456 protein-coding genes, 2 tRNA genes, 1 other RNA gene, 5 pseudogenes and 2 riboswitches (1 of these 466 only partly in view) are annotated in these 461,373 nt (G+C 49.1%); of the genes and pseudogenes, 123 read left to right on the forward strand and 341 right to left on the reverse strand.

The window, feature by feature from the left end; all coding sequences use genetic code 11:
- From M4D81_RS08935 to M4D81_RS08970, 8 genes and pseudogenes are all read right to left on the reverse strand, one after another.
- Nucleotides 1-762 (reverse strand): annotated as a pseudogene (locus tag M4D81_RS08935) (hypothetical protein); the annotation flags it as partial.
- Between the two features lie 80 nt (nucleotides 763-842).
- Nucleotides 843-1,460 (reverse strand): ribonuclease HII, encoded by a 618-nt coding sequence (locus M4D81_RS08940; RefSeq protein ID WP_074961831.1) that lies wholly within the window; start codon nucleotides 1,458-1,460, stop codon nucleotides 843-845.
- A gap of 225 nt (nucleotides 1,461-1,685) precedes the next feature.
- Nucleotides 1,686-5,525 (reverse strand): GH32 C-terminal domain-containing protein, encoded by a 3,840-nt coding sequence (locus M4D81_RS08945; protein ID WP_260065752.1) that lies wholly within the window; start codon nucleotides 5,523-5,525, stop codon nucleotides 1,686-1,688.
- 88 nt (nucleotides 5,526-5,613) lie between these two features.
- Nucleotides 5,614-6,498: an ROK family protein gene (locus M4D81_RS08950; protein ID WP_260065754.1), complete on the reverse strand. Its 885-nt coding sequence runs from the start codon at nucleotides 6,496-6,498 to the stop codon at nucleotides 5,614-5,616.
- A gap of 34 nt (nucleotides 6,499-6,532) precedes the next feature.
- Entirely contained in the window at nucleotides 6,533-8,008 is a 1,476-nt protein-coding gene (locus M4D81_RS08955) for a glycoside hydrolase family 32 protein (RefSeq protein WP_260065756.1), read from the reverse strand.
- Between the two features lie 86 nt (nucleotides 8,009-8,094).
- The gene (locus M4D81_RS08960) at nucleotides 8,095-9,696 is read right to left on the reverse strand and encodes an ABC transporter substrate-binding protein (protein WP_260065758.1); all 1,602 of its coding nucleotides are present in this window, start codon (nucleotides 9,694-9,696) and stop codon (nucleotides 8,095-8,097) included.
- A gap of 52 nt (nucleotides 9,697-9,748) precedes the next feature.
- Nucleotides 9,749-10,630 (reverse strand): carbohydrate ABC transporter permease, encoded by an 882-nt coding sequence (locus tag M4D81_RS08965; RefSeq protein WP_220684582.1) that lies wholly within the window; start codon nucleotides 10,628-10,630, stop codon nucleotides 9,749-9,751.
- A gap of 16 nt (nucleotides 10,631-10,646) precedes the next feature.
- A complete protein-coding gene (locus M4D81_RS08970) occupies nucleotides 10,647-11,543 on the reverse strand; it encodes an ABC transporter permease (protein ID WP_260066382.1) in 897 nt (298 codons plus the stop codon).
- 532 nt (nucleotides 11,544-12,075) lie between these two features.
- On the opposite strand from M4D81_RS08970, the gene M4D81_RS08975 reads away from it, so the two are divergent.
- Nucleotides 12,076-13,116 carry a LacI family DNA-binding transcriptional regulator gene (locus tag M4D81_RS08975; RefSeq protein ID WP_071220058.1) on the forward strand — a complete coding sequence of 347 codons (1,041 nt, stop codon included), beginning with the start codon at nucleotides 12,076-12,078 and terminating at the stop codon, nucleotides 13,114-13,116.
- A gap of 255 nt (nucleotides 13,117-13,371) precedes the next feature.
- Here M4D81_RS08975 and ylqF read toward each other — a convergent pair whose 3' ends face one another.
- The 13 genes from ylqF to wecB form a co-directional block, all read right to left on the reverse strand.
- Complete coding sequence (ylqF, locus tag M4D81_RS08980; RefSeq protein ID WP_260065760.1) at nucleotides 13,372-14,238, reverse strand: ribosome biogenesis GTPase YlqF; 867 nt, start codon at nucleotides 14,236-14,238, stop codon at nucleotides 13,372-13,374.
- Nucleotides 14,239-14,292: 54 nt separating this feature from the next.
- On the reverse strand, nucleotides 14,293-14,907 hold the full coding sequence (gene lepB, locus M4D81_RS08985) for a signal peptidase I (protein ID WP_036663956.1): 615 nt from the start codon (nucleotides 14,905-14,907) through the stop codon (nucleotides 14,293-14,295).
- A 103-nt stretch (nucleotides 14,908-15,010) separates the two neighbouring features.
- Nucleotides 15,011-15,355, reverse strand: coding sequence for a 50S ribosomal protein L19 (gene rplS / locus M4D81_RS08990; protein WP_015736355.1), 345 nt, complete (start codon nucleotides 15,353-15,355; stop codon nucleotides 15,011-15,013).
- Nucleotides 15,356-15,590: 235 nt separating this feature from the next.
- The gene (locus M4D81_RS08995; RefSeq protein WP_162939111.1) at nucleotides 15,591-15,734 is read right to left on the reverse strand and encodes a hypothetical protein; all 144 of its coding nucleotides are present in this window, start codon (nucleotides 15,732-15,734) and stop codon (nucleotides 15,591-15,593) included.
- A gap of 110 nt (nucleotides 15,735-15,844) precedes the next feature.
- A complete protein-coding gene (locus M4D81_RS09000) occupies nucleotides 15,845-19,702 on the reverse strand; it encodes a collagen-like repeat preface domain-containing protein (protein ID WP_260065761.1) in 3,858 nt (1,285 codons plus the stop codon).
- 165 nt (nucleotides 19,703-19,867) lie between these two features.
- Entirely contained in the window at nucleotides 19,868-20,683 is an 816-nt protein-coding gene (gene trmD, locus M4D81_RS09005; protein ID WP_260065763.1) for a tRNA (guanosine(37)-N1)-methyltransferase TrmD, read from the reverse strand.
- Nucleotides 20,684-20,686: 3 nt separating this feature from the next.
- Nucleotides 20,687-21,208 carry a ribosome maturation factor RimM gene (gene rimM / locus M4D81_RS09010; protein ID WP_260065765.1) on the reverse strand — a complete coding sequence of 174 codons (522 nt, stop codon included), beginning with the start codon at nucleotides 21,206-21,208 and terminating at the stop codon, nucleotides 20,687-20,689.
- A 111-nt stretch (nucleotides 21,209-21,319) separates the two neighbouring features.
- Nucleotides 21,320-21,550: a KH domain-containing protein gene (locus tag M4D81_RS09015; RefSeq protein WP_006211360.1), complete on the reverse strand. Its 231-nt coding sequence runs from the start codon at nucleotides 21,548-21,550 to the stop codon at nucleotides 21,320-21,322.
- Nucleotides 21,551-21,571: 21 nt separating this feature from the next.
- A complete protein-coding gene (gene rpsP / locus M4D81_RS09020; protein WP_006211361.1) occupies nucleotides 21,572-21,844 on the reverse strand; it encodes a 30S ribosomal protein S16 in 273 nt (90 codons plus the stop codon).
- 48 nt (nucleotides 21,845-21,892) lie between these two features.
- Complete coding sequence (gene ffh, locus M4D81_RS09025) at nucleotides 21,893-23,275, reverse strand: signal recognition particle protein (RefSeq protein ID WP_071220054.1); 1,383 nt, start codon at nucleotides 23,273-23,275, stop codon at nucleotides 21,893-21,895.
- A 21-nt stretch (nucleotides 23,276-23,296) separates the two neighbouring features.
- The gene (locus M4D81_RS09030) at nucleotides 23,297-23,653 is read right to left on the reverse strand and encodes a putative DNA-binding protein (RefSeq protein ID WP_071220053.1); all 357 of its coding nucleotides are present in this window, start codon (nucleotides 23,651-23,653) and stop codon (nucleotides 23,297-23,299) included.
- Nucleotides 23,654-23,790: 137 nt separating this feature from the next.
- Nucleotides 23,791-24,438, reverse strand: coding sequence for a PAQR family membrane homeostasis protein TrhA (gene trhA, locus M4D81_RS09035; RefSeq protein ID WP_071220052.1), 648 nt, complete (start codon nucleotides 24,436-24,438; stop codon nucleotides 23,791-23,793).
- Between the two features lie 120 nt (nucleotides 24,439-24,558).
- Complete coding sequence (gene wecB, locus M4D81_RS09040; RefSeq protein WP_260065768.1) at nucleotides 24,559-25,677, reverse strand: non-hydrolyzing UDP-N-acetylglucosamine 2-epimerase; 1,119 nt, start codon at nucleotides 25,675-25,677, stop codon at nucleotides 24,559-24,561.
- A 205-nt stretch (nucleotides 25,678-25,882) separates the two neighbouring features.
- Between wecB and M4D81_RS09045 the strand changes: the two genes are divergently transcribed.
- The 5 genes from M4D81_RS09045 to M4D81_RS09065 all read left to right on the forward strand — a co-directional run bounded on the left by M4D81_RS09045 (nucleotide 25,883) and on the right by M4D81_RS09065 (nucleotide 29,726).
- Nucleotides 25,883-26,911, forward strand: a complete 1,029-nt coding sequence (locus M4D81_RS09045; RefSeq protein WP_071220051.1) for a glycosyltransferase family protein — start codon at nucleotides 25,883-25,885, stop codon at nucleotides 26,909-26,911.
- A complete protein-coding gene (locus tag M4D81_RS09050; RefSeq protein WP_260065770.1) occupies nucleotides 26,908-28,080 on the forward strand; it encodes a glycosyltransferase family 2 protein in 1,173 nt (390 codons plus the stop codon). The genes M4D81_RS09045 and M4D81_RS09050 overlap by 4 nt, the downstream gene beginning before the upstream one ends.
- A gap of 29 nt (nucleotides 28,081-28,109) precedes the next feature.
- On the forward strand, nucleotides 28,110-29,120 hold the full coding sequence (locus tag M4D81_RS09055; protein ID WP_260065771.1) for a polysaccharide pyruvyl transferase family protein: 1,011 nt from the start codon (nucleotides 28,110-28,112) through the stop codon (nucleotides 29,118-29,120).
- 19 nt (nucleotides 29,121-29,139) lie between these two features.
- Nucleotides 29,140-29,460: a hypothetical protein gene (locus M4D81_RS09060; RefSeq protein WP_071220048.1), complete on the forward strand. Its 321-nt coding sequence runs from the start codon at nucleotides 29,140-29,142 to the stop codon at nucleotides 29,458-29,460.
- Between the two features lie 62 nt (nucleotides 29,461-29,522).
- On the forward strand, nucleotides 29,523-29,726 hold the full coding sequence (locus tag M4D81_RS09065) for a hypothetical protein (RefSeq protein WP_071220047.1): 204 nt from the start codon (nucleotides 29,523-29,525) through the stop codon (nucleotides 29,724-29,726).
- A gap of 91 nt (nucleotides 29,727-29,817) precedes the next feature.
- On the opposite strand, the gene ftsY is transcribed toward M4D81_RS09065, so the two are convergent.
- The 12 genes from ftsY to M4D81_RS09125 all read right to left on the reverse strand — a co-directional run bounded on the left by ftsY (nucleotide 29,818) and on the right by M4D81_RS09125 (nucleotide 42,366).
- Nucleotides 29,818-30,819 (reverse strand): signal recognition particle-docking protein FtsY, encoded by a 1,002-nt coding sequence (gene ftsY, locus M4D81_RS09070; RefSeq protein WP_071220046.1) that lies wholly within the window; start codon nucleotides 30,817-30,819, stop codon nucleotides 29,818-29,820.
- Between the two features lie 27 nt (nucleotides 30,820-30,846).
- Nucleotides 30,847-34,416, reverse strand: coding sequence for a chromosome segregation protein SMC (gene smc, locus M4D81_RS09075; protein WP_071220045.1), 3,570 nt, complete (start codon nucleotides 34,414-34,416; stop codon nucleotides 30,847-30,849).
- A gap of 206 nt (nucleotides 34,417-34,622) precedes the next feature.
- A complete protein-coding gene (gene rnc, locus M4D81_RS09080; RefSeq protein WP_071220044.1) occupies nucleotides 34,623-35,321 on the reverse strand; it encodes a ribonuclease III in 699 nt (232 codons plus the stop codon).
- A gap of 12 nt (nucleotides 35,322-35,333) precedes the next feature.
- Nucleotides 35,334-36,572, reverse strand: a complete 1,239-nt coding sequence (gene fabF / locus M4D81_RS09085) for a beta-ketoacyl-ACP synthase II (RefSeq protein WP_260065773.1) — start codon at nucleotides 36,570-36,572, stop codon at nucleotides 35,334-35,336.
- Between the two features lie 164 nt (nucleotides 36,573-36,736).
- Nucleotides 36,737-36,970, reverse strand: coding sequence for an acyl carrier protein (gene acpP, locus M4D81_RS09090; protein ID WP_006211375.1), 234 nt, complete (start codon nucleotides 36,968-36,970; stop codon nucleotides 36,737-36,739).
- Between the two features lie 109 nt (nucleotides 36,971-37,079).
- Nucleotides 37,080-37,829 (reverse strand): 3-oxoacyl-[acyl-carrier-protein] reductase, encoded by a 750-nt coding sequence (gene fabG / locus M4D81_RS09095; protein ID WP_260065774.1) that lies wholly within the window; start codon nucleotides 37,827-37,829, stop codon nucleotides 37,080-37,082.
- A 47-nt stretch (nucleotides 37,830-37,876) separates the two neighbouring features.
- On the reverse strand, nucleotides 37,877-38,809 hold the full coding sequence (gene fabD / locus M4D81_RS09100; RefSeq protein ID WP_260065775.1) for an ACP S-malonyltransferase: 933 nt from the start codon (nucleotides 38,807-38,809) through the stop codon (nucleotides 37,877-37,879).
- A 48-nt stretch (nucleotides 38,810-38,857) separates the two neighbouring features.
- Complete coding sequence (locus M4D81_RS09105; protein ID WP_071220040.1) at nucleotides 38,858-39,847, reverse strand: beta-ketoacyl-ACP synthase III; 990 nt, start codon at nucleotides 39,845-39,847, stop codon at nucleotides 38,858-38,860.
- An 8-nt stretch (nucleotides 39,848-39,855) separates the two neighbouring features.
- Nucleotides 39,856-40,842 (reverse strand): phosphate acyltransferase PlsX, encoded by a 987-nt coding sequence (gene plsX, locus M4D81_RS09110; protein ID WP_260065777.1) that lies wholly within the window; start codon nucleotides 40,840-40,842, stop codon nucleotides 39,856-39,858.
- A gap of 37 nt (nucleotides 40,843-40,879) precedes the next feature.
- On the reverse strand, nucleotides 40,880-41,446 hold the full coding sequence (fapR, locus tag M4D81_RS09115) for a transcription factor FapR (protein WP_036664034.1): 567 nt from the start codon (nucleotides 41,444-41,446) through the stop codon (nucleotides 40,880-40,882).
- A 185-nt stretch (nucleotides 41,447-41,631) separates the two neighbouring features.
- On the reverse strand, nucleotides 41,632-41,805 hold the full coding sequence (rpmF, locus tag M4D81_RS09120) for a 50S ribosomal protein L32 (RefSeq protein WP_006211382.1): 174 nt from the start codon (nucleotides 41,803-41,805) through the stop codon (nucleotides 41,632-41,634).
- A gap of 51 nt (nucleotides 41,806-41,856) precedes the next feature.
- Entirely contained in the window at nucleotides 41,857-42,366 is a 510-nt protein-coding gene (locus tag M4D81_RS09125; protein ID WP_071220038.1) for a YceD family protein, read from the reverse strand.
- 197 nt (nucleotides 42,367-42,563) lie between these two features.
- On the opposite strand from M4D81_RS09125, the gene M4D81_RS09130 reads away from it, so the two are divergent.
- Nucleotides 42,564-43,799: a nucleotidyltransferase gene (locus M4D81_RS09130; RefSeq protein WP_071220037.1), complete on the forward strand. Its 1,236-nt coding sequence runs from the start codon at nucleotides 42,564-42,566 to the stop codon at nucleotides 43,797-43,799.
- Here the strand turns inward: M4D81_RS09130 and M4D81_RS09135 are convergent.
- The gene (locus M4D81_RS09135) at nucleotides 43,789-44,829 is read right to left on the reverse strand and encodes a SepM family pheromone-processing serine protease (protein WP_260065780.1); all 1,041 of its coding nucleotides are present in this window, start codon (nucleotides 44,827-44,829) and stop codon (nucleotides 43,789-43,791) included. The two genes, M4D81_RS09130 and M4D81_RS09135, sit on opposite strands and share 11 nt — an antisense overlap.
- 113 nt (nucleotides 44,830-44,942) lie before the next feature.
- On the opposite strand from M4D81_RS09135, the gene M4D81_RS09140 reads away from it, so the two are divergent.
- Nucleotides 44,943-46,175 (forward strand): nucleoside recognition domain-containing protein, encoded by a 1,233-nt coding sequence (locus M4D81_RS09140; protein WP_260065781.1) that lies wholly within the window; start codon nucleotides 44,943-44,945, stop codon nucleotides 46,173-46,175.
- On the opposite strand, the gene coaD is transcribed toward M4D81_RS09140, so the two are convergent.
- The gene (gene coaD / locus M4D81_RS09145) at nucleotides 46,153-46,668 is read right to left on the reverse strand and encodes a pantetheine-phosphate adenylyltransferase (RefSeq protein WP_071220034.1); all 516 of its coding nucleotides are present in this window, start codon (nucleotides 46,666-46,668) and stop codon (nucleotides 46,153-46,155) included. The genes M4D81_RS09140 and coaD overlap by 23 nt on opposite strands.
- Nucleotides 46,658-47,263, reverse strand: a complete 606-nt coding sequence (rsmD, locus tag M4D81_RS09150; RefSeq protein ID WP_260065782.1) for a 16S rRNA (guanine(966)-N(2))-methyltransferase RsmD — start codon at nucleotides 47,261-47,263, stop codon at nucleotides 46,658-46,660. The genes coaD and rsmD overlap by 11 nt, the downstream gene beginning before the upstream one ends.
- A gap of 474 nt (nucleotides 47,264-47,737) precedes the next feature.
- On the opposite strand from rsmD, the gene M4D81_RS09155 reads away from it, so the two are divergent.
- The 3 genes from M4D81_RS09155 (at nucleotide 47,738) to M4D81_RS09165 (ending at nucleotide 50,392) form a co-directional block, all read left to right on the forward strand.
- Entirely contained in the window at nucleotides 47,738-47,944 is a 207-nt protein-coding gene (locus tag M4D81_RS09155) for a DUF5316 domain-containing protein (protein WP_260065784.1), read from the forward strand.
- 83 nt (nucleotides 47,945-48,027) lie between these two features.
- Nucleotides 48,028-48,198 (forward strand): hypothetical protein, encoded by a 171-nt coding sequence (locus tag M4D81_RS09160; protein WP_260065786.1) that lies wholly within the window; start codon nucleotides 48,028-48,030, stop codon nucleotides 48,196-48,198.
- Nucleotides 48,199-48,409: 211 nt separating this feature from the next.
- Complete coding sequence (locus M4D81_RS09165) at nucleotides 48,410-50,392, forward strand: copper amine oxidase N-terminal domain-containing protein (RefSeq protein ID WP_260065788.1); 1,983 nt, start codon at nucleotides 48,410-48,412, stop codon at nucleotides 50,390-50,392.
- Nucleotides 50,393-50,656: 264 nt separating this feature from the next.
- Here the strand turns inward: M4D81_RS09165 and M4D81_RS09170 are convergent, their stop codons facing one another.
- The gene (locus M4D81_RS09170) at nucleotides 50,657-50,764 is read right to left on the reverse strand and encodes a YjcZ family sporulation protein (protein ID WP_233355008.1); all 108 of its coding nucleotides are present in this window, start codon (nucleotides 50,762-50,764) and stop codon (nucleotides 50,657-50,659) included.
- Between the two features lie 206 nt (nucleotides 50,765-50,970).
- On the reverse strand, nucleotides 50,971-51,225 hold the full coding sequence (locus tag M4D81_RS09175) for a helix-turn-helix domain-containing protein (protein ID WP_071220029.1): 255 nt from the start codon (nucleotides 51,223-51,225) through the stop codon (nucleotides 50,971-50,973).
- 178 nt (nucleotides 51,226-51,403) lie between these two features.
- On the opposite strand from M4D81_RS09175, the gene M4D81_RS09180 reads away from it, so the two are divergent.
- The gene (locus M4D81_RS09180) at nucleotides 51,404-52,075 is read left to right on the forward strand and encodes a tetratricopeptide repeat protein (RefSeq protein WP_071220028.1); all 672 of its coding nucleotides are present in this window, start codon (nucleotides 51,404-51,406) and stop codon (nucleotides 52,073-52,075) included.
- A gap of 82 nt (nucleotides 52,076-52,157) precedes the next feature.
- On the opposite strand, the gene M4D81_RS09185 is transcribed toward M4D81_RS09180, so the two are convergent.
- The 4 genes from M4D81_RS09185 to rpiA form a co-directional block, all read right to left on the reverse strand.
- Nucleotides 52,158-52,793, reverse strand: coding sequence for a GDSL-type esterase/lipase family protein (locus M4D81_RS09185; protein ID WP_260065789.1), 636 nt, complete (start codon nucleotides 52,791-52,793; stop codon nucleotides 52,158-52,160).
- 128 nt (nucleotides 52,794-52,921) lie between these two features.
- The gene (locus tag M4D81_RS09190) at nucleotides 52,922-53,353 is read right to left on the reverse strand and encodes a GNAT family N-acetyltransferase (RefSeq protein ID WP_260065790.1); all 432 of its coding nucleotides are present in this window, start codon (nucleotides 53,351-53,353) and stop codon (nucleotides 52,922-52,924) included.
- 30 nt (nucleotides 53,354-53,383) lie between these two features.
- A complete protein-coding gene (locus M4D81_RS09195) occupies nucleotides 53,384-53,833 on the reverse strand; it encodes a MarR family winged helix-turn-helix transcriptional regulator (RefSeq protein ID WP_071220025.1) in 450 nt (149 codons plus the stop codon).
- Between the two features lie 49 nt (nucleotides 53,834-53,882).
- Nucleotides 53,883-54,599, reverse strand: a complete 717-nt coding sequence (gene rpiA, locus M4D81_RS09200; RefSeq protein WP_260065792.1) for a ribose-5-phosphate isomerase RpiA — start codon at nucleotides 54,597-54,599, stop codon at nucleotides 53,883-53,885.
- Between the two features lie 88 nt (nucleotides 54,600-54,687).
- On the opposite strand from rpiA, the gene M4D81_RS09205 reads away from it, so the two are divergent.
- On the forward strand, nucleotides 54,688-54,885 hold the full coding sequence (locus M4D81_RS09205; RefSeq protein WP_071220023.1) for a hypothetical protein: 198 nt from the start codon (nucleotides 54,688-54,690) through the stop codon (nucleotides 54,883-54,885).
- Nucleotides 54,886-55,158: 273 nt separating this feature from the next.
- Here the strand turns inward: M4D81_RS09205 and M4D81_RS09210 are convergent, their stop codons facing one another.
- The 3 genes from M4D81_RS09210 to M4D81_RS09220 all read right to left on the reverse strand — a co-directional run bounded on the left by M4D81_RS09210 (nucleotide 55,159) and on the right by M4D81_RS09220 (nucleotide 56,916).
- On the reverse strand, nucleotides 55,159-55,734 hold the full coding sequence (locus M4D81_RS09210) for a macro domain-containing protein (RefSeq protein ID WP_260065795.1): 576 nt from the start codon (nucleotides 55,732-55,734) through the stop codon (nucleotides 55,159-55,161).
- A 69-nt stretch (nucleotides 55,735-55,803) separates the two neighbouring features.
- Nucleotides 55,804-56,235, reverse strand: coding sequence for a hypothetical protein (locus M4D81_RS09215; protein ID WP_071220021.1), 432 nt, complete (start codon nucleotides 56,233-56,235; stop codon nucleotides 55,804-55,806).
- A 57-nt stretch (nucleotides 56,236-56,292) separates the two neighbouring features.
- The gene (locus tag M4D81_RS09220) at nucleotides 56,293-56,916 is read right to left on the reverse strand and encodes a conjugal transfer protein TraX (protein ID WP_260065797.1); all 624 of its coding nucleotides are present in this window, start codon (nucleotides 56,914-56,916) and stop codon (nucleotides 56,293-56,295) included.
- Between the two features lie 218 nt (nucleotides 56,917-57,134).
- Here M4D81_RS09220 and M4D81_RS09225 point away from each other — a divergent pair, with 218 nt between their 5' ends.
- A complete protein-coding gene (locus M4D81_RS09225) occupies nucleotides 57,135-57,308 on the forward strand; it encodes a glycine zipper domain-containing protein (protein WP_260065799.1) in 174 nt (57 codons plus the stop codon).
- A 71-nt stretch (nucleotides 57,309-57,379) separates the two neighbouring features.
- Here M4D81_RS09225 and M4D81_RS09230 read toward each other — a convergent pair whose 3' ends face one another.
- The 4 genes from M4D81_RS09230 to M4D81_RS09245 all read right to left on the reverse strand — a co-directional run bounded on the left by M4D81_RS09230 (nucleotide 57,380) and on the right by M4D81_RS09245 (nucleotide 63,827).
- Nucleotides 57,380-60,601, reverse strand: coding sequence for a cellobiose phosphorylase (locus M4D81_RS09230; protein WP_260065801.1), 3,222 nt, complete (start codon nucleotides 60,599-60,601; stop codon nucleotides 57,380-57,382).
- A gap of 111 nt (nucleotides 60,602-60,712) precedes the next feature.
- Entirely contained in the window at nucleotides 60,713-61,723 is a 1,011-nt protein-coding gene (locus M4D81_RS09235; protein ID WP_260065802.1) for a LacI family DNA-binding transcriptional regulator, read from the reverse strand.
- Between the two features lie 153 nt (nucleotides 61,724-61,876).
- Nucleotides 61,877-63,085 carry an SLC45 family MFS transporter gene (locus M4D81_RS09240; RefSeq protein WP_260065804.1) on the reverse strand — a complete coding sequence of 403 codons (1,209 nt, stop codon included), beginning with the start codon at nucleotides 63,083-63,085 and terminating at the stop codon, nucleotides 61,877-61,879.
- Nucleotides 63,086-63,089: 4 nt separating this feature from the next.
- On the reverse strand, nucleotides 63,090-63,827 hold the full coding sequence (locus tag M4D81_RS09245) for a glycerophosphodiester phosphodiesterase (protein WP_071220016.1): 738 nt from the start codon (nucleotides 63,825-63,827) through the stop codon (nucleotides 63,090-63,092).
- A 230-nt stretch (nucleotides 63,828-64,057) separates the two neighbouring features.
- Here M4D81_RS09245 and M4D81_RS09250 point away from each other — a divergent pair, with 230 nt between their 5' ends.
- Both M4D81_RS09250 and M4D81_RS09255 read left to right on the forward strand, forming a co-directional pair.
- Nucleotides 64,058-64,498, forward strand: coding sequence for a MarR family winged helix-turn-helix transcriptional regulator (locus M4D81_RS09250; protein ID WP_308116327.1), 441 nt, complete (start codon nucleotides 64,058-64,060; stop codon nucleotides 64,496-64,498).
- Between the two features lie 8 nt (nucleotides 64,499-64,506).
- On the forward strand, nucleotides 64,507-65,742 hold the full coding sequence (locus M4D81_RS09255) for an MFS transporter (protein WP_071220015.1): 1,236 nt from the start codon (nucleotides 64,507-64,509) through the stop codon (nucleotides 65,740-65,742).
- Between the two features lie 60 nt (nucleotides 65,743-65,802).
- On the opposite strand, the gene bcbE is transcribed toward M4D81_RS09255, so the two are convergent.
- The 5 genes from bcbE to M4D81_RS09280 form a co-directional block, all read right to left on the reverse strand.
- The gene (gene bcbE, locus M4D81_RS09260) at nucleotides 65,803-67,107 is read right to left on the reverse strand and encodes a bacillibactin exporter BcbE (protein WP_311200643.1); all 1,305 of its coding nucleotides are present in this window, start codon (nucleotides 67,105-67,107) and stop codon (nucleotides 65,803-65,805) included.
- Nucleotides 67,108-67,192: 85 nt separating this feature from the next.
- Complete coding sequence (locus M4D81_RS09265; protein ID WP_071220013.1) at nucleotides 67,193-68,896, reverse strand: methyl-accepting chemotaxis protein; 1,704 nt, start codon at nucleotides 68,894-68,896, stop codon at nucleotides 67,193-67,195.
- Between the two features lie 310 nt (nucleotides 68,897-69,206).
- Complete coding sequence (gene helD, locus M4D81_RS09270) at nucleotides 69,207-71,537, reverse strand: RNA polymerase recycling motor HelD (protein ID WP_260065811.1); 2,331 nt, start codon at nucleotides 71,535-71,537, stop codon at nucleotides 69,207-69,209.
- Nucleotides 71,538-71,831: 294 nt separating this feature from the next.
- Nucleotides 71,832-72,890, reverse strand: coding sequence for an FUSC family protein (locus tag M4D81_RS09275; protein ID WP_100538204.1), 1,059 nt, complete (start codon nucleotides 72,888-72,890; stop codon nucleotides 71,832-71,834).
- A 107-nt stretch (nucleotides 72,891-72,997) separates the two neighbouring features.
- Nucleotides 72,998-73,687 (reverse strand): phosphatase PAP2 family protein, encoded by a 690-nt coding sequence (locus M4D81_RS09280; protein WP_260065813.1) that lies wholly within the window; start codon nucleotides 73,685-73,687, stop codon nucleotides 72,998-73,000.
- 179 nt (nucleotides 73,688-73,866) lie between these two features.
- Between M4D81_RS09280 and M4D81_RS09285 the strand changes: the two genes are divergently transcribed.
- Nucleotides 73,867-74,511 carry an SDR family oxidoreductase gene (locus tag M4D81_RS09285; protein WP_260065815.1) on the forward strand — a complete coding sequence of 215 codons (645 nt, stop codon included), beginning with the start codon at nucleotides 73,867-73,869 and terminating at the stop codon, nucleotides 74,509-74,511.
- A 240-nt stretch (nucleotides 74,512-74,751) separates the two neighbouring features.
- On the opposite strand, the gene mnmH is transcribed toward M4D81_RS09285, so the two are convergent.
- Entirely contained in the window at nucleotides 74,752-75,804 is a 1,053-nt protein-coding gene (gene mnmH, locus M4D81_RS09290) for a tRNA 2-selenouridine(34) synthase MnmH (protein WP_260065816.1), read from the reverse strand.
- Between the two features lie 39 nt (nucleotides 75,805-75,843).
- Nucleotides 75,844-76,896, reverse strand: coding sequence for a selenide, water dikinase SelD (selD, locus tag M4D81_RS09295; protein WP_260065818.1), 1,053 nt, complete (start codon nucleotides 76,894-76,896; stop codon nucleotides 75,844-75,846).
- 292 nt (nucleotides 76,897-77,188) lie between these two features.
- Between selD and M4D81_RS09300 the strand changes: the two genes are divergently transcribed.
- The 3 genes from M4D81_RS09300 to M4D81_RS09310 all read left to right on the forward strand — a co-directional run bounded on the left by M4D81_RS09300 (nucleotide 77,189) and on the right by M4D81_RS09310 (nucleotide 80,080).
- The gene (locus M4D81_RS09300; protein WP_260065819.1) at nucleotides 77,189-78,259 is read left to right on the forward strand and encodes a permease; all 1,071 of its coding nucleotides are present in this window, start codon (nucleotides 77,189-77,191) and stop codon (nucleotides 78,257-78,259) included.
- Nucleotides 78,260-78,393: 134 nt separating this feature from the next.
- Nucleotides 78,394-79,602: a peptidyl-prolyl cis-trans isomerase gene (locus tag M4D81_RS09305; protein ID WP_260065820.1), complete on the forward strand. Its 1,209-nt coding sequence runs from the start codon at nucleotides 78,394-78,396 to the stop codon at nucleotides 79,600-79,602.
- 133 nt (nucleotides 79,603-79,735) lie between these two features.
- A complete protein-coding gene (locus M4D81_RS09310; RefSeq protein ID WP_009590070.1) occupies nucleotides 79,736-80,080 on the forward strand; it encodes a LytTR family transcriptional regulator DNA-binding domain-containing protein in 345 nt (114 codons plus the stop codon).
- A gap of 86 nt (nucleotides 80,081-80,166) precedes the next feature.
- Here the strand turns inward: M4D81_RS09310 and M4D81_RS09315 are convergent, their stop codons facing one another.
- Nucleotides 80,167-81,114 carry a hypothetical protein gene (locus M4D81_RS09315; protein ID WP_260065822.1) on the reverse strand — a complete coding sequence of 316 codons (948 nt, stop codon included), beginning with the start codon at nucleotides 81,112-81,114 and terminating at the stop codon, nucleotides 80,167-80,169.
- Nucleotides 81,115-81,314: 200 nt separating this feature from the next.
- Here M4D81_RS09315 and M4D81_RS09320 point away from each other — a divergent pair, with 200 nt between their 5' ends.
- Nucleotides 81,315-82,082 carry a YwaF family protein gene (locus M4D81_RS09320; protein ID WP_397376673.1) on the forward strand — a complete coding sequence of 256 codons (768 nt, stop codon included), beginning with the start codon at nucleotides 81,315-81,317 and terminating at the stop codon, nucleotides 82,080-82,082.
- A gap of 98 nt (nucleotides 82,083-82,180) precedes the next feature.
- Here the strand turns inward: M4D81_RS09320 and M4D81_RS09325 are convergent, their stop codons facing one another.
- The 4 genes from M4D81_RS09325 to M4D81_RS09340 all read right to left on the reverse strand — a co-directional run bounded on the left by M4D81_RS09325 (nucleotide 82,181) and on the right by M4D81_RS09340 (nucleotide 87,987).
- Nucleotides 82,181-83,173, reverse strand: a complete 993-nt coding sequence (locus M4D81_RS09325) for an aldose 1-epimerase (RefSeq protein WP_260065825.1) — start codon at nucleotides 83,171-83,173, stop codon at nucleotides 82,181-82,183.
- A 131-nt stretch (nucleotides 83,174-83,304) separates the two neighbouring features.
- Nucleotides 83,305-84,981: a glycerol-3-phosphate dehydrogenase/oxidase gene (locus tag M4D81_RS09330; protein WP_260066383.1), complete on the reverse strand. Its 1,677-nt coding sequence runs from the start codon at nucleotides 84,979-84,981 to the stop codon at nucleotides 83,305-83,307.
- Between the two features lie 243 nt (nucleotides 84,982-85,224).
- The gene (glpK, locus tag M4D81_RS09335) at nucleotides 85,225-86,715 is read right to left on the reverse strand and encodes a glycerol kinase GlpK (RefSeq protein WP_260065826.1); all 1,491 of its coding nucleotides are present in this window, start codon (nucleotides 86,713-86,715) and stop codon (nucleotides 85,225-85,227) included.
- A gap of 69 nt (nucleotides 86,716-86,784) precedes the next feature.
- On the reverse strand, nucleotides 86,785-87,987 hold the full coding sequence (locus M4D81_RS09340; protein WP_071220471.1) for an ROK family transcriptional regulator: 1,203 nt from the start codon (nucleotides 87,985-87,987) through the stop codon (nucleotides 86,785-86,787).
- Between the two features lie 429 nt (nucleotides 87,988-88,416).
- On the opposite strand from M4D81_RS09340, the gene M4D81_RS09345 reads away from it, so the two are divergent.
- From M4D81_RS09345 to M4D81_RS09370, 6 genes are all read left to right on the forward strand, one after another.
- Nucleotides 88,417-89,679, forward strand: a complete 1,263-nt coding sequence (locus M4D81_RS09345) for an ABC transporter substrate-binding protein (protein WP_260065828.1) — start codon at nucleotides 88,417-88,419, stop codon at nucleotides 89,677-89,679.
- A gap of 47 nt (nucleotides 89,680-89,726) precedes the next feature.
- Nucleotides 89,727-90,668: a carbohydrate ABC transporter permease gene (locus M4D81_RS09350; protein ID WP_260065829.1), complete on the forward strand. Its 942-nt coding sequence runs from the start codon at nucleotides 89,727-89,729 to the stop codon at nucleotides 90,666-90,668.
- A 16-nt stretch (nucleotides 90,669-90,684) separates the two neighbouring features.
- Complete coding sequence (locus M4D81_RS09355; RefSeq protein ID WP_113057310.1) at nucleotides 90,685-91,521, forward strand: carbohydrate ABC transporter permease; 837 nt, start codon at nucleotides 90,685-90,687, stop codon at nucleotides 91,519-91,521.
- A 44-nt stretch (nucleotides 91,522-91,565) separates the two neighbouring features.
- Complete coding sequence (locus tag M4D81_RS09360) at nucleotides 91,566-92,588, forward strand: Gfo/Idh/MocA family protein (RefSeq protein ID WP_260065831.1); 1,023 nt, start codon at nucleotides 91,566-91,568, stop codon at nucleotides 92,586-92,588.
- A 125-nt stretch (nucleotides 92,589-92,713) separates the two neighbouring features.
- A complete protein-coding gene (locus M4D81_RS09365) occupies nucleotides 92,714-93,697 on the forward strand; it encodes a Gfo/Idh/MocA family protein (protein WP_260065833.1) in 984 nt (327 codons plus the stop codon).
- A 188-nt stretch (nucleotides 93,698-93,885) separates the two neighbouring features.
- Nucleotides 93,886-94,848, forward strand: a complete 963-nt coding sequence (locus tag M4D81_RS09370) for a Gfo/Idh/MocA family protein (RefSeq protein ID WP_260065834.1) — start codon at nucleotides 93,886-93,888, stop codon at nucleotides 94,846-94,848.
- A 139-nt stretch (nucleotides 94,849-94,987) separates the two neighbouring features.
- Here the strand turns inward: M4D81_RS09370 and M4D81_RS09375 are convergent, their stop codons facing one another.
- The 5 genes from M4D81_RS09375 to M4D81_RS09395 all read right to left on the reverse strand — a co-directional run bounded on the left by M4D81_RS09375 (nucleotide 94,988) and on the right by M4D81_RS09395 (nucleotide 100,409).
- Entirely contained in the window at nucleotides 94,988-96,412 is a 1,425-nt protein-coding gene (locus M4D81_RS09375) for an NAD-dependent succinate-semialdehyde dehydrogenase (RefSeq protein ID WP_260065835.1), read from the reverse strand.
- Nucleotides 96,413-96,591: 179 nt separating this feature from the next.
- On the reverse strand, nucleotides 96,592-97,563 hold the full coding sequence (locus M4D81_RS09380; protein ID WP_071219988.1) for a siderophore ABC transporter substrate-binding protein: 972 nt from the start codon (nucleotides 97,561-97,563) through the stop codon (nucleotides 96,592-96,594).
- A gap of 200 nt (nucleotides 97,564-97,763) precedes the next feature.
- The gene (locus M4D81_RS09385; RefSeq protein ID WP_076325073.1) at nucleotides 97,764-98,522 is read right to left on the reverse strand and encodes an iron ABC transporter ATP-binding protein; all 759 of its coding nucleotides are present in this window, start codon (nucleotides 98,520-98,522) and stop codon (nucleotides 97,764-97,766) included.
- The gene (locus tag M4D81_RS09390) at nucleotides 98,519-99,466 is read right to left on the reverse strand and encodes an iron chelate uptake ABC transporter family permease subunit (RefSeq protein ID WP_071219986.1); all 948 of its coding nucleotides are present in this window, start codon (nucleotides 99,464-99,466) and stop codon (nucleotides 98,519-98,521) included. Before M4D81_RS09390 ends, M4D81_RS09385 begins: the two co-directional genes overlap by 4 nt.
- Entirely contained in the window at nucleotides 99,456-100,409 is a 954-nt protein-coding gene (locus tag M4D81_RS09395) for an ABC transporter permease (RefSeq protein WP_260065840.1), read from the reverse strand. Before M4D81_RS09395 ends, M4D81_RS09390 begins: the two co-directional genes overlap by 11 nt.
- 541 nt (nucleotides 100,410-100,950) lie before the next feature.
- On the opposite strand from M4D81_RS09395, the gene M4D81_RS09400 reads away from it, so the two are divergent.
- Complete coding sequence (locus M4D81_RS09400; protein WP_071219983.1) at nucleotides 100,951-101,553, forward strand: nitroreductase family protein; 603 nt, start codon at nucleotides 100,951-100,953, stop codon at nucleotides 101,551-101,553.
- 184 nt (nucleotides 101,554-101,737) lie between these two features.
- Nucleotides 101,738-101,840: riboswitch (TPP riboswitch) on the forward strand.
- A gap of 84 nt (nucleotides 101,841-101,924) precedes the next feature.
- Entirely contained in the window at nucleotides 101,925-102,530 is a 606-nt protein-coding gene (locus M4D81_RS09405) for a Ykof family thiamine-binding protein (RefSeq protein WP_260065841.1), read from the forward strand.
- A 72-nt stretch (nucleotides 102,531-102,602) separates the two neighbouring features.
- Here M4D81_RS09405 and M4D81_RS09410 read toward each other — a convergent pair whose 3' ends face one another.
- Together M4D81_RS09410 and M4D81_RS09415 are read right to left on the reverse strand one after the other, a co-directional pair.
- A complete protein-coding gene (locus M4D81_RS09410; RefSeq protein ID WP_194543647.1) occupies nucleotides 102,603-102,701 on the reverse strand; it encodes a YjcZ family sporulation protein in 99 nt (32 codons plus the stop codon).
- A gap of 117 nt (nucleotides 102,702-102,818) precedes the next feature.
- The gene (locus tag M4D81_RS09415; RefSeq protein WP_260065843.1) at nucleotides 102,819-103,517 is read right to left on the reverse strand and encodes a nucleotidyltransferase domain-containing protein; all 699 of its coding nucleotides are present in this window, start codon (nucleotides 103,515-103,517) and stop codon (nucleotides 102,819-102,821) included.
- A 144-nt stretch (nucleotides 103,518-103,661) separates the two neighbouring features.
- On the opposite strand from M4D81_RS09415, the gene M4D81_RS09420 reads away from it, so the two are divergent.
- Both M4D81_RS09420 and M4D81_RS09425 read left to right on the forward strand, forming a co-directional pair.
- On the forward strand, nucleotides 103,662-104,384 hold the full coding sequence (locus M4D81_RS09420; RefSeq protein ID WP_260065845.1) for a class I SAM-dependent methyltransferase: 723 nt from the start codon (nucleotides 103,662-103,664) through the stop codon (nucleotides 104,382-104,384).
- A gap of 184 nt (nucleotides 104,385-104,568) precedes the next feature.
- On the forward strand, nucleotides 104,569-105,819 hold the full coding sequence (locus M4D81_RS09425; RefSeq protein WP_260065847.1) for a methyl-accepting chemotaxis protein: 1,251 nt from the start codon (nucleotides 104,569-104,571) through the stop codon (nucleotides 105,817-105,819).
- A gap of 198 nt (nucleotides 105,820-106,017) precedes the next feature.
- On the opposite strand, the gene M4D81_RS09430 is transcribed toward M4D81_RS09425, so the two are convergent.
- The 18 genes from M4D81_RS09430 to M4D81_RS09515 form a co-directional block, all read right to left on the reverse strand.
- Complete coding sequence (locus M4D81_RS09430; protein ID WP_260065849.1) at nucleotides 106,018-106,578, reverse strand: histidine phosphatase family protein; 561 nt, start codon at nucleotides 106,576-106,578, stop codon at nucleotides 106,018-106,020.
- Complete coding sequence (locus tag M4D81_RS09435) at nucleotides 106,575-107,039, reverse strand: NUDIX hydrolase (RefSeq protein ID WP_260065851.1); 465 nt, start codon at nucleotides 107,037-107,039, stop codon at nucleotides 106,575-106,577. Before M4D81_RS09435 ends, M4D81_RS09430 begins: the two co-directional genes overlap by 4 nt.
- Before the next feature lie 2 nt (nucleotides 107,040-107,041).
- Entirely contained in the window at nucleotides 107,042-107,749 is a 708-nt protein-coding gene (locus M4D81_RS09440; RefSeq protein WP_260065852.1) for a class I SAM-dependent methyltransferase, read from the reverse strand.
- A gap of 107 nt (nucleotides 107,750-107,856) precedes the next feature.
- Nucleotides 107,857-108,357: a nucleotidyltransferase family protein gene (locus M4D81_RS09445; protein WP_397376674.1), complete on the reverse strand. Its 501-nt coding sequence runs from the start codon at nucleotides 108,355-108,357 to the stop codon at nucleotides 107,857-107,859.
- A 475-nt stretch (nucleotides 108,358-108,832) separates the two neighbouring features.
- The gene (locus M4D81_RS09450) at nucleotides 108,833-109,018 is read right to left on the reverse strand and encodes a hypothetical protein (protein ID WP_074961828.1); all 186 of its coding nucleotides are present in this window, start codon (nucleotides 109,016-109,018) and stop codon (nucleotides 108,833-108,835) included.
- 248 nt (nucleotides 109,019-109,266) lie between these two features.
- Nucleotides 109,267-110,178: a ribokinase gene (rbsK, locus tag M4D81_RS09455; RefSeq protein ID WP_260065854.1), complete on the reverse strand. Its 912-nt coding sequence runs from the start codon at nucleotides 110,176-110,178 to the stop codon at nucleotides 109,267-109,269.
- A 20-nt stretch (nucleotides 110,179-110,198) separates the two neighbouring features.
- Complete coding sequence (locus M4D81_RS09460) at nucleotides 110,199-112,319, reverse strand: ADP-ribosylglycohydrolase family protein (protein WP_260065855.1); 2,121 nt, start codon at nucleotides 112,317-112,319, stop codon at nucleotides 110,199-110,201.
- Nucleotides 112,320-112,381: 62 nt separating this feature from the next.
- Nucleotides 112,382-113,536, reverse strand: coding sequence for an ADP-ribosylglycohydrolase family protein (locus tag M4D81_RS09465; protein WP_260065857.1), 1,155 nt, complete (start codon nucleotides 113,534-113,536; stop codon nucleotides 112,382-112,384).
- Between the two features lie 13 nt (nucleotides 113,537-113,549).
- Nucleotides 113,550-115,043, reverse strand: a complete 1,494-nt coding sequence (locus M4D81_RS09470; protein ID WP_260065859.1) for an extracellular solute-binding protein — start codon at nucleotides 115,041-115,043, stop codon at nucleotides 113,550-113,552.
- Between the two features lie 71 nt (nucleotides 115,044-115,114).
- A complete protein-coding gene (locus M4D81_RS09475) occupies nucleotides 115,115-115,987 on the reverse strand; it encodes a carbohydrate ABC transporter permease (RefSeq protein WP_100538239.1) in 873 nt (290 codons plus the stop codon).
- Nucleotides 115,988-116,002: 15 nt separating this feature from the next.
- Nucleotides 116,003-116,896, reverse strand: coding sequence for an ABC transporter permease (locus M4D81_RS09480; protein ID WP_260065860.1), 894 nt, complete (start codon nucleotides 116,894-116,896; stop codon nucleotides 116,003-116,005).
- A 3-nt stretch (nucleotides 116,897-116,899) separates the two neighbouring features.
- Nucleotides 116,900-117,226, reverse strand: coding sequence for a DUF4387 domain-containing protein (locus M4D81_RS09485; protein WP_071219969.1), 327 nt, complete (start codon nucleotides 117,224-117,226; stop codon nucleotides 116,900-116,902).
- A 13-nt stretch (nucleotides 117,227-117,239) separates the two neighbouring features.
- On the reverse strand, nucleotides 117,240-118,589 hold the full coding sequence (locus tag M4D81_RS09490; RefSeq protein WP_260065863.1) for a DUF1446 domain-containing protein: 1,350 nt from the start codon (nucleotides 118,587-118,589) through the stop codon (nucleotides 117,240-117,242).
- A 90-nt stretch (nucleotides 118,590-118,679) separates the two neighbouring features.
- A complete protein-coding gene (locus M4D81_RS09495; RefSeq protein ID WP_113057336.1) occupies nucleotides 118,680-119,378 on the reverse strand; it encodes a FadR/GntR family transcriptional regulator in 699 nt (232 codons plus the stop codon).
- 337 nt (nucleotides 119,379-119,715) lie between these two features.
- Nucleotides 119,716-120,009, reverse strand: a complete 294-nt coding sequence (locus tag M4D81_RS09500; protein WP_260065865.1) for a hypothetical protein — start codon at nucleotides 120,007-120,009, stop codon at nucleotides 119,716-119,718.
- 46 nt (nucleotides 120,010-120,055) lie between these two features.
- Nucleotides 120,056-120,847 carry a lipid II flippase Amj family protein gene (locus M4D81_RS09505; protein WP_260065867.1) on the reverse strand — a complete coding sequence of 264 codons (792 nt, stop codon included), beginning with the start codon at nucleotides 120,845-120,847 and terminating at the stop codon, nucleotides 120,056-120,058.
- Between the two features lie 103 nt (nucleotides 120,848-120,950).
- Complete coding sequence (locus tag M4D81_RS09510; RefSeq protein WP_260065869.1) at nucleotides 120,951-121,859, reverse strand: sugar phosphate isomerase/epimerase; 909 nt, start codon at nucleotides 121,857-121,859, stop codon at nucleotides 120,951-120,953.
- A gap of 25 nt (nucleotides 121,860-121,884) precedes the next feature.
- Nucleotides 121,885-122,967 (reverse strand): Gfo/Idh/MocA family protein, encoded by a 1,083-nt coding sequence (locus tag M4D81_RS09515; protein ID WP_260065871.1) that lies wholly within the window; start codon nucleotides 122,965-122,967, stop codon nucleotides 121,885-121,887.
- A gap of 378 nt (nucleotides 122,968-123,345) precedes the next feature.
- Between M4D81_RS09515 and M4D81_RS09520 the strand changes: the two genes are divergently transcribed.
- Genes M4D81_RS09520 through M4D81_RS09530 form a run of 3 tightly spaced genes read left to right on the forward strand, consistent with a single transcriptional unit; the run spans nucleotide 123,346 to nucleotide 127,198 of the window.
- Nucleotides 123,346-124,884: a spore germination protein gene (locus M4D81_RS09520; protein ID WP_260065872.1), complete on the forward strand. Its 1,539-nt coding sequence runs from the start codon at nucleotides 123,346-123,348 to the stop codon at nucleotides 124,882-124,884.
- A 26-nt stretch (nucleotides 124,885-124,910) separates the two neighbouring features.
- The gene (locus M4D81_RS09525; protein ID WP_260065873.1) at nucleotides 124,911-126,002 is read left to right on the forward strand and encodes a spore germination protein; all 1,092 of its coding nucleotides are present in this window, start codon (nucleotides 124,911-124,913) and stop codon (nucleotides 126,000-126,002) included.
- Nucleotides 125,999-127,198, forward strand: a complete 1,200-nt coding sequence (locus M4D81_RS09530) for a Ger(x)C family spore germination protein (RefSeq protein ID WP_260065874.1) — start codon at nucleotides 125,999-126,001, stop codon at nucleotides 127,196-127,198. The genes M4D81_RS09525 and M4D81_RS09530 overlap by 4 nt, the downstream gene beginning before the upstream one ends.
- On the opposite strand, the gene M4D81_RS09535 is transcribed toward M4D81_RS09530, so the two are convergent.
- The 3 genes from M4D81_RS09535 to M4D81_RS09545 form a co-directional block, all read right to left on the reverse strand.
- The gene (locus M4D81_RS09535) at nucleotides 127,177-127,605 is read right to left on the reverse strand and encodes a GNAT family N-acetyltransferase (protein ID WP_071219962.1); all 429 of its coding nucleotides are present in this window, start codon (nucleotides 127,603-127,605) and stop codon (nucleotides 127,177-127,179) included. The genes M4D81_RS09530 and M4D81_RS09535 overlap by 22 nt on opposite strands.
- Before the next feature lie 13 nt (nucleotides 127,606-127,618).
- Nucleotides 127,619-127,993 (reverse strand): sensory rhodopsin transducer, encoded by a 375-nt coding sequence (locus tag M4D81_RS09540; protein WP_260065877.1) that lies wholly within the window; start codon nucleotides 127,991-127,993, stop codon nucleotides 127,619-127,621.
- Nucleotides 127,994-128,093: 100 nt separating this feature from the next.
- Nucleotides 128,094-129,191, reverse strand: coding sequence for a rhamnogalacturonan acetylesterase (locus M4D81_RS09545; RefSeq protein WP_260066385.1), 1,098 nt, complete (start codon nucleotides 129,189-129,191; stop codon nucleotides 128,094-128,096).
- A gap of 235 nt (nucleotides 129,192-129,426) precedes the next feature.
- On the opposite strand from M4D81_RS09545, the gene M4D81_RS09550 reads away from it, so the two are divergent.
- The 6 genes from M4D81_RS09550 to M4D81_RS09575 all read left to right on the forward strand — a co-directional run bounded on the left by M4D81_RS09550 (nucleotide 129,427) and on the right by M4D81_RS09575 (nucleotide 137,139).
- On the forward strand, nucleotides 129,427-131,160 hold the full coding sequence (locus tag M4D81_RS09550; protein WP_260065879.1) for a cache domain-containing sensor histidine kinase: 1,734 nt from the start codon (nucleotides 129,427-129,429) through the stop codon (nucleotides 131,158-131,160).
- 13 nt (nucleotides 131,161-131,173) lie between these two features.
- Nucleotides 131,174-132,721 carry a response regulator gene (locus tag M4D81_RS09555; protein WP_260065880.1) on the forward strand — a complete coding sequence of 516 codons (1,548 nt, stop codon included), beginning with the start codon at nucleotides 131,174-131,176 and terminating at the stop codon, nucleotides 132,719-132,721.
- Nucleotides 132,722-132,864: 143 nt separating this feature from the next.
- Nucleotides 132,865-134,205 (forward strand): ABC transporter substrate-binding protein, encoded by a 1,341-nt coding sequence (locus M4D81_RS09560; RefSeq protein WP_220684519.1) that lies wholly within the window; start codon nucleotides 132,865-132,867, stop codon nucleotides 134,203-134,205.
- Between the two features lie 118 nt (nucleotides 134,206-134,323).
- Entirely contained in the window at nucleotides 134,324-135,223 is a 900-nt protein-coding gene (locus M4D81_RS09565) for a carbohydrate ABC transporter permease (RefSeq protein ID WP_009589786.1), read from the forward strand.
- 62 nt (nucleotides 135,224-135,285) lie between these two features.
- Nucleotides 135,286-136,062: a carbohydrate ABC transporter permease gene (locus M4D81_RS09570; protein ID WP_397376675.1), complete on the forward strand. Its 777-nt coding sequence runs from the start codon at nucleotides 135,286-135,288 to the stop codon at nucleotides 136,060-136,062.
- A gap of 45 nt (nucleotides 136,063-136,107) precedes the next feature.
- The gene (locus M4D81_RS09575) at nucleotides 136,108-137,139 is read left to right on the forward strand and encodes a glycoside hydrolase family 88/105 protein (RefSeq protein ID WP_260065884.1); all 1,032 of its coding nucleotides are present in this window, start codon (nucleotides 136,108-136,110) and stop codon (nucleotides 137,137-137,139) included.
- A gap of 210 nt (nucleotides 137,140-137,349) precedes the next feature.
- Here M4D81_RS09575 and M4D81_RS09580 read toward each other — a convergent pair whose 3' ends face one another.
- From M4D81_RS09580 to M4D81_RS09675, 20 genes are all read right to left on the reverse strand, one after another.
- Nucleotides 137,350-139,419 carry a peptidoglycan D,D-transpeptidase FtsI family protein gene (locus M4D81_RS09580; protein ID WP_260065886.1) on the reverse strand — a complete coding sequence of 690 codons (2,070 nt, stop codon included), beginning with the start codon at nucleotides 139,417-139,419 and terminating at the stop codon, nucleotides 137,350-137,352.
- A gap of 27 nt (nucleotides 139,420-139,446) precedes the next feature.
- Entirely contained in the window at nucleotides 139,447-140,064 is a 618-nt protein-coding gene (locus tag M4D81_RS09585) for an NUDIX hydrolase (RefSeq protein WP_260065888.1), read from the reverse strand.
- 250 nt (nucleotides 140,065-140,314) lie between these two features.
- A complete protein-coding gene (locus M4D81_RS09590; RefSeq protein WP_260065890.1) occupies nucleotides 140,315-140,647 on the reverse strand; it encodes a potassium channel family protein in 333 nt (110 codons plus the stop codon).
- Between the two features lie 90 nt (nucleotides 140,648-140,737).
- On the reverse strand, nucleotides 140,738-141,310 hold the full coding sequence (locus M4D81_RS09595) for a hypothetical protein (protein WP_260065892.1): 573 nt from the start codon (nucleotides 141,308-141,310) through the stop codon (nucleotides 140,738-140,740).
- 53 nt (nucleotides 141,311-141,363) lie between these two features.
- On the reverse strand, nucleotides 141,364-144,699 hold the full coding sequence (locus tag M4D81_RS09600; RefSeq protein WP_260065894.1) for a DEAD/DEAH box helicase: 3,336 nt from the start codon (nucleotides 144,697-144,699) through the stop codon (nucleotides 141,364-141,366).
- Nucleotides 144,700-144,831: 132 nt separating this feature from the next.
- Nucleotides 144,832-144,966, reverse strand: coding sequence for a hypothetical protein (locus M4D81_RS09605; protein WP_260065895.1), 135 nt, complete (start codon nucleotides 144,964-144,966; stop codon nucleotides 144,832-144,834).
- A 21-nt stretch (nucleotides 144,967-144,987) separates the two neighbouring features.
- Nucleotides 144,988-145,497 (reverse strand): GNAT family N-acetyltransferase, encoded by a 510-nt coding sequence (locus M4D81_RS09610; protein WP_260065897.1) that lies wholly within the window; start codon nucleotides 145,495-145,497, stop codon nucleotides 144,988-144,990.
- Nucleotides 145,498-145,600: 103 nt separating this feature from the next.
- Entirely contained in the window at nucleotides 145,601-146,491 is an 891-nt protein-coding gene (locus M4D81_RS09615) for a TIGR01777 family oxidoreductase (RefSeq protein ID WP_260065898.1), read from the reverse strand.
- A gap of 133 nt (nucleotides 146,492-146,624) precedes the next feature.
- The gene (locus tag M4D81_RS09620; RefSeq protein WP_260065900.1) at nucleotides 146,625-147,755 is read right to left on the reverse strand and encodes a class I SAM-dependent methyltransferase; all 1,131 of its coding nucleotides are present in this window, start codon (nucleotides 147,753-147,755) and stop codon (nucleotides 146,625-146,627) included.
- A 21-nt stretch (nucleotides 147,756-147,776) separates the two neighbouring features.
- Nucleotides 147,777-148,346, reverse strand: a complete 570-nt coding sequence (locus M4D81_RS09625; protein WP_260065902.1) for a class I SAM-dependent methyltransferase — start codon at nucleotides 148,344-148,346, stop codon at nucleotides 147,777-147,779.
- 23 nt (nucleotides 148,347-148,369) lie between these two features.
- The gene (locus tag M4D81_RS09630; RefSeq protein WP_260065904.1) at nucleotides 148,370-148,543 is read right to left on the reverse strand and encodes a hypothetical protein; all 174 of its coding nucleotides are present in this window, start codon (nucleotides 148,541-148,543) and stop codon (nucleotides 148,370-148,372) included.
- A 22-nt stretch (nucleotides 148,544-148,565) separates the two neighbouring features.
- A complete protein-coding gene (locus M4D81_RS09635) occupies nucleotides 148,566-149,780 on the reverse strand; it encodes a glycosyltransferase family 4 protein (protein ID WP_260065905.1) in 1,215 nt (404 codons plus the stop codon).
- Between the two features lie 59 nt (nucleotides 149,781-149,839).
- Entirely contained in the window at nucleotides 149,840-150,451 is a 612-nt protein-coding gene (locus M4D81_RS09640; protein ID WP_260065907.1) for a hypothetical protein, read from the reverse strand.
- 119 nt (nucleotides 150,452-150,570) lie between these two features.
- Complete coding sequence (locus M4D81_RS09645; protein ID WP_260065909.1) at nucleotides 150,571-151,500, reverse strand: phosphotransferase family protein; 930 nt, start codon at nucleotides 151,498-151,500, stop codon at nucleotides 150,571-150,573.
- Entirely contained in the window at nucleotides 151,497-152,042 is a 546-nt protein-coding gene (locus M4D81_RS09650; protein ID WP_260065911.1) for an STM3941 family protein, read from the reverse strand. Before M4D81_RS09650 ends, M4D81_RS09645 begins: the two co-directional genes overlap by 4 nt.
- 61 nt (nucleotides 152,043-152,103) lie before the next feature.
- Nucleotides 152,104-152,991 carry a PhzF family phenazine biosynthesis protein gene (locus tag M4D81_RS09655; protein WP_260065913.1) on the reverse strand — a complete coding sequence of 296 codons (888 nt, stop codon included), beginning with the start codon at nucleotides 152,989-152,991 and terminating at the stop codon, nucleotides 152,104-152,106.
- 211 nt (nucleotides 152,992-153,202) lie between these two features.
- A complete protein-coding gene (locus M4D81_RS09660; RefSeq protein WP_260065914.1) occupies nucleotides 153,203-156,040 on the reverse strand; it encodes a collagen-like protein in 2,838 nt (945 codons plus the stop codon).
- Nucleotides 156,041-156,078: 38 nt separating this feature from the next.
- Nucleotides 156,079-156,411, reverse strand: a complete 333-nt coding sequence (locus tag M4D81_RS09665; RefSeq protein WP_260065917.1) for an alpha-helical endospore appendage domain-containing protein — start codon at nucleotides 156,409-156,411, stop codon at nucleotides 156,079-156,081.
- Entirely contained in the window at nucleotides 156,404-156,880 is a 477-nt protein-coding gene (locus M4D81_RS09670; protein ID WP_260065918.1) for a hypothetical protein, read from the reverse strand. Before M4D81_RS09670 ends, M4D81_RS09665 begins: the two co-directional genes overlap by 8 nt.
- Nucleotides 156,867-157,193, reverse strand: coding sequence for an alpha-helical endospore appendage domain-containing protein (locus M4D81_RS09675; RefSeq protein WP_071219936.1), 327 nt, complete (start codon nucleotides 157,191-157,193; stop codon nucleotides 156,867-156,869). Before M4D81_RS09675 ends, M4D81_RS09670 begins: the two co-directional genes overlap by 14 nt.
- 225 nt (nucleotides 157,194-157,418) lie before the next feature.
- Here M4D81_RS09675 and M4D81_RS09680 point away from each other — a divergent pair, with 225 nt between their 5' ends.
- The 4 genes from M4D81_RS09680 to M4D81_RS09695 are packed head-to-tail and all read left to right on the forward strand — an operon-like array spanning nucleotide 157,419 to nucleotide 162,466.
- Nucleotides 157,419-158,528, forward strand: a complete 1,110-nt coding sequence (locus M4D81_RS09680) for a glycosyltransferase (protein ID WP_194543689.1) — start codon at nucleotides 157,419-157,421, stop codon at nucleotides 158,526-158,528.
- Entirely contained in the window at nucleotides 158,525-160,132 is a 1,608-nt protein-coding gene (locus M4D81_RS09685) for a glycosyltransferase (RefSeq protein WP_260065920.1), read from the forward strand. The genes M4D81_RS09680 and M4D81_RS09685 overlap by 4 nt, the downstream gene beginning before the upstream one ends.
- Complete coding sequence (locus M4D81_RS09690; protein WP_260065921.1) at nucleotides 160,129-161,019, forward strand: glycosyltransferase family protein; 891 nt, start codon at nucleotides 160,129-160,131, stop codon at nucleotides 161,017-161,019. The genes M4D81_RS09685 and M4D81_RS09690 overlap by 4 nt, the downstream gene beginning before the upstream one ends.
- 1 nt (nucleotide 161,020) lies before the next feature.
- Entirely contained in the window at nucleotides 161,021-162,466 is a 1,446-nt protein-coding gene (locus M4D81_RS09695) for a methyltransferase domain-containing protein (RefSeq protein WP_260065922.1), read from the forward strand.
- A gap of 97 nt (nucleotides 162,467-162,563) precedes the next feature.
- On the opposite strand, the gene M4D81_RS09700 is transcribed toward M4D81_RS09695, so the two are convergent.
- From M4D81_RS09700 to M4D81_RS09725, 6 genes are all read right to left on the reverse strand, one after another.
- Nucleotides 162,564-164,699 (reverse strand): Ig-like domain-containing protein, encoded by a 2,136-nt coding sequence (locus tag M4D81_RS09700; protein WP_260065924.1) that lies wholly within the window; start codon nucleotides 164,697-164,699, stop codon nucleotides 162,564-162,566.
- A 210-nt stretch (nucleotides 164,700-164,909) separates the two neighbouring features.
- Nucleotides 164,910-165,494, reverse strand: a complete 585-nt coding sequence (pgsA, locus tag M4D81_RS09705) for a CDP-diacylglycerol--glycerol-3-phosphate 3-phosphatidyltransferase (protein WP_260065925.1) — start codon at nucleotides 165,492-165,494, stop codon at nucleotides 164,910-164,912.
- A gap of 45 nt (nucleotides 165,495-165,539) precedes the next feature.
- The gene (gene fosB / locus M4D81_RS09710) at nucleotides 165,540-165,965 is read right to left on the reverse strand and encodes a metallothiol transferase FosB (protein WP_071219932.1); all 426 of its coding nucleotides are present in this window, start codon (nucleotides 165,963-165,965) and stop codon (nucleotides 165,540-165,542) included.
- Nucleotides 165,946-166,656, reverse strand: a complete 711-nt coding sequence (locus M4D81_RS09715) for an HAD family hydrolase (protein ID WP_260065927.1) — start codon at nucleotides 166,654-166,656, stop codon at nucleotides 165,946-165,948. Before M4D81_RS09715 ends, fosB begins: the two co-directional genes overlap by 20 nt.
- A 20-nt stretch (nucleotides 166,657-166,676) precedes the next feature.
- Nucleotides 166,677-167,156: an 8-oxo-dGTP diphosphatase gene (locus tag M4D81_RS09720; RefSeq protein WP_260066386.1), complete on the reverse strand. Its 480-nt coding sequence runs from the start codon at nucleotides 167,154-167,156 to the stop codon at nucleotides 166,677-166,679.
- A gap of 223 nt (nucleotides 167,157-167,379) precedes the next feature.
- Entirely contained in the window at nucleotides 167,380-168,114 is a 735-nt protein-coding gene (locus M4D81_RS09725) for an RNA polymerase sigma factor (RefSeq protein WP_260065928.1), read from the reverse strand.
- Nucleotides 168,115-168,278: 164 nt separating this feature from the next.
- On the opposite strand from M4D81_RS09725, the gene clpP reads away from it, so the two are divergent.
- Nucleotides 168,279-168,875, forward strand: coding sequence for an ATP-dependent Clp endopeptidase proteolytic subunit ClpP (gene clpP / locus M4D81_RS09730; protein WP_074961827.1), 597 nt, complete (start codon nucleotides 168,279-168,281; stop codon nucleotides 168,873-168,875).
- Nucleotides 168,876-168,946: 71 nt separating this feature from the next.
- A complete protein-coding gene (locus M4D81_RS09735) occupies nucleotides 168,947-169,162 on the forward strand; it encodes a hypothetical protein (RefSeq protein WP_071219928.1) in 216 nt (71 codons plus the stop codon).
- Nucleotides 169,163-169,191: 29 nt separating this feature from the next.
- Here the strand turns inward: M4D81_RS09735 and M4D81_RS09740 are convergent, their stop codons facing one another.
- From M4D81_RS09740 to M4D81_RS09800, 13 genes are all read right to left on the reverse strand, one after another.
- Nucleotides 169,192-170,103 (reverse strand): phosphotransferase family protein, encoded by a 912-nt coding sequence (locus M4D81_RS09740; protein WP_260065929.1) that lies wholly within the window; start codon nucleotides 170,101-170,103, stop codon nucleotides 169,192-169,194.
- 21 nt (nucleotides 170,104-170,124) lie between these two features.
- The gene (locus M4D81_RS09745) at nucleotides 170,125-170,421 is read right to left on the reverse strand and encodes an antibiotic biosynthesis monooxygenase family protein (protein WP_071219926.1); all 297 of its coding nucleotides are present in this window, start codon (nucleotides 170,419-170,421) and stop codon (nucleotides 170,125-170,127) included.
- 43 nt (nucleotides 170,422-170,464) lie between these two features.
- Nucleotides 170,465-170,818: a DUF952 domain-containing protein gene (locus tag M4D81_RS09750; RefSeq protein ID WP_260065931.1), complete on the reverse strand. Its 354-nt coding sequence runs from the start codon at nucleotides 170,816-170,818 to the stop codon at nucleotides 170,465-170,467.
- Nucleotides 170,819-170,908: 90 nt separating this feature from the next.
- Nucleotides 170,909-172,132 (reverse strand): Acg family FMN-binding oxidoreductase, encoded by a 1,224-nt coding sequence (locus tag M4D81_RS09755; protein WP_260065933.1) that lies wholly within the window; start codon nucleotides 172,130-172,132, stop codon nucleotides 170,909-170,911.
- Nucleotides 172,129-172,752 carry a TetR/AcrR family transcriptional regulator gene (locus tag M4D81_RS09760; protein ID WP_260065934.1) on the reverse strand — a complete coding sequence of 208 codons (624 nt, stop codon included), beginning with the start codon at nucleotides 172,750-172,752 and terminating at the stop codon, nucleotides 172,129-172,131. Before M4D81_RS09760 ends, M4D81_RS09755 begins: the two co-directional genes overlap by 4 nt.
- A gap of 128 nt (nucleotides 172,753-172,880) precedes the next feature.
- Nucleotides 172,881-173,549 carry a Type 1 glutamine amidotransferase-like domain-containing protein gene (locus tag M4D81_RS09765; protein ID WP_260065935.1) on the reverse strand — a complete coding sequence of 223 codons (669 nt, stop codon included), beginning with the start codon at nucleotides 173,547-173,549 and terminating at the stop codon, nucleotides 172,881-172,883.
- Between the two features lie 12 nt (nucleotides 173,550-173,561).
- Nucleotides 173,562-173,705, reverse strand: coding sequence for a hypothetical protein (locus tag M4D81_RS09770; RefSeq protein ID WP_260065937.1), 144 nt, complete (start codon nucleotides 173,703-173,705; stop codon nucleotides 173,562-173,564).
- A gap of 108 nt (nucleotides 173,706-173,813) precedes the next feature.
- Entirely contained in the window at nucleotides 173,814-174,824 is a 1,011-nt protein-coding gene (locus tag M4D81_RS09775) for a phosphotransferase enzyme family protein (protein ID WP_260065939.1), read from the reverse strand.
- A gap of 42 nt (nucleotides 174,825-174,866) precedes the next feature.
- On the reverse strand, nucleotides 174,867-175,433 hold the full coding sequence (locus M4D81_RS09780; RefSeq protein ID WP_071219919.1) for an NUDIX hydrolase: 567 nt from the start codon (nucleotides 175,431-175,433) through the stop codon (nucleotides 174,867-174,869).
- Between the two features lie 38 nt (nucleotides 175,434-175,471).
- Nucleotides 175,472-176,353: a GNAT family N-acetyltransferase gene (locus M4D81_RS09785; protein ID WP_260065941.1), complete on the reverse strand. Its 882-nt coding sequence runs from the start codon at nucleotides 176,351-176,353 to the stop codon at nucleotides 175,472-175,474.
- A 136-nt stretch (nucleotides 176,354-176,489) separates the two neighbouring features.
- The gene (locus tag M4D81_RS09790; RefSeq protein WP_071219917.1) at nucleotides 176,490-178,184 is read right to left on the reverse strand and encodes a M3 family oligoendopeptidase; all 1,695 of its coding nucleotides are present in this window, start codon (nucleotides 178,182-178,184) and stop codon (nucleotides 176,490-176,492) included.
- A 142-nt stretch (nucleotides 178,185-178,326) separates the two neighbouring features.
- A complete protein-coding gene (locus M4D81_RS09795) occupies nucleotides 178,327-178,641 on the reverse strand; it encodes a DMT family transporter (protein WP_260065944.1) in 315 nt (104 codons plus the stop codon).
- The gene (locus tag M4D81_RS09800; RefSeq protein WP_260065946.1) at nucleotides 178,641-178,988 is read right to left on the reverse strand and encodes a DMT family transporter; all 348 of its coding nucleotides are present in this window, start codon (nucleotides 178,986-178,988) and stop codon (nucleotides 178,641-178,643) included. The genes M4D81_RS09795 and M4D81_RS09800 overlap by 1 nt, the downstream gene beginning before the upstream one ends.
- 146 nt (nucleotides 178,989-179,134) lie before the next feature.
- Here M4D81_RS09800 and M4D81_RS09805 point away from each other — a divergent pair, with 146 nt between their 5' ends.
- Nucleotides 179,135-180,004, forward strand: a complete 870-nt coding sequence (locus tag M4D81_RS09805; protein ID WP_260065948.1) for a LysR family transcriptional regulator — start codon at nucleotides 179,135-179,137, stop codon at nucleotides 180,002-180,004.
- 24 nt (nucleotides 180,005-180,028) lie between these two features.
- Here the strand turns inward: M4D81_RS09805 and M4D81_RS09810 are convergent, their stop codons facing one another.
- The 4 genes from M4D81_RS09810 to M4D81_RS09825 all read right to left on the reverse strand — a co-directional run bounded on the left by M4D81_RS09810 (nucleotide 180,029) and on the right by M4D81_RS09825 (nucleotide 182,412).
- Nucleotides 180,029-180,907 (reverse strand): HAD-IIB family hydrolase, encoded by an 879-nt coding sequence (locus tag M4D81_RS09810; RefSeq protein ID WP_260066387.1) that lies wholly within the window; start codon nucleotides 180,905-180,907, stop codon nucleotides 180,029-180,031.
- A 154-nt stretch (nucleotides 180,908-181,061) separates the two neighbouring features.
- Nucleotides 181,062-181,454 (reverse strand): DUF6220 domain-containing protein, encoded by a 393-nt coding sequence (locus M4D81_RS09815; RefSeq protein WP_260065950.1) that lies wholly within the window; start codon nucleotides 181,452-181,454, stop codon nucleotides 181,062-181,064.
- The gene (locus M4D81_RS09820; RefSeq protein ID WP_311200635.1) at nucleotides 181,447-181,944 is read right to left on the reverse strand and encodes a DUF6022 family protein; all 498 of its coding nucleotides are present in this window, start codon (nucleotides 181,942-181,944) and stop codon (nucleotides 181,447-181,449) included. Before M4D81_RS09820 ends, M4D81_RS09815 begins: the two co-directional genes overlap by 8 nt.
- 33 nt (nucleotides 181,945-181,977) lie before the next feature.
- Nucleotides 181,978-182,412, reverse strand: a complete 435-nt coding sequence (locus tag M4D81_RS09825; protein ID WP_194543707.1) for a DUF6526 family protein — start codon at nucleotides 182,410-182,412, stop codon at nucleotides 181,978-181,980.
- Nucleotides 182,413-182,566: 154 nt separating this feature from the next.
- Between M4D81_RS09825 and M4D81_RS09830 the strand changes: the two genes are divergently transcribed.
- Nucleotides 182,567-183,160, forward strand: a complete 594-nt coding sequence (locus M4D81_RS09830; RefSeq protein WP_260065952.1) for a TetR/AcrR family transcriptional regulator — start codon at nucleotides 182,567-182,569, stop codon at nucleotides 183,158-183,160.
- A 34-nt stretch (nucleotides 183,161-183,194) separates the two neighbouring features.
- On the opposite strand, the gene M4D81_RS09835 is transcribed toward M4D81_RS09830, so the two are convergent.
- From M4D81_RS09835 to M4D81_RS09890, 12 genes are all read right to left on the reverse strand, one after another.
- A complete protein-coding gene (locus tag M4D81_RS09835) occupies nucleotides 183,195-183,476 on the reverse strand; it encodes a hypothetical protein (protein WP_260065953.1) in 282 nt (93 codons plus the stop codon).
- Nucleotides 183,477-183,671: 195 nt separating this feature from the next.
- Entirely contained in the window at nucleotides 183,672-184,337 is a 666-nt protein-coding gene (locus M4D81_RS09840) for an HAD family hydrolase (RefSeq protein WP_311200644.1), read from the reverse strand.
- Between the two features lie 79 nt (nucleotides 184,338-184,416).
- A complete protein-coding gene (locus tag M4D81_RS09845; protein ID WP_260065955.1) occupies nucleotides 184,417-184,821 on the reverse strand; it encodes an RDD family protein in 405 nt (134 codons plus the stop codon).
- 35 nt (nucleotides 184,822-184,856) lie between these two features.
- Nucleotides 184,857-185,144, reverse strand: a complete 288-nt coding sequence (locus M4D81_RS09850; protein WP_071219905.1) for a hypothetical protein — start codon at nucleotides 185,142-185,144, stop codon at nucleotides 184,857-184,859.
- A gap of 51 nt (nucleotides 185,145-185,195) precedes the next feature.
- Nucleotides 185,196-185,819, reverse strand: a complete 624-nt coding sequence (yqeK, locus tag M4D81_RS09855) for a bis(5'-nucleosyl)-tetraphosphatase (symmetrical) YqeK (protein WP_260065958.1) — start codon at nucleotides 185,817-185,819, stop codon at nucleotides 185,196-185,198.
- A 244-nt stretch (nucleotides 185,820-186,063) separates the two neighbouring features.
- Entirely contained in the window at nucleotides 186,064-186,483 is a 420-nt protein-coding gene (locus tag M4D81_RS09860; protein WP_260065960.1) for a VanZ family protein, read from the reverse strand.
- A 23-nt stretch (nucleotides 186,484-186,506) separates the two neighbouring features.
- The gene (locus tag M4D81_RS09865) at nucleotides 186,507-186,983 is read right to left on the reverse strand and encodes an NUDIX domain-containing protein (protein WP_260066390.1); all 477 of its coding nucleotides are present in this window, start codon (nucleotides 186,981-186,983) and stop codon (nucleotides 186,507-186,509) included.
- Nucleotides 186,984-187,171: 188 nt separating this feature from the next.
- On the reverse strand, nucleotides 187,172-188,092 hold the full coding sequence (locus tag M4D81_RS09870) for a Gfo/Idh/MocA family protein (RefSeq protein ID WP_260065962.1): 921 nt from the start codon (nucleotides 188,090-188,092) through the stop codon (nucleotides 187,172-187,174).
- Nucleotides 188,093-188,366: 274 nt separating this feature from the next.
- Entirely contained in the window at nucleotides 188,367-188,705 is a 339-nt protein-coding gene (locus M4D81_RS09875) for a YrdB family protein (RefSeq protein ID WP_260065964.1), read from the reverse strand.
- Between the two features lie 49 nt (nucleotides 188,706-188,754).
- The gene (locus tag M4D81_RS09880) at nucleotides 188,755-189,198 is read right to left on the reverse strand and encodes a DinB family protein (protein WP_260065966.1); all 444 of its coding nucleotides are present in this window, start codon (nucleotides 189,196-189,198) and stop codon (nucleotides 188,755-188,757) included.
- A 20-nt stretch (nucleotides 189,199-189,218) separates the two neighbouring features.
- Complete coding sequence (locus tag M4D81_RS09885; RefSeq protein ID WP_260065967.1) at nucleotides 189,219-190,298, reverse strand: winged helix DNA-binding domain-containing protein; 1,080 nt, start codon at nucleotides 190,296-190,298, stop codon at nucleotides 189,219-189,221.
- 48 nt (nucleotides 190,299-190,346) lie between these two features.
- Nucleotides 190,347-191,135 carry an ABC transporter ATP-binding protein gene (locus M4D81_RS09890; protein WP_260065968.1) on the reverse strand — a complete coding sequence of 263 codons (789 nt, stop codon included), beginning with the start codon at nucleotides 191,133-191,135 and terminating at the stop codon, nucleotides 190,347-190,349.
- Between the two features lie 334 nt (nucleotides 191,136-191,469).
- Between M4D81_RS09890 and M4D81_RS09895 the strand changes: the two genes are divergently transcribed.
- Entirely contained in the window at nucleotides 191,470-192,219 is a 750-nt protein-coding gene (locus M4D81_RS09895; protein ID WP_260065970.1) for an MBL fold metallo-hydrolase, read from the forward strand.
- Between the two features lie 21 nt (nucleotides 192,220-192,240).
- Here M4D81_RS09895 and M4D81_RS09900 read toward each other — a convergent pair whose 3' ends face one another.
- Nucleotides 192,241-193,206 carry an aldose epimerase family protein gene (locus M4D81_RS09900; protein WP_260066391.1) on the reverse strand — a complete coding sequence of 322 codons (966 nt, stop codon included), beginning with the start codon at nucleotides 193,204-193,206 and terminating at the stop codon, nucleotides 192,241-192,243.
- 97 nt (nucleotides 193,207-193,303) lie between these two features.
- Complete coding sequence (locus tag M4D81_RS09905; RefSeq protein ID WP_260065971.1) at nucleotides 193,304-196,642, reverse strand: tetratricopeptide repeat protein; 3,339 nt, start codon at nucleotides 196,640-196,642, stop codon at nucleotides 193,304-193,306.
- Between the two features lie 167 nt (nucleotides 196,643-196,809).
- Here M4D81_RS09905 and M4D81_RS09910 point away from each other — a divergent pair, with 167 nt between their 5' ends.
- Nucleotides 196,810-197,703, forward strand: a complete 894-nt coding sequence (locus M4D81_RS09910; RefSeq protein ID WP_260065973.1) for an AraC family transcriptional regulator — start codon at nucleotides 196,810-196,812, stop codon at nucleotides 197,701-197,703.
- A gap of 303 nt (nucleotides 197,704-198,006) precedes the next feature.
- On the opposite strand, the gene M4D81_RS09915 is transcribed toward M4D81_RS09910, so the two are convergent.
- The 4 genes from M4D81_RS09915 to M4D81_RS09930 form a co-directional block, all read right to left on the reverse strand.
- Nucleotides 198,007-200,118: an alpha-galactosidase gene (locus M4D81_RS09915; protein WP_260065975.1), complete on the reverse strand. Its 2,112-nt coding sequence runs from the start codon at nucleotides 200,116-200,118 to the stop codon at nucleotides 198,007-198,009.
- Nucleotides 200,119-200,218: 100 nt separating this feature from the next.
- Nucleotides 200,219-201,832, reverse strand: a complete 1,614-nt coding sequence (locus M4D81_RS09920; protein WP_260065978.1) for an ABC transporter substrate-binding protein — start codon at nucleotides 201,830-201,832, stop codon at nucleotides 200,219-200,221.
- A gap of 122 nt (nucleotides 201,833-201,954) precedes the next feature.
- On the reverse strand, nucleotides 201,955-203,790 hold the full coding sequence (locus M4D81_RS09925) for a cache domain-containing sensor histidine kinase (protein WP_260065979.1): 1,836 nt from the start codon (nucleotides 203,788-203,790) through the stop codon (nucleotides 201,955-201,957).
- Nucleotides 203,768-205,309 (reverse strand): response regulator, encoded by a 1,542-nt coding sequence (locus M4D81_RS09930; RefSeq protein ID WP_260065980.1) that lies wholly within the window; start codon nucleotides 205,307-205,309, stop codon nucleotides 203,768-203,770. The genes M4D81_RS09925 and M4D81_RS09930 overlap by 23 nt, the downstream gene beginning before the upstream one ends.
- Before the next feature lie 174 nt (nucleotides 205,310-205,483).
- Here M4D81_RS09930 and M4D81_RS09935 point away from each other — a divergent pair, with 174 nt between their 5' ends.
- Both M4D81_RS09935 and M4D81_RS09940 read left to right on the forward strand, forming a co-directional pair.
- Nucleotides 205,484-206,461, forward strand: a complete 978-nt coding sequence (locus tag M4D81_RS09935) for an ABC transporter permease (RefSeq protein ID WP_260065982.1) — start codon at nucleotides 205,484-205,486, stop codon at nucleotides 206,459-206,461.
- A 19-nt stretch (nucleotides 206,462-206,480) separates the two neighbouring features.
- Nucleotides 206,481-207,374, forward strand: coding sequence for a carbohydrate ABC transporter permease (locus M4D81_RS09940; protein WP_096776841.1), 894 nt, complete (start codon nucleotides 206,481-206,483; stop codon nucleotides 207,372-207,374).
- A 359-nt stretch (nucleotides 207,375-207,733) separates the two neighbouring features.
- Here the strand turns inward: M4D81_RS09940 and M4D81_RS09945 are convergent, their stop codons facing one another.
- The 6 genes from M4D81_RS09945 to M4D81_RS09970 all read right to left on the reverse strand — a co-directional run bounded on the left by M4D81_RS09945 (nucleotide 207,734) and on the right by M4D81_RS09970 (nucleotide 218,944).
- Nucleotides 207,734-209,716 carry an AAA family ATPase gene (locus M4D81_RS09945; protein ID WP_260065983.1) on the reverse strand — a complete coding sequence of 661 codons (1,983 nt, stop codon included), beginning with the start codon at nucleotides 209,714-209,716 and terminating at the stop codon, nucleotides 207,734-207,736.
- Between the two features lies 1 nt (nucleotide 209,717).
- Nucleotides 209,718-210,233, reverse strand: coding sequence for an ABC-three component system middle component 4 (locus tag M4D81_RS09950; RefSeq protein ID WP_260065985.1), 516 nt, complete (start codon nucleotides 210,231-210,233; stop codon nucleotides 209,718-209,720).
- Nucleotides 210,230-211,468 carry an ABC-three component system protein gene (locus tag M4D81_RS09955; RefSeq protein WP_260065987.1) on the reverse strand — a complete coding sequence of 413 codons (1,239 nt, stop codon included), beginning with the start codon at nucleotides 211,466-211,468 and terminating at the stop codon, nucleotides 210,230-210,232. The genes M4D81_RS09950 and M4D81_RS09955 overlap by 4 nt, the downstream gene beginning before the upstream one ends.
- Before the next feature lie 352 nt (nucleotides 211,469-211,820).
- Nucleotides 211,821-214,112, reverse strand: a complete 2,292-nt coding sequence (locus tag M4D81_RS09960) for a glycoside hydrolase family 95 protein (RefSeq protein ID WP_260065988.1) — start codon at nucleotides 214,110-214,112, stop codon at nucleotides 211,821-211,823.
- A 141-nt stretch (nucleotides 214,113-214,253) separates the two neighbouring features.
- Complete coding sequence (locus M4D81_RS09965; protein WP_260065990.1) at nucleotides 214,254-216,863, reverse strand: carbohydrate-binding protein; 2,610 nt, start codon at nucleotides 216,861-216,863, stop codon at nucleotides 214,254-214,256.
- Nucleotides 216,864-216,883: 20 nt separating this feature from the next.
- Entirely contained in the window at nucleotides 216,884-218,944 is a 2,061-nt protein-coding gene (locus M4D81_RS09970; protein WP_260065991.1) for an alpha-galactosidase, read from the reverse strand.
- 336 nt (nucleotides 218,945-219,280) lie between these two features.
- Between M4D81_RS09970 and M4D81_RS09975 the strand changes: the two genes are divergently transcribed.
- From M4D81_RS09975 to M4D81_RS09985, 3 genes are all read left to right on the forward strand, one after another.
- Nucleotides 219,281-219,988, forward strand: coding sequence for an FAD-dependent oxidoreductase (locus tag M4D81_RS09975; protein WP_260065993.1), 708 nt, complete (start codon nucleotides 219,281-219,283; stop codon nucleotides 219,986-219,988).
- A 175-nt stretch (nucleotides 219,989-220,163) separates the two neighbouring features.
- The gene (locus M4D81_RS09980; protein WP_194543732.1) at nucleotides 220,164-220,493 is read left to right on the forward strand and encodes an ArsR/SmtB family transcription factor; all 330 of its coding nucleotides are present in this window, start codon (nucleotides 220,164-220,166) and stop codon (nucleotides 220,491-220,493) included.
- Nucleotides 220,490-220,888, forward strand: a complete 399-nt coding sequence (locus M4D81_RS09985; protein WP_260065995.1) for an SRPBCC family protein — start codon at nucleotides 220,490-220,492, stop codon at nucleotides 220,886-220,888. Before M4D81_RS09980 ends, M4D81_RS09985 begins: the two co-directional genes overlap by 4 nt.
- A 157-nt stretch (nucleotides 220,889-221,045) precedes the next feature.
- Here M4D81_RS09985 and M4D81_RS09990 read toward each other — a convergent pair whose 3' ends face one another.
- The 11 genes and pseudogenes from M4D81_RS09990 to M4D81_RS10035 form a co-directional block, all read right to left on the reverse strand.
- Entirely contained in the window at nucleotides 221,046-221,522 is a 477-nt protein-coding gene (locus M4D81_RS09990; protein ID WP_260065996.1) for a GNAT family protein, read from the reverse strand.
- Nucleotides 221,523-221,635: 113 nt separating this feature from the next.
- Nucleotides 221,636-222,364 carry a class I SAM-dependent methyltransferase gene (locus M4D81_RS09995; protein ID WP_260065997.1) on the reverse strand — a complete coding sequence of 243 codons (729 nt, stop codon included), beginning with the start codon at nucleotides 222,362-222,364 and terminating at the stop codon, nucleotides 221,636-221,638.
- 33 nt (nucleotides 222,365-222,397) lie between these two features.
- On the reverse strand, nucleotides 222,398-222,910 hold the full coding sequence (locus tag M4D81_RS10000; RefSeq protein ID WP_260065998.1) for a hypothetical protein: 513 nt from the start codon (nucleotides 222,908-222,910) through the stop codon (nucleotides 222,398-222,400).
- Nucleotides 222,911-222,927: 17 nt separating this feature from the next.
- Complete coding sequence (locus M4D81_RS10005) at nucleotides 222,928-223,809, reverse strand: alpha/beta fold hydrolase (protein WP_260065999.1); 882 nt, start codon at nucleotides 223,807-223,809, stop codon at nucleotides 222,928-222,930.
- 44 nt (nucleotides 223,810-223,853) lie between these two features.
- Nucleotides 223,854-224,534 (reverse strand): HAD family hydrolase, encoded by a 681-nt coding sequence (locus tag M4D81_RS10010; RefSeq protein ID WP_260066000.1) that lies wholly within the window; start codon nucleotides 224,532-224,534, stop codon nucleotides 223,854-223,856.
- 17 nt (nucleotides 224,535-224,551) lie between these two features.
- Nucleotides 224,552-225,019, reverse strand: coding sequence for an NUDIX domain-containing protein (locus M4D81_RS10015; protein WP_260066001.1), 468 nt, complete (start codon nucleotides 225,017-225,019; stop codon nucleotides 224,552-224,554).
- Between the two features lie 39 nt (nucleotides 225,020-225,058).
- Nucleotides 225,059-225,409, reverse strand: a pseudogene (locus tag M4D81_RS34785) (NUDIX domain-containing protein); the annotation flags it as partial.
- A 96-nt stretch (nucleotides 225,410-225,505) separates the two neighbouring features.
- A complete protein-coding gene (locus M4D81_RS10020; RefSeq protein WP_260066002.1) occupies nucleotides 225,506-226,045 on the reverse strand; it encodes a YfiT family bacillithiol transferase in 540 nt (179 codons plus the stop codon).
- Nucleotides 226,046-226,129: 84 nt separating this feature from the next.
- A complete protein-coding gene (locus M4D81_RS10025; protein ID WP_260066003.1) occupies nucleotides 226,130-226,480 on the reverse strand; it encodes an NUDIX domain-containing protein in 351 nt (116 codons plus the stop codon).
- 172 nt (nucleotides 226,481-226,652) lie between these two features.
- Nucleotides 226,653-227,945 carry a LamG-like jellyroll fold domain-containing protein gene (locus tag M4D81_RS10030; protein ID WP_260066004.1) on the reverse strand — a complete coding sequence of 431 codons (1,293 nt, stop codon included), beginning with the start codon at nucleotides 227,943-227,945 and terminating at the stop codon, nucleotides 226,653-226,655.
- Nucleotides 227,946-228,091: 146 nt separating this feature from the next.
- Nucleotides 228,092-228,451, reverse strand: a complete 360-nt coding sequence (locus tag M4D81_RS10035; RefSeq protein ID WP_071219881.1) for a hypothetical protein — start codon at nucleotides 228,449-228,451, stop codon at nucleotides 228,092-228,094.
- Between the two features lie 221 nt (nucleotides 228,452-228,672).
- Here M4D81_RS10035 and M4D81_RS10040 point away from each other — a divergent pair, with 221 nt between their 5' ends.
- Nucleotides 228,673-230,157, forward strand: coding sequence for an endonuclease/exonuclease/phosphatase family protein (locus M4D81_RS10040; RefSeq protein ID WP_260066006.1), 1,485 nt, complete (start codon nucleotides 228,673-228,675; stop codon nucleotides 230,155-230,157).
- A 52-nt stretch (nucleotides 230,158-230,209) separates the two neighbouring features.
- On the opposite strand, the gene M4D81_RS10045 is transcribed toward M4D81_RS10040, so the two are convergent.
- Nucleotides 230,210-230,683, reverse strand: a complete 474-nt coding sequence (locus M4D81_RS10045) for a DinB family protein (RefSeq protein WP_071219879.1) — start codon at nucleotides 230,681-230,683, stop codon at nucleotides 230,210-230,212.
- 40 nt (nucleotides 230,684-230,723) lie between these two features.
- Nucleotides 230,724-231,401: a class I SAM-dependent methyltransferase gene (locus M4D81_RS10050; protein ID WP_260066007.1), complete on the reverse strand. Its 678-nt coding sequence runs from the start codon at nucleotides 231,399-231,401 to the stop codon at nucleotides 230,724-230,726.
- A 364-nt stretch (nucleotides 231,402-231,765) separates the two neighbouring features.
- Between M4D81_RS10050 and M4D81_RS10055 the strand changes: the two genes are divergently transcribed.
- On the forward strand, nucleotides 231,766-232,974 hold the full coding sequence (locus tag M4D81_RS10055) for an S-layer homology domain-containing protein (RefSeq protein WP_260066009.1): 1,209 nt from the start codon (nucleotides 231,766-231,768) through the stop codon (nucleotides 232,972-232,974).
- 73 nt (nucleotides 232,975-233,047) lie between these two features.
- On the opposite strand, the gene M4D81_RS10060 is transcribed toward M4D81_RS10055, so the two are convergent.
- The 4 genes from M4D81_RS10060 to M4D81_RS10075 all read right to left on the reverse strand — a co-directional run bounded on the left by M4D81_RS10060 (nucleotide 233,048) and on the right by M4D81_RS10075 (nucleotide 235,032).
- Entirely contained in the window at nucleotides 233,048-233,506 is a 459-nt protein-coding gene (locus M4D81_RS10060) for an NUDIX domain-containing protein (RefSeq protein ID WP_260066011.1), read from the reverse strand.
- Nucleotides 233,507-233,545: 39 nt separating this feature from the next.
- Nucleotides 233,546-233,989 carry a GNAT family N-acetyltransferase gene (locus M4D81_RS10065; RefSeq protein WP_260066392.1) on the reverse strand — a complete coding sequence of 148 codons (444 nt, stop codon included), beginning with the start codon at nucleotides 233,987-233,989 and terminating at the stop codon, nucleotides 233,546-233,548.
- Nucleotides 233,990-234,057: 68 nt separating this feature from the next.
- The gene (locus tag M4D81_RS10070; RefSeq protein ID WP_260066012.1) at nucleotides 234,058-234,483 is read right to left on the reverse strand and encodes a GNAT family N-acetyltransferase; all 426 of its coding nucleotides are present in this window, start codon (nucleotides 234,481-234,483) and stop codon (nucleotides 234,058-234,060) included.
- Between the two features lie 174 nt (nucleotides 234,484-234,657).
- Nucleotides 234,658-235,032, reverse strand: coding sequence for a nuclear transport factor 2 family protein (locus M4D81_RS10075; protein ID WP_397376676.1), 375 nt, complete (start codon nucleotides 235,030-235,032; stop codon nucleotides 234,658-234,660).
- Nucleotides 235,033-235,170: 138 nt separating this feature from the next.
- On the opposite strand from M4D81_RS10075, the gene M4D81_RS10080 reads away from it, so the two are divergent.
- Nucleotides 235,171-235,431, forward strand: a complete 261-nt coding sequence (locus tag M4D81_RS10080; protein ID WP_260066015.1) for a hypothetical protein — start codon at nucleotides 235,171-235,173, stop codon at nucleotides 235,429-235,431.
- Nucleotides 235,432-235,588: 157 nt separating this feature from the next.
- On the opposite strand, the gene M4D81_RS10085 is transcribed toward M4D81_RS10080, so the two are convergent.
- The 5 genes from M4D81_RS10085 to M4D81_RS10105 form a co-directional block, all read right to left on the reverse strand.
- On the reverse strand, nucleotides 235,589-235,996 hold the full coding sequence (locus tag M4D81_RS10085) for a SpoIIAA family protein (protein ID WP_260066393.1): 408 nt from the start codon (nucleotides 235,994-235,996) through the stop codon (nucleotides 235,589-235,591).
- Between the two features lie 213 nt (nucleotides 235,997-236,209).
- Entirely contained in the window at nucleotides 236,210-236,899 is a 690-nt protein-coding gene (locus M4D81_RS10090; RefSeq protein WP_260066016.1) for a copper amine oxidase N-terminal domain-containing protein, read from the reverse strand.
- Nucleotides 236,900-236,968: 69 nt separating this feature from the next.
- Nucleotides 236,969-238,177: a hypothetical protein gene (locus M4D81_RS10095; RefSeq protein ID WP_071219870.1), complete on the reverse strand. Its 1,209-nt coding sequence runs from the start codon at nucleotides 238,175-238,177 to the stop codon at nucleotides 236,969-236,971.
- Between the two features lie 180 nt (nucleotides 238,178-238,357).
- A complete protein-coding gene (locus tag M4D81_RS10100; RefSeq protein ID WP_260066017.1) occupies nucleotides 238,358-239,893 on the reverse strand; it encodes a sensor histidine kinase in 1,536 nt (511 codons plus the stop codon).
- On the reverse strand, nucleotides 239,890-240,585 hold the full coding sequence (locus M4D81_RS10105) for a response regulator transcription factor (protein ID WP_260066394.1): 696 nt from the start codon (nucleotides 240,583-240,585) through the stop codon (nucleotides 239,890-239,892). The genes M4D81_RS10100 and M4D81_RS10105 overlap by 4 nt, the downstream gene beginning before the upstream one ends.
- Nucleotides 240,586-240,760: 175 nt before the next feature.
- On the opposite strand from M4D81_RS10105, the gene M4D81_RS10110 reads away from it, so the two are divergent.
- From M4D81_RS10110 to M4D81_RS10130, 5 genes are read left to right on the forward strand one after another with little or no spacing between them, the layout of a single operon-like run.
- The gene (locus tag M4D81_RS10110) at nucleotides 240,761-241,705 is read left to right on the forward strand and encodes an ABC transporter ATP-binding protein (RefSeq protein WP_260066018.1); all 945 of its coding nucleotides are present in this window, start codon (nucleotides 240,761-240,763) and stop codon (nucleotides 241,703-241,705) included.
- Between the two features lies 1 nt (nucleotide 241,706).
- Nucleotides 241,707-242,441, forward strand: coding sequence for an ABC transporter permease (locus M4D81_RS10115; RefSeq protein ID WP_260066019.1), 735 nt, complete (start codon nucleotides 241,707-241,709; stop codon nucleotides 242,439-242,441).
- Entirely contained in the window at nucleotides 242,438-243,124 is a 687-nt protein-coding gene (locus M4D81_RS10120) for an ABC transporter permease (RefSeq protein ID WP_260066021.1), read from the forward strand. Before M4D81_RS10115 ends, M4D81_RS10120 begins: the two co-directional genes overlap by 4 nt.
- A gap of 51 nt (nucleotides 243,125-243,175) precedes the next feature.
- A complete protein-coding gene (locus tag M4D81_RS10125; RefSeq protein ID WP_260066023.1) occupies nucleotides 243,176-244,282 on the forward strand; it encodes a sensor histidine kinase in 1,107 nt (368 codons plus the stop codon).
- A complete protein-coding gene (locus M4D81_RS10130) occupies nucleotides 244,279-244,887 on the forward strand; it encodes a response regulator transcription factor (RefSeq protein ID WP_071219863.1) in 609 nt (202 codons plus the stop codon). Before M4D81_RS10125 ends, M4D81_RS10130 begins: the two co-directional genes overlap by 4 nt.
- 63 nt (nucleotides 244,888-244,950) lie before the next feature.
- Here M4D81_RS10130 and M4D81_RS10135 read toward each other — a convergent pair whose 3' ends face one another.
- The 4 genes from M4D81_RS10135 to M4D81_RS10150 all read right to left on the reverse strand — a co-directional run bounded on the left by M4D81_RS10135 (nucleotide 244,951) and on the right by M4D81_RS10150 (nucleotide 247,769).
- Nucleotides 244,951-245,436: a histidine phosphatase family protein gene (locus tag M4D81_RS10135; RefSeq protein ID WP_260066024.1), complete on the reverse strand. Its 486-nt coding sequence runs from the start codon at nucleotides 245,434-245,436 to the stop codon at nucleotides 244,951-244,953.
- Between the two features lie 75 nt (nucleotides 245,437-245,511).
- Nucleotides 245,512-246,393 carry a class I SAM-dependent methyltransferase gene (locus M4D81_RS10140; protein ID WP_260066395.1) on the reverse strand — a complete coding sequence of 294 codons (882 nt, stop codon included), beginning with the start codon at nucleotides 246,391-246,393 and terminating at the stop codon, nucleotides 245,512-245,514.
- A gap of 107 nt (nucleotides 246,394-246,500) precedes the next feature.
- Complete coding sequence (locus tag M4D81_RS10145; RefSeq protein WP_260066025.1) at nucleotides 246,501-246,980, reverse strand: NUDIX hydrolase; 480 nt, start codon at nucleotides 246,978-246,980, stop codon at nucleotides 246,501-246,503.
- A 48-nt stretch (nucleotides 246,981-247,028) separates the two neighbouring features.
- Nucleotides 247,029-247,769 (reverse strand): SDR family NAD(P)-dependent oxidoreductase, encoded by a 741-nt coding sequence (locus tag M4D81_RS10150; protein ID WP_260066027.1) that lies wholly within the window; start codon nucleotides 247,767-247,769, stop codon nucleotides 247,029-247,031.
- Nucleotides 247,770-247,910: 141 nt separating this feature from the next.
- Between M4D81_RS10150 and M4D81_RS10155 the strand changes: the two genes are divergently transcribed.
- Nucleotides 247,911-248,414, forward strand: coding sequence for a VOC family protein (locus M4D81_RS10155; protein ID WP_260066029.1), 504 nt, complete (start codon nucleotides 247,911-247,913; stop codon nucleotides 248,412-248,414).
- A gap of 31 nt (nucleotides 248,415-248,445) precedes the next feature.
- Here M4D81_RS10155 and M4D81_RS10160 read toward each other — a convergent pair whose 3' ends face one another.
- The 19 genes from M4D81_RS10160 to M4D81_RS10250 all read right to left on the reverse strand — a co-directional run bounded on the left by M4D81_RS10160 (nucleotide 248,446) and on the right by M4D81_RS10250 (nucleotide 263,351).
- Nucleotides 248,446-248,913 (reverse strand): GNAT family N-acetyltransferase, encoded by a 468-nt coding sequence (locus tag M4D81_RS10160; protein WP_260066031.1) that lies wholly within the window; start codon nucleotides 248,911-248,913, stop codon nucleotides 248,446-248,448.
- Between the two features lie 74 nt (nucleotides 248,914-248,987).
- Entirely contained in the window at nucleotides 248,988-249,800 is an 813-nt protein-coding gene (locus tag M4D81_RS10165; RefSeq protein ID WP_260066032.1) for a class I SAM-dependent methyltransferase, read from the reverse strand.
- Between the two features lie 63 nt (nucleotides 249,801-249,863).
- On the reverse strand, nucleotides 249,864-250,262 hold the full coding sequence (locus M4D81_RS10170) for a DUF1801 domain-containing protein (RefSeq protein ID WP_260066033.1): 399 nt from the start codon (nucleotides 250,260-250,262) through the stop codon (nucleotides 249,864-249,866).
- Nucleotides 250,263-250,328: 66 nt separating this feature from the next.
- Nucleotides 250,329-251,099: a class I SAM-dependent methyltransferase gene (locus tag M4D81_RS10175; protein ID WP_260066035.1), complete on the reverse strand. Its 771-nt coding sequence runs from the start codon at nucleotides 251,097-251,099 to the stop codon at nucleotides 250,329-250,331.
- A gap of 54 nt (nucleotides 251,100-251,153) precedes the next feature.
- Nucleotides 251,154-251,993, reverse strand: coding sequence for a hypothetical protein (locus M4D81_RS10180; protein WP_260066037.1), 840 nt, complete (start codon nucleotides 251,991-251,993; stop codon nucleotides 251,154-251,156).
- A gap of 175 nt (nucleotides 251,994-252,168) precedes the next feature.
- The gene (locus M4D81_RS10185) at nucleotides 252,169-252,537 is read right to left on the reverse strand and encodes a hypothetical protein (protein ID WP_260066039.1); all 369 of its coding nucleotides are present in this window, start codon (nucleotides 252,535-252,537) and stop codon (nucleotides 252,169-252,171) included.
- A gap of 30 nt (nucleotides 252,538-252,567) precedes the next feature.
- The gene (locus M4D81_RS10190) at nucleotides 252,568-253,236 is read right to left on the reverse strand and encodes an ATP-binding cassette domain-containing protein (protein WP_260066041.1); all 669 of its coding nucleotides are present in this window, start codon (nucleotides 253,234-253,236) and stop codon (nucleotides 252,568-252,570) included.
- Between the two features lie 14 nt (nucleotides 253,237-253,250).
- Entirely contained in the window at nucleotides 253,251-254,636 is a 1,386-nt protein-coding gene (locus M4D81_RS10195; protein ID WP_260066042.1) for an ABC transporter permease, read from the reverse strand.
- An 86-nt stretch (nucleotides 254,637-254,722) separates the two neighbouring features.
- A complete protein-coding gene (locus tag M4D81_RS10200; RefSeq protein ID WP_260066044.1) occupies nucleotides 254,723-255,811 on the reverse strand; it encodes a sensor histidine kinase in 1,089 nt (362 codons plus the stop codon).
- Nucleotides 255,808-256,485, reverse strand: a complete 678-nt coding sequence (locus tag M4D81_RS10205; RefSeq protein ID WP_260066045.1) for a response regulator transcription factor — start codon at nucleotides 256,483-256,485, stop codon at nucleotides 255,808-255,810. The genes M4D81_RS10200 and M4D81_RS10205 overlap by 4 nt, the downstream gene beginning before the upstream one ends.
- A 137-nt stretch (nucleotides 256,486-256,622) precedes the next feature.
- Complete coding sequence (locus tag M4D81_RS10210; RefSeq protein ID WP_071219849.1) at nucleotides 256,623-256,901, reverse strand: hypothetical protein; 279 nt, start codon at nucleotides 256,899-256,901, stop codon at nucleotides 256,623-256,625.
- A gap of 130 nt (nucleotides 256,902-257,031) precedes the next feature.
- Entirely contained in the window at nucleotides 257,032-257,577 is a 546-nt protein-coding gene (locus M4D81_RS10215; RefSeq protein WP_260066047.1) for an NUDIX hydrolase, read from the reverse strand.
- 32 nt (nucleotides 257,578-257,609) lie between these two features.
- Nucleotides 257,610-258,092 carry an 8-oxo-dGTP diphosphatase gene (locus tag M4D81_RS10220; RefSeq protein ID WP_260066049.1) on the reverse strand — a complete coding sequence of 161 codons (483 nt, stop codon included), beginning with the start codon at nucleotides 258,090-258,092 and terminating at the stop codon, nucleotides 257,610-257,612.
- Nucleotides 258,093-258,158: 66 nt separating this feature from the next.
- Entirely contained in the window at nucleotides 258,159-258,734 is a 576-nt protein-coding gene (locus M4D81_RS10225; RefSeq protein WP_071219847.1) for a hypothetical protein, read from the reverse strand.
- 57 nt (nucleotides 258,735-258,791) lie between these two features.
- Nucleotides 258,792-258,944 (reverse strand): hypothetical protein, encoded by a 153-nt coding sequence (locus M4D81_RS10230; RefSeq protein ID WP_201259373.1) that lies wholly within the window; start codon nucleotides 258,942-258,944, stop codon nucleotides 258,792-258,794.
- A gap of 182 nt (nucleotides 258,945-259,126) precedes the next feature.
- Nucleotides 259,127-259,432, reverse strand: a complete 306-nt coding sequence (locus M4D81_RS10235; protein ID WP_260066053.1) for a DUF4830 domain-containing protein — start codon at nucleotides 259,430-259,432, stop codon at nucleotides 259,127-259,129.
- A gap of 314 nt (nucleotides 259,433-259,746) precedes the next feature.
- Nucleotides 259,747-260,637 carry a serine hydrolase domain-containing protein gene (locus M4D81_RS10240; protein WP_260066055.1) on the reverse strand — a complete coding sequence of 297 codons (891 nt, stop codon included), beginning with the start codon at nucleotides 260,635-260,637 and terminating at the stop codon, nucleotides 259,747-259,749.
- 142 nt (nucleotides 260,638-260,779) lie between these two features.
- Nucleotides 260,780-261,556, reverse strand: coding sequence for a glutamate racemase (gene murI / locus M4D81_RS10245; protein WP_260066056.1), 777 nt, complete (start codon nucleotides 261,554-261,556; stop codon nucleotides 260,780-260,782).
- 244 nt (nucleotides 261,557-261,800) lie between these two features.
- Entirely contained in the window at nucleotides 261,801-263,351 is a 1,551-nt protein-coding gene (locus M4D81_RS10250) for a tetratricopeptide repeat protein (RefSeq protein WP_260066058.1), read from the reverse strand.
- 243 nt (nucleotides 263,352-263,594) lie between these two features.
- Between M4D81_RS10250 and M4D81_RS10255 the strand changes: the two genes are divergently transcribed.
- Nucleotides 263,595-264,401 (forward strand): lipase family protein, encoded by an 807-nt coding sequence (locus tag M4D81_RS10255; protein WP_260066060.1) that lies wholly within the window; start codon nucleotides 263,595-263,597, stop codon nucleotides 264,399-264,401.
- A gap of 80 nt (nucleotides 264,402-264,481) precedes the next feature.
- On the opposite strand, the gene M4D81_RS10260 is transcribed toward M4D81_RS10255, so the two are convergent.
- The 13 genes from M4D81_RS10260 to M4D81_RS10320 form a co-directional block, all read right to left on the reverse strand.
- Nucleotides 264,482-265,318, reverse strand: coding sequence for a PIG-L deacetylase family protein (locus tag M4D81_RS10260; RefSeq protein WP_260066062.1), 837 nt, complete (start codon nucleotides 265,316-265,318; stop codon nucleotides 264,482-264,484).
- 49 nt (nucleotides 265,319-265,367) lie between these two features.
- Nucleotides 265,368-265,790: a VOC family protein gene (locus tag M4D81_RS10265; protein WP_071219842.1), complete on the reverse strand. Its 423-nt coding sequence runs from the start codon at nucleotides 265,788-265,790 to the stop codon at nucleotides 265,368-265,370.
- A gap of 31 nt (nucleotides 265,791-265,821) precedes the next feature.
- Nucleotides 265,822-266,373 (reverse strand): hypothetical protein, encoded by a 552-nt coding sequence (locus M4D81_RS10270; protein WP_260066063.1) that lies wholly within the window; start codon nucleotides 266,371-266,373, stop codon nucleotides 265,822-265,824.
- Nucleotides 266,374-266,422: 49 nt separating this feature from the next.
- Complete coding sequence (locus M4D81_RS10275; RefSeq protein WP_260066064.1) at nucleotides 266,423-266,968, reverse strand: GNAT family N-acetyltransferase; 546 nt, start codon at nucleotides 266,966-266,968, stop codon at nucleotides 266,423-266,425.
- A 60-nt stretch (nucleotides 266,969-267,028) separates the two neighbouring features.
- Nucleotides 267,029-267,505, reverse strand: a complete 477-nt coding sequence (locus M4D81_RS10280; protein ID WP_260066066.1) for a hypothetical protein — start codon at nucleotides 267,503-267,505, stop codon at nucleotides 267,029-267,031.
- Between the two features lie 272 nt (nucleotides 267,506-267,777).
- Nucleotides 267,778-267,873: a competence inhibitor ComI gene (comI, locus tag M4D81_RS10285; protein ID WP_227793437.1), complete on the reverse strand. Its 96-nt coding sequence runs from the start codon at nucleotides 267,871-267,873 to the stop codon at nucleotides 267,778-267,780.
- A gap of 121 nt (nucleotides 267,874-267,994) precedes the next feature.
- Nucleotides 267,995-268,669: an HAD family hydrolase gene (locus M4D81_RS10290; RefSeq protein WP_260066069.1), complete on the reverse strand. Its 675-nt coding sequence runs from the start codon at nucleotides 268,667-268,669 to the stop codon at nucleotides 267,995-267,997.
- A gap of 87 nt (nucleotides 268,670-268,756) precedes the next feature.
- On the reverse strand, nucleotides 268,757-269,122 hold the full coding sequence (locus tag M4D81_RS10295; protein ID WP_260066070.1) for a DUF6508 domain-containing protein: 366 nt from the start codon (nucleotides 269,120-269,122) through the stop codon (nucleotides 268,757-268,759).
- Nucleotides 269,123-269,517: 395 nt separating this feature from the next.
- Entirely contained in the window at nucleotides 269,518-269,994 is a 477-nt protein-coding gene (locus tag M4D81_RS10300; protein WP_260066071.1) for a DinB family protein, read from the reverse strand.
- Between the two features lie 128 nt (nucleotides 269,995-270,122).
- Nucleotides 270,123-270,527 (reverse strand): NUDIX hydrolase, encoded by a 405-nt coding sequence (locus M4D81_RS10305; RefSeq protein WP_260066072.1) that lies wholly within the window; start codon nucleotides 270,525-270,527, stop codon nucleotides 270,123-270,125.
- A gap of 46 nt (nucleotides 270,528-270,573) precedes the next feature.
- On the reverse strand, nucleotides 270,574-270,975 hold the full coding sequence (locus M4D81_RS10310) for a zinc ribbon domain-containing protein (RefSeq protein ID WP_071219835.1): 402 nt from the start codon (nucleotides 270,973-270,975) through the stop codon (nucleotides 270,574-270,576).
- Nucleotides 270,976-271,061: 86 nt separating this feature from the next.
- Nucleotides 271,062-272,051 (reverse strand): serine hydrolase domain-containing protein, encoded by a 990-nt coding sequence (locus M4D81_RS10315; RefSeq protein WP_260066074.1) that lies wholly within the window; start codon nucleotides 272,049-272,051, stop codon nucleotides 271,062-271,064.
- Between the two features lie 65 nt (nucleotides 272,052-272,116).
- Nucleotides 272,117-272,911 (reverse strand): hypothetical protein, encoded by a 795-nt coding sequence (locus M4D81_RS10320; RefSeq protein WP_260066075.1) that lies wholly within the window; start codon nucleotides 272,909-272,911, stop codon nucleotides 272,117-272,119.
- Nucleotides 272,912-273,168: 257 nt separating this feature from the next.
- On the opposite strand from M4D81_RS10320, the gene M4D81_RS10325 reads away from it, so the two are divergent.
- Nucleotides 273,169-273,342, forward strand: coding sequence for a hypothetical protein (locus M4D81_RS10325; RefSeq protein WP_260066408.1), 174 nt, complete (start codon nucleotides 273,169-273,171; stop codon nucleotides 273,340-273,342).
- Here the strand turns inward: M4D81_RS10325 and M4D81_RS10330 are convergent.
- The 5 genes and pseudogenes from M4D81_RS10330 to M4D81_RS10350 all read right to left on the reverse strand — a co-directional run.
- A pseudogene (locus tag M4D81_RS10330) lies at nucleotides 273,338-273,544 on the reverse strand (sugar ABC transporter permease); the annotation flags it as partial. The gene M4D81_RS10325 and the pseudogene M4D81_RS10330 overlap by 5 nt on opposite strands.
- A gap of 539 nt (nucleotides 273,545-274,083) precedes the next feature.
- On the reverse strand, nucleotides 274,084-274,392 hold the full coding sequence (locus tag M4D81_RS10335) for a hypothetical protein (protein ID WP_260066076.1): 309 nt from the start codon (nucleotides 274,390-274,392) through the stop codon (nucleotides 274,084-274,086).
- 75 nt (nucleotides 274,393-274,467) lie between these two features.
- Entirely contained in the window at nucleotides 274,468-275,418 is a 951-nt protein-coding gene (locus M4D81_RS10340; RefSeq protein ID WP_260066078.1) for a LacI family DNA-binding transcriptional regulator, read from the reverse strand.
- A gap of 337 nt (nucleotides 275,419-275,755) precedes the next feature.
- Entirely contained in the window at nucleotides 275,756-277,516 is a 1,761-nt protein-coding gene (gene dhaK / locus M4D81_RS10345) for a dihydroxyacetone kinase subunit DhaK (RefSeq protein WP_260066080.1), read from the reverse strand.
- 1 nt (nucleotide 277,517) lies between these two features.
- Nucleotides 277,518-278,654, reverse strand: a complete 1,137-nt coding sequence (locus M4D81_RS10350; protein WP_260066082.1) for a glycerol dehydrogenase — start codon at nucleotides 278,652-278,654, stop codon at nucleotides 277,518-277,520.
- 204 nt (nucleotides 278,655-278,858) lie between these two features.
- Here M4D81_RS10350 and M4D81_RS10355 point away from each other — a divergent pair, with 204 nt between their 5' ends.
- Nucleotides 278,859-279,905: a PocR ligand-binding domain-containing protein gene (locus M4D81_RS10355; RefSeq protein ID WP_260066083.1), complete on the forward strand. Its 1,047-nt coding sequence runs from the start codon at nucleotides 278,859-278,861 to the stop codon at nucleotides 279,903-279,905.
- An 86-nt stretch (nucleotides 279,906-279,991) separates the two neighbouring features.
- Here M4D81_RS10355 and M4D81_RS10360 read toward each other — a convergent pair whose 3' ends face one another.
- The 10 genes from M4D81_RS10360 to M4D81_RS10405 form a co-directional block, all read right to left on the reverse strand.
- Nucleotides 279,992-280,570, reverse strand: coding sequence for a GNAT family N-acetyltransferase (locus M4D81_RS10360; protein WP_071221808.1), 579 nt, complete (start codon nucleotides 280,568-280,570; stop codon nucleotides 279,992-279,994).
- A 1-nt stretch (nucleotide 280,571) separates the two neighbouring features.
- The gene (locus M4D81_RS10365) at nucleotides 280,572-281,138 is read right to left on the reverse strand and encodes a nucleoside-triphosphatase (RefSeq protein WP_260066086.1); all 567 of its coding nucleotides are present in this window, start codon (nucleotides 281,136-281,138) and stop codon (nucleotides 280,572-280,574) included.
- Complete coding sequence (locus tag M4D81_RS34680) at nucleotides 281,122-281,262, reverse strand: NUDIX hydrolase (RefSeq protein WP_194543810.1); 141 nt, start codon at nucleotides 281,260-281,262, stop codon at nucleotides 281,122-281,124. Before M4D81_RS34680 ends, M4D81_RS10365 begins: the two co-directional genes overlap by 17 nt.
- A gap of 140 nt (nucleotides 281,263-281,402) precedes the next feature.
- Nucleotides 281,403-282,161, reverse strand: a complete 759-nt coding sequence (locus M4D81_RS10375; RefSeq protein WP_260066087.1) for an ABC transporter ATP-binding protein — start codon at nucleotides 282,159-282,161, stop codon at nucleotides 281,403-281,405.
- Between the two features lie 4 nt (nucleotides 282,162-282,165).
- On the reverse strand, nucleotides 282,166-284,484 hold the full coding sequence (locus tag M4D81_RS10380; protein ID WP_260066088.1) for an ABC transporter permease: 2,319 nt from the start codon (nucleotides 284,482-284,484) through the stop codon (nucleotides 282,166-282,168).
- Nucleotides 284,459-284,635, reverse strand: a complete 177-nt coding sequence (locus M4D81_RS10385) for a hypothetical protein (protein ID WP_260066089.1) — start codon at nucleotides 284,633-284,635, stop codon at nucleotides 284,459-284,461. Before M4D81_RS10385 ends, M4D81_RS10380 begins: the two co-directional genes overlap by 26 nt.
- Nucleotides 284,628-285,275: a TetR/AcrR family transcriptional regulator gene (locus M4D81_RS10390; protein ID WP_071221812.1), complete on the reverse strand. Its 648-nt coding sequence runs from the start codon at nucleotides 285,273-285,275 to the stop codon at nucleotides 284,628-284,630. The genes M4D81_RS10385 and M4D81_RS10390 overlap by 8 nt, the downstream gene beginning before the upstream one ends.
- A gap of 110 nt (nucleotides 285,276-285,385) precedes the next feature.
- Nucleotides 285,386-285,940, reverse strand: a complete 555-nt coding sequence (locus tag M4D81_RS10395) for a GNAT family N-acetyltransferase (protein WP_071221813.1) — start codon at nucleotides 285,938-285,940, stop codon at nucleotides 285,386-285,388.
- On the reverse strand, nucleotides 285,937-287,046 hold the full coding sequence (locus M4D81_RS10400) for a sensor histidine kinase (protein WP_260066090.1): 1,110 nt from the start codon (nucleotides 287,044-287,046) through the stop codon (nucleotides 285,937-285,939). The genes M4D81_RS10395 and M4D81_RS10400 overlap by 4 nt, the downstream gene beginning before the upstream one ends.
- Nucleotides 287,037-287,756 carry a response regulator transcription factor gene (locus M4D81_RS10405; protein WP_260066092.1) on the reverse strand — a complete coding sequence of 240 codons (720 nt, stop codon included), beginning with the start codon at nucleotides 287,754-287,756 and terminating at the stop codon, nucleotides 287,037-287,039. The genes M4D81_RS10400 and M4D81_RS10405 overlap by 10 nt, the downstream gene beginning before the upstream one ends.
- A gap of 180 nt (nucleotides 287,757-287,936) precedes the next feature.
- Here M4D81_RS10405 and M4D81_RS10410 point away from each other — a divergent pair.
- From M4D81_RS10410 to M4D81_RS10420, 3 genes and pseudogenes are all read left to right on the forward strand, one after another.
- Nucleotides 287,937-288,665 (forward strand): annotated as a pseudogene (locus M4D81_RS10410) (ABC transporter ATP-binding protein); the annotation flags it as partial.
- Entirely contained in the window at nucleotides 288,661-289,359 is a 699-nt protein-coding gene (locus M4D81_RS10415) for an ABC transporter permease (RefSeq protein ID WP_260066094.1), read from the forward strand. The pseudogene M4D81_RS10410 and the gene M4D81_RS10415, both read left to right, overlap by 5 nt.
- Before the next feature lie 33 nt (nucleotides 289,360-289,392).
- Nucleotides 289,393-290,262, forward strand: a complete 870-nt coding sequence (locus tag M4D81_RS10420) for a DUF4097 domain-containing protein (RefSeq protein WP_260066096.1) — start codon at nucleotides 289,393-289,395, stop codon at nucleotides 290,260-290,262.
- Between the two features lie 123 nt (nucleotides 290,263-290,385).
- Here the strand turns inward: M4D81_RS10420 and M4D81_RS10425 are convergent, their stop codons facing one another.
- The 3 genes from M4D81_RS10425 to M4D81_RS10435 form a co-directional block, all read right to left on the reverse strand.
- Nucleotides 290,386-291,174 carry a hypothetical protein gene (locus M4D81_RS10425; protein ID WP_260066098.1) on the reverse strand — a complete coding sequence of 263 codons (789 nt, stop codon included), beginning with the start codon at nucleotides 291,172-291,174 and terminating at the stop codon, nucleotides 290,386-290,388.
- Nucleotides 291,175-291,393: 219 nt separating this feature from the next.
- On the reverse strand, nucleotides 291,394-292,167 hold the full coding sequence (locus M4D81_RS10430) for an SDR family NAD(P)-dependent oxidoreductase (protein WP_260066100.1): 774 nt from the start codon (nucleotides 292,165-292,167) through the stop codon (nucleotides 291,394-291,396).
- A 54-nt stretch (nucleotides 292,168-292,221) separates the two neighbouring features.
- A complete protein-coding gene (locus M4D81_RS10435; protein ID WP_260066101.1) occupies nucleotides 292,222-292,959 on the reverse strand; it encodes an SDR family NAD(P)-dependent oxidoreductase in 738 nt (245 codons plus the stop codon).
- A 195-nt stretch (nucleotides 292,960-293,154) separates the two neighbouring features.
- On the opposite strand from M4D81_RS10435, the gene M4D81_RS10440 reads away from it, so the two are divergent.
- Nucleotides 293,155-293,757 (forward strand): TetR/AcrR family transcriptional regulator, encoded by a 603-nt coding sequence (locus tag M4D81_RS10440; RefSeq protein WP_260066102.1) that lies wholly within the window; start codon nucleotides 293,155-293,157, stop codon nucleotides 293,755-293,757.
- Nucleotides 293,758-293,910: 153 nt separating this feature from the next.
- Here M4D81_RS10440 and M4D81_RS10445 read toward each other — a convergent pair whose 3' ends face one another.
- From M4D81_RS10445 to M4D81_RS10550, 22 genes are all read right to left on the reverse strand, one after another.
- Nucleotides 293,911-294,366, reverse strand: a complete 456-nt coding sequence (locus M4D81_RS10445) for a hypothetical protein (protein ID WP_260066104.1) — start codon at nucleotides 294,364-294,366, stop codon at nucleotides 293,911-293,913.
- A 278-nt stretch (nucleotides 294,367-294,644) separates the two neighbouring features.
- Nucleotides 294,645-295,184 (reverse strand): DinB family protein, encoded by a 540-nt coding sequence (locus tag M4D81_RS10450; RefSeq protein ID WP_260066106.1) that lies wholly within the window; start codon nucleotides 295,182-295,184, stop codon nucleotides 294,645-294,647.
- Nucleotides 295,185-295,229: 45 nt separating this feature from the next.
- The gene (locus M4D81_RS10455; protein WP_260066108.1) at nucleotides 295,230-295,922 is read right to left on the reverse strand and encodes a DinB family protein; all 693 of its coding nucleotides are present in this window, start codon (nucleotides 295,920-295,922) and stop codon (nucleotides 295,230-295,232) included.
- A 14-nt stretch (nucleotides 295,923-295,936) separates the two neighbouring features.
- Nucleotides 295,937-296,485: an HAD-IIIA family hydrolase gene (locus M4D81_RS10460; protein ID WP_260066110.1), complete on the reverse strand. Its 549-nt coding sequence runs from the start codon at nucleotides 296,483-296,485 to the stop codon at nucleotides 295,937-295,939.
- Between the two features lie 248 nt (nucleotides 296,486-296,733).
- Entirely contained in the window at nucleotides 296,734-297,339 is a 606-nt protein-coding gene (locus M4D81_RS10465; protein WP_311200640.1) for a C39 family peptidase, read from the reverse strand.
- A gap of 178 nt (nucleotides 297,340-297,517) precedes the next feature.
- Nucleotides 297,518-298,042: a GNAT family N-acetyltransferase gene (locus M4D81_RS10470; protein WP_071221865.1), complete on the reverse strand. Its 525-nt coding sequence runs from the start codon at nucleotides 298,040-298,042 to the stop codon at nucleotides 297,518-297,520.
- 96 nt (nucleotides 298,043-298,138) lie between these two features.
- Complete coding sequence (locus M4D81_RS10475) at nucleotides 298,139-298,786, reverse strand: FusB/FusC family EF-G-binding protein (RefSeq protein WP_260066113.1); 648 nt, start codon at nucleotides 298,784-298,786, stop codon at nucleotides 298,139-298,141.
- Nucleotides 298,787-299,063: 277 nt separating this feature from the next.
- A complete protein-coding gene (locus M4D81_RS10480) occupies nucleotides 299,064-299,522 on the reverse strand; it encodes a GyrI-like domain-containing protein (RefSeq protein WP_071221867.1) in 459 nt (152 codons plus the stop codon).
- 25 nt (nucleotides 299,523-299,547) lie between these two features.
- A complete protein-coding gene (locus M4D81_RS10485; protein ID WP_071221868.1) occupies nucleotides 299,548-299,955 on the reverse strand; it encodes an NUDIX hydrolase in 408 nt (135 codons plus the stop codon).
- Between the two features lie 43 nt (nucleotides 299,956-299,998).
- Nucleotides 299,999-300,469, reverse strand: coding sequence for a GNAT family N-acetyltransferase (locus tag M4D81_RS10490; protein ID WP_260066116.1), 471 nt, complete (start codon nucleotides 300,467-300,469; stop codon nucleotides 299,999-300,001).
- 241 nt (nucleotides 300,470-300,710) lie between these two features.
- Entirely contained in the window at nucleotides 300,711-301,199 is a 489-nt protein-coding gene (locus M4D81_RS10495; RefSeq protein ID WP_260066117.1) for a GNAT family N-acetyltransferase, read from the reverse strand.
- A gap of 51 nt (nucleotides 301,200-301,250) precedes the next feature.
- The gene (locus M4D81_RS10500; RefSeq protein WP_260066118.1) at nucleotides 301,251-301,796 is read right to left on the reverse strand and encodes a GrpB family protein; all 546 of its coding nucleotides are present in this window, start codon (nucleotides 301,794-301,796) and stop codon (nucleotides 301,251-301,253) included.
- 99 nt (nucleotides 301,797-301,895) lie between these two features.
- Nucleotides 301,896-302,384 carry an NUDIX hydrolase gene (locus tag M4D81_RS10505; protein ID WP_260066120.1) on the reverse strand — a complete coding sequence of 163 codons (489 nt, stop codon included), beginning with the start codon at nucleotides 302,382-302,384 and terminating at the stop codon, nucleotides 301,896-301,898.
- Nucleotides 302,385-302,537: 153 nt separating this feature from the next.
- On the reverse strand, nucleotides 302,538-303,248 hold the full coding sequence (locus tag M4D81_RS10510) for an alpha/beta fold hydrolase (protein ID WP_260066121.1): 711 nt from the start codon (nucleotides 303,246-303,248) through the stop codon (nucleotides 302,538-302,540).
- 69 nt (nucleotides 303,249-303,317) lie between these two features.
- On the reverse strand, nucleotides 303,318-304,133 hold the full coding sequence (locus M4D81_RS10515; protein WP_260066123.1) for a GNAT family N-acetyltransferase: 816 nt from the start codon (nucleotides 304,131-304,133) through the stop codon (nucleotides 303,318-303,320).
- A gap of 89 nt (nucleotides 304,134-304,222) precedes the next feature.
- Nucleotides 304,223-304,627 carry a GNAT family N-acetyltransferase gene (locus M4D81_RS10520; RefSeq protein ID WP_260066125.1) on the reverse strand — a complete coding sequence of 135 codons (405 nt, stop codon included), beginning with the start codon at nucleotides 304,625-304,627 and terminating at the stop codon, nucleotides 304,223-304,225.
- Between the two features lie 61 nt (nucleotides 304,628-304,688).
- Nucleotides 304,689-305,582, reverse strand: a complete 894-nt coding sequence (locus tag M4D81_RS10525; RefSeq protein WP_260066126.1) for a carbon-nitrogen hydrolase family protein — start codon at nucleotides 305,580-305,582, stop codon at nucleotides 304,689-304,691.
- Nucleotides 305,583-305,763: 181 nt separating this feature from the next.
- Entirely contained in the window at nucleotides 305,764-306,369 is a 606-nt protein-coding gene (locus tag M4D81_RS10530) for a hypothetical protein (RefSeq protein ID WP_397376670.1), read from the reverse strand.
- 269 nt (nucleotides 306,370-306,638) lie between these two features.
- Complete coding sequence (locus M4D81_RS10535) at nucleotides 306,639-307,808, reverse strand: alanyl-tRNA editing protein (protein WP_260066127.1); 1,170 nt, start codon at nucleotides 307,806-307,808, stop codon at nucleotides 306,639-306,641.
- Between the two features lie 284 nt (nucleotides 307,809-308,092).
- Nucleotides 308,093-308,563, reverse strand: coding sequence for a hypothetical protein (locus M4D81_RS10540; RefSeq protein ID WP_071221706.1), 471 nt, complete (start codon nucleotides 308,561-308,563; stop codon nucleotides 308,093-308,095).
- A 53-nt stretch (nucleotides 308,564-308,616) separates the two neighbouring features.
- A complete protein-coding gene (locus M4D81_RS10545; protein WP_260066128.1) occupies nucleotides 308,617-309,120 on the reverse strand; it encodes a DUF4275 family protein in 504 nt (167 codons plus the stop codon).
- Nucleotides 309,113-309,715 carry an HAD family hydrolase gene (locus M4D81_RS10550; protein WP_260066129.1) on the reverse strand — a complete coding sequence of 201 codons (603 nt, stop codon included), beginning with the start codon at nucleotides 309,713-309,715 and terminating at the stop codon, nucleotides 309,113-309,115. The genes M4D81_RS10545 and M4D81_RS10550 overlap by 8 nt, the downstream gene beginning before the upstream one ends.
- 879 nt (nucleotides 309,716-310,594) lie before the next feature.
- Between M4D81_RS10550 and M4D81_RS10555 the strand changes: the two genes are divergently transcribed.
- The 5 genes from M4D81_RS10555 (at nucleotide 310,595) to M4D81_RS10580 (ending at nucleotide 316,101) form a co-directional block, all read left to right on the forward strand.
- Entirely contained in the window at nucleotides 310,595-311,413 is an 819-nt protein-coding gene (locus M4D81_RS10555; RefSeq protein ID WP_260066130.1) for a hypothetical protein, read from the forward strand.
- 1,196 nt (nucleotides 311,414-312,609) lie between these two features.
- Nucleotides 312,610-313,773, forward strand: a complete 1,164-nt coding sequence (locus M4D81_RS10565) for an ABC transporter ATP-binding protein (protein ID WP_260066131.1) — start codon at nucleotides 312,610-312,612, stop codon at nucleotides 313,771-313,773.
- A gap of 1 nt (nucleotide 313,774) precedes the next feature.
- Nucleotides 313,775-314,440, forward strand: a complete 666-nt coding sequence (locus tag M4D81_RS10570; RefSeq protein WP_260066133.1) for an ABC transporter permease — start codon at nucleotides 313,775-313,777, stop codon at nucleotides 314,438-314,440.
- A complete protein-coding gene (locus M4D81_RS10575) occupies nucleotides 314,437-315,390 on the forward strand; it encodes a glycine betaine ABC transporter substrate-binding protein (protein ID WP_260066135.1) in 954 nt (317 codons plus the stop codon). Before M4D81_RS10570 ends, M4D81_RS10575 begins: the two co-directional genes overlap by 4 nt.
- Before the next feature lie 12 nt (nucleotides 315,391-315,402).
- The gene (locus tag M4D81_RS10580; RefSeq protein ID WP_071221713.1) at nucleotides 315,403-316,101 is read left to right on the forward strand and encodes an ABC transporter permease; all 699 of its coding nucleotides are present in this window, start codon (nucleotides 315,403-315,405) and stop codon (nucleotides 316,099-316,101) included.
- 63 nt (nucleotides 316,102-316,164) lie between these two features.
- Here M4D81_RS10580 and M4D81_RS10585 read toward each other — a convergent pair whose 3' ends face one another.
- Nucleotides 316,165-316,782 (reverse strand): alpha/beta hydrolase, encoded by a 618-nt coding sequence (locus M4D81_RS10585; RefSeq protein ID WP_260066136.1) that lies wholly within the window; start codon nucleotides 316,780-316,782, stop codon nucleotides 316,165-316,167.
- A 158-nt stretch (nucleotides 316,783-316,940) separates the two neighbouring features.
- On the reverse strand, nucleotides 316,941-317,468 hold the full coding sequence (locus tag M4D81_RS10590; protein ID WP_260066138.1) for a P-loop nucleotide/nucleoside kinase family protein: 528 nt from the start codon (nucleotides 317,466-317,468) through the stop codon (nucleotides 316,941-316,943).
- A gap of 1,018 nt (nucleotides 317,469-318,486) precedes the next feature.
- On the opposite strand from M4D81_RS10590, the pseudogene M4D81_RS34945 reads away from it, so the two are divergent.
- Nucleotides 318,487-318,594 (forward strand): annotated as a pseudogene (locus tag M4D81_RS34945) (helix-turn-helix domain-containing protein); the annotation flags it as partial.
- 205 nt (nucleotides 318,595-318,799) lie between these two features.
- On the opposite strand, the gene M4D81_RS10600 reads toward M4D81_RS34945, so the two are convergent.
- A complete protein-coding gene (locus tag M4D81_RS10600) occupies nucleotides 318,800-320,530 on the reverse strand; it encodes a phospho-sugar mutase (protein ID WP_260066141.1) in 1,731 nt (576 codons plus the stop codon).
- Between the two features lie 36 nt (nucleotides 320,531-320,566).
- Nucleotides 320,567-321,598 carry a LacI family DNA-binding transcriptional regulator gene (locus tag M4D81_RS10605; RefSeq protein ID WP_260066143.1) on the reverse strand — a complete coding sequence of 344 codons (1,032 nt, stop codon included), beginning with the start codon at nucleotides 321,596-321,598 and terminating at the stop codon, nucleotides 320,567-320,569.
- A 351-nt stretch (nucleotides 321,599-321,949) separates the two neighbouring features.
- On the opposite strand from M4D81_RS10605, the gene M4D81_RS10610 reads away from it, so the two are divergent.
- From M4D81_RS10610 to M4D81_RS10635, 6 genes are all read left to right on the forward strand, one after another.
- A complete protein-coding gene (locus M4D81_RS10610) occupies nucleotides 321,950-323,269 on the forward strand; it encodes an ABC transporter substrate-binding protein (RefSeq protein WP_071221721.1) in 1,320 nt (439 codons plus the stop codon).
- A gap of 2 nt (nucleotides 323,270-323,271) precedes the next feature.
- Nucleotides 323,272-324,150 (forward strand): carbohydrate ABC transporter permease, encoded by an 879-nt coding sequence (locus M4D81_RS10615; protein ID WP_260066398.1) that lies wholly within the window; start codon nucleotides 323,272-323,274, stop codon nucleotides 324,148-324,150.
- On the forward strand, nucleotides 324,137-324,976 hold the full coding sequence (locus tag M4D81_RS10620) for a carbohydrate ABC transporter permease (RefSeq protein ID WP_071221723.1): 840 nt from the start codon (nucleotides 324,137-324,139) through the stop codon (nucleotides 324,974-324,976). Before M4D81_RS10615 ends, M4D81_RS10620 begins: the two co-directional genes overlap by 14 nt.
- Nucleotides 324,977-325,113: 137 nt before the next feature.
- Nucleotides 325,114-326,754 (forward strand): alpha-glucosidase, encoded by a 1,641-nt coding sequence (locus M4D81_RS10625; RefSeq protein ID WP_260066146.1) that lies wholly within the window; start codon nucleotides 325,114-325,116, stop codon nucleotides 326,752-326,754.
- Nucleotides 326,755-326,796: 42 nt separating this feature from the next.
- Nucleotides 326,797-327,741 (forward strand): MTP-1 family protein, encoded by a 945-nt coding sequence (locus M4D81_RS10630; protein WP_260066147.1) that lies wholly within the window; start codon nucleotides 326,797-326,799, stop codon nucleotides 327,739-327,741.
- An 88-nt stretch (nucleotides 327,742-327,829) separates the two neighbouring features.
- The gene (locus M4D81_RS10635) at nucleotides 327,830-328,891 is read left to right on the forward strand and encodes a BtaManbiosPhlase (protein WP_260066148.1); all 1,062 of its coding nucleotides are present in this window, start codon (nucleotides 327,830-327,832) and stop codon (nucleotides 328,889-328,891) included.
- 570 nt (nucleotides 328,892-329,461) lie between these two features.
- Here the strand turns inward: M4D81_RS10635 and M4D81_RS10640 are convergent.
- Nucleotides 329,462-332,107, reverse strand: coding sequence for an adenosylcobalamin-dependent ribonucleoside-diphosphate reductase (locus tag M4D81_RS10640; protein WP_397376677.1), 2,646 nt, complete (start codon nucleotides 332,105-332,107; stop codon nucleotides 329,462-329,464).
- 421 nt (nucleotides 332,108-332,528) lie between these two features.
- On the opposite strand from M4D81_RS10640, the gene M4D81_RS10645 reads away from it, so the two are divergent.
- The 3 genes from M4D81_RS10645 (at nucleotide 332,529) to M4D81_RS10655 (ending at nucleotide 336,531) form a co-directional block, all read left to right on the forward strand.
- Nucleotides 332,529-334,286, forward strand: a complete 1,758-nt coding sequence (locus tag M4D81_RS10645) for a DEAD/DEAH box helicase (protein WP_260066151.1) — start codon at nucleotides 332,529-332,531, stop codon at nucleotides 334,284-334,286.
- Nucleotide 334,287: 1 nt separating this feature from the next.
- Nucleotides 334,288-335,250 (forward strand): YqhG family protein, encoded by a 963-nt coding sequence (locus M4D81_RS10650; protein WP_260066152.1) that lies wholly within the window; start codon nucleotides 334,288-334,290, stop codon nucleotides 335,248-335,250.
- A 144-nt stretch (nucleotides 335,251-335,394) separates the two neighbouring features.
- Nucleotides 335,395-336,531, forward strand: coding sequence for a hypothetical protein (locus tag M4D81_RS10655; RefSeq protein ID WP_260066153.1), 1,137 nt, complete (start codon nucleotides 335,395-335,397; stop codon nucleotides 336,529-336,531).
- A 199-nt stretch (nucleotides 336,532-336,730) separates the two neighbouring features.
- Here the strand turns inward: M4D81_RS10655 and M4D81_RS10660 are convergent, their stop codons facing one another.
- Nucleotides 336,731-336,931: a YqzE family protein gene (locus M4D81_RS10660; RefSeq protein WP_071221747.1), complete on the reverse strand. Its 201-nt coding sequence runs from the start codon at nucleotides 336,929-336,931 to the stop codon at nucleotides 336,731-336,733.
- A 151-nt stretch (nucleotides 336,932-337,082) separates the two neighbouring features.
- On the opposite strand from M4D81_RS10660, the gene M4D81_RS10665 reads away from it, so the two are divergent.
- Nucleotides 337,083-337,886 (forward strand): N-acetylmuramoyl-L-alanine amidase, encoded by an 804-nt coding sequence (locus M4D81_RS10665; RefSeq protein ID WP_260066155.1) that lies wholly within the window; start codon nucleotides 337,083-337,085, stop codon nucleotides 337,884-337,886.
- Between the two features lie 202 nt (nucleotides 337,887-338,088).
- Complete coding sequence (locus M4D81_RS10670) at nucleotides 338,089-340,329, forward strand: methyl-accepting chemotaxis protein (protein WP_260066156.1); 2,241 nt, start codon at nucleotides 338,089-338,091, stop codon at nucleotides 340,327-340,329.
- Nucleotides 340,330-340,551: 222 nt separating this feature from the next.
- Here M4D81_RS10670 and M4D81_RS10675 read toward each other — a convergent pair whose 3' ends face one another.
- Together M4D81_RS10675 and M4D81_RS10680 are read right to left on the reverse strand one after the other, a co-directional pair.
- Nucleotides 340,552-341,460 (reverse strand): divergent polysaccharide deacetylase family protein, encoded by a 909-nt coding sequence (locus tag M4D81_RS10675; protein WP_397376678.1) that lies wholly within the window; start codon nucleotides 341,458-341,460, stop codon nucleotides 340,552-340,554.
- Between the two features lie 300 nt (nucleotides 341,461-341,760).
- A tRNA-Leu gene (locus M4D81_RS10680) sits at nucleotides 341,761-341,844 on the reverse strand.
- Between the two features lie 181 nt (nucleotides 341,845-342,025).
- Between M4D81_RS10680 and M4D81_RS10685 the strand changes: the two genes are divergently transcribed.
- A complete protein-coding gene (locus M4D81_RS10685; protein ID WP_260066158.1) occupies nucleotides 342,026-342,445 on the forward strand; it encodes a YhjD family protein in 420 nt (139 codons plus the stop codon).
- Between the two features lie 82 nt (nucleotides 342,446-342,527).
- Here M4D81_RS10685 and M4D81_RS10690 read toward each other — a convergent pair whose 3' ends face one another.
- From M4D81_RS10690 to M4D81_RS10705, 4 genes are all read right to left on the reverse strand, one after another.
- Nucleotides 342,528-342,857 carry a carboxymuconolactone decarboxylase family protein gene (locus tag M4D81_RS10690; protein WP_071221734.1) on the reverse strand — a complete coding sequence of 110 codons (330 nt, stop codon included), beginning with the start codon at nucleotides 342,855-342,857 and terminating at the stop codon, nucleotides 342,528-342,530.
- Nucleotides 342,858-342,926: 69 nt separating this feature from the next.
- Entirely contained in the window at nucleotides 342,927-343,145 is a 219-nt protein-coding gene (locus M4D81_RS10695; protein WP_071221735.1) for a hypothetical protein, read from the reverse strand.
- A 117-nt stretch (nucleotides 343,146-343,262) separates the two neighbouring features.
- On the reverse strand, nucleotides 343,263-343,592 hold the full coding sequence (locus tag M4D81_RS10700; RefSeq protein ID WP_071221736.1) for a hypothetical protein: 330 nt from the start codon (nucleotides 343,590-343,592) through the stop codon (nucleotides 343,263-343,265).
- 218 nt (nucleotides 343,593-343,810) lie between these two features.
- Nucleotides 343,811-344,380, reverse strand: coding sequence for a xanthine phosphoribosyltransferase (locus M4D81_RS10705; RefSeq protein WP_071221737.1), 570 nt, complete (start codon nucleotides 344,378-344,380; stop codon nucleotides 343,811-343,813).
- Nucleotides 344,381-344,629: 249 nt separating this feature from the next.
- On the opposite strand from M4D81_RS10705, the gene M4D81_RS10710 reads away from it, so the two are divergent.
- Nucleotides 344,630-345,676: a YkvI family membrane protein gene (locus M4D81_RS10710; protein WP_260066160.1), complete on the forward strand. Its 1,047-nt coding sequence runs from the start codon at nucleotides 344,630-344,632 to the stop codon at nucleotides 345,674-345,676.
- Between the two features lie 48 nt (nucleotides 345,677-345,724).
- Here the strand turns inward: M4D81_RS10710 and M4D81_RS10715 are convergent, their stop codons facing one another.
- From M4D81_RS10715 to M4D81_RS10725, 3 genes are read right to left on the reverse strand one after another with little or no spacing between them, the layout of a single operon-like run.
- On the reverse strand, nucleotides 345,725-348,937 hold the full coding sequence (locus M4D81_RS10715; protein WP_260066162.1) for an AAA family ATPase: 3,213 nt from the start codon (nucleotides 348,935-348,937) through the stop codon (nucleotides 345,725-345,727).
- Complete coding sequence (locus M4D81_RS10720; RefSeq protein WP_260066164.1) at nucleotides 348,934-350,241, reverse strand: metallophosphoesterase family protein; 1,308 nt, start codon at nucleotides 350,239-350,241, stop codon at nucleotides 348,934-348,936. Before M4D81_RS10720 ends, M4D81_RS10715 begins: the two co-directional genes overlap by 4 nt.
- A gap of 9 nt (nucleotides 350,242-350,250) precedes the next feature.
- Nucleotides 350,251-351,387, reverse strand: coding sequence for a glycosyltransferase family 4 protein (locus M4D81_RS10725; protein WP_260066166.1), 1,137 nt, complete (start codon nucleotides 351,385-351,387; stop codon nucleotides 350,251-350,253).
- A 109-nt stretch (nucleotides 351,388-351,496) separates the two neighbouring features.
- Between M4D81_RS10725 and M4D81_RS10730 the strand changes: the two genes are divergently transcribed.
- Together M4D81_RS10730 and M4D81_RS10735 are read left to right on the forward strand one after the other, a co-directional pair.
- Nucleotides 351,497-352,660, forward strand: coding sequence for a GGDEF domain-containing protein (locus M4D81_RS10730; RefSeq protein ID WP_194543862.1), 1,164 nt, complete (start codon nucleotides 351,497-351,499; stop codon nucleotides 352,658-352,660).
- Between the two features lie 193 nt (nucleotides 352,661-352,853).
- Nucleotides 352,854-354,242 (forward strand): RsmB/NOP family class I SAM-dependent RNA methyltransferase, encoded by a 1,389-nt coding sequence (locus tag M4D81_RS10735; protein WP_260066168.1) that lies wholly within the window; start codon nucleotides 352,854-352,856, stop codon nucleotides 354,240-354,242.
- Nucleotides 354,243-354,596: 354 nt separating this feature from the next.
- On the opposite strand, the gene M4D81_RS10740 is transcribed toward M4D81_RS10735, so the two are convergent.
- The 12 genes from M4D81_RS10740 to M4D81_RS10795 form a co-directional block, all read right to left on the reverse strand.
- Entirely contained in the window at nucleotides 354,597-354,824 is a 228-nt protein-coding gene (locus M4D81_RS10740) for an MbtH family protein (RefSeq protein ID WP_260066170.1), read from the reverse strand.
- Complete coding sequence (locus M4D81_RS10745; protein ID WP_260066171.1) at nucleotides 354,808-362,040, reverse strand: amino acid adenylation domain-containing protein; 7,233 nt, start codon at nucleotides 362,038-362,040, stop codon at nucleotides 354,808-354,810. Before M4D81_RS10745 ends, M4D81_RS10740 begins: the two co-directional genes overlap by 17 nt.
- Nucleotides 362,041-362,052: 12 nt before the next feature.
- Nucleotides 362,053-363,030, reverse strand: coding sequence for an isochorismatase (locus M4D81_RS10750; RefSeq protein ID WP_260066400.1), 978 nt, complete (start codon nucleotides 363,028-363,030; stop codon nucleotides 362,053-362,055).
- Between the two features lie 20 nt (nucleotides 363,031-363,050).
- On the reverse strand, nucleotides 363,051-364,703 hold the full coding sequence (locus tag M4D81_RS10755) for a (2,3-dihydroxybenzoyl)adenylate synthase (RefSeq protein WP_260066172.1): 1,653 nt from the start codon (nucleotides 364,701-364,703) through the stop codon (nucleotides 363,051-363,053).
- Nucleotides 364,704-364,706: 3 nt separating this feature from the next.
- Nucleotides 364,707-365,951, reverse strand: coding sequence for an isochorismate synthase DhbC (dhbC, locus tag M4D81_RS10760; protein WP_260066174.1), 1,245 nt, complete (start codon nucleotides 365,949-365,951; stop codon nucleotides 364,707-364,709).
- Between the two features lie 69 nt (nucleotides 365,952-366,020).
- A complete protein-coding gene (locus M4D81_RS10765; protein WP_260066176.1) occupies nucleotides 366,021-366,806 on the reverse strand; it encodes a 2,3-dihydro-2,3-dihydroxybenzoate dehydrogenase in 786 nt (261 codons plus the stop codon).
- Nucleotides 366,787-367,662, reverse strand: a complete 876-nt coding sequence (locus M4D81_RS10770; RefSeq protein ID WP_260066177.1) for an alpha/beta hydrolase — start codon at nucleotides 367,660-367,662, stop codon at nucleotides 366,787-366,789. Before M4D81_RS10770 ends, M4D81_RS10765 begins: the two co-directional genes overlap by 20 nt.
- A gap of 13 nt (nucleotides 367,663-367,675) precedes the next feature.
- Nucleotides 367,676-368,746, reverse strand: a complete 1,071-nt coding sequence (locus M4D81_RS10775; protein ID WP_260066178.1) for an ABC transporter substrate-binding protein — start codon at nucleotides 368,744-368,746, stop codon at nucleotides 367,676-367,678.
- Between the two features lie 48 nt (nucleotides 368,747-368,794).
- A complete protein-coding gene (locus tag M4D81_RS10780) occupies nucleotides 368,795-370,009 on the reverse strand; it encodes a helix-turn-helix domain-containing protein (protein ID WP_260066180.1) in 1,215 nt (404 codons plus the stop codon).
- Nucleotides 370,010-370,270: 261 nt separating this feature from the next.
- A complete protein-coding gene (locus M4D81_RS10785) occupies nucleotides 370,271-371,071 on the reverse strand; it encodes a Cof-type HAD-IIB family hydrolase (protein WP_260066181.1) in 801 nt (266 codons plus the stop codon).
- A 38-nt stretch (nucleotides 371,072-371,109) separates the two neighbouring features.
- On the reverse strand, nucleotides 371,110-371,862 hold the full coding sequence (locus M4D81_RS10790; RefSeq protein ID WP_260066183.1) for a pseudouridine synthase: 753 nt from the start codon (nucleotides 371,860-371,862) through the stop codon (nucleotides 371,110-371,112).
- Nucleotides 371,859-373,463 carry an RsmB/NOP family class I SAM-dependent RNA methyltransferase gene (locus M4D81_RS10795; RefSeq protein ID WP_260066184.1) on the reverse strand — a complete coding sequence of 535 codons (1,605 nt, stop codon included), beginning with the start codon at nucleotides 373,461-373,463 and terminating at the stop codon, nucleotides 371,859-371,861. Before M4D81_RS10795 ends, M4D81_RS10790 begins: the two co-directional genes overlap by 4 nt.
- Before the next feature lie 159 nt (nucleotides 373,464-373,622).
- Here M4D81_RS10795 and M4D81_RS10800 point away from each other — a divergent pair, with 159 nt between their 5' ends.
- Together M4D81_RS10800 and M4D81_RS10805 are read left to right on the forward strand one after the other, a co-directional pair.
- Nucleotides 373,623-374,150, forward strand: coding sequence for a thioredoxin family protein (locus tag M4D81_RS10800; protein ID WP_260066186.1), 528 nt, complete (start codon nucleotides 373,623-373,625; stop codon nucleotides 374,148-374,150).
- Nucleotides 374,147-374,602: a PCYCGC motif-containing (lipo)protein gene (locus M4D81_RS10805; protein WP_071223092.1), complete on the forward strand. Its 456-nt coding sequence runs from the start codon at nucleotides 374,147-374,149 to the stop codon at nucleotides 374,600-374,602. Before M4D81_RS10800 ends, M4D81_RS10805 begins: the two co-directional genes overlap by 4 nt.
- A gap of 134 nt (nucleotides 374,603-374,736) precedes the next feature.
- Here the strand turns inward: M4D81_RS10805 and M4D81_RS10810 are convergent, their stop codons facing one another.
- The 3 genes from M4D81_RS10810 to M4D81_RS10820 are packed head-to-tail and all read right to left on the reverse strand — an operon-like array spanning nucleotide 374,737 to nucleotide 377,102.
- Nucleotides 374,737-375,180, reverse strand: a complete 444-nt coding sequence (locus M4D81_RS10810; RefSeq protein WP_260066189.1) for a DUF309 domain-containing protein — start codon at nucleotides 375,178-375,180, stop codon at nucleotides 374,737-374,739.
- Entirely contained in the window at nucleotides 375,170-375,982 is an 813-nt protein-coding gene (gene yjbM / locus M4D81_RS10815) for a GTP diphosphokinase (RefSeq protein ID WP_071223094.1), read from the reverse strand. Before yjbM ends, M4D81_RS10810 begins: the two co-directional genes overlap by 11 nt.
- A gap of 25 nt (nucleotides 375,983-376,007) precedes the next feature.
- A complete protein-coding gene (locus tag M4D81_RS10820; protein WP_201259441.1) occupies nucleotides 376,008-377,102 on the reverse strand; it encodes a quinone-dependent dihydroorotate dehydrogenase in 1,095 nt (364 codons plus the stop codon).
- A 196-nt stretch (nucleotides 377,103-377,298) separates the two neighbouring features.
- Between M4D81_RS10820 and M4D81_RS10825 the strand changes: the two genes are divergently transcribed.
- Entirely contained in the window at nucleotides 377,299-377,436 is a 138-nt protein-coding gene (locus M4D81_RS10825; protein WP_015736685.1) for a hypothetical protein, read from the forward strand.
- On the opposite strand, the gene M4D81_RS10830 is transcribed toward M4D81_RS10825, so the two are convergent.
- The 3 genes from M4D81_RS10830 to M4D81_RS10840 all read right to left on the reverse strand — a co-directional run bounded on the left by M4D81_RS10830 (nucleotide 377,433) and on the right by M4D81_RS10840 (nucleotide 380,770).
- On the reverse strand, nucleotides 377,433-378,845 hold the full coding sequence (locus M4D81_RS10830; protein ID WP_260066192.1) for a L,D-transpeptidase: 1,413 nt from the start codon (nucleotides 378,843-378,845) through the stop codon (nucleotides 377,433-377,435). The genes M4D81_RS10825 and M4D81_RS10830 overlap by 4 nt on opposite strands.
- A gap of 166 nt (nucleotides 378,846-379,011) precedes the next feature.
- Nucleotides 379,012-379,251, reverse strand: a complete 240-nt coding sequence (locus tag M4D81_RS10835; protein WP_009594795.1) for a ferredoxin — start codon at nucleotides 379,249-379,251, stop codon at nucleotides 379,012-379,014.
- A 187-nt stretch (nucleotides 379,252-379,438) separates the two neighbouring features.
- Nucleotides 379,439-380,770: a DNA polymerase IV gene (locus tag M4D81_RS10840; RefSeq protein WP_260066194.1), complete on the reverse strand. Its 1,332-nt coding sequence runs from the start codon at nucleotides 380,768-380,770 to the stop codon at nucleotides 379,439-379,441.
- Nucleotides 380,771-381,099: 329 nt separating this feature from the next.
- Between M4D81_RS10840 and cimA the strand changes: the two genes are divergently transcribed.
- Nucleotides 381,100-382,716: a citramalate synthase gene (gene cimA, locus M4D81_RS10845; RefSeq protein ID WP_260066196.1), complete on the forward strand. Its 1,617-nt coding sequence runs from the start codon at nucleotides 381,100-381,102 to the stop codon at nucleotides 382,714-382,716.
- A 91-nt stretch (nucleotides 382,717-382,807) separates the two neighbouring features.
- Here the strand turns inward: cimA and M4D81_RS10850 are convergent, their stop codons facing one another.
- Entirely contained in the window at nucleotides 382,808-383,359 is a 552-nt protein-coding gene (locus tag M4D81_RS10850; RefSeq protein ID WP_194543881.1) for a TlpA family protein disulfide reductase, read from the reverse strand.
- A gap of 107 nt (nucleotides 383,360-383,466) precedes the next feature.
- Between M4D81_RS10850 and M4D81_RS10855 the strand changes: the two genes are divergently transcribed.
- The gene (locus M4D81_RS10855; protein WP_260066198.1) at nucleotides 383,467-384,000 is read left to right on the forward strand and encodes a Mov34/MPN/PAD-1 family protein; all 534 of its coding nucleotides are present in this window, start codon (nucleotides 383,467-383,469) and stop codon (nucleotides 383,998-384,000) included.
- A gap of 31 nt (nucleotides 384,001-384,031) precedes the next feature.
- On the opposite strand, the gene M4D81_RS10860 is transcribed toward M4D81_RS10855, so the two are convergent.
- The 3 genes from M4D81_RS10860 to M4D81_RS10870 are packed head-to-tail and all read right to left on the reverse strand — an operon-like array spanning nucleotide 384,032 to nucleotide 387,336.
- The gene (locus tag M4D81_RS10860; protein WP_260066199.1) at nucleotides 384,032-384,772 is read right to left on the reverse strand and encodes a 3'-5' exonuclease; all 741 of its coding nucleotides are present in this window, start codon (nucleotides 384,770-384,772) and stop codon (nucleotides 384,032-384,034) included.
- Nucleotides 384,769-385,848, reverse strand: coding sequence for a DUF294 nucleotidyltransferase-like domain-containing protein (locus M4D81_RS10865; protein ID WP_260066201.1), 1,080 nt, complete (start codon nucleotides 385,846-385,848; stop codon nucleotides 384,769-384,771). Before M4D81_RS10865 ends, M4D81_RS10860 begins: the two co-directional genes overlap by 4 nt.
- A gap of 48 nt (nucleotides 385,849-385,896) precedes the next feature.
- Entirely contained in the window at nucleotides 385,897-387,336 is a 1,440-nt protein-coding gene (locus M4D81_RS10870) for an ammonium transporter (protein WP_260066203.1), read from the reverse strand.
- A 314-nt stretch (nucleotides 387,337-387,650) separates the two neighbouring features.
- Between M4D81_RS10870 and M4D81_RS10875 the strand changes: the two genes are divergently transcribed.
- Together M4D81_RS10875 and M4D81_RS10880 are read left to right on the forward strand one after the other, a co-directional pair.
- A complete protein-coding gene (locus M4D81_RS10875) occupies nucleotides 387,651-388,100 on the forward strand; it encodes a MerR family transcriptional regulator (RefSeq protein WP_071223103.1) in 450 nt (149 codons plus the stop codon).
- Nucleotides 388,101-388,142: 42 nt separating this feature from the next.
- Nucleotides 388,143-388,823 (forward strand): zinc metallopeptidase, encoded by a 681-nt coding sequence (locus M4D81_RS10880; protein ID WP_009594846.1) that lies wholly within the window; start codon nucleotides 388,143-388,145, stop codon nucleotides 388,821-388,823.
- A gap of 127 nt (nucleotides 388,824-388,950) precedes the next feature.
- Here the strand turns inward: M4D81_RS10880 and gltC are convergent, their stop codons facing one another.
- Entirely contained in the window at nucleotides 388,951-389,871 is a 921-nt protein-coding gene (gltC, locus tag M4D81_RS10885) for a glutamate biosynthesis transcriptional regulator GltC (RefSeq protein ID WP_071223104.1), read from the reverse strand.
- Between the two features lie 89 nt (nucleotides 389,872-389,960).
- Complete coding sequence (locus tag M4D81_RS10890; RefSeq protein WP_194543885.1) at nucleotides 389,961-390,575, reverse strand: rhomboid family intramembrane serine protease; 615 nt, start codon at nucleotides 390,573-390,575, stop codon at nucleotides 389,961-389,963.
- Nucleotides 390,576-390,696: 121 nt separating this feature from the next.
- On the opposite strand from M4D81_RS10890, the gene tpx reads away from it, so the two are divergent.
- Complete coding sequence (gene tpx / locus M4D81_RS10895; RefSeq protein WP_071223106.1) at nucleotides 390,697-391,215, forward strand: thiol peroxidase; 519 nt, start codon at nucleotides 390,697-390,699, stop codon at nucleotides 391,213-391,215.
- A 72-nt stretch (nucleotides 391,216-391,287) separates the two neighbouring features.
- Here tpx and M4D81_RS10900 read toward each other — a convergent pair whose 3' ends face one another.
- The 3 genes from M4D81_RS10900 to M4D81_RS10910 all read right to left on the reverse strand — a co-directional run bounded on the left by M4D81_RS10900 (nucleotide 391,288) and on the right by M4D81_RS10910 (nucleotide 392,864).
- On the reverse strand, nucleotides 391,288-391,680 hold the full coding sequence (locus M4D81_RS10900; RefSeq protein ID WP_006211699.1) for a DUF1499 domain-containing protein: 393 nt from the start codon (nucleotides 391,678-391,680) through the stop codon (nucleotides 391,288-391,290).
- A gap of 145 nt (nucleotides 391,681-391,825) precedes the next feature.
- Nucleotides 391,826-392,017: non-coding RNA, 6S RNA (gene ssrS, locus M4D81_RS10905), on the reverse strand.
- A gap of 43 nt (nucleotides 392,018-392,060) precedes the next feature.
- A complete protein-coding gene (locus tag M4D81_RS10910; protein ID WP_071223107.1) occupies nucleotides 392,061-392,864 on the reverse strand; it encodes a YesL family protein in 804 nt (267 codons plus the stop codon).
- Between the two features lie 188 nt (nucleotides 392,865-393,052).
- On the opposite strand from M4D81_RS10910, the gene M4D81_RS10915 reads away from it, so the two are divergent.
- Complete coding sequence (locus tag M4D81_RS10915) at nucleotides 393,053-393,154, forward strand: hypothetical protein (protein ID WP_015736696.1); 102 nt, start codon at nucleotides 393,053-393,055, stop codon at nucleotides 393,152-393,154.
- Between the two features lie 190 nt (nucleotides 393,155-393,344).
- On the opposite strand, the gene cshA is transcribed toward M4D81_RS10915, so the two are convergent.
- A complete protein-coding gene (gene cshA / locus M4D81_RS10920; protein WP_260066209.1) occupies nucleotides 393,345-394,952 on the reverse strand; it encodes a degradosome RNA helicase CshA in 1,608 nt (535 codons plus the stop codon).
- A 286-nt stretch (nucleotides 394,953-395,238) separates the two neighbouring features.
- Here cshA and M4D81_RS10925 point away from each other — a divergent pair, with 286 nt between their 5' ends.
- The 4 genes from M4D81_RS10925 (at nucleotide 395,239) to M4D81_RS10940 (ending at nucleotide 399,660) form a co-directional block, all read left to right on the forward strand.
- Nucleotides 395,239-396,060, forward strand: coding sequence for a YitT family protein (locus tag M4D81_RS10925; protein WP_071223109.1), 822 nt, complete (start codon nucleotides 395,239-395,241; stop codon nucleotides 396,058-396,060).
- A 172-nt stretch (nucleotides 396,061-396,232) separates the two neighbouring features.
- A complete protein-coding gene (locus tag M4D81_RS10930; RefSeq protein WP_071223110.1) occupies nucleotides 396,233-396,427 on the forward strand; it encodes a hypothetical protein in 195 nt (64 codons plus the stop codon).
- Between the two features lie 379 nt (nucleotides 396,428-396,806).
- On the forward strand, nucleotides 396,807-397,994 hold the full coding sequence (locus M4D81_RS10935) for a putative glycoside hydrolase (RefSeq protein ID WP_216530202.1): 1,188 nt from the start codon (nucleotides 396,807-396,809) through the stop codon (nucleotides 397,992-397,994).
- 268 nt (nucleotides 397,995-398,262) lie between these two features.
- On the forward strand, nucleotides 398,263-399,660 hold the full coding sequence (locus tag M4D81_RS10940; protein ID WP_260066214.1) for an MATE family efflux transporter: 1,398 nt from the start codon (nucleotides 398,263-398,265) through the stop codon (nucleotides 399,658-399,660).
- Between the two features lie 154 nt (nucleotides 399,661-399,814).
- Here the strand turns inward: M4D81_RS10940 and pfkA are convergent, their stop codons facing one another.
- Both pfkA and M4D81_RS10950 read right to left on the reverse strand, forming a co-directional pair.
- On the reverse strand, nucleotides 399,815-400,786 hold the full coding sequence (gene pfkA, locus M4D81_RS10945) for a 6-phosphofructokinase (protein ID WP_071223112.1): 972 nt from the start codon (nucleotides 400,784-400,786) through the stop codon (nucleotides 399,815-399,817).
- Nucleotides 400,787-400,807: 21 nt separating this feature from the next.
- Entirely contained in the window at nucleotides 400,808-401,890 is a 1,083-nt protein-coding gene (locus M4D81_RS10950) for a tetraprenyl-beta-curcumene synthase family protein (protein ID WP_260066216.1), read from the reverse strand.
- 243 nt (nucleotides 401,891-402,133) lie between these two features.
- Here M4D81_RS10950 and M4D81_RS10955 point away from each other — a divergent pair, with 243 nt between their 5' ends.
- Complete coding sequence (locus tag M4D81_RS10955; protein WP_260066218.1) at nucleotides 402,134-403,324, forward strand: MFS transporter; 1,191 nt, start codon at nucleotides 402,134-402,136, stop codon at nucleotides 403,322-403,324.
- A 92-nt stretch (nucleotides 403,325-403,416) separates the two neighbouring features.
- On the opposite strand, the gene M4D81_RS10960 is transcribed toward M4D81_RS10955, so the two are convergent.
- Entirely contained in the window at nucleotides 403,417-403,614 is a 198-nt protein-coding gene (locus M4D81_RS10960) for a cold shock domain-containing protein (RefSeq protein ID WP_006211711.1), read from the reverse strand.
- A gap of 195 nt (nucleotides 403,615-403,809) precedes the next feature.
- Here M4D81_RS10960 and M4D81_RS10965 point away from each other — a divergent pair, with 195 nt between their 5' ends.
- The 5 genes from M4D81_RS10965 to M4D81_RS10985 all read left to right on the forward strand — a co-directional run bounded on the left by M4D81_RS10965 (nucleotide 403,810) and on the right by M4D81_RS10985 (nucleotide 407,731).
- Nucleotides 403,810-404,043: a hypothetical protein gene (locus tag M4D81_RS10965; RefSeq protein ID WP_071223114.1), complete on the forward strand. Its 234-nt coding sequence runs from the start codon at nucleotides 403,810-403,812 to the stop codon at nucleotides 404,041-404,043.
- Nucleotides 404,044-404,046: 3 nt separating this feature from the next.
- Nucleotides 404,047-404,229: a hypothetical protein gene (locus M4D81_RS10970; RefSeq protein WP_071223115.1), complete on the forward strand. Its 183-nt coding sequence runs from the start codon at nucleotides 404,047-404,049 to the stop codon at nucleotides 404,227-404,229.
- Nucleotides 404,230-404,431: 202 nt separating this feature from the next.
- Nucleotides 404,432-406,222, forward strand: a complete 1,791-nt coding sequence (gene pepF, locus M4D81_RS10975; protein ID WP_071223371.1) for an oligoendopeptidase F — start codon at nucleotides 404,432-404,434, stop codon at nucleotides 406,220-406,222.
- A 108-nt stretch (nucleotides 406,223-406,330) separates the two neighbouring features.
- Nucleotides 406,331-406,657 carry a LapA family protein gene (locus M4D81_RS10980; protein WP_071223116.1) on the forward strand — a complete coding sequence of 109 codons (327 nt, stop codon included), beginning with the start codon at nucleotides 406,331-406,333 and terminating at the stop codon, nucleotides 406,655-406,657.
- A gap of 39 nt (nucleotides 406,658-406,696) precedes the next feature.
- The gene (locus M4D81_RS10985; RefSeq protein WP_260066221.1) at nucleotides 406,697-407,731 is read left to right on the forward strand and encodes a M42 family metallopeptidase; all 1,035 of its coding nucleotides are present in this window, start codon (nucleotides 406,697-406,699) and stop codon (nucleotides 407,729-407,731) included.
- 177 nt (nucleotides 407,732-407,908) lie between these two features.
- Here M4D81_RS10985 and taeA read toward each other — a convergent pair whose 3' ends face one another.
- The 7 genes from taeA to hemE form a co-directional block, all read right to left on the reverse strand.
- The gene (gene taeA, locus M4D81_RS10990) at nucleotides 407,909-409,855 is read right to left on the reverse strand and encodes an ABC-F type ribosomal protection protein TaeA (protein WP_260066223.1); all 1,947 of its coding nucleotides are present in this window, start codon (nucleotides 409,853-409,855) and stop codon (nucleotides 407,909-407,911) included.
- 66 nt (nucleotides 409,856-409,921) lie between these two features.
- Nucleotides 409,922-410,728, reverse strand: a complete 807-nt coding sequence (locus M4D81_RS10995; protein WP_260066225.1) for a DUF92 domain-containing protein — start codon at nucleotides 410,726-410,728, stop codon at nucleotides 409,922-409,924.
- A 36-nt stretch (nucleotides 410,729-410,764) separates the two neighbouring features.
- Nucleotides 410,765-411,388, reverse strand: coding sequence for a fumarylacetoacetate hydrolase family protein (locus M4D81_RS11000; protein WP_260066227.1), 624 nt, complete (start codon nucleotides 411,386-411,388; stop codon nucleotides 410,765-410,767).
- Nucleotides 411,389-411,392: 4 nt separating this feature from the next.
- Nucleotides 411,393-412,166: a glycerophosphodiester phosphodiesterase gene (locus M4D81_RS11005; RefSeq protein WP_260066228.1), complete on the reverse strand. Its 774-nt coding sequence runs from the start codon at nucleotides 412,164-412,166 to the stop codon at nucleotides 411,393-411,395.
- Between the two features lie 33 nt (nucleotides 412,167-412,199).
- A complete protein-coding gene (locus M4D81_RS11010; protein ID WP_260066229.1) occupies nucleotides 412,200-413,525 on the reverse strand; it encodes a CapA family protein in 1,326 nt (441 codons plus the stop codon).
- 142 nt (nucleotides 413,526-413,667) lie between these two features.
- Nucleotides 413,668-414,609, reverse strand: a complete 942-nt coding sequence (gene hemH / locus M4D81_RS11015) for a ferrochelatase (RefSeq protein WP_260066231.1) — start codon at nucleotides 414,607-414,609, stop codon at nucleotides 413,668-413,670.
- 35 nt (nucleotides 414,610-414,644) lie between these two features.
- Nucleotides 414,645-415,703, reverse strand: a complete 1,059-nt coding sequence (hemE, locus tag M4D81_RS11020) for a uroporphyrinogen decarboxylase (protein ID WP_071223124.1) — start codon at nucleotides 415,701-415,703, stop codon at nucleotides 414,645-414,647.
- Nucleotides 415,704-415,940: 237 nt separating this feature from the next.
- On the opposite strand from hemE, the gene M4D81_RS11025 reads away from it, so the two are divergent.
- Complete coding sequence (locus M4D81_RS11025; RefSeq protein WP_098748046.1) at nucleotides 415,941-417,152, forward strand: MFS transporter; 1,212 nt, start codon at nucleotides 415,941-415,943, stop codon at nucleotides 417,150-417,152.
- Nucleotides 417,153-417,263: 111 nt separating this feature from the next.
- Here the strand turns inward: M4D81_RS11025 and M4D81_RS11030 are convergent, their stop codons facing one another.
- Complete coding sequence (locus M4D81_RS11030; protein WP_260066235.1) at nucleotides 417,264-417,896, reverse strand: O-methyltransferase; 633 nt, start codon at nucleotides 417,894-417,896, stop codon at nucleotides 417,264-417,266.
- A 163-nt stretch (nucleotides 417,897-418,059) separates the two neighbouring features.
- On the opposite strand from M4D81_RS11030, the gene M4D81_RS11035 reads away from it, so the two are divergent.
- Both M4D81_RS11035 and M4D81_RS11040 read left to right on the forward strand, forming a co-directional pair.
- Complete coding sequence (locus M4D81_RS11035; RefSeq protein ID WP_071223127.1) at nucleotides 418,060-419,208, forward strand: THUMP domain-containing class I SAM-dependent RNA methyltransferase; 1,149 nt, start codon at nucleotides 418,060-418,062, stop codon at nucleotides 419,206-419,208.
- 121 nt (nucleotides 419,209-419,329) lie between these two features.
- Nucleotides 419,330-421,315, forward strand: coding sequence for an LTA synthase family protein (locus M4D81_RS11040; protein WP_260066237.1), 1,986 nt, complete (start codon nucleotides 419,330-419,332; stop codon nucleotides 421,313-421,315).
- Between the two features lie 190 nt (nucleotides 421,316-421,505).
- Here the strand turns inward: M4D81_RS11040 and M4D81_RS11045 are convergent, their stop codons facing one another.
- The 9 genes from M4D81_RS11045 to racE form a co-directional block, all read right to left on the reverse strand.
- Nucleotides 421,506-422,966, reverse strand: coding sequence for a serine hydrolase domain-containing protein (locus tag M4D81_RS11045; RefSeq protein WP_260066238.1), 1,461 nt, complete (start codon nucleotides 422,964-422,966; stop codon nucleotides 421,506-421,508).
- Nucleotides 422,963-423,526 carry a DUF1129 domain-containing protein gene (locus M4D81_RS11050; RefSeq protein WP_260066239.1) on the reverse strand — a complete coding sequence of 188 codons (564 nt, stop codon included), beginning with the start codon at nucleotides 423,524-423,526 and terminating at the stop codon, nucleotides 422,963-422,965. The genes M4D81_RS11045 and M4D81_RS11050 overlap by 4 nt, the downstream gene beginning before the upstream one ends.
- The gene (locus M4D81_RS11055) at nucleotides 423,523-423,885 is read right to left on the reverse strand and encodes a PadR family transcriptional regulator (RefSeq protein WP_074961966.1); all 363 of its coding nucleotides are present in this window, start codon (nucleotides 423,883-423,885) and stop codon (nucleotides 423,523-423,525) included. Before M4D81_RS11055 ends, M4D81_RS11050 begins: the two co-directional genes overlap by 4 nt.
- A 120-nt stretch (nucleotides 423,886-424,005) precedes the next feature.
- Nucleotides 424,006-424,272, reverse strand: coding sequence for a hypothetical protein (locus M4D81_RS11060; protein WP_071223132.1), 267 nt, complete (start codon nucleotides 424,270-424,272; stop codon nucleotides 424,006-424,008).
- Nucleotides 424,273-424,405: 133 nt separating this feature from the next.
- Nucleotides 424,406-424,627: a YuzB family protein gene (locus M4D81_RS11065; protein WP_071223133.1), complete on the reverse strand. Its 222-nt coding sequence runs from the start codon at nucleotides 424,625-424,627 to the stop codon at nucleotides 424,406-424,408.
- 30 nt (nucleotides 424,628-424,657) lie between these two features.
- Nucleotides 424,658-424,960 (reverse strand): heme biosynthesis protein HemY, encoded by a 303-nt coding sequence (locus tag M4D81_RS11070; protein WP_071223134.1) that lies wholly within the window; start codon nucleotides 424,958-424,960, stop codon nucleotides 424,658-424,660.
- A gap of 104 nt (nucleotides 424,961-425,064) precedes the next feature.
- Entirely contained in the window at nucleotides 425,065-425,340 is a 276-nt protein-coding gene (locus M4D81_RS11075) for a hypothetical protein (RefSeq protein ID WP_260066243.1), read from the reverse strand.
- Nucleotides 425,341-425,534: 194 nt separating this feature from the next.
- A complete protein-coding gene (locus tag M4D81_RS11080; protein WP_260066245.1) occupies nucleotides 425,535-426,737 on the reverse strand; it encodes a M14 family metallopeptidase in 1,203 nt (400 codons plus the stop codon).
- Between the two features lie 230 nt (nucleotides 426,738-426,967).
- A complete protein-coding gene (racE, locus tag M4D81_RS11085) occupies nucleotides 426,968-427,774 on the reverse strand; it encodes a glutamate racemase (protein WP_194543909.1) in 807 nt (268 codons plus the stop codon).
- A 231-nt stretch (nucleotides 427,775-428,005) separates the two neighbouring features.
- Between racE and M4D81_RS11090 the strand changes: the two genes are divergently transcribed.
- Nucleotides 428,006-429,103: a nitric oxide synthase oxygenase gene (locus tag M4D81_RS11090; RefSeq protein WP_397376671.1), complete on the forward strand. Its 1,098-nt coding sequence runs from the start codon at nucleotides 428,006-428,008 to the stop codon at nucleotides 429,101-429,103.
- Nucleotides 429,104-429,220: 117 nt separating this feature from the next.
- On the opposite strand, the gene M4D81_RS11095 is transcribed toward M4D81_RS11090, so the two are convergent.
- The 5 genes from M4D81_RS11095 to M4D81_RS11115 all read right to left on the reverse strand — a co-directional run bounded on the left by M4D81_RS11095 (nucleotide 429,221) and on the right by M4D81_RS11115 (nucleotide 432,707).
- Nucleotides 429,221-429,583, reverse strand: a complete 363-nt coding sequence (locus M4D81_RS11095; protein ID WP_260066247.1) for a YtxH domain-containing protein — start codon at nucleotides 429,581-429,583, stop codon at nucleotides 429,221-429,223.
- Nucleotides 429,584-429,598: 15 nt separating this feature from the next.
- Entirely contained in the window at nucleotides 429,599-430,051 is a 453-nt protein-coding gene (locus M4D81_RS11100) for a DUF948 domain-containing protein (RefSeq protein ID WP_260066248.1), read from the reverse strand.
- Between the two features lie 270 nt (nucleotides 430,052-430,321).
- Nucleotides 430,322-430,744, reverse strand: a complete 423-nt coding sequence (locus tag M4D81_RS11105; RefSeq protein ID WP_260066250.1) for a DUF86 domain-containing protein — start codon at nucleotides 430,742-430,744, stop codon at nucleotides 430,322-430,324.
- A 42-nt stretch (nucleotides 430,745-430,786) separates the two neighbouring features.
- Nucleotides 430,787-431,074 carry a Dabb family protein gene (locus M4D81_RS11110; RefSeq protein WP_260066252.1) on the reverse strand — a complete coding sequence of 96 codons (288 nt, stop codon included), beginning with the start codon at nucleotides 431,072-431,074 and terminating at the stop codon, nucleotides 430,787-430,789.
- A gap of 196 nt (nucleotides 431,075-431,270) precedes the next feature.
- Nucleotides 431,271-432,707: an NAD(P)/FAD-dependent oxidoreductase gene (locus M4D81_RS11115; protein WP_260066402.1), complete on the reverse strand. Its 1,437-nt coding sequence runs from the start codon at nucleotides 432,705-432,707 to the stop codon at nucleotides 431,271-431,273.
- A gap of 77 nt (nucleotides 432,708-432,784) precedes the next feature.
- Nucleotides 432,785-432,884, reverse strand: a riboswitch (purine riboswitch).
- Nucleotides 432,885-433,173: 289 nt separating this feature from the next.
- On the opposite strand from M4D81_RS11115, the gene M4D81_RS11120 reads away from it, so the two are divergent.
- Nucleotides 433,174-433,770: a helix-turn-helix domain-containing protein gene (locus M4D81_RS11120; protein ID WP_260066254.1), complete on the forward strand. Its 597-nt coding sequence runs from the start codon at nucleotides 433,174-433,176 to the stop codon at nucleotides 433,768-433,770.
- Nucleotides 433,771-433,938: 168 nt separating this feature from the next.
- Nucleotides 433,939-434,130 (forward strand): hypothetical protein, encoded by a 192-nt coding sequence (locus M4D81_RS11125; RefSeq protein ID WP_260066256.1) that lies wholly within the window; start codon nucleotides 433,939-433,941, stop codon nucleotides 434,128-434,130.
- Nucleotides 434,131-434,242: 112 nt separating this feature from the next.
- Here the strand turns inward: M4D81_RS11125 and M4D81_RS11130 are convergent, their stop codons facing one another.
- From M4D81_RS11130 to M4D81_RS11140, 3 genes are all read right to left on the reverse strand, one after another.
- On the reverse strand, nucleotides 434,243-434,968 hold the full coding sequence (locus tag M4D81_RS11130; RefSeq protein ID WP_260066258.1) for a WD40/YVTN/BNR-like repeat-containing protein: 726 nt from the start codon (nucleotides 434,966-434,968) through the stop codon (nucleotides 434,243-434,245).
- A 200-nt stretch (nucleotides 434,969-435,168) separates the two neighbouring features.
- A tRNA-Leu gene (locus M4D81_RS11135) sits at nucleotides 435,169-435,252 on the reverse strand.
- 259 nt (nucleotides 435,253-435,511) lie between these two features.
- Nucleotides 435,512-436,369, reverse strand: a complete 858-nt coding sequence (locus M4D81_RS11140; RefSeq protein ID WP_260066259.1) for a copper amine oxidase N-terminal domain-containing protein — start codon at nucleotides 436,367-436,369, stop codon at nucleotides 435,512-435,514.
- A 253-nt stretch (nucleotides 436,370-436,622) separates the two neighbouring features.
- On the opposite strand from M4D81_RS11140, the gene M4D81_RS11145 reads away from it, so the two are divergent.
- Complete coding sequence (locus M4D81_RS11145) at nucleotides 436,623-436,883, forward strand: YczF family membrane protein (RefSeq protein ID WP_260066260.1); 261 nt, start codon at nucleotides 436,623-436,625, stop codon at nucleotides 436,881-436,883.
- Here M4D81_RS11145 and M4D81_RS11150 read toward each other — a convergent pair.
- From M4D81_RS11150 to M4D81_RS11160, 3 genes are read right to left on the reverse strand one after another with little or no spacing between them, the layout of a single operon-like run.
- The gene (locus tag M4D81_RS11150; RefSeq protein ID WP_071223146.1) at nucleotides 436,878-437,999 is read right to left on the reverse strand and encodes a GerAB/ArcD/ProY family transporter; all 1,122 of its coding nucleotides are present in this window, start codon (nucleotides 437,997-437,999) and stop codon (nucleotides 436,878-436,880) included. The genes M4D81_RS11145 and M4D81_RS11150 overlap by 6 nt on opposite strands.
- A 14-nt stretch (nucleotides 438,000-438,013) precedes the next feature.
- On the reverse strand, nucleotides 438,014-439,228 hold the full coding sequence (locus M4D81_RS11155; protein WP_260066262.1) for a Ger(x)C family spore germination protein: 1,215 nt from the start codon (nucleotides 439,226-439,228) through the stop codon (nucleotides 438,014-438,016).
- Between the two features lie 21 nt (nucleotides 439,229-439,249).
- Entirely contained in the window at nucleotides 439,250-440,932 is a 1,683-nt protein-coding gene (locus M4D81_RS11160) for a spore germination protein (protein WP_071223148.1), read from the reverse strand.
- A 147-nt stretch (nucleotides 440,933-441,079) separates the two neighbouring features.
- On the opposite strand from M4D81_RS11160, the gene M4D81_RS11165 reads away from it, so the two are divergent.
- Entirely contained in the window at nucleotides 441,080-441,304 is a 225-nt protein-coding gene (locus M4D81_RS11165; protein WP_071223149.1) for a hypothetical protein, read from the forward strand.
- A gap of 231 nt (nucleotides 441,305-441,535) precedes the next feature.
- Here M4D81_RS11165 and M4D81_RS11170 read toward each other — a convergent pair whose 3' ends face one another.
- From M4D81_RS11170 to M4D81_RS11190, 5 genes are all read right to left on the reverse strand, one after another.
- The gene (locus M4D81_RS11170; protein ID WP_071223150.1) at nucleotides 441,536-442,249 is read right to left on the reverse strand and encodes an MgtC/SapB family protein; all 714 of its coding nucleotides are present in this window, start codon (nucleotides 442,247-442,249) and stop codon (nucleotides 441,536-441,538) included.
- Between the two features lie 43 nt (nucleotides 442,250-442,292).
- Nucleotides 442,293-442,898, reverse strand: coding sequence for a glycerol-3-phosphate responsive antiterminator (locus M4D81_RS11175; RefSeq protein WP_071223375.1), 606 nt, complete (start codon nucleotides 442,896-442,898; stop codon nucleotides 442,293-442,295).
- Between the two features lie 67 nt (nucleotides 442,899-442,965).
- Nucleotides 442,966-443,778, reverse strand: coding sequence for an HAD-IIA family hydrolase (locus M4D81_RS11180; RefSeq protein WP_260066263.1), 813 nt, complete (start codon nucleotides 443,776-443,778; stop codon nucleotides 442,966-442,968).
- A 333-nt stretch (nucleotides 443,779-444,111) separates the two neighbouring features.
- A complete protein-coding gene (locus M4D81_RS11185) occupies nucleotides 444,112-445,875 on the reverse strand; it encodes a glycerol-3-phosphate dehydrogenase/oxidase (RefSeq protein WP_260066264.1) in 1,764 nt (587 codons plus the stop codon).
- A 227-nt stretch (nucleotides 445,876-446,102) separates the two neighbouring features.
- Entirely contained in the window at nucleotides 446,103-446,960 is an 858-nt protein-coding gene (locus M4D81_RS11190; RefSeq protein WP_260066266.1) for an AraC family transcriptional regulator, read from the reverse strand.
- 126 nt (nucleotides 446,961-447,086) lie between these two features.
- Between M4D81_RS11190 and M4D81_RS11195 the strand changes: the two genes are divergently transcribed.
- The 3 genes from M4D81_RS11195 to M4D81_RS11205 are packed head-to-tail and all read left to right on the forward strand — an operon-like array spanning nucleotide 447,087 to nucleotide 449,945.
- Nucleotides 447,087-448,145, forward strand: coding sequence for a Gfo/Idh/MocA family protein (locus M4D81_RS11195; RefSeq protein ID WP_071223154.1), 1,059 nt, complete (start codon nucleotides 447,087-447,089; stop codon nucleotides 448,143-448,145).
- Nucleotides 448,142-448,999, forward strand: a complete 858-nt coding sequence (locus tag M4D81_RS11200; RefSeq protein ID WP_260066268.1) for a sugar phosphate isomerase/epimerase family protein — start codon at nucleotides 448,142-448,144, stop codon at nucleotides 448,997-448,999. The genes M4D81_RS11195 and M4D81_RS11200 overlap by 4 nt, the downstream gene beginning before the upstream one ends.
- A gap of 49 nt (nucleotides 449,000-449,048) precedes the next feature.
- Nucleotides 449,049-449,945, forward strand: a complete 897-nt coding sequence (locus tag M4D81_RS11205; RefSeq protein WP_194543927.1) for a sugar phosphate isomerase/epimerase family protein — start codon at nucleotides 449,049-449,051, stop codon at nucleotides 449,943-449,945.
- Nucleotides 449,946-450,091: 146 nt separating this feature from the next.
- Here M4D81_RS11205 and M4D81_RS11210 read toward each other — a convergent pair whose 3' ends face one another.
- Together M4D81_RS11210 and M4D81_RS11215 are read right to left on the reverse strand one after the other, a co-directional pair.
- Nucleotides 450,092-451,123, reverse strand: coding sequence for a Gfo/Idh/MocA family protein (locus M4D81_RS11210; protein WP_260066270.1), 1,032 nt, complete (start codon nucleotides 451,121-451,123; stop codon nucleotides 450,092-450,094).
- 24 nt (nucleotides 451,124-451,147) lie between these two features.
- Nucleotides 451,148-452,035: a sugar phosphate isomerase/epimerase family protein gene (locus M4D81_RS11215; RefSeq protein ID WP_260066272.1), complete on the reverse strand. Its 888-nt coding sequence runs from the start codon at nucleotides 452,033-452,035 to the stop codon at nucleotides 451,148-451,150.
- 219 nt (nucleotides 452,036-452,254) lie between these two features.
- Here M4D81_RS11215 and M4D81_RS11220 point away from each other — a divergent pair, with 219 nt between their 5' ends.
- Entirely contained in the window at nucleotides 452,255-453,160 is a 906-nt protein-coding gene (locus M4D81_RS11220; RefSeq protein WP_071223159.1) for a helix-turn-helix transcriptional regulator, read from the forward strand.
- Here M4D81_RS11220 and M4D81_RS11225 read toward each other — a convergent pair.
- From M4D81_RS11225 to M4D81_RS11250, 6 genes are all read right to left on the reverse strand, one after another.
- Nucleotides 453,146-454,351 (reverse strand): aminotransferase class I/II-fold pyridoxal phosphate-dependent enzyme, encoded by a 1,206-nt coding sequence (locus M4D81_RS11225; RefSeq protein ID WP_071223160.1) that lies wholly within the window; start codon nucleotides 454,349-454,351, stop codon nucleotides 453,146-453,148. The genes M4D81_RS11220 and M4D81_RS11225 overlap by 15 nt on opposite strands.
- Nucleotides 454,352-454,357: 6 nt before the next feature.
- Complete coding sequence (locus M4D81_RS11230; RefSeq protein ID WP_260066274.1) at nucleotides 454,358-455,278, reverse strand: D-alanine--D-alanine ligase; 921 nt, start codon at nucleotides 455,276-455,278, stop codon at nucleotides 454,358-454,360.
- 655 nt (nucleotides 455,279-455,933) lie between these two features.
- The gene (locus M4D81_RS11235; protein ID WP_260066276.1) at nucleotides 455,934-457,388 is read right to left on the reverse strand and encodes an aminotransferase-like domain-containing protein; all 1,455 of its coding nucleotides are present in this window, start codon (nucleotides 457,386-457,388) and stop codon (nucleotides 455,934-455,936) included.
- Between the two features lie 373 nt (nucleotides 457,389-457,761).
- Entirely contained in the window at nucleotides 457,762-459,426 is a 1,665-nt protein-coding gene (locus tag M4D81_RS11240) for a DUF4091 domain-containing protein (RefSeq protein ID WP_260066277.1), read from the reverse strand.
- A 173-nt stretch (nucleotides 459,427-459,599) separates the two neighbouring features.
- Nucleotides 459,600-461,027 (reverse strand): alpha-L-fucosidase, encoded by a 1,428-nt coding sequence (locus M4D81_RS11245; RefSeq protein ID WP_260066278.1) that lies wholly within the window; start codon nucleotides 461,025-461,027, stop codon nucleotides 459,600-459,602.
- 20 nt (nucleotides 461,028-461,047) lie between these two features.
- Nucleotides 461,048-461,373, reverse strand: the 3' end of a protein-coding gene (locus M4D81_RS11250; RefSeq protein ID WP_260066279.1) for an ABC transporter substrate-binding protein. 1,303 nt of this gene lie beyond the right edge of the window; 326 of the gene's 1,629 nt are visible here — the last part of the coding sequence; its start codon lies off the right edge, out of view — the gene reads right to left on this strand; the stop codon is at nucleotides 461,048-461,050.

Below are 461,373 nucleotides of genomic sequence, written 5' to 3' on the forward strand. Positions count from 1 at the left end.
GGTCAGCAACGCCTGCTGACCTGAGCCGGCCTGTGCGGCACTGCCGGCTGCGCCATTCGCAGCAGCTCCTTGCTGCGGTACCGCAGCGGAGGCCTCCGCGCCAGCAGCCGTAGCAGGCTTAGCGGATGCTGCTTGTTTCCCCGCATCCACCAAGCCTCCGTTACCTGTGCTTAAAACAGACGCTAGCTGCTGCTCCAACGATTGCAGCAGTTGATGAAGCTGGGGTCCGAATACCGCCTGATGCAGTCCCTTCACGCTTTCGGGGGTAATCGGCAGTCCGCGGTGAAACGCGATCGCAGCCGACTCCGCCCATTCCGCCGCGGGAATCTGCGGAGGCTTCACGGCCAATGCCTCACGGAACATGGCGATATTGTCCTTCGTCAGCGGGACTCCCGCGCTCTGCATACCCTTGATCATTTCGCGGTTTTCCTTCGTATCCGGAAGACCGGCAAAATCCAGCACCTCAGCCATGGAAGACGGGGACAGCGGCTGTCCTGGCGTTTGACTAAGCGGCTTGAGAACGGCCGTCCCTCCCTCTCCTGGCGGCTGAACCTGCAGTAGAGCGGTTTCCCCGGCTCGAAGCGGCGTTTCCAGCTTCGCCTTCACTTGAACGCCCTGGATCTGCACCACAGCTTCCTGCCCGTCCTCCGATACGTTCATAACGACACCGCGAACGACCTGACCCGGCTTAAGTTCCAACATCTTGGCGTCTCCCGGCTTCTGCTCACCCAGGAGTCCGCGAATCAACGATCCGATGTTCACGATAGTTCCTCCCACACCTTCTGTATACCTTATATATCGGCAGCAGCCCGCCTTTTGACGAGGGCGGGCTGCATCGAAATCTAGAATAGGGACAATTGCTCAATCTCCATATTTTTCAGAAAACTTCTTCTGTGCATCGCGGTAGGTCCGTGCAGCTGCAGCTGTTCACGGTGAAACTTGGTAGCGTAGCCTTTATGTACGGCAATTCCATATTCCGGATAACGCGTCTCCCATTCCCCTTCGCACAATTTGTCACGAGTCACCTTGGCAATAATGGATGCCGCGGCAATGGACTGACTGTTAGCATCACCTTTGATGATGGCACGCTGGGGAATATCGCATTCCACCTTCTCAGCATCAACAAGCAAAAACTGGGGAGTAACAGCCAATTGCTCGATCGCCATCTTCATGGCAAGCCTTGCGGCTTGTTTGATGTTAATGCGGTCAATCGTTTCCGCGTCCACCAAACCAACGCCGACCGCCAGTGCCTGTTCCATAATGAGGTCATAAAGGGTCTCCCGCTTCTTGGCACTGAGTTTCTTCGAATCGTTGATCCCCTCAATCACTAATCCCTCCGGCAAAATGACCGCTGCTGCGACCACATCGCCGAACAAACAGCCTCGGCCGACCTCGTCGATGCCTGCAATATGTATATAACGGCTCCAATACTCACGCTCGTACATCAATAAATCTGTCATAGGTTTAACCCCTTTGGTTCCGAATTACCGTTTGTTACCTATTCGTGCACACGGTGTATCCTATCTGTTCTATCAATCTAGTAACTCTTCTAGAGTATCATACTCGCCACGGAGCGTCACCCTTTTATCCCGGCCTGCATCCCGGCAGGTATTGGTTCGTGCATCGCCGAACTGTCGGTTATAATCCCACGAAAAAAAGAGCCGCCGGCAACGGCAGCTCTCCCCTTATTCGATTATCGCTCCCTCGGCTTCAGGGCCAAGCCGCCATCGCTGACGATCCGAACCGGCATCAGGCTCATTCATTTCAAGCCCCGAACCGTCAGCCCTTACGGCAATCGCCCGGCCATCGTGCACGGATCGGATGGTTACCGTATCATCTTCCTGACGTTCCACTCGCCATCGCTGATTGTTATAACCGAGATATGTGTATAACTGAATCCGGTTCTGCCCGGTATCTACATCCAAAGCCTTCCCTTCTGGTGTACGAATGGAATACGTATCGTCCTCTCCTGTTGGTACCAATACCCATAACGGGTTCCCCGTACCCGTTGATTCCTTCACGGTAACGGATTCGCCGTTTACGGATTTCTCGGTATAGATTGCCTGGTTCACGGCTTCGTTCGTGAAGCTGGTTTTCGTCAGACGAGCTTCAGACGAATGACGGACGTAGACATTTTGATAGGAAGCTTGTCCGCCGAACACATTGACGCCAAAATGCCCTTCGGCAAATGTCCCGTCCATCACATCGATTACCGTCTTCCCGTCCACGTCGACTTGAATATGCGGACCTTTCGCTTCAATCCTCAGGTGATAGGTTCTTCCTCCTTGGATAAAGCCGGGGACTCTGGCCAGGACTTGACGTTCCTCAAATCGCCCTTCGACCATGTAGAAGAGCCGAATCGCCTTCATACCAGGATCCAGATTCAGATAATATCCGCTTCGTCCGTCCTCGCTTGCCCGAAACAGCATGGACCCGGCACCGCCTGCTTCTCCAAGCCGCATGTCTCCTTCGAACGTGAAGTCTCCTGCCTTCTCTTGCGCCATATAATTGGCATCGCTTGAATGGCTGCCCCGGATTCCATGCTCGGTAAGGACCCACTTCGAGGCCTTGAGATCCGGTTTCCATCCCGTCAGATTCGTTTTGAACGTTCCGCTCGAGACTAACACGCGGGTGCTCGCTGATATTTTTCCGTTTGGGGTTGATGCCGTAATGACGGCTTCTCCCGAATTCAAAGCTTTCAATACGGCATGGGTCTCATCGGATGAAACAATCCGGACCGTATCGGGATGACTGGATGACCATACCAAAGTTTTCTTCCCGTTGCCCTGGACACGATCCACGGCTGCGTACAACGCTTCGGTCTCTCCCTGGGACAGGTCCAGCTCGTATGAATCCAACAGGATTCGGGAAGCAGGTTCCGATAGATCAAGATGCCTCCACACGGAATCCAGCTCATGCACCTGAAGGGATTTCAGCTTCACTTGGCCGCCTTGGGTGTAAAAGCTCAACCCCCGTCTGACCCGATCCGGAAAAATAACGTCCGAGAATACAACGTTTCCGTCATTGCCGAACACCTCGACAGAAGATTCATCGACGTAAATACGCAGCTTGACCACTCCATCTATGGGGTGCAGCAAAGCTTTGTGTTCGGTCGAGAACAGACTGGAGAAATCCGTGGTTCCCGATGCCGAACGGTCAATGAACATGTGATGCGCAGAGTTGTTATAACCAACCACCGTCTGTTGTCCGCCGCCTTCCCGCAGACGGAAGCCGAATTCCAGCTCGCTGCTGTCCGAAGGAATCTCGACTTCCGCCTCGATTTCAAACGCGCCTGCCTGAATTCCCTTTAGAACATTCTGCGAGGTCTCCGTCACTTCCCTGTTGTTCACATGGATTACCGTATTCCGGAGGGTCTCAAGCTCAGAGATTGGAGACTGGTGCAGACGTATCCCCTCACTCGTCGTTCTGAGCGACAGCTCTCTAGGGATGGTCAGTTGCCCCTTCCAGCCTGAAGTTGGAAAACTGAAGGGATAATCCCAGTTCGTCATCCATGCCAGCATGATTCTTCGATTGTCCGGCAAGTCGGAGAAGGACATGGAAGCATAGAATTCCTTGCCCCAATCCGTTCTCAGCACGGTCCCCGCCGTATGATCATTCATAAATTTGCCGTCTGGCGTCACATCGCCGATAAAATATTCCGCATCGGAGCCTTGGGTGTTCGGATTAGCGCCGCTGCTGATCATCAACACCCATTTACGCTGACCGGAGCCGTCCACGGCAAGCTGAAACAGATCCGGACATTCCCACACGCCTCCACGGATATATTCCCCATACCCGAAACGGTCCGTTAAGGTCCAATCGACCAGATTGCCGGAGGTATAGAAGCGGATATGATCTCCTCCTGATACCACCATGATCCAGCGGTTGTTGGCTTCATCCCGAACCACTTTGGGATCGCGAAAATCCCATCCTCCGGGATCCTCGCCCTGTTTGCCCGGGTTCTCGATGAGGATCGGCCGTTCTTTCGAATACGTCCAGGTCCGTCCGTGATCGGTGCTGTAAGCAAGTCCGATCTTCTGATTCCCGCCCGGCCGATCAGGATTGAAGGATGTGTAGTAGGCAATGAGTCCTTTGCCTCCAGAATCCCCGAACAGACCTGAAGCGTTCGTTGTGTCGGCTATGGCGGAACCCGACCAGACATGTCCGAGATCGTTCCAAGGCAGTGCGATCGGCAGCCGGTTCCAATGCACCAGATCCCGGCTGACCGCATGCGCCCACTGGCCTCCGTCCTGATGGAAGAGATGATACTCCCCTTCGAAATAGACCAATCCGTTCGGATCGCTTGCCGAGCCTCGGATTGGGCTATAGTGATACTGCGGGCGGTATTCCTCGGTATAATAATCCGCCATCGGGGTTACGTACACGTCCTGAAAGTAAGCCGTTCCGGACTTTACCTTCATCCCGATCGATCCGCCCGCATAACTTCCGTCGGATATGCGGATCGCAGCCGGTTCGTAACCATCTACAGCGATTTGAATTCTGTCTCCGGAGACGTGGATCTCCACATGATGCGCACTTGTGGGCAGGCTTGGGTATGTACGGCTCGATGCGCCGATCACCTTTCCATCCGAGGTTTCCAGCGTTACCCGGACCTGATTATCCGCTCTCCTGAATATGGCTTCGTATCCCTCCGTTCCTTGGTCGTTCCCTCTCCAATAGAACCCGGCTTCAGCCTCTCCCCCTAAGGTGATATTGCCTTCCAGCACATGATCCGCAGCCGCATTCTTATAGATTCTGTAGGCTTCGAGCCCTTTCGATGCCGATCCCTTAAGCCCTTTGATGTCAGGCTGCCAGTCCCCGCTCGTATTTACCGGTCCGAACAGGTTGCCTTTCCACTCGCTCACCTTGATATTTTGAAACAGGGCGGAACCATCCCACACATGTAGACCCAGGTGTCCTGTGGAATAAGCCGTATCATCGACTTCCATTATCGGTTCATATTGGTTTCCCCAAAATACCTTGATATTGCTGCCTACCACCTTGACCTTTAGGTGAACGATTTCCCCTTGACTCAACGAGAGCGCTTTTTCAACCTTCAATCTTCCGTTCCCTTCGCGGGCATCCTTGAGGCGAACCAAGCCTGCACTGGGTACGATTTGCAGCATATACGATGACCAGCCGTCAACGCTTGAACGAAAGACCAGCGAAGCATCTGCTTGCATATCTGTAATCATCACATCGGCTTCATAGACAAAATCATCTGCTCTGGTTGCGGAGATCGCCGCTGCATTCTCACTTGAATCGGAGCTAAGCCGTAAACCTTCTGCCGTTTGTTCCATATTGCCATTGCCCTTCAACTGCCACCCTTCGAGGTTGGTCTTTACATTGGATGCGCTTTCAAAAATGTCGTTTTCTCCTTTCCCTTTCAAAGCTGCATTCGCTTCTTGGATCGCTGACGCAGCCCATGCCGAATCCGGAATGACGCTTGTCGCCAGCAATAAGGTCATCGTGATCGCAGACATCGTGCGCAGCAACATGGTATGTACATTCTGCGGTAATTTCATATATCCACCTCGTTTCGATTCTTTACCACACGTTATATAGGAAGGAACAGCCCGAACACTCGGGCTGATCTCCTAATGACGAACCTGTTTATGATTGCGAATCTTGCCATGCCCGGATTCCCAGAGCCAATGCGCCGCATAAACCGGACTGGGTGCCTAATACCGGAGGAACTATATAATTCTCGATATCGTGTACAATTTCGTCGGCAAGCACATATCCGTTCAAATTGCGCCTCACCTCTGCACGAATGAGGGAATACAGCTGAGCTTGCTGCATAACCCCGCCGCCCAGTATGATCTTCTCCGGGGAATTCGTCAGGATCAGTCCGGTTATGGATTGCGCTATATAATAGGCTTCGATTTCCCAAGCGGGATGATCGGCCGGCAGCAGATGTCCTTTCAACCCCCATCGGGCTTCAAGCGCCGGCCCTGCTGCCAATCCTTCCAGGCAATCGCCATGATAAGGACAGGCTCCTGCAAAAGCATCTTCGGGATGGCGCTTAACGGGAACATGGCCGCCTTCCGGATGAACCAATCCATGAACCAGTCGTCCTTCGGCATAAAGGCCGAGACCAATACCTGTACCCACCGTATAATAAGCGCAGCTGCTTAGCCCTCTCGCTGCTCCCCAAATCGCTTCTCCCAAAGCAGCTGCATTAACATCCGTATCCCAGCCATAGGGAATGTCCATATGCGACTTCATCTTACCGAGGACATCTGTATGCGACCATCCAGGTTTCGGTGTTGACGTTACATATCCGTATGACGGGCTCTCCGGTTTCAGATCGATGGGGCCAAATGACCCGATGCCAATGGCTTCTACCTCATGATCCTTGAAATAGGAAATGGCTCTGGATAATGTCTCTTCCGGCTGTCCTGTCGGAAAGCTGAAACTGTCCTCGACGATTCCATCTTCACTTCCAATACCGCAAACAAATTTGGTGCCACCCGCTTCCATTGCTCCAATACGCATACTGCCGGATCTCCTTGTGTCTTATCGATTCATATTACTTTAACTGGCCACCAGATGAAGAAACCTCATAGATATGGAGGGATTCTATAACCTTCCGGTTATCATCGGCAAATACGGTTATTCCCATTGAAGCAGCATCAGGATAAATTAAATCCGTGATCACCGCCTGCCCGCGATCCGCGAACAGCTCCACGGACGAACGGTCCACGAAGATCCGCAGTTCCAGCATAGAGCCCGGTGTCTTTAACGGTGCCGCATGCTTGCCGGGGAAATCTTTATGGAAATCCGCTTGCCCTGAACGGCTGCGATCCACGTATACTTCGGCTAACCTTGCATCCCAACCGACCAACGTTTCTTGTCCTAATCCTGCCCTTACTTTCAAACCAAGCGAAGATGTTGGATCAAAGCGGACAAGGATCTCGAAGTTCTCCAGCCTTACAGCCGCTAATCGGACAGCAGCCTCATCCACGGCTATATCACGCAAGGAAAGCACCTCATGACGATACTTCTCGATTTCACGAATCGGCTGCTGCGTTACCATGACCTCACCTTCCAGCATCTCCAGCTTAAGTTCCCGCACCAAGGTCATGGCACCCCTCCAACTATCCGTTGGTGTCAAGTTTGCGTATTTCCAATTGCTCATCCAGCCAATGAACAGCCTTCTGCCATCCGCTGCAGGAATGTCGGACCAGCTTACTCCGGCATAATTGTCCCTGCCGTAATCCAGCCACCGCACATCACCCTTGGAGCGCTTATCCGGAATAAACGCTGTTCCGTCAAAATCTCCAATGAAATATTGCGTTCTGGAGCCCTCGACAAAAGCCGAATCATCGCCAATGCTGACAAGCATAACCCATCGTATTTCATTGTCCTCCGTAGTAAGAGGGAACAGATCGGGGCATTCCCATACTCCATCATGAAATCCGATGCCCTCTCCAAACTCGCTGGCAAATACCCATTCTATTAAATTGGAAGATCGATAGAGACATACCGTCTGTCCGCACGCCACAATCATCACCCACTGCGATGACAGCTCATGCCAGAACACTTTGGGATCCCGAAAATCAATATAGCTGTCATGGCTAAGGACCGGATTTCCTTCATACTTCGTCCAGGTTCTTCCTTCGTCCTTGCTGTACGCCAGACTTTGATACTGAATCATTTGCTGCGCGCCCGGCGCATCATGATGGTGAGTGAAAATCGCCACAAGCCCGGGCCCTTCGTCGAAAAATCCGCTAGAATTGTTCCAGTCCACAACCGCACTGCCCGAAAAAATCGTGCCATGCTCATCGGGCGCTAACGCAATGGGGAGCTCTTCCCAGGAAACCAGATCCTTGCTGACCGCATGTCCCCAGTGCATGGGTCCCCATGTGGTGCCAAATGGATGATGCTGATAAAACAAATGGTATTCCCCATTAAAATAGACCATGCCGTTAGGATCATTCATCCAGTTCTTCTGAGGTGAAAAATGGTAGGCATTTCGATAGTTTTGCTGTTCCGTGTTCGTCATTCGGTGATCTCCTTCATTATCGTTATCATGTGGGTTTACGGCCGTACTTCAACGATATGCATGAGCGGCCGCTGCATTCCACACGGTTACTTCATGTTTCTGTCGTATCCCGTTTGCTTGATCGTCAGCCACTCCTGAAGTCCAAGTCGATCCAATTCCTTCAGGTAAGCATCCCATTCCTGATCTACCTTTCCATTCTGGTACCATTCGGTGCGCATTCTTTCCAGGTAAGGGAACAAGTCCGCTTCGATCGTGGATAAGCGATCCAACTCGTCGATGGAGAAGAACACTTTCGGGTATGTATTCTCCGCTTTCATGTGCGGGACCATGACGTCTTTCATGAGTTTGAGCCTCCACGCCGCATCATCCGGCATCGTGGTGTATTTTCCATAATACTCGTCCAGGATCGCAAGCGGCCCCGCGATGCTTGTTTTTTGCCTAAGCTCTACCGGAGCCGTGCCTTCAAGCGGAAGATGCTTCAGCATCCCTTTGGCTTCATCCAGCTCAAAAATATTCTGCTGCGTATCGTCACCGTAAGTTCCCCAGTTGTTCTGAACCGATTGGAGCGGTTCATACATCGCGTCAATCCATTTGGCCGTTTCCTCCAGCTTCTTGTTGCTGCTGGTAATGACCAATCTTCCCCGGTCAAGACCGATTCCGTTCGTCCTTGTTACATTGATCTCGCCGGTTGGCCCTGCAAGCGGCGGCATCAGATCATACGTTTCGTTCATGCCCGTAATGTTAGCTTTATCCCATGTAAAATACATGCCGTACCGGTGGTCCTTTCCCTTGGCCAGGTAGGTATTCCAATCCTGCTGGAATGCTTCGATGTCGATTAATCCCTCTTCATATAATTCGTGAATGAATGCTATGGCTTCCTTATACCCCTCGTCGGCGGCGGTAAACACGACCTTCCCGTCATCCGTAACGACGGTGTGATCCCAGTTCTCGCCCAAGCCGAATGAAGCAAACAGGAATGTCAGATCCTCACCCCCCGGCTTATTAATGAAGGACAGTGGTATTTCGTCCGCCTGTCCGTTGCCGTTCGGATCTTGGGTTTTGAACGCTTTCAATACAGTTTTTAGCTCTTCCGTGGTGGTTGGCATCTCAAGCCCCAAGGCGTCGAGCCACTCCACGTTAATCCAGGGGAAGTTATCCACCGATTGAATCCGCTCTTTCCCTGAACCCAACTCCTCGATCCATGGAAAAGAATAGATATGTCCATCCGGTGCCGTAATCATGTTGACGTATTCCGGTGCTTCCTCCAGGACTTTTTTTAAATTGGGCATATGCTGTTCGATTAAATCTTCCACGGGGATGATAACTCCGTCCTTTGCCAACTTCAGCAGATCGTAATCTCCGTACCCCGCATCAAAGATGGCGTCGGGCAAATCGCCACTCGCGACGGCCAGATTGCGTTTTTCCGCAAATACATCGCTTGTATAGTTCTTCCACTTGATGTGAATGCCCGTTTTCTCCTCCAGCCGCTTGTTGATCAGCTTCTCGTTAGGATCGGCAGGAGCCAGCGGCGAGCTTTGCGTCAGGACGTTCAGGGTGACCTTACCGTCCGGCGACTCATTTGAGGCTTCCCCGCCCTTGCCGCACCCGGACAAGAGCAGCACGGCTGCCAGAGCTGTCAGAGTTACCGCTTTTTTGCGGTTTTGTTTCTTGAATCCCTTCTTATTCATATCAATGACCTCCCAAATCATGTATTAGGATTACTATGTTGAAGGCGGCCCGCTATTTGAGAGAGCCAACCATAACACCTTTCTCGAAGTACTTTTGGAAGAACGGATACATAATCAATAGCGGAAGGCTGGATATCACGATAGCGGAATATTTAATCATTTCCGAAAGCCGTTTCAGCTCCGCCATCGCAAGCTGGTCGCTGATCATGCCGGGCGCAGCCTGGTTTTGTATCAGAATCGATCTAAGAACGAGCTGCAGCGGGTGCAGTTTGGGATCGTCCAGATAGATCATGGCATCGAAGAATGCGTTCCACTGGCCAACAAAAGCATACAGCGCGAGCACAAAGATAATGGGCTTGGATAGCGGCAGAACGATCCGGACAAAGATCTTCATATCGGAAGCCCCGTCCACATTAGCAGCCTCCTTCAATTCATTCGGCACCCCTTTGAAGAAGGTTCTGGACAAAATGATATTCCACACATTCACCGCACCCGGGATGATCACGGCCCATACCGTATTGAGCATGCCAAGCTCCCTCACGAGCAAGTACGTAGGAATCAGTCCGCCTCCGAAAAAAATGGTGATAATGAACAGCGTCATGAAGAAGTGTCGTCCGGCCAGCCGGTTCTCCGAAAGGGCGTATCCCGCACAGACCGAAACCGTGACCGTAAGAAGTGCAAATGCTGTTGAATAGAACACCGCATTGCCAAATCCGCGAAGCATCGCAGGATTGGACAGGATCATCTGATATCCTTCCAGGCTCCAATCGGAAATTTTAAAAGATAGTCCTTGATTCAGCAGTACGGTGGGATCCATGAACGAAGCAACGACAATGTAAACCAATGGAACGATCACGACCAGTACGGCAAGCGTTAAAAAGATTGCATTTAATGACAACAGAAAGCGGTCGAAGCGTGAATGTTTAACGGCCATGAATATGTCTCCTTTCCTAGTAGAGGCCTTCGCCTCCATTGAGTTTTCGGACAATAAAGTTAACCGTCACGAGCAAAATGACATTGATGATGGAATTGAATAAACCAACCGCTGCCGAGTACGCGTAATCGCCTGACTGTAAGCCGACCTTGTATACATAGGTAGCGATAATTTCAGAAGTGGGAAGATTCATGGAGGTCTGCATCAGATAAGCCTTCTCAAAGCCAATCGACATAATGCCCCCTGCCGCAAGTATGAAGACGATCGCCATAATCGGCCTAATCGTGGGCAGATCGATATTACGGATGCGCTGGAGAAGATTAGCTCCGTCCAGGCTGGCCGCGTTATGCAGCTCCGGGTCCACATTCGCAAGAGCAGCCACATAGATAATGGAGGCCCACCCGGCACTCTGCCATATATCCGATAGGATATAAATCCACCTGAAATATTCCGGCTGCGACATAAACATAAACGGATTTCCCGTCATCCAAATGACCAATTGATTGATCGGCCCCGTTGGCGACAAGAAGATAAACAGCATCCCGACAATCACGACCACCGAGATGAAATTGGGTGCGTACAGGAATAACTGAATATTCTTCTTGACTGCCGCTCTCCGAACCTGGTTTAACATGAGCGCAAGCAGGATCGGCACCGGAAAGCTAAAGATCAGACCAAAAAAACTCAATTTAAGCGTATTCATAAAAATGACGTCAAAATTCGGCGAGGCGATAAACTTTTCAAAATGCTTGAGCCCAACCCACTCGCTGCCCAGAATCCCTTTAATGGGACTGAAATCCTTAAATGCGATAACGGCACCGTACATCGGGACGTATTTGAAAATAAGGGTCAATATAAGCGCTGGAGCTAGCAGTATGTACAGAAAATAGTTTTTCTTGATGAAAGCGAGCATTCGCCCCGCAGAACTCCGTTCTCTGATTATCCCTGCCCCCTGGTTGGCTGGTTCCATTGAATTTTCCAAACCTGTTCCCCCGTTCTTTCTAGAGAAGTTTACATATTGCTTACAGAAAAGGCTTTCATTTTTCACTTATGTTGAATGTCGCTTTTACAATTTATCAAATATTGTAACTTCAGTCAATCGTTTTTGTAAAAATATATTTGTGCAATTGGCAATATACATTGTTCGTTTACTTCATCCATTTGCCATAAACAAGGGTAATCCATGTCGTTCATTACGCAAAATTACGGATTCCCACCATTTCCATCCTTGTTAGATGATGTTTTAACAAATGTAATGGAATAACGAAGTCGATTTCAACTAAATCACGGTTGTTTAAATGTTAAATCGATTGTGCATTTGTAAAGTTGAGGTTGCTATTTTAGCTAATCTATTATACATTTGATTTAAGATATTCAGGTCAATAGCGCCTGGAAGAAACAACGAGACTGGTATGAAGTTGATCATTTGAGGTGAAATCAGATACATGACGAAAGAAAAAGTCACAATTCAAGATATTGCGGATGCACTGGGGATCTCCAGAAATACGGCATCCAAAGCTTTGAACGGCAGCGAAAGTATTCCGGACGAGACGCGCAGCAGGGTTATCAAAAAAGCGATCGAACTGAAATACAAACAATTTGCCTTCATGGAGACGGACAACCTGCTGACTAAAAACCCGGGAAACATCGCTCTTCTTACGGCGAATCTTCCGAGCACCTCCCATTTTGGCTCGCGCTTAATCAGCGGGCTTGAGAAACGAATCAGCGCGGAAGGCTATAACCTGTCCATTCATATTGTCCGGGACATCGATCGAAATTCTCGGACGCTGCCTAACAATTTTGAATCCTCCAAAGTGGATGGAATCATCTGTATTGAGTTATTTGATATGGAATACAGCAAGGAGCTCACAAGCCTCGGCCTTCCTACCGTATTTATCGATTGTGCCGCTGACATGTTCTACCCGGACTTGCAGGCGGATTTACTACTGATGGAGAATGAACACAGCACCTGCCACATGACCAGGCGGCTCATTGAGCAGGGCAACATGTCTTTGGGATTTATCGGGGACATCCATCATTGCAAGAGCTTTAATGAACGCTGGGTGGGGTTTAATCGGGCTTTGACCGAAATGGGGATCCGGCTGGATCTGGAACAATGTGTTCTAAACCCGGACCGTGAGTTTTTCTCCGAGTCCGACTGGATGGAGAAGCGGCTGAAACAGATGAAACAGATGCCGTCCGCTTTTGTATGCGCCAATGATTTTATTGCGGTCAATGTGATGAAAGCCTTGAAGAATAACCATATCGCCATCCCCGGCGACATTGCCGTATGCGGCTTCGATAATGCGCCTGAATCGCGCATCGTTGAACCCCATTTATCAACGGTACATATCTATAGCGATGAAATGGGAATTGCTGCGGCCAACATGCTGTTGTCCCGGGTGAAAGAACCGGCGTTACCCTATCAAGTCACGCATATCCAAACAAAACCGCTCTTCAGGGCATCGACCGAAAAAACAGACTAGGGGATTGCAGAAGGAGAAGGGCTTGAAACTCCATCATGGACTTCCCGCTTACCCACAAGAAAGACGCTGCGATATACTTGCACAGAAGGTCGGAGCACGATGAAAGAACGTTTTTTCTGCCGATAATGTGGTCCTGCTTCCGATGTTTATCCTTTTATTAAAAAAAGAACCGTTCTCCCGGTATTCGGGCAGAACGGTTCTTTCGGGTTGAGCTGGAGTGAGAGGCAGTTCATCCTCCCATTCTCCGTTAACGATTCAATAAGGCGATTCCATGGAATATCGCCCTAGTTTACCTGCGCGAAGCTCACGCAGGAAAATGCTTGAGGCTTTTTCCAGATCGACTCTTCCGCCGCTTACGATACAGCCGCGTTTTTTTCCGATCGCTTCCATGACCGCGACAATTTCATCCGGGTTATCCAGATCCGCGGGGCGCTCCTTAAGATCAAAGCGCTCGCTCATCGATTCCCAATAATAGTTGGAGAAATATTTAATCGCAAAAAAAGCAATATCCTCTACATTCAATATTTCCTCTTTAATGGCGCCGGTGACCGCCAGGCGGTACCCTACATTCTGATCCTCGAACTTTGGCCACAGGATACCGGGTGTATCCAGTAATTCCATCTCACCGCCGGCAACCTTAATCCACTGCTGCCCTTTGGTGACACCCGGACGGTCTCCCGTCTCGGCGATGTTCCGGCCGGCAAGCCGGTTAATCAGCGTGGATTTGCCTACATTCGGAATCCCCACGATCAATACCCGCATAGCTCGCGGGTTCATGCCCTTGGCGATTTGTTTGTCAATCTTCTCTTTCAGCAGCAGCTTGATCTGATTCGGAATATCCTTAACACCTGTCCCCGTGGATGCATCTACAGGGAAGGCGGTTAAGCCGTTTTCTTTGAAATGGGCTTGCCATTGCCTTGTTACCTCAGGATCTGCCAAATCGGCTTTGTTCATAATAATGAGCCTCGGCTTGCCCTGCAAAATCTCGTCAATCATGGGATTTCGGCTTGAGAGCGGAAGCCTCGCATCGATCAGTTCAATTACAGCATCGATCAGCTTCAGCTTCTCCTGAATTTGGCGGCGCGCTTTGGTCATATGTCCGGGAAACCATTGTATTGTCAACGTCGTCACCTCTACTTTGCTCTGCAAACTTTCATCGTTTCTATAGCGCCATGGCTAATGGTTGATGAGCCCTATGTCTTTAATCGGCCAGAAGATCAAGTCTGCTCGCCCGATAATATCCCCCAAAGGAACATATCCTATCATACGGCTGTCCGTGCTGTTGGAGCGGTTATCCCCCATCACAAACACATGGCCCTCTGGCACAACGCCGTCCTGAACGAACGAGTTCGGGAAGTCCGTGTTATTGTATAATCTGTTTTCAGCATGCGCTTGATCAATTGCTTCCTGTATGTAGGTTTCATTCACAGGCTCCCCATTGACAAGCACTTTATCGCCTTCAACTTTAACCGTATCACCAGCAACTGCGATCACGCGTTTAATGAAATCCCTGCCCTCATCAGGAACATGGAACACGATAACTTCTCCACGCTCGGGTTTGCGGATATCATATAAAATCTCGTTGACGATCAGCTTCTGATTGGATACAAAGTTAGGTTCCATGGATGGACCCTGCACAATAAACGGTTTAAAGAGAAGCCAGCGAATGAGAACGACGAGAACCAGAGCAATGAGAAGAGCCTTCAGCCATTCTACAAGCTCGTTCTTAGCCTTTTTGGCCGGTTTCCCCACGTTGGTTTCAATGGCCTCCTGGTGTTGATCTTTCTCCATAACCCACCGTCCTTCCCTATAGATCGCTTTCGCATGATAACGATTTTTGGATATACAAAAGGGGCTTGTATATTCGCACAAGCCCCTTTCTACCGCCTTGTAATTAACGACGAATTTCTTTAATTCTCGCTGCTTTACCGCGCAGTTCACGAAGATAATAAAGCTTCGCACGACGCACTTTACCACGGCGAGCCACTTCGATTTTATCGATTTTAGGCGAGTTGATTGGGAAAGTTCTTTCCACACCAACACCGTAAGAAATTTTACGAACGGTAAAAGTCTCACTGATTCCGCCACCGCGACGTTTAATTACTACACCTTCAAACAACTGGATACGCTCACGAGTTCCCTCGATAACCTTAACGTGTACTTTTAAAGTATCACCAGGACGAAAGCTCGGAATATCTTTACGAAGTTGTTCTTGAGTAATCGCTTGAACGATATTCATCTATGACTCCCTCCTCTCACACAGGTGTTCTTGCATCTTCCGGAAACTTTATGTATTTCCTTCATTATCCGCAGCGGACCACCGTATTCACAACAAAAGAAATAGTAACATATTTTGCTGGCTGAATCAAGTATTTTATCTTTACACCCTCATCTACAAACTCGTTCGACGCTCACGGGTCTTTAAAAAACCACTTCCAGCATGAAAGATCATGCCGGAAGCGGTTAGGCTGAACTTAATTTACGCTTTCTTTCGAATCATGCAGGCCTTTGTGGCGCTTGCCATAGTATTCAAGAATGTCGTCTACCGTTTGGAATTGGACTTCTGTATGGTTTGTTTCTTCTATTTTTGCTTCCTGTTGTTGTCGATGTTCTGTCATCACAAGATGCCTCCCAGTCTCTCAAGTGTTTCTCCAGATACTTATTACCCACCGAAGGAGACGATGCATCAGCCATTTTTAAAAAATGACATTGAAGTATACAACAGACGCTATGAGCCGATTCTAAAGGTAGAAATTCTTGCAGCGGTTTGCGGTGCCGTTATCGATTTAGTGACCGGCGATAAATTATAAAGCTCAACGGTATTACCTGCACTTAAATTGATGACGGCAGAGCCTGAAACTTCGGCGTTGGTTGAATTCGAGTTCATGTTCGCCGTATTCGTAGTATTTCCATTCACAACGATCCCGAATGTGTTCGGAGCTGTCTGACCATTAGCAATAGAAACTTGCCAATTAAAATAGTAAAAGCCTGCTGTCACTATAGTCAGCGTCGTTGTACCATTGAAGGTTACGCCTTGAAGCGTACTGGTTGAGAAAGTAATCGGTGAGTTGATGGCCACATTTTGAGTGGCTCCATTGCTAGCATAGATAACACTTCCACCCACAAGGGTAGTAGAGCCGGTTGGACCCGTCGGGCCTGCCGGACCTGTGGCACCGGTTGCTCCTGTGACCCCTGTTGCTCCGGTGGCTCCCCTTACTCCTGTAGCACCTACTGCACCGGTTGCTCCTGTTGCTCCTGCTACTCCGGTTGCTCCGGTGGCTCCTGTCACGCCTGCAGCTCCCGTTACTCCCGTTGCTCCAGTTACTCCGGTTGCTCCCGTAGCGCCAGTCGAACCTGTTGCTCCTGTTGCTCCTGTCGCTCCTGTAGCTCCTGTGACGCCAGTTTCTCCTGTGGCTCCCGTAGCACCGGTCGGGCCTGTTGCTCCCGTAGCGCCAGTTGCACCAGTCTCTCCAGTGGCTCCTGTCACACCTGTCGCTCCCGTAACTCCTGTTGCACCAGTCTCTCCAGTCGCCCCCGTTGCTCCTGCTATTCCCGTTGCCCCCGTGGCACCTGTTGCTCCCGTGACTCCGGTGGCTCCAGTTGTACCAGCCGGACCTGTAACACCTGTCGATCCGATTGCACCTGTGGCTCCCCTCACGCCAGTTGCACCAGTCTCTCCAGTGGCTCCGATTGCTCCCGTAACACCTGTTGCTCCAGTTACTCCCGTTGGTCCTGTAGCTCCTGTTTCACCAGTTACTCCCGTTGCTCCCGTGACTCCTGTAGCCCCTGTTGCTCCCGTAACACCAGTTTCACCAATTGCGCCCGTTGCTCCAGTTGCTCCGGTTGCCCCTATACCACCAGTTACTCCCGTAGCCCCCGTTACGCCAGGTGCACCAGTCTCCCCAGTCGCCCCCGTTGCTCCGGTTGCACCCGTTGGTCCTGTTGCACCTGTCTCTCCTGCTGCTCCTGTGGCTCCTGTTGCACCAGTTTCTCCTGTTGCTCCGGTGGCTCCGGTGGCTCCTGTTACACCAGTTACACCTGTGGCTCCCGTTACACCTGTGGCTCCAGTTACTCCCGTCGCTCCCGTTTGTCCTGTAGCTCCTGTTTCACCCGTTACTCCCGTTGCTCCTGTTGCCCCAGTGACTCCTGTTTCACCAGTTGCACCAGTTACTCCGGTTGCCCCCGTGGCACCTGCTGCTCCCGTGACACCGGTCGGACCTGTTGCTCCCGTTACACCTGTGGCTCCCGTTGCTCCTGTGACTCCTGTAGCCCCTGTTGCTCCCGTAACACCAGTTTCACCAATTGCGCCCGTTGCTCCAGTTGCTCCTGTGACTCCGGTGGCTCCAGTTGCACCAGTCGCTCCCGTTGGTCCTGTAGCTCCTGTTTCACCAGTTATTCCCGTCGAACCTGTTGCTCCCGTAGCTCCTGTTACTCCGGTGATCCCGGTTGCTCCTGTCACACCTGTCGCTCCCATTACTCCTGTTGCACCGGTCTCTCCAGTGGCTCCTGTTGCTCCGATTGCACCTGTTGCTCCTGTTACCCCAGTTGCTCCTGTTGCTCCCGTTGGTCCTGTCACGCCTGTCGCTCCCGTAACTCCCGTTGCTCCCGTGGCACCTGTTGCCCCCGTTGCTCCCGTGGCACCTGTGGCTCCCGTTACACCCGTCGCTCCCGTTGCTCCGGTTGCCCCTGTACCACCAGTTGCACCAGTTACTCCCGTAGCACCCGTTGCCCCTGCTGCTCCCGTTGGTCCTGTGACTCCGGTGGCTCCCGTAACTCCCGTTGCTCCTGTGGCTCCTGCTGCTCCAGTGGCTCCAGTTGCTCCCGTTGGTCCTGTTTCACCAGTTACTCCCGTCGAACCTGTTGCTCCGGTGGCTCCTGTTACTCCGGTGATCCCGGTTGCTCCTGTAACACCTGTCGCTCCGATTACACCCGTTGCTCCCCTCACTCCAGTTGCTCCAGTTGCTCCTGCTGCTCCGGTGGCTCCTGTTACACCTGTGGCTCCAGTTACTCCGGTCGCTCCAGTTACTCCGGTTTCTCCTGTTGCTCCCGTTGGTCCTGTCACGCCTGTCGCTCCCGTAACACCTGTTGCCCCCGTGGCTCCTGCTGCTCCCGTGACTCCGGTGGCTCCCGTTGCACCAGTCTCTCCAGTTGCTCCGGTTGCCCCTGTACCACCAGTTACACCAGTTACTCCCGTTACACCAGTTTCACCTGTCGCTCCCGTTACTCCTGTTGCTCCCGTGGCTCCTGCTGCTCCGGTGGCTCCTGTGGCTCCTGTTACACCAGTTACTCCAGTCGCTCCAGTTACACCCGTCGCTCCTGTTACTCCTGTTCCCCCAGTTGCTCCTGTTGCACCTGTACCACCAGTTTCACCAGTTACTCCCGTTGCGCCCGTCACGCCAGTTGCTCCCGTAACACCCGTTGCCCCCGTGGCTCCTGCTGCTCCTGTGACCCCGGTTGCCCCGGTTTCTCCAGTTGCTCCCGTTGCCCCTGTCGCTCCCGTGACCCCGGTTACTCCGATTGCTCCCGTAACACCTGTCGCTCCGGTCGCTCCTGTAATCCCGCCAGGCGCCCCCGGTGGTCCTTCCGGACCTATTGGTCCCGTAGCACCCATGGCACCTGTTGGTCCGGTTGCCCCCGGCACTCCAGGCAACCCGGTCGATCCGGTTGCACCAGTCGGTCCAATAGCTCCCGTCGCTCCTGCTTCTCCCGTAGGTCCTGTCGCTCCCGTCACGCCCGGCTGACCGTTACCCGGCACGCTTTCTAAGGTTTCCTGGATTGTGAGACCCTGAACGCTCACAGCGCTCGTCCTTGATACAGCTGCCAGAGATTGAACGGCAGCTTGTTGGACAGTCACTGGAATGTTTGACGTCGATACCGCTCCTGAAAGAGCATTCGTATAATTAGTGAGCTGTTCATTCAAAAGCTCCGGCGAAGCTCCATTCAGAAGCGAAGCTTGAATTCCATCCGCTGCTGCTTGCAGCCTACTTAACTGTGGTCCGGAACTCCCTAAGTTCGCAGCCTGATGGTTGATGCCCTGGAGTACTTCTGCAAGCTGCTGGCGCGACGATGTCCCTGGATTCGTCGCTGCATTCATAATATAAAAAGGCAGATTGTTCATTAAATTGACCAGCGGCACAGCATCCGCACTCGGAAACGCATTCTCCAGCCTAGATTGAATACCTTGTTGTGAAGCCGCGATATCCGTACCAATCTCGCCCCCGACTCCAATTCGTTCTCCATATGATTGAAACAACGTCATGACTTCGTTCAATCTTGTTAAGATGCCTTCCAGATTGTCTGCATTGGAAATCCTTGCAATTTGCTGCACGACCAGCCTAAGCCCCCGCCGTTCTCGCATCGAGAACCTCATTCCCGAAACCAGATCGTTAAGGCTCTGCAATTGTATTTTGATAAGCGTGAAATTCTCGTTAACCGGCTGTTCCACAAACGCGCGTAACAGTGACGTTAATTGACGGATCAATGTAACGAATCGAGTGGCTTGGTTCCTTCCTACACGGATTCGTCCAGGTGTAAGTCCCTGAATGACAGCCTTGCTGTCCCTACGCTTCCTTCTTTCTTGCCTCAATCGATTTCACCCCTTACGATCTCATACATCCGCAAACGCCTATTTATCACACTATTCAATTCATACGAATTTTGTTCTGGTGCAAGCGTGAAACCGGTTCGTTAAAGAAATAAAAAAAGAACAGACCTGTGCTCACAGATCTGTTCTTCGATTGAGCAAAAAAACTTATGAGGATCCCGCTTCTCGCTGTAGCTTGTCTATATACGCTCGATCCTGTTTGGACAATTCCAGCTTGTCTAACAATTCCGGGCGACGCTCCCATGTCCGCTTAAGCGCTTGTTCCCGACGCCACACGTCGATATTCGCATGATGGCCACTTAGCAGGATATCCGGCACTTTCCAGCCGCGAAACTCAGCAGGACGTGTATAGTGCGGATATTCAAGCAAACCTGTGCTGAATGAATCCGTGACCGCCGAGGTTTCATTGCCGAGTACACCCGGAAGTAATCGGACTACAGAATCGATGGCAACCATCGCCGGCAGCTCTCCACCGGTGAGCACATAATCTCCGATGGACAACTCATCGGTAACAAGAAACTCACGAATTCGTTCATCGTAACCTTCGTAATGCCCGCATATAAACACCAGATGGTCTTCCTGTGATAATTCTTCCGCCTTCTTCTGCGTGAAAGTCTCTCCTTGCGGACACATCAGAATGACTCGCGGAGGCTTGGCTGTTCCGGAGACTTCCGCCGGTAACTCCCCTGCAGGATTAGCCACATCATCATGATTCGCGATCTCATTCCCATTGGAAGCAAGAATATCCTCCACCGCAGCAAAAATCGGGTCCGGCTTTAACACCATTCCTCCACCGCCGCCATATGGTGTATCATCGACCTGACCATGCTTGTTTCCCGCATACTGGCGGAAGTTGATGGCATTCAAGCTCACAATTTGTTTTTCGGCCGCTTTCCCCAGAATACTGGAATGAAACACACCATCGAACATCTCGGGGAACAGCGTCAGCACATCAATCCGCATGGACTATAACAACCCTTCCATGAGATGCACGCGGACAAGCTTCGCTTCCTTGTCTACATCAAGTACGACATCCGGTATGGCCGGAAGGAGAATTTCTTTTCCCTGAGGCGTTCTGACAACCCATACATCGTTAGCGCCCGGCGTCAAAATTTCGGAGATCGTGCCGAGCTCCTCGGCAGGGTCTTCATCGGTCATCACCTTGCAGCCAATAATCTCATGGAAGTAGTACTCGTTCTCCGGAAGCACCTCTTGAAGATCTGCTGTGATCTTCAGCAGCGAGCCTTTATATTTCTCGGCATCATTGATGCCATGCAGCTCCTTGAATTTAAGGATGTACATATTTTTATGAAAACGGGATGTATCCACCGTTACTTCAATCTTGCTCCCCTTGTCCGGGACAATATACAACTGGCTCTTGGGAGCAAATCGCTGGTCGGCAAAATCCGTATGCGGCATGACTTTAACTTCCCCACGGATGCCGTGCGTATTCACGATTTTCCCTACAGTAAACAACTTTTCAGACATGGTCTTCCTCCTGCATCACTTAATGAACGTTCACACTAGCATGACCGGCTGATTTCTTCAGCATGTACGAAAAAGGGCTAGGACATGCATCCTAACCCCCTTTCGTATATTTTAAGAAATGATATCAACGGTCACCCGTTTATCCATTTTAACCGCCGCCGATGTTACGACTGTACGCAATGATTTGGCGATACGCCCTTGTTTGCCTATGACCTTCCCGACATCGTCAGGATGCACGTACAGCTCATATACAATCAAGTGCTCCTTCTCAACGGTCTTCACAGTCACATCTTCTGGATGATCCACTAAAGCCTTAGCAATAACGCGAACTAATTCTTCCATAGATAACCCTCGCGATCAGTCTTATTTCTGATGCTTCAGCTCATGAAACTTCTTCATTACGCCCGCTTTGCTAAGCAAGTTGCGAACCGTGTCAGATGCTTGCGCACCATTTTGAAGCCAGTTCAGTGCTTTCTCTTCATCGATCTTAACTTCAGCCGGTTGAGCAACCGGATTGTAATAACCGATTTCCTCGATAAAACGGCCATCACGCGGGGAACGGGAATCAGAAACCACCACGCGGTAGAAAGGAGCCTTGTGAGCACCCATGCGTTTCAGACGAATACGTACTGCCATTTGAAAATTCACCTCCTTCAAAAAATGTCCATTCGATATCACCGTGACTTAACGAAACGGGAATTTCATGCCTTTTCCGCCAGTCAAGCCTTTCAGCTGTTTCATGGCCTTGTTCTTGCCGCCTTTAGGACCCATCATATCCGAGAACTGTTTCATCACTCGGCGCATTTCGTCAAACTGCTTGATGAGCCGGTTCACTTCAGCCAGCGAGGTTCCGCTGCCCGCCGCAATCCGTTTACGACGATTATGATTGATAATGTCAGGCTGCTGCTTCTCCGCTGTTGTCATGGAGTGAACAATAGCCTCAATGCGTCCCATCTGCTTCTCGTCCACCTTGAGATCCTTGGCTTGCTTCATCTTGCCCATGCCGGGAATCATATCCATCAGCTGATCCAGAGGACCGAGCTTCTTGACCTGATCCATCTGCTCCAGGAAATCCTCAAACGTAAATTCGGCATTACGCATTTTACGTTCCATTTCCTTGGCCTTGTCTGCATCAATGTTCGATTGTGCTTTCTCGATAAGCGACAGCATATCGCCCATGCCGAGAATCCGCGATGCCATTCGTTCCGGATGGAACGGTTCGAGCGCATCAATCTTCTCGCCAAGTGCGGCGAATTTGATCGGACATCCGGTAACGGCCTTAACCGAGAGGGCGGCACCGCCTCGGGTATCGCCGTCCAGCTTCGTCAGTACAACGCCCGTGAGCGTCAATTGCTGATTGAAGCTTTCCGCGACATTCACCGCATCCTGACCTGTCATCGCATCAACGACAAGCAGGACTTCATCAGGATTCACTACGCTGTGAATCTGCTTCAATTCTTCCATCAGCTCTTCATCGACATGAAGACGGCCGGCGGTATCGATAATGACATAATCGTGACCGTTATCTTTGGCATGCTGGAGGCCCTGTTTTGCGATTTCAACCGGGCTTGTCTTGTCTCCTAGCGAGAACACCGGTACGTTGATCTGACTGCCGAGTACTTCGAGCTGTTTGATCGCCGCTGGACGATAAATATCGCCGGCAACGAGCAGCGGTCGGCTGTTCTGCTTCTGAAGCAGCTTGGCCAGCTTACCCGAAGTCGTTGTCTTACCGGCACCTTGCAAACCGGCCATCATAATAACTGTTGGCGGCTTGTTGCTCTTCGCCAGTTTGGCTTGGCTTCCTCCCATCAACTCCGTCAGTTCTTTATTAACGATGTCAATGATCACCATGCCGGGCGTAAAGCTGTCCATCACTTCCTTGCCGATGGCCTTCTCTTTTACTTTGGATACGAAATCCTTAACCACTTTGAAGTTAACGTCGGCTTCGAGAAGCGCGAGTCTGACTTCACGCATGGCGGCTGTTACATCTTCCTCGGACACCTTGCCTTTACCACGAAGCTTGCTGAACACATTCTGTAGTCTGCTGGTCAATCCTTCAAACGCCATATCCGCCACCTCCGTTCATACTTAATCCCATACTTTTAATCGTTCGACCATATCGGTCATTACATTCTTATCATGTTCACCCAGGTCGCTACGCTCCACCATTACCCGAAACTTATCCAGCTCCCGGATGCGCGTTTCATGCTTGCTCAGGAGCCCCAACTTCTCTTCATAGGACTCGAGGACCTGTTCTGCGCGCTTAATATGCTCGTAGACGGCCTGACGACTAATCTCAAATTCACCAGCGATTTCTCCAAGGGAAAAATCATCATGGAAATAATATTTCAAAAAGGTCTGCTGTTTCTCTGTCAGCAGCTGCTCATAGAAATCGAACAGCAAATTGATCCGGTTCGTCTTCTCGAGCCGATTCTCCTGACTCATTTAAGGGCACCCCCTCGTCAAGGAAAAACACTTTACAGTTCGCTTAACGAACCTTATCATACAAAAAACAAAGAAGGATGTCAAGCCATTTCCCTTGTCATCCTTCTCCATGTGCAGGAAGCCTTCTTCCTACCCGTTCAACCGATAGGAAGAAGGTATATCAGTATCGCAAAAAAGTGAAGAATCGAACCCGCCAGCACAAACAAATGCCAGATAGCATGATGGTACGGGAAGCCCCGCCACACATAGAATATGGTACCCAGCGTGTACAACACGCCTCCAATGGCAAGCAAATTCATCCCTTGAGGCGCTACAACCGCTGTTAACGGATTCCAGGCAATAACGATCAGCCAGCCCATCGCAATATAGAATATCGTGGAGAGGAACAGAAACTTCTTGACGAAGAATGCTTTAAACACGACACCGAACAGCGCAATGCCCCATACAATCCCAAAAAGACTCCAGCCCAGCGATCCCCGGATGGCAACCAGCAGGAATGGCGTATACGTCCCTGCGATGAACAAGTAAATGGAAGAGTGATCCATAAACTCAAAGAAATCCTTGGCTTTCCCGTCTCTCAAACCGTGCACGAGCGTGGAGCTCAGATACAGCAGGAGCATCGTTGAGCCATAGATCGTGAAGCTCACCACATGCCAGGCTGTGCCTTTCAAACTTGAAAATACGATTAGGAGCACCAGCGCAGCAACGCTAAGCGCCGCTCCTATGCCATGCGTTATTGCATTCGCTATCTCTTCTCTGCGTGGATAAGTGTAAGTATTGGCCATAACAGGTATCCTTTCGCTTGAAATCTTATAGAGGTTATTTCAAAAAAACTGACTTTTTGAACCCGACTTATACTTCATTATACGCCCTTCGGGCATGCAAAATCAAAGCCGTCCCCTATATCAGCCCTTCTGCGATTGGAAGAATTGCTGGATAGCGCTGACGATTTGGCGGGACGCGGTGCCGTCGCCAAACGGATTATGGGCTCTGGCCATGCTGTGGTACGCTTCCTTATCCGTCAGCAGCCGCTCTATTTCTGCCTGAACCGCTTCACACTCCGTACCAACGCATTTTAGGGTACCTGCTGTGACCCCTTCCGGGCGTTCGGTTTTATCCCTCAGTACCAGAACCGGCTTCCCCAGTGACGGCGCTTCCTCCTGTATGCCGCCGGAATCCGTCAAGACCAGATAGGAACGCTGCATGATATGATGGAGATCAACGACATCGAGCGGTTCGGTCAAGTGGATTCGCTCGTGCCCCTCAAGCTCTTGCGCGACCGCCTCCTGTAGTACAGGGTTCGGATGGACCGGATATATCACTTCAATGTCAGGGTGCTTCTGGATCACCCGCTTCACAGCCTCAAATACCCCTTTCATCGGTGCTCCCCAATTCTCCCGCCGATGCATGGTCATCAGTATTAAGCGGCTGTCTTTCCGTAACTTGTTCTGTATCGGATGTTTAAAAGGAGACTTTAGCGTCCACTTCATTGCATCGATTCCCGTGTTTCCCGTTACATATACGTGAGCCGAACGATTCTCGGCTTTGAGATTTGCTGCCGACAGCGCCGTCGGGGCAAAATGCATATCCGCCACCCTGCCGATCCACTCGCGATTCATCTCCTCTGGAAACGGCGCGTATTTGTCATACGTCCTCAGCCCTGCTTCCACATGTCCCACCGGAACCTTTGCGTAATAAGCTGCCAAAGCACCAATGAATGCCGTTGTGGTATCTCCATGGACCAGCACTAGATCATATTTTCTCGCTTGGAATACCTTCTCCATCCCTTTTAGCAGGTCAGCGCTCAAATTGTATAAGGATTGCCCTTCCTTCATGATATTCAGATCCGTTTGCGTCTGGATTTCAAAAAAACGAAGCACCTGGTCCAGCATCTCCCGGTGCTGGGCGGTTACGCATACGATTGGAGTTAATCCCGGGGATGACTCCAATTCCTTGACCAAAGGTGCCATTTTAATCGCTTCCGGACGCGTTCCGAATATAACCAGAACATTTTTATGTTTCACGAACCTTCACTCCCCCTCGTTTTATATGAAAAGATAGATCTGAAACCTCATATCTTAAGCATTATATGGAAAGTTGATAGATTCGTTCCGGTCATGAGCAAGCTTGTAGAAATCAACCATTTTTCTGCGATTCGGCTTATTCGTCCAATTCTATGAAGCTAGCAACGCATATATTATCCCGAGTACAAAGAAAGGAGGAAACCTCTTGGCTGTTATCATTTATCCGAGAACGATGAACTGGTCGTATATGAAACAGAGACCGCAGCAGCTTATGGCTCAATTGGGCGCGCTTGGTCATCAGGTTTTCTTCGAAAACCTGGCACCGCTGGATAAGGAATTCAAAGAAATTGAACCGAATGTGTTCCTGTTCACAGATACCAAAACCTTTTTGCACAAAAAGCTGCCTGCCCTTCGCAAAGAACATCCGATTGTCGTCTGGACGACCTGGTCTAAGCTCCGTACGCGCATTTCCACACTCTTCAAACCCGACGTCACCATCTACGACTGCTGTGATGAATTTCCGCATTGGGCAAAATATGAACCCAAAATGATTGATGAAGCGGACCATGTCGTATGTACCGCAGAGGTGATTCACACCCGGTTGTCCCTGGCATATCCGGATAAACCGCTTACCCTGATCCCGAATGGCGCAGACTCTTCATTTTTCCATATTCCATTCAGTGAAAGACCCACCGATCTCCCTCCGGGTCCTGTTGTCGCTTATATCGGCGCCTGGGCTTATTGGGTAGATCATGAGCTGTTCGCTAAGGCGGCCCTTCGTTTTCCGAACGTCCAATTCGTTTCCATTGGAGCTCCTTACGGCAGCTCCGGCGATTATTCGAAGCTCCCCAATGTGCATATACTTGGTGAAAAGCCACACCAGGAGCTCAAGCGTTATCTGACTCATATAGATGTTGCATTGATCCCCTTCCAATATCATCCGATTACGCTGGCAACCAATCCAGTCAAAGCATACGAGTATCTGGCATCCGGTGTCCGGGTATTGTCGACGGCTCTGCCGGAATGCATCGCCATGGAGCCGCATGTTACTACAGCGACCACCCATGATGATTTCTTGGGCAAGCTGTCCTCCATGCTCCATCAGCCGGACACGGAAGAGCATAAATTGGCCCGCATTGCCTACGCCAGAGAGAATCGCTGGGTTGAACGCGGATTGAAAGCCGATCAAGTGATCCGCCAGGCCATCCTGGACAAAGGCATGAACCACCATTGAAACCCTATGCCAGAATCCGTACCCAGCCATTCGGCTACAGGGACATCGATACGACAGCCTACCGTGAACACATCATTCAGGAAATCTCACAAATAGATCATGAGTGGATTCTATGGAGCGGTACCTTGTCTTTTTCCCATAAAAGCGCACAGCATTCCATTCCGATACCACCCCATATTCCAGATCGTATTGCCTGTATATGCATGAACGGCGCCCCTCTGTATTGGAGAAAAACCTGGCTGCTTGCTACTCTCACCCGCTGGGATAACAGGCTTCCGGCTGCTAAATTTCTGCCTTACGATCTGCTGCCCGCCGATCCAAGCCTTACGATGCATCTGGACCCGACGCAAAATCCTCCGTATCAAAAGGATCTGGAGTATATTCTCCCTATTCTGTCCGCAACAAGAATGCGAGGGAATACCGCCAGTTCGAAAGGGGCTTTATCCCCTGAAATTCCTCCGCAGCCTGTCATCTCCATTCTGATGAGCATTCATAATATGAAGGACACTTTAGGGTGGAGCATCCGTTCCGTGTTGGCTCAATCAAGCGATAAGTGGGAGCTGCTAATAGGCGATGACGGCTCGGAGGACGACAGTCTGGAGGAAGCCTGCGCTTATCTTGACAGCAGAATCCGGGTCCTGTCCCAATCGCGTAACCGCGGAAAGGCGATCATGATGAATCGGCTGTTATTTGAAGCAAAGGGTCGATATATTCTGGAATTGGATGGAGATGACTGGCTGGCACCGGATGCGATTGAACTCCTGTCTGACGCGCTTGACCAGAATCCGGACGGCAGGATGGCCACGGGGCGGTATGGATGCTGGGAACGAACCAGGCAGTTCGGTCCCCTATGGAGAAGAAACGTTGATTCCGGCCATCTTTATTCGTCCTGGTCTGCTTCCTTAAATCGAACGACCCAACATGGGCACCCGCTTGTCCCTCGAATGTATCGCAAGTCATCCTTAATCGCCATTGGCGGCTGGTGGAATCGGGAGGATCTTCTCGGGCGTATCTTCGAAGATATCGATGTCACCGCCAGGCTTCTTAAGCACAGCTCACCGGTTCAGGTCGATGCCGTCTTGTATCATCGCGTCCTTTATGGCAGCAGCACCAGCCAGCGTAACCGCAGCCTCTTCGAAGCCTGGTGTCAGCTAACAGGCAAGAGCTAGACAACGCTTGAAAAGGAGGTGATACGTAAATGCATATTGCCGCTTCCGGGTACTATGGAATGGGAAACTTCGGTGATGATTTATTTCTTCACACCCTTCGCCAGGTATTCCACGATCATCACGTCTATCCATGGAACTCCCGATTGGATCCCCGCCAGACGGATGCCTTTATCATCGGTGGTGGCGATTTAATTACACCCTACTCATTCAATTCCTATTACTTCCCTCCGCAGCTCAAAGGACAGCCTACCTGGGTCTACGGTGTCGGCATCGTGGACGCCTACCCGGAACACACCTGGCCTGAGGAGCAGGTATCCGCCTACCGGGAGATAATCTCCAAGGCAAACCGCGCGGTATTCCGGGATGATCGATCGTCGGCCATCGCCAGGCGGGCAGGCTTCCACCGAAATGTTGAAACCGCCCCTGATATGGTATTCGGTTATCGTCAGCCCGATATCCCGGTGAAACGATTCTCTAAGCGCCCCACCGTTGGCGTTGTTGTGTTTTCCTATGAATCGTTCCCGATGGAGAACATGGCCAAACTGCTGGGGCATCTTATCGCCAAAGGTTATCATGCCGTCCTTATTCCGGTTATTCATCATCCGGGCAACGCGTACTCCGATTACAACACCTGTCTGCAATTGCAGCAGAAGGTAAGGGAGCTGACCCCTGGCGCTTCCATTGAAACGCTGCCGTTTCTCATGGATATCGAGCTCACCTACAGCTTCATACAATCCGTGGACTATCTGATATCATTCAAGCTTCACCCGACGCTAGCCGCTTTACGCGGCGGCAAGCCTGTACTGGCGCTTAGCACCATGAGCAAAGTGCATAGCCTGCTGAGCTCTTTTCGTCTCGGTCAGTACTTTACGGATTATCGTCAGCCGCTTGATGTGCTGGTCGATAAAACCGAAACCTTCCTTAAATATGGCCCTGGTCATGTGGAGCGAATTATGCCCATGATCCGTGCAGCGGAGGAAGAAAGCACCGCTTCGCTTCTGGATTTAAAGAACCATATCGAGGAGCACAACCGTTGGTAATACAGAAAGGAGAATGACTATGTGTTGCTTCCTGTTCTGCAGAAGACTTGCCGGCAGAGTCAAAATGTTAACACGGCAGGTCGAACTTCTAAGCCAGGAAACCAGTCAACTAACCGAACGGGTAGAGTCACTGGAGAGTCAGGTTCTCACGGGTTTAACGATTAATCCGGAGCTGATTCAATTTTTCGAAGTCCGTACCGGCCAACAAGTACGGGTCAGCACAACGTTTGTTACGCTGGAAGGAGTCGTTCTGGCTACTGCTGAAGATGGTGTTCAGCTCCGTGAAGCATCGGGCGACCTTGTGCTGATTCCATTTGCCAATATTACTTCCGTTCAGTAATACCTTCAGATGATACGGAATGTCAGCTTCAAACTTTCATAACGGCAAGGAGGTTAACCGATATGCGCTACGTGGATTGGCTGCAAGGATTTATCGGCTCGGAAACCGAAGTAACGGTGTCGGGAGATGTGATCATCGGCACGCTGACCGAAGTGGGCGAGGGAACCATCACCTTAAAAGTACCACCCATCATCTATGGTCCTCCTACAGATACTGCCATCATCCCGCTTCGTTCGATTGAGTTCGTTCGAATCGTCTCTTCATAAAAAGCATGTGCCCGTAGATTGTACCGAACATGGAAAAGGACCGAAAGTTATACTTTCGGTCCTTTTGTATACATAGCGACTAGACAAGTGCCTAGCCTTGTTGTTCTGCGGCATTCTCTTCTTCTTTAATCAAACCCGCAAAGAGGGCATGAACGAACTGCTCCGAGTCAAAGGTCTGGAGATCGCCCATTTTCTCTCCCAAGCCTACCAGCTTCACCGGAAGATTCAACTCCTGCCGAATCGCGATAACGATGCCGCCCTTAGCCGTGCCATCCAGCTTGGTTAATACGAGGCCGGTCACACCGCTCTTCTCTCCGAACAGCTTCGCCTGGCTTAGCGCATTCTGTCCTGTCGTCGCATCAAGGACCATCAGCACCTCATGCGGAGCGCTCGGGATTTCGCGTTGAATAACGCGGAAGATTTTATTCAACTCTTCCATCAGATTCGTTTTGTTCTGAAGGCGTCCCGCCGTGTCGCAGAGCAGAACATCCGCTTGCCGCTGCTTGGCTGCTTGAACCGCATCGAACATAACAGCTGCCGGGTCTGAGCCGGGCTGCTGTTTAATGACTTCAACGCCAACCCGTTCTCCCCATACCTCCAGCTGTTCAATCGCACCTGCACGGAATGTGTCGCCAGCGGCGAGCAAAACCTTCTTGCCCTCCTGCTTGTAACGATGTGCCAGCTTACCAATCGTGGTGGTTTTGCCGACTCCGTTAACGCCGACAAACAGAATGACCGTAATTCCATCCGGATTCTCCCTCAGCTCATTGCTGCTGTCATCACGAAGGAGTCCCATCAGTTTCTCGGACAAGACCGGCTGCAGATCGGCAGCGTCCTCAATCCGCCGTTTCTTCACTTCGGCACGAAGATCGTCCATCAGATCCATCACCGTATTGACGCCGACGTCAGCACCAATCAGAATCTCTTCCAATTCCTCGTAAAATTCTTCATCGATCTTTTTCCGGCGAATGACCAGGTCCGACACTTTCTCGATAAATCCCTTCCGAGTTTTCTCGAGTCCGTCCCGGAACTGTTTTGTTACGTTTTCCGTTTTGCTGGAAATGCTCTCTTTTAACTTCTTAAAAAAGCTCATACGTACCCTCCATGTCGTTATGTTAAATTAGGCAATCTCCGCTTCCTCATTCTCAAGCTTGACGGACACCAGCTTCGACACGCCGCCTTCTTCCATCGTGACGCCGTACAACACGTCGGCCTCTTCCATCGTTCCTTTGCGGTGGGTGACCACGATAAACTGCGTTTGCTCAGAGAACTCCCGCAGATACTGGGCAAACCGGACCACATTCGCTTCGTCAAGCGCCGCTTCGACCTCATCCAGTACGCAGAACGGTACCGGCTTCACCTGCAGAATGGCAAACAACAGCGCCATAGCGGTTAATGCACGCTCTCCACCGGAGAGAAGCTGCAGATTTTGCAGCTTCTTGCCAGGAGGCTGCGCAACGATATCGATCCCCGTCTCAAGCAATCGATCCGGATCGATCAGGACCAGGTCGGCACGTCCACCTCCGAACAACTTCGTAAATACCGTGCCGAACTCCCGCCGGATCGCATCAAACGTCAGCTTGAAACGCTTGGACATTTCATCGTCCATTTCCTTAATGACCTGGTACAGGGTCGTCTTCGCTTCAACCAGATCTGCCTTTTGCTCACTTAAGAACAGGTATCTCTCATTAACGCGCTGATACTCTTCGATGGCCCCAAGATTGACATCTCCCAGGGAAGTTATCGACCTCTTCAAGTCACGCACTTCGTTCTGAGCGCCAGTGATGTCTTCCGGAATCGGATACCGCTGCTTGGCAAGCTCATAACTCAGCTCATAGTCCTCGCTCAATTTCTTCAATATATTCTCAAGCTCAACATCGAGCCGGTTTACCCCAATCTCGGTCTGGCGAAGCTGATCATCCACGGCCCGCAGCTGCGTGCGCTGTTCCTTGGTTTCGCTCTCTTCCAGCTCCAGCTTCCGGCTAAGCGCGGTACGTGCAGCCCGCTTGAATTCCAGCTGCTGCGTAGCCTCTTCCTTCTTCAGCTTGTACTGGTTCAGATCCTCGATCTGCTTTACGCTTTCGCTTTCGTTCTGATTCAAGTCGGCTTGAACGGAGGCCAGCATCGTGCGGTTTTGTTTCTGCTCCTTCTCGTGGTTGTCGACATCCGACTGAAGACGCTTGAGCTGTTCTTCCAGCGAGAAGGTTTCCTGATCCAGCTTTCCTTCGCGCACCTTGAGGTTGGTCAGCTGACTCTGAAGCTCTTCCTTCGCCGATTCATTAGCTTTACGGGCAAATTCTGCAGCTTGGATCGCCAGATGGGTTGATTTCTCTTCCTCCTCCAGCTCGGACAACAGCTTCTGCGCGCGTTCACGGCTTGCCTGAATCTCTTTGGCTTCCTTCTCTTGACTGCTCTTCTCCTCGCCTGCCAGCTCGGCTTGTTCGAGGACGTGGCGCAGCTCATGCTCAAGCTGCTTGCGGTCCCCTGCAGCCTGCTGTTCCTCGATTCGCTTGTCGTCTCCGGCTTTACGAAGCTCGTCCAGCTTATCCTGAGATTCGATCATTTGATTCCGGACGCCTTCAATGCCCTGCTGCAGCTTCTCCAGTTGCTTCTCGGTCTCCGTGATTTCCTGATCCAGCTGCTCCAGCTGACGCTTGCGTCCCAGCAGGCTGTTCGTTTTCTTGTGCTGACTGCCGCCTGTCATGGATCCGCCTGCATTGACCACGTCGCCCTCGAGTGTGACGACACGGAAGCGATAGGAGAATCTTGCAGCAATCTTGTTCGCTTGCTCCAGGGTCTCGGCGATCACGACATTGCCCAGTAGGCTGCCGACGATGTTGCTGTATCTTGAATCATACTTCACCAACTCGGAGCCAAAGCCTACAAACCCGGCTTCCCCTTCTGCCAAGTGCCGATCCGAAGCGGATACATTCCGTGGACGAATGACGTCCAAAGGCAGGAAGGTTGCCCGTCCTAACTGGCGCTGCTTCAGGAAGGCAATCGCCTGCCTGGATACGGATTCGTTCTCCATGACGATATGCTGAACCGATGCGCCAAGGGCTGTCTCCATCGCAAGCTCCAGCTTTTCCGGTACACGAATCAGCTCGGCCACCGCACCGTGGACCCCATGGAGCACGGATTTGCGGGAAGCCTTCAGTACTTCCTTAACACCCAGCATAAATCCGTCAAAATCGTCCTGAAGCTCTTTCATGGTATCGCGGCGGGAAATTTGCGCCTCCCGCTTCTGCTCCCATTTCCGAAGGGCTCCCTGCGTCTCTTCCTGCAATTTCTGCAGGGATTGATATCGCTCACTCTCGCTGATATAACCGCTGCGGAGTTCTGCAATCTCTTTACCGAAGCGTTCAATACTTCGATCGATGCTATCTTTGCGGCGGAGCAGATCCTCTTTCAGGGCTTCCCATTTACCCGACTCCTCTTGCGCCCGATTCATCCGCCGATCCAGCGCCTCCTGCTGCTGGTCGGCGTAACGGATTTCATTCCGGGCTTGAGCCATTTGGTTCATAAGCTCCAGCAAATTCCCCTTCAAGCTCTCTTCCTGCTGCTGGCTGATTCCGCCGGTTACGCCCACCAGCTTCGCTTCTTCCGCTGACAGCTGGTCCCGCACTTGGGTTAATTCCTGCTGTAGTTCCTGCAGCTTGCTCTTCATGCTCGCAAGCTCGCCTACGCGCGCTCCAAGACGTTGATCGCCTGATTGCAAACTTTCTTCCAGCTGCTCGCGCGTACGTTCCAGGTTGCGGCGGCGTTCCTTGAGCACCTCGCCATAGCCTTCGCTCTTCTCGAACAGCTCACTGAATTGAAGCAGCTGGCTCTGCAGATCCTCAACTTCCTGCTCCAGCTGGCGCAGCGCTGATCTGTCACTCTCCAGTTTGGCATCGTGCGCGGATACAACGGTGGACAGCGCGAGCTGCTCTTCCTTCAGCTGTTCAAGCTTCGCATTGGCCTCGCTCCATGAGGTATGTATCTGTTCGATCTGATACACATACAGCGAGATTTCCTTGTGCTTCAGCTTCTCCCGAAGCTCCTTGTAGCGAATGGCCTTCTCGGACTGCTCTTTGAGTGGTCCGATCTGATCCTCAAGCTCCGTGACCAAGTCATGGATGCGAAGCAGGTTTTGCTCTGTTTCATCCAGCTTGCGCACAGACTCTTTTTTACGAGATTTATATTTAACGATCCCGGATGCTTCCTCAAAAATCCCCCGGCGATCTTCTGAACGTGTACTCAATATTTCCTCGATACGGCCTTGTCCAATGATGGAATAGGCTTCTTTACCAATTCCCGTGTCCATGAACAGCTCCGTAATATCCTTGAGTCGGCATGATTGCCTATTAATGAAATACTCGCTGTCCCCGCTGCGGTGCACCCTCCTAGTTACGGTTACCTCATTAAAATCAAGCGGTAGTACATGATCCTCATTATCCAGAGTAAGGGAGACCTCTCCATAATTAACCGCTTTACGCGCATCGCTTCCGGCAAAGATAATGTCCTCCATCTTGCCGCCGCGAAGCGATTTGGCGCTCTGCTCGCCAAGCACCCAGCGGATCCCATCGGAAATGTTGCTCTTTCCGCTGCCATTCGGACCTACAACGGCTGTAATTCCCCGGACAAATTCCATCTCCGTCTTGTCGGCAAACGATTTAAATCCTGCTAACTCGATCCGTTTCAAAAACATATTCGAACTATCACCTCTCCTGCTATTGTAACATAAGTAGAATCGGCTTCACCGCCGTCTTTGGACGAGGTCCATCAACGTTATAAGCAGCTGTCCCTTGATCAAAAGACAGACAACGAAAAGAGCAAAAAACAGTCATCCTATCCGGGTCCGGTTATCCGCTTGACTGCTCTTTGCTCTTTGTTTGTCATCACATCAGCGAAGCTTTAGGCATCCGCACGTTTCAGCTGCTTTAAGGCTACTGCCGCTGCTTGCTGCTCGGCTTCTTTCTTGGATCTGCCGCTTCCGCGTCCAAGACATTCGCTTCCCATGTATACCTCCGAGACAAACTCCCGCTCATGTGCCGGTCCTCGCTCTTCTACGATACGATATTCCAGTGCGCCCATGCCGTGATGCTGGGTCAGTTCCTGAAGCTCAGTCTTATAATCGCTCATCTGCGGACGACCGTTGACGGTCACCGTGGGAAAGACATGGTCGCTTAAAAACCGGCGAACCGCTTCCAATCCCTGATCCAGATAAAGCGCCCCCACAAATGACTCAAATACGTCTGCCAGAAGTGCCGGGCGGGTTCGACCGCCCGTCATTTCCTCTCCTTTGCCTAACAGAACGTAACGACCAAAGTCCAGACCTACAGCGAATTGCACCAGGGAGGGCTCACATACGATAGCGGCCCGCAGCTTGGTTAACTCGCCTTCCGGACGGTCCGGAAAAAGGTTGTATAAGAATTCGCTCACCGTCAGTTCCAGAACAGCATCCCCTAGAAATTCAAGACGCTCGTTGTCCTGGCTCTGACTGAAGCGATGTTCGTTTACATAAGATGCGTGGGTAAAGGCCTGCTTCAGCAGCATTGCATTGCGAAACTGGATTTGAAGTTTATGCTGTAACTGCTTCAGATCTCCACTCAACACACTGTCCCCTTACTCGGCGTATTTTTTCAGGATAATCGTGGCATTATGCCCGCCAAATCCGAACGAATTGGACATGACGATATCCAAATCGGCTTTACGCGGGTGATTCGGTACGTAGTCAAGATCGCACTCCGGATCTTGATCATCCAGGTTAATCGTTGGTGCAATGGTTTGGTTCTTCAAGCTCAGCCCGCAGATAACCGCTTCAACGCCGCCGGCAGCCCCAAGTAAATGACCCGTCATCGACTTGGTTGAACTAACGGCTACTTTATAGGCATGGTCACCGAGAGCCATCTTAACGGCCTTCGTTTCCGAGCGGTCTCCCACCGGCGTTGAAGTCCCGTGAGCATTAATGTAATCCACATCCTCCGGCGCAATGCCTGCGTCACGGATCGCCATCTTCATGCAGCGAGCTGCTCCATCCGGATCCGGCTCGGTAATATGATGGGCATCGGCACTAAGGCCATAGCCAACCACCTCGGCATAAATTTTGGCACCGCGTTTCAACGCATGCTCCAGGGATTCGATCACGAGCACGCCCGCGCCTTCACCCATAACAAAACCGTCGCGGCCGGTATCGAATGGCCGACTGGCTTTTTCCGGCTCGTCATTACGGGTTGACATTGCACGCATAGCGCAGAAACCAGCCATCCCTGTTGGACGAATGGTTGCCTCCGCCCCGCCGCAGATCATGACATCGGCATCACCGCGCTGTATCAGACGGTATGAATCGCCGATCGAATGCGTTCCGGTAGCACAAGCCGTAACCTGTGTGGTGTTCGGACCCTTGGCTCCCAGATTGATCGACATCTGGCCTGAGGCCATGTTAGCGATCATCATTGGAATAAAGAAGGGGCTTACACGTTTCGGGCCTTTTTCGAGCAGGATATTATGCTGATCCTCCCAAGTGCCCAAACCGCCGATACCCGATCCGATCGAAACGCCAACCCGTTCTGCATCGGCATTCACGCCAATTTCAAGGCCACTGTCCTCCAGCGCCTTCGAACCGGCTGCAACCGCAAGCTGTACAAAACGGTCCATCCTGCGGGCTTCTTTGCGATCCATGTAATCCTCCGGATTAAAATCCTTCATGGATGCTGCGATCTGTGTTGTGTAATCACTCACATCAAATGCTTCGATGCGGGATACGCCAGACTTGCCTTCCATCAAACTGTTCCAGAATGTATCCAGGTCTTGACCAATCGAGGTCATGACGCCCATTCCTGTTACAACGACTCTATGTTTCAAACAGTTTCACCTCTATATGGACTGCCCGTCCATCTATGAAGCCGCATATGCAGACTCATGATAACGAAGGCAGTAATAATCTATCACTTGTTTGTGCTAAAAAAGCTTGGATTGAATGTGGAGAAGTCCCGTCTTGCTAAAGAACGGGACTTAACTGTAATGACTTAGGTATGAGATTGTATGTAGTTTACAACTTCACCTACGGTCGTAATTTTCTCCGCATCTTCATCAGAGATCTCCATATCAAACTCATCTTCCAACTCCATCACCAATTCAACTACATCGAGAGAATCAGCTCCAAGGTCGTCTTTGAAAGATGCTTCTAATGTTACGTCGGCTTCGTCAACACCCAGGCGGTCGATAACGATGCGTTTCACGCGTTCCAATACATCGGACATCCGGCTCACCTCCTCTTGGTAATTATACGAGATATGACTTCAAATTGCCATAGAAGGCATTTGAAAACGATTTAATGCCCAGCGGCCAGCGCCGGGACATTGGCGGCGCCTACATATACATGCCGCCATCCACATGCAGCACTTGTCCAGTCATATAGGATGCACTGGAAGATGCTAGAAAAGCAACCACGCCGGCAATCTCCTCCGGCTGCCCCAGGCGGGCGAGCGGAATTCCGCCAAGCAGGCCTTCCCGCGTGTCCTCAGGAAGTTCCCGGGTCATATCGGTATCGATAAAACCAGGTGCCACGGCGTTCACCGTAATTCCACGGGAAGCGAGCTCCCTAGCGGCTGATTTGGTCAGACCGATGACTCCGGCTTTGGCCGCAACATAGTTGGCCTGCCCCGGATTGCCAAGCGCTCCGACAACGGAGGATATATTGATAATGCGCCCATAACGTTGTTTCATCATAGGACGCGTCACCGCCTTAAGGCAATTGAATACCCCTTTCAGATTCGTTTCGATTACCTGATCGAACTCCTCTTCCTTCATCCGCATGATTAGATTGTCTCTAGTGATCCCTGCATTATTCACCAGGATATCAATTCGACCAAAAGTCTCCAACACCTGCTTTACCATGGCATCGGCTTCTTCGGTCCGTCCAACGTTGGATTTAACCGCGATGGCCGATACGCCTTTTGCGCGAATCGCTTCCACAACCTCGGCTGCAGCCGCTTCGCTACCTGCATAATTGACAGCAACGTTAGCGCCCAAATCGGCAAGTCCGAGAGCAATGCTCCGGCCAATGCCGCGGGAAGCACCCGTAACAAGCGCAGTCTGTCCTTTTAGAGCTTCACTCATACCTATTCCTCCTTTCCGAAAGTAATCTGGTTTTTATCCATCGTTATTTATACGACCGTCTCCAAACTGCTGACGCTGTCCAGACTATTTACATTAATGACTTTGACGGATTTGTCAATCTTCTTGATCAAACCGCTGAGAACACTGCCCGGACCAATCTCGACGAAAGTGTCCACTCCTTGAGCGATCATCCATTCCACGCTGTCATGCCATAGCACGGGAGAGTAAACCTGCTCCACCAACAAACCGCGGATGGCAGCGGCATCTTCCACCGGACGCGCCGTCACATTGGCAACTACCGGAACGGACGGGGTATTAAACGCAGCCTGCTCCAGTTTATCAGCCAGTCGGTTAGCCGCCTCCTTCATCAAGGTCGAATGGAAGGGTCCGCTTACCTCCAGAGGGATAGCCCGCTTGCCGCCTGCTTCCTTGACTCTTTCTGCGGCAATTGCGACGCCCTGTGCGGAACCCGAGATAACGATTTGTCCCGGACAGTTCATGTTCGCAAGTTCTACAACATGCCCCTCTGCCGTAATGCTCTTGCACAGCTCGGACAAAGCCTCACGGTCTGCCCCAAGCACGGCTGCCATGGCGCCTTGACCTCCGGGTACGGCTGCCTCCATGTATTCTCCGCGGGCTCTAACGATCGATACCGCTTCTTCGAAAGAAAGCACGCCTGCACATACAAGTGCGCTGTATTCGCCAAGGGAATGTCCCGCAACGTAATCCGGTTCGATCCCCTTGCCGCGAATGGCTTCCAGATAAGCCATGCTGGTTGCGAGGAGAGCTGGCTGCGTATTTACCGTTTGTTTCAAATCTTCATCAGGACCATTAAAAATAATGGAACTGAGCGGAAATCCAAGCTGTTCATCCGCGATAAAAAACAGATCCCTTGCGGCAGGAACCGCATCATAGGCATCCTTTCCCATTCCGACGGACTGAGCGCCCTGACCTGGAAATATAAATGCTGTTTTACCCAAAATCGTTAGCTCCCTTCTTTTATTTCACTAGTTCTACATACTATTCTGTTACCAGATGAGTACGGAGGAACCCCAGGTTAATCCTCCGCCAAAACCAACCATCAACACCTTGTCTCCTTCTTTCAGACGACCGGATTCCTGTGCTTCGACAAGAGCCAGCGGCACGGAAGCGGCTGAGGTGTTGGCGTATTTATCAACATTGATTACGACTTTCTCTTCCGGAAGCTCCAAGCGCTCCATGGCAGACTTAATGATCCGGATGTTGGCTTGATGAGGAATGAATAAGTCGATATCCTTTTTGTCGATGCCTGCTTTGGATAACACGGCTTCCGTGGCAGATCCCATCACCCGTACCGCAAATTTGAACACTTCGCGGCCGTTCATATAAATAAAGTGTTTATTCGTATTAATCGTTTCAGCGGAAGCCGGCAATCTCGAACCGCCTGCCTCTATGTACAGATGTGCTCCACCCGCACCTTCAGCACCCAGATCAAAGGCTTGGAATCCCCGTCCTTCCGGCACTTCGCCGACGATTGCCGCACCGGCACCGTCCCCAAACAGGACGCAGGTGTTCCGATCCGTGTAATCCGTAATGCGGGACAAGCAGTCTACCCCGATAACCAGAGCGTTGTTATACATACCTGTTTTCACGAAATTCGTGGCCGTTGCAAGGCCATATACAAACCCCGAGCAAGCAGCAGACAGGTCAAATGCCGCCGCCTTCTTGGCACCCAGACGATCCTGGAGAAGACATGCTGTAGAAGGAAAGAACATATCCGGCGTAATCGTCGCCACAATAATCAATTCCAGATCCTCGGCGTTCATTCCAGCGGATTTCAACGCGTTCACAGCAGCATGATAAGCCAAATCCGACGTCGCTTCGTTCGGAGCGGCAATATGTCGTTCCCGGATTCCCGTCATCGAGACAATCCATTCATCGCTTGTATCTACCATTTTCTCTAAATCATGATTTGACAATATTTTCTCAGGTACGTATTTGCCTGTGCCAATAATACCGACCGGACGCAAATTGTTCATTTCCTCACTCACTTCCCGCTGATTTCATTCGAAATACTCTCTACCAATCGGTTCTGGAGCGCCGTCCGCGCTTGGCGAACCCCATTCTTGATGGCGTTCGCATCCGATGAACCATGGCTCTTAACGACCAGACCGCTCAGACCAAGCAAAGGTGCTCCGCCATGCTCCTTATAATCGAGCGTTGATTTCAGGCTGCGAAGCTCCGGCATCATCAAGGCGGCGGCCATCTTGGTCTTAAGCGACTTGCTGAACTGCTCCTTCAACAGCGAAAAGAGCGCACCAGCCGTTCCTTCAATCGATTTCAACAAAATATTGCCCGAGAACCCGTCACATACGAGTACATCACAAACCCCGTTCATGACATCGCGGGACTCGACGTTGCCAACAAAATGGATAGGCAGCTCCTCCAGTAACGGATAAGCATGCTTCGTCAATTCATTTCCCTTGCCCGGCTCGGTACCGACATTTAACAGCCCGACCCGCGGTTTGGTGATTCCGTGCACCTTCTCGCGATACAGGCTGCCCATTAGTGCGTACTGCTGCAGATGCTCAGGCTTCGAATCCATGTTCGCTCCGAGATCCAAGGCGAGCATCCCCTTGCCGTCGAGCGTAGGAATCATAGGCGCAAGCGCAGGACGCTCAATCCCCTTCATCCTGCCAACGACCAGCAACCCGGTCGTCATGAGGGCTCCCGTATTGCCAGCCGAGATCATGGCATCGGCTTCACCTTCACGAATCATGCGTCCCGCTACAACCATCGAAGCATCCTTCTTCCGGCGGACCGCCTTAACCGGCTCATCCTCCGTTTCAATGACTTCACTTGCATGAACCACCTTCAGATTGGACGGCTTCTCCTTCAGGAGCGCTCCAATCTGCGCTTCATCCCCAACGAGAATGATCTCGGTATCGCTCCATTCCCGTGCCGCAATGAGTGCGCCCTCGACGTTACTCTGGGGGGCATTATCGCCACCCATTGCATCAATCGCAATTCTCATGCCAAACTTCCTCCTTTACTTATGTCATTTACTTATGTCATTCTCCTGCAGATCGGTAGATTACGAAATTCCCCTGGAACACCATTTCATCAGCGACATAAGTAAACACTTCCACCTTGGCCTTCCCCTTCTGGCCGGCAATGGACCTAACGTAGGCTTTGGCAATGCATTTCTCGCCGAGACGAACCTGTCTCAAAAACCGTATATCCGCTGAAGACGTCAATGCGATTTCTTCATTGATTACGGCGATGGCAAGTGAATTGGCTTGAGCGAACACATAATGCCCACGGGCAATCCGCGTTTTGCTGAATACATGTTCCTCGCGGATTTCAAATATCGATATTCCGCTCTTGTCCAACTGCAAGTCAACGACATCCCCAATCACCTCTTCGAGCGACAAGGAACGAACCTGGTCATAGGAATGCTCCGCCATCTGCTTCATTCGCTCACGAAGCTCCGGGATGCCAAGTTCCATACGGTCAAGGCGTATCGTCTGAATGCTCACTTTAAGCTGGCGAGTCAACTCGCGGTCTGTAACAAAGGGATTCTCGTCGATCAGCTGAATCAGCCGCTGGTGACGGTCTTTCTTGGATAAACGATCGATGACGAAACAACTCCTTCTGCCGCTATGAAAGCCGCCATTCTTCAAACATATATATGTAAATTAGTCGCAAATATTAGAACCTGGTACTAATGTTAAGTATAAATCATGTCACGTCAAAAAGAAAGGGGGGCTTCAGACAAAAAAAATAGCACCTCACCGAAGATGAAGTACTACTTATTTAAAAACTATTGTTTGATGATCTCTCTTGCCTTATACGTTCCGCATACTTTACATACGCGATGAGCAAGCTTCAATTCTCCACATTGCTCGCATTTCACCATGCCTGGCACAGCCAGCTTAAAATGAGTACGACGCTTGTCACGACGTGTTTTGGACGTTCTACGTTGAGGTACTGCCATGTTCCCACCTCCTTATCAGTTCAACCCGCTGAACGGGTGCCATATCCATCATCATTTAAAGAAGTCCTTCAGACCGGCTAGCCTAGGATCGATCACTTCCGTATCGCAGTCGCACGTGCCTTCATTCAGGTCCTTGCCGCAATTCGGGCAGAGTCCCTTGCAGTCGGCTTTACATACCGGAGCTAGCGGCAGGTGGAGCAAAAATGCTTCTTCTACATAGGGAGTGAGATCCACACTCTCACCTTGCACGTATGTAGTGTCATCATTCTCATCCTGAATGGATTCAGGATCTTCCACCGGCTGGAATACTTCATGAAAAGGGATGTGCACATGTTCGCTGATCGGCTTCAGGCAGCGGGAGCAATTCATCTCCAGCTCGCCTTGCAATCGTCCACGAACATCCACCGTACCAGAAACCGATGGGATTGCTGTCAAATCCACGTCTAATGGCTGAACAGCAATGATATCCTTGCGGTCCTTAACGGCATTGCTTACATCCACGGTTTGATGGAACTGTAACGGTTGATCGCTGGTTGTCAATTTACGAAATTGAATTAGCATATCCATCACTCCAAACAAACAAAGATTATTATACCGATTCCCAAAGAGTTTTGTCAACAGGATAACCCTAACAACCTCTTTATTGTTACCCGATATTTCTCTTCATACTACCAGAATTACAACTCTCCCGGGGATGCGCTTATTGTTGCAGGATCGTCATGTAATTATGTTATATTCTAATCAAGGAGTTGAAACGAATGAAGACGGTTGGCATTGTCGTTGAATATAATCCCTTACATAACGGTCATGTATTGCATTATCGCAAATCCAAAGAAGTCACGGGGGCAGATGCCGTCGTTGCGGTGATGAGCGGTCCGTTTCTCCAGCGCGGCGAGCCTGCCATCGCAAGCAAGCGCGCACGGGCGGAAATGGCCCTTGCCATGGGAGTTGACCTGTGCCTCGAGCTGCCGGTAACCTATGCCGTGCAGCCTGCGGAATGGTTCGCGTACGGTGCGGTAGCCATTCTGGAGGCTACGGGCGTAGTGAATTGCCTATCCTTCGGATCCGAAAGCGGTACGCTGGAGCAGATTCTGCCGTTGTCCCGTTCGCTCGCCAACGAATCCGGCGAGCTTCGATCCGAAATCGAAAAGCGCCTCCGGGAAGGCATGAACTTCCCGTCCGCTTACGGCGCTGCCGCTGCTGCCCTATTCGGTGAGTCCGAACCGGCGATTGCCCATTTGCAAGAGCTGCTCACGCAGCCGAACAATTCCTTGGGCCTGCACTACCTAATCGCTCTAGAGCGCCTGGGAAGCCGCATTACACCCTACACCATTCCAAGAGAAAACGCACAGTACCATGATCCCTTGCCGGGAGCGTCGTCCATTGCCAGTGCAACCGCCATCCGGAACATTATTCTGTCAGAGGGCTTGGAAGCCGCCAGACCCTATATGCCGGAATTCACGCACAGCATCATGGAGCGGGAAATCAAGAGCGGACGAGCTCCTGTCCATTGGGAGCAGTTTCGTCAGCCGCTGTTTCAAACCCTGCTCACGCATACGCCCGCGCAGCTTGAAGGCCTTCTCGAAGTGACCGAAGGCTTGGAGCACCGTGTTCAGCGCTCGCTATTTCAGCTGGAGCAGCCGACGGTTGACGCCCTCCTGGAAGCGTTGAAGACCAAGCGCTATACGCGAACCAAGCTTCAGCGCATGCTGCTGCACATCATGCTGAATCATGACAAGGCATCGATGAATCGCGAAGAGCTGGCGAAAGGTCCGGGATATATCCGGGTCCTCGGCTTCAGCGAGACAGGACGTTCTCTGCTGAAACGAATGAAGCGCAGCGCAGCGCTCCCCGTCATTCACAAGCCGGCCAAGCTGGAGCATCCTCAGCTGGAGAGGGACCTGATGGCAGCCGCCGTTTATGCCAACGGGCAACCTAGGCCTGACATGCGCCACTACTACGGCGATTACCTGCTGCCGCCGCTCACCCCTTAGGCGGCAGCTCCTCCAGATAATCCACTGCGTCTTGCAGGTCCTCGACCGGGATCAGCTTCATGTCCGTTTTGATCCGGTCCGCGCGCTTCTTGGCTTCATCGTAATTTTTTTGCGGCACAAAAAAGATATCGGCTTCCTTCCGATCAGCAGCCACGATCTTGTGCTTCACGCCGCCAATGGGGCCTACGGCGCCTGATTTATCAATGGTACCCGTTCCGGCGACCCGGTAACCTTTGCTTAAATCACCATCAGTAAGCTGGTTATATATTTCAAGAGTAAAGATCAGTCCGGCTGACGGCCCACCGATATTGGTATCCGCAAAATGAATGGTGTGATCGGGATCGGCCGGCTCCACGCTTTGCATCGTGGCAATCATGACGCCTAATCCCGGACGCTCCGCTCCTGTCTTCTCATCCTTAATGCTCACAAGCTGAACCTGTTCCTTAACGGTTTTCCCTTTGCGTTCAAGCTCCACGGATACCACTTCCCCGATGCTTTTCCCGCCAAACAGGCTGGCAATTTTCTCATTATCCTCTGCCGGCTGCCCATCGATCTTGATCAATTTATCGCCAGGCCGGAAATGCTCGGCATTAACAGAATTCTCGGAGATCGACATCACGAATACATAAGCAGGCTCGATGCTGTAGTCAATTCCTGCTTCCTGATAGGCGGCTTCCATTGCAGACGACTGGGAAGAGTTCATGTAATACACTTGTGTGGCTGCATACTCATCCTTGCTCTGATCGCCCATTTTCTCAGCTTTTTTCACAACCTCCGCATTCGGGTTAAACGCAGACATCATCAACAACGCCATATTGGCATAGCTTGCCGACACGGTTGTCATCATAAAAGTGCCCTCTTCCGCCGGATCGCCCTTCTCGACATTGATCATGGGGCGAACCTCTTCGGCACTCCCCGGCTGGTATACGAGATAAGGGGTCGGCATATAAACGACAACGTACAGCATGACCCCGACCATTAACAAATACAGCGCAATTTTTAAGCCATTCGGTTTTACAGACTTCTTCATGTGGTTCCCTTCCCTCCGCCTTATATATCCAGCCTTCCACCAAGTTTGGTCTGACGGTTGTCTCCTTTGCATAAAGTTGTACTAGCCATGTTTACGCTGAAAGGAGATTCCTTATGAATAAAGACAACGCCGTCAAGTCATCAAACGGGCTGTGGAACACCATCCTGCTGGGTGCCGCCGCTTTCCTGCTTGTACTGGCTGTCGTCAGCGCGCCCGAACCTGCCTTCCAAGCCACCCTGCAAGCACTTAAGCTGTGGTGGAATATCGTATTTCCCGCTTTGCTGCCTTTTCTCGTACTGGTGGAAATACTCATCGCCTATGGCTGGGCCCATGGGGTTGGCGTACTGCTGGACCCTTTGATGAAAAAAATATTCAAACTTCCCGGTGCTGGCGGCTGGGTTCTTATAACAGGAATGACGGCCGGGTTCCCGGCAGGAGCGCAGGCCGCCTCCCGAATGTATACACAAGGCGAGCTTCGCGCCATGGATGCCGGAAGGCTCGCCGCTATATCCCATTTCTGTAATCCAATGACCATTCTCGTTGTCATCGGAACCGGCCTCCTTCATAAACCGGAGGCTGGGTATCTGCTGCTGATCGTTCATTGGATTTCCGGACTGCTAGCCGCTTGGATATTCGGACTCTTTCATAAACCGGCTTCTTCAGAAGACACACGACGGTTTAATTCAACTCTCCACTCAGTACGGACAAGGGAAAACGCCCAACGCCCCCTTCTTAAAAGGGCAGCGACTGCGGCGCTGGAGGCCCATCAACGGGATGGGCGGAGCTTTGGCAAATTACTGGGCGATTCCGTTACCCGTTCAGTTCAAACCTTAATGATGACAGGCGGCTTTATCTTGTTCTTCGCCGTCCTGACCAGAGTATTGAGCGGTCACCTGCTGCCGCAGCTTCCACCCTATCTTGTATCCGGAATTTTGGAGGCCCATCTGGCAGCCCAGTCCATCAGCTCCTCGGCATTCCAAGCTGGAATTATACAGCTGGCTGTACTGTCCGCCGCACTTGCATGGAGCGGAATCAGCGCTCAGCTGCAAAGCTTGTCGCTCATGCGGGAAACCGGTCTCTCTTGGCGTTACTTTATGATGAAGCGAGCCCTGCATTCCATGCTCGCCTTTGCGATTACACTGGCAATGTGGAAGCCGGTCAGCGCCCTTTCAGCAGGCATCGTACCGGCTTTCCGAACAGAACCGCTGGATCACGCCAATACGGATCAGCACTTCAACTTTTGGAGCGGATTGCCTTCATTCTTGCAGGTTCAAGGCGCGATCTGCTTATTATTGATAGCGGCGTTCTGGCTGTGTTCCCGTCTTATTGACCGTTATCGCCGCTAAATTTACGGCGCATCGCGGCATGGACCTCGGGGCTTACCAGATCCGTGGTGTCTCCATTAAAATGAGCGATTTCCTTAACAAGACTTGAGCTAAGGAACGAATATTTCGGGTGCGTCATCATGAAGATTGTCTCGGCATCCGGATTCAGCTTGTGATTGGTGGATGCCAGCTGAAGTTCATATTCAAAGTCGGTCACCGTGCGGATCCCCCGTACGATGACCTGGGCATTCTTCTGACGGATATAATTCGCCAAAAGGTCACGAAAGCTGTCGATTTCCACATTCGGAAGATGCGCGGTTTCCTGTTTTAAGAGATCCTTGCGCTCTTCAATCGTAAACAGCGGGTTCTTGCTTAAGTTATTCAACACGGCCACAATCAGCAGATCAAACTGCTTGGAAGCGCGTGTGATGATATCCATATGTCCCATGGTGACCGGATCAAAGCTTCCCGGATATACGGCAACTCGGTATGTACTAGTATTCTCATTTGTCATCTTGTAATTCCTCCTCATCAAGCTCTGACGCTTGATCTTGCGCTGTGTCGTAACGATATATCGAAATGGCGGTTTCTCCGTATTTCGCGGTCCGGAAACAACAAAAATCACCAAACTTCTCAGGATAATTGTAACTTGATTCGTATTCCAATACCACCACAGCTGGATCCTGCAGCAAACCTCGCTCCGCCATATCCAGCATCAGCTCGTCACCATTCTTAAACCTGTATGGCGGGTCTAAAAAGACCAGATCGAACTTGTAGCCGCGCTTCTCAAGCGCTTTAAGCGCTCGTCCCGCATCGTTGCGGTACACCTCAGCGCTATCTTCTAGTCTGGCCGCCTTCAAATTATCCTTGATCGTACTGATGCTCTTCGGTTCAACATCAATAAAAACAGCACGATCCATCCCCCGGCTTAACGCCTCAATGCCAAGGCCTCCCGTGCCTGCGAACAGGTCAAGCAGGGCGCCCCCCTCAAAGTAAGGGCCGATCATACTGAATATGGATTCTTTCACTTTATCCGTCGTCGGACGGGTGCTTGTACCAGGCACACTTTTGAGCGGCCGGCCCTTTGCACTTCCGGATACTACTCTCACTGCTTCATTCACCCGTTTCATTATCTATAAATTAATTGCCAAGACAACGCCATTGACAGTGATTATCGTAACACAATCAGCCCATATATGAAAAACGAAACATAATGTCTCGCCATTTTTTTTCAAAGCCATGTATATTTCTACCACAGCCGGGCATCCTTGAAATATCGACATCAATGAATGTCGTAGACAACCGCGGAGAAGACTTACGTTTCCCCATAAGCTCTTCGTCCGGTTTCTCCTCTCCCATGAGGGAATCTCTTCGGAGGTTCCCGAACTAAATCCCTGTAACGGCAATGTCTATTACAGGGATTTAGTTCTTTTTTTTGTTGAGCCGCTAAACGAGATGAGCGGCTTTTTGTCATATCAATTGCTGCTTCTAGTCAGACGATGCACTTACCTGTGTAAAAATGCATAACCATTCCCTCTCAGCAAACGTTCTAACAATAAAGGGCATGATGGGGGGAACACGTGATGAACCTGTTTTTATATGCAGGATTCGCTTGCCTCTTGGTCACAGGGCTTCTATCCGGAATGTTTACTACGGGATACCAACAAAGAGGCAACTTCTATGCTGATTCCAAGGAAGACCGCGCATCTAAAAGGAAAGTAGCCAACGGTTTCTTTTTAGCCGCAATCGTATTTCTTGCGGTCGCCGGTATAGTGTATTTGTTCCGCTAGGGTTGACACTGTGAACATTTGCTCGCGACCCGGCGCACGAATAGTGGGACAGAGACACCCATTTCAAGGGGAGGAACTGATTCATGAATCGTATCATTAGCCATGAAGATACAGAAATAGAACGAACGAGAATAAAATATGCCTTGATCGCTTTAATCTCTAATCTTACATTCAGGAAATTCGCCAAAATCGAAACAGTGAAGAATGATTTATACGCGGCTTTATTGCTGTTGAAAGGAACTCATATTACTTAATCAGGTTGGTTTCTGCCACCTATGACCCCCGCCGTAATCTCTTAACTAAAACACCGTTAAGGTCGAGACAGTTCGTCGAACTATCGCGAGCTTAACCAGCAAGACGTCCCCGGATATCGGAGGGCGTTTTTAATTGCAGGAATAACACCGATTTTGTCGAATCAATATAGCTGTTTGAAAAATATTCCTATTTGTAAAATGAAGAGAGGTCATGCAAGTGAGAAGAACGTTGTATGTTCTCGTATTATTCGCCGTGCTGGTGGGACTTGGTTTTGCAGGCAGCACGACGCACGGGATCGCTTCTGCCGAAGAGTCCAGGCTCCAGATCAGCGACATTGCGGGAAGGAACACCTACCTGATGAGCGATGGCTCCATGTGGTCCCTGATCGACGGACGACATGCCATACGGACGCCGGGTAAAGTTGCAGCCATCAGCGGTTATGAATACGAAGGCATCGGTATGACGCAGGATGGGCGATTAGTGGAATGGGATATCGGCAAGGAACCCGAGGTCGTTCCGGGAACAAGCGGAGTGAAGCAGATAGCGGGTTCCTACTGGCTGAAGTCGGACGGCACCGTATGGGGCGGCTCGGAAAAAGCAAAAAACCTCAGTGGCATTTTGCTTATCGCCAATGCGGATCAAGAATTTGCCGCCTTGTCCTCAAACGGGGAGCTGCTATTAGAGGATAACTACAAAAAGGGACAATTCAAAAAGCTCGGTATCGTGGAGAACCCGGCCGGGGTCAAATCCATGACGGTTCACAGCGGGCGTGTTGCCCTATTGCGTGACAACGGTGACGTGGTTGTATACGAAACATCCAACTTTGATGATAACGGACGCATCATCCCGGTTACCGTCGCCCAGAACGCAGCTCATATCGTTTATGCATCCAATGAGCCGACGGATCTTCTGATTGTGACGCTCCAAGACGGAACCGTATGGACAACCGGAGTGTATAAAGACCGCTGGAAGCTCAAGGAGCAGGTCTCCGGCCTAAGCGGGATCGTAAGAACCTCGATTTACGGAAATGCCGAGGATCTGTCGGAGGGGTTCTATGCTCAGCGTTCTGACGGAAGCTGGATACATCACACGAACGGGCAGAACAAATCGGTTGATGTGCCTGTCGTTAAGGCCTTTTCGGTTTCGATATCCGATGCCAAACCTTATGTAGGGGATACCCTTGAAGTCAGTATCCAGGAGACTTACACGAACGGGGCCAAGATCAAAGTGCCGGTTAAAGATGCCCTGATCGATATAGAGAAGCCTTATCTGATGAACATACAGAAGAACGGAACACTGAAGTCTGCGGGCGTTGGCAAGACACAGATTACGGTAACCTCAGGCGGCTTGTCCAAATCGATAACGGTATCGTCCAGCCTGCGCAACAATTTGAAATATGCGAAACAAGTTAACGGGAATATCATGGTGCCGGCCAAATCCGTCATGCAGGCACTGGGCGGCACCTATTCGGCCAAAAACGAATCCGTGGAGGCCAAGCTCGGAGAGACCGTGCTCTTGCTCACGGCAGGCAGCAACCAGGCCAAGCTGAATGGCAGCCCGCTGCGCTTAAAGGCAGCTCCGATGACCGACAAAGGCGAACTGCTAATTCCAGCTTCTATGTTATCCGATGTTCTGGGCGCGAAAATCAATTGGGAAGCCAAGTGGAAACAAGCGAATATCTCCTTCGGGAGCGATGCAGTCATGACCGTTGTTTCCAGTGAGACGGCCGGCTTGATCAAAAAAGCGATGCAGGGCAGCTTGGTTAAATTTATTGGTCGAACGTATTGGGTGAATGATTTCGAAGGCTTGGAACGCTTCTCGAAATTGACGGTAACCGACATTTTGCCGGATGACAAAGGCGAATTCAACGTGATCTTCAAAACGGCTTCAGGAAAAACAGTGAAAAGCTATCCTATGCGGTCTTCGGAAGTGATGCAGCTGTTTGCGGACCGTTCTTCCCTATTAAATTACAACCCTTACCAAAAACACAAATGGTCCGCATCGGTCTGGAAACAGATTAAAGCAGGCCAGGTTTCCCTCGGGATGACCAAAGAACAGGTGCAGCTGTCATGGGGAAATCCGGCGGCCAAGGACATTACCACAGGCGGCGGGAAAACCATTGAAACCTGGGGATACTCGAATTTTGATATCGTATCTTTCGTAAACGGTAAGGTTATATTGATTATGATGTAGCATGAAATACACACCGGGACAGAGGATGGACCCGGGTCCATATTCGTTCTCCTAAAAACAGACCACTTCTTCTCGAGCGGTCTGTTTTTTTGAGATTATTCTCATATATTCATGACCAATCATTCACGCCGATTCTCGCTTCATCATGAACAAGACCGCCCAAAGAAGAGGCCATGCCTCTTTTGGACGGTCTGTCGTTGTGACTGCTCAAGGTGCTCGGTATTTACTTATTGATTCAATTGGTTTGTTCGCTCAAAAGACGGATTAGATAAATGCGCGAGTAATGATCACCAACAAGATGAATAATACCAAAATAGCACCTACAGAAGAGCCATATCCATAGCCGCCATAACCTTCTCCTACTCCGCTCACATGAATCCCTCCTTTTTTGAACATACCACATGTTATGTCGGTTCCGCTCAAATGAACTGGGCTGCCGCCTGTTCGGGATAAGATTAATGAATTGGCCCATGCATTCGAAAATCCCGGATGCGACTATAGAGCATCACCCTTGATTCCCATATGAAAGAGGCATGGTGTAACGGTCGTTTACCACACCTCATGTGATCACTTATTGTCTATACCTGCGAAAGCTGTTCTTTTTCATCCCGCTCGGTGTCAGGATCTGAATATACAATTCTCCTGCGGCGATCGACCAAACCTTCTTCGCCCAACTCACGGTATTTGCGCATCCACACTTTCAGCCGTCCGATATCAGATATTTGTAAGGCCGATGCCACTTCTTTCTTAGTCATGCCCTCCAGCCGCATGGCGACTGCCTTTTTCTTCGTTTCAAAACTGTAATGATGGAATATTTGTCCCTTTTTCGCCATGATTATCACCTCTTTACTACCTTTATCGGCTATCATCGACCTTCTTTCAATACCTATGGCCTATTCCGACATGCGCATGTATTCAAGGTCTATGGAACCGATCGTATTTCCACCTAAATAAATCCATGTTATGGTATAATTTGTGTTACAACTTCACATAGAAATTGAGGGATCCCTTTTGTTTAAACTCATCATTTTTGGATTTCTGTTCTACATCTTCGGTAATCCGATTACGGCGATCCTGGTGCTGCTGCTCATCGTGTATGTGCTGGACCGCCGCTTCGTCGGGGTATTTCCCAGCGTGACAAAGCCAATTAAGCGCGCACGTAATATTTCCAAGCTGCGCAGACAGATTGCAGTTAGCCCCAGCGACGTTTCATCAAGGCACGAGCTTGCCAGATTGCTTCTGGAGCGACGTAAGTATGGGGAAGCCTTGAAGCTCCTTGAATCCATTGAATCCAGCTTGGAGGACTCCGCCGAGTTCTGGGACGATATCGGAAACGCACGGCTGCACACCGGCAGCATCCCGCAAGGGGAGTCGGATATTATCCGGGCCCTGGAGATCAACCCGAGGGTCAAATACGGCCGGCCTTATCTTAGGCTTGCCGATGCATTTCGGGATTCGGATCGGGAGAAGGCGCTCCATTATTTAGAGCAGTTCCATTCCATTCACTCTTCTTCAAGCGAAGCCTTTTATTTGCTGGGATATATGTATCAATCGCTGGGAAGGACCGAGGATGCCAAAAAGTCTTATCAGGAATCTATGGATGTATACCGGTCACTGCCGAAATACAAAAAACGGCAAGAACGCAAATGGGCCGTACGAAGCTTTTTCAGGAAATTATTATAATTAATAAGGATTACATAAACCAAAGGGCGTCCCATGGTCGAGAGACCAGGGGACGCCCTTTTTTTCTTAATCATTCGATTGGTTATGCAAGTGGCTTGTACCCAAGCCGGTTTAATTGTTCCGCGATCACCCGGTACCCTCGGCCATTCGGGTGTAAACCGTCCACCGACATCAGTTCTTTCTCTCGGCCTGAAAATTGTGCGTAAATATCAGCTACTCGGAAATAGCCGTCACCTAGCCCCATCAAGTGCCGATTGAACCGAATCACGTATTCCGTTGCCTCCGTCCAGGCCGGGTATGGATTATACAGACCGATAGCGCGAATAAAATAAGGTTTGCTGACCGGAGTCTTTATTTTACGGATATGTCTAATGGTATTAGCCACATGATTCTGACATCGATGCAAGGCAGCATCCAGCACCTCCCGATTCGGCCGGCCTCCCGTGGACTTTACCGCACGTATCAAGTCATTGCCTCCGATCGATATCGTGATGATCTGAGCCTGCTGCAGATGAAAGCGATACGTAGGAAGCTGAACGACCCGATCGTATAACTCATCCGAGGTTAATCCATTGACCCCGAGATTCTCATGGGCCACGAACTGGCGAAGCTTCTCCTCCGCCATCCGACGGTATAACGGAACAAAACCGCTGCCAGGCATCGCCCCAAACCCGAAGGTCAAGGAATCGCCGACAGCGGTATAATGGTACACCAACATGTTCACCCCCTGCCCCGCTCGTTACGACATTATATGAGGAGTGCCCCCATTGCGAAACGGGTCTATTGTCTTGAATGGCAATTTTAATTCCACTCGAAGACGGCAAACATGCTTTAAATAAGAATAGCCTATTCTTCGGATTCCTCCACCTCGTAAATGCAGCGGAATCTTTCAACACCCGGATACTTTTCTCCCAGGCTGTATACCTCAAAGCCGATACTGCGGTAGAAGTTTACGGCTTCTTCGTCCGTTTCCGCAATGACCCGGGCCGGCTTAGGCTGGACCTCAAGGAGCAGCTCCAAAATCAATCCGCGTCCATATCCCTTGCCCCGGTTCTCCGGAAGAACGGCAAGATGCCGAATGGTGAGCTCGTCCTGATCAACATCGAAACCGATGACTCCTAAGAGAAGACCGTCCTCTTCAAATCCAAACAACCGGCTTGGGCCCGTCTCATAAGCAGCAGCCGCCTGATCCACAGCCTCCGGATCCGGAAATACCGAGTAGCTGAGCAGTTCCTTTACTTCGGATTGCATGGCTTTCATCGTTATATCTTTAAGCATACATATCTCCAATCTAAAACTTGTATAGGTCTACAACATCTTCTCCGCACTGATCCCCAGCTTGCGCAGCAGCATCGCCGCCTGCGCTCTCTCGTCCTCCGACAAGCCGCTAAGCACCTTAACCATCAATTCCTGATGCTGAGGAAAGATGGCTTCGAAGAATTCCTTTCCCTCTGCAGTAAGCTCAGCATAAATGACGCGGCGATCCTCAGCGGAAGCCCGGCGAACCAGCAGGTTTTTCTTTTGAAGCTTGTCCACCACGTATGTAATGTTACCACTGGAAATGAGCACCTTTTCGCCAATTTTTTGCAGCGGCTGCGGTCCTTTGTGATAGAGCACATCCAATACGCCGAATTCGGTGGAGTTCAATCCGTGACTATTGATGCTGCGATGCGAATGTGTCATCACTGCGTTATAAGCTCTGGCAAGGACAACCAGCAAATGTAACGGGGTATCCTCGTGTTCTTGAATATCCGACATATTTCACCCTCCGAAAGATATCATGTTATTAAGGTTAATGAACGCCGGATCAACTGTCAAATGTATTCTTTGCTTCTATGCTCCCGGAATGCAATATCCGCACCGTTCCATCCTGGCAGCCGATGATCGCTTGGTCGGCCATACCGATAAACAGCCCATGTTCAACCACACCAGGAATGGCGCCTAGCCGAGAGCTCAATTCTTCAGGACGGGCAATATGCTGAAACCGGCAATCAGCAATATAATTCCCGTTATCCGTAACATAAACCCCCTCATCTTGCTTACGGCGGATCTCCACCGAACAACCAAGCTGGGCTAGTGATCGAACCGTCCACTCATAAGCAAAAGGGACAATCTCAACCGGCAGCGGGAAAGCGCCGAGTTGAGCTACGGCTTTCGCTTCATCCGCCACAATCACGAGCCGTTCACTGTGAAAAGCCGTGATCTTCTCGCGGAGAAGCGCTCCGCCCCCTCCCTTGATTAAACGGAGCTGGTCATCCAGCTCATCCGCCCCGTCAATCGTCAGATCCAAGCGATCGATCTGATGGATCGGCGTCAAGGATATCCCTTGTTCCATCGCCAGCTTCTCCGAAGCTTCAGAGGTAGCCACCGCCTGAATCGAGAGTCCGGATCGGACCATCTCGCCGATTTTGAGAATCGCGTAATAAGCGGTTGAGCCAGTGCCCAGCCCAATCTTCATCCCATCCTGGACATACTTGGCGGCATGCTCCGCCGCTATTTTCTTCATATTATATTCACTTTCCATGTGAATCCGCTCCTTCGTCTTAAGCTGAATCAAATGCTATAATATGGGGTAAACAGATGGATTTCATACAAACGAAAGGATTATACTTATGCGAACCGAAAACCAAATCAAATCCAAGATCAATGAACTTACGATGCAGAAGAAAATGCTGCAAACTCGCTTGACTGCTCTCGAGGAGAACAGTCCGGAGCGAGCCTCCCTTCTCAATCAGGAAACCCGTCTCGACGATATGATCACGATGCTGGAATGGGTGCTGTTTGAGCCAAGCGGTTCCTATCATATGTAAAAGTCGACTGACAAAACGTCAGGGGCGCTAACTGCGCCCCTGATTTTTATGAATCGCGGTCTGTCTTCCGGGAGAGGAAGCACGGGCATTCCTGATATCGCAAGAAAAACTTCCTAGTAAACGCGGTCTGTCTTCTGACAATGTGCGTCGATAAGGTTTTTCTTTAGATATCAGAAAATATAAACTTCGAAGCACGGGCATTCCTGATATCGCAAGAAAAACTTCCTATAAACGCGGTCTGTCTTCTGAGAATGTGCGTCGATAAGGTTTTTCTTATACTTGCGCCTCCTTCGCCTGTGTGTACTGCTCAAGCCAATGGATATAAAGCTCTTCATTATCAGGAGAAAAACAAACGAAGTCAATCCGATCCAGACGGTTATCCGGCAGATCCTCTTCAAGCAGCTCCGTAACCGCCTTTAACGCAACGTCACATGCCGGAGCCTTAGGATACTCATAGATACCCGTGCTTATATTAGGAAAGGCGATGCTTCTGGCACCCACCTCGATTGCAAGCAGGAGACTATTGCGGTAGCATTCCGCCAGCGTATGCTCCTCACGCCGTCCGCCGCCCTCCCAGATCGGGCCGACCGTATGGATGATATGCTGGGCAGGCAGCCGGCCTGCACCGGTAATCACGGCATTGCCTGGCGGGCAGCCGCCTTGCTGCTTGCGAATTTCCATGCACTGCTCCATGATTTCCGGCCCGCCGGCGCTATGAATTGCGCCGTCCACGCCTTTTCCACCCAGCAGTCCCGAATTTGCAGCATTGACGATAATGTCGCCCGTCCATGTCGTAATATCGCCTATAAAGACGGAGACCGATGTCCTTCCGATTTTAAATGTTTTCATTTCGGAAAATCTCCTTTCGGTCTTTTATTTCTTTATTACCCCGCTAGTGGGTGGATTGACCCTGTTTGCCTATTCTGTTCTCGGCTTTTTTTTGGCAGCTGCAGACAGTCGGTCGGTCAAACTCTTCTCTTCCGGCCCTTGCAGCGCTTCCTCCACCGTACGGTAGAACATCAGGCTGCCGGTGTCCCTGGCCTTCGTCAAATGATGAAGAAACACATTGCCGGCTTGCTCCAGCTTCAAATCCTCGGATGCATTCCTGACCCGGCAAAGATATACCTTCATCATCCCTTGCGGATCGCGAAATTCCATGACGCCGATCGGACTCATCGATCTTTTGTCCTCCTCCGTGAACTGAGGCGTCATATAAACGGTATATTCCGAAGCAGGCGGAGGAATGTATGCTTCCCGTTTTTTATCCGCAATTAATTTGGAATTCATGAATGCGATGTAACCCGCCGCTGCGAACAATAGGATGCAGGCAGCCAGTGCGATATTCAACATGTATGTCTCTCCTTGTATATAATCAATCCATCAAGCGCTAACCTAAAGAGTGCTTCTCTATACAATCACCCGTAATAACGCAATAATCAGTAAATGCAGAGGATAAAATGAACGCCATACCCAGCGACTCACCCGGATAGACTCCAGTTTCCTCCATACATGCGGGCCATAAGCTATCACAGCCGTCGGGATGACGCTCCACATCTGCAGTTCCCAGTTATTAAGGAACCAGAATAACAGGTTCAACACAAGATGAAGCGGAACAAGCCAGCTGGCCTGAGCATATCGGAAAATCAAAATCAACAGCAGTCCGTAAGCTCCGTAATCAAACGGAAATTCACTCATTAGGGCACATGCGGCAACAACAACCATCCACGATAACAGCTGGGAATCCGAACGTTCCAGCACATATAAAACGATAGCTCCAGCAACCAGGGTAATGACCACATTCAACCCTTCAGGATCCAGCGCAAGCTGATAGGGAATTTGGGAGATCACCGCAATAACGGCCAGCCGAATGATATACTTGGGTCTCGAAGAAGTGTAGCGGTGCCCCTGAACGAGAGCATAGACGTAGATTGGGAAAGCAATGCGGCCGATGATTCTCCAAATCTCCTGATGCGGAAAAAACACAAGCCCTACATGATCAATCAGCATCGTCAGCATGGCGATCCACTGCATGACAACCCCCTCCTCGCACTCGAAGATGTTGAATTCATATGTATTTCAAATCGATATATCTATTATGGGTTGCAACACTGGGACTTGCAAGCGAAGAAAACATGAAGCAGCGGATATCCGGCATCCACGTCCAATATCCTCTATAATATAAACAATAGCAGCTTGAGTAGGAAGGACGTTTGTTGGGATCAACTGATACAGATAGAGGTGACGGTCGTATGGAAAAGAAAAAGAACAACATGGCCCTCGGGATAAGCATGGGGGTCGGCGTCGGGGTCGCCATTGGTGTTGCCATGGATAAAGTCGCTATCGGCATAGCGATCGGTGCTGCTATTGGCATTACGTTTGGCTCAGCCATGTCAAGCAATAACAAAAAGCCTCCTCATGAATAAACAGAACTTCAAATAACAGTGAATAGGCCACCCGATTCATCTCGGGCGGCCTGGTTGGCTTTCGTTTCCCTCTATTTCAGCACAGCATGAATGGCCCGGATGTTCCCGTTACGAACTTCATGGGCCAACTCACCTGTAATAAGAGGTCCATCGACCTCGATCGAATCCCCTCCCACCGTGGTGAGAGTTAAACGCTGAATCGTAACGCCGTCCTGACCATACGTATTGGCTGCGCGCTCGCTGCGATACGTCACCTTGACAGCCCCAAGGAAGGTGCAGGACACTTCTTGATTCTCGTCAAACAGCCACGCTGGAAGAACGGGGTTCAGATGAAGCTGCAGCTGGCTGCCTTCGTATCGGAATACCTTTTTTCCTGCCATCATCGTAATCCACATGCTTAGGAATTCGGCCGTCGATCCGCTCAGCCTTGCCACGAAACCTCGTCCATGCACGTGGGGATCCGGATTCACGCTGCTGGCAATAAACGAGGAGTTCTCCAGCGTGCTGCGTCCATAAACAGCCGGGTCCAGAAAAGGGATGAGGGAAGTTTTGATTTCCGAGAAAAACTCGTCATACAATCCGGCTTTTAATAATGAAAGCAAGTATTTATAGGTCATATGCAAAAATACGGATTCCCGCTCCAGCCAGCCGGCTGTAAATGCACGGATGCGTCCGATTTCATCGGTTTCTCCCTCCAGGCTGACGGACGTTTTATACATTCCGAGCGCGGAATCATACAGATCGGATGCCTTGATCCGGTCATACATCGTTCTCGCCCGGCCTTCATCGGCAAGCTTCATGCCGCGAGCCGGTGCCTCCAGAAAATGCGGGAGCGCATACGCCTTGAATTCAAGCACTTTTGCGGCGGGCAAACCATAGCGGGTGATCACCGGGTTTCCCGCTGCATCCCGAACCTCTTCAAATCGCTCGGCTTCATAACGGAAATACGTTGGCACGATTCCGCCACCCATCTGCTCGGCACGCTGGATACCTTCTTCGATTTTATCCAGGAAGGCTTCGTACATGCTCCTCACGTTCCTCACCGAAATTTCAACCTCCCGGCCGCTGATCCCGTACCGGACCAATGCACGGTAGGATTCACGCTGCCACGCTACCAAGTCCCAATAACCGAATGAGTCCAAGGAGCCGGACTGGTATAGCTGTACGGCTTCGTATACGCGCTCTAAGTAAGACGCAATCTCCTCCGGTACCTGAATCACTTGATGTCCGAACCGCTCGGCCGCATCCACGATAAATGCGACCATCCGCTTCAATTCCATTGTTTCGCTCATGCCCGACCCAAAAAGGCCCGGCAAACCATTCATCGCGTCATTCCAGCCCGGCTTGTTCGCCTCCATCTCTACCCCCATCCCGTAAGGGTCGAGTGTTGCCATTTTATTGAGGGATAATGAGATCATTTTGACAAACAGATTTGTGCGGTAAATGCCGCCTAGTCCGCCATCGACCCGCAGCCATTCCGCAGCGTTCCTTTTTCTGCCGAACTTGTTCAGTTTCTCCTCGTCCTCCAACAGCGCACCGTATTGCCGTACCTTGCCCCGGCTGATCACAACCTTCTCACTCCGCGGAAGGACGTACACCGGGCTGTCAAAGAACGTATACGCATTCTCGCCAAACAACAGTTCCTCATAACGGTCGGGATAAATATCCAAGTAGGTATCAACCAGATCCATATTATAAGTCCAATGATCCGACCAGAACCCTTCGCCGAACGAAGCGGCAAAATGTTGATCGGATATCGCCAACAGCCCGGACAAGAAGCTTTCCTCGCTGATCTCCAGCCTGATGCCTTGATCCGAAATCGCGTTGATGATGTTACCCGGCGTATAATCCCCGGCACATGCTTTGGCCAGCTTCTCATAATCTTGCTGAGCCGCGGAGGCCCGCAGCAGTTTCTCCAATTCCTCTTTCTTCCCTTCACTCACGCGGAATTTCGTTCCTTCTACGCTAAGCGGGTTATATCCGTCGGCTTGAATGAGACTGAAGAACATCCGGATGTTGAATGTACCTACCTTCGGGTGGAAAAACACGTCATTTCGGCGGTTCTGATTCATATCCCGGAAATTGCCGTTCCCCTGTGAATAGAACTCCGGCGCAAGAGAGAAGAAATTATAATCCCGCTCCAGATCCCCATGCTTGCGGGAGTATAGATGGACAACGGCCCCTTCCTTCCCGTTATCGAACAGGAACGGATATCCGCCCCGCAGAAAATTGTCCAGATAGGACTGACGGCTATATTCATCAAATAGCGGTAATCCCGTTTTGGTTGCAATATCCTCGGTTAATTCCCGGGTCAACGCCGAGGCCTCCTCGCGTTTATGGAGGATATAGGCTGGCACACACAAATCTTTGGAGCGCTTATTGATTTTGCCAATATCGTTCACATGGCCTACCAGCGTATACACGGTCGCCGACTCCCCAGGCTCAAGCGTAGCCGATAACCCGCTGAAGCCGCATGGCACTTTGTTCACGGCATACGGCGTGGCGTTCATCAAAGCTTCCACCGAGCTCACGGCAAATCGATCAGGATGGATTAATGAAGTGTTTCCGCCAAAGATCAGATCAAAGTCTACAAGGGGTTGAATCAACTTTCCGTGCTGATCAAACGACAGATAGAAGTGACCGCTCGTAACTTCGCTGACTTCAGCCTCATCGTGCGTACTGGAGCGAACTTTATAGAACGGGATCCCCCGTTCAAGGTTCTCCACTTCCATCCAGCTTCGAAGGAGATTGCCGACCTCCTTGTACCCGCTATTCTCGACACCGTAAGGCAGAATCTCCGGCATGCCGTCCAGCAGTTCAAGCGATACAGGCTGAGCTCCGATATTCGTTACGCTGACTTCGCGAACAAGAGCGGCAAAATCTTCACCGGGCAGCTGAAAATACGACACCGACGTGCGAAATCCGTTACCGGCATGCTCCTCCTCAATGACCAGCTCATTCTGACGGATCAACATCGTTCTCTTCGCTTTGGAATCCGGCTGAAAGGATTGGAACGGCTCATAGACTGCCGGGGCCCCCGCTATCTTGATAAACGTACGGAAGCCGGTTGTCGACACATTCTTATACGAGATATTCGCCGGGGAAAATTCCATGATCGGCGAGTTCTTGTCGCGTATGCCGAAGCTGCATATCCCCTGACCCCGATTCACATAAAAGGTCCACATCGGTATCCCCTTCAAGCCAGCGATCCCCGGCAGGAAGCTGGAAAACGGTTTGGCGAGATCATACTGCTCGATCACAAAGGTATCCTTCTCAAAACGATAATTTGACATGCTCAGATCCTCCTTAAATGGGTTCATACTTGGATTCAAAATTCAGAGTTTGCCACTTTCCGAAACCGGTTTCGAAATGTGGCAAAAATGAGTCCTGCCTTTATATTTCACCTAGGTGACCGGGCGGCAGGATTCCCGGATAATCAATTGAACCGGCAGCATAACCGACTGTACTGTTGCGTCTTGTTCTTCGATCGAAGTAAGAAGGATCTCCGCCGCAACGGTGCCCAGCTGCTCCGTATCCTGGCGTATGGTCGTTAACGCAGGGGTAATATAACGGGACATTTCAATATCATCAAAACCGATGATGGACACATCTCCCGGTACATTCAAGCCATGATCCTGCACGGCACGAATAGCTCCAAGCGCAAGCAGATCTCCAGCGGCATAAACAGCTGTCGGTCTCTCTCTAAGCCCCAGCAGCCTCTTCATGGCTTCATATCCGCTCTCGGTGGAGAAAAAATCGCTGCTGGTTATGTACTCTTCCCTTAGGTCCAGATCAAGCTCCCGAAGGGCTTGCTCATAGCCCTGTTGACGCTGCTCGCCTGCAAACGTATTCAATCCGCCCGATATATGGGCAATGCTGCGATGTCCAAGCGAGTGCAAATACCGAAGTGCCTGCATGCTGCCTCCGATGTTATCGGAGTAAACCGAATGCACCTGCCCCGGTGACGAATCCAGAATGACGCACGGTATGCCGCTATCCAGCAGCTCCTGGAAATCGGGGTCCTCGCTGCTCGACAGAATGACGACCACGCCATCGACGCCCCGGATTTTGCAATGCTCCACATAACTGCTTCTTCGGCCGCCGACATCCTTGGAGATGAACATCAGATCATACCCTTTGGATACCGCAATTTTCTTAAAACTTTCGATGACGGCTCCGAAATAGGGGTGACGAATCCCTGCTCCCGTAGCTTCCACAAAGAGAATGCCAATGGTCCAGGATCGTTTCGTCGTAAGCGATCTGGCGTTTGCGTTTGGAAGATAGCCCATTTCCTTCGCGGTTGCCAGAATCTTGGCTCTCGTCTTCTCCCGGACATCCGGATAGTTGTTGAAGACTTTCGACACCGTCGTAGGCGAATAGCCTGTTTTCTTGGCAATATCATAAATCGTTGTCAACCTTGGAATCAGCTCCTGTACCTTTGCCGGCATTTTCTAATTCAAATCTATCTGATATTAGATTCTACCTGTGCCGGCAAGCTCTCGTCAATGTTATTCCGTACACACTGACTGGCAGGAGCCGAACCTTCGGTTATCAAAAAATCAAATCGGCTAGGACAAGCTGGCGGAAGCGGTCTGCGAGTTTGCAGGGCTTTCCGTTTCCTGATGCCGGATCATGAGCACGCAGATCAGCGCGAGCAGCATGCTGCCTGCGGCGCAATAAAACAGAATCGAATACCCCATGCCATCAATGAGCTTGCCCAGAAGAGGCGGTGACGAGATCGCCGCAAGTGAGGATACCAAATAGTACATTCCCGTCCGCGTCCCAATGCTGTCCTCCGATCCTGTAGATACGATAAATGGATAGGAGTTGATATTGATGCAAGCCCAGAATAATCCGCCAACGGTCAGCAATACGCGAAGCAATAGCAGTGATTCAACCCATGGTACGAGCGCAAAGACAACCAACAGCCCGCTGACGCCGATCAGAATCATCCGTTTCTTGCCGAATTTACCGCCAAGCCATCCGCTTGGAATGGCGAACACAACAAAGGCGAGCGAAAAAAACGTCAGGGAAAAGGAAGCCTGCGATTCCGTTAGCCCCATCTCGTTTTTCCCGTACAAAGTAAACAGGGTCTCAACCCCTTGATATGCGACAAACCAGAAAAATATCGCCGCCAAGAGCAGCACCGTTGTCCGATTGATCTGACTCTTAAAGGAAACTTTAGATTTGGCGGCCGTCTGAGCCTGATAGCCTGGAGCGTCACGCTTCTCCTGGATAAACGTTCTCAAGATGAACAACGACACCAGCGTTATGCCCGCTGCGGCAATAAAAGGCAGGGACTGATGTGCACTATACAGTACCGAGCCCACGCCAAAAGCCAATATGGACCCTATGCCGCCCATAAAGTTAATGATGCCGTTGGCTCTCGTGCGGCGTTTCTCCTCCGTAATATCCGGCATTAATGAAACGGTAGGCGAACGATACAGACTCATGGCCAGGTTCATGAGGACCATAAACAGTATCAATGTCGCCATCCCGTTGTGAAACGGAATGATTGCGGTAAACAGAGCGCCAAGCGGCATACCGATGAGCAGGTAAGGCATTCTTCTGCCGTACCGGGTATTGGTCCTGTCGCTGCGACTTCCGATCCATGGCTGCAAGAACAAGGCAAAGTAATTGTCGATCGTCATAAAGAAACCGATCAGTGCGACACTGGATATGTAATCCTCGAGAAAATAGGGCACAAACGCATTGTACAGCGCCCAGGTAATGCTAATGCTGAAAAAGCCAAAGCCCAGCAGCCATGTTTTCTTCACAAAGTCACGCTCCCTTAATTTGTAGCAATCCCCTGAGTACATCCGGATAATCCGTAATAATGCCCGCCACGCCGGCATCGATCAAGGTTTTCATCTGCTCCTCGTCATTGACGGTCCAAGGGTGATAGACTACGCCATGCTGTTTCGCTTCCTCTACCCATTCCGGCAGAACTGCGCGATGGTATGCATGCAGAGCATCCGCTTTGGCCAATTTGGCATACTCCCACGGTTTGTATAAGCCTTCGCCATACAACAGGCCAGTTCGTATTTCAGGATCAATATGTTTGCACTCCACCAGGGAATAATGATTAAAGCTTGAGATGACGATTTGCTCTGACATGTTGTAATGTCTTACGGTTTCGATTACGCGCTTTTCCAGCTCGGGATATTGAATCGATCCGTTCTTCAGTTCGATGTTAACAATCGTGCCGTGATTTTTCGTTAATTCCAGCAGTTCTTCCAGCAGCGGTATCCGTTCCCCTTGAAAATCCGCTCCAAACCATGAGCCAGCATCCAGCTTGGCCAGCTCGTCGTATGTATAATCCTTGACTAGCCCCTCGGCCCCCGTGGTACGGGCGACACTCTCATCATGGATCAGAACCAGCCTTCCGTCCTTCGTCATCTGAACATCGGTTTCAATCCCGGTAGCTCCCTGCTCCAAGCCTTTGGCAAAAGCAGCCATCGTATTCTCGGGACATATGGCCGATGACCCGCGGTGTGCAAAATTAATCAATTGTGACATTTGTACTTCCTCCTGAGTGGTGAGATATTGGTTTGTACTATAAATATAGCTCGCAATTGTTAGAGCTATGTTATCATTCCATTTTTCATATTCCACATCGTTGAACGAAACCCTGTCATGCAGATAATTAATTTTTTGAATGGTTTGACCGATTTGCATGTCAGGCATATAATTGTTTAGACAACTATTTTTGAAAACTTGAAATGAAAGGTGTGACTTGTTTCTTGAAAGTGCCTAAACGCAACCCCTCCATCGGTTTTCATCTGGGTTACACCTATCGCCGCGCATCGCATTTGTTTGCCAATGCCCTGAAGCCCTATGATATCACCCCCGAGCAATGGCTGGTTCTATACCACATCGGAGAGCACGAAGGGTTAAATCAAAAGGAAGTTGCCGCCAAAGCGGATAAGGACCAACCGACCACTACGCGTATTTTGGATCTGCTCGAGAAAAAAGGATATACTCGCAAATCCGTATCGGTCAACGACCGGAGAGCTTTCCAGCTCTTTTTGACGGATACAGGCAAAGAATTGATCGAGGCAACCACAACCATCGAAAGTCAATGCGGAAGCCAGTTAATCGAAGGCATTGACGATCATCAATTAGAGATGTTCTGGGACACACTCTCGCGCATCAATGCCAACATACACAACTTAGACAAACAGGAGTGATGTTTCACATGAATGAAATGAATACAACACAACGATTATGGACCAAAGAATTCATCACCTTGATGGTCAGCAACCTTTTTCTGTTTCTGACCCTGCAGATGATGCTGACCACGCTGCCCGCATACGCCAAGGAGGCGTTTATGGCAAGCCCGCTGCAGGTCAGCCTGATAACCAGCGTGTTCGCTTTCAGCGCGATCGCTTCCCGCTTCGTGTCAAGCAAAGCGCTGGAAAAAGGTAAGCTGCGCCTGCTTCTGTACGTCGGGCTGTTGATCTCACTGGCAGCCACGCTCGGCTATTACTGGGCATCCGGCATTGCCTTTCTTCTGCTGATGCGCGTTTTGTTTGGCATCGGCTTTGGAATGACCAGCACCTCGTTTCCTACGATGGCATCAGACGTCATTCCGATCAAACGACTGGGCGAGGGCATGGGATATTTCGGTTTATCCACTACGCTCGCCATGTCGATCGGCCCGATGATCGGCTTGACGCTTCTGCAAGACGGGGGGTTCACACCGCTTGTGATCATCACCGTCATAATCAATGTACTTATCTTCCCGCTCGCCTACGTCTTGACGTCAAGATCAGCAAAACGAAATATGGAGCGCCCCGCAGCGGTTCAACCTCGAGTTGAGGAGCAACCTAAAGGTTCATTCAATAAAAAGCTGATTCTGCCCAGCGTCCTTAACTTTTTGATGTCCATTACGTACGGCGGATTGTTGAGCTTCATGGCGTTATTCGGCGCCGAGGCTCACCTCCGGAATCCCCAGTATTTCTTCTTGTTCAATGCCATTGCCATTATTTTGGTACGGCCGTTCTCCGGCAGAATCTATGACCGGTATGGACACAAGGCACTGGTTATACCCGCTGCTATTCTAATGGTCGCCGGTTTGTTGTTACTGACCTTCGCCACATCGACGGGAACTATGCTGTTATCGGCATTATGTTATGGCCTTGGCTTCGGTGCAATGCAGCCATCCATCCAGACCTGGATGATTCAGGAGGTTCATCCGCTGCAGCGCGGCATGGCCAACGGCATGTTCTTTAACTCTCTGGATTTCGGTGTCGCTATCGGCTCTATCGCACTCGGTTCCATCGCCAAATCCACTTCGTACGCGATCATGTACCGTTATTCAGCCATTGCGCTTGTAATATTAATCCTGATTTATATCATCATGCAGGTAACCGGTCGATCACGTTTCAAAGCAACGTCTCTTGAGGATACCGAACCCACCGCTGCTGGTTAACGGAGATAGCAGTTGGTGCATATCCAAGAAATTATCCAGATATGAGAAAGGTCTTGTCCATTATTTATGGACAAGACCTTTCTTTTTCAAGCCCTGGGGTTTCTTGAAGTCAACTCGGTATGAATTCCCTCCGGTATCGTCTTCCTTTGCCTCCGGCTTCACGGCGAATAATGTGAGCAGACTGCCTACAGCCGCAACGGCAGCCAAAGTGCCGAACAGCACCCAATGATTCGCCCCGAGGAGCAGCGAGACAACTGGAGGTCCGAGCGATACGCCGATAAAACGCATACTGCTGTATAGAGAGGTAATGGTACCTCGCTGCTCCTTCTCTATACCTTCCGTCAGCAGCGTGTCCATGCACGGCAGCACCATTCCGATCCCGATGCCGCCAAGTGTCATCATACCGACTACAAAATAAATCTGCGAACTAAATCCGGTGACGATCAGGGAAGCCGTCAAAATGGCCATACCCGCGAAACCTGTCCACTTCTTAGCCGCTTTATTTTTGCCCGTGAATTTACCGGCTAAATAGGAAGCCAGACATAACAAAGCCAGCGGAATCGCAAGCACCAGCCCTTTTACCACACCGTGTAAATTGTAAGTGCTCTCGAGCGTCTCCGACAAATAGAAAAGCACGCCGAACACGCCAAACATCGCAATGCCGCCGATGGCGAATATCGCATACAGCCATCTTCCCTTCTCGTGCAAAACCTGCCTGGTTGTTTTCAAAAACTCGCGTATGGATTGTTTATCGTCGTTGTTCGACTTGGGTGTCTTCACAAGAAAAATGACAAGCACGATAGAGATCAGGCATAGAACCGGAATCGCTATAAAGGGCAAAAACCAGATAAAACTCCCGAGCAGGGCGCCCAGTATTGGACTGACTACCTTGCCAAACGTATTGGAGGTTTCGATAATACCCAAACTCTTACTGACCTTTTCTTCCTCTTTAAACATGTCGCCGACAAGCGGAATGACAATGGGGAATGCCCCGGCAGCACCAATTCCCTGTAGAAACCGTCCTGCCAAAATAACGTAATATGCCGCCGTCCCACTCAGCATCCAGGCAGCCACAGCCGAGACAGCTCCGCCTAATGCCGCAATAATCAAGCTAGGGATGATGATCTTCTTTCGTCCATACCGATCCGATAAATAACCGGCAATCGGGATCAGTAAGATGGCTACAACAGCATACACCGTTATAAGCATACTGACCTTGAAGGAACTGATCCCCAGCGCTTTGGAGATCTGCGGCAAAATGGGAATCAGCATGGAATTGCCTAACGTCATGATGAGTGGTATGGATGCAAGGGCAACCAGATCCCATTTCTTGTTTTCCATGAGAGAAGACCACCTTTGCGTTATCTGTCATCCATATTGTAGGTTCTTTTCCCCGGAATATGCATGATTGCAAGGTGGCCGTTTTTTCCCATATACATTTTTTCCTTATTTATACTTTAAAGCCGGACATCAACTGCCGAAGCTTGCTGGACATAACATTCAAATCTTCAACGGAATTTGTAATTTCCTCCATTGAGGCCAGCTGCTCTTCCGTGGCGGCACTGACGCTTTGAGTTCCCCCTGCAGTCGTCTCCGTGACCTCCTGAATTCGGCGGATGGCGTGAACAAGCTCCCCTGCTCCGGAGTTCATCTGCTCTGTTGCAACGGTAACACTCTGAATTTGTTCATTCAATTCACCGACGGATTGCTCAATGTCCTTAAAGGCTCTCTCGGCTCCTTGTGCCACATTCATGCCCTCGGTCACTTCGCGGGTGCCCTGCTCCATAACGCCGGCCAGATCAACAATATCCTGCTGAAGTTCATGGACGAATTGTCTGATTTCGACAGAGGAGTTCGATGCCTGATCTGCCAATTTCCGGACCTCAGCCGCTACAACCGCAAAACCTCGGCCATGCTCGCCCGCCCGAGCGGCCTCAATTGAGGCATTTAAGGCAAGCAGTGATGTTTGCTCCGCAATTTCGATAATGATCTGACCCATCGCTCCGATGCTGGAGGCCTTTTCGCCGAGCGCACGCACCGATTGAGCGGATTGATCCACACTGGTGCGTATGCCTTCCATTTGAGCCAGTGTATGGATAAGCGCCTGTTCCCCTTCAGCCGCAAGTTGGTTCGTCGTTGCTGCCAAGCCAAAGACGTCTTGGGCGGCATGCGCAATGTGTTTCATTCCTTCCGCCATGTCCGTTACCGTAGCCGTCGTTTCCTCGGTATCCTGAAGCTGGTTCTCTACCCCGGCCGCCAGCTCTTCCATAATACCTGAGGTTTGATGGGAAGCTTGGCGAATTTCCTCGGTTGTGGAGTGCAGCGTCGAAGCTGCGATACCGACTTTGCCGGCCGTATCCTGCACCTGTACGACGAGTTCCCTGAAGCCATCGACCAATTTATTATAAGCATCAGCTACATCCCTGATTTCGTCTTTCGTGTTAATCTGTAATCGGGTAACCAGGTCCCCTCCGCCTTCGGCAATCTTCAATAGCTGATCGCTCATCCGATTCAAAGGACGAATCGAACGGGTAAGAAGATATCCTTGAATAGCAAAATAAACAACGGCTGCAACTCCGATCAACATAATGATCAAATTCTGGAATCGGCTGCTGGCCGCAATCTGATCAGCCTGCTTAGCCAAGGCTTCATTTTTATGTACTGTAAATTGTGCGATAAGCGTACTGAAGGACTTGCGCACTTCGCGCTCCTGGTTAAAAGCAGCTTCATATACCCGGAACGGCACAGCCTTGTAAAAACCGGTGTCATACCCTAATTTGTTTAACACCTCATTCACGGCTTCGGTGTATATGACATACCCGGTTTCGATCTCGTTAAAAACGTTGCGGTCTTCCTCAGCCGTCATCAAGCCTTTGGTTTCGGCCATGAGTTTGGCGACGGACTCCTGCTTCGCTTTCAATGAATCTGCAAAGGTCGAATCACCGGTCAATAAGTACCCCCGTTCATCATTAGAGACGCCCGACAATAGGGTCTCCAATTGCGTCAGGTTATAAATGACCTTCTGATCCACTTCAATAATCTTGCTGAACCTCTTCTCCGTCATATTCGAAGTGATAAACGCGATAATTACGATTACCGACGTAACCACTGCAAGAATCGTAGACGAAAGAATTAATTTTGTTTTTATCTTCATCCGCAAGCACCCGACCTTTGATAAGTAATATACCCCCAAACCTTTTTTCGTCAAATTTATGTCAAAAATGAATAGACTCGGCGATCGAGAAAGCGCTTTTCCCGAAAATAATTGAAAAATATTATTAATCACCGGTCAAATCATGATAAATATTGGATAACTCCCTCCTTATTGTATAAAGCTTGCTCCATACTGCTTTCCTAATTTCACTTCTTTTTTTTTCCTCTTCTATGAAACATGCTTGGTTTTCATATATCCATCATGAAAAAAAGGCCTGCCTGAGATGTTGCGCAGACAGACCTTAAATTATTTAGTTTTGATCCGGTATAAAGTGGCTTTTTTCCCCGATATGATATACATGAAGTTTGTGCATGGCACGTGTACATGCGGTGTAGAACAGCTTGCGGTCGCTTTCGCGATGGTACACATCCTCGGAGCCGTTGTATATGATCACCGCGTCGAATTCCACGCCTTTGGCCAGATAGGCAGGAACGACAAGCGTTCCTTTCTCAAAAGCAGGCGTGGTTTTGGTAATTAATCGCGCAGGTATATCTGTCGACAGCTGCTCGTGTACACGTCTGCTCTCCTCTTCTGTCCGGCAAATCACCGCCACGTACTGGAATCCCTGTTCATGAAGCTCACGGATATCAGAGACTATCGCTTCATGCAGACGTTCTTCATCGTTCACCGCAACCACCTGAGGAGCTTCGCCGCTCCGGTTAAATGGAACAATCCGCTCCCCGCCCGGTATCATCTGCCGCGTGAAATCAACGATTTCATACGTGGACCGGTAGCTTTGCGTCAGATTGATGACCTCCGTATCCTCCTCGCCGTACAGACTCACCAGATTTTCCAGATTGCCGAGCGCCTCTCCATGTGCGTAAATCGCTTGATTGAGATCCCCCAGCACCGTCATTTTCGCTCGCGGGAACAATCGCTTCAGGAATTCCAGCTGAAATCCCGAATAGTCCTGTACTTCATCGACAATCACATGACGAATCGACGTGTTCGTGCGGAAACCTTGAAGCAGCTCCTTTAGATAGAGGAACGGAGTCGCATCCTCATACAGCAGCGATTTATTGTCCAGTGACGCAACGGTGAGACTGCAGATCTCCTCCCAATAATCCGGGAGCGTCTCCAAATTTCCGGCCGCCCGGCGAAATAGCGATTCATCGGTATATAATTTTCGGTACATGCCCTTTACATCCACATATCGAAACCGCTTGATCCAGCGTCTAACCGGCTTGAGCCGATTGCTGATGACCATTTTGGCAAGGACATCCCTTTCTTTATCGAAATCGTCAAATGTGTCCGACTTCCGGTTCTGCTTACGTCTCATCGTTTGAAAGGCCCGCTGGTAATCTTCCGTATCCAGCAGCTGGATTTGCTCCTCCACCCACGGGGCGTCTTTTTCGCTCTGGGCGAACTCCGACAGACGTTTCAGCATCCACTCTTTCATCAAGTCGATCCGGCCAGCGAGTTTAACCGCCGAATCATAACTATAGAACTGCGCGGACATTTCGTCGGTGCTGACGATCACCTTACCTTGGAATACGACAGGCTTAAAGAGCATCCCGCCCTTCTCCAGCAATTCCTTGTATCGTCTGATGGTATCCAGATAAGCTCCCGAGGATTTAAAGGATATGCTCTCAAGTCGCGCCCGGTAACGCGGCGAATCGTCCGCATTCAGCAAGGTTTCTGTCTGCGTAAACACATCTTCAAGCTCAAACTCCTTGCCGAGCCGGTGTTCCAGATAGGACTGGAAGGTCGTCTGCTGCATATTGTCCTCGCCAAGCTCCGGAAGCACCGTGGATACATAACTATTGAACAGCGGATTCGGAGAGAACAGAATCATCTGGTCGGCCCGAAGCGTCTCCCGATACTTATACAAAAGATAAGCTACCCGCTGCAGTGCCGCTGAGGTTTTGCCGCTGCCGGCAGCCCCCTGAACGATCAGCATGCGGGTTTTGTCGTTTCGGATGACGGCATTCTGTTCCTTCTGAATCGTAGCTACGATGCTCTTCATCCGATCATCCGCGCTATGGCTGAGCACCTGCTGCAGCAGCTCATCTCCAATGGTTACGCCGGTATCAAACAACACCTTGATCTCGCCGTTATGGATGACGAATTGGCGCTTAAGCAGCATTTCGCCTTTAACCGTGCCCGAGGGCGTTTCGTATTGGGCCGGGCCGGGCGCCCCATCATAATACAAGCTCGAGATTGGAGCCCGCCAATCGTAAACCAGAAACGTCTCCATATGTTCATCCAAAAAAGATCCTGTTCCCAAATAAATAGTGTCCGTCTCCGCGGTTCCTTCCTCCTGAAAATCAATGCGTCCGAAGTAAGGGGATTCCACAAGTTTTCTATATTTCTTAAGCAGCTTGCTGGATTGCAGATGAGCATGCTCACGTTCCGCCAGCACCTGCGACTGCTGCCTCAGGTTGGTGGACGTTTCACCCAAATCGTCCGGGTTGCTGAAGTTGACCGTTACTTCGTCCCAGAAGTCTTTCCGCATATCAATAACGACTTCACGGATATCCCCGACGCTCGTTTCCAGCTGAGATATTTTATTACCGATTTTCGTTGTCACTTCCGTTACCCGTGCCTGTTCTTCTTGCCAATCCTGTTCGCTGATAGCCATTTGTTCATCCCCCTAATATACTGGTTGACAGCGTAATATGTCTGTGATATAATACAATTGTGATATTCTAACCAAATCATCAATATTTAATGACAAACCATTGCTAATTATAGCAATGTAACCCGTATAATTCAACATCGAATTTCAGAGAGCCGACCCACCGGGGCGGTTTTTTTGCGTTTATATACATTCCCATTCCCAAGGCTCACTGCCAAGAGGAGTCCTATAACCCTGATGCAAAAAAACAGCCGATCAAATATGGCATCTTGATCGGCTCCCTCATGATGACTTCTCTTATTTACGCAGCCACGAAAATAAGGCTTCCTCCTGCTCTTTATCATCCACGACACGGCTGATTTGATCCGCTACCCGGTTCAGCCGGTCTAGCTGATACCCGTAATCATACATGGAGGCGGCCACCACCGACAGTCGAAGCCCCCCTGGATTGGCGCCTGGTCCGCACATCACCTGCTCCATGAACGCTTCATTGTTCTCCGCCATGGTCTCGGCCTCGTCTTCATTCGGTTTCAGTTTATCTTCGAACTTCCACAAAATATGCTCATGGTACTTCATTAACCTCTCCAGATTATGATCAAACTGCTCGTCGATTTCTTCAGATCGTTCCGCCTGAAAATAGTGGTTCTCCACCGCATCCAGCACTTCATACCCCTTACGAAGCGATTGGAGCAATTGCTTATACACCACCAACTGCCTTGCTTGACTGTATTTGGCCCGCTTCAGCTTCTTCTGCTCTTCCTCAAACAAATTATATTTATCGGACAATGATTTGATCGCCGATTCCAGCTCCTTCTTCTCCGCACGGTATACCGAATCTTTCATTTCGTGGGAGATGGCCGTACGCAGCAGCAGCGACATTTTGCCAAATACAATATGAATCCGCGTGATATACTGTTCCTTGGGTTTCGGGGGAAACACAAGAATATTGATAAGAAATGCGGATATGATACCGATAATCGTCAAAATAAAGCGATTGAGTGCAAAATCCCATTGACCGGAAGCTTCCATCACGGAGATAACCGTAACTAGCGTAAGTCCGATGGTCTCGCCCATTTTCAGCTTCATGCAAATCATAATCACTAGAATACATACCAATCCGACGGAAATCGGCTGATTCGATAAAAAGTATCCTCCAAGCATCGCCAGAATCGCACCGAGCGTACTGGTCTGCAGCTGGTCCAGGAAATATCTCCACGACCTGTATATGGATGGCTGCATCGCAAAGATCGCTGCTATGGCGGCAACGACAGGGGATTTAAAATCAAACAGCATGGCTAAATAAAGAGCCAGCGTCACGGCTAAGCCGGTTTTGAACATTCTTGCTCCAAACGCCACAGACAGCCCTCCTTACCTAACCCAATTTCACATCTATGGATACACACCATGATACATACTCCTCCGTTTGAACCGCTATTACATGAATTACCCTTAAGCTTCCAATGTTATGCAGTTTCTGATTCCTTCACATCTTTCGAATTGGCCCGCTTTCCCATCCTCTTCTCGTAAGATCGGACCAGAAATGCAAGCCAAGCGCAAGCAGCCAGATATCCGCCAACAATATCGCTTGGATAGTGGACCCCGAGATAGACCCTGCTTAATCCGATGCTGAGAATCATAATGACGGAGATGGATATTAATACTCCTCTCCCCGCCCTGCTGTCAATATGTCTCCACAACAAATAAGCGAGCACGCTGTAGAACGAGAAGGCGGCCATGGAATGCCCGCTGGGATAGCTGTATCCCGTAATTTCAATTAAGCGGTGGATGTCGGGCCTTGCCCGTTGAAAGACCCATTTTAATAATAAATTCAGAATAGATGAACCGAAGACGACCACAATAAGGAGAAGAATCTCCATGCGGTGCCCCAGTACCCAATATAGCACGGCGATTACAATCAGACATAACACAATCACCGGTCCGATGGAGCCTATAAACGACAGCCCGATGGCAATATCCGTGATAAGCGGATGCTCCCAGGCCTGTACCGTTGTTATGATCGCCAAATCAAACGTTGCCAGACTTTGCCGCTTTACCAAAGCAGCCAGTGTGACAAATCCGATCAAGCTGATTATCAATATGAGGAAAATCCAGCGTTGTCTTCCTGAAGTCAGGTGTAGCTTCTGTCCGCTCAACTCTCTTTTCTCCTTTGCCTTTGTTTCGAATCCGTGCGAGTTGGTGAAAACAAGATAATATCATTTTCCTGAGATAAAGAAAAGTCCATAGGGGAGATACATGAAATATCCCGTAGTCTATGTCAAAATCGCAATGATTACTCTTTCAAGAGAATTTTTACCATAAAGGAGTTGTCCACATGAAGGTTCTCGTTGTCGGTGCCAACGGCCAAATAGGCAAACAGCTTACCCATCTGTTGCAAGACCATGAAGGCTATACCGTAAGAGCAATGGTACGAAAGGAGGAGCAAGCAGCCCCATATCAAGCTGCCGGAATAGAGTGTGTTCTTGCGAACCTGGAAGGGTCGGTCAAGGAGCTTGCTGATGCAGCGAAGAATTGCCAGGCGGTGGTATTTGCTGCCGGTTCGGGCGGGGCTACCGGATACGACAAAACCCTGTTAATCGATCTGGACGGAGCCGTAAAAATGATGGAAGCCGCCGAGCAGGCGTCTGTTAGGCGCTTTGTGATGGTGAGTGCCATTGGGGCCCATCATCGGGAATATTGGAGTGAGGAGATCAAACCGTATTATGCGGCCAAACATTACGCGGATCGCATGCTTCGTCAGAGCAGCCTCACGTACACCATCATTCGTCCAGGAGGACTTACGAATAACCCTGGTACCGGACACATCGCCGCTGCGGAGAATATCCGGGGCGGTTCGATTCCGCGAGAGGATGTAGCGAAAACAATTCTGTTATCACTGGATGAAGAAAATACCTTCCGTCGTTCCTTCGACTTAATTTCAGGGGATACTCCCATATCCGAAGCTTTATCCTCCATCTAAAAAGAGTCCTTTATCAAAAAAGATCGCCCCGAAGTATAAAGCGGCACGTTCTTATCCGCTCATACTTAGGGGCGATCTTTCGTACTAGTTCAATCATAACCAGCTATAATATAAGCGGTCCATGCCCACGGAGGCGCATAGTTTATGATTCGCTTTGTCCAATAAGCGTTAGTAATGCATTCTTACGTTTTGTAATGCATTCTTACGTTTGTAATGCATTCTTACGTTTGTAATGCATTCTTACGCGCCGGTCTTCTGCTGCATTTGAGTCCGCAATATGTCTTTAACCGCATCCACTGCCTCTTCCACCCGGTCCACCGCCACAACGATGGGCGTGGTGCCCTCGTATTGACTAAAGGAGTGATTGTACTTGGGATCGTAATAATGCTCAAGGAGCAGCTGTATTCCTTGGGCAAACCGCCCCTCTTCCAAGGACTTGCCAATTTCCGCGGCGATAGGCGTATGGATCCTGTTTTTGATTAATTGAAAGGCCGCCAAATATTGCTCTTTATAAGCCGATGGGTTGTAATCCTCCAGGATCTGGCGAACACGCTCCGCCATCGGCAGTTCCAACACGATGGCTACCCCCGACTCTTTCTTCTTCATAAGGAAATCGGGAACGGCGATTTTGCCGATCCGTTTGCTCTCCGCCTCAAATAACAAATACGGCGAGGATTCCAGTTGCTTCAGCCGCTCAAACAATTCCGAATCGAATGTCTTCTGGTTATTCGCCTGTAGACCGATATGGCCAAAAATCGAGCCGCGATGTCCTGCCAGCCCTTCCAGGTCCACGACAGGGTAGCCTTCCTGCTGAAGCTGTCTAAGCACTGCCGTCTTGCCTGTGCCTGTCAAGCCGTGAAGGACGAATGCTTCCGCGTGCAGACTCTTATGCTCCAGCGTATCCAGCACATACTTCCGGTAAGCTTTAATTCCGCCCGTAATCCGGTTAACATGGATATCCATCAATGAGAGAACGGTTGCGGCCGTCCGGCTGCGCATGCCGCCGCGCCAGCAATAGACCGCCTTATCTCCCTTGATCTCCTTGAATTGCTTCACAAAGCTCGGGAGCTTGGCCGACATAATGGCAAGTCCACGCTCTTTAGCCGCATCGACGCTCACCTGCTTATAAATCGTCCCGATCTCCGCCCGTTCTTCATCATTGAAGACCGGAATATTCAGACTTCCCGGAATCGTGGAATCCCTGTATTCCGAAGGGGAACGGACATCAATCAAAGTAATCTTCTTGCTGCTTTGCAGTTCCATTAGTTCTTTTACGGTGATGTCTTGAAACATGTCTGCTCGCTCCTTTATTGATACAAAACCCGATTCACTTTATAACTCAACGACAATGCGATTCGGATGGTCATCTACGATCTGGCCGATTCTCCCGGCTTCCAGCCCGGCTTCGCGAAGCTCTGCCAGAAGCTGATCGGCCTGCGACCCATCAACCGCTATGAGGAGTCCTCCTGAAGTAACGGCATCGCACAAAATCCACTTATCGATCTGATCCATGTCATTCGGGAAATCCACATCGTCCTTCACGTGATCATAATTGTTTTTCGTGCCCCCTGGTATAACACCGCCATCAGCCATCTCTCGAACCCGCTCCAAAATGGGAACGGAAGGTTTGGAAATACGGATCCCCGTGCCGCTTCCTTTGGCCATTTCGAGCGCATGTCCAAGGAGACCGAAACCAGTTACATCGGTGCAAGCATGCACCTCATACGGTTCCATGAGCTCGGCAGCCGTTTTGTTCAATGCGGCCATGACCGCCGTAACTCGGCGAATCTCCTCTTCGCTTAACAGATCTTTTTTGATGGAACTCGTAAGGATACCCACGCCGATCGGCTTCGTCAGAATCAAGGCATCGCCTGGCTTAGCACCGGCATTGGTTCTTACTCTGTCCGGATGGACAGTACCTGTAACGGCAAGGCCGAATTTCGGTTCCTTATCATCGATGGAGTGCCCGCCAACCAGGGTAACCCCCGCTTCCTTCAATTTATCTCCTGCACCTCTCAAAATATCCGTCAATACCTGCTTGTCCAGCGTTGAGATCGGGAATGCCACGATATTCAAGGCAGTCAGCGGCTTGCCTCCCATGGCGTAAATATCGCTGATGGCATTCGCAGCAGCCACTTGTCCGAAATCATAGGGATCATCCACAATCGGCGTAAAGAAATCGACGGTCTGAACCATAGCCAAATCATCCGTGAGCCGGTATACGCCTGCATCATCACTTGTATCTAAACCTACCAATAAATTAGGATTCGGCTCGGCTTGCGGGAGCTTGCGAATGACCTGCGCCAGGTCCGCTGGTCCGATCTTGCAGCCGCATCCTCCTTTAGAAGAATACGAGGTTAATTTTATTTTTTCCGATTGACTCATCACGGGTCTTCCCTTCGCTTAAGAGTTGAATTTATAAAACACATGCAACAAACCCGGCGTGGATGCACAAAAACGTCTCATCTACCCCGGGGATAATCTGATATTCGTCCGTTTACCAACACTTGTGATCACACACAATATCTATATTATAAGAAATTGGCTGCTCCAAGTCTAATGGTCTTCCTATATCTTGCAATTACCGGGAATATCTTTCTTCTTTCTGCTCACAATGTGATATACTAATTGATTGGATATGTAAATCATTTCACAACGCATCGGGGGAATATAGATCATGAATCACTCAAGCGACGGCAGAATGGCCTTTGATCATTCGGATCGCCGAAGAACCATCTGGTTTATCACCGTCTTCATCATCATTGCAGCAACAGGGCTAACCTACGTAAAATGGTGGCCTTATTATGATAAAGCGCTCAAAGCCATCATGGAGCACAGCATCGGCTCCTCCATATTAGGCATGGACCCCGGCAATGCCGTGCCTTCCTGGCAAGCGGCCTGGGACTATGCGGTCACCTATTTTAAAGCCGTTTGGAAAGCGGCGGTGCTCGGAATTCTGCTCGGGACCTTGATCCAGTCGCTGCTGCCCTCCCAGTGGCTGCTCCGCGTTCTCGGCAAAACCACCTTCGGCAGCACGGCGATTGGAGGAATTGCCTCCATTCCGGGGATGATGTGCTCCTGCTGCGCGGCACCGATCGCGATCGGTCTGCGTAAGAAAAAGGTGTCCGTGGGCTCCGCCCTCGCGTTCTGGATCGGCAATCCGACCATCAATCCGGCAACACTCGTCTTCATGACGTTTGTTTTATCATGGAAATTCACCGCGCTGCGTTTGGTCTTCGGCCTCATTCTGACCTTTGGCGTCAGTTACCTGGCTAACCGCTTCGCCAAAGAGGCGGATCCGGTAGAGATTGACGCGCCGGAGAGCACCGATCAACCCGATGAAAGTCCGCTGTGGAAACGCTGGTTCGCCAGCATCGGTCATATGATGATTCGCGTGGTCCCGGCGTATTTTATAGCCGTGCTTCTCCTTGGCGCACTGCAAGTGTGGATGTTCCCGCATTTGGGAGCTGCTGCCGGAAACACACTGCTGGCCGTCATCTTCTTCTCCGTGATGGGAATGCTGTTTGTCATTCCAACCGCAGCGGAAATACCGATCATTCAGGCCTTTATGGCAGCAGGTCTCGGAGCGGGCCCGGCCGCAGCGCTGCTTCTGACGCTGCCGGCCATCAGTCTTCCGTCCCTTCTCATGGTACGACGCTCATTCCCGAGGAATGTCATGTGGTTTGTTGTTGCTTCTGTAGTGCTGCTCGGAATCGTATGCGGTATAGCGGGCATGCTGATTCTGTAGATCCAGCTCCAACTTTTTCGCTTATCTTTTCAATTTTTATTTTTTCTTAAGGTAAACCCTTGGCTTATCTGGTAAAGTGATTAAAGAATGAACCAACTCATTATTACATGCAGTCGAAGGGAGTCAATCATTAAATGAAAGATAACGATTTGCAGCCAAACCATCCGGGGCAACCCGAGGATGAACAAGGACAAGCCCAAGAGAAAGAGAATAACCAACAAGATCCGGGCAGCTTGTCTCATGAAGAAGAAAGAATAGATTCAACCTATCCGGAGCCCATCGAGCTTCACAAGGATGAGAACGAACAGCCTGCACTCATGTATCCGGCAGGGGATCAACCGCTTTACGATGAACAGTCTCCTGCAGGTGGCGGCGGGAACGGAAGCAAAGGTTGGATGATCGCTTCGCTGGTATTGGCGGCAGCGTTAATCGTCGTCCTGATTGTCCCTCCGTTTGCCAAAGGATCCGGCAATGAAGCTATAGCTAAAGTCAATGACGTTAACATTACCAAGGATAATCTGTATGATGAGCTTGTCAGCGCAGGCGGTAAACAAACACTCAATTCCATGATCACAGAGGAATTGATCCAGCAGGAGCTGAAGAAGAAATCCATTACGGTGACCGACGCTGATGTAAGTAAAGAAGTGGATGCCTTGAAGGCCACCTTCCCATCCGAGGACCAATTCAATATGCAGCTTCAGCAAGCCGGCATGACGCTCGACGATCTTAAAGAACAGACCAAAACCCAGGTCGAGCTCAAAAAGCTGATGGGCGACAAGATTAAAGTAACCGATGAAGAGATTAAACAAATCTATGACCAATATAAAGACAGCTTCGCTACGCCTGAGCAAGTTCGCGCATCCCACATCCTGGTCGAGACCAAGGAAGAAGCCGAAGCCATCGTGAAGCAGCTGAAGGAAGGCGCTGACTTTGCAGCGATTGCAAAAGAGAAGAATCAAGATGCTACGAAGGAGACCGGCGGCGACCTGGACTTCTTCGGACGCGGCCAGATGGACCCTGCATTTGAAGAAGCAGCGTTCAAATTGAAGAAGGGCGAAATCAGCGACCCGGTGAAAAGTTCTTTCGGTTACCACATCATCAAGGTTACCGATCGTAAAGAAGCTACGAACCCTACCCTTGAAGATAAGAAGGAAGAAATCCGCAGTCAGCTTGAGAACCAGAAGGTTTATTCCGAATCCACAGCCTATATTCAGGAGCTGAAGGATAAAGCAACCATCACCAATACTCTGGAAGAAACTGCAGCAGAAACGCCAGCAGATCCTGCAACAGAAACACCAGCAGATCCTGCAACAGAAACACCAGAAGCACCTGCTGCACCTTAAACGATAGTCCAAGCCCCTACCCATGCGGTACGGGCTTTTTTTAATGCGAAATAAAAAGTTCTTTCAACCCCAGGGAAAACATGTTAGAATGTAAGCGTTATCAAATGTTGATCTTGGAAAAGGGGGAAGCAGAATGATGAAGCACGTATCGGAATCCCGCAACATGTATGAGGACTTCGTGGTGGAGACAGACATTCTGTTCTTTAAAACCGGATCGCACGGTTTGGTCAGCTTTCACGGCAGAAACTACAATATTAAAAAGAGAATGACTGCCGAAAAAATCGCATCCCTGCTCTCCGGTAAACAGTTCTATCATGTCGGCGGCAACTGCTACGTCAACGTTGACAAAATCACGACGGTAGAGCAAGGCATCGTTTACTTTGGGGAGAAGGCACCTTCTGCTAAACATCTTCGGATTCCGAGATGGAAGCAAGAATCGCTCAAGCGCCTTGTCGCTGAAGTAAAACAGCCTGTTTAAGAGCAGCGCTCTTCTCAAAAATCAGGCGCACAAAACAGAAGATCCCGTATCCGGTTAAACGGAGGCGGGATCTTTTAGTTTACAAGCTATAACTTCAGTTTCCTAGCATTAACGATGTATAGATGCTTCAGCGGCAATGCACCGTTTCTGTACTTGCGGGCACCGGATTCAAACAGAACGTACAGGTCATGACCCCGAATCGCAATATTCTCGGACATCGGAGGCATCGTCAACGGCGTGGCCGCAGCCTTTCCCTTTGTTCCACGAGTATATAGGAGCAATTTGCTTGCATTGTTACGTCCGCAGGATTGACTGTATACAACGCGGGTTTTCGTCACGACCGCCCCTTGGATGCGGTCAGGTGTGCTCCAGGTATAGGCGGCTTTCCGATTCGACGGCAAAGCGTCGCTGGACGTTAATGGATAGCCTCGCAGCTTGCCCTTAGGTCCCGGCGCACACTGCTTGCCCCCTTGGTCCTCGCCATCCATATATTCGCCGATCCATAGAATGCCGTCAGAATACGTGGCATAGGATGCTTTATGACCGAGCGCATAAGGTGTCATGACAATATTGCCATAATCTTTCTTGCTGCTAATTGTACTCAGCGGAATTTTATACACCTTTTTGCCGGACGCCACCCACAGATGTTTTTTGCTGACCGCAAGCCCTCCGACATGCCCGGTATGCTTTTTGCTCCCGCTCTCATACAAATACAGGGTTTTGATACGTTTGTTGGTTTTGCTGCTTGTAATCGAAATGCTGCTGGCTTGATTGCTGTCCTTATTGCCCCAATAATGCGATATAATGATCCAATTCTTGCTCGGAACAAGAGCCAGCCCTTGCGGAATCCACTCTTTGGTTCCGGAGTGACCAGGAATGGCGGCTCCCTTTTTGCTGATATCGAAAAACTTTTTGTATTTGGAGCTGGCTGCTTCGGCCTCCCCTGGAGGGGCAAGTCCGCTTAAGCTGAAGATCAGAACTAAGCTAAGCAGGAGACTTGCATAACGTTTGATTCCCTGTCGTTTGCTCGCCATAAATGTACCTCTCTTCCATCGTCATAATCTATAACGGCAGGTTATTTGGGCCTTGCACACCCATATAAATGTAATGTATTCTGGTTTGGTTGTACCTGATGATATATAAGGATGCGAAGATATGATCCTATTCCTAATCCATTCCACATTATGGTAATATCAAAATCTAAGGCTTATGAACATAGAGAGGATGATCACGAATCGATCCCTATTTTGATCCGAGATATCCGGAAGTTTTTACTGCTTTCTCCATCGAACATTGGATGGCCATCATGGTGTTTATCGCTCTTGGCTTACTATTGTACTTATTTAGAACCGTAATCGCCTCCAGTACATCTCTGCAAAAGACCGTGAGATGGGGACTGCTTGCTGCGCTTTCGTTACCGGAAGCCTCCCTTCATATCTGGTATGCGTCAACGGGAACATGGGACCCTGCCACTTCGCTTCCATTGGAATTGTGCAGTCTGACCCTGTTTCTCTCCATCGCCATCCTGCTTACGGATGAACGCCGCTTATATCCGTTGGTTTACTTTGCCGGCATCGGAGGGGCCTTGCAGGCTATATTAACACCGAATCTGGGCTACCCTTTCCCACACTTCCGGTTCTTTCATTTCTTTGTCGTCCATATCGCGATCATATTGACGGCTTTGTACATGACTTGGGTTCGAGGATACCGTCCAACCTGGAAATCCATCGGCTGGACGATGGTCTTCCTAAACGTATCCGCATTCGTTGTCGGGCTGGTCAACCTCGCTGTCGGCTCGAATTATATGTTCCTGATGCGCAAGCCGGACACGGCTTCGCTGCTGGACCTGCTGGGACCGCATCCCGTATACATTTTCGTTGAGGAGCTCATCGCCCTCACGCTGTTTATCCTTATGTATATCGCCTTTTTTGTGATGCCGGATCGCATTAAACGCAGTCGCCGCCGTAAACAGGAACAAACTTTTTCTTCGTCCAGCAGTTGAAGAAGGAATCAAATAAACATAAAGCGTATGGATGGTAAACGCCCTGTGTAGCCGGGTGCCAGAATCCATACGCTTTTTTTGGGGGAAAGGGCTGACTTCTAATCCTTAAGATACAGCCTTGAGGTTGCTTCCCAAATTTCTCCCGGCGCCAAACCGAACAGACCGATATCGTCAGGAGGCAAGTCCACGTTCGGTGCGTTGACCAGGTTGATCTGCGGCTCCGGACAGAAGAACTTCCGGGAGGCCTTGTTGTTCCATACCATCCACTGCTTATACGAATTGCCGACATCGTAAACGAATGTTTTACCAAGCTTGGTATCTGTCAATTCCATACGGTTTCTGCCGTTCTGCGGGACGGCCGTGTAATGGTTGTCCATCGAATCAAAATAGGGAGTTACACCGCTTGTCCGAAGCAGCTCCTCTTCTGCCGTCAGAGTCTGGAACTTGCCGGTCGGCAGCATCCGGTCACTCATTTCCCACCGCTCGCCGATCGTTATTCTTACGACACAATCATCCGCCGTGCTCTCCGGGGCAAACGGAGCATTGATCGCCGTATGAAAGGCTAGCAGGCACGGCATGCTGCGGGTACCCTGATTACGTATAAACACATGCTGCGCCAAGCCATCCTGATTCAGCGTGTAGCGAAGCCGGAAAGTGAACTGGTGCGGGAGCATCGCATACACGGGATGATTCTCATCAATGGTGACCGAAACCACCACGTAACTTTCAGACTCGCTGCTGCCAAAATCCTCGACGCTCCAAGGAATCGTATGTAAAAAACCGTGGAGGTGATTGCCCGTCGCTTCCTCATTGATCGGGAACTGATAGGTTTCTCCATTCCATGGAAACCGGCCGTCCTCATAGCGATTAGGCGGAAAGAGAACAGGAATGCCGTGTACGCCCGGATTGGATTTGAATGCTTCCATTTCGTCTGCTTCCGGTTCGCGAAGGAACCGGTAACCGCTTTCGTTATCCCTAAAAGCGATGAGATTGCCTCCGATTTCGGGCAATATCGCCGCCTCGTAAGGGCCGTGCTGGAGCCAAACCGCGCGCTCTCCGTGATATGATCCTTCATACGCTTTGTGTTTCATCGGATGATCTCTCCTCTCAAGTGTGAACGTATATAGATTATCATACCAGTGCCCTTACTTCTATATTTGAGGAGGGATCGTCAACCCTTGTCATCCCCTCCCCCCTCCGTCCGTTTAGAATTGCTTGCCGATTAAGATGAAAGTTTCGTTGTAGAAGGGTTTTGCGGAATTGGAGCCGGGGCCGATCGATCGCTTGCAGCAGGCTGTGTGGCCGAAACCAGCTCCTCATCCAGTTCCTTCGTGTATTCGCGGGTCTGCTGCTCGCTCCAACCCAGTACCCTAGCCATATAATCAATCACGGGCATCTTCCATTTTCTCGTCCAATCGATATGAAATAACAGGGAACCCGTGCGACGGATGAAAAAGTCGGCCGGCTTCGCTGCCATCTCATGCTGGATCGCATACATCAGCGGAACCAGCACCGATACCGGAAGCGCCGCTGCCTCCGCTTGGTCGGAGCCCTCTTTGGCCAGGCGGAACAATTCCGACACGTTAGATCCGTACATTCGCGCCCACTTCTCGGCGAGCTTCCGGTCAATTCCTTGCGCGGCGCCAATCTCCGCCTGCTTGCGGACAAAATCAGGGAATTGGCCGGATCCGCCAACCTGACCGCCGGAAATCGGCAGATTCTTCGTTACGCAGGCACCATACGCTTTCCCGCCGTTCTCTTGGATCCGTTTTGCAACCAGATCGACAACGGTGTCGGCCATTTTGCGATAGCCCGTAAGCTTGCCACCGGCAATGGTAATCAGACCGGACGGGGACTCCCATATTTCATCCTTGCGTGAAATTTCTGAAGGGCTTTTGCCTTCCTCCAGTATAAGGGGCCGGACTCCCGCCCATCCCGATTCCACGTCGGACGAACTTAGCTTCACACCTGGGAACATGTAATGTATAGCTTTCAATATATAATCCCGGTCCTCCACCGTAATCAAGGGACGTACAGGATCGGCCTTATAGACCGTATCGGTGGTTCCGACATAGGTCTTCCCATCACGGGGAATGGCAAACACCATTCTGCCGTCAGGTGTATCGAAATACACTGCTTGCCGAAGCGGGAATTTGGATTGATCGATGACCAGATGAACCCCTTTGGTCAGCTGAAGCATTTTCCCCTTCTTGGACTTATCCATTTCGCGCACCTGATCCACCCACGGCCCTGCTGCGTTTACAATTTTGGTTCCGGATACGGACTTGGCCCCGCCACCCAGCATATCCCGTACGGTGATTCCGGTAATTCGTCCATTCGCATCATAATTCAACGATTCGGCCTTTGCGTAATTAAACAGAACCGCCCCTCTGGCGGCTGCCTCCTTCATGACCTCCAGCGTCAGCCTGGCATCGTCCGTCCGGTATTCCACATAATAGCCGCCGCCTTTAAGGCCCTCCTGCTTCAGAAGCGGCTCCCGCTTCAGCGTCTCGGACGCGGACAGCATGGAACGCCGTTCTCCCCGCTTTACGCCAGCCAGAAAGTCATACACCATCAACCCGATGGAGGTGCTGAATTTCCCAAAGGTGCCACCCTGGTGTATCGGCAGGAGCATCCACTCCGGCGTGGTAACATGCGGTCCGTTCTCATACACAACGGCCCGTTCTTTGCCAACCTCGGCGACCATGCCGACTTCAAACTGCTTCAGGTACCTCAGCCCGCCGTGCACCAGCTTGGTCGAACGACTGCTCGTTCCCGCGGCAAAGTCCTGCATCTCAACCAACAAAACCGACATCCCGCGCGTGACCGCATCCAGCGCAATTCCTGCACCCGTTATGCCGCCGCCGATGACAATCAGATCGAAGGTTCCCTCTGCCATTTCTTGAAATCGACGCCTGCGGTCCAAACTTGAAAACGTCTGTGCCTGCTTCACAATGAATCCCTCCCAGTATGATTTACCCTGTTTTTATCTATCGTTACCCTTCCAATGAAAAAAGACAGCAAAAAAGAGACCACGATACACGCAGTAACAAACCCCATAACATGAGGTATTCCGCGCCTAGTGGTCTCTCCAAGTCTCCAGACAAATATTCACTTATTGATCATTATACCACAGAAAATGCTAATGAAAAGCCATTGCCGCATAAACGGCTTTTTTCCAGCCGCTGTATAATTGCTCCCTTACGTCTTCCTCCATGGTTGGCTTAAAGCTTTGCCCCATGCTCCATTTGCTGCAGACTTCCTCCTGGTCCTTCCAGAAACCGACAGCGAGCCCCGCCAGATAGGCGGCACCGAGTGCCGTTGTCTCCGTAATGTTCGGCCGTTCTACCGGCACATTCAGGATGTCGCTTTGGAATTCCATAAGAAACGTGTTGGATACGGCCCCTCCATCCACACGCAGGGATGTGATATTATAGCCGGAATCCTCTTCCATCACGGATAGAACATCCCGTGTCTGGTATGCAAGCGACTCCAGGGTTGCACGGATGAAATGTTCTTTCGACGTGCCTCGTGTCAGGCCGAAGACCGCCCCTCGGACATCGCTGTTCCAGTATGGGCTGCCAAGTCCAACAAAAGCCGGCACCACGTACACGCCCTCCGTGGAATTGACCCGGCGCGCATAAGGCTCACTGTCCTTCGCTTCGCGGAACATCCGCAGCCCGTCGCGCAGCCACTGGATCGCCGAGCCGGCCACGAACACGCTGCCCTCGAGTGCATACTGTACGCCATCTCCCAGTCCCCAGGCGATCGTAGTGATCAGCCCATGCTCGGATTTTACGGGTTTGTCGCCGGTGTTCATCAGCATAAAGCTGCCGGTTCCGTAAGTTGTCTTCACCATGCCTTTCGAGAAGCAGGTCTGCCCGAACAAAGCCGCCTGCTGATCGCCGGCTGCTCCGGCAATGGGAACCTCGCGCCCAAAGAAATGATAGGAAACGGTATTGGAATATATCTCGGAAGAAGGCCTGACTTCAGGCAGCATCGCCAAGGGGATATCGAGGAGCTGCAGGAGCTCCTCATCCCATTTTAATTCATGAATGTTATAGAGCATCGTACGCGATGCGTTGGAATAATCGGTCACATGCGCTTGGCCTCCGGACAGCTTCCAGATCAGCCAGGTATCGATGGTCCCGAATATAACGTCTCCGCGCTCGGCCCGCACACGGGCACCATCTACATGATCGAGGATCCATTTGATCTTCGTTCCCGAGAAATAAGGATCAATCAACAGTCCGGTCTTCTCCCGAACCGTCCCGTCATGTCCGGCGGCAATCAGCTCCTCGCAGATGCCCGCCGTCTGGCGGGACTGCCAGACAATGGCGTGGTAAATCGGTTCGCCGCTCTTGCGATCCCATACCACGGCCGTTTCCCGCTGATTCGTAATTCCGATTCCGGCTATCTGATCCGCCTTTACACCCGCTTCGGATAAGCAGGTTGCAATGACCGCAAGAATGGAACCCCATATTTCATTGGCATTCTGCTCCACCCAGCCCGGCTTGGGAAAATACTGCGGAAACTCCTTATGAGCTGAGTGTACGATTTCTCCTTCCTTGTTAAACAGGATCGCGCGCGAGCTTGTCGTTCCCTGGTCAAGCGCCAGAATGTACTGCTCCAATCAACTTCTCCCCTTCCGCATATGCATTTAACCAAAGATAACGTGCAGGTGGAAACGTTGTCAAATCCATTATTCCGTCAGGGAGAAACCTAGCAAGTCCTGCAGCAGGACCGAAGCCGCACCCATTAGCTTGTCTTCCTCGCCAAGGGAGGCCAGACCAAATACCATGTCCTCCTTCAGAATCGGCAGCGCATGCCGGTCTATATAGCTGCGAACCATGTCCAGCAATTCCGGGTTTCCATGGGCCATGTCCCCGCCCAGGATCAGAGCTTCGGGATTAAACATGTTGATCAGATTGACGATGGCCGCTCCCAGAAGCTCCGCCACTTCCTCATTCAGATCCCTTGCGAGCTTGTCCCCTCTGCGAAGAGCTTCCTTGAATACGGACGGAACAATTTTACTGTAATCTCCCCCGCTCAGCTCCTGGATCAGCGTCGGTCTCCCTGTTGCGATCGCCGTAATCATTCGCGAATACACGGCAATCCAGCTGATGTAACTGTCCAAGCAGCCTACATTGCCGCATTCACAGCGGATGCCGCTGCGGTTTACGCTTGTATGACCGAATTCGCCGGCACCGCCATGCTTGCCCCTTAGGAGATGATCGTTAATCAAAATACCGGAACCAAGCCCGTCGCCAATGGAAATATAAATCAGGTTCGCATATGCGTAATCGCCAAATCGGCGTTCAGCCAGCACAACGGAATTCATATCATTCTCTACCCAGGTCCGCAGCCCGTAGCGTTCTTCCATAATCCGTTTCAACGGAACATCGGTCATGCGAAGTTTCGTGTTATAACGCACCATGCCCTGACTATCACTCACAATGCCCGGCACGTTAATGGATATCCCGACACACCGCTCCAAGTCCACTTGTCCTGACATGAAATCGTCCATCAGGCTCAGCAGCCGCTCGATAACGGCTTCTCCTTGGAGCCCGGCTAGAGGATGCGTTTCCTTCCGGAGCACCTTCGCCTCCAGATTCATGCGGGCCAGCATCATGACCGAATTCGTAATCGCTACTGCAAACAAATAATGATTATCCGGATTGAATTTGAGCAGAATGGGCTTTCTTCCACCGCTGGAGGAGCCAGTTCCAATCTCGGAAACGTAGCCTTCCTTGATAAGCTCCTGTACGGCTGAGGCGACCGTGGAGGGACTCAGCTTGTTTTTTTTGGCCAGGTCGATTCTGGATATGGGTCCCTCTGTGCGGATCTTGTTCAGCACCTTGGACCGGTTTAATGCCTGAATCAGCTTGTGATCACCTTTTTTCATATTGTTCAAGCGAGCTCAACCTTTCTTTAATTTCTTCATATAGTAGGACTTTCTATATCGGAAAAATGAGGATAGAATCACTATAACATGTTCCAGAACCGAACAAAAACTTATTCCATCTATCGAAATAACTAGCCATGTTAGTTTTCATAATAATTCGCTCATATTGTGAAAAAAAGAATTTAAATCGATTTGTAATCGCTATCTTGAAAAATAATAGAGGGGATTATATAATCTTTCGCAATAGAAGCTGGTTGTTCTGTCAAGAAAGATAGCATCTTGATGTTAACTTTTTTCGACTTATGGAATAACTATCGCTTTTTACATCACTTACATAAAGGGGGGCTCAAGGGGTCCGATTCCTTCGAACAAGCCGTACGACCAACCACGCTTGATCAAAAATCACGTGAATTCAAGGAGGGTTATCTGATGAAAAAAAGAATTGCTGTCCTGATTTCGATATTATTTGTGTTCACCGCGTTACTGTCCGCTTGCGGAGGCGGCAATGCCTCTGGCGGAAATAACGGCAAAAAGGTCATCAACGTCGCTCTATGGGACGAAAATGTGCGGGACACGCTGGACAAGTCCATTAAAATTTTCAATGAGAAGCACCCGAATGTTGAAGTGAAAGTGACCTACACCCCATGGGCCGATTATTGGACCAAGCTGAGAACCAGCCTCGCCGGCAACAGCGGCCCTGACGTTTACTGGATGAACGGCCCTAACTTTCATTCCTATGCCTCCTCCGGTCTAATTAAAGACCTGTCTCCCCTAATTGAGCAAAGCGGCCTGGACACCTCGGTTTATACGGAAGCCCTCGTCGATATGTACACCTATCAGGGTAAACTTCACGGACTTCCTTATTTCCAGGATTCCGTCGGACTTTTTTACAATAAAGAATTGTTTGACAAAGCCGGTCTGCCTTATCCCGACAAAACCTGGACCTGGCAAACCGTCGAGGAGAACGCGGCCAAGCTGACGGATAAATCAAACGGCATTTACGGCTTCATAGCCCCGATCGACAGCCAAATCGGATATTACAACTTCATTGCCCAAGCGGGTGGATATGTCATCTCGGACGATAAGAAATCATCCGGATTTGATACACCCGAAGCACTATCGGCGTTCCAGTGGGAACAGAGCTTGATTGAAAAAGGCTATTCCCCAAGCGCGCAGCAGCAGCTTGAAACGAAGTCCCGCCAATTGTTTGGCTCCGGCAAGGCGGCCATGTTCCCGGGGATATCGGTGAACTCGCCTGAGTTGTATAAGCTTCTCGGCGACAAACTCGGTGTCGCTGAACTTCCTGCCGGCAAGGAAAAGGCATCGATCGTTCATGGACTTAGCTGGGCCATCAACGGCAAGACGAAAGTCGAGCAGGAATCCTGGGAGCTGATTCAAGTTCTTTCCGGTAAGGAAGGCCAGGAATTACTCGCCGAATCGGGATTCTCGATGCCTGCGTACAAAGGCACGGAGGGTGGCTGGCTGAAGTCCATTCCTTCTCTTGATCTGCAGGTGTTCGTGGACAGCCTGGAGTTCGCCGTACCTTATCCGGTATCCCAGAAAACCGCAGAGTGGCAGGACGCTGAAGTGAAGGAAATTCAGGCGGCTTTCCTCGGAAAGAAATCGTTTGAAGAAGCATTAAAAAATGCCGGCGAACAGATGAATGCCATCCTGGCGACAGAAACGAAATGACGAGCATCCGCTCCCAATACGGAAATTAAGAAAGGACGGTGCAGCCTGTGAGCTCTCCCATCACTGTGACCACAGAACCTCCTAAAACGACAACCAAGCGAAAAGCAGGGAAACTCGCCGTACACGAAGCTGTCTGGGGGTATATCTTCATTCTGCCTGTCGTGCTGGGCCTCGGTCTGTTCTATATGGCGCCTTCCGCAGCCTCCCTGTTCCTGTCGTTTACGTCGTGGGATGGACTAACTTCCCCCCAATTCATCGGATTCGATAACTTCGCAAATTTGATGAAGGACGACAAATTCACCGGTTCCATGCTGAACACGATGCTGTACACCGTCGGTACGGTGCCGTTATCCGTCGTACTCGCAACGGTGCTGGCCGTGCTCCTGAACCAGAAGATCAAAGGCATGGTCTTTTACCGCACCTTCTATTTCATACCCGTGATCACCATGCCGATCGCGGTTGGCATGGTGTGGAAATGGTTGTACAACTCCGAATTCGGATTGATCAACCACGTGCTGGGTGTCATGAACCTGCCGCAGCCCAACTGGCTGTTCGATGAGAAATTCGCCTTGTTCTCCATCGTGCTCGTCAGTGTCTGGAGCAGCATCGGATACAATGCCGTCATTCTGCTGTCCGGTCTGCAGGGCATTTCCGGCAGCTATTATGAGGCGGCTTCGCTTGACGGAGCGGGAACGCTGTACAAGTTCTTCAGGATTACGCTGCCTCTGCTGACACCCAGCCTGTTCTTTGTCTTGGTCATGTCCTTCATCAATTCGTTCCAGGTGTTTGACCTGATCTTCATCATGATGGATCAACAGACCACGATGCTGGAATCCACCCGAACGGTTGTGTACAGCATCTGGGAGGACGGCTTCAAATACTTCAATATGGGTTACGCTTCAGCGCAGGCCTTCATTCTGTTTATCGTTATTCTGATCATCACCATGGTTCAGATGTATATTCAGAAGCGCTGGGTCCACTACCAATAACAGGAGGTGTGTAGACGTGAATACTTCAACCGATGCGGGAAAAGCAAGCCGTCTGGCGGTCCACATCCTCTTAGCTGTCGGGGCGCTGCTCATGATTATGCCGTTTCTGTGGATGATATCCACATCCTTCAAGTCCTTTGCGGATTCCATGTCCGTTCCGCCCAAATGGCTCCCTGTGGAATGGCACCCGGACAACTACCTGCGGGTCATCCAAACCATTGATTTCGGAACCTATTATTTGAACACCGTTATCGTGACGGTGGGACGGACGGCTGGACAGCTCATTCTGTGCTCCCTTGCAGCCTATGCATTTGCCAGTCTGAGATTCCCTTTCAAGAACGCCATCTTTCTCGCGCTCCTGGCCGTATTGATGGTCCCGTCCCAGGTTGTTATGATTCCGAGCTTTGTCATCATGCGCGAGTTCAATTGGCTGGACACGTTCTACGTGCTGATCGTACCCGGCATATTCAGCGCCTTCGGTACGTTCTTATTGAGACAGTTCTTTATGACGCTGCCGAAGGACCTGGAGGAAGCGGCCAAAATCGATGGCTGCAGTTATTTCCGGATTTACTGGAATATTTATTTGCCTTTATCCAAGGCGGCTCTCGTCTCCCTGGCGATCTTCACCATATTAGCCTCATGGAACGATCTGCTATGGCCGCTCATCATGACGAGCTCCGAGGAGATGCGTGTCCTTTCCATCGGGATATCCAGCTTCCAGGGACAGCATTCCACCGATTACCCGCTGCTGATGGCAGGGGCCTTAATGGCTACCCTCCCCATCATCATCCTGTTTATCTTCCTTCAGCGATACTTTATTGAAGGGATCGCCATGAACGGGATTAAAGGATAGCGCACGGATCGCTCGAACCATGCAAAAAAAAGGAGTGTACGGAAATGTTACAGGTGTTAGTGATTGGTGCAGGCACCATGGGTAGGACCCATGCCGCCGCTTATGCTTCGATGCCGGGCGTTAAGCTTGCGGGGATTGCCGATATCCGGGCGGAAAAAGCACAGCAGCTGGCGGATAAATACGGCGCACAGGCCTACGCTTCATTCGAAGCAGCCGTTGCAAGTTTGGGCGCGACTCGCATTGATGTCATTGACGTCTGCCTGCCAACCCCGTTTCATAAGGACTATGTTGTCAAAGCCGCGGACATCGGCAAGCATGTCATATGCGAGAAACCGCTCGCCAGAAGCGAAGCGGATGCACGCTTCATGATCAACTACTGCCAGGATAAAGGCGTGCGTTTATTCGTGGGTCACGTCCTCCGCTTCTTTCCGGAATATGTGAAGGCCAAATCGCTTCTGGATCAGGGCAGCATCGGCAAACCCGCTGTCATCCGGGCAGGCAGGGGCGGCGGTTATCCTGGGGGCTGGAACCATTGGTACAGTGACTTTGGAGCGAGCGGCGGAATTACGCTGGATGCAATGATTCATGATTTTGATTACCTGCGCTGGTGCTTTGGCGAGGTTGAACGCGTATATGCCAAAGGGCTCCATGGCCGTCATCAGGCCCAGCTGGATTATTCGCTGGTAACTCTACGTTTTCGTAGCGGTGTCATCGCGCATGTGGAAGGCACCTGGGCTCACGAGGGTTTTTCCATGAATTTAGAGATGGCGGGCACAAGCGGGGTTATCGATTATGACAGCGCGAAGGACAGCCCTCTTCTCTTCAAATCGCGGAGCAGTGCCGCTACCGTCCCCGGTGTCGTCGTGCCGGAAAGCCCGCTTGAACGGAGTCCCTACTACCGGGAACTGGAGCACTTCATGTCGTGTATCCGTGACGGCAGCGAGCCGGTCGTCTCGGCAGAAGACGCATACGAAGCGCTTCGTATCGCGCTTGCCGCCCTTGCCTCCATGGCCTCCGGCGAGCCGGTGGTTATCGAGGATGATGCGCTCACACTCGCCTCAACATGAGAAAAAGGCGATCGACGTATTTTCAAAAGTCAGACCGCATGCAGCGGATCATTTTTCTTACGGGATAAGAAGGATACAACTCTGTTGGTTATCCTTTCTCATCTTTTGTAGAAGGAGAGAAAGCTATGAAATTGGGAGTAATCAGCTTTGCGCATATGCACGCGTTCAGTTATGCCAAAGCGCTGCAGGGGATCGAAGGCGTAGAGCTTGTCGGCATAGCCGATCCTGTGGAAAAGCGCGGACGGAAATACGCCGAGTATTTCGGGACAGCCTATTATCAGGATTATCACGAGCTTCTTAGTCAAAGCCTGGATGGTGTCATTGTCACCTCCGAGAATGCCCATCATAAGGAGCACGTGCTTGCCGCGGCTACAGCCGGGGTGCATGTGCTCTGCGAAAAACCGCTTTCGACCAATATACAGGATGCACAGGATATGATTGATGCGTGCAAAGCAAGCGGCGTGCTGCTGCAAACGGCATTCCCCGTGCGTTACAATGCTACGGTCGTTCGAGCCAAACAGATGGTCGATGAGGGAAAATTAGGCCGTATTCTGGCAATGAAGGGGACCAACCGCGGACGAAATCCCGGCGGTTGGTTCATCGATCCCAAGCTGTCCGGCGGAGGTGCCGTCATGGATCATACGGTGCATGTCGCTGATATCATGCGCTGGATTACAGGTGCCGAGGTGAAGGACGTGTATGCCGAAGTCGACCATCTCATCTCGGAATCCCCTATCGATGATTGCGGCATTCTGACTATGGAGTTCCATAATGGTGTGTTTGCCACGCTGGATTGCAGCTGGTCCCGCAACAAGGAGTTTCCGACATGGGGCGACGTGACCTTAGAAATTGTAGGCTCTGCCGGGACCCTTAGCGTTAATGCCACCAGCCAGAAACTGCACGTATACACCGATGATTCCGGATACCGCCATCATGCATGGGGGGATAGCATGGATGCCAGCCTGATCAGGGATTTCGTATCTTCGATTTCCTCCGGCGCTGCAGAAGCATCCGTCACTGGTGAAGATGGGCTCAAGGCACTTGCCGTGGCCGTAGCCGCCTACCGATCATCCGCGAGCCATCGGACAATCGCGTTGTCGGAGCTGTAATCGTTAACGGGCACAGAAGTCGTACTCGTGGTATTCGAGGAGGTCTTCTGTGCTTTTTTTCATAGCGGATCCGTTAATCTATGTTCAAAGCTTGAATAATATGGATAGCGGGGCTATAATCACGTGTGAGTAATCGAGTTACCGGAACATGAAACCAACATCCTATACGATCAGGAGTGAGGCAACCTATGATAAAAGCAGGCGTGCTTGGAGCGGGAGGCATGGGCGCCGTCCATATCAAAAACCTGCACGGAAACGAACACGTTCAGCTGGCTGCAATATGCGACACCAATGAAGCGTTAGCGCAGCAGCAGGCCGAACTGTACGGCACAGCTTATTATACGGACGGCAGCACGATGCTGGAGCAAAAGCAGCTGGATGTGCTGTATGTATGCATTCCGCCATTTTGCCATGGTGATATCGAAGAACAGGCAGCCGCAAAGGGCATTCACCTGATGGTGGAGAAGCCGCTGGGGCTGGACGCCCAGTCTGTCCGACACAAAGCCAAAGTCATAAGTGAAAGCGGAATCATAGCAGCTTCCGGCTACTGTCTGCGCTACCTGGACACCGTTGCGATCGCCAAAGATTTTCTTAAGGACAAAAAAATCGGAATGGTTCGCGCCCACTACATAACAACACCTGTACCGACTCCTTGGTGGCGCAAGAAGGCATTATCCGGCGGGCAGCTGGTGGAGCAGTCCACGCATACCATGGACTTGGTTCGCTATCTGTGCGGCGATATCACCCGCCTGTATGCCGATATGAAGCTGCTGCTGGTGAATGACATTCCGGACCTTGACATTCCGGATGTGGGCGCCATCCAATTCGTGTTAGACTCTGGAGCCGTCGGCCATATGCAAACTGGATTTATCCAGTTCGATCACCGCAGCGGAATCGAGATCATGGGTCGCGACTTCCGCGTAGTATTGGACGGAACCACGCTCTCCATTGTAGACAAGGAGAAAGAAATCGTGTACCGCAGCAAATCGGACTTTTACAAAAACCTAACCAACGCCTTGATTGACGCCATTCGTAACAACGATCCGAGCCTCGTGCTGGCATCTTATGAAGACGGCTTCAAGACACTGGAAGTGACGCTGGCCGCCAATGAATCCGCAGAAACCGGCCAACCCGTCATCCTGCAATCATAATAAAAAAGGGGCATGCTCGTGGTCTGTAGACCTTGAGCATGCCCCTTGATTTTGGGTTCGTATGGTGCGACACAGTCTGATAACTGCTCAACAGCTCACCCGTTTCGCACTATAGCGTAATGATGTACTCGCCCCGCTCTTATAAACCAAGCGAAATGTACTTCACCTCCAGGAACTCATCCATTCCGTAGTGCCCGCCTTCCCGGCCAAGTCCACTCTCCTTGAATCCGCCGAACGGCGCTTGCGCCGTCGAAGGAACGGGATCATTCACACCAACAATCCCGTAGTCCAGCGATTCTGCAATGTTCACCGCTTCGCCCAGATTCTGCGTAAATACATAGGCAGCTAATCCATAGGGACTGTTGTTGGCACGCTGCACCGCTCCGTCTATCGTTTTGAACGTGGTAATCGGGGCAAGGGGGCCGAAGGTTTCCTCGTTCATGCATTCCATGTCGTCGGTTGCGTTTATAATGACCGTAGGCTCAATATAATTGCGGCCCAGCTCCGGTAATGCTTGACCTCCTACCAATATGACGCCGCCCTTCTCTTCCGCGTCCTTGATCTGCCTTACGACTTTATCCACAGCGTCCCGGTTAATCAAAGGGCCGATATCGACGCCGTTCTCCAGTCCATTTCCTACCTTTAATTGCTTCACAAGCTTCGCAAACTTTGTGGCAAACTCCTGCGCAATCCCTTCCTGTACATAAACCCGGTTAGCACATACGCAGGTCTGACCTCCATTGCGGAATTTGGAGGAGATTAATCCGGCAGCCGCTTGATCCAGATCAGCCTGGTCCGTCACGATAAAGGGCGCATGGCCGCCAAGCTCCAGCGATATTTTCTTGACGTTAGCGGCAGCTCCGGCCATCAGCTGTTTCCCCACTTCGGTTGATCCAGTAAAAGACAGCTTTCTTACGCGGCTGTCTGCCTGCCACACGCCGGAAATGTCGCTTGAAGCTCCGGTTACGATGTTAATGACCCCGGCTGGAATACCGGCCTGATCGGCAAGCTCCACCAGCTTGATGGCCGTGAACGGCGTCTCGCTGGATGGCTTGATCACCACGGTGCAGCCGGCGGCCAGAGCAGGCGCCACTTTGCGGGTAATCATGGATGCGGGGAAGTTCCACGGCGTAATCGCTGCTACGACGCCTACGGGTTGCTTCGTTACAATGATGCGCTGCCGGCTGGATGATCCGGGTATAGTCTCGCCGTAGATTCGTTTGCCTTCCTCCGCATACCAGGACACAAAGCTGTTGGCATATTGTATCTCGCCCGCTGCTTCCTTAAGCGGTTTCCCCTGCTCTGTGGTCATAATCCGCGCCAATTCATCCGTATGTTCCGCTATAAGCTGATGCCAGCGGCGCAGCAGTTCCCCCCGTTCATTCGCCGTTCTGCGGGACCATGCGCCAAACGCATCGGCTGCCGCATCGACGGCAAGCCCGGCTTCCTTCTTGCCGGCCTTGGACACGGTACCTATTACCTTCCCATCCGCCGGATTATATACGTCCATCTGTTCTTCGGTCTGAATCCATTGTCCAGCAATATAGATTTGATTACGAAACATCGTAAAGACCTCCTCTTCGTCTCATCATGGCTGTGAATGCTGATTGATCATCAACTGCTGCGGTCACGATCCGTCCTTCTTATTATCCGTTACCCACTTACCCTAATGCAAAAAAATAAAACACTGGAGCTTTATACGCAAGCTCCAGTGTTTCCTATATTCATAACAATTCGCTAAACTTATTTAATAGCTGCGTCTACTTCCGTGATCATTTCAGATACAGACGTCAGGCCGCCGCCGGAAAGATACCAGAAATCCGGGTTCAAGTAAACGATGTTACCCTCTTTTGCCGCGTTCGTTGTATTCACAAGCTCGTTCTCAACAACCGCTTTAGCACCTGAAGCTCCTTCGCCCGTGGCAACCGCTGCACCGCGGTCGACAACAAAGAGATAATCCGGGTTCATCTCAACGATGTACTCATTCGATATGTCTTTACCATGTGTGCTGACTTCGATGTTAGGATCTACAGCTCCGAAACCGAACACATCATGCAGAATGCCGAAGCGGGAACCCGGTCCGTATGCACTGATCTTGCCTTCGTTAGCCAGGATGATCAATGCTTTCTTGCCGGTTGCTGTAGCTTTCTCATTCAATGCTTTGATGTTCTCGTCGATCGTAGCAAGCTCTTTTTCAACTTCTGCTTCTTTACCAAAGATTTGACCCAGCGTGTTCATGTTTGCTTTAAAGGATTCCATGTATTTGCTTGTATCAACACCCAGGAAGATAGTTGGAGCAATTTTGCTGAGCTCCTCATACGCATCTTGCTGTCTGCCGGAAATGATGATCAGATCCGGGTTAATGCTGTTGATTTTCTCAAAATCAGGTTCTTTCAGGCTGCCCACATTCTCGTATTTCTTGTCCTCGAATTTGGACAGGTAGGACGGGATATTGGCTTGTGGAACGCCCAAAACCTCAATACCCAATTTATCGACAGAGTCCAGGATACCAAAATCAAAAACAACAACGCGGGAAGGATTCTTCTTAACAGGCGTTTCACCCAGTTGATGGGTAATCGTGATTTCTTCAGTGGCAGCCGGTGGATCTCCAGCTGCATCTCCGCCACCCGTGCCGCTTGTTTTATCGTCTTGACCACAAGCCGCGAGCACAAGCGTGAACATTGCTACCATAAATAAAGCCAACCATTTTTTCATTATTTACACCCCATTTTTTATATTTAAAAGCTTTCTATAATTCAACATATATTTGAATTTATGGTTGAATATGTAATTCAATCTGAACAGATTAAATCATGCCTTCCTATATCCAAGGCAGCCCTGTCCTTGTATTGGATAAGGATTCCGTGCTGTTATCTTCCAGAATCCTTATCCTCCACTCTCTCATATCATGTCGCTTAGCCGTAGTATACACACACCCGATTGTCATTAATCTCTTCGATCTCAATGTCCATGTCATAGATTCCGCGAAGCACATTGCTCTGAATGATATTCTCGGTCTTCCCTTCGCTTTCAATGGCTCCATCCTTCAATGCCACGATGTAATCCGAATAGAACGAAGCGAAATTGATGTCATGAATAACGATGACAATTGTCTTGTTCAGATCAGCGACAAGCTTTCTGAGAATCTTCATAATCTGTACGGAGTGTTTCATGTCCAGATTGTTCAGTGGCTCATCCAGCAGGATATACTCTGTATTCTGGGCGATGACCATCGCTATGTAAGCACGCTGGGTCTGGCCGCCGCTGAGCTGATGAAGATATTTATGCTGCATATCCCCAAGCTCCATATAAGAGATAGCCTCATCTACGTATTTCTCGTCTTCCGCGTTCAATCTGCCCTGAGAGTAAGGAAAACGACCAAAGGATACAAGCTCACGCACCGTCAGACGGAGGCTGATGTGGTTGGATTGTTTCAGAATCGAAACCTTCTTCGCCAGATCGCCGCTCTTCCATTGGCTAACCTCTTTACCGTCCACCGTAATTTGTCCGCTGTCCTTGCCTGTTAATCTGCTAATCATGGACAGCAACGTACTCTTGCCGGCACCGTTCGGACCGATAAAGGAAGTGATTTGACCTTTCGGGATCGTAACGGACACGTTATCAACGACTTTTTTGCCGCCATAGACTTTCGATACGTTCGTAACCTGGATCATGCTTTACTCTCCTTTAGTAGCAGGTATATGAAGTAGACACCGCCGATGAAGTTGATAATGACGCTGAGCGTTGTAGAGAACGTGAACACCCGCTCTACAACCAATTGACCGCCGACCAGTGCAATAATGCTAATCAGTATGGATGCTGCTATTAAATATGAATGCCTGTATGTCTTCATCACTTCGTACGCAACGTTGACCACCAGGAGCCCGAGGAATGTAATCGGACCTACCAAAGCGGTAGCCACCGAGATCAGAACGGCAACCACAATCAGAAGCCGCTTCACAACATAATCATAATTCACGCCGAGGTTGATCGCCTGCTCACGACCTAGTGCCAGCACGTTCAGGTACTTGGCAAATCGGGCAAAGTACAGCAAGGTCAGCGCTACGACAATGACGGAAAGGACCAGGAGCTCGGTCTTCACATTGTTAAAGCTGGCAAACATTTTGTCGGCTACAAACTGGAACTCGTTCGGGTCAATCAGCACTTCCATAAAGGAAGACATGCTGGAGAACAGGGTTCCGAAGATCATGCCGATCAGCAGCAGGAAGTAAATGTTATTCCCTTCCCTTTTAAACAGAATCTTATATAAGACTCCGGCAAATAGGATCATCGCGCCCACGTTGATCAGAAAGTTAACGTTGCTGCCCAGTTTGTACAGCGTGAAGGATCCGAAAACAAAGATGACGGTGGTCTGGATCAGTATATATAAGGAATCTAATCCCATAACGCTAGGCGTCAGTATCCGGTTATTCGTGACCGTTTGAAACACCGTGGTAGACAGAGCAATCGCCCCGCCGGTCAGAATAATGGCAAGCACCTTCTTGATTCTCCTCGGAAGCGCGTAATCCCAATTGCCGCCAAGATCAATGAACAGAAAGACTGCCACCAGGATGATTGCCGCTGCGGCCAACAGGCCGAGTTTGGCTTTATAAGTCATAAGCCTTTCTCCTCATCAGTAAGAAAATGAATATACCGCTTCCGAGTACGCCCACGGTTAGACTAATCGGAATTTCATAGGGATAAATAATGATCCGGCCCAGGATGTCACAGAACAGTACGAACCCGGCCCCCAGCAGCGCGGTATGCGAAAGGCTTTTTTTCAAATGGTCTCCTAAGTACAAACTAACAATATTAGGTATGATCAGACCAAGAAACGGAATCACGCCGACCGTCAGCACGACGGAAGCCGTAACCAGCGCCACGATGACCAGTCCCAGATTCACAACTCTCCGGTAGTGAAGGCCCAGGTTGGTAGCAAACTCCTCTCCCATTCCGGCCACCGTAAACTTGTTGGCGAACAGATACGCCAGAATCACAAGCGGGATACTAAGATAGAGCATTTCATACTGGCCCTTCATGATCATGGAAAAATCACCCTGGAGCCATGCGGACATATTCTGAATAAGATCATATTTGTATGCAAAGAAGGTGGCGATCGAACTGACGATATTACCGAACATCAGCCCTACGAGCGGGATGAAGATCGCATCCTTGAACTTAATCCGATCCAGTATCTTCATGAAGATAAAGGTTCCTGCCAGAGCGAATACAAATGCCACAAGCATTTTGACAAGCGGTCCGCTTGTCGTGAAGACAAGCATGGCTACCAATATCCCCAGTCTGGCAGAGTCCATCGTACCTGCCGTGGTGGGCGATACGAACTTGTTGCGGCTGAGCTGCTGCATGATCAATCCGCAGATGCTCATGCTGACACCCGCCAATATGAGACTGACAAGCCTAGGAATCCGGCTGACAAGCATAATATGCTGTTGTTGTTCCGTCATCGAGAACAATTGCAGTGGCGAGATATCTTTAACTCCAATAAATAATGAGATTATCGAGAGTACCACAACGGCTGCAAATAAGTATCTAATCTTCATGGCTCTTCCTTCTATGCGTATGTCTCTAAATACCTGGGATCGTGCAATTTTCGTCATCATTCTCATTGAGATTGATTATCAATTGCGTTCTGATATGCATTATATCATCCTCATTCTGGCTCGACAAGTATAATTGAGAATCAAAATCAATTAAATTGTTCATACAAGTATATTTTGTTCATGAATTGTTCATAATATGAAGTTAGGTGGAGACATAGCTATTATCCTCAGGGCAGAACCACACTTTGGTTAAATCCCCTTTAATGCAGCATCTGCAATAATGAGACTTCTCTAAAAACGATACTGTTTCAATCCCTATTAAATGGATAAGAAAAATTATATTAGATATTAAAAGTCGTTGACAATTCCTCTAAGTTATATTAATATCCTAACAGAATTATTATTTCTAACTAAACGTAAGTTAATGTAGAATAATAATTGAATTTATGGCTAATAACGTAAAATGCATATTTGCTTGTAGTAAGGGACATCTTCTAATCAGGCGTATGCAAATTCGATTACACCAGGAGGTTTTTTTTCAATGTCTAAAGATTTTTCAGCTGCACTCAAAAATCGCCGTTCTTATTACGGGATTAGCAAAGAATCCGTTATCTCGGACGAGCGTATTCAGGAAATCGTAAACGAAGCGGTTAAGTATACTCCGTCTTCTTTCAACTCCCAAAGTGCACGCGTCGTTGTATTGCTTGGCGAACAGCATGATAAACTGTGGAACATGACGGAAGGCATTCTGAAGGAAGTTGTTGGTGATGAAGAAGCATTCAAATCCACTGCCGACAAAATGGCTTCATTCCGCGCTGGTTACGGTACGGTACTGTTCTTCGAGGACAACAACGTCATTGCCGGGCTGCAACAAAACTTTGCCGCTTATGCCGACAACTTCCCGGTATGGTCCAACCAATCCAACGGCATGCTGCAATTTGTAGTATGGACATCCCTTGAAGCAGAAGGTCTGGGCGCATCCCTGCAGCACTACAACCCGCTGATCGACGAAAAAGTAAAAGCCGAATGGAACATCCCGGAAAGCTGGAAGCTGATTGCTCAAATGCCTTTCGGTAAGCCGGTTGCTGAACCAGGCGAAAAAGAATTTGCACCGCTTGAAGATCGCGTGAAAGTATATAACTAATCAAACAGATGAAAAAAGCCGCCTCCCTAAGTTCCTGCAACTGGGACAGGCGGTTTTTATAATGGGCAAAGATTGAAAAACCGATGGCAAAACGATACAATTACACAGGTAAGAACCCTCGAACTTCTACCGATAACATGAAGTTCCGGGGCAAATCTTGTGGTTAACCAACTACATAAGATGTTGGCTGTACTAGGGGTGCCATGTGCTGAGAGACGGCGGGCTGCCGTTAACCCTTATCACCCGATCTAGGTCATACTAGCGTGGGGAAGTGTAGCATTTATGTTTATTTCTTTTCGTAGGCATAACTGCACCTTCTTCACGGGGTGCGGTTTTTTTACGTGGACTTATATAATGGGGAGGAAATGACAATGAATGAGCTTGTTTGCGGAACCAGCCGGATCGTCGGATGCCGGTTCTCGGTATTTCCTATGACAGACCGGTTTGTAGAGGTCATCCTGGGCGCGCTGCAATCTGTGGATACGGGGAAGGTGTGGATTCAGACAGACGATGTGAGTACCTGTATTCGTGGACGTGCAGAGCATGTCTTTGATGTTACAAGAGCGATATTCGCCCATGCTGCGGCGAGTGGCGTGCACACTGTTTTTAATGGCACTTATTCCATCGGCTGCCCCGGGGATACGGACGCCGATGTATATATGACGGAGGATTCGACCCGCTTAAACAACGACATCGGAGAACATGCCGATATGGAGACTGCCTGCCAATTCGCTCTTTACCCCATGGGTACGGATAACTACATGGAGGTCATCTACGGTGAAGTAAATCGTGCGAAGGCAGCCGGTACGTTCGCCGGAAGCGTTCATTACGCCAGCCGGTTGGACGGATCCTTATCCCGGGTGTTCGGGTCTCTTGAAGAGGCGTTTTTGCATGCGATCCAATCCGACAGCAGCCATCTGGTCATGACTGCAGTGGTGTCCGCTCACAGCCCCTCGGTTAAAGCTGCATCGAATTGAGTCCGATTGAGGCAGACAAAAGCCCGGCATGCGCCGGGCTTTTCTGTCACTACTGCCAAGAATCTTGACGGTTTAAACCCAAGCACTCAAGATGATTACGAGCAGGATAAAGAGAACCAAAATAATTCCTACTGAATTGCCATATTCACCGCCGCCATATACTCCGCTCATGAAGATCCCCTCCTGGATTTAAAGTATGCCGTGATGTAATCACACTATTATAGTATTTCCCGCGCCTTGCTAGCGTCACGGCTAATGTACCAATCTTTATCTATTGGCATCGATATTTTATTCCTCATAACCGATGAGAAGTTTCCCTCCGTACGGACGGAGCATTTCCTCGGTAAATGCCATTAGAACAGAAGGATCATCTTGGCGATACATCGCCGCGAGCGCTGCTTCCAATCGCTCTCCTAAGATTGTGTCAAAGCGGTTAAACAGGCGGAACAGCGTTTTCCCTTCACCCGTCCACTCCCGGTTCACCCTAAGTACAAAATCACAGAGAATCGCGGCTATTTTGTGCACCGTAAACCATTTTTCGCCATCGCTTCGGGGACTCTTCAAGTCCAGCATGTACTCGGTTAGCACATAACGGTAATCGTTAATATCGGTTCTCGTCAAGGGCAGAGGTCCGTAATCCAAATCGCTTTGGGCTTCCGCCCGCACCTCTTCCCCCTCGGGCATAAGGCGCAGCACCGTCCCTTCTGCGATCATCCGCTGAAATGACGGATTCGCCGCGATCACTCCCTCGTCAAAATATTCGCGATAGGAGGATAAAGACAATATAAAGATTTCCGCGATCCACCCATGCGCCCCTATCGTCCTCCTGCTGAAATCATGACCCTCTCGTTCAAGGACCATAATGTCCAAATCGGATTGTTCATTATATTCGCCTCTGCTCGCGCTGCCGCCAAGCACGGCAAGCAAACAGTCGGGATAATCGTGTTGAATGACGCGTTCCGCTGCCTCTACCGGTTCCATCCTCATGACGTTTCCTCCATTATGACTCTGATCCTCCCGAAAAAAGGGCTCAAAATATCTAATTCAGCTAAAACCCTAAACGTACCTGAATCATATGGTAAATAAACGATTACCCTCATGTTGATGACAAGGGAAGAAGGGATAGATGAGATGAACTACATTCATATGCTCTCCAAATTAGGCATGGGCAGTGCCCACCCGGGAGGATTCGAGGCAACCCTCAGAATGCTGAAGAATTATCCCATTCAACCGGGCAGCCGCATTCTGGAGGTGGGGTGCGGAACTGGCAGAACCGCATGCCATCTTTCGGAGATGGGGTATCAAGTGACCGCTGTTGATCTGAACGAAAATATGATCAAAAAAGCACGAGCACGAGCCGAAGCGATGGAAATCGACGTGCAGTTCCATCAAGCGGATGTATGCGCATTGCCTTTCGAGGACAACCAATTTGATCTGATCCTGGCCGAGTCTGTTACCGTATTTACGAATACTTCGAAATCGCTGCCCGAATATTACCGCGTTCTGGATCGCGGAGGCGTCCTGCTGGACAGAGAATTACTGCTAGATAAACCCATGCCGGAAGCAAAGGTTCAGGAACTGCTCGAATTCTTCGGAATACCTAATCTGATGATGAGAGAAGAATGGGCGGACTCCCTCTTGGCTTGCGGGTTTAAACAGGAAGAAATTCTGGAGTACAACCACTTCAATGAGCAGTTAAAGGAAGAGCAGACACGTCATCTGGATACATTTGAACAACGCGATAAAGGACTCCTGTTCGATGTTGCGCTCTGGGAAACGCTGTTCAAGCATGACCGCATGATTCTGGATAATACCGATTATCTCGCTTCCGCCTTATTCCGGGCAATAAAATAAAACCTTTTCATATCTGTGCATCAAGTGGGGATTCGCATATTTGCTACGTATCCCCTCTCCCTCCTCATTTTCAGTTCTTTCGACCTAATCCAACACTTTTTGTCAATTCGTTCTATCTAGTTTTGCCCGTCGATGCTATAATCATGGTAAATATATCCTATGTTGTTGAGGAGGACTCATTCTTATGGCATGGTTCAACAGACTCCCTATCTCACGAAAAATTACTGCAGCCTGTTTTCTCATTGCCGCTTTGTTTGCGGTTCCAATGCTGCTTGCATTTATTCTAATGGGTAAAGCAATCATTGGCGTGGTCATCGTGGTGGTACTAACCGGTCTTACTTTTCCTCTTTCTCGTCTTATTGAGAAAACGCTTACCAACTCCTTCGCGGAAATCTCCAGCGTTTCTGCCAAAATCGCGAAAGGCGACTTCACCTTCCAGGTAGAAGAGGTTGGGGGCATGAACGATCTCAGCAGAACATTCAACAGCATGGTGGACAAGCTCCGTAAAATATTGCAGGAAACCTCGGATATTACGCGTCAGGTCATGACCTCAAGCTCCAATATCTCGATTAAAAACCAGGAACTCATTCAAGTGATGAATCAAGTCTCCTTATCTTCCAATGAGCTGGCCGTCGGGGCTAACGAAATTTCGGAAGACGTAGCCGAAATGACACATTCCATTGGCGAGATCGAGGAGAAGGTCAGCAACTATACGCATTCAACCCAGGAAATGAATACCCGTTCGATCGAAACGCTGGGACTGGTTGAGCAAGGAAGGGACTCCGTCGCCAAGCAGTCTGCAGGAATGCAGCGTAATATTGACGCAACGGCCAAAGTCGCGGAGTCCATTGATGCACTGGCCCGGAGTGCCAGAGGAATTACGCAGATCACGGAGACGATCTCGGAACTTGCCGATCAGACCAATTTGTTATCCTTGAACGCATCTATTGAAGCGGCAAGAGCAGGCGAGCACGGCGCCGGCTTTGCGATTGTCGCCCAAGAGGTGCGTAAATTGGCCGAAGAATCCACGTCATCAACACGGGAAGTATTCAATCTCGTACGGAGCATCGAATCGGACGTGAAACATGCCACCCAGAACATTAAAATTAATGAAGAGGTCGTCAGGCAGCAAACCGAAATGATCCGTGAGGCTGAGCAGGTGTTCATGGAGATTGTAAACAGTGTTCAGTATATTTCGGAACAGATCGCCGCTTTCTCCAAGGAGAGCGAATCCATGCTCGAAAGTGCGAAGAGCATTTCTTCCGCGATTCAGAATATATCGGCGATCACGCAGCAATCCGCCGCTGGAACGGAGCAGGTGTCGGCCTCCATGAATGAAGGCATCTCATCGATCCAGAAGATGGCCGAGGAAGCGGAAGCAATGAATAATGCCGTTTTCCGGCTGCAAAAAACGATCAACATTTTCAAATTTTAAGTAGGTACACGCTACATAATGTATACGCGCTTTCGAAGCGGCAGCGAGCCGAAATGCAAGAAATGGCTGTGCTAGGATAACATCCTGAGCACAGCCATTCTTCATTGGACACATTTTCGAGTATGACGAACCGTCCGTCAAGTGAGCAAACCGTCGTAGGGGGCAGCCCCCTTTTATATCATGCAAAGTACTCCAGCCCTATAGCTCGTTCCATAACCGCGCGATATTCACGACCCGCCCTTCCTCAAACTCGGCTCGGTAAATATCCGGCAGCGTTGTACCTAACCAGAAATGATAATCGAATCGTTGATCATAATGCTGCAGCATGAGTGTCATAATGTCGCCGTGGGTGCCAATCACGACAGACTTTCCGATATGTTTATTCAGGATTTCCTTTAGCACCTGGACTGCTCGGCTTTGCGCGCTTTTGCTGGATTCCCCTCCAGGGAAGGAGGTAGTTGGATCCTGAAAAAGGATCTTCTTGGCATCGAGGAAGGAATGCCCCTGAAAATCCCCGACCTTCCGTTCCCTTAAGTCCTCATACTCCGTAATCAGCAATCCCAAAGCGTCTGCCAATGGTTGGACCGTATCTTTGGCTCGCTTGTAAGGGCTTGATATGATCGCGTCAATCCCTTCTCCCAGGAGCATGTCCTTGACTCGAACCGCAGCGAGGGAACCCTCGGCGGATAATCCCCGCGACCTTTCCTTCCCCTCGAGATATGGCGATTCCGCATGTCTCACAAAATAGAAAGTCGTCATCCTTCAACCTCTGCTTCTTTAGAAGTCTCACCCTTTAATACGGGCTCCATCATCATCTCTACAAACGGTGTTAACGGTAACAACCCCAATGACTCCAAGGGAATCCATTTTGCTCCTAATGAGTCCTGGCCGTCTCCGTCCGTCTTGATCACGGCTTGATGATCCAGCAGCTCGACATCATACATGATGCCGATGTGATGCAGTTCTTCCATCTGATTCGCTTCATACTGATATACGATCGTGTAGGATACAGCCGTCCGAATGCTCCCCTTAATTGGAGCAAGCCCGGTTTCCTCTATAAATTCGCGCTGCAGCGTATACTCCGGCTCTTCTCCGAACTCAATGGAGCCGCCCGGTAAATCCCACTTCCCCTTGTGCGGCCCTCTCGCTTTCTGGATCAACAGGATATGATCATGCTGAATCAATACTCCATAAACGCCGAGATGCGTATGTTTCACCACAGTTAACACACTCCTTTTCTTGCAGTGAAGGTGATCCATTGACTTCGAAAAAGTACGTCTCTCCCACCCTTCACTTCTTGAATATCCTGCTGCACCTGACGCCTCGTGAAGATCTCCCATTCCGAATACAGCTCATCGAGGATGGAAAAGGCTCTGTCCGCGGACAGATTCAGCTCGATTAAACCTTCCTCCTCCAAGCCCGTTTCCTGATCGATTTCCTTCACCTCTGTGCTCATCATGATGCAGTGTATGCCCTGGTGCACGGTTCCTGCCTGCATCTGTTCGATCTTGGATACGAAGGCATCCTCGGAGCTCATATGCTCCAGGCATGAGCATGCGATGACGTAATGATAAGTATCCACGGCAATTTCATAGTGCTCTACGTCTGCCACAATGGCCTCAAGGTTTGAGCTTACGCCATGTAGTACCGCATACTGCCGCAGCTTCTCGACTGCCGATGGCAGCAGATCCACGCAGACGACCTGCCCGTTCGCCGCTTGGATCCGCTGCGCAACCGGGATACTGTTACGCCCGACGCCACAGGCCAGATCCAATACCCGCATCTCATGAAACGACAATAATTCCAGATGATCGAGGACCGTCTGCACAGGCTTGGCTAACCAGCTCCCAGGCTGAAACAATACGGTTTCTTCGTACAGTGTCTCGTGATACAATATTTCCTTTTGACGTGCGCAGTTGAATATGTCCATGCGATAGCCCCTTGTTCCGGCCGTTATAAGGCCTACCTATAAATTCAATACGGACAGCCCATTTCCTTGCTCACTGCAAACTCTGCTAGGATTTAGGGTACTCTTATCTAATCATCGCTTATCGTTAGCTGCGGCCACTGATCCTTCCATTGCTTCTTCGCTACCCGTTCCAAATAATAGCTCGGCTTATGAAAGTTAGGACTTCTGCGAACCCGAAGCGCAAATAAATCCCCCAATCCATAAGGACAGCAGAGCTCAAGCTCTTCTTCGACGTTCAGCCTTGCCCCGACTGCGGTCGCCGTCTCCGGCCAATAGGTTAACGCTGCTTGGGTCGAGTTATAAGGCTCATCTCCATTCTTCACATGCATTCTGGCCTGATTCTTGACTGACCATTTCGGGTTCGCCGTTGTTGTTCTAAGAAGCTCTTCCAATCGAATATCCCGCTCTACAGAAACATCCTCCGGATCGAAGTATACGACATCGATATCCGTATGCCGATCCGTCCCTTCCAACCCATGAAGCAGGTCCCACACATAATTTCGAATGTAGCCTGCAGCAATATAGCATTGAGGCAACCCTAAGTCTCGAACGCTGCCCAAATCCGTCATCAATTGCTTATGCTGGCTTATGTACTCCTTTAACTGTTCCTTTAACTGTTCCTCTAATATACCATCCACCGCCAATAACATGATATTCTTCTTCGCCCTCTTACAATTCAACTTCCACCGGTTCTTCTATTTGCTACCCGCAACTTGAATAAGAGCGTAACCCTCAAATGCTGTATCTGTGTAAAAAGCATAGACCGCTTCACGAGGAATACGGTCTATGCACGCTCTTTGGTAAAACTATTATATTCCAAATAATCCCTGAACGGCAAGACAGGCAGGGATTATAGGTCGCAGCGGGTGCCACCCGTGCAGCATGCCGGACAGAAACCTGAGCATGCGCACTAACAGCTGCGACTTGAGATGGTTTGACTGCGTATGTTCCTGTGAGGGAGCTTTATAAGCCGTATTTCGAGTTATCCGCAAGATGCATAAGATTATCCCATCGTTCGTCCAATCAAGGCCGCTGGTGTGATAGCTACACAGCCGCGTCCACCCGCTCCTGCGAAGCGCCGTCACAGCGCTTGCACACTTTCAGGGCAGTCCCGTCCGATTTGGTCCGGGGATACAACAGTTTAGTCCGCGTACTCTTGCACACCGGGCATGTACCGCGGGCGCGAGTTGGTAGGTTCCACAAGGATTTGCCTCTTTTTTGTTTTGCCATGAGCAGATACCCCATTTCATAGATTCATTATCATCACTCTTACATATATGAAAGGGTTCGGCAGAACATGTCGGGCATCTCCATTTAGATCTCACATGACAGGGATCATAATCACTGCAGCCTCATCAGATCCGGAATGAATGGCGGATCGTCGTCATCGTACGCCTATCGCGCATATTCGAAATACGAGGGGGAATATAACAAAAGCGAGAAGGCAACAAAGACGCCCTCTCGCTTTTTGCAACGAATTATTTATTTATAAAAGCCATAATCTCTTCCTTGGACGGTATAGAGGCTTGTGCGCCTGGCCGGGTTACCGTCAGTGCAGCCGCTGCAGTTGCAAACTGAAGGGCCTCTTCCGTTTCCAATCCCTCCGTGCAAGCCGCCGCATAAGCACCGATGAAGGTATCTCCTGCCGCCGTGGTATCCACGGGTGTGACACGGAAAGCCGGAACGGTGAAACGCTCACCCTTGGCATTCCCATAGAAGCAGCCCTGCTCGCCAAGGGTGATGATCACGTTGGAGGTGCCTCTGCCGATGATCGACGCTGCCGCTGCATCCGCTGTAGCCGCGTCCTCCACCTTCAAGCCGCTTACCACTTCCGCTTCGGTCTCGTTCACAATTAATGTATCGATCAGCGGCAGCACGTCATGAGGGACCTCTCGCGCAGGCGCCGGATTCAACCAGACGCGAACGCCTGCCTTGTTTGCCGATTGGATAACGTACTCCGTCGTCTGCCACGGAATTTCATTCTGCAGCAGCACGGCATATACTCCATCCCATTTCACCTCTGTCGCTACGTCTTCTTCAGTCAACCGCCCATTGGCTCCTTCCGACAGCACAATATAATTCTCGCCTTCCTCGTTGACCGTGATGATCGCCATCCCCGAGGTGCCTGTCTTGGAGAGGACGGAAGTAACGCCAACGCCTCGTTCCTCCAAAGAAGCAACCAGGGTCTTCCCAAATGGATCAAGACCAACCGCGCCGACCATGGCACAATCCGCACCCGCCGAGGCTGCCGCCACAGCCTGATTTGCCCCTTTCCCCCCAGGAAAAAAAGATGTGCCCTTGCTATGAATCGTTTCCCCCGGGCGGGGGAACTGCTCTACAGTACTCACAACATCCATATTAATGCTGCCAATGACAACCAGCTTGCGCAAAGATAATCCGCTCCTTTCTCTTATACCGAATTCGGCTCTGATGTACGAACACGAACATCCTTGATCTCATTCTCGCCGTCATCTAAGCAGCCAAAGCCGAACATGCCATGACCATAAGCGGTTTCCTTGCATTCCAGCACATTCTCTCCATTAATATACAAGATGAACCGATCCTTCTCGGACACCAGCTTCAGGCGGTATTCTTGACCCAATGCCCAATCGTATCTTGCCGTAATCAGCCGCTTGATCCCAAAATCCTGTTTGATAAACGATACGGAATTGGGGCCATCGAACCCGGCCAGATAATGACGCATGACGCCCTGCGCTCTTGTAATCAGACAATGGCTGGTGCCGGATATCGGTTTGATGGTCGCTTCAATCTCCATATCTTCAGCATAGTAATTGCCGGAATAGGACGAGGTGTCTCCTTTCGATGTGCAATGCATCGTTCCATCACGCAGCTCCCATGTTCCTCGATGATGCGAGAATGGCGTGATCGAAGCGAATTCTTTGGCTTGCTTGGCAAAATCGATCGTATAATCCGCAGCTCCCGTGATGCGGAATTGCCCGACGAACAAACTTCCGATGGCACGATTCAATAGCGGCGACGGGCTCTCGAGTATCCATCCGATCTCATCAATCATGGCACCTTCCGTATCCGGAATGACGAATTGAACAGCGTTCCACTCTCCGCACACGGGAGTAAACGCGGCCATACGCACGTCCTCCTGCGTATAGGTATTGCGTACATACGGAGTCAAGGTAATTGGTTCGCCTTCCCACTGATCCACATAAATGCGGGCGGATATGGTCTGCCCGCTGTAGGCCAGAGGGGCAAAGGTCGGCTTATATTTCTCATCGTTAAACTCCGCCCGGCGATAGAACGGTTTATAGTAGATCTTGCTGCTGTCCCCTTCCACCAGTCTGTCAAAAACTACTTCAAGCGATCCTCTGCTATCATAAACATGTTTCGTCGAATGGCGAACGACCGGCGTTTTGAAGGCATGGCTCGTCCGGAATCCATGCGTAGACCCCGGCAGGTCGAAATCGAAAGACACCTCGCCCTGCCTCACCCGACGTGCCAGCTCTTCAGGTGCTTTCTCTCCGTTGAGGCGGTAGCCAAGCAGTGCAAGCTCTTTGGCGAATGTCGGAAAATCCACCAAATTCAAATAGCCGGACACGCTGGAAGCCACGATGAAGTCATTGATCGGCTTTCGGTAATGTTCGGGAATACCCGCCAGACCTCTGTAAACGCCGAGGATCGTTCCCACGTTGCCTGCATTGCAATCGGTGTCCCAGCCGCACATCGACGCGATTTCGACCGTGCGCGCAAAATCTCCCTCGCCATACAGAAGGGCAAGCACGCACACGCCCGCATTCGGGATAATGTGGCATACTCCCGTATATTTATCGTATCCCCAATGGTCCTCCAAATACTGGCGGCAAGCACGGAAATCGGAAGGCTGCTCCCGGTGGAAGTCCATCACCGCATGGACCACGCGCGCATAAGTGGAGTCATCCGGAATCATGCGCAGGCCTTCCGCAATAATCTCATCCATGGATGAAGCATCAAAGGCTTTGGCTATGCAGGCGGCCATGAAGCGGGCGCCATACAGCCCGTTGCCGTCATGGGAGACGCTGGCCGCTTTTTCCGCGTAATCCGCCGCTTTCTCCGCTTGCCCCGGGAACAGCAGACCCCAGGAATCGATGAAGATCTGGCCGCCGATCTGCTCCGCCATCTCCGTGCCGTTGACCTCGATCGAGCCCGAACGAGGAGCCGGAATGCCTTTGCGCAGATTCACATAGGCGCGGTGCTCGGTGCTGATATCCTCACCGCCCCACCAGAACATGCCGATCCCTTCCCTTGCGTAATTAAGCCATGCTTTGCCCACATCCTCCGGCTCAAGCTCACGGTCTGTCGCATCGTCATACAGCGCGCGGATAAAGAAAACCGGACCGTTGGCGTCATCGTCGGCGGCAAAGGTTGTATATGGCTTCACATAATCCCGTATATCGCCGTATACATCCCGAATGCGTTCATACGTCCAAGCCACCGGTTCGATGGGAGCACCCAGCCTTATGCCAATGTTCATGCCGATGAATCCCGCATATACCGTCTCTACATATTGTTTAGGTATCATTTGCTCTCCCTCCTATTTAAAGCATTTTCTTTATCCGTTGTGGTTCTTAGTACTGTTTAAAGCTAACGACTCACTATGGTCTTCCGAGACTCATTGATGCGAATATCCTCCTCAATGATCTTCGCGGCAATGCCGCTGAACCGATCAGCGATAGCGCACAGGTCCAAGCGGTTCACCTTATTCAACTGCTTAATATCTTCCTTGCGGATAACCTCGCTGCCATACATGGCGCCCAGGATCACCCCGGCCATGACGCCGATTGAGTCGGTATCACGGCCGGAGTTAACCCCGTCCAGAATCGAACGGTAGTAATCTCCGTCATTGAGCACGATAAACGCCAGTGCCATCGGCAGCTCTTCAATCGACCATAAACGGCTCGGCGTATAATGGTTGCTCGGGATGCCAACCTTGTTAATGTGACGGCTCACGTCATCGCCCATCGGCGAATACTTAAGCATGATCGCTTGGAATACCTCGATCACTTTGTCCATATCATCCCGCTCCTGCCGCAGATCGCGCGCAGCTTGCGTCATTTCCACAATGGCGGCTTTCGTGCCGTCTTTCGCCAGGCTGATGGCGGTGCGGACGATATCGTCCACACTCACCCCCGGCTCAAAGGCCTTCGCCACGCAAGCGGCCAGAACGCCCGCGGCTTCCAGGCCGTAACTGCTCTGGTGACCCATCGCAAACAGGATGGCTTCATCATAAGCCGCCTTTGGATGGCCCGCATTGACGATCCCGATCGGGGCGATGTACATCGCCGCCCCGCAGTTCACCATATTCCCGATGCCGCCTTCTCTCGGATCGCAGTTGGCCAGCACATGGCGCATGAAGATATATTTTTCCGGATAGAACAACCGGTCAATGATCAACGTTTCCTCATTCAGCTCTGGAACAAACGTCTTGCGGAACGCGATCTCCTTCACGAACTCGTTGCCCATATCATAGGCATCCAGATGCCTGCCCTCGGTAAGATACACGTTCATAAGCGCAATGGTCATCAGCGTATCGTCCGTGACAATGCCATCGCCTCTTACACGGCCAAACCGGACGTCGGGGGGCAGATCCATCTTATGCCACCTTGTCATGAGGGATTCTACGCGTCCGTACTTGGACTTGATCTCCCCGTACGTCAATTTCTCGATTGGAGCTCCCATTGCGTCTCCGAGCGCGGTGGATATCACCACGCCCCTCACCCGGTCACGAAACGAAGTCATAGTTATAGGCTCCTTACTTGATGTTTTCGTTGGCGTATTTCGTTATCTCTGCCCCGCCTGCAGCATTCCATGCTTCAACGAATTGGTCGAATTGGGACAAGTCCTTCTTGCCTGTAATAAAGTCCGTCGAATATTCCTTGTACAGATTGTTCATCGCATCCCAGTTCGCAATGAATTGCTCAGGGATGATGAAATTATTGTCTTCCGTGTAGAAATCGCCAGCCATTTTCAACGATTCGGTTCCAGGCTCACCAAGGAGCGGCGTTTTCAAAGGCGTTTCGGATTTGATCTCGGTCGGCTCCCAGAAACGCGCATACCATTCGCTGTAGTATTTCTCGTTAAGCTCGATTTCGCCGTCAACCACCTTGTAATGCTCCTCTTCGAAACCGAGGCGGTCCAGCATTTGCCCCTTCGGACTTGCAAGGTAATCGAATACCTTGAACGCTACGTCTTTATGCGGAGATTGCGAGGAGATCGCAAGTCCTCTGGATTCCTTCGTAACATCGGTGGCCCCGAAGCCTTGAGCCTCGCCTTTAGCAGGCGGGAGCACGATCAGATTGGCGTCATCTCCGCCGAGTTCCTGCATTCTTCCGTCATACAAATCGATGATTTTGCCGGCTGTGCCCGTAATAACGGCAGCCTCACCTTTATAGAAGGCGTCTTCCTTCGTATCCCATTGCTTCGTAATGAATTGCGGGTCAAGCAGCCCTTCTTTGTAGAGCTTGTTGTAGAACGTCAGCTTTTCTTTTTCCTTCTGGGAAACCTTGGAGTACTCATACGTTCCGTCTTCCTTCTTAAGCCAAGTCGTATCTAAACCGAAAGCCGTATTGAAAATAAAGTTGATCTCAGCAATATCGCCTGCTGCCGTCAGCGCGTAGCTCGGCTTGCCTTCACCCGGCTTCTTCTCCACCAGTTCCTTGAAGAAGGCATAATAATTGTCAACGGTCGGGTTCTCCATCAGGGCCTTGGAGCTATCCATGGCATTAAACCAGTCGGCCCGGATGACCGGGGTCTTGGGAGCGAGCGGTTTGATCCACAGCAGATACGGATAGCTTGCCATCCGCGTTTGGTTATGCGGCTCGATGATATCTTTAATGTAAGTGGATTTTTCAATGTAAGGCGTCAGATCCTCCAGCAGGCCTTGTTCGGCAATTTGCTGGTCGCCGCCCTGAAAGTAGATGATATCCGGAATAGTTCCGCCTAACAGCAGAAGATTCAGGTTCTCGGCATAACTGCCCTGTGCCAGATCGACAAGCTCGAATTTCACTTTCAATCCTTCGTCTTCGGCCAGGGATTTCTCCAAGGTCTCGAAGAATTTAACCGAAACAGGGTTCGCCGTTCCTTCATCCTTATACACGATCTTCAATGTAACGGGATCACCGCTTCCATCCGGCTGGGTAGTCCCGGGTTCGGCTTGACCCGCTCCCGGCGTGTTTGATGTCGATGTGCATGCCGACATGACCATAACCAGCATGGCAACGATGAGTAAAAGGCTTAATTTTTTCATGTTCATCTTTCTCCCCTTTTTATGAATTTGAACATTCATGCCTTATAAGTAAGCTGACTTCGCCTTTCCGCTTAATCCTTCACTCCACCCTCCAGTTCGCCTTTCGCGTAATATTTCAAAATGAACGGATATAGGAATAACAGCGGCACAATTGCAATCATGATCGTACCTGCCTGCAGGGAAGCAAAATCAAAGTTGATCGAGCTGTCGAACATGTTCTGGTTGCCGATCAGGGACGTATTGTCCTTGCGGACAACGAATTGTCTAAGCACGACCTGCAGCGGCCATTTGGTCGGGTCCGAAATGTAGAGCGTCGCTCTGAAATATTCATTCCAGTGGTACACCCCGTAAAACAAGCCCAAGGTCGCCAATCCCGGTTTGGACAACGGCAGTATGATTCGGCTGTATAAGCGGAAATGACCTGCCCCATCGATTCGGGATGCCTCCAGAATCTCCTCCGGTATGTCCTGAATGAACCGCATGAGAATAAAGAGATAGTACACGTTGATCGCTTTGTACAGAATCAGTGATGTTAGCGTATTCATCAGTCCGAGGTCCTTTACCAGCAGGTATTCGGGGATCATGCCCGGCTCAAACACCATAATGACGATCAGAAAGAACAACACGACCTTTTTACCGATAAATTCGGTTCTCGCCAGCACGTACGCCGCCATGGAGGTTAGCAGCAGATTCAGGAATGTGCCTGCTACGGTAATCCATACGGAATTCAGAATACTGCCTGTAATCAAGGGATTGGACAATAACAGTTGGTAATTGATTGTTGAGAATCCCTTCGGAAAGATGTCCAGTCCGCCCATTAGATGGGCTTTGCCGGGATCGGTTAAGGACAGCGCCAGCAGATTCAGGAGAGGAACCAATACCATGAGCGTAAACACGAACAACATGAGATAAATGACGATTTTGGATATTTCCAGCCGTCTCACCCTTAAATCCCTCCTTTACCAGACGCCCTTGCCCGAGAAGCGCTTCGATATGAAATGCGTGCCCAGGATGAGGATGATACCGATCACGCCCTTCAACAGACTCGCTGCAGTTGCGTAGGCAAACTGTCCGTTCCCGATACCGATTCGGTACACATATGTGTCCAGAATATCCACCACACTGATGATGGAATCGTTCATAAAGTTAAACACCTGATCAAAACCGGCATTCATGAAGAAGCCCAGATTCAGAATGAAGACGGTTACAACTGTGCTGTATAAATGAGGAAGCGTGATGAACCTCATCTGTTGCAGCCGGGTCGCCCCGTCCATCTTGGCTGCTTCATACAATCCTGGGCTGATCTTCATGATGGCTGCCAGATAAATGATCGAATCCCAGCCGGCGCTTCTCCAGATTTCGGAGAATACGAGCACCCAACGGATATGCTCCTTGCTGGTCATGTAATCCACGGATGGCAGTTGAAAGAAATTCGCTATCAGATTGACTCCGCCTTCGGCAGGGTTCAAGAGACTGATCCAGATTCCGGCAATCACGACCCAGGACAGGAAATGTGGCAGATAGACCACGGATTGCACATATTTGCGGTATTTCGTGCTCCGAACTTCATTGATCAGAAGCGACAGCATGATCGGAATCGGGAACACGAATACGATTTTCATCAAGCTGATGATAATGGTATTCTGCAGCACGCTTGTGAAGGCGGGCGAGCTGAACAGCGTCTTGAAGTGCTTCCACCCGACCCAGACATGATCCCCGAGAATCCGGTAATCCTGAAAGGCGAGTTTCATGCCGTACAGCGGAATGATGTGAAAGATAAAAAAGTAGAGCAGAGGCAGCGACAGCATCGCGTACAGTACCCAATCCTGCCTTAATCGCCTTAATACCTTCATGGCTTACCCCTCCTCCAGATGTTCAATGGATAGTTTCATGAGGGGAGCATGCTGCTGGGCACCGTACACGTCGCGATCGCCGACACTGCCCGACGATATGTCCCGCGACATCGTGATTTTGAAACCCAGCGCCTGGTCGAAAAATACCAAATGATGAATCTGCTCCTCCCTTATCTGATACAGCTCGCATATCGTCCCTTTCGTAATGACGCCGGACTGTTTCACTCTGTCATACTGCTCCTTGGAATCAAACAACACGTCTAATGTAATTTCGAAGGGGCCCGAGTTTTTGCTTCGCAGCACTTTCGCTAAATCGCCGAGTTCTGTCATGGTTTGATCCTCCTTATCGATGCTCTATACGAAAAGCATTATTTTTCATTTCCATCAGGTGATAGACGGAGAACTCATACACAGGACCGAACTCGATATCGCTTGGCGCGAATGGAAATGCCAGATTGCCTGCCGTTGATTTCCGGCCTTCGTAGCCATAATGCAGAAAGGTGGAGCGCACCGTCGCGCAGATGCTGTTCGCCAATTCCTGCGTCTTGGCCACCACTTCGAACATAACGCCGACCTCATGTCCGGCGAACGACTCAGGCTCCTTGCTCCCGAGAACGCCATTCTTGCCGTAGTTGTAAAATTGGATCCGATAATCCGACTCCGGAATTTCCCGGTAATATTCCCGCGCCTGTTTGCGAACATATTCCTCAACCTCTTCCAGCTTCCCGATCAGAAGCGGATCCCGGATCCCGGCGACCACGAAGGTCCGATACGCGACGCGCCTAGCGCCTTCCAACTTAATGAAGTATTTCTCCGCCGGAAGGAACCGACTGCCGGTTACGCGAACGACGCCTTTCTCCTCTTCCTCGAAGCGGCAGTTCTCCAAATCGAGCGTAAAGCCGGGGCCGTGCAGAATAAACGGATGTTCCTTCTCATAAAAGGTATGGGCCGCAACGCTGGTCGGGCTGCACGTCCGGCTCGGGTTAAGCGATTGAACGGTAAACGAATGGTCGCTGATCGTGCCAAGAATGCTGTCTTTGGTAGTTCCCGGTTCCGCGCACAATGCGCCGCATTCCAAAATTTTGCCCAGATGATAGGATAGCCCCGGGTCCTTGCCGTGATAGATCCCGATCGCCGCGAAAGGCGAAGGATCATACGCCCGGCCGCAGACGATGATGTCCACACCTTGTTGAAGCGCTTCCACAATCGGCTCGTGTCCCATCTGGGCAACGATGCTGTTGGTGGAGTCAATCAACTCACTGGTGAGTGGCGGAATATTCGGACTTAGTGCCTTAATCCGCCCTTCTTCCTTCGCCTGATGAATTTCCTCCCGGGTGAAGTCGGCCCATATGACGGACACCTTGGCCTGAAGCCCCCGCTCATCCAAAATCTCATCAATGATATCCAGCGTCCAGTTCACATGGGTCCGTGCCCCCGAGCCCCCGGCCGAGCCGATGATGATCGGAATTTTCCGGGGCAAACCGTTTGTGAGCATAATGTCCAGATCCTTCTTGACCGCCCGCTTGCTGACGATCGATACGCCGGCGCCCAGCTTGTGCGGTCCCCCATCCGTGGAGCCCGCATCAACGACGATGCCGTGCAGCTCGAACTCCAGTCCGTTCAGGAAGGATTGTTCAGGAAATCCATATCCCAGCATGCCGCAGGGTGATAGAATTCGAATGTCTGTATTCATCTGCAGTCCCTCTCTACCAACATATTCACCCATGACCATTGGATAATTGGATTATCCAATTTGTGCTAAAGGGGGGACGTTTCTCCCCTCTTAAACATGAATGTAGTTTTTCTGTATGTTTTCTTTAACCCTTCTGAGATGGTTCAGCAAAGCCAGCTTCGCTTTTACCGGGTCACGTTCCTTAATGGCTTGCAAAATAAGTAAATGTTCTTCGTAGACCTCGCTCTTGCGACCCGGAATCTGGGCGGTTTTGCTCAGTGTCCGCTGCAGCAAATCCATATGCAATTCAATCATATTGACGAGTACAACGTTATGCGTAGCTTTCGCAATCGACAAGTGGAATGCTTGATCCGGCTTCGATCGATCCTCCGCGTTCTGATCGATCTCCCCCCAAGTCGCGAAGGCTGCCTCAATCTCGGCGATATCCTCATCGGTTGCGCGCTTTGCCGCCAGCTCCACAATTCCGGTCTCAAACAATTCGCGCGCCTCTAACAACTCAATAATGGTCGCACGTTCGATATTATCCAGGATGCGGCTGCGATCCTCGGCAACATCCAGTGCCTTGCTCAGGAAACGCCCGCCTCCGGGTCTGGCTTCGATCAATCCTTCGCGCTCCAGAATGCGGAAAGCTTCCCGCAATGTCCCGCGGCTAATGCCAAACGATTGGGCCAGCTCCCGCTCTGTCGGAAGAACGTCGCCCGGGGTCAGATTTCCTTCCAGAATCAAATTCTTGATCTGTTCGATGACATCCTCGTACACCCGATGATATTTAATCTTCTTAATGGTCATATGACTACCCTCTCTATCCCTACTTGCGCAGACGATAATTGGGTGACCCAATTAACCGCATGTTTAGCATAAACGCATCCGAATAGGCTGTCAAGCATAAAAATAGCGCTTACATAACCGTTTTAAAGGCTTGTCAGCACCTAATATACAGATACACCGGATAATTGGGTGACCCAATAAACTTCATCTTTTCCTCTTTTTCCACACCTTCTAGTATGGATTACTTCCAATATGCGTAAGGTCTATAATCCAACTTCGACCATATATTCAAGACAAATAACCCTGGCTTGGATAGGAATCCATGACAGGGTTTATGCTCACTCTATAAAATCCAATGTTAGGATTGCGGTCTTCGTTTTGCCAACATCCATCTAACACTTCCATATAAGCTGCCCAATAAAATAAAGCCTCCAATTGCAGCTATGATAAACCATTCGCTAGTCCGCTCGATCACTCCAAAAGCTACCTGAGTCTGGAGGGATTCCGATTGTTCATATTGCCTGGTCAAATCCAGATCCCGCACATATCTCTGTGTTAGCACCATGCCTTGCAGCACCATAAATACAAAATAGCCTATATATATCGCTGCAGCGAACAGCACGGATTCCATCACTACACGTTTACGCGTCATTACGATTCATCCTCTCGTTCTGGCTTTCAAACAACAATCACAGTCCTTATATCCACTTCACAATCTCGCTAATCACATACGCGGCCGGAATAATCACAAGCTGTGCCAGCATGGTCCCAAAAAACCTTGAAACCATCAGCATCGTATATACTTTGCCAAGCTGATCCCTCGCTTCCTCGTTCCGAGTCGCCTTATCGGTAATCAAACCAAGCTGGGGATCAATAAATATCGTTAAAATAATGGTCGCGATTCCGTTGATTAACCCGGATGCCTGAGATGCTGTGGTGCTGTACTGAGGAATAAGGTGAGCTGCATACAGGGATGACAGGACACCTACGGTGTAAAAAGCGGTGACCACAATATTCAGGATAATAAACCGCTTAGGTACTCCTAAGTAACGAAACTGACTCCATTTCAAGTTAGGCTTTCTTATGTAATGTCTTGTGTTCTTAAGCTGTCCAATGGTCACACTGGATACCAGCTTCGGAATCGATCCGGCGACCTCCAGCTTGCTGATGACTCTGCTGAACAGATTGACAAAGGTGGGAAACAATGCGATTGCGACAATCGTTCCGATCGAGGCGGCTAACAGAATCGCCCTGAAATATGAGAGCACATCAAATGAAGGATCCACCTTCGCATAATCAACAAACTTGGCTGTCAGCGGAGCTTGAACTAAGTTGGACGTTCGGGAAACCAGCACAATAATCCCCGTCAACGATAATGCAACAGCGATCTTGTTTAGCTTCACCCCGGCATATCTTGCGGAGTACGACAAGGTTTCGGCCGTATGAATAATCATCGTCAGCACAAACACAACGATCAAGCTCTGTAGCATAGAGGGTTCCTCCCTACCTGATGTTCAGGTCAAACACCGTACCCTATATTGTGGCAATTGGGTCTGCAAGCTCTCTGCCTACTCTTTATATCTATCCGATTTACTACCGGATTAGTACGTGCCCTCCCTGCTCTTCCAGCATCAAAGCCGTCCGGCTATAAATCTGGTGCAGCTGCTGGCGGGTTATGAGACTGGCTTTATGTTCAAACGTTACATGAAACTGTAAATTGCGATCTGCAAGATACCGCATATAGGCGTAAGCATCTCCGTAATTGACATCATGATCATGCTCCGGCAGGACAGGCAGGTGATGCGTGAACTTGTCCTCAACATAAAATACGTTGCTGTAATGGACCACATATACCCGGGATGCCATCCGATCCAGAAAATGATACGGGTCAAAACCGCGAAAGGCCCTGCGGGTAATATCAAGTCTGGCCGTATCCAGCACAAACCCGATGTCAGGATAATCGTGAAAGCTATCTAGAAACACATCCTCGTAATCACCAAAAAAATCATGCTCCAGTACAATGCGCTGCCCGTAGCGGAGCTGCAGCTCACAAAGAAACTCAAATAACCGCTTGGAAATGTCCCGGAATTTTGTTTTGCTCAATTGGTTGTAACTATAACGATGTGCGGAATCGGGCAGTCTCGGATACGGAGTAAAGGGCTCCTGAAATACCGGATAGAATGGATAATGGAACAGCATATAATCTGCGCCCACACTGGAGGCTAACTGGACTTCAGTCGAGATTTGTTCAAGTGCTTCCTGGAAAATCCCGGTCTCCGGTGCATTAACTTGAGGCAATCGATATCCAGCGTCGCCCAGTATCGGAGCATGCACACCGAAAGCGATCCGCTGGCTGCAGCAAAAATCGCTGACCTGCAATAATGCCTCCCGATTCGAAAAGCTGCAAATTTCCATCCCGCTGATAAACTTGTCTGCAAGCTCCTCCCATCGATCTTCGGTAAAATGATCCCACATTCCGATCTGTAAGCGCCTCGGAATCATGCCTCCCCCTCCTTTAACTTTCCTATTACCCATTCCGAATCATGGATCCATAATCAACGCTGACTCGGCTGTGTGTAACGGACGAAATACGAATCGCATCCAGAACAGCTTGTACCTTGTGGCCATCCTCGAAATTCGGCATATTTAACAATGATTGGTTTGCAGTTATGCTCTGATATATGCCGTCTATCATCTGATAGAAGCCGTTATAATAGGGCACTGCCGGGGCTTCCAGGTTAGCCGGCGGGTCAAACGGATCCATCGGGATAGATTCAAACGCCCCTCCGAAGCTGCATTCGAGGGTATGATCATTTCGCATCACCAGCGTTCCCTTCGTCCCGTAGATCTCTAACGTCCAGCCCGCTCCGCGGATTCCCGGAAAAAATACATCCGCAAGGAAAGAAGCTCCGCCCTTAAAACACCCTGTGAAGGTAAAGGCATCCTCAGCATCCCTAAGCTCAAGCCCTGCATCTCCGTTATAGGCCGGAACCTGGGTTCTCAGGTCGCCGTACACTTCCGTAATTTTTTCGTCCATCCACCACAAGAGGGAATCTACCATATGCGAACCGATCGCAAACAGGAATCCACCGCCATCCTCGCTGCGCGCTTCCCATCCCCGGTAAGAATTAGACAGTACGGAGTGGCCGGAAAAGCTCCCTATATATTTGATATGCTGTATGTCTCCGAGTTCTTTACCTTGCAGCATGTGCTTGATTCGTTGCCGAATCGGTGTCCATCTCCATTGAAAATTAACGAAAGCTTGTCGATCCACCTGTTCTGACGCTCTCCACATCTGTAACGTTTGCTCCGTATTCATGCCCAGAGGCTTCTCCGTCAGGACATGATAGCCGGACTGGAGGGCGAGCATCGTCATTTCATAATGATGGACGGGCGCCGATACAATCGATACCAGATCTAACGGTTCACTCTCCAGCATGTCACGCCAGTCCCTGTAATACGGAATTCCATTCCACGAGCGCTCCTCCGTGCGCTGTCGATGCACACTGGCAATGGATTTCACCTTCATCCCCGGGTGCAGCTGAAGAATGGGAGCATGAACGGTACCGCCAAATCCGGTCCCTATGATCCCTACCGACAATGTCTTCATCTTATGGTAACCTCCTAACGCACATCAGCTACTTGCATGAAGTTATTTTAACATTATTTCCCTTTCGTGTATCCAGTGTCTTTGGTCAAGCCAAACTTATCAATGGATCCTTAGTTCCGCTCCTGCATAGTCGTCGATGTATTAAGTTTAAACGATTGTTGCTTAGATAATAATGGAATTATAGAGACTTACGCTTAAATGGCGCTAATGCTGGCATGACAGGGGGATTAACATGTGGAGAATGGTGCTTTCCTACCTTCCGGATTGGAAGGTCTTTATGCAGGGTTTTATCGCATTTATGGTTCCATATATAATCTCAAGGTTTTTTAAGTGGGTTCATAACTCAAAGGAAGACTGAAGAAATGGCGGGGTTCAACAATGAAACAACATGACCATGAAAACAACAAAACCTTGGATCCTGCTGAAACCTCAATAAACCATTTTTCGGGGAACTTCGCCTTGGATCTTGATCTGATGAGAACAAGAATCGGCCATAACTCGGATGTGCAATTTAGGGAGTTTTACATTGGAGGCACGGGCATTGGTGCGGCCATCATTTTCGTAGACGGACTGTCGGATAAAGAGCTCATCGACCAACACATTATGAAATCGCTTATGGTGGACTTCTCCGAAAAAAATAATCAGGATCCATCTCTTGTGCAAGGGGTCCTTTCTAAAGAGTTGATAAAAAATCAAGTTCTTACCATTAGTGAAGTAACAGAAACTCAACATGTTAATGACTTAACGTCCAAGATATTGACAGGTTCGACTGCACTGTTAGTGGATGGATTGCAGCATGTGCTCATTCTCGGTACGAGCAAAGGGAAATCGCGCAGTATTGAAGAACCGTCTTCGGAACCATTGGTTAGAGGCCCACGGGTAGGTTTCACAGAATCGTTACGTGATAATACCGCTCTTTTACGACAGCATGGTGACAACAACAACTTATCCATCATTAAGTTTCAAGTAGGGCAAAGTTCAAAAAAAGAACTTGTCATTGCTTATATCAAAGATATGGCTGATCCTGCTTTGGTGGAAGAGGTCCAGAAAAGAATCCAAAAAATAAATATAGATGATGTACCGGAATCAGGCTATGTAGAACAGCTGATCGAGGATAATTACCTTAGTCCTTTTACCCAAGTACAGAATACGGAGCGTCCTGACCGCGTTTACAGTGCCTTGATGGAAGGACGAGTAGCGATCTTGTTAGATGGGACGCCCTTCGCTTTGATCGTTCCGATATCATTTAGTATGATGCTGCACTCACCAGAGGACTATTATGATCGTTGGTTACCTACTTTTCTCATCCGCCTGTTGCGTTATTTTGCGGCTTTTATATCGCTATTTGGACCCTCCTTGTATATTTCGTTTGTATCATTTCACCAGGGATTGATCCCAACCAAACTGGCCTTGTCGATTATGGGCACGAGGGAAGGCGTACCGTTTCCCGCACTAATCGAAGCACTGATCATGGAAGTAGCCATCGAGATTTTGCGGGAAGGTGGGCTGCGATTACCTAAACCCATTGGTCCGGCCATGGGTATCGTCGGTGGTCTGGTCATAGGAGAAGCTGCCGTACAAGCGGGGATTGTGAGTCCAATTATGGTGATCGTGGTGGCGTTAACCGCCATTTCTTCCTTTGCCATCCCTCAATACAGCGCCGGGATTACGTTTCGTATGCTTCGTTTTATAGCCATGTTTTTCGCTGCAGTGTTTGGATTATACGGTGTCGTTCTGTTTTTCCTTTTCTTTTGCAGCCATTTAGTAAGGTTGGAGAGTTTTGGTGTTCCCTTTGTCACTCCGATCGTTCCATATCGAGTAAGTGATTGGAAAGACTTTATGATTCGTATGCCACTCGTGAAGATGAAACGCCGTCGGAAGGCGATACACAGGAAAGACTCCATCCGTAAAGGATAGCTCTCTATGAAAGGAAATAATCCAACATGATAGGTAGTTCAAAAGAACAAATTACGAATTCGCAAGCAGCGGTGATCCTCGTCAACTATATTCTTGCTGCCGGGATTCTAACCCTACCGCGAACATCTGTGGAGAAAGTGAAAACACCGGATGTTTGGATCACCGTGATTTTGGGCGGGATGATCGCCATGCTCGTAGCGTTGATCATCGTGAAATTAAACCAGCGATTCCCCGGAAAAACCTTTTATCAATATAACCAGGAAATTGTAGGTAAATGGATGGGCGGGTTCTTCAGTTTACTTGTTATCGGCTACTTTTTTACCATTTCTGCCTATGAAGTCAGAACAATGGCAGAAGTAACCGGCCTTTTTTTGCTGGAAGGCACCCCCACCTGGGCCATCATTCTGCCTTTCATGTGGATAGGTCTCTATCTGATCATAGGCGGAATCAACACGCTCGCCCGTTTGTTTGAAATCATATTCCCTATTACGATCGTCATCTTTTTACTGGTTGCCTTTTTGAGCTTAGGCATATTTGAGATCGATAATCTCCGTCCCGTATTAGGATTGGGAATTAGCCCCATGCTAAAAGGAATAAAGACAACCGTTCTCGCATTTTTAGGTTCTGAAATTATGCTGCTCCTTGTTGCGTTTATGCAAAAGCCGGACAAAGCCGTAAAAGTTGTTCTAATCGGTGTTTCCATCCCTTTGCTCTTTTACGTCATCACCGTTGTCATGGTCATCGGAGCCCTGTCGATTGATGGAGTGGTCATGAGTACATGGCCTACCCTTGAGCTTATGCGAAGTTTTGAAATCCCCGGATTGATCTTTGAACGGTTTGAATCTTTGCTGCTGGTAATATGGATTATGCAAATATTCACGACCTTTACCATTACCTATTACGCAGCTGCTTTAGGGATGGCACAGCTCTTCAAAAAGAAGATTCATCCATTTATATATGGCTTGATTCCGATTATTTACGTCATTGCCATGGTTCCAAAAAATATCAATGACCTTTTTGAATTTGGCGATATCATCGGACATGTCGCGCTATTATTATTTGCTGTTCTGCCAGTAATTTTACTTCTAATATCGAAACTGAGAGGTGGAAAAGCTTGAAGCACATCACGATACGGATCCTCTTGAGTGCACTGTTGGTTTTTATACTCCTGCCCCTTACAGGATGTTGGAGCAATAAAGAAATTGAAGATTTGGCACTCATTGTGGGTACTTCGATGGATTTGGAAAAACAGGGAGGTCCTCGGGAAGAGTCAGCGGGACAAGCAGGCGGTCAGCCTCACCGGAATCGAATTACGATAACCAATCAATTTGTTACCTCAGAGACTACAGGAAAAGGAACAAAAACAGGATCATCACCACAAAAAGCTTACAATAACGTTTCTGAAACAGGAGATGCGATCCTGCCGACTTTGCGTAATATGGTATTAAGAATCGACAAGCGCGCCTTTGCTGAGCATTCAAAAGTGATTATCATTGGAGAGGATCTTGCACGTACGCTGGATATGCAAAAGATTTTGGATTTTTATATTAGGGAACAGGAGATGAGACCAAGCGGACTCCTTCTTATCGCTCGAAACCGTGCGAGTCAAACGCTAGAATCGAACAAACCAATGGATATTCCAGCGTTTCAACTCGTTGAAATGACACACGGTCACGGAAGAACAACCAAAATTCTGCCTCCTACTACAATTACCAAGATAGAGGGGAAGCTGCATTCAGGAGCCAGCTTTCTTTTGCAAAATGTCGTTTCGACGAAAGGAGAAATAAAATTCACCGGAGCTGCCGTCATTGAAGGGAAAACTAAAAAACTGCGCGGCTTTTTGAATGAAAAGGACTTGGAGGGCTTAACGTGGATATCCGGAAATGGAAAAGGCGGTTTGGTAAAAAGCGTTGATAGAGAGACTGGCCAGCCAATTATATACGAAGTGATATCCATGAAAAGTAAAATTATACCTCACGTTAATGGGAATAACATCTCGTTTGATATAAAAATCGAGTCTGAAGGAAGAATTGCCGAGCATTGGGTGGTTTCGGAGAAAAGCATCGATACTGACTTTTTGAAAAGAGTGGAAAACGCTGTTGAAGAAGAGGTGGAGCGTTTAGTTGGGAATGTACTGGATAAAATTCAACATGAATACAAAACGGACGTTGCCGGCTTCGGAAACCAATTGAGAATTAGATATCCTCGTATTTGGAAAACAACCAAAAAAGATTGGGATCAAATATTTAGTGAGGTTCCGATGAAGTCTGAGGTGAAAGTAACGATCAAAGATTATGGGACATCCGTTGAATGAGTTCGCTTTATATCCTTCTTCATGCCAATTGTAAATCGCTGAAAACCCAGCTTCTCATAATACGGTTCCAGCCCTTCTTCACACATCAGTTGCGGGAAGACCCGGGACTTCTCGCAATGTTCAACCAATCGATGGAGGATCTGTCGGCCTATCCCCTTGAACTGATAATTCGGATGTACGCCTAATCCGCAAATAACGCCGGTGATCACCCCATCGGAAATTACACGTCCCATGCCTACCAGTCGCGGTCCTTCATAAGCATAAATGGCATACCAGCTCTGCAAACACATGGTTTTCAATTCGGTAACGGATAGATGAATAGAGTTCCAACCAAGCGAAGCGTACAAAGCTTCCAATTGACGAAAATCCTCTGGCGGCTCTGAGGTATATATTATATCCTGTACCATTCAATGACCTTCCTTAGGATCGGGTTACCGCATACGCCATGACACTCATCAAGGCATTCTCGGGCTGAGTCGAATCGAGACGGCTGTATTGAACAAATACGGGTGCACTGCTCGTAACTTCCATGGCATAAGGAATACCTGGAGGTATACCGTCCCCGACGTCCGTTTGAAGCGTGCTCGTTCGTATATGTTTGGTTCTTCTAGCTGGTACGATGGTTTCCATTCCCAGCAACGGATCACGATCCTCGAAGTAAGCATGAATCGTAACCACAACGTCCTGCTCGGATAAGTTCAAAACACAGACGGATTCATGACTGGTTAGTTCTCCGCTGCTTTCAGGAGGGATATACCCATCCGGAATAATCCAATGTTTTTCACCTTTTGACATGTGTTTCACTCCTCACAACTCATGATTTAAGGATTTTGAATAGATACTAGATTCGCTATTAACGCAGAAATTCCTTTAATCCACGTCCCGACCCATCATGCTAGCGCAGAAACAGAGACAACGGCTGGAGGCCAAGCGCCTTCAAACCGCCAACCACCATATCGGCTAATCGGGCCGCACCGCGCTCTTGAAAATGAGTGTTGTCCATGACACCCTGCGGAAACAGAAGAAACTCCCCTGGCCTCCCCCACATAAACACGGATTTGGTCCCTTCGGGACCCAGTTGGTTAAAACACTCCAAACTCAGCGCCGCCAGATCGACCAAGGGTATATTCTCCTCCTCCGCCAGTTCCCGCACTGCCGTGATATAATCGCCATGCGTGTCCTCCAATAGCCCCTTACTATCAAAATAGCGACGATGAACGGGCGTTACCAGGATCGGCGTCGCCTGTTTCTCCCGGCAAACATCCACGTATTTCTTTAAAAATTCCTTGTATGTCGAAAAAGGCTCCGTATGCCTCTCCTCATCCCGCTTTTGGTCGTTATGGCCAAACTGAATCAGCATATAATCATGAGGCTTCATCTTCTCACGTATTTGCTCCAATAATCCCTCCGTAATAAAGCTCTTGGAGCTTCGACCGGAACGAGCATAATTGCTCACAGTCGCATCCGCTTTAATATAAGCGGGCAGCATTTGCCCCCACCCGGCATAGGGATAACCGTCCGCAGGCTGGTTCGTTACCGTTGAATCCCCTGCCAAAAACAAGTTGCAAGCATGTGGCGCAGGTGCCACTTCCATTGCATTAATCCGGGGAGCCCTGCCCGAGAAGGTCAGTACGATTTTACCTTGGACGGCCGGCACCGTGATGCTAAATCGTTCAAAGTGGCCAGCCGGTATACGTTTCCCGTCCAGCAGCATCTGACCTTCCGTTCCACGAATCGAGGTTTCGGTATCAAACCAGGCATCACCCATCAGCAGATGCAGGGTGTACAGACCATCGATCACATCGACCTGAAACGCAGCATTCAGCGGTATGATAAAATCTCCCCTTAATGCCTCTTCCCCCGCCCGATTCAAGGCAGAGACGTTGGATAAGGAATGGAATCCGTAGCCAAGGTCAGGATTATATAAGGTTTCAGCGTTTATTTTGATATGTTCTTGGCCCGGCGCTCCCGTGCCAAAATCGAATTTATACATCCATTGCAACGTATTTCACCTCTCCCGGTTAAATTCCATCTAAATCCATTATGAACTGCGAGCCTCCGAACATAAATTCAAATAACCGTTCTCCTTGTTCAAATAACCGACTACCTAAGCAAAGCCCCTTTAATTATTCCAGGTGCTGGAATAACAGCGCTTGTATTGACAGCGTTTACAGCCCGGTACATAATGTGTACACAACATTTTGGGACCAGCGCAAGGAGACGTTGCCGTGCAAAAATGGATAACGATTTATAAAAATATGAAAATCAAAAATAAGCTTTCCCTTCTTATCAGCTTAATTGTTGCCGTGGCATTCACGTTCGCCGTCATCGTCCAGCAGTATGCCTTCTCCATCTACGACGAGCAGCTGTACCTCAAATCATCCCAGGTCCTTCACCTGTCTTCCTCCGCGATTGAGGCAGAGCTCGAGCGGATCGAACAGTTATCTTTTAATATCATTACCGATACCCAGATCCAGAATATATTACGTTCCATCGCCGGAAGCGAATCCGACTATGACAGGCTCATCCTCCGGCAGCATTTGGTGGACCGCCTCCTGAATTACGTAGGCTCCGAGCCCATGCTCTACTCCATTCACCTGATCGATTCGTATGATCAGCAGCAGGACGTCGGCAGTGTTGTCCCGATTGATCCTGCCAAGAAGGAGCTGATTCTTCAGCTTGCCGGGGACGCGGACGGGGGAGAGCGCTGGATATACCCTGACGATACGGATTCTGCCCTTCTACTTTCCCGGGAAATAAGATCCTATTCCGGCACTTTGTTCGATCTTAACTATTTGGGTACCATCATCATACGCATCAATATGGACAAAATCGTCCGGAAGTCCGCCGGTGGGGAAAGCGACCTGATCGTAACTTCCGGTACCGATGTCATATATCCCGCAACGCCGCACTTCGATCCGGTCGTCATTCAATCCTCCCTGTCGTCCGGAAACGGGTACCTAACCCGGGAAATCGATGGCCATACCTACTTTATCGCACATAATCGATCTGGCAACACGGGCTGGACGTATATGAATGTTACACCCTTTAACCAAACCTTCAAGCAAATCATATTCATTAAAGAGCTTGTCATCATCGTGTTCACCGTTATTTTCGCGGTTGCGATTCTGCTCGGCATCCGATTCAGCCGGGGTCTGACACGTCCTATCGAAAGTCTCATCACCCGGATGAAGCTCGCGGAAAAAGGAAACTTTGCGGAAGCCAACGTGCTCCCGCAGGACGCCACCCCTGTCGCCATGAACGAGTTGGGCCTGCTGCATCGCACATTCCGTCTCATGATCGAAAGAATCAATGCCCTCATCACCGAGAATTATTCAAACCGGTTGTTGATCAAAGAGACCGAGTTCAAAGCGCTGCAAGCGCAAATCAACCCCCACTTTTTGTATAACACGCTGGAATCCGTAAACTGGCTGGCGAAGATGAACAAGCAAACCCAAATCTCCGACATGGTGCAAGCGTTAGCCTTCCTTCTCCGTAACTCCGTCAGTCTGAAGGAGCCGATTCTGACACTGGGTGAAGAACTGGAGATTGTCCGAAACTATGTCCTCATACAGAAGTTCCGGTTTGAAGACCGACTAGAGTTTACGCTGGATGTTAAGGAGCAGGATCTGCACCGCAAAATCCCCAAGCTGTCTCTCCAGCCTCTGCTCGAAAATGCAATTCATTATGCGCTTGAGCCGTCCGTTGACCCTTGTCAAATTTCGTTGTTCTGCAAGGAGACACCTTCCGCGTTCTGCGTCATCGTGGAGGATGACGGTCCCGGCATGGCACCAGATACCTTGAAGCAATTGCGAAATGGCGATTTAGCCACCAGCGGTAACGGGATCGGACTGTTAAATATCGATGAACGAATCAAGCTGGCTTTTGGCGACCACTACGGTTTGTCCATTGACAGCGGATCGGGTCCTGGGACCCGTGTAATTCTGTATTTACCCAAATAACGGAGGGATTCGGATGTACAAAGTTCTGCTTGTGGACGATGAACGGATTATACTGGATGGCATATCTCAGATGGTGGACTGGCGATCATACCGAACCGAGCTGGCTGGCACGGCCCAGAACGGAATTCAAGCATATGAAAAAATCGTCAGGGAGAGCCCGGATATCGTCGTTTGCGACATTCGCATGCCCGGGCTCGACGGTCTGGAGCTCGTTGCCAAGACCCACGCCTCCCATCCTCATATCAAATTCGTATTGCTGTCCGGCTTCGGCGAATTCGAGTATGCCAACCGCGCCATGCAATACGGCGTGAAGCATTATCTGCTGAAGCCGACCGACGAGGTCAAGATCGGAGGAGCGCTGAAAGAGGTCATCAACGAGTTGACCCAGGACCGGAACAAGGAAACGTTTGTCCAGGAAATGAAGAACCGGCTCCGGAAGGTACTGCCCCATGTCAAAGAACAGGTGCTCAAAGAGTTTGTCACCAACAAGACCTATGGGCGCCATGATCTGGAGGAGTACCGAAGCCTGTTCGAATACGATTTCGATCAGCCCGTCCGGCTGCTATTGTTCCAGCTGGAGGGCACGGTCGAATACGAGCATCAATTTGCCGTGAAGAACATTGCGGAGGATCTGTTGGACACAACGCTGCTGAGTACGACGATCGGACAGCATGTACTGGTGCTCATCGAGAACCAACATGATCAGCAGCGGCTCCATGAGCAGCTGCAGGATATCCGGTGTACTTTTAAACAGTATTACAAGATGGACCTCACAATCGCGATCAGCGATCCCGGACCTGTTACCCTTGCCCGGAAGCTGTACCGTGATACGCTGCAATGCTTGAACTACCGTTTCTATCTGGATGAGAGCGGGATGATCACGACGGAAGATACGCTGCACGCCGGCGGCCTGGAAGGAACGTTTGTCCTCGACGAGGAACGCCTGTGCATGCCGGTCCGATCCGGCCACCGCAACGAAGCGGAGCTTGCCTTGGCCGAATTTGTTCAGGAGCTGAAGCATGCGCAGCTTAGTATCGACATGACCAAATCCTATGTCATTCAGCAATATGTATCCCTCATCCGTCTAACCGACCCGGATCGGATGCAAGAACACTATGCACGGATTCCGGAAATCGCCGAGATGAGTACGCTTCAAGCCATTCAATCTTTCTTGGAGAAAACGGTACGGGAAATCACGCTGCGAAACTTCGAGCAAAACAAGGTCAAATATAATGCCATCGTCCGCAAGGTGGTTGAGATTATCGAGGAGCAGTTAGGGAACTCGGAGCTTACCCTCAATCTGGTGGCAAACGACATGCTGTATATGAACGCCGACTATCTCGGCAAGCTGTTCAAGAAGGAGACCGGCGAGAAGTTCTCTAATTACGTAATGAAACTTCGGATGAAGCGCGCAACCGAAATGATGGCAAGCGATCCCGATATCAAAATTTTTGAAATGGCGGAACGGCTCGGTTTCGGCGATAATCCTCAATATTTCAGCCAAGTGTTCAAGAAACAGATTGGCTGTACACCCTCTGAATATATGAAAAAGAGTGATTAACTTGTACGTACATCTCTGCTTTTTAAACAAATTGCACGGTTTTTTTCCTTACTCTTTCCCCGCAAAAACTAGATAATTGGGAATGTAAGCACTAACATTTGAAGCGACATGAAATGGTTGATTAACAAAGGGGAGGAAATGGAATGAAAAAAGTGTTAAACGCGGTTCTGATGTTTTCCCTGATCGGAAGTTTGATCGGCTGTTCGGGCGGCGGCGCCGCAGAACCACCGGCAAACGGCGGAACCGGAACGGAAACGCCGCCGGCGGCTGCAAGCGATAGCAAGGATCCGGTCAAGCTCCGCATTGCGTGGTGGGGCGGTCAGTCCCGGCATGATTATACCTTGAAGGTCATCGAGATGTATGAGTCCCAGAATCCGCATGTCACCATTGAGCCGGAGTATGCTCCATTCGATGACTATTGGAAGAAGCTTGCTCCCCAAGCGGTGGCCGGCGGACTTCCGGACATTATCCAGATGGACATCTCCTACCTGAATCAATATGCAGGCCGGAATCAGCTGGCGGATTTGAAGCCGTTTACCGAGAGCGGCGAGCTCGATGTCGCCGATGTCAGCGAGAATGCGCTGAGCGGCGGTGAGGTTAGCGGCAAGCTGGTTGCCATGAACCTCGGCGTGAACGCACTCCAGACTACATTCGACGTGGAGACGATGAAGAAGAACGGCATCGATATTCCGTCCAAGGAATGGACCTGGGACGACATGGACAAGATGGGGGCCCAAGCCAAAGAAAAAGGCCTGCAAATCGGAGGCTTTGCTTACCGGCATGACGTCTTCTTCCCGTACTACCTAAGAACCATCGGGCAGAAAATGTACAGCGCTGACGGCAAAACCATCGGATACAGCGACGACCAGCCTTTTATCGATTACTTCACCCGCTACCAGAAATGGTACGACAACGGATATATCCTGTCCCTGGACAAGGAAGCCCAGAAGAAAGGCGTAGCCGAAGAGGATGAAATTGTCCTTGGCAACTCTATATCAGGCACCGGCTGGTCCAACCAATTCCTCGCCGTGGCCAATCTGGTAACCGATCGTCCATTGGAGCTGAATCCGATGCCGGGACCCGGAACAAAAGAAGGACTCTTCCTGAAACCTTCGATGTATTTCTCGGTCACCGAAACCTCCAAGCATAAAGAAGAAGCCGCCAAATTCATCAGCTTCTTCATTAACGACATCGAGGCCAACAAGCTGATCAAGGGCGAACGCGGCGTTCCCGTATCCGCCAAGGTGAAGGAAGCGCTCAAGCCGCTCCTCTCCGAGAACGAAGCCAAAATTTTCGACTATGTTACTTGGGCTGAGGCCAACAGCACGCCAGGCGATCCGCCTAACCCGATCGGCGCGGTGGAGATCGAGAAGCTGCTGCGAGATCTCAGCGAACGCATCCTGTTCAAGAAAATCTCGATCGAAGATGCCGCGGCCGAGTTCCGCAAGGAAGCGAATGCCATCTTGGCCAGATCTCAGCAATAACCAGGACACGGCTAGACAAGGCATCTCCGGCACGTCTTTCCCGTGCAAGAGATGCCTTTTTACATCAGTGACCCCTGCACGGGGCGCAACCAAATCTGAATCGTAGGGGTTGAAATCTATGAAGAGGCTCCGTGAGAACGAGCACATCACCGGTTACGTGTTTTCAGCGCCGTTCGTTCTTGGTTTTCTCATCTTTACCTTATATCCAATCCTGTCGTCCCTGTATTATTCGTTCACCAATTACAATCTGATGGAAGCGCCAAGATGGCTGGGCTTGGGGAATTATGAGCGGTTGTTTCTGGAGGACGACAAAATCGGCAAGTCCTTTCAGGTCACATTCACCTATGTATTCGCCAGCGTTCCCCTGCGACTCATATTCGCCCTCTTCGTTGCCATGATTCTGAATACCGCAACCAAAGCCGTAGGGTTGTACCGCTCCGCCTTCTACCTGCCCTCTCTCATTGGCGGAAGCGTGGCCGTGGCTATCATGTGGCAGCAGATCTTTGGCGACAAGGGACTCGTGAACTCTGCCCTTTCGCTCTTCGGGATCCATTCCACGACCTCTTGGATCGGGAATCCGAGTACGGCGCTATGGACACTAATCGCCTTGTCTATCTGGCAGTTCGGCTCCTCGATGATCATTTTTCTGGCTGGTTTGAAAAATATCCCGAAGGATTACTATGAGGCTGCCAGCGTGGACGGTGCCAATGCGGTCCATCGCTTTTTCAAGATTACGCTGCCTATGCTCAGCCCCATTATTTTGTTTAATTTGACGCTCCAGACGATTTCGGCGTTCCTGACCTTCACTCCGGCCTACATTATTTCGCGCGGAGAAGGCGGGCCCCTGGACCAGACGCTGCTCTATTCGCTCTATTTGTATCGCAAGGCGTTCTCGCATTTTGAGATGGGATACGCGTCGGCGCTTGCCTGGATCATGCTCATTATCGTTGGTGTCCTGACCCTGCTCATCTTCAGATCATCCACCCGCTGGGTTCATTACGAGTCGAAAGGAGATTGACGGTTATGACCAAATCCAGACGTGTTCTCTACCATACCCTGGTCGGATTGTTCGCCCTCGGCATGACTTATCCGATTCTATGGCTGGTCGCCAGCTCGCTTAAGCCCAATCATGAAATATTCACGACGGCTTACAGCCTGATTCCGAGTCGGCTGGAATTCTCGAATTATGCTACAGGCTGGAAGGGTTTTGCCGGGACTACCTTCGGTACCTTCTTTAAAAATTCTTATATCATTGTCATCATATCCACCATCGGTGCCGTCGCTTCCTCTGCGCTTGTCGCCTTCGGCCTGGCTCGGACCAAGTTCTTCGGCCAGCAATTCTGGTTCGCCTGCATGATGATTACGATGATGCTGCCTCATGATGTTGTGATCGTTCCGCAGTATGTCATGTTCGCCAAATTCGGCTGGCTGTCTTCCTTCAAACCATTAATTGTTCCCCAATTCTTTGGCATTCCGTTCTTCATCTTCCTGATCATGCAATTTATCCGCACCATTCCGAAGGAACTGGATGAAGCCGCCAAGATTGACGGATGCAGCAAATACGGGATATTTTTCCGGATCGTTGTGCCATTGATCGTACCCGCTCTGATCACGTGCTCGATTTTCTCCTTCTACTGGAGATGGGATGATTTCATCAATCCGCTCATTTACTTGAACAATCCGGAGAAATACCCGGTGTCACTTGCCTTGAAGCTGTTCCTTGACGGGGAGTCGCTTAATAACTGGGGCGGCATGTTTGCTATGGCTACCTTATCGCTGCTGCCGGTCGTCATCGTCTTCTTTATCTTCCAGAAATATATCGTGGAAGGGATCAGCACGACGGGATTGAAAGGGTAATTCATACAGATAGAAGCAAATAGAATATGAAGGGAGTTTCTCATCATGCCTGCACTTGTATTTGATGATCAACAGATTGAGAATGTTATAGACCGCGTGGTTGACCGGACCTTTCGCATGGACTTCAGCTGGGACTGGCCGGGCGGGGTCGCCTTTTACGGGGTATGCGAAGCCTACAAGGCCACCGGCAAAAAGGAATATCTGGAACAGCTGAAAGCCTGGGTCGACGAAAATATGGAAGAGGGTCTGCCCAAGCTGTCCGTCAACGGCGTCTCCATCGGCCACTCCCTGCTGACCTTATACGAGGTTTATGAAGATGAGCGGTATATCGAAACAGCGAAGGACATGGCCGAGTATCTCACGCATGATGCACTGCGTTTCGGCAACGGCATCTTTCAGCATACGGTGAACTCCGAAACGTATAACTTTCCGGAGCAGGCATGGGTCGATACAATGTTCATGGCAGGCTACTTCCTGCTTCGGATCGGGGTGATGCTGGACCGGGAGGATTACTTCGAGGATGGCTTGAAGCAGTATCACGGCCATGAGGATTGCCTGCAGGATCCCGTCACGAATCTGTATTACCACGGCTGGGACAACATCGCCGGCAACCATATGTCAGGCGTCTTCTGGTGCCGGGGCAATGCCTGGGCCGCCATTACGATGGCTCGCGCCCTGGAGCTCGTGCCGGTTACGCATCCTTCCTTCATGATCATCGAAGGATCGCTGCGTGACCAGCTCAGCACCCTGGTTCGGCTGCAGCATGAATCCGGCCTGTGGCATACGATCACGACCGATCCGCAGTCTCCGCTTGAAACGTCCGGCTCGGCTGGCATCGCCGCCGCCCTGCTGACCAAGGGACGCATCTATAATAAATACACGCAGAAATCGATTGACGGCATCTTGGCCAAGATTACTGAGGATGGCACCGTAACCGGCGTATCCGCGGGAACGGCCGTCATGAAAGACGCCGCAGGTTACAGAGGCGTGCCCGATAAGCGAATCCAGGGCTGGGGTCAAGGCTTAGCCCTTACCTTTCTCGCGGAAGTACTGAAGATCAGGAGCAATCCTTATTGATTGAATGGGATACAAAAAAGGCAGGATTGGAGAGGATCAAGTTCGCCTCTACAGCCTGCCTTTTCGTTATATGCGTTTCCACAAGCGATATTTTATTGAAAAATAACCGGTTAACAGGACAGCTGTAACAAGAATAATTACATTCAAAATCATTGCTTTATCGCCCCTATTCCCATCACTAATCTTAACGCGATTCTGCGTCTACGTTTCTTATCGATTGTCCCCTGTCTCTTCTTCGCCGCCATCCTTCGTCTGCTCTTCAGTCTTGTTCGGATGTGGCGTTCCGTCAAGTCCGTAGACTTCGTCATAAGCATCGAATATCTTCCTTGCAATCGGCGCGGCGCTTTGCGAGCCGAAGCCGCCCTCCGGCACAACCACGGCCACCGCCAATTTCGGGTTGTCGCGCGGAGCAAAGGCGATGAAGACGCCGTTATCAAGGTTAACACCTTTATATGATTGCTCGGATGTACCTGTTTTGCGGGCAAAATCATATTTAAAATCTTCGAAGGCTGCCAGCCCCTGCGTATTCATCCCCCGCTTGACGGTCTGCCAATACGCTTTGGGGAACTCGACCTCGTTCAGAACCTCGCGCCCGAATTTCTTGATTATCTTGCCATCCTGGTCCGTGATTTTGCTGACCAGCTGCGGCTTGATGCGCTTGCCTTCATTCGCCAGCATCACCGTGTATTGAGCAAGCTGTAGAGGGGTGTATTTACCCTGCTGACCGAAGGAAGCGTAGGCTAACGCCGCCAGATTACTTCCCGCTGCTTTTGTATCGGTATAATTTTTCAATCCTTTATGCTCGTTGGGCAAACCGCTCCCCGTTACGACGCCAAGACCAAACTTCTCCATATACTTATCCCAGACCGTAACGCCCTTCTCCCCGCCATACTTATTGACAAGCCTTTTGCCGATCATATCAATCATAAAAGCATTCGAGGATTGCTGAATCGCTAACTGCGGCTTGATGGGGCCGTTTCGATGACCGCCCGAGTTGGATATCCTCGTTTCGCTTCCTTCCCGACCTATGGTGGCGTACCCTTGATCAGGATAAGTGTCATTAATGCCAAATAACCCCTCATTAAGCCCGATCAGCACCGTCAGCGGTTTAATGACGGAACCGAGAAAGATCATGGATTCAAAGCCGTTTCCCGAGCGACCTGATCCATAGATCGTAATAGTCCCGTTTCCCGACGAGTCTACGACATCCTGCGTAATCTTGCCACCATTTACCCGCACATTCGAGTCGTAATCGGGCATGCTCGCCATCGCGACTACATTACCGGTATCCACCTCCATGGCGACCGCATATCCGGTTAAGGCATCCTTATGTAACTTACCCGATACCGGATGAGTATGAAGATATTGGAGCTGATCCATAATGGCCTGCTCCGTGGCAAGCTGAATGTCTTTATGAATCGTGGTGTGAATATCAAGGCCTTTTTCGGGAGCGATCATCGTCGGTACGCCGTCCACCATATTCTGCGGATTGATCGGAATGCTGAGATACCCGCTCTTGCCGCGCAGTTCTTCCTGAAACATCTGCTCCAATCCGTCATAGCCAATCCACTCTTCTTCCGTGTAGATCAAGCCGGGATTTTTCTGATCCTTGTTGCTCTGATCAATAGCCTCATAAACCTTAAGGTCTTTGGAGCCTCTGAACTTCTTTAAGTACCCGATCGTCTGAACGGCCACCGTATCCGGATCATAGTGCCTTACATTCTCCTCCACGATCTGGATGCCGGGAAACTTGGCACGATTCTCCATGAAATAAGCGATCTCTTCCTTCGTCAAATCCGTCTTGATGCGTCTCGGTTCATAACCATGATGCTTAATATATTCCAAATCCAGGTCTTTAATCACTTTCTTCACCGTTATCGGTTCCGCCTTGGGGTCCCCATACTTGTTAAACGCCTGGACAAGCCGCTTCGCCATCTCCTCCGCTTCCGGCCGGTTTTCTTTTCCTTTGTCCGTCTTCTTGCTGTAATCCTTCATGAGCGTGATATAGAGTGAATTTGAAGCCGTAGAGTATGCAAGCTTGGTGCCGGATGCATCGATGATGGACCCCCGGATCGGCTGCAGCGGGAAATGCTTCTGCTCCCCCCCGGTTTCCTGGCTTGCCAGCTCCGGTCCCTCCACGAACTGTAATATGGCAAGGCGAACGATAATGACGCAAAAGATTAAAAATGCGCTGAAAAAGAAAATATTGATCCGTCCATGGAATTTACGCCTGGTTTCTGATTCATCCGGTACGTCTTTATAAGGTTTAAAGCCGATCACATTGTCTACGCTCCTTTGTTATCTGTATTAATCCAGCCAAGTCGGCATATTCGAGTTGTTCTCGAATTCGAACATTCGCTGCAATTGCTCCTTCGTATTCCGTTCCTCAGACAGCGGAGGCAGTTCGTCCTGCCGGAAAAAACCGACAGCGGACGTCTCGGTCCCCACGCCTGCAGCTCCGCCCGTAATGTCGCACTGAATGAACATTTTGTACACGTGGAAGGCCGAAGGCGGATGGTTATGAAATTTCTTGTCCAATACGGCCAGCAGCCTCCCTGCACGCACGTCGTAACCCGCTTCTTCCTTCACTTCCTTCACAACAACTTCGGCAGGCGATAGACCGACGTCCGCCCATCCTCCCGGCAGCGCCCAAGCCCCGTCGGCCTTTTCCTTCACCAGCAGCAGCTTTCCGTCTTGAAAAATAACGCCACGGACATCCACCTTCGGCGTTTGGTATCCGGTTTCGCTCGCAAACAGCGTACGGATCTTCTCGTCGCCTGCTTCCGTATACTCATGCATGATCTCGATGCTAAGCTCCCTCAGCTGCTCAAACCGTTCCATGTCATAGACATCCTTCGTATATTCCAGTCCGGCCTGGCTGATCGCCTGTATCTCTTTTGCCCAATCCAACCATTTGAGTGTCATAGATTCATCCCTCTTCGATTTCTTCTCATATATATAACGCCTGCTACCCACGATTGGTTTATAATGGAAGTGTTTGATTTCAAAATTATAACATATTTCCTGGCATAAAAAAGATGACCCCTGACAACAAATTCAGAGGTCATCTGCTTGCTAGTTAAGTCCAGACAGTTATTCTATGAACCTTCCACATATCGGGTCACAGCTCAATCACCTGGGCGTTTCCTATTTTCCATTCGGAATTCCTTAGGTCCTACTCATCCCTTTGATTCGTTCGGATTAAGGCATACGCCAATTGTCCGGCCATCCCCAGGAATAAACCCGTTCCGACGACAATATAGACCATCGTGAATGTTTTACCAAGCGGCGTCTGCGGCACGAATTCCGGATGACCTACCGTGCTTAAAGTCACTACGCAGAAATACAGAGCATCCAGCACCGATAGCCCTTCCTGCCTGGTATAAAACATCGTGCCCGATATGAGCATAATGACAATCAGAACAAACAGCGCTACAAAATACCGCTGCTTAAACGCTCGAAACAGACCGCTGAAAAGACGTTTTAACGTTAGTAAAAAAGATATCATCCCGGAAACCGTCCTATTCTATAACTGGAGTATACGTAACATCAATCTTATACAGCTATTATATCAGCGTTTATGTTCTCCGCCCATGAGCTAAGGATGAACGGAGAGAATATTCCCTTCGGAATCGATACTTCGAAATATAAAACCTCCGATTTGATCGGCAGGCAGCTGTTCATAATGAACGGCATATCCTTGTTCGACGTCCATTTCAATGTAGACCCCGGACAAGGCTTTGATCTGATCCAGATCATCGATCGGCTCATCATCCCATGGCTCATTGGTCACGATGATCTTCCTGCTCTCGTTCTCTGAAGTCTCGACCGCCAGTAAGGTATCATACATATCCTCCCCGCGACGGCTAGCCGACCAGATCCGAGTAAAGGGTTCATCTTCGGATCCCCGTTCCAGAACGACCGAGTTCGAAGCACGGTGCAGCAGTCCCCATTTACTTTCCATAAGGGTGACCATCTTCACGTTGCCATCATGCCAGACGATCAGCTTGTGATGATCCCCTATTCTCTCGTATAACTTATCCCCGGTATACGCAGGATGCAAGCGCCGCAAGGCCTGCTCTTCATTGTATACATATCCACCCAGGAACAGCGGCATGTAACTGATGACGACCAACACGGCTGCCAGTATGAGAAACATTGTTTTTTTCAAAACAACAACTCCTTGTCATCTTTTGCAATCGAGCGCCATCCATACCCATGAGTTTAGCTCTGAAGGGACAACAGCTCCCGGATCTCCGCCTCGGTCCAGCTTGGAAGCGACTCTTCTCCCGGCTGAACCAGTTCCTCGATCAGATCCTTCTTCTTCTGCTGCAGAGCAGCCATTTTATCCTCGATGGTATCCTGAGCCACCAGCCGTATCACCTGCACCACCTTCTTCTGTCCGATGCGATGGGCCCGGTCCATCGCCTGCTGCTCCACAGCCGGATTCCACCACAGGTCATACAAGATCACCGTATCGGCCCCGGTCAGGTTCAGTCCCGTTCCGCCTGCCTTCAGCGAGATGAGGAACACTTCCCGTTCTCCCTCGTTGAAGCGTTCGCACAGCTCCACCCGCTTCGATGCCGGAGTCTGTCCATCCAGGTAGAAAAACGGGATCCCCCGATATCCGAGCTCCCCGGCAATCAGATTCAGCATCCCCGTAAACTGGGAGAATACCAGCATCCTTCTGCCTGCAAGACGACATTCCTCAATGGTTTCCAGGAGCTGCTCAAACTTGGCCGAACTGCCCTCATAGCCTTCCACGAATAGGGCCGGGTGACAGCAGATCTGGCGCAGACGGGTAATGCCCGCCAGGATGCGAATCCGGCTTTTCTGAAATCCATCCTGCGCCAAATGCTTGAGCGTCTCCTGTCTTAACTTCGCAAGATAGGCTGTATAGAGCTTCTTCTGTTCGATCAGCAGGCTTGATGCCTGAACCGTCTCGATCTTCTCCGGCAGCTCCTTGAGCACATCCGATTTCAGCCTGCGAAGAAGGAAGGGACGCACCCGCCTCACCACGGTTTCTTTCGGCAATTCCTGAAACGCTTTTCGATCTCCAAAGAGTGCCGGGAATACGGCATCATATATGGACCACAGCTCCTCCAGCCGGTTCTCGACCGGTGTGCCTGTCAGTGCAAACCGATAACGGGCATGAAGCGTTTTGACAACCTGAGCCGTTTGCGTTGTGTAATTTTTGAAGAATTGGGCTTCATCCAGAATTAACGTTAAGAACGGCAGCTTCGCATACCGCTCAACGTCCCTGCGGAGCAGCGGGTACGAAGTAATGATGACATCTGCGTTCCCCGCATCCTGTATAATCTTAGTCCGCTCGGTCTGCGTGCCATCGGCAATGACGGCATTGATCTCGGGCGCAAACTTCTGGAGCTCGTTAAACCAGTTATAGAGCAGTGAGGCAGGCGCAACGATAAGTGCAGGTTCGCTACGCTCTCTGATCTCCGGGAGCACCGACAGAATGAAAGCAATGCTCTGAATGGTTTTACCGAGGCCCATGTCATCGGCCAAGATGCCGCCGAAGCGGTAGTGGGCCATCGTCTTCATCCATTGGAAGCCAAACTTCTGATAATCCCGGAGGACCGGTTCGAGGCTCGGCGGCACAGCAAAATCCAAATGATCCGGATTCTTCACGTGCTGCAGCATTCGGCGTAAGGATCGGCCAAGTTGAACCGTGGATCCCGCTTCTTCCCAATCCAGCAGCTGAAGTCCTTGGACTGCCGGCATTTTAAACGGTTTGCCCTCCCCTTCGTATAACCAAGGCCCTACCCGGTTCATTAAGGCAACCATGGCCTGGAACTCGGCGCTCTCCAGCGGAAGCAGCGCTCCGTTTCGCAACCGGTGATATTTGCGTTTTTCTTCAAGCGATTTGACGATTTCCCGGATTTCGGCTTCCCGAATCCCCTCCATGTCAAACTTCAATTCAAGCCAATCCGTCCGTTCGTCGACCTCCACCCGCACCTTGGCTCCCATCGGTTCAGTAAGCACCCGTTCCTTCACGGCTGTCGTTGCATAAACCACCAGCAGCTTCTCCAGCTCCGGGATCGTATGATACAGAAAATCGTATTCGGCATCCTCATCGTTCATGAAGAAACCGCCATCCGTTTTGGCAAAGGAGGCGTTCTCCATAAGCTCAAGAATCCGCTGCTCCTGCTCTCCGTCGCGAACGAGGATTGAGCTGCTGCTGCGTGTTGCACGATGTCCCTCCAACGGATTAATGGTGATTTCTCCGTATTGAAATTCGAGTCCGGCCAAAAGCCGGCCACGCACCCGGTCCAGATAGAGCTTCGCTTTCAAAGGCGTTTTGACAATGCGGTCCGATACGGTCTGTGCCACGTGGACACTTCCAAGCTTCATCAGTCCCGGAACCACCCGTTCCATAATGGACTCCATCATCTCAGGTTGAATCCGGATATGCGGTTTATTCGAATTCTCAAGCAGCTGCTTCATCTCGGAGAGTCTTCTGCAAGCATCCAATTCAAGCTGAATAAGCTTACCGTCCACAATGACGAGGCCGTAGCCCTCCAGAACGATCATTCGCTCCAATCCCTCAATCTTCATCAGGTAGTGATCGTCCCCGGCTTCATCAAACTCGAATTGAAGGGGGATCGGATCTTGAACGAATTCCAGCTTATCCGTGAGGATCCCGTCCAAAGACAACAGGGAATGGTTCGAATGGGATAATCGTTCCCTTACCTCAGGCCAAAAAGTGGGAGGAATCATCAGCATTCGGTCGCTGCTTCCGTTTTTGCCATGCGGAGCATACATGTCCAGTGACTGTTTAAACATGCTTTCATGCTCGTATATACGAATCAGCTCCTGGAGAATATCATCATCCTCTGTTTTAAAGCTGTGTTGCTCCGGATCGTACGTGAAATTCTTCGTGAACATGCAGGCCTCTCCGTGCTTTACACACGCCAGAAACTCTCGGATCCGCTGCACGATGTACAAACGTTTCTTACCGATTCGCAGTTCAACGCCGAACAGGTATTTCCGATTTCCGTAAGGATATAACTTGAAAATGAACTCCATCTCCAGAACTTCTCGTGTGTCAAACCTGGATGCTGCCGTAGCCCTCCGGCCTGCAGAATAAGAGAACAATCCGAGCAGCTGGCTGCTGAGCCGCGCATCCTGCTCCCCTTCGTCCGAGCTTCTCTCATGCTCCGGAGAGTACCGAGGTGTTAATTGCCCGTCTCCATTATTCCCGCCGTCAGAAAGATGTAATAACGATGGATAAGGGCGGATTGGTGCTTCCACCGTTTGCTCAATATCACGGATATTCAAGAGCAGAGCCGCAATATGTCTGCATCGCTTCCGGGAGAATCCATAATCGATACAGCTGCATTCCGTGAATACATCCCCGTTCGAGTCAATCTCGGCATAGGCGATACCCGGCTCCTGGTCCGTCACTTCAGCCTCGTATTTCCGAGTGTCCGTATCTTGTTTCAACATCGTAACATGTCCATCTCTATATAAAACCCCGCCGCGATCGTAGGAGGTCTTTCCGCATAATAACTTGATCACCCGTTCGGTCAGCTGGTAACCCATAACCACAATCCCTTCTCTAATTGCTGCTAAAAAACAGTATAACATGTTGGGCGAAAAGGCTAGTAATGCCGACGTCCGATATTAGAAAACGTCTATCGACGTCTGTTCTCAGAAGACAAAAAGAACTCGCCGCTACGGCAAGTTCTTCTTCCGCTTTTTCTCATAAGACCGGGTCAAATTGTCATAACGGGTGTTTTTGCCTCTCCATGCTCTCCCCTTCGCCCGGATCTGAGTCCATTTGCGATAGAATCGCTCATCTCGATCCATCCAACCCCTCCGTTTCGTGGCTTAGATACGTTTGTAATACAGCACCGTTCCGTCCAGTTCGCCGTTAGAGGATATGGCATAATCGGGTATGACTCCAGCTTGTATGTAACCCAGAGACTGATACAGCTTGTTGGAGGGGTCCCCCTCCCGGGTATCTAAGACCAGCAACGTTCTGCCCTCTGCCTTGGCTTTCGGCTCCAGATGCAGCATCAATGCTCGGCCGATGCCCCCGCGACGGGATGCGGGGTCCACCATCAGCTTTGCTACCTCGGCCCGGTGTCTGCCATTTGCCTTCATGGCGCACTGCAGCTGAACCGTGCCAATCGCCTGCCCATCCTGCACGGCAACCCACAGGGTAACCCCTGGGCAAAGCACATCCTCCCAGTAAGCGGAAGCTTCATCGTAAGACAACGGCGGTAAGAATCCTACCGATGCCCCATCTTCTACTACCCGAATCAATAATTCCGTTAATTGATGATGCGTTTCGGTTTCTAATTGGTCGACCTCCATAATCGTAAACGCAGAATTCATTACAGTACACTCCCTCTCTCATCTAATAAATTCATTCTATCCGTTCCGTTTCCATATGCAATCATTTCTACAATGCGTAAAACCACCAAGCGTTAAAATCACCTTATCGCTTCAAGATGTCAGCCAGTGCTTTATTCAGCGTATCGTATGTACAATGAAATCCTGCCTTGCAGAGTCTGTCCGGAATGACCCATCGGCTCTTCAGCACGAGTTCCGTTTCGGTTTGAATCAGCCGGGCCCCCAGTTCAAGCAGCCATTTGGGGGATGGCAATCCCATTCTGCGATTCAATGCAAGCCGAAGCTGTTCCATTAGTTCCTTGTTGGTAACCGGATGAGGGGATGCACAATTGAATATCCCGCTCAGCTCTGCTCTCTCTTGTAAAAACAGGATCATACGACACAAATCCTCCACATGAATCCAGCTGAACTTTTGCTTGCCTGTACCTTGAACGCCACCGAGGCCATATTTTACCAAGTTAACATAAGGCGTCATGACGCCGCCCCCCGGTCCCAGCACGATGGCAATGCGTAAAGCGATTTGTCGTGTCTGAGGCAGTGAGAACGAGAAAAAAGCGCGCTCCCATTTCTTGGCAACCTCAACCGAGAAACCCGTCCCGATTTCACCCTGTTCCTCCGTCATCGGCTTATCTTCAGCATGGCGATAAATCGTGGCCGTACTGGAATTAAACCATGTACGAGGAGGAGTACGGCATGCCTCGATAGCCGTGCCGAGTATATTCGTTGTATCTATTCTTGATTTCAGAATCAGCTTCTTATTTTCCTCATCGTAACGGCAATTGACCGATTTACCTGCAAGATTAATCAGCATATCCGCCCCCTCCAGAGCAGCGATGATCGCTTCTTGATCGTTCCATGCGATATGGCCCTTCCGTCGGGATATCATAAGTACTTGTGCATGCTGCTCATTCGTGAATTTTTTCGCAAGATAAGTTCCGATAAAACCTGTTCCACCGGCCAGAACGATCTTTTTCATAGAATAGAATCAGCTCATTTCTCTAGGTTTTATCCCCATTATAAATTCCATTTTATCTATTTGTTTCTTACAATATATCATTTTTTCAATCAAGAATAAAAAGAAAACACCTTCCTTATAGAAGATGTTCCATTCATATAGCGCTGCCGGATTTGTATGATGATTTCTGAAAAACACCAAATTCTCTTTTCTTCCCGGTCCCTTCGGTATCCCCCAATTTCTCATATCTGTCAAAATGCGTCCCCCTAAGCAAAATAGCCTTTTCCTTCTCCGGCTCGGCCCCGGATTCCCAAAAGAGGATCCCTATTACGCTCTTATCTAATGACCTCAGAAATGCTTCCCTTACCGGCAGATCGTCCATCACATGATAGAATACGGTTAGAAGCAACCCGATATCATATGTTTCCGTAAGACTTGAGCGTTCAAACCGCTCCTCCTTGAGATCAAAATGAACTCGTTCGAGAACGTTCAGCTGCCTTGCCAGCTCGTAATGCTCAGCCATTGGCTCATAGCCTGTGACGATAGCCCCCTGGCGTGTAAAGTGTCTGGCATAAAATCCGATGTTGCAGCCGATATCGATTACCCTTTTTCCTCGAACGGATGAGGAACCCAGATACTCCATCATCAGATCCATACGGGTCGGATAGACATCATCCCGTTCACTCTTCAAATGCAAGAAGTGAGGATTCAAAATCGGTGTATAAATCAGGGTTCGAAGATGGCGGGAAAAGACCTCGGTTACCTGGTTCACAGCATCCGTATGCTGCCACTCCTCATAGTCGCGAACGGTCATTCGGGCGGGGACGTGCCTAACTCCGCTGAGATATTGAAAGATGGCTCGATGGTGGCCGTCTTTCAAACGAAAATAACCGCCTTTCCTGTTGTATTGGACCAAAATCGGATCTTCGTTGAAATGCTCCTTATCATTGGCGAACAAGGCAGCCATCGTGCGATATTGCAAGCGCCGCTGTTCCAATAGATCATAATCCGAGATAGGTACCTTCATATCACGGGTGGTATATATGGAGGTATGCCAATCCAGATACAACTTCGGATCCCCACCTAGATTCATAAGGTAACGGTACAATTGCAAATGGGGTGACAACCGAATAATTGGAAGATCGGCATATCTTGTATGAACTTCATACCAGGCTTCCGTGTAGTTTGGAATTTCGGCTTTATGTTCCTCTTCTATGAAATCCGTAAATAACAATTCCAGCGGTACTTTCGTGACCATGGTCTGCAAATGTGATTCAGATGACATCGCGCAAACCTCCCTTCTAGCCTACTTGCCTGGCATCGAAAACAAATACGTGGAGAAATCACGGTTAATGTAATCCTTAAAATGCCTTTTGTCGACTACGGGAAACAGATCCAGCTCCTCCGTTGTCCATGAGCTCAAATGGGTTTCGAAATCATTACCGTACACTGCTCCCTGCGGCCAGTCTGTTCCAATCGGAACATTCAGCAGAACGAAGCGGGATTTTTCAATACAGGTCTGCAGCAGCACAAGCGCCCGCTCTTTTGTAAAGTGCTCCAGAACGTCACCGAGAATGATCAGATCGAATTGTCCTGGCTGAACCTCCGTTTGTACATGATCGAATGCATCCGCAACATGGATGATATTGTAGAAACAGGAATGATATGAATCAATATTGACCGGATAGATTTCAATCCCTTCGATTCGCGTATCCCAATATGTGCGGAATACGCGCCCCTCCCAAACATCCAAATATTCGCGGCAGATCATTCCCCAACGGCCAAATCCAACGCCGACATCCAGTACGGACTTCGGAGATACATACCGGATCAGATCCACACAAAAAGATAAATTCTGCCAGTTAGATGTTCCCATTCCCATACCTCCATTCGATCATTCTATTTCATATTCATCATCATATTTATAATCCGGTAATCCGGTATGAAATAATCCTTAGGAAGCCGGCTTACTGTTTGCTCCCACACCATTTGATTCACCATTAATGACGAAGGGAATTGATTGACCAGAAACAAATGACTGTACTGGTCTCCGGGTACCTCTATCAAATGCATGGTCCTTCCTCCCTTTCCTAGGTTACTGGGCCTTGCTTATCTCTTTTTGATAAACCTCCAATACTCGCTTCACCATGGAATCCAGACCACGATGAGCCAATGCCCATTTCCGCGCTTGTTTACCTAGAAGCCTACGGTACGCTTCATCTTCCAGCAACATATTCAGACGTGCAGTAAGCATATCGTCATTCCCGGTCTGAAAGAGAAGGCCGTTCACCTCATGCTGTACCGCTTCCTTAAGACCGCCCGCATCCGAAGAAACGATCGGCAGTTCGGCAATCTGCGCCTCCATCACAGAATAGGAGAGGGTCTCCATCAGACTTGGCATAACAAAAATATCTGCCAGCCCTAACAACGCAGGAACATCGTCACGCGAGCCCCAAAAACGGACTGCCCCCGTCATACCCAACTGACCAACACGATATTCGTACAATGCACGCTGATCTCCGTCTCCAACAAGCCAGCACTCCCAGTCCTGTCGAAAGGCATGGAGTTTGCCCAAGGCTTCCAACAACACATGAATGCCCTTTTCATGACTGAGTCTGGAGGTGCAGATGATCACTTTCTTGTCCATGGGTCGAGTCAGTTCGTGCTCTTTCTTCAGCCTGTCTTCGAAGCTTGGAATATCCATCGCATAGGGAATCAATGAGATCCGGGATACCGGCAGACCAAAGTACGATACCACGACATCCCTCAGCCATTCGGAAGCCAGAAGCAACTGATCGCTGGATGAGCCCCCGATATTCTCAATCGATTTATAATAATTCCAGACGAGTAATGGGCTGGAAGGTTTAATCCCTTGATCATTTTGGACCATATTCAAAATAGTAAGTGCCACGGAAGCATGAATGCTGGTTACCAAGGGTATGCCCGCTGGCTTCACACGACTGACGGCTGCCGCAGCCAGCACATCCTGTGCATGGATGACATCGTATTGCTCCAGGTCCAAATAAGAAAGCGTTAGCTCCAAACATAACCGCTCAGATTCAGCATGCCTGACCCAATTATCCGAGAATATAGGGGATGCTGCTGGGAGATTCGCCTCCAACATCGGTTTATAATGACTCTTGAACACCTTCCGGTTATCATCTCCATACACATAAAAGCAATCAATTCTGTCACCGACCATGTCGACCTCATGCCCCAGTGCCTCAAGCCCCTGCTTGATCTGCAGCATATACTTCCATAGTCCACCGACATGAGGAATCAGGAATATCGTCACGAGCAATATCTTCAAGCACCCCACCCTTTCCGAAAAAACTTCGTCATAAACAGCTTCTAATACTGCGAAATTATTTACAGGATCGGCTCCCCTATTTGGCAGTTGTGGAACTCTTCACTTGTTAAATGAACAATCTCTTCAACTCTCCACCGATAGAAAGCAAAGATGGCGGGTCCTCCGATTTTTCGCAGCATATGCCGCTCCCCATAGTAGATCGACCCATTCGGAGCGCTGTATAATCTGCCGTTAATAAGAAAAGACGTGAGCAAGGATGCATCATGAATCATATCCCCTTGAGGGAGTATAGCGATTAGTTCGTCCGGCAAGATGACAACGCTGGAATAATTAAAATGGAGCCTGTGATACATTTCGTGGGAAATAATCGGATGGAGACGCCGATCGCTCCACAGATAGATTTCCGATCCGCTGTTTTTTACCAGAAGGGTTGAAGGACTGTTCAGGATGAAATCCCCGGATATATTCACGGGTGACCCGGTCTCCATTTCTTCGAGTACCGACTCATTCAATTCCACCATACTTTTCGCGGTAAATCCGTACGAATGGAAAGTCGCCATATCGCTAATGGGCCGTTTCTTGCCTTGCTCAACCAAATAAACAGCAGAATACAAGCCCCTAATTAGAGTGCCATCCGGTACACGGCTCCTTACCCGATCGGTATGCTGCATTGACGTTCCCACCCTTCAACTAAACCTAGTCCATTATATTCTTGGCCAATCATTCTGGACTCGTCAGTTAACTATACCGTTTCACACATTTCTCTCATAAAAAAGATCCCCGTAGGGATCTATCGATTTAATAGAGATATAATTTTGTCTTTCATAAACTGATAGCTGTGGGGATCATCCTTCTTCGCATAGAAACGGAGTCCGTCCAGCGCTTTGAACAGTTGATAGCCTAACAGTCTCTCCTCAAAATATGGAATACTTACGCCTTGCTGCTCCAGGGCTTGCTGCAGCCTACTTGGAAACTCCAGCATCGGGTACCACATATGAAGAACAGAAACATCCAGCATGAAGTCGCCAAACATGGCCATCTCCCAATCCACGATCCCCGTAACGTTCTCGTTCTCTCCCAGCATATTACCCAAATGGAAATCTCCATGTACAAGATATCGCTCCGGAGGCGAATAGCGAACCCGTTCGATCATCGTTTGGTAGATTTCTTCAAAAAACTCTTTTTCCAGAAAGCTGTTCTCATACAGATTGTGCCACCCATGGTAGAAGCCTTCTTGCTCCTCATCGAAAACAGACGTGATGTAGTCCAGCCATGAACGATGGACAGCCTTGCCTTCCGGGGTAATCCAGCCGTAACCCTCATGGGAATCCGCGACATGTACCTGACGGATCCGCATGAATTGATGGACAATGTCGGGGATGAGCGCTCGAATTTGCGTCGGTTCAAGAGCACTTATCGGCGTTCCGGATACTCTGTCCGAGATGGAGTAATGAATATTCTCCACTCTCCCTACCTTGTGGATTCGGGGAATGGGCAAGGATTGTTCACCGTACATATCGTAGATTTTGAACACTTTATGAAGGCTATGCTCATTATCCTTAAAATGAATGACATAATCGGCATCGCCCTTGCGGTAACTGAACACCTTGCTCAGTTCCCCCATCTCGATGGGGGTGACATTCATTACCGATTCCCCTTCAATATGCTTCAGATGGCTTACCGCCATATCCAAAGTCATTTCCGGCTTAAATGTCCTCATAACATGTTCTCCTCCTTCAGCATCTGATCCGGGTTCGATTTGGACGCATTCCATCTTCGGTACATCAAAGGGAACAGCTCGTATATATTAGCGGAGATACTCGATGCAGAAATATGAATCGTAGAGCCCGTCATGCCTTTATTCATACGCATGAGCTTCCGCTTCCAGGCAGGGTGCCTGGACATCAGATGATCAGGATCATAAACTTCAATTCCTATGAATTTCTCATTCTTTATCTGATAGATATGAATATTTTTAATTTCGTCCCACGCGACGGCTCCTGCGCTCACATAAGAGGATTTATCGACGAACCCCTCCTTATGGATCAAGAGTGCCGGGGCCGATTGGAACAGCTTGGTGACGGCAAACACCAGTCCCGCGCCAAAAAACAACGCACAGATGATTCCGACAATGGCGATAACCATGTTGTCCGACGTCACCCCGCCGTATACCAATCCACTGCCTAGCAGCACAAACGCCAAAGAGCCCACTAGCATTTTGGTTACCTTAGGATAAATCTTTATTTCTTCTTGTACCTGCATGAGTCGCACTCCTTGTATGAATTAACTTATGTCGATGACTCTATCATTCGATGGTCATCCATCAATAGCAAACCTGGAATTCCTTTACAAACACCGCCGTACCGGAAATATAGACATCCATGGTCTCTTTACGACGGTTCACATGAACATGCACTCTACCGTCTTTCCCCATTTCCTGGCCTTGTTCAATACTAAATCGAGCGGAGGATAACTCAGAGTTCAGGTAAGTCAAATAATAAGCCCCCATTACCCCCGATGCAGTTCCAGTTACCGGGTCTTCAATGGTGCCAGAATACGGCGATGAGAAATGTCTCGCGTGCATGAACGAAGACGCATCCATCGTTTCCAGGCAAAAAGGATGCAGTGAGGCCTTGGGGTTTTCGGTTAATATGTCCGGAAACACTGCATTATCAGGCACCATCCGGTCAAAATGATCCAACCCTTTTATCGGGACCAACAATGTCCAGATCCCCGTGCTTCCATAGACGATGGGCATACTTAAGTCCAAATCGTCACGTTTCAGACCTATCGATGATGCTAGTCGGTCTACATCACCCACGTAGGATATGAACTGAGGGTGATCCTGCTTCATCTTCATGGTTAACAGGCCCTCGGCATTTTGATATTCTATAGGCAAACTGCCCACCTTGGTCTCAATCCACACGGTTTCTTTTTCCGGCAGCAGTCCCCTGGTTTTTAAAGCATACATGGATGCCATGGTGGCATGGCCGCATAAATTCATTTCATGGCCCGGAGTAAAATACCTCAATCTGATATCTTCTTGCTCTGATTGTAAGATAAAGGTGGTTTCATTGAATCCAACGCTGCGAGCGATGGATTGCATCTCTTCCTCCGTCAGATCATCTGCATTCAGAACCACACCAGCAGGATTCCCCTTGTTAGGCTGCACGGAGAATGCATCGTAATGAAGCACGTTTATGGATTTCATGTTCCTCTGCCCCTTCTTTCTGCACCGTCTATGATTTGCTATCCAAATTAGTGAAGATTTTACCATTAGGGGATATGTTAAATCCAGACCAAATTTCAAACAACATCCCTCATCCGATAAACCTCATGCTTATCCGGACCCACGTTAGGGATTATACGTAATCAAAAAACCGGCCAAGGATGGCCGGATTTGATGTCCATTGCTCTTCAAATTAGGATAATCTGAATATCGACCAGACAATACCAGATGAAGTTGCTCCTCCGAGGTTTAGCGAAATGGTGAGACCATTGGCGTCGTAGAACAAGCCGACCACATCGCCTGCATTCAATTGCACATCGCCAGCCAAGGTTACAGCGCCATTCCCCAGAACCGCTCTTAAGGTTAGAACCAAGGCAACGTTGACATTCAACAGCGGAAACAATCCACTGATTAAATTCGTGACAATCGGCGAAGTCCTGCGTACAGTAAAAGCCGGATTGATTCCCGCTCCGAGAGATACGGTTACTGCTGCTGATGTAGAATAATTTATCGTAGCCTTAATCGCATATCTTCCTGTCGCAGGTACCGTAAAGGTCCCTGTCGTTGCATTAAAACTTGGATCCGGATAATAGGGCGCCGTCACGGTCCAATTTCCAAGCTGCGCAGATGTAGTCACTGACAAAGCAGTTTGAAAAGCAGAAAAACCTGTCGTTGCAAAGTTCGGACCTGTCGCGCCGGTTGCACCGGTTGTGCCTGTTACTCCCGTAGCGCCAGTTGCTCCTGTTGCTCCCGTAGCTCCGATTGCACCTGCTTCTCCTGTCGGTCCTGTTACACCGGTTGCTCCGGTGACTCCTATAGCCCCGGTTGCTCCCGTTACACCCGTTGCTCCCGTAGCGCCCGTCACTCCTGTTGCTCCGGTTGTACCCGTTGCTCCTGTTGCCCCCGTCGCACCAGTTACCCCCGTAGCGCCAGTTGCTCCTGTTGCACCGGTTGCACCTATTGCTCCCGTGGCTCCTGTCACGCCTGTTGCTCCTGTAACCCCCGTTGCTCCCGTAGCGCCCGTCACTCCTGTCGCTCCCGTTGCCCCGGTTGCACCTATTTCACCCGTTGCTCCCGTGGCTCCCGTCACGCCAGTCGCTCCTGTTGCCCCTGTAACCCCCGTCGCACCAGTTACCCCAGTTGTACCCGTGACTCCGGTAGCACCTGTAGCTCCTGTTACTCCGGTGGCTCCTGTTTCTCCCGTTGCCCCAGCTGCACCTATTTCACCTGTTACTCCCGTTGCTCCTGTCACTCCTGTTGCCCCCGTCGCACCAGTTACCCCTGTAGCGCCAGTTGCTCCTGTTGCACCGGTTGCCCCTACTTCACCGGTCGGTCCTGTTACTCCCGGATCTCCAGTTACACCCGTTGCTCCTGTCGCTCCCGTTGCCCCGGCTGCACCTATTGCACCCGTTGCTCCCGTGGCTCCCGTCACGCCAGTCGCTCCTGTTGCCCCTGTCGGCCCTGTTACTCCCGTAACGCCAGTTGCTCCCGTTACACCAGTTGCTCCTGTTACTCCAGTTGCCCCGGTTGCACCTATTTCACCCGTTGCTCCCGTAGAGCCCGTTACCCCTGTTGCCCCGGTTGCTCCTACTTCCCCTGTCGGTCCTGTTACTCCCGGATCTCCAGTTGCACCCGTTGCTCCGGTGACTCCTATAGCCCCGGTTGCTCCGGTGGCGCCCGTCACTCCTGTAACTCCGGTAGCACCTGCCTCTCCTGCCGCGCCTGTTACTCCAGTTGCTCCCGTAGCGCCCGTCACTCCTGTTGCTCCGGTTGCTCCTACTTCCCCTGTCGGTCCTGTTACTCCCGGATCTCCAGTTGGACCCGTAGCCCCGGTTGCACCCGTTGTTCCCGTAGCGCCCGTCACACCTGTTGCCCCGGCCACACCTGTTGCCCCCGTTGCTCCTGGCACTCCTGTTGCCCCTGTCGACCCTGTTACTCCCGTAACGCCAGTTGCTCCCGTTACACCAGTTGCTCCTGTTACTCCAGTTGCCCCGGTTGCACCTATTTCCCCTGTCGGTCCTGTTACTCCCGGGTCTCCAGTTACACCCGTTACTCCTGTTGCCCCGGTTGCCCCTACTTCCCCAGTAGAGCCCGTCACACCTGTTGCCCCTGTCGGTCCTGTTACTCCCGGATCTCCTGTTGGACCCGTTGCTCCTGTAACCCCCGTCGCACCAGTTACCCCAGTTGTACCCGTGACTCCAGTAGCACCTGTAGCTCCTGTCGCTCCCATTGCCCCCGCTGCCCCGGTAACACCCGTTGCTCCTGCGACGCCCGTCACTCCTGTTGCCCCGGTCGCCCCTACTTCCCCTGTCGGCCCTGTTACTCCCGTTGCCCCGGCTGCACCTCTTTCACCTGTTGCTCCCGTGGCTCCTGTCACTCCTGTTGCCCCCGTCGCACCAGTTACCCCCGAATCTCCTGTTGGTCCTGTAGCCCCCGTCACACCAGTTACTCCTGTAGCTCCTGTTGCTCCTGTCACTCCTGTTGCACCGGTTGCCCCGGTTGCTCCTACTTCCCCTGTCGGTCCTGTTACTCCCGGATCTCCAGTTGCACCCGTCGCACCTGTCGCTCCTGTTGCCCCGGTTGCTCCTGCCTCTCCTGTCGCGCCTGCTACTCCAGTTGCTCCAGTAGCACCCGTCACACCCGTAACCCCGGTTGGACCTGTGGCACCTGTAGCTCCTGTCGGCCCGGTCGCACCCCATACTTCCTTTGCCCCACAATGCCAACCCGTTGGCGTAATCAAGCCGGATAACACGTTGTCCAATTTACACTGTAGTAACCACTGCTTTTTTGTAATTTCCTGAATCGTATGCCTAACGCTTTCATTCACTTTTAATAGGTCTTGAACCGTTGCTGGAGAACCCGCTAACCCCGGAATCGTTCCAAGGACATACTGAAGCTTTTCTCCCTCGGCATGAATGACATAACTTAACCCTAACTCCTCCATCGCGATGGAAGCAAGTAAGTGATTTATCGCTTGGTCCTTTGACTTAAAAGGAGCCGGAGTGACTTTAGAACGATTATCTTCAGGCATTCAGCACCTCCGCCGCTCGTATGCAAGCCTGAGTTTTATCAGATACTCTGCGTATGTATACTGTTGGTCTCCAGTGCGTCCAGCATGTTACTGAACTTCATATGCAGCATCACTTCCCTCAACAGCACATCCTCCATCATTTTTCGAACTGAATCTTGAATGACGAATAGATCATGAACGGATAGAACCTCTAAGGTTTCCATCGCAGGATGCAAAGTCCCCGCTACATATTGAATTTTCTCGGCTTCTGCGTTAACGATATGAGCCAGTGCCATCTCCTCTATAGCGATCGTAGAGAGCAGACGCATGATCGTATGAATTCGCTCTCTCTGCGCCACGGATTCCGGGTTGGACGAATGGGCCTTAGACAAACATCTCACCGCCTTCCTCTTTATTATGATCTTGGGTTTTGCTTGGTGAATACACGGATCTAAGCAGGTAGGGCGGTGAGGGAAACGGGGAGCGTTTCGTAGACTGAGCATTCCACAAATGCTGATTCAGCACCGGATCAATTTTACCTGTCAATTGTATGGAGAGCAGCAGCGTATGTATTCTGACGGGATTCCAACGAGCCCGTTCTGCCTTATTCAGCCAAGGTAAACCTATATTTATTTTCTGCTGATAGATATATAGAAACTGAGAAACGGCAAGAGTGTCCGAAGATGGATGTAAACGAGATTTTTCACTCTTCATCATCAGCTGCCGAAGGTCGTTCACGGAATCCAAGAATCGATGGAATGATTGATTAAGCTCGAATAGCGATGGAAAAAGCACCTCTGCTAGCGTCCGGCTGAGTTCGTTTTCTAGTGTGTGCTTCAGTCTGTCCCTATTCCCCATCATTGCAGTCGTCCCAGCCATGTCCGGGGTCATTGAGTTCCATGACATTTTCCAATTTTCGCAGCAGCAACCATTCCTTCATCACAATCACATCCAGCAGCTGAGTCACCTGGCCACTCAATTTTATGAGGTCCGCATGGGAAGGCTCAACCGAAATGCGGTGATGATGACCCACAAAAGCTTGAATCTTCTCGGCTTCGGCATGAAGCAAATGGGCAATCGCGTTTTCCTCCATCGCAATCGATTTTAACAAATCGATGACTACCTCTTCTTTGGTCGGTCTAAAACTCTCTTCGGGAATCTGCGGCATACTCATGCTTAAGCCCCTCCTCGTGGAATGATTACGGCACATGAAGTGAATGTGATCCCAGAATAATCTATCCCCATTTATGATTAAGAATATTGAGCTAACAGGGGCGATATGCGTCATTTATGGATAGAAAGGCTTATATTTGATGATCCCCGGTTCATTTCGTAAGCTGACTTGAATATATATCTGGCATATTGTTATGAATCAAAACCATACATGGGGGTAATTTCATTGAACACTATCAGCCTGTGCATGATCGTAAAAAACGAGGAACTCGTGTTAAACCGCTGTTTATCCTGTGTTGCCGACATCGTGGATGAGATCATCATTGTCGATACAGGATCTACCGATCGTACAAAAGAAATCGCTCAATCCTTTACAGAGCTCATCTTTGATTTTGAGTGGATTGACGATTTCTCGGCTGCGCGTAATTTCGCTTTTAGTAAGGCTACCCAGGACTATATCCTGTGGCTCGATGCTGACGACATACTGCTGGAAGAAGACCAGCTCAAGTTAAAAACGCTTAAAGAAAACCTTACATCCGGCATCGATTCCGTTACCATGCTCTACCACTTAAGTTCGGACGAATTTGGCAATGTCACCTTCAGTCTCCGGCGCAACCGTCTTGTGAAGCGAAACAGAGGCTTCCGATGGATCGGACCCGTCCATGAGTATCTAGAGGTCTACGGCAATATTATCAATAGCGATATCGCGGTTACCCATCTCAGCTCGAAGCATGACCCCGATACCGGCCGGAATCTTAGAATCTACGAGAAGCGTGAGACGGCTGGCGAATCGTTCACGCCACGAGATTTATTCTATTATGCGAATGAATTGAAGGATCACGGCCAATTCGAGAAAGCTATTGATTATTACGAACAATTTTTACATACGGAACAGGGTTGGATTGAGGATATACTCACGGCCTGCAGCAGGCTATCCGATTGCCATCACGAACTCGGTAACGGGCAAGCCTCTTTTGAATCCTCTATCAGATCCCTGCATTATGCGCCACCGCGGTCCGAATTCTGCTGCCGCATTGGTTACCATTTTTTCGTGAAAAATAACTACGATACGGCCATTTACTGGTATAAACTGGCGACCGAGCTAGAGCTGCCTCCGGGTTATATGGGATTTCACAACCCCTCCTTCTCCACCTGGCTGCCTCACCTGCAATTGGCCGTTTGTTACGACCGGATCGGAGCCCATGCTCTTGCCAATCAGCATAATGAGCAGGCGCTTGTCTATCGCCCAGGCGATGAGACGATACTGGCGAACCAGGAATATTTTCAAAACAAGCTGCAGGAGCTTCAAAATGACCAAGAAAGGCCGAGTCCATGACAGCCAAGGAACGCAGACGTGTTCTGATCGGCAGTCCCGTACGGCAAAAGCCTGAAATCCTGGACTATTTTCTGACTTCATTACGCCGGCTGGAACACGATCATCTTGATGTGAGCTACTTCTTTATTGATGACAACAACGATGAGTTATCCAGCGCACATCTGAGCCGATTTATGAGGGAAACAAATCATGTTGTTATCCATAACGCTCATAGCGACGATTACGATTATATCCGCAACGAGACAACGCATTATTGGAATGAACCGTTAATTTGGAAAGTAGCTGATTATAAGAACAAAATCATTCAATACGCGCTTGATTTACATTATGACTATTTGTTCCTCGTCGATTCGGATCTGCTGCTGGCGCCGCAAACATTGAACCATCTCGTCGCAATTAATAAAGAGATCATCTCAGAAATTTTCTGGACACGTTGGCAGCCAGATGCACGGCCCCAACCCCAGGTATGGCTAAAGGATGAATATATCCAATACGAACAAAGCGCAGGCGAAACGTTGGATGAAGCAGAGAAGGAGCAGCGTTACCAGCAGTTTGTCAGCCGGTTAACGGAGCCGGGAGTATATGAAGTGGGCGGGCTCGGAGCCTGCACATTAATCCATCGCCAGGCGCTCCTGCGTGGAGTTAACTATAAACGCATCTATAACTTATCCTTTTGGGGGGAGGATCGGCATTTCTGCATCCGGGCCGCTGCGCTGGGCTTTACCTTATATGTAGATACTCACTATCCGGCCTATCACATTTACCGTGAAAGTGACCTTCACAATGCCAAGCTGTTTCTGCAGGCAACAGAGGAGATTTCGTCCATCCCTGAGGTTAAGCTTCGTCAATTTGAAGAACATGAAGGGAGCTGCCTTCGTCAAGTTACTGCTGCTGCAGGAACTGCCCGCCCATCTCTCACCCTTACGATAGTACTGCGAAATGAGGGCAACCGCTATTTGCGGCAAGCGCTTGAACAGCATCGCTGCTATATTGATCAGGCCGTTATTATTGATGATGCCAGTACAGACAATACACTCGATGTATGCATGGACATATTGAAGGGAATTCCGCTGCGGCTGATCCGCAACGAATCTTCCCTGTTTCACAATGAAATCGAGCTCCGTAAACTGCAGTGGCGTGAAACTTTGAACGTTCATCCCGAATGGATCCTGAATCTTGATGCAGACGAATGGTTCGAATCCGCCTTTGTGGGCGAGCTTCCGGCTATGCTTGAACAACAAGAATTCGATTTGTATTGCTTCCGGCTCTATGACTTCTGGAATGAAACCCATTACCGGGATGATAATTATTGGAGCTCACATAAAACCTATCGCCCGTTTCTTCTGCGTTACCGTCCCGAAGTACATTATTACTGGAAAGAGACGGCTCAGCACTGTGGAAGGTTTCCGGCAAATGTATTCGAACTCCCACATCATCTGTCCGCCATTCGTCTTAAACATTACGGGTGGGCCAAACCGGAATACAGGCTTGAGAAATACAAGCGCTATCGACAGCTTGATCCTGAAGCGAAATTCGGCTGGAAGGAACAGTACGACTCCATCCTGGATGAGTCGCCATCACTGGTTGAATGGGTGGAATCATGAGCAGCGGTGGCAAGAAAGCGATGGACATGCGGATTATTCATACAATGCCATTATTCATCCGGGAGAGCTCACGCGAGCACGATTTAGATATGGCAAGCCTGGCGCTGGGCAGTCTCCAGCGCTCCCAAGATCACGTGACAGTTCTATTTAATCAAGGGTGCCTAACGAATGAAGAACTGCACGATTGGCTGCAAACACAAGGCATATCCGCTATGATTCGCGGGAACGGAACGAATATTGGCATCGCTGCAGCCAGGCAAGCATGCTTTGAGTTTATATGGGAGCACTTTCCGCAAATCGAATACTTATCTGAAATTCATGTCGATATGATATTTCCGCCGAACTGGTACGCCCCCCTTCTTCGCTATCTGGAGCGTACAGACGAGCCCATGGTTTCACCCGGCATTGTTACTTCGAGCGGGGAACTGCAGCCGCTGGGAGCGTACATTCTTCTGCCGGATACACCGGAAGGGATCTGCGAAACGCTTCAGCAGCTCCCAAGAGAAGGCACCGCGGATGGATTCGTGCATCCGGTCGTTCACCGAGCGGATATACTGCGCGAGATTGGCGGGTATGATCCCCGTTTCCTATCCGGCAAGCAAGGGTATGAGGATGATAGCCTGCTGCTGGGCATGCGTTATTACATGGGAACCCGAACGAAATGGAGGCCGAAGTGCTGCCTGGAATCCTGGGTATACCACGCAACGATGGCGCAGCGCATGTCGCTTCCGGACAAATATATTGATTTTTCCAAGAACGAAAACGGCTTGTTTCATCAATATGGGGCCTACGGATTAAGGGAACTGGCTGATATTCACCATGGCTCCGAGGGATTCCTCCAGCTGTTTCGGAAATTTACGCCAGACCACAAAGGAGTGAGCGAATAATATGCTTCAGGACGAGCAGCAGAAGTTGATATGGGACCAGCTATGGTCCCGGGAGGTATCCTATCATTGGGATTCATTGAGCCAAACCATATACGATAAGATCATGGAGGTATCAGGAGGCATTCAGGGCAAACGCATACTTGAGGCTGGTTCGGGGACAGGCAAAATTTCGCTACGTCTGGCGGCTGAGCATGCAGAAGTAACTTTAGTCGATTATTCCGAGAATGCCCTGTTCAACAGCCGAAGCGCATTTTATAAGGCTAAGGTTCCGGGCACCTTTGTTCACTCCGACATTAGGGAAATGCAGCTTCCCGACCAGCAATTCGATATAACCTGGAATGCAGGTGTTCTTGAGCATTTTGAAGAGGACGAGCAGATCACGATTTTGAGAGAAATGATGCGGGTCACCAAACCGGGAGGAACGATTATAGTCCTCACCCCTTTTGCGGAGTGTTTGCCTTACCGTGCAGGTAAAGAAGCCGCGGAACAGCTCGGCACCTGGATGTACGGTATGGAGCGCCCAGCCTTTACTTTCAAGGATTCATTTGAGCGATGCGGAATATCGTTTATCGAGGAGAGCAGCATCGGCTTCTTGGACAGTCTGGATTTCCTTGATTTTATCCGGGATTCCCAGACCGTCAAGCATTGGCTGACGATGTGGTACCATGGACTCCCGGAACAAGAGAAGCGCAATGTGCCTGGATACCTGCTCGTCAGCGTTGGAATGGTGGGACCGTTACCCGAAACTGCCGAGAACCAATGGAATCAACCCCTTTATCATAAGCAATCGCCTGAAGAGAAACTGTCCCGCGCCCAAGCGATCATCTCCTCCTATCATGTTAAGCGGAACGAGAGTCACTACTTGTCTGTTTACAAGAATGAGGAAGCCAGCTACTGGTTTCCGCTGCTCGAGACTCTGGACTCGCTGCTTGTAAACCGAGGCACCAAGGTACTGGATATTGGCGCTGCTTACGGTACACTCTTGATGTACAGCGTCCTGTCCGGAGCCCAAGCATACGGTCTGGATCGAATCGCAGATTATTGGTCTATAGAGTTGGAACAGGATTATGGGATCCGATGGAGCCAATGCAATATTGAAGCTGAGGATATTCCGGGAAACGAACGATACGATGTCGCTCTGTTTACGGAAGTTCTTGAGCATATGAATTACAATCCCATACCGGTCCTCCGCAAAATACATGAAAGATTGATGCCAGGCGGCAGCCTGCTCATCTCCACACCATGGAAACGGCACTTTGCCCCTGCTCATTCCGATCCGGATCTCCTCCATATGCCTTACTACCGGACCGGCGACGGGTTTATCGATGCAGAGATGAAATATTATACGATCGACGAATTGTATGTCTTATCGGAAGCGACGGATTTTCATGTGAAATCGCTAGAAGTATTTAATGGACATCTGCTTGCCTGGTTTCTTAAAAAATAGCAGCATGGTATTTTGACTTCCAGCTAAACTGCAGCACTCTCTTAGAAAAGACAGCAGCCCGGCTTCTAAAAAGCCGGGCTGCTGCAAATCTGTTGTCCTATTTGACAGAGACGGTAATGGATACGGTCTTTGAATTGTACTGCCCTTTAATACGGGCGGTTCCCTTCGCGATTGCTTCAATACGTCCGTTCGTTACTTTGGCAACGCTGGAGTTGCTGGTTGTCCAAACGGCAGTGTCTCCAACATTTGTTTTCGCGCCGGTATCGAATTCGGCCGTAACCGTAACGGTTTTGACGTCACCGGGCTTCAAGTTCAGTTTCTTCTCGCTGGCGATCAATTTCTTTAATTTCGGAACTACGTTTACCTTGACTATAGCCTCTTTGCCTTGGTAAGAACCCGTAATCGTAGCCGTTCCCTCGGCAACCGCTTTAACGGAGGTTCTGGATACTGTCACAATCGCAGTGTCCGAAGAACTCCAATTCATCTTGGATGAGAGCGAAATCGTTTTGCCGTTGCTGTAATAGCCTGTAACTTTAATCGATTTGGATTTCTTGATGTTGAGGTCGATATTCTCCGGCTCTACAACGATCTTCACAACTTCCTGTTCAACCACGACCGGAATCTTGACTTCTTTATTCAAGTAAGTGCCTTTCAGCGTGGTCGAGCCTTTTGTTAATCCCTTGATCGTGCCGTCTTTAATGACAGCCGCAGAGCCCGTCAGTGACCATTCAACGGAAGAGGTCACATCACTCTCCGTACCATCTTCAAATACAGCATCTACTTTCGGCAGCGCAATGCTTCTGCCCATAACCAGCTGATACTCTTCTACATCCGGCAGAAGTACCAGCACTTTTTCATTGACGGTAACCGGCACCGTCGCTACTAATCTGGAACCGATCTTACCGGTGATCGTTGCTGTACCCGCGTCAATGGCTTTGATTTTGCCGTCTTCGGTCGTTACCACTTTCTCATCGCTGGAAGTCCAGTTAACCGCGCTGCTGAAGTCCTCTTTCTCGTCGTCCAGAAGCGTTCCTGTCACTTTAGGGAAGGACTTGGATTCGCCTTTCAGCACATCCACTTCCGTATCAGCTGCCTCAAACTTGGTCACGGTCGGATATACTTTAACCGAGAATTCTTTACTGATTCCCAAGTAACTAACTTTAATGGTAGAGGTTCCCGAAGCTCTCGCTGTAATCACGCCACCATTAACGGATACGGCCAGCGGGTTGGATGAAGTCCATTCCCCAGGCACGTCAATGGATTGCGAAGCCGCGTTGCGAACCTTCGCTTGTACCGTAATCGAATCATTCATGAACAGAACCGGATTCTTGACGAAATCCGTCTGATCCAGAATCAAAGCTTCATAAGGATTGCGCACATACACATCCAATTTGGCCGTTGAACCCAGATAGCTCACGCTGATCGTAGATTTACCCAACGCAACCGGCTTTAGCTTGCCATCCTCAATCGTAGCTACGGAGGAATTGGATGATTTAAGCTCTATCTTATCCGTCACGTCCATACCTGTATCGGTCTCCGACTGCTTAGCGAATACTTTCAGCTCAACAGGCGCATCGCCAACCAAGAGCTCCTGATCTTCGCCCGGCACGATCGCAAGCTTTTGGTAAGGCGCAACGACTTTAACCGTAAAAGAAGCCTTAAGCCCTTTGTATTCCGCAGTCACGGTTGCGCTTCCCAAACCTACAAGGGTCAGTTCGCCTTTGCTTACTTTTACAACGCTGTCATCGGAAGTGGTCCATTTCGTTTCCGTGGTCACGTCATTCGTTCCGTCAGCCAATGCTTTAACGGTTAGACCTTCCGTTCCAAGCTTATGCTCCACTTTATCAGGCTGATCCAGTTTAAACTCGTCAATGGCAAATTTAACGTCGACGTCAATCGTCTTGATCGCGCCCTTGTATTTTGCCGTAATTCGGGCTGTACCTTTTTCCAGTGGAATGATGAGTCCACCGTCAACCTTTACGATTCTCGTGTTGGACGAAGTCCACGTCGACTCATTGGTTACATCCTTCTTCGTAGAAGAGCCTTCAATGTTAGCCAATACTCGAAGTTGTTCCGAAGTTTCATTAACGGTTAAGTAAATTTTGCTCTCGTTCGTATCAAATTCAATCGACGTTACGTCCCCGGAGGCGGCGAATACGCTGGTTGGAAAAACCATCGCCAACATCATCACAACGACAAGAAACATCTTCGTTGTCTTTCTGTTTAAGCTCATTTATTTCTCTCCTTTGTACCTTCTGTCTCTCAGGCTTTTTTTCAGTCTATCTCTATATCGACAGTCCCGGATGAAATCGTTACCTTCTGACGCCAAAATAGGCACAAAGTAGGATGTTTTCCCAGCACCGGATCTCGAAAAAAATCCGGCGTGATAAAATGGACAGCTGTTCCTATCAGGCAAGCCGGGATAACGCTCATCCTGCTTAGATCAGCTCAATTTTATGAGTTTATAATTGTTCAACAGATAGTGAAAGCCCGAATATATCGTCAAGGCCACTGCTGCAAGCATGAGAATTTCATCCACTTGAATCATAGTGACAAGCTGAAACGGATAATTATCCAGCAATACCGCTGCAATGGCTATCACCTGAAGTACCATTTTCAATTTGCCGAGACTGTCAGCGGACAATGCGATTCCCTGCTCGGATGCAACCATCCTAAGCCCTGTGATCACAAATTCCCGCGCAATGATGGCAACGGCAATCCATGTCGCGACCATCCCTGATTGAACCATCATGATTAAGGCAACCGATATGAGCAGTTTATCTGCGAGCGGATCCAGTAGTTTTCCAAGATTCGTGATTTGATTGTATTTCCTCGCGATGTAACCATCCAGCTTGTCCGTAGCCGAAGCAAGAATGAACACGCCCAGCGCGATGTAGGTTCCATAAACATGAATAAATCCGAAGAAGCGGCTGTTCTCGGTCAGCCATAGCGGATACTCGGCAAAAAAAAGAATGAATAATGGAATCAACATTATTCTGGCTATCGTTATTTTGTTGGCAAGATTCATCGGCTCATCTCCTCGATCTGCAATTGGAATCGTTCGTTCCCCTAACTATTCGGCATCGTAAAAGGTCATATGCTCTTTATCCGCGCGGTAATAGTCCAGCCTGTCATTCATGGAGCCCGTATGAAACTCGAACATATGCCCATCCGGGTCCAGGAAGTAGATCGACTTCTTGTCCTTCTCGTCCCTTGCCCTTCCCGGCAGAATCTCCACCTGGAGCGCTTGCAGACGAAGCAGCGTTGTTTCATACTCCTCCTCTTCCATAGTAAAGGCAATATGCGTATATGTTCTATTCGAGGTGCTCCTGTCGACATCTTCTTCATTTAAAGCAATCCACAGTCCGTTCAGATCAAAATAAGCCAGCTTTCTCCCTTTAACCAGCAGTTTGGCTTCAAATACGTCCCTATAAAAAGCGATGGACCGTTCCAATTCCGAAACAGAAAAACAGAGATGGTTAATAGCCTGCAGTTTCATTGTTGGGCGACTCCTTTTTAATAGAAGATTCGATAAGATCCAGCACTTGCAGCGGTTGATGGATCTTCTCATACTCGCTCTCAATAAACGTGTTGAACCAATAGGCGTGATATGGCCTAAGACCGGCATTGCTGGCGCCTCTCAGCTCATCTGAACCGCCATCCCCGATAAACAGAGATTCCTGTGGTGTTACGCCCAATCGGTCACAAGCCATTCGATAGATTTCCGGGTTCGGTTTGGCTACCCCAACTTCATATGAGAAGATAACGTCATCGAAGTAAGGCGCCAATCCGCTCTGGCCAAAAGAAATCACCTCTTCTTCCGAGCAATTGCTGATCAAGCCCACCTTCAGACCCCTTTCACGCAAAAGCTCCAGCATCCTGCAGATCTCATTCGATATCGTATTGAAAGGGATTTTCTTCTCGCCGACTCTCGACTGATAGAGAAACTCTACGTGTTCCTGATGATAGGGTAAACCACGGGAATCAAGGATATCCCGGATCGCGGCATGATAGTTGGGAAAATGACCATTCATTCTTTGCTCAAACCGGATGCTCCACTCCCGTTTAAACTCCGCTTCGGATAACCCGAGTCTATTCCTATAATCATAGGACCTCTTGGACACCCGCTTGCCGTTTGCGAATTCCGTAATTAACGTCTCAAATAAATCGAAGAACACCGCCCTGACCATATGAAACACAGCTCCCTTCGTTAATCAACGATCCCTGCCGCCTGAGGTGATTTCGCCGGATACCGTTTAATGGTTTCATCCAGAACAATCCCGGTCTTCTCGTCCCAAATCTCGCTTAATTCAAACGTACCTTCTTCAAAAAACAACGGAAACCGGCGTTTAAACCAATCCTGCATGGGCAGCTTTAATGCCTCTTCCCGGTCCACCCATAACAGCTCTCCTTCAGGTGGATGCTCCAGCAATTCCCCTTCAAAGGAAGTGGCCAAATAATTAAACACCATATACCGTAGACCTGTATTCGGCTCACACGATTCCTCCAGGCCCTTATAGACGATGTCCTTTACAATCAAGCCGGTTTCTTCCCGCACCTCCCGAATGGCTCCGTTTACAATGCTTTCCGGAAAATCCACTTTGCCTCCGGGCGCAATATATCCGGGAAACCCTTTGGCATCCGGTCTGTTCATCAGCAGAACGCTGCTTCCGTCTTGTATCATGCACATGGTGTACAACTTCACTTCGGTCTGCAACCTAACCCCTCATTCCTAACGGTTCTACTTGGTTTATAGTATACATCCGGAAGCGCTGAATGACGATATGATGAACGGAGATTCATGCCGGTCTTTTTCAAACTCAAGGTTGTGAATCTGCATCAAAAAAAGGCCCGAGCAGCTTCTGCTCCGGCCTTCCCGATAAGTGTATGATCAACCTGCTTAAATCTTCGCTTTACGCAGCCATTCTCATGTCGGACGAATATCCGCCGTACATCATATAACTTGCGCTCGGAGTTTCAACCTGCATCGTAACCATGCAACCGATGGCTGATGCTTCACTGCTATTCCATTGAATAAGTCTCACGACCGCTTCAACGTCCCCGGATTGGTATGCCTCTGCCAATGCCTGAAGATTCAGGGTCATCACCTCGTCTTCCGGCATAGCCAATTCAAGTTCCTCTTCCTCCGGATCCAGCGATTGCAGCACTTTGTGAGCTCGATGAAGGGCCGCTTTCACCGCTCCCTCCGTCGTTTTCAGTTTCACCGCAGTTTCCGAAACAGAATATTCGTACACTTCACGGAGCACCAGCACCGTTCGCTGCAGGGGCGACAAGTGTTCCAGCAGCCATTGAAAAGCGAACTCGATGTCCAGTTTGCTGTCCTCGTTCGACGCTTCTTCCCTAGGCAAAACATGTTCCAGCTTCTCTTCCAGAATCCGTCTATAGGTCTGATCCCGGCGAACCCGGTCAATCCATGTATTCTTGGCAATCCGAAGCAGCAGCGCTTCGGGGTTGACATGGCTCCGCTGCTTCATATGCTCCAGTGCCTTGATCCAAGTGTCCTGCACCAGATCATCGGAATCCCATGAGGAGTTTGTAAGGGACAGACAGTATCTGTGCAGGGTAGCATTCATTTCCTCCAAGCTCAGATCAGCCGGTGGGGTAACGCTTGGTCGAAATATCGTCATCGGAAGCCAACTCCTTTCCTAATCTCGATAAAGATATCTTATATGTAAACGAATGAAGTTATCTTTTCGTTACTTTGATTTTCGAACAATTTATTTCGTGGTTTCTCCGTATCTTTTGCGGCTGCCTCTTCGTTTACTTGCTGAAACCTGAAAACCTAACGAATATGGAGGATGAAACCATGAATGTTGTTCCTTATGTTGTAGAACAAACCAACCGGGGCGAACGATCTTACGATATTTATTCCCGATTGCTGAAGGATCGGATCGTGTTTGTGGGTGCAGCCATCGATGACGCCATCGCGAACAGTATTATCGCACAGCTGTTGTTTCTGGCGGCTGAGGATCCTGAGAAGGATATCCACATGTATATCAATAGTCCGGGCGGTTCGGTATCCGCGGGCTTTGGCATTTACGATACCATGCAGATTATCAAACCTCAAGTCAACACCATCTGCACCGGTTTTGCCGCTTCTTACGGCGCGATCCTGCTGCTGGCCGGGGCCAAAGGCAAACGACTTGCGCTGCCGAACAGCGAGATCATGATCCATCAGCCGCTGGGTGGTGTGCAGGGGCAGGCTACCGATATTGCCATTACGGCAAAACGCATCCTGAAAACCCGTGAGAAGCTGGCACAGATTATATCCGAGCGGACAGGTCAATCCGTCGAACGCGTCGAAAAGGATATGGAGCGGGATTATTTTATGTCGGCGGAAGAAGCGAAGGAATACGGAATCATTGACGATATCGTCACGAAACTGTGACGCCAATCGATATAATGGCCATGATCCGTTAGACCCGATACTCTATTTTATTCACAAGGAGTGAACCGTATATGCTGAAAAGTTTGCTGAATCAGGAAGTGAGCATTTATTTTACGGATGGAAGCTATGTGCGGAACGGCACGCTGGAGGAAGTAGGCGATCAATTTATCCGGTACCAGGATGAATATGAGATGCTGTATGTACCGTTAACCGCAATCCGTTACGTTTCCGTGAATACCAAGGAACGAGACAAACCAAGAGTGGGATTTGCACCAACCTCCCGATAAGATAACAAGAACCGCATGGGCTCTTAAGCTCATGCGGTTCTGTTTGTATCGCGGTTGATTTTTTCTAATAGGAATGAGAGCATTCGCTGTTTGCAGACATCGTTCTGCTCCTTTTTATGAAAGCCGATAAACTGCAGGGCATGAATAACGGAGTAGAAATCAATCAGCGCCCGCTGTTCTTGCTTCATTCCCCAATGCCTGCATAACGCCTCCACGTAGGGCATCCCCTGCTCTCCAATATCGGAGACCACCGCCGTCTGCGTGAGGGCGATCATGTACAGCGGATCCCCGTAGCAGACCCAATCAAAATCAACGATACCCTGAAGCTTGCCTTCGGCCACAATTACATTCTTGATCGTAAGATCATCAAGGAAACAGATGGGCTCCACTTGGTCAAAATAAGGCGTGTAACGCTGCTTCATTTGTTGCAATTGGACGATGGTCTCCGGAGTAACATCATCGATTATGTGATCGATATGCTGGCGGATATCACGATTGATGATCTGAGTCCAGGATGAGAAGGGCCCCTGCTCTCCAATTGGAACCCATCCGAATCCGGTGCCTCGGGGAAGCTCTGACACGCTGCGTTGGTATGAAATGATCTGCTGGGCAAGTTCAGTCATTTGTTCATGCGTCATTCCCTCAAGCTCATAGCGGAGGTCCCGTCCGGGAAAGTGCTCCAGTATCATATAAGCAAAGGGGACCTGTTCCATGGATATATCCGTTCGAATCACGCTCGGTACCGGCAAGCCTAATGAAGAGAGAATCGCAATATTGTCCGCCGTATGCTCCAGGACGCTGGGCTTGTCATTGGTTCTGAGAATGATTTGCTCATCGGATAATGTCACACTATATACCTGATTGGTATGGCCAAATGACATGGGCTCGATCTTCAGCGGCGGGCTGCCGTAAACCTCTTTTATAAGATCCTCCAGGCTCATCTCCAACACCTGCCTTAACGGTCACTTTATGTACACATCTTCAAAATGTTCAACGACGGGGAATGGATCATAAAAGTGATGCAGCAATTCTTTCCATTCCTGATATTCGGCGGATCCCCTAAAACCTATCGTGTGATCCTCCAGCGTCTCCCATTTTACCAATAGAACATATTTGTGCGAATCCTCCAGGCACCGCTTCAGCTCATGATGGATATAACCCTCCATCTTGGATATGATCCCTGAGGCGATTTGGAAATTGCGTTCAAAATCTGACGTAAGTCCTGGTTTCACTTGCAGCATGGCCACTTCGAGTATCATTGCGTTTCCTCCTTTGGTATCACGTTGAAATTCATATCACGGTTTATCCACTATATTCAAGCTCAGCAGAAGCCTGAAACGTAAACACTCCCTCTTCATCCGGCTCAAGACGATACATCTTCTGGACGGCGTTCAGGTTCAACCCTCCATATATATGCGGGTACAATTGGTTCATCTCATATAAGTCCTCATATACAATCTCCGCTTCCACCTGATCTTCCTGGATACCCAGAACAAATAGATCCGTCCTGCCTGTGTAGAACGTATTGGCGACTCCGCTGACTTGCTCCTCTGTGGAGCAGTGGATGAATCCGTCCGTTTGTAAGCTCGGCGGCTCGTACAATCTATTCTCTCGTGCTATCATCCAGGCTTCCTTAGAAATTATATGATAGATCATGCCGTCCGTTCCCCCAGTCGCTTATTTTTTCGTACTATCTTGACACACTTTGGATGGAAAAACCAGACTCCCTCCGGAAAGAAAATCCGTTTATTTCATGATAATATCCTTAAGGTCACGACGGGGACTCGGATATACCGCTGCCATAGGATAGCCGATACGGAACAGGAATACCGCCTCCCCTGCGGAGGAATCCGATAACTGCGCAAGCTGCTGGCCAAAAGGTCTTCTTTCACTCTTAAGCTGCAGTTCCCGGTCTCTCATTTCCATCGGTTGATTCAATGGGTGCAGTGCCAGACCTTCAGCTGTTCCTTTCAGATGAATCCTCTGCCAGAAACGCCCCGCCCTGACTTGATCCGCCGGATTGCGTAAATCCGGGATCGAGAGTAATCCATAAGCTGCTGCCGTGTGAACATGTGTCTGCCGTGTAGATTTCAGCCAGAATTGATTCGCACTGTCGTGGGAAACGTTTGGAAGAATTTTTCCAGCCGCCCTGACCCATGCCGGTCCGCCTTGAGCATCCAGCGTCAGGCCGTCCCTAAACTTATGAAGCTCATCCCAATCCCCACGGAACCAGCGGTTGCTATCATGACTCATCTCAGGGTCTGCGATGATGGCCACGGTTGATTCAATCACTAAGTCCCCTGCCCGACCCTTCTGATCGGCTGTTGTCAGCCACGTCAGCCTTACATTCGGTTCGTCATAACCAATCTCAGATATCTGTTCGAATGTTTCGGAAGATATTTCACGGTCCGTGTCATAAGCCCCCCGATGCGTATGTCTCTCCGTTATGGCCTGATGAAGATCTGAATTGTCCTTCTTGCCGGGAATTAGCTCAACCTTTGCGATATATTCCGTATTTAATGGGTCCGGAAAGTATATTAGCTGTGGAAGATACCCTTTCACTCTTGCCGTCAGCATCAGATTCTCCAGCGCACAGCCCAGACCCATATGCATCTCCCTGAGCAGGGGATCCATCGTGCCGAGGCTCCTTGTAAGGTCAGCAAACAGCTCGATGGACGTCTCTGTCACTCTAAACAGCCATGGTTGGCTGTTATGCGGATTGGATGCCAGCGTGGCTGCATGTACTAAAGCCATAGGCTCCGATAAAGGGAACACTTCATCAGGCGTCCATAATTCATAAGCAGGTCCTTTACCGGTGCTGAATACGCCCTGATCGACGGCTCTCCACAACAACCCGCCAAAAGAAACAGCAAGAAGGGAAGCACCCGCTTTTTTAAGAAAATCTCTTCTGGATGATTTTGAAGTCATTAGCTTATCGGCTAAGCCAGGTTCTTTCCCGATCTTCTTCATTTGGTATCCCCCTTAGGTTTAGTTGCGTCACTTACCGCGGGTATATAGGGATGGAGTACGGACAGAATCAACACGATTCCCTGTTCGATCTGACTTTCATCGGCCTTTACACCGCCGCTTTCAAGATAAGACAACCAGTAGTTACTAATAATCCAGCAGGACGTCAATAACGATTCCATATCTACGGACTCAGGTAATCGAAAGACCCTCGCATCCACAAATACTTGAAAGAACTGCTGCAACTCGCCTATCCGCTGCGTCTGGATCTGTTGATGAACAACCTTCAGTTTCGGATCCGCTCTCATCAAAGGAATAAGTTCACGGTAAAAGAAGCGATATTTGAGCTGAAGCTGAAGGTTAAGTCGGATAATATCCTCCAGATCGCCCAGGGAAGGTATGTAGTCCTCCTTGGAAGAAAGCCACACACGATCCCAATCCGCAATCATAACCTGAAGAATGGCGCGGATAATATCTTCTTTATTCTGATAATGATAGTAAAGGTTGCCTGGACTGATCCCGATTTCACCAGCTATCCGATTCGTGGAAACTGCGCCTGTTCCATATTCATTGAATAAGTTGATAGCTGCCTGAATGATTCTGTCTTTGGTTTTGGAGCCCATGATGGTTCACACTTCCTCATGAAAAAATAGAGTATTTACTCTAAATCAATTTTAGAGTAAATACTCTATTTTTGCAATATCAATAACACAAAAAGAAAACACCCTTAGGATGTCCTCTTTATCATCGTTTATTGATCCAGGTCATCATCCTCGAAGATGACTTCATGGACGGCTTCTCCCAAAGCATAAGTCAGCTGCCCATTGATAAATACGGCACAGGCCTGCTCATCGATGCCAATCCCGCGCTTCACCTTCTTCGTTCTCATACCTTCCAGCAGATTGGACTGGTCGCTCCACTCCGTATAATGAACGCTGATCAAGACATTCGAAAGCAACCCTACCCCTTGCTTAAACAGCATTACGCTTTGTTCATTATCCAGTGGCGATATGAGGCAGGTCTCCGGAAGAATCAAGGCGCCCGCCGAATTTCCTGCAATGGGAACGCCGTTCTCGTAACAGTTCATCAGCAGCTCTTTAAAACGACCGGTCGCGTAATAGTGATGGTAATTCTCCGTGTTGCCCCCGCCAATAAATATCCCTGTGGCCTGTGACAACACCTGTTCAGCCTGTTCCATGTCCAGCTTTCCATCCTCGCCAGGAACGATGACCTGCAAGTCCGGGGCACCTGATTCTGCCCACATCTGCTGAAACAGGGGAACATACTCCTCCCAGCCCGGTCTGTTCATAATGCATAAAACAATTCTGGCGTTGGGACCGCCAGCTTGCTCTATAAATTGTCTATTTGCCTCTGTTTGAAAGGAATTTCCTCCAAGCAAAAATAGATATCGATCCCTCAAGGTTACGCCCCCTTATTTCTTCTTTTTCGGACCTCGTTTATAGACATAGAACAGCAGCACGGATATAAAATAAATCGGAAGCAGAATAATGCCAATCACGGCACTCAGCAGGACGATGGAGAGCTGGCCGCGGTCTGCCATCGCATCGTAATTCACATACCCGTAGACAATCCATACCAGTCATAACAATGTAACGGCATATCCTATTTTATAAGGTAATCTCACAGCGTGGTTCACATCCTAGAAGTAATTTGCGTGACACATTCATAAACATTTCGAATACAACAATTCAACAAACTCGTGCTGCTTTCGTTCCATCCATTCTTTTCTGATCCGAAGTTGCTTCAACATCAGGTGAAAATAGGAGGTGATGTTCCTTCCGGCCACATGCTGCCCGATATAGATGCTTAATAAAGAAACATAATATAACTGCATGATATAGGGAATCCACTGGATCTCTGCACGAGTTAACCTCATATATTTTCGATACTCATCTAAAAAAAGCTCGACCTTTGTCAAGGTCTGGTCTTCATGCTGAAGAAGATGGTTCAGACAAATGGATAGCTCCCATATCCGTATGTCCATAGCCGCAAAATCAAAATCCAATACACCGCTCATCTCCCTGGACTGGGGATTGATCAAGAGATTAAAAACTAAAATATCATGATGGACCATTTGTTTAGGCAGTGCATTCAGTTCAGCTGCATGGTTAAACACAGATTCATAGTATCTTTGTAATACAGCTATCTGTTCAGCATCAATATCAAAAGGAGGGCATGCCAAAAACTCATTAATTTTCGTCTGATTCGATAGAGAATGAAGGTTGTAAACATCGTGGAACGCAATCGCAGGACAAACCACATCGAAGGAATCCGATTCGAATTGCTGAAGAGCATATGATAATTCCCCAACTGTCCGCCCGTAACTTAGCACATCGGTCATGCTGGATAGATCAGGGACCTCTCCTTCGATAAACCGTGACAGGGAGCCCAGGGAACCGTCCGACATAACCACGTACTTCGCATCATCCTTACTGGAGACGAAACCTGGAATATCAAATGATAAGGAACAACGCTCCAAGTAAGCTGTTAGTCCAACCTCAAACCGCAGCCTCTCTTCATTCTTCGTATGACGATTGTATATTCTTGCGACGTATTTCTTTTGGTTCATTGCTACAATTCGGGATTCATTCGTCATGCCGAAAGGAACGGTATCGATCGAATGCACAGGTCCATGAAAATAATGCTGCAACAGCTCCTGAAATACGTGTTCCACTGTCTACACCTCTTTTCTGTTAAGCGCGTTCCCTCATGCAACTCATGGTTCATCGTTAGTTAGTTGAATCGAACGGTCTTCTTGCCGTATGGCAAAAGCCAGCTTGTACAGATCTGCAATATCTTGCCTGCCCGTCTCCTCCAATCGCTTCACGGCTTCCTCCAAATCAACGGCCTCTACCGCGATGACTTGCTCCCCATCCTCTGGATTCAGCGGCTCCCCAACGATGCGCACATCCCCGTATCCAACCAATCTGACAAAATGAGGATGGGGAATATGCGGCCGATAAGGTGTCTTGCTGCTGGATTCGCAACGGAACTGGCCGAAGACCCGGAACGACTCGAGTTCTGCGCCAAGCTCCTCCCTAACCTCCCGTCTAAGTCCTTCCATATAGGACTCGCCGGGTTCCAGGGTTCCTCCGGGAAGCTCCCAGCTTCCGTCAGCTACCTGAAAAATAATGCAGCGATCCCCGGCAAACGGAAGAATCGTGACATTGCTGACCTTCGATTCTTCGATTTCATCTCCGAAGGCAAACCTGGCTCGGACTACGCCCCATTGAATATCTTTCGAGAGAGCCGGGTACAGGCTCATATCCTTGTTTTTTCTCATGCACGCAATTCCTTTCGCACTTTACGAATTCATTCAACCTATGTAGCGCTGTACTCATGAACCATAAGCACCTGCTCCATCGAGCTCGTAAATCCAAGCTCCTGCAGCACGTTCACCAGTTCCTTATGCGAAGCCCGGATGTTGAATGCGGACCGCTTGCAGGCATAACCGGGTTGTATCATCTCCAGTACCGCGGTCTTCATCACGGCTTCTGCATCCGGATGTTCTGGAGCGGCCTCACAGCGAAACAGCGTAATGGCTGCCAAACTGCCTGAGGCATCAAACACCCGCTTAAACAAACCAAAGCCTACCTGTTCTTCTCCTTCATATACAATGACGCATTCGCCGTCTTTGATACTGGAAGCGTCTGTCTGCCAGACTTCACCGGATCGATAGAAGGCTACAGATGCAGCCTCCGCTGCCAGACCTCTGACCAGCGTATACGGTGAACGGGTATTCTTCGCATCTTGCTGCTCCGGAGGCTGTTCATTCGTCATGATGAGCAGCCGGTCGATGATATGATATCCAACGCTTTCGTAGAGACGAATCGCTGGCGCATTTGTGCTGATCGCCTCTAAATAGGCACGACGGACGCCTTGTTCTTCGTAAAGCTCTTCGTTTTTCTCCATCATGTTTTTGCCGATTCCCTTCCCCCGGAAATCGGGAGCTATCGCTGTCCCGCCGTTACGTACAATCTTAATGCCGTCTTCTTCCCGAAAGCTGTTCATGACGATGCCGGCCGGTACGCCATCCATGTAACAAGCGAGCGATCTCTCCATGCACAGACCATCGCTTCCGATACGGGCAATGAAGCGGTCCAGCGGCATCGAGGCGTTCACCATGTATCCTTCAAATGAGTGATTCCACAACTCCGATACTTCCCGAATCGGAAGCTCGCTTAACGGTTTATATGTAATCATAGATATAATCCTCCTAATTTATGGGCAATAAGCGGGGTGCTATGAAAGATGCTTTCTATTAAAAACATGCAGGAAGAACACCTGAGTCTTACTCACTCATGTTCTCCTGCATGTCTTAGCCATGCTTATTTACAATTTAAAGAGCTGCATCGTCTACGCTGTCCAGCCAAGCTTCGATGCTGCCAATGACGGAAGTGACACAACCATCCTCAAATGGGGAGATCAAACCTGCCACCTTCACCAGTTCGGTGAAGGACTTGCTTCCACCTTGACGGCACAGGTTCAGATAATCTGCCCATGCAGCGGATTGGTCCTCATGCATCTTCTTCCAGAATTGGAATGCGCAGATTTGAGCCAACGTATAGTCGATATAATAGAACGGCGTGCTAAAAATATGGCCCTGTTTATGCCAGAAGCCGCCTTGCTCCAGATACGCATTGTCATCATAGTTCCGGTGCGGCAGATATTTGCGCTCAATTTCGCGCCATGCCTGTTTCCGTTCAGCCGGCGTCGCATCCGGATTTTCATAAACAAAGTGTTGGAACTCGTCAACCGTTACGCCGTAAGGGATGAAGATAAGTCCGCTTGCGAGATGGTCGAAGCGGTATTTATCGGCCTCATCCTCGAAGAAACGGTCCATCCACGGCCATGTGAAGAATTCCATGCTCATGGAATGGATTTCGCACGCCTCATAGGTTGGGAACCCATACTCCGGTACCTCGAAACCTCTGCTCTCATATACCTGAAACGCATGACCGGCTTCGTGCGTCAGCACATCAATATCACCGGAAGTCCCGTTAAAGTTGGAGAAAATAAACGGTGCGCCATACTCGCTGATATAGGTACAGTATCCGCCGCTCTGCTTGCCTTTTTTGGCAACCAGATCCATAAGGCCGTTCTCCTGCATGAAGGTAAAGAACTCATGGGTTTCCGGAGATAATTCCTCATACATCTTCGCACCATGGTTGACGATCCAATCCGGGTCCCCCTTCGGTGTTGCGTTCCCCGATTTGAATGAGAAGTTCTCATCGTAGTACAGCAGTTGGTCCACATCGATTCGTTTCTGCTGACGCTCTTTCAACTTGCTTGCAACCGGAACGATATGCTCCAGCACCTGGTTACGGAAGTTAGCCACCATCTCCGCGTTATAGTCCGTGCGGGCCATGCGGGCATAACCAAGTTCTACGTAATTGTTAAATCCTAGTTTCTTGGCAATCTTGGTTCTCACTTTAACCAGATCGTCATAGATACGGTCGAAGTTTGCTTCGTTCTCAGCCATGAAGCCGCTGGACGCCTCCATTGCCCGTTTACGCATATTGCGATCCGTCGATTGCTGGAAAGGAATCAATTGCGACAGGGTACGCTCTTCGCCTTCGAACTGAATTTTGGCGGAAGCGATCAGCTTCGAATATTCCGTCGTCAATTTATTTTCCTGTTGCAAGTCCTCGATGATCTCAGGACTGAAGGTTTTGAGGGAAAGCTCTGCCAATTGGAACAGCTGTCGCCCCCATTTGTCCTCCAGCTGAGCTCTGAATTTCGAATCCACGAGAGCCCGATAATAATCCGTTATGTATTCCTGGATGACCGGTCCGTTCTCGTCAAAGAAATCCTGCTCTGCCTTATAGAACTCGTCGTTCGTATCAATCGAGTGCCGGATATACACCAGTTGACTCAGGGTATCCATCTCACTGCGCAGTTTGTTAATGCGGGTCATCGCCTCATCCTGTTCCTCATACGTGCTGGCGGAGGTGAAAGCGTTAAGCTGCTCTTTAAACTTTTGCTCAAAAGCTTTTACGTCGGGGCGTTCATAGCGATACTCGCTGAATTTCATAAGATACACCTGTCCTTTCCCATATAAAAAATGCATCCTGGCGTCTGATCGCATGGATTCAAAACACCAAACTATATCTAAATTCTATATGCGAATCAGAATATCCTTCACAGGTCTATGAAATTCTACACGCCCCTATGGGTTACGTTATAATCTTAAGGCCGATCGCTGAAGCCAGGATTAAAGCAATGAAAAATATCCGACGTCCTTCCTTAGGTTCTCCGAAAACAAACATCCCCAGCAAGGTACTGCCGGCCGTCCCCATTCCTGTCCAAATCGCATAAGCGGTTCCCATGGAAATAAAGGCCATCGCGTACGTCAGCAGCAGGAAACTCGAACCGAGCGAACAGGCCAAAAAGATGTAGGATCCCAAGCTGCGACTCAGGCTCACCCTTCTTAACGCAATCACACCCAACACTTCACATAACCCTGCGCCGATCAGAGCGATCCATTCCATTATGCACCACTCTCCTGCGCCTGATTATCCGTATCCTTCGTGACCAGTTTGAGTCCGAGCACCCCTGCAGCCAACATACCAATCAGCAGCAGCTTGACGGGATTCGCCTGCTCGCCAAACAGAAGGATCTCGACTAATACCGTACCGGCTGTCCCCAGTCCGGTGAAGATCACATATACCGTACCGATGGGAAGTTTAGCAGCAGAGTCCAAAAAAACTTTGAAGCTGAATATAATCGAAGCGATGGTAATGATCCACTGCCACCAGGTATCGGAATGCTTCAAACCGGATACCCATACAACCTCCAGTGCCCCCGCTAATAGTAAGAGCCACCATGCCTTTTTCATCTCCAACATCCTTCCACTCTGTATTTGTATGAACATATTCATGGTGTAGTTGTGATTGTAATCTAAAAATGGCATACCGTATAATGATAAATAATAATGATGTCATCATTTTTAGTGATGACTGAAGGAGAGAAAGGAGGGTTTAGATGGAACTTACCGATCTGAAGGTTTTTCTAAGGATTGCAGAGGAAGGGAATATCACCCGCGCTGCGGAGCAGCTTGGGTATGTGCAGTCCAATGTTACGGCCCGTGTCAAAAAGCTTGAGAATGAACTGGGAGTCCCCTTATTCAACCGACACTCCAATGGAGTGACCTTAACGGAAAAAGGGCGAACGTTCCGGGACTATGCGTGCACCATTCTTAATCTGTCTGAAGAAGCGTTGCGTGCTGTACAGGAAACGCCTTATCCAAGCGGTTCTTTAACCATTGGCGTCGTGGATACGGTGCATTGCGGACATTTCATTAAATCCTTGTCGGACTATCAAACCATGTACCCGGACGTCACGTTATCGCTCTTGACCGGCAGCTCTTCGGAGCTGATTACCCAAGTATTAAACTATCAGCTGGACGGGGCATTTGTGACGGGAAACATTCCGCCGAAGCTGGTTGCCGATTATATCGAAGAGGATGAGGTCAAACTGCTGACCAAGTCGAAGGAACAGCCCTTTCCCGATCTGGCGGTGACCAAATGGGCCGTTGCTCCGGCGGGATGCCCGTTTCGAAGCATCCTCGAAAGCTGGCTGTTAAGCGAAGGGATTCCGATGACGAATATGATCGAAGTCTCATCATTAGAGACCCAATTAGGCATCGTACAATCAGGTCTTGCCGCTACGCTGCTCCCCACCTCTGTCTTGAGTGGAGAATTTGCGAATATGGGCAGCTTCTCGATCCCGGAAGCCTTCCGGCATACCTCGACAAGCCTGATCCGGCGCAACGACCGGTTCAGGAACAAGGCATTTTCCGCTTTTGCCGAGCTGGTTAAAGTTAATTTCGATAAAAGCACGAGCTCTAAGTAATGGGTGTAACGTGATGTATCGTCATCATTGTCCTCCCAGAGTGGATATAAAGGTATCCACTCCTGACTGTTCCATCTGTTGCCGGATATAATGGGCGACGCCATCAAGTTCATTCGAGTCAATAATATGGTCAGCCAGCTGCCGTATCCTTTCATGCGCGTTTCGTACCGCGATCCGGGTGCCTCCGGCTTCAAACAGCCCCACATCATTGATGTGGTCGCCGAAAACTACCGTGTTCTCCAGATCAATCCCCATATGGGAAGACCATAATTGGAGTCCGTCACGTTTGTTTGCTTTGGCATGACTGAATTCCAGAAAAAAATGGTTATGGATGTAGTAATCCGGCATCATATGAGCATGAATCACATCACCGTATAATTCCATAACCCCGCACCGTATCGGCTCCAATTCCTCATAAAGTCCAATGTATGTAAGAGCCAGCGTCCGGTAATCCGGTGGGCAGTTCAGTCTCCGCACTTCCATAAATCGCGGATCCTGGGGCCGGCTCTGATAAAAAGCCTTCTCTCCCTCTCGCCGCAGCGACTCATGCAAAACACGCTCACGATGGTCCGCATCCAATGAAAAATAGTAAGGAGTAATACCAAACTTCCTTCCCACGTCGATAATCTCATTCGAGATGTCCCGTTCAAGCCAATAACCATCGATTACTGTTCGATTCACTCCGTCATATATCAAAGCGCCGTTATATAGAATCAGAGGGTACTTCCAGGGGATCTCCGAGACAACGCTTTGAGCACTAATATACCCGCGGGCAGTGGCATACGTGATAATCACGTCCTGCTCCAGCGCGTTTGTCATAACATTGGTAGTAAAAGGTGATAGTGTTTGATCCGAACGCAGCAGCGTGCCGTCCAGATCGGTAATATACGCTTTTTTCTTCATCAAGAAGCCATGCCTCCTTCGCCGTCCAGTATGTGACAAAACCCAGCCGTAGAGTAGCTCTATCTAAGACTGGGTCCTTATTATGAATTTGGCGTCTTCCATGATTATACAACGTCTAACATGGAGATGGTAAAGGTAAATTGCTTATTTCGCTTCAATCCACATTTATTTTAAATCCTTTGCCTGATCGGATCATGTCAACGCTGCCCCAAAACAACATCATCGCAATGACGGGATGGAATGCAGATAGAAAACCGATCCGGGATGAAAATACCGCTGTTAAGAACATCCCGATTACCATTCCGAATAAACCTATGCTCTTCCAGAGCACCTGCCTTGAAAGTCCTGCCATCCATGCCATGATTGCCATGATGAGAGGAATAAAAGCAAAATATCTTGCGAAGCTAACATGGGCAGCCCAACTTCCTGAATTTACAAACAGTGCAATTCCGGCGATTAGAACTTGAAGCGCAACGCTAACACTGAAAACCAAAGCGAGCACGAAAAACAAAACACGGGAAAATTGAGCCAAGTTTAACTCACGCATACCTCTCATCCTCCCAACTCATAGATCCCCATTCTTCCGGCTGCATATGAGAAATCACCTCTTTAATTGCAGCCAGCTCGGTTTGAGGAATGGCATAGACTCGAGGCACAGTAGGAATACGAAAGGCAGTATGGTCGTGAAAGAAACGTGTGATTAAGGTACCTATTGCTCTTCCATTATCATAGTGAATCACGCTCCAAAATCGCCTCTCCCTCTCTTCCCATGGTCCCCAAAGCTCCTCGGATTGTGGAAAGGCACCCGGCATTACGGGTTTGGGGGTTAAGCCCGCATCATAGACCTCTGCTTCCAATGGACGAAAAAGCTTGGAACAAAAGAGACCATAAGCGTAGTCTCCTTTATTTTGAAAAATGCCCTCAAGCTCGTTCAGATTCTGTTCCCATACATTCAGCCACTGATCATTCATATATCCCTGGCAGTAATGAGCCAAAGCCCTCATCATGGACTCGTTTAAACACGCTGTTAAGACCATTGCCAATCCCCCCTTTTCTTTTGCTTTAGTGAGCTATACTCGGTGATGATCCGCTCTCCATTTCTGGATGGCGAGCTTGATATCTTTGGATGACAGGTCCTCCTTCAGAGCCTTCTCACACAGCGTCAGAAACTCATCGTCCGATGCAAAACGAAGCGCAATGATTTGATTCATCGTTAAACTTGGATTAAGAAGCCTGCCTGTCATAACAAAATGTCTCAGATTCTCTTCTGCCCGAACTACCCGATCCTGCACCTTACATACGAACTGCCGGATGAGGAATAATGTCATGACCACCGAGAATGACATGAGTATGAAAAGTAATGACGTAAATAACGATATTCCACGCATACTCGACGCAAACAGATAAACGAATGCTGCGACGACCAAAACAAAGCTAAGCGGTACAAGGAAAAAATGAAACGCGGGCACGTGTCTTTCATGGTTGCTGTAAGATTGATTTTTCATTGGAATACCTCCTTTCTCATTTGTGAGTGAGTGCACACTCATTATTGAGCGTCATGTCTCCCACCTCATTCAAGCTGTGATGTCTTGACAATGAGTGAGTGCACACTCATAATAAAGTGGAACCATAACAAAGTCAACAGAGTGAGGGATTATTTTGGATTTAAAAAGTAAAATAGCCGATGCAGCGGAACTCGTCATTCGTACACATGGACTGGCCAAAGCAACAACCAAAGAAATCGCCAAAACCGCCGGGTGCTCAGAAGGCTCACTATATAATCATTTTAAGAGCAAAGACGATCTGTACCTTCACATTCTACGCGGACAATTAAAAAATGTTATGCAGGCGCTCATGTCCCTGAGGGAACTGATCGGCAAAGAAACCGTGCGAAGTAATCTGGAAAAAGTGGCTCGAGCGGGCGTATCGGATTACTATCAATCCATGCCTCTGATCAGCTCCATCTTCTCTGAACCAGGACTGTTAGCGCAGCACCGGGAAGGCTTCACAGCTCGGAATGAAGGACCCCACCGGGCAAATGAAGCAGTTGAGTCCTATTTGCGTGAAGAACAGAAACTTGGGAGATTATCGGAACATGTTAATCCGAGATCCGCTGCGGACATGCTGCTAGGAAGCTGCTTTCAATATGCATTTCAATTGAACTTTCTAGGCCGGCCCTTGTCCGATGAAGAACAGAATGTGTTTGTGCATCGGGTGTTGGATACTTTGTTTCTAGGCATTGGGAACGAATAATAGGAGGGCAGGCATGACTTGTCCTCTGGTAACCTTAGACACCGAGGATCAGGTACCCCAGTGTCATGTACAGAAAGAGAAATAGCAGCATCACGGAATGGCCTACAATGGCTGTGATATGGATTCGCGTGAGTTTGCCTCGATTTCTGCTGACGAGCGCTAACAGGATACCCACTGGCGACAACAGGAGAATCGCAACAAACTTCAATCCCTGAAAAGGATTTCCTGCCTCTGGCGGAAACATGAAGCTGTATAGTGTGAACAGAGTGACGCAGACAAACAGATTTAGTGACAAGTGGAACAAATACCACTTCATTCCGCTTCCTCTGCCAACCTGCCCGACAAAATACCGGCTCTGCGAATGACCTCAATCCGTTCCTCGCGGCCTTCAATCGCCCTTATCATTTCGATGGCCGTATCAAAATTCATCCTAACATATCAGGTTGTTTCATACCCCTCTGGTCTTTCTATGAATCGTCTCACGCCTACTACGGGAGTCCACCTCCGAGATTTATTTAGTGGTACGCGGCTGAAGATAACCTATAACATCTGGTATATGCTGAATCTCTGCAAATGGAAAAACACCCATGCTGTTCATTCTCGCGATGTCCCCGCGATAGGCGATAAATGGAATTCCGGCGCTCTCGGAGGCCTTGCCATCCACCCAGGCATCTCCGACAGACAACCATTCCTTCGGCGATGTATGAGGGAAATGCCTCAGTACCTCCAAATAGCCATCGGGTGCCGGCTTTAACAAGCCCATGGCCTCTCTGCCAATAATGAGATCAAAATAATCAGCAATCTTGTTCTCTTTCAGCGCGGCCATCGCTGCTTCCAACGCATTATTCGTCACAATGGCAAGAATCAGCTGCCCATGCAATCGCTGAACAAGCTCTCTTGCGCCCGCTTCAAGATTTGCACCGATCATCCCTCTCATCTCATGTTCCTTGGCAACATCCCACATCGCGTGGCAAAGATCTTCCGACAGCAGCCCTGTATTCATGGCTTCAGCAATGATGGTTGAGGTAGTGTGGGTGTCCATGGACAGACCCTGGGGCAAGATTCTGTGATGGCACAGAAAGGCGTAGATGTCCCTCTTCATTGCGCTAAAATCAATGCTGGAATGCAGCAGCGTATTATCCATATCAAAAACAATGCCTTTTATCGTAAACGCGATATCTAATCAACTCCAATCATGGAAACGCCTTGAATTGCCGCTCCGACAACAATCCAGATTTGGGTAACCCGTTCATCTCCTAATCATACACAACTTCCGTACCCGCGATAAAATCGTGCAGGGAACGCTTATCCTCGCGCATCGCTACCATAAAGATGCTCACGATAAGTCCAATTCCAAACGTCAGTGCATACACGATTCCCGCTACAAGGTTGCGGAGAAGCATCGTTCCAATGCCCGGCGGCTCAAGAAAATCGAATTTGCGAATGCGAATGCCGCATATGCGCTTGCCGATGGTATAACCATTCCAATACACGGGGACCAACAAAGCATACAAACTGTAAATCAAATTAGAAATCGGCTCATTCTCAAAATCTCCCGTGATAATCCCTGCAATGATCCATAACGGAAGGCTCACGATGATTCCATCCAAAAGATTGGCGCCTAACCGGATCCAAAAGCCGGCAACTTGGCTTTCGCCCATCAATATTCCTCCTTTAAAATCTAAATTACATTCTGTTATGGACTCCTATCTGCATTGTCCGGCTGGTCAAGCTCCTTCCAGTTATCCTTGATCTGGTTCAGGTCTTCCGCTAGCCATTTACGAATGATCGGGACACTGATGCATAAGATACCGAGAATCAAACTGATGATGCTGAATATCAACGGCCCTTTTCCAATTTCCGATAACAAATCCTCAAACGTCCAGGGGGTATTTATCCCCGCAATCGCGGCCGTTAAGTACCGGATGCCGTACAAAAAAGCCGAGATACAGATAAAAATAATACCCATCGTTTTATTGTTCATAGGGTGTGCAATCCTTCCTCTTATCGGTGGCTGTATCCGGGTGCGCAATGATTATACCCTTTGGTTAATTAGCTCACTTCTAGCTGCAATTAACCACGGATGCACCAATTTCATTTTGTCACGTTGATTCCATACATGGTCCAAATACACAAGCGCCGCTCCGTCTAAATCCAGTTCGCTCAGTTTATTGCGCATGTCCGCTTGATAGGTGTGATCGCCTTCAAGTTCCCAAGAGATCTTATCCGCAACAAATAAAACCTTATCCAATGGGCTTGCCCCAGCTTTTAACGTTGTATGGCATTCAATCGCGTTCAATATGTCAGGTGAGGTGCAGCCGAAGAAACGCTGAGCCATTTCCATGGAAAGCTTCTGATGAATGATCCTGATATATCGATGCTCCTCTTCCATAATGGGAAGCGACCATTCTTCTGCGGCATCCTTCATTTCGCTCACCGGAATCGCTTTGCTGATATCGTGCAGCAGCGCCGCCTGCCGAGCTGCATCAGGACTGACATTAAATAACGGTGCGATGGCTAACGCCTCTCGAACTACATTCATGATATGCTCGAACGTTTCCTGCTCCCCATGCTTGATGAGAAAAGCTTCCACATCATCCCTTAGGTTATGTGTAAACTCTATGCCAGAAGTCAGCTTACTAATCACGGAATTCTTCATTGTAGATCCCACCTTTCCACACAACATTTTCCAGCACCTCATATCATTGTAAGCTTCGGTTCCTGATCGAACAATAGTTTTTTTCCACAATTCCCCACATGGCTGTTATCCAGCTCAAGTAGAGAATGTAACGTTAACAGAACAAAATCAGCCACACATAAAAAACAGAATAACTTCCCTACATCGTAGTTAAGCCATTCTGCTGCCTGTTATAAACTATTATAGGTATGATTGAAATATGCAGCTACGGTTGTCTGCCCCTTGATTTCATGATGACCCCAAGCAAACCATAGCCCATGGTAACACCAACCGAGTTCAAAATAAAATCATCCACATCCAGGCTTCCTCGCCGCGAGATCAGTTGTATCATTTCGAGCACGAATAACCCTGTCAAAAAGTAGGCTAGCATCATACGAAATCGAATTTGAAATGCAAGCGGAATGAGTAATCCAAAGGGTACAAAAACAGCGATATTTCCAACGATATTGATCAATGAGCCCAAGCTGCGAATCGGAAAATAGCTTGTCATCGTGGTGAATGGAACCAGATTATAACTGATTTCCGGTTGAGTGGTCCTCCCGAATCCCCAAATCATCCAGTAAGTTAACAACATGGTGTATCCGATGAGGAGGATCAAGGCGATCATTTTGACATGCGATTTCATGAAAGTCTCCTGTTACGTTTAATTCACACATATTTGTCCAATACGTAATCCTCGATCATGTCAATATTTCGGCGTTCCTGCGCGTACTGTTTAATGTGCTTCTTAATGTTCGGATACAAAATAATGTCGTCCAGCTGCTCAAGCGGAATCCACTTCACGTCTGTTTGATTCGGATCTGGAACAGCCGGAAGTTTGGGGGACGATCCTTCATGTGGATAACATTCAAATACTACGTATAACGTATGGATGCCCGATATGTTATCTCTGGACTGTTTATGCGGAGCATTCTCGTACACAAATGCAACAGGCCCAGTCTGCGCTTCCAGCATGGTTTCCTCATACAATTCTCTCAAGGCTCCCTCTGCGATCGACTCTCCTGGCTCAGCCCCGCCCCCCGGCAAATTGTAATGCAATCCGTTCTCATCAACATACTCCACCAACAAAACATGCTCATTCTGAAAAACCAACGCTGTCGGTCTCACCCGAATATGATATGTCATCATAACCACCTCTCCACACAGCTAACGAATAGCTGCCGAACTTTCTTGATTTGTCTATCATACAATTAACGAGGCTAATATGGAAATATTATGTATAATTGCAGGTCAAAAAGGTTATCAGGTGAGGCGAGTCACATCGACCTCCCCGACAACCTCTGCCCTTCAGGGAATAACGCGCGTCTGTTCCGTTATCGTCCTGTTCGATCGTTCTCATCCACTCTCACGGATTCACCCGTTTCGCGGGAGACATTCGCCGCCTCCAGAAAACGAATGATCTCCAGCGTCTCAGGTAAAGGAACGTCTGAGACACCTGTCGTGAACATCTTCATGATCTGCTCCAGCAGACTCGCATAATAAGGTTTCGGATGCGCCATGATGTCCACAAAGCTGCTGGCCTCCGTGCGATGAATGGTCATCCCAAAGCGATCATTGCCTGCACGGTTGCCTCGAATCGTCCCGATCCTCCCGTCATTCCAAACCGCTGTTACTACCTCATGCAATTCAGTCGCGGCGACATGTACGCATACGCATCCGGGTCCGAGAACGCTGTAAAGCATCTCCGCCGCGTGGATTCCATACCAGAAAAATCCCGGCTGCGTCGGTTGAAGGGGAAGCGGTCCAGCGCAGTCCACGCCAATGATATCACCGACACCGACACGAGCCAATTCATCCTGAAGTCCTTGCGCATATCGAAGTGACGAGCTGCTCATAACAGTAACCTGAAACTGCTCCGCCAGTTCGGCAATTTCCCTCGCATCCTTGCTGCTCACCGCAAACGGCTTATCGATAAATACCATTTGGCAGTGAGGAGCAATCGCATGAAACAAGGACAGATGCGATCTTCCGTCGACCGCTTCGAGCATGACGGCATCAACCTGTTTGGCGACGTCTTCCGGAGAATCGAATATTTCAGTTCCCCATGCTGCGAGTTCCTTCGTATACCCCTCCACCCGGCTTATGCTAAGCTCGAAGTCCGGAGATCCTCCGGGAAATGCCGCCGTAACCCGTCCGCCGGGAACATGATAGGGATGCGTCTTGTCATGCAGCATTTTCGAGAAAATGGAGACATGCGATGTATCCAACCCAATCATACCGATTTTCAAAGTCATAGGTTCATTCTCCTTTACCTTCAGCATTTTAGATGATTACGCTGGCTTTTCCATTTCACTGCGTTACTAAGGATATCCAGCAGCGGACATAGGCTGTTCTTTCAAATCATCATACCATCCTGAACGAGTAAAGGACGTGACTTTAATTCGTCTTTTAACCTTAACTTGGATCCAATACGAAAAGACCGCCTCCATCTGATTACCCGACGTTGGCAGTCTTTCTAACGGACTTATAAATGCTTCGTGCAGTTGAATAAGGGGCAATTCCATATAGCTACGGCTGCATTCTCCATTTTATCACGATGAAGCGGTTGACCAGAGCCACAAGGGCAAAAACGATGGCAAACGTAATAAAACCCGAATAAATCTGGCATGCCACCGCGGTTGCAAATATTAGAAATTCGATAAGCAGTACCACGGCCAGCGGCAGCTTGATCCTTGCCTTCGGAGAGATGGTCATTCCCCAGACGACGGCTGCAAGCAGCGGAAGCCCAATACCGAGTCCGACCTGTGCCATGAGCCCGGAACCGTAGTGGAAGCCCCAGTAACCTATCGAAAATAACAGGATCAATTCCAGAATAAATCGAATAGCAAGATTCCATAATTTGAACATATTGGAGCACCTTTCGTTTCCTGTTGCACACCCATTTCCAATGCAGTAATCACAGCTCGATTTGCTCCAGATGATGGATCATATGATCCACATAGTCGTCAAACAACCACTCCAGGGTGACCTCCGTTTTATCGGGCAGCACGCATTTTTTCTGAAAATCTGATGAATCGGCTTTGTGCATGACACGCAGAATCATCCGGTTCAAATGCTGCCACAGTGACAACACTTCCGATTGATCATATTGATCCTGGTAATCGTTCACCCGGACCCAATCGTTCTGCGTGTACCCCGAAATGGCGATCGGATAATCGGATAGCAAGATTTTCACAAACCGGATATGGTTATTGACCGCCGAATCGCAAAGGTGACCCAGGATCTCCTTCTTGGACCATTTATCAGGCGCAAGCTTCAGATTGAACTCCACCTCATTAGTCGACGTTACAATCTCTGTCATTTCGGTAATCAATGATTCCAGCTTCATGATGGACTCCATACGCTATTCCTCCTTCAAACTCATGATTCTACTCGTCCAATCGGCATTTCCATGAAATCACTGTAATGCTTAGCCGCCTCCCGAAACTCCTCTGCTCGATCGCCCAACGGCGAGAACGGACATAACGTGATTTCGATGCCGCTGCGCTTAATCTCCCGCTTCCAGACACCGACCACTTCCCCTCCTGCCACCATCATCGGTTGAAAAACCCCGTTGCGATGGGGAGCGATCTTCGCATCGTGCTCTGTCTCTATGATCGCGCTGCGGTCCTTGTAACCCAAGTAATATTCATCAAAACCTGGAAGCAGAACCACCGAATCCGTATCAGCGGAGACGGCCGGCGCAGTAACAGAGCTCCAGTATTCCGTACCGTTGACAAAATCTAAACGAAGATTTGATTTGACCGCCTCAAAGCCTCGTTTAGCTTCCGTCAGCGTTAACCCGACCCACCACGCAAAATCCTGAATCGTTGCGGGTCCGTGACCGGTAAAATAACGAAGCGCCAGCTCCGCCAGCGATTCTTCGAGCGTCAGCTCCCTTGAATTCGGGACCCACTCATCAAGCAGCACGAAACTCTGCTGTTTGCCTTCATGCGGACCGAAACAGATCATGCCTGTCCGTCCCAAATATCCAAGAATATAATAACCGCGGCCGTTCTGGGTGCTGATCCCCGCTTCCTCCAGCAGTCCCATCAGTCTGAGACGGGATACGGGTGTGCAACCACTCAGCGCGTCGCCAATTATGGTTCGGCATCGATGGAGCGTACCTTCGTCAAGCTCAAGTTCGGCCTGCTTCTTCTTGTCATGCGTTTGAAAGCGCGATTCCGTCAGCTTTACCATCCACTTGGCGTCCTCGGACGGTACGAAGAATATCGTCCCACGCATCGGCCAGGTCAACACGATTTTGCGATCGTTCAGGGCCTGCTCCACATCGGATACCTTGGCGGACTGGATACGGAGACCGATTCCCCAGACCGCTTGGTGGTAATCCTGGGCTTGCACAGCGCCGAGACTTCTGACGGCTTCCTCCGGAGTTTCATGCTTCATGCCTGTTATCCTTTGGTTGAACAGCCTTTGATTCGCTATAATACGATTTGGCACAATGGTCACTCTCCTAGGTCATGAATATCCCGCGAGCTTTCAGAGCGTTCATGATAAGTCCGGAATGGACATCCAGGCCCGATCATTCTGCCAGCTCACCTCGACCGGCGTCTCAAAAAACGAAGTCAAATTGTCGCTGGTCAGCATATCCTTGGAACGCCCCTTCCCGAATACGGTGCCCCGGCGGATGAGTAATGAGTGCGAGAAGATCGGCAGTATTTCTTCGATATGATGCGTAACGAACAGCAGGGTCGGCGCATCGGGCTTTGAAGCCAGTGCCGTAATGCTGGACAGCAGCGCTTCCCTCGACAGAAAATCGAGTCCGTTACAGGCCTCGTCCAGTATCAACAGCCTCGGCGAAGCCATAAGGGCCCGGGCGATCAGCAGCTTCTGCTTCTCCCCTTGCGAACAGGTTTCATATGTACGACCCAGCAGATGAATACAATTGAAATCCTTCATAAGCTGCTCGGCCTGCTCCCGGTCTGCTTCATCCACCTTCTGATACAGGCCAATCGAAGCGTGTTTGCCGCTGATCACGACATCCAATGTAGACTCACTCGGTCGGATTCTTTCCTGCAGCGAGGAGCTGACCCAGCCTATCGATTTACGCAATTCTCTTAAATCCACCCTGCCAAAACGATGCCCGAGCACCGAAACCGTACCGCTGGTTGGCCAGATGTATCCGTTAATCATATTCAAAATGGTTGTCTTTCCGGAGCCGTTCAGCCCAAGAACCGCCCAATGCTCTCCTTGCTGTACGGTCCAATCCACGCCTGTAAGAACGGTCTTCTGCTCCCGTTGCCAGGTTACGTTATTCAGTTCAATCGTCGTATTCATCACTGCTCCCTCTCCTTCTTCAATCTGCTGCGTCACTTCGTTTCTCTTTTCAAGGATTATACCAGCAATTACATATTCCTCAATAGCGAGATGAAATCCAGCCGTGTGAGCAGTCTACGACTTGGAATCATGTTATGTATCCGGGCCGGACATTTCATATATTAACGAGGATTCTGGTCTATGAATTATATATTGACAAGTAATTATTTTTGTGTTATGATATAATATTTTGCTATTTACATGTTTTTGCTGATTTGATAATCTACTTCTGCTCAGTCTTCTCTGGAAGTTGAAATCGGGAGAATAAATCCCCATATAGTGGAGGTATGTAACCATGTTAATCGATCAAGGCATTCATATGCTGAACATATCAGCGGCCATGATGGGACGAATCGAAACGATCCATCCGACATTCCTATGGGATCATCAGAATCAGGTGCTTATCGATACCGGCTATCCCGGCCAGTTCCCGCTCATTCAGGAGCAGTTATCGCACATCGGGATTTCCGTTCAGGATGTAAGCAAAATTATTATAACACACCAGGATTTGGATCATATCGGCAGTTTGCCGGCCATGATCCAGCACAGCAACCACGCCCCTGAAGTATTCGCCAGCGAAATAGAAAAGCCTTATATCGAAGGCGATACAAGGCTTGCCAAACTATCGCCCGAGGCCATCACACAAGCGCTGGCTTCGATGCCGGATAACGTGCCGCCGGAGTGGAGGAACGCGTTTAAACACACGCTGGAGAACCCTCCAACAGCACCAGTGAACCGCATGTTGCGCGACGGCGAGGAGCTGCCGTTTGGCGGCGGTATCATCGTGATCCATACGCCTGGCCACACCCCCGGCCATACCAGCTTATATCATATACCGAGCAAAACCCTGATTGCAGCGGATGCGCTGAACGTCAGAGAGGGACAACTGATCGGGCCGGATCCGGCAACCACTTATGACTTGGCGTTAGCCCGGGTCTCCTTGCAGAAGCTCACTCACTATGACATCCGTAACGTGATCTGTTACCACGGCGGATTATTTACGGACAATCCCAATCAGCGCATTCATGAATTGGCTTATGCTTAAGCGTTGTCGGTCTCGTTTCGATCAAGAAGACATCACTTCTTTCATCTGTTCGTCAGTCCAGCTAATCTCAAGGTACCACGTATACGTACCGTCGGCCGGCACTTCGGTCGCTGCCTGACGATGCATAGCATACGAGAGATCATCGAGCAGTCCCGTCGCGGGTTCCAGCGCAAGATGATACTGTCCCTGATAACCGCCGTAGTTCGCCCATATCGCTAGATAAGGCACCTGCTCTTTAGGAAACATCATGCGGAGTCCTTCTCCCGCAACCGGATCGTAAATGGAGGCCGTCCCCTCCGGCAGCTCGCCAGCAAAATAAAACTTCTCCGCCGATGCTTCATGCCTGCTGGCCGTTCGATTCAAGCGAATATGGGGGTTTTCCTCCCATGGCTGCGGCCATGTCCGAATATCGCCGAGTTCTCCCAATCGGCCGTTCGCCGAGTACGATATGATGATCTCCTTCAGCTCGTTGGGAACGATAATCTCTGCGCCTTCATCAATTTGAAATAACGGATGCGCGGCCCACAGGAATGAGAACGGGAACGGACTCGGATTATGAACGGCATAATCGATCCGCAGGGTATCTTCACGGGGGAAGGAGTAGGTTTTGCGCAGCTGATAAGGAATTCGGATTCCCTGCACGCTGCAGTGAAGCTGTTCTTCCTCGCTGTGCGCCTTCCATGGAATGGACCAGACCTCGCCATGATCCGGAAGCTCCGTTCCTTCCCATGGATACGCGGGATACCGGCAGACATTGATTGTAGGAAACATTTCGTCCCAGCCGCTGCCGTCCCGCTTTCCGAAGGAGCTTGCATACTCGTTCGTTTCCAGACCTCCAACAGGCTGCACCAGCCACTCCCGGCCTGTTCTGCGATTGCGAAGTGAGATGACCCTGCTTCCGAGTTTAGGCACCACGGCCATCTCCATCACCTCCGTGCGCCCTGTCCAAACCTCATATCCATCCAGCATTCCTTTGCTCCAGATCATCATCGTCATCCTCCTCCGTCATATCAACGCATCACCCGGAATGCACAAATGCTCAAGGACCGTTCATAACGACCCTTGAGCATGAAGTGTAAATCTCTTACATCAACGTCTTGCAAAGCTCCAAATGCAGCGCAGCTCCTTGATGGTGAGACTCCAGCTGCAGCACCTCGCGGAACAGGGTTTCCGCGGACTGCCGGTCACCAAGTCCTAGATGCCCAAGCCCCATCATGTAGCGGCAATGAATTTCGTTTCTTCGGTTCAGATCTTCATCAAACACCAGGAAGTCCGGCAGCGATACGGCAAAATAATCAATGCTCTGAGTCTCGAATATATGCTTCTCCCCGTAATCGATCAGCTTGTTAAACCGGCTGCGGGCTTCATTCTCCCGGCCCAGCCTCCGCAGCGCGGCCCCTTGATAAAAAATCATGTGCGGCGGCTGATCGTTGTAATACATCGCACTGGTCGGCTCATCCAGCCCCTCCGAAGCTTTCAGGAAGTACGCCTCCGCCTCTTCGGACAAGCTCAGTCCCTCGTATGCGCAGCCCAGGTAATAATCGATGTTATTCTCCTGCGTTCCCGTGAGCTTCCCTTCATTGATGTTGAGCGGATATTGCTTGGCGGCAAGGAGCTGCTCTACGGCTTCCTCGTAGCGACGATCCTGAAGCAGCTGCTTCGCTAGCTCCACACGGGCCAATACATACTGGGCCGGCACCTTTCCCTCTCCGCCTTCCCAAGGGTGAAAGTTGCGTTTCAGAATCAATGCCAGCGCCTCCTCATACCGATTCAACGTATTGTGCAGGGTCAAATATTCCAGAAATAAATCGTCCCGCTGCTCAACCAGCTCCATGCGCTCTTCCATCGCTTTCAAGCGATCGGCCGGAGCATGACCGAGCTTTTTATACAATTGGTCCAGCTCGTAGAAGACCCTGGCGTCCGCCGGATTCAGCGAGAAGGCGGTTTGCAGGGATGCCACTGCTTTGTCGTGGTCCTGTCTCTTGTTATAGTAAGCGAGGGCCAAATTCCGATGCGGCGTAGCGAAGCTGTCATCCAAAGCGACCGAAGCCTCCCAGCTGCTTATGGCTTCCTCGTAGCGCTTCTTGTCATACAGCAAATTCCCTAAGTAGTACAACGCCTTTGCATCCTGCGGCTGTACGCCGAGCGCCTGCTTTAGCGTCACGTAGTCATGCAGGGAATTCGGGAAACAGTACGACGGATCGGCCTCCGAGGCCAATCGGTAGCAAGCGTATGCCTCTTCCGCCCGGTTCATCTTCATTAGAGCACTGCCCTGGTAGTAATAAACCATCGGATAGACGGCAGATGTCGTAAGGCGTTCGATACGCTGCAGCACATCCAAAGCGTCACCATATTGGCCTGCATCCGCATAGTCCTGAGCTACGGCGATATAATTATGCGGATTATCGTGCAGGAGCTGGACAAGCGATTCGTAAGCATGCCGACTCTTGTCCTCTTGCTTCAGTTCTTGATATACGGCTGCCAGCTCGTTCATCGCGCCCACATCCATGGGATCCAGCTTAAGCGTTTCCTCAAGCCATGATGCCGCATCTGCCAAGCGCCCCTGCCTTCTTAATATGATGCTCTTGAGATGCCGCGCTTTATAATTACGGTACTGGGCAGCCAGGGATCGTTCGATCAGCTCGAACGCTTCCTCATATTCCTGCTTCTCGCAGGCAATCTGGGCCAAAGCCAGATATCCCGCCCCTTGCCAAGCCCCCGACCAGACCGATTTGTACAGATAAGCGTACGCTTCATCCAAACGGCCCTGCCACTTCAAGGCTTTGCCCAAATGATAGAACGGTTCGCTGTCATAGGGCCGGGCGTTGTGGCGGGTCAGGGTTCCGATGGCTTTTTTTAAATATACCTCACTCTGCGTAAAGCACCCTCTGCGCAGCAGGAGCAAACCATAGGCATTGTTCAGCCTTGCGTCTCCCTCATCACGCCGAAGACCTTCCACATAATAGGCTTCCGGTTCATAGGTTGCGTGACGGTACTGCTCCAGATGCTGCCCTGCCAAGAACAGCGCTTCGGTATTCTTCAGGTCCTCCGGCTTGCCAATCGCCGTGGCCGGGTCCGGCGTTCGCTCCAAGGTACGCGGCTTGGGCTGGTAAGCGACCAGCTCTTTGCCGTTCGCAGCGAATACCGCGACCCGCACATCCTCCTCCCTCATACCTGGGGAGAGTTCGATTTCGGCCTGGAAGGTATCGGCCGGCGACAGCTTAATCTTTCGATCCAAATAGGTGCGTCCCGCTCCGGTCAACAGGATGCGAGCCTCTTCGATAACCGAGGTTGCATAAGCATGTACAACGGCCTTGCGACCGTGGACTTCGAGATTCACAGCGGCGTCAATGGACGCATTCTTCACGAGCCCAATGTCTTTATAGGGCATGAAGTACTGCTTGAAGCTTTTCTCCTCATACGGCGCCAGCCAGGTGAAATCGGGCTGGTTATCGGTATACACGCCGGTCATGAGCTCGATGTACGGGCCGTCTTCGTCGGTCAGGTTGCGATCCCAGGCCTGGCCGAATTCGCCGTGCCCCCACGTCCACTGTTTTTTGCCGGGAGATATATGTTTATTGGCGACATGCAGAATCCCCGCTTTCAAGCCATGGTCATATCCGCCGACGAAATCGTAGTCCGAATGATAGGCCATATAGGAGGTCGGAACGGGAATGTTGCGATACATGGAAATATCGACGCCCGCCGAATAGTCCTGCTTATAATACGTGCCGGTTGCGATCGGGAATTTGGACACGTCCCGCTTCCCATGGTCGAACACCGCATGAACGTCCGGCGGAAATACGGACTGGGTATGATCGTTGACCGCTACGGCCGGATTCGCCCACCACAGAAAGGTCTGCGGCTCCGAGGTCCGATTGTACATTTGCGCGTGAATTTCAAGATACGCCTTGCCCGGATACAGCGTGAAGCCGGTAGACACTTTCGTGCCGTACATCCGGTCGATCTCGCCGACCCATACCGTCTTGCTGCCATCCGGCTGATCCGTTAAGCTCCACTCCACCTCGCCATAGGTGTTCGGACGGTGATGCTGCGGCCAGTTGAACTCGATTCCCCCGGATATCCATGGACCCGCAAGGCCAACCAAAGCCGGCTTGATCACTTGATTGTGGTATACAAAATCATAGTTATTGGTTTTATCGATGGCCCGGTAGATGCGGCCGCCAATCTGCGGCATGATCTGAATCTGCACGTACTCATTTTCAAGGAAAATGATCCGGTAGGGCTTTAATACTTTCTCATCGTAAATTTTATCGATGACCGGCAGCGGATAGACACGCCCCGAGCTCCCCTGATACACCCGTTTCTCCAAAAACATCGGGTTCAGGTCCGGCTTCCCCACTTCATACGTAGGAATCTCCACGGTCTCTTCCCGTACGCTCACTTGCCGTTGTTTTGTCATGAGTCGTCATCCCTCCATTAGCATCCGCGTTGGCTGCGTTATGACTCTATCTTATAAGCCGGCCTGCCGAAGAGCCATTGACGATATCATGTTGATGATGGATTATATTCTGATTATCGAGCGCACATCCGGTTGACAACAATTCTGTTCCGATTCATAGTAAAGCTATGGATACCATACGAAAACCAGACGGATTTGAGTCCCAGAAAATCATTGTTCTCCCGGATCATATTATGAAAGAGGCTGCCCGCCATCCGCTTGTGGAGCCGCTGTACGTGACCGACATCGGGTACTTTCCTCGTGCGCTTCATCACTACCGGGAACGCCCGGAGGGCAGCGGCGCGTACATCTTGATCTACTGCGTGGAGGGGGAGGGCTGGTACCGGTTGAACGGCGGCAAAACCTATTCTCTGCTCAAGGGGCAGGCGGTTGTCATCCCGGCGAATACGCCGCATGAATATGCATCATCGGAGTTTCATCCCTGGAGCATTTACTGGTGGCATATGAAGGGGACGCATGCAGATTTATTGTTCGAGGGTTTTACCGACGCAGCCGAACCCGCCATCGTTCCGATCGAACAGTCAAGGAGTATCGTTGAGTTATTTCAGGAAAGTTACGAGTTGCTGCAAAAAGGGTATACGCTGAACCATATCACCCATGTCTCGCAGCTCGCCGGCCACTTGGCGGCCATCATCCGTCTCGCCCGGCTCCAACCGCAGCGGGGGCAACACCAGCACAACAAATATGACATGGAGCAGACGCTTCGGTTCATGACCGAGCATCTGGAGGGGCATGTGAGCCTGAAGGAGCTGGCGGCCTACGCCAACCTGTCCATACCGCACTTCACCTTCCGGTTCAAGGAAGCGACGGGCTACTCCCCCATCGATTACTATCTGCGGCTCAAAATCCAGCGGGCCTGCCAGCATCTGGACCTGACCGGCCAGAGCGTCAAGGAGATCAGCCACCGTCTCGGCTTCCAGGATCCCTACTATTTCTCGCGGCTGTTCAAAAAAATCATGGGAAAATCCCCTTCCGAATACCGAGATACCCGGAAGGGGTAGATCCCCTATTCCTATATCATGATGGTCCTTTACGGCAGCCGCGCTTCAGCAACGTCGCTGCCCTATTCTTTGTTGGTGTCATTTCATCGGAAGAATACGTACACGCCCTGAACGACGATAAAATCAACCAGATCATCGTGACGAATATCCCCGACGGTAATCCACATTTCGCCCTTCCTTTATGTCTATGATGTAATCTAGTATCATTCATAACATTGACGTAAACGTGGAAGTCAACGGCAAAAAACGCCGCATTGTCTATCAGACAACACGGCGTGCTTCGCTCCGGGTTACATAGATGATTTATTTTTGGATCTGAATCCGATACACCAAGCTGTCAAAATCCCCGCGCAGCGGCAGCTCGATCCCGATGTTCATGAGTGCCCTGCCGCTCCATGTACCGGCCACCCCCTCAATGGCATACGACCGATCGGCTTGCAGCCCGGTCAGCCGCAGTCTCGGCAGCGGCTCGCCCAGCTTCTGGCTGTGCAGGAACGCAAACAGCACGTAGTCGCTGCCGTCTTCGCTGCCGTACTGCACGGCCGTTACGCCTTTATGCCGAAGCGAGTCTAGGCGATACTGACTGCCGAACTGAACCAGATGGCGAATGGATTTATACTGCGCCACATATTCGGCCGATTCCGCTATCAGCTCATCGCTCCACTCATTCAGGTTGGAGCCGATGCCGAGCGTTCCCATCATAGCGCTGTGGAAGCGGTATTTCAGGGACACCTGTCTGCGATTCATCCCTGTCGGCGACTCCGTCACCCAGCAGGTCATCATCCGCGGAGCATACGTGTACGAGAAGCCCTCCTGAATGCTGAGGCGGTCAAAGGCATCGGTGTTATCGCTCGGCCAGGATTGGTCGGCATATCGGAAGATGCCAAGATCGATGCGCGCTCCGCCGCCGGCGCAGGTTTCAAACGCCACATGCGGGAATTTGCGCCGCAGCTCCGCCCAAATCTCGTACAGGCTCTGAACATGGCGAATCCAGATCTCTTTCTGGCGGTGAAGCGGATGGTCCTTCATGCCGGGTTCGGTTACGGTCCGGTTCATGTCCCATTTAATGAACTTGATGTCATGCTTCTCCAGCAGGTCCGTCATAAACCGCAAAATGTAAGCCTGAACCTCCGGCTTCGAAATGTTCAGCAGCAGCTGATTGCGAAGCTCCGAGCGCTCCCGCGTCTCGAAATGGTACACCCAATCCGGGTGCTCCCGGTACAGGTCGCTGTCCGGATTGACGGCCTCCGGCTCCACCCAGATGCCGAAATCCATGCCGAGCTCATGCACCTTGTCAATCAGCTCGCCGAGACCGTTCGGGAACTTCTTCCGGTTCACAAACCAATCGCCAAGCCCGGCGCGATCATGGTTGCGCCGGCCGAACCACCCGTCGTCCACGACGAACAATTCCACGCCCAAACGCGAGGCTCTTTCGGCCAAAGCCATTTGATCCTTGGCATTGACATCGAAGTACGTTGCTTCCCAGGAGTTATACAAGACTGGTCTCGTTTCACGGCCCGGCAGGACATCCGAATACTGATAGCGGTGCAGCCGCCGGCTCATCCCGCCAAAGCCCCCGCTGCTGTATCCCCCGACAAAGCAGGGCGCATCGAAGGCTTCTCCCGCTCCCAGCACCCACTCGCTGTCGAAATCATTGATGCCTCCGGTCACCCGAACATGATCGAACACCGTCCGCTCGGCCGTAATACTCCAGTTCCCGCTCCAAGCCAGCGCCCCGAACCAGACCTGACCCGCCGACTCCGTGGCATGTCCGTCATCCATTGCAAACCACGGGTTGGCATGGCTGTCCGTAAAGCCCCTGCGGGATTCCAGCACCTTCTTTCCTTCGGTGAGGAAGGTGCTGCGCAGCTGAAATTCGCCGGACCATTTTCCCGTCACGTGCGTGAGGAGGTAATCCGCCAGATAGGGGATGACCCATGCCGCGGATTGCGCGTTCTCCAGCACGATGTCCGCCTCGCCGCGGTTGACGATCCGGGCCGAACGTTCGATCAGGTCGCACTCGGGAATCGCCCGGTAGGACAGCTCCACTTCAAGCGGGTACGCTTCGTCCTTCATAACGATGATCAGCGTCTTCCTGCCTTCCGTCTGCAGCGTGCGGTGCCCTGCATAACGAACCGCCAAGTCGCGCACGCCATCCGGCATGCGGACCTTCAGGCTGGGCTCGCTGTATTTGACTCCGCCCCAGAAGCTGTATTCCTCCACCTCCGAATGGACTTCCGCGTCAAACGAGCTGTGCGATCTGGGCCGCAGCAGCGGCGCCGCATCTTCGATCGCGATGGACTCTCCCCAGTATAGATGCTGCAGGTTGCCGCTGTCGTTGATGCCGAACAGATAGGAGCTGTTATCGGTTTGTATCGCAAACACGCGAAACTGTTCTTGGTATTGAATGGTCACAGAATATCATCCTTCCGATTCGTGTTGATATGGTTTTTGCCTGTTCAAGAAAAAAAGGAGAGCCAAAAGACGAAGCATCTTTTGACTCCCTTTAGCCAGATTATTTGCCCCACAGCTCTTGACGTTTGTTGAAGTTGTCCGTATAAATCTTTTCCAGCTTGGCCAGGCCAGCCGCCTCGATCTCGGCCATCATCTGGTTATAGGATTCAACCACTTGGTCCTCGGACGGCGACAGGGCCATCTTCAGGAAATATTTATTGATGGTGTCGTTCACCTTCGTTTCCATAATGGCTTCCGGCGTTCCGCCAGCCGGACCCAGATTGTCGTACGGTGCCGTATCAAACGACGTATCGGCCAGGTTCTTGATCGCCAGATCCGTGACCGGATCGGTCTGGTAACGGCCCATCAGGTCATACGGGGTTCCATCCTCGCCGGGACCGTTCTTGATCATCCAGGTCCACTTGCGAATGCCCGTCGTACGGGAAGCTTCGTCCCAATTCTTCTTGAAGGCGTCCAGCACTTCTTGTCTTGGCACATGCTTGCCGTCCTTCATGTCCCAATGCTCGCCCTCTACTCCCCACATCAGCAGATACTGGCCTTCCTCGCTGGCCAGGAAATCCAGCAGCTTCATCGTCCGGACCGGATCCTTGTTGGAGCGGCTGATGGCAACGCCGTCCCAGCCCAGGGAGCTCTTCGGTCCGTAAGTGGCCTCTTCCGGCTTCACGCCCGGGGCCAGCACTTTATATTGGTAGAACTGACGCTCTTCCTCGGTGGCCTTATCGGCTGCTTCGGTTTTGAGCAGCGCATTCGCATTTCCTACATTCCAGAGTGCTTCCGCCGTCGCAAATACGTTGCCGTTGCCGAGCTTCTGCTCGAACTGCTTGGTCTTCATCGTTGCCCATTCTTTATCGAGCAGGCCTTTGCGGTAAAGGGAATTCAGATATTTGACCATTTCGAGATAACGCGGATCGCGGACGTCCTTCTTCAGCTCCCCGTTCGTTTCGTAATACGGCATCATGCCGTACATGCCCTTGAAGCTGCCGGTCACCGCTCCGACATTTTCGCCGTTAAGCGTCATCGGAATGCTCTCTTTTCCGTCGATCGTTGGATATTTCTCCTTAAACTTAACGAGCAGCGCCTCGAATTCCTCCGCGGTAAACGGTTCGCCGTTGTTCACCTTATCGCCGACGCCCAGCTCCTTCATGATGTCCATGCGCATCATAAATCCGAATACCGGGTACTGCTCCAAGCCGTACCAGTTGGAGAAATAATAATTGTTGCCGTCCTCACTTCGCGTTTTGGCGAGCGTGTCGCCGTACATTTTTTGGATATTCGGTCCGTGCTCTTCAATGAGATCATTCAGCGGGATCACCGCGCCCGAGGTAATATACTTGTTCATGATATCGCTTCCACGACTCATCAAAATAACGTCCGGAAGATCGCCGCTGGCCAGCATCAGATTCAGCTTCTCGACCGGATTGCCCGTAGGCTGCTGGATCTCGACGGTCACGCCTGTTTTTTCCGTAATCACTTGAGCCACCGGATTGGTAAAGGCATCCCCCGTGTTTTGGTCAAACCAGGTTAACGTGATCGGTGCATTGCTGTCCGTCTCCGTACCGCTGTCTCCGCCCGATGCCGCCTTCTGGTTGCCGCCGCAAGCCGAAAGCGTTGTCATAACGAGCGCTGCTGCCAGCATCAATTTTAGTTTCTTCATTCCCTGAACCCCTTTCTAAGGTCGTCATATCCAAAAGCTCGAATATATCTATCATTGTAAAAATCGGGAGTTCATTGATCTATAACGCAATCTTACAATCCATGATGCAAAATGTCTTTCATTCACGGTAACGCCTGCTGCGGGTCCCGTTCGTTTGCAGGATGCCTATCGGAGATTACAGGTATCCGAATGGTCACCGCGGTTCCGGTGCCGAGCCGGCTGAAGATGCTGACGCCATATTCCTCCCCGTAGGTCAGTTTGATCCGGTCATCCACGTTTTTCACGCCGTATCCCGACAGATTATCCGATTTGTTCAGCGCGTGATCGAGTTGTTCGGGCTTCATCCCGATGCCGTCGTCGATGACCTGGAGCAAGATGTCGTCCCCCTCCTGCCGCAGCTTCACGTTAATGTTGATTCCCGATTCGTCCCCAATGGCATGATTGATGCAGTTCTCGATGAACGGCTGCAGAATCAGCTTGATCGTTGTGTTCCCGAACAGCTGCTCATCCAGGTCGTAATGCATATGAAGCTTGTCCCGGAACCGGATCTTCTGGATCGCGACATAATTCTTCACCAGATTGATTTCCTGCTCCAGCAGAATGATGCGCTTTCCTTTATTCAGCGAAACTCGGTAATACTTGGCCAAATAATTGACCATCTGGTACACCTGCATAGCCCCTTCTTTGATCGCCAGGGAAGAGATCGAGGACAAGGTGTTGTACAGAAAATGGGGGTTGATCTGGGCCTGGAGCGTATTCAGCTCCGACTCCTTCCTTGCGATCTCCTTCACGTACACGTCATGAATCAGGGATTGTATGGTCGCGGCCATCTTATTGAACGCAAAGGACACCTGGCCGATCTCGTCATGCCCCATCGGCTTAATCGACAGCCGGAAATCCCCGCGCTCCACCTTCCGGATCTGCTGCAGCAGCACCTCGATGCGCTTGGTCATGACCTTCGTCGTAAAATAGAGCAGCAGGATGGCAATGCCAATCGCCAGCACGGAGAACCAGATGACGTTCTTGGTCGCCTGATTCGCATTGGCCAGCAGCTCGTTGTAGGGCACGGTGATGACCGTGGACCAGCCGTTGCTGAGCTTTTTATACGTGAAAAAGCGCTCCTGGCCGTTAATCTTCATATCGAATGAGCCCGCATCCCGGGTCATCCGCTCCTGAATCGGAAACACGTCGAACAGCTGGTTCGATTGGAGGCTCTGATCCCCCGTGCTGATCACGCCGCCAAACTCGTCGATAATATAGACGCTTTTGTTGTCGTTCTCCATTTTGATCAGGGAGTAGAATTCGTTCGCGTTAATATCCATGGTCAATATCCCGTACGGATGCTGCAGGCTGAAATAACTTAACGAACGGGCAAGGGTGATATGTGCATCATCGGCCTTGAAATTCCCGGTATGGAAGTACACCGTATTGCCGGCGGCATCCAGCACCTGCTCCTCCATCGCCCGGGGCAGCTCTTCCGTATATTTGACGTATTGGCCGTCGGAATAGAGGGTATGGTTCCCCGTATAAATCGTGATGCCCAGAATGTTGGCATTCAGGGTCATCAGGGACGGCAGCGTCCGGTTGATATATTGGAAGGCATCCAGATAATAGTACGCCTGCTCATAATCGGTAGACAGATAATTGCGGAGCTGCGCATCCATGTAGAGGATGTTCGACAGCTGATTGTAATACTCCAGCCGCTTCTCCACGTTGGTGTTAATCTGTGCCAGCGATCCGCCCAAGGCCGTATAGGTATGCTCCGTAATCGTGCTGCGTGTAGAAGAATACGAATAATAGATCAGCAGCGAGAACGGAAGGATGATCACGGTCAGAAAGATGAAAAAGAACTTGTGCCGGAGCCGCCAATTCGTGTATGCGCGTAAGTGCGCGAACGGGAAAGCCCCTGCCAGCCGGCTCCACGGGCCGGACGGGCTAGATGTTTTTGCGGTATTCATTCGGCGTAACTCCTTGGCTTTTTAAGAATAAGGAAATGAAGTAGGATGTGCTCTCATAACCGACCCTTTGGGCGATGTCCTGCACCTTGAGCGAATCGTCGGCCAGCAGCTCCTTGGCTTTGTTCAGCCGGATTCTCGTTAGGTAATCATGGATCGTCATGCCGGTTTTCTCCTTAAAGATGGAACGCAGGTAGTTAGGAGACAGATATACCTGATCGGACAAGCTGTTGATCGTAATGGCCTGGTGATAGGTCTGGTCGATCGTCGTGCGCACCTGGTGCACCAGCCTTGCATTTTTGTCCATGAACCGGTGTTCCAGCGTCCGAATCGCATGCCCGGCAAAATCCATGATGATCGCTTCGATTTCAATAATGGTTCGGCACTGATAGATGGCATGGTAAAGCTCCGCCCGCTTGTGGCTCTCCGTGATCGGCTCGTGAATCCCCTCCAGCAGACGCTCCACCAGTCCGATGGCAAAGTCGCACACTTCGGTTTTTCGGATTCGCAGCATGACCAGCCGGTTGAAGTAATCCCGCAGCTTCTGCGCGGCCTGCTCGGACGCCAGCTGATGAATATCCTCGAAATAGGCCGTTTCTTGGAAAGGGGGAATTTGCCGGCTCTCCAGCTGCCGCAGCACGTCCTTGGCATAGATGACTCTCCCGTTCCCGACGTAAAACATCTCCTCCAGCATCTGCCGCGTCTCCCGGTATACATCCTGGATGCGGGACAGCTCTTCCTGCTCCTCGTTCACGGCCGCAGTCATCGTAAAGCCCAGCGTATGCTGCATCTGCTTCAGCAGATCCTCCCACGTAAAGCGGCTCAGATGGCTGGCGGCATCCATGAAGATGCCCAGCTCGCCTTCCCGGCAGATGACCAGATCCGCCTCGAGTTTCTTGTCCGCAAGCCACTCCTCCATAAACGTCTGCAGGCGCGCCATGCCATCCTCGAGGGACAGCCCCGGCTGTGCAGCGTGCGGAGCATCGATGCCGAGCAGCGTAAGCGTATACGTTCTCGGCTCCGTATGGCGGGACAGCTTATGGTAACTGGCAGCGAGGTTTCGGAATCGCTCCTCGTTCTGCTCGAATATCATCTCTCGTACAATATTGGATTTGGTCACGCGAATGGAGCGGTTCTTCATCCGCACTTCCTCGCAGCGCCGCTTGACTTTATCGATAACGCTTACAATTTCGCTCAGATCCAGCGGCTTCAATAAATAGCCGACGGCTCCCACGTTTAAGGCCGACTTCACATAATTGAATTCATCGTGTCCTGTCAGGAAGACGAACTGAATCCAGTCGAATAACTCACTCACCCGTTTTGCCATATCAAGCCCGTTCATGACAGGCATCTGGACGTCCGTCAGTACGATATCGGGCTGAATCACCTCGATCTTCTCCAGGGCATCCCTGCCGTTCAGGGCTGTTCCGGCTACATATATCCCCATCTCTTCCCAACGAATATAATCTCGGATCATCTCAAGCTCCAGCTCTTCGTCATCTACGAGAAAAATGCTATACATGCTCATACCCCCTGTGCCGGCTTTATCCCTTAATATTATAGCGATTTCGTTTTTTTAACTATGGGAATTCGCGATGTAAGTTATTTTCAAGCATCTTTCGTTACATTGTCATATCGACACTCATTTTTTCCGAGTCTTATAATTTGAGTTAACTTGAGATGCGAGGTGCCCCCTATGAAACCTGCTACAACCTTACAGACGCGGAGTGACTTGAGCTTGAGTCCTCATCGAAAAAGCCGCTGGGCCATGCTGAAGCAGCAGAAGTATCTATTCCTGATGATGCTGCCCGGACTGATCTGGGCCATTGTGTTTGCGTATACGCCCATGGTTGGCCTATACATGTCCTTCGTCAATTACCAGCCGACGCTCGGTGGCTTCTGGTCGACCCTGTTCACGAGTGAGTTTGTCGGCCTGGAATGGTTCCGTTACTTCTTCAACAACGGCGATTTCTGGATCGTCATGCGAAATACGCTGGCTTCCACGCTGATCACGCTGCTCTTCTCCTTCCCGATGCCGATCCTGATCGCCATCGCGATTAATGAGATCAAGAGCGTAAAGTTCAAAAAGACGGTGCAAACCGCCTCCTATCTTCCCTATTTCATATCCTGGGTGATCGCGGCCAATATCATCGTGACCCTGCTCTCCTCGGACGGCGCGATTAACGGCATTTTGAAATTCCTCCATATTACCGATGAAAGCGTTTTATTCCTGCAGAACGGCAAGTATTTCTGGTGGATCGTTGCGCTCGGCAATACGTGGAAGGATATGGGCTACAGCTCGATCATGTATTTGGCGGCCATCTCGTCCATCAACCAGGAGCTCTATGAAGCGGCCAAGGTCGACGGCGCCAACCGTTTTAAGCAGATCCGGTACATCACCCTGCCCCACCTGAAGCCAACCATTGTCATTTTGCTGATTCTGGCGCTTGGCGGCATCCTGAACGCGGGCTTCGACCAGCACTTCCTGCTCGGCAATGACCTGACGCGGGATTACTCCGACGTCCTGTCCACCTATTCGTTCCGCTATGGTATCCAGAACGGCATGTTCTCCTATGCGGCAGCCGTCGGCATGTTCAGCTCCGTGGTGGCATTCATCATCGTAGTCATCGTCAACTATACGGCGAAGAAGCTGAACGGGCAGTCCCTATTCTAAACCATAAGGAGGTACATCCATGTTAAGCAAAAAAACCGTGCCCGAGCGTATCTTCGATGCCTCTTTATACCTGTTCCTGACCGGCATCTTTCTCGTGACCTTCTATCCGTTCTGGAACATCCTGGTCATCTCATTGAACGATGCGACCGATACGATGCGGGGCAACCTTTACTTCTGGCCGCGCGTGCCAACCATCGAGAGCTACCTGACCATCTTCCGAAATCCGGAAATCTGGAGCGCCATTAAGATTACCGTGCTTCGTACCGTCGTCGGGACCGCAGCATCCATCTTCTTCATCACGCTGCTCGCCTATCCGCTTAGCAAGCGCAATCTGCTTGGATGGAAATATTTCTCCTTCTTCTTTGTGTTCACGATGTATTTCGGCGGCGGGCTGATCCCGACATATATGATCATCAAATCCCTCGGACTGATCGACTCCTTCTGGGTCTATATCTTCCCCGGCTTAATCGGCGTGTTCCTGATGATTCTGGTGCGCACCTTCATGGAGCAGATCCCCGGCGAGATCGAGGAATCCTCCAAAATCGACGGCGCCAACGACCTGCAGACGTTCTTCCGCATCATCATGCCGCTGTGCGTGCCGGTGCTCGCCACGATCGGCCTGTTCCTGGCCATCGGCCATTGGAACTCCTGGTATGACTCCTATGTGTATACCTACAAGCCGGAGCTCAAGACCCTGCAGGCCGTCCTGGTCAAAATCCTCAACCAGTTCCAGACCGCCGGCATGATGTCCGACGCCCAGCAGCTGGCGCAGGGCTCCAAGCGGATCCCGGTTTCCAGCGAAAGCATCCGGATGGCGGTAACCATGGTCGCTACGCTGCCAATCATTATGGTGTATCCTTTTGTGCAAAGGTATTTTGTGAAGGGAATTATGATGGGGGCGATAAAGAGTTAGAGTTTTGTTGGGAAATGAAGAGAGCCCTTACCTGGGAGGGTAGGGGCGTGATTATATTAGCAATTTGTAATTTTAAGTGTGAAGATTTCGTTAGATTAATGAGTTTAAAGTATACAATAAGCTAAATCCAACTGATAAAATGTTGGGTTTGTTTTCAAGTCTATTCGGTATCCAAGGTCTCATCCGCAAAGTAACCAATTCAAATGTGAACTGCTGGGAATTTAACAAATGAGTTAAATAGATAACTGCAAATAAATCGAGTTACATCATGAGCAAGTTAGAAATCATATTTGTTAATTTAGATAATTTTTCTAAATTCCTCAACGAGAGTTCTCAATAAAGCTGCTATACCCCATTTCCTAAATTCTACGCGTAGCATTATTAATAAAACCAATTTCAAAGCCCTCTCTTTTGTCCACACTAAACTTTTTTATAATATATTTATTCAAATGAGACTCCATGGTCTCTGGCAAATCATTATCTACTATAATCACCTGGAAGTCGTAGCTCTCAGAGTATTCATCGCTCAAAGAACTCAAATAACTATAAATGTTTTTATATTTTTCAGGATCGTTAACGCCTTCTAACTTATCTTCTGATTGATTAGTATTTTCCAAATACTTAGCTTTTGTTTTTCCAATATATTTACCCACAGTATCGATCATAACAAGGCTAGGATAGTTAGTATCAGAGGTCAAACTATTTTTTAACAAGCTAATTATATAGCCAACTGATACAAGGGTTCTTAAGCCTCCAGAAGTTAATTTTGAATAATCTCTATCTCTAACAACTGGCAAGAATGTTCTATCACTAATTCCAATCCCATATGGATTACGTATTGGAATAAAAGTTAAGAATTCGTTTAATAAATCAGAGATGCTCCCCAAAACACCTTCAACAGAAGGAGCACCTTCAATTAGGGCAGTCATTCTAGTATTTAGTTGTGAGATTTGTTCAGTTAATACATCCGTTCTATTAGCTAATTCATTTAACTGCTTCCGAAGCTTAATCAAATAGTCAGTTCGTTTTATTTCCTCGTTTATTTCACCTCTTCTAGTATTTAGCAAATCACGCTGTGACATAAATGGAGAAACAAACTCACTAGTTTTTAAATCCAACATATCCTTCGCTTTTATTATTTCAGCACTAATTGAGTTTATCTCCTCAATTATATCCAAAATACTTTCTCTATCTCTTTCGATTAAAAACGAAACTTCTTTAAATCGATTTTTCAAACTCTTAATTTCCAATTCAATAGAACTGGAATCATATTGACTAAAAAGTTCATTAAATTTAGAGGCCTTAAGCTCATTGTCACAAACAGGACAGTGAACTAAATGTTCTTCATGATTAGGTCGCTTCTTTATGACTTCAACCGAAGCCGACAATTTATCAATATCCTGTTGATAATCACGCTTTAAACGTAAATTCTGATCAAGTTGTGTTTCTTTATACATCTTACTTAATGATAGACTATCGAGATGACTCTGTTTAGATACAATAATCTCTCTAAGTTCGTTATCGTGGTCCGAGTTTGATTTCATACTGTATGTTAACTGTAAAATCTCATTATCTAGTACTTTCAATTCTTCAGACAATTTCTGTGATTTTCCCTCAAGGAACTCAGAGGTTTCCAAACGGGCATCTCTTAAAAAAGACGAAACAATAGTAAATTGTTGAGTTATTTCATTTTTAATTCGAGTCTTCTCTGCAATATCCTCTTGTAACTCAGTGATTTGACTATCCAGAAGATTATGTAGAAATTTAAAAGTTTCTTTATTTTTCACAAAAACAGCCGGATTTTTTTGGTCTAATATATCCTTATTACCCACATCATCCTGGTCTAGGATACAAAATTTAAGAATATCCCTAAAACTTAATGAGGACATCTTTGAATCTGCCTTAGTGGGGGCTTGTTTTAGTTTGACCAATGAAATGTTCAGCGCTTCCAACATAAAATCTGAGAAGAAACCCGCTGGACCTTCCTTTGCAAAGCTTGAACCATATTCCTTCGGAAAAACACCTTCCATTTGATCGATGCTTGAATGGTAAACCTCTATATAAGACTTAGGATTAAAAATATCCCTTTTAATCGTGTATATCTTATCATTTAACTTCAGTTCCAACAGCCCATATTTTCCATGAATTTCAATTTCATCATATAGGAAAACTTCACTTGCTCCAAGAAGGTAATCAATTATATTAAGAATACTAGATTTACCGGTATCTGAATCCCCATAAATAATATTTAATCCCATAGAAAAAGGAACAACATAGTTTTTATCCCTACCTACAAGTATAAGTTTGTTTAATATTAATCGGGGAGATTTATTTTTTTTCATCTTATGATACCACTCCATAATTAATAGATTTTAAAGTTCTTTGTAATTGTGAGGCAGAGTATTTTTGTAATGGAACAAGCACCTTGCAAAGATCTTTAATTCGGTGAAGATATGCCGACTCTAATTTGTCAACAAACTCTCTTCCAGGTTCAGTAACATAATAAAAAATATGCCCTTCTTTATTATGCTCAACGGAAACATATCCATTATAAATCAAAGAGTATGTAAATTTTTTAATAGTGTTATAATCGTATAAGGAAGCTCTATTGGGAAAAAGTGACTCAATAGAATCAACTTCTTTTTCCTCTAAGTCCATCAACTTACCTTGGCCTTCAGTGTTAAGAAGTTTCTGCAATAAAACTGGGTTCCTCACCAAGTAATCATATGTCGAAAGTTTTTCTATGCTTAATAGTAATTTCCCCCTCTTTCCAACCCCTAATGATTCAATAAGGATCAACAATCTTGCAAATCTTACATTCGATTCATTCTCTGGAATAATAAAAGGAAGTTTATTCATTTTCTTCTGGCCTTTCTAAATTGTTCTATTGTTTGAAAGTTTTGCTGTTGAGCCCACCACAAATCTTTTTCCATCATATTCATTAACTGATGCAGCATTCCTATTTTCTGAAAACCACCAAGCAAAGGAATAGCACTTTTTAAGAAATCTGATTCTTTACTAACTTGTTCGTGGACATATGTAACCAAATGATTACTATCGTTTAAATCGCCGCTCATTAGCTTCCCAAATGCAATAGAATAAAACGTTTCAATTCTTGAATACAAATCTCCTAGAGTTGCTATTGCATGTTCACCTTGATTGACCAAGACTTTTCGCATATATTCCGCATTAAAGAATGTTTGTTTAGCACTATTTATATGGATATTATGTACATCTGCTATCAAAAGTCTCAGAACAAATATTTCGTCATCCAATTGCCCTTGATCAATAAAAGGCCGAACTTGAAAAGGTTCTTTTAAATAAACCTCCTGTGCAAACTTTTGAAGAATCGATTGAATGGCTACAAAAACATGCCTACTTTTATCTGATGGACGAATAATAGTATTATGGTTATCGTCACATGGTATTTTTTCAGGCTTCTCTGCTTGGTAAATTACAGCGCTACCTTCGTCAACTATTTCATCATATTGTCCATAAAAACACACCGTTTTGGGCAATGACTTGCAATGTATCCAATTCTGATTAATTTGTGTAAGAACTGGACTTAGAGGTTTTAGATCAATCGCCTGCGCATTGTTAAATAATTTTTCACCTAATTTTGCCCATTCAGTACCGTTATGAGGTACTGCTAGAGAAAGAAATAATTTCACTTTATTAGACGGCACTTCTTTGTTAACTTCATTTAAAATAAATGATTTAGTAACTAGTCCTCCCATGCTATGTGCAATAATGATTATATTCTCATAGGATTCACAATTGAACTGAATCACAGATTGAATGAATTCCCCCAACTGGGTAATCCCCAAGTTTTTCCTAGCGATTTCAGTTTCAATGTTAAAGAGTCGCTTAAATAAATTTGTTTTTACCTTTGCACCATACATGTCAATTAACGTCGTATAGTAGGTAATATAAGCAAAATCATAATTTTCTGCTATTTGACTATCTTCTAAAAGCATTTTAGGAAATTCCTGCCCGTGTTCATTAATCCACGTTTCATTGCTACCTGTAAACCCATGAACAAACAATACAAGATTTTTATTCTCATTTTTTGAAATAAATTTTATTGCACTCATATTCGTCCCTCACCTAATATGTCACTGATATAATAGAAAGAAGTTAATCTTTTGGAATATTTTAAATCTTAAGACCTATTATATATAGTACCCTAAGACTATTGTCGATTGCTGTCGTTTAAGGTCGTCGAATGATTTATTATCGAAAAAAGAGAAGATATCCTAAAGCACCATTCGTTTTAGGATATCTTCATAGTATTAATTCGATTATCTCATTCATATTTCAATTTTTAACAACAGTCAACTTCACTAGCCTCTCTCATTAAGCCCAAAGAAAGCCTTCTCAATTAGCTCCCCCTACTCTAATTTCCCATATCCAACACATACAACATTCCTCCCTTGAGAGTTATAGTTATATTGACATCCCCCCATAAAACACCAGCACACTCCCACTCTCATTCCCCTTCACCCTTGCCTCTACAAGCTTCCCTTCTTCCCAGCTCATATCCACCTCAATATTCCCTTTCGCCTTCAGCCCTGTCACGCTGCCTGTTGGCCACATCGTCGGCAGTGCAGGCAGGAGATGTATCTCGCCTTCGTGGCTCTGCAGCAGCATTTCCGCAATGGCGGCGGTGCCGCCGAAGTTGCCGTCGATGACAAAGATGTTCGCCTCGGCTCCTGCCACGCCGGGTTTGGAGTAAGTGAGCATGTTGTCGAAGCACAGCTCCCCGATCAGGTGGGCGATATTCTGCACGGCCTGGTCCCCGTCATGCAATCGGGCATAGAAGAGCCCGAACAGCGCTGCGGTAAATTCGATATCCTCCAGGTCGGCCCGGCTGTTCCGGTTCTCCAATGTCACTCTGGCTGCCGCAGCGAGTTCCGGCGTATGATGCGGCGTGATTTGGCTGCCGGGATACAGGGCATATAGATGCGATAGATGGCGATGCTCCGGCTGCGCCTCCTCATAGTCCTCCAGCCATTCCTGCAGCTGCCCCTTCTTGCCGATCATCAGCGGAGGCAATTGATCCAGCGCCGTCTGCCACTTCTGCTGAAGCTCCTCATCCACGCCCAGTGCCTGTGCTGCCTTCACACAGAACGCCAGCAGATCCCGAACCAGGACCTGATCCATGGTCGGGCCCATGGACAGCTGCTGATGCCCATCCTCCGGATGGCCGGTATAAAAGCTGTTCTCCGGCGAATTCGACGGACCCGTCACCAGCCAGCCATACTTCGGATGCACCGTCATGTAATCCATGAAAAAGGCTGCGGCCTCCTTCAGGACGGGATAAGCCAGCTCCTCCAGAAAAGCCTGATCGCGGTTATACGCGTAATGCTCCATCATATGCGTCGCGATCCATAGTCCGCCCGTCACGTTCAGCCCCCAGGAAGTTCCCCACCCCGGCGACACAAATCCCCAGGCATTGGAGAATACATGGGCCACCCAGCCTTCGGCATCGTAATAATGCTGCGCAGCCGAGCGTCCGGCCACCGACAGCTGCTGGATATACCGCATGAGCGGCTCATGGCTCTCGCTCAGATTCGCGGCCTCTGTGGGGAAATAGTTCATCTGGGTGTTCACATCCAGGTGATAGTCACAGCTCCAGGCCATTTTGTTGGCTTCGCCGTCATTCCATATGCCTTGCAAATGCATGGGCAGGATGGAGTCATGTCGTGACCCGCTAATGGTCAAGTACCGGCCGTATTGATAAAACAACGCAAACAACGCCGGATCGTCCCAGTTGCCCTGCTTAAACCTGCCGATCCGCTCGTCCGTAGGCAGACTGGAATGCTCGGAGCTTCCCAGATCTAAGCTTACACGGGCATACAGCGGCTGATAATCCGCCAGATGCTTGGCTCTCAGCGCATCATATCCCAGCAGCACAGCCTGCTCCAGCTGCAACGCGCTTTTCTCACGCCAGCCCTCATCTTCTTGACGGTAATCCGTATTCACCGCAAAATAAATCGCCGCCTCATCCGCTCCGGCCACGTTTATGGTGTCATCCGTGCAGCTCACCTGCCCGCCTTCCGTTACGACCCGAAGCTGGCCATGGCAGGACACCCCGCACTCCCCATTGCTATGTATGCCTTCCAGCGCCTGTCCCTGGAATTCGATCGTGTCCTTCCCAGTAACAACAGCATGAAAAGGACCGTTCTCGCCTCGAATCGAAATGCGGAATGACACACCTGACGAGCCCTGGCTGCTGCGGATCCGCGCAGCGATGACCTGATCGGCATGGGAAGCAAAGACCTCTCGCGTCATCTCCGCTCCATCGATCTCGCAAAAAGAACGCGCCACCGCCTCCTCCAGATCCAGTTCCCGATGGAACAGCGGCTCAGCTGCTGCATTTTGTCGCCCGCCTTCGGATAGCTTCACGTGATGATCAAACTCCAGAACGACTTGACATAGTCCCAGATTGGTGCCAAAATTCAATTTTTCCGGCTCCAGGTGCTTCTTGGCCAGTCGATCGCCTTCGCGATAATTGCCCTGGAAGAAGTGCTTCCGCATCTGCTCCAAATCCGCTTTGCTATTGCTTCGCCCTTGAGCCGGCTCCGGCTGGCCGGACCAATAGGTGCTTTCGGTGATATTCCATATTTCTCTGTCAGGAGTGGATACCACCACATTCCCCATTCGGCCATTGCCGATCGGCAGCCCTTGCGACCAGTCCTGGGCCGGTTTCGTATACCAAAGCTTCATATCTGACATGTTGTTTTCTCCTCTTCATTTGATTTTCCAATATCGAGACAAGCACTACCCATACAGCAAAAGCAAGAAATCGCGATCCCCGGATGGTGCCGGGAACCGCGATGAACTTACAAATGTACATGATGAATCGATGACTTCGTATTATGGATTAGGGACGATTTTATAGAGCTTGGATTCAGCCGCTTTTAGCGTCACATCCAGCGAAGAGCCCGATGCCGTCTGAGATTGGCCGCTCCATACATCCGTCACCGTATAGGACGCCGCCCCGTCCGAAGCGATACCGGCACGAACGAGATCCACGGTATGCTGGGCCGCATGTTGCGTATAGTTAAACACGGCTACATAGTAGGTTCCCTGATCGTTTAGCACGAATACGTTCGCTGCCTGCGTGCCCGTGTTGCCTTCTACCGGCCGGAACGCCTTGCCCTTCATCGCCAGCCCGTTCACTTCCGGATTGGTCAGCAGCGTTTCCATGTACTGCCGTGCCGTCGCATCCGTTACGTCATCCGAATTCAGGAAGACCGTGCCGGAGATCGCGGCCGCATTGACACGAGACTGCGCACCTTCGATCGATCCGCCCTTGGTTAAGTGCATATAGTCCGGATCGGTATAATGGTAGATCGTTCCGTTCTGCCACCAGCCGTACGTGAGATTGTTCAGCTGGTATTCCGTGCTGCCGATGCTGCCGTCGATATCGCAGGAGATGCGGCGGCTGTGCGCATATTGGCTTGGGAACAGCGGCGCGATGGAAGCGCTGATGAACATGGAGCCGTCCAGCACTTCATTCACGTATGCCATCCCTTGGTTATAGGCCTGGATGCCGGTTTGAACGTTGGCATCATAATGCTTGCCTTCCATTGCCCCATGGCTTAGAAAATCGATTTTGATATATTCAAAGCCCTTGCTCTTGAACTTATTCATGTAATAATCGATCCGCTGCTTCACGCCCGGATGCGTCGGATCCACTGCATAAGCGCCGTCCAGCGTCGGCAGGACGTTGCCGTCCCAATCGCGCAGCACGATATCGCCGTATTTATATTTGCCGCTCGTCCCTTCGACTTCCTGCTCCATATTGTTGCCCCAGTACACGAACGGCGAATAATAGATGCCGGCCTTCTGTCCATTGCTGTGAATGAGCTGAACCAGATCCGTCAGCTGCTGATCCGTCATGTTATCCCAATAGGAATCGAGATTGATGTAGATATGGCCTTCATTGTTGAAGGAATGGTCCTGAATATGGTCTTTAAAATAATTGGAGACCGAGACCGCCTTGTCAAAGCTTAAATCACTGGCATAAGCTCCCCAGCTGTTCCAGCCGACCGGAACGCCTTCAGGAATGTCTTTGCCAAAGGCTAACGGAGGCTGGATTGCTGCATTCACCTGGCCAAACTCTTCCAGCCCGGTCCGGTAATCCTCGAAAAAGCCGACCATGATTTTCGGCGAAGCAATCTGCTTGCCGGTTACTTTTCCATGCGGAATCGTGTCCCACGTGGATGTGGATGACGTAAATCCGCCATATACGCGCAATTTGTTCAATTTGTCATTCGAGCCGCTCCAATAGATGCCGGTTTTCCACGTGTCATGGGTTACCGATCCGATAACGAGGCCGTTCCGGCTCGTATTGTCATAAATGGCCGTCAGCTCCGAGCTGACATACAGACCGTTGTTGAGGCCGGTATTCATCGACTTCGCTTGGTATCTGGACCAAGCATCATTGTCGAAAGGAACGACGAGGACCCGGTTATCGTCATAGCTGCCGATGTCGATGCCGCCTCTCGCTTCCATCGCGATAGGTGCGATGTTCCCCGTAGAAATTGCGGAATGATGGGAAGCGACCGTTTCCGTAAGCAGATATGGCCCGTCTTCATAGACGTAATAGATTTGGCTGAGCGATGGCATTCCCCCATCCTCATTCACGACCGTCACCTTGATGCCGTTGCCGGTGGCATCCTGGAATGGGACCACTTGATTTTTATAGAATTTATGATGTTTATAATCTGTACTTGCAACCATCCGGTCGAGCTGGATCTCGCTGTATAACCCCTTGGCAACCGGTTGGCCGTTCCAATTGTATTGCGACAATCCGGTCGAGGTGTTGTACAGCAGCTCATACGACGGATTGGATACCTTAAAGCCGTTGGCATATTCGGTTAAGGTGATGGAGCCATAGCTGGTGGCTTTCTTTTGCTTGCCTAAATCGCCAATGCTGCCATCCGGGCCTGATCCGTTTTCGCCGGCTGAATCAAAGGTCAGCTCAATCTTGTCAAAATCAGGCGAGTAGCCGCCTGCGTCATCGAACAGAATCGTGTTGCTGCCCTGATTCAAGTAAATTTGAATCTGATAGGTGCCGATCGTGTTCCAATCCGCCGTTTTCGGAAAACTGAAATTCTCCTTCTCCGCTCCGTTTACGGAGATCGAAGCCGCGCGGGAATCCCCGGAGATGTAGAACATGTTCATATTGTAGATACCGGCCTTATCGGCCTGAATCCCGTTGAACGTCAACGTGGAGCCGCCGTATAGATTGCCGGCTTTTTGCCCGCCGGAACAGAAGCCGCAATCGACCGCTCCTGCATTGCCGGTAAACGTGTTCTGAGATGCCTCGGCCTCGTAGGAAAGGATGCCTCCGGCCGTTTGACTCGGCTGCTGCGGTTCTGCCGAAGCCAAGGAGCTGCCTAGCACAGTCCCCGCTAACAGAATCGATAAGAAGAGCATGAATGATTTTTGGAAGAATTTGAACGGATGAATACGCACTGAACCTCTCCTCCTTCTACTCATTGATTTCGGCTTAATTTCAGGATTTTCGATTCGGCTGGCGCCAGCTCGACCGTGAGTGTACCCTCCGATTGACCTACAGTGCCTTCCCACACATCCAGGACCGTGTAGGAAGCGTGCGCCTCGAGGCCGCACCGTTCCAAGGAAACCGCCTTCTGCACGGACTCGGCCCCGTCAAAGTTAAATACGGCAATATACGTCGTTCCCGCTTCGCTCGGATGGTTCAGCACAAACGTATCCGCAGCCTGTTTCCCGAGATTCCCCTCTACGGGCACAAAGGTTCTGCCCAGTCTCGCAATCTCGATGATCGCCTCATTTCCCAGCCAGTTCTTGGTGCGCCATGCCGCTTCCTCATGCCGGAAGTCATCGCCCAGCAACAGCACCGTTCCCGAGATCACGGACGCGGTTAGACGGCTTCGCCCTTCATGGCGGGTCGTCGAATCCTGGTTGAAGCTTTTATAGATCACGGCATGGTCCGGATCGTTAAAACGGTACAGCGTATCGTTCATCCACCACCCGTGCGTCAGCGAGTTCAGCAAATATTCCGTATCCCGGATCGTTCCGAACACATCGCAGGAAATTCTGCGGCTGTGCGCATAGGCATAAGGGAACAGCGGGGCAATCGACAGGTTGATGAAGAACGGTCTGCCGATCCGCTCCGGGGAGAGTTTATCCGTCAGATACGACAATCCGTAATTATATGCAGCGATCCCCGTCGTAATATCCGGGTTATAATGCTTGCCTTCCAGAGCCCCGTGAGCCATGAAGTCCAGCTTGATATACTCAAATCCTTCGGAGACGAATTTATCCATGAACCAATCGATTCGCGCCAGGTTCCCGGGATGCGTAGGATCAATTGCAAGTCCGCCGTCAACATCCGGCAAAATCTCGCCATCCTGGTCGCGAAGCAGGATATCGCCATAGGTATACTTCCCATCAGTACCCTCCACGGGGTTCCCGAACCCAGCCGGACTTCCCCAGAACGCAAACGGCGTCCAGTATGTACCGGGTTTGTGCCCGTTCTTGCGGACTCTTTTCAAGGCATCCTCCATCTCGGCAGGCGTCAGGCGATCCCAGAACGCATCGAAATTCATGTACAGGGTATCCTCGTTATGAAAGCCCTGCGGCTGAACCTCCCGCTTCAGAAAATCGCTCGTCGCCACATAGAGGTCGTAATCCAGCGCGCTCATGGCGGCCGACCAGCTGTTCCAGCCGATCGGGACGCCGCCGTCCCAGTTCAGAGCAGGCGCTACTTTCGCATTCGCTTCCCCATACGCTTCGAGTCCTGTCCGATAATCGTCGTAATCCCCTACCATAACCAGCGGAGATTCGACGTGAGTTGATCTTACGTAGCCATGCGGCTGGGAATCTCGGGTCATGGTGTCGGCCGCGCCAGCGTACAGTTCCAGTTCATCCAGCTTGCCTGCGGTTTCCCCTTTGACGCGAATGCCGGTCTTCCACACGTCATGACTGATCGATCCCAGAATCAATCCATTGCGGCTATCCGGCTGGAACAAGGCCGTCACTTCGTAACTATCCGTCTCCAGAGGGGCCGTCTCCGTCAGGTAGCGCACCCATTTGTCATTGTCATAAGGCACGCGCAGCACATGCAGCGCTTCTCCCGGAACCGTCTCGCTCCCGCTCGATACGCTATCGGTTTTCACCACCGCGATGCGGTTTACCTTCAATTCTTCTCGGCCGACAATGACGATCCGTGTGATAAAAGATGAAGCCCCCTCATAGACGTAAAAATGCTGTTCCAGGCCTGGGAGCAGATCGGATTCATGCTTCATCACGACATGGATGCCTGTTCCGAACGAATCTTGAATCTTCTCCGGCTGGCCTATCATATAGTGGCGGTCATAATTCCCCGTGTGGTATTCCCGGCCCTGCCATCGAAAGCCGCTTCGTACATCTTGCAGAGCGAATCCCCTGCTGCCTGCGTAGGCGTAATCGCCTTTTTCCAAATCCACCTCAATGGCCACCAGACCATTCGCCAAGCGAATGTGAGTTTCGGCATTCACCTCCACGTTCACCGCCGTATCGCTGCTTCCTAACATTTGTGGATTGCCTCCTTCTGCGTGCATCTGTGCTGCATTCAGGCCGTTATAGCAACAAGCGCCTTTTACAGCTTGCTACCATTATAGAAGCGTGGGTAAAGCGCTTACTATACAACGATCTTCCGATCCATATCGGGATATAACGCATCTGGAGCGAATCATTTGTTAAAATGCAATATGGGCTGGACCGTGATCATATGGAGTTTAAATATGTCATTGACACGACACCAAATGGTGGCCTAAAATCAAAGTATCACTAAATGGTGTCCAATTAGAAGTTTGGTTGAAGATATAGTGATTGCATTACCGATAACGTTATAACAGGGAGATGGGAAAATGAGTTTTTTTCAGGATATGTTCTCCATATTCAAGAAGAGAGAACTGTCATTTATAGAAAGCCGCAAAGAATCAGAGGATGTCTATTCTTTTCTATTTGAAAGAGAGAAAGATTTAACCTGGAAGGCAGGGCAATATGGTTTGTTTAGCATTACTCATAAGACCATAAAAAACCCTACAAAACCATTCAGCTTGGCAGCTGCTCCTACAGAGAATATAGTTAAAATAACAACGCGCATCAGTGATGATCCCAGTGATTTTAAAAAAGCTCTATTAGAATTAAAACAGGGAATGAAAGTTAAAATGAGCGGCCCTGTTGGTTCTTTTTATATGCAAGATAACAGTCCTTCGCTTCTGATCGCAGGCGGAATTGGAATCACACCATTTCGGTCGATCCTTAAACAATTAGAGGCAGAAGGGAATCATGAGGGGAAGCAAAGAAAGCTGCTCTATTTGGATGGCAAAAAGTCTTATATCTTCAAGAATGAGCTAGATGAAATGGCTAACCATGCTTCATTAACTGTGACTTATCTTGATTCAAGAGATGACTTGCATCAGGAAATCGATACGTTTAATACCTTATATAAAAACAATGGAAAATACTTTATTGCGGGTCCGAAGTCATTGGTAGATTCGATTTCCACCCATTTGCAAAATAATCAGATTTCTAAGCGGAATATCAAAAAGGATGCCTTTTTTGGGTATTAGTTTAGAATGAACATTAGAGATTAACACTAACTCTCAAATCGAGTGATCGTCATTTCCAGGTATATCTGAAAATTTCACTTATAAAATCATGAAGCAGAGGTGGTGAAATTAACGGCGGTCCCTTCACACATCATTAGATGACTAACAACAAAATTAGACTTTTAGGAGGGTTGTCGTGATTGAGAATAATCCGTCCCGCGATGTATTTGACGCGATTGCAGATCCCACTAGGCGTCAACTGATTCATCTGTTATCACAGGCAGAGGAGAAACCGCTTCATGAATTAAAGGCACAATTTTCAATGGGCCGTACAGCGGTATCCAAGCATTTGACCATCCTTAAAGAGGCCGGGCTGGTGCTCGACCGGAAAGTAGGCAGAGAAACGCGATTTAAGCTAAATCCCGATCCGCTTAGAGAAGTTCAAGATTGGGTGGCTTTCTACAGCAAATACTGGACTACAAATATGCTGCGCTTGAACCAGCTGTTCGAGGAGGAAGAAGAATGAGTTTAATCTTATCCATGGATTTTCAGTACACGACATCAATCGAGAAGGCTTGGGCTGCCTTAACCGATTCAAGTAAGTTAGCAAAGTGGATCACGGAAAATGATTTTAAGCCTATCGTTGGACATCGTTTTCAGTTTCGCCATGAGCCGTCCGAATATTGGGATGGAATCGTTGACGGCGAAGTACTTATCGTAGAACCGCCCAATCGGTTGTCCTATTCTTGGGCTACCGGAGACGAGCGGCATATCGTTACCTGGACGCTGCAAGATTTAGGCGACGGCAAGGTTAACCTTCATCTCGAACAAACGGGCTTCTCCCATGTTCATGGACTCGAAGGGGCCAGATATGGCTGGAAAGAATGGTTCAACAAGTTTGAAAACGTGCTGGATCAATAACAGGCGTTCAACTCTGCTTGACTCGAATCAAGATAAACCGGCTGCAAATTTGCAGCCGGTTATCTTGAATGTCTACTTTGGATCAACTGACGGCTTATCGTTTCGGGTCAAGAACGCAATGAACTTCCCTCGTATAATTTTGATGCTGCACAATACCTTAATTAAAGGTCATCCATGCCGTACTTCCTAGAATCTCGAAATTCTGCTTGAACCAGAAATTCCGTGATTTTTCCAGGGTATAGACATACATTTTTTTGTTAGGATACTTTGCTTTGAGCCAGTTCACGAAGGAAGCCGCGTATCCTTTGCTTTCGAATTCTTTGAGTACATCCAAAGCTTGGATAAAGATAAAATCCTTCTTATTCTTGATATCAATATAGAAGTCCTTCTCCAAATACCGCTCATCGGCGCTAAAATAATCTTGTTCGGCCTTCTGGATGAGCTGCTTCCCGTTATCGTATTCCCACACGACTCCGTACCCCACCATCTCATCTTCCACCTCAATGATGCAGATTTCCTCCGGTAATTCCGCTAGGTCCACCGTGCTCAGTTCCCCTGCATGATAAGCCGATGTAATTTCACTTAGACATCGCTGCATTTCTTCATCAAATGACTTTGTAATCATCGTTGGCATTCTCTATTCTCCTTATGATCCATTAGCAAACATCTTCAAATCAAAAAAGCAGGGCTAACATACGTTCCCTGCTTCTCCAGTAGAATGTGTATGGGTTATTGTCCTTCGCAATTCTACCACAGATTCAGCGGTACGTAACCGTTCAACCCATGATAGCTAACATGCTTCCACCAGATCCCCGCGCATTCCGGCACGGTTGACCATTGGTTCGCCTGAATCTTGTCCGTCAGCTCTTCTCCGAAAAAGAATCCCGTGTTATGCAGCGCTTCTTCAACTGTTTCAAAAACATAATCCGTTCGAATCCACTGATGGTTAAACCCATATCGATGCTCCAACTGTTCGTAATAACCCGTTAAAAAATCGGGAGGATTCGGTGTCTCCGTTCCGGTTCCCATCGTTTCCAGAATCACAATCGTCCCGCCTGGTCTCAATACTCGCTGCAGCTCTGTCATGACAAGTTCAAGATTCTCACGCCAATCGTCATGACTCGAATCGGCCAGATAACTAATGCTCCAGCCCGATACGATCAGATCCACACTCGATGAATCAATCGGCAGGCTGCGATGATCAGCGACTACGGTCGTCCAATTACGGAAATCATAGGCTTCAGATAATTTACTATCCAAAATATCCAGCATCGGCTGCGCTATGTCAGTACATATCAAAGATCTGACGTATCCGGCTAGCAGCATAGATAATCGCCCTGATCCTGCCCCCAAATCAAGTACATCCAGCCCCTCGTATGGTTTTTTTTCATAAATAACTCCCGCTAAATCAGGCTGCTTGCTAATCATGGCCTCATAAGCTTCGGCCTGCTTATCGTAAATCCCGTTTGTTGACATACCATGCTCCTCCTATCCACCTAGATTACTGATTTAATTCTCCGCAGAAGTTCCTTGACTTCTGTTTATGAGTCCTTCAATCAACTTGTACAAAAAGCACAGTAGAAGCGAAAAGGCCATCATCATGAAGTACGTGTTTACATTAAAAAATTGATTATTCATATGTATCGATAAAATACCGGACGTAATGGATTCGATATGAGCCCAATCGACTTTACCATATTCTGATTCGAATGCCTCCGCTTGAATTTGTCTATAGATTTCGAGTCTTCGGAGCTGATATATGTAACCCGCTATGATATAGCCAGCCAGGGTAAAGATCAACAAACTTAACGAGGTAAGGGACATCTTTACATCTTTGAAGACACGAATCCATTGATTGACCAGAACAAGAAAAAGTATGCTCAGAGGGATGAACAGCAGAATGGCAGGATTGCCGTTCCCCGAACTCGTGCCGAGTTTAGGTGTCATCGCATTCCCGAATAGAACCACGAGCAGACAGAGAAGCGCACTAATAAACAGCCAGATGAATCGTTTTATCTTCATTGTTCATCCCCCTCCCCTCAAGCTTCCCTGCAAAAGCCTATTATCTCTTCATGAACGAGCCCCGGCATCTCATGATTGATCGCATGGCCCGCGCCCGGAACGAGGCGGTACCGCATCCCATTCGCCTCCAGTCTGGCAACCGCCTTCGGATAATAACTAAGCAGATCCTGCTCACCTATAACGAACAATGTCTTGCTGCGTATAGTCTGAATGTCGGCAGACGAATGGATTGTGATAGTGTGTTTCATCATGGAGCGATTGTTAAAGTACTTCAGCAAGTAGAACCAGTGCTGCATAAGCTCCGGATGGTTTTCGAATGCATCTGCATTCGTACCGCACAGCTTGCGAAGCAGTTTACGCACACTCCGTTCTGAAGGAAACAATGCTTCCGGTAGAAAAGCCCGCATCATTTTGTTCATCAGCTCAGATTGACTTCCGGCAATGCCGCCAGCCAAGCATACAATTTTTCTTACCCGATCCGGTCTGACAATGGCGTAGTGGTAGGCCAGATAAGCTCCATAGGATACGCCGGCAATATAGGTTGCGTCAACATTCATCGCCTCAAGAATCTCGTCCAACCATATTGCCTGATTAAAGTCCTGCGCATACCGGTCATTCGGCTCGCTTTTTCCCGAACCTCCGATATTATCCACGGCGATGATATGGAAATTCCGGGATAACTCCGCCACATTATATATCCACATCATGGCGACGTTATCGCCCGTTCCATGCAATAACAGCAGCGGGGGAAGATCCGATGAACCTGCCGTTATTACGTGTGTCATCCCGTACGAGGTGGATATATGGTGCTGCTCGTAAGGTACCGTCCATCCTGCCATCAGGCGGTCATAGGATTCATAGACGAGCTTTTGTCCATTATCGCTTTTAAATCGCTTCATTAACTGCACCTCCAAGACACTGGACTTTACCTTTTTGCTAGCCCTCAATCGTGTTCGGCATACATATGAATCAATTCTTCCAGCTTGTGTATCGTCCGATATGGCTTTATTTCTTCAGAGTAGTTCCAATTTCCATCTCGCGTAAACCATATGGGTTTGATTCCGCATTGTGCTGCTCCGATGATATCGTTATGCGGGTGGTCGCCGACGAACCACGTCTCTGATGGCCGTACGTTTAACAAATCTAAAGCCTTCCTATAGATCCTGGGATCCGGTTTTTTGACGCCAGCCTCTTCGGAAATCACGATGGAATCGAAGTACTCGCGTATACCCAATTGACGGATCTTCCCCTCTTGAACTTGGACGGTTCCATTCGAAATGATGCCAAGCCTCAGCCCCTTAGACTTCAAATGACGAAGTACAGGAAACAGCTGATCCATCGGCTGGATACAAAGCGGGATAGCTTCCCTGAAAAATGTCAGGTATTCATCGACCGTAGGCGGATTCTCCCACGGAAGATGCTCGACCAGCATCTTATACACTTCACGCTTATCCCGGTAGCCGTTCTGATCGGCTTCCTTAAATCGCTTGGCTATCCTAAACTGAGCATCTTCATCGGAGTCCGGGAAATACCTGGCAATCAATCGCTCAATAAACGAGTCAATCGCCGACCTTCTGTCCGTTAGTGTCTCATCCAAATCAAAGATTATCGCTTTTAACGTCATAGGGGACCTGCTTTCTATCAGAAATGAGCCCGCTCTCCATTCGCTTTGAAGAAAATATGCTCCGGATATTTTAAAGCCGTGGGTGGCAGCTGATCCTCCGGAAAGAATACGAGTTCAGCAAACTCGTCATTCTCACGATCCAACTTACCCGAAATGATGCGGCAATCAAACACAATCGTGAGGTACTCCACTTGATGTCCGTTGCTGTACGTATATCGGCGTTCTTTTCCACCATATACCCCAATGATTCGTTCAAGTACGATATCTAGCCCAGTCTCTTCCTTCGCTTCGCGAACCATCGCCTCTGCCGGGGATTCTCCCAGCTCGATGGCACCGGCCACAAGTCCCCATACATCTTCGCGATGCTTTCTTCCAAATAAAACAAAATCCTGATCATTACGGATAATGCCCGCAACGGACGGCATGAATATTAACTGGTCTCCGATCTTTTCTCTTAGATCCTTATAGTAATCTGACATTCCCATGATTTGATAGCTCCTTTGGATTCCTAATAAAATGAAATACTAGAATCTGTTCTCTATGATCAATGCCCTCATCGTATGTATCGCACTGATTAATGCATCTGTATCGCGTTGTCTACCTTTTGGGGTTGATGTCATTTCTATCATTTCAAAGGCCTGCTCCGCGCTAACCCACTTGATTTCCTGCGTTTCCTCATCATAATGAGCACTCCAACCTTCCGGACTCATCAAATAATATTTCGTCACGCATGTATCCGATTCATATTCACCCGGAATGGCTGCGATAATGCTGCATTTATACCCTGTCTCCTCTAACACTTCCCGGGTTGCGGTTTCTTCTGGGGAGCTATCGCTTAATTCAGCACCGCCTTTGGCGAAGGTCCAAACATAGCCGCCCCAATGGCCGCGCGGACTTCACCTGAGGACCTCTTGATTCTGATTGAACACAATGCCTCCATAAGCATACTTGGATCTCCAGCTCAATTGGGCTCACTCCTTATGTAACTTCGCGTTTTCACGGTTCAATATGGATGTTATCTGCGCGATATGATGCTGGTTGTGCCACACAAATCGCTGCAACGCGATATCCAGTGTAATGCTGCCGAGCAGTTGAGTTCTCATGGTTCTTTTGAAATCCTCGGGCCGTAAGTCCTTAAGCAGTATAAGAAAACGAAAATGAAGTGTTTCGAGAAGCGTAAGCGAGTTCTCAATGGGAACCTCCGTGTAATCACTCAGTTCAGCCCATAAATCCTCTCGGTACGAGTTTGCCATCGGCTCCTCCTCGGTCAATGCACGTTTAAATCGCAAGTATGCGTTCATGTCGTTATCAGCCAGATGATGCACGATTTGCTGAATGCTCCAGCCCTCCTCACGATAAGGCATATGCAGCTGAGAAAGGGGGCATTTCATTATGATTTGCCGGAGCGTCGGTACGATTGAAGGTATCTGTTGTATAAACCTCTGCCTCTCCTCCAATGTCGGCTCCACCTTCGGCTCAAAGGAACCCAGGGGAAAACGGATGCTGGCCACTTCCTTACCTCCTCGATACATCATCGTATCCTTCCCATACGAAAGAACTGTGTTCCACAACCAAAAATAATACGAAATTATCCGCTAAGCATTATGAATATGCGATGACCTCGAAGTTAGAAGCAAAGACGGATGAAACAATGCAAGCGAGTACTGCACGCCATTCTTGAGATTCTCAACGATCTGTCTCATGACTTCGGTATCCCGGAATTTCATGCCGTTATCCGCCAAGACATCAGGCAGCGTGACCCAGCGGGCAGCTTTAATCTCGCCTGTACCAATTTGAAGCGAGCCTCCCACCACTTCTCCGGTAAAATGAAACATGATCACAGGGTGATTCAAGCTGCCTATGAATGGATACACGCCTGTAGTGCCTGTCAAATGCACATCATATCCTGTCTCTTCCTTCACTTCTCTTATAGCCGCCTCGAACATAGCTTCCCCAGGCTCGATGCGCCCTCCCGGGAAGTTCCAGGTATGGTCTTAAATAAACAAAACCCACCTTAGGCGTTAACCATGAGGAGGGTTCTTGGATGAAATATCAACTGCTTAACATCATTCTACCGTTAACGGACATAACGCGCAATCGCGCGACGTTGTTACAACTTCAACTCAAATGACTCCCCTTCTCGCGCATAATGATCCAAGCTTGTCCATAAGGATCTTTAAAATCCAGAAACCATGCGAAGCCTTCGTCCCGAATTTGCTCAATTCTCGCACCAGCGGCAGATAAAGTAGAGCTCAGTTCTACGATATCCCGATTGGTTTTGAATATAAATGATGCCTCTTGTCCAGACTCCAGCTCCCTTGCTTTCACGCATTCCAATATCAAATTCGGGCTGTTGTACAACGTTAACATATAGAAGCCTTCTTCCTGCATCAATATGTTGAATCCTAAATTTCGGGTATACCAGTCAGCCGCTGCATCAATGGTATCTTTTGTAAAGACCATACGGATGTCGTCCAATCCCTCAAGAACCGGAATGGGCTCCTCCGCAGGCTCCACATGCGGCATTGGGGCAGGCTTATAACCACCTTCAAGATAGAGGGCTTCGATCTCACGGTCCTGCATGGCACGATTATAGATTCGCAGGTCGTCGATACGCCCTTGGAAAAAGAAATACGGTTCATCGGTTGATTTTCTACCTACATACATCGGTTCTTTATTATAGGGTGTAAAACTGCCTGTACGCTCAGCAACGAGACGGCCATTGACAACCATTCGGTAATGGGATTTCTCATAGGTTATAACCACATGATACCAGTGCTCCTTCACGATCTTGGTGTTCATCGATAGATCCGGTTCTCTAAGGAAACCATGGAACGTAATATACTCATCCTTCGTGCTAAGCTGCATCGCCCGGTTCTGGTGATGGCCATCTTGCGAGACAATCGCGCTATGCCATCCGCGGAGGATCTTGTGTGCATCATAATAACACCATACGGATACTGAAAAAGCATCATTCACAAGAATGGGCGGTTGATCGATCCGGACATAATGACTTCCGCCATCCAACACTAAAGCCCCGCCCTTCCGGCCAAAGCGGTCTTCGCCATAATTCCCGCCTTCTAGTCGCCCATGATGTCCCTCCCCGCTGGTATCTCTCACATCGCCGTCGAACAAATACTCAAGTACGAGTCCTTTTCGTAAATCGATGTTATGGACAGTCCTGCCAAAAAGCTCATCGATCGTGACCCCGAATACATCTGCCAGTATCGGAATCAGTAAAATATCCGGGCAAGATTGTCCATTCTCCCATTTACTTACGGCTTGATAGCTGACACCGAGTCTGTTAGCCAATAGCTCCTGTGTGATGCCGAGCTGTTTTCGCAGCCTGCCAATATTGTTACCAATCACGCCGTTTGCCTGATTCATCAATCCAGACACCACGCTTTCCATGAGATGCCTCTACTATACACAACAACCTCACGAAAAAACATAACGCGGAAGTAGAGTAAGCTAACATGCACTCAACCTCTGGTTGAGTGCATGCTTTGTCCATCTTCACGTGAGATTAAGGGCCTTAGATCGTAACAATCGCATGATCAATATATCCTTCTTTCCCGCGTAGCCCCCTCAAGCCACGAGATAAGCCCTATTTGGCTAACGTAGATTTCGTTTTGCACCACAATATAAGGAAACGACACCTCCTCGGAGTCACCCTGCGCTCTTAGCGCATTCTCGGATGAGATGATACTTTTCACCTGAGACTCGGTAAGGTTCAAGAATTCGGCCGTTTGTTCAAGGGTCATTAATGGGCTTTCCGTTTGCATCGAATAGGCTTCATCCGTTACAGCTGGCACCGACTTTAAACTCTCAGTCCCCTGAAGTATAAAACTTGCCGTTACGATGGATATCCCGATAATCAAAGAGCAGATCAATGCGCTATAATTCAATGGCTTCAAACCATATCACCTCAATTCCTAAATGGTATTATTCCTGATGCACTCATCCATTTCCTCCACGATTACCCAAAAGGAAAGCAAAAACCTAAAATATTGTAAATACGCAGCCAACTAAAAATAAGATATGATATGGGCAAATCAGGAAGGGAGGACAGGATACATCTACTTAACGTCCACTTTAGAAGGAATCAATTCTTGCACATGACAAAGGAGGAACTTTAATGAGAATCCCCAAAATCACCAGCCTGTTCATGATGCTAACATTTCTGACGACGGCGTCGCTCTCCCCTTCCGGCGAGCTGGGAAGTACCGCGGAAGCATCGCCTGGGCCTTTGCGTGTTATGAGCTTCAACCTGCGTTATGCCGCCAATGACAGTCAACCTTGGGAGAAACGCCGCCCTGTCACGAAGAATCTCATCCTGGAGCATAAACCGGACGTCATCGGAACGCAGGAAGGGCTTCACCGGCAAATCCTCGATCTGGAGAATGACCTGCCGGGATATGGTCGGATTGGAGTCGGACGTGAAGGCGGGAGCTTAGGCGAGTATATGGCGATCTTTTATAATACGGAACGACTGAAGCCATTGGAACAGTCTCACTTCTGGCTGTCCGATACGCCGCAGACGATCAGCTCCGCCAGCTGGGGGAACCAGATTCCGCGGATGGCAACCTGGGTTCGCTTCCAGGATCTTCAGAACGGCAAAACCTTTTATATGGTCAACACGCATCTGGATCACCAATCCGAGGTTTCCCGGCAGAAGAGCGCTGAACTCATTGTCGACAAAATGAAGGCTTTTGCCTCGGATATCCCTGTTGTCATAACCGGCGACTTCAATACCCGTCCGGGAAGCGATACGTATTCAATTTTTACAAGCAACGGGATGTCGGATGGACATGTCACCGCCAAGAAACGCACCAACGATGACCTGGGAACCTTTCATAATTACAAGGACCCTACGGGCGGCGGCAGTGGAAACCGGATCGATTGGATTCTGCACAGCCAGGGCTGGAATGTCCTGCACAGCGAGATTATCAACTACAATGAAGTCGGCCAATACCCTAGCGATCATTATCCCGTCATGATGGAAGGTACCCTGCAAAGATCCGATAAAACCACCGAAGAAACGGTACCCAAGCTGCCCTTAACCACCGCACTGCACATCACCGAGGTGGTCGCTAACTCGAACGAGCAGGGGAATTACAATTATGTGGAGATTTACAACCCCTCGGATCGGGAAATCGACCTGGAAGGGTATCAAATCTACTATTATTACGACCCTGCTCTTCCGTTCGATAAATCTAAGTCCAACCGCTGGACCATTACGAAGGATCGCTACAGCACGGACACCCTCATCCGTCCTAATGAAACCAAGGTGATCTGGATCAAGAAGCAGCCTTGCTGTTACGACCTGAGCATGGAGCAGTTCCTTACCAACTATAATACTGATGGGAAAGGTCTCTCACCGTCTCAACTGCTGGCCGTCTTCACGCCGGGCAACAATCAGGGCCTGAACGGAACCTCCACCAGCGGACGCTCTTTGGGCATTTCAGCGCCATCCGGCACGCATCTTATCGGCATACGGTTCAATAACGGTCAGCTGGATGCCGGCGTTAATGAATCGATCACGTATCGGGAGCCCGAGCCGCTGACGAGCATGATGCAGAAAAAAGAGACCCACCAGGTCCCTTCTCCTGGTCAACCGTAAAATAAAAGTCCCCCTTGATCGCTGGATACCCCAGCTAAGGGGGACTTGCTTATTAGATCGATGTAGCTTTATATTGAACCGCCAAACACTGCTTCGCGATATAAAAAATTTGACCCATATGCTCCGAATAATGCGTGGCGCATTGATGCAGTATGTCGAGATTGCTTCGTTCTTTACCGCGTACCTGTTGAACCTGTTCAAAGTCCTCACTCGACATGGATTTTACCGTATCGATCAGGAACTGAAACCGATTCTTTACAATCTGAATCAGATCATCCCGGCTGACAAAAACCTGCGTCAGCTCTTCCTCCCGGTTTCGCGTGATGTCTTTGTGCAGAATCCCTTTCATGACCCGCTCTTGAATGTTGCCTTCGATGTGCCTGATCAACGTTGAAATGCTCAGACTGGAATGGTTGGGCCGCCAATTGACTTGCTCATCGTTTAACTGCACCAGCACTTTTAAGGTACGGCTGCGGATGTTTTCAAATTTGTCCTCCAGCCACTTCCGGTTGAACTCATGATCCATAACGCAACACTCCTTTTTCGGTATGATAAACGACTTGACGTCACCTCTTCATGGCTTTCCAGATGTATTTGTGTTCATGGACTCCAAGCTGCCCGTCGATCTGATTCTCCCGCATCTTGGCCTCGAGTTCACCCTTCATTTCCGGCAAGGTGAAATCGGGATTACCCGGCACATCCGACAGAAACAATGCAAATTCGCGGGCATTCGGGAAGTAAGTAATCGCTTCATTATACTCCTCAATCTCGACATTCATGTAGCCATTCTCCGACAATCGCCTTCGAACGGCAGTCACATCATTATGTATGCCGATGACGGTACCGCCTGAAGCTAATATCCTGGGATGTTCGATGATCGAGGTGGGCCCTCTGCGGTCATAGATGAGATCAAACTGAGCGTCTTGAAAGGGCAACTCGGTCTTCGTTGTGGCAAACACAAATTCCACATTACCGATTCCGCTGCTTTCGAGTAAGGATTGGGAGATTCGGATCATCTCCGCGGAGTTGTCAAAACCAATGATGTTCTTAGCATGTCTGGACATCCGGAGCGTGAACTCGCCATGCCCGCAGCCTGCATCCAGCACCGATTGAAACTGCGGCAGCATCTCCACTAACCGCTCCTCAAACACCTCTTCCGCCGACCTGCCGACGACGGTACACACCGCTCTTCCTTTGTAGCCGCCATTCCTTCGCGCGATCATATCATACCAGTCTATTCCCATACATACCTCCTCCGTCATAGGCTGCATTGCATTCACTATCCAAGATAGCAGAAATCTGTTATTACATGGCCTTGAAAGAAGCCAATAGGCACCAATTTAACCGCTATATATCTAATGACTTAAAATATTACCATTTTGTTCCGTAATGTCAACGGTTACATTAAAAAAATTCCGTCAAAATCATACCTTTCATGGTCGATATTCCGATATTCTTCTCCTCATCCGATACGTTCAAACCAGAAGTGTGCGCAGGCCAACTCCTTATTACTATGTATATATTCATAAAAACATTGCTCCTGTCATAATTTGTCGTCTACAATGGAGGAATATTAATCCAATACATAGATACATACAGGAGGATTTCATGTTTCTAAAAAGGTGGCGTCGATTATTATCTTTTACCCTCATTCTATCGTTGTGCATGACATCCATGGCAAGCGCGGCGGAAACCAGTCAAGACAAATATGCCTGGGCCAATGGATCCGTTGATTTCCTGAGATCCCATGGAGTCTTTGAGAATATGGAGTATCGGACAAAAACTTTAGGCAGGATGGTAACCAAGTCCGATCTCACGCTCATGGTTCATCGGCTGTTTACCGATTTACGGGTCGAAAGCGATAAGAACATCAAGATACCCGGGGTCCCAAATGGACATCCCTCCTACCAGATATTTAAAGATGTATACGGCAGCATACCGTCGGCGCCGAGCGGATTAATTGCGGCCGCCGACAAAATCAATTATCATGACGAAACATTCAAGTTTATACCGGAGAAAGTGTTAACACGCTGGGACTTATTGATTACGCTGAATGCGCTGTTCGATGATATTGGATATTCCTTGGAGTTATCGGATAGTGAGGAGATTGCCAGGCTGCGGGAAATCAAAGATCTTCCCAAAAGGTATTTCAATTCCTACAACCAATACGAAAAATGGAAGTACGCCTATCAACCATTGGCACCTGAAATCGGATTGATGCAAGACAAAAAATGGGGACCTTCCTTAGCCTCCGATCTCGATTACGTTAAAGCTTATGCGCTGCTCGGTTTTGCCGAGGCCGGCATCATGAAACCTGACGCGAAAGGGTATTTTCGTCCGAATCAAAAGGTAACGTTAGCCGAAACCGCAGTCGTCCTGCATCGCATATACGACTTTTATGAAGACAGCGACTATGTCCGGGAACCATCGGCAGATGATCTCATCCCAAATGGAACAAGAAACTTTATCTATGCGGGAACTCCGTCTGGACACGGAGAAAGTCCGGTTGCTGACTTTGCTTTAGTGAATCCCGATTCCGTACCGGAGTTCTATCTGGCCGTGAAAGCTTCAGAGAAAATCGACTTGCAGATCAACGTGAACGGGGAGCCATCCTTTTATACTTATGAGCAATTAAGCAACCCTAAACAGCCTGTTCGAATAGCTTTCAATGGCGCATCCTATGCGGAGTTCATTCCCATTATCCGAAGCAAGGGTCAGAAAGCCACCGATGACAATAATAACATTAAGGTTATGTATTATTATTCTGATACATTCCAGGACTTTACCCAATTATTGGGGTATGAAGCCGATCTCTAGTTAGGCTACTAAAAGGGAGTGCACAACTGTCACAAACAGTAGGCACTCCCTTTTTATCGTATGCAAGACATATTCATGTTCTTAAAATGTGTGACTTTCCGCTTTGCAGATCCTCAAATACCGGTCTTTGCACAGTGCTGATATCCTCTAGATCAATCTCATGCATTGCCTTGAATTCCAACTGCAACGACTCGTTGCTCACATCGTGATAAATAAGGATTCGGCCTTGATCTTCTGTCTTCCCTTCCAAATCCACCGTCGCGTTAAAAATAAACATGACAAACACGACCTCGTTTCCGTCCGGGTATCGATACTGCATTCTGGGTCCGCTATAAACACCATAGAGTTCATGATCACGGACGACCAGCCCCGTTTCTTCGAGCACTTCCCGTCTCATCGTCTCTTCCACGGATTCTCCGGCTTCCATACCGCCACCGGGAAGTCCCCAATTGCCGTAATCCGAGCGTCTCTGAAGCAATATTCGCCCTTGATGATCCCGGATGATGGCGCCGCCAGTCACTACGATTTTCATATCAGCATTATCCTCTCCGCACACTTGTAGGCTGAGGGTTTACAGCATCAGCTTTGCTACGGACTCACCCTCCGACCACGGCATGACGCCGATCTCCTCAAAACCCGCTTTGACATAAAGCTGCCTGGCCTGTTCGTTCTTCGGATCAAAACTTATCATAAGGACATCCGTCCGGTCAGGTTTGTTTCGGATTTCTTCGATTATGTATCGCAAAGCCGCTTTACCGTAACCCTTCCCTTGAAAGTTACCGTCGATCATCAAACGGTAAATCCAGTAGTTCCCGTCATCGGAGTCTAAGCCATACAACGCGAATCCGACCATCGTCTGCTCCTCATAAATGGCCATCGCTTCAAAATGTTCAAGAAATTGATACTGAGCAATCGAATACAGATTGGAGGCGATAAAGCCTTCTTGCTCCGGCTTCGCTTTCAGTTTAATGCATTCGGTCCAATTATCCTTATCGATGGGCTGCAATCTAATCATATCAAGCTCCTTTGGATAGTTGTTGGTTTTATTCATTGACCTTCCTTCATAAACCCGGCTTAATGTTTCTACACCAAATGCTTTATCAAATAATAATGCTGATGCCCTCTTGGGGCATCGTCGATACGTGCAATCTCTTGAAATCCATGCCTTTGATAGAACAGCGGCGCTTGAAAGCTGAACGTATTGAGCTTGATGAAGGTGCAATTCTTTTCTCTGGCTATCCTCTCGATCTCTTGTAACAATCTCGAACCGTTGCCCCGCCCCCGGGATCGATTATCCACCCATAGAATATCGACCTCAATCCAATTCCAGCAAAACACGCTATTGATCCCGCCTGCGATTTCACCATTCTCATCCTTTATATGTAAGTTGATCTCCTCGTAATTCTGCTGCAAATCTTCTGCGATATGCTGTGCATTATATTGAATCAGGTTCGTCCGTACCGCAAGCGCTTCTTCCGGACTGCTTCGATCGATGTTGATTTCTGACACTCGCTCACTCCCTTTTTCTCAGTACACTAACCAAATAATACCATGTGGAGGAACCCTATTCCCGGGATTAAACGACTATAGATAAACTCTTCCTGCCTTCCCACCAACGCAAGAGATGGTGTTAATACAGTTTGGAATGATCAACTCAGGTGCACCTGAGTTCCATCTGCTCAATCAACTATGATCCTCTATCACTGCTACTTTATCGTCTCTAAACGCAAATACGGACTTTCCCTTCAGATGAATCTTCTCGCCGGCCTTCATACCGTTGGGGAGATCTTTAGCAAGAATGCCCTCGTAGTCGATCTCAACCTGAGTCTTGTCATCTTCGAACGAATAAGCCATAATCGTCTGACAACGATAGGAGAATAACGACTTGGACTGTTCGGCGATCTCTCGAAATTCCTCGATTCCTTTGGTCTCCACGTCGATCGATCCGCTTGATATGTTTCTGAACTCGATCTCCTCATGCAGAAGAGCAATCATCCCCTCGATATCAAAAGAATTATAGGCTCTCACATACTCATTAATCATGTCCTTCATTTTCATAGAATTCACACCACATCTCCCCTTCCGTCAGTTTGGGTTGTAACCATGCTCTTATAAAACTCCGCCTTTACTGTGCACACTTCATAGCAGATTCTCATTTAATATACTGACTCTACTATAATAAAAGAGGTGATTCAGATGGGTCGTGTCAGTGCTGTTCCAGAGCCGGATTTAGTATTAATCAGCTGGTCAAGAAACCCTCTCGTTGCGGGTTCCCCGCGTAGAATTGTTGCTGCTCGTGTCGTTGGCAATGCTTCTCCTTGCCGAGCTGATTTGACGCCGAATGCATTGCTAAGAACTGCCTTAGCCTGTTTGCTGGATAATGATGTAGGTTTCAAAATCGTATTCCGCCAAAGAACATCCAGCATTAGCGGTTACCTGTTATTGCAGCGTAATTAATGGATTTTAGAAGGAGCGGCGATCATGCTGCTTCTTTTTTAGCTTTTTTCATAAATATTGTTAGAAGCTTGCAAGCAAGCCAATCTGGCCACAACAACGTAAAGCTGTGAGCATAAGAAAACCAGCTGCTAGAGAGCAACTGGTTCAACATAAATTCCTAACTTGGATAGTTGTTTAACCAATTGAGTGCTTGTTCATAATCATCAAAAAATTTAACGGATTCTTTGGTGTTGGATTGCTGCAGGTAATTCATGATCTCCCCTTCTTCAAGAAGAAACGCAATGGCCTTGCTATGATTCAGGATGGTGTCATTGAAGAACTTTTCTTTCCATACTTTTTGAACGGAGAAGTGGTTTGGGGTATACCCTTTTCTATCTACCAGCAATTTGTATTTCAGTCCCTTTCCAATAAACTGCTGACATGAATTTTCAAAGCCATTAAACCATTCAATAACATCATCCGTGTTTATCTTCCCTATCAGATGAGTAACAATTAAATCCCCATTAACAACCGTACTGATATCCTTTTCATTCAAAGTGGAATCATCTCCCTTAGTTTCAATTATGCGTAAATTTCCTAAAAAATCAAAGTAAAACTAAAACTTATTCTTACATATACTGGAAGTTTGGATTGCCCAGGAAATATCAATGCTCGTAATAGCTTTTCGAAATCAAAAAAGCTCACAGGGCATTCCTTTCACCCTGCAAGCTTCCTCGTACTAATCTCTATTCACCTTTTTCATATCTAAGCCATATCTCTATCTCTTTTATCTCTATATTTATTTCAATTGGGCAACACTTACAGCAACCTTCTCCAGCTGTGCTCTACTTAAGGAATGCTCCGGTGAGCTGATTGTCACAAAACGATCATCGATCTGAAAGCCCAGCATGTCCGTATCATCCGGTGTATACCATTTCGCTTTAACCCCATTGGACAATGTAACCGATTTGCTGTCATATCCATGAGAATAGTCTCTTGGGGAGATATATACCATCATGTGTTTGAATAACATGTTAACGCCATCTTCCGATGCGCCTGTCTTTTGGTACATATCGCCTTTTACCATCTGAGTTGGAGCATACGGGGTTTGAAAACCATCAAATTTGGCGAATGCGCTTTTGATTTCTTTTCGCTCGGCATCACTGTATTTCACGTTGGTCAGCTCGGTCGTCTGACCGTTTCCAGGATTACTTCCGATCAGCACCTGGTTATTCTTCGCATCGTACTGCACGGGTACATCCAGCACATCGGCCATCGCGCGAACCGGCAGATATGTCGTATTCTGATACGTGATCGGAGTCAATTTTTTGCCTGTGTTATATACGACTCCGTCCACTTTGATACCGATGCTGTGATTCAGGTAAGCCGAGATTTTCTCCAGATTGGCTCCCGCATAGACACCTGCTGCTCCCGTTAACGTCATTCCCAGCACGGCAAACGCCACGATTGATTTTTTCAACTGTTTCATTTCATCCATTCCCCTCGTTGTCTCACCAACCTTCCAAGTCGATGAGTCATAGTATGAAGCTCGATATCTTTATTTAAAATCGATGACATACGTCGCAATCAACGCTTCTTTATCGTCAATCGTAATGCCCAGTCTTTTTCCAGATGGACTCCAAGTCAGCGGGTAGACCGGATGGGCCGCAGGATGCACCGCCGAATAATAGGGCGCCATCCAGCTTACCTTTCCTGAAGCCGTATCAAATACATACACTCCGTTCATCCCGCTTTCATTCTCCGAATATACATCAAAGGCTAGTCTGGCAGAATCCGGCGACCAGGACGGGTAAGAAATCAGATTGCCTTTTCCGATAAGGGATCCTTGCAAGCTGCCGGCTGCGTCATAGATCAGTAAATTGCTGCCGGAATTCCCTTCCGTGTTGGTCGCTGTGGAGACGGCAATGTACTCTCCATCCGGCGAGATGTTGAAGCTCCATACATTTTCAATGAGCTGTACCGGCTTCGATTGTCCGGGTTCAACGACCTTCAGCACCTGGTTTACATCGATATAATAGATCCGGCCTTTACTCGCTCCGAACTGGTTGTAGACTTCAACATCCTCATCCTCAATAGCTATGGTAGTATAAGAGCCGTCCGTCGAAATGAGACGAATATCGCCTTTGCCGCTCATGGAGCCTGCTGCAAGAACATAGGTGTCTGTATCCAGCCACCCTCCAATCTCCATGTAATTGTCGCCCTTAACCGGTATGCTTTTACCTGTACTCAGGTCCTTCAGGAAATTATCAGCCGTATACTTATCCCTCCATTTCTGAATAAAGCTATATTTACCGTCCGGCGAGATTTCTTCTTTGACAAGATGTTCACCTGGATGCGACTCTTCATGATTCGTGAGCTCACGACGCTCACCTGTACTTACGTTCACTGCTTCCGAGGAATAAGCATATTGCGGTTCTTCCGTTTCGGTCGCTTCCTTGATCAGCTTGGTTGTAAGCACCTTGACCTCATTCTCCGACAGCCATGTCTCAATGTTCGACGAGGCGATCCGGTGTGTCTGATTCACAACGACTTCCTGACCGGATGGACCACTCGCTCCTTCTACAACCGTAAGTTTGCGCTCTCCTGATGCCGTCTCTCCAGCATTCGATACAGGGGGCTGGCCGGTTTGATTGTTGCCTGGCTCCACGATCGTCAGCCGATCCTGGGATTGGCAAGCCGTCAGAGCTGCAGCAATAACAACAGCAGACATCAACTTGAACCCATACTTCCCTACTCTGTTTCTCATAACAGGTTCCTCCCAATGGCATATCCCCCAAGGCGCTTCGGCAGCAGCACAGAATGTATCTTGGCATGCCGCCTCTTTCCCTGTTGAACTCAGTATAGAATGCGAATATCTCAATACGATATCGAGCTTGTAACGAACTTGTAAACAAACAGGTAACCTTGAAAAAAGAAAGTCCAGACCTTATTCCAAGTCTGAACTTTCTTCGGTCGAAATAACCTCTGAGGATTGTGGCCGATTCATCGGCAGGGCAATCACAAACGTAGAACCGCCGGGACCCGATTCCGCAAGCTGAACGGAGCCATGCTGTTTCTCTGCCAGATTGCGTACTAGGGATAACCCTAGACCCGTTCCTCCGTGAACCCTGGAACGGTCGCTGCTCACCGTATAAAACGGATCAAAGATCCGTTCTCTGGCATCATCCGGAATTCCGTTTCCGGTATCGCTTACCTTAATGATCATACGATCTTGACCATAAGGATCCTGGTCCACTTCGTTCGAGAGCGTAACGCTCCCTCCGGGCCTGTTATATTTAATGGCGTTATCCAGCAGATTCAGAACCATATGCATCAGATTCTCGGGATCAGCCCATACCTTACCATCTGTTAAGGATGATTGAATCGTTATGTCCGATTGCTCTGCTTTTGCCTCCAGCCGAGCTGCCGCCTCTTGCAGAATCGGCATGAGGTTTACGTGTTCCGCATGGGTTTCGAATTCATAAATATCCATGGACGATAACTGAAGCGCCTTTTCTACCAAGCGGTATAGACGCTGTGCTTCCTTGCTGATCTGTCCTGTGGCTTCCTCAAGCAGGGCGGGATCATCGCGATACATTTCAAGCAGATCCGCATAAGCCAATATGGAGGTCAGCGGCGTTTTCAACTCGTGGCTGATATTCCCGATAAACTGCTTCTGCTGCTGTTCCAGCTCCTGCAGTCTTTCGATGGCATCCAATAGCTTCAGCTTCTCTTCGGTAAGCTGATTCACCGACGAGGAAATTCGCCCGCTCATTTCATATATGCCTTGCGCCAGCTCGCCGAGCTCATCGTTTCGCTTCACCGTCGGCTCGCGAAGATAGACGCCTTCACCGATCCTCTGCGCAGCCTGGTTCAGCCTGCTGATGACATGCACCTGCCGCCAGACGTACAGAAAACCGATCAGGAAGCCGGCGGCAAGCACCGCAAGGCCCGTCACGATAAACAAGTTCTGGATCCGATCATAGAAAGCGTGCTGCTCAGCCAGGGAAGCGTGGAATTGAATCGTTCCGATTGGCTCCTCCATATTCCTTAGCGGGGCAAGATAGAGCAGTTGGTCACCCTCGGTTATATAGGCGGAACGCCCTTGCGCCGTATGAGCAAGCGCGTCTTGTACATCCATCTTCGGCTGGAACGGCAGGGAAGTCCCCGTGAAAGTACCATCCAGCTTATACAGGGTCACCGGCATGCCGCTCTGGGTTCCAAGGTCAACGGCTAGCCGTTGACCGACACTTTCCATAAAATCATCCGGCTGCGTTTGAGGATTCGTCAGTAATTCCTGATGAATCCTGAGATTGGCTGCTTCGGCTTCCTGGGCGAAGGATTCCTCCAGTCGCACCCGCTGGTCCTCCCGTATCCCGGCAAGAACCAACGTGCTTAGAACAACTACAACGGCAATCAGCAGCAAAGCGAGAAGCAGCGCGACTTTCCACTTTAAGCCGAAACGCACTTTTCCTTTGTTCATGAGGGAATCTCCGTGCTTTTATATCCGATGCCATACACGGTCTGGATCACTTCATGCTGGTTTCCCAGCTTCTTGCGCAATCGCTGGACGTGAATATCTACCGTACGCGTGCCGCCGGCAAAATCCATATCCCATACCTGTTCTAGCAAGGCCTCTCGCGAATATACCCGCTCCGGATTCCGTGCCAGGAGAGCCATGAGGTCAAACTCCTTCGGCGTCAGTTCAAGGGGCTTGCCCTCGGCGTGAATGGTGCGATTTAACAGGTTAATGGTAAGTCCGGCTATCCGGATCACATGCTGTTCGGGGGCTTGCTTCCCGACTGCCTCGGGAGTACGGCTTCTTCGGGACAATGCCTTTACCCTGGCGATGATCTCCCGCATGTCAAAGGGCTTTGTCATATAATCATCGGCACCAAGCTCCAGCCCGAGCACCTTATCCACAATATCGTCCTTCACCGTCAACAGCAGAATGGCCGGGCGCTGCCGGTCCCCGAGCTGGCGACAGACATCGTACCCGCTAAGCTTCGGCATCATGACATCGAGCACCATCACGTCAGGATCAAAAGATTCCACACGCTCCAGCGCTTCCTGGCCATCTCCTGCCGTCTCCACCGAATGTCCTTCTCTTCGCAGCGCATAAGCAACTGCGCTAGAGATACTGATCTCATCATCTACTACAAGTACCTTGGTCATCGCAGATACGACTCCTTTATTAGCCGATTCAACATGTACTAATTCCATGATGGTAACGTATCCGGCATCATATTTCAACATGCGGTCCCCTGCCGATTTCATTACAATTGTAACTATGAACGCTTTCTCCCGGTTGCCATAATAAAGCTAAACACTCAAGCTAAGGAGGATTCGGATGACAATCGCTACCATGAACCATATCATTAAACGTTATGGGCATCAGCTTGTCCTGGACCATGTCCATTTAGAAATTAGTCAAGGCGAAATACTCGGTCTTCTTGGTCCGAATGGTGCAGGTAAAACCACATTGATCCATGCGTTATCCGGCTTAATCGGCATCGATTCCGGTAGCATCGAGCTGTTTGGTGAACGGCTAAGCGGCCCGATGCTGGAGGTCAAACGAAAAATTGGACTGGTCACGCAGGATATCACCATTTTTGAGGATTTAACCGCCCAAGAGAATCTCGCCTTTTTTGGCGGAATCTATGGGTTAAGAGGCGCAGAATTGAGAAGGCAAATCACGGAAACGCTCCAATTCGTCGGATTAACGGATCAAGCCCATAAACGTCCTTCCAAATTCTCCGGGGGAATGAAGCGGCGACTGAATATCGCCTGCTCGATCATTCACAGGCCCAGGCTCCTGATCATGGACGAACCCACGGTTGGAATCGACCCCCAATCCAGAAATCACATCCTGGAATCGGTACGCGAACTGCAAAAAAGGGGGACTACTATTCTCTATACCACCCATTACATGGAAGAGGTGCAGTCCCTCGCATCTCGCGTCGTGATTATGGATCAAGGCCACGTCATCGCGCAGGGGACGATTGATGAGTTGGTAAAGAACATCCACCATGAAGAGAAGATTAAACTGGAAGTCGTGGAGTTGACGGAGGATCTGATCGATAACATCAAACAGCTGGATGGAGTCAAGCACGTGGTTTTGAATGGAACGCAAATTCAGATCATATCACGGGCAGGTGCAGGAAATCTGGATCGCATCCTGTCGTTGGCCAAAAGCGCGGGCGGCGTCCTATCCATCCATGCGGAGAAACCTACGCTTGAAGACGTATTCCTTACGCTTACCGGTAAGCAACTACGTGACACGGAGGGAACTTAACATGCTTGTGTTCAGAATGACGTACTTCTCCTTGCTTCGCCTGATACGCGAACCCATCGGGCAGCTTCTTCTGGTGGGCCTGCCGCTGGTCGTCATTACCGTGCTGGGTGTCGTAATTGGACCCTATGAAGGCATGAACGGCGTTCCTCCGCTGGACTTGACGGTCGTTACGACCATTATGGGCGTGCAGTTTTTTGGCGGCACGTATTTGATGAGTTATTTGGATATCGATTTACTTAAAACCCGCAAATGGAGAATCTATTCGCTCCCTATTAACGTAGCGGTTTATTCAAGCTCTCTTATTCTTGCCTGCACACTCTTCAGTACCTTGCAAGGATTGGTCTTGGTGCTATTCACAACCTGGGTGTTCGGGATCGCGTGGGGATCGATCGGCTGGGTCTTGCTGGTATTTATTATTTATTCCTTGTTTGCTCAGTCCGTACATCTACTGCTGACATTATCCATCCATAACGTAAAATTGGCGGAACGGGTTTCTGAGGTCCTCGGAATCGGCTTCATCATCTTAACCGGATTAATGTTTCCTCTCCCGGATCATCGTTTCTTTGAGTTCATGTCGTCCTATGGGAATCCGGTATCCCTCGGAAAGATGGCCGTCCTGGAGATGCTTGTCGATGGCGGGCAAGGGAAAGCGTACCTTAGCATCCTATTGCTGTCAGTCTTAACCGTGATATGCATGATGATCAGCGCATGGCTTGGGAGGAGGAAGCTCGCTTGACGATATTTAACTTCGCGCTCATTCGGAGCGTCCGCAGCTTGCCCAATCTTATCTTGCTGTTAGGCCTTCCGGCAGCTGTCGTTGTCCTCCCGGTGGGCGGTTGGCATGGCTTACCGCTGGGGTATCACTTCTATGGAATCCTGCTGTTATTCTCTGCCTCCAAACTCGTTCATATGATCATGGAGGATCGGAAGAATAAAATTCTGACCCGGATCGGCGTTGCACCAGTGACCCACTTCAAGTATTTATCGCAGAATCTGCTTGCTTTCGCTCTGCTGCTCGTAGGACAAAGCGCCATGGTCACGATCAGCGCCTGGTTGCTGCATGCCGATGTTTTTGGCAGTCTGATTCAACTCTTCAGCATTTTGAGTATGTTCTCGGTCACCGCGATTAGCTTCTCTCTCGCTTGGTCTTCCATGTTCCGCCAGCCTGAATCTTCTACAGCCGTTATGCTTGGAATCATCTTGATCATGGCGGTGCTCGGAGGAACCTTATTTCCCATTCAGGCTATGCCTGCATCCCTGCAGAAAATCGCCATGTTATCCCCTACCTATTGGTTCCATGAGGGAATCATACTTGCTAAGAACGGAGGCTTGTTCGCGGAACAGCTCACTCCGCTCGGGATCCTGCTGTTGTTTGCGATCGCTTTTATGCTGATTGGCAGCCGAAGGAAACTGGCTTGAAAAATATGTTACGATATGGGGAAAAGAGAACGTATGCCATGGGAGGTTTTCATGAGAAGCTATACCGATTCGTGGTCCCCGAGCATAGCCGTCGTGATTTGGAGAATACTTGCCCTGCTGCTTATGGCCGCTCTTTGGTTTATGGGAGATGCCGGGACCGAAGGATTCATCCTGGTCTTCGCCTTAGCGATCCTGGCGGTAGCCCGATGGCGGTTTCCCCTTCCTTCATGGACAACACTGGTCGACCAGCTTCTATGTATATCCATCATTCCATTCTGGCCGGAGGCCGGCTTCGGACTGGCTCTGCCGCTATTTGAAACCATGCTTGCCGGTACACCGCTATTTTCCCTGCCCATCCTGGCAGTGCTTGTCATCGGCTATGTCGATCCGGACCTCCCGCTTCTGCTCATGCTCGTTCAAGCTTCATTTGCGGGATGGATCGTTTTATGTTGGTCCAAACAAACCCATCAGTATCGATTGGAAGCAGATCAGGAGCGTCGCGATCGCTACGAACTGGAAATATTGAAGGGTGAGCTGCTTATGGCCAATGTGCAAACGGCTCAGCTTGCAGAGCTCAGAGAGCGTCATCGAATCTCCCAGAAGCTACACGATGAGGTCGGCCATGAATTAACAGCCGCGTTGTTAGCTTTCCAAGCTTTTGAAACATTATGGAGGGAGAATGACCCGCAAGCGGAAGATATGTTTGCTCAAGCCCAGATGCGTTTGTCGAGCAGTGCCCTGGAGCTGCGGGAAACGGTCCATAATATGCAGCCTGTCCAAGCGATCGGCATTCGGAGCCTGGAGGAGATCTGCCGTAATTTCAAAGCGATGCCTGTCCAGCTGCAAATTTATGGAGATACATCTCGTATAGCCGCCCATCTGTGGGTCATCCTGAATGCTTGTCTCAAGGAAGCCTTGACCAATGCGGTGCGTCATTCCAAAGCCAAACACGTTGAAGTATCGTTGGACGTCAATGAACATATCGTGCGGTTAAGCGTCCTAAATGACGGCGTTTTGGATTCCTCCTCGCTGCCTGGAACCGGACTCCGCAACCTAAGGCAAAGAGCCCAGGCGGCAGGCGGGAGCATCTCCATCAATACATCCGGCGGCTTTCAATTGGTCTGCGTATTACCTATGGGAAAGGGGGGCATTCGATGAACATTCTCATTGTGGATGACGATCCATTGGTATGTCAGAGTCTCCGGCTGCTTCTATCCAGAGAACCGGATATGGAAGTAACGGCCACTGCGAATGACGGCGCTGCAGCCATTCAATGCTGTGAAGAGGTCCTGCCGGACATCGTCCTCATGGATATTCGGATGCCTGGTATGGACGGAATCCAAGCGGCGAGGCAAATCAAGCAAAAATGGCCCCAGGTGCAGATTATGATGCTGACCACATTTCAAGATGAGCATAGTATCCGCCTGGCGCTGCTAGCCGGAGCCGAGGGGTACATGCTGAAATCGACGCAGGTTTCCAGTATGGCACAACAGCTGCGTGCTTTGGCTTCCGGTACTTCCGTTGTGGATGCCAATGTGCTGAAGACCTTGATGCTGCCCGAAAAAGAGAATCGTGCCGACCTTACCCCGCGGGAAAACGATATTCTCGAGCTGGTTGCCTTAGGCTGCTCGAATCGAGAAATTGCCGAGCAATTGTTTATCAGCGAAGGAACCGTGCGCAATACCCTCTCGATCATACTGGATAAATTGGAGCTCCGAGACAGAACCCAGTTGGCTATCTATTATTGGAGACGATCGTTGTAATCCTATTCTTTTTCGTAAAGATAGATCACTCCATTTCGAAGTCTCATATAACGTTCCCCCCGCTTATTTTTCGAAAATGTACATGGCACCATTCCTGGGCTGTACAAATCCCTTTCCTCGGTAACCTCTATTGTGCAGTTCCTGAGTCAAGACTTTCATGAAAGCGCCGTGACTGACCACTAATACGTTGCGATCACGGTAATGTTCTTCGATCCAATCGATGATATGCCCAGCTCGCTTCCGTGTCTCGCTTCGCCGCTCCGCTTGCGAGCGGTGAGACAGATACCAGGCCAAGCGCCCCATCATCAACCACATGTGGTAATGAAGCTTTAGATTTCCCAAAGGATGAATCGATTGAACCTCAATTTCTCTTAACCGATTCGTTGCGATGATAGGGCCTGGATATATCGTTTCTGCCGTCTGAATGGCCCTTGGCAAATCACTGGATATGCAGGCATTCCACACCGAATAATCATAGTCCAGGTCGGATTGTTCAATTTCAGCGTTGTTGTAAGCTTCCACCCAAGCATTGAACTGATCGGACGTCAACCATTTCCTATCCCATTTATGTATAACTTTAAAATGTCTTACCAATCCAATTTTCATAGGGCTCCTTAAGCAAGTTTATTCTCGACCAACCGTTCCATAAGAGATCTTCATATTCGGTGCATAAGTCAACCACGAGTCGCTATCAAACACTCGGAACAACTTGAGTTCAGCGGCATATTGGGCTTGGGCTTCTTCTACTGATAACCCTCTCTGTACCATCTGCTCCACGACCTTAACCGGATCCTCCAGTTCCTGCCCAATGCCTTCTTCCTTCAAGGACTGAAAAAGCCGATCCTTCTCTGCAGCATCCATATTCTGATCTAAAAAATTCACTTTATCACTGACTCGGCATCCCACATTCCGTAATCCCAGCTGACTTAGAAGAATAGGGAGCCTCATGCCGATATTCCCGTCTTTTCCGCTATCTTTGGCACTCGTTTCATACAATTTCTGTAATATGCCTAGACGGACGACTTCAGAATGCTGGATTCCATCGAAGCCATAATTAGCCGTATTAGCAATCCAATGAGGCTCAAAACAGATGACTCGTCCGCCGTCCAGTACACTATCCATCATTTTCTGAAGAATCTCCCGAGGGCTTGCCATATGTAATAAAAATGCATGGCAGATCGCAACGTCATACTGACGTTCCACAAACATATCCTCAATATCTCCTTGAATGAATTCAGTAGAATAGGGCAGCTTATCAAACACTTCTCTTGCTTCCATAATCAAATCCTTGCCTTTATCTATCCCTGTATAGGTTGAACCTTTGGGTAATAACGGGAGAAGCTTTAATCCTAGATACCCATAACCACAACCGTAATCCACAATGTTAATGGGAGTATTCATTTTCCAGACATTCTTAACAAGAAACTCCAGATAATCATCGTTATAGTATAGCCCTCTCGTATTCCTCAGGTATTCGATTGCTGAATCCCAGTAATATTCGGACATCATCTTTAATTCCTTTCCGCATCAAGTTCCCCGACTAGATCTTGGTGACAATGACTTCTTCCATGCGAATATTCCTTTCGATCCATTATCAGACCATTTCGTAGTTTTTAGATATTCCGTCTCAACTTAATTTCAAACTCCGGCTTCGTAATATATTCCATATAGACGACCTCTCGATTAAAATCCAAATAAGCCTGAAATCGCGTACGAATGGCCGGGGCCGTAATCAATTGAAGCACTTCATCCTTAGGGATCCAACGACTGTCCGTCGTTTCTTCCGAGATCCCCAGCTCGCCGCCCGTAGGCTTACACGCAAAATCCATCATCACTTTCGTTGGAACCACGGCAACTCCGCTGTGTCCCGGATAGGTTGATGTATTGGAATAGACCCCGATCAGGTGGGAAACGATGGTATCCATGCCGCTCTCCTCTTTGATTTCTCTGATCAACGCCTCCATCAGATTCTCTCCGGCTTCCACCTGCCCACCTGGAAAAACCCAGCCGCTGCGCCCCTTCACCAATAGAATCTCATCGCGTTCATTCTCAACTATGCCGCCGACAGCGACGATATGTGTTGGCATCAACATGATAACAGCCTCCGATAGATAAGATATACTTCAGCTTTCACCGATCGCTTAGATTTCGTCATAATTCACAACACTTCCGGTTGCAAAATCCTTGTCGATGATACGTAACAGATGCGCACCGATTTCCTCTGTAGATAGAAGCTGCCCTGACTCATGCGCATGGGCGAAGGCTTTGGCCATTTCAAACTCCTGCTCATTTTTCCCTCTGGCCATTCTTTGCATATCCGTATCTACCATACCTGGATTAACCGCAATGATCTCTACCGGGTTTGGCCTGTTCCTTTGCTCGCTCCCTACACTTTGCGTAAACATATTGATTCCGGCCTTGACCGAACAATAGACACTCATCGTAGGTGCTGGATATATGCCAGAGCCTGAAGAGATGTTGATGATTTTCTTCCGAATGGACAACCCCTCCGTCTTCTTGATGAAGCCGGATGTCAGAATCATGGGGGCAACCAGACTGATTTGCACATTCATATGAATATCTCTTGCATTACATTGTTCAATGGCCTTCAGTGGTTCAAGCATGGACGCATTATTGATAAGGCAGATCATATCCGCGTCAAAGGGATGCATCTCGTCCAACACCCTATCCACAAGCTCCTCCAGCCCCAACGTATCGCTCAAATTATATACATGGTGTCTATATTTTGGATAGCTGCTCAATCTCTCGGACGTTCCTCTCGCGATTCCATGCACTTCATGGCCCTTCTCTAGGAGCATATAAGCCAGTTGCTCGCCGATTCCCCTTGAGGTTCCCGTAATGATGAATTGACTTCCACTCATTGTTTTAACCCTCCGTTATCCTAAAAAGTTAGCTTCGTACTATAATTCTATGAATAAATCGCAATTGGAAAGAAATCGTGTTAAGAAGGATATGGTACGATTGCATTACATTCTATTACCTGTAATGAAGGAGTTGGAATTATGAAGAATAGAGTCCAAAAGATTTCGCCAAACTTGTGGTTTGATCACCAAGCCGAGGAAGCAGCCCAGCATTACGTCTCAATTTTTAAAAATTCACAAATCGAGCGTATCACGCGCTACAGTGCAGAAAAAAATGACAACCATACATTTGCGGAAGGTGCGATAATGACTGTGGAATTCCTGCTGGAAGGCCAACATTTTGTTGCCCTCAATGGCGGTCCGCATTTCACCTTCAATGAAACCATTTCATTTATTGTGCACTGCGAAACCCAAGAAGAATTGGACTATTATTGGGAGAAGCTGTCTGAGGGCGGCGACGAGAAAGCCCAAGTATGCGGTTGGCTGAAGGACAAGTTCGGTGTATCATGGCAGATCGTCCCAGCTAACTTAAGCGAAATGATAACTGACGCCGATCCGGCAAAATCCGAACGCGTCATGAAGGCTTTACTCCAGACGAAATCAAAAATCGATATGCAGACGTTACAGCAAGCCTACGAGGGGTAGGAAGGCTGCCTTCACGGCGGTCTTTTTTACTCTATAGGATCGAGGCATGGGAGCCGTGATTACATCCAAACCGAAGTTCATGCGTGATCCGTACATCACCCTTCACTTCTTTAAAACCCAGCTTCTTATAAAAATCAGCCGCTTTGGGGTTGTCCGTTCTTAACACGAGTTTACTGTAATGACTGCTCGCCTTCTGAATTACCGCTTCGACCAGCCTTCTCCCGGCACCATAATGCCGAAATTCCTTTAACACGTACAATCTGCGGATCCTGCCTATGCTTCCGTCAGAATACGGATCACGATTCAACCCGCAAATGCCGATGACTCTAAGACCAATCCGACATTCAAACAAGGCTTCATCTTTATGCTGAAACCTATTACTGCCCTCATTATAATCATCCACTAGCCTATGGATATTCCTGAACCCTTCCCTCTTGCTTTCAGTCAAGAGCTCAGCTAGGTCTATTGCATCCAGGTCATCAACTTCTTGTACGATCATCTCTATCCCCCTGAACATTCGACTGGTACTAAAAAAAAGTATAAAGTACCCCAACCACTCGTATTTATAATCCCTTATCGTTTCTGCCCAATATACAATAAATGAGATGAGACTCCCAAAATGCTGGGGTTCTCCGCTTCCTGGTAGATCAGTTTCATGACTTCCTGGAATTCCTCTTCCCCACGGGACCGCCAATAATCGAACTGCTCTGCCTTGAAGGAGCCTGCTATACTTGACGAGCCAATCAATTTAATCGTCTTGAAGCCATGTGATTCCATGAACGGCTTGATATCCTCCAGGTTGAAATAATATGCACCGGTAAATCGTCCTTCATCGCTATGATTGAATATCCCGGTCCTAACAAATTCTTTAATGCTGCTGATCGTATCATTCGGTTTCCAATGTTCCGGAAATGATAATGATGTCATCAGATGCCGAATTCGGGTCATGAATGCCACAAAGACGTAGCCACCCGCTTGTGTAACGCGATACAATTCCCGGACGGCCGTAGACCGATCTTGTTCTGTCTGTAAATGGTATAGCGGTCCCATCATCAGTGCGGCGTCAAACAGCTCATCCTGAAACAGGCTAAGATCGTTGGCATTGGCACGGTGAAATCCTTTGAACTGGCCGGTTAACTTGAGTTCCTCAGCTTTAGCAGCCGCAATCTCGACTAATCTTGGCGTAAGGTCGGTTAAGGTCACATCGTAACCGTTCTTTGCTAATTCCATCGAATACTTCCCAGGACCCGCTCCGTTATCCAGCACGTGACCTTTCTCAGGCAGCATACTCAAGATTTGATGCAGATTGACGATAAATTCAATGGGCTCCCTATCCAAACGCCCCCATTCATCGAAGGCATTATAGTAATCGATCACATTGTTCAACTGAGTCACTCCTTCATTTACAAGCATCTTATAACGCTAAACGACAACCATGTTACTCCCTGTTTACTCCTTACTCGTTGCTTCAATCCATCGAACGATAACTTCTCTTAATTGTTCTTTCTTCTCCTCCAGATCGTTTAAATTCAATATTTTCACGATTGCCCGATCATTAGAAGCCCATTCCAATAGCGTATCCTCAGGCAGGGCTCCCTTGATGTCATGCGTTTGAACTTTTGCCCCACAATGAAAAATGATGCGAAAGAAGCCCTTCCCTTGTAAATTCAATGTGATCCGGTCTTCCCCCTGAACGCAGAAGCTGGGCGCATTCCATTTGATCTGCTCGGTTATTTGATCATCGACGCTTAATATGAAGCTTCTTACTTCCTCAATTTCAGCCTTTAATGGATGCTCAAGATGGTGAAGATACTCCGCGACTATTTCGTGACCTGCTAATTTGGCCATCTATTGCTCCTCCTCATATATGATGGGATTCGAAGAAACTCATTTTACCCATGCAGACTACGTTCATCATTTCCTCGCGGTCAGGATCGGCTGATAGAAGCCCGATTCCGAAGGCATATGCCACATGATGTCGGTAAATCCCGCTTCCTCCAATTTTGTGCTTAACTCCGATCTCAATAAAGCTCTATAGGATGTGCTGTTGACTTGAGTCTTCCATGACCCGTCAATCTCTTGCACAATAAATTGGTTGGTTATATAGCGATGCCCGGCTTCAGCCCAATCCCACACTTGAAAAACGATCCTTTTTCCATCATCCATAACTCGGGGCAACGTGGCACGCTGTTGATTCTGCAGGATCTCGTCATAGTCGCGAATGGACAATACAAGTAAACCATTGCTTCGAAGTTTGGCATAGAAATTGTAGGATGCCTCTCTTAAATCTTCATCAGACAGTAAATGGGGGATCGCATTGTCAGCAGACAGAACAACATCAAATTGCCCAGGGATATCTTGCTCCAGCGAACGGAAATCCGCGACGCCAAAATGAACATGAACCCCCAACTTGTCTGCTTCCTTTTTGGCTCGTTCAATGGATTTGGGACTAAGATCCGTAGCCGTTACGGTAAAATTATGCTGCGCTATTCCCAAAGCCTGTGTTCCTATTCCACATGATGCATCCAGGAGATGAATCGGACCCTCGTGTTCCACTGCGTGTAACGAACGAATAAATCGATTGAAGAAATCACCCTGCCATTGAACCGCCTCATACCAATCCTTAAATATCAAATGATATGTGTCCGCAAGACCTTCGTAAAAATCCAAGCTGGTGTCCTTCAATACAATCCCCTCCAACAAAGCATGTTTTTATACAAGTAATGTTAATAACGGTAACTATGCCATAACCTTCTTATCTCTTGGTTTATCCATTATGGTGGATGGACGACTCCAAAAGTTTTGCGGGTTTCTACTAATTTGTACGCTTTGATGTACAGGTATTTCTCTCATCAGTTCAATTGGAGTAAAGTGCTCCGGCAATAAGGCACAGTAGTCTTTCTCCATACGAGCTTCATAATTGTATTCACTATCAACAGGACTGTAAAACCAAAACATATTTTTGGCCATATAACCTTTATAAAAAATGCTCCAGTCCGTCTCCGTCGATTCACCATTAACCCAGACGGGCTGATTGGAGGAAAGGCGTTCCCGAAATTCCTCTAAACTAAGAGGAATTCTACTATCATCGGTAAGATAGCAATTCCATGAACCATCCATGCAGACCCATTTGCTCAGCGTATTAGAATAAACAAGTGTGACCACGTGGCTATCCAAATCATATGCATCATAGGATCTGCAATGAACTCTTCGAGAATGGAACCCTAGGCTCAAGAATACTTCATTCAAGACGGTAGCAATCACATAGCAATTCATCTGGATAGGTTCTGAATCTGAAAGCCCCAAAACATGTAATGCATTAACTTGCTCCGGCGGCCTCACATTCCCATGTGGAAGCCGTTCATTCACCCATTGCGTTAGATTTTTAATTTGAGATAGCTCATCTCCCGTTCCTGCTACCCGTTCCAAAAGATACTTTTCTCTCAAAAGAGTCAAATCTTCGTGTGAGCTAGGTTGGTACCCATACGCTATACGCTTCTCGTCTGTCTCCATCTCGTATTCTGCTAATTGTAAGAGCTTCAGATAATATTCATGAAATTCTTTCATATACCCAAACAAGAATATCGCCTCAATTCCAAATAGAAGAATTTTCCTTCCCTCTATAATAGATGATTTGTGCTCGGGAAGGAACCAAAAAGAACCTCACCAATGGGAGGTTCTTTTTGGTTCCATTTACTCACGATTGACCCAGGATCCATCCTTGGTCCTGTACTTCTCAATTTCCACACTTCTACTAATTCTGATTATTCCGGAACCACTCTTCAAAATCTTCCCCGTCCGATTCAACGGACCGATCATTGGAGGAAGTAGAGCCCGCCTGCTGCCGTGCGAAAGTAACATGGCTTGCTGGACCAGAAGCATTCCGCTGCAGCATCCAACCGAGAGTTCCCAGGATCACGGCAAACAACACATACTGTGCACTGTTCGCCATATAAAAGTTGACAATATCATACTCGCTTCCGCTTACACTGATCTGATTCTGTTCCATCATGCTGGAAATGTAACCGTGCGACTCCACCGCTGCCCAAGCCGCATACAGCGTTAACAATCCGGCAAGAACGTACAGAACGATGCTGAGGACATGTATTTTCTTTTTGCTCATGATATGTTCAGCCTTTCTATATAAACTTAATTAAGATTTGATATAGAGCAGTTTCCCTTCCGAGAGTCCCCACACCTCGTCTGCTACCGATGTGACTTTTTTGGAATGGGTAACGATAATGACGCATTTACCATGATCATGTGCAAGGGACATTAGAATATTCAACACTTCGGCTTCCGTATCCCGATCCAAATTCCCGGTCGGCTCATCGGCAATGAGAACATCCGGATTGTGCGACAAGGCTCGTGCAATCCCAACGCGCTGCTGCTCTCCCCCCGACAGCTTCAATATTCGACGATCTGCCGTATCCCGGTTGATCCCCACCTTTTCCAGAAGCGAATAGGCAAACGCCTTTTTGTCCTTTTCCTTACTGCCGCTTATATTCATGGACAGCACAATGTTCTCGACGGCCGTCGCCGTAGTGAGCAGATTAAAGCTTTGAAAAATAACGCCGATGCTCTTCGCTCGATAATAGTCGCGGTCGAGCGACTTCAGACTATCTCCTTTATACAAAATCTCCCCGTTCGCACATACGTCCAGGCCAGACAGGAGAGACAGCAAGGTAGATTTGCCAGAACCGGATTTTCCTACAATGGTATACACTTTACTGCTCTCAAACACCACATTGACGTTTTTCAGTACAAGCTGCTTTGCACCTTCATAGCGATACGATACATTTTGCAAGGCCAATACACTCATATTTCATGCGCCCCCTAGTTCCGTTCCATCAAAATTTTGATGGGTTCGTATTTCGTAATTCGGCTAATGCTCATCATGCTGGAGACCCCTGCTAACAGCAGCGCTATAAGTGCAATTTGTAAAAGGGTATCCATCCCCAGCCCGACATCGATTTGGCTGATCGGCGGGGTTGTTACGTTACTCATATTGCTCTGTCCCCCGACCATCAGAAATTTACCGGGTCCGCTTGCGGCCTTTGCCTGTTCCGCTGCTTCGATCTGATTCTGCAGAATGGTGTTAGCCGTAGGCTGCGACAGCGCACTTCCAATGACCAGCCCGACAACAAGGCAGACGGCCGTGATCATAAGCGCCTCGCTTATGAGTCCTGCAGCGACTTTGCCTTTTTTCATCCCCATCGCCCGTAGAACCCCGATCTCATATTTCCGCTCCCTGATCGTGATGGAAGACAACAGCGCAAGGATAATCGAACCCAGAATAATCACAACAATCATAAATGTTAAGAAGATTCCCTTCATCGCTTCGACCGGGCCAACAACCTTGGCATAACTCTCCTCATCGGTGCTTACCGTATAGGAACCAGGAAGCCCTTTGTCACGCAGCTCCTTTTCGAAATCAGGCAATAGATCCGGACTTTTCATGTAATAAGTAGCCTGAATGTTGACTGCACTTGCTGACGATGGATCATCCCCCATCACCGTATCAAAACTCGTCAAAATTTCGTTGCGGCGGTTCATAAAACTCATTTCCATGGGCATGTCCCCGTATTCTGCCGTGGAGTCCAGATAGATTCCGGTAACGGTCAATGTATACGGATCGCCCTCGCCCATCACGCTGTTCACCTCAATCGTATCCCCGACCGAGATATCGTTCAGCTCTGCAAACTCCTTGCTTACGATACTTTCATTGGGCTCCTTATAGATTTCGCCTTCAATGATGGATCTCTGTCCGTCCGAGAATTCGGCAAGGGTCTCCAGGTTAGAGTTTCCCACAAGTTTCATCGTAGGATTGGCTTTGGACGCTCCCCCCGGCCCTTGAAGCTTGATATTTCCACCCTTAAGCTCCTTATCCTGGTCCACCGCTTTGACGGTGTCACTTACACTCGGCACAATGGCAGAGAAGGTGCTCTGACGCAAATATTCTGAATTGGCAAACTCCAAATATTGCTCCGACGTGACTTTTTCATAATCCGCTCCCTTGCTGTACATTTGTTCCAGATCGGGAGCCAAGCTGACTTTGGAGCCAAACTGTGTTTTATAGTCGTCAATGATCCTGCCTGACGTGTTGTTGATAATCAGCGAAATGACGGTCGCAACGATGATGACCAGGACGATGGATCCCATCAGCAGGTTTCGTCCCTTGTTTCGGCCGATGTTTTTCATGGCATGTTGAAAGATGTACATGGTTATCCTCCCTTTTGTTATTGGCCTAAGATGCAGCGAAGCGGTTCACTGCCACCCTGGACAATCCCATTCTAATGAATGCCATGTTAATCTAATGTTAAGGCCTCCGGGAAAATCATATAGAATGTAGTGCCCCTAGCGCCTCTATTCTCTACCCAGCACAATCCGTCGCAGAGCTCGCACACATGGCGTACCAGACTCAGTCCGATGCCGTAGCCGTCTTTCTTGAGTTTGCCGACCCGATACTGGTAATCGAACAGCTTCTCCTGCTCCGCTTCGTCAATGCCTTCTCCTCCATCGGAGACCGATATAATCACGCTGCCCTTCCTGTTGCTTACCGACACATGGATTTCACTGTTCCCGCCATACTTCACCGCATTGGACACCAGATTGGTGACAGCCCGGCTTATCCAGAGCTCCCGCCCGATTATGGTGTTGTTGGCCTCGTCATCAAAATCAAAATGGATGTTCGGGTGCAGCCTCCGATATTCGTCACATACATTAGCGCACAGAAGGGCTGTATCGACCAATTCCATGGTCGTATTTTCTTTGGAGGCACTCAATGTCAAAATATCGTCTAGACTATCCGTAACCTTATCCACCTCTTCCGTCAGCTCCCCATGGTCTGAAAGCTGCAATTTGGCTCGGAGCAAGGAAAGAATATTCTTCTGCTCATGCGTCACGTAAGCGCTAAGCCGGACGTAATCCAGGGTGTACGCTTCGAATTTACTCTTAATCTCCTGATATGCTTTAACAATGGCAGGATGCTGCTCCATGATGATATGTTCCTCGTCCATGCTGCTTAGTTGCTTGGCTAATAGGAGGGCCTGTTTCTCATGCTGGACCTTCAGAATTTTGGACAATACCCAGGTCCCTGTTACCAGTATGCCTACAAGACATAGAATCAAGATAGGAATATGCTGCAGCAGCGCTCCCACATAATAATCCTCCAGGTTTCTCTTGTTGATAATGGACGGTTTCAGATCGAGGAAGGACATGCCGCCAAAACTGCCGTTTTGAATGAGCATTGTCACTTTGTTCATGTTCATCATAAATAAATATGTGGGCAGATTGGACTCGGGGACCGTAATGGAGCTAATGAATAAAATGAATGCAAGAATCAGGCAGGCCGTCACCGTAAGGGAATAATACAAAAGAACTCGGCTGACTTTCATCGAGGTTGTCCGCATAACTGATATCCGTTCCCTTTCATAGTGACCAGCAGCCCCTGCCCACCTTGCAGCGTTAATTTCTTGCGTAAATTCGCAATATGCACCCTTAGCACCGACGAGAACGGGTCAAAAAACTCATCGTACACATGCTCCGCAATCTCCTCGCTGGATACGATATCCGGGCTTCGGCTAGCTAAATACTCCAATATATCAAATTCCTTGGCGGACAATGCGATCTCCATTCCATCTATGTAGGCCTTCCGTGTACGGGGACAGACTCGAATGCGGCCGATATCAATCTCATTCTTCGTTCGCCCATAATAGCGGCGGATGACGGCTTGAATCCGGGCTTCAAGCTCGACAAAATCAAAAGGCTTGATGATATAATCATCGGCCCCCGTGTTTAATCCCAGTGCTCTCTGAACGACTTCATCCCGTGCCGTAACAATAACGATTGGCGTGTCGATATGCTGTTCACGTAGAAAGGAAAGGATCTCCATCCCGTCTTTGTCAGGCAAATTCAAATCAAGCAAAATAGCATCATACCGGTTGGCAAACCCTTTATCTTCACCTTCAAGCCCTTGGTTCGCAACATCGACATGAAACCCGCTTTTTTCAAGCCCAGCTTTCATGACATAGGATAATTCACAATCATCTTCGATTATTAACAGACGCATCTCTTCTACCACCTCCCCTCCATTATACGGTTGCCAATGTTAAATCTACGTTAAGAGGACCTTAAGAGAAACTTACTGCTGTCATAAAAAAGGACCCTGGAGCATCGGCGCTCCAGAGTCTGTGAGATGGCATGGTTTTATTCGAAAATAATAGGAATAAGTACCGTAATCAACAGGGTCAGAACTAAAAATGAAACAGAAAAAATAGAATACCCCGAGTTCTTTCGAAACCAGATTAATCCGATCAAAATGGCAATGAGGGGCAACCCGAGTAAAAAATACAAGATGTATTTCATAGTAATGACGCCTGCTAGATAGTTCATGTAGATTAAAATGCCGATAGGAATCCAGATCACTGCAAGCAAGAGTCCGTAGGAGGTGGGGACCAACGCCTTATGAAGTAATTTGTTCATCATGTTTTTATCTCCGTGATATATTGTAGTTCTGGTTCATTCCTTCGTTCTCGCGCCTCTCAAAACCCGGCCTAGATATATCCTGTTTAGGTCGAGCCATGTGGTGTTCGAGTATTTTTTCTAACGAGATAGATTAAATCGCAATTCCCTCTCCCCGATACTGATTTAACCACGCCTCCCTCATCGCTTCATCCATTTCAATCGAGGAACTGATCGGAAGCGGTGTTTGTTCGACCAGTTTACCGTCCTCATATGTACATCGATGATCATAGCAATTCGAATCATGTAGGATGAGTTCGAGCGAACCCGGTATATTAGCTGCAATTCCAGCATTTGCATCGTCAGTTATCCAGCTCACTGGTTTCCAATCCAATATTCCTTCAGCTGTCGCGATCGGTGTAGGGTAACTGTAATCCTCAGGCACCTCCGCTAGATATAAATACATACCACCCGTAATCGAGCCGTTGATGGACCAAGTCACTACGCCTTTAAAGGTAAGACTGTAATCTTGTATATGTGTCTCTTCCTCCAGCTCACGTACCATCGAGTCTCGCGGGGTTTCGTTCGCCTCCAGCTTGCCCCCCACGCCATTCCAGCACCCCATCCAGGGCGGGGATTTACGATTCAACAATAAAACCTCATCACCGCGCCGAACAAAACAAATATTGTACTTGATCATCTGATAATGGTCCCTCCTCTGGATCGTTGCCCTTATCTCAATCTTCTGATCTTCTCATCGATTGACTTCTGTCCATCCTCATCCCAGACAATAGAGATTTCAAAAGTCCCTTCTTCAAAGAATAGGGGAAATCTTCGTTTAAACCAGGGCTGCATAGGTAGATCCATTGCTTCATCAATCGGTACCCAAACGAGCTCACCTTCCGGTGGATCCGCTAACAGCTTGCCTTCAAAAGAGTCCGCCAAATAATTAAACACCATGTAACGATAGTTTGTTTGAGGAACCACATACTCATCTAATCCTTTGTACACCAGGTTTTTCACGATCAGTCCTGTCTCCTCAAAAACCTCACGCACAGCACCTTCTGAAATACTCTCAGGAAACTCCACTTTTCCTCCTGGACCAAGATATCCGGGAAAACCCAGCTTGTCTGGGCGATTGATTAATAACACTTTATCATCTTTTTGGATCAGGCACATTGTGTACATGCCATAAGTTATAGGGGGGCTAGACATTCATTTTCCTCCATCCTGCAGCTGTAAGCTTGCGTTAGACAAACAACCTCTCTTATGTAGTTACATCTACTGCTCCCTCGAATACAAAAGTGCTCCGCCAGACCCCAGAATAACGAAATGTCGACCAGAAGGCGAAAATCCGCATTTTATTTTCCCATCCAGCCGGTTCAATTCAATCATCGCGGCTTGTTTAAGATATTCATAGTTAGGGACAAATATCTGATCCAATACGACGGAAGCCCTTGGCCACCAAGGGTGAATGACTTCAAGCATCCAACCATCGTGCGTGATGTGAATCCCATCTCCAGACTCAAATCCAAAAATAGAAATGTCCTGTCCGCTCTTCGGAATATGAAAACTCAAGTAATTCTCGCTAATATGATCTTCGGTTACATCAGAATCCCGCTCTCTGTGAATCAAGGTTCCTGACTCGGCTTGCGTAATACTGTATCCATTGCTGCTGATTAGAACAAGGTTCTCATCGGCATCCCACCCGCACGCAATACACCCCGCAGCTGGAATGATAACCTCGTGACGCCAAGGATGCGGCGGTTTCGTAGGTTCTTTGGCCTGTGCCTGGTGCAGCAAATCGATCTCAAACTTCGTTCTGATTTCCTTATTTGAATGTTTAAAAGGATTCATATCAAATACTCCCACATTGTTGTATTAAGGCGAATACGCACCCATGAATAAACAATTTCACGGTTTTGGATGATGGTTCATCTCTTGTATTCTTGTGTTAAGTTCATCCAATGAACGCTGCATGCGTTCCATCCTTCTCAGAGCAGAATACTGATTGCTGATGATCCCGGCCAAGCCAACTATCATAACGATAATAATCAAACCGATCATATTTAGAATGCATCCTTTCGTTCTTAGATTCATCTCCAATAATATTAGTTATCAGGCAGCATAGAATCGCGAACCCATTCGTCAAAACTACTAAACATCAACGTCCTTCGGCCATTCCGCCGACTCCTCATGTTTCCAGGTTAAATGCACCTGCGCATAGATCCTGCAATACATCTCAACATTTACGAAGACGGACTACTACCTAACTCCTTGCGATGAAGAATAGGATTCATAACATTATGATCGATGTGCAATGTTCCATCAGCTTGTTCTGCCTCATAATTAAATACCAAATACCCTCCAATAATTTCATTGCCTGACTCCAGTATAAATCCTACAATCTGATTGTACGTCGCTGTTTTCTCTTGCAGGAAGTACCCTGTCTCTGTAACTTCTTGATCCAAAAATCGGGTCAAATCCACATGACCCAATTCCATGCGACTTAAAGGATTGTAAAGTATAGGCAGCGTATTTGGTTTCGGATGCAAATCTATCAATGCTCCATCCGTAATTCTGCAAGTAGTTAACATGCTGTTCTTTATGGATTTCTATGACGACCCCATCATTCTCTTTATTACAACCAACAAGGATAACTAACAAAAGAATGAAAAATAATTTTAATTTCAATTCCCAAGTCCTCTCCTACATCAGGATTATGAGTATCCGAATGAGAACCCTTTATCATGCTTGGGCCGGACAATAGATTTTGCCCATTGTGTGGGTCCAATTTTACCGCTGGCGTAAAGGTTATCGTCAATGCGTACCGCCCTTCAGTTTATTATTGCACTATCAGCTCTACCTTTTATAACCCCAAACACTCGTATAATGTTTCATTAAACATGGTCTGATCTTCACTATAATTCTCCGTATATTTGTTCAACATCCGAACCCCTACCGCATTGAACTCAGGAATAACTACGCAATGACAGCCGGCGGCTCCGGAAGCATAAAACCATCTTTCTTGAAAATACCATCCGAAAATCCGGTGGTGGTCCTGAGTTTCGGCTCTTAATTGGTTAATCAAACGAAATACTTCAGTAGATAGGAGTTGTTGGTTACGAACAGCTCCTTGGTGTAGCTGCAGATATCCCCACATCGCCAAATCCTTAGCGCTGGCATACAAATTCCGGTCGTAGCCTTCATCGGATTCTATTCGAATGGATGCATACCCATCCGCAGCTTGAAAATCACATACCAAATTGGCATGGGGCACAGACACCCACTCCGAATGATTCAGTTCCAATGGTTTAAATACCCGTTCTGTTATTAATTGAGCGATCGTCTTGCCTGTTATCGCTTTTATTAGTTTTCCTGCGACTTCCTCACGTTCGATTCGCTGGGGACCAAAGTATTTGGCATTGGCTTTAATAGCTAAATCTCGGATGGTCACGCCCTTTAAATCGCTTATTGGCATATCCTTAATAATATCAGAGACAACCGTATCGATGGAGATGTTCCCTTCTGTAACCGCTATGGCTGTTGCCATGCCAACGTATGACTTTCTGATTGAATATAGATTAAACATCGAATCCCTGGTTACCGGCAATGCACCACGCTTAAAATGATGCTGACCAGAATACCATTCCGTTACGACTCGACCATCTTGAATGATGAACAAAGCGGAGGCAGAAGCACCATACTTCTCCTGAGAAGTTTGTGTATATGATATTAGTTTCTCGAAAGGATTGCCCATAAAAGTCCCCTTCTAACATCATAACCCGGCCTTTAGAACGTAGGTCGGGTCATATGTTGTCTGTTATTCTGTTATATTATTTCGTTGCATAGATCGATAACCATTGAGGAAGCGCTGCAAGCGGGTTCAATTGCCAGTTACCCTATCCCTCTATTTCCCTATAAAGACTCAATGCTTTCTTCATCTTCTCTGTGTACTCCATGGATTGCCTCGAATTGAATAGCGTAACATCCCGATTACCGCTGGAGCTGAGCAGATCATTGTCACTTAAAACCTGAATAAGTCTGTTCACGGTTCCTTTACTGCCATCTATCATGCGAATGTGATCCGGCAGCAGATCCGATAAGATGCTTTTGTAAAATGGATAGTGGGTACAGCCCAAGACAATAGTTCCGTACTCATTCATATCGAAGGATTCAAATTGCTTGGTAAAGTAATCCTTCATGACCTTTTGATCGAAATTCAAAGCCTCACAGTGCTCTACCAGCTCCGGAAGAGGCAGGGAGTCCACGATATGCATGCTGTCGACTCGTCGAACCAGATCCCTGTACTTCGATTCCTTTATGGTCAGCGGTGTGGCAAGCACCAGGATTCGCTTCCCGCTGGAACGATTGATTTCGACGGCCGGCTTTACGGCCGGTTCCATCCCGATAACCGGGATCGGATAAGCCTTTCTCAGATCGGAAATCGCCATGCTTGTAGCCGTGTTGCATGCAACGACAATGGCTTTGACTTCTTCCTTCATGATCGTTTCCATCGCATGATGGATGTAAGATTTCACGTCTTCCTTGGCTTTGGTGCCATATGGCACATGGAGGGTGTCCGCATAAAACAAAAAATCTTCCTGCGGCAGCTCCTTCATTGCCTCCGATAACACGGTTAAACCGCCTAAACCTGAATCAAAAAAAGCTATTCTCATGTTTTTCACCTATCGTTGTATGTTTTTCTGTCAGCATCATTACGTAAATGTCCTTATACATTATACTCCACTCCAACAATCCTCGCAGGGCCATCTGTATGAATGGAATCGTAAATGGGATCTAGTTCAAAATACAGAACGACCCAGCCTTATTGTAATCTCAGAGGCCGGGTCGCGTGCGTCGTTCTATGCAATTCCGAGAAAAATACGCAACTTCCTTCGTGAAGATTAAGTAACCCGTGTATTACTCAAAACATTTCAACAGTGCCAAAGCCTCTTCATGATCGGGTTCCAGAACGAGCGCCTCACGCGTGTATTCCAGAGCCTCTTCGTCGAGGCCAAGCTCATAGCAGCAGATCGCCAAGCAATATATAACCGTTGGCACCGGCTCGTCTTCGTCCGTTTCCACGGATTCCTTTAGGAAGAACCTTGCATCCTCGTACATATCCATCTCGAACAGCACCAGCCCCGCGTCCAATGCCAGATCATAACGCTGCTCCATCACATAGTACGATGACCACATTTTGTAGATGCCTGTTCGAATATCCAGCATTTCTTCGTCATTGGCATCCGGCAGCAGATTCGAGATGCGCTTCGCGCTCTGAATGAAGAACTCGGCGTCATACCCGCCCAATCGCCAAAAAGACAAAATTTGCTGCATGCCCATGCTTTCAATATTCCGGTCGATCCATTCCTTCATACTGAAAAATTCATCAGGTCCGAAGCGTTCGATAAATTGGCGGTAAGCGATCCGAGTATTCGCATAACTCATCGGTGCTTCCAGCATGAGGATACAGCCGACGTTAATATTTTTATAATGCTGCGTGGGGAAAATCACATGTGCGCCCCTTTGCTCAAACACATGCTGCAGCGCATGATAATTAGCCGTTAATGAGAAGCTGCCATGGTAAATTAATTGCGGTGGTTCGGCGAACTTCCAATTATCGATATGATGATCTCCTTTATCCGCCGTGAGAAGCATGAAACCCGACGTTGATAACTGATTCAGACGCTCCATGCAGGTCAGTCCCACCTCCGGAAACAGGATATGCGAATCCTCCAGCTCTTGCTGGTAGTAGGCAATGACATCACGGTACGGGTAAGTGTCCTCCTCGTATCTGGGCGCACGGCGGTGCTCGTAGGCCAGTTTCATTCGTTCCAGTGCTTCAGCCGGCTTGAGCTTGTCGTGCTGCTCGGGAAACTCGATGACAACATCGCTCTCGTAAATCTTGCCTTCCCCCACATAGATCAGTTCTTGCGGAATACCGTCAAAGAAATAGTTCGCGACAACCAGCAGCGGCTGTTTCAAATCTCCAGGACATATCGTTGTTTTCGATACCACCAGGTTCAGTTCCGTGTCATGCACGGCATCGAACCTCGCGAAGTCCAGCAGCCCCTGTTCAATATAGGATTGCATGGCAGGGTGTTGACGCCATGCCGCAACATTTTTAATCGGCAAATCCGTCATGACATAGCGGAAAGGGGGCAGCGCTATACCCGCAAAATCTCTCAGCTCGCACAGCTTGTGCAGCACATGATAACCGAGGCGCCCGGCCCCCGCTCCCAGTTCCAGAATCGTAACCGTTTCGGTTAGATCGCCTTGATCGGCACGGTCCCGAAGGAATCCGAATATAATTTCGGCGTAAGCCGTAGCAATCATAGGGTTGCTCGTAATATACTGCGGAACCTGGTCATTATTCCAGGCTTTCATCCCCAGTTCTTCGTAGTAAGTCCGCTGTAGTTCCCAGATGGGTGCTTCACTGAAACGGAAGCGTTGTTGAATATTGTCCGTCATTCTATATAACCCTGCTCTCTATGTATCATTAAAGTACAATCTGATGATGTGCATGCTTATGCACCGGTCGACCAAGAACGTCTATTGAATCGTACCACATAACTTGGTTCTACCCAAACCTTCTCAAGATAATATCCCTTGTATGAGCTTGGGCTTGATGGCGAATGCGCCATTCTTAGTCGTATAGGCACCTTTCCTTCCGCACCCTAATATAGTGTAGGAGAACAGAAGGGCGGGATGTGCATGGGTACGAGCATGGAACGAGAACAATGGGCCATTTTCTTGGCAGCGATCTGCGGACAGACCTATACACAATTCAGCAATACGGACGGCTCATTTGTCCTTCCGCTAAATTATTCGCTCTATGACACCATTGAGGCGAACTCCTTAATCAGCGTGTCCGAGCGCTTTGGGTTTATTCTGGAATCACCGGATGAAATCATTATCGCCTTTCGGGGCACCAGTTCAACAACAAACTGGATTTCTGATGCCATTGCTTCCCAAAAAAACTTCAAATATATTAAAGACTCCTCTCTCACACACCGCGGTTTCACTAACATTTATGCCTCTGCTCGCGGCCAAGTTATGTCGGCACTTAACCGACTCCCTGCACACAAGACACTGTTCATTACCGGCCACAGCCTTGGAGGAGCGCTCGCAACCTTATGTGCAGTCGATGTTGCCGCCAACACGGACCACCAATCCCCTTATGTATTTACCTATGGGTCCCCTCGTGTGGGAGATCCCGATTTTACCAAGGCCTTCGCCAAGTATGTTCGAAACAGCTGCCGCATCGCCAACCTGTTTGACGTCGTAACGCATGCCCCGCCCCACATCTACAAGATGCCTAAACGGGAGAAGAAGTACTATTACAGCCATGTGCATACCCAATGGCCGTTAACCTTCCAGAATGGATCGGTGAGCGGTAATCATGTAATCGGAAGTTATTATGCGGAGCTTGCCAAGCTCCAGCCGGAATTTGCCGATCGCTTAAGTTTGACGAATCCCGAATTCTGTCCCGTTGGAGAATCACCATTGGAGAAGGTTTAAGCTTATTTTTCGGATCATAAATAAAGCGGATTGCCCTGAGAAGGGAATCCGCTATTTTATTTCTAATCTCCAAAAATAGATCACACATGAGTAGCCGTTAACATCGGGAACAAAATCTCCATTTCAGCTTCATTCGGTCTTCTGCTATAATCCGCGATTTCGAAAGCCTCTGCATATTGTACGCTGGCTGCAAGGTCTTGGCCATATTTCTTCGCAAGCGAAGGCAGCATTTCGTCCGAGACGCTAAGGAACCGATCCCAATATTTTAGAATAAATTCCCGCCTCTCTTCCCAGGTATCCGGTGCGGCATCCAAGAAACCGCCTTGCCAAGGCGCAAACTCATAGAATTGGGAAGCATGGGCATCGCAGGCCAGTAATTTTTTCTCGATCACGCCCCCAGCATCGATAACAATATCCGGTTGGTATGTCGCCCGTGCCGCATAATCCGGCATCAGCAGGAATATCGGGGATTTCTTCAATGACGGCACTTCAGGGACGGCATTCGGTACGTTCGCAACAAAATCTGCCGCATCCCGCACGACTTTCCCGACATTGCGGTTATCCACATGACCGGGACCGTCCGGATGGAACGTAATGACGATATCCGCCTCCCAGCCGCGAATTAGACGGATCACTTCCTTGCGCACTTCGAGCGTTGGCATCAATTCGCCATCGGGAATGGGCAGAACGACGTATTCAAGCACCCCAAGACGCTTTGCAGCCTCGTGAGCTTCCTGAATCCGACGTTCGACCAGCTTCTGCCCGCTCATTTCATGATGACCGCAGCATCCATCGGTTAGCGTTACGAACTTCACCCGATGACCCATCTCTGAGTAAGCTGCCGAGATCGCGCCTGCATAGATTTCGGGTTCATCCGGGTGCGCTGCAATGACAATCACATTGAGAATTTTAGACATCTGTTGCTTCCTCCTTGTAGGTTCTTGGATATCCGTTCGATATACCGATTTACTTCGTCCGTTTCATCAATGGATGATCTTCCTTCAACTCCAGCAAATCCCACAGATTGCCGTATAAATCCTTAAATACCGCCACCATGCCGTAATCCGCTTCTTTGGGCTCTCTTACAAACTCAATCCCCCGCGATACCATTTCACGATAATCTCTCCAAAAATCATCTGTGTTCAAGAACAGGAACACTCTGCCCCCGGACTGATTGCCTATAAATGGCTCTTGCTCCGGCTTGGACGCCTTGGCAAGCAATATCGTCGTGCCGACCGATCCGGGAGGTGCTACGACCACCCAACGTTTATCTTGCTCAGGCTGGTATGTATCTTCAATCAAGGTGAAATTCAGCTTCTCGGTATAAAATGCGATGGCCTCATCATAGTCCTTCACGACTAATGCAATATGGACAATGGATTGTATCATGTCTTCTCCCCTACCTATGTGATTTTTCAATTCAGTTTCTTATAAATCTTCTTGTACGGTTGGTACGCCCAGGAACGGAGTTGGCGGACTGAATGAATTCTTGCTTATCCAACCTAGGCTGTCCTTCATTAAGAAAATATACAAATCTATAGGTTAAGCCGTTATTTCTCCACCATAATGATTGATCGTCATCATCTTCATCATAATATCCTTGAATGCCACGTTCCAGTTCATGACTTTCTTTACCTCTGGCAATGGATTCTTCACTGTAGATCTCGTCCGTCTCGTCATAGGTAATGATGAGATTATAAAGCTGCTGTTTATTAATATTCCTATGGTGGTATACCACTTCCTGAAACTTCCCTTGCTTGGTTTCATACGATTCCAAAGAAGCCGTTGCTTCTGTTACATTAATTGGGATGTATGTTGGAATCTCCGGGGTGAACTCCAGCTTGGATTCAATAAGCGCAACCGGCTGCTCAATTAGATGCACATAATTTGTAGTTGATATATCAGAGTTGGTCTTACATGATGTAATTACAATCAACACAAAAAAGATCAGCACGTGTTTTACTATTTTCATGATCCCCTCCATATTGAGATTGGCATTGACGAATTATAACTATTCTTTCCTACAATCGTTTACCTTCAAAGAACTCCTTTTCAAGGATGGAATAATAGTACTGATCCGTCCATTGTCCCTTCCAAAAAAGTTCCTCTTTAAAAACGGCTTCTTGGGTCATCCCGATATGCTCCATGAGCGCTGCAGATCGAGCATTTTGCGAATTGCACATACCAACTACTTTATGCGCATGCAGCTGTTCAAAAGCAAATTTCAAAAGAAGCTGAGCAGCCTCACTCCCGTACCCCTTTCCGCCATGTTGAGGGAGGATCGCAAATCCCAATTCCCAGCTCTTCCTGTAGTCGATATAACTCCACACTTGAGCAAGTCCGATTGGAGTTCTATTCCCATCATTCGCTAAACGAACTATAAAATCATAGCTTGCTGTTTCGTTGCCCTCCCTAATTTTCTCCAGAAAGTTACTTCGAACTTGTTCGTCGGACGGTACAGATTCTTCAAACTGCCATAAATCTCGATCGCATTCAATCCTGCATATAAAATCCAAGTCATCGTTTGTGATTCTAGATAAGATTATGTGTTCTCCATAGATTTCCATAAGAGTTCCTTTCATATTACTATTATAGTATTGATTCATATGCACAAATACGATATGTTCTTACTCTACCTTCCAAGCATGTGCTAATTTTATGAGTTCTTCTTTCGCTTCTATTTCACTGTCGCCTATAACTTCTCCTTCAATATAATAAGTTCTTATTAATTCCTCCGACTTTTCTTTAACGGGTTTCTGAATGTATATCATATAAAATACTTTATCCGGAGTGGGATAAACTGCCGAACCACCATGTAGAAACCGAATTAATATAGCCTGACCAATAGGTAAGTCTATACTTTCTTTGTTCGTTATTTCCGAATGATTTCGAATACTCACATGTTCTGTTGGACCATCTTGCTGCCCGACCGTGATCTTAATAAGATCATTCCAAATAACAGAGCCTGTATGTTCATCTAAAGTCAGGGTAACGGAGTTATTAGGGGCTTTCGTCTCAGAGGTTTTTTGTGCAAAAAAAGAAATGATCAGAATTGAGATGAGTAGAAATATTACACATATGAAAATCGTATATTTCTTGGTCATTTCGTTCCTTTCCTTTTCCAGATTCTATATACTCCGATCGATTTCATCGACTACGAAAGAGCGATTTTACATGATGATTACTTTCTTGTTTTCTACGCTTCCTCAGGTATTTCTAAGCTTTGATACATATTTTATTTTATGGTACTATATATGTAATAAAGACCAAGTGCAGCGAACACTTGGTCAGTACAATTGGCTTGGATGGTTTATTCCCCTCTAAGTCATTTAGGAACGAAAAACCCACCTTCGGCGCGTAACCTTTGGGTGGGTTTTTACTTTTTCTTGTTGTTATTGTTAATGTATGTTAAAAGAGCAAGAATGAACGATCCAAACAAAAACATAATCGTTAATGCATCCTTTACCTCCATGGCTTCACCCCCTTTCGAAGGGAAACCATGCCCACCCAAGATTCAATTGTAGTTATATTTTACCTTTTATCGAATCTACGCACAAGCGTTCCTATTCATTATCGTTCTTAGATATTTCGCGCTAGATGATCCCTTCTAATTCCGTCAGCTTCTTTATGATGTAATCGGGGGGCTGTATATGATCCGGCTTTAATTTGTTCATACGATTGATCCAAACGGCTCGGATTCCCAATGCTTGAGCCCCTACAACATCACTTGTTAATGAATCCCCGACATGCAGGACCTCCGCAGCCTTTAACTCATACCTTCTAAGTGCTTCTACAAATATTTCCGACCTCGGCTTATATGATCTGACATCTTCGCTAGTGATCACGCCAGTGACCTTTAAATTGTAAAACCTTATGGCTGTCATCACATCCGATGTATCAATATTAGAAATGATATATATGGGCAATTTACACGACTTAAAAAAAGAGAGCGCATCTTCATAAATACCTGGCTTTTGCCAATGCTCAAATTGCTCCTGTATGATCTCCTCTGCAATGCAATCCGATTTGAAGTAGTCTATCGTCGTGCGTAAAGATGTTCTGCCCAGATTTCTTTGATTATCGAAATCTTCCCCATAGCTTTCATGAAACATGTTTGAGAAGGACTTCCACCAGTATTGTCCTATTTCCTGAATGGTGCAGTCCTCAGAGGAAGTCTCCTTGATTTTTTGGCATATTAACGGAATGATCTCATCATCTTCATGAACCACAGTCCCATAAAAGTCGAGGAAAATCGCTTTGGTTATCATTGTTATTCCTCCCTCACGCTATAATTCCATTCCTTCGTATGAATGTACTAAGTCATTTCAGTACGACGATGACAAGTATGCGTAGGATCAGGATAATGTGCCCTTTAATTCTCTTAGTCTTAACAGAATACTAGCTGCGTGCCCTTTTACGCATACTTGGATAAATAACCCTTCGTTAAATCGATCCCCCCGAATATAACTGGTCATTAATTTTCTAAGGATTGTCAGATCGGCGTTCATGATGCTGCTATCCACTTCATGATCTAAGTTCCTGTAGATCTCGTTCTCCATTAACCAATCACTCCAGTTGAATACCATTAAGAAGCCGGTATCATCTAACGCTTTACGAAAACTTCCGATTTCCTGGCTTTCGCGCATGTACCCATTAACTTCATGATAAAAAACGGACCCAAGATCTTGGAAATATTCGAGGTATTGGAGTAATCGATCCACATCTCCGGAAGTTAAATCTGCGTCATACGGAATGCAATCACCTCACTGATTCTAATTAATCCCTGCACAGGGTTTCACGCCACTTATGGATAAACACCTGAGGGCACTAGTTCTACTAGCGCCCTGTCGGAGCTTTCCTAGCCTCGAATATAATCATCTGATCCGCTTTAACAGGTTTATTCAATCTATTTCTTTAGAGGCATTCCTTACATCATATAAGAGAGTCGCAGGAAGAACTACACCCATTATATTTATAAATAATCTCTACTTAAAACGATTCCCAAGGCATATATTCTATTTTACATCCTAATTTCCATTTGGTAAAAATAGCAAAAGGACTCCCCGGCTCATGAGATCATGACAGCAGGAAGTCCCCTATGTGTGATGCGTTTAAGCTACGCTCTTAAAAAGGCAATGTAATCCGTTATTAACCCTTTGTGTCCCAAATGCCGAAGCATGGTCGTGATATTACCTCTATGATAGGTTCCATGATTTACGACCTGCTGGAGAATCTCCGAAATCGAATTCTGAAATCCCTCGCCTGCCGTGTTGTGATAAGTCACAACCTTCCCCATATCGCCAACCGATGCTAAATATTCATGGTGCTTGGTTTGAAGCTCGCTCAGGTATTGACGAGCTGCTTCCAAATTCGCGAACGGTCTCGCGGCAAGCGACGGGGGACTTTCCTCCTTGATCCGGGCAAACCAAACTTCCTCCGCAGCTGCAAGGTGACCGAAGACTTCGGCGATGGATTTGAAGCCCAGATTCACTTCTTGGAGAAACACGCCTTCCGGCAAGGATTGCAGATGGTTCCATAGTCTTTCGTTCGCCCAAATGTGATAATCGTACAATTGAAGATACGCTTCGTTCATTCTGCTCTCTCCTCTCTTGATCACTTTATCAATCATTCTAACTCTCGATGCCCTGAGGCACAACTTTTTCAGTTATCCTCTCCCAGAAATTTTTCAGTGACATGCATGATCATTGGAGAGCATGAAATTTAAAACGCCCGGCTTCTAACTTCTCCTTGATAAGCCAATGCATCCTCGGCCCTTAACCGCTGAACGTCGCTCAGCTCCGACAACTCGGCCCATTTATACTCCGAATGCTCTGAGCTAAGGATAATTTCCTCATGAAGAGGGATCGAACAGCGGAATATGCCGACCTGCACGTTGATATGACTGTGATAATAAAATCCGGTCAAGACCGCATCCAGCAGGGTGAGGCCCAGTTCTTCGCGGCATTCGCGAAATATTGCTTCATGGATCGTTTCGCCGGGGTCGACCCCGCCTCCGGGCAAACTCCATCCTTTGTTCCCATAGGTCCGTTTTAATAAGAGCAGCTTGCCGTCGGCGTTCGATATGATGGCATGCACACCGAATCTGTACGTGTCATGAAAGCCCATTATTCATCCTCCTATCTCGGCATTAATATGCATTATCCAAGCAAGCTTACTGCCTCTCCCCAATGTCATTACCGCACTTCGGACAATATTGGTACGTTTCATGTTTGATGGCTCTCCCGCAATATGGGCAGAAATTGAAATCGCCATCCTGTTTAAAACCTTCGTTGACGCTTTGCCTTGCATTCGCTTGAAGGTAAGGATCTAATGGATCCGGTTCGTCGTCGGTAATATCATAGACGGACATGCGGTTAGCTCCCGTAGCATTTTTAAGATGAAAAATCCCCTGCACAACCGCGACACCGACAAAGATGACCCCGAACAGGACAAAAAAGACGGGTGCTCCCATATTTGCTGCCGAAATCGTCCAGAATATCCCAAATACGCCAATTGCAGCACTGCCAACCGCGCCCATAGCCGACGGTCCCCGACCTGGCTTGATGCTTCTCATGTAAGGCTCCTCTCGAAAGTGATAATGACCAAAACAAATACATGCTTGCATGGTTCCCGATTAATCTTGTAGTCGTTTCCTTCGTTTTACGTATGAAACAATAGAGGTTTAATCATTCGGAACAACTGGTGCGAGTCTACTTTCTCATAATTCCATAGCATGACGATCCGTAGATCTTGAACTGGATAGTGCCAAATTTCGGATCGAAATCCCGGAGTTCCTCCGGCAATTAACCGAAAGTCAGCCCCCAGGAACCATCCATATCCATAGTTTAAGTTCGGGTCAAATGTTGTCGTATAGTACGGTGCAAACATTTTATCCATCGTTTCCGGCTGAAGGATTTCACCTTTGAAAAGGGCTTCACACCACGTATTCAGGTCTTGGACCGTGGAGTACAGCTCGCCTGGAGCTTGAACCGTGCTAAGCCTGTCATTGTCAGCGTTTATCAGCTGATTATTTTCCCAGGCGTGTCCGTATGCTCTGCCTGAATTGATCTGACGAGGACAATCAACCCCTGTCGATCCCATGTGCAAAGGCGAGAAGAACCAGGAATTCAAAATTTCCTCATACTTCATCTCCGTCACAGCCTCTAGTATATACCCCAGCATGATAAACCCGGTGCTGCTATATTCCCAACGCTCACCCGGAATGAAATTCTGTTTCAGTCCGACGAGGTAGGGTATAAACGCTTTCTTCTCCACACTTAATTTGCTCATCTCATATGTAAGGTCAGGTACGGCATAAATATCATGCAGCCCTGATGAATGGCTCAATAAATGATGGATCGTGATCTTTGGATGGAGAGCCTTAAATGCGTCAACATAAGTACCTGGGTGATCATCAAGACTAATCAGCCCTTGTTCATAGAGTTTGAGGGTGGCAGCTGCAATGAACATCTTGGTGACTGAGGCAATGTGAAATTTCGTATCCTTGTTATTGGGGACGCCAAGCTGAAAGCTGGCTTGCCCGTAGGATTTACTGAATAAGGTTTTGCCTTCTTTGGAAATGTGGATGTTCCCGGATAAATAATGGTCTTGTTGATAACGATCAATCAGTTCCTCTAATTGCTGCTCCATTCTAACCCTCCCCTTTAAATCCTAAACCGGTACGCATTCTGTAACCTATCATGATGCAGCGCGGTCTAGAGATATTCGCCGAAAAAAAACTGCAGCGCTTCAGTGGAATACCCGTCGCTTCCCTGCCACTCCGACATCGAGAAGAAATCGTCGTCCCTTCTCGGACGCGTGCGGGGCGTATCCTTCGGAACCAGCACGCCGGCATATCCCAGAACTTCCATCAGCACGTCTCGTTCATACTTGCTTGAAGGTAGAACATCCTTCAACCGCTTTTCGAGATGACGCGGGCTTTCTGTTTCAGCACATCCGTCGACGGCTGCAATCAGCTTCCGCAGAATGGCGATATCCTCCTCGTCCACCGTCAGGTCCTCCTCATGGCTCAACAGCTCCAGATCAAGCCAGCAGTAGAGCAGCTGATTCAAGCGGACGCCTCCCCATTTGACCCGTTCGAAATTCAGTACGTTCAGGTCGGCATTCACGTAATCCCGGTCGGACTGCAGCCCGGCATGGTTACAATCTCCGCAGCTGCTGTAATTCGGCATGGCCGAGCGTCGTTCTTCGTACTGATGAAGAGGCAGGCGCGATGTCTGCGCCCAGCTGGAAAGCGCGCTTCGCAGATGCACTTGTCTCGTGGAAAGGCTGTGCAGAAATGCGACAGCAGCCCTTTCTTTAGTAACCGTCTTATGTAAGCTATGAAGCCGCTGGATCAGCTCATCATGCCCGATGGTGATGGGGTCGAACATCAGCTTCATGCTCTTTGCGTAATCAAAGTCCTCCCCAACGAACGGCAAAGAACTGCTTTTCCAGCCGCTGGATGACCAGAACGTTTGAAGTAAAACCTTTTTTGCCTTTTTGTCCACAGCTTCTCTCACTTCCCATTATTTTCTTGTCCCTATCATAACAAAATCTCTCTTTAAAGCGAATAAACAACCGAACAAGCAGTGCCAAGAAAGCTGTTGCAATCTATGAAAACGCCCTAGCCTGGATCATGGCTGAGGAGTGACTTGCTTAATATTTCTCCGAATAATCATTATAATGATATAATGTTTTAGTAACCCTATCATTGTTGATGGAATCGGCCATGACATGAAAAGAATGCAATGGAGGATTCGCCCAAATGATCATTCACAAGCTCAAATTATTCATCGTATCCACTTTCACTTTCCGAATAAACTGGAATCACTTTAAGTCGAAGCTGCTCTTAAGATACGTTCTGTCTTATATTCTGATCTTCCTGATTCCACTGACCGGAGTAACGATATTTGTTTATGATAGCGCTGTCAGCGCTTAAAGGCAATCTGGATACCGTACATCGGCGCATAGTGAAATACAAGGAAATACAGTGCGGCCGGCACCAAGAACAGATAAAGCTCCCAGTTCACCCTGATTCTTTTACCGAGAGACGTTGGGTTTACATCTGGATTAGGCGGCTTCGTTTCGCGATGGATGGAACGTCTTCCGGATATCACAGCAAGTAGTCTTTTTCCCCTCATGCTTCCCCTCCTTTCTTACATATCGATTCATGTCAGGTTATCTGGCTCACTCACGTACATCACGTTCCAGTGGTTAACAGGTAACGCTTACATTCCAAAGTGTAGAGAAGACGGCATGACATCGTAAATGTGTAAGATGTGCATTGTCATCCGTCTGTCCGGCGCGATCCCGCTGCTATCATCATTTTTTCATCCGGATCTCCGCGATCCCTGTTGAAGTATGATGCTGAGAATGTGTAACATATGAACCTGTTATCAGGTTTCATATGTTACATATTTTGCTCCATCAAGCTGTCCAAGCCAGGAGGGGAATCGTCATGTACCTACCCTGCTAGACTAGTAGACAAGAGGAAAAAGTCATCTGCCAATACGACACAGCGAGAACGATTTCAGAAAAAATGAAACAACCGTTCCCCGGTGGAATACCGAGAAACGGTTGCTGCTTAAAGCTCTCTTTTAGTTCTGTCTACTTGACAGGGGTATGACCAAGAATGCGGCCTTTAAGTTTAAAAATCTTGTCATATGGCAACTTTCATTCCTTACCCTTCTACGATATCTGCCCGTAAATCAGCTGCAATTCCGATCATGAGGGGTACGATTTCTTGATGGGAGACGGCTATGTACAACTCCCCCATATAGTGTCTAAATGGAATAAGGGCCTCTCCATGTTTCCACATAAAGAAATCCCCTTCGACAGACATGGTGCTCTCCTCCCCTTTAACAGTCAGCACCGTCTGATATGTGAAATCCGCCTTGGATGAAAAATAAGCTTGGCATTCCTCCAATGAAATCTCTTGATTACTAGTGTTTGCATTCATGGATCTTGTAATCCGAAAACGTTGATTCATAAATATCCTCCAAATATAAAATGATGGGCTGGATCATTGAAAAATACCATGCATGGAGCGATTGTAAGTCAATAATTATATCGATTGCCGTACAATGATGTGATAAGGAATCTCTACCTTATCCTTTGATTTCTTAATTGTAAGATCAAAGGCTTGTTCACCGACTTTCACCAATTGATGATCAACCGTAGATAGGCGTAACCCAATCCCGACAGGCTGATTCTCCTGGCCAATGATCGCCAGATCCTCTGGCACCCCTAGTTGTATGCTCCTTGCATACTGATAAATACCTGTCGCAACCTCATCGCCGTTCGCATAAACAGCGGTTGGTCTAAGATCCATATTAAGTAGTTGTCGTGCCGCTCTTACCCCGTCATCCATGCTGTAGCAATCCCTGATATGGTATGCTGGCGGCAGATCGCCAAATATATACTGATACGCTTTTATCGTTAGCTGTGTACTATTACTCTCTTCTCCTCTTGCTGTCGTAAAAGCGACTCGTGAATGCCCTTTATCCTTTAACAATTGAAACGTGTCTACGTAAGATGCATACCGATCCATGTAGGCACAGCCAATCTCAGGATGATCCGTAAACTCGCATGCGACGATCGTCCCGTACTTGGTATATGGCACAATGGCATCCCAAGTGTTTGAGCGAGAGGTAATGATGATTCCATCCAGTTGTTTATTTTTCAACATATTTAAGCAGCTGAGCTCTTTTTCCGGATCGTACTTTGTAGGCAGAACCATCACGGAATAATCACGCTCGACCGATCGATTAAGCACACCATGAAGCAGTTGATCAAAGGCTTGATTGTTGTTGTACGGCATGATCACACCGATACTTCTTGTTTCCTTACGAATTAAATCGACAGCTGAGCGATTTGGCGTATAGTCCATTTCATCAATCACACGCTGCACAGCTGCCCGCTTCGATTCAGATACATAAGGATGTTGATTCAGCACCCTTGATACTGTTGATACGGATACTCCTGCCCGCTTTGCAATATCATTAATATTTGCCATTGTCACCTTCTCCTATATCTCACACTTCATACTCTAGTCTTACACCAAATCAACGCGTAAAACAACAATAAGCTTCCCACAAGTGTAATCACAGTAATGAGGAGCTTATTTATTTCGACTCTGCAGCTGAAAGCGACTTACTATAAATGAATACAATTGCCGTTATGGATAGTATGCTAACGATCCATTTCTTAGGCTATAATCTCTTGACCATTTATGCTATCCACTATCGAAATAAGTTAATAAAGAAAAGTCCCCGTCAATTTAGGGGACTTCCGTTTCACATTACATATGAGTAGTACTGTAGTACCTGAAAGGAACATAACTACGTTCCAGATTACTTCATCGCTTTAGCAAGCTCGGTGAAAATAACCCCGAGCGCATACGCCCCCGCATCCGGGTATCCGATGCTGCGTTCGCCGACGGTGCCTGCTCTTCCCATTCGGGCAACGATGTCTGCCGTCTTCTGAGCGCCGAGAACCGCCGCTTCGGACGCCTTCATCGCTGCCGGCTTCATCTCCACGCCTTGCTCCGCACTCTGCGTCCAGGCATCCGCGAAAGGCACGAGCGCATCGATCAATGTCTTGTCGCCAACAACGGCTCCTCTTCCGAACGATCGTTCGCCCGTATCCTGAATTCCCTTGACAACGGCCTGCATCATATCGGCAACCTCTTGAACGGACAATTCCTGCTTCTGACCGGCAGATTTACTCGCCGCCCTGAATGCGGATCCCCAGATCGGTCCGGAGGCCCCGCCGCAATGCTCCATGATGATCATCGAGCAGGCGTCGAGGAAATCGCCGATATCGCGAAGATGGTGGGTCAGAATATCGTCCCATTCCGCTTTTAGCTGCTTGAAGCCCTTGGCAACGCTCATGCCAAAATCGCCGTCTCCGGCATGGGCGTCGAGCTCGCAGAACGGTACTTCGTTCTCGATAATGACCTCACTCATTTGATCGATCAGATATATGATATTTTGCAAGGACAGCCGGTTGTTTTTAATTACAGCTGCGGCAGGATCCGTATTGTTTTTGTACGATACCGCGTTCTCTGACTTCTGTTCGTGAACAACCTCGGTATAGCTCACAGGCTCAAAAGGTCCCTTGACCGACAGTGCCGGCGTATCGCATGGCGCAGACAGCCACTTCTTGAGCGTTTCGTCCAGCTTCATGATTGTCACCGATGCGCCTGCCATATCGATGCTGGTCATATAGTTGCCGACGAATACTTTGAATACCCGCTTGCTCCGGGACGCCAATTCGCACATTACGGAATTGTTCAGCAAATACAGCTCCTGCAGCGGCGTGCCGCCAAATCCGTTGATTAATACGGCCACTTCATGCTCCGCAGCATCATTCATCTGCAAGTTGTCCAGCAATGACGTGACCATCCGCTGCGCCAGCTCATCTGCAGAAACCGATTTCTCCCTGCGGATTCCCGGTTCGCCGTGAATGCCGACGCCATACTCCATCTCGTCATCCTCGATATGAAACGTCGGAGTTCCCTTGGCGGGCACAGTGCAGGAGGTATACGCGAAGCCAATGCTGCGAACATGGTTAATCGCATGCTGCGCCGCTTCTTTCACTTCCGGAAGGGACAGCCCGGCTTCTGCAGCCGCTCCGGCTACCTTATGAACGAGCACCGTTCCGGCAACCCCTCTTCGCCCTACCGTATAGAGACTGTCTTCAACCGCAATGTCATCGTCGACCTTCACATAATCCACTTGGATGCCGTCCTCGCTCGCGAGGTGGGCCGCATTTTTGAAGTTCATGATGTCGCCGCTGTAATTTTTGATAATAAGCAGCGTTCCCTTATTGCTCGCGGAGCTGCGGATCGCTTGATACACCTGGATTTGGGATGGGGAAGCAAACACATCGCCGCACACGGCCGCATCCAGCATGCCTTGTCCAACGAATCCGGCATGCGCCGGTTCGTGGCCGCTTCCGCCGCCGCTGATCAGCGTAACTTTATCTTGATCGATCTCCTTTTTGGAAATCACCTTGAATTTAGGGTTGAACGCCAGCTCAGGATGCGCAAGCACAAGCCCATTGCACATTTCCCTAACCAAGGTTTCCGGTTTGTTCATGATTTTCTTCATCTTATATCTCCTTACTCCATTTGTATTGACGGCCCAATTGGTCAGCGGCCATAATCGCGGATGCTACCGCTTCCTCCGAAATCGGGAATGGCATCGAGTGGATGGATTCCTCGGCAATACATGCCTTCTTGGCCACTTCAAGCAGTTCCTCGTAGGTCACATGCTCGACGCCGATATCTTCCAGGCATACAGGAAGACCGATCGACAGACAAAAGTCCAGCACTTCCTTCATTTCGTTCCGGTCTGCATTCTCAAGCACCAATTGAGCAATCGTACTGAAGGCTACCTTCTCGCCGTGATAATAATGATGCGTTCCTTCCAGTGCCGTCAAGCCATTGTGAATCGCGTGAGTCGCTGCCAAACCGCCGCTCTCGAAGCCTAGTCCCGATAACAGAATATTCGTCTCGATGATATTCTCAAGCGCAGGCGTCACGATGTTTTGATCGCAGGCCAGTTTCGCTCTGTACCCGTTCTCAAGCAGCGTTTCATAGCACAGCTTGGCAAGTCCCAGCGCGGTAATCGTCCCTTTGGCTTCACCGCATACGCCTTCGCGAACGCCGCACGGCAAACCGGCATTGACATTGGAATACGATTGCGCCGTTGCTCTTGCTTCGAAATAGGTAGAGAGCGCATCCCCCATGCCAGCAACTAGGAATCTAGTCGGTGCTTTGGCAATAACCGTCGTATCAATCATGACAACGCTAGGACTTTGTTTGAAATAAGCATAATCATCGAATTCGCCTTCTGGGGTATAGAGGACCGCAGAATGGCTTGTCGGCGCATCGGTTGCCGCAATCGTCGGAACAATGATCAGGGCCTCACCTTCGGCCACGCATTTTGCCGTATCAATCGCTTTGCCTCCGCCGAGGCCAATCGTGCAAGCACATTGATGCTCCTTCGCCAATGCTTGCAATCTGGCAACCTCCTGCCGGGAGCATTCCCCACGGAAGCCGCTTTCAACTAGCGTTATATTAAATTTCTGTTTGGTTGACTCCAACTTGTCTTTCACCCGTGCAACATCATCGGGATGGGCAATCAGCAGGGCGGAATCTCCGAATGTCTTTACAAAATAACCTAAATTCAACAGTTCGTTCTCACCCTGCACATATTTTGTCGGACTGATAAACGCTCTTCTCATGATCATTCCTCCTACGTAAACTATATTAATTATTATAGGTTGTACTTATTCGGGAAGCATGAAACAATGAAGTCGGAATAAAGCGTTTTCTTATCGTATTTTTTTGTCATCCCCATGGAAAATTGTATTATCTTGTTCTTCAGTGGAACCATTCGCTATAATATTCAATAGAGTTTCTATAACTTTTCATAGGAGAATGTTGTCATGTCCAAATCCCGATATGATTTAGAAGAAATCATTGATTTGGAGAAATGGGAGAAACTGCAGGATTCCTTATCGCTCGTGACCAAAATGGCGATCCTTACGGTTGATTACAAGGGCGTTCCCGTCACCAAGCACAGCCACTGTCAGCCTTTCTGCCAAGGCGTGCGCCAGGATTCCCATCTCTCTTCATATTGTCAAAAATGCGACGCGCGAGCCGGCATTGAAGCAGTTCGCCAGAACAAACCATACATCTATTTATGCCATTTCAACATTATCGATATCGCCATCCCGATCATTATCGATAACCAATATCTTGGTGCGATTATGGCCGGACAGCTCAAGCTCCGAGAACCTGATGCACCGATGCTGGAGCAGATCGTATCACGGCCGCCCAATGTGGAGTCAAACCGGAAGTTTAAGGAACTCGAAGGGGATTACGATGCACTGCCCGTCTTATCCTATGACGAGGTGACGAAGTGCGTGGATCTGCTGCTGCAATTAAGCACCTATATCGTGGAGGAAGCGATTCAAAAGCATACCACAGTCGATTTGTACAAAAAAGTACTGACCACCCACATGGATGCGCCAGCTTCCGTGGAAGCTTTAAAGGAGTCGGATCGTGCGGTCCGCAGCATCCAAACCATGCAGCAGGAGCTGTCAGGTGCGCTGATCGATACCAAATTGAAGAATGGCGCGGGACGGTTCGTCTCGTCGAATGCCGTGCTTCAGCCCGCATTTGACTATATATTTGCGCATAAGCATGAGAACTTCAGCCTGAAGGAGATGGCCAAGCTTTGCCATATCAGTCCCAGCTATTTCAGCCGCATATTTACGAAGGAAACAGGTAAAAATTTCTCCGTCTTCATTGCCAGGCTTAAGATTGAATGGGCCAAGCAGCTGCTGGAATCCACCGATTCGCCGATCCATCAAGTGAGCGATGATTTAGGGTTTTGCGATACGGGCTATTTCATTAAAACGTTCAAAAAGTTCGAGCATCTCACCCCGGCCGTGTACCGGAACTTGTATGCCGGGCTATCAGCTAAGTGACCGTTCTGCCTACCGATCATTCCAAGTAACCCCCTTCGCTCATGAACGAAGGGGGTTCTTACGATGGCCGCTATTCAACCAGCCCGTTAACGGGAGTTGCTCTGATTCCGGTAGTCATCCACAACAATAGAGTATAATTTCAGATCTTCATGGTTCCCTTTTACGAATATCGTCTGTCTTAATAAACCTTCATAGGACATGCCGGCCTTTTCCATCACTCTGGCTGATCCTAGGTTTGACGGCAGACAGCTTGCCTCGATTCTAACCAGCTTCATTCTTTCAAATCCAAAAGAGATGATGGTCCTGATCACTTCGGTCATGTAACCACGATTCCAATAATCCTTGGACAGGGCATAACCCAATTCGGCTTTAGCATGTCGGACATCCCAAGCCATAAATCCTGAGGTTCCAATGACTTTTCCGGTTTCTTTGTCCACGATTCCCCAAGGGGCCACAGCATGCTGGCTGTATTTATGCAGGACCCTCATTAAATAGAGGCGGGTATCTTCCATCGTTTGATGCGTCGGCCAAGCCGTATATCTCGATACCTCCTCATCCGAGCCGTAATGAAATATATCCTGTTCGTCTTCGCTCCTCAGTTTTCTTAAAATCGTTCTGTCTGTTTCTAACGTAGGGAGATCCGAAAAGACATCTTCGATCTGCATATTATTCACCCTCCACAGCTTTCATCATATCCTTTAACAAAGTTTCGGATATCGTGTCACGATTGGATGCGTTCATACTTATAATCCTGACTTCCTTCCGATATTTGATGATGTCTATTACAGGATGGCTCTCCAGAGGAATGGTCCCCAGAACAATCCGGGAACCTATAATCATCTCTTGTACTATTTTTTGAAAAGAAGAAGATAACATCTGCATAAAACCAATTTCGTCGATAATGATGATTTTCTTGGAGGACAAGGCGTCCTCTAATATTTTCACGGCAAAATCCTCGAATGCTTCTACATCCATTCCGTATTTTCCAATACGAGTGCTGCTTGGGTTTTCTACATGTGCAATTTCGACGCTTTCCCCACAAACGGATACGCACTTAAAACCGATTCGACCACTCGAATTCGTGATTTCCTCCGTATAGAATCCACCGCAAAGATCCGGACCGATGGCGTTGATCAGTTGTTTGATCATCGTCGTTTTACCGATCCGAGGCTCCCCTGTCAGTAAAAATGCGTGCTTGGCCTCCAGGCGTTCCCCGTCACGACTCGCCAGCATCAACGAAACCTCCGGGCATTTCCCACGTATCCGAACGAACATGAGTACGAACCATTAAAACATGTCCATCCTCATTCTTAACAAGTGCTGAAACCGCAACGAAATGTTTAGACTGATCATGCATCGTATAATACCATCCGTTTCATGATTAATGTTTCGCTCAATTGACTGCTCAAGCGTAAATTATGGTGCGAATCAAGTGATTCCATAATTATACATTCGCTAACCAAGGGCGATAGTCCTGCGGCTTAAATGGATATCGATTTATATTCCGATTTCCTGCATTTTCAGCATAACTTTCTTGACCCTGCCATCCAAATCCGTTCCCACAAGCTTTGGAAGCTTGAGTTCGCCGACCACTTTCCCATCGCGCATAAACATAATGCGCTCCGTCCGCGCCGCAACTTGTGCATCGTGAGTGACAAGCATGACCGCCGTACCGTCTGCATTGATCTCCGAGAATAGGTCCATGATTTCCTGAGCGGAAATGGAGTTGAGCGCTCCCGTTGGCTCGTCGCCGAAGATAATTCGCGGGTTGTTCATCAGTGCCCGGCATATTCCCGCACGCTGAAGTTGACCACCCGAAACCTGGGTGATGTTCCGTTTTTCAAGCTCTGCGATGCCTACCCTTTTCATAAGCTCCCTCGCCTTCACCGAAATGTTCGCGGCGTTTTTACGGTTATCCCGCATGGAAGGAAGAATGATATTGTCGAGGATATTCAAATTTTTCAGCATCGTCGGCTGTTGGAACACAAAACCCATTTGGGTTCTGCGTAGATCTGCAAGCTCATTCTCCCCGAGTGTCGATAAATCCTTGCCCTCAAAAACGACTTTTCCGCCATTCACGCCATCCGTCCCGCTCAGTGCAAACATTAGCGTGGATTTGCCCGAGCCTGATTGTCCCATAACAGCTACGAACTCGCCCTCGTGTATACAGGCGGACACCCCGTCCAGAACATTGCGCTGTTCGCCGCCCTCGCCGAAAGATTTGACGATATCCTCACCGATAATCATCTTTTTCATCTGCCTACTCCTTTATATTTTCGGATATTTTGATACGTCCTGCGCCCGAAGTGCCGATCATGGTTGCGATAAGTACCGCGGTTATCATCATAAGCGGGCTGTACAGATACGCCGAAAGCGGATTGACCACAAAATGAAACGCTGACGCTCCAAACGAAGAGATAACCGCACCCGCAAGCCTTTCTCCGAGCGTGTTCGCCAGAAGCGTTCCAAGAACAATGCCGACCATCAGAACAAATACCGAACGCGAAGCATATTGCACCTTTATGTCCGAGTTCGTGAAACCGAGGGCTTTCATAACGGCAATGGAATATCTGTCCTTCGCAACAAGCATTTTTATAAACATCAGGGTAATCAGTACCGATATCATCAGCGCAACAGCAATTGCAGCGTCCGAGGCCCTCTTGACAGCATTTATCGTTGAGCCGAATGTCTGTGTAATAAATTCATCAATATCTGAAATCTTGGCAAAATCAAACCTGTCCGCGTAGTCTGAAATCTTAGCGCCGATAAGAGATAGATCCGAAAGTTCTGCACAGATGATGCTCCACATCATATCCGCCGAATTGTCGGAGAATACCGCCTTTGCGGTTTTGCCGCCATTGGTAATGTCGGAATATATCCCGCTCACCGTCAGTTCCTTCTCCTGTCCCTCTATTACCAGTGTAATGACATCGCCGACTTTCTTGCCCAGCTCATCGGCATTTATAGCCGACAGTGCAATTTCATCCTCTGCAGCGGGTGCTCTGCCAATGGAATAAGCAATCGGGAATATGGAATGGTCGCCGAGTTCGATTTTTATGTTTTCCTCAGAACCGTCTTCTGTTTTGATGTTAAATGCTTTTGTTGTAAGGACGGCAACCTTGGATATGGCGGGGTCGCTGCTCATCTCATTTTGCAGTTCAGCCGTTTTTTCTGAAATGTTATCGGTCTGCTGTATGTCAGCACGTAGATCATAGTTTCCGATCCCCATATATTGGGTGAAGCTTGTAGAGGAGATGGTGTTGTACAAATTCTGTGGAACCATCATGATAAATGCTGAAATCACCAGTACCGTTAGGCTTGTAGCATAAAGCTTTTTCCTTGCGAGAACGTCTTTGATACCAAGGAAAACATTCGTATTCAACAGCCTGTTTCCACTTAGACTATAACGGTTGGCGCCTGGGCTTTTGTCCTGCGAAGTACCAAAGCGTATAGCCTCTGCAGCGGATATGTTCCGAAAACGTTTCAACACTGTGTTTACATAGGCGATGATGGCAAGGAATACAAGCAGTATGCCGGTAATTCCCAACAACAAAGCATAAGAGGAATTTTCACTTTCTCCCATATACAGCCGTATATTTTCAAGAAGCATGCCTTTGAACATAAACGACAGTGCAAAACCGAGCATACAACCCGCCGCCGCAATCGCTGCGTATTTCGCGAGATACATCTTCTTTATGTCGGAAACACGCAGCCCAATTGCCTTCATCACGCCTATCTCGCGGTAGTCGTCTTCGATTTTCGCCAGGAGCGTAAATCGTATGCACATCAATGCAATGGCCACGACAAGCGCGCTCACAAGAAGTATAACCGCGATCATCAATCCATCGGAAAGTGCGTTCATCATTTTGAAAAGCTTGTATGTAACGGTTGGTCCGTTTGCTTCAAGGCCTGCGGAGGCATAAGCCGTTTCAAATGAACCGATCTCGGATAGATCCTTTAATCTAAACTCAATCAGATGCTCCGTGCTGCCAAGGCTCTTAATTTCCGCATAATCATGTTTATGTACAAGAAATCTTTTGGAGGAGGAGAGCGTAGAGTTCATCTGTGAATCCCGGAGGAATCCTGCAACGATAAACTCCTTCCCGCTAATAACCGCCAGATCACCGACCTTGGTTGTGCCATCCCTCATATAGCTTACCGGAACATACAACTCGCCGATGGCGGGTTTAATGATGTTACCGTCGAGATCAAGCAGATAATCGAATTTTTGGCTCTGCATGCTAAATCCGTTATCCTGGACACTATTCGCAAGCGAATGCTCGCCTAATCGTATCCGCGCACCATCCATATTGAGAAATTCAATTACTTGAACGTCATCCACATTGTGATGCTGCTCCGCAAAAGCAAAAAGCCGCGCGGAATCTATTTCACCGGAATGCATCTGCATAAAATGCGGTGTTTTGGCTTGTGTCATCAAAGTGTTCAGCGCTCCCGAGAGATTGACGACGAGGATCGCCGCAAGCGAAACAAGCATAGCCGCAGCAGCGACAAATATCATGGTCGTTAGCGTAATGGCCTTGTTTTTTAAAAGATCATTGCGGATTATTCTGGAGTACATAAGACACCTCTGCTTTCACGCATTTTAACCGCCTTAACTTATACAGAATGACCGAAGTCCCACATAACAGTATCCCGGCGATAATATAGAGAAATGCCATCCCTCTGCCGAGGCCCGCCGATGAAATTCCCCACACTATCCGTTTATTCATGGCTGCTTTCGTCTCCTCCACCAAACATCTGTATGACGTCCATAAGACTCCCGCTTGCTGCACCGAGCAGCCTTTCTACGTTGCAAACAAAGGCCAGCATTCGTGAACCGCGCTCCTCATTCGTCAAGGTAATCATATCGTCATCAAAAACGGTATTCGCATAGATTACAACCATTTCCATGCATTCATACGGAAACGGCGTGCTGAACATTCCCTGCTCAATGCCTTCGCGGATGATTCCCGTCAGGATCGGCGGAAGGCCGTTGATGATGACCTTTTGTATTTTTTGATGCATGAGCGCATTCTGCGGTTTGTGAATATGCTCCATAATTTCCTTGCTGCTTCCGCCGCTTAAGTTCAGAGCCATCACAACGCGGATTATGCGTTCGACTACGGGTATGCTCTTTTCCTCGGCAATTTCCTGTGCCCCATCCAAAAGGTGGACCGCATACCGATCAATCAGCGCATCCATGATGTCCTCTTTCGACTTGAAGTGATGATACAAGGTTCCCCGCGCAATCCCGACCTTTTCGAGAATATCGTTTGTACTTGTACCGTCAAAGCCCTTCTGAGCAAAAAGCTCATCCGCTGCATCAAGGATTTCGTTCCTTCGTTCTTCCGCTTTTTTTACAACTCTCATCGTTACACCTCCTCACCACCGACCGACTGACTGTCGGTTATAGAATAACAGGTTTCCTGTTATTGTCAAGATGTTGTTAAGTGAATCTAGGTGGGGGGAGGCGTGCCCCCTCACCTATTCTCTGAAATATATTCATCCCTTAAAAGGCCATAATACACAAGGTCTTCGTATTGATCCCATTTTCGAACATGCTGTCTTAATCGCCCTTCATATTTCATTCCTAACTTTTCCATGACTTTACCCGATGCAGGATTTTTCCCCAGATAACGGGCAAATATACGGTGTAATTTCATTTCGTTAAACGCATACCGTACGATTCCTTTTGCCGCTTCCGTACAATATCCATTGTTCTTATACGGTCTCCCAATCCAATATGCAAGTTCACCATGATCAAACTTCCGAGTACATCCAATACATATTGCGCCTATTACATATTGTTCTTCTTTATGTACGATAGCTAGTTCCAGTGATCGGTCTTCATTAAAGTTATGGGCATGTGTTTCGATCCATTGTTCTGCCATCCCATCCTCATACGGATGCGGGATATATAATGTGGTTTCCGCAATATAGGGATCCCCTGCTAATTGTTGAACGACTTTGGCATCATCTACATGGAATGGCCGTAATGTTAATCTTTCTAATTGAATTGTCGGCAGTTTCTTCACGTATGGCTCCCCCTTTGTTTCGGCAATCGAATCGTGAACGTTGTTCCTTGTGAAGGCTCACTCTTTACATGAATGGTGCCGTTATGGGCCTGAACAAGCTTATAGACAATGGCCATTCCGAGTCCCGTGCCCTCGGAGGAAGAATCCGTGGTGGTGCCCCGGTAATATTGCTGGAATAGATGCTCCACCATATGAGCCGGCATGCCTACGCCATTATCCATGATGCGGATTGCGGCGTGCTCTCCTGTGTCCGCAATCTGTACATATATATCCGTATGTTCAGGATTGTGGAGGATGGCGTTCATCATCATATTTTGCAGGATCCGCTGCATGAATTTCGAATCAAAATCAACATAAAAGGCAGGCGGATCCGCTTGAAAATGCATGTGATAGCTGCTCGCTTGCGGATTATTGCTAATATCGGCAACCACTCTTTTTGTAAATTCGACGATGTCTTGATTCGTCTTCTGTAATGGGAAAGTGCCGTCGGCACGATTGAGCTGTGTGACAAGGCTTAAATCTTGAATCAATTCCTCCATGTGCTTTCCTTTGTCGTCCATTTCCCGGATGAACGAAATCACTTCTTCCTTGGACCACTCGTACTGCTCATTCAATAAAAGCGCAGAGTAGCCTTTGATATAGGTTAAAGGTGTTTTCAAATCATGGGAAATCCCCGCAATCCATTCCTGCTTGGCTTCTTCGATTTGGCTTCTCTCGATTTCGTTCGCTTGCAGGATGACTCTCAAGGATTGAAGATGCTCAAGCACCTCCTGATACAGGCGGAACCGCATGCGAAGCTTCCCTTTTCGGGTATATATTTTGGTCAAATCGGCAGGTTGCTTGTAGTTGTCCTGCGAGAGCCGATGAATCCAGGCCATGATAAATCCGATCGGGCCGCCAAAATACCATCCGAACAACGCAATGCACAGCAGCGTACTAGCCCCGAATAACCCTCCTACAAAAAGACCTTCATTATCCATGCTGATATCGATACCAAGCAAGGGAAAAAGGCCTTCAAGCATAATCACGAGGAGGATACCCGTCCCAAGCATCCATAGGATAATCCCTAATGCCAAATGAATCGTAAATCGAGTTTTTATTCGCATGACAGCGCCTCAGTCGGGGGGATGAATTTATACCCGATTCCCCGCAAATTCACGATGATTTTGGGTTTTCGGGTATCATCGCCGAGTTTTTTTCGCAGCTTGGAGATATGGATCGTGACCGTTTTTTCTTCCCCGTACACATCATTCCCCCATACCAATTCGTACAGCTGAGCCGTTGTGAAGATATGATTCGGATGTTTACAAAAGAACTGCAGCAGTTCAAGCTCCTTTGCCGTGCAATCTATAGGTTGCCCCTTCACGGTTAACGTTGCCGATTCCGGATGAAAAGAGAAGTACCCGTAATCGTACGCCGAGTTTTGTTGATGTGCATTCTCCATAATCCTTTGCCGGCGAAGGATCGCCTTGATTCGGGCAATGACCTCCATCGGATTAAACGGCTTGGTAATATAATCGTCTCCGCCGATCCCTAAACCCGTTAATTTGTCGAAGTCAGTGGAACGCGCGCTAATAAAAATAATCGGTGCATTCGTATGTTTCCGGATCTCCGTACAGAGCTCAAATCCGCTTAGATCCGGGAGCATAATATCGAGCAAAATCATATCATATGCCTTTTCTTTGATGCGCTGCAGCGCGCCTTTGCCCGATAATGCCGTGTCAATATGCGTAAAGTTCTCTTTGCGAAGCGTGATCTCCAATAACTTCAAAATACCCATTTCATCATCAACAGCTAGTATGGTTGCAGATTCCATTACGATTTTCCCCTCACTTCAAACTTTATCCAATGTATTCACTTTTCTATCTTACTCTATTTAAAAGGTTACGAGATTACTCTATGTAAAATGTTACGAGTTTTTTCCACAGCGTTTACTTTATTTTTACTTTCATTCCCTAAGCTTAGTGTAGCACATCATTAAGGGAGGAAATTAGAAGTGGAAGTCGCCATTCAAATCAATAAAGTAAGCAAGGCATTTAAAGGCACGGAAACCATTTCAAACGTCAATATGAGTATCCGCAGAGGAGAAATTTACGGATTTTTAGGACCGAATGGAGCCGGTAAAACAACCATTATGAAAATGATCTTAAATCTGGTCAAACCGTCTTCCGGTGATATCCAAGTATTCGATCAGTTGGTGCTGCCTACGTCGGTTCAATACTTAAAAAGAATCGGCAGTATCATTGAATATCCCGTGTTTTACGACCGGCTGACAGCGAAGGAAAATTTGGAGTTTCATTGCAGATACATGGACTATCGCGATAAGACTGCGATCAAGGAAGCGCTTGAGATCGTTGGTCTTCACGGTGTGGGGAAGAAAAAAATTCATGAATTCTCTTTAGGCATGAAGCAGCGGTTAGGGATTGCGCGCGCGATTGTTACGAAACCGGACATTCTCATTCTGGATGAACCGATCAATGGACTTGACCCGATCGGGATTAAGGAAATGCGGGAGCTTTTCTTGCATTTAAAGGAGAGATACGGAACGACCATTTTAATTTCGAGTCATATCGTATCCGAAATCGAATCGGTCGCCGATACGATTGGCATTATTCATCAGGGGAAATTATTAAATGAAGTCAAGATGGAAGACATTCGAAGAGGACATGCAGGATCGTTGGAAGAGTATTTCATCCATCTCGTTCATGGAGGCAAACGCTATGCTTAAACTTATACAGCTGGAATGGCAGAAAAATAACCTGTCCGGTTATTTCAAAGGTTTAGCCGTTTGTATTGTGGCGATTTTCTCCGCCGTTACGTTGATGGCGTTAGGTTCTCAGAGTGAGAACGAACCGATGAGTTACACTGATTTCATGTCGTTATCGGATATCCTGGTTCGAGTCACCTATATCATTTTCTCAAGCGTTATTTTGTCCCGTTTAGTGATTGACGAATACAAGAGCAGCATGATCCAAGTATTGTTCACCTACCCGTTGCAGCGAAAAAAAATCATTCAAGCCAAATTAACAATTGTGTTTGGGTTCTGTTTTTTCAGTATTATCATAACGACGTTCATGGTTAATCTGTTAACGTACCTCTTGAATCCGATGATCGGTTTATTTGACGCTTCTATTGCCGTTGATGCCATGATGGCCGCCGTTCCGGCAACAGCGCTGAACGCCTTTATGATGGCCGGCATCAGCTTGATTCCTTTATCGTTTGGCATGAGAAAAAAATCGGTGCCTTCCACGATTACTTCGGCAGTCATTATTGGTTTCTTGATTAACGCAACGGTGTCCGACGGAGGAAGCTCAGCCAGCTTGTTCCAATTCATCGCCATCCCGATTGTTCTCTGCCTGCTTGGCCTGATTCTCGGCTATCTTGCTTTTTACAAAGTAGATCGAACCGATGTAGCCTAAAAATTTCACTGTACAAGAATGGAGGACTTGAGCTTGAGAAAAATCCTAGCCACTTCGCTTGTTTTGCTTACCGTTGGCGGGTTCGTTATGGGCTGCCAAGGCGTAGGGAATTCAACAAGTTACAACCATGAATCTTCCTATGAGGCTAGCCGCATCGAAGAAATTGAAATCAATAACGAATCTTGGGATATTGAATTCAGACGTTCAGATTCCCCAAACATCACCATCGCTTGTGATGGCAAGCGTCAGGACAACAAGAGCGACCCTGTAACGATTGACCAGGAAGGGAAGAAAATTGTCGTTACCCAGAAAGATCAGGGTGGTGCTATGGCTGGGTTCACTTTTGGCAAAAAAGGGACGATCTATATCTCTGTTCCCGAACATGAAGTCGATACGATTACATTGAATAATGATGCGGGTGACATCAAGATGAAGGATGTATCGGCCCAAAACATCGTTTTCTCCAACCATTCGGGCTCTGAAACCATCGAAGGACTTTCAGCTGACACAGGTGTGTTTACATCCAAAGACGGAGAGCTCAAATTGAAAAACAGCTCGCTAAACGAATTAACCGTAACTTCCGGCAGCGGTGGCAGTTATTTAAACGGTGTGACCAGCCCCGAGATGAACATCACCTCAACAGCTGGGGAAGTCACCGTCAAAGAGATCGATGAAGGTAAACGACTGTGCGTAGAAACAGAATCCGGAGATATCACCGTATCTTATATAACGCCCCCTACTTCGTTAAACCTTGCCGCAAGCAGCAATTCATCGGATATAAGCATAGGCCTAAATGGCTTTAAGGAATCCCAGCGCACGGAAAATGCAGTGGAGGGCACGATTGGGGATGCATCCCATACATTGGAGCTTATCAGCCGTTCCGGAATCATAGTTGTAAAATAGTTCAGTCCAAACGGCCAGCAGTATCATTTTGTCGTCAACCCCTAAGAGCTGAGAACTCCTTAGGGTCGACGACAATAGTGGATTAGGATGGCCTTAGCACCAATAACAATACTAAATGGCATGTCATTGACTGGGTAGCTTGTTCTCTGCAGCTTGAAGTAGACTACGAATATTCCTCTCCCATTCCAATGTTTTCACCTGTAAAGCATGAATTTGGTTCGTGCTATCAACGATCCGTTTCAGATATGCTGCAGCGTCCACAGCGTCTCCCTGCTTGACAGCTGCTTTATAACGATTATTTACTTCATTAATATTTTTATTGAAATCCGTTATTTTTTTGTTCTCGGCTGAGATTTGTTTTTTTAATGTTTGCACCGGTAATAACGCATCTTTAACGATTTTAGCTTTTGCGGCAGCCTGCTTCTTCGCAGCGGTAAAAACATCCTTTTTCAATTTGATCTCCTGTCGCGCCACATTCGCAGCACCCTTTATGCGATTTCGCTTAAGATCATACAGAAGAACAGATTTTCGATCTTTTCGCTTCCTCGCCTCTGTCAATTTCTTGCCGAGATCCGTATATTCCGCAAGCAAGGGAGCATATTTATTCTGAGACTGGTCTGCTTCTGCCTTTAACTTATCGAGTTTTACCTTATCAATAAGCTTTATTTTCGCATTAATTTCCTTAAGCTTCTCATTGTTTTGCTTGCGCAGCGCCTGTATTGACTGCTTATCCTGTTTATTGGCCAACTCCAGTGAGGTAAGGCTGTCATGCAATTGATCGATACTAGTTAACGCAGCATCCCATTCCGTATTTGAAGCCTCTGCGTATGCTGGACTAGCCACAAGCAGGAAACAAATGACTAGAACGGCTAAAGCATTTATATGCCGTTTCGTTCTTCTTTGTTTCAGCAATACAATCATCTCCCTTATCCAAATTATCCTCAAAGAATGCAAAAAGCACCCCACAAGAAAGGCCTTAGAGCCTGTCCTGCGAGGTGCTTCTCCCGCACTTCTTCCGATTTGATAATAGTATAAATTCAATCTTTTTATATGTCAATCATTTTCTAGAACATTTGTTCTCATCTTGTATAACACCGGACTAAGAACCTGAAAAGAAATCTTTTCATAACCTTACTGGTTGATTTGACCGCCATCCACGGTATATATGGATTGCGTTACATAAGAGGCATCGTCGGACAGCAGGAAAACGGCTACATTGGCTACCTCTTCCGCTTCCCCGTATCTTCCCAGCGGAACGGCAGCGCCGAATGCTTTTCTTGCACCTTCTGCATCCTCAGGAATGGTATTTTTCTCAATTTGGCGCATCATGCGGGTATTGATCACCCCAGGTGCTACGGCATTCACTCTGACGCCGAACGGAGCAGCTTCCAATGCTACCACCTTCGTCATGCCGATCACGGCATGCTTGGAGCTATTGTACCCAACGAATCCGGGCGAACCGATGAGACCTGCACCGGAAGAGGTATTCACGATGCTGCCATACCCTTGGCTTTTCATCACCGGAACAACGTATTTCAATCCAAGGAAGGCACCCTTCACGTTGACATTGAAGACCATTTCAAAGGTTTCGGTCGGATAATCCTCTACATTGGCCGTGATTCCTTCGATCCCCGCATTATTGAAAAAACCGTCGATTTTACCGAACTTCTCGACCGTTGCATCCACATACGCTTTGACTTCCTCTTCTTTGGCGACATTGGCCTGCAGCGCAATCGCTCTGGAATCGTCCAGACCCAAATCGGAGATTACTTTTTTAACGGCTTCCAGATTCAAATCGACCAGGGCAAGATTGGCACCCTGTTCCGCCAGCTTTCTCGCGGCTGCCGTTCCGATCCCGCCTGCTGCGCCAGTAATCACAATCACTTTTCCATCAAATTTGCTCATGGTGTATACCTCCTAGTAAGATGTCATGATTCTCTCTACGTCTAAGCTCACCCATTATTGGGCTGTATATCCACCGTCAACCGTCAAGGTATTCCCCGTCATAAACGAAGAGTCGTCCGAAGCCATAAACAGAACAGCCTTTGCCATTTCTTCAGCTTGTCCCAGACGCTTCATCGGAGTGGCCGCTGCCAACGCTTGCTTGCTCTCCTCCGGAATGATCGGCGTGTCGATAAAGCCCGGGCATAGTGCGTTGATCCGGATATTGTGCTCGGCATACTCCAGTGCCAGGGAACGCGTCAAGTTAATGACCCCGCCTTTAGCTGCATTATAGGCTGCGGAACCAGGCGAGCCGACCCAGCCGTACATGGATGCGGTATTGACGATCGTGCCTCCGCCAGCTTTTAACATTTCACGGATAGCTTCGCGTGCCACCAGGAATACGCCGTCCAAGTCCACGTTTACGGTGTTGCGCCACTCGGAGTACTCTAGATCATGCGAAGAATGAACGCGCCCGATACCTGCGTTGTTAAATACAACATCGACTTTACCGAAGGCGTCAATCGCTTGTTTGAAGATGCCCGCTACTTCTTCCTCACTTGTTATATTCGCTTTGACGAACAGCGCCTCGTGATGATTCGCTTTCAGTTCGGCCTCAAACGCCTTTCCTTTTTCCTCATTTAAATCAACAAGCACCACCTTAGCTCCCTCTTCAATGAAGAGGCGTGCTGTTGCCGCACCGATGCCGGATGCACCACCGGTAATTACAGCCACTTTGTTTTGTAATTTTCCCATCTTGGATACCCTCGTATAATGGATTAAAATAGTACTATGTTAATTAGAACTAATTTAAGATATTAAATTTAGTACTATTTTTGCTACAATTCAATTGTACTATTCTGTTCACATTTCACAATCATTAACCTGTTATGAAGTGTCGATCTAGTCAACACTTAGAACAAAACTGTCTTTTTGGGGGGCGCTCTTTTCGTGAATCATGAACAAATCGTGACATCGGCGCGAAGAAATCGTACGAAAGAACATCTGAAATCAGCCTTTATTCAACTTGTAAAAGAGAAGGGATATTATGCCGTGACGGTGAAAGACATCGTGGATAAGGCTTCTTATAATCGCAGCACCTTTTATGTCCATTACCAGGATAAAATCGAGTTAGCCGAGGATTTGCTGGCTTCCATGCTACGTGGCCTAGAAGAATCGGTGGGCAAGCCTTACATCCCGGGGCACAAAGTATACACGGCAAACCTCAGTGCACCCTCCTTCAATATCGTTGCCTACATTTATGAGCATCGTGATTTTTTTGAGTTGATTAAATACGAGGATACCTTGCCGGGACTGCACACGGAATTCCCACAAACGATCGTAAAAATCTACAAGGAACGATTTATATTCGAAACGATTAACCATACTCCGGTTAACATGGATTACTTTAAAAGGTACACGGCCTACGGCTTCCACGGACTGATTCTAAACTGGATCCGAAACGATTTCAGGGAATCCCAAGAGGATTTTATTAAAGAGGTCATTGATTTAACGAAGACGCATATATACTCGGTGGAGTATGTGAGGGAGTAAGGCGTACGGAATATAAATAGGCTGCCCTAGAGGGTAGCCTACTTGATTACGGTGATAGGGTTATATTTGCCTTGAGACCTTGTCAGGATATTCTCCATTTCTTGGCTTTTAACTAAGAACTTTATTACTCCGAAGAAGCGGAAGTGATAATAACTAACTTGGGATGTATCTCCCTTTATTTTTGATCCATTCATAAAGATTGTCAAAAATCTCCTCTGTATCCCCCTTTATCTGATATTGTTTATTATTACAAATAATGATTCCTGACTCCGTGATATCAAACGAGTAGTTATCTACAGTCCCATCCCTATCCCGATAAAAGATAATCATCATAATCACTCTATCGGAGCTTCCTTTATAACTTTTAAATTCTCGGCTATACGATTCAGCATCTAGTATGTCAATCAACTCACTAGAATTGGTTTTCTCATCAAATTGAATTGAATAATGATTAAATGTACCGTATGAAGCAATTAAAAAATCCATCTTTTCAATCTGGTTTGTATGTCTCATAACATCTCGAATCTTTAGCGGGTTAGCATAATACCAAATTAGTCCTAAAACAATTAAAACAACAATAATAACTATTAACAAGTGCAATTTCTTCATTACACGTGTCCTCCGCATAGGGCGCCGCCTTTGTTAATTCAATTCGTAAACCAGGTTTATTCATCAAAGCTTTTTAAGATGCTAACGCCAGATATAACGCATACGAAGAACAGTAACCCTAATCTTAACCAATTCATCCAAAGCCAGAAGTCTCCGCCATTCACAATGTCTGGGCTCAAGCCGTATTCATCCACAAAAATACCCATATTCCAAAATAACTTTAACGAAATAAGCAGCGATAGCAAACTCAAGGAAAATACGAGGATGATCGTATTCTTTTATTCATGATCCATGTCTCTCCTTTGCTCAGCGTACCACTTTCTAAGTTGATTAATATGGGCTTGGTGATAACGGTTATGGTCGGCCATATGCCATAATCCCCAGCGTATGGTGGCTTGCTTTTCATTTTCGTGACCAAATGTGACAATGTTATCCAGATCAGCATCCGTTAATTGCGTGCATGTTTCTTTCAACATAGTTAATACGACTTCATATTTAGATATAAGCGTATCCAGAGCCATCCCTGTAACCATCGGCAGCCTGTTATGTTCATCGATCATCGGGCCGTATTCGTCTGTTAATGACTGGGGAAGCGCCTCCCCTTTAATCCTATAAACCCAGTTCAGGTCGACGTACATGATATGTTTTATTAATTGTGCGGCACTATTGAATTTGTTACCAGGGCCTTTGTAGTCTATCTCCTCTTGAGACATGCCCTCTGATATGGATTTTAGCCTTTGGCTGTTCTCTTTGACAGCGCCATATAACATTCCCACGATCGTTGACATATTCTCTTCGCCCTGCAAATCGTAAAACATCCCAGCACAACCTCTCTTGTAAAAATAAATAGCATCTTAGCCTCACTATTTGGACTTTTGAATCTTTTGTTTCAGTCGTATCGATTTATTCAAGTGCAGAAAAATATGCCTTGTCGCCGGCATGAGCACTAATCCCGCAATCGTTTTGTTTCCCCAGTATTCAAGCAACCACGATGCTTCTTCCTTAACCGCATGCTGCACTTTAAGTTGTTGGATTCTTGCCGTTTCAACTTTTTGCTTAAAGTCGCCTGGCAATAAACGGGATATGACTTCACGAGTGTTCCGCCCAACTTCAATCCGATAAGCTAATAATGAATCAACATCAAGAGTCGCACTCAAATTAGCGATTTCTGCTTCCGTCATTTCATTTCCGGAATGAACATCATCAATGTGAAATTTCTTGTTCCACTGGCCTGAATGCAATACTTGGACATCGTTATTTACGAGTACGCTCATCGTCATGTCTTCAATACGCGTCATATGCCACATATGCCATATTATCGAATTCTTTGTATCAGGAGCCGTAACTGGATATTGACGGAATGTTTCCTCTTGCAGATCTTTAACTAATTCATCCTCAAGGGTCGCAATGGGGGAATGGCTCATTCTTGATGAATGTAACAAGCGATGCTGCTGCAAGAATAACTCAACTGCACTCTGATGCTTAGCCGGATCCAGAATGATCTGGGTTAGCTTTTTGTGATTTTCATTCCACTGTTTTCTTTGACTCAAATCCATGGAACCATCCTTTTCTAGCCGCCCCCTAAGATCCATGTCACGGCTTCATTAAAGTCTGTCGCGATAAAATCGGGATACGCTTCTTTCCATTTGCCGAAGTACTCGTTGTTATTGAATTTTTCGAGTTCCTTGGCGCCGGCTCCCGTTTTCACTAACACACTCTTGCAACCGGCTTCTTTGGCAGCAAGCATATCCGTCCATCTATCTCCTACGACAAAGCACTTCCTTAAATCCAGATTATTTTCTTCCGCGGCTTTCAACAGCATTCCAGGGGACGGCTTTCTACATGGACAACCCGCTCCATGCTCATGAGCACAAAGATAGATTTTGTCAAAACCAAAGCCTAATAATTCCGATTCGAATTCGTCCTTTGTTGCTTCGCCCCGAGTTATTCCAGGTTGATTCGTAAATGAACAAATCAGCATGCCTGCAGCTCTGAGTGAATCAATCGATTTCTCCACTTGTGGAAAAAGCTCAAAATCACCGGGCAAAACAACCCGATCGGTTCCTCCAAGCGTTCCGTCTCTGTCAATGAAAACCGCCTTTCTTGAGGGTTCTAGCAATTGGTCAGGCTCCTTTCTTCATTCATTTTTTTGCGGAAATAGGATTATCTCCTACCATTGGCTTTCAAATCCTGTTTAACTACTACTTTAGGCTGGCCCATGTGTTATCTGCCTCGCCTTCATCACATCGAATTTGATAGGCAACCTAAGGGCGCATCCCGCAGCGTAGATACCTTGTTATAGGATGTCTGCGACTTCTTGATGTGCAATTCGCCAACCCTCGCTTCTGTACAAATTGACATCAGATTCTAAACACTTTTGCGTATAACAATATAACTTTTTTTACAAAAAGGGGCCCATGTATTCCATAGTGCCTCAAAGTCACGCTTTCGTATTTTTCGATTATAGCTAGAATCCTCGCAGTTTATGGTGTGTTCCAAAGAATCTGCTACGTACAAGTATTCTTGGTCAAATCCAATCACGGGTACAAAGTGTAAATACCTCTGTTTAGGAAAAACCCTTATAAACGCAATGACCGGGACCCCTTGGCTTACTTGCTTCTTTAACGTTTGCAGATTACCGCGGTAAAAAGACGCATCGTAACCACGCCTTTTAAAAAATATAAGAATACCCTTAGGAGTGACCGTTCCATCGGCTAGCTTTCTGGGATATTGTTTATAAAGCTCGTTACCGGTCTCCTCGATTCCTAAATGTCTCAGAACATATGCGCTTGAATAAGCTGCACATTCATAATGAGGCTGGATATCCATCCGATTTGAAGTTCTAATCAAATAGGATTCTGGAAGCACGCTTGTGTCGATCACATCTTTTCTAGGAATGGTGAAATAATATGACATTAGAATGGCTATAATTATGACTATGATTAGATTTAAAATAAAAATAATAATCACCATCTACTCCCTACTAAACGCATATCTGCGTGTTACTTTGTGTTTATTCACTGACCAATCAAGCTTTTGCATCCTCATGAACTAACGGCCTAATAGCAGGTCTATGCGGGGTTCGGCCTTCATCCAATGAAAAAACTGAGCCCCGATGTTTATCCTGTTTGCTTATAGACGGATAGCTGCGTCAATTATTCTTAATCCAATATCTTTTAATTACGTTCCCATCTTCCTCTATGTAGTCTGTATCCGGCCTCCCGCCGTTCTTAATAATGGTTCTTTCCGATCCCAAGTTACCGGCATCACATACAACTAATACATCGTTTATCCCGAGTTTCTTGGCCTCAATCAAGGACAATTCCAATAGTTTAGTCGCATAGCCTTTCCATCTTTCTAACGGGCGGATGCCATAGCCAATATGTCCGCCAGCATTATATAAATATTCGGTTAATTGATGTCTAATATTAGCTGCACCTAATACCCTATGTTGTTTATCGACCAACCAAAAGGTTGAATCTGAGACCCAGCCTTCCTTTATACCAATGCCCTTTTCTTGATTAGAGAGTTCCTTCAACATTCCCTGAAAATCACTTGGATCCTTACTGATAACCCAAGGAACCATATTCTCACCCGATTCTATCCATTCTTGATAAAATGATAGATATTCTTCTTCAAGCTCTAGCTGAGGCTTAACTAATCTTACATCGTTCATAGGTTTCAACGTCCTTTCATGACCTTTATGTCTTTCAAACGGAAACATAGTAAAAATAGGCTGCCCTTAAAGGCAGCCTATTTCTAGTTCCTGTGTTTACTTGCTGGCGGAGAGAATGAACTTCTCAAGTGCCCCTGTATCGGTAAGGCTGTGATTACATGCTTGGCTATCCAAACATACGTATTGGCCAATGAACGAAAGATTATCCGGTGAAGCAACCGCCGGCTTGGTCTTGACCGAGAACAAGGCAAGCTCTTGATGCCGGTTGCAGAACAGACAGTACCCTTTCTTGTTGGTCGGCGTAATTCTTCCCTCGATCCCGATGAATCTTCCTTCGAACGGATATACGATATATAACTTGTTTGTGGCAATATCCACCCAGCCCAAATACGTTACATATCGAAAGTCGATCGATTGCAGATCCGGAACTTTCAGTTTCTTATTTTTAGGAAATAGCTTCTGAATCTGTTTCAGCGTAATCGTCGGATAAGGCTCCAGATAGGGTTCTAACGCGATAAGATATCTCTGGAAATCCTCGGCCTTCTCGATGGTCGACATTTCTTCAAGCATCCGCTTCTGATCCTCTGTTAGAGACGGAAATGCTTCCAAAGTGCTCGTTACGGCACGATACCTGACCGTTTCCAGGACTTTTCTATCCGCGATCGTTCGCAATGTTTTCAGAAGGAAATCCGATTGTTTTTTAATCACGTTAAACTGGTGGTTTCTAATAAATGGTGTACTCATAGCTTTCAGCCCCTTATTTTTATTAAAAATGAAGGTGCAAAGCCTGTTATTAGAAACGATAAAGTTAAGGTTGGGCGATCGAATTCATCTATCGCACCCCACGCAAAGTATCGCCCCAGATCAGGCTTTGCATGAGGACTTCCTAGCTAATGAGCAATTCAGCATTGCCATCGGTATAACCCCCAATCACATTTCATACGCAAAATTATAACAGCAAGTGCCAGTTGGCGCAATTTATTCCGTTGGAACAGAACACCGTCTATATCAAACTTAAAATCTATTGAATGGTGTCATACAAGTCTGCTTCAATATGATTTACTTCCCCATGTCCCCATACATCCGAAATCTCCAGATGCCAGGATCTCGGCGATCGTTCATGGTTATTTTCTAGTATCCAGCGATGGAGCTTTTCATATGTATTTCTAATTTCATCATTTGGCCCCTGATGTCGTTGGACTGCGTATTTTTGTTGTGGAATGACTAAAGAGACCATCCCTTCAGGAACTTGTTTCATGTCATGTACCTCAACACAAACCCAATAACCATCTTCCTCTCCCGATACATCCTCAGCGATGAATGCACCAACAAGTCTAACCGGTTTTACAACGTCACGAATCTCTTGCAATCTTTTTTTAAGTTCAACCGAAGCCTTGGGGATCTCTTTGACATACTGGTCACCGGGACATACTACTCTTATTCCGACTAATTTCATTTCATGAAGTTCGACTACCTTCACAGAGCTCACTCTCTTTCGTTGAATACTAGAACTCAATGTATACCGGCTCATCAGCTGGTCTTAAGCAAACTTCGATTCTCTCCCTAAAATTCATATAGGTCACCATATTCAATGCTTCATCCAATGGGAAGAATCCTGATTCAAGGCTTTCTGTTGTAGCTACGGGTGTGCCCCCAATGTATTTAGCAAGAAATAATGTATTACAAATACTCGCCTTCACATTTTGGAAAATCCCGCAAAACCTTATAATCTCAATATCCACTCCAGCCTCTTCTTTGGTTTCCCTGATTGCTGCTTGTGCCAAAGACTCTCCAATTTCAACGACTCCGCCCGGCATTTCCCAGCCCCTTTGCGGCCCCCGGATAAGTAATATTTCATTATTATCATTCAGTACAACTGCAGCAGCAGAGACAATATGTTTAGGTAGATTCATCTTACTTCTCCTTTATATATAAATTCCCTCCGTATTAACTGCTTTACTCACATAACATATTTTCCATTGGCTCTTTGCAGTGCTGATATCCATTTTTCTTGTAAAAATCAACCCCTTCATCACTAGGCCATACGATAATAAATTCATATTTATTTTCTTTTGCCCATTCGTTGATCTTTGATATTAATTTACTTCCTATCCCTTTACCTCGATAATCAGGTTTTGTATATACATTCGTCATATATGCAAATGGATGTGTGATTCTCCCTGGTCTCGGTACCTTGTGAATAAGTTCTATGTATATGTTGGACACGATCATGCAGTTTTCTTCAGCAACCCAAATACTCCAAATATCACTTTGAATAGCCTTCCACAAAAAATCATAACACTCCTCGTAGAAGTCAATATAAGCTTCGTTTTTTAATGTTCCATCTAGATCGTCTTCCAGCGTAAAATCCCATCTCATCCGAATAAGTTGATCTATATCTTCTTTTGTCGCAATTCTAATGATCATGGAATCACCTCCGAATTCATTAACATCACTTCATCTTTCAAACATGATAAGTAAAATATATTTTTTTAACATGATCCGTAGAGCTAATGATTTGCTGAAATCTGATCGGGCTTGAGAAATAAACAACTACACATCTCAAGATGATTGATATTAGGATTACAAGATGACGCAGGCGTAACTTTTTCAATAAAAATCCTCCATTTAATGCGATCCTGCATCATACCTCCACCCGCTGGGGTTACTACTTTGTACTGAACTCTTGTATGTACTTCTTTGAATCTTCCCTGTATCTCTCTGTGTAATTATTCTTGGAATATTCACTGATTACGTTTCTCCAAAAAGATATGGCAGTTGTATTACTCTCCATTTGAGCTACTTTCCAATTTGCATTGAATAACCCAAATGCCTGTTTAGCTGCGGTGCGACCGATCCCGTTTCTTCTATATTTTTCCAAAATCATAAAATCATAAATTACATGCGTTGGGTCTGGATCTGTGTCTAGATTCTCAAACAGCACAACCAAGAACCCTAGAAATGCTCCTGACGATACTATGAAATACGGGTTCCATCTAGGGTCACCTTCCCAATAGAAATCAATGTTCACCCCGTATCTTCCATCATCATTTAAGTTCTGATTAGTGTATTGACTAAAATCATAATGATAAAATTGATACATGTTCGATAATGTTTCTTTCTCTTGAACTGAAACAGGAATAAGTTCGATTTCCATAACGTCTCCTTTTGTATCACCCTACTCCTTTTTGAAGTTTCATTGATTCGCCTACAGATCCGGTTTATCTGGTTTCCAACCTATTTCTTGTGACCAAACATGTGCCTTTTGTATTAACTCCCATACAATCGGGCCTTTGCCTTCAACATATTTATGTCTTTCATGATGGTACAATCCCATTAACCGGTGCTTCTCTGCCGAATATCTTAAGCAATCCTCTTTATGTTCTCTCAAATAATCTCTAAATAATAATGTCAATTGTTCTGAGTAACTCCCCGTTTGTCTTACATGAATATGTGTTCTCCGATGTCCCTGAATTTCACGAAAATACCTTTTAGTCTTATCAGGATTTTCTTTGCGAAATACAAATTCTAAAGATTCTAATTTGTTCTTATATTGGTTCACATCTTCAAAATTACTTACTGAGATTTGAATATCTATAATTGGTTTGGCATCAAGTCCAACAATGGATGTAGATCCAACATGGTCAATTCGATCTGCTAAATCCCCTAAAGCTTCTCGTATGTTCCCTCCTACCTCCAAGAACAAGTTTCGCCACTTTGGATCATACTCAACTATTCGCCATTGATCATCCATGTAGTTGTCTCCTTTGGTTTTAACTCTTTTAGTAGCGTTTTCGTGGTACTCAGTATTCACCCTCCCTCAATGGTTCTACTGCATACTTTGAGGGATCCGTTAATAATCATTGTTCATGTTTCCTTCCAACCTATGTAACAACATATAATTAGGGTTTGCTTCCCAAGCTTCAAAAGGCACAAAACATGCTGCATTCATCGCATCTAATAATCTAGATCTTTGCTGCGGTCTCGTTATGTATTCCTTGATATTAGAATGATCAATTTTTATGTATCTAGCTTCGAGTATCTCGTCTTCTTGTATTTTAATTTCTCCACTTATGTATTGAGCTCTAAAACATATAGACAAAACTTGTTTTGTTGTATTCATATAAACACCGGTTATACCAATTGGCTTAATAACGATACCCGTCTCCTCAAGAAACTCTCTGCAAATCGCTTTATCAAGAGGTTCCCCTAATTCAACATTTCCACCTGGCATTTCCCATGTATCTGAACGCCAATGTGTTCTAAGCAACAATACCTCACCACAATCATTAGTCACTAAAGCTGAAACCGAAATACATTGTTTAGGTGCCTGGTAATCCAAACCAATCACTTCCTCTATATTACTTTAAATACGAAACTGGCCGTGACGCAGTGTTCGAAGTATCCAGCTGACCAGATCCTTCGAAACGTCTCCGATAGACCGAGCAGCCTAATGACAGCGATGAGTGTGAATATAAGGGAGTTCTTCCCCCGATTATTCTGCAAATTCTTTTATGATTTCATATAGCTTTGATTTTTCTGTGCTTCGAAAGTCATGTCCGCTGTTCTTTAATTCAGCTATATGCAGATTAGTAAATTGTTCTTTATATTCTTCCAATTCCTCACTAGATATCAAAGAGCCTTCCAATAACCCTCTCATAACAAGTACGGGCTTTTCTGAACTAAACTTTATGGACCTTTGTACCGATTCACGTTGAATTCCCCTAACCGCTTCCGGGCGGATATGAGACAAACGATTGAAGGGTATTAAATAATTTTCAATATAATCTTTAGGCCAATCCACGGGCATCGCTTTGTGCTCAGACGGATAGTCCAAGATCATCAATTTGCCAATCTGTTCAGGATGTAATCTGGTATATTCCAAAGCGTAAGACACACCTCTTGAGAAGGCGTATAAGTGAAAATGGTTTATCCCGGTGCTTATCACTACAGATTCGATATCTACAACATGGTCTTTCAAATCATAACCAGTCGGCGGGGTGTCACTTTGTCCTCTCCCTCGAAAAGATAATACAATACATCTTCTGGGTATTAGGTATTCAAGTAAATCTTGATACTCCTCTGCTGTTTCGGAGAGACCAGGACATATCAGAAGTGGAGTTAACGAAAAGTCTGAATCAGGATGAGAATCAAGGTAGTGAATGCTTACACCATTATTGATTGAGGTTTGAGAAATGAGCTTCATTCAATGGCTCCTTCATTTCGATTTAGAATATTTCGTCTCCCTCATCTACTGGACCTTATACCAGTGCCCCTAGGGTAAACCATACCATGATATTTGGTAGTCAAAATCAGGGGTCATTCCTACTTTCTCTGCAAGTCGAATAGACCCTGTATTCTCCGGAGTACAGTCCCAGTATGGACGAATTCCTTTTTGAAGACATTCCTGTACAAATGCCTGAGCTACTGCAGCGCCATAATTTCTTCTTTTATGCTCTTCAAGCGTTTCGATATCAATTGCATGCGTTTTATCTACAACAAATGCTGAAAAACATAAACTCACCACGTTGTGATTATCCTCAACAAAGTATCCGAATCCTTGCTCTAAGAAAGAGTCTATAGAATCCCAAAATCGTAATATCTTCTTTTCTAAAAACGAATGGTTTTCCAATCGTTTTGACTTCAATACCTCACGATTTATCGGTTGAATATTTACAACGCTATCTTGAAATTCAATGTGTTGTGGCTTCCCTCTTAATGTGAACACATGTTGAGTATCACTCGAAATGCGGCGCTCCTGAAAAATGTTTTGTATCGTTTTATCCCAAGGATCAGGATCCAGACCAATCTCGACCCAATTTATATCTTGCTCCTGAAGTTTAGGTTCTATATGATTTCTCATGTATTCTGCTAGTTCTGTTATAAATGTTGTACTCTGAGCATCTCCAACAATCTGAAAACCCTTTTGTCCTTCAATCCAAATTAATGCTGCTGTGGGTTCTGTTGGATGATCTACATAGACCCCGCCCGGGTTATTCCCGCTAACCACAGCCCTAACCTCGATATTCTTACACTTATCCGTAATGTGTCTTATCTTATAAAACTCTGATTTATTAAGTTCTGTTATCATTGTTATATCACCGATTCTATGATTTATTGATTATATTGAGCGTATAGTTTCTTGTATTACGAACCCGAGAGGATTTTTGATCCATAACGTCAATTCTTCTTTCTTCTTATTACAAAAGCTTTATCTGCCCTTTCGAATCCAATCCTCTCATAAAATCCTACGGCTTTCGGTGCTGAAGTTAGTACAAATTGAATTTCGTCTTCTCCTAATTTGTCCCTCAATATTCTGATTAGTTCCTTGCCAATTCCTAATCCTTGATATTCCGTATCCACCGCAATATCTGAAATATAGCAGCAATATGAATAATCTGTGATGGCCCTTAAAAATCCCACCAGTTTACTTCCTTCTCTTACCGTTATAATCTCATCCGCATGATCTATCATCCTCTGAATTCGTTCTGAATCGCCTACCGGTCTCCTGATCCCTGATCGAATAAATACTTCTTCAACCTCGCTGACAATACAGTTATCATTGATTCTATATTCCAGATCCACAGTTAAACCCTCATTTATTTTATTTTCCAGTCACTAATATGTTTTGGTCTGATGATTCCGTTTATTCCCGTATAAAAGGCTCTTCTACTTTTTCAGATAGTAAATCTTTATAAGCTTTCACTTTCCTAAACGTATTGCCCATCATTTCTGTATTACGATATTTACGAATTTCATCCAGATCAAATTCAGCAATAAATATACCCTCTGACATATGATCTGCCAGCATAATGGTGTTATCGACCGATTTCCCATCAGAATCCCACATAATCGGGCTATAAGCACAAGAACATCCCGCATGTTCACCAGGAGGGTTCGCCATCGCGATACCAACCATATTTTCATATGCTCTTGTAGACAGTGCCTGTAATCTAGGCTTCATGATCCCGCAATCATTGGGAACCAGAATGATTTCTGCCCCTTTTAACATCAATACTCTTGCGCTTTCTGGGTATTCTCTGTCGTAACAAATCATGACCCCAATCTTCACACCGTCGAAATCACATACTTTAAATTCAGTACCAGGCTCCAGCATACGTTCAGTATCAAAATCGCATGTATGGACTTTGCTGTACTTTAATAAAATTTCACCGTTCCGATCAATTACAAATGCTGAATTTTGAGGACGCTTTACCCCTTTTGTAAAACCCGTAATGACAATACCAATAGATAATTCTTCCGCAATTGCTTGAAAAGATTTTAAGGCTGTATTATTTTCGTCTATTGCCGCCTCATACCAAGCTTTGAAATCAGGATGATTCTCTATCTCTTCTGCCGGAAGCCTAGTTTCAACAATGTCGGGAAAAGCATATGCAGTTATCCAACACTCAGGAAATAATACAATATCTGCTCCAAGGTCTTTGGCTTTTCTTACGTATCTTAAACCAATTTCCGTATTTAGTTTTTGATCAGGTTCACTGCAATTATATTGTACGGTTGCGACTGTAAAGGTTTTCATTATTCTGCACCTCACAATAACTCTTTAGATTCTTAACTAAATAAATTAATAGATCAACATCAACGATTAGTCTCTTTATGGTTATGATGTCCTTCATGTTTGATCTCCTTCTTTAGACTCTATTGGCGAAACGCAGCGTGATTTCCTTAGAAATACCTACATCATCATTTAATACTTCAAATTATCCAACTCTGAAGACGATTTCAGTACCTGTCTCATTATTTTTAAAGGGTTTGCTAAATTCCTTGAACACGAATTCCATTCCTGAAATATCATCAGGTAAAGGCGGAGATATTACATAGTTATAGGATGCATGACCTGAAGACCCCCCGCCATTGGTCATTCGACAATCATATTGTTGTCCAACATACAGTTCAAAATGGCTAAGGTTGTATGAACTTGAAGTTTGCTCAGTTGTCATGTCCCAATCCATGCTGAATGTTACTACACTTGCATTAGCGTATTGTCTTATTGAGTTTAGTGTGTAAAAGAATGCTCCTTTTACAACTGATTTTAAAACCGGAATATGTTTTCTGAACCCTGTTGGATCAACCATGGGTTTATAATGTTCTTCGCTCATAAACGTTCCAAAAATAGCTTTTAGATAATCCTCGTAAAGTTCAAACGTTGTCGCCCACTGTGAAATATACTCAAATGGCGGAAAACCTGGATTGTTGCCTGAAAGTTCCTTCCGCTGTTTCAACAATGCACAGATTTGCTCATCAACATGAATCAAATGTTCATCATAATGCTCGGTTGGACGTTCAAATGGCATACGTTTCATCATTTTTCTCCTTGTTCGATATAAATGTTAGAAATCCAATGCAGAAATACTATGTTAGCTGATGTCTTTGCTCCAGATACCTTGAACTGGAACTCATAATTGCACTTTCCCCTTACCGGTCTGTGTATTAATGAAACGCCCCAGCTTAGATATACTTATCTTAGGCTGAGGCGTGATGTCGAGCTTGTGTGTTTTTCGCTCTTTGGTTTAAAAAACATGCTGCTAAACCCGCATGAATGCTTTCAAGTTATAGACTATTACACCTCTTCAAGCTAACTTAATGACTGCGCCGCAAAATGGTAAAACGCCATGGCATCCTCCCCGGTGGCAAAACCAGCCTGTGCCAGCTTGTCGCTGCCTCCGCCTTTGCCGCGGTAATCAGCCAGATACTGCTTAAAGAACGCACCGCAGGCGAGACCGCTCTTCCCTCCCTGAGCGAGGACAACCTTATGGTCTGCGTTGGACACGAAGAGCACGATAACGTCAGCTTCTTCGGTGAGCTTTGCCGCCAGGTTCTGCATATCCTTCAGCGGCTTATCCGCAAAAACGTGTTGGATCAGGCTGCCCTGACGGTCTGCCAATAGCTTTCCTGCCAGGTAAACATCATTCTCAGCCTTCACGGCGTTCAATTCAGCCTGGAGCAACTTCTGTTCATGATCCCATTTTGCAATCCGGTCCAGAATCTCTTCCTTAGAGGTATTGAACCTGGTAGATAGGCTGCTTAAAATCTCGATTCCCGCATTGAATTCATTCAATGCACGATAGCCGCATTTAAAATAGATACGCAAATGCCCTTTCTGTTTCTCGGCTCTGAGCAGTTTGATCATTCCGATCTCACCTGTTGCGGAGACATGCGTACCCCCACAAGCGTTATATTCGATACCTTCAATTTCTACGATCCGGATATCATCGGTTACCTTTGGCTGCTTCACCAGCGGCAAGGCAGCAGCCTGCTCCCGGCTCACAAAATAATTCGTTACTTTTCGATTAAGGTAAACCTGATCGTTAACTTCCAGTTCCAGCATCATCAGTTGGGCCTGAGACAGGTCAGATCGGGCGATATCAATCGTAGCGTAATCCTGACCCAGGTGGAAACTGAGTGTTTCCGCCTGACATACCTCCAGACACATGGCAGACAGGAGATGCTGGCCGCTATGATGCTGCATATGGTCGAATCTTCTATCCCAATCCAAACGGCAGCTAACCTCTTCCTTCTCAGGCAAATGCTCGACTTTATGCAGGATTTCGCCTTCCTCCTGAACGACATCAAGAACAGGAATTTTATCGATCCACCCCAGGTCACAAGGCTGCCCTCCACCGTGCGGATAAAAGGCCGTCTCCTCCATGATCAGGTAGGTTCCGTCCTCCCGTTCCAGCTTCCGCGTGATTCGTGTCTCCCACTCCCGGATATAAGCGGATTCGTAATACAACTTCTTTGTCATCTTCATTTCCTCTCAGTTCCCTAAAATTCACTTAGTATCATGCTCACTATCTTAATAATAGAATAACAAAAAAGACATATAGAAGATGATGGGGCCTCCACCAGATTCAATTTCTTTCATTACTTTTTACCGATTCCTTGATTCTGATCGTTTGGATCAATAAAAATCCGTCCTAGATTATGTACTCGATTGATTTTCTATAAATATCATAGCGCCCCCAATGGAATCATATCTTAGTGGGACACAGATTTCATTATTATTAAAATGCTTCGATTCATCATCAGTCACTCCCCATTAGAACCAACCATAGTACGATGCCCTCCAATCATACTGAAATGATTTTTTTCGGTTACTTCATTAAAGAAACCTTTAATCTCGATATGGGGATCTTCTAAGTCAATATTATGATTTCCTTCATACATTTCCTTCGGAGCAAATACGGTAAGAAGTAATTCTTCTCCCGGGCCAATATTGAGCTTATTATTTCTAGTTTCTATCTTAAAATCATTCCCTTTAACACCGTTTTCAAGTTTTATGGGAAAACTTAAATATACATTATTTTGTACTATAATATGACTAGATTTGTTATGCAGCTTTAGTGTGAACATGGTTCCATTTGATTCTTCTTTTTGTTCCTGTAGTTCTATACTTATTTTGCCAATGTCGTCAGAAGTAACTTCATGGTTATTACTGCAACCTACACTAAGTAGTAAGCATAAGATGACGGAAATCATGATAAATGATTTTCTATTCACTCCCTGAATCCCTCCCAAATCTATATTCGCACGGTTCATGCATCACGACGAAATTATTTCACTTTATAAAAATAGGGCCCACACATGTCTTCATGTGTATTTACATACGTCCAAGTAAAGTTTTTATCAAATACATAGATATCTTGTTGAGAATCAAAATCCTCTGAGACTAATGCATTTGCTTTATTGTATAGAAGTACACGGGAAGAGTTTTGGTACATAACATATAATTCATCTTTAATTTCAGTATTAAAAGCATTTCTTGCTTCATGTTGTTTCAGACAATCCTGTATTTCATAACTAAAAATATGCCACTTATATTGATTGTAATAAATGCTTTCTTTTATATCGTTACTAATGTTTAATGTAAATGTCTTGTCCCAATTATTAATAATTTCAGTTGCTCCATCAAATAGATCTGAGATGATTACGCCTTTTTCAATTAATTTTTCTTTATATAAATATTCCTTTTGAATAAATTGAATAGACCAATATATTTTTTGCAATTCTTCTTCCGGTAAGCTATCTAGAATTAATTGAATCTCTTTTCTAATCAAGTGTTCTCCTCCTCATTCCTATCATGGGTTCAACTTGTTCTATCCATTTATGCTCTTTATCTGCTAACAGGGTTTTCCATCCAAGTTCGATAACCGGTTTCAGGTTCTTTTCTTGATCATCAATATAAACAACCGTTTGGCCTGCTTCAAATTGTTTGCCGACATGTTGATATATTTGTATGTCAGGTTTTCTTAAACCCACTTGATTTGAAATCGTTATGCTCTTTGTATAAGGTTCTACTTTTTCTAAAATCGATTCCAACCATTCCTTACAATGGTTACTTAAGATATGGATATCTGCAATTTCACTCCACTCCTCCAAATAATTTAATCCAGGAAGAGGTTCCAGTGATTGAATTAATAACGCTCTGGCTTGCTCTTTGTTAATTTGCTTCATTCGCAGACTCATCCATTCCCAAAAATCATCTTCTTTGATCTTTCCAGTCCATAGATCTTTTCGAATCTCATCAAATTGTTCTCGGATGTCTTGAAACGAGATTTCGGTACCCTTAGATAATTGGAGCCAAAACGTAGATGAGAAGTTACTGACTAATACACCAGCTAAATCTAATACCAGTTGTGGCTTTGCAGTCATCGAATCGTCTCCTTTCTTTGTTTCATAAGACCATTTATAAGATCGCTATACTAACGCCTCGATTTAACCTATCCGTTACTTTCCTTTTCGTTCTCTCGCTCAGTATTCGTTTTGACCTCAACTTCCTGGCCCAATAGGCCAAGTTCACTCTCCGCTTCAAGATATTCCATATTCTCTTGATCGTTCCAGCATTTCAGTCATGTTACCACCTGCGCAACTGCATGCATTAATTTCATGATTTGTGACATTTAGTGTTGCAATGATAATGAACATTAAGCACTACCCATATTTTTTCATTTTGACTCCTTGGTTGGAAGCTATAATTTATACCGGACTGCATGAAGCATAGATGCTTCGTTATACGAACTCCTCGTCTTCTATGAATTCAGCTTCAATCTAAATAAGTGTTGCATAGTCTTTATATATATTGTCGCATTTCACATAACGTTCTTGTATTCACGAACATTTTAAAGTTTTTCATTTGCCTCATTTAATTCTTGATTTAGCCTTTTTTATCTTCTATTCTTCTTAAGCTTTCTTTTTTGTATTTTGTATGTAATATCAATCTATTCACAAATCGAAATAATCCTACAAAAATTATAAAACTAAAAACTAATTTACGGTTCATTGTCCCTTGAATCGATTGTTAATACTACTATTTTTAGGTGTCTCATCTAATCTTAAGGTAATCCCTTCCATGATTATACATCTGACTACCAAGCGGCGGTAGTCAATCGTTTGAGTTTCGCTCAAATCCCCTTGGAGTTCAATAATAGGTCATAACTTTTTTTGGTAAAATCCTTGTTAATATTCATATGGTAACAACCGATAATAACGTCAAGGAAATATTCACCATTTTGTTATAAGGGACGTGTTTAAATGCCTCAAATTTCAAGCTTATCAAGCAGACCACAGTCCACACAGCCAGTAAAATCTAGAACAAATATTATGTCTCCCATTGACCGGGAGATTGAGCAGCTAATCAATCAAAAAGGAATTATTCATGAAAAAATCGCGAGTATTAAATCAGATGAAAAGCTGGAATCTAAACAAAAAGATGAAAGAATTAAACTTTTAACAATGGATTTGCAATTACTTGAATCTCAAATCATGCAGAAGAGAATGGAGAAGACTGAGGAGAATAAAAATGACAACAGTGCTTCTTCTAAAAAGGAGAATTTGAGTAAAAGAATCGAAATAGATGCAGGTAAGCAAGATGTATCAGGCATATCGATGGAAAAGTTTTTACAAGCTAGCAATCTACATGACCAATTGACCAAAATGGCAAGCGTGCGTAGATCACTGAAAGTGGAAACCGACACTCTTAGGCATGAAGTAAGAAAGGGAAGAGAACTTCTTGGAGGTGAGAACGAACCTGGCGACCCAGGCAAATCGGAAATGAGAAAGAATCTGGAATTGACAGTGAATAAATCGAAAACTGAAGAAGCACTAAACATTGAGAAGAAAATTACTGAATTGGATCGTAAAATAAGTGAAAAGATCGAAGCCACTAAAGAGAGTATTCAGAACGACGAAAACAAAGTCATCACGGGTGAGGTTGATAATCAAGAGGATGTGTCCTTATCTGATCAACCTGAAAGCGTTAGGGATACGATAAAGCAGAATCAGGATACTGACAAGAATATGAATACTAACCGTCAAGCACAACAGAATATTAGTATTGACATTCGCGTTTAGAAGAGACATCTGCTCAAAAAATACATATATTTATCCTGACAAAAGAACCCGTTGGGTCAAGGATTGACCATGAATAGCACCGTGTGAACAGTGATTGACTGTTTGTAACGGTGCTTTCCATCTATCGCTGAACTTCTTGCCACTTCATGTTTTATCCCTCTCCAGAGAATCCCATCCATGATTATACATCTGACTATTTTTCTACTCATGTGTTGCTGCCATTTTAAAAATCTCATTAACAGCTTGATGGTACCCACCCGATTGTCGAAAAGATCCCTCCATAATTATAGCAGCCTTCTTAAAAGTTGAGCGGTTTAACACATGATCTGCAGCTTCACGCAGTTGATTTGCAGTCAAGCTCTTCCCCACGCTAAATAAGCTCTTGCACAACGCCAATCGTTGGATTGATATGTCCCTCTCCCACCCATGTTCGAATCAAACATGGAATCAAATTTATCATAGTACAATACTCAAAAATCTCAAAACTTGGGTCGCCATATTTACCGGTTGAGCAAGTCTTTACAGAGCTTGTTTTGCTCTCGCGGACGACTTGAGCGATTCTGGACCCGAGGTACCACATATTCAATATCGTTCGATATACATGTTTCAATCCGATGCTAACTGGGTAATAGAATTAAACATATTATTGCATGAGCAGTTATACGGTCCTACTCAAAAGGGAATCGTTGCTTGCTTACGTATTTTGCATATATCCATTTGGGCCGAGGGAAGCAGTGACACAATGACATTGCTGCTTGATTCGCGCAGGTATAACAGGGATTCATGTATGAGAACGCATATTTTCCCGATACGAACAGGGGCATACAGGCTTGGAATACTTCTTCGGATGGATGTAACAAGGGATTGCATAGTTTGGAAAGCTACACTGCATATAAAGGTGGAATTTTGGGTATGTAAGTCAATGCCATAACGAAGATTTTTAACTTAAATTGTTAGTACCCTCAGGGCTTCCCTCTTAGATCTTTCTCCACCCCTTAATCATGCGCTTAATCCTATTCCATTTTGATTTTTTTATTGCTAACTTGCTTAGCTATTTTCCATTTCTACATAACAAGGCTGAAGCCTTCTCATATCTTTGGCACCGCGCTTTTCCCTCAACAGTTTTTTGGGTCCCCGATGGATGATATGCCAAATGCTCCGCATAATATGGATACTGCTTGCAAAGGGGCGATTGAATGATAGTACTGGAGCATGTGAACAAGGTTTACGATAATGGCTTTCACGCGCTGAAAGACATTAATCTGGAATTCAAAAAAGGAGAAATTACCGTCCTCATCGGACCGAGCGGCTGCGGCAAATCGACTACCATGAAGCTGATCAACGCACTCAATACGCCATCCTCGGGCAAAGTTCTGATTGACGGTAAGGATATCTCGAGATTGAATCCGGTTGAACTTCGACGCAATATCGGCTATGTCATTCAAAGCGTTGGTTTATTTCCGCATATGAATATCTCCAAGAACGCGGGCGTGGTTCCGCGTCTGAAGAAGTGGGATAAAGACAAAACAGATCATAAAGTAAATGAATTGTTGGACATGGTCGGACTGGACCACACCATTTATGGGACACGCTATCCATCCGAGCTTAGCGGCGGACAACAGCAGCGTGTAGGCGTAGTGCGCGCGCTGGCAGCTGAACCCGATATTATCCTGATGGACGAGCCGTTCTCCGCACTGGATCCCATCAGCCGCGAGCAGCTTCAGGATGAGCTGATCCGTCTTCAGCAGGAGCTCAATAAAACCATTATTTTTGTGACCCATGATATGGATGAAGCTATTAAAATCGCGGATACCATCGTTTTGATGAAAGATGGCGAAGTAATTCAAACAGGTAGACCGGACACCATTTTACGGCATCCCGCAAACGAATTTGTACGTGACTTTATCGGTTCGAAACGTCTGCAAAATGAAAATGAAAGCGCCTATGAAATTCCGCTTGTGGATGAAGTGATGATTACGAATCCGGTCACGGCATTCCCGAGCCGGGGATTGGCTGAAGCCATCAAGATGATGGAAATGAAGCGGGTCGATTCGCTGCTGATCGTGGACCGTAACCGTCAGCTTCAAGGCGCAGTTTCGATCTACCGGGTGCTCGACCAATACGGCGAAGAAGGCAAAACCGTGGCAGACGTTATGCATCCTGTCCGTTTTTCCGTGGCTTCGGGAAGCACGCTTCCACAGGCTATTGAGATTATGGACAGTCATCAGCTCAGCAACCTCCCTGTCGTAGACAGCAATAACCGTTTCCTCGGATTAATCACAAGAGGCAGTGTGGTTAAACATTTGGCCGAAGTCTATCCAACGATGGTTCCTCCGGTGCTGAACGGAGAGGGTGAGTGATATGAATGCATTCTGGAGTTTCATCACGGATCGTTACCCGGATATTCTGAAGGCATTGCAAGAGCACCTGGTCCTCTCATTCTCTGCCGTGCTGCTCGGGACTGTGATTGCCGTACCGATCGGAATCCTGTTGGTCTACAACCGGGTCGGCTGGTTGAACAGCATCGTCTTTTTCGTTGCGAATCTGTTTCAGACGGTTCCCAGCCTGGCGCTCCTGGCGATTCTGATTCCGCTGCTCGGGATCGGCATGAAGCCGGCCATACTCGCATTGTTTCTCTATTCCCTGATGCCTATTCTGCGGAATACCTATGACGGTTTTCACTCCGTGGATAAAGGCGTGCTCAATTCGGCCAGGGGGATGGGTTACAGCACCGCCCAAACGATTTTGCGGATTCAGCTTCCCCTATCGCTTCCTTACATCATGTCCGGTGTCCGCATTACGACCGTGTATACCATCAGCTGGGCAACGCTGGCTTCCCTGATTGGTGCTGGCGGTTTAGGCCAACTTATTGTATCTGGACTTGGTGTCAACAAGCCCGAGATGATCTTCATCGGTGGCATTGGTGCTATTCTCTTGGCACTTGTAGCTGACGGATTGCTTGGACTGCTTGAGGGCTGGCTAAGCAAACACTACCATCAGACTCAGACCCGGGACGCTGCGATATGAGTCACATCAGCCGTATACAGCGAGCCGGACGGAACAAGGAAGGCGTGATGAATCTGAAAAAACTTAAATGGGCTCCGTTGTTCATCTGCTTGATAGCTTTTGCCGCTTTTACCTCCGCATGCGGAATTCAAAGCGAGATAACAATAGGGACGCAAACCTATACCGAAACCAAGATTATTGCCGAAATGTATAAAGCGCTCATTGAAGACCAAACCGATCTGAAGGTGGATATTATCCCGGATCTGGCATCAAGCTCATTGGTCATCAATGCGATGAAACGAAACGACGTTCAGATGGCGACACTGTATACCGGTGAGATTTTCAACAACCATTTCCCGATCAGCGGCACCAAAGACCGCGATAAAGTCTTGAAGGAAGCACAGGATGGATTCCAGGAACACTTCGGGTTCACCTGGATGAACCCTTTGGGTTTTGAGAACACCTACGCGTTCACGGTAAGAAAGGATCTTGCCGAAGCCAACGGGTACACCAAAATCTCCGATGTCAAAAAAGACATGGACACCATGAAGCTTGGGGTAGATACGACATGGCTCGAGAGAAGCACGGATGGATATCCGGCATTCTCCAAAGCGTATGACATCAAATTCGGTCAGGTCTTCCCTATGGAAATTAGCCTAGTATACAGTGCGGTAGCCAATGAGCAGGTGGATATCGTATTGGCCTACTCAACGGATTCCCGGCTGAAAGCCTACCAATTGCAGACTCTTCAGGATGACCAGCAATTCTTCCCTCCATATGATGCAAGTCCGGTATTGCGTTCGGACCTTTTGAAGAAGCATCCTGAAATTCAGGATACGATAGCGCCTTTAATCGGTCATCTGGATGCAGATACGATGATATCGCTTAATTATCAGGTGGACATTGAGAAGAAAAGCGAGCGGGAGGTCGCAATCGCGTATTTGAAAGAGCAGGGCCTCTTGAAAAGCTAAAGGAGGGTAAGCATGGAAAGTGAACATTTAACATTTGCCGACTTTTTGTCGTATATATCACGAAATCAGGGGTTGCTCTGGGAGTATTTCATCCAGCATATTACGATGGTCGTTATCGGTCTGGGCCTGGCATTCATCGTTGGAGTGCCGCTTGGCATCCTCTGCTCTAAGAGCAAATGGGCAGCCAAAATCATTTTGTTTATCACCAATATCCTGCAGGTGGTACCGAGCTTGGCCATGCTCGTGGTGCTCATGTTATGGATGGGACTCGGGACGACAACGGTCATGGTGGGACTCTTCCTGTATTCCCTGAATCCAATCGCACGGAATACGTATGTTGGGTTAAAACAGGTGGATCCAAGCTATCTTGAATCCGGAAAAGGAATCGGAATGAGCCCCTTCCAAATGCTCGTGAAAGTGCGTTTCCCGCTTGCGCTGACGTATATCATGTCAGGCCTGCGTATTGCGGCCGTCATCGCCATTGGTGTGGTAACGATTGCTCCCCTCGTCGGAGGAGGCGGGCTGGGACGGGAAATTTATGCCGGACTGAACAGCAATAATTCCCTCCGTATCTTTGCAGGTGCCATTCCTGCGGCCGTGCTGGCAATCGTTGCGGATCTTGTGCTTGGCATGCTCCAGCGTAAGATGGATCTAGCCAAACGAAAGTCAGGTGCGGCTCCATCGCCTGCGAAAATGCAAAATATCAACTGAGCTTGCAAAACGTACATTTTAAAGGGCATCCCAAAAGATCCAAGATCTTACGGGATGCCCTGATTACTTATTTAGAAATTCCATATATATCCTTACAAGCTTACTTAATATCTCAATACTCTCCTCAACATTGTTGGTCTCTAAACCATGATTTGCATTAGGAATTTCAATGACCTCTCTGTCATTATCTATGTTAATTTGGTTTGCATGTTCCTTATTAAATATTTCATCCTTTGTTCCATAAACCACAAGTCCATTGAATTTATTGATATAATGAATGGTGTCTTTAATTGGTGTCAAAAATAAATGTTTGATTGGAATTTCGAGTTTCCCATGAACTTCTCCAGCAACGATTGTTCCTATGCTCTTACTAATAAAAACAACTTGTTTATACTTGCTAATGATTCGTTGAACCGATTCGTGGCTATCTTCTATTACTCTTTGCAGTTCATTAACATCCAAATCCGTTCTCGCAGCTTGATATCCATATTCCAATATCATTAAGTCAAAACCACTTTGAAGTGCGGAGGTTCCAGCAAAATGTAGAATTGGTTTATCACAAGGATAGTTTTTCCCGGGAAACAGAACAACCAACTTGCTGTTTTCCTCATAAAGTTGAATATATTTTTGCTTCATTTCAGTTTTCCAATACGAGGGGACATTTAAAATCTCAAATTTCATCGTTTCCCATCCTTTCCGGTTTTAAATGAATTTATATAACCTTTGGATACCTACGAACCAGAGAGGCTTAAGAAAGCAAACGCAACCGGTCCGAAGGGCACCGCGTCCGTATACCTTCATTAAATCCTCAATACCACTAGTTGACATTGATTATTCTTTTACTCGATGATAATTTCCCCTTCACCAGTAGGTACTTCAAAACCCTTGAGAAAGGCAGATAATATTTCTTCGGTTATTGTAAATGCAGCATTAGCATCGAATCTCTGGCTCCGAATGCGAAGTCGTTCACGCAAATCATTAGGATGAACTTTCAAATAAATAAGCCTCCACTCTCCTCCTCCATCTTCAATCAGCTTCTTATAATCATTTCGTTTCTTACGTTGCCAGAAACTGAAATCAATAACCACATTGCGCTTTTCCTTTAACAGATTCACTAGTTCCTTATACAGCTTTAACTCGGCTTGAACTTTAAGTTGCTCATACATTTCAACTGGATAATCAATTCCGTATCGACCATGAGTAGACCATATCTCTTCATCTATGGAGAGACGTGCAAAGCCCCTCCGCTCTAGCCGTTGAGCCAATGTTGTTTTTCCTGATCCAGCCACACCACACATCATGACTACTAATGGAATTGAAACATCTGCTTGATGGATCAGATTATCTAATTCAAGATTTTCAAGCACCCAAATTCTCCTTTCGGCTCTCCTTGATGAATGGAAATATGAGTTTGATTTGCCTCCATTACACTCCCATCATAAGCGTATTACAGAAATTCGTAAACCGGATGAGTACGTCAGATACTCCCGATACCCGTAAATAAAACACAGCTGTATCCGGGTTGGATATTCCCATATTATAAACTTGTTCCAATCATTATATATGAAGAATTCAACCTTATTAAACAGCAAAAAAGGCTGAGTAATCAGGCTTTTTTGCTGTTTATATATAAGAATAATTCATCCAAGAACCATCCTGCTGCTAATGTCCTGTTCTTATCAAAAATGTGATATTTCCATAAATGATTAGACAACGAAGGCTGCAAATCATGTTTTCTCTGTTATTGTTGTTTCAGAATTCGTTAGATTTTTAAGTTCACAATTATATTCTGATCCATTTATTCCCTAATTCGTTAGAAAATTTTTTTGTTCAAAGGAAAGCCATTATGCATAAATATACAATTAAATTATCACCGTAGATTATTATAAGTCACAGTCCATGCCTGGAGGAAGTAAGCAGCTGTAACTTTGAAACCTCTTGGGGTAGAAAGACTTTCCTATGAACGAGCTATACGCCATAGCATCATACAGGAAAGAAAACATACGTTCTTATATTAGTGTAGGAAACAGGCTGGGAATCATATTGCGAAATGTGCAGCTATTTAGGAAATTTACGGGGTCGGCTTTCACCTAATTGATTTAACACCTTAATTATACAGAGAAAAGGCACAATCTCCTCAATAAAACTTTAGGAGTTGCACCTTTTCATATTAAGGACTTTTTCGGTGGCCTTACGAATCAAGAGGTCATCTGCTAGCTAGCGCTAAGCATTTAATTATTTTTCTATAATTTCAATAACTTCGGAGTTCATTTTTTTATTGACGGATTGTAATATGAAGTGCGACACCTAAATAGAAATAGCCCACGGGAACAATTCGTGTAGAATGAAGTTACCACACACCATTCACACAAGGAGAATCATCTCATGGGCTACACTCATCTTAACATAACCGAACGCAGTCAGCTAGAAATCTTGCTACGCTTAGGATGGTCAAACCGAGCCATCGGAAAAGAATTAGGACGGCATCATTCTGCTAAAGTCATCAAAAAAACCAATTATTACAATAAAAAATTCGTTTCCATACAACCTACTACCTGGTTCACCTTGTATAAATAGACGAGAAGCATAAAAGCTATCCCTATTAGCATTAATTTTATTGCCCGTTCGGACACATTCACCTCAGACTGAACCCTTCCCGTTCTTAATCGAACGACCTGGTTCAGTCTTTTTCTATGCATTATGACGACGAATGATCTTCTATATAAGCATCTATTCGAGCCATTACATCCCGGGTAAGCGCAGAGATCTTCAACTGTGCATCCTCATAGGCACCCCCCTGGACAGCAAAATACATCTTGATCTTCGGCTCCGTACCGGATGGACGGAGACAGAACCAGCTGCCGTCAGCGAGATGGAATTTCAACACGTTCTCTTGGGGCAGATCATACAGTCCCAGGCTGAAGTCCTCTATTTTGCTGAGTTCGATACCTGCCACTTCGCTTGGTGCCGATTCACGCCAAGTGCTCATAATACCTGCGATCAGCTGCACGCCCTGAATGCCTTTGAGCGTCCTTGTCTCCAGCTTCTCTGCAAAATAGCCATAAGTTGTGTAAAGATGCTGGAGCACTTCATACAAGGTTTTGCCCTGTGCCTTATAATATGCGCCTGCCTCCGCCATGAGCATGGCCGCAATGACGGCGTCCTTATCACGCGCATAGCTGCCTGCAAGATAACCGTAGCTTTCCTCATATCCGAAAATAAATTCAAACTCTCCGGTATGCTCGAACTGGGTCATCTTCTCACCGATATATTTGAAACCGGTCAGGGTGTTGAACACGGTCATGCCATACGCAGAAGCGATGGCAGCCCCCAGCTCACTGGTCACAATCGTTTTGATGATGGCGCCATTCATAGGAAGGGTTCCTTTTTGCTTCATGGATTGGAGCAAGTAATGAACCATGAGGGCACCGGACTGGTTGCCGCTAAGGATAAAATACGCCCCTTGGTCATCTTGAATGACAGCTCCCATACGGTCCGCATCCGGATCGGTACCCAGGATGAGGTCAGCTCCACTCAACTTGGCCTGAGCTATAGCAATCTCAAATGCAGCATGCTCTTCCGGGTTGGGTGATGTCACGGTCGAAAAATCGGCATCCGGAAGCTCTTGCTCGGGGACAACATCGACATGCTGAAAGCCAAGCTGATGGAGTACAGCACGAACAGGCACATTACCGGTTCCATGCAGCGGCGTGAATACAATCCGGTAGTCATTGCTTGCTTCCCGAATGATATCGGGATTTTGGCTTACACCGGCAACAGCCAGAGTATACGCATCATCCATTTCTTGGCCGAGCCATACGAGCAAGCCGTTTGCTTCCGCTTCTGCCCGATCCAGCTTCAGGATCTCTTCAAAAGAAGCAACCTGACCGATAGCTTCAATAACTTGAGCTGCCATACCCGGCGTAATTTGTCCACCGTCTGCGCCGTATACCTTATATCCATTATATTCCGGAGGATTATGGCTTGCGGTGATCACGATCCCTGCCTCTGCGTTCAAATGCCGAACAGCGAAGGACAGTTCAGGGGTAGGACGAAGAGATTCAAAAACATAGGCTTTTACACCGTTCCCCGCGAGGACCAGGGCAGCTTCAAGGGCGAATTCCGGTGAAAAGCGTCTGGAATCGTAAGCGATGACCGCTGAAGGCGATTCGTACTGCTCTCTCAGGGTCACCGCGAGTCCTTGCGTCGCTTTACCTATTGTATAGATATTGATCCGGTTGCTGCCGGCACCGATGACTCCGCGCAGTCCCCCGGTTCCAAACTCCAGCTCCTTATAGAATCGATCTGTAAGCTCACTCTCATTGTTTGCTATATTGCGAAGCTCCTCTTTGAATGCTTCGTCAACTACTCGGCTGTTCAGCCATTGTTCGTAAGCCCGTACTGCTTGTGCTTGAGCTTGTGTAGTCATGATGTTCATTAGCCTCCATCTATTCAGAAAGTTAAATTAATCACGCGGGACTGCGGTTGAATCACGTTCGATCAGGGTTGTTGGCAGCAGAATCTCCACATAGGGAGATTCCGGTTGATCCATCCGCCAGAATAACTGTCTGATCGCTGTTTTGCCGAACAGGGCCAGATCCACTGCCATCGTGGTGGTTTTGGGAGTTGCGAGTCTGGAAAGCTGTCCGTTATCGAAGCTGACAATCGAAATATCCGCAGGGATTTGGAAGCCCAGGTTGTAAATGATAGAGTTCACGATAAAACCAAGGCCATCATTGACACAGAACCATGCGGTGGGCTGTTCGTCCAGATCCCGCATCCGTTTTTCCATATACTCTTGATCCTCCAGCGCATCGCTAAGAATCCACTTCGGATGGAGCGTGATGCCCAGTTCATGATGAGCAAGGGTGAAACCTTCAAGGCGTTCATAGTAACTTGGAGAGAATGAGGTGTTCCCGACGAAACCGATTTGGGTATGCCCAAGCTCATGAAGATATTTAACGACACGGTAAGCGCTGAACCGATTGTTCGTCAGAATGGCATCCGCCTGTACATCCGGATGATGATGATCGATAAGGACGGTAGGAATACCAGTATCAATCAGTTTGTTCATATAATCGGTGCTCAGATGGGAGAGGATAAGAATACCGTCTACTTCTTTTTGTTGGGCAAAAGGAGGCAGCGTACCGTCCTTCATCATCTGCTGGGAGATGGACTGAATGAGTAACTTCTTGCCTCGTTTTTGTGCTTCCTGTTCAATAGTCAAGTAAATCTCCCCGAAAAACCCCCGCAAGGAAAAAGCAAAGTCCGTTGCTACAAGAGCAATACTGCCTGTAGACGCTGTCATATCCTCCGGATCGGAGGACCGCTTTCGATTTCCCGTATAAACATAGCCTAACTCATCGGCAGTTTGAGTGATGAGCTTGCGCGTTTCCTCACTGACACCGCCTTTACCTGATAGAGCTTGCGAAACCGAATTTTTAGATATTTGCAGGTGGTCTGCGATATCCTGCATCGTAATTTTCGACTTAGTCAAGGATAACGACCCTTTCTCTTATATAGGAATGGTTGTATAGAAGTAATGGATTCACATCATACTATACCGAAAACCAATGGAGATTTGAAAGATTTAGATCAAACATTACTAACATTATTTTAACATTACAAAATAAAAATGTAAAGTGACAATGTTTTGTGACATGTCTCACAGGAATTAATTGTTTATGGTATTTTTGGTTAAAAAGCGTTGACAAACAGGTATTCCTGAATAATAATGTGAATATAACGCTTTCAGTAATTTGTAATCATCTTTTTGTAACGTTACAAACTCAGCGGTGTTACCCTCTGTTCTTTGGAGGACATATTGCATTTGGGAGGATGGGTCAACATGAAGAAAAAGAGAATTTCTTTGCTTCTTGCAATTACATTGGTAGGTGGAACGGTGCTTGCAGCTTGTGGTAACGGCGACAACAGCGAACAAAGCGCAGACGGTGTAACCACCGTAGAATTCTGGGCAGCGCCTAATCCGCCACAGCAAGCATTCTGGCAGGAGATGGCCAAAGAATATGAAACTGTAAATCCGAAAGTAAAGGTTAACGTCAGTGCGATTAAAGAATCACCGAGCTCTGAAGCAAGCATTCAGGCTGCCATCGCAGGCGGTAATGCACCGACAGTAGCTGAAAATATTAACCGTGGATTTGCTGCTCAACTGTCAAACAGCAAAGCGCTCCTGCCTCTCGACGAACTGCCGCAGTTCGAAGAGATGGTAAAATCCCGGAACATGACAGAAACCATTGCGCCGTGGGAATTCGCGGATGGTCATCAATATGTATTGCCGATCTATTCAAACCCGATGCTTATCGGATGGCGTACAGACTTCCTGAAAGAGATCGGATACAATGAGCCTCCCCAAACGTACAGCGAAGTTCTGGAGGCAACGGCGAAACTGAAAGAGAAGTATCCGGATAAGTATATGTGGGCCAAAGGTGCTGACCTTGCCGACCCTACAGCTTGGAAACGCTGGTTTGACTTCTTCTTGCTCTACAACGCAGCATCAGACGGCAACAAATTCATCGAAGGAACGAAGCTGGTTGCGGATGACAAAGCTGGCGTTGAAATGCTGACCTTCGTGGATGAACTGCGTAAAGCTGGCGGCATCCTTTCTCAAAATGCAACCGACCCATTTGAAACCGGTGCGGGTGTGTTCACCGATATCGGTCCTTGGACATTCGATATGTGGGCAACGAAATATCCTGAACTTAAATATGGAGAGAACTTCACCCTGACCCTGCCTCCGGTTCCGGATCATATGGATCCGGCCGATGCAAAAACCTATGCGGATGCAAAAGGCCTGGTTATCTTCTCAGGTGCACCGGAAGCTTCACAGCAGGCTGCTGCTGAATTCTTGAAATGGGTTTATTCCAATGAGGAGAATGACGTGAAATGGTTTAAGCAAACCAACCTGCCTCCAGCACGTGATGATCTGAACGAAGTGGAAGGCTTCAAGCAGATCCTCGCTGAAAAACCGGAACTGGCTCCATATGCAGAAGCGGTGTCCAAAGGGGTTCCTGCGATGGATAACCCTAAATTCAATGAGCTTCAAACCTTTATCGGACAAGAGGCATTTAATAAAGTCATCCGCGGTGAAATCGATCCGCAAACCGGTTGGAATAATATGAAGAAAGCGATTGAAGGTGAACTTCAATAATGATTAATAAACAAAATAATAAGTTGGGCTGGCTATTTGCCAGTCCCTACATTATTTTCGGATTGGTATTCTTCCTGGGGCCGCTGATTTGGTCCTTGTACCTTTCTTTTACGAATTGGGACCTCATCGCTCCTGATTTTGATTTTGTAGGGCTGGATAATTTCCGAAAAGCCATGGCAGCACCAGGGGTTCAATCCGCCTTTTGGGTTACCTACAAATTCATGATGTTATTTGTTCCTCTGGTGACGGCCATGTCACTTGCCGTAGCTGTTGTCATACAAGGATTGCCTAAGTTTAAAAGCGTGTACCTAATAGGGTTCTTCCTGCCCTATCTTTCCTCAGGGGTTGTAGCGTCCCTGATCGTACAAGGTTTTCTATCTTATAACAGTCCGGTCAATGAGTTCCTAAGAGGAACATTCGGAATTAACATTGACTGGCTGGGTACGCCGTTCTCGGCACTATTTGTTGTCGGCTTGATCTTGGCTTGGAAATTCACAGGTTACTATGCTCTGATCCTGACCTCAGGCCTTGAAAGTATTGATAAAGAAGTCTACGAAGCAGCTGCAATTGATGGAGTAACCGACAGACAACGATTCTGGAAGATTACACTGCCTCTCTTGTACCCTGCTCTATATACAACATTGATTCTCTCGTTCGGCGTTACTTTCGGTATCTTCACAGAGGTTTACCAGTTGACAGGCGGCGGACCGAACTTTGCCACGAATACATGGCAGATGGAAATCTTCAATCAAGCATTTACGAATCTGCAAGCTGGATATGCTTCAGCGATAGCCATTATGGCTTCTGTCGTTACCTTTATCTCTATCTATGTGATTCGAAAACTGCTGGAAGGGTGGGGTAAACGCAATGGTTGGGTCTAAGAAAAACAGTAAAGGTCGACTCACGGGCCGCTATATACTGGCAACCCTTCTGCTTCTCGTCATGGTGTACCCTTACTTGTACATGGTGCTCAACTCTTTTGCAGATTGGTCACAGGTGGACCGGCAGCTCGTTCCGAGCAAATTCTCATTAAAATCCTATGAATGGCTCTTCTCCGGCGGTGAGGTCGGCATTGCCAGACCTTGGATGAATTCATTCTTTAACAGCGTTATCGTTTCCGTCGGATCCACTTTCCTGATGATGTTGTTCGGTATTATGGTTGCCTATGCATTGTCCAAATTGAAATTCCGTGGACGCGACACCGTGAATAACTTTGTGTTGTTCCACATGTTCTTTCCGGCGATCATTTTGCTGATTCCAAACTTCCTCATTATCCAGAAGGTCGGACTGTTTGATACGTACTGGGCAATGATTATACCGAAGGCCGTCAGCTTGTGGGCGATCTTCATGTACACCAATTTCTTTAAAGCCGTTCCGGATGCATTTATTGAAGCCGCGAAACTGGACGGCGCTTCGGATTTCAAGATTCTGTACAAAATTATGATTCCGATGTCCAAGTCCATTACCGCGGTTATCTTCCTGTTCTTGCTGATGGAACGCTGGACAGAACTTTTATGGGACATGCTCATCGTACGCAGTGACAATATGCTGACACTCAACGTTCTCTTGTCCCAGATGTTCGGACCGTATGGCAGTTATCCAGGTCCGCTGTATGCCGCATCCGTCCTGCTCACCGTGCCGATTATTATTATGTTCGCGATCTTCGGCAAGAAGTTCAAGGAAGGTATGCAGTTCAGTCTCAAATAAATCACGGATGGCTTCAAAACCACATCAGATTTGCTGCAGGAAGCTCGTATAAGAGGTCTGTACTTTACAACCTGCTATTCGGGCTTCTTCTTAAATAAAGGGATGGACACGCCGTTCATCCGGGAGTGGAAAAACGTATGGATAGGACTCAAATGAAATGGTGGCGGAAAACCTCCTTTTACGAGATTTATATGCCAAGCTACTGTGATGGAAACGGGGATGGCGTTGGTGATTTTCCCGGAATTACATCCAAGCTGGATTATCTGAAGGAGCTCGGGATTGGCGGAATTTGGCTGACTCCTTTCTATCAATCACCCAAGATCGATAACGGCTATGATATTTCGGATTATTACGCCATAGATCCGGATTACGGGACAATGGCAGATTTCGAGCGGTTTATAGAAGAAACTCATCAGCGAGGGATCCGGGTCATTGTAGATCTGGTGCTGAACCATACCTCGTCGGCCCATCCCTGGTTTCAGGAATCCAAATCCTCTGCCCTTTCACCGAAGCGTGACTGGTACATCTGGAAGTCTCCTTCAGATCAAGGGATACCGAATAATTGGGAATCCTTCTTTGGTGGAAGCGCCTGGGAGTGGGATCCGGATACAGAGCAGTATTACTACCATGCCTTTGCCAAGGAACAGGTTGATCTGAACTGGGCCAACCCGGAAGTCCGACAGGCAATGAAAGACGTCATGGGATTTTGGCTGGATAAGGGAATTGACGGCTTCCGGCTGGATGTGATCAATTTCCTTAAAGTCTCCGGCCAATTCCAGGATAACCCGGTTGATGGGAACGGCGATCAGATTCACCTGTATGATCAGAACCAGGATGGGATTGTTGAAGCGATCGGCGAAATCTGCCGTTACGTGCATGAACGGGATGGCATCTTCATGGTAGGCGAGGTAGGCTCCGAGGATATGGACATCCTGCGCCGCTACAGCGGCAGCGGCCTTCTCGATGTAGTGTTCAACTTTAACCTGGGCAGTCAGGAACAGTTCCTGCCTGCGGATCTATATAAACAGATCAAATTAATGGAAGAACAACATGCGCCGGATCAATTGCCGACCTTGTTCTTCAGCAGCCATGATATGCCGCGCCACATTTCCAGATTCGGCGAAGGCGATGCCGAGCTTGAGGAGCAGAGAGCCAAACTGATGGCAGCCCTCATGTTAACGGCGAAGGGGATCCCATTTATCTACTATGGCGACGAGATCGGGATGAGAAATCACATCGCGCACCGGATCGAGGATATGCGGGATATTCAGGGTCTCGGTCATTATGAAGTCGCGCTGAAGAATGGACGCACAGAAGAAGAAGCGTTGAACATAGCGCGTACCAAAAGCCGGGACTACTCCCGTTCTCCTATGCAGTGGAATGGAAATCGTTACGGCGGTTTCTCGGATCAGGCGCCTTGGATCGGAATGGGTCCCGGGTATGAGCAGATCCATGCAGAAGCACAGCAGCAGCAAACGGACTCCATGTTTGCTTTTTATAAAAGACTGCTTAAGCTCCGAATTCAGTACCCGGCCCTCTCCATGGGCGATTACGTCAAGTTGGATCAACTGAAGGGTTCGGCAATCGTGTATACCAAACGCTTCAGCAGCGATGAAGCCGTCGTTGTGCTCCAGTTCGGGAGCGAGCCGCTCCATCTGGACCTAAGCGATTGGTCTGACCAGGAGCTGGAGTTGGTTGCTGCAAGCAAAGAACCCTTATCGCTCGGCGGATCTGTAGTCGAAGTCCCCCCTCACACGGCGGTTGTCTGGGTTTCCTAAGAGCAATTATCTTTTGTTTATATAGAAGGAGGCATCATCTTCGTGGCATTGAATAAATCAGCAGTACAAACATGCGCAGCGCTGTTGCAGGCATATCGAGACAAGAAATCCACCGTTCAGAACCAGGTAAAACTTCAGTTTACGGGTGTAGGTGACAAGGATGTGTATAATATCACAGCTCCTTTCCAGATTGATGGAGTCACTGTGATTGCAGGCCGGGTAGAATCGCGGGACAGCGAGCATTCCGAAATCCACTTTTTCGTGGAGCAGGACGGCACTTGGGTACCGAAAGAAGGAGCGCCTGTCTTTACGCTTCAGGATCCGTTCTTTACCTTCATTCAAGGCGAACTGGTCCTAGGCGGCGTTGAGATCTTCCCTCACCCTACGATGGAGAATGCGCTGATGTGGAGAACCGTATTCCGGAAAGGCAAAACGCTGAATGATCTCTCCCCTTTCTTCACGGGACCCGACGCGATGAAGGATTTACGCCTCACGGAGCTGGCCGGCGGCGAAATCGGCGTGTTCACACGTCCTCAAGGCGAAAAAGGCGGCCGAGGTAAGATTGGTTTTACCAGGGTGAAATCGCTTGACGACGTGACGGTAGAACTCGTTAACGATGCTCCCCTCCTGGCTGATCAATTCATCGATGCGGAATGGGGCGGGGCTAATGAGCTGCACATTTTGAACAACGGACTTGTCGGCGTGCTTGGCCATGTGGCCAGCTTTGATGAAGCCGGTGATCGTCACTATTATCCGATGGTGTTTGCGCTCGATCCACAGACAGGCGCATTTAGTGATATGGAATTGATTGCCGTACGGGCCGAATTCCTGCCGGGTGAAACCAAACGTCCGGATCTGGCTGATGTCGTATTTAGCGGAGGATTGGTTCGCAAGCCAGATGGAACCGCGGATCTCTACGCAGGGATTAGCGATGCGGAAGCGCATCGTGTGACAATCGAAGATCCGTTCCTCAAATTCGAGCAATAAGATAAAAGATCCCGCTGCCTTACCCATTGAGGTTCGGTGACAAGCTCATTTATACAAAAAAATGCTTATTGGATAGGGGTAAACAACCATGAATATATACAGATATGAGGAGAATCCTCTGGTTACACCGGCTGACGTGAAGCCGTATCATGACGGTTTTGAAGTGATTGGCGCTTTTAACGCAGGCGTAGCCGAATATAACGGTGAAGTGCTGCTGCTTCTCCGTGTAGCGGAGCGCCCCATTAGTTCTGATCCGATGATTGTCAAGGCACCTGTCTTCAATGCAGACACGCAGAAGCTGGACATTCTTGAATTCCGTACCGATGATGCGCGTTATGATTTCTCCGACCCGCGTGTCATTCGCAACGTGAATCAAAGCGCTACATTCGAATACTTGACCTCTCTGTCCTATATTCGTGTAGCACGGAGCAAGGACGGGCACCGCTTTACCATCGATGATAAACCGCTTGTCTATCCGGCACAGTCACTTGAAACGTTCGGTATCGAAGATCCCCGTGTAACGCAAATCGGCGAAACGTATTATATCTACTTCTCGGCCGTATCGCCTGTCGGTGTCGGCGAGTCGATGGTGTCCACCCAAGACTTTGTGAACTTCACGCATCACGGCATGATTTTCGGACCTGACAACAAGGACGTTCTGATCTTCCCTGAGAAAATTAACGGCAAATATTATGCGCTGCATCGTCCAACCACGAAAAGCACGGGAAATCCGGAAATGTGGGTTGCCGAATCCGATAACCTTATATACTGGGGCAATCACAAACATCTGGCGGGTCTGCGTGATGGCATGTGGGACAGCGGCCGTATGGGCGGCGGTGCCGTTCCATTCCGTACGGAAAAAGGCTGGCTGGAGCTCTACCACGGTGCAACCCTGGATCACCGCTACTGCATGGGCGCCCTGCTGCTGGATCTGAACGATCCATCCAAAGTGATCGCCCGCTCCAGTCAACCGATCATGGAGCCGGAAGCCGATTATGAGAAGAACGGATTCTTCGGAGACGTTGTCTTCTCCTGCGGCGCACTGGTCGATGGCGATGTCGTGAAGATGTATTATGGCGTAGCCGATACGTCCATGGCTTGCGCTGAACTGAGCGTAAAGGAAATTCTGGACAGCCTGACCTACGAATAAAATTTCTGCCTGCGTAAAGGCAATGCTAATTGTGACAGCGTAATACGATAATCACACCCAAACCAAGGCCTGCTCCAGCAGGTCTTGGTTTTTTGGTATAACCATGCTGGCATTAACGCGATCAGGCTATAACTGTATACCGGACGCGTGGCTTTAAATCTGATTGTTAATACAATACGGGCAATATTGGATCCGATTTTTCATAACCAATCAGGGATAGTTCTCTTTGCCAAGGATAACCTTGTAATTTGTAATATGTTATTTTTTTAATTTGTCTAAGGGAACTTCAGTAAGTTCTCAGTTCGATAATTTAGTGCCGCTACCCTATTTATGTAGCCTTCAATTGATTCATCTTCATAAATATAAGGTCTATTCAGCAAAATAATCCTCCTAACCAAAAAGACCAGAACAACAATACCTGTTGTCTGGCCTTATCTGAATTATTATATTAAATGAATAAATAATCGTTTCTAAGGATTTTTGGAATTTTCTATCTAATTTATTCTGAAACAAATCCAAAAAATTATGGAATATCACACCTGCTGCTAATGTCCTGTTCTAACGGCTTCCTCACGAACACTTACTATACCCGCAGTTCCCGCAAGTCTTACATCCCTCGATATTGATCAAGGATGCCCCGCCGCAGGATGGGCACAGATCCAGCGACATCGAGCTGCCGCCTGCGTGGGAGCCGTGTCCGCCATACCCTGCGGCTGCCGTCGCCTCGGCCTCGCCTGCATCGACAGGCGCCATCGTGGCTGCGACCGGTGCCGGATCATGGTCATGATCCACCCCGGCGTTGTTCGCCACGTGCGTCTCAAGCGCCTTCGCCACAGCGTCGGCGATGGATTCCACGCGGTTTGCGCCGAAGCCGATCGCGCCGGTGCCGCCGATGCCCTTGAGGTGCTTGATCAGCAGCTCCACCTTATTGCCGTGGTCTCCGTAACGCAGGAACAAGGAGCAGACGCGGCCCAAGGCTTCCGCCATTGCGAACACATCCGAACCGGCCTTGCCGACGTTCAGGAAGATTTCGCTAGGGATACCGTCCAGATCGTTGATGGTAATATACGCCATGCCGAACGGCGTGTTCATTTTATAGGTTGCGCCGCGCAGCACTTGCGGACGCTTCTTGTATTGCTTATCCAACCCGCTCTTGCTCGCTGAGGCTGTCACGGCCACGCTGGCAGCCGCCGGCTCCACGTTCGTTGCATCCTCTGCGGCTTGGCCTGCCGCGCTTTGCTCCAGCGCTGTTTCCGCAGTAGAAGCTGTGGTCGCTTCGACGACCTTATCTTCTTTTTTCTCCGTCTGCAGCACCTGCACGTCACGGCTGCCGTCGCGGTAGATCGTTACTCCCTTACATCCCAAATCGAATGCCAGCTCATACAGTCGTTTTGTATCTTCAACCGTAAAGTCCGACGGACAGTTGGCCGTCTTCGAGATCGAGCTGTCCACCCAGCGCTGAATTGCCGCCTGCACCCGGATGTGATCCTCGGCGGAGAGACTCATCGCCGTGACGTAATAATCCGGAAGCTCTTCGCCCGGATGGCTGTCCAGCCAATCCTGGGCAATCGGCACGAACTGCTCGTCGAAACCGAGTCGGCTCTGACGGAAGTATTTGAAGGCAAAGTACGGCTCGATGCCTGTCGACGTTCCGACCATCGTACCCGTGCTGCCCGTTGGCGCTTGGGTAATGACGGTAACGTTCCGTGCGCCTTTTTCACGCACCGCTTCGGCAACTTCCGGATACACCTCGGCCATATTTTTCATGAAGCCGCTTTGCAGGTACAGCTCGGCATCGAATGCCTGGAACGAACCCTTCTCTTCGGCAATATCGGCGGAAGCGAGATAAGCTTCGCGGGCGATGAAGCCATACAGCTTATCCAGGAACTCCAACGATTCCGGACTGCCGTAACGGATGTTCAGCTTGATCATCAGCTCGGCCAGACCCATCGTTCCGAGACCTACGCGGCGCTCTTTTTTCTGGTTCAATTCGTTTTCTTCAAAATGGTACGGCGTCCGGTCAATGACATTATCCAGGAAACGCACGGAGTACCGTGTCGTTGTAGCCAGCTCATCCCAGGCAACGTCATGGTTCGCTTCATCATAGAACTTCGACAGGTTCATCGCGGACAGGTTGCATACGCCCCAGCCCGGAAGTCCCTGCTCGCCGCAAGGGTTCGTACAGATAATCGGGTTGAAATACCAGCTGTTGGACATCTGGTTATAGTATTCCATGAATACGACGCCCGGCTCTGCGGATTTCCATGCGGATTCGATAATCGTGTGCCAGACCTCGCGTGCTTTTACTGTTTTATATGGAATGATACGGCGTCCGGCTTTCTTCCATTTATCCAGATCGCCGTCCCACAGCTCATCATAGTCAGGATCCGTAGTATCCGGGAACACCAGCTCCCAGTCCAGATCTTCCTTCACGGCCTTCATGAAATCATTGCTGACGCATACCGACAGGTTCGCATTCGTAACTTGTCCCATCGTCTGCTTCACGGTAATGAAATCCTCCACGTCCGGGTGCCAATCATTAATCATCAGCATGAGCGCGCCCCGGCGGCTTCCGCCCTGCTCGATCAATCCCGTCGTATAACTGAACAAGCCGCCCCACGATACCGCACCGCTGGAGGAACCGTTCACGCCTCTTACGATCGCGCGCCGAGGACGCAGGGAAGACAAATTAATGCCGACTCCGCCGCCGCGTGCCATGATCTCGGTCATCTCGCTCAGAGTTTCCATGATGCCGCCCCGGCTGTCCTTCGGTGAAGGAATCACGTAACAGTTGAACAGCGTCAACTCATCGCTTGCACCCGCTCCAGCCGCAATCCGTCCGCCCGGCACCAGCTTCCAATCATCCAGAATCTCGCGGAACTTCCCGCGCCACTCTTCCTGCAGTTCCGGCGTTGCCTCAACCGATGACATGGCAGCCGCGAGTCGATCCCACATTTCTTCCGGCGTTTTCTCGATGGTTAACGTCAGCTTCTCCACGTCCGATTCCACAAGCTCGCCCTTCCGTGTCTTCACCGTGACCTTGCGGCCTTCGCGCTTCACGATTTCGCCAACTTCCTTGGTCGGAAATTTAGGATCATCCTTCGTCAAAACGAGCACCACATCGCCTACCTTAGCGTTGTTGGAGTCCGCATCCTTCCAGGCATACCGGTCCAAAAAGATCTTCTCGCTTAAACCTTCCAGCCGCTGATTCTGCATCGTACTCAAGAGCAACTACCTCCTATATAAAATATAAAATTAAAAAGTTCCGCAGTTATGCGCTCACCAACAACATAACCTGTTATGTAGCCGGTCAAACATTCAAAACCACTATATACACCATATATAGTGCTACTAATCCATTATACTACACTATATATAGGTTAACTATGCCGATAATGTGAAAATTAAGCCAACAGATCCAAGCTCCCGCTCGCAAGCTTCCGCTTTCTTCCTCTCGCTCTCTTTTTCGCCCATCCCTATGAAAAAAAAGGATGAAAATATCCAATTCCAGCAACCGTGCGCCCTTTGGGTTATTCCACGCCTTCCGAATCCGTGCAAGGTTATGAAGACTTCTTTTTTCGTCCATACTACATATACACCGCTGGCCCGGAATCTTTCACAACAGGAGGAGATCGACATGTTTCATCAGCCATCTACCGACTCAGGCATGATTTTCGACGCGCGTCTTCCCGTTCCATTGCAGATCGACCGTTCCTGGTTTGACGATCTCGCCGGTCGACTGGACAAGGGCGGACCTTGGGGTGACTATCGTCTGGCCCAGCTTGCCGTGGAGGGCGAGAAATCGCGTCTCGTTACAAGCTTTGAAGAATTGCAATGCCTCAAGCACCTAGGCGGCTTATCCCCGCTCCCCCATCAGACCGATACCGCCAGACGCGTATTGTTCGAGATGTCGGGCCGAGCCATTCTCGCTGATGAGGTGGGGCTTGGTAAAACGATTGAAGCCGGCCTTATTTTAAAAGAATACATTGTGCGCGGCCTGGTATCCAAGGTGTTGATTCTCGTTCCGGCTTCCCTTGTGCTGCAATGGGTTCGCGAGCTGAACTCCAAGTTCGGCATTCCTGCGATTGCGCAGAAAAAAGCGTACTCCTGGGGCAATGATATCGTTGTCGCCTCCATGGACACGGCGAAGCGCGATCCGCATCAGGAGATTCTGCTGAACGAGGAGTACGACATGCTCATCATCGATGAGGCGCACAAGCTCAAGAACAAGAAAACATCCAACTATCAATTCATTCAAAAGCTGCGCAAAAAATACTGCCTCTTGCTGACGGCCACGCCGGTGCAGAATGATCTCAGCGAGCTCTTCAATCTGATCACCCTGCTGAAGCCGGGCCAGCTTGGAGGCCAAGGGCAGTTTGCCGCTAATTTTGTTGTCGATAAACGAAGACCCAAGAACCAGGAGCAGCTCAAGGATGAGCTGTCCAAGGTCATGATCCGTAACCGCCGCGGCGAAGGCGAAGTGAAATTCACCAAGCGATCCGTCCGCAATGTAGGGCTTAGCCTCTCGCCCGAAGAACAGTCATTATACGACGGCGTCACGTCCTTCGTCAAAGATCAGTATCAGGCAGCAGGGGGAAATTTAAGCAGTATGCTGTCCCTTGTTACGCTCCAGCGTGAAGTGTGCAGCAGCCGCGATGCCGTTTTCGTGACTCTTGTTAATCTGTCCAAGAAGCTGCCCGAGGACTCTCCGCTGCGCGATAAAATCTGGGAGCTCGTCTATCTCATCAAGGCTATCAAAGCCAACACCAAGGCGGAAAAAACCATCGAGCTGATCCAGCAAATGAACGAGAAGGTCATCGTATTCACGGAATACCGCGCCACGCAGGAATACCTGCTCAATTATTTCCGCGATCATGGGCTCATCTCCGTACCGTACCGGGGCGGAATGAACCGCGGCAAGAAAGACTGGATGATGGATCTGTTCCGCGGCAAGGCGCAGGTCATGATCGCGACGGAAGCCGGCGGCGAAGGCATCAATCTGCAATTCTGCCACCATATGATCAACTTCGATCTGCCCTGGAATCCCATGCGGGTCGAGCAGCGGATCGGACGCGTGCATCGTCTCGGCCAGACCAATGACGTGAAGATCTACAACCTGTCCACGTCAGGAACCATTGAAGAGCACATTCTGAACCTGCTGCACGAGAAGATCAACATGTTCGAGATGGTCATCGGGGGTCTGGATGTCATTCTCGAGCGGTTCGAGAAGAAGGAGTCCATCGAGAAGAGCCTGTACAAAATCATGCTGGAGTCCGGCAACGATGATGAAATCCGCCAGCGCATCAGCACATTGGGCGACTCGATTCACCATATCAAGCAGGATATCGAGCAGGGAAGCACCGTCGAAGATAATCTAAGAGAGGAAGAAGCCTAATATGACCATGACGCCGCAGGAGGTGCAGCAGCACTTCATGGCCTATTTGGAAGCCACCGAATGCACCGTCATTGAAAAATCGCCTGAGCATGTCACCGTGAAACTGTCTCCGCAAGCCGACAAAATGCTCACCAACCGCCCGTATTACTGGGGTTTCGTGGAGCGTACCGGCGCTCCCGCCGAAACGTTATCGTTCAATTTCGTGTTTGATCCGGAAAAATACGACGAACGGCTTGCAGAAAGCAAGGAAGCCGAAGCCAAAGCGCAGCTTGCCTCGCCTACGCAGGATCCGCTCCTGGCCCGCTTTTACGGGAATGCTCCGGTTCTGCCCACCCTCGGTCCCGGCCGCATTCAGCGGGAGAACATTGGCTACGGCAGCAGCCGGCTGGCCCAAATCTGGAATGCTTCCCGAGAGGAAGGCAAATGCGTCTATCTGTTCCAGCAGCGCGATACCGAGCCTCGTCCAAGAGCCCGTTCCACGCCGTATGAGCAGTGGCTGGGCGTCTGCTTCAAGGTAGAGTTCAGCTGTGATCTGAAGCGGGAGGAATTGTTTTTTCTCGGAATCTCGCTATCCAGCCGTGCGATTGCCCAAGACTTCCCGGCGATCCTGGATGGACGCGAGCTGACGCCCCGCTTGCCGGAAAGCGTTCACGTCCGCCCCGCTGCTCTTACCTTGCAGCAGGCCGTAGATGCGCTGGAGAACCATCTTATCGATAAGCTAAGTAAGCTCGACTATGACTGGGCCACAAAAGCAAGAGAACGTCTTGAAGATGAACTGTTGGTGATCGACAGCTATTACGAGGACCTGCTCAAGGAGCAGGATGAAGAGAAAAAAGCGCTCATCGAGGAGCAATATAAGAACCGCCGGTCCGAAATGCAATGGCAGTACGAGCCGAAAGTGAGCTTGTCCGTCATAACCTGCGGTCTATTTCATCTGTGTTCGTCTGTGGGTGCGTCATCATGACGCTCCTCTACAAAAGCAGGCAAAAAAAGAACCATTCTCCCTTCTCCTACCGCGACAGCTTGCAACAGCCTTTGCAGAGCTTGTCCGATATGATGATTCCAACACATCCACGGCGCGTAGGGCCAAGGAAAGGCGGTTAATGATTTGAAACGTTGGAACATGAAACTTCATATCCATGATGTCAAGGATTTCAAGAACTTCAAGCCCCAATCAACCGATAACAAGCTGAACAGCCGATATCGAATGTTGTCTGTTTCCATCATTGTAACGACTATCCTCTGGTTCAGCACGGTCCAGCCGCAGGCAAGCTTGGCTGCAGCAAGCCAGGCCGACGTTTCCAATTCTGCGAACAGCCTCAGTCTGACTGGCACTCCGCTTACAGCGGATCATCACATATCAGGCGTTTCAGGGGTTAGTCAGAACAAAGCTGTAGCTCAGGTTCCTGGGAATTTGATGGACTTTGCCGAGGAGACTGTCGCCCAATTATCGGCCCATGCGCCATTTACGACATGGGACGAAGCAACACTCGAGTTCACCCCGCTCGGTCCGGGCACGCACGGCTGGTTAGTCACGATTTCCGATGAAGGACTACCGCAAGGATACATGATTATCAGTGCAGGCGAAGACGGCGGATATATCCTGAGTGAATACGGGATCGGCTCAACCCTTCCCTACAGCCAAGCGCCGCTGAAAGAGCGGCTCGCTGCGGAAGGCCTTGTGAAGGCTGGAGGGTCATTGCCTCAAGGCAGCACCGTGCGCAAGCTGTATGACGTGTCCCCCGTCTGGCAGGTCCAGCTGCCCGGCAAGAAGCCGGTTTATTTTAATGCACTAAATAGTGAAGCCCTACCGGATGAGCCCCAGCAGACGCATTCAACGACGAAGCTGGTATCCGTATCGCTGCCTGCAACAGCCAAAGGACTCGTGACTTCATCCAAATCCAGTCATTGGTTTGCCGGAACGCCCTCCATCGCAACCGACGACTCCGTGGATCCTTACGATAATCTGCTGTGGCTGACCACTGGAAATCTCACAGCCCGAAGCAGCGCCGATCTGCGGAATTTACTTAAGGAGCACTCCACCCTGATATTTAAGTCCGCAAAAGGCAATGCCGCCTACGGCGCGCCTTTTAACTTAACGGGCTGGCATCGATGGTCCTCCGAGAATCAGGAGAACCCGGCTGCGCTTTATGTTTCGGTTCCCTTGCGGAATACAGACACCCTCCGTTTCCTCCCGGCATCCCGGTTAATCGGACAAGGGCAATTTTATGCCCAGCCGGAATAATACGAGTTTTCCCATGCCATATGCCATGACTGACAAAGGACGCTGCCCCTTAATGGGCAGCGTCCTTTATTTCAAAACGGTTTATAAGTGTGCACTCAGCACGCAGAAGAGACTATAGCCTTCAAGTGCCATGTTCACTTCGACCCTGACATCGTGCGCACGCGATTCGCAAAATGCGATTTCATGAATTGAACATGCATCAGCTGTTACTTCGTCCCTTTTTTTTGCGCTTGGTGGTTACATCCTCTTTCCATAGCGACATGGAGAACGGAATCATGCCGAACCACCTTGTGGTCCAGGATTCCTTCACCTTCGCCTGACGCCGAACGTCCTTAGGCGTATCTATAAAATGAACCACGCGCTCGGTAATGTACTTGATCAATTCGTCTCCGCTAGCCATACGAATCAACTCCTTTTGGTTTATCCACATCCCAGTATCAGTTTGCTCCATTTCAATCAATTCTAGACGTTCGCACTTGAACAGCATGATTTTTCCGCCATATGCACATTCTAAAAAAGCCGAAATTTTCACGTGAAAGAAGGAAACCATCATGATTAAGACAGCCGTTGTATGGATGCTTCTCTTGACACTGGCACTCCCGGGTTCTGTTGTGGGAGCATATCCAGTGAAGGAGCAAGCCATGACGCGTCCAGCGCATGCCGTTCATAAAAGTCCAATATCGACAACCCGGCTTCTGACCGAAACGCCCGAATCCACCCACTCTTCAGGTCAGGAAATCGACCAGTCCGAACTAAGGCAGCTGCACCCTTTTGCCCATGATGTCATTTTGATCGATGTGGGTCATGGCGGAATCGACGGAGGAACGTCGTATGGTGAAATTCTCGAAAAAGATATTAATCTGGCCATTTCACGGAGACTGTTCATGCTGCTTCGCAAGGAAGGCTATCGTGCCGTCCTGAACCGCGATGCCGATTACGCGCTTAGCGATGACAATCGTTGGCATCGAAGCTCCTCGAGGCATCGCCGTGATCTGTCGCAGCGCAAGCAGCTCAGCAGCGAGATCCCGACCAAGCTGGTAGTCAGCATTCATGTGAATTGGGGGAAGAACTCGTCCAAGCGCGGAGGCATCGTGCTGCATCAATCCGAGGGACGCAGCACCCTGCTTGCGGACACCATCCAAGAGCAGCTGAATCTGGTTTACCGCAACAACAATCACATCATGGTAGGTAAACCATACTATCTGCTGAATCAAACCCAAGTACCCGCCGTCATCGTCGAAACCGGCTTTCTCAGCAATATGGAGGACCGGAAATTATTAACCGGCCGCAACGGTCAAATGCAGATCGCTGAAGCCATTGCCGACGGGATTATCAGTTATTTAACGGCCCTGTAATTTGGGGCTTTTTTTTGCATATATAGGGCCTGCCTACTCCAATAATTAGGTCTACATACCTTCTTTTCTGTCATTTAAGTTAACATCAAGATGAAAAAGTATCATTTTACTGAAAAAAATTATAGAAATTTCAGGATATTATGATAGTATAACTAACATATAGAAAGATAGATTACTCAAATGGAAATTGGGGGAGATTGCGATGTTTGACTGGCTTGGCTATCGCCAAGGACTTCCGCTCTGGATTTCATGGCGTCTGAATCGTAATATGAAGAACGATGTTGAAGACATATTCGTAGGTATTGCAGAAACGCGTAAAGAGCTGCTATTCTCTTGGAGTCATGAGTATTGGGGACATCTGGACCGACTGAAGGAGCAGCTGAACAAGGATAATTCCTATCAATCACAAGTCGGCAGCGAACATTCTCGCCCTTTGTCATCAAACGCCCGGTTGAATCAGGAGCAGCTCTTCTCTGCCTTATATTCGCGCGCTACCGACTTTACGGAATTATTCTTATTGAACTCCTCTGGTGAAGTCACATATTCTACATACCCCTCACATATTGGAACAACCTATAACGCTAGCAGTACACTGGGCGCTGCGATCACCCATCTTATCGGTTCGAACACTGGCAAATTGCTCTTTGGACCGTATGCCGATCCCACTACCTTAACTATCGGCCCGCGTTCCTCTACCTTTCACGACAAAATGACGCTCCTGTTCATGAATGCCATCTACACAGGCGATACGTTTGTCGGCATCCTGTGCGGCCGTGTGCCGAATGACGTGATCGGAGATTTAATCCAGCGGGAATCCGGCCACGTTTACCCTGATTCCGGCGACAACTATATTTTCATGGCCAAGACCGAAATGAATCATCACATTGCGCCCGGAACCGCTCTTTCCAGAAGCCGGTTTGAAGACCGAACCTTTACCCATGGCGAGAACCTGAAGGACGGCGTTACGACCGACTGGGGAATTGTTTCCGTAAAAGAGCATACCGAGCTTGAGCTCATCTTTACCGACCCGGCGACGGGTCAGCTGCACCCGGGAGTAGCCAATACCATTGCGAACGGAAGCAATTTGTTCGTAGCCTTTCCGGGATATTCCGATTACCGCCACATTCCGGTGATCGGCAAAGGCCTGACGTTCCGTTTGCCCCATTGTCCGGATGTTTGGGGGATGATGTGCGAAGGGGATTTGGAAGAGGTCTACCGCGTTCGCAGCATCCGCTTTAGACATGCTAAGCTCCATGGCCTATCCACTTTTGTGTCCAGTATGCTGATAGCTCTCATTGTTTATGTTACTGCTGCTTATGGGTCGCCCGCACTCGCCGCAATTGTAGGAGGATTGGCCTGCGTGACCACTGGTCTTCTGGCCTCTTCCTTGATCGGCCGCAAAGAAATCGGGCGTATTGCCGATCGACTTCGAAGCCTGAGCCGATTTATCCGCATGAATGCCGAAGGTACCGGCGATCTGACGCAGCGCCTGGATACCCGCCCATTCGATCAGGACGAAACGCGCGAATTAGCCCAATGGATCAACAATATGATCGACTCCCTCGAAAGCATCATGATGCAGGTGAAATTGACCGCAGGCGATGTTTCCGCCAGCCAGCAGGTGATGAATGACACAACTGCCGTCACCGTGACTTCCGCTCAGCGTGTCAGCGGCAACATTAGCGAGATGATTCGCAGCATGCGCAGCCAGCTGAAGGATATCGATGCCGTGAAGGAAAGCGCGGAACAGATGCGGGGAACCCTCCGTCAGCTGGAACGGCAAGCCAATGAACAGATTGATGTAGCCAAACATGAAGTGGTTCGTATCGGAGACAAGATGTCTCATATCTCCTCGAAGGTCGAGGAAACGAATCAGACGATCCGCACCTTCATGGGTACCGTTCAAGAGGTCACCGGCGTGCTGCACGCCATCGAGCAAATATCCTCCCAAACCCATTTACTGGCCCTGAATGCTTCCATTGAGGCAGCACGGGTCGGAGAACACGGACAAGGGTTTGCCGTGGTAGCTAGCGAAATCCGGAAGCTGTCCGAACTGACCAGAAAGTCCACGGAGGAGGTTCACCTAATTATCAGCCATATCTATAAAGACGCCCAGCAAGCCGTGCAATCAATGAAGGAAGGAACCAAGGTCGTGCAAGAAGGAAACCTGCTGGTTTCCGCGGCCTCCGAGCTGCTCGCCGCCGCTGCCGAAGATGACGTTCGTAAACATCAGGCGGTTGATGAAGTAGTTCAGCTTATGGAGAAAATTGCATCGGTCAGCAAAGAGAATCGGAAGATTTCCAAGGATGTGGAGAGCAAGGTACAGGAGCTTACACAGGAAATCGAAAGCGTACGATACACTTCGGGCAATGTTGAAGTTATTGCAAAATCCATGCAGCAACTGGTAGGACAATTCAAGCTCACCGATTCCCGCATTCGATAAATGAATACTGCCTCCACACATATGTACAGCCTTCCATACAGGGATGGAATCACCGGATCCTTGACTGGAAGGCTATTCATTTTTTATGGCTGTTCAAGATAGGGGCGGACCTTTGTCGGATAATCTTTTTAACGCCGGTTGCTCACGGCATGCCGAAACCGACTCCGGTTCTGCTGCTGACACTAATACGCAGACAGCGAAATTCGGTTCTGCTAACCAACGCTAATTTGCAGGCAGCGGATTCGGCCGCCAGCTTGATCGTTCCCTAACCAGATCGCTGATACCCACAAACTCCACCTTGGCTTGCAGTTTCGGAATGGTTCCTTTCAGCGCTTCTGCCGTTCGGATTCCATATTTGCCGACATGGCCAATTGCAATGCAGGATGTTCTCTCTTCCGCATGCTGTACCGCTGTCAGAAGCTGTTTGCTCACGTGCTGAACGGTATGAACATCATCCAGGAATATATCGTTGGCGATGGACGGCATCCCCTTCTCCGCGGCCAGTTTGCCAATCACGCTATGGTAGTTTGTCTTGCTGTCGATAAAGAACAACCCTCTCTCCCTGCATACATCAAGCACAATCGACATGACCCGCTCATCCCCGGTAACCTTGGAGCCCATATGATTATTAATCCCAACGGCATAAGGAACCGAATCGATTGCCTCCTCCATCCGTTCACGAATCTCCTCATCGGTTAGTGAACTTAGAATGGCACCCGGTCCGAGCCAGGAAGATCGTCCTTGCTTCGGCTCCATGGGCATATGGATGATGACGTCATGCCCTTGCCGATGCGCAGCTTCGGCATCCTTCACGCTTGTCGGCAAAAAAGGCATCACTGCCACCGTGATCTTAACAGGAAGACTCAGCATTTCCTGAGTCCCTTTCTGATCATTGCCAAAATCATCAATGATGACGGCCAGCTTATTAACTTTCGCCTCCAGATCACGCCTGCCGCGTCCGGATTCTTCGTGGATTTCTTCTGTTTCCTGATTGGGAGGATCAGCAGTAGGGGTAGAGGCCACCCCTGCGCCATATCCGATCTGTGCTCCGTCCACGATCATCCATATCGTACATAGCAAGATAACCAATTTTTTGAATGCCTTCCGCATGGTTACTCCCCTTCCATTCATATTCATGCTAATCACACCTAACCGTATTGTTTGAGAAAAGGTATGTAAATATGTAAGAGTGATTGTATTCAGCACAGCCCAGGCACAGAAACTTCTTGCCCGCCACCGTTGGGTCGTCGGCTTTCTTACTCGCAGCTGCTTTCTCCGCAGCTCCGCGGTAATTTTGACCTTGTCGGCGTTGGCTGTCAACGGCATCGCATTATTTTGGTTAAAGTCTTTCATCCCGCCCCATCTTAAATCTCAACACAAAAGAAGCTCGTAAACTGCTAAAAAGCAAGTTTACGAGCTTCTTTATAAGGATGCGGTCGAGAGGACTCGAACCTCCACGGGGGTTAGCCCACACGGACCTGAACCGTGCGCGTCTGCCAATTCCGCCACGACCGCGTATCATGTTCATCGCTATTAGGAGACAAGTCCTTATCAGCGGCGACAAGATATATAATATCACGCTGCGCAAAATGAGTCAACACTTTTTTTAAACTTGATTAAAAACCTGTTTTTCGGTTAAAATAAGAACATAAGTTCTCATTCAATAACCATTTTCTATATAAAGGCGGTGATGTTGATGGCCATACCGGCTGTTACGACGGAAGAACGTGCATTGATCAAGAGTTACCTGCTGCTGATGTTCATTCATAAGGTGTTTGAAAGGGATTGCCGAATCATTCAGGAGAGCGGTGTCTTCAAGAGCCCTCAATTGTATGTAGAGATTGTGGGGAATGGCGCAAAGCGTGCTGCTGTGCTTCTTCGTGAGGTGAAGCAGGAATTCACCAAGCGCGCGATCAAGGTGTATGATATTGGACAAAACCAGGAAGGAATCCAGGCACGATATGCTTGTCGGGGTTACATTGGTTCGATGAACATTCTATGGCCATCCTTCCGTGAGGAGATGATGGACCGCATGCGAGCCTACCTTGGGCTGGTTTCGCCCGAGACCGAGTCCTCTGAGCAAGCCCATCCTCCTGCCGCTGTTTACGCCCGCTAAATCGCTGCCTTAAACAGAGAATAACCGTCTCCCCCACTGAACATGAATGCTCCGGTTGAGACGGTTATCGCTGACACGTGAATCAATGAAGATTATGCTGCACGCGGGTCAATCCCTGCGAGAGGGCATGTCCCGCACTGGCGGCAGACGCCACGGCTACAGCCTCCATAATCTGAGCATCCGAGGCTCCCTTCGCACGGGCTTCTTCCATATGATAGAAGGTACACAGCTCATTATTGGCAAACAGTCCGATTCCGAGCGCGATCAGCTGCTTTGTTCGCTCATCCAGTTCGCCATCCTGAAAGCAAACGCCGGTGAACTGATGATACGCTTCTGCCATTTCCGGCATGCTCTGCTTCAAATTCAGAATTTCATTCTTGTAAGCCGAGACCTTGTCATTGGACATTTCCATAACCTAAAGCACCTCTTCCACAAAAATTTGATGCGAGGTTAAGTTGTCCGACGAGTTCGAGATCTATGCCTACTCTTCGATCGGGCTAACTCTTGGTTCCTTTTTAAGCTGGTAGCTGTAACGGCGATCCAGTTTAACGACCCGCCGATTTCTGCGGCGTATAATGACCTGCTCCGGGTCCCAGGCTACAACAAAGCCTATAATATCATTGGTCTCCAAGCCGTCCCGGACAACCCGGACCAATTCGCCGGAGAGCCGCAGCTCATCGAGTCTTTCATCGCTAATCATCACCATACCCCCTTCATAAACTTTGTGCAAAAAAAGACCTAAATGAGATCATTTAGGTCTTTTGAATGCGTTGCGATATCGACAAACATCCCGACTAAGAGATGTCCTATATACCCATTAACGCTGTGCCGGCTCGATACTGTCATTCTTCTCGTACCAAAAATCCAGAACGGTTGAAGACATGACACGCTTCTCGATATATTCTACCTGCTGAGGCGTAAACTGTTCCTTCCATTCGAAGGAAACCTCCTCACACAATCCGGCAATCGTCAGCAGTTCTGACCAGGCAACATAGCGTTTGTACCAGAAAAACTGAGGATGTTCAATCATATAGGGATATAGATCATCAAACTCCGTATGTTTACAATCCAAAGCACGTTCAAAATGTACCTTTGCTTCATTCAGCTTCTCAATCAAAAACGGCTCGGTTACAGGTTGTTTCCCCATGGTGCTGCCTCCTCTCTCTTGCCTACCTCTTTATTATAAGCGAAAATCATGGAGGCGAAAAGATTTTGTTGTGATTTTAGGCTGAAATCCACTTAAAATTGACTACGAATTTACACGATTACGCACGGCAGAGGCTAGGGTACACACGTTCATGACAGAAGTCCTGCCTTTCGGCTCTACTCCTGACATGCCATGAAGCGTTTGGTATATTCCTATACCTAGCTGAACGTAATCTTGCCGTCCTCAAGCGACGATATGGTGACCAGCGATTCCACATGAACATTCTGTTCGCGCAGCGTTCTCGCTCCGGCCTGGAAGCTCTTTTCAATCACAACGCCAAGCCCGATTAATTCTGCCCCTGCCCGTTCAATAATCTTGATCAGGCCTCTTGCAGCGTCACCGTTTGCGATAATGTCATCAATGAAGAGCAGTTTATCCTCTTCGCCGATAAATTGGCGTGATACCATAATGTCCGTGACAATGCCCTTGGTGAAAGACGGAACCCGCTCACACAAGGCGTCTGGATCGGCGAGCAGCGTTTTTTTGCGCCGGGCGAATACCATCGGAACTCCCAATTCAAGCGCCGCGGCAAATGCAACAGAAATGCCGGAGGATTCCAGCGTAACGACCTTGGTCACGCCGCTCTCTTTAAATCTAGCCGCAAATTCCCGGCCCATATCCATAATTAATGCCGGGTCTACTTGATGTGTCAGCAGGGCATCCAGCTTCAGCACTTGATCCGACAACACGACACCTTCTTTGATGATCCGCTCTTTCAACCAATCCATCCAAAAGACCTCCCACGATTCCTTTGTCGTAAAAGTAACATATTCCTCCCTGTACGGCAAGTACAAACGGTGACTCCGTCATTTAACTGTACGGTTCCCGTCAGAATTCCTGACATTGATCTCCTTGCCTGGCCATCATCATGTACATGCCTCCGGTAAGGACCTGGACAGGTAGGAGTCATGTCCCAGCTGAGCCAAGCATACCTTGTACTAAGCAGAACGTATTAACTTTCAAGGGGGATGCGGGGCTTGCGTAATTCTGTTCGTGTTTTACAGATCGCCTTTACATATATCGGAACCATCGTTGGCGCTGGCTTTGCAACCGGACGTGAAATCCTTCAATTTTTTACCCAATATGGACACTGGGCTACACTTACCATTCTGCTAGCGACAGGAATATTCATTTGGCTCGGCACGAAAATCATGACGATATCCCGGCGGATCGGGGCCAAATCCTTTGAGGACCTGAACAAATTCCTGTTTGGAGAGAAAGCCGGCGTCTGGATCAGCCTCTTTATGTTTGTCATTCTGCTCGGAGTGAACAGCATCATGCTTGCCGGCGCGGGCTCTGTTTTTGTGGAGCATCTGAATCTGAGCTATCAAACCGGATTGTTTGTCACGATGATCGGAACCTATTTCATTCTCAGAAAAGGCATCCAGTCCATCATGACAATGAACAGTCTTGTTGTGCCCATGATGCTGACCTTATCGCTTGCGATTATTTCTCAGACGATTCAAACACCGGGTGCCACCCGATTCTTAACCTTGACTACGGACCATACCCTGCCTTCGGTTTGGCTGGCGCCCCTTCTCTACACCTCCTTTAACCTGGTAATGGCAATGCCGGTGCTGGTCCCGCTCGGCAGCCAGACCAAAAGCGCGCGTGCCGTAACCTGGGGAGGCATCATTGGAGGTACGGGCGTAGGATTTATGCTGATGGCGGCGCATTTTGCGATGTCCGCGCATATGCCCGGCATTAGTCAATACGAGATCCCGATGGGCAGCATCGCCAACCAGCTGGGCTGGCTCGTGCAGATCATCTATCTCATTCTGATCTTCCTGGAAATTTTCAGCACCTTCGTGGCCAATATCTACGGGATTACCCTGCAGGTTCAGCAGCGAACCTCGCTGTCGCCCAGAGTGATTACCCTTGGCATCATGGTGTTCTGTTATTTCTTCAGCCAGTTCGGCTTCAGCTCCTTGCTCTCTCTCCTCTACCCGATGTTCGGGGGACTGTGTCTGCTCTGGGTGCTCCGACTGACTTTGTTCGGAACCCCCCAATTCAGGGGGAAATAAAGGGGCTATCCCAAAGGTAAGGCAAACCTGCCTTTGGGAAGCCCCTTTTTACGGCTGCATCGTGATGAATCGCGCACCCGGTATGAGTTTCATGGTTTGCTCCGCTACATGCCGATGACACGTCATCATCACGATTTGCCGGTCCTGCGATAATTCAGAAAACACTTCGAGCGCATGTCCGAGCCGTTCGCCGTCAAAATTAACAAACAGATCATCAAGCAATAACGGCAACCCCGATGCATGCGGCATCGATTGGATCAAGCCGAGCCGCATCGCCAGATATAACTGCTCCGCCGTACCGCGGCTTAACCGGCTGCTCTCCACCAATTCACCAGTCGGGCGCTCTGCCAGCAGGCTCTGATCTCCCATCCGCATGACAATCCGGCTGTACATGCCGCCGGTCAGCATGGAGAAGTAGCGGGAAGCCAACTGCAGCACCTGCGGCTGTTTCTCTTCCTCGTACATGCGGCGCGTACGTTTGATAAATTCGGAAGCCATCGAACGTACCGCATATTGCGAGACTAATTCCCGCAGGGCGGTGCGCTGCTCCTCCAGCTGCTGCAGGGCGAAATCCTCGTTCCCCGCTGCTTCCAGCGACTCTCTCTCCTGAAGCAGCCGCCCCCGCCGTTCCTGGAGCTCGTCCCGCAGGTGGAGCGCAGCGGATACGGCCTCCTCCTTCTTCATGCATTGAGCATCAAGTTCCGCTGCATCCGTCAGCTCCAGCAGCTGTTCAAGCTGCCGTTGCCCCCCTTCATCCCATCCGCTGAACATGGTAATTTCGTGATGGCGGATCGTGCGAACAAGTTCCTCACGACGCTTCGCAGCAGCTCCCATACGAAGAAAGGTTTCTTCGTCTGCCGATTGGGATGATGCAATCAGAGCTGCTTTGCGCAGCTGCAGCCCTTCCCGCTCATCTGCAATCGCAATCCCCTCCTTGCGCAGCTCTTGAATACGCTCTGCAAGGACATTCCTCTGTCTCGATTCCTCTTGATAGGACTTCCATCTGGAATAGACGTTACCGAGCTCGGCAACGGCTGGAATTCGGTTGCCGTTAACGTCACCTTGGGGATCCGCCGCAAAGATCTCATGGCATTGGATGATATAATCCTCCGCCTCTTTTAACAGCACGTCCATTTTCAGTCCAAGCGATTTCTGCTGCCGGATCAGCTCCTGCCCCTGCTCCACTTTGACGAACACGTCCAGCATAACGTCAGGCGATAGACTCTGCGGGAGTGATCGGGACATAAGCCAATCCTCCCACTGCCGCTCCAGCTCCAAATATCGCTTCTCTTCTTGATCAATAGCGCCCTGAACCGTTTGTAATTCAGCCGCTTGCAGCGCAGCTTTCTCCTCAGCACCCGCACAATCGGATGTCAGTCGATCCAGCCGCTGCCGCCATGCTTGCCAGCCCTCCATCACGGATCGAAGCTCGCGCATTTGAGCCTCCACCATGAAGGGGTCGCGAGCCAATGCAGCGTTTTTGTCCCTTCGACTGCCCGGAATCGTGCTCGCTGCTACCGCCGCATATGGGTCAGAGACGAGACTGGAATAGAGCTGATCTATATGTTCCGTTCCCTGCACGTCTTGAATAGGGGTCTCATTCGAAGCTGCACCATGAACCTCCCGACCTCTTTGACCGCTCCAGAATACATAACCCATACCGAGCAGCATCACGATGCCTGAGACCACGGCAGCTTCCGAGGTTGACGTCCATAACAATACGGCCACCAACAGGAATGTCATAACAGCCATTCCCGCCAGCAGACCCGCGTGCATCCCAGGTAGACTGCCTCTTCCCGATGGGCGCGTGGAAGCAGGCTCAGGCTGAGTCCGGGTCAATCTCCGTTCGCGCCAGCGCTCAATCTCCAGCTGCAGCTGATTCCACAGCACAGCGGTCTCCTGGGGCGCTGCCGACTTAATCATGGCAAATGCCTCTTGTCCCCGCTCCATCTCCTCGCGCAGCTGCCGCCTGGCTTCCCGCAGCGCCGATTCGGCTGCCGCCGCAGAACGCTGGGCCCCGCGCTGTTCAATGAACAGCGCCTCCATCCGGCGATCATACCCGGCAAAGGCCGCACTGATACGCCGGACCTCCTCGCGCTCCGAAGCGGATAAAGACAGAGCCAGCAGCTCCTTCCGTGTCCATGCCGGGTCGATATCCCGAAGCAGCTGTTCCAGCCGGATCTCCTGAGATTTGTATTCGGTCGTAAGCTCGGCAAGCTCCCGGTTGGCGGCTTCGTGCAGGCTGCGTTTTGCCCAGAGTTCCTCAATCTGTTCGCCATACTGCTCCATGAACGCATTCAGAGGGAGCGCTCTCAGCTTATCCTCCGCATCCTCGATCGCCCGCTCGGCGCGAATCGACTGGGTGAGGAGAAGGCGCTCTTCCTCCTGCATCTTTTCGTATCGGGGGATTCCATCCGGAGGAAAGTTGTCACTGTCCATCAGATCCTCTAATTCCAATCTGGCCTCACGCCATTCCAGCCAAGCCGGACGAATGTCCTGCGCTTTTCGAAGGAGCAACAGATCCTCGGCGTCCCGGGTGCGATCCTGTTCCAGAAGATTCAACCGTTCCTGTATTTCCAGAATGGATGTAACGGTCTCGTTATAACGGGAAACGTACGTCTTGCTCTCCGAAACCCGGGTTCTTAAATGCTCGATGGCTTGCAGCAGCTTGGCGGTATGCTGAACCTTTCCGCGCGGCTTATACAGCTTGTCCATCTCCTGGGATAACTTGCGCTCGGCTTCCAGTATATTGGCCCCGCCGCCGATTCCGGCATGGAACAGGTAACCGCTCATCTCGGCAGATTGCAAACTGCGGATTTCCTGCAGCTCGCTTAACGAGATGGCAAACAGCTGACGAAACATATCCTTGGACACACCGCCCAAAGCATATTGCTCCAGCTCCTGTTGTCCAAGCTCAATTACAATTCCATTATCCGCTAGTTTATGAATATGTACGCGCTCGCCCCTGCCGGTGGCTGAATTTCCTTCTCTGGACCGGTTGTAGCGCCGAACCACCCAAGGCACTCCCTCCTTATCCAGAAACCGCAGCTCGCCGCCGTGAATGCCTTCCTCCGAAGGCTCGCCGCGTTCTGCAGGCGAGCCCTTGCCAGGGAATCCGTACAGCATGGCTCGGATAAAATACAGGACGCTGCTCTTTCCCGCTTCATTCGGCCCATATAGCACGGTGACAGGCGCATCTATCTCAAGGCTCTTGTCCCGAACAGCTCCAAAGCCTTGAATGTTCATCCGCTCTAGTCTCATGTTCCGACACCTTCCCCTTGCGAACGTTCGCGCAGCAACAACCCTAAGGTCAGTTCCTCCGCTCTGCGAACCCATTCCAGCAGTTCCTCCGGACTGATCTCGTCCAGCAAGGAGCGGATTTCCGCATGCTCAAGCAGAGGCTCCAAGCTTTTGGCAACAACCCCGCCAGGATCTTGAACCCGTTCCTGTTCCCCTCTAACAAGACGAAGCAAGTCCCCTGCAAAGCTGTCTTCCGCAAGCAGCCTCTGCCTATCGATCGCATCTCCGGAATGAAGCGAGAAGCTCTCGATCCAGACGCATCCCCGATAGCCGCATGTCTGTCCCTTCGCGGCCTCTCTTCTCCGCAGATCGGTCAGCAGCTCATCGAGCACATATCCGCCTTCAAGCTGACGATGAACCGGACCCCGGCCCGTAATCCGAACGCGGATCATGCTCAGCCCATCCGCGTTCTCTCTGCTTATTTCGGTGAGAATGGATTCCAGTGAGCGTCTCCATTCATCGACGTCCTGACAAGAATCCAGAGGCGCTTCAACGATGTGCCAGCGCATGGAATCGAGCTCATGGAAGCTCAGCTTCGTGTTGGAGCTCTCATCCACATCGACGATATAACATCCCTTGGGTCCCGTCTCCCGGACATGACGTCCCTGGATATTGCCCGGATACACAATATAAGGAGATTCCTGCAAGATTCGACGGGAGTGAATATGCCCGAGCGCCCAGTAATGAAATCCGGACTGGATTAAATCCCTTTTCGTACAAGGTGCATAGGTTTCGTGTTGGGGATCCCCATCCACGTTTGCGTGCAGAAGTCCGATATGGTATAGCCTGGATGACGGGGCAGGATAACGTATTGCAATATTATCGGTTACCTTCGAGGTCGGATACGACATGCCCGTAATGACCGCCACTTCTTGATGATCCGAGCGGCGAACGGCCGTTACGCTTGCAGGCTCCGCCCCAAACACATGGACATGGGGAGGCAGCGCCATGCTAAGCTTGGTGCTGTCGAGTGGATCATGGTTGCCATGGATCACATATACCGCAATCCCTTCCATTCCCAGACGGTTAAGGGAATCCAAGAAGCGAAGCTGCGCGCGCAGCGAGATGTTGGAGCTGTCGTATATATCCCCGCTGATGACAATAAAATCAACCTGCTGGTCGATGGCCAGCTGAACGAGCCTTTCCAGCGCACGGAAGGTCGATTCCTGAACGTACGAACGCAGAGTGTCATCGAGTCCGCTTATCCCGATAAACGGACTGTCCAGATGTAAATCCGCAGCATGCATAAATCGAAAAGAAGCCATAATCGATCCCTAACTCTCTATCTTAGGTTGAAATTTCAAATACATTTTTTTCAGTTCATTCACGGATCGGGACAGGGAATATTGATTCTTCGCCTTATCCGAAGCGGTCCGGGCAAGCTCGTAGCGATAGAGCGGATCACTGATGACCTTCTCGAGCGCAACGCTGAGCGCTATCGGATCCTCCGGAGGTACAAGCAAGCCGTTTACCCCATCCTCGATCTGCTCCGCGATGCCGCCGACATCGGTACCTACCAGCGCAAGACTGCTAAGCGCCGCTTCCGCGAACACCGAGCCGAACGCCTCCGCTCTCGAGGGCAGGACAAAGATATCAAAGAACGGCATGAACTCCTCGGGGTGAAGCGTATATCCGTAAAAAATCGTCTCCTGGTAGATGCCGAGTGTTTTGGCCATCTCCTCAAGCTCCTGACGGGAAGGTCCGTCGCCGATAATATGAAGGACATAATCATATCCTTTGCGCTTCAGTTCCGCGCAGGCTTGGAGCAGAATGTCCAACCCTTTTGCAGGGACCAGACGGCATACCGTAATCAACTGCGGCACTGCATTTTCATGAGGCACCGGCTTAAATCTTTTATCGTCAAATCCGTTATGGATAACCCCGATCGATTCGGGTTCATTCACGTACGGAGCCATGTAAGCCTTGAAGGAGTTCGACACCGTCAACAGACGGTCGCTGATATATTCAAGCTCCTTATATAAAGAGACCAGGAATCTGTGCTCCAGCCCACCTTCTTTGATTCTTCCGTTGAGGATAAGCTCACGCTCGTAACTGGAATGCACGGTTTGGACAAGCGGAACCTCTGGGAATACCGCTTTCATCGACATGCCTGCAATCGGATGATGGCTATGGATAAGATCATAAGGCTTTTGAAGACGCAGACGTGTCCACCACAGGTAATCCCGGTAGGTTTGAAGGTATTTGGCCACTACGGCACTCCCTTCAAACTCTTTCCAATCAAAGGTGTGAAATATCGGATCCTCCTGGCCTTTGTTGCGGATCCGCTTGGGCAGCCAGAACATCTCCATCTCCCAACGGGATGAATGAAAACGCTCCTGCAAATAAGGAATCATGGACGAGACGCCGCCTGGCTGTTCAGGAGGGAAGAATAATGCTTGAAGAAGTTTCATGGGGATCCCCCTTTCTCTAAATCTCTTTTCAGATTCTTTTTCGATATGATATATTAGAACATATGTTTCATGCAACGAAAAACCTATCCCTACTCAGGAGTGAATCGATTTGTCCTATGAATTGAGCTACTGGTCCACTTCTCCTCTACCCACCATATTTGCTGTGTGCGGAGCCTATATCGCGCTCATGATGCTGATCATGTGTCTCTTTATGTACAGCAAACAACGCAAGAATGCTTACATATATATGGCGGCAGCCTTCTTCTTCATTATGACATACGAGAGTTTGAACATCCATTCGGCTTGGACAGGAAAATCTGTTTTTCCGCCGGAATCGGACATCCTCCGTTTCATTCAGCTTTTTTCGTTTGTCCTGCTGAACGTCTCGGTTGTCATGCTGTACCGTAAGATCAAGACCATGCATTATTGGCTTCCCTTGTTGTCAGCCGCACTGCTTATGCTTCCGCTCATTCTTCCCTCATTTCTTCCTTACACCCTGGACCCGATATGGCAAAGCATATATTTTGATGGTTTTCAGCTCGCTGCGCTCTACCTGGCTTATACCCAAGTCACTCCGCGGATCGGACAACCGATCAAATATGCGATTGGACTTGCCGTCTACGCCATCTCGGCAGTTCTGCAATCTATCCATACCTATTCCGGCGGCCTGTCGCCTGCGTTTCAGGGACTCGCTCTCGCTCTGCCGGTGCTCTTCTACAGCATCGTGTTCTTCATCCTGTTCAGACGCATTGTGGAGCTGATGCAGTCCATCTACCGGTCTGCCATTACGGACGGATTAACAGGACTATACAACCGCAGGCATTTTATGAAGTATCTGGACCATTACGCCTCGCAGGAATTGAAAATATCCGCTATCTTCTGCGACATCGACAATTTCAAGAAACTGAATGATACCCAAGGCCATGCCCGAGCCGATGAAGTGCTGAAGCAGGTCGCGGCCATTATGGAGGAAGAGCTTGACGGTATCGGGATTACCGGCCGGTATGGCGGCGAGGAGTTGGTGGCCCTGGTGGTTGACCGCAAAGTCAAACCCGCACAGGTCGCCGAGAGCATCCGGGCCAGAGTGGCAAGCGAGAGCATCGTCACGATCAGTATCGGCTACAGCGTACTGCGCAAAGGCGTTCGCGGCGATGAACTCATGAAACAGGCCGACAAAGCGATGTATCATTCCAAAACGACCGGCAAAAACAAGGTATCCGATTACCGGTCCTTAACAACCTCATCAACCGAACCAACGGAATCCGCCGGTTAACTCTGGCGCAGGCTGCTCACGATATAAAGTGGGCGGTCTTTTTTTTGCTTGACATTTCTTTACTACGCCTGCGGCATCATGATAAACTAATGACCGATTCCTTAAAGACAGAGAAGAAATGACGCTGAACCAGGATTCTTTTGCCTTTACACTGCAGCATGTACCTTATTCTAAAGAAGGAGCAATCTAACGAATGCGAAAGGAACTATTGCCTGTTGGCTTTGTTGCCAGCATAAATGATATTCTCGGGGATGCCTCGTGCGATTTTTGGGACAGCTACGATTTGCCCCGCACCCACGGGCTGCGCCTTAACCGGCTGAAAGCGGTTCATGCCGCAGACAGCGTAAAAAACCTCATCCGGCAATTCAAGCTGACGCCCGTGCCCTGGTGTGATACCGGATACTATTATGATGAAAGCCTGCGTCCAGGCAAACACCCCTATCATGCCGCTGGACTATATTATATTCAGGAGCCCTCGGCAATGTCCGCAGTCGAGCTGTTGAATCCTCAGCCCGGAGAGACCATCCTGGATCTAGCGGCAGCTCCCGGCGGCAAGACAAGCCATATTGCCTCCAAAATGATGGGCCGGGGACTCCTTGTCTCCAATGAGATCCATCCCGAACGGGCACGGATTCTGGCCGAGAACGTGGAACGTATGGGAATAATGAATACCGTCGTTACGAGTGCGGCACCGGATCAGCTATCCCGTCGTTTCGTTGCCTGCTTTGACCGGATCATGCTTGATGCGCCATGCTCCGGTGAAGGCATGTTTCGAAAGGATGCCGCAGCGATTGAAGAATGGTCTCCTGAACATGTGGATCTGTGCGTTGCCCGGCAGTGGGACATAGTTCAGGAGGCGTACCGGATGCTCAAACCGGGAGGAACCTTGGCTTACTCCACCTGTACGTTCAATACGGCTGAGAACGAAGAGATGATTGAGCGTATTCTTTCGCAGTATCCCGATATGGAGCTGCGTGAAATGAAGCGATTGTGGCCGCACTTGGAACGGGGGGAGGGGCATTTTGTTGCCATCTTGGTCAAATCGGCGGCTGCCGAAGTTTTAAATGAAGACCTAGCATACTCTTCGGTCAGCAGCAAATCCCCGGCCAAATCCAACCGGGGCGGCAAAACAGGACCTGCGCTTTCGGCATTGGCCGACTTTCAAGACTGGGCAAAGCAGGAACTACCCGGCTTTGAGCTTGACTTCGGCACTCCGATATTGTTCGGCGAGGAACTGTACTGGCTTCCGGTCAGCGAGAGCTGGGCATGGAATGACAAGCAGCTGAAAGGCTTGAAGATGCCGCGCGCTGGTCTGCATCTGGCTCACCTGAAGAAGAATCGAATCGAACCGGCCCATGCTCTTGCCATGTCCTTGCATCCTGGCCAAGCTGCCCGCAGCTGGGATCTGCCTTCAGATTCAGCCGAGACGGCTGCTTATTTGCGGGGAGAGGTGCTCTCCATTCCTTCCGAATACCGGGGCTGGACGTTGGTCACCACGGATGGATTACCTCTGGGGTGGGGCAAGGCCAGCGGCGGACAGCTCAAAAATCATTTGCCCAAAGGTTTGCGTAACCCCAAGTAACGCTTCTATCCGCAGTTTTATAATGAATGATACGCCGATCCGAACCGAATACTGTATAACATACGTTCAAACGCGTCATTAAAAGGGGCGTCTCTCTGCATTACAAACAGAGAGACGCCCCTTACTTCATCCACCTAATCAAAACCGGATGCTTTTTTCCTCAACTTAGGCTGCATCCTTATCTTTAACGCGGCGACAGTGTTTTCCTACAGTTCCGAAGCCGCAGGGGGCACTCCAAGTTCGAGGCTGATCGTCTGAAGCGCAGCATTCAGCACGGTGGCGTCCATAGCGACAACAAACATCGCCGCCACATACACGATTTCCACAATACCTTATTCGGGTTCAGCCAGGTGCTCATGGTCTATGCTCTGCTGACGGCACGGTGTTGGCATACAAGCTTCGCGGCCGCAGATCAACCCAGTTCTCGTTGATAAAGGCTGCGCATTCCTCCCGCGTGCTAAGTCCAAAAGCCTGTGTCCAGCCGTTCGGAACAGCCGCGAAACCCGGCCAGAGCGAGTATTGCCCCTCATGGTTTACCAGCACAAGAAACTTGCCGTCGACTTGCTCAAAAGGATTGGTCATGAATAAGTTCCCTCCTCTCCGATGTGATCCGCCCTCGGGTTATAGCTGCCTCCAGCTTGCTTAAAATGCACTTGCCGATATAATCCAGTGGACCCGGCTGGCATAAATCCTTATGCCGGCATTCGATATCGTGCCGCTCGATCTTACCGCCCACGTAAGGCTCCCACATCTCCGGTTCAATGGGATCGAACCAATCGGGGATGATCGTCGAATGGAAGAATAACATGTCTCCCTCAAACCGTTTCGGAACGTAAGCCTTCAACAGCTGTACCGAATTCTCATAGGTCGTCTTCAGATTCATGATCGTCTCTTCCTCAAGGGACGAGAGCGCGCTGCTCTCATTCCGCAGCAATTCAAGGGCGGCCGCTATGGTTAACGGCGCGTCTCCAAGACCCGCTTCAATGCTCTCTCTGTCGAAGCCTCCCAGCGCCAGCAGCGCGGTTAAAGCCTCATCTTCATCGGGGGTTTCCTTAATCGGCAAATAATGACTTGGGTAAGCATCCAGTATGGCTAGCAATTCAATGTCTTCACCCGCCTCCTGCAGCTGTACCGCAATCGACTGCGCGACATTGCCACCCAGAGACCATCCGAGCAGCCGGTATGGCCCTTGTGGTTGAAGAGAACGAATATGGTCGATATAGTCTTTCGTCATCTCTTCCAGTGATTTCGGCAGCTCCTCTGCTTGCGCAATCCCCCTCGCCTGTAACCCGTAAATCGGATAATCCATGCCAAGATGCTTCATTAAACCGGCGTAACACCAGCTTAATCCTCCTGCCGGATGCACGCAGAACAGCGGTATTTGATCTCCATGCGCCCGAAGCGGAAGCACGACCTGCAGCGCGCTGTGTCCGCCGCCCATCTCAACCTTATCGATAAGCCCCGCTACCGTAGGCGCTTCGAATAAAGCTGCTATGCTTAATTCTTTGCCGAGCGCTTCGCGAACCCGGCTGATAAGCCGGACAGCCAGTAGCGAATGGCCGCCGAGCTCGAAGAAGCTGTCATCGATACCCACCCGTTTGACTCCCAATATCTCCGCAAATAGCTCGCATAACACTTCTTCCTGCGGGGTTCGTGGATGGCGTCCATCGGCATCGGGCCCCATATCTGGAGCCGGCAGCGCTTTGCGATCGAGCTTTCCGTTAGGCGTAAGCGGCAGCATGTCCATCTGTACGAACGCCCCGGGAACCATGTAATCCGGAAGCATTGAGGCCGCATAACGGCGCAGCTCAGCGACTGAAGACAACTCGCTGCCTGGCTTGCTCACAACATAAGCCGCAAGCCGGCGGTCTCCGGGCTGATCCTCGCGCACGATGACTGCCGCCTGAGCGACATCGGCATGACGTGCGAGTACCGATTCGATCTCGCCAAGCTCAATGCGGAAGCCGCGTATTTTCACCTGATGGTCGGACCGCCCCAAATAATCCAGTGTACCGTCGGCCAGCCGCTTCGCCAGATCTCCGGTTCGGTACATTCTCGTCCCCGGCGGACCATACGGATCGGCCACAAACCGGTCGGCGGTCAGGTCTGGACGCCCCCAATACCCACGCGCAAGTCCTGCACCCGCGACATACATCTCTCCAATTACGCCATACGGAACCGGCCGAAGCTTGGAATCCAGGACATATATCCTAAGGTCCGGAAGCGCTTCTCCGATCGGACTGCCGGCTCCAGACAGCGCAAGGTTCCGGTTTAATTCCATATAACTGACATGCACGGTCGTCTCTGTAATGCCATACATGTTGATCAGACGCGGGGCATCGTCGGCATGACGCTCATACCAATCCGTGAGCCGTCCGAGCTCCAAGGCTTCACCGCCGAACACAACGTACCTCAGCGATAGTTTCTTCCCCAGTTCCGCCTGCTCTCGATCCGCCTGAATCAACGGGTAGAACGCCGATGGAGTCTGATTCAGCACCGTCACGCCTTCCCGGACCAGCAAGCTCAGCATGTCGTCCGGCGATCTGCTGGTCGTATGCGGAACAATGACAAGTCGGCCGCCGTGCAAGAGAGGCCCCCATAATTCCCATACCGAGAAATCAAAGGCATACGAGTGGAATAATGTCCATACATCAGTCTCATCAAATTGAAACCAATGTGCGGTAGTGTCAAACAATCGGATGACATTCTGATGCGGTATAAGCACGCCCTTTGGTTTGCCGGTAGACCCGGAAGTATAGATGATATACGCGGCACTCAGCGGCATAAGCGGCCTATGACGCTCATGGTCGCTTGGATTCTCATGCGAATAGCGCTGCACCCGTAAAGCTTGTTCAGGTTCATCAATGACAACATGCTTTATGCGTGCAAAGCTCGGCAGCTGATCCATCACCTGAACGCTCGTAATGACGCATACCGGACAAGCATTCTCCATCATGTAAGCCAGCCGATCCTCCGGATACTCCGGATCCAGCGGCAGGTAAGCAGCCCCTGCCTTAAGTACAGCCAATATGCCGATGACCATGTCCAACGAACGCGGCAAGGCGAGCGCTACGATCTGATCCGTCCCGATGCCGGAGGCAATTAACAAGTGAGCAAGCCGATTGGCACGCTCGTTCAGCTCCCCATAAGTAAGCGATAAACCATCATGGACAATCGCGTTCCTTTGAGGCGTACGGATGACCTGCTCCTCAAACCGCTGAGGCAAGGTTGCCTGGTTGGTAAGAGGCAGCGGAGCGCTCCACTGTCGACGGGTTTCCTCACGCTCATGAACGGTTAATATATCAAGTTCACTGATGGCTTTACTTGGTTCATTGGCAGCACTCTCCAATACGCGCACATATCGTTCCGCCATCGCTTCCGCCGTTCTGCGCTCGAACAAATCCGTACTAAATTCGATCATACCGTCAACTCCGTCAGGTTCGCCGTGCATATCCCGCCGCTCCGTCAGCTCGAAGGTTAAGTCAAACTTTGCGGTACCTACGCTTTGCAGCTGCAGTTTCGAACTGACTCCCGGCAGTTCAAGCGAAGTTTCCGGCGTATTTTGCAGCACGAGCATCACTTGGAAGAGCGGGTGTCTAGACCTGGAACGCGGCGGATTCAATGTCTCGACAAGCCGCTCGAACGGCACATCCTGATGCTCGAAAGCCGCCAGGCTCCTCTCCCGCACCCGCTGCAACAGCTCGTCGAACGACGGGTCATCCGACGTGTCGACACGAAACACAAGCGTATTGATGAAGAAACCAATCAATTGATCCAGGCTGTCGTCGTTCCGGCCCGAGACCGGACTGCCGATCGGAATGTCCGTGCCTGCACCCAGCTTCGTAAACAGCGCAGCCATCGCAGACTGAAACACCATGAATAAAGTCGCCCGATTGCTCTGCGCGAGTGTATTCAGCCGCCGATGCAGTTCACGCGAAATCGGAAACGACACGCTTCCGCCCTGATAGCTGGCAACAGCCGGCCTCGGATAATCGGTGGGCAGCTCCAATTGCTCCGGTAAATCGCAAAGTGCCTCGGTCCAATAGTCCAGCTGGCGGGCGATCAGACTGCCCTTATCGCCTGTGCTGCCAAGAAGCTTCTCCTGCCAAACGGCATAGTCTGCATATTGGACCGGTAACGGAGACCATTCCGACTCACTCCCCAGGCGCCGTGCCATATAGGCATCCGATAGGTCGCGTGTCAGGGGGGTAAGCGACCAGCCGTCGCCAGCTATATGATGCAGCAGCAACAACAGGACAAACTCTCCATTCCCCAGTTTGAACAACTCTGCCCTCAGTGAGGTTTCGGTGGCAAGCTCGAATGGGTGCCTGACGGCTTCCGCCAATCGATCGGGCAGCGCCGAGTCGCTGATTTCGGTCACGATCAGTTCCGGTCGTGCCTCCTCGGCATCCAGGATGTGCTGATAGGAAGTCCCGTCATGTTCCGGGTAAACCGTGCGCAGCGATTCATGACGAGCGGCCACATCACCCAGCGCCATCCGCAGCGCTGCCAGATCAAGCTCACCTGACAAGCGAGCCACGAGCGGAATGTTATAGGTCGGGCTCGGACCCTCCAGGCGATATAAAAACCATAACCGCTGCTGGGCAAAAGACAACGGTGGATACTCGGTTCTTATCACGGGGCGTACAGCCACTCTGGCCTCTTGCGCATGATCAAGCCGTTTGACAAGACTCGCGGCCGTCGCTGTTTCAAATAGACTTCCTATGCTAAGCTCCACGCCGAAGGCCTCCCTGACTCGTACCATCACCCTGCCGGCAAGCAGGGAATGGCCGCCGAGGGCAAAGAAATCATCATCAATGGTAACCCGCGATAAACCAAGCACCTCGGCAAAAATCGTGCAGAGCATTTCCTCCTGCGGTGTCCGCGGCATGCGGCCGCCCGTTAACGGATGATCCGGCGCAGGCAGCGCCTTGCGATCCACCTTCTTGTTCGGCGTTAACGGCAGCGCGTCGAGTGTCACGATGACAGACGGAACCATGTACTCGGCCAGCTTCTCTGCGGCATAATCCCGTATTTCTGCTGTATTGATGAGAATTGAAGCAGACGGCGATGCTACGATATAAGCAACAAGACGGCGATCACCGGCCCGATCCTCGCGGATGATGACGCAGGCCTGCTCCACCTCCGGATGATCCACAAGCACGGACTCAATCTCTCCCGTCTCGATCCGGAAGCCGCGCAGCTTGATCTGATGATCGGCACGCCCCAAATAATCAATCCAGCCGCTCTCCAGCCAGCGGGCAAGATCGCCTGTACGATACATCCGGGATCCGGGAGGACCGAACGGATCCGCTACAAACCGTTCCGCTGTCAAATCGGGTCTTCCCAGATACCCCCGGCCAAGACCCGAGCCTGAAATGTACAGCTCGCCCGTTACGCCCGGCGGAACCGGGGACAGTGACGAATCAAGCACATATAACCTCGTATTCCAGACGGGCCCCCCAATGGACGGCTTGTCCCGTTCATAATCGAGCTTGGCCGCTGTCGAATAAATCGTTGTCTCCGTCGGTCCATACTGGTTATTCACTTCGCAGTTCAGATCTTGAAGCGCAATCTTAAGTCCGACCGGCAGCGCCTCGCCGCCGGTTATGACTTTGAGACGCTCAAACTTTCCTGGACGGCAAGCGACAATGGACTGCCACAACGTCGGGGTCGCCTGCATGATGGTCGCCCCCGTTTCCCGAATTCGGCCTATGAGAGCCGCTCCGTCGAGAATGGTATCCCGCATCACGATGTCGAGCGTCGAGCCGCATGAAAGCGGCAGCAGCACTTCCATGACCGAGATGTCGAATGACATCGTGGTAACCGACAGCCAGCGATCCCGCTCCCCTATCTCCAATCGCTCGCGCATATCCGACAGCAGATTGGCAAGTCCTACGAACGTAAGCAGGACGCCCTTGGGCCGGCCCGTTGATCCGGAGGTATAGATAACGTAGGACGGGTGAAGCGGCAGCAGCGGATTTAATCGATCAGCATCAACAGGGTTATGAAACGCCTGCTGCTCCAATCGCTGGAGGGTAGCCGGAGCATCCAGCACAACCACGTCCTTGTCTTTCATGACAGCTGCGAAGCTTCCAGCCAGATCCTGTGTCGTTATCAAACACGCCGGCTTCGCATCTTCAAGCATATAGGCGATTCGTTCGTCCGGATAATCCGGATCTAACGGCAAGTAAGCCGCTCCAGTCTTATGCACGGCAAGGATCGCAACGATCATGTCCGCCGAACGGGGCAGGGAAAGGGCAACGATTCGTTCAGGACCTATATGGGAGTCAATAAGCAGGCGGGCCAGACGGTTCGCTCGCCTGTTCAGCTCTTCGTAACGTAAGGTTAATCCCTCGCATACCACCGCCTCCGCCTGCGGGGTACGTGCCACCTGCTCCTCGAATAATTCCGGTATGCTTAACTGCGGTAAGGGCCGTGACGTATCATTCCACTGAAAAAGCACCTTGTCGCGTTCTTCCGGGAAGATGAAAGCCACGCTTCCAACAGGATGGTCCTGCTCCGTTTCGGCAAGACTGTCCAGCAAATACAAATAGCGATGTAAATGGGAAGCTAACTCCTCCAGGCTATAGATCAACGGATTGGCATCCATATCGACTCTCAGCCCGTTTCCATCCAAACTTCCATATACGTTCAAGGTCAGGTCATCCACCGGACCGGAAGCCAGGTTACGGACGATGCCGCCACAGCCTCCAAAGTTCAATTCCGAAGCAAAGGGCATCACATTAACGAGCGGTCCAAATAACCTGCGGTTATCAGCAAGCAGCTTGAGATCGCGCCGGATATCCTGATGCCTGTAGCGCTGATGCCGCTTGATCTCGCGAATCTCCCGTGCGACCTGCTGCAGCAGGTTGATTAGACTCATATCGGGCCTAACGCGCACTCGAAGCGGCAGCACATTCATGACCATCCCTGGAATACGGATGGAGGCCGAACCTAAGCGGCACATCACCGGCAATCCAAGCACAACATCCTCTGCGCCTGTTATTCGATGTATATATAGAGCCGTTGCAGCCGCCATCACGTCCGGCCAGCTAGTCCCTGATACTTGCGCGGCCGCCTGTATGCGATGGATCGAAGATCCAGGAAGCTGCACCGAACGGCGCAGGAAGCTTCGCGCCGAACGCTGTGCCTGCCCCCCTAAGCTGACGACCTCCGGCTCATCGGCAAAGCGCCGCAGCCAGAATTCGCGATCCGAGTCGATCTGCTGCGACATGCGGTATGACGTATCTTCTTCCAGGATCGTGCGAAACCTGCCAAACGCGCCTGTTTCGGAAGATACTCCGCCCGCCAATTCCGTGTAGACTTGAGATACTTTCTGCAGCAGAAGCGATACGCCGAACCCATCGATTACGATATGATGAATGCGTTGATACCAATAGTAGCGATCGGCGGAAATCTTGAACAGCGCCTCCGTAAACAACGGCCCTTGGCTTAGATCCACGGCTTGATCAAGGTCATGCATCATCCAGCTGTGGGCGGCATGAAACGGATCCTCCTTTCCGCTGACATCCACCACATGAAGCTGCCAATCCGGAGATGGATCAATCGACTGCCAGGGACCGTCCATATCTTCGCCAAAGCGAACATGCAATGCTTCAGCCTCCCCGACCACCTGACGTAAAGCCCTCTCGAACAGAATCGGATCTACAGGTCCTTGTATTTCAATGCATTCCGCCGTGTTGAATATCGGGTTGACCGGGTCAAGCTGCTGGGCGTACCATATCCCCAGCTGCGCTCCGGACAGAGACCAGCGCTCCTTCTCCCGCTCAAACATATCCATCCCTCCTTACACCGTATAATAATCATAATTAGGTCGCGACAAGCTTAGCCTATTCGACAACAATCCCCACCAGCCCGCCAATGTAGGCAGCTCTGCCATTTCCACAAAGCTGATGTCGAGGCCTTCGCGCCGTAAACGCTCGGCCAAACTCATGATCCGAATGGAATCCAGCCCCCAGTACTCAATCAGATGGTCATCTTCACCAATATTTGACGGCTGCTCCTGCAGCAAATCCGCTACGTTCTCTCGCAGCGTTTGCAGCGTCAGCAGCGGTTGAACCTCCGCAGAACTCCCCGTATTCCCCTCTCCGCCCTGAGCTTTAGAATGCTCCGAGACAGAACGCTGCTCTTGAGTTAACGAAGCAACCAAACGTTCCGTGGTCAGCGTAACAGCGCAGCGTTCGGCAGCATAAGTCAGTGCCAGGCGATGCTTCTCTTCCGAGAAATCGGCAAGGGCATCTGCAATGAAGAATGGCTGAATGTCTTTCATAAAAGCTTCGGTTGCGGTCAGCAAACAGCCAATATGGGCGTATATCCCGCAGATCATCAGTTGGTCGCGGCCTAACTCGCGCATCATTTCATGCAAATTGGTTTTCTGGAAGGCGCTGTATCTCCATTTGGTTAACAGCAGATCCCGTTCGTCCGGCGCCACCGCATCCACGAACCTTTTCTGATAAGGACCGTCATTGATGCCGGATCCCCAGAAATCCTGCAGCAGACCGCGCTGCTCCGGTGCTTGTCCGCCAGGCTGTGCCGAATAGATAACGGGAATGCCAAGCTCGGCGCAACAAGACCGAAGCTTCTGAATATGGGTGATCAGCTCCACGACAGGCGATTGATCCGGAGTGAACGCATCGATGAAATATTGTTGCATATCGTGGATGAGCAGCACGGCCCGGTTCGGATCTGCCGTCCATGCCACCTTATTCTTGGGCAGATCCGCCTCCCCTGGCATGGGATAAGGTAAAATTTTTGGAAGTGCCATCATATCTCCTCATTTCTAGGTTAATTGGACATATTCACCCGAACGTCATGATTCTGTAACGCTAGTTCACGCAGACTCTTTTTGCTTACCTTACCGACACCCGTGTGCGGGAAGGAATCCATAAGCTCCACCCGATCCGGGATTTTGTACGCAGCGAGCCCTCTATTTCTGAGAAAAGCCTTCAGCTCATTGCCGCTAACCGCAGCATCATGGACAATAACGAAGGCACAGGTCCGCTCGCCCAGATACTCGTCCGGCATGGCGACTACAGCTGCGTCGTGAACGCTCGGATGGGCAAGCAGATGATTCTCGACCTCCTCGGCCGCAATCTTGTCGCCTCCGCGGTTTATCTGATCCTTCGAACGGCCTTCGATTACCAGATATCCTGAAGGCGTCATGCTCGCCAGATCCCCCGTTCGATAGAAACCGTCTGTGGTAAAAGCTTTTTCGTTATGCTTGTCCGCTTTATAGTAGCCGCGAATCGTATAGGGTCCCCGCGTCAGCAATTCACCGACTTCACCGGGAGCCACCTCCACGTCATCCTCATCGACCAGCCGCACTTCGTCATACGGAGACATCGGACGCCCTTGCGTATGCACCGTTATATCCTCCGGGTCATCCAGCCGGGTATAATTTACCAAGCCTTCCGCCATCCCGTATACTTGCTGCAGCGTACATCCCAGTACCGTTTTTACCCGCTTGGCTGCCTCTGCGCTGAACTTGGCCCCGCCTACCTGCAGCACCTGCAGATTCGACAGGTCATCCGAACGGGACTGTGCAGCCTCAATCCAGATTAAGGCCAGGGGCGGAACGACCGCCGTCATGGTTACGCCCTCGGAGGCGATCAGCGGAAACGCCACCTCCGGACTCGCGGACCGGGCAAGGACGACTTTCCCTCCCGCATACAGCGTCCCCAGCACGCCCGGCGAGCTAAGCGGAAAGTTATGGGCAGCGGGCAGTACCGCCAAATAAACGCTATCCTTATCCAGCGAGCAGATTTCGGCGCTCATGCGCAAGCTGTAAATATAGTCGTCATGCGTGCGCGGAATGAGCTTCGGCAGTCCGGTCGTCCCGCCGGACAGCTGCAGGAACGCGACCTCGCCGGGATCGGGGCCTTCCTCGTCTAAACGGCGAGAAGGACTTTCCGCATCATCGAGATACAGGTCATCCAGGGACAGAAATGCCCCCGAGGCCGGGCCGCCCGCAACGATGACATGGCGCAGCGAAGGAACCGATGCCTGGACTTGAGCTGCTAAGTTCCGATAATCATATCCCGAATCCTGATCCGGAATAATATAAGCGGCCGCTTCGCTGAAGCCGCATAGATATACGATTTCGCTCCGGCGGTGAACAGGCAGGGCGAAGACGGGAATGGCCCCGATGCGGAACAGCGCAAATATCGTATCGAAAAATGGCGCGATATTCGGAAGCTGAACGATAACCCGTTCCCGCGCCTTGATTCCAAGCTTAAGAAATCCCGCTGCCAAGCGGTCCACCCGGTTGTCCAGCTCGGCATAGCTTGTATGCTGATTGCCGCTCACGATCGCAATCCGATCCCCATGTTCCGCCGCACGCTTCCGCAGGAGCGCTCCAAACGTTTCGCCCTGCCAGCATCCTTCCTCCCGATAACGGGTTGCAAACTCCTCCGGCCAAGCCTTACAACCTGCCAACATTCCTTATTCCTCCCTTAAAATCGATGTCTGTTGTTCGTTCAAGCCCATGGCTGCCAGAATCGTACGGAATTTGGCCGACGTCTCGGCCAGTTCGGCTTCCGCAATGGAGCCTGACACGATTCCGGCTCCCGCAAACACCCGCAATAAGGTTCCTTCTGTTTCCGCGCAGCGAATCGTTACGGCCCACTCGCCGTCTCCGTTAGCATCCGACCAACCGACGGCCCCCGAATAGAAGCCGCGATCGAACGGCTCGATCGCTTGTATGGCATCCCTGGCCGCATCGGTCGGCGTGCCGCAGATCGCCGGTGTCGGGTGCATCGCCAGGGCAAGATCCAACGACGTTACCGAATCATCCTTCAGGATGCCGTTGATTTCGGTAGACAGATGCCACATGGCATTCGTGTGGATGAGGGAAGGCTCCGCAGGAACCTCCAGCTTGCTGCAATATGGCTGCAAAGCCGACGCCACTGCATCAATCACGATGGCATGCTCATATCGGTCCTTGGCGGATGACAGCAGCGCTGTCGCCCGCCGCTGGTCTTCAACGGGATCGGCGCTTCGCCCCGCAGAGCCTGCCAACGGATTTCCTTTGATGCGCAGCCCCTTCTTCGTAATTAGCAGCTCGGGGCTTGCGCCAAACAGCGTCCTTGTGGATGCAACGGCATCCGGACTTGAAGTGTGGGACAATTCGGGTGCCAATGGAACGGCAAATGTATATCCATGGGAGTGATGGTAAGCTAAGTGATTCAATATATGAGGAATGGATAATGCATGAGGAAGCGTGATATCCAGTGTTCGGGAAAGCACCGCTTTATGGAGTTTCTTTTGAGAAATGAGCTCCAGCAGCCGGTTCACGCCTTCCTGGAACGCCTCCGGTTCGGGAACGGACAGTACGTGATAGCTGGAAATTCGAGGCGATTCCGGGGCTTGTCCTGTAGAGAATAGAAGGGAATCATGCCACTGAACCGAGAGCGGAATAAACAGGCTCGCCGGTTTCAATATGTCAAAAGGGATAGCGCCTACAACAACGGCGTTCGGCCGAACCGATTGCTTGGCGCGATCCAGCAGTTCCTTAACGCGTTCCGACAATGATCTATAATCGTTCCCTGAAGGAACCGAAAGTCTTGAATACTCGCCATGCGTTAACAACGTCTTGCGCTGGGATGAGAAGAAGAAGGACGAACCGACCCGGTATTGTTCCATAAGTTGCGCAGCCTCGGCTGCGGTTGGAGTTTCATAGTGCAACATTTCAGTCTCCTCTCTGCTTATGAGCCTACCATTTATCGAATTAGTAAAAAGAATAAAACGCGCGAAGCCTCAGCAGCCCAACGTCGCACCGCCATCCACGCATACATCCTGCATGGTCATGTGCCGGGCACGATCGGATACGAGAAATACGACGGCATCCGCAATATCGGAAGGAAGCGCGATTCGACCCAGCGGTATGCCGACACGGTAATCATCCAGGGACCCTGCGATGATGGGCTCTGCGCCCTGATCATCCTTCCATAGCAAGCGCTGCATCCCGGTGTCCGTAGAACCTGGGGAAACCACATTGCAGCGGATGTGATGACGGGCATATTCCAGCCCCAAACACTTCGTGAACATCGTAGACGCTGCCTTGGAGGCCGCATAAGCCGACATCCGGGCCCGCGGAACTTTGGAGGCATTCGAGCTCACGGTCACGATAGCTCCGGAATTACGGCTCGCCATCCGCCTTACGACGGAGCGTGACGTATAGAATACGCCGTTGGTGTTGACGTTGAAATGCTCCTGCCAATCCTCGTCGCGAAGCGACTCAACTCCACCGATTCGCAGCACTCCGGCAACGTTAACGAGAATGTCGATCGGACCGAGCTCCTTCTCAATCCGCTCGATCATCTCTTCAACCTCGGCACTGCAGCTGACATTCGTCCTGTAAGCCGCAGCTTGTACACCTGAGCTGCATAGATCGGCCGTAAGGCGGATCAACTCGGCTTCCTTCTGATCGCATGCCGCAACGACAGCCCCCTGCCGGGCGAGGGCTCGTGCCACCGCTTCGCCTATTCCTTGGGCGGCACCAGTCACGAGGGCTACTTTCCCGCTAATACCTGTTATCTCCAAGGTGATCACCTCCTTCATCTTGAGGAAAAAGTGCAAATCGTAACCCTCGGCTAATGAGGACCGGCAGCACGGAAAGATGTCCCTCATCCTCAAACTGTTTGAATTCGGCTCGGATGCCATACGCAGACACAGCAGCCAGACGTTCGGCGAGCTCGGATGCGCTGATGCAATTGCCGGTGACATGGGACCTCTCGTGCTCTCCTGCGCCAAGCAGCAGTCGGACATGGCAAGGCTCTTCCTTGACGCGTTCGACAAAGCGCTGCTCCAGCTCTTGTAAATATTCCTGATTCCAATGAATAGAAGGGCTGCCCGCGATATAACACGAGAATGCCTGCGGTTTGCTGAACATGGCATAGAGCGTGAACAGCCCGCCAAGGGAATGGCCGAATATCGTCTGACGACGGCGGTCGACGTTAAATTCGCTCTCGATCTGCGGTTTCAGTTCCTCCTCAATGAATTGCAGGAATTCAGCCGCTCCGCCCTGTTCCGGGACGGAGGCGCTATCCAACCTGTTCTTGAAGTTCGTGTTGGGGTAGGGCGTGTAATCATAGAACCGGTCCGGAGCATACTGCCCCTCCGTCTCGTAACCGATGCCGACTACCACCGCCGGCAGTATCCCTGTTTTGTCCGGTCTGTGGCACTGCAGGCGCAGTGTTTCGACCATCGTGTGAAGCACGCTGTTGCCGTCTAACAGATAGATGACCGGATATCCTGACGGCGGAGCCTGCCCCATCGGCTGTGCGGCAATGATTCGATAGCGGCGCTTCCCTGCCCTCGAGCGCATCACCCAATGCTCCGCATAGGGCAGCTCTACGCTGCGGCGCATCATATCAACGGAAGGCGTATGATTGCTCATGTCGTGCCTCCCGCTATAGACCCGTAATGGAGCGAACGACATCATCCACGATTTTCTCGTAGGCGATCAGGCTGCTTCCCAGCCAGTATTCGTTATTCGCTTCATAGACCTGCCCGTTCTTGACGGCCGGCATGCCCTCCCAAATCGGGCTTTCCGTCATTTCCTTTAAACGCTCCGTTCCCTGATCATAGGCGTTGATGACAAAAATATAGTCCGCATCCAGCTGCGGCAGTATCTCCAGCGAGATGTTAGCTGCATTCTCGTTCTCGACCAGCTTGGATTTGCCCAGTCCCAGGTCCTGATGGATCACAAAGCCGCAGAGATAATTTCCGCCCATCAAACTGACGCCTCTAGGTGCAAAACGAATAATGGCAACGTTCTTGTCCCCCACCACGGAACTCAGCTTAGCCTTCGCTTCACTTGCTTTTTGCTGGTAATCCTTTAGGGCAGTCTCCGCCTCGGGCGCTTTTCCAAGCAGATCCCCCAAGGTGGTCAGCGACTTCTCGACATTCCCGGATGCATTTTTGAACACGTACGTTGGCGCTATTTTGGCGTATTTCTCATATGTACCGTCCGCGGCATAGGTTTCGGTATGGAGCACGATAAGATCCGGCTCGTAAGACATCAGAGCTTCCGGTGAAGGTAAGCCTCCTGAAAAATCAATCAGGGGGACGCCGTCCAGCTCCTGCTGCAAATAGGTGTGTCCCATCTTGCCGTTCGCCCATTGTGCAACAGGCTTCACGCCGAGCTTCAGTAAAGAATCCTCCATGTTCGGTGCGAACACGTTTTTCACGTCTGCCGGTATCTTCACTTCATGCCCAAGCTCATCCGTTACCGTTCGCTCCTTCTCCGCGGGCGTTTCCTCCTGGTTCGTCCCTGGTTCCTCCGTCGACGCTTGACTGCTCCCTGCCTTACCGGACGTCTCCACCGCCGCGGTCTTCGCTGCCGGCTGATCGCCGCCCGCCGCTTCGGAATCCACCTTCTCTCCACAGCCTGACAACAAGCCTATGACGATGGCACAGCACGCAAGTGCTGATATTTTGATCTTCCAACTTCTTTTTCCCCTAATAAAACGTTCTGCCACAATGTATCTCCTCCTGTGATAATGATTCTCAATTAAGTCGAGTATATATTACGTGGCAAACGATTCACCATGGCTTTTATCCAGAACTCTATTTGGACTATCTCCTGTAAACAACAGCAATGCCTCATCCAGCATTCTCATCACGGCAAGCGCGGAATATTCGAACCACGGATCGGACGAGATCATGTAGACGCTGCCTCGAGTAACAGCTCGGAGTGTCTGCCATTTCGCAGAATGCTGAAGTGCAAGCCAAAAGCGGCGTGATGTGGCTTCAGGGCATACCGCGATCAGGATGCGGTCCGGATTGAGCTGTTGCAAATCTTCCAGCGTAATCTGTTGATTACGCGTGGTATCCAGACCGCCGGCTTCCTTGAGCTGCAGATCCTGATACAGCACCTCCTCGAGTCCCCGGTTACCATATGCATACAAGCTTTGTCCATATATTCGCAGCGCTACGACACGCTCGCTTCCCACGACTTGCCGCATTCGGGAGCGTGCGAACTGCACCCTTCGTTCATACTGTTCTATCCAGTATTGTGCCTGTTCTTCTTTATTCAGAAACGTTGCGATACACTCCAGCTGCTTCCTCCACCCTGCCTGAGATGGAACAATCAAGGTAGGGGCAATATGCTCCAGCTTGGTGATTTCCTCCGGATCGAGATGGTCCATGCCAATAATAACGTCAGGCTTTGAACGGAACAACTGCTCGATATTCTCCTCGAAGCGGCTGTCCGGATAAGGAGACGTCAGCTTCAAGCGGGACTTGATCTCCGAATGATACGCATTGTAATAATACGGGGTCCACTTCGCATCAAGAGGCGCAGCCGCAGGAATGACATTCAGTGCTGCCAACTGCCCGATAATAGAGGAGGAACAGGACGCGATTAGCTGCCTTGAATTTCGGGCATATTCGGACGGCGACATGCCCACCTTCTTTTTAAAAATACGGCTGAAATAGAACTCGTCTTTGTAACCGACTCGCTGTGCGATGTCTCGAAGCCGTTCGTCGGATTCGGCCAAATAACGCTTGGCATGATTCATACGCACATGGGTCAGGTAATCGATTGTGGATTGGCCGAAAGTCTTTTTAAATAAATCCACAAAATACTTGGGACAAATATTAGCCATTCTGGCTAATTGGCCAATGGTTATCGTCTCTTTATAATGGCAATCTATATACTCCTTAATCTCAACCAGGCTGGTTCTTCCGTTACGATCCGAAACCGATAGGCTATCTATTTTCAGCTCTTCTTCCACACTCATGAATTGCCTCCTTTTTTACGATAGAACGAGTTGCAGGCTATGCAGGCATGTTGACCAGCCTCAATTAATTGATAATGATTATCATTTTCACTGATAAAAATAGCATGCCATTTCCATCGTGTCAATCCAAATCTGGAAGGAAATGCTTACCCCCATGCTCTGCGCGAAATCTGTTAACAAGCTTCAATCCACGCAAAAAACCCGTCATCAGGCACTTTTGCCAAGTGTCCTGTGGCGGGTTCTCATGTATAAAAAATCGATTTATGACAAGCAGTATTTCACCAATGCCTCGTGTACGCCGTCTTCGTTATTCGAGGTTGTCACCGCATTGGCTGCAGCCTTGACCTCGACCGGAGAGTTATCCATCGCAATCCCCATTCCGGCGTAGGACAGCATCGTAATATCGTTGAAATAATTGCCGATGGCAAGCACCTCGTCCGGCTCATAACCTCTTCTTGCAGCCAGCTGCTGAAGCGCACTCCCCTTGGATGCTTGGCTATGCATGAGATCGATGAAGTATTCTCCGCTTCGCAGCATGTTGAAGGGAAGAGTCCACTGACTCCAATCCGCATAGACACGGTCGATATCGGCGGATTCGCCGAAGACCGTAAATTTGACGACCGGGTCTGACAGCTCCTCCCATGACGGCAGGTTGCTTGGCAGCATCAAATAGTTCTCGTACATCGAACGAACCGGACCGGCAAGCTCCTCCACCTGGTCCACATACATCTCAAAGGCGGTGTTTACATCAAAATGCACCCCGTGCTCACGGCAGTATTTCATGAAAGGCTCAAGCTGAAGCGGGTCCATGCCGAACTGATGCACGATGTTATGGGTCTCCACTTCTACCGTTGCCGCACCGTTATGACTGATGACATAACCGCCTAAACCCATGCTTTTCATAAAAGGAATCGAATTCAGCGGACCTCTGCCTGTGCACAATACAATTTCCACGCCTTGTTTTGCGGCTTCCATCACGGTGTTCCTCGTTTTCTCCGTGATTTCATGATCATCATTCAGCAGCGTTCCATCCACATCAAGTGCTACCAATTTATATGCCATTCTCCATCCATCCTTTAGTCTCTATTTCTCTATCGTAATCATGCCCTGCCGATCAAAGACAGTTCATGCTCGGTCAGCTCCCGGTACGCTCCGATCTCAAGATTTTCATCCAAACGGAGCTCGCCCATGCTGACTCTTTTGAGATACACGACTTTTTTGCCAACCGCCTCAAACATCCGCTTGACCTGATGAAATTTCCCTTCATGGATCGTCAGCGAGATGCGGGACAGCTGGACTCCGTCGCCTCGTTCCTCATGGGAATGGATCACCAGCTCTCCGGGTAAGGTTACGTACCCGTCATCTAAGGTAACTCCCGCAGCAAACAATCGCACATCCTCATCGTCCACCCTGCCCGCTACCATCGCTTCATAGGTTTTCGGGATATGCTTCCGCGGCGACAGCAGCTCGTGGGCCAATTTACCGTCATTCGTAAGCAGCAGCAATCCCTCCGTATCCTTATCCAATCGGCCGACCGGAAACGGCTCGTAGATCAGATATTTCTCATCCAGGAGATCCAGCACCGTTCGGTCACGTAGATCCTCTGTCGCCGAAATGACGCCCGGCGGTTTGTGCAGCATGAGATATATGAATTCCCTGTATTGCACGGTCTCCCCCTCAAACTCGATGATATCCGTATAAGGATCAACATGTTTACCGGGGTCCTTCATCACCGTTCCGTTGACCACGATGCTCCCTTGTTTGGCCTTTTTCTTCAATTCGGCCCGTGAGCCGAATCCAAGATTGGATAGCACCTTATCCAATCTTAGCGTTGTTCTGCCTTTAGCACTCATATCGATGTCCACCTCCACCCTGCCGGATACTCATTCTTCAATATTCCTGTCTGCCATTTGGCCCAACCGGCAGAATATCCGTCTATACACACTAACACATAACCCTTCGCTTCAGCACCCGATCGACGAATCACGCGCTCTTCCGGAATCGACAAGGTTTCCCCTTTCAAATACCGGACCGCTTCTCCGTCCTCGGAGGACAGGCTGACATATCGAACAGCCTCATCCGCTTGCAGCGCTGTAGCCAAGGGATGTCCAGGTACAAACCGTTCATTCTTCAACTGTCCCATGTACCATCCGGGCCGAATCACTTTGAGCTGCTTCAGACGCTCTTCCGGCAGGGGTGATACATACACATGGTTCCCGTAGGTTACAGGATATCCGGTCAGCTTCAAATCCAGCTGCTGGCGGATAAAGGCTTGGAACCGATTGATCGAAACCGAACCCGATTCAGAATCTGTTACGCTCCGGCGGGATGCCTGTTGGCGCGTTGCACCTTTACCGTATTTCCCCGGTTTACCCGGTCGCTCCTCCTTGAAAGCCGTTTTTCCTTTACGCTGACGGGGATGCTCCGCTCGGGAGGAAATAGCAAGCGACTCGTTGGACAAGGTGCCCGAATTGAATAACGCAGCTTGTTCCCGTTCAACTTCACGTTTATCCAGCTCGCCGTCCCGCTGAAGCACGGCCATGAAATGCCCTTCGCCTCTGACCTTATGCGGCCATAATCGAGCAGTACCGGCAAGCTGCTTAAGTACATCCTCCTTCACATTCCCTTGACCCGCCATCCAATCCGTTTCTCCCGGGGAAAAGATTTCCGAATGCTCCACCGGGACCACGCGAAAATCCGGATGTTCGCTCAGAAACTCGGCAATCATCCCTTCATTCTCCTCCGGCGAGAAGGTACAGGTGGAGTACACCAGCCGGCCTCCCGAGCGGAGCATGGCTGCCGCCGATTTCAGGATGTCCCGCTGCATATCCGCAAACTTGAGCGGAGAGGATTCGTCCCAGTACTTCAGCATGGACTCGTCTTTGCGAAACATCCCTTCGCCGGAACAGGGAGCATCAATCAATATTTTCGTGAAAAATTCGGGAAAAGCCCCGGCAATCCGATCCGGGTCCTCATTCAGCACCACCGCATTCCGAACGCCGTACATCTCCAGATTCTTGGCGAGTGCTTTGGTGCGATCCGGATGCAGATCATTGCTGACAAGCACCCCCTGCCCATTCAGCTTGGCCGCGATCTGCGTAGATTTGCCGCCGGGAGCCGCGCATAGGTCCAGCACCAAATCCCCCGGCGTTACGCCAAGCAGTTCGACCGGAGCCATCGCGCTAGGCTCCTGGATGTAATATAACCCCGCATGATAGTAAGGATGCCGTCCCGGACGCTCCCCGGCCTGAGTATAGTAACCGGTGGAGCACCAGGGGATGGGCGCAAGTTCAAAGGGGGACAACTTCATGAATTCCTCTCTGCTGATCTTCAGCGTATTCACCCGAATGCCGGCATTCGGAGCTAGTTCGTAAGACTTCATAAAATTGTCATAGTTTTCGCCAAGCAGCGATTTCATCTTCGCCAGAAACGGCGAGGGCAGTCGTAATGCCATACAAGGTACCTACCTGTTCTGTATCGTATCGTTTGAAGTATATTTTCACTGTGCTGAAGCAGACATTCGCATGTTCCGCTCCGACTTTTAATATTGTATAATAAACTACATTAAAAAGGACAAGTCCTTATTTATTATTAATCATTAGGGGGTGGATCCATGAACCGCAAAAAAAAGAATAAATACACCGCATTATACGCCTTCGGCGGAGTCTTCGTCTTATTGATTGCTGCGCTCGTTTTCTTGAACGGTCAAGGAGAAGCAAGCGAATTGTACGGCGGAAAGAAGGTCTCCAGCCTGAACCCGGCTACGCAGGAGCTCCTTAATGATCCGAACTACCAGCAAATCATTTTGCCGGATCAGCTGAAGAGCAAGGTCGACAACAAAGAGAATTTCTTTGTGTACTTCTTTGCATCCGACTGTCCGCACTGCCGTGCGACGACCCCGGAACTGATGCCTTTGGCGGATGATGCCGGCATTACGATGCACCAGTACAACCTTCGCGAATACCAGGAAGGCTGGAGAGAATACAACATTGAGTTCACCCCGACGCTGGTCTACTTCGAGAACGGCGCAGAGCAAGAACGCATGGTCGGCGGATTGAAACCGGAAGGTTCCAGTGAAGGCTACTCCATCGATGACTTCAAGCAATTCCTGGATAAATACAAGGGGAGCGTGACGAAATGAACCGCACTCGCGCCATCCTCTTTACCTTTGTCATTTCGGGCATGCTGCTGACCGCATGCGGCGGTAAAGAATCCGCTGCCGGGCATCAGCACGGCGCCGATTCCGAACGATACGAGACAACGGCCAGCCTGACGGTGATGCCGGAGTTTCTGTCCAATTATACCGACAATACGCAAGCAACCTATGCTACGGTCGGAGAACTTGAGGACATTATCAAGGAAATCAAATGTTATTGCGGCTGCATGGACGAGGAGACCGGCTATCATGATTCCCTCCATCGCTGCTTCATCGCCGAGAATAAGGACGGCGAAGTCAAATGGACGGACCATGGCGCCCAGTGCGGCATCTGCCTGACCGAGCTGCAGGATGCCAAACGGCTTCATGACGAAGGAAAATCCGTCGAGGAAATCAAGGAGTTCATCGATAACAAATATAAAGGTACCGAATCCTGATCCTGAAATATGCGAATGCAGAATTACTTACGCTTCGCTGAAAGCTTATTCATTCTATAATCTTGTAAAAAAAGAGCGTCCCAAAAGTAGATTACTCTACAGACAGGCAGCTCTTTTTTCACTTGTTCCCACAATTACTTGGAATGTGCCCGCTCCGGCTTTCGCCGCTGCGGAATGTTCGGCTGGATGCGCTCCGATGCCAACTGAACTGCCTGCTTAAGCTCAGTATCCCCAATTTCGATCGTCAAATCCCTATAGGGAAACGGACGAACGTCATACGAAGATAACTGCTCGGCGTATTCCCGAACTTCGCTCACCAGCTTCCCCATCGAAATTCCCAGTTCATCGCCAGGATAACACTCGAGGCGCGATACAGCGCTTATGAACATTTTATATGCTCCTCTAACGTTATTGTTCCGGAAATGGAAAAGCCCGACGGCTACTTGCAGAAGCCCCTTATACCTTGGATCGCGATCCCGCGCAAGCCACAGTTCCTCTAGCACCTCATGGCATTCGAAGTAGTCTTGATCCCGGTTGAAGTAAACGAGGTAAGCGACATACAGCGGTTCATAACTCATGCTCGTTTACTTTCTTCTTGGCTTCGGCCAGCATCTCCTTCACCTCGTCCAGAAGCACCTTCATCGCATCCATGTCATGATCCTGAAATAGCGCGTTAAACCGGCTCTGAAAAGCAATCGCCTCATTGACCAGATGAAAGAAATACAGCTTGTGAATCGCGTTCAGCACCTGTGTCGTAATATTGGAATCATCCTCGAACTGCCGCTGCGCCTCCAATATATCCTCCCGGATGCTCGACATTTCCGTATCCAGCGTATTTGCCGCTTCTCCGGCTTTCTTCAGCCGCGCCCGGATGTCATCCGGCAGACTTTCCCGGTACTTGTAGCTAAGCGAATGCTCAATCGTAGCCCAGAAATTCATGGCCAGCGTGCGGATCTGAATTTCGGCAAGCACTTTCTTTTGCCCCAGAGCCGTTTGCACCGGATACTCGATAATCATATGAAAGCTCCGATAGCCGCTCTCTTTGAAATTGGTAATGTAATCTTTCTCATATAATACGGTCAGGTCTTTCCGTGCCCGGATGTATTCGGCTACCCGCCGGATATCCTCCACGAACTGACACATAATCCGAATGCCTGCGATATCCTCAATCCCGGTTTCCAACTCGTCCATCGGCACATCGAGGCGTTTCGCCTTGTCCAGTATGCTCGAGATCCGTTTGACGCGACCCGTTACGAATTCGATCGGTGCGTATTCCTCTCTTTTTTTCAGTTCGGAACGCATCGTCTTGAATTTAACCTTCAATTCCTCAACGGTCTGCTCATACGGAAGCAAAAATGTTCCCCAGTCTCTAACGTCCATCGCCTTGCCTCCTGTCTTTACCCCTTTACCGATGATTAGCGCCGACGGCTTCGGAAATATGGCTGAAGCCATCCCGTGCAAGCAGCTCCCGGAGACCGGAATGAAGCTTGCGGTTCACCTCAGGCCCTTCATAGATAAGTGCTGTATAAATTTCCACCAGGCTTGCGCCTGCGCGTATTTTGTCATAAGCATCACTTGCCGTGAAAATCCCGCCAGACCCGATAATCGGAAGGGCACCGCCGGTCTGCTTGTATATCCGGGATACAATCTCCGTCGAACGGTTACGCAGCGGTTTACCGCTTAGGCCGCCGGTCTCTTTGGCGTTGCTGTGCGTCAATCCATCCCGCGAAAGCGTCGTATTCGTGGCGATAATGCCGGAAACGCCGCTTGCGCTGATCGTATCCACCATGAATTCCAGTTCCTCATCGCTCACATCCGGCGCAATCTTCACCAGAACGGCCTTCTCGCCTCCATGAATTTTGGCTTGGCGGGACATTTCGTTCTTCACGGCTTCCAGCAGGGATGACAATTCGCTCCCATGCTGAAGGCTGCGCAAGTCCGGCGTGTTCGGGGAGCTGATGTTGACAACAAAAAAGTCGCCATACGGAAATAAAGCTTGAATGCAAGCTTCGTAATCACCGTTGGCTTTCTCGTTCGGAGTCGCCTTGTTCTTCCCGATGTTGACGGCAACCGGGATGCGGCGTTCCTTGAGTGCGGACAGCCTTTTTGCCATTGCCTCGGCCCCTTCGTTGTTGAAGCCCATCCGATTGATGAGTGCCTCGTCAGGAGGAAGCCGGAACAATCGCGGCTGTTCATTGCCCGGTTGCCCCTTCGGGGTCACCGTGCCTACTTCCATAAATCCGAAGCCGATGGAGGAGAATCCTTTGACGGCCTGAGCGTTTTTATCCAATCCGGCGGCAAGTCCGACCGGTGTCGGGAAATGAAGCCCGAACAGGTCTACTGCCAAATCCGGTGTTTCGCTAACACCGTACATCCCTCGCATGACAGCGTCTGCGCCAACCACGCCGGAGGCACGTCCAAGGCCGCCAACCACAAGGTGGTGAGCTTTCTCGGGATCGAGTTTGAAAAATATAGGTTTGCCTATGTTGCGGTACAGCACATCCACTCTTCCTCTCATCCAGTTATTTCTCTATCCTTCAGTTTATCCGTTTCTGCCTCAAAAAGAAAGTTCTTCAGCATAAACCGGGCGATCATCCCGGCGAGAAAGCGATATGGCAATTTCGGGACAAACGCCTTACAATAAAGGAAGATTGTACAAATCATTTTCACGATCATGAGAGAAAGAGGGGAAGCACATGTCAGCCAAACGTAAACCTCCGACCTTGCAGCAGAAAAAAGAAGAGGTCAACAAGAAGGCCATACTATGGATCAGCTCCGGCATCGCTCTTCTTATTATCCTGATTATTGTTCTGATAGTGATCGCCCAGCCTTAATCCAGCCAGTGATACACCTTGCCCGGGTTGGTCTGCCCCTGGGCAAGCTTGAGCTTGAAACGATCTTTCGGCGTCCACAGGCCCTCGGGCAGAACCCCTTCCCGAATTTTCACAACGGTTCCCATCGGAACCAGATCAAACAGTTCCTCGACATCCTCCTTAAGCATACGGATACAGCCCTCGGATTCATTCGCTTCGATACTGTCCACGTCTAGCGTGCCGTGTATGGCATACAACGTATCGGACAGCTGCATTCCCCGCGTTCCATAGGGGCCCTTCGTGGTCCCGTTCGGATTCACAACCTTGTCATTGATACGAAAATCACCCAGCGGCGTTTTCGCTCCCCCGAGCCCGACCGCATAGTTGCGCAGCATGACGGTCCCGCTGACAACGGCAAGCCGATGATGTTTCCGGTCGATGATGACCTGAAGCGGCTGCTCAAAAAAAGGATCCCCGTTCGGCGATGTCCCCCAGTATCCCGTCTCTTTCGAATCGTTCCCCGACGGCAGCTGCCCCGGCTGGTCCTCATGGCCGCCTGCTCTATGGGACATATGCTTCATTAAAGCTCCGAACATCTCCTCCATCGCTTTCGATCGGCCGGACAGCCAATTGTTCGGATACGGCTGCGTCAATTCATTCAGGCTTTCAGGCAGGCGTCCATGCCGAGCCTTATACTGGTTGGCCGCTTCCTGCAGTACGGCCGTTTCGACTTGCAGATCCGCCCATTGCCCCGCGCTTCGCTTAAGCTGCGAACTATCCGCAGGCTCGCATTCACACTCCGATGCCGCTCCTTCATATGGCTGGATCGCAATGGCGCCCTTTGCATCCCGATGCAATCCGTATAAACGCTCCATGTCCTTGCTCCATAACTGCCACTTGCCCGAAGGCTTCATCCCCAGTGCAACCGACCAATTCGGCAATTCCTGAGGATGCCGGAGCAATGAGGACAGTGCGCCGGCGGAATCCTTCCCCTTGCCGGAAGCAACAGCGATGTACAGCGGTTCTTTACGCGAATCCCGCTTCTCGTTGTTAGCGACCGAGGCGGATACCGGTTCATTCGGCGGGAACCAATCGGATGCATAATCCCCGGGAACGGAGCCCGGCGCCTGGGCCGGAGGAAGAAATACGAGCAGCAACAACACCAGCGCAGCAAGCAAACGCCGGGTTCTTTTTCGCCTGCGGTCCTTGTCCTTCTCCATCTCCAATAAGCGCTGTTCGTAATTTTTCCATATATCGGACGGAACCTGGCTAAGCTCGAAGGCTTCATAGACCCCCTCCGCCTTGTTATAGCAGTAATTTGCCTTGCCCTGTTCGCCAGCCTGCTCATATTCCTTGCCGAGCAGATACCAGGCCATTTTATTATCAGGATGCGTCTCCACATACCTTTTGAGGTACAGCGAATTGTTCATTCGGGAGCCTCCTTTTATGACATTTTTACCTCTATTATCCTGTATATCGGAATATACGCTCCAATTATGTATGAATCGTGGATACGAAAAAACGCCCCCTGCCTTTGTCGGGCAGAGGGCGTCGGTATAAGTTCAAGATGGAATATCAGGGCTCGAGCGGTAATGGTTATTCTGCGTTAAACGGCTCGTCTGCAATCCGAATTGAATCTGTCGGACAGCCGTCGCAGGCATCCAGCATATCGTCATGCATATCTTCCGGAATTTCGGTTACCCCGCGGTTGTTGTCTCCGTCAAAAATGACTTCTGCCAGGCCTTCGTCGTCGTAATCATAAATGTCGGGTGCCGTTGCTCCGCATGCTCCGCAAGCGATGCAGGTATCTTTATCTACCCAAGTAAACTTCGCCATAGTCTCTCTTCCTCCTGTATATCTATAAACATCTCTATAAACATAGTATAAGCTGACGGTCTCCCGCCACCATCTACATATATTAATACAATTTTTTTAGGAATACAAATAAATTTCCTCATATTTTCCGACAAAATTCAGGTGTGCTCAAAGGATATGGAGTATCTTCAACCAGCAATTAAAACGATTAATCCCGGTCCGGATCCTGCGAGATCGGCTGATCGGCATTTTTATTATCGTTCCCGAGATCCCTTACAAAATCCATCTGTAAAGATGTTCCTCTCCGCTTATGATTACGGATTAAAGACGACGGATCATCACCCAGCATGCCGGCGGTCAGCACCGCACTTTCCCCGAATTTATTGCGCAACTCGTCCATAACCCGGGTCAGCGATTCTTTCTTCGGCTGTTTCTCGTAATCGAACAAATCCAGCTGAATGGCGGACTCCTCCTTAGGGGCAAGCTGCTGGAGCGTAACGCCAAGCAGACGGAGCGGCTTGTCCTGTTTCCAGTGCCGGTGATACAACTCGCACGCTTCCCGGTAAATATCCTCGGTATTTTCCGTCGGAATGGCAAGATGCTTCGACCTGGTGATGGTCTTCATATCCGGTGTACGCAGCGTGATCTGTATGCCGCCGGTCATTAGACCCTTTCTGCGGAGCCGGCGCGCTACCTGATCGCTCAAATTCAGCAGCACCCTTCTCGCCTCCTCCGCCGATGTAACATCCTGCGGAAGCGTGGTCGTGTGTCCGATCGATTTGCTCTGTTCCCGCTCTGCAACGACAGGTGCATGGTCGATGCCGCTGGCTGCCCGTTTCATCCATGACCCCATCACGCCAAAAGTCGAGGTCAGCAGGCCTTCATCGGCGGCTGCCAGCTGTCCGATCGTCTGGATATTCAGCTTGCGCAGCTTATCGGCTGTCTTGCTCCCGATGCCGAACAGCTCTGCACAAGGTCTGTTCCAGAGCACCTGCGGGACATCCCGTATCCGCAGCACGGACAGCCCGTTGGGCTTCTTCATGTCAGATGCCATCTTGGCCAGCAACTTATTGGGAGCAATGCCGACGGAGCAAGGCAGCGACAGCTCCTCGCGAATACGCGCCTGAATTTCGCGAGCGATATCCAAGGGGGTGCCGAACTGCTTCGATCCCGTGATGTCCAGGTAACATTCGTCAATCGAAGTCGCTTCCAGCAGCGGCGTATAAGCATAAGCTATATTCATAAATGCATTGGAATACTTGCGGTACAGATGAAAATCCGGCTGGATGATCATCAGGTCCGGGTAAATCCGCAGCGCCTGTCTCACGTTCATTCCTGTGCGTATCCCGAGGGATCGTGCCGCATAGGAGCAAGTAACAATGACGCCTTTTCGCAGCTCGATGCTGCCTGCGACAGCTGTGGGCTTCCCCCGGTAAAGATCCGGCTCCTCCGCTTCGTGTACCGAACAGTAAAAAGCATTCATATCCACATGTAGTATAACGCGGCCGCTGGCCGGATAATAATTGTCGATATGTCCCACGCAAAATTCCTTCTTTCTATGATACGGTTCTTCCTAATATATTGTTCCGGGTCTTTCAGGCAGTTTGAGTTAATGATTCTTTCATTTTCTATGTGTTCCATTATAACTTGTTTAGAACCTCGTGTGCCCCTAACGTCTTGTTCGCAGGATCATGAACGCTTAACTGCCAGCCTAACGCCTCCAGCATACCGCTCCCCTTAACACGGGTCAAGAATAAGCCCCGCGGGGTAAAGTTTGTTTTTTTACTCTGTTACTTTCCCGCAAAGAAATGTTATAATACAAAATTATAAACAATGCGGTCCAATCCCGGACACCCAAAGGAGGACATCATGTCTAAGTCCATTTCCATCTTTGATACGACACTTCGCGACGGAACCCAAGGCGAAGGAATCAGCTTGTCGGCGGACGACAAGGTCAAAATCGCCAAGAAACTCGATGCTCTTGGTGTTCATTATATTGAAGGCGGTATCCCGGGAAGCAACAGCAAGGACATCGAATTTTTCAAAAGAGTCCAGGATCTCGGCTTAGCCTCAAAAGTAACCGCTTTTGGCAGCACTCGCCGCAAAGGCTCCATCGCCGATCAGGATGCCAATCTGCTTCGAATTCTGGAATCCGGCGTTTCTGCGGCTACTTTGGTCGGGAAGTCATGGGATTTCCACGTCCATACTGCTCTTCAGACGACACTGGAAGAGAATCTGGCCATGATCTATGATTCAATCGCCTTCCTGAAGCAAAAGGGCCTCGAAGTGATTTTTGATGCCGAGCACTTTTTTGACGGATATAAGAACAATCCCGAATACGCAGTTGCCGTATTGTCCAAGGCTCGGGAGGCAGGTGCTGATTGGCTTGTCATGTGCGATACGAACGGCGGCAGTCTTCCGCACGAGATCACGAGCATCGTGGCATCCTTAGCGGGTCCACTACCAGGCGCTCCGCTCGGCATTCACACCCATAACGATTGCGAGCTTGCCGTTGCCAACACGCTAAGTGCCGTACAGGCCGGTGTCCAGCATGTGCAAGGAACGATGAACGGTTACGGGGAACGCTGCGGGAATGCCAACCTGTGCTCCATCATTCCGAATCTGCAGCTGAAGCTGGGATACGAGTGCATCGGAGACGATAACCTCCGCACGCTGACGAATACCGCACGGTATATCAGTGAAATCGCCAACGTCAATATGCCGGTCAACCAGCCGTATGTCGGTAACGCTGCCTTTGCCCACAAGGGAGGCATCCATGTTTCGGCGATCCTGCGCGATTCCAGAACGTACGAGCATATCGAACCGGAGAAAGTCGGAAACAAGCAGCGCGTGCTGGTATCCGAGCTTGCAGGACAGAGCAACATCGTATCGAAGGCGCAAGACATGGGTCTTAACTTTGATCCGGCTAGTGAACAATCCAAGCATATTATCGGAAAGATCAAGGATCTTGAGCATGAAGGGTATCAATTCGAGGGGGCGGACGCTTCCCTGGAGCTGCTGCTTCGAGAAGCGAACGGAGAGTTTAAGGAACTGTTTACTTTCGAATCCTTCAAAATGCTCGTAGAGAAATCAGCCGGCCAGCCGGTTGTTTCCGAAGCCTTTGTCAAAGTCAACGTTGCCGGTGAGAGCATCTACACCGCAGCGGAAGGCAACGGCCCGGTCAATGCGCTTGACAACGCGCTCCGTAAAGCGCTGGTCCAATACTTCCCGACACTCAAGGAAATGCATCTTGCTGACTATAAGGTACGGGTGCTGGATGACAAGGATGCGACGGCAGCCAAAGTACGGGTGCTCATCGAGTCCAAGAACTTCGAGAACTCCTGGAACACCGTCGGGGTTTCCAGCAACGTCATTGAGGCGAGCTGGGAAGCGCTGGTCGACAGTATGCGATATGCGCTGCTCGGTCAAATCTCACCGGAGCAGGTGCATGAGTCCGCGGCAAGGCAAGGGTTGGTTAATCACTAAGGATGCATCCAATATAAAAAGCGCGTATCCGCCATGTATGCACATGGAGGCCGCGCTTTTTTTGGTGTTTCAGCCGCTCTTCGCTTCACAATTAATTCAACAACTTAGCTATCTTTTTGCGAAGATCCTTGGGATCCGGAGCGCCAAGAATGATTTCCTGAATCACGCCGTTTCGATCAATCAGCACATTTGTCGGGAAGACCTGACCTTTATACAGCTCCTCGAACACTTCTCCTTTCGGATCGAGAAGGATTGGATAACGGAGTTCAAAATCCTTAACGAATTGACGCGCTTTCTTCTCATTGTCATATTTGGACACGTTCACGCCGTAGATTTCCAGCTCATCTGCATATTCCTCCGCCAGCTTATCGAGCTCCGGGGCTTCTTGCTTGCACGGCTCACACCAGGATGCCCAGAAATTGACAACCATCGCTTTATCGCGCGCTCCGCCGCCGGCATATGTCTTGTCGTCCATCCCCTTCAAGGTGAAGGTAGGGGCAAGCAATCCGGCTTTGGCGCCTGTCTCCGTCGGGAGCGGCTTCTCCTGCGTGAAGACAGCCTGGATATTGTCGCCGGCTTGGTTATAGATTACAGCGCCAGCCGCTACAACAAGCAGAACGAGGATGATGATGTTTCGTTTCATAGATATAGGTTCCTTTGCTAAACTTAGTTATAGTCCCTATTGTACCCTGAAACCCTGATCTTTCAAACACGCGATCCACTCTAAAATATAGCCCGGGAGGGAAAAAGATGAACCCGTCTGACATGGCCCTGGAGCAGCTTCTGCTGCACGCGGCCGTACAACAGCATATATCGGACTATACGTATGATTGTCTGCCACAGGAAGCTTGTGGTGTCCTTATCGGGCACTCCAGCGCAGCAAGGCGATCGGTAACCGTTACGCAATTTATTCCCATAAAAAATACAGCGGAGTTCCCGCTGCATTCTTTTCATCTGGACCCTGTTCAATGGACCCGCTTGGTGTTAACTGAAAAAAGAATTGTCGGATTGTTTCACAGTCACCCGGATACATTCCCTGAGCCGTCCGGCGAGGATCTGCTACAGCTTCAGTCCTTCGGCGGATTGCTCCAGGTGTATGCCATTGGATCTCCTGCAGCTCCAAACGCTCCCGATTCAAAACCATTACAGCTTCATACTTACAAAATTATTCGAGGACAAGAGACCTCAGAGTTATTCAGCAATCTGCCAACACATTCCTGGGTGCGGCCGGGATCGGAATTCTATTCCCTCGCCCCGATTCCTTGCAAGATCATAATAGCATAATAAGCTATCGCGGCAACCATCTTATTCGCGGTTACGCCTCGCTTAGATAGACATACAAATCTCCAAGCGTGGTTGCATGGCCGCGCGCCTGAATTTCTTTCATATAATTCGCCCACAGCCGGGCAGTCATTCGCGCGTCGGACAGAGCATGATGCCGGCCCTCCACGGGAATGCCGCTGCTCCGCAGCAGCTCATCCAGACTGTAGTCCTTCTGCTCAGGATATAATCTCTGCGCGAGCATCATCGTATCAAGGAGCCGATGGGTTAATCGAACCTTTGACGTCTTCCACAAGGCTGCGTTCAGGAATCCGCGGTCATGCGCAGCGGCATGGGCAACAAGCACCCTGCCTCCTATAAAAGCCATAAAATCATGCAGCCCCTCCATTAAGGGCGGGGCTGCATCAACCATATGCTGCGTAATTCCTGTCAGCTCAGCAATGAATGGGGGAACAGGAGCACCGCTGTTAACAATCATATGAAAAGTTTCGTTCTCGATCACTTGCTCGCCGATGACCTTGATTGCACCGAATGACAAAATTTCATCGCCGTGCTGGTGATTGAACCCCGTCGACTCCAGATCAAATACAACAACCTCCAGCTCGTCCAGCGGGGTACCCAGAACCTCCGGCCTCCGGTTATCCTTCATCTGGGATCGGATGAAGGCCAGCTGCTGCGCCGTCTGCGCCCCGCGCATAGAGGCGATGGCGGAATTAAAGTTACCCGAACGGAGGGATCTCCAGAAGCCCCCGTTCGATTGTCCCGGTTCAGTCATGGGTTCCTCCTCTCCGCAAAACGGTGCTCTCGCTGCAATGACCGGTGTATCCGTCTGACCACACCAAGCGTATCGCGAAGCTCGTACTGCATGGTTTTGTTCTTGAGCTGCTCCTGCGGGATATACCCGCTGCTCGTGATCAGCCCGTTCTCCAGCCGATGGGGCGTGTTATTTCTCAGCCGAAGCGCCGTCAAGAAAGCACGCTGCACGCTTTCCAGCAGCAAGTTGCCGCCCTCAAGCAGCATCACCTTTTCCATACGCTTTTGCGTCGAGGTTTCGATGATGCCTCTTTGGAGCGCCATCGTGCGAATACTGTTTACAAGTGGAATATAAACGCCATACTTTACGTCAAATTCACCGGCATGCTCACCAAACCGCTCCGTTACAATTCGCCCCATGACATTCAGCGTTGCCTTGTGCTTGACCGTGTTGCGCAGCACGGCGTTGCCGATGTTCGGGTTCAGCTCGACGGAGCTCCGGAAATGGTCGACCCATGCCTCCGTTAGCTCGCCATCTCCCGCTATATGACGGAGATCCGAAGCGATGATAAAATTGCGAATCGGCTCCCACTGCTGGTCTCCACACCACTCGCTAATCTGATTTTTCCAATCGCCAAGCTTTTTACTCCATAAAGGTTCGGAACACATCACTTTTCCCGAACATTTGGGATAGCCTGCATACTCCAGCAGGTTCGCCAGTCGAAGGCCATATTCCCGAAAGAAGGGAAGCTGTTCCTCCTCCAGCTCATCGCCAATGATCAAACCGTTGTCCTGATCGCTCCACAGCGTAGCTTCCTGCCTTCCGCTGCTGCCAAAAGCAACAAACGCATAACGCGCAGGAGGCCGGCCCAAGCCAGCCTCCCACATGTCCTGCTCACAGATTGCCGCGGCACGCTGTCCAATCAGATCGTGCATCGTATTGACGGATGCGATCCACTCTCTCAGCTCCATGTCATGACGCATCTCGATCAGATGGTTCTGACAAACGATCCGTTCATCTCGTAATTGCTGGGCTGTTGCTGCTGTCTGAATTTCCGAGAATACCGGAAACAGATTTACGGATTTCAGAGGTTTCATGCCGCGGCCTCCTTATTACATACTCAATAACCATTTAGAGTTTTATATTTATAATGCCGTATCGCTTCCAGGTACCCCTTTGCCTCCGGAACGAAACTCTGGTACTTTCCCTTCCGATTCCGCCAGAAGTTTCATTTGCTCCGGATATCCGTAAGTTCCATGTTCGCTCATATCTAGACCCACTAATTCTTCTTCCTCCGTTACACGGATACCCATCGTAATTTTCATGAGGTACAGAATAATGAATGAGATCACGAGAACGAATGCAAACGTACCGATCAGGCCCAATAGCTGAACGCCAAGCTGACCGAAGCCCCCGCCGTAGAACAAACCTTCTTTGCCTACGCCTGTAATTTCAACCAGTCTCGGTGCTGCGAACAAACCGGTGGATACAGCCCCCCACATACCGGCAATACCATGTACGGAGAATGCATATACAGGATCATCAATGCCTTTGCGGTCAAACCACTGTGCCGTAAAGAAGGTAATCGTACCGGCTACTGCACCGATAACAACAGCCGCCCAAGGTTCCACGAATGCACAGGCCCCCGTGATGGCCACAAAAGCAGCAAGAATACCGTTCAGCATGCTAGGAATATCTGCTTTGCCAAGAACCGCCCAAGAGATCAGCAATGCCGCTAGCGCACCTGCCGCAGCCGCGATATTCGTATTTAAAGCCACAAATCCGAAGAATCCGTCCGTGAGTGCGGAGATGGTGCTGCCTGGATTAAATCCGAACCAACCGATCCAGATGATGAATACGCCCAGCACCGATAATACCTGGTTGTGACCCGGAATGCTGTTAGGCTTCCCGTCCTTATTATATTTGCCAAGCCGTGGCTTCAGAAGAACGGTAGCCACCAGCGCCGCTGTAGCACCTGTCAAGTGAACGACCGTCGATCCGGCAAAGTCCTGCATACCCAGCGCTCCGAGCCAGCCGCCGCCCCATACCCAATGAGCAACAATCGGATAAATCACGATGGTGAACAGCAATCCAAACACGATATAAACGCTGAGCTTTGCCCGTTCTGCCATACCACCGCAAGCGATGGCCAAGGATACGGCAGCAAAGGATAAATGGAACAGAAACATAATGGTTGTCGGCACATCGTAAGCGGACAAGGAATCAAAAGAGCCAGCCGCATTGTCGCCACTTAAGAAAAAACCTTCAAATCCGAAAAAACTGTTCCCGTTGCCGAATGCCAGGCCAAACCCTAGTGCCCAGAAGGCGACGATCGAAATGCCGAAGGTCAGGAATGTTTTGCCTGCAACGTGGCCTGCATTCTTCATACGGACAGATCCGGCTTCCAGCAGTGCGAACCCTGCTTGCATGAAGAATACGAGCAATGCTGCCAAGAATACGAACACGGAGTTCAAACCAGCCGTTAATTCAACGTTCGTGGCTCCCCCATCAGCGGCGAATGCACTCGCCGGGAATGCAAGCAATGCGATTACTCCCGCCATTAAACCTAGCCATCTTTTTCCCATGTTTTACACTCCCCTTAATGTAAACTAATATAACATGACCTTGAATTCATATTGTCATTATAGGGGGGTTAACCAAAATCTGCAACGGTTATTTTCATAAAAAACGAAGTTTGTGTAATATAATCTAACATTAAGTGCATACAGTGCAAATCCTCAAACATCATGTATCGATTAAAAAAACTAGGCTTCAAGATTTTTGTCACAACTATGACGTTTGACTGTATGGTTCATGATCATGTATCATATTTCTATTAAAATGAAAATATAAATGCATTCATTAATTTCCAATTCAATGAAAGCTTGTGAGGTGATGAATGATGGGGATCACGAGCGGAAACCTTTTCCGGATCGGTGAACTGGCCAAAGTTGCCGGAATCAGCGAAAGAACCATTGACTATTATACGAAGCTGGGTTTGATCTCCCCTGAAAAACGGACGTTAAAAAACTACCGGTTGTACAGTTCTGAAACCTTAAGCACTCTCGAACGTATTAATCAGTTAAAGCAAGAGAAATATACTCTCGATGAGATTAAGGAGAGACTGGATCGCTGGAAGTCGGTTCCCGATGATTCTGAAATGACGGAGAAGCTAACCAAGCTCGAAATACAGATGAAACAGCTGGAACGGGATGTGAAGGAACTCAACCCGCTACTGAGTGAATTAAAGCCAAGTCAAGCCCGGGAAGTACTCGCTAACATTCTTCCTAAAGGGGCTGCTTGCATCGAGTCGCTACAAATCTTGCTGAACCAGTTCACTTCGATGTAATGGTGAAGAACCAAATAACAACTTTGTATGGGGGTATGATACATGTATTCTGACTGGATGTTTATTCTCATTATTATCGCTTTTATATTCTCGCTATGGGCCCAGTTCCGGGTCAAAGGCACGTTTAACAAATGGGCTAAGGTCGAGAACAGCACCGGCATGACAGGTTACGATGCTGCCCGGCATATGCTGGATGCCAACGGACTCCACGATGTGCCGATTGAACCGGTGCCAGGCACACTCTCCGACCACTATGATCCGACCAAACGCGTTGTGCGTTTGTCGGAGCCCGTTTATTATGAACGCACGATCTCGGCTGTCTCTGTTGCTTGTCACGAGGTTGGCCATGCGATCCAGCATGCCGAGCACTATCCGATGCTTGTAGCCCGTCACAAAATGTTCCCGGTCGTAAACTTCGCATCGGGTATCGCACCGTTTCTCTTGATTGCCGGATTCCTGTTCCAAGCCATGAACCTGGTCGGTCTCGGCATCATCTTCTTCTCTTGCGCCGTTGCCTTCCAGCTCGTCACCTTGCCGGTCGAGTTTAACGCAAGTAACCGTGCTCGTCAGCTGATGGTTCAAGAAGGCTATATCGCCAATGACGAAGAACGCGGAGTTGCTAAAGTATTGAACGCCGCGGCCTTGACCTATGTCGCTGCAGCTTTGATCTCTCTGCTCGAGTTGATCCGCTATATCATGATCTTTACGAGCAACCGGGAATAACCCAACAAAAACACAACAACAAAGGGCTTTCCTCTCTACCTGGATCGGTGGAGAAGGAAAGCCCCTCTTTTTTATATATGATATATGTTATTTTTGATTAATGAAGCCAGGTTAGGGAATTGATGCGTCAGTCCGCTTTCCCTTCCTTTTTCGGCGACGGATCAATACCAAAATATTGAAGCAGAAACGCACGGAATGCCTGAGCAACCGGTGGCAGCTTCTCGTCCGCGCGGTGGATCAGACCGATGGAACGCGTTACCTTCGGCTCCGAGATCCGGACGCGTGCCGGCTGCAGAGGATTCGTCTGGAATAGCGCCATTTCAGGAAGCAGGCTGACCCCCATACCGGCCGCAACCAGCCCGCGGATCGTATCCGTTTCCTCGCCTTCAAAAGCAATCTTCGGCGTGAACCCTGCTTCAAGACAGGCATGCCACACAATTGGACGCAAGGAGTAGCCTTTGCTGAACAGCACAAAGCGCTCCTCTTTCAACTGCTCCAGCTTGATGGACTGCTCCCCCGCAAGCGGGTGATTCGGCGGCAGAATCGCAAACAGCTCCTCTGTCAAAACGATATCCCCATCCACTTGATCATGTCGATCCGGAAACGGCGACACAAATGCCAGATCCACTTCAGCTCCAACCACGTCCCGGATCAGTGTCGGGAACATCCCCTGCTTGAACCGGAACTTCACGTTCGGATATTTCTTCCGGAATTCAGCCACAATGGACGGAATCAAATGGATGCCCAGGCTGTGCGGGAATCCGATACGGATCTCCCCCTGTTCCGGGTCCAGAAATTCATGTATCTCGACGACCGCACGGTCCAAGTCCTTCATAATGCTCTCCACCCGTTTGCAAAAAAGCTGACCTACCGGGGTTAACTGCAGATTCCGGCCTTTTTGCATGAACAAATTAACACCAAGCTCTTCTTCCAACTGATGTATTTGACGGCTGACGGCTGACTGAGCCACATGAAGCTCTTCTGCCGCTTGGGTAACGTGTTCCTTTTGCGCAACCTTTACAAAGTATTGCAACTGTCGTAATTCCACGCCTTTTATCGCTCCATTCTTATTCCCTAGAAGACTTGAAGACTTTATCAAATCATCCAATTCTATTATAACAGACCTCTAAGGTCCGATTATGTTCGACGCTTAAATAATCGAATCATGAGACCGTAGAGGAAAAATCCGCCTACCAATCCGCCGACATGCGCTACAAGGCTGACCCCTGGGGTAAACGAGAACAGTATCCCCAAAATAAGCAGGGTGAACAGCGTCTTGCGGGACGACTCATCAATGACATGCCGCTGGAACAGGGCGATGTACAGATAAGCGCCATAAGCTCCGTAAATGGCTCCTGAGGCGCCTACAAGGAAGGTGTAGTCCTCCATGCGCTCATAATAAGCCAATCCGATTACATTACCGAGAACACCGCTGAGCAGATACAGAATGGCAAACTTCCAGCTCCCCATGATTCTCTCCAGCGGGGGAACAAATACCAGCAGTGCGAAGCCGTTGAACAATACATGATCAAACCCGTTATGCAGAAACATCGCCGTAAAGTATCTCCATGCCTGATCAACGAATTGCGGCAAATCCGATAAAGCCCCATATTTCAGCAGCGTAACCGGATTTCTGGAACCGCCGTCTAAGGATGTGATCACAAACATCACCAGGTTAATGACAAGCAGCAGCGATGTAACGGGATAATAACGCAAATAACTTTTCCAATTTTCATAACGTACGAATATCATAGCATCCTCCTCATCCTAAACCAGGGCAGGGATGCTCCTAGTGGACATTCCCTTTTTAAAAAGATTATAATGTACCATGAACCTGATCACCAAACTTTGATATCCAAGGAGGAGATTTCTCATGGCTCAAGAACGTTCAGGAGCTGCCACTTTCAAAGGCAATCCTATTACACTCATCGGTCCACAGCTCAAGGCTGGTGATGCCGCGCCGGATTTTACAGTGAGCAAAAACCTGCTCGAAGACGTATCTCTTAAGGATTATGCCGGTAAAATCAAGCTGATCAGCGTCGTTCCTTCCCTCGACACCGGGGTATGCGATGCACAGACACGCCGTTTCAATGAAGAAGCTGCTGGTCTGGGCGATGATGTGGTGATCCTTACGATCAGTGCCGACCTTCCGTTCGCCCAAGCCCGTTGGTGCGGAGCTGCAGGCGTTGACCGGGTCATTACGCTCTCCGACTATAAATCGCGTTCTTTCGGTGAAGCGTATGGCGTGCTCATCAAGGAATTCCAACTCGACATGCGTTCGATCTTCGTCGTGGATACTAACGATACCATCACCTATGTTGAATACCTTGGTGAGATGACGGAGCACCCGAATTACGAAGCCGCGATCGATGCAGTAAAATCTTTGCGGTAACACGCCAAAAGCTACATACACTGCACACTTTTAAAAAGCGGGAGAGCAGCTCTCCCGCTTTTTCTTATTCTACTAAGCATCCACTTTATACTTGCTCAGTTTTTTATCCAGAACAGCGTACAGGTTCAAGATAACCCGATAGTTCGCTCCCAGATCCCCTAGGGAACCGCGGGACGCCGAATACATATCAACTGCGCTGCGAACCGGACTGATGCCGAGCACGGATACGGTAATGTCCAGTGTACGTCCAAACGAGGTTCTTTTCTCGAGCGTGATCTCTCCCACGGATTTAACCTCATGCAGAACTTTGTAACCCGGAATTTTTTTCAGTGTCGAGGAAACCTCTTCAAAACACTTTTCTTTTGAAAGATTGTAATAACGCGTCTTCAGCTTGGGATCTTTAGCACGGTCGCTTGTGCCGTCATAGCTGCGCACGATACCAATTAGAACTCGTTTTAATGACAAAGACCGTTCCTCCTTTATAAATGACCGTTCCTTTCCATACTCTAGTTTAACATTGTTTATGCTTTCAGCAAACCTTTATATATAGCAAAAAGGCACCTCTTTCACTTCGAATTCGAAATGAAAGAGGCGCCCATTCATTGACTTAACGAAACCCGCCTATGCCGTCCGGTAAACATTGTCTTCGAACCTGCATTAGCAGGTGGGTGACCGCAGAACCGCTTATGAATTCCCCTTGTCATATAGACAGGGCATTTCAGCCACGATTACGTATAGATCTCCCTAGACATCGTCATTGGTTCAAAACAACGGAAAACCGAAACGAACATCGCAGGATGTAGTCTTATTATAGGGGGTTTTGCCGGAAAAGTAAACCTCGCGTACTAAGGTTTCGATCTGTTCTCTCCCTTTTTGGCAGATTCCATGCTTTCCAGAAGAGCTTGTTCGGTTTCGGACTCCTCTTCCTCCGCTTTCTTCATCTTCTCCTGCTGTTCCTGCATTTTGGTGAAGGTGGCATAGAAATTAAAGAATGCGAACAATGCCATCAGGCAGAACAGGAAGAACACGAACAGCACCGGCATCTGCGTGCCGATATACGCCAAGACAGCGCTTCCGATCAAAGTCGAAAATACGCGGAACGGACGAATCAATGTCAGCAGCACCGCATTTTTCAACAGCTGCGTCGTTTTCATTTCATAATGAACGGTCATGGAGAAGAAATTAAACAGGGAGACAAACAGCACGATAAGCAGCACGAGCATCACAATGCCGACAAGCTGGAAACCATCTAGCTGCGTCATATAAACCGTGTAATCCACGTACATAATCACGAACAGCAGCGTATAAAAAATGCCGCCGATCATGCTCTGCTTGTAATTTTCCTTATAACCCTTGAAGAACGTTTTAAATACGGACACGTCCGGATTGCCCATTACCCATTTGCGTACAACGGTAAATAAAGCCGCCGTAGCCGGAAACAAAACAAACGGTGATAATATCCCCAGAACCCAGTTCGACAGCAGCTGCTCATTATGCGCATCCGGTGTCTGAACGGCCATCAGGAATTTGGTTAGAACGATAAACAGGAAAGGCGATGTACAAATAACCCACAAAATGTTCGAAAAAGCAATACGGGTAATCCACTCGGTGAGCTTGTATAAGCCACCCATGGCTCCTTTCATTTCCAAATCCGTTTCCTCCTCACTCAAATCATGCATGTATCTATTAATATACCTTATTTTGTACATGCATTGCCAGAGCCTAATTTATACGATACTGGGCGTTTATCCAAACCAGCGCCCCTGTTTCTCCATACGATATCACGTAATCCGTTCAACAAGCTTGATTTTCCAAATTTAAAGAGGAGGGATTATATATGTCTTGTGAAGGCGGCGGTTACGGCTACGGAAATAATGTTGGTATTGTGCTGGTTCTGTTCATTCTCCTTGTCATTATTCTCAGCACATTCTACATCTAATGTCTCTTTGAATCATTGAGTGAAACAGATCAGCTGGTATTGCTCTAAAACTGCGAGTTTAAAGGGGATGCACCCTGGGTGCATCTTCTTTAAACATGAATAAAAGACGAAGCGCGGCTCCACCTGGCGTGGGCAGCTGCTTCGTCTTTTATATTTGGCTTCTTCAATCAAAAGAAATTACGCGTATATATTATTCGTCTCCGCCCCGGTTAGGACGACGCTCGCCGCCGCTGTAGGAACGAGGTTTACGGTCACCGCTATTGTTGCGGTCACGGTTGTAGCCACCGCCCTCGCGGTTGCCATAACTGCTGCCGCCACCATCACGGTTGTATCCGCCTTTGGAGTAGCCGCCACGGTTACCACCACCACCGCTGCCGCTACCGCCATCACGGCGATATCCGCCGCCGCTGCTGCGGCCGCCATAGCCACCGCTTGGCTTGCGACCATTGCGGATGTCCGGCTTCCGGCGTTTAGCACGGATCGGATCTTCAGGCGTCAGATGAATATCGGATGCTTCCTTCTTGTCGCCTGTCAGGATTTTCATTGCAGCTGCCAGCAGCTGTACGGAATCGTACTGCTCCAGCAATTGAATCGCAAGACCTTTGTATTCGGTCAATTCACCCTGGTCAATGATTTCAAGCACTCGCTCAGCGATGATACGCTGTTTGCCTTCAATCGCTTCGGCAATCGTTGGCAACGGCTTGCGTGGAATACGGTGACGAGTCACACGCTCGATGAAATACAGATGATCCATTTCACGCGGTGTCACGAAGGACCAAGCCGTACCTTCCTTACCCGCACGGCCTGTACGTCCGATACGGTGTACATAACTTTCCGGATCTTGCGGCAAGTCAAAGTTTACAACATGGGTAACGCCGGATACGTCGAGACCGCGTGCTGCCACATCGGTTGCCACGAGGACATCGATGCTTCCGTCACGGAATTTACGCATAACGGTATCGCGTTGGTGCTGGGACAAGTCGCCATGAAGACCATCTGCCGAGTACCCGCGTTTTTGCAATGCTTCTGCCAATTCGTCAACCCGGCGCTTGGTACGTCCAAAGACGATCGCTAGCTCAGGTGACTCCATATCCAGAAGGCGGCTCAATGCTTCGAATTTTTGACGTTCAGGAACTTCGATATATGCTTGATCGATCAGAGGTGCACTAACGTGCTTAGGAATAACGGATACATGCTCAGGTTCCTTAAGGAACTGGGATGCCAGCTTCTGAATGTTAGCCGGCATAGTTGCGGAGAACAGCAAGGTTTGACGTTCTTCAGGAACAAGCTTCAGGATCGACTGGATGTCTTCCATGAAGCCCATGTCCAGCATTTCATCCGCTTCATCCAATACAACGGTTTGGACATCGTCAAGTCGGATGGTTTTTCTGTTGATGTGGTCAAGTAGACGACCTGGTGTGCCGATAATAATCTGAGGCTTCTTTTTCAAAGCGCGGATCTGACGCCCGATATCCTGTCCACCATAAATAGCCAAGGAACGGATTCCTTTAAAACGGGACAGTTTACCGATTTCTTCAGCAACCTGGATGGCAAGTTCACGGGTCGGTGTCATAATCAGAGCGACGATACGCTCCTCTTCCTTGGCGATTTTGTGGATAAGAGGAAGGCCGAATGCTGCTGTCTTACCAGTACCCGTCTGTGCTTGTCCAATCATATCCTTGCCGGTAAGAGCAATCGGAATGGATTGGGATTGGATCGGTGTGGCTTCCTCAAAGCCAAGTTCAGTAATTGCTTGCAGCACGCGCGGCTCCAAGCCAAAATCTGCGAAATTTTTCAATAGGTTCATACTCCTTCTATCTGTGGACTTCCACTTTCTTCTCTGTATTCTTAAGTAGTGGTAACGTTTATAGGCTTTCCCGGCCAGCAGGATTTTCTGCACGAGGTGAACCGGTATATTTCTCTTATCACCAGTATGATGACTGGTTAATGTATAATCATCCTGATAAGCTTGCAAAGTTATCAATGTAACGGACTACTCAAGAATATCCAATACATTATATCACAAAACATTTCTGGAATACCAGCAAGCTTAAAGAAGTCATAATAACCGGGAGGTGATTCCTATGTTGAAGCGTCTATGGACCTATTTCTCGATCGTGTTCGGCGGCATCATTATCGCCGGCGGATTTAATTTGTTTCTGATTCCCCATCATCTGCTCAGCGGAGGCGTTTCCGGCGTGGCCCTAATTATCGGCTACTTTACGCCGCTTAATATCAGCGTCATGTATTTTGTGCTCAATATCCCGATTCTTATCACCGGTTGGTTCAAGCTCGGCAAAAGGTTCGTTGGTCTCAGCGTTCTCTCGGTTATTGTGACTACCCTGTTCCTAGAGCTCATTCCGGTCACCCCGGTTGCAACCGACATGCTGCTGTCCTCGGTGTTCGGCGGCGTGCTTGTCGGATTCGGTACCGGTCTCTCCTTTCGGGTTGGCGGTTCCACCGGGGGCTTTGATATTATCGGCTCCCTCGTTACGAAATATCGGGACTTCCCCGTAGGAAGTGTACTCGTGACGCTGAACGCCATCGTCATTATGGCGGTTGCTTATTTGGAAAACGACTGGAACCTGGCCCTTGCCTCCATGGCCTCCATCTATATTGCCGGAAAAATGGTCGATATGCTCCACGTCAGTCATATCAAGGTTACCGTCTTTATCGTAACGAACCAGACGGAAGCCCTGCTGGAGAAGCTGCTTAAGCGCCCCCGCGGCATCACCAAGATCAAAACCGAGGGGGCCTTCAGTCATAAAGAAAAGGATATGCTTATGACCGTCACGACGCGATATGAGCTGGCTGAGCTAAAACAGATTATTACAGAGACAGATCCACTGGCCTTTGTTAATATCGTGGAAACCACGGCTGTCATGGGGCAATTCCGCAAGAACTAAATATTTACCACCTGTCAGGGTAAGGTAAATTTGTGGTATAATATTTGTGCGCGGTTCCTACAATATTCATGAGATCTGTTTCCCGGGCATCGCTTTGGCCCAATTTTAATTGTTTTTCCGTTTTACAAAAGAACGTCCTGCCTAACCAATTTGGAAGGAAAGGGTGATTTTTATGGAAATGGAAACGGTAAAATTGTCACAAATCGTCATGAAGTGGTTCCCGGAAATGTTATCGTTCTTTAGACAGAACGAACTGAATTCCATGATCGTTCTTAGGGACGGGCTGAGTATTCTGGAGCAGGAGGACGCTCTTGAAATTATTCAGTTCAGCATTTGCGAGCATCAGAACCAAACGCCGCTTCATTAATTTTTATGCAACACGTGAATATCGCACGACAAGTGCCGTTATTCTCCGGTAAAATTCACCGGTGAGTAACGGCATTTTTTTATGGATAAATGTAAATTCTATAAGCACGTCATTTCCACCAGTTACAATGTAAACGCTATCCGCCTTCTTTCGGGTATTATACTCCGATGCTAGTCACTCCCCAAGTTCACACGTTGTTCACGGCCACCTGCCATAAATGTCGATATTTAGCGTTTAAAACGCCCTTGACCCGTTTAATGAACTAAGTACGCTCACCCGCCGTTTCCAATTTATTGTCGATTGTAACAATCCTGTTCTTTTTGAAGGCATCCGTTCCTTTATAATCATGATGTGAATGTACACAAGGGAGAGAGTAATTATGAATATCATCTTGGCTTTATTCATCTTGGCGTCCGCGGGCTTCGGCGGTTCCAGTCCGCAAGACAACAATCTTACCGCCAAACTTCAGGCATCGTTAAATACCGCCGTGATTCAGGGCATGCACCAAAAGAACAATCAAGGCCAGGGCCAATCCGGCATCAAGCCAAACACGACGGAAATCGATCCGCAGATTGACGCTCCCAAAGTCAAAGGCATTTATGTAACGGCTTATAGCGCAGGCGGCTCCAGAATGAATCAGCTCGTGGATCTTATGGACAAGACCGAACTCAATGCCATGGTCATTGACATCAAGGACGATGAAGGATACATAACGTACAAAACCGATAATCCGAAGCTGAAGGAACTCGGTAAATCCCAGCCTTTTATCAAAGACATCAAACAGCTGATGAAGCGGCTGGAGAAACACGATATTTATCCGATCGCCCGAGTTGTCGTGTTCAAGGATACCATTCTTGCCAAGAAAAACCCGGAGCTTTCCTTCCGTAAAGGAGACGGCAGCGTGTGGACCAATGGCGGGGGCGACAGCTTCGTTAACCCGTACAGCAAAGAGGTATGGGATTACAACATCGAGATCGCCAAGGAAGCTGCCAAACTCGGGTTCAAGGAAATCCAGTTTGATTATGTCCGTTTTCCGGAGGGCTTTGAGAAACGCGCCGATTCCCTGAAGTACACCAAAACGGATCAATCGCGCGTGGACGTGGTATCCGATTTTGTGCAGTATGCCCGGGAAGAACTCGCGCCGCTTGGCATCCGCGTATCCGTTGACATCTTCGGCTATGCGGCCTCGGTGCCTGCAGCAGAAGGCATCGGGCAGGACTTCGTCAAAATTTCCAAAAACGTCGATATCATCAGTCCGATGGTATACCCAAGCCATTACACGGCAGGCTGGTTCGGCTCTCCTGTACCGGACAAGGCTCCTTACCAGACCATCAAGGGATCCATGGAAGATACCCACAAGAAGCTCGAGGAGCTGGGAGAGCAGAAGCCGATCATCCGGCCATGGATTCAGGACTTTACCGCGAGCTGGCTCGGAAGCGGTAATTATGCCAAGTACGGCAAAAAGGAAATCGAAGAGCAGATTCGCGCCCTCAAAGATACAAACGTCGATGAATATTTACTCTGGAATGCTTCAAACCGGTATACGGAAGGCGTCACTCATAAATAATTCAATTATCCATTCGCAAAGGGTCGGCCATCAACATGGCCGGCCCTTTCTGCGTTCAAGCAGTTCGGTGAACTCTCTTGACAGCAGATGCTATGATGATGGGTAGGGCTGGCTTGCCCCTTAATCTGTCAAATTGACGCACTCCAATTCAACGATTGGTTGAGTTTTGAGTCGCCGCTCAATAAGCCAGTTATTGTCCCCAACCATAGCAGAACCCTACAATATGGGGGCACCGTCCGAAAACTACAATAAGAAAGGCACATCGCACATGCAACCGACCACGACAACACGGGGAAAGCTGAAGCAATTTGCAATCATTCTTATCCCCATCTTAATTACGCAGCTAGCCTTATCGGCCATTACTTTTTTCGACACCAACATGTCCGGAAAATTCAGCTCGGCCGACCTGGCAGGCGTAGCAATCGCGACAAGCATCTGGATCCCGGTCCAAACCGGCCTTAGCGGAATTCTGATGGGGATCACCCCCATCGTTTCGCAGCTCGTTGGCGGGCGAGTGGAAAAAAAGATCGCTTACCAAGTGAACCAGGCGCTCTGGCTGTCCATCTTACTTGCCATCGTCGTCCTTGCGATCGGGTATGCCGTTGTACCGAGCATTCTCGGAGCCATGAGCCTGGAGCCGGAAGTTCGGCGGATTGCCTCCCAGTTTCTCGCCGCCATCTCGATCGGCATCATTCCGCTGTTCGCTTATACCGTACTGCGCAGTTTTATTGATGCGCTCGGGCAAACTAAAATTTCCATGGTGATCACGCTGATTACCCTGCCGGTGAACGTAGGTCTGAATGCACTGTTCATTTATGGATTCTGGGGCTTTCCAAGAATGGGGGGCGTGGGCGCCGGTATCGCTTCCGCGATTACATACTGGACCGTGCTCATCATCGCCATTTTGATCATCCATAACAGCCACCCGTTCTCTTCATTCGGCATCTTCAGGCAGCTTCAGGGAGTTTCATTGAGCGCATGGAAAAGCCTATTAAAAATCGGCGTGCCGATCGGGTTCTCCATCTTTCTGGAGACCGCCGTCTTCGCTGCGGTGACGCTGCTTATGAGCAGCTTTGATACGGCAACGATTGCCGCTCACCAAGCGGCCCTGAATTTCGCTACAACACTGTATATGCTGCCATTAAGCATATGCATGAGTCTGACCATCCTTGTAGGCTTCGAGGCCGGCTCGGGACGGATGAAGGATGCCTGGAAGTACGCGAAACTCGGCATCAACACAGCCGTTATCCTGTCGCTGATCACGGCTGTCATCCTGTTTATGGCCGGCCGCCAGGTTGCCGGATTATATTCCAACGAGCCTGCCGTCGTGGCGCTGATCCAGCAGTTTCTGCTGTTTGCGATCTTCTTTCAGATCTCGGACGCGATCGCCACGCCGACCCAAGGAGCGCTGCGGGGCTATAAAGACGTTAATGTCGCCTTCATGCTCGCTTTTCTATCGTTTTGGGTGATTGGTCTGCCCGTAGGTTATGTGCTCGCCAACTACACCGATTGGCAAGCCTTCGGCTACTGGATCGGGTTAATCACGGGCCTTGCCGTCGGCGCTGCCCTGATGCTTATGCGTCTGGTCAAAGTTCAACGCAAGTTCGCACGTCAGGTACATGCTCCATCCCGATCCGCATCCTATCGTCAGTCGAAGAGCCTCTAAGAGAAGAGACACCGTATTCTGCGGGAGTTTTTCTTGCGAAATATGGCTGGCAAGCCGCTGAAGCTTCTGATTTCTTTACCGCTACAAAAAGACCGTCTCCATGCAGAATGCATTCTGCAATGAGAGACGGTCTTTTTGATGACGTGTGCTGATTTTATTGAGACAACCGCAATGCCAGGTCGTAAAGCTCACGGTTAAATTCTTTCTTCGTGTTAACGACCTTGTCAATATCCGTGAGGACCAGCTCGCCCTTAATGATGCCGCATCCTTTATCGGATTGGCCGTCAATCAGACTACGAACCGCAAAATCGCCAAGACGGCTTGCCAGATTGCGGTCAAACGGAGTTGGAGCTCCACCACGCTGGATATGTCCGAGCACCGTTACCCGTGCGTCGATCGAGGCGTGGCACTCTTTAAGATCACATACGATGTCCTCGCCGCGTCCGACGCCTTCCGCTACGATGATGATGCTGTGACGCTTGCCTTTTGCGAAATTCTCGCGCAAACGGTTTGCCACTTCATCAAGGTTGTACTCCACTTCCGGCACCAGAATGGTCTCTGCGCCTGAAGCAAGGCCCGCATGGAGCGCAATGTCGCCGCAGTGGCGTCCCATAACCTCTACAACGGACGAGCGCGCATGGGAAGACATCGTGTCGCGTAATTTATTAACGGCGTCTACAACGACGCTCACGGCTGTGTCAAAGCCGATTGTATAGTCCGTATAGGAAATATCGTTATCAATCGTGCCCGGAAGGCCCATGGTTTTGATTCCGAGTTTGCTGAGCTTGTTCGCCCCGTGGTAAGAGCCGTCCCCTCCGATAACGACCAAGCCGTCGATGCCGTGCTGATTCAGAATGTCGGCACCCTTCTGCTGTCCTTCCGCCGTCTTGAACTCTTCACAGCGGGCGGAACGAAGGATTGTGCCTCCGCGCTGAATAATATCCCCTACGCTGCGAAGATCCATTTTGACGATGTCGTTCTCCAGAAGTCCTTGGTAACCACGCTGAATTCCATATACTTCAAGACCATAATACAGACCGCTGCGCACAACCGCGCGAAGCGCCGCGTTCATCCCTTGGGAATCGCCACCACTTGTAAGAACTGCAATTTTTTTAACCTCTGCCATGTTTCTTTTCCTCCTTCAATGTCACTCATGCTTATGCTTGCGAATCCATCGGCTGTTGACGTAGAAAAAAATCCGGGTCATCGGACTCTTCTTCATCAAACGCTTGGATACGGAGCGAACCAGTTGCTGCTCGCTGACTTTTGGATCGGATAAATATAACGCCAGTAACCCCTCAATGATCATACGATGAAAAGGGGTCGAGGGAATCGTTCTGACATCCTTCCGGGCCCACTCAACAATGGAAGCTATCCGGTTCAGCATCGTATCGGCATCTTCGTAATAATTACAAAAGTTCAGATCGCCGCCCAGCCTGTCTTCGTCTTGATCAATAAGATAATCCAGCATAATGTGGAGACTGCATACATTCGGAAAATAAGACGCATGGATGGACGAAGCATCCTCGTCATCCAGAAACGGATCGGTTGCAGCCAAGAATAGCATGAACACGCCCAAGGTTGATCCCGTTGCTGCCGCAAACTCGTTCCACCGCAGATGCGGTGTCCGGTGGGCATGCTGGGACCACCATTCAAGCAATGCCGCTTCCCTCTTATCCGGATGGATGTGCTTGTATACCTGCAAATCGGTATACAGCCCAGCCAAATCCCTTATGTAGGGCTTTGCCGCTTCATATCCTGATAATTGACCGATACAATCCCGGCATTTCTGCACAAGACGGAATAGGTAACCTCCATCCTCCCTTTCGGTCCGGAGGGCGTAATAATCGGCCGGCTCAGTCTCAGGCGAAACGGCATCCAGCATCGACTGATGGAGCTGTCTGAAATCCGCTGGGTCCAGCGAAGTACTACGGTCACATAAATTATCGAGATAATCGCTAATTGTCTGGTAAGCTACAATCAATGGAATGAGAATATGCTTCTCCGGCAGATTGGCTGCGGCATACACCGCGCCGCCCTGGCAGTGAAATCTTTTGGTATCTATACTGGCCAGTGCCTGCTTTCGTAGCTCCTCATCCGGAATTTGCTCAGCCTCCCGGCGCCACTTCTCCAATTCGATCCGCACTTCCGGGAGTATGAATTTGTACACCCGGCTCATCAGCCCGACCGGACTGCGCGGAACCTTACGGCTTAGCTCTTGATTATTCAATGAACTCTGCCTCCACATGGTTGTCTTTTTATACCTATCCAAATCAAACCTATTATAATATGATCGTTCATTTTGCACAAATAACACAAATCATTGACGACCCATGTCAGTAAACGCATCTTATAATCCATCTATCTCCATTCTGCGATATGTTATATACTAGTCGGAGCTGAATAACAGACCATGAACCTCACGAATAACGTTATCTACGCCGGGTTCGTGAAAAGAACGGAGATCCCCAGCATGAAACTTCCTGCTACGCCCAGACCGGATCAGAACTGGCTGCGCGCCTTTATGTTTACGATATTTGGCACGACAGCCCTTGTCATTTCCTATTTTCCGCTATATTTCAAAGAAATCGGCTTCAGCAGCGCGCAGATCGGTTATCTGTATGCCATCGGCCCGCTTATATCCATGTTCTCCAATATGATTTGGAGTTACACCAGTGACAAATACCGGACCATCAAACGCATCATGAACATTCTCATTATCGGACAGCTTGTCACGATGCTTGTTTTATGGCAGGTTGCAAGCTTCGGCGTAGTATTGATCACGATCAGTTTATTTTATTTTTTCTACTATCCGGTCTATCCGCTGGCGGATACGATGGCCATCCAAACGGCACAGAGGTACGGACGCAGCTTTACCGTTATTCGCGTATTCGGCTCACTCGGCTACGCATTCTTCGCGCTTGCCATCGGATATGCCATCAGTGCCGCGGGTGCGTCGGCCACATTGGCTATCGGCATCGGCATCGGCGTGTTCACGCTGCTCTGCTCGTTTCTTCTCCGCGACGGAGTTGCTGCCAAGTCGGAGCCTGTCGAGCTGGCAGCCCTTCTCAAAATATTGCGTTCCAAAGAAATATTGTGGTTCTTCGGCTGCACCTTCTGTCTTGCCATCGCCCACCGGATGAATGAAGCCTTTCTTACGCTTACCTTATCCGAGCTGGGAGCGGGCGAAGGACTCATCGGCTGGTCCTTGATGGTCTCGGCTGCCAGCGAGATCCCGATTTTCTTCCTGCTGAGCAAGTATGGCGACAAGATGAAGGAGCTACCTCTGCTGACTTTTGCAAGCCTGATGTTCGCGCTCCGTTTCCTGCTCATGGCCCTTGCGGCTGACCCGTTATCCGTGCTTGCGGTTCAATCGCTTCACAGCATTACCTTCGGCGTGTTCTATGTAACCGCCGTGCGCTATATTACAAGGATCATTCCTTGGCAGTACCGCGCGACCGGCATGGCTCTATTCATTATCTTCTGGTCAAGCGTTTCAGGACTACTCAGCGGAGCCTTCGGTGGTCTGCTGTTCGAAGCGGCGGGAAGACCGGCCTTCTATCAGCTCGCAGCCCTCCTCGCCTTTATCGCCGGTCTCGGTTTTCTTTACCGACATCTTTTTGCCAAGCCGGAGGATATGAATGTCGGCGGAATCAGCGCTTGACCCATACGAATACAAAAAAGCACAGTTCTCTAAACCGAGAACTGTGCTTCATGCCTTGGTAATTCTATAAGATCTCCGTATTGGGAGCTAACTTACAGTTTTGTTACGTTGGCTGCTTGAGGACCACGGTTACCTTCAGTGATGTCGAACTCAACCGCTTGACCTTCTTCCAAACTCTTGAAGCCTTCTTCTTGAATTGCGGAGAAGTGTACGAATACATCCTCGCCACCTTCAACGGAAATGAAGCCGTAACCTTTTTCTGCGTTAAACCATTTAACTGTACCTTTCAAATGAACAACCTCCTAAAAATACCGCCATCTATGGCGAATATCCATATTATATCCCATGTTTTCTGACAATGCAATCCGTCAATTCGCCCTAAGGGGCTTTTTTAAGCCACTATTTTAACAGAAGATTATTTGCTTTTACGCCCGCCTGTGCGTTATCATTTACCCAAAAGCCTAAGTAGCAAACGGAGAATGCATATGATCAAAAAACATGAAATATACAAAAAAGACAAGTGGAACATGATGACGGTTGAAGTTCAGGGCCGGTACATCGTTCTCCGCGAAATTTCTGACCAGTGGGGTGAAGAGACCCATACCTTTCTGAGTCGTCCAGCCTTGATGCACTGGGCTCAAAACCGTTTTCCCAAAGCAGATTTTGAAGGCCGGGAAGATGAGTGGAGAGAAATGATGGCTGCTTTTAAGCAGGTGTAACGAATGGATTATACGAATATTGTCATCTTCATTATTCTCGCGTTCAGTCTCGGTGCCATCATGATCATGTACCGGGATAAGATACCGCCGGGACTGAGGAAGGGGATGGCCCTGATTGCCGTCGCCTTCATCTTGTTTGCCTTTTACCTTATTGTATACAGTTTCTTGAATCTGGGTTCCTCGTAAATTTATAGGATGAAAGTGGCGGGTACGCGGCATACTATCGCTCGGATGCTTCAATTCGAGGAGGTATGATGCCATGAGAGGCGCCAAGGTGCTCTCCATTACGATTGCAATCAGCCTGATCGCTCTATCGACTGCCCGCAACGAAGTCTTATCTGAAGGAACCCGGACTCCAACTAATACCTATCATTCAAGGAGGATTTCCATGGAACAATTGTTAAAACGCGCTGATGTCCCTAAAGAGCATCAATGGAAGCTTGAAGATTTATTCGCTGATCAGAAGGCATGGGATGCGAGCTATGCGGAGCTGAAGAATCTTTTGAAACGCACAGCCGATTATCAAGGCAAGTTAACCAACGCGGCTTCCATTAAGGAATGCTTCGAACTTGAGGACGAAATCTCATATCATGCCGAACGTTTATACGTATATGCTCATATGCATCATGATGAGGATACAGCAAACCCTACATATCAGGCGTTATCTGCCAAAGCCAAAAAATTGAATGTCGAAGCTGGAGAAGCCCTCTCCTTCATCACGCCGGAAATTCTGTCCTTGTCCGAAACGGAGCTTGACAAACTGATTGAAGATCCTACCCTCAAGGAATTCAAGTTTACGCTTTCCGAAATGAAACGGGAGAAGGCTCATGTTCTGTCCAAGACCGAAGAAGCGCTGCTCGCTCAGGTCGGCAACCTCTCCTCTGCGCCGCAGACCATTTTCGGCATGCTGAACAATGCGGACATGAAATTCCCGAAAATCAAAAACGAGGACGGCAAGGAAGTCGAGCTCACGCACGGCAACTATATTCAATTCCTGGAGAGTCCGAACCGCGAAGTTCGCGAACGTGCTTTCAAAGCCGTGTACGAAACCTATGGCAAGCAGAAGAACACGATTGCGGCTACGCTGAATGCCAATGTAAACAAAAATATTTTCTATTCCCGCGTGCGCAAGTACCCTTCCGTTCTGGAAATGGCGCTCTATGGCGATAACATTCCGAAGGAAGTCTATACCAACCTGATCGACACCATTCACGAGAGCCTGCCGCTCCTCCACCGCTACATGGAGCTCCGCAAGAAGCTTCTGGGCGTGGATGAGCTTCACATGTACGATTTGTTCGCACCGCTCGTTGAAGAGTATAAGTGGGATATCACTTACGAAGAAGCGAAGCAAATGACCAAGGAAGGCTTGACGCCGCTTGGCGAAGATTATCTGAGCAGCCTGCAGGCGGGATATGACAACGGCTGGATCGATGTATATGAGAACGAGAACAAACGGACTGGCGCATACAGCTGGGGCGCTTACGGCACCCACCCATATGTGCTGCTGAACCATAAAGATAACCTGAACAGCATGTTTACCCTTGCACACGAGATGGGTCATGCGCTTCACTCTTACTATTCCGACAACGCTCTGAAATACCGTGACGCCCAGTACACCATCTTCCTGGCTGAAGTGGCATCTACCACGAACGAAGCGTTGCTGATGGATTACCTGCTGAAAAACGCCAAGGATCCGAAGCAGAAAATGTACCTGCTCACCTACTATGCCGATCAATTCCGGACCACGGTATTCCGTCAAACGATGTTTGCCGAGTTCGAGAAGATTGTGCACGAACGCGCGGAGGGCGGCGAATCCCTGACTCCTCAGGATCTATCCGACATCTATTATGAGCTGAACGTGAAATATCACGGTAAAGGCATGCAGGTAGATAAGGAGATCGGAATGGAATGGGCGCGAATTCCTCATTTCTACAACAGCTTCTATGTTTACAAATATGCGACCGGCTTCTCGGCTGCGACCAGCTTCTCCAAGCAAATCCTTGAGGAAGGCCAGCCTGCCGTTGACCGTTACCTCGGCTTCCTGAAGAGCGGCGGCAGTGATTACTCCATTAACATTCTCAAGAAGGCCGGCGTGGATATGTCCTCGCCGGAGCCGATTCGTGAAGCGATGAGCGTGTTTGAAGACATCATCAGCCAAATGGAGCAATTGACGAAATAAACAGCCGCTATGGCAGTATGAGCGTATCTCAATTGACCAGTGGAATAAAATCCCTTGCCCTTTACAGGCAAGGGATTTTATACTGTTTGGAGGAAGGAGGTGTTCCCCATGAAAATTCAATGGTCGCTAATCGCAGCCTTATTGTTTGCCCTGATTACGGCTGTATTCGCCGTCATCAATGTCAAACCGGTCGCAGTGAATTTATTATTCGGCACAGTCAATGTACCGCTGATTCTGCTGATTATCGGGTGCTCGCTGATCGGGGGACTCATTGTCGGCACGTTCGGCATTTACCGTCAATATCAAATGCAGAAGGAGATCCGTTCGTTAGCCGAGCAACTTATACATATCCGTGAAGTAACGGGATACACCCCTGAAGTACAAGCTGCGGAAGAGGAAAGCAAGAAAGAACAGAAGGACGCCCCCGCTGAATAGGGAAGGCTGTTCGATTGAACCAAGGAGGCTGAACAATTAATGGCGATACAACCGAATGAAACTTACGTGCTGAACCTGCTAAAAGAACTGCTCGATACACCGAGCCCAACCGGATATACCCATGACATCATGAAGCGGATCGAACAGGAAGCCGCAACGCTTGATGTTTCGCTCGAATGGAATGAAAAAGGCGGCGCCATTCTGTCCGTTCCCGGACAAGACGGCAGCCGTACGGTTGGTCTGAGCGCCCATGTGGACACGCTTGGCGCGATGGTTCGTGCCGTGAAATCAGAGGGCACGCTCCGTCTTACCTCCGTTGGCGGATACATGATGAACAGCATTGAGAATGAATACTGCATCATCCATACCCGCAGCGGCAAGAAATATACGGGCACGATCCTGTCCACGCATCCTTCTGTCCACGTATACAGCGATGCACGCGATTTCAAGCGCCAGGAAGCCCATATGGAGGTCCGGATCGACGAAATGGTGGAGTCGGCCGATGATGTGAAGAAACTCGGCATCGGGGTTGGAGATTTTGTTTCCTTTGATGCCCGTGCGGTCATTACGCCAAGCGGTTACATCAAATCGCGCCATCTGGATGACAAAGCCAGCGTCGCTACCCTCTTCGGCTTGCTCGAAAGCATGAAGCGGGATAACTGGAAACCTAAACATAATGTGAAGCTTCTCATCTCGAACTATGAAGAAGTGGGACATGGCGCGGCTTACATTCCTGCCGACATCAATGAGATGATTGCGGTCGATATGGGCTGCATCGGCGATGACCTGAGCTGCAAGGAAACCGATGTATCCATCTGCGCGAAGGATTCATCCGGTCCCTATGACTATAACATGACCAGCCGTTTGATCCAGTTGGCCGAAAGCGAAGGCATTGCGTATGCGGTGGATGTCTACCCTCATTACGGCTCTGACGCTTCTGCAGCGCTTTCCGCGGGCAGCAACATCAAGGCCGCGCTGATCGGTCCCGGCGTCCATGCATCCCATGCAATGGAAAGAACGCATAAACAAGCCGTTCTTAACACCGTAAAGCTGCTGGCGGCCTACGTCAGTTGATCATTTTATAAACAACGTCTGTTCGCGTTCTTTCACAAAAAACCATCCTCTCTTTAGAAGATGTTGTTGCTGTATGATCAAAATGGTTCAGCCACGCTGGCCTTATACTAACAAAGGGGCGTCCCGCCAAGGCATTATGCCTGGGGACGCCCCTTTATTTATGGATCGCGTGAATCCTTACGATTTCTTGCTCTGTTCAATCTTCTCCGCGAGCTCGTTCAGATAGGTCCAGCGTTCCATCAGATGCTCCAGTTCACGCTCCGTTTCCTCCTGAGCCTTCATCAGCTCCTGAAGCCTGGCTGCGTCGCTGCCGGCGGTCTCCATCTCGGATTGAATCGAAACGAGCTTGCTCTCGGTATCCTCGATGAGCCCGTCAATCTGCTCAAACTCCCGTTGTTCTTTGTAACTGAATTTCAAGCGCTCACGCGGCGCTTCTTTAGCTGAATCGCTGTCCGTGCCATCGCTGCTCCCCGAAGCAGATTTGGCTATGGATGCTTCCGCCTTGCTCCCGGCAGCTTCACCGCCGTGACGCTGCATCCATTCCGCATATTCGCTGTAAGAGCCCACATGGACACGAATCTGACCGTCGCCCTCAAAGGCCATAATCTTGTCCACGGTTCGATCCAGGAAAAAGCGATCATGGGATACCACGATACAGACGCCCGGGAACTCATCCAAATACTGCTCCAGGACGGACAATGTCTGGATATCCAAATCATTGGTCGGTTCATCAAGCAGCAGCACATTCGGTGCGCTCATCAGCACCCGCAGCAGATACAAGCGGCGCTTCTCGCCTCCGGACAGCTTCGCAATCGGCGTCCACTGCAGCGCGGGCGGGAACAGAAAGCGTTCCAGCATCTGGGCTGCGGTAATCGCCGAACCGTCCGCCGTGCGGACAACCTCGGCCTCATCCTTGATATACTCAATCACGCGCTGACTGCCGTCCATCTCCTGATGCTCCTGCGTGAAATAACCGAGCTTGACCGTCGGTCCGAGCACGACTTCCCCGCCACCCGGCTGAATCCGCCCGGCAATCAGATTGAGCAGTGTGGATTTGCCGCTGCCATTCGGGCCTACGATACCTATCCGATCCTCGGGAACGGCGATATAGGAAAGGTCCTGAATTAACGTTTTGTCGTCGATCTTCATCCGGAGACCTTCAATCTCCAGAATTTTGCGTCCCAAGCGGGTGGAAGCGACCGAAACGTCCAGTTCACCGGAGCTGTGTACCATCTCCTGATCCTTGAGTTTCTCGAAACGTTCAATCCTCGCCTTCTGCTTGGTCGTGCGGGCCTTGGCCCCTCTGCGGATCCAGGCAAGCTCGCTCCGCAGCAAATTTTGGCGCTTTTGCTCGGAAGCGGCTTCACGCTCCTCGCGTTCTGCCTTCAGCTCCAGAAAACGGCTGTAATTCGCCTCATATCGAAACAGCCGTCCGTGATCCAGCTCCAGCATAACATTGGCCACCCGGTCCAGAAAATACCGGTCATGCGTAATCATGAGCAGCGCGCCGCGGCGCTTCTGCAAATACTGCTCCAGCCAGGCAACGGATTCATTGTCAATGTGGTTGGTCGGCTCGTCCAAAATAAGCAAGTCGGAAGGCTGAATCAAGGCGGCGGCTAATGCCACCCGCTTACGCTGGCCGCCCGACAGCGTCCCCATCTTCGCTTCATAATTCCGAATCCCCAGCTTGGACAGGATGGTTTTCGCATCGCTTTCAAGCTGCCATGCCTGCAGCGTATCCAGCGTCTGATTGAGCTTCAGCAGTTTCTGCTGGAGCTCCTCATGACTTGGATGCAGCTCCAGCAGTTCCATCGTTTCAGTGTATTCCCGCACGGCCTTCATCTCCGGAAGATCGCCCTCAAACACCTGCTGCAGGACGGTTTTGTCCGGATCAAACTCCGGATTCTGCGCGAGGTAACGAACCCGGATGCGATTGCCCATCGATATTTTACCGGAGTCGGGCGGTTCGAGCCCCGCGATGACCCGCAGAAATGTGGATTTCCCCGTGCCATTCACGCCGATAATGCCGATTTTATCCTGATCCTCCATTCCGAAGGATGCATCTTGAAACAGAATTTTGTCTCCATAGCTTTTTGTTACCTGTTCGACGGTCAAAATATTCATTGTTATGATCCCTACTTACATCTATAGATTTCGTTGATCGTTTGTTTCATCGGTAAGATGGATACATTATAACGCAATCAGCACGGCAATCCCATAAGCTGCCGCTCCGCCGAGAAGCGAACTGACCAGATTGACTGCATCGTTGGACATCCACGCAGCGCCGCGCGTACGCACGGTATCTTCACCACAATGATGCGACACTTCCACCGATTTGCCGCACACACGGCAGCGATACATCACTTGTAATGTCGCTCCGAGGTACGAATCGGCAAAGGCTCCAACCAGTCCGCCGGCGAGGGCTGCCAGAACATACGGCAACAGCTCTGCATCCATGCCGCTCCATCCGGCAAGCAGCCATCCGCCTGCCCCAATCAGTAAACTCCCTGCCGCTGCTGCCGTGGAGCCGACCCAGGACACGCCGCCGGATTCCCCGGCGGTCAGCACCTTGCCGTTCAGCACGGAACGCGGGGGCTTCCGGCTAAGGCTGCCTAACTCCGTGGCCCAGGTATCCGCCGTTACCGTAGCCATAACGCCTATAAACAGGAATACCCACAGATCGGACGGAATCCATACGTTTAACAGACACAGCACCATGCCGATGCCGCCATTGGCGAAGACCTGGCCCGCATCCCGACGCCCTGTCTTGGCATAGGATTTCTCGAGGTCTGCCTTCCGCTGCTTCCCGTACCGGGATAACAGTGTGGATGTAATGAAAAAAAGAAGCAGGGTTCCGAACCAAAACACGTTCCCTGCTCCGTAATATATGGTACCCATCAGAATAGCGGCTGCGGCTCCGGATTCCGATAGTGATCGTTTCCTGTACGCGGCTCCTGCCACGATTAGGGCACCTGCCGCTCCGATCAGCCAATCCATCTGTGACCCCTCCCATGTGTTAAAGCATATATCCGTTTACCCGATTTCGCAGCGGCCCAGACGGACATCTCCCCAGAACAATTCGAACACGTCGCCGGATTCCGTCGGTCCTACGCCAGCCGGCGTACCCGTGAAGATTAAATCACCTTGGCCAAGGCCATAATGCTCGCCGATGTAATCGATAATACGCTGAAGGGAGAAGATCATATCCTTCACATTCCCGCGCTGTACTTCTTCGCCGTTCTGCCTTACGGTAAAATCGATATCCGCCAGCTTCGCGGTCCCGGGAAACGCAATGGATGGCGTAAGCGGTGCGGAAGATTTAAACGCTTTTGCGGCCGTCCAAGGATGTCCCTTCTCTTTAATGACCGACTGTACGTCACGCAGCGTGAAGTCGATGCCAAGGGCCATCGTTTTTACAAGCTCGTCAACGGTCTTGCCTGGCGCGTAATCCTCCGCGAGCTGTATAACTAGCTCGCCTTCAAAATGAAGACTGCCGCGGTCCATCGGCAGCTTCAGCACGCTGCCATCCAATGGAACGACGGCATGCGAGGGTTTAAGGAAAATCATCGGCTCTTCCGGCACGGCATTGCCAAGCTCCGCCGCATGCAATTGATAATTACGACCTACACAATAAACGTTATTCACTAGGGCACACATAACATTAAAACCTCCATTTTCTTCGCCAGAATGGAACTTTGGGTGCAATTTTATGGATAAAAATCTGCCCCCATGTATCGGGGCGGTTCGTACAGATCATGATGGCGGGATTCATTCGGGCGAGCGATCTCATACTCTTCGCATCATCCACCGTCCAGGCCATGGGCGTAATGCCGTTCTTCACCAGATCGGAAGCAAAGGCCGCATCCAGATGGGAATAGCCGATCGATAAAAAGGAACATTTCATTTGCTTCAAACGCGCCAGCAAATTGCGGGGATGCGCATCGATAATAAGTCCGGTTTTTACGTCAGGTTCCAATTCCTTGGCCTTCATCAAGGCTTTCGGCTCAAAAGAAGTTAGCACCACGTCCGGCAGCATCCGGTGGGCATGAATCCGCTCCAGAACGGCTTCTTCCAGGCCGGGATACATGTCTCCGCTCGTTTTAAGTTCGATATTAAGTTTCAATCGTCCTTTGACAAGCTGCAGGACTTCATCCAGTGAAGGAACCTGCTCTCCCCTGAATTGGCGTCCCTTCCATTCTCCGGCGTCCATCCTCCGGATTTGCTGCCAGGTCAGATCCTTCACCTTGCCTTTTCCGGTCGTGGTCCGGTCCACGCTATAGTCATGTATCACGACAGGGACCCCGTCCTGAGTCAATTGCACATCAATTTCCATCCAATGCACGAAGGGCTCATCCATCGCCATCTGAATGGCTGCGCGCGTATTTTCAGGTGCTTTACCGGAGAACCCCCGGTGAGCCACACATAAATTGTTCATGGTGGGACCTCCTTGATGTAAGGATTTAAAGAATTATTCCACTGCCTTGCCAGCGATAACTTTACCATCGAGCGCTATTTTGACGCCGCCGACAGATCGCCTCTCCACCTCTTTCAGCAAAGCCTTAGCTTCTTTGCCTTCGAGAGGAATGACCTGTCCGATCTCCGTACGGTAAGGCGTCAGCTTCAAGTCACAGTCTCCTTGCTTACTGCATGATGCCTGGAATACGGCTGTTTTCCACGTATCCTCATTCGACGATTTGGTAAATATGAAATTACCGGTACTGTAAGCAATCCACTTGCCCTTGTACTGCTCCAATCCCTGCAGCACATGGGGATGCCCGCCGATAATCAGGTCGGCTCCACCGTCAATAAACGCACGTGACAGATTAATCTGGTGAACATTCGGCGTTTTATGAAGCTCCTCTCCCCAATGGGCAACCACGACCACCAGATCGGCCTTGGAACGCGCCGCGTTGATCGCTTCAACCGCCTTGGGCAGCACATGGTCATATGCCCCGGCCACCCCCGGCCTGTTCTCCAGCGCGTACCAGGTCGTCTCCGGAAGCACACGGCTGAATCCAAGCAAGGCAACCGTCATGCCCTGAAGCTCGAAATACTGGGCCGCGAAGGCCTCCTTCTCATTCCGTCCTGCGCCTACATAACGGATATCATGATCCTTTAAATGCTTCAAGGTATCCAGAAGTCCTTCTTGTCCTTGATCTAGGATATGATTGTTAGCCAGATTAACGGCCTCTACCCCGGCATCTCGCAGAGCCGGCAATACGTCCGGTGAGGACTTGAATACAAATTTCTTATTGGCGGCGCCAACGCCTCCGGTCGTAACCGGCGTTTCCAGGTTAAGTACGGTCAGATCATCCTCATGGAATGCAGTACCCAGATGCTTGTATGGATAATCGTACCCGTGATTCTTCAGCGCATCCTCCACTTTGCCCGAGAACAAGGTATCCCCGGCAAAATGCATGACCACCCGCTTTGCAAGAGCGGAATCGGCAGGATCATCTGCTGCGCTGCCTTCAGGCTCGGTCATATCGGAATCTGGGGGCTCGCCGGTCTCCATCGTCTCCGTCGTCCTCGGAGGCATCGAATCCGTCCCCTCGCTGTCAGCTGGTTGTCCGGAACCCGGGTTACCCGCCTGCTCCCCTTCCATGCCAAACTCCGGCATACCGGGCGGATAAGCCGTTTGCTGAACAGGATCTTCCTTAAATTTAAAATGATAGACAAGCAAAGCAGCGATCATAAAAATCAGACATAAGTTAAGTATGATCCAAACCTGACCGGTTCGCTGCTTACGGGCCTTTTTCTCGGCCTTGCTTTTCTCTGATCGTGACAGATGCATAGGTCACTCCTTTATTCACTGATAAGCTCGCGTAATAAGTCGCTCCCCCCATTATACCAGCTTCCCTATAAAGAATAGAACCCCCCGTCACCGGGGAGTTCCATATCTAAGCATTCTATTCGAATTTCCGGTAATAACGGATTTACAGACCGATCAAGGTGATCACGGAATCGCTGAGCGCTTCCATGTATAGCGGATCGCTGTTCAAGGAGTCGATGCGCTCAAGCCGCATATCCATTTCCTTGGCAATGCTTTTGGCTTCAATATCCAGATCGTACAGAACCTCAAGATGATCCGAGACAAAACCGACCGGCGCAACCAGCACATCCTCGACCTGCTCTTCTTTATTCAGCGTTTGCAGCGTATCAAGTATGTCCGGACCGAGCCAAGGCTCCGCCGTCCGGCCAGCGCTTTGCCATGTGAACTGCCACTGCTTGACGCCTGCCTGTTCGGCTACGGCTTTGGATGTCTCAAGAAGCTGATCCTGATAAGGATCTCCGATGGACAAGATGCGTTCCGGGAGGCTGTGAGCACTAAACAGCACTCTCACGCTGTCACGGTCAGCCCCTGCTTCCTCGAACTGGTTCAGCTTGGCGGACACCCGGTCCGCAAAGGCCTCGATCAGTTTCGGATGTTTGTGATAGCTTTCCACAAACGAGATCTGAAGTCCCAACTCATCCGCTTTGGCTTGAGCGCGCTTCACGTAGGATCCGATGCTCATCGTGGAGTAATGAGGAGCCAGCACAATGCCGACCGCTTCCTTAATGCCGTCCCGCACCATTTGCTCAACACCATCTTCAATGTATGGGGCAGCGTGCTTCAGTCCCTGATAGCATACAAACTCAAGATCGATCGCGCGAGGATCCGCATTCAATGTATCCTGCAGCGTGCGTACCTGTCGGTCCGTATTCTCCCGGAGTGGAAACACACCTCCCACAATCGCCTCATAGCGGTCAGTAAGCTCCTTAAGCTGCTCCTCCGACGGCTTATTCCCGCGACGGATATGGGTATAATAACTCTCGATTCCTTCCATGCTCTCCGGTGTGCCGTAGGACATAACCAACACGCCAATCTTGTTCTTCATACCATCTCACCTCTGACTAATAAAATATTCAACATTTAAGAGCGTTGTGCACCTGCCTGCAGTGCCTGAGCGGAGTATTCGTGAATATACGATGTCAACTCACGAAGTTTCTCCAGCGAAGCCTCCGGGAATAAACCGTGCCCTAGATTAAACACAAAGCCAGGCTCCTGAATCCCCTGATCGATAATCTCCTTCGCATACTGCTGGATGACCGGCATCGGTCCGGTCAGTATGGTCGGGTCCAGATTGCCCTGAACAGCATACTTATGCTCTAAACGGCGGCGTCCTTCTGCAATGGACACTCTCCAATCGAGACCGATGACATCCGTTCTCAGATCGGTAAGCGTAGGCAGCAGCTCACCTGAGCTCACGCCTGGAAAATAAATTTTCGGAACACTCAGGTCCTGAAGCTCTGCAAAAATACGCTTAATGGTTGGAAGGACATACGTTTGGAAATCCTGTGGAGACAAAGCCCCCACCCAGCTGTCAAACAATTGAAACGCTTTCCCGCCGTTAGCGACGTGGGCGCGCAGATAAGCGATCACCATATCCCCGAGCTTGTCCATCAGCGAGAACCATACCTTCGGCTCACTGTACATGAGCTCTTTCGTGCGAAGATAATTTTTGGATGGTCTGCCTTCGATGAGATAGCTGGCAATCGTGAATGGAGCGCCCGCAAACGTGATTAGCGGCACTTCCAGCTCCTTATCCAGGATCCGGATGGTCTCCAACACATGTCCAAGATCCCCCTCGACATCGATCGGGCGCAGTTTCTCTACATCCGCCGCAGATCGGATCGGATTATCAATCACCGGGCCGATATTTTTCACAATATCGAAGTCTACCCCGATCGAGGCAACGGGATTCATAATATCGGAATATAAAATAGCCGCGTCCACACCAAGCTTCCGTACGGGCATCAAGGTTACCTCTGCCGCCAGCTCCGGTTGACTGCATATTTCCAGTAAGGAGTACTTTTCTTTAATCTTTCGGTACTCCGGGTCGTAGCGTCCCGCTTGACGCATGTACCATACAGGAACGTGGTTCACTTCCTGCTTGCGGCAAGCGCGAATGAATTGATCGTTATAGGTCATGATTAGGCCCCCATCAATGTGTATAAAGTTTCCTAAATTTCATTATGCCCTTTTTAAAAGTAAGTAACAACCGTCTTACATGGACATCCTATGAAAATCGCATGACAATCTTATGACATTGTTAGCATTTGGCACTTTTTAAATATGTTATACTGGAAGAACGGCATTTTTAGGGTAGTTCCACAATTCGCCCGGTTATTTCGGGCTCGACAGCTTAGAAAGGAAGTGAAGGGCACATTGACCAATTGGAAAATCAATCTCATTGTGCTTTGGTTCGGACAGTTTTTGGTCAACTCCGGGATGACCATGATCACCCCGTTCCTGACGTTATATCTGGCGCAAGACCTGAATGTCGTGGGAGATCGGGAAATAGGACTATGGGCAGGATTAATATTCGCTGCCAACTTCCTGACATCATTCATTTTTCAACCGATCTGGGGAAAGGTCGCAGACAAATACGGACGCAAAATCATGCTGCTGCGCTCCGGCTTCGGCATGGCGCTGGTCATTGCGTGCATGGGCTTTGCTACCCATCCATGGCATCTGCTGGTTCTGCGTCTGCTGAACGGTACCATATCGGGATTTAACCCTGCGGCGATATCGCTCGTATCGGGTACAACGCCCAAGAATCGAATGGGATTTGCGATGGGTATCATGCAGTCCGGACAAGTTGCAGGCACGATTCTCGGTCCGTTGATCGGCGGACTCATGGCAAGCTGGGTCGGATTCCGGCCAATCTTCTATATCACGGGCGGATTGATTTTTGCCGCTTCGATGCTTGCCTTGTTCCTCGTCAAGGAGAATTTCAACCGCGAGCAGGCGGCCAAGGCGCCGCAGCCTTCGGTTATCGCCGGGCTCAAGGAGCTGAGCCACATTCCGCAGCTGCCGGCGTTATTCGCCGTCACGTTCCTGCTGCAATTCGCCATGATCAGTCCCATGGCGCTGCTTCCGCTGTACGTTCAGAAGCTTCATGGAACCGCGGTGGATATTGCGATATGGGCCGGGTTCGTTGTGGCGGTAACGGGGCTGTCGAACATGATCGCTTCCCCGATTCTCGGCAAGCTCAGCGACAAGGTCGGCGCGCACCGCATCTTGACCTACGCCTTGATCGGTACGGGACTTACGCTGATCCCGCAAGCTTTTGTTCAATCGGTATGGCAGTTGATTATCGTACGGTTCATGATGGGCGTCTTCATGGGCGGGCTGCTGCCAAGCGTCAACGCGCTGATTCGCTCTTACACGCCGGACGGCATGGAAAGCCGCTCCTTCGGCTTCAATACAAGCTCGCTAGCGCTTGGCAACATGCTGGGGGCGGTGATCGGCGGATTCTTATCCGGCTTCATCGGCATCGAAGGATTGTTTATTACTTCCGGCTGTCTGTTGATCATCAATATGATGTGGGTGAGAAGAAAGCTGTTCTCGCAAAAGCCTTCGCCCAAATATCGTTGATCCCCTGGAGTCTGTCATCTACAGCTAGTTTGTCTCCCAATCCAAACAACGAGGGGCTGTCCCGTGGTCTGCATCGACCCGAGGACAGCCCCTTGTTTATTATCGGTAAGATCACTTAACGCGTGCAAGGATCATCCCGTCATAAGCAGGCAGCAGCGTGCTGACCAGCCTCTTGTCCGTCGCAATGACTTCATTAAACCGGCGTACCGCTTGAACCGAAGGACCGTTCTTGTCCGAATTCAGCGTTCTGCCGCGCAAGAAACAGTTATCCCCGGCAATAAGGGCACCCGGATTCGCTAGCTCCAAAGCATAATCCAAGTATAGGGGATAGTTCTCCTTATCCGCATCAATAAAGAAAAAATCGAAGGTTCGTCCTTCCTGCTTCAACGCTGCCAAACTGTCCGCAGCCGGACCGATCCGGTACTCCACCCGATCCTTGAATCCGGCCTTCTCCAGATGCCTGCCTGCAAGCTGCGCGTATTCTTCCTTAAGCTCAAGGGAGGTGAGCTTGCCGTCCGCAGGAAGCCCTCGGCACAGACAGATCCCGCTATAGCCGCCAAGGGCGCCGATTTCGAGAATATTCCTGGCGCCGGCAGTCTGTACCAGCATGGTCAGCAATCGGCCATATGCCGGTGCCACCGACACCTCCGGCATCCCATGCTCGCGGATGGCCTCTATCACGAACTGAAGCTCTTCATCTTCAGGGTATAATTGGTTAACATAATCATCAGGGGTCGTAAGCAATGAAGCCGCCTCCTTTGTCTTAATTAAGAAACGTTGTTTCCCGTTAAACCTAACGAGAACTATCATATGATAATTGTCTTAGTCAATGCAATCGCCTATACTATATAGATTGAACCGGCGGCGACTATCGCCGTACACATGTTAAATGGAGTTGACATCGTTAATGCCTCGATTACAATTGATCGCGACGGCCCCGATGGGGCTGGAAGCCGTCGTTGCCCGCGAGTTGAAAGAGCTCGGGTACACCGACATGGAAGTAGAGAATGGTAGAGTTACCTTTTCAGGTGACCTGATTGATATTTGCCGCTGCAATCTGTGGCTCCGGACGTCCGACCGTATTCTCGTCAAGATGGGTGAGTTTAAAGCCTTTACCTTCGACGAGCTCTTTGAAGGAACCAAAGCTCTTCCATGGGAAGAGTGGATTCCTGCTGATGGCGAATTCCCTGTGGAAGGGCGTTCCCATAAATCGCAGCTTAGCAGCGTTCCCGCCTGTCAGGGCATCGTGAAAAAAGCAATCGTGGAGAAGCTGAAGCTCTCGCACCGTACGGAATGGTTCCCCGAGGACGGCCCCCGTTATGTAGTCGAGGTTTCTCTCTTGAAGGATCGAGCCATACTGACCCTTGATACCACAGGACCAGCCCTTCATAAACGCGGCTATCGCAAGCTGGTTACGGAAGCTCCGCTGAAGGAAACCATGGCTTCCGCTCTGCTGCAATTAAGCCGCTGGGGCCCTCATCGTCCGCTCTATGACCCGTGCTGCGGTTCGGGCACCATTCTGATCGAAGCCGCGATGATGGCCTGGAATATTGCTCCCGGCCTGCGCCGCTCGTTCCCGTCCGAGCATTGGGATATTATTGGGGACAACCTCTGGGAGGATGCGCGCGAGGAAGCTTTTGACGCTGTGAAGGACGATATTCCGCTGCATATTGCCGGAAGCGATATCGACCCGAAAGCGATCGAAGTAGCCAAGGCCGCCGCCAAAAGTGCGGGACTTGCCGGCGAAATCGACTTTAGGGTTCTCCCTGCAGCCAAAGCCATCCCTGAGGGCGAATTCGGCTGTATCATCACCAATCCGCCATATGGCGAGCGGTTAAGCGAGAAAGAGGAGGTTGAGCGTCTCATTCGCCAGCTCGGATCCGTAACGCATTCACTTCCGACCTGGTCCTTCTTCGCGCTCAGCCCGACCAAGCAGTTTGAGCATTACTTCGGCCGCAAGGCGGACAAGCGCCGCAAGCTGTTCAATGGCCGGATCGAATGTCAGTATTATCAATACCTGGGCCCCTTGCCGCCGCGTAACAAATCGGCGGAATAACGAAATGACGCTTCTTGCAAACGCCGCCCTTGGGCGGCTTTTTTTGCTCGGTCATCCGGGCCAAGCTATAATAAGAAGACTGTGATTAAAGGATGTTTTTCAAAAAAAGGAGGATACCCACGTGCTCTCATCCCCATCATGGAGCGATATCCGAAGCCGGGTCTCCAAAGGGCTGCATTACCGGTACACCGCATATTTATTATTCCTTATCCTCATGATGTACAAGCTGATCATGCTTGATCATCATCTCCATATTACCAACATGAAGCTGGATCAGGCAGACTATGTGATCGCTGTCGGTTCGCTCCTGCTGATCTCCTTCTGGACCTTGTGGCTTCCGCCAAGAGGCCGACTTGCAGCATTAACTTTATTAAATCTCTTATGGACAGGGATCCTGTACGCGGATTTGATCTATTACCGCTATTTCGATGATTTCATAACCGTGCCGGTCCTTATGCAGGCTGGACAAGTCGGTTCCCTCGGGGATAGCATACGTTCCCTGATACATGCGTACGATCTGTTCTTTTTTATCGATTGGCTTATTATTGTCCCGTTTACTGCCGTGATGGTATTCCGCAAACGGAGAATCACCTTGGAAACCTATGCACTCCCGGGTGAATATCGCCAGCATCGGCGGAACCGGATCATTCGCCGTGCGGTTACAGGCACGCTTGTGTTCATCCTGGGCATGATCATGACTTTCGTTCCGATCAAGAAAGCGTCCAATACATGGGCCGTAGGCCTCTTTGAAGGCAATTGGTGGAATATTACGCTGTATAATGTGACGGGACTGATCGGCTTTCACGGATATGATATCTACCGTTATGGACGAGATCATCTCGTGGGGCAGCCCAAGCTGGCAGAGGAAGAGGTCAACCAGGTCAAGGCATGGTTTGATGCCAAGCGTATGGAGCCGTCCGATACGGGCGCCTTGTTCGGCAAGTATAAAGGCAGCAATGTCATCATGATTCAGACGGAGGCCTTTATGAATTTTGTCATCGGCCAGTCGATCGAGGGTCAGGAAATTACCCCTAACTTCAACCGATTGATGAAGGACAGTATGTATTTCAGCAATTTCTATCATCAAACCGGTCAAGGGCGAACGTCCGATGCGGATTTTGTCACGCACAGCTCCTTGCTTCCGCTCCCCACAGGTTCCGTATTCACGCGATATGCTGACCGCGAGTACGATACCCTTCCGGAGATTCTGAAAGAACAGGGTTATGGAGCAAACGTATTCCATGCCTATGACAGCAGCTTCTGGAACCGTACCACGATGTACCGGGAAATGAATTACGACCGTTTTTACAGCAAGAAGGATTTTGAAATGAACGATGTGCAGGGATGGTCATTAAGCGACAAAGCGTTCTTCGCGCAATCACTGGATCATATGAAAGGCATCAAACAGCCCTTCTATTCCTTCCTCATTACGTTAACGAGCCATCATCCGTATTATGTCCCCAAGGATGCTGCGAAGCTGGATACAGGGGCTTTCGAAGGCTCGATATTCGGAAACTATCTGCAGTCGATCCACTATGTTGACGAAGCATTCGGCCAGTTCGTCGAGCAGATGAAACAGCAAGGGTTGTGGGATAACACCATATTGCTTATCTATGGGGATCACGACAATTCGATCAAGGAAAAAGCAGACTATGAGAAATTCCTGGGACGAGACCTGAATGCACTCGACATGGAGCAAATCATGAACCAGGTTCCCCTCCTCATCCGCCTGCCTGATGGAGGGCATGCCGGAGTTTACCCGGAGGCCGCCGGCATGATGAACGTGACACCAAGTATTCTTCATCTTCTCGGTGTATCGGGTGAGCCGTATTACTGGATCGGCAGCCATCTGTTTGATGATGAACCGCGTCTGATTCCGCTGCGCAGCGGCGCTTTTTCCGATGGGAAGGTGTTCTACCTGCCCACCGAGACGGCCGGGCTTGAAGGTGGAACCTGTTACGATCTGACAACGCGTCAGCCAACTGACATCCAGGCATGCCGTGACGGATATGATGAGACACAGGAGCAGCTGCGGATTTCCGATCAAGTGATCACGTATGACCTGCTGAAGCTATTTAAAGCACAGGGTGAAGCGAATACCCGATAACCGGGCCTAACGTTAGTAAATTTCAAATCTTATTTTAGCCTCTCATCGCTGTTGACTGAGGCAGCTAAACGAAACAAACCAGGCTGATCTCGCTCATCGGCCTGGTTTGTTTTTTGGGGCTAGGCAATGTCCGAACACACACCAAGCTGGATTTATGGGGGGACCATCTTTTTACTGATTGCATTTCATATCAAGCGCGCCGGGTAATCGACTCAAGATGTTCCCTACGGCTGACAAGCGTTCCGTACATCAGCACAAGCGCCATCAATGCCAGACTAGCTGCAATCCCCAGCGTCATATAGGCAATGTCCGGTGCAAAGAGTCGTATGGAATTCCAAGGGGAGCTTGTCAGCCGCGTGAAGAGCGGAATGATGCCAGCTGAAATCGCAAAGAGAACCAAGCTTAGCGGGAGCGTGAGATATAACTTCAAGCTGCGTTTCTGCATTCTTAGCAGCATCCATATCACGATAGCGAGCAGAATGATCAAAGTTACCGCCAATCCCCAAATCACCGGATGGATTCCAGCGGAAGGCGGCTTCGGGTCTTGTCCGTCTAATATCCCTCTCAAATCCTTGGAGACCTGAATCAATCTGGCTTCCTCCAGAATGTGGTCCTTGTTGGTTAAAATAACGGCCCCTACGCCCTGTTCAGGGACGAAGAAGATTTCCGCCCGTGCTTCCGGTGTTGATCCGGAGTGCCATACCAGCCTCTCGCCTTGTTCCGTCTCGCTTATTCTCCAGCCAAAACCATAAGCACGATCCGGTCGATGCTGAACTAAAGGCGACAGGAGCAGCTCCTTGTATTCCCGACTAAGCAACATGTCATTATCTTGGAGCAAAAATTGGAGATACCGCGCCATATCGTCGATACTCGCCGAGATATAACCATAAGAAGCACCGCTATTGTCATAGGGGACGCTGCTCACTCGCGGATAGCCGAACCACGATTGATACCCATGTTCAAATCCGGTTTGAACCGCCCGCTCCTCATCGGCTGCAGCCGTACTCATGCCCAGCGGGCCAAACACATGCTGCTCCATATAATCGGCATAGGATTGACCCGACACCTCCTCCAGAACAGCTCCCAGGATCATGTAATTGGCGTTGCTGTACTGATGTTGTTCCCCTGGTGGTCTGCTAAGCTTTGCGTTGGAGAGATTGCTCACAATCTTTTTCAGGGCAGAAGCATCCTTCGCACCCACATCGGAATACGCCAAGCCCGTATATGTACTATATCCGCTCGTCTGAGCCAGCAATTGCCTTATCGTTATTGAAGATACCTCAGAAGACGCTTCAGCTGCAAACCACGGCAAATAGGTCCCAACGGATTCATCCAATTCGACCTGGCCCGACTCCACAAGCTGGACAATCCCTAACGCCGTCATGGATTTGGAGAGAGATCCGAGTAAAAATGGAGTTTTGGAGCTGACCGTACTGCCCTCTGCTGTAACACCATAACTGTTCGTAAACACGATGTCCCCATCCTGCACGATGGCAGCGGAAAGACCCGGAATTTGATATTCCTCCATCGCCGCTTTCATGTAGAGGTCAACCTTATCAGCCATGAGTTCTTCTGCTTCAACAACATTCCCCCATGTCGGAAGCACGAAAGCCAGTACGGTTAATACGACATACGTCCACTTCTTTCTCACAATACGTTTCCTCCTTCTGTAAACGGGAGGAGATCTCTATGTTTTCTTCTTTTACCGAAGACATGGGCCAGAATTGTAACGAGCGCCGAAATCGAAAGGCTGAATACGATCAACATCATATTCCACCACGTCTGATCGGATATTCGGTACAGCAGATTGAAGCCGGTTATCTCATACCCCTTCACCCATGCCGTCGTTAATGCGAAGGAAAATAACAGCTGACATATGATATAGACCGCCGCAAAAACCAGCGAATATTTCAGAAAGCCCCATACGCGCAGCCGCCAGCTGCGCTGTCCCGGAGGTTCTTCAGGAACAGACTCGAGGTCCATGGCGTCTTGCACTCTAACCAAACCTTGCACCTCTGCATAATCCCTGACATACATAACGGGAGAGCCCAGATCTTCAAGACCATACTCCCCGTGCTCCCGGCTTGCCTCCAGATGTTCCCGGATCTGTTCGACAACGGCTTCCACCTGGTTTGACGTCATTTCGTACCGTATCAACTCGCGGCGAACGTCCGCGATAAATTGTTCTTCTTCATAGGATAATGTCATCATCTCTGGCTCTCCTGTTCCACGCCATCTGCCATTCGCTGTACATTCGATGAGAGCAATGATCGAATATCCTGCTGCAGCTCCTCCCACTCCTGGATTTTCTTATCCAGAAACAAATCTCCGCTTGGCGTTATTTCGTAATATACTCTGGCTTTGCCGCTCTCGCTAAGCTCCCTCGTATCCGTCACCCATCCCTGATCTTTCAGCTTGGACAGGATGGGATAGATGCTTCCTACTCCCTTCAATTTCAGTCGGTGTTTCTCCAACTCCTTCATAATCTCGTAACCATAACTCTTGCCATGACTCAGAATGGCCAATACGCACATCTCCAAATGCCCTTTTATTAAACTTGTTCTATCCATGACAACAATTTAACAGAATAATATATCGGAATCAAGTATATAATTCAAATGCGTATATAAATTAAAAAAAGCCCGTTCATTAGCTCGAAAGCTACTGAACGGACTGCACAGGATCCTAAACTACTTTTTAGCTGAACGAAGCTTGGACAGACGTTCCTTCTCTTCGCCTAACAACTCTTCCGCCAATTCCACGGCGTTTGCGTTCCCCTGCTCCATCACTTGGGCGACCGCTTGCTCCGTATGGGATAACGAATTCTCCGCTTGCTGAATCAGCTGTTCCGTCGGGTGGGACATTGCCGAGGATACGGCACGGTGCAGCTTCTCCACGGAATCTAGCGCACTGTTGCTGGGACTGTTGGAATGAAGACTGGAATCGTGACTGTTCATGACGGATGCTCCCTTCTAAAGTTGTTGTTCCTGCTGCCCCCTTAGCATGGATGGCTGAGCCAGGAACTATACCCGAAGAATGGGAATTTTCCGCGAAACTTCGATTCTGAAGTAACAAACAGCCAGTTGTTTGTTATTTCACAAACGGCAGCGCCTTTGCCAGCACTTCATCCTCTGTAGGCGCGCTGACATAACGGCCATTGATATACATGAAGGCGCGTTTGCCGCAAGGACCGCAATAGGATTTGCAGCCGATCTTAATGTCGGCATCCGGTACCATTTTCTTAATTTTCGGGATTATTGTCTTTAACTTCGTATGTCTGCACTTCTCGCAGACGCGAATATCATTAGCCATTGTACATTACCTTCTTTATTCTGAAGTAACCTAGTGGTCGCCGTGATTGCCCTGGGACGGATTCGTAATCACAAAGCCTTCCTGAGGAAAATAAAGATAGTCGATTTTGACGCCGTCCAGGAAAGGTTGTCCCGCTTCCAAAATGACGTCGATCTCTTTATCTGTGGATACGACGACATCATTTTCCTTCGGCGTATCCAGATCCAGACCGTAGTGGGCATGATCACCATGCGCATGGGTTACCAGTACACGAATTTTCTTGTCCTTGTTCTCTTCCTTGTCCAGCTCTCTCTTTAACACCTTGGCGGCATTACGGGTAATTTTACATTTCACGTATATTCATCTCCTCACGGATGTTTCATTCAATATGTTATTGTAGACCCCTGCTGGTTTTTTCGCAAGGGTCCTGTCCGTATATTTACGTCCGAAAAGCTCGTTTACCGTACGCGCTTGGCGGGGCCTTGAGCTTCACCGAGCACACCTGGATATTTCCGCTCGACGCGGGATACGAACCAATTCATCAGCAGCATCGTGACTCCGATATCGTCGATCGGCAGCAATGGCATAAAGTCCGGCAGCACCCAGTACAGCACAACCGGAACCAGAAATAACAGCTTGTCCCCGAGTGAAACCCGGGAAGAGGTTAAATAACCGAATATCCGCTGGAATACGTGCGACCAGCGCCGAAGCGACCATAATCTTCTCCACTTCATGTTGTTCCCTCCATTCCAGGCAGCATGTCTATATATTACCCAATTAACAAATCTCTAAGAAATCCCGGCAACACGTATTCCGGGGGCGGCAGCAAAAAGCATGAAAAGAGGCCGCTGCCTTGTGATCCATAAAAGCAGCGGCCGACATCTTCTATTATTATACGTGGAATAGAAGCTTTTCGTTTCAAACTATGCTATTCCAAAGACATAAACGCAGCTAGAATGGATCCCACCTCGACGCACAGATCCTCGAAATCCTCAAGCGGCAGCGGATTCACCCCATAACCAATCTCCACGGTAAAGCCCGGTTTTCGGTAATGCTGAATGAACCAATCCTTGTATCCCGCATCACTGCCCTGCAGCTTCACTGGCCTGTAACCGCCCGCCTGACCTAATCTTCTGGCCATATCCTCACTTTCCGGAGGCTCATAGTCCCTGTAATTCCAATAGATTTCCCGCCCTTGACTGTGAAGGGAAATGGCCCGTTCCGGAGATATCGATAGTGTATGCTGATAGACAGCTTCGGCTTCCGGCTCACTTAGCGGCTTAGTCCCCGCATAATCCTGCGGGGATGGACAGATTTTCCCCCTTCGCGCAACTTCCTCATGCCAATGCGCAGGGAACTGGTCACCCAAATCCACGCCGTTTATATTAGCCTTCCAGCGCCGAAAATCCTCGCGTCCGCCATTCCACTCGAGCAGACGCTCATAATAGGGATGCGAAGGAGTGACTCCTTCCTGTACAAGCTCTACTCCATCCGGGTTTGCCATCGGCACAACCCATAACGTATAGTTCCGGTACAAGGCATCCGGCTCCTGAAAATAAACCGGTGACTCTTGCGATAATGCCCTGCCGTACTCCTCCATGAAACGCATCAGGCACGGGGTTGTGATCCATTCATTGGCATGGAGTGCTGCATTGATATGCAGGTTCTTAGGGCCTTTACCGATTTTGGCTGCATATAGCGGTTTGCCGAGCACGCTTCGGCCGATGACACTCCACTCGATAACAGGGTAACGCAGCTGCATCTCTTGTATATCGCGTTCCAGATCCCCCGGTCCGTATTCGCCGGTTAATCGTATCATACGCCTAGGCGTGGTGCCCGGCAGAACGATCGTTTTCCCCTGCGGCAGATGATGAGCCGATAATCCGGGATTCAGTTCTTCCAAGGCTTCCTTCCGAAACCGGAACGTATTGGCAATACTATCAAAGGTATCATGTTCCTGGATGACATACCTTCGGCGCAGCGATGCAGGAAGATAGAGCATTTGCCCCTGCTGGAGATACGGCTGCTGTGCCGCCCATGGATTCGCCGTAATCAGCTGTTCATACGCCAGACTATATCTGGCAGCCACGCGTCTTAGCGTATCGCCTTTCTGTACGACATATTGCTGCATAATGGATTCCTTTCCGCGGCAAAGCCGCTTCAATTAGCGTCCATTCCATGTATATGAGCAGCCGGTTGTCCAACATGTATGATGCAAATGATCGAAAACCGCGCCATATCCCGCTCCTTTTCTAAACTTGGCACTGAAAATAATAAAGGCAGGACAAGGTCTTATCCCTTGTCCTGCCTGCGTTTTCTGCTCTTATTCATTCTGGATTAGCTCTTAGTATGAATGGTGAATTATAGCCTTGTAATTTGCCAGACAACAGGTGTCCGCTTGATATGATCTCCGAGCCATTCGGTTGCGATGCTCTGAAAAATAACCGGATCTCCAGTACAGAAGAATTGATGCACCGGGCTCTCCATGCTGCTCGCAAGCTGGCCTTTATCGTACAGAATCGTGCTGACCTCGCGAGCTGTTTCATCGGCGGAGCTGATCAGTTTCACTGACGGCCCCATGACCGTTTGAATCGTATTCATCAGGAACGGATAGTGAGTACACCCCAGGATCAGACAATCAATGGAGGTATCCTTGATGCCTCTCAAGGATTCTTGCACCACCTGCAGAGCATCCTTGGATCGGAACAATCCGTGTTCGACGAGCGGCACCAGTTCGGGACAGGCTTGGCTTTCCACCTCGACGTAAGGCGAGAGCTGTTTCAGAGCCGCTGTATATGCTCCGCTGCCAATGGTTCCGACTGTACCGATCACGCCGACGTTACCGGTCTTCGTTGCACTTATGGCGGCACGCGCCCCTGGGTGAATGACACCGATGACGGGTACAGGCACTTTGGACGAAATATAATCAAGCGCCGCCGCCGTAGCGGTATTACAGGCGATCACAATCATTTTAGGATCATACTGAATTAAATAATCTACAATTTGCTCCGTAAATAAACGGACTTCTTCCGGCGTACGGGGTCCGTAGGGTGCGCGGGCTGTATCTCCGAAGTAAATAATTTTCTCTCTCGGGAGCTGTCTCATCACTTCTTTAGCGACAGTCAGCCCGCCGACACCCGAGTCTAGTATTGCGATTGCTTGCTGCACGAACCCACCGCTTCCTTCTTGTCATATTCATGGTTTACAGTGATACCATATGTCATTTCGGATCGAAATGTACCTTAAATCTTACCCCAATTCCCCCCTATCTTCAACAAGATCGCTGCTGCAATAGACGGCTGGTAATTTGTTCAATCAATTGTAGGACTCTTGCGCCAGTCGCTGACCGCAGGTAGTTTATACTATAGTAAGCGCGCGTACAGTAAAGGAGAATTTTACGTGAAGGACAACATACATCATATCGACCTTATGGAAGCTGCGAAGCAGTTTATCGAGCTTTGTTATGCAGAATTAAACCGTACCCCGGAAGAAGCCGAGGCCCGGCTCATGGACATCCGCTCACAGATCAAGCTGACAGGTACATATGAGCATACGCTTGAGGAACTGACGCATGGGGCCAAAATGGCTTGGAGAAACAGCAACCGCTGTATCGGCAGACTGTTTTGGGATCGCCTAAAGGTAGTCGATGCCAGGCACTTAACCGAGACCTCTGACATTTTCTCAGCACTCCTTCATCATATCGAGAGTGCCACCAATGGCGGAAAAATCATGCCTATGATTACGATTTTCAGGGCTGCACGTCCAGGGGAGGCCCCATTGATGATCAAAAACCACCAATTGATTCGGTATGCGGGTTACGAAACGCCGGACGGGACGGTTGGCGACCCGGCTTCCCTATCCTTCACGAAGGAATGCATGGAGTTGGGGTGGCGGGGAGACTTGACCGACTATGATGTGCTGCCGCTGGTTGTGCAGCAGGGGAATGAGCCGCCGGAGTGGCTTCCGATACCGAAATCCTACGTGCTGGAGGTCCCCTTGGAGCATCCCGAATTTCCAGCTCTGAAAGAGGAAGGGATAAAATGGTATGGGGTGCCTCTCATCTCGGACATGCTGCTTGAAATCGGCGGCATTATGTATACGGCCGCACCGTTCAACGGCTGGTATATGGGAACCGAGATCGGAGCCCGTAACCTTGCAGACGAAGGGCGCTACAACAAGCTTCCGCTTATCGCCAAGCTGATGGGGCAGGATACTTCCAGCGAAACGACCTTATGGAGAGATCGCGCATTGGTCGAGCTCAATGCTGCCGTCCTCTATTCTTATAAAAAAGCTGGCGTTAGCATCGTGGACCATCATTCGGCAGCATCCCAGTTCGGTTTGTTTGAACAGCGGGAACAGCAGGCCGGGCGGGAGCTCACAGGGGATTGGAGTTGGCTGATTCCTCCGGTCTCGCCAGCTACAACACATATTTTCCACAACTCTTATCATAACGACATCCGCTCGCCGAATTTTCATTACAGGAACAAGGAAAAGTAGTCTTTATCTTTCGAGTAGTTATACACAGCAAAGCCGGGGCTGTTTGCCGCCCCGGCTTTCATGTATTTTGGCGTAATCCTTATCCTCGTAAATGAGTGCTGAAGATCTGATCCTGAATTAGTCGTTGACCTTCACTTCCGCAGCAGAGGGAACATAGGCATCTTCTTCAAAGTCCTCGTCAAACGAGGAAACCTGCGCAATTTCCTCTTCCGCCAGCCAGCTTTCTTGCCGGTTGCGCCAGGACTGAATGTCGGAGATCACGTTCTCCGCCCGATCCGTCATGATGCCGATCAGGTTAACGCCCTGCTCTCCTACCTTCTCTGCTGCCTCCTGCACCTTGGTGCCGATGCCGCGGGCGCCGTCGGCAATGTCATCCCGAAGCTCTTTGCCGGATTTTGGAGCCAGAAGAAGTGCGGTAACAGAACCTGCAACACTGCCGATCAATACTCCCCAGAGGAGTCCTTTGCTCTTCTCTTTCATATTCCATCTCTCCTTCTATTTGGCTTGCCCTTCGCCGGATTTGGAGGTGTACTTGTTCCATGAATGCCAAAGCGTCATTCCGGCATCAACCCACCGGAACATCTCCCCGATCTGCCGTTCATTATCGAGGCGAGCACGTTCCAGATGCTCAATGGCGGTTATGGAAGCTTTTTTCCCTACAGCATGAACCGCATCGGCCGTCTTGGCTACCGCTGACGCAGCATCGGACATGGAAGCGGCAAAAGCTTCGCCTGCCGCCAGCTGACGCTGTATCATCTCTAGCGAGACGGATGCCTGCACCAGCACTTGCGAGGCTTCCTGTGTCAATCGGGCACTGTCTTCCTCAAGCCGGCCCAGCATGGTCTCGGCCCGCCCGATCAGCCTTTTAACCGACACCATCATGATCACCGCCGCAACCGCGATCAGAACGATACCGATGGCAGCAGCCAGCGCACTCCATTCTGTCATGGGGAACTCCTCCTTTCGTCCGACCGGGCGAATGCCTAGTCGCTTGATGCATTATAAGCAGCATGGGCTTGTCTTGACACAACATCGGCGATTTTTTTATTCCAGCACAGCAGAACCACGAGTTACCCCGCAATTTCGGAACATGCAAGCGCTTGAGATAACACCAACAAAAAACAGACCGTTCAGGGATTCCCTAAAGGCCTGTTATGGATCATGTGTATGGAAGAGCCCATGGATCATGGGCTCTTTCTTGTGAAAACTATACAACCATTAGTACATCTCGTTCTTTAAATACTCACGGACATTTCCCGCAAATTTCTCCAGAACATCAGGCAGAATCGGGGTCAAAGAATGAAGCGTATGCCTGTCCCAATCATAGTAGTCCTGCACGAGCGGTTTGCGCAATCGGACCAGCTCCAGCAGCACCTTATGAACCTCTTCGGGGAACACCTTTTCCTCATGATTAATATCCATGATATCTTCATAACTGCTGGCATCCCGCATAATAAATCCGTCAATCAAGTAGCTGCCGACATCCGTCACGACTTCGATCGCCAGATGAAGCGCACGCTCCTGAACCAACCCCAGCACCAGGCCTCCGTCCCATGATTGTGCCGAAGCACGCAACCCTTCCGCAATTTCAGGAATCGCGCTCAGCCGCCGTTCAATTTGTTCTTGATTTACATAATACACCGCAAATCTCCTCCACCCGTTGTTGTAAGTCTATATCAATGCCTACACTTCAAAATCAACGCTAAGCGTATGATCTTTCACCGTATTGATGTACTGGATCACTTCCTGGTGAACAGGATGAACGGCATATGCTTGCAAATCTTCAAGATTGTCCACTTCAACGATCAAAGCCAAGTCATATGAGCGCTCCGAGCGAACTACATCTGCGCCCGCCTCAAGGGATCTAAGCATCGGAATCTTGCTCTCCATATCGCGCAGCACCTGCACCGTCTTCTCAATATTCTCTGCGGATGAGTCCTTCAATTTGAAAAAAACAATATGTTTAATCATCGTCCGTTCCTCCATCTCTAGCATGTATGTAAATCTTTCGTATCTATCATACCCCGTTCGTCCGGAAAAAGAAATCGCTCCCACCAACATATCGGATAGATCGGCAGCGCCAGATCTGATCAAATAGGAGCAGCGTCTGGCTTACACCAGAGCGTGCTCCTGAAATCAACACTCTATTTAAGGGAATGACGCTGAATCACGAACTTAATTGGTTCAGCATGTTCTGGGCAATCCAGATGCCGGCGGCTCCTGCCTGAGCAAGCCCCCTGGTAATGCCCGCACCATCCCCGCCACAATAAAGTCCCTTAATTTCCGTCTCGAAGGACTCCGTCAGCTTCGGTCTGGCGGAGTAGAACTTGGCCTCCACCCCGTAGAACAGCGTGTGCTCCGACGCGATTCCCGGCGTGACTTGATCAAGCGCTTCGACCATCTCGATCAGGCTTTTCATGGTGTTGTACGGCAGCACCAAGCCAAGATCACCTGGAACGGCTTCCTTCAGCGTCGGCTCCAGAAACCCTTCGCGAATTCGGCCCTCGGTGGATCTCCGGCCGCGGAGCACGTCCCCGTATTTCTGCACAATAACCCCGCCGCTGGATAGATCGTTAGCCCGCTTGCATATTTCACGCGCATATTCGTTAGGCTTGTCAAACGGCTCCGTAAACTTATGGGATACGAGCAGCGCAAAGTTCGTATTGGCCGATCCCAATGCCGGATCTTTATAAGAATGGCCATTGGCTGCCATAACCCCGCTATGGTTCTCAACCACAACATGACCGGAAGGATTGCTGCAGAACGTACGCACCCGGGTTCCCACCGAGGTGTTAAAGATGAATTTGCCTTCATACAAATGCTCATTGATCTCGCGCATGACCACATCCGAGGTTTCAACCCGAACGCCCACGTCCACCTGGTTATTATGCATTTTCAATCTGCGTTTTTTCAATACACTGGTCAACCAGGCAGAGCCGTCACGGCCAGGGGCGACCATCACCAAATTCGCCTCATGGACCTCCCCGCCTTTCATTGCGATGCCGGTAACGCGATGGGCTCCGTCTTCTTTGACGGTGACAATGTCCTCGACCTCCGCCCGAAAAGCCATATCAATTCTTGTCTTCAAATATTCATATATCGACTTCAGTATCTCCAAATTCTGCTCGGTTCCAAGATGTCTTACCTGAGCGCGAAGCAGCTTCAGGCCCGCTGCGTATCCACGATGTTCAATATCCCGGATCGCATTTGTTGTCGGATCCGTAATGGCAGGTGTTGCTCCGTGCTCCAGATTGATGGCGTCCACATATTGGATGAGCTCCATGACTTTGGAGCCTGGCAAATAATCGGTCATCCAGCCGCCAAACTCCGTGGTTATGTTGAATTTGCCGTCGCTGTATGCTCCTGCCCCGCCAAATCCGGCTGTAATCGAGCAAGCCGGCAAACAACCGGCAAATTCCTTACGTCCTACTGCCGGTGGACAGAGCTTAATCTTCTCCTCCAGGATCGGGCAGCTTCTCCGGTAAATATCATGTCCCTTGTCAACTAATAGCACCTTGCTGCCTGGTGACTTTAACGTCAGTTCATAACAAGCGAAAATACCGGCCGGACCGGCACCAACAACGATAACATCATATTTGCTCATCATATCCCCCTGTGTGTTTGACTGTCGCTTTGTGCACACCGCTATTCGGGCACAAAAAAATCCTGCTCCGAATAGGTATGCTTGCGCATCCTATTCGTAGTCAGGAATTTAAGGTCCCTTGTAGAAACCCCTGAACCTTATTTTCAGGGATATACGAATAAGCATCTTTTTTTCTTCATCAACCATTGTTAATATAAAACGAATTCACGAATGAGTCAAGTGGTATTTCATCAATTGTTCGTGTTTAACTCTATAAAATCCCGATGTAAACGCCATTCACACCTGTAATATCCACCAAAAAACGAACAATACTTTATAATAATCATTTAAACGAGTAGGTCTATCGGACCAATACGTCCGACTTATAAATCAGGTAACAACGAAATGGAAACAATTGTTTTAGAATTGGCTATTGAAAAGTGAGTGTCGAATATTGTAGTATTGTGTTAAAAAAATCGGAGGAATTATGCCTACACAACTGCAGCAAGAAAAACACTCCATTGAGGCGTGGTCCCTGATCAATCGTAAATATTTGGGGAAAGGTGTGCGAGTCAAGCGCTTTCGCCGGCCGACCCGCTGCCAAATTCGCAACCGCGTCCTACTAGCCGTACTTATGGCCAACGATATCAAATTGTCGCAATTGGCCGAGGAACTGGGAGTATCCTCCCGTAGTGTCAGCGCATGGGTATATGAGGGGCGCGTTCCCGGAAAAAACAACCTGGAGAAGGCCTGCGACTATTTGGGTTATCCCCGTCACATTCTCTTCAGGGAGGAACTGCTGGACAAGTCACCTATAATCTGCCAGCCGGCACCTTCCCGCTTCATGAAACGCACCCTGACACGCTCACCCGTCAGCAATCGGATTCTGACTGGCCTGTGCATGGTTCATGACTTGTCGGTAAGCGATGTTAGCCGCTGGATCGGCGTACATCCCGGCACATTCCGCAAATGGCTGCACCAGGGTACCGTACCATCCGCAGCGTTCCAGGAAAAAGCAGAACAGTTCTTCCGGATCCCTAAATCTGTTCTATTCGCAGATTGCGCATTAAAGCAAAATTCATAATTAAAACTGCTGTTATAACGTAACCATACTTATGATTCCAACCAATGCTCAGCTTGCCGGGTCGATCCGGCTAAGCCGGGCATATTTTCTGTTATGGCATATTTCCAGACGATCAGGGAATACAAGTAACATTCCGTTCGCATCATCCAACAATTGAGGTGAGTGAGTATGACGTTACGTCATAAGCAGATTGGCGCTGCACTGGGATTGCTCACCGGAACAACCATGGGAAGCGGTATTGGATTCCTGCTTGGTTGGCACTCCTTTAATCTGATCGTTCTGGTGGCCCTCTTCGGCTTATTCGGAGTTGCCGCTGGTCTATGGCTGGGCTCACGAGTAATATTTAAAGAGCTACCTTAAAGAGCTCCCTAAATGAACGATATGATGTTCATCGTTCTGCCTCTTTCTTGCTGAGATTGGAGGCATAACCAGAAAAAGAAGACCGGAGAGCCTCGGTCTTCTTTGTTATGAATCAGTTATGGGGTTTCGTGTTAACAACATACAGCGATCCTGACGCATCCTTTTCGTTCTTGGGAGCTCTGGTAGCTTCATCGGTGATAGCTCCAGTGACAGGACTGCCGGCGGTCGTATCCGGTATATCCAGGCTGCTCCAGGTTTGACCCCCATCCTCGGTTTTAGCTTGCCCGCTGAATCCTGTTTCAGGCGAGATGAAATGGAGAAATCCGGCATTCGGCGTGCTTCCAATCCGAATCCATGTCTCACCGCCATCCGTTGTGCGGTACAGATCGTTATTCTCCATCACAGTCCAAGCCTGCTTGCCATTTAGCGCAAAGATTTGGCGTACGGTGCCTTTTGGCTGAGCCTGAACCTCCCATTCCGTGCCACCGTTATCACTAAAAGCTATCCAGCCTTCTCCGCCGATCCAGCCCGAGCTATGATTAATGAGCCGGACCGCCGTCACATCCGCTAAATCCACATCGGGTTCAGCGGCCTGATTGTCTGGAGCAACGTCCGTATCATCCTGTTCTGCGACGGCACCGCTTCCTGCCGCGTGATCCCCTCCACCTAAAGATTCTTCTGTGCCGGTAGAGGGCTCTGCCTTCCGGGTATCCTCCTTCGAAGATTCCACCGATCGCTCAGCGACATTCCCCTTATCCGATGGTTGACATCCAACAGATAAACTCACAGCAACGAGTATCAACAAAATAAAGCCCAGCCCTTTTCGAGGTTTTATCACAGGATCACACCCCTTGTATTCAAAATAACCCGCCAGTAACTTCTGCTAACAGGCCAAATATTATAAATCCACTCCATTGAATTCACCCTAAAGATGAACGGTTCCTCCAGTTTAGTATAACGCGATTACCACATGAAGAGGAACGAAAAAAGCTGTTCTTCAAGTTAAATTTCACTTGAAAAACAGCTTTGCTTCATAGATGCGGTCGAGAGGACTCGAACCTCCACGGGGGTTAGCCCACACGGACCTGAACCGTGCGCGTCTGCCAATTCCGCCACGACCGCATGTTATGTAATTCGTGATCGAGTTGATCACCGTAATTAAGAGTATATAATGCTCAAAGTTAAAAAGCAAGCATTTTTTTAAAAAATTGTCGAAACCATCAAACTTCATAATGGTTTCGACAGAACAAGTCTATTTTCAGATCGTCCATTGATCATGTATCACGCCAGACAACACCCACTCCTCTCCATGTGGTTCAAATACAAGCCGGAGGCTTTCCCAATCCATCCCCGCATAATCAGGATGAACTCCTTCGTAATATTACTCGACGATGACAACTCCCTTATACTGGCTGCTTGCATTATTCACCGTATTTCCTTCGCTCTTGGATTGGTTGTAACCGATCCATGGCGCTGCGGCAAAATCAAGGGTATAAACGAATTTATGATAATAGCTCTCAAAATTCATGGAGATCGGTTCTCCGCTGCCATCATACTCGCCCCAGCGGTATAAGGTGTCGTGGTTAAATCCCTTCCTCAGCTGCTGCTTGCTAAGTGTGACATCCTTCTGCCGATCAACATGCGCATAAGGGGAAAAGGTAATCCCATCGGGATGAGCTAGCTCGGCAAGCTTCTCAAAATCCTTGTTTTTCAAAAGTGTTATTGCCTGATTACTCTTCTTGGACAGGGCAGTTTCTGCCTCCTTCGGTGTGAGCAGCGGATAGATCATAGCTTCTTTAGCCTGGTTATTCCAGACAACCTTGCCCCCAAGACCCTCTGCCGAGAAGCGAAGCGGGATATAAACACGTCCATCCTTGAGCAGTGGCGGGGCATCCAGAGTTACAGCTTTGCTGTCCTTGATGGCGTGATTCTGCCCCACAGTGTAGCTTGTCGTATGTTTACCATTACTCACAATGGCCGTCTGCTTGGCTTGATCCCAGCGAACTTCGGCTCCCATCGCTCTTGAAATGCCGCGGAAAGGCACCATCACCCTGTCGTTATGAATAAAGGGAGGCGATTCCAGCAGAAGCCGACCTCCATTCACTCGAACTTCGATAGGTCTGCCTGAGGATGTGTCCACAGCCCAAACTTCTCCTCCATATGACATGCAACCGGTTATCCCTATCACTGCCGTCATGATACCGGCCAGCAGCCTTCTCACGCCTTGACGTTTCTTCATCACCAGCTCTCCCTCCCTAAGCTAAAGTTCACGATCCATTTCCATTATAAAAGATCTATAACCCTTAGGCCCATCCATAAACGGCATTTTGCTAAACTTCTGTTCCTGTCGGTTCATATATTGACCCTTTTCAACGCTTGGTTCGATTGGATACAACTCTTCTTTGTATGTTTATTCAATAAACCCTTCATACTAATACAACGTTGTCATGGATTGGCAAGTCATAAACAATAGGAAATGCGAGGAAGTAACGATGTATATCAAAAAATATGCGATCACCCTGCTGTTAGGTACTCTCTGCCTGTCTTATACCGTGCTTACAGATTGTCTGTTCGGGTTCCCATGGTACAACTTTATGATCAACTGGCAGTTCACTCTATTCTCCATCGTAGAGAAGCTGACGGTTACGGTGCTGCTATGCCTCCTGATCCTTCCTGATTGTTACCGAGCATTCAAAAATAAAAAGCCCCGTGATTCAACCCAATGTCCTGGAAACGCGGGACATGATTCATGAACCGGAGCTAGAGTCGGACTTTGTCTTTCCTTTGGAGCTTGCTCTGCGAATCAAACCGATCACAACAAGCACCAAGGGGACAGCGATTGAAAATATAGGGAGAACCATATATAGATGCTGGCTTCCTTTCATGAGATGCTCGCTATACGAACGGGCAAGAATCATCGAGTTCCCGAGCATGATTAAAGCGAATGGATAGATCAATTTTTGATAGGGAATGTTGAACAGCTCGGATGCAGAGATCAATGCGGCATAATAATACAGACTTATTTTAAAAAACACACCAATAATCAGAACCATCACGATCAAAATTTCCGTCCGTTCAATGAACTCCGAAATATTGGCTTTTCCGACCATCGTCAGCAAAGGAAAAACCGAACGCTCCACAATGTTCTCGCCAAGGACGGAAATGGTAACGGCAGAGGTTAGCGCCAGCATCGTTCCGCTGAATAAAATAGCCCAATACCCCGCCTTGATCCCGCTCTTCTGCCGGCTCAGATGTGGAAGGAGAACTGTAGCAACAATCAGCTCCCCAAACGGGAAGTGCATATTTTTTTTCACTACGGATTGAATGATGGGTTGTACGCCATTACCCAGAACAGGAAGCAAGCGATGGACTTCCACGATTACGGAAAATACGATAACCAGAGCGCTGAATACGCCGATCAGCAGAACAATCGCCAAGAATATCAAAGCGGTGCGCCCAAGCACCTCCAATCCTTGATGCAGCACAAAAGCGACGGTCATCACCATGATCAAATTGACAATGAGAAGCGGGGTCTCCTTAAGGGCTGCCGAAGCCATTACCAGCAACCCTCCATCTACGATATCTCTGGAGCCTGTATACAGGTAAAACACGCAGTATGATACTCCCACCAATCCCCCTAAATATTTCCCAAGCAATATTCGATAATAAACCGTCGGCAGATGATCAGGAAACATGGTGTACAAATAAACATTCAGCGAATACATCATCGTCCCGATCACCATGCCAATCAGCAGCCCAATCCAGGAATCCTTACCGGCCTGCAGTCCCATGTTCACGACAAGCGTCGTTCCAAACTGAAATAGAACCAGCAGCGAGAAGAACTGCAGCGGACTGATTTTCACCTTCACCTTTAAGCTCCCCTTTACTGGTTGTTCATGTTGTATTTAAAGGAGCGATCTCTCATCTGAGAGTTACGCACAACGGATTTCACATGATATTCCACTTCCAACTGCGGAAAGATCACATCCCACCGACCCTTCATTTTGTGCCAGGCTTCTGGTCTGGCGCGTTCTACCGTTTGACCGAATCCGAGGATATCACTATTCGCTTTCTGACACTTCTTCACGGCTGATTTCAGAATACGACCCACCTCTTGGTTAGCAGCTGCTTCAAGCGTTCTCATCGATTCCGGATTCCGCAGGTCGATGTCGCTTATCACTTCCCGGATCGAGAAATTAGGCTCAACGAATATGTGGATAACGGGTTGAAGCGGTTCTTTAAATTTCACTTCCAGCCGGGTCTTCGATCGCATGACATCCAATGCAATTTCGCCTTGTCCATGTTCAAGACTTATATTTAATGGCGTTGTATGCATTTTATCCTTGATCCACACGGTTCCCTTGCTCTCTTCCCTGGTCATCCAATCTTTAAGTTTGTCTCCTTTAAAAATAGCCAGATTAGAAATAACACCCAGGCCTGCACTCTTCGAGCTTTCGAGATTGGATTTCTTTACGGCTTGCTGCTCATCTCCTTCGATCATGACGCCGTTAATGACAGGCCCGCCGCCGGGAACGAGCAGATCCCGAATGACATCGTCTACCTCAACACGGAAGTTCTCGCTTAACTGCCTTGAGGTTAACTCAATCTTCTGTACAAGCGCAAAAGCCGTAATCTTTCCGATAGGCGTCAGTACGGCAACCACGTCTTCTGCCTTTTGTCCTTCCGCGGCAACCATTATTTCGGTTGTTAATCGAATATCGGAATCACGATCCAAATAATCGAATAGATCGATAATTCCGTTTCTGGCCACTTCGTCGGATATGACGATCAACCCCGTGTGGGCTAGCGACAGGATACGCGGCAATTTACGGGACGTATTACGCATCGCTTCAACGATCGTTTTTCCGGATGACTTGTATATGGATGTAGGTGTCGCTCCCCTGCCTGTTTTGCCGGATATTTCATCCGCGATGATGGTCTGGAAGGAAATCATATATTGCTGCTCTTCTTCCTTCCAGTCAATGCCGATACCGGCGACAATGGCCCGCTTATTCAATTCAGTCGCATCCCAGCAGCCTGTTATCGTGCTCAGGCAGCAGCACAGGAGAATGCTAATCAACCATCTGTATCTGAACATTTTCCGGCTACACCCCTAACGTTAATTACGATTGGACTCAACGGCCGGAACAGCCGTCTTCTGGTCCCCCGTATCACTGTTATCCCTTCCGGCATTCCGATTGTGTAAACCGGATGATGGATTCCCGGCTTCCTGCGATGCAGCTTCCCCTGTACCTCGATTACTGCCCGAATGAGATGCGGACAAGGCTTCCGCTTGGAGCGATTTGAAAGGCATTCGGATGACAGCGTCTTTTTGATTCCGCAATCGAAAAGGACTGATCGGCGATAAATAGGGAACTCCGAACGAACGGAGACTATTCATATGGGCAACAAGGATGATTAATCCCAGCGTCAACCCGTAAAATCCGAACAAGCCGGCCAGCACCATAAAAGCGAACCGTATCAAGCGTCCGGCGATAGATAGGTTATAGGCCGGTATGGCAAAGCTTGCAATACCGGTTAAAGCCACGACAATGACCATCGCTGGCGTAATCAGGCCGGCTTCAACGACTGCCTGTCCCAGGATCAAAGCACCAACAACCGAGACGGTCTGCCCGATGGCTCTGGGCATCCTCACCCCGGCCTCACGCAGAATCTCAAATACGATTTCCATCAGCATCGCTTCGACAAAGGCAGGAAACGGCACCCCTTCCCGTTGAGCAACCAAACTGATTAGCAATAAGGTCGGCACCATTTCGTAATGAAAGGTGGTGAGGGCTATATAAACCGATGGGCCCAGGATCAGAATAATAAAACTGAGATAACGGACAATCCGCATCACAATCGCAATATCAAATCGCTGTGCATAATCTTCGGGGGATTGGAAAAAGTGAACAAATACCGTTGGAAGGACCAGGACGAAGGGGGTACCATCTACCAGGACGATGATCCTGCCTTCCAGCAATTTACTGGCGGCATCGTCAGGACGCTCCGTATTATAGATCGTGGGAAAAGGGGTTACCGTTTTATCCTGAATAAATTCTTCGATATAAGCCGATTCCAGTATCCCTTCAATCTCGATATCATTCAGCCGTTCTTTAATCTCCTTTACGATCCCGGGATCTGCTTTTCCCTTCACATACATAAGAGCTACGTGGGTATGGGTTACGGATCCGATTTTCATGGTCTCCAGCCAGAGATCGGGGGATTTTAGCCTCCGCCGGATCAGGGATATGTTGGTAGCGATGGACTCCACGAAGCTATCCTTGGGTCCGCGAACTACAAGCTGGGAGGTCGGCTCGGTAACGGATCTCCATTCTCCGCCCTGCGTGCCGGCTACGATGGCTTTCTCAGCACCTTCCAGCAGGATGACCGTGTCCCCTGACAGAATGGCCAGCATAATGTCGTTCCATTCGGTCATTATTTTGGATTCGCCCATCGACAGCCCATCCTTCATAATGTTGTCCAGGAAGGCATCAGGCTCTTCACCCTTATATAAATCAGGGGTTAAACGCAGAAGAGAATCCATTACGAAATTGTTGACCATCTCAGGATCGCTGAGTCCGTTCAAATATACAATGGCACAGTTCTCCTCAGGCTCACCGCCCAGCTTCAAACGCCGGGTGACAATATCCGGGCTGTCTCCGGACTCGGTCCGTATGCGATCGAGCAGCTCTTGTATATGACCGGAAATCACGGATGACCCTGACTTCGAGGACACCGCCTGCTCCTCTGATTTCTTTGCGGGAATCGGGCGACGGTTTCGAGATCGGTAGCGTATCATGTCGGTACCCCCATCCTTCAAAGCTCAAGTTAACTCCATTATTTGCTTTACATTCCTTTTTCATGCGAAAGATTAGAAAGAGGGATTGGGACGCTGTAAGAAGAATTGTCTAAACATGAAGATTACATTATGTGGGGAGGTTTATAGTTGAAACGATACGTGCTGCCATTGATCATCCTGATCATGAGTCTGCTTTATATATTCTTCATTCCGTCCGAGCCCTTGCTCGTGAAACTCCTGTTCAAACTCATTCCGATGTGGCTCATCATCCTGTTTGCCTATCGGCAATTCCCGCCCCATGCCTCTAAAGTTCACTATCTTCTGTTATCGGGACTGTTGCCGATATCCGCTATTCGAACGTCTGGATTATGACCACTTATTAAGCGGCCCAATTCCTGATTGCCAGAAGCATCTCGACTTTTGACAGTCCTCGAGTAGAGGCCTTAGGAAGCTCGACCTTGAATACAACTGCCGCCCCATAGAAAACATACATAAAAAAGCTGAGCCCGGGTCCACCCGGGCTCAGCCCTGTACAGCATGCTGGGTCCAATCATAGGAGCTGATCATGTAACATTTTTGCTCATCAATCCATACAAGAAGCCCTTAATCCCGCCAGTTCATGCGAACCTGCTTAATGCCCTCTACCTGCCACAACTGCTCGAATAATCCGTTAATTCCTTTGCTGTTAAAAGAATACACCCGGAATTCCATCGTCACCTTGGTCGAATCGTCTTCCGTCGTGTCATTATTCACGATCATGCCTTCCACCGTCATATTGGCCTTTTGCAGCAATTCGGTAATGGTACTCACATGAACCGGACGGTCTCCGGCCTCAATGATGATCTTCAAGCTGCCTGACTTTTTGATAAAAAGAAATTTCGATTCCAATTTATTTAACACCAGCGTGCTGACCAGAACGATCGCCGTCGTTATGATCGCCGGCCAGTAAAAACCGGAGCCCACACTTAGACCGATAGCAGCCGCCACCCAAAGAGTTGCCGCGGTGGTAAGACCTGAGATGATATGATTGGAACGCCGCAATATAGCCCCGGCACCAAGGAAACCGATACCGCTTACAACTTGTGCCGCCAGCCGGGCAGGATCAAACCTCGCATTGGGATGATTAATCAGTGCAGAATCAAAACCGTAAATGGAAGTCAGCATAATCAGCGTTGATCCGACAGCCACCAAGAGATGGGTTTTTAAACCGGCCTGCTTATTTCTGCGTTCCCGCTCCCAACCGATTAAACCGCCAAGCAATGCAGCGAACAGCAGCCGCATCAGCATGGTTTGCGTATCCAGTTGAAACACATCCATTCCCTAATCTCCACCCCTCTTTGTCATGTAAGGCGGCTCTTCGCTATACCATATGTTCATCCTGCCAGCGCCATAGCTCTTTGCTGGAGGTGGATATGCCAATTACACCGCTCTTCAAAGCCGTATCAAAATCCTCCAAATCGATCATGAGTCCTCCAGCGATGACGGGCACGTCCACTTCTGCACGAATCCGTTCCATGATCCGCTGACACACCATGCCCGGCAGCACTTCAATGGCATCCGGATTGGAGGCCTTAATCATCTTGATCCCGTTGTCCAGCGAAACGGAATCGAATACAAACAGACGCTGGACCGTCAACAACCCCAGTTTCTTCGCTTCTACAATCGCCGTGTTTTTTGTCGTGACAATACCGTCAATGCCCACCTTTTCAGCTAAATACTTAACCCCCGTTTTGTCTTTACCGATCCCTTCAATCAGATCAAAATGCACAAACGAGAGCTTGCCCGCCTCCCGAATCTGTTCAACGATCGATTCGATGATAAAAATATCGGTTTTGAGAATAAACACGATATTCGATTCAGTCGCCAGCACAGCAGGGAGTTCATCGGCATTCATTAATGAAGTAATAATGGGCTTACGCTTCAAGCAATACGAAATTCGTTGTGCACCTTCAACACTGGTTTTCATGTCTTCACCTCGTTGCCGCCGCAACATCTCCAATTCTCCCGTTGCCCCGGCATATTTTTGTTCATGCTCATGACTTTGCTTCATCTGCCTGCTTCACGGCAGTACCGCTGAGATAAATATCGTAGACCGAATTCAATACATAGGTGGGCTTCACGCTGCTGTCCATCAGATCGTCCCTGCTCGATACGCCGGTCAGCACCATCGCCGTACTCATCCCTGCCTGATTTCCCATCTTGATATCCGTCTCCAGCCGATCCCCTGACATCAGACAATCTTCGGCCTTCACTCCCAAAATATCAAGAGCTGTTAATGCCGTCAAGACGGAGGGCTTGCCCATGACGGTCGTGATTGTAATGCCGGCGGTGCCTTCGATGGCACCGATCATGCCGCCGCAATCCGGGACATCGCCGCCAGGCATCGGACATGTTCGATCCGGGTGGGTGGCAATCACATCCGCACCCCGTTTAATCGCCTGATATGCAAAATCAAGATGGCGGTAGTGAAAATCCCGGTCCCACGATACAACCACAACGTCGGTTTCCTCCGGCGCTGAGGCGAATCGTATTCCATTGTCCAGCAGCTCATTCTTCAATATATCCTCGCCAATGACATACACGTTTGCGCCCGGATGATGCTTCTGAAGATAATGAATCGTAACGAGCGCAGGGTTCAATATGTTGTTCAGCTCAACTTGGATGCCAAGCTTCCTTAATTTCTTCAAATAGTTTTCCCTGGAATCTATCGTTTTGTTGGTCAAAAACAATAGTTTCTTACCCAGTCCCTGCAAATAATGAATGGTTTCCACCGCACCATCAATGGCCTCAGCCCCAAGATAAATCGTACCGTCCAAATCAAAAATATACCCTGAATAATGATCCATGTTTCGTTCTCCTCTGCATGTTCAATCTGTAATTTTGCCCGTATACGTAAATTGGACATGTTCTGGCCAGATCAGTTCTGTTATGGACCCACAGTCCCCATCCGTAAAGTATACATATGACGGTGTCATCCCCTTTAGTCCTTGGACAAGCGGTTCCATGCGGATACAAAAAAATGAGAAGCACTTTGCATTGAAAAAGCCTTCATTCATCACAAATGAAAGTTCTCGTTATGCAAAGGGCTTCTCATCATCTCTGCCCAGCTCTATAACTTTATATGGTTATACTACATCCACATTTTACATTTGACAAGATGATCCTGATAAATAAGATCCCTATCGATTCATCGCCGACACGACGGAGGAATGCCCGGCTTCCTGGTCGGAACGCGATCCTGCGACGTCTTCCCAATCCGGCAGATCCGTAAACCGTTCTATCCTGCTGCCTTCCGCCACGCCCCATGCCAATTGCAATTGATCCTGCAGCAGCTCCCATTGCCTGTCGACTTCCTCTTGATTCCACTCTAAATATTCACGCATCAGCCTCATGACGGGAGCAATGGTCCGCTCGGTTTTTTGCCTGTCAAATAATAACCAGCCCGTTCTTCTTAACAGAAAATCGACTGCGGTCATCGTCATCTCATATTCCATGGAATACTCGATTTCCGCACGTAACAATCGAAGTTCGGTCGTTTCCGCTTCCTGCGAAGAGGCAGCGACCCGGTTCATCAGCTCCATCGTATTGGAGCCGTACCTGTTCATGAGGCTCAGAATGTGTTCAGGCCTGATACCAAGGGATTCACCCTGCTTGATCAACTTCTTCTGAACCTCCTCATAGGTAAAGCCGTTCAGGTCGCCCCCACTGATGGGAACCCGATCCGTCGTACAAGGAGGATAGATGGTGCCGTCGGCGTCTTGAAGCTGTCTGGCTGCAAGATTCACTACCTTTTCGGCCATTTTCCGAAATCCGGTCAGCTTTCCGCCAGCAATGGTGATCAAACCGGAATCGGATATAAACATCTCATCTTTTCTCGATATTTCCGAAGGACCCTTTCCTTCCTCACGGACGAGCGGCCGTAAGCCCGACCATCCGGATTCGATATCGTCCGGTCCCAGCCTTGACTCCGGGAAAGCATGATTCACCGCATCGATCAGATATCGCCGATCCTCCTCGGTAATACCAGGCGTCTCAATCGCCCCCTCATAAACGGTATCAGTCGTTCCGATGTAGGTCTTGCCCTCTCTTGGAATGACAAAAATCATTCGGCCACCCGGGACATCGAAATAAGCAGCCTGCCGTATGGGAAGCTTGGCATGATCCACCACCAGATGAACGCCTTTTGTTAAGAGCAGGCGCTTTCCCTTGAGCGAATTATCCTTGAGCCTGACCTGATCCACCCATGGCCCGGCGGCATTGATGATCTTTTTGGCGTTTATCGTATAGGTCTTTCCACTCACTTGGTCTTCTACTTGAGCTCCTACTACTTTTCCTCCTCGATACATGAATTCCTGGGCTTTGGCATAATTCGCGATGAGCGCTCCCTTGGCCCTTGCAGACTTCATCACTTCCACCGTTAATCGAGCATCATCAGTTCGGTATTCATAATAATAACCGGAACCTCTCAATCCCTCCTTTCGAAAGAGCGGTTCAAGGGTCAAGGTTCTCTCGCGCCGGAACATCTTGCGACGTTCGCTGCGTTTGACTCCTGCCAGCCAGTCGTACAGATACAATCCGATCGCGCTGGCAAGATAACCATAAGTGCCTTTTTTATAAATTGGGAGCAGCATGGGAATAGGCTCCACCAGATGCGGAGCGCTCCGGTGAAGCAGTGCCCGTTCAGAACCCACCTCACGTACCAAGCCGATCTCTCCTTGCTTCAGATACCGAAGACCGCCATGAATCAGCTTCGTTGATCTACTGCTCGTTCCCGAAGCAAAATCATTCATTTCCACCAATCCGACGCTCATCCCTCTGCAGCTGGCGTCCCAAGCAATTCCCGCACCCGTGATACCCCCGCCAATCACCAGCACATCCAGCTTTTTTGCCGACATGTCCTGCAAATATTGGGTCCGCATCTTGGCGGATAAGCTTGTGTCCACCTGTCATTCTCCTCTCTGAATTTAAAATAAGGAACCTATTCCATCATAAGAAAATTTCAAAAAAAGAACCGCTTCTGCTAAAAATGCATACCAAATACAGTACGCATTTAAGCAAAAGGGTTCTCCGTTATCTCCGCCACTTTATGCAATAAATATGATTATTCATTATAGGTTGCTTTTATACTTATGTCTACATGGAGCCTATTCAGAACCGTTAAAGCCGATTCTCACTTTTTCCGTAAAGCCGATGGAGCCATGCTTTTATATTTCTTAAAGGTTCGACTGAAATAATAAATATCATTAAACCCGGTCGCAGCCGCGATTTCGGATACGGTAAGCGGACTCTCGCGAAGGAGATAATCCGCCCGGTTGAGCCTCGTCTCATTTACATACTCCGTCACGGTCCGGCCGCTGATCTCCTTGAACAGCCGGCTGAAATGAAAGCGGCTGAGACCCGCCATGCCGGATAGGAGCTCCACTGATAAATCCTCCCGGTAATGCTCTTCGATATACTTGAATATCGGGGCAAACCGCTCCACATTCTTCATCCGCTCTACGTACTCATCCAGGGTAAGAACCGTCGCTACATAACCTCGAACAAGCAGCGTAAGCAGCCGATACAGCTCTGATTTGACGGCCAGCTCATAACCGAATTCCTGCTGTTCCAGCTCATGAATGATAGACAGCATGGAGGCTAGCGCATCATCCCCGCTGATTCGGTTCTCGAAGATCAGCCGGTTCTGGGTGATCGGCGTGATGAATTTCATCTCGGGCGCATCCAGGGAATGGCTCTGCAGCAGCGAGAAGTCTGCGATTAGCGCATAATAAAACAAATGGTCCGACTGGCTGAGGCCGTAATGCAGTTCATTCCGGTTAATGACGATCATATCGCCTTCCTTGGCGGTAAAGGTGGACGAGCCGCATTCCAGCGTCGCTTCCCCCGAAACAAAATATAGAATTTCAAGATGCTCATGCCAGTGATGATTAAATAATACCTGTCCCCGGCCATCAAACTCGCAACGATGAACCTTAATCGGAAACTGAGGATCCGGCATCGTCATCGGTTCTCGCAGTGTTTTGTCCAATGCTCTGATCTCCTTCCAGTAAGACAGCACAATTGTACAAACAAACAGCACGGTTTATCATGGTGTCTTCCTCTAAAAGCATTATAATACGAAAGTGTAATGCAGTAAATTCAGAGGAGTGAACTCATGAAATCTATTAATGTTGGCGTCATTGGCACGGGATCGATCTCTGCTATGCATTTGCAATCCTATGAGAAACATGCGAACGCGAATTTGCTCGCCGTGTGCGATTTAAATGAAGAAAGAGCACAGCGTGCAGCTGAAAAATACGGTGCTACCAAAGTCTACACCAATTATAACGAACTTCTGGCTGATCCGGAAATCGATGCAGTAAGCATCTGTACCTGGAACAATACGCATGCCGAAATCAGCATTGCGGCACTGAATGCGGGCAAACACGTCCTGGTTGAGAAACCTCTCTGCCGTACCGTTGAGGAAGCGCTTCAAGTACAGGAAGCTGTTAAATCTTCCGGCAAACTGCTTCAGGTCGGCTTCGTAAGACGTTACGACCCTAACGCTCAGATGCTCCGCGAGTTTGCAGACAAGGGTGAATTCGGGGAGATCTACTTCGCGAAGGCTTCCTCCGTTCGTCGTCTCGGCAATCCAGGCGGCTGGTTCTCTGACATTGAGCGTTCCGGCGGCGGACCTCTCATCGATATCGGGGTGCATGTCATTGATCTGTGTTGGTACATGATGGGTCGTCCAAAACCGGTTTCCGTCAGCGCCAATACATACCGAAAGCTGGGCAATCGCTCTAATGTTCGCAACCTCTCCTTCTACAAAGCGGCTGACTATGACGCGGAGAAGAACACGGTTGAGGATATGGCGAATGCGATGATCCGTTTTGAAAACGGCGCCTCTTTGCTGGTGGACGTCAGCTTCACGCTGCACTCGAAGGAGAATCTGCAATCCGTTAAATTGTATGGAGACAAGGGCGGATTCGAGATTGATCCAGAAGTGGTCATCGTAACGGAGAAACACGATACCATCATCAACATCCAGCCTCAAACGGACAACAAAGGTTTCGATTTCAACGCAGCTTTCCAAAGCGAAGTTGATCATTTCATTTCCAGCATCGAGAACGGCACGTCACCTCTCAGCCCGGTGGAAGACGGCGTTGAGATCATGAAGATTCTGTGCGGGATCTATGAATCCGCCGAAAAAGGGGTTGAGGTTCTCTTATGAAACTTGGAATAAGCTCATACAGCCTGTACCAGGCCATGAATAAAGGCGAAATGACCATTACTGATGTCATCGACTACGTTGCAGAAATCGGCGGAGAGCATATCGAAATCGTTCCGCTCGGCTTTAACCTGAAGGAAACGCCGGAGTTGATCGATACAATTAAATCCCATGCCGCTTCCAAAGGGCTTGAGATCTCCAACTATGCCATCGGCGCCAATTTTGCGGAATTGGATGATGCTGCATATGAAGCGGAGATTGAAAGAGTTAAAGGCGAAGTGGACATTGCTGCCGCGCTTGGCGTTAAGCTGATGCGCCACGACGTAGGCTCTTCCAAGGACTTGTCCATCACGCATTTCCTGGAGGAACTTCCCCGCCTGGCCAATGCATGCCGTATCATAGCGGATTACGCGGCAGAACGCGGCATTACAACAAGCGTGGAGAACCACGGGTATTTCATTCAACATAGCGACCGCGTCAAAGCGCTGGTTCAGACCGTTAATCACCCTAACTTCAAAACAACCCTGGACATTGGAAACTTCCTCTGTGCAGATGAGGTATCGACTGTGGCTGTCAGAAACAACATCGGCTTGGCATCGATGGTTCACTTCAAGGACTTCTATTATCGCCCGGCTCACCGCGCGCCTGGATCCGGTTGGTTTAACACCTCCAACGGCAACTGGCTGCGTGGCGCGATTGTCGGCCAAGGCGATATCGATATGCCGGAAGTCGTTCGCATCGTGAAGGAATCCGGTTATGACGGCTACATCTCGATTGAATTCGAAGGGATGGAAGATTGCCGTACGGGAGCTAAGTTTGGATTGGAATATCTCCGTAAAACCTGGAATGAGGTTTAAGTTATACGGACGATGGATGACACAAGGATGATATAAGGGGGATATTATGATGTCGAAGCCTATCATGCCTAACAAAATTGGCGTTATTGTTGACAGCTTTCGGGTTGGAGTAAGAGACGGTCTTCTTAAAGCCCGAGAAGTCGGTGCAGACGGCGTACAGATCTATGCCGTTCATGGCGAAATGGATCCGGCCAACCTCTCTGCTTCGGCGCGAAAAGAATTGAAGGATTACATCGATTCACTGGGACTTGAAATCTCCGCCCTCGTGGGTGACCTTGGCGGACACGGCTTCCAGGACCCTGCTGAGAATGCGGCTAAAATCGAGAAATCCAAACGAATCATGGAGCTCGGCTTGGAGCTGGGAACCAATATCATCACCACGCATATCGGTATCGTGCCGCAAGATCATAACAGCCGCGTATATGAAACGATGCACAAAGCTTGCCTGGAGCTTAGCACATTCGCGAAGTCCATGGACGCATTCTTTGCCATCGAGACAGGTCCGGAGCCTTCGGCTCATTTGAAATCATTCCTGGATGGTCTGGGTTCCAACGGTGTGTCCGTTAACTTTGATCCAGCCAATATGGTCATGGTCACTGGAGACGATCCGGTTCAGGGTGTGTACAACCTGAAGGATTATATCGTTCATACACACGCGAAGGACGGAATCAAGCTGGCTGACTATATCGACCCTCGTGATGTATACGGCGATTTCGGATACGAGGCACCTGCCCTTGACCATGACAAAATTGCCGATATGGCGGAATCGGGCGAGAAGTTCCGTGAAGTGCCGCTTGGCGAAGGCGGCGTGAACTGGAATGCTTACCTGCAAGCTCTCAAGGATATTGGCTATACGGGGTATCTGACCATCGAACGTGAAGTGAAAGCCAATCCGGAAGCGGATATCAAGCTTGCCGTGGACTTCTTGAAAACATTCAGAGCTTAACATGTACACGATTCATTCAGTGTTCTTGCTGCAGGATGTCAATGCTATTGCTTGAATAGGATGCAGTGAACTCATGAACTAAACAAGGCCAATCAGGGAATAACCTGATTGGCCTCGTTTTATATTGTCCTACTCAGTGAATAAATTTAAGATACCACTTGTTTCCCAGATACCGTCTCCAGAGCGCCGTTCGCTTTTGCGGAACGAATCTCGGCTTCAATAATTTCCAGCGAACCGGCAGCGCTCTCAGGCGTACATACCGTGACCGGCTCTCCTTGCGCAACGTGCTCAATGAAATACCGGAGTTCACGATAATAGCCGGAATCATCGGACAGCTCAGCCGTAAAGCCCGGGGCGTCTTCAGGGTACACCTTCAGTTCATTATTCTCGAACACTAGCGTAGCCTCTTCCAAATTCACACGGTAACCCATATAAAAACCGTGTTCGCCGTGCAGCGTCCAATTCGCATGCGCGTTAATCACTTTGCCATCCGGGAAACTGTAGTGGGTGGATACGATATCGTACGAGCTTCCTTTAATAATCGTTTTGGCGAAAGTCGATACGCGCTCCGGTTTGCCCATAAGCCAATGAATCATATCCACGTCATGCACATGCATGTCCGTGATACAGCCACCGCTCTTGTCTCCTTCCAGGAACCAGCCTTGAGGCGGCTCCGATCCCCGGAAGAATTCGCCTGCAACGATGCTTCCATAACGACCGTCCTCTACGCATTCTTTTAAATATTCATAAGCCGGCCAGAAACGGAGGCATTGTCCGATCATGAGCGTTTTTCCTGTGCGCTCCGCTGTTTTTACCATACGCCAGGCTTCCTCGGAGCTGCCTGCGACAGGTTTCTCACACATGACGTGAATCCCCCGCTCCAACAGCATGCAGGACATGTCCGCATGCAAATAAGTCGGCAGGCATACATCCACAATATCCAGCTCTTCATGCTCCAGCATTTTGTCCACATGGTCATACAGATGATAAGGCTCCAGGTCGTATACATCACGCTCGGTCGCCATATTGCCGTTGGCTTTGCTGTCCTTAAGCTCATCGATGCGCAAATCGCAAATCGCCACCAGCTGGATGTCCGCACCCTCTTCGGCTAGTCGAACATAATTGTCGAAATGCATGCGTCCCATAAAACCAAATCCCAATATTCCGATTTTCAGCATCCTTCTTCCCTCCGTTATCCCTTGTTATGATTGGCCTTGATGCTGGCGGGCATCCGGCTTGCGCAAAGTTGGCGTACGTCCAAGAATCGCATCCATTGCATTGGATGTATTAAATATGATCTGCTCCGAGTAGTGGGTATACGCCGGGATCATCTCTGCCGTAACATAGTTGTCATAGCCGATCAAGCGCAGCGCTTCAACAACGGCCGGATAATTAACGTCTCCTGCCAACAGGTCGACAAATCCGTGCAATCCGCCTGCCTGTCTGCGGTAATCTTTGAAATGGACTTTTTTGATCCGCTCACCCAAAATCCGAATCCAGTGCTCCGGATAACCGTTATGCACAACATTGCCTACGTCGAAATAGGAGCCGACATAATCGGAACCGATCTCGTCGATGAAGGTCCGCAATTCCAGCGGCGACAGCAGGAATTTATTCCATACATTCTCGATCGCGATGGCAACGCCTGCGCTTTCCGCGTAAGGAACCAGCTTACGAATGGATTCTTGAGCCCGCTCGTAGGCATATTCGTAATCGATGACTGCTGAACCAGGAACAAAATCGACACCGACCGCCCCCGGAATCACAAGGATGGCATCCACTCCGAAAGCGGACGCGAGCTCCAGCTGCTTCTTGCAAATATCCATGGCCTTCTCACGGACAGCCTGGTCATTACTGGTCATCGGATATTCCCAATACAAACCTGTTGCCAAACCCGCGATATCCAGATCGGCCTCTTTCAACTGTTCCGTTATGGCCTGTACCTCTTTATCGCCAGCCTGAAGGCCGAGCTCTCCTGTTTGGTTTAATGACAATTCGATTCCTTCAAACCCGGCTTCCTTTGCCAATCGGATGCAGTCGGAGATGGAAGCATCTCCCGGGAACGACCAGATATTAATCCCTTTCTTCATCGTGAATCCCTCCTAGAATCAATAGGTTGATGTTGTAACACTCGTTTTCAGAAACGCATCATTTGACTTTTTCCGTCAAGTTGTAAATAAACCATTTGGATGTAATAATACTTATATAATAAATAAATATTCCACCAAATGATTTAGATAGAAAAGTGATTATTTGGACTATTCCGTTCTATTTATTATCTCTTAATAACATTTTGGAGTGAGTTTACGATGAGCGAGATGGACCTCAATTTTCCGATAAAACGCGAAGCGCCTTTTCGCGAATGGTCACCCTGCATTCACTATGCGCAGTTTCAACGCATGGCGACGGGATCACTCCCGCAGCGCAGGTTATACGATTTTGAACTGCTCTATGTATACCAAGGGGAAGCCGCTACAACGATGTACGGGAACCGCTATCGCATCGAAGCCGGTCAACTGATCTTCCTGCCGTCCGGTGTTTACCACCAGAATGAGGTGGTCTCCCATCCTGACGCGCGATTTTTGGGGATTCATTTTGATTTCTTTGATGAGCTGGACATACAGACCGAAGCGGATATGATCGTGAATGAAGCCGTGCTGGATACGGATAAATTCGCGCATGAAGCGGTTTCCTCCGCTTTTCCCCCGCTCTCTTCCCGTGTCATATACACCCCCCCGCTGCCTTGCGTTCAGATGATGGAACGAATCGTGGAGGAGTTCACCCTGCGTCCCTCCGGCTATGAGCTTGCCTGCAAAGGGCTGATGCTGGATGTGCTGGTTCAACTGCTTCGGACGCATCCTTCCCAGGCCTTGACGGAAACGTCACCGCACGATGCCAAACTGATTGAACTGATGTCTCAAATCGAAAGAACTCCAGCCAAAGACTGGAGCAACAAAGTGATTGCGGAGCATTTAATGTTAAGCCCGGATCATACCGCCAAATTGTTTAAACGCTTTGCGGGGATGCCGCCAAGTGAATTTGTGCAATCCGTTCGCCACCGCGAAGCGCGCCGGCTTCTCCGGGAATCCGATATCTCGATCGAAGCGGTTGGCGAAGGGGTCGGATACCCGGATATTCATTATTTTAGCCGAATCTTCCGCAGACTGGAGGGGATTACCGCTACCGATTACCGCAAGCTCTCAAGAATTCTGTAAGGTGTGCAGGCCATGGTCAGCACCTGCATGCGTCCTAAGCCAGCGATCCATTCGATCGAGCGCTTCGCTCAATTGATCGGGCGAAGCGGCATACGAGCAGCGAATAAAGCCTTCGCCCCCGGCGCCAAACACATGACCGGGAACAACGGCCACCTTTGCCTCTCGAAGCAATCGCTCCGCAAACTGCTGGGAGCCCAGACCCGTTCCGGTTATGCTGGGGAATGCGTAGAAAGCACCCTGAGGATCGCGGCAGCTTAGGCCGATATCGGTCAGACCCTGCACAAACATCCTTCTGCGTTCATCATAAGCCTGCTTCATCACATCCCGATCCCCGAGTCCATTTCTTAAACATTCGAGAGCCGCAATCTGCCCCATGATGGGCGCGCAGAGCGCGGTATACTGATGAATCTTGACCATGGCGCTCACCAGGCGGGAATCGCCGCAGAGGTAACCGACCCGCCAGCCCGTCATGGCAAAGGCTTTGGAAAATCCGCCGATGACGATGGTGCGCTCCCGCATCCGAGGCAGCGAAGCAATGCTGGTATGCGTGCGGCCGTAGGTAAGCTCGGCATACATCTCGTCTGAAATCACCACCAAATTGTGCGTAACCGCGAGGCGGGCGATCGGCAGCCAATCCTCGTAGGTCATCACAGCGCCTGTCGGATTGCTTGGAAAGTTAACAACGATTGCTTTCGTCCGGGGGGTAATCAACTTCTGCAGGGCATCCGCAGTCAATTTGAACTTATGTTCTGCGGAAAGCTCCAGTTCAACAACAGTCCCCCCGTTCAATTGCACAAGAGGAGCATAAGCGACATATCCCGGCACGGGAATAATAATTTCATCCCCCGGCGAAATGAGCGCCCGCAGCGTAAGATCAATCGCTTCGCTGCCGCCAACCGTGACCAGTATCTCCCTCGACGGTTCATATTGCAGCTGGAACCCGGTATCCAGATATTTCGCAATCTCTTCCCTTAGCTCCATCAGCCCTTCATTCGGCGTATACATCGTGCGGCCATGATCCAGAGCTCGTTTACAGGCCTCAATCGCACATGCAGGCGTCACAAAATCCGGTTCCCCCACACCAAGAGAAATGACGTCATCGTCCGCTTCGGCCGCATTAAAAAATTGCCGGATGCCGGAAGGCGGCATGACTTGCACCGTTGATGTTAGAAAGCTGCTCGTTGTATTCATATGCTTCTACTCCTTGCCTTCGCTTTTTCGTTCCGATAATGAAGTTTCAATGATGGCATCCAAAAGTGCGCTGAACGAATAGCCCGCCGCTTCCGCGCTTCTGGGCAGCAAACTGTTCTTCGTTAAACCCGGGAGCGTGTTAACCTCCAAAATATACGGAATCTCTTCCTTCAGGATGATATCGATCCGGGCATACACGCTGCACTTCAGCGCCTTGTAGCATTGAAGCGCAGCCGTGCGCACCTGCTGCTGAAGTTCGGCGGGAAGCTCAATCACTTGCTCATCCGCCTCGCCTTCTTCGTATTTGGATGTGTAATCGAAGAATTCGGAGTTCGGCTTGATGGACACAATCGGGAGCATCTCACCGTTCAAAATCGGGCAAGTGATCTCTTCTCCCTCGACCATTTGCTCGATCATCACGAAGCGGTCCCATCGCAATGCCTCTTCTACGGCGGAGGCAAGGGCAGCCGCATCACGCACGATCCGAGTACCAACACTGGACCCGCCTGCGTTCGGCTTCACTACGACAGGATAACCGAGGAGTCCCTCCACGTCAGCGGCGGCCAACTCCTCCATACTGCTGACCATGATCCAATCGGCTGTAGTCAATCCCTCGTACCGCAGCAGCTTCTTGCTCAAATCTTTATCCATGCAGACGCTGCTGGAAAGAACGCCGCTGCCAGTATACGGAATGCCCAGGGAGTCGAGTGTGCCTTGCACCGTCCCGTCTTCCCCGTATTGCCCGTGCAGGGCGAGTAAAGCCATATCGATGCCTTCGGTTTTGCTGATCAGCTCGCGTTTATCGTTAATCTCGATCGGATAAACCTCGTAGCGGTTTTTATCCAGATGAGCGATCATCTCTTTGCCGGTCATGAGCGAAACTTCCCGCTCGGAGGATACGCCTCCCATGATGACGCCAACCTTCATGATGTAGACCTCCTAAATAATTTCTTCAAGCTGATTGCCTATGCATCACTCCACTTGCGGATGATTCTTCCGACTTCTCCGTGCAACCAGCGATCTTTTTCTCAGACCAACTTCCCTGTAAGCTGATGATCACTCCGCATGCGGATGATTCTTCCGATCTCTGTTGCCCTCAGATTTCCACTGATTTGAAAATTCGTTGTTGAAATCCGAAGGCAAAGGAGAACGCTTCGCTTCTACAGAATAATTCCGCCTTCTCCGTTGCAGCCCATGATTTCTCGGAGAAGTATTCTTTGTATGTTAATCATCACTCCGCATGCGGATTATTCTTCCGATCTCTGTTGCCCTCAGATTTCTACTGATTTGAATACTCGTTGTTGAAATCCGATTGCAAAGGAGAACGCTCCGCTTCTACAGAATAATTCCGCCTTCTCCGTTGCAGCCCACGATTTCTCGGAGAAGTATTCTTTGTATGTTAATCATCACTCCGCATGCGGATGATTCTTCGATCTCTGTTGCCCTCAGATTTCCACTGATTTGAGTATTCATTGTTGAAATCCGACGGGTTAATGCTTTCGATGCGAGCTTTCCTTTGGAAAGCTTTCAGGAGAGCGCTGCGCTTCTCCAGAATAATTCTGCCTTCTCCGTTCCATCCCGTTTACATCAGCTTCCTCGCCGCCTCGCCGATGATGCGGATCCCCTTCTCGATGTTCTCATCGGAGACGCGGGAGAATCCAAGACGCATGGTGTGATGGCCGCCGCCATCGGTAAAGAAAATGTCGCCCGGCGTGAATACCACGCCCTGGGCTGAGCAGGCTTCCAGCAGCTCCCGGGTCCGGAAGCCGGGACCGAATTCAACGAACAGGTGAAGCCCGCCGTCACCGGACAACCGCTCCATCGGGAGCCATTCCTCGCAGCAGCGGATAGCAAGCTCATATTTTCGCTTGTACTCGGCCTTCGCTCTCTTTAAATATTTCTCGAAGTTGCCGTTGTACAAATATTGAAAGAGCAGGGACTGATCCAGGGTCGACGTATGAATGCTCCGGGCGCGCTTTACGCTTTCCAAATAATGAATCAAGGTCTTGTCGGCCAGCACCCATCCGACTCGCAGGCCGGGAAACAGAATCTTGGAGAAGCTGCCTAAATAGATCACGCTGTTGTTCTCGCCGCCTGCACATGCAACAAGAGGCGCGATATGTGAGCCCGAATAGCGCAGCTCTTCGTTGAAACCATCTTCAATAACGGGAATTTCGTACTCATTCAGCAGCCGGAGCGCTTCCAGCCTCTTCTGGTGAGACATGACGATTCCTGTAGGATTATGATAGGAAGGCACAAGGTAGGCCATGTCGTACGTCCGCTCCGACAGCTCGCGTTCGAGCCCTGTCAGGCTGATGCCGTCTGGCTCCATCTCGACGCCGGTAATGGCATACCCGTGCATTTTAAAATTTTTTATGGCTGTATGATGGGTGGGATTCTCGCACAGAATGCGGCCATGCCCTTTGTTCAGGGCGGATAGCACCAGACTTAAGCCTTCCGTAAAACCACTGGTGATCAGCATATCCTTACCTTGAATATTCACGCCCTTGTTCTCCATATAACGGAGGAGGTAATCAATAAGGGGTTTATAACCCTTGGCGTAACCGTAGTTTAGAAGTACATCACCTTCAAGCGACATTCGGTCCAGAAATGCGCGCTTGACATTTGGCAGATCGAACAGCTTCTCATCGGGGGCGATGCTGGTAAAAGATATAGAGCCCTTCTCAGCGCGGATGCCGTGTTTCATCAGATCATTGGCTTCCGCAAGCTTGGCGTATTCGTTCAGGCGAGGCCCCCAATCCAGCCGTTTGCCATCGGGCTGCATGGGTGCTCCGCTGATCGAAGGGACAACAAAGTGCCCTTGCCCTTTAACCGCATAGATATAACCTTCGTCCTCCAAATCCGAGTATGCGCTCAGCACCGTATTACGGCCCACTCGAAACAGCGCGCTTAGCTCACGCGTGGAGGGGAGCTTCTGATCGGCTTGCAGCGCCCCGGTTGTCATCAAGCGCTTCATGTAATCCTTGACTTGAATGTACGCCGGGCGGTCATTCGCCAACTTGAAATCCAAATACATCGTTCATTTCCCCCTTGCTCTAATGATGGCATAATTTCGGCGGCACCACTAGAACCACAGCGGGCCTCTTTCGCCTCGGGCGTGGTTTGCCGATAATCTTGGCAGAACCCAGGCCATGTCATCTCTAGGATCGGACTGCCCTTTGCGCCGGTATACCTTGAATACATGCACTTTCTCTTTATCATGGAACCATACGAGATCATGCACAAGCAAGAAAGAACATTCTTGGTATTCATCTCGCGATAAAACAAATCGTGATGCAAATCAAAACGGCCCCACCTTCTCAAAGGAAGATGGGGCCGTTTTTGCACAGAATTTATGCGGTCTGATTGACCATGATGAATAGGCTTTATATGTCGTAAGCGCGGTGCGGTTACTTCACAACCAAACTTTCCTTGATCTTATCGTTGATCCACTGCCGCTTCGAGAGCAGCCACTCCTGCTCCCTCGGATACGTCTTAAAGGTGATCGGCTCGTCAAGCCCTTCCTCCAGCGCCTGGAGCACAGCCTCCCTGCCGATCTGCGTCTCCAGCAGCTGAAGCGCTCTCAAATCCTGAAGCGCTTCCTGGAATACTTTCAGCCGAATCGATTCGATCGGTCCTTCCTCGCCTGGATATACCACGAAAGCATCTCCGGAAGGAAAACCGCAATCCGCATCCGTCACCTTGAACGGGTCAATGGCGCGCTTCGAGTATTGCGAGTTCCAAAAGTTATATCCCCAGTGGAGAAATCCCTCGATGTTAAACTTATACAGCTGAATCCCGATGATCCGGTTTCTTGCCGAGGACAGATTGAAGAATCGGTTGGACACATCCTTGTACTGGGAACAGCAATAATAGGTCCACAGCGGCGTTACCTCCTGATCCAAGAAAGGCTCGATGTGGTTGCTTGCAGGAATCGGGCGCTTCACAAGCCCTTCCTCATAAAACGAAATATCGGAGAGCGCGTCAATGATCGGGTAATCCGGCAGCAGCTCGTTCATCAGCCGGCTTGCATGACCGTAAGCCTCCAGATGGGACACGGACGGCTCATCGGAAACATGGAAATAGCAGCGCTGCTTAAGTCCCCGGCCTTCAATCCAGCCGGTCAGGGCCGGTATGAATTGTCTGATGAAGGCATGATACTGTTCTCCTGTCGCATCCGTCTCCCATCCGAACAGCTTCTCGGGCTTTCCGTTCACATTAGCGATAATCTTCGGAGCATGCCCGGCTCCCCACTGGGTGAAAAGATGAGAAAATTCCAGGAACTGAATCCCATTAGAATCACACAGGTCTGCCCAGCGGTCCAGCTTATCAAAACCAAACGTATACGCTCCATCCGAGGTTACGGCGACGTCAACCAGCTGCACCGTTGGCCGATCTCCCCCCACTTCCGTATCCAGCGGAGGCGTAAACAATGGGGTCAGGATCATATTGATGCCATTCTGAGCGGCGGTCTGCATAAACTGACCGATCAACGCCCAGTGCCGTTCACTAAATATCTCCACCTCGTAGTAGTTCGCCAAACAATCGGCATGGAACCATTCCGTATGAATCAGCGTCTGGTCCGGCAAGGTTGCCGGTATCACTTCGAGCGTGAACACCTCTTCTCCAAGCGACTCGCCCGATTCCGCTTCAAAACGGATCCGGATTTCATATGTACCGCCCTTGATCTCACCCTCAGGCTGTACCGTAAACCACAGACTTCTCCACTGGTTCGGGCATCCGGTTACAACAGGCTCTGATGCCAGAGGCAGCAACGGGTCCGGATACAGCCCGGGGGCAGCTCTTAAGATAAACTCATCATGATCATGATACGTAGGCAGCTCCGATGGAACAAGGCCTACAGAACGGATGGTAATCCGATCACTCAATGATGATTGCAGGTGAACCCGGATGTTTTTTAACAAACGATTGGAACGGTATGCAACTTGAAACGAGTACGTCTCATTGCCAAACGAAGACCCTCTGTCATACGAGGCCTGGGACAGTTCTTCATCGGCAAATACTTTGGACAAAGAGCTTAACAGCCGGGTCTCAAATGATACGGAATGGCTCATGCAGGTTACATCCTCTCTACAATGAAATGGGATACTTTCACGTACATCTTACACTAATCTGGATGGAACGGAAGGTAAATTTTGCGTTTTCGAACAAAAGGAGCCACCGCCCTTTTGCGATGGCCGCCTTATTATCGCACCATACCGAAATTCCGCCGAATGTTAGAATTCTTTCACCAATCCGTCGAACTCCGATATACTTCAAAGCCGGACAGACGCGGACACCATCTCGATTCCAAAATGGTAAGCCGGATATATTGAGCCCGTACAGCGGGAAAGCGGCAGATGCGTTTGCGCCCGATTACCGTCCCGGATTGAATCGTGTGCCAGTTCCCGTTTTCCATATATTCAAGCTCGAATCGCTCGATCCGCTGCCCGTACCGGTATTCAGCCAATACGATATGATCAAAATCGATCGCCCGCCCAAGGTCCAGCTCAATCACGGCGTATTCCGTGCCCTCCTCAGGGCTCCAATACGTATCCTTTCTGCCATCGACAACAATTCGAGCCTCCAGCCCCGCCTTCGTCTCGGATGCCGTAACATCCGCATCAGCAGCCAGATTGGTTTCAAATGTGTTTCGAATGGCGTCACCCAGTTCCTGCAGACGCTGCAGATCGTTCTCATGAACAAGTCCGCGGGGATCCGGCGGAATATTGAGCAGAAAGGTGGCATTGCCGCCAACCGAGCCGTAATAAATATGCAGCAATTCTTCCAGCGATCGGACTTTATCGTCTTCGGACGCATGGTAGAACCAGCCGGGACGGATCGAGGTATTGACTTCGGCCGGATACCATACCAGCTCCTTCTCGCCCTGAATGACGCTCCGGCTGCCGAGATCCTCTTCGCTCGATTCATAGCGGCGCGCAAACTCCCGGTCATCGGTTTGCTGCGACTTTTCCTGGATCGCTTCATTCTGACGCAGCGACGCCGGAACGACGCTCCACTCCGACTCCCTGCATTGCCCCGCTTCATTCCCGCACCAGCGAATGTCCGGTCCGCATACCGAGATGGCGGCATTCGGCTGCAGTTCCCGAATCAGGGCGTAGTACGACTCCCAATCGTATTCCTGACGCTTGCCATTCGGACCTTCACCGCAGGCGCCGTCAAACCAGACGCTGAATATCCCGCCGTAGCCGGTCAGGAGCTCTCTTAGCTGATTCAGAAAAAATTGATTGTACCGCGGCGAATCCCCATACGACGGTTCATGGCGGTCCCAGGGGGACAAGTAGATGCCGAACTTGATTCCCCCTCTCCTGCAGGCATCGGCAACCTCCTTCACCACATCCCCGCGTCCGTTTCGCCACGGGCTGCTCTTCACGGAATGCTCCGTATACTGACTCGGCCATAAACAGAAGCCGTCATGATGCTTGCAGGTCAGGATCAAGCCGCGCATGCCGGCACTGACACAAGCGCGCACCCACTGATCCGCATCCAACTGCTCCGGATTGAACAGGGCCGGATCTTCTTTTCCCGTGCCCCATTCCATATCCGTGAACGTATTGATGGTAAAATGAAAGAAGGCGTAGAACTCCATCTCCTGGACGGCTAATTGACGTTCCGAGGGCTTAATATTGGCCGCGTATTCAATGAAATTGTGCAAGCGATAAACCTCCTATACCTCTATCCTTGGTTGTCTAATGCTTTCTGATGAATCTCCAGATACTTATCCAGCTGCAATCCTTTAAATCCGCTGACATAGGCATCCCAGTCCTTCTCGATATCCTTGCTGCCGGTAACGAATTGGGCCAGATTCGATTTCACGTAATCCTGAATCGTCTTCTGAATCTGCGCGATGAAGGTTGCGTCTTTCGGATCGATGAACACATCCGTCGGGTACACAAGCTCCGGTTGGGCAAAAGGCTCGTATTTCTTCGCAGCCAGCCACAAGCGATATTCGTAGGCTCCGTTTCCGAGCGGATCTTCCGGAGCGACAAAGGATTCGCGGA

Origin of the sequence: Paenibacillus sp. p3-SID867, from assembly GCF_025142895.1 — a bacterium.
Classification (GTDB): domain Bacteria; phylum Bacillota; class Bacilli; order Paenibacillales; family Paenibacillaceae; genus Paenibacillus_AQ.

What these genes read in the sequence shown, in the direction of transcription:
- M4D81_RS08940 (WP_074961831.1), bottom strand. Translation starts at nt 1,460, where the DNA reads ATGACAGATTTATTGATGTACGAGCGTGAGTATTGGAGCCGTTATATA.
- M4D81_RS08945 (WP_260065752.1), bottom strand. Translation starts at nt 5,525, where the DNA reads ATGAAATTACCGCAGAATGTACATACCATGTTGCTGCGCACGATGTCT.
- M4D81_RS08950 (WP_260065754.1), bottom strand. Translation starts at nt 6,498, where the DNA reads ATGCGTATTGGAGCAATGGAAGCGGGTGGCACCAAATTTGTTTGCGGT.
- M4D81_RS08955 (WP_260065756.1), bottom strand. Translation starts at nt 8,008, where the DNA reads ATGACGAACACGGAACAGCAAAACTATCGAAATGCCTACCATTTTTCA.
- M4D81_RS08960 (WP_260065758.1), bottom strand. Translation starts at nt 9,696, where the DNA reads ATGAATAAGAAGGGATTCAAGAAACAAAACCGCAAAAAAGCGGTAACT.
- M4D81_RS08965 (WP_220684582.1), bottom strand. Translation starts at nt 10,630, where the DNA reads ATGGCCGTTAAACATTCACGCTTCGACCGCTTTCTGTTGTCATTAAAT.
- M4D81_RS08970 (WP_260066382.1), bottom strand. Translation starts at nt 11,543, where the DNA reads ATGCTCGCTTTCATCAAGAAAAACTATTTTCTGTACATACTGCTAGCT.
- M4D81_RS08975 (WP_071220058.1), top strand. Translation starts at nt 12,076, where the DNA reads ATGACGAAAGAAAAAGTCACAATTCAAGATATTGCGGATGCACTGGGG.
- lepB (WP_036663956.1), bottom strand. Translation starts at nt 14,907, where the DNA reads ATGGAGAAAGATCAACACCAGGAGGCCATTGAAACCAACGTGGGGAAA.
- rplS (WP_015736355.1), bottom strand. Translation starts at nt 15,355, where the DNA reads ATGAATATCGTTCAAGCGATTACTCAAGAACAACTTCGTAAAGATATT.
- M4D81_RS08995 (WP_162939111.1), bottom strand. Translation starts at nt 15,734, where the DNA reads ATGACAGAACATCGACAACAACAGGAAGCAAAAATAGAAGAAACAAAC.
- trmD (WP_260065763.1), bottom strand. Translation starts at nt 20,683, where the DNA reads ATGCGGATTGATGTGCTGACGCTGTTCCCCGAGATGTTCGATGGTGTG.
- rimM (WP_260065765.1), bottom strand. Translation starts at nt 21,208, where the DNA reads ATGTCTGAAAAGTTGTTTACTGTAGGGAAAATCGTGAATACGCACGGC.
- M4D81_RS09015 (WP_006211360.1), bottom strand. Translation starts at nt 21,550, where the DNA reads ATGGAAGAATTAGTTCGCGTTATTGCTAAGGCTTTAGTGGATCATCCA.
- rpsP (WP_006211361.1), bottom strand. Translation starts at nt 21,844, where the DNA reads ATGGCAGTACGTATTCGTCTGAAACGCATGGGTGCTCACAAGGCTCCT.
- ffh (WP_071220054.1), bottom strand. Translation starts at nt 23,275, where the DNA reads ATGGCGTTTGAAGGATTGACCAGCAGACTACAGAATGTGTTCAGCAAG.
- M4D81_RS09030 (WP_071220053.1), bottom strand. Translation starts at nt 23,653, where the DNA reads ATGAGTCAGGAGAATCGGCTCGAGAAGACGAACCGGATCAATTTGCTG.
- trhA (WP_071220052.1), bottom strand. Translation starts at nt 24,438, where the DNA reads ATGGCCAATACTTACACTTATCCACGCAGAGAAGAGATAGCGAATGCA.
- M4D81_RS09055 (WP_260065771.1), top strand. Translation starts at nt 28,110, where the DNA reads ATGCATATTGCCGCTTCCGGGTACTATGGAATGGGAAACTTCGGTGAT.
- M4D81_RS09060 (WP_071220048.1), top strand. Translation starts at nt 29,140, where the DNA reads ATGTGTTGCTTCCTGTTCTGCAGAAGACTTGCCGGCAGAGTCAAAATG.
- M4D81_RS09065 (WP_071220047.1), top strand. Translation starts at nt 29,523, where the DNA reads ATGCGCTACGTGGATTGGCTGCAAGGATTTATCGGCTCGGAAACCGAA.
- ftsY (WP_071220046.1), bottom strand. Translation starts at nt 30,819, where the DNA reads ATGAGCTTTTTTAAGAAGTTAAAAGAGAGCATTTCCAGCAAAACGGAA.
- smc (WP_071220045.1), bottom strand. Translation starts at nt 34,416, where the DNA reads ATGTTTTTGAAACGGATCGAGTTAGCAGGATTTAAATCGTTTGCCGAC.
- acpP (WP_006211375.1), bottom strand. Translation starts at nt 36,970, where the DNA reads ATGTCCGATGTATTGGAACGCGTGAAACGCATCGTTATCGACCGCCTG.
- fabG (WP_260065774.1), bottom strand. Translation starts at nt 37,829, where the DNA reads ATGAGTGAAGCTCTAAAAGGACAGACTGCGCTTGTTACGGGTGCTTCC.
- M4D81_RS09105 (WP_071220040.1), bottom strand. Translation starts at nt 39,847, where the DNA reads ATGAACAATTTGCGTCCGGTCGGTATTATTGGCACAGGCAAATACGTA.
- plsX (WP_260065777.1), bottom strand. Translation starts at nt 40,842, where the DNA reads ATGAGAATTGCGATTGATGCAATGGGTGGCGATAATGCCCCCCAGAGT.
- rpmF (WP_006211382.1), bottom strand. Translation starts at nt 41,805, where the DNA reads ATGGCAGTACCTCAACGTAGAACGTCCAAAACACGTCGTGACAAGCGT.
- M4D81_RS09125 (WP_071220038.1), bottom strand. Translation starts at nt 42,366, where the DNA reads ATGCTAATTCAATTTCGTAAATTGACAACCAGCGATCAACCGTTACAG.
- M4D81_RS09130 (WP_071220037.1), top strand. Translation starts at nt 42,564, where the DNA reads ATGAAGACGGTTGGCATTGTCGTTGAATATAATCCCTTACATAACGGT.
- M4D81_RS09135 (WP_260065780.1), bottom strand. Translation starts at nt 44,829, where the DNA reads ATGAAGAAGTCTGTAAAACCGAATGGCTTAAAAATTGCGCTGTATTTG.
- M4D81_RS09140 (WP_260065781.1), top strand. Translation starts at nt 44,943, where the DNA reads ATGAATAAAGACAACGCCGTCAAGTCATCAAACGGGCTGTGGAACACC.
- coaD (WP_071220034.1), bottom strand. Translation starts at nt 46,668, where the DNA reads ATGACAAATGAGAATACTAGTACATACCGAGTTGCCGTATATCCGGGA.
- M4D81_RS09155 (WP_260065784.1), top strand. Translation starts at nt 47,738, where the DNA reads ATGAACCTGTTTTTATATGCAGGATTCGCTTGCCTCTTGGTCACAGGG.
- M4D81_RS09160 (WP_260065786.1), top strand. Translation starts at nt 48,028, where the DNA reads ATGAATCGTATCATTAGCCATGAAGATACAGAAATAGAACGAACGAGA.
- M4D81_RS09165 (WP_260065788.1), top strand. Translation starts at nt 48,410, where the DNA reads ATGCAAGTGAGAAGAACGTTGTATGTTCTCGTATTATTCGCCGTGCTG.
- M4D81_RS09175 (WP_071220029.1), bottom strand. Translation starts at nt 51,225, where the DNA reads ATGGCGAAAAAGGGACAAATATTCCATCATTACAGTTTTGAAACGAAG.
- M4D81_RS09185 (WP_260065789.1), bottom strand. Translation starts at nt 52,793, where the DNA reads ATGTTGGTGTACCATTATACCGCTGTCGGCGATTCCTTGACCTTCGGG.
- M4D81_RS09190 (WP_260065790.1), bottom strand. Translation starts at nt 53,353, where the DNA reads ATGCTTAAAGATATAACGATGAAAGCCATGCAATCCGAAGTAAAGGAA.
- M4D81_RS09195 (WP_071220025.1), bottom strand. Translation starts at nt 53,833, where the DNA reads ATGTCGGATATTCAAGAACACGAGGATACCCCGTTACATTTGCTGGTT.
- rpiA (WP_260065792.1), bottom strand. Translation starts at nt 54,599, where the DNA reads ATGGAAAGTGAATATAATATGAAGAAAATAGCGGCGGAGCATGCCGCC.
- M4D81_RS09205 (WP_071220023.1), top strand. Translation starts at nt 54,688, where the DNA reads ATGCGAACCGAAAACCAAATCAAATCCAAGATCAATGAACTTACGATG.
- M4D81_RS09210 (WP_260065795.1), bottom strand. Translation starts at nt 55,734, where the DNA reads ATGAAAACATTTAAAATCGGAAGGACATCGGTCTCCGTCTTTATAGGC.
- M4D81_RS09215 (WP_071220021.1), bottom strand. Translation starts at nt 56,235, where the DNA reads ATGTTGAATATCGCACTGGCTGCCTGCATCCTATTGTTCGCAGCGGCG.
- M4D81_RS09220 (WP_260065797.1), bottom strand. Translation starts at nt 56,916, where the DNA reads ATGCAGTGGATCGCCATGCTGACGATGCTGATTGATCATGTAGGGCTT.
- M4D81_RS09225 (WP_260065799.1), top strand. Translation starts at nt 57,135, where the DNA reads ATGGAAAAGAAAAAGAACAACATGGCCCTCGGGATAAGCATGGGGGTC.
- M4D81_RS09230 (WP_260065801.1), bottom strand. Translation starts at nt 60,601, where the DNA reads ATGTCAAATTATCGTTTTGAGAAGGATACCTTTGTGATCGAGCAGTAT.
- M4D81_RS09245 (WP_071220016.1), bottom strand. Translation starts at nt 63,827, where the DNA reads ATGTCACAATTGATTAATTTTGCACACCGCGGGTCATCGGCCATATGT.
- M4D81_RS09255 (WP_071220015.1), top strand. Translation starts at nt 64,507, where the DNA reads ATGAATGAAATGAATACAACACAACGATTATGGACCAAAGAATTCATC.
- M4D81_RS09265 (WP_071220013.1), bottom strand. Translation starts at nt 68,896, where the DNA reads ATGAAGATAAAAACAAAATTAATTCTTTCGTCTACGATTCTTGCAGTG.
- helD (WP_260065811.1), bottom strand. Translation starts at nt 71,537, where the DNA reads ATGGCTATCAGCGAACAGGATTGGCAAGAAGAACAGGCACGGGTAACG.
- M4D81_RS09285 (WP_260065815.1), top strand. Translation starts at nt 73,867, where the DNA reads ATGAAGGTTCTCGTTGTCGGTGCCAACGGCCAAATAGGCAAACAGCTT.
- mnmH (WP_260065816.1), bottom strand. Translation starts at nt 75,804, where the DNA reads ATGTTTCAAGACATCACCGTAAAAGAACTAATGGAACTGCAAAGCAGC.
- selD (WP_260065818.1), bottom strand. Translation starts at nt 76,896, where the DNA reads ATGAGTCAATCGGAAAAAATAAAATTAACCTCGTATTCTTCTAAAGGA.
- M4D81_RS09300 (WP_260065819.1), top strand. Translation starts at nt 77,189, where the DNA reads ATGAATCACTCAAGCGACGGCAGAATGGCCTTTGATCATTCGGATCGC.
- M4D81_RS09305 (WP_260065820.1), top strand. Translation starts at nt 78,394, where the DNA reads ATGAAAGATAACGATTTGCAGCCAAACCATCCGGGGCAACCCGAGGAT.
- M4D81_RS09310 (WP_009590070.1), top strand. Translation starts at nt 79,736, where the DNA reads ATGATGAAGCACGTATCGGAATCCCGCAACATGTATGAGGACTTCGTG.
- M4D81_RS09315 (WP_260065822.1), bottom strand. Translation starts at nt 81,114, where the DNA reads ATGGCGAGCAAACGACAGGGAATCAAACGTTATGCAAGTCTCCTGCTT.
- M4D81_RS09325 (WP_260065825.1), bottom strand. Translation starts at nt 83,173, where the DNA reads ATGAAACACAAAGCGTATGAAGGATCATATCACGGAGAGCGCGCGGTT.
- M4D81_RS09330 (WP_260066383.1), bottom strand. Translation starts at nt 84,981, where the DNA reads ATGGCAGAGGGAACCTTCGATCTGATTGTCATCGGCGGCGGCATAACG.
- M4D81_RS09340 (WP_071220471.1), bottom strand. Translation starts at nt 87,987, where the DNA reads ATGAAAAAAGGTGATCACAAGCTGATTCAGGCATTAAACCGGTCCAAG.
- M4D81_RS09345 (WP_260065828.1), top strand. Translation starts at nt 88,417, where the DNA reads ATGAAAAAAAGAATTGCTGTCCTGATTTCGATATTATTTGTGTTCACC.
- M4D81_RS09360 (WP_260065831.1), top strand. Translation starts at nt 91,566, where the DNA reads ATGTTACAGGTGTTAGTGATTGGTGCAGGCACCATGGGTAGGACCCAT.
- M4D81_RS09365 (WP_260065833.1), top strand. Translation starts at nt 92,714, where the DNA reads ATGAAATTGGGAGTAATCAGCTTTGCGCATATGCACGCGTTCAGTTAT.
- M4D81_RS09370 (WP_260065834.1), top strand. Translation starts at nt 93,886, where the DNA reads ATGATAAAAGCAGGCGTGCTTGGAGCGGGAGGCATGGGCGCCGTCCAT.
- M4D81_RS09375 (WP_260065835.1), bottom strand. Translation starts at nt 96,412, where the DNA reads ATGTTTCGTAATCAAATCTATATTGCTGGACAATGGATTCAGACCGAA.
- M4D81_RS09380 (WP_071219988.1), bottom strand. Translation starts at nt 97,563, where the DNA reads ATGAAAAAATGGTTGGCTTTATTTATGGTAGCAATGTTCACGCTTGTG.
- M4D81_RS09385 (WP_076325073.1), bottom strand. Translation starts at nt 98,522, where the DNA reads ATGATCCAGGTTACGAACGTATCGAAAGTCTATGGCGGCAAAAAAGTC.
- M4D81_RS09390 (WP_071219986.1), bottom strand. Translation starts at nt 99,466, where the DNA reads ATGACTTATAAAGCCAAACTCGGCCTGTTGGCCGCAGCGGCAATCATC.
- M4D81_RS09395 (WP_260065840.1), bottom strand. Translation starts at nt 100,409, where the DNA reads ATGAAGATTAGATACTTATTTGCAGCCGTTGTGGTACTCTCGATAATC.
- M4D81_RS09400 (WP_071219983.1), top strand. Translation starts at nt 100,951, where the DNA reads ATGTCTAAAGATTTTTCAGCTGCACTCAAAAATCGCCGTTCTTATTAC.
- M4D81_RS09405 (WP_260065841.1), top strand. Translation starts at nt 101,925, where the DNA reads ATGAATGAGCTTGTTTGCGGAACCAGCCGGATCGTCGGATGCCGGTTC.
- M4D81_RS09410 (WP_194543647.1), bottom strand. Translation starts at nt 102,701, where the DNA reads ATGAGCGGAGTATATGGCGGCGGTGAATATGGCAATTCAGTAGGAATT.
- M4D81_RS09415 (WP_260065843.1), bottom strand. Translation starts at nt 103,517, where the DNA reads ATGAGGATGGAACCGGTAGAGGCAGCGGAACGCGTCATTCAACACGAT.
- M4D81_RS09420 (WP_260065845.1), top strand. Translation starts at nt 103,662, where the DNA reads ATGAACTACATTCATATGCTCTCCAAATTAGGCATGGGCAGTGCCCAC.
- M4D81_RS09425 (WP_260065847.1), top strand. Translation starts at nt 104,569, where the DNA reads ATGGCATGGTTCAACAGACTCCCTATCTCACGAAAAATTACTGCAGCC.
- M4D81_RS09430 (WP_260065849.1), bottom strand. Translation starts at nt 106,578, where the DNA reads ATGACGACTTTCTATTTTGTGAGACATGCGGAATCGCCATATCTCGAG.
- M4D81_RS09440 (WP_260065852.1), bottom strand. Translation starts at nt 107,749, where the DNA reads ATGGACATATTCAACTGCGCACGTCAAAAGGAAATATTGTATCACGAG.
- M4D81_RS09445 (WP_397376674.1), bottom strand. Translation starts at nt 108,357, where the DNA reads ATGACGGATTTGGGCAGCGTTCGAGACTTAGGGTTGCCTCAATGCTAT.
- M4D81_RS09450 (WP_074961828.1), bottom strand. Translation starts at nt 109,018, where the DNA reads ATGGCAAAACAAAAAAGAGGCAAATCCTTGTGGAACCTACCAACTCGC.
- M4D81_RS09460 (WP_260065855.1), bottom strand. Translation starts at nt 112,319, where the DNA reads ATGATACCTAAACAATATGTAGAGACGGTATATGCGGGATTCATCGGC.
- M4D81_RS09465 (WP_260065857.1), bottom strand. Translation starts at nt 113,536, where the DNA reads ATGACTTCGTTTCGTGACCGGGTGAGGGGCGTGGTGATATCCACCGCG.
- M4D81_RS09470 (WP_260065859.1), bottom strand. Translation starts at nt 115,043, where the DNA reads ATGAAAAAATTAAGCCTTTTACTCATCGTTGCCATGCTGGTTATGGTC.
- M4D81_RS09480 (WP_260065860.1), bottom strand. Translation starts at nt 116,896, where the DNA reads ATGAAGGTATTAAGGCGATTAAGGCAGGATTGGGTACTGTACGCGATG.
- M4D81_RS09485 (WP_071219969.1), bottom strand. Translation starts at nt 117,226, where the DNA reads ATGACAGAACTCGGCGATTTAGCGAAAGTGCTGCGAAGCAAAAACTCG.
- M4D81_RS09490 (WP_260065863.1), bottom strand. Translation starts at nt 118,589, where the DNA reads ATGAATACAGACATTCGAATTCTATCACCCTGCGGCATGCTGGGATAT.
- M4D81_RS09495 (WP_113057336.1), bottom strand. Translation starts at nt 119,378, where the DNA reads ATGACCATTAAGAAGATTAAATATCATCGGGTGTACGAGGATGTCATC.
- M4D81_RS09500 (WP_260065865.1), bottom strand. Translation starts at nt 120,009, where the DNA reads ATGACGCGTAAACGTGTAGTGATGGAATCCGTGCTGTTCGCTGCAGCG.
- M4D81_RS09505 (WP_260065867.1), bottom strand. Translation starts at nt 120,847, where the DNA reads ATGCTACAGAGCTTGATCGTTGTGTTTGTGCTGACGATGATTATTCAT.
- M4D81_RS09510 (WP_260065869.1), bottom strand. Translation starts at nt 121,859, where the DNA reads ATGATTCCGAGGCGCTTACAGATCGGAATGTGGGATCATTTTACCGAA.
- M4D81_RS09515 (WP_260065871.1), bottom strand. Translation starts at nt 122,967, where the DNA reads ATGAAGACATTGTCGGTAGGGATCATAGGGACCGGATTTGGCGGTACC.
- M4D81_RS09520 (WP_260065872.1), top strand. Translation starts at nt 123,346, where the DNA reads ATGAAACAACATGACCATGAAAACAACAAAACCTTGGATCCTGCTGAA.
- M4D81_RS09525 (WP_260065873.1), top strand. Translation starts at nt 124,911, where the DNA reads ATGATAGGTAGTTCAAAAGAACAAATTACGAATTCGCAAGCAGCGGTG.
- M4D81_RS09535 (WP_071219962.1), bottom strand. Translation starts at nt 127,605, where the DNA reads ATGGTACAGGATATAATATATACCTCAGAGCCGCCAGAGGATTTTCGT.
- M4D81_RS09540 (WP_260065877.1), bottom strand. Translation starts at nt 127,993, where the DNA reads ATGTCAAAAGGTGAAAAACATTGGATTATTCCGGATGGGTATATCCCT.
- M4D81_RS09545 (WP_260066385.1), bottom strand. Translation starts at nt 129,191, where the DNA reads ATGTATAAATTCGATTTTGGCACGGGAGCGCCGGGCCAAGAACATATC.
- M4D81_RS09555 (WP_260065880.1), top strand. Translation starts at nt 131,174, where the DNA reads ATGTACAAAGTTCTGCTTGTGGACGATGAACGGATTATACTGGATGGC.
- M4D81_RS09560 (WP_220684519.1), top strand. Translation starts at nt 132,865, where the DNA reads ATGAAAAAAGTGTTAAACGCGGTTCTGATGTTTTCCCTGATCGGAAGT.
- M4D81_RS09565 (WP_009589786.1), top strand. Translation starts at nt 134,324, where the DNA reads ATGAAGAGGCTCCGTGAGAACGAGCACATCACCGGTTACGTGTTTTCA.
- M4D81_RS09570 (WP_397376675.1), top strand. Translation starts at nt 135,286, where the DNA reads ATGACTTATCCGATTCTATGGCTGGTCGCCAGCTCGCTTAAGCCCAAT.
- M4D81_RS09575 (WP_260065884.1), top strand. Translation starts at nt 136,108, where the DNA reads ATGCCTGCACTTGTATTTGATGATCAACAGATTGAGAATGTTATAGAC.
- M4D81_RS09585 (WP_260065888.1), bottom strand. Translation starts at nt 140,064, where the DNA reads ATGACACTCAAATGGTTGGATTGGGCAAAAGAGATACAGGCGATCAGC.
- M4D81_RS09590 (WP_260065890.1), bottom strand. Translation starts at nt 140,647, where the DNA reads ATGATATCTTTTTTACTAACGTTAAAACGTCTTTTCAGCGGTCTGTTT.
- M4D81_RS09600 (WP_260065894.1), bottom strand. Translation starts at nt 144,699, where the DNA reads ATGGGTTACCAGCTGACCGAACGGGTGATCAAGTTATTATGCGGAAAG.
- M4D81_RS09605 (WP_260065895.1), bottom strand. Translation starts at nt 144,966, where the DNA reads ATGGATCGAGATGAGCGATTCTATCGCAAATGGACTCAGATCCGGGCG.
- M4D81_RS09610 (WP_260065897.1), bottom strand. Translation starts at nt 145,497, where the DNA reads ATGAATTCTGCGTTTACGATTATGGAGGTCGACCAATTAGAAACCGAA.
- M4D81_RS09615 (WP_260065898.1), bottom strand. Translation starts at nt 146,491, where the DNA reads ATGAAAAAGATCGTTCTGGCCGGTGGAACAGGTTTTATCGGAACTTAT.
- M4D81_RS09620 (WP_260065900.1), bottom strand. Translation starts at nt 147,755, where the DNA reads ATGTCATCTGAATCACATTTGCAGACCATGGTCACGAAAGTACCGCTG.
- M4D81_RS09625 (WP_260065902.1), bottom strand. Translation starts at nt 148,346, where the DNA reads ATGGGAACATCTAACTGGCAGAATTTATCTTTTTGTGTGGATCTGATC.
- M4D81_RS09630 (WP_260065904.1), bottom strand. Translation starts at nt 148,543, where the DNA reads ATGCATTTGATAGAGGTACCCGGAGACCAGTACAGTCATTTGTTTCTG.
- M4D81_RS09640 (WP_260065907.1), bottom strand. Translation starts at nt 150,451, where the DNA reads ATGCAGCATACCGATCGGGTAAGGAGCCGTGTACCGGATGGCACTCTA.
- M4D81_RS09645 (WP_260065909.1), bottom strand. Translation starts at nt 151,500, where the DNA reads ATGAGGACATTTAAGCCGGAAATGACTTTGGATATGGCGGTAAGCCAT.
- M4D81_RS09650 (WP_260065911.1), bottom strand. Translation starts at nt 152,042, where the DNA reads ATGCAGGTACAAGAAGAAATAAAGATTTATCCTAAGGTAACCAAAATG.
- M4D81_RS09655 (WP_260065913.1), bottom strand. Translation starts at nt 152,991, where the DNA reads ATGAAATCCATAAACGTGCTTCATTACGATGCATTCTCCGTGCAGCCT.
- M4D81_RS09660 (WP_260065914.1), bottom strand. Translation starts at nt 156,040, where the DNA reads ATGCCTGAAGATAATCGTTCTAAAGTCACTCCGGCTCCTTTTAAGTCA.
- M4D81_RS09670 (WP_260065918.1), bottom strand. Translation starts at nt 156,880, where the DNA reads ATGATGGGGAATAGGGACAGACTGAAGCACACACTAGAAAACGAACTC.
- M4D81_RS09675 (WP_071219936.1), bottom strand. Translation starts at nt 157,193, where the DNA reads ATGAGTATGCCGCAGATTCCCGAAGAGAGTTTTAGACCGACCAAAGAA.
- M4D81_RS09685 (WP_260065920.1), top strand. Translation starts at nt 158,525, where the DNA reads ATGACAGCCAAGGAACGCAGACGTGTTCTGATCGGCAGTCCCGTACGG.
- M4D81_RS09690 (WP_260065921.1), top strand. Translation starts at nt 160,129, where the DNA reads ATGAGCAGCGGTGGCAAGAAAGCGATGGACATGCGGATTATTCATACA.
- M4D81_RS09695 (WP_260065922.1), top strand. Translation starts at nt 161,021, where the DNA reads ATGCTTCAGGACGAGCAGCAGAAGTTGATATGGGACCAGCTATGGTCC.
- M4D81_RS09700 (WP_260065924.1), bottom strand. Translation starts at nt 164,699, where the DNA reads ATGAGCTTAAACAGAAAGACAACGAAGATGTTTCTTGTCGTTGTGATG.
- pgsA (WP_260065925.1), bottom strand. Translation starts at nt 165,494, where the DNA reads ATGAATCTTGCCAACAAAATAACGATAGCCAGAATAATGTTGATTCCA.
- fosB (WP_071219932.1), bottom strand. Translation starts at nt 165,965, where the DNA reads ATGAAACTGCAGGCTATTAACCATCTCTGTTTTTCTGTTTCGGAATTG.
- M4D81_RS09715 (WP_260065927.1), bottom strand. Translation starts at nt 166,656, where the DNA reads ATGGTCAGGGCGGTGTTCTTCGATTTATTTGAGACGTTAATTACGGAA.
- M4D81_RS09720 (WP_260066386.1), bottom strand. Translation starts at nt 167,156, where the DNA reads ATGTGCATGATACAAGACGGAAGCAGCGTTCTGCTGATGAACAGACCG.
- M4D81_RS09725 (WP_260065928.1), bottom strand. Translation starts at nt 168,114, where the DNA reads ATGACGATATTTCGACCAAGCGTTACCCCACCGGCTGATCTGAGCTTG.
- clpP (WP_074961827.1), top strand. Translation starts at nt 168,279, where the DNA reads ATGGAGGATGAAACCATGAATGTTGTTCCTTATGTTGTAGAACAAACC.
- M4D81_RS09735 (WP_071219928.1), top strand. Translation starts at nt 168,947, where the DNA reads ATGCTGAAAAGTTTGCTGAATCAGGAAGTGAGCATTTATTTTACGGAT.
- M4D81_RS09740 (WP_260065929.1), bottom strand. Translation starts at nt 170,103, where the DNA reads ATGAGCCTGGAGGATCTTATAAAAGAGGTTTACGGCAGCCCGCCGCTG.
- M4D81_RS09745 (WP_071219926.1), bottom strand. Translation starts at nt 170,421, where the DNA reads ATGATACTCGAAGTGGCCATGCTGCAAGTGAAACCAGGACTTACGTCA.
- M4D81_RS09750 (WP_260065931.1), bottom strand. Translation starts at nt 170,818, where the DNA reads ATGATCTATCATATAATTTCTAAGGAAGCCTGGATGATAGCACGAGAG.
- M4D81_RS09755 (WP_260065933.1), bottom strand. Translation starts at nt 172,132, where the DNA reads ATGAAGAAGATCGGGAAAGAACCTGGCTTAGCCGATAAGCTAATGACT.
- M4D81_RS09760 (WP_260065934.1), bottom strand. Translation starts at nt 172,752, where the DNA reads ATGGGCTCCAAAACCAAAGACAGAATCATTCAGGCAGCTATCAACTTA.
- M4D81_RS09780 (WP_071219919.1), bottom strand. Translation starts at nt 175,433, where the DNA reads ATGAGAAAAAACAAGGATATGAGCCTGTACCCGGCTCTCTCGAAAGAT.
- M4D81_RS09785 (WP_260065941.1), bottom strand. Translation starts at nt 176,353, where the DNA reads ATGATTACATATAAACCGTTAAGCGAGCTTCCGATTCGGGAAGTATCG.
- M4D81_RS09790 (WP_071219917.1), bottom strand. Translation starts at nt 178,184, where the DNA reads ATGAAATTCAGCGAGTATCGCTATGAACGCCCCGACGTAAAAGCTTTT.
- M4D81_RS09795 (WP_260065944.1), bottom strand. Translation starts at nt 178,641, where the DNA reads ATGGAATGGATCGCTCTGATCGGCGCAGGGTTATGTGAAGTGTTGGGT.
- M4D81_RS09800 (WP_260065946.1), bottom strand. Translation starts at nt 178,988, where the DNA reads ATGAAAAAGGCATGGTGGCTCTTACTATTAGCGGGGGCACTGGAGGTT.
- M4D81_RS09805 (WP_260065948.1), top strand. Translation starts at nt 179,135, where the DNA reads ATGGAACTTACCGATCTGAAGGTTTTTCTAAGGATTGCAGAGGAAGGG.
- M4D81_RS09810 (WP_260066387.1), bottom strand. Translation starts at nt 180,907, where the DNA reads ATGAAGAAAAAAGCGTATATTACCGATCTGGACGGCACGCTGCTGCGT.
- M4D81_RS09815 (WP_260065950.1), bottom strand. Translation starts at nt 181,454, where the DNA reads ATGCGTGAGTTAAACTTGGCTCAATTTTCCCGTGTTTTGTTTTTCGTG.
- M4D81_RS09820 (WP_311200635.1), bottom strand. Translation starts at nt 181,944, where the DNA reads ATGGTCTTAACAGCGTGTTTAAACGAGTCCATGATGAGGGCTTTGGCT.
- M4D81_RS09825 (WP_194543707.1), bottom strand. Translation starts at nt 182,412, where the DNA reads ATGAAAAATCAATCTTACAGCAACCATGAAAGACACGTGCCCGCGTTT.
- M4D81_RS09835 (WP_260065953.1), bottom strand. Translation starts at nt 183,476, where the DNA reads ATGAAGTGGTATTTGTTCCACTTGTCACTAAATCTGTTTGTCTGCGTC.
- M4D81_RS09845 (WP_260065955.1), bottom strand. Translation starts at nt 184,821, where the DNA reads ATGGGCGAAAGCCAAGTTGCCGGCTTTTGGATCCGGTTAGGCGCCAAT.
- M4D81_RS09850 (WP_071219905.1), bottom strand. Translation starts at nt 185,144, where the DNA reads ATGAACAATAAAACGATGGGTATTATTTTTATCTGTATCTCGGCTTTT.
- yqeK (WP_260065958.1), bottom strand. Translation starts at nt 185,819, where the DNA reads ATGAAGAATTCCGTGATTAGTAAGCTGACTTCTGGCATAGAGTTTACA.
- M4D81_RS09860 (WP_260065960.1), bottom strand. Translation starts at nt 186,483, where the DNA reads ATGAAATCGCATGTCAAAATGATCGCCTTGATCCTCCTCATCGGATAC.
- M4D81_RS09865 (WP_260066390.1), bottom strand. Translation starts at nt 186,983, where the DNA reads ATGACATATCATATTCGGGTGAGACCGACAGCGTTGGTTTTTCAGAAT.
- M4D81_RS09870 (WP_260065962.1), bottom strand. Translation starts at nt 188,092, where the DNA reads ATGACTTTGAAAATCGGTATGATTGGGTTGGATACATCGCATGTCTCC.
- M4D81_RS09875 (WP_260065964.1), bottom strand. Translation starts at nt 188,705, where the DNA reads ATGTTCAAATTATGGAATCTTGCTATTCGATTTATTCTGGAATTGATC.
- M4D81_RS09880 (WP_260065966.1), bottom strand. Translation starts at nt 189,198, where the DNA reads ATGGAGTCCATCATGAAGCTGGAATCATTGATTACCGAAATGACAGAG.
- M4D81_RS09890 (WP_260065968.1), bottom strand. Translation starts at nt 191,135, where the DNA reads ATGAATACGACGATTGAACTGAATAACGTAACCTGGCAACGGGAGCAG.
- M4D81_RS09895 (WP_260065970.1), top strand. Translation starts at nt 191,470, where the DNA reads ATGTTAATCGATCAAGGCATTCATATGCTGAACATATCAGCGGCCATG.
- M4D81_RS09900 (WP_260066391.1), bottom strand. Translation starts at nt 193,206, where the DNA reads ATGATCTGGAGCAAAGGAATGCTGGATGGATATGAGGTTTGGACAGGG.
- M4D81_RS09905 (WP_260065971.1), bottom strand. Translation starts at nt 196,642, where the DNA reads ATGACAAAACAACGGCAAGTGAGCGTACGGGAAGAGACCGTGGAGATT.
- M4D81_RS09910 (WP_260065973.1), top strand. Translation starts at nt 196,810, where the DNA reads ATGGATACCATACGAAAACCAGACGGATTTGAGTCCCAGAAAATCATT.
- M4D81_RS09920 (WP_260065978.1), bottom strand. Translation starts at nt 201,832, where the DNA reads ATGAAGAAACTAAAATTGATGCTGGCAGCAGCGCTCGTTATGACAACG.
- M4D81_RS09925 (WP_260065979.1), bottom strand. Translation starts at nt 203,790, where the DNA reads ATGAATACCGCAAAAACATCTAGCCCGTCCGGCCCGTGGAGCCGGCTG.
- M4D81_RS09930 (WP_260065980.1), bottom strand. Translation starts at nt 205,309, where the DNA reads ATGTATAGCATTTTTCTCGTAGATGACGAAGAGCTGGAGCTTGAGATG.
- M4D81_RS09935 (WP_260065982.1), top strand. Translation starts at nt 205,484, where the DNA reads ATGAAACCTGCTACAACCTTACAGACGCGGAGTGACTTGAGCTTGAGT.
- M4D81_RS09940 (WP_096776841.1), top strand. Translation starts at nt 206,481, where the DNA reads ATGTTAAGCAAAAAAACCGTGCCCGAGCGTATCTTCGATGCCTCTTTA.
- M4D81_RS09945 (WP_260065983.1), bottom strand. Translation starts at nt 209,716, where the DNA reads ATGAAAAAAAATAAATCTCCCCGATTAATATTAAACAAACTTATACTT.
- M4D81_RS09950 (WP_260065985.1), bottom strand. Translation starts at nt 210,233, where the DNA reads ATGAATAAACTTCCTTTTATTATTCCAGAGAATGAATCGAATGTAAGA.
- M4D81_RS09955 (WP_260065987.1), bottom strand. Translation starts at nt 211,468, where the DNA reads ATGAGTGCAATAAAATTTATTTCAAAAAATGAGAATAAAAATCTTGTA.
- M4D81_RS09960 (WP_260065988.1), bottom strand. Translation starts at nt 214,112, where the DNA reads ATGTCAGATATGAAGCTTTGGTATACGAAACCGGCCCAGGACTGGTCG.
- M4D81_RS09970 (WP_260065991.1), bottom strand. Translation starts at nt 218,944, where the DNA reads ATGTTAGGAAGCAGCGATACGGCGGTGAACGTGGAGGTGAATGCCGAA.
- M4D81_RS09975 (WP_260065993.1), top strand. Translation starts at nt 219,281, where the DNA reads ATGAGTTTTTTTCAGGATATGTTCTCCATATTCAAGAAGAGAGAACTG.
- M4D81_RS09985 (WP_260065995.1), top strand. Translation starts at nt 220,490, where the DNA reads ATGAGTTTAATCTTATCCATGGATTTTCAGTACACGACATCAATCGAG.
- M4D81_RS09990 (WP_260065996.1), bottom strand. Translation starts at nt 221,522, where the DNA reads ATGCCAACGATGATTACAAAGTCATTTGATGAAGAAATGCAGCGATGT.
- M4D81_RS09995 (WP_260065997.1), bottom strand. Translation starts at nt 222,364, where the DNA reads ATGTCAACAAACGGGATTTACGATAAGCAGGCCGAAGCTTATGAGGCC.
- M4D81_RS10000 (WP_260065998.1), bottom strand. Translation starts at nt 222,910, where the DNA reads ATGAAGATAAAACGATTCATCTGGCTGTTTATTAGTGCGCTTCTCTGT.
- M4D81_RS10005 (WP_260065999.1), bottom strand. Translation starts at nt 223,809, where the DNA reads ATGAAGCGATTTAAAAGCGATAATGGACAAAAGCTCGTCTATGAATCC.
- M4D81_RS10010 (WP_260066000.1), bottom strand. Translation starts at nt 224,534, where the DNA reads ATGACGTTAAAAGCGATAATCTTTGATTTGGATGAGACACTAACGGAC.
- M4D81_RS10015 (WP_260066001.1), bottom strand. Translation starts at nt 225,019, where the DNA reads ATGGGAATGTCAGATTACTATAAGGATCTAAGAGAAAAGATCGGAGAC.
- M4D81_RS10025 (WP_260066003.1), bottom strand. Translation starts at nt 226,480, where the DNA reads ATGTTCGAGGCGGCTATAAGAGAAGTGAAGGAAGAGACAGGATATGAT.
- M4D81_RS10030 (WP_260066004.1), bottom strand. Translation starts at nt 227,945, where the DNA reads ATGGAAAGCGTGGTGTCTGGATTGATGAATCAGGCAAACGGCGTGATT.
- M4D81_RS10040 (WP_260066006.1), top strand. Translation starts at nt 228,673, where the DNA reads ATGAGAATCCCCAAAATCACCAGCCTGTTCATGATGCTAACATTTCTG.
- M4D81_RS10045 (WP_071219879.1), bottom strand. Translation starts at nt 230,683, where the DNA reads ATGGATCATGAGTTCAACCGGAAGTGGCTGGAGGACAAATTTGAAAAC.
- M4D81_RS10050 (WP_260066007.1), bottom strand. Translation starts at nt 231,401, where the DNA reads ATGGGAATAGACTGGTATGATATGATCGCGCGAAGGAATGGCGGCTAC.
- M4D81_RS10055 (WP_260066009.1), top strand. Translation starts at nt 231,766, where the DNA reads ATGTTTCTAAAAAGGTGGCGTCGATTATTATCTTTTACCCTCATTCTA.
- M4D81_RS10060 (WP_260066011.1), bottom strand. Translation starts at nt 233,506, where the DNA reads ATGAAAATCGTAGTGACTGGCGGCGCCATCATCCGGGATCATCAAGGG.
- M4D81_RS10065 (WP_260066392.1), bottom strand. Translation starts at nt 233,989, where the DNA reads ATGATTAGATTGCAGCCCATCGATAAGGATAATTGGACCGAATGCATT.
- M4D81_RS10075 (WP_397376676.1), bottom strand. Translation starts at nt 235,032, where the DNA reads ATGAAAATGAAGGACATGATTAATGAGTATGTGAGAGCCTATAATTCT.
- M4D81_RS10080 (WP_260066015.1), top strand. Translation starts at nt 235,171, where the DNA reads ATGGGTCGTGTCAGTGCTGTTCCAGAGCCGGATTTAGTATTAATCAGC.
- M4D81_RS10090 (WP_260066016.1), bottom strand. Translation starts at nt 236,899, where the DNA reads ATGAAACAGTTGAAAAAATCAATCGTGGCGTTTGCCGTGCTGGGAATG.
- M4D81_RS10095 (WP_071219870.1), bottom strand. Translation starts at nt 238,177, where the DNA reads ATGAGAAACAGAGTAGGGAAGTATGGGTTCAAGTTGATGTCTGCTGTT.
- M4D81_RS10100 (WP_260066017.1), bottom strand. Translation starts at nt 239,893, where the DNA reads ATGAACAAAGGAAAAGTGCGTTTCGGCTTAAAGTGGAAAGTCGCGCTG.
- M4D81_RS10105 (WP_260066394.1), bottom strand. Translation starts at nt 240,585, where the DNA reads ATGACCAAGGTACTTGTAGTAGATGATGAGATCAGTATCTCTAGCGCA.
- M4D81_RS10110 (WP_260066018.1), top strand. Translation starts at nt 240,761, where the DNA reads ATGACAATCGCTACCATGAACCATATCATTAAACGTTATGGGCATCAG.
- M4D81_RS10115 (WP_260066019.1), top strand. Translation starts at nt 241,707, where the DNA reads ATGCTTGTGTTCAGAATGACGTACTTCTCCTTGCTTCGCCTGATACGC.
- M4D81_RS10125 (WP_260066023.1), top strand. Translation starts at nt 243,176, where the DNA reads ATGAGAAGCTATACCGATTCGTGGTCCCCGAGCATAGCCGTCGTGATT.
- M4D81_RS10130 (WP_071219863.1), top strand. Translation starts at nt 244,279, where the DNA reads ATGAACATTCTCATTGTGGATGACGATCCATTGGTATGTCAGAGTCTC.
- M4D81_RS10140 (WP_260066395.1), bottom strand. Translation starts at nt 246,393, where the DNA reads ATGTCCGAATATTACTGGGATTCAGCAATCGAATACCTGAGGAATACG.
- M4D81_RS10145 (WP_260066025.1), bottom strand. Translation starts at nt 246,980, where the DNA reads ATGTTGATGCCAACACATATCGTCGCTGTCGGCGGCATAGTTGAGAAT.
- M4D81_RS10150 (WP_260066027.1), bottom strand. Translation starts at nt 247,769, where the DNA reads ATGAGTGGAAGTCAATTCATCATTACGGGAACCTCAAGGGGAATCGGC.
- M4D81_RS10155 (WP_260066029.1), top strand. Translation starts at nt 247,911, where the DNA reads ATGAAGAATAGAGTCCAAAAGATTTCGCCAAACTTGTGGTTTGATCAC.
- M4D81_RS10160 (WP_260066031.1), bottom strand. Translation starts at nt 248,913, where the DNA reads ATGATCGTACAAGAAGTTGATGACCTGGATGCAATAGACCTAGCTGAG.
- M4D81_RS10170 (WP_260066033.1), bottom strand. Translation starts at nt 250,262, where the DNA reads ATGGCCAAATTAGCAGGTCACGAAATAGTCGCGGAGTATCTTCACCAT.
- M4D81_RS10185 (WP_260066039.1), bottom strand. Translation starts at nt 252,537, where the DNA reads ATGAGCAAAAAGAAAATACATGTCCTCAGCATCGTTCTGTACGTTCTT.
- M4D81_RS10190 (WP_260066041.1), bottom strand. Translation starts at nt 253,236, where the DNA reads ATGAGTGTATTGGCCTTGCAAAATGTATCGTATCGCTATGAAGGTGCA.
- M4D81_RS10195 (WP_260066042.1), bottom strand. Translation starts at nt 254,636, where the DNA reads ATGTACATCTTTCAACATGCCATGAAAAACATCGGCCGAAACAAGGGA.
- M4D81_RS10200 (WP_260066044.1), bottom strand. Translation starts at nt 255,811, where the DNA reads ATGAAAGTCAGCCGAGTTCTTTTGTATTATTCCCTTACGGTGACGGCC.
- M4D81_RS10205 (WP_260066045.1), bottom strand. Translation starts at nt 256,485, where the DNA reads ATGCGTCTGTTAATAATCGAAGATGATTGTGAATTATCCTATGTCATG.
- M4D81_RS10210 (WP_071219849.1), bottom strand. Translation starts at nt 256,901, where the DNA reads ATGATGAACAAATTACTTCATAAGGCGTTGGTCCCCACCTCCTACGGA.
- M4D81_RS10215 (WP_260066047.1), bottom strand. Translation starts at nt 257,577, where the DNA reads ATGATCAAGTACAATATTTGTTTTGTTCGGCGCGGTGATGAGGTTTTA.
- M4D81_RS10220 (WP_260066049.1), bottom strand. Translation starts at nt 258,092, where the DNA reads ATGTCTAGCCCCCCTATAACTTATGGCATGTACACAATGTGCCTGATC.
- M4D81_RS10225 (WP_071219847.1), bottom strand. Translation starts at nt 258,734, where the DNA reads ATGAATCCTTTTAAACATTCAAATAAGGAAATCAGAACGAAGTTTGAG.
- M4D81_RS10230 (WP_201259373.1), bottom strand. Translation starts at nt 258,944, where the DNA reads ATGATCGGTTTGATTATTATCGTTATGATAGTTGGCTTGGCCGGGATC.
- M4D81_RS10240 (WP_260066055.1), bottom strand. Translation starts at nt 260,637, where the DNA reads ATGGGCAATCCTTTCGAGAAACTAATATCATATACACAAACTTCTCAG.
- murI (WP_260066056.1), bottom strand. Translation starts at nt 261,556, where the DNA reads ATGAGAATAGCTTTTTTTGATTCAGGTTTAGGCGGTTTAACCGTGTTA.
- M4D81_RS10250 (WP_260066058.1), bottom strand. Translation starts at nt 263,351, where the DNA reads ATGACGGACAATATTCAACAACGCTTCCGTTTCAGTGAAGCACCCATC.
- M4D81_RS10255 (WP_260066060.1), top strand. Translation starts at nt 263,595, where the DNA reads ATGGGTACGAGCATGGAACGAGAACAATGGGCCATTTTCTTGGCAGCG.
- M4D81_RS10260 (WP_260066062.1), bottom strand. Translation starts at nt 265,318, where the DNA reads ATGTCTAAAATTCTCAATGTGATTGTCATTGCAGCGCACCCGGATGAA.
- M4D81_RS10265 (WP_071219842.1), bottom strand. Translation starts at nt 265,790, where the DNA reads ATGATACAATCCATTGTCCATATTGCATTAGTCGTGAAGGACTATGAT.
- M4D81_RS10270 (WP_260066063.1), bottom strand. Translation starts at nt 266,373, where the DNA reads ATGAAAATAGTAAAACACGTGCTGATCTTTTTTGTGTTGATTGTAATT.
- M4D81_RS10275 (WP_260066064.1), bottom strand. Translation starts at nt 266,968, where the DNA reads ATGGAAATCTATGGAGAACACATAATCTTATCTAGAATCACAAACGAT.
- M4D81_RS10280 (WP_260066066.1), bottom strand. Translation starts at nt 267,505, where the DNA reads ATGACCAAGAAATATACGATTTTCATATGTGTAATATTTCTACTCATC.
- comI (WP_227793437.1), bottom strand. Translation starts at nt 267,873, where the DNA reads ATGGAGGTAAAGGATGCATTAACGATTATGTTTTTGTTTGGATCGTTC.
- M4D81_RS10290 (WP_260066069.1), bottom strand. Translation starts at nt 268,669, where the DNA reads ATGATAACCAAAGCGATTTTCCTCGACTTTTATGGGACTGTGGTTCAT.
- M4D81_RS10300 (WP_260066071.1), bottom strand. Translation starts at nt 269,994, where the DNA reads ATGAACGAAGCGTATCTTCAATTGTACGATTATCACATTTGGGCGAAC.
- M4D81_RS10305 (WP_260066072.1), bottom strand. Translation starts at nt 270,527, where the DNA reads ATGGGCTTTCATGACACGTACAGATTCGGTGTGCATGCCATCATATCG.
- M4D81_RS10310 (WP_071219835.1), bottom strand. Translation starts at nt 270,975, where the DNA reads ATGAGAAGCATCAAGCCAGGTCGGGGACCGTCGGCTATGGGCGCGGTT.
- M4D81_RS10315 (WP_260066074.1), bottom strand. Translation starts at nt 272,051, where the DNA reads ATGGAGCAGCAATTAGAGGAACTGATTGATCGTTATCAACAAGACCAT.
- M4D81_RS10325 (WP_260066408.1), top strand. Translation starts at nt 273,169, where the DNA reads ATGATCATTCACAAGCTCAAATTATTCATCGTATCCACTTTCACTTTC.
- M4D81_RS10335 (WP_260066076.1), bottom strand. Translation starts at nt 274,392, where the DNA reads ATGAATCAACGTTTTCGGATTACAAGATCCATGAATGCAAACACTAGT.
- M4D81_RS10340 (WP_260066078.1), bottom strand. Translation starts at nt 275,418, where the DNA reads ATGGCAAATATTAATGATATTGCAAAGCGGGCAGGAGTATCCGTATCA.
- dhaK (WP_260066080.1), bottom strand. Translation starts at nt 277,516, where the DNA reads ATGAAGAAAATCATGAACAAACCGGAAACCTTGGTTAGGGAAATGTGC.
- M4D81_RS10350 (WP_260066082.1), bottom strand. Translation starts at nt 278,654, where the DNA reads ATGAGAAGAGCGTTTATCAGTCCGACAAAATATGTGCAGGGTGAGAAC.
- M4D81_RS10355 (WP_260066083.1), top strand. Translation starts at nt 278,859, where the DNA reads ATGTCCAAATCCCGATATGATTTAGAAGAAATCATTGATTTGGAGAAA.
- M4D81_RS10360 (WP_071221808.1), bottom strand. Translation starts at nt 280,570, where the DNA reads ATGCAGATCGAAGATGTCTTTTCGGATCTCCCTACGTTAGAAACAGAC.
- M4D81_RS10365 (WP_260066086.1), bottom strand. Translation starts at nt 281,138, where the DNA reads ATGCTGGCGAGTCGTGACGGGGAACGCCTGGAGGCCAAGCACGCATTT.
- M4D81_RS34680 (WP_194543810.1), bottom strand. Translation starts at nt 281,262, where the DNA reads ATGCATGATCAGTCTAAACATTTCGTTGCGGTTTCAGCACTTGTTAAG.
- M4D81_RS10375 (WP_260066087.1), bottom strand. Translation starts at nt 282,161, where the DNA reads ATGAAAAAGATGATTATCGGTGAGGATATCGTCAAATCTTTCGGCGAG.
- M4D81_RS10380 (WP_260066088.1), bottom strand. Translation starts at nt 284,484, where the DNA reads ATGTACTCCAGAATAATCCGCAATGATCTTTTAAAAAACAAGGCCATT.
- M4D81_RS10385 (WP_260066089.1), bottom strand. Translation starts at nt 284,635, where the DNA reads ATGAATAAACGGATAGTGTGGGGAATTTCATCGGCGGGCCTCGGCAGA.
- M4D81_RS10390 (WP_071221812.1), bottom strand. Translation starts at nt 285,275, where the DNA reads ATGAGAGTTGTAAAAAAAGCGGAAGAACGAAGGAACGAAATCCTTGAT.
- M4D81_RS10400 (WP_260066090.1), bottom strand. Translation starts at nt 287,046, where the DNA reads ATGCGAATAAAAACTCGATTTACGATTCATTTGGCATTAGGGATTATC.
- M4D81_RS10405 (WP_260066092.1), bottom strand. Translation starts at nt 287,756, where the DNA reads ATGGAATCTGCAACCATACTAGCTGTTGATGATGAAATGGGTATTTTG.
- M4D81_RS10415 (WP_260066094.1), top strand. Translation starts at nt 288,661, where the DNA reads ATGCTTAAACTTATACAGCTGGAATGGCAGAAAAATAACCTGTCCGGT.
- M4D81_RS10430 (WP_260066100.1), bottom strand. Translation starts at nt 292,167, where the DNA reads ATGAGCAAATTTGATGGAAAAGTGATTGTGATTACTGGCGCAGCAGGC.
- M4D81_RS10435 (WP_260066101.1), bottom strand. Translation starts at nt 292,959, where the DNA reads ATGGGAAAATTACAAAACAAAGTGGCTGTAATTACCGGTGGTGCATCC.
- M4D81_RS10445 (WP_260066104.1), bottom strand. Translation starts at nt 294,366, where the DNA reads ATGAAGAAATTGCACTTGTTAATAGTTATTATTGTTGTTTTAATTGTT.
- M4D81_RS10450 (WP_260066106.1), bottom strand. Translation starts at nt 295,184, where the DNA reads ATGTTTTACGATTTGCAGGGCGAAGAGAATATGTCAACGATCGTGGGA.
- M4D81_RS10455 (WP_260066108.1), bottom strand. Translation starts at nt 295,922, where the DNA reads ATGGATTTGAGTCAAAGAAAACAGTGGAATGAAAATCACAAAAAGCTA.
- M4D81_RS10465 (WP_311200640.1), bottom strand. Translation starts at nt 297,339, where the DNA reads ATGGTGATTATTATTTTTATTTTAAATCTAATCATAGTCATAATTATA.
- M4D81_RS10470 (WP_071221865.1), bottom strand. Translation starts at nt 298,042, where the DNA reads ATGAACGATGTAAGATTAGTTAAGCCTCAGCTAGAGCTTGAAGAAGAA.
- M4D81_RS10475 (WP_260066113.1), bottom strand. Translation starts at nt 298,786, where the DNA reads ATGAGTACACCATTTATTAGAAACCACCAGTTTAACGTGATTAAAAAA.
- M4D81_RS10485 (WP_071221868.1), bottom strand. Translation starts at nt 299,955, where the DNA reads ATGAATCTACCTAAACATATTGTCTCTGCTGCTGCAGTTGTACTGAAT.
- M4D81_RS10490 (WP_260066116.1), bottom strand. Translation starts at nt 300,469, where the DNA reads ATGATCATTAGAATTGCGACAAAAGAAGATATAGATCAACTTATTCGG.
- M4D81_RS10495 (WP_260066117.1), bottom strand. Translation starts at nt 301,199, where the DNA reads ATGGAAATCGAACTTATTCCTGTTTCAGTTCAAGAGAAAGAAACATTA.
- M4D81_RS10500 (WP_260066118.1), bottom strand. Translation starts at nt 301,796, where the DNA reads ATGGATGATCAATGGCGAATAGTTGAGTATGATCCAAAGTGGCGAAAC.
- M4D81_RS10510 (WP_260066121.1), bottom strand. Translation starts at nt 303,248, where the DNA reads ATGAAGCTCATTTCTCAAACCTCAATCAATAATGGTGTAAGCATTCAC.
- M4D81_RS10515 (WP_260066123.1), bottom strand. Translation starts at nt 304,133, where the DNA reads ATGATAACAGAACTTAATAAATCAGAGTTTTATAAGATAAGACACATT.
- M4D81_RS10525 (WP_260066126.1), bottom strand. Translation starts at nt 305,582, where the DNA reads ATGAAAACCTTTACAGTCGCAACCGTACAATATAATTGCAGTGAACCT.
- M4D81_RS10530 (WP_397376670.1), bottom strand. Translation starts at nt 306,369, where the DNA reads ATGATGAAACGTATGCCATTTGAACGTCCAACCGAGCATTATGATGAA.
- M4D81_RS10535 (WP_260066127.1), bottom strand. Translation starts at nt 307,808, where the DNA reads ATGACAAAGAAGTTGTATTACGAATCCGCTTATATCCGGGAGTGGGAG.
- M4D81_RS10550 (WP_260066129.1), bottom strand. Translation starts at nt 309,715, where the DNA reads ATGACTGCAAAGCCACAACTGGTATTAGATTTAGCTGGTGTATTAGTC.
- M4D81_RS10555 (WP_260066130.1), top strand. Translation starts at nt 310,595, where the DNA reads ATGCCTCAAATTTCAAGCTTATCAAGCAGACCACAGTCCACACAGCCA.
- M4D81_RS10565 (WP_260066131.1), top strand. Translation starts at nt 312,610, where the DNA reads ATGATAGTACTGGAGCATGTGAACAAGGTTTACGATAATGGCTTTCAC.
- M4D81_RS10570 (WP_260066133.1), top strand. Translation starts at nt 313,775, where the DNA reads ATGAATGCATTCTGGAGTTTCATCACGGATCGTTACCCGGATATTCTG.
- M4D81_RS10575 (WP_260066135.1), top strand. Translation starts at nt 314,437, where the DNA reads ATGAGTCACATCAGCCGTATACAGCGAGCCGGACGGAACAAGGAAGGC.
- M4D81_RS10580 (WP_071221713.1), top strand. Translation starts at nt 315,403, where the DNA reads ATGGAAAGTGAACATTTAACATTTGCCGACTTTTTGTCGTATATATCA.
- M4D81_RS10585 (WP_260066136.1), bottom strand. Translation starts at nt 316,782, where the DNA reads ATGAAATTTGAGATTTTAAATGTCCCCTCGTATTGGAAAACTGAAATG.
- M4D81_RS10600 (WP_260066141.1), bottom strand. Translation starts at nt 320,530, where the DNA reads ATGACTACACAAGCTCAAGCACAAGCAGTACGGGCTTACGAACAATGG.
- M4D81_RS10610 (WP_071221721.1), top strand. Translation starts at nt 321,950, where the DNA reads ATGAAGAAAAAGAGAATTTCTTTGCTTCTTGCAATTACATTGGTAGGT.
- M4D81_RS10620 (WP_071221723.1), top strand. Translation starts at nt 324,137, where the DNA reads ATGGTTGGGTCTAAGAAAAACAGTAAAGGTCGACTCACGGGCCGCTAT.
- M4D81_RS10625 (WP_260066146.1), top strand. Translation starts at nt 325,114, where the DNA reads ATGGATAGGACTCAAATGAAATGGTGGCGGAAAACCTCCTTTTACGAG.
- M4D81_RS10635 (WP_260066148.1), top strand. Translation starts at nt 327,830, where the DNA reads ATGAATATATACAGATATGAGGAGAATCCTCTGGTTACACCGGCTGAC.
- M4D81_RS10640 (WP_397376677.1), bottom strand. Translation starts at nt 332,107, where the DNA reads ATGCAGAATCAGCGGCTGGAAGGTTTAAGCGAGAAGATCTTTTTGGAC.
- M4D81_RS10645 (WP_260066151.1), top strand. Translation starts at nt 332,529, where the DNA reads ATGTTTCATCAGCCATCTACCGACTCAGGCATGATTTTCGACGCGCGT.
- M4D81_RS10650 (WP_260066152.1), top strand. Translation starts at nt 334,288, where the DNA reads ATGACCATGACGCCGCAGGAGGTGCAGCAGCACTTCATGGCCTATTTG.
- M4D81_RS10660 (WP_071221747.1), bottom strand. Translation starts at nt 336,931, where the DNA reads ATGGCTAGCGGAGACGAATTGATCAAGTACATTACCGAGCGCGTGGTT.
- M4D81_RS10665 (WP_260066155.1), top strand. Translation starts at nt 337,083, where the DNA reads ATGATTAAGACAGCCGTTGTATGGATGCTTCTCTTGACACTGGCACTC.
- M4D81_RS10670 (WP_260066156.1), top strand. Translation starts at nt 338,089, where the DNA reads ATGTTTGACTGGCTTGGCTATCGCCAAGGACTTCCGCTCTGGATTTCA.
- M4D81_RS10675 (WP_397376678.1), bottom strand. Translation starts at nt 341,460, where the DNA reads ATGAATGGAAGGGGAGTAACCATGCGGAAGGCATTCAAAAAATTGGTT.
- M4D81_RS10685 (WP_260066158.1), top strand. Translation starts at nt 342,026, where the DNA reads ATGGCCATACCGGCTGTTACGACGGAAGAACGTGCATTGATCAAGAGT.
- M4D81_RS10690 (WP_071221734.1), bottom strand. Translation starts at nt 342,857, where the DNA reads ATGGAAATGTCCAATGACAAGGTCTCGGCTTACAAGAATGAAATTCTG.
- M4D81_RS10695 (WP_071221735.1), bottom strand. Translation starts at nt 343,145, where the DNA reads ATGATTAGCGATGAAAGACTCGATGAGCTGCGGCTCTCCGGCGAATTG.
- M4D81_RS10700 (WP_071221736.1), bottom strand. Translation starts at nt 343,592, where the DNA reads ATGGGGAAACAACCTGTAACCGAGCCGTTTTTGATTGAGAAGCTGAAT.
- M4D81_RS10705 (WP_071221737.1), bottom strand. Translation starts at nt 344,380, where the DNA reads ATGGATTGGTTGAAAGAGCGGATCATCAAAGAAGGTGTCGTGTTGTCG.
- M4D81_RS10715 (WP_260066162.1), bottom strand. Translation starts at nt 348,937, where the DNA reads ATGAGACTAGAGCGGATGAACATTCAAGGCTTTGGAGCTGTTCGGGAC.
- M4D81_RS10720 (WP_260066164.1), bottom strand. Translation starts at nt 350,241, where the DNA reads ATGGCTTCTTTTCGATTTATGCATGCTGCGGATTTACATCTGGACAGT.
- M4D81_RS10725 (WP_260066166.1), bottom strand. Translation starts at nt 351,387, where the DNA reads ATGAAACTTCTTCAAGCATTATTCTTCCCTCCTGAACAGCCAGGCGGC.
- M4D81_RS10735 (WP_260066168.1), top strand. Translation starts at nt 352,854, where the DNA reads ATGCGAAAGGAACTATTGCCTGTTGGCTTTGTTGCCAGCATAAATGAT.
- M4D81_RS10740 (WP_260066170.1), bottom strand. Translation starts at nt 354,824, where the DNA reads ATGACCAATCCTTTTGAGCAAGTCGACGGCAAGTTTCTTGTGCTGGTA.
- M4D81_RS10745 (WP_260066171.1), bottom strand. Translation starts at nt 362,040, where the DNA reads ATGTTTGAGCGGGAGAAGGAGCGCTGGTCTCTGTCCGGAGCGCAGCTG.
- M4D81_RS10750 (WP_260066400.1), bottom strand. Translation starts at nt 363,030, where the DNA reads ATGGCACTTCCAAAAATTTTACCTTATCCCATGCCAGGGGAGGCGGAT.
- M4D81_RS10755 (WP_260066172.1), bottom strand. Translation starts at nt 364,703, where the DNA reads ATGTTGGCAGGTTGTAAGGCTTGGCCGGAGGAGTTTGCAACCCGTTAT.
- dhbC (WP_260066174.1), bottom strand. Translation starts at nt 365,951, where the DNA reads ATGTTGCACTATGAAACTCCAACCGCAGCCGAGGCTGCGCAACTTATG.
- M4D81_RS10770 (WP_260066177.1), bottom strand. Translation starts at nt 367,662, where the DNA reads ATGAGCAATCATACGCCTTCCGTTGATATGATGCGCCGCAGCGTAGAG.
- M4D81_RS10780 (WP_260066180.1), bottom strand. Translation starts at nt 370,009, where the DNA reads ATGAGTGTGGAAGAAGAGCTGAAAATAGATAGCCTATCGGTTTCGGAT.
- M4D81_RS10785 (WP_260066181.1), bottom strand. Translation starts at nt 371,071, where the DNA reads ATGGCATATAAATTGGTAGCACTTGATGTGGATGGAACGCTGCTGAAT.
- M4D81_RS10790 (WP_260066183.1), bottom strand. Translation starts at nt 371,862, where the DNA reads ATGAGTGCTAAAGGCAGAACAACGCTAAGATTGGATAAGGTGCTATCC.
- M4D81_RS10795 (WP_260066184.1), bottom strand. Translation starts at nt 373,463, where the DNA reads ATGGCATTACGACTGCCCTCGCCGTTTCTGGCGAAGATGAAATCGCTG.
- M4D81_RS10800 (WP_260066186.1), top strand. Translation starts at nt 373,623, where the DNA reads ATGAACCGCAAAAAAAAGAATAAATACACCGCATTATACGCCTTCGGC.
- M4D81_RS10805 (WP_071223092.1), top strand. Translation starts at nt 374,147, where the DNA reads ATGAACCGCACTCGCGCCATCCTCTTTACCTTTGTCATTTCGGGCATG.
- M4D81_RS10810 (WP_260066189.1), bottom strand. Translation starts at nt 375,180, where the DNA reads ATGAGTTATGAACCGCTGTATGTCGCTTACCTCGTTTACTTCAACCGG.
- yjbM (WP_071223094.1), bottom strand. Translation starts at nt 375,982, where the DNA reads ATGGACGTTAGAGACTGGGGAACATTTTTGCTTCCGTATGAGCAGACC.
- M4D81_RS10825 (WP_015736685.1), top strand. Translation starts at nt 377,299, where the DNA reads ATGTCAGCCAAACGTAAACCTCCGACCTTGCAGCAGAAAAAAGAAGAG.
- M4D81_RS10830 (WP_260066192.1), bottom strand. Translation starts at nt 378,845, where the DNA reads ATGAACAATTCGCTGTACCTCAAAAGGTATGTGGAGACGCATCCTGAT.
- M4D81_RS10835 (WP_009594795.1), bottom strand. Translation starts at nt 379,251, where the DNA reads ATGGCGAAGTTTACTTGGGTAGATAAAGATACCTGCATCGCTTGCGGA.
- cimA (WP_260066196.1), top strand. Translation starts at nt 381,100, where the DNA reads ATGTCTAAGTCCATTTCCATCTTTGATACGACACTTCGCGACGGAACC.
- M4D81_RS10850 (WP_194543881.1), bottom strand. Translation starts at nt 383,359, where the DNA reads ATGAAACGAAACATCATCATCCTCGTTCTGCTTGTTGTAGCGGCTGGC.
- M4D81_RS10855 (WP_260066198.1), top strand. Translation starts at nt 383,467, where the DNA reads ATGAACCCGTCTGACATGGCCCTGGAGCAGCTTCTGCTGCACGCGGCC.
- M4D81_RS10860 (WP_260066199.1), bottom strand. Translation starts at nt 384,772, where the DNA reads ATGACTGAACCGGGACAATCGAACGGGGGCTTCTGGAGATCCCTCCGT.
- M4D81_RS10865 (WP_260066201.1), bottom strand. Translation starts at nt 385,848, where the DNA reads ATGAAACCTCTGAAATCCGTAAATCTGTTTCCGGTATTCTCGGAAATT.
- M4D81_RS10870 (WP_260066203.1), bottom strand. Translation starts at nt 387,336, where the DNA reads ATGGGAAAAAGATGGCTAGGTTTAATGGCGGGAGTAATCGCATTGCTT.
- M4D81_RS10875 (WP_071223103.1), top strand. Translation starts at nt 387,651, where the DNA reads ATGATGGGGATCACGAGCGGAAACCTTTTCCGGATCGGTGAACTGGCC.
- M4D81_RS10880 (WP_009594846.1), top strand. Translation starts at nt 388,143, where the DNA reads ATGTATTCTGACTGGATGTTTATTCTCATTATTATCGCTTTTATATTC.
- M4D81_RS10890 (WP_194543885.1), bottom strand. Translation starts at nt 390,575, where the DNA reads ATGATATTCGTACGTTATGAAAATTGGAAAAGTTATTTGCGTTATTAT.
- tpx (WP_071223106.1), top strand. Translation starts at nt 390,697, where the DNA reads ATGGCTCAAGAACGTTCAGGAGCTGCCACTTTCAAAGGCAATCCTATT.
- M4D81_RS10915 (WP_015736696.1), top strand. Translation starts at nt 393,053, where the DNA reads ATGTCTTGTGAAGGCGGCGGTTACGGCTACGGAAATAATGTTGGTATT.
- M4D81_RS10925 (WP_071223109.1), top strand. Translation starts at nt 395,239, where the DNA reads ATGTTGAAGCGTCTATGGACCTATTTCTCGATCGTGTTCGGCGGCATC.
- M4D81_RS10930 (WP_071223110.1), top strand. Translation starts at nt 396,233, where the DNA reads ATGGAAATGGAAACGGTAAAATTGTCACAAATCGTCATGAAGTGGTTC.
- M4D81_RS10935 (WP_216530202.1), top strand. Translation starts at nt 396,807, where the DNA reads ATGAATATCATCTTGGCTTTATTCATCTTGGCGTCCGCGGGCTTCGGC.
- M4D81_RS10940 (WP_260066214.1), top strand. Translation starts at nt 398,263, where the DNA reads ATGCAACCGACCACGACAACACGGGGAAAGCTGAAGCAATTTGCAATC.
- pfkA (WP_071223112.1), bottom strand. Translation starts at nt 400,786, where the DNA reads ATGGCAGAGGTTAAAAAAATTGCAGTTCTTACAAGTGGTGGCGATTCC.
- M4D81_RS10955 (WP_260066218.1), top strand. Translation starts at nt 402,134, where the DNA reads ATGAAACTTCCTGCTACGCCCAGACCGGATCAGAACTGGCTGCGCGCC.
- M4D81_RS10965 (WP_071223114.1), top strand. Translation starts at nt 403,810, where the DNA reads ATGATCAAAAAACATGAAATATACAAAAAAGACAAGTGGAACATGATG.
- M4D81_RS10970 (WP_071223115.1), top strand. Translation starts at nt 404,047, where the DNA reads ATGGATTATACGAATATTGTCATCTTCATTATTCTCGCGTTCAGTCTC.
- pepF (WP_071223371.1), top strand. Translation starts at nt 404,432, where the DNA reads ATGGAACAATTGTTAAAACGCGCTGATGTCCCTAAAGAGCATCAATGG.
- M4D81_RS10980 (WP_071223116.1), top strand. Translation starts at nt 406,331, where the DNA reads ATGAAAATTCAATGGTCGCTAATCGCAGCCTTATTGTTTGCCCTGATT.
- M4D81_RS10985 (WP_260066221.1), top strand. Translation starts at nt 406,697, where the DNA reads ATGGCGATACAACCGAATGAAACTTACGTGCTGAACCTGCTAAAAGAA.
- taeA (WP_260066223.1), bottom strand. Translation starts at nt 409,855, where the DNA reads ATGAATATTTTGACCGTCGAACAGGTAACAAAAAGCTATGGAGACAAA.
- M4D81_RS10995 (WP_260066225.1), bottom strand. Translation starts at nt 410,728, where the DNA reads ATGGATTGGCTGATCGGAGCGGCAGGTGCCCTAATCGTGGCAGGAGCC.
- M4D81_RS11000 (WP_260066227.1), bottom strand. Translation starts at nt 411,388, where the DNA reads ATGTGTGCCCTAGTGAATAACGTTTATTGTGTAGGTCGTAATTATCAA.
- M4D81_RS11005 (WP_260066228.1), bottom strand. Translation starts at nt 412,166, where the DNA reads ATGAACAATTTATGTGTGGCTCACCGGGGGTTCTCCGGTAAAGCACCT.
- M4D81_RS11010 (WP_260066229.1), bottom strand. Translation starts at nt 413,525, where the DNA reads ATGCATCTGTCACGATCAGAGAAAAGCAAGGCCGAGAAAAAGGCCCGT.
- hemH (WP_260066231.1), bottom strand. Translation starts at nt 414,609, where the DNA reads ATGAAGAACAAGATTGGCGTGTTGGTTATGTCCTACGGCACACCGGAG.
- hemE (WP_071223124.1), bottom strand. Translation starts at nt 415,703, where the DNA reads ATGACCTATAACGATCAATTCATTCGCGCTTGCCGCAAGCAGGAAGTG.
- M4D81_RS11035 (WP_071223127.1), top strand. Translation starts at nt 418,060, where the DNA reads ATGCCTCGATTACAATTGATCGCGACGGCCCCGATGGGGCTGGAAGCC.
- M4D81_RS11050 (WP_260066239.1), bottom strand. Translation starts at nt 423,526, where the DNA reads ATGATGACATTATCCTATGAAGAAGAACAATTTATCGCGGACGTTCGC.
- M4D81_RS11055 (WP_074961966.1), bottom strand. Translation starts at nt 423,885, where the DNA reads ATGGATAGAACAAGTTTAATAAAAGGGCATTTGGAGATGTGCGTATTG.
- M4D81_RS11060 (WP_071223132.1), bottom strand. Translation starts at nt 424,272, where the DNA reads ATGAACAGTCACGATTCCAGTCTTCATTCCAACAGTCCCAGCAACAGT.
- M4D81_RS11065 (WP_071223133.1), bottom strand. Translation starts at nt 424,627, where the DNA reads ATGGCTAATGATATTCGCGTCTGCGAGAAGTGCAGACATACGAAGTTA.
- M4D81_RS11075 (WP_260066243.1), bottom strand. Translation starts at nt 425,340, where the DNA reads ATGAAGTGGAGAAGATTATGGTCGCTTCGGCGCTGGTCGCACGTATTC.
- M4D81_RS11080 (WP_260066245.1), bottom strand. Translation starts at nt 426,737, where the DNA reads ATGCAGCAATATGTCGTACAGAAAGGCGATACGCTAAGACGCGTGGCT.
- M4D81_RS11095 (WP_260066247.1), bottom strand. Translation starts at nt 429,583, where the DNA reads ATGAAAGAGAAGAGCAAAGGACTCCTCTGGGGAGTATTGATCGGCAGT.
- M4D81_RS11100 (WP_260066248.1), bottom strand. Translation starts at nt 430,051, where the DNA reads ATGACAGAATGGAGTGCGCTGGCTGCTGCCATCGGTATCGTTCTGATC.
- M4D81_RS11110 (WP_260066252.1), bottom strand. Translation starts at nt 431,074, where the DNA reads ATGATTAAACATATTGTTTTTTTCAAATTGAAGGACTCATCCGCAGAG.
- M4D81_RS11115 (WP_260066402.1), bottom strand. Translation starts at nt 432,707, where the DNA reads ATGAGCAAATATGATGTTATCGTTGTTGGTGCCGGTCCGGCCGGTATT.
- M4D81_RS11120 (WP_260066254.1), top strand. Translation starts at nt 433,174, where the DNA reads ATGCCTACACAACTGCAGCAAGAAAAACACTCCATTGAGGCGTGGTCC.
- M4D81_RS11125 (WP_260066256.1), top strand. Translation starts at nt 433,939, where the DNA reads ATGACGTTACGTCATAAGCAGATTGGCGCTGCACTGGGATTGCTCACC.
- M4D81_RS11140 (WP_260066259.1), bottom strand. Translation starts at nt 436,369, where the DNA reads ATGAAGAAACGTCAAGGCGTGAGAAGGCTGCTGGCCGGTATCATGACG.
- M4D81_RS11145 (WP_260066260.1), top strand. Translation starts at nt 436,623, where the DNA reads ATGTATATCAAAAAATATGCGATCACCCTGCTGTTAGGTACTCTCTGC.
- M4D81_RS11155 (WP_260066262.1), bottom strand. Translation starts at nt 439,228, where the DNA reads ATGTTCAGATACAGATGGTTGATTAGCATTCTCCTGTGCTGCTGCCTG.
- M4D81_RS11160 (WP_071223148.1), bottom strand. Translation starts at nt 440,932, where the DNA reads ATGATACGCTACCGATCTCGAAACCGTCGCCCGATTCCCGCAAAGAAA.
- M4D81_RS11170 (WP_071223150.1), bottom strand. Translation starts at nt 442,249, where the DNA reads ATGGATGTGTTTCAACTGGATACGCAAACCATGCTGATGCGGCTGCTG.
- M4D81_RS11175 (WP_071223375.1), bottom strand. Translation starts at nt 442,898, where the DNA reads ATGAAAACCAGTGTTGAAGGTGCACAACGAATTTCGTATTGCTTGAAG.
- M4D81_RS11180 (WP_260066263.1), bottom strand. Translation starts at nt 443,778, where the DNA reads ATGGATCATTATTCAGGGTATATTTTTGATTTGGACGGTACGATTTAT.
- M4D81_RS11195 (WP_071223154.1), top strand. Translation starts at nt 447,087, where the DNA reads ATGAAATCTATTAATGTTGGCGTCATTGGCACGGGATCGATCTCTGCT.
- M4D81_RS11200 (WP_260066268.1), top strand. Translation starts at nt 448,142, where the DNA reads ATGAAACTTGGAATAAGCTCATACAGCCTGTACCAGGCCATGAATAAA.
- M4D81_RS11205 (WP_194543927.1), top strand. Translation starts at nt 449,049, where the DNA reads ATGTCGAAGCCTATCATGCCTAACAAAATTGGCGTTATTGTTGACAGC.
- M4D81_RS11210 (WP_260066270.1), bottom strand. Translation starts at nt 451,123, where the DNA reads ATGCTGAAAATCGGAATATTGGGATTTGGTTTTATGGGACGCATGCAT.
- M4D81_RS11215 (WP_260066272.1), bottom strand. Translation starts at nt 452,035, where the DNA reads ATGAAGAAAGGGATTAATATCTGGTCGTTCCCGGGAGATGCTTCCATC.
- M4D81_RS11220 (WP_071223159.1), top strand. Translation starts at nt 452,255, where the DNA reads ATGAGCGAGATGGACCTCAATTTTCCGATAAAACGCGAAGCGCCTTTT.
- M4D81_RS11225 (WP_071223160.1), bottom strand. Translation starts at nt 454,351, where the DNA reads ATGAATACAACGAGCAGCTTTCTAACATCAACGGTGCAAGTCATGCCG.
- M4D81_RS11230 (WP_260066274.1), bottom strand. Translation starts at nt 455,278, where the DNA reads ATGAAGGTTGGCGTCATCATGGGAGGCGTATCCTCCGAGCGGGAAGTT.
- M4D81_RS11235 (WP_260066276.1), bottom strand. Translation starts at nt 457,388, where the DNA reads ATGTATTTGGATTTCAAGTTGGCGAATGACCGCCCGGCGTACATTCAA.
- M4D81_RS11240 (WP_260066277.1), bottom strand. Translation starts at nt 459,426, where the DNA reads ATGAGCCATTCCGTATCATTTGAGACCCGGCTGTTAAGCTCTTTGTCC.